General features: G+C 66.3%; 385 protein-coding genes, 7 tRNA genes, 6 rRNA genes, 6 pseudogenes and 4 riboswitches (2 of these 408 only partly in view). Of the genes and pseudogenes, 168 read left to right on the top strand and 236 right to left on the bottom strand.

The genetic code is table 11. The features are described from left to right. The 5 genes in view from NIBR502770_RS02720 to dcm are tightly spaced (at most 3 nt apart) and all read right to left on the bottom strand, a layout consistent with a single transcriptional unit that may run on beyond the window. Positions 1–1,410: the 5' portion of an ATP-binding protein gene (locus NIBR502770_RS02720; RefSeq protein WP_141180954.1), read on the bottom strand. Its footprint begins 243 nt before the window's first position; the window shows 1,410 of its 1,653 coding nt (coding positions 1–1,410); its start codon is at positions 1,408–1,410; its stop codon lies off the left edge, out of view. A 3-nt stretch (positions 1,411–1,413) separates the two neighbouring features. Further along, positions 1,414–1,854, bottom strand: a complete 441-nt coding sequence (locus NIBR502770_RS02715; protein WP_141180953.1) for an EcoRII N-terminal effector-binding domain-containing protein — start codon at positions 1,852–1,854, stop codon at positions 1,414–1,416. Continuing rightward, complete coding sequence (locus tag NIBR502770_RS02710) at positions 1,851–3,638, bottom strand: DEAD/DEAH box helicase (protein WP_168223108.1); 1,788 nt, start codon at positions 3,636–3,638, stop codon at positions 1,851–1,853. The genes NIBR502770_RS02715 and NIBR502770_RS02710 overlap by 4 nt, the downstream gene beginning before the upstream one ends. After that, positions 3,631–4,899, bottom strand: coding sequence for a type II restriction endonuclease (locus NIBR502770_RS02705; protein WP_141180951.1), 1,269 nt, complete (start codon positions 4,897–4,899; stop codon positions 3,631–3,633). The genes NIBR502770_RS02710 and NIBR502770_RS02705 overlap by 8 nt, the downstream gene beginning before the upstream one ends. A gap of 3 nt (positions 4,900–4,902) precedes the next feature. Next, complete coding sequence (gene dcm, locus NIBR502770_RS02700) at positions 4,903–6,213, bottom strand: DNA (cytosine-5-)-methyltransferase (protein WP_141180950.1); 1,311 nt, start codon at positions 6,211–6,213, stop codon at positions 4,903–4,905. 236 nt (positions 6,214–6,449) lie between these two features. Between dcm and NIBR502770_RS02695 the strand changes: the two genes are divergently transcribed. Together NIBR502770_RS02695 and NIBR502770_RS02690 are read left to right on the top strand one after the other, a co-directional pair. Further along, complete coding sequence (locus tag NIBR502770_RS02695) at positions 6,450–8,009, top strand: HNH endonuclease signature motif containing protein (protein WP_141180949.1); 1,560 nt, start codon at positions 6,450–6,452, stop codon at positions 8,007–8,009. Positions 8,010–8,092: 83 nt separating this feature from the next. After that, positions 8,093–9,544 carry a hypothetical protein gene (locus NIBR502770_RS02690; RefSeq protein ID WP_246857372.1) on the top strand — a complete coding sequence of 484 codons (1,452 nt, stop codon included), beginning with the start codon at positions 8,093–8,095 and terminating at the stop codon, positions 9,542–9,544. Positions 9,545–10,182: 638 nt separating this feature from the next. On the opposite strand, the gene NIBR502770_RS02685 is transcribed toward NIBR502770_RS02690, so the two are convergent. Both NIBR502770_RS02685 and hisC read right to left on the bottom strand, forming a co-directional pair. Continuing rightward, entirely contained in the window at positions 10,183–11,595 is a 1,413-nt protein-coding gene (locus NIBR502770_RS02685; RefSeq protein WP_141180948.1) for an amino acid permease, read from the bottom strand. Positions 11,596–11,637: 42 nt separating this feature from the next. Beyond that, positions 11,638–12,729, bottom strand: coding sequence for a histidinol-phosphate transaminase (gene hisC, locus NIBR502770_RS02680; protein ID WP_141180947.1), 1,092 nt, complete (start codon positions 12,727–12,729; stop codon positions 11,638–11,640). A gap of 93 nt (positions 12,730–12,822) precedes the next feature. Between hisC and NIBR502770_RS02675 the strand changes: the two genes are divergently transcribed. The 6 genes from NIBR502770_RS02675 to NIBR502770_RS02650 all read left to right on the top strand — a co-directional run bounded on the left by NIBR502770_RS02675 (position 12,823) and on the right by NIBR502770_RS02650 (position 19,936). After that, positions 12,823–13,326 (top strand): Lrp/AsnC family transcriptional regulator, encoded by a 504-nt coding sequence (locus NIBR502770_RS02675; protein WP_141180946.1) that lies wholly within the window; start codon positions 12,823–12,825, stop codon positions 13,324–13,326. 117 nt (positions 13,327–13,443) lie between these two features. Then, the gene (locus tag NIBR502770_RS02670) at positions 13,444–15,102 is read left to right on the top strand and encodes a thiamine pyrophosphate-binding protein (RefSeq protein WP_141180945.1); all 1,659 of its coding nucleotides are present in this window, start codon (positions 13,444–13,446) and stop codon (positions 15,100–15,102) included. A 284-nt stretch (positions 15,103–15,386) separates the two neighbouring features. Further along, positions 15,387–16,286, top strand: coding sequence for a DUF308 domain-containing protein (locus NIBR502770_RS02665; RefSeq protein ID WP_246857371.1), 900 nt, complete (start codon positions 15,387–15,389; stop codon positions 16,284–16,286). 460 nt (positions 16,287–16,746) lie between these two features. Further along, entirely contained in the window at positions 16,747–17,496 is a 750-nt protein-coding gene (locus NIBR502770_RS02660) for an SDR family oxidoreductase (RefSeq protein WP_141183286.1), read from the top strand. An 84-nt stretch (positions 17,497–17,580) separates the two neighbouring features. Next, positions 17,581–18,336 (top strand): hypothetical protein, encoded by a 756-nt coding sequence (locus NIBR502770_RS02655; protein ID WP_141180944.1) that lies wholly within the window; start codon positions 17,581–17,583, stop codon positions 18,334–18,336. Between the two features lie 58 nt (positions 18,337–18,394). Further along, on the top strand, positions 18,395–19,936 hold the full coding sequence (locus NIBR502770_RS02650) for an HD domain-containing phosphohydrolase (protein WP_141183285.1): 1,542 nt from the start codon (positions 18,395–18,397) through the stop codon (positions 19,934–19,936). Between the two features lie 55 nt (positions 19,937–19,991). Here NIBR502770_RS02650 and NIBR502770_RS02645 read toward each other — a convergent pair whose 3' ends face one another. Next, a complete protein-coding gene (locus tag NIBR502770_RS02645) occupies positions 19,992–21,065 on the bottom strand; it encodes a class I SAM-dependent methyltransferase (protein WP_141183284.1) in 1,074 nt (357 codons plus the stop codon). 356 nt (positions 21,066–21,421) lie between these two features. On the opposite strand from NIBR502770_RS02645, the gene NIBR502770_RS02640 reads away from it, so the two are divergent. Together NIBR502770_RS02640 and NIBR502770_RS02635 are read left to right on the top strand one after the other, a co-directional pair. After that, positions 21,422–21,838 carry an SRPBCC family protein gene (locus tag NIBR502770_RS02640; RefSeq protein WP_141180943.1) on the top strand — a complete coding sequence of 139 codons (417 nt, stop codon included), beginning with the start codon at positions 21,422–21,424 and terminating at the stop codon, positions 21,836–21,838. Beyond that, the gene (locus NIBR502770_RS02635) at positions 21,838–22,266 is read left to right on the top strand and encodes a MarR family winged helix-turn-helix transcriptional regulator (RefSeq protein ID WP_141180942.1); all 429 of its coding nucleotides are present in this window, start codon (positions 21,838–21,840) and stop codon (positions 22,264–22,266) included. Before NIBR502770_RS02640 ends, NIBR502770_RS02635 begins: the two co-directional genes overlap by 1 nt. Before the next feature lie 54 nt (positions 22,267–22,320). On the opposite strand, the gene NIBR502770_RS02630 is transcribed toward NIBR502770_RS02635, so the two are convergent. From NIBR502770_RS02630 to NIBR502770_RS02600, 7 genes are read right to left on the bottom strand one after another with little or no spacing between them, the layout of a single operon-like run. Continuing rightward, complete coding sequence (locus tag NIBR502770_RS02630) at positions 22,321–23,424, bottom strand: NADH:flavin oxidoreductase (protein WP_141180941.1); 1,104 nt, start codon at positions 23,422–23,424, stop codon at positions 22,321–22,323. Further along, a complete protein-coding gene (locus NIBR502770_RS02625; RefSeq protein WP_141180940.1) occupies positions 23,421–23,759 on the bottom strand; it encodes a hypothetical protein in 339 nt (112 codons plus the stop codon). The genes NIBR502770_RS02630 and NIBR502770_RS02625 overlap by 4 nt, the downstream gene beginning before the upstream one ends. Positions 23,760–23,800: 41 nt before the next feature. Further along, positions 23,801–24,535 carry an SDR family NAD(P)-dependent oxidoreductase gene (locus tag NIBR502770_RS02620; protein WP_141180939.1) on the bottom strand — a complete coding sequence of 245 codons (735 nt, stop codon included), beginning with the start codon at positions 24,533–24,535 and terminating at the stop codon, positions 23,801–23,803. 20 nt (positions 24,536–24,555) lie between these two features. Beyond that, positions 24,556–25,323, bottom strand: a complete 768-nt coding sequence (locus tag NIBR502770_RS02615; RefSeq protein WP_141180938.1) for an SDR family NAD(P)-dependent oxidoreductase — start codon at positions 25,321–25,323, stop codon at positions 24,556–24,558. After that, a complete protein-coding gene (locus NIBR502770_RS02610) occupies positions 25,310–26,701 on the bottom strand; it encodes an MFS transporter (protein ID WP_141180937.1) in 1,392 nt (463 codons plus the stop codon). Before NIBR502770_RS02610 ends, NIBR502770_RS02615 begins: the two co-directional genes overlap by 14 nt. Beyond that, on the bottom strand, positions 26,698–27,588 hold the full coding sequence (locus tag NIBR502770_RS02605; RefSeq protein WP_141180936.1) for a polysaccharide deacetylase: 891 nt from the start codon (positions 27,586–27,588) through the stop codon (positions 26,698–26,700). The genes NIBR502770_RS02610 and NIBR502770_RS02605 overlap by 4 nt, the downstream gene beginning before the upstream one ends. Positions 27,589–27,631: 43 nt before the next feature. Beyond that, on the bottom strand, positions 27,632–28,648 hold the full coding sequence (locus NIBR502770_RS02600; protein WP_141180935.1) for an asparaginase: 1,017 nt from the start codon (positions 28,646–28,648) through the stop codon (positions 27,632–27,634). 265 nt (positions 28,649–28,913) lie between these two features. Between NIBR502770_RS02600 and NIBR502770_RS02595 the strand changes: the two genes are divergently transcribed. After that, on the top strand, positions 28,914–29,969 hold the full coding sequence (locus NIBR502770_RS02595; protein WP_141180934.1) for a LacI family DNA-binding transcriptional regulator: 1,056 nt from the start codon (positions 28,914–28,916) through the stop codon (positions 29,967–29,969). Here NIBR502770_RS02595 and NIBR502770_RS02590 read toward each other — a convergent pair. Then, positions 29,966–31,411 (bottom strand): helix-turn-helix domain-containing protein, encoded by a 1,446-nt coding sequence (locus NIBR502770_RS02590; RefSeq protein WP_168223107.1) that lies wholly within the window; start codon positions 31,409–31,411, stop codon positions 29,966–29,968. The two genes, NIBR502770_RS02595 and NIBR502770_RS02590, sit on opposite strands and share 4 nt — an antisense overlap. Before the next feature lie 99 nt (positions 31,412–31,510). On the opposite strand from NIBR502770_RS02590, the gene pxpA reads away from it, so the two are divergent. The 5 genes from pxpA to NIBR502770_RS02565 are packed head-to-tail and all read left to right on the top strand — an operon-like array spanning position 31,511 to position 35,765. Continuing rightward, entirely contained in the window at positions 31,511–32,275 is a 765-nt protein-coding gene (gene pxpA, locus NIBR502770_RS02585) for a 5-oxoprolinase subunit PxpA (protein WP_141180932.1), read from the top strand. A 13-nt stretch (positions 32,276–32,288) separates the two neighbouring features. Continuing rightward, positions 32,289–32,528 (top strand): acetyl-CoA carboxylase, encoded by a 240-nt coding sequence (locus NIBR502770_RS02580; RefSeq protein ID WP_018770516.1) that lies wholly within the window; start codon positions 32,289–32,291, stop codon positions 32,526–32,528. A gap of 9 nt (positions 32,529–32,537) precedes the next feature. After that, on the top strand, positions 32,538–33,887 hold the full coding sequence (locus tag NIBR502770_RS02575; RefSeq protein WP_141180931.1) for an acetyl/propionyl/methylcrotonyl-CoA carboxylase subunit alpha: 1,350 nt from the start codon (positions 32,538–32,540) through the stop codon (positions 33,885–33,887). After that, on the top strand, positions 33,884–34,789 hold the full coding sequence (locus NIBR502770_RS02570; protein ID WP_141180930.1) for an allophanate hydrolase subunit 1: 906 nt from the start codon (positions 33,884–33,886) through the stop codon (positions 34,787–34,789). The genes NIBR502770_RS02575 and NIBR502770_RS02570 overlap by 4 nt, the downstream gene beginning before the upstream one ends. Next, positions 34,779–35,765: a biotin-dependent carboxyltransferase family protein gene (locus tag NIBR502770_RS02565; RefSeq protein ID WP_141180929.1), complete on the top strand. Its 987-nt coding sequence runs from the start codon at positions 34,779–34,781 to the stop codon at positions 35,763–35,765. The genes NIBR502770_RS02570 and NIBR502770_RS02565 overlap by 11 nt, the downstream gene beginning before the upstream one ends. A 93-nt stretch (positions 35,766–35,858) precedes the next feature. Here NIBR502770_RS02565 and NIBR502770_RS02560 read toward each other — a convergent pair whose 3' ends face one another. Beyond that, entirely contained in the window at positions 35,859–36,266 is a 408-nt protein-coding gene (locus NIBR502770_RS02560; protein WP_141180928.1) for a nuclear transport factor 2 family protein, read from the bottom strand. A 322-nt stretch (positions 36,267–36,588) separates the two neighbouring features. Between NIBR502770_RS02560 and NIBR502770_RS02550 the strand changes: the two genes are divergently transcribed. The 3 genes from NIBR502770_RS02550 to NIBR502770_RS21105 all read left to right on the top strand — a co-directional run bounded on the left by NIBR502770_RS02550 (position 36,589) and on the right by NIBR502770_RS21105 (position 39,198). Further along, positions 36,589–37,875 (top strand): hypothetical protein, encoded by a 1,287-nt coding sequence (locus tag NIBR502770_RS02550; protein ID WP_141180927.1) that lies wholly within the window; start codon positions 36,589–36,591, stop codon positions 37,873–37,875. Between the two features lie 120 nt (positions 37,876–37,995). Then, a complete protein-coding gene (locus NIBR502770_RS02545) occupies positions 37,996–38,925 on the top strand; it encodes an NADP-dependent oxidoreductase (RefSeq protein WP_141180926.1) in 930 nt (309 codons plus the stop codon). 117 nt (positions 38,926–39,042) lie between these two features. Beyond that, complete coding sequence (locus tag NIBR502770_RS21105) at positions 39,043–39,198, top strand: hypothetical protein (protein ID WP_168223106.1); 156 nt, start codon at positions 39,043–39,045, stop codon at positions 39,196–39,198. Positions 39,199–39,257: 59 nt separating this feature from the next. On the opposite strand, the gene NIBR502770_RS02540 is transcribed toward NIBR502770_RS21105, so the two are convergent. Further along, the gene (locus NIBR502770_RS02540) at positions 39,258–39,899 is read right to left on the bottom strand and encodes a DNA alkylation repair protein (RefSeq protein WP_210418944.1); all 642 of its coding nucleotides are present in this window, start codon (positions 39,897–39,899) and stop codon (positions 39,258–39,260) included. Positions 39,900–40,472: 573 nt separating this feature from the next. Continuing rightward, positions 40,473–40,793, bottom strand: a complete 321-nt coding sequence (locus tag NIBR502770_RS02535) for a GYD domain-containing protein (RefSeq protein ID WP_141161327.1) — start codon at positions 40,791–40,793, stop codon at positions 40,473–40,475. Between the two features lie 287 nt (positions 40,794–41,080). Here NIBR502770_RS02535 and NIBR502770_RS02530 point away from each other — a divergent pair, with 287 nt between their 5' ends. Genes NIBR502770_RS02530 through NIBR502770_RS02520 form a run of 3 tightly spaced genes read left to right on the top strand, consistent with a single transcriptional unit; the run spans position 41,081 to position 45,030 of the window. Then, complete coding sequence (locus tag NIBR502770_RS02530; RefSeq protein ID WP_141180924.1) at positions 41,081–41,767, top strand: DUF998 domain-containing protein; 687 nt, start codon at positions 41,081–41,083, stop codon at positions 41,765–41,767. Further along, the gene (locus tag NIBR502770_RS02525; protein ID WP_141180923.1) at positions 41,764–44,397 is read left to right on the top strand and encodes a PEP/pyruvate-binding domain-containing protein; all 2,634 of its coding nucleotides are present in this window, start codon (positions 41,764–41,766) and stop codon (positions 44,395–44,397) included. Before NIBR502770_RS02530 ends, NIBR502770_RS02525 begins: the two co-directional genes overlap by 4 nt. A 36-nt stretch (positions 44,398–44,433) precedes the next feature. Beyond that, a complete protein-coding gene (locus tag NIBR502770_RS02520; protein ID WP_141180922.1) occupies positions 44,434–45,030 on the top strand; it encodes a TMEM175 family protein in 597 nt (198 codons plus the stop codon). 11 nt (positions 45,031–45,041) lie between these two features. Here NIBR502770_RS02520 and NIBR502770_RS02515 read toward each other — a convergent pair whose 3' ends face one another. The 8 genes from NIBR502770_RS02515 to NIBR502770_RS02470 form a co-directional block, all read right to left on the bottom strand. Next, positions 45,042–45,308, bottom strand: a complete 267-nt coding sequence (locus NIBR502770_RS02515) for a hypothetical protein (protein WP_141180921.1) — start codon at positions 45,306–45,308, stop codon at positions 45,042–45,044. 96 nt (positions 45,309–45,404) lie between these two features. After that, the gene (locus NIBR502770_RS02510) at positions 45,405–45,902 is read right to left on the bottom strand and encodes a hypothetical protein (RefSeq protein WP_141180920.1); all 498 of its coding nucleotides are present in this window, start codon (positions 45,900–45,902) and stop codon (positions 45,405–45,407) included. A 290-nt stretch (positions 45,903–46,192) separates the two neighbouring features. Further along, positions 46,193–46,780: a hypothetical protein gene (locus NIBR502770_RS02505; RefSeq protein ID WP_246857370.1), complete on the bottom strand. Its 588-nt coding sequence runs from the start codon at positions 46,778–46,780 to the stop codon at positions 46,193–46,195. A 76-nt stretch (positions 46,781–46,856) separates the two neighbouring features. Further along, positions 46,857–48,917: a phosphocholine-specific phospholipase C gene (locus NIBR502770_RS02500; protein WP_141180919.1), complete on the bottom strand. Its 2,061-nt coding sequence runs from the start codon at positions 48,915–48,917 to the stop codon at positions 46,857–46,859. 266 nt (positions 48,918–49,183) lie between these two features. Beyond that, positions 49,184–50,215 (bottom strand): TerC family protein, encoded by a 1,032-nt coding sequence (locus tag NIBR502770_RS02495; RefSeq protein ID WP_141180918.1) that lies wholly within the window; start codon positions 50,213–50,215, stop codon positions 49,184–49,186. Between the two features lie 212 nt (positions 50,216–50,427). Then, on the bottom strand, positions 50,428–52,314 hold the full coding sequence (locus tag NIBR502770_RS21100; RefSeq protein ID WP_168223105.1) for a hypothetical protein: 1,887 nt from the start codon (positions 52,312–52,314) through the stop codon (positions 50,428–50,430). Continuing rightward, positions 52,311–53,513 carry a hypothetical protein gene (locus tag NIBR502770_RS02475; RefSeq protein WP_141180914.1) on the bottom strand — a complete coding sequence of 401 codons (1,203 nt, stop codon included), beginning with the start codon at positions 53,511–53,513 and terminating at the stop codon, positions 52,311–52,313. The genes NIBR502770_RS21100 and NIBR502770_RS02475 overlap by 4 nt, the downstream gene beginning before the upstream one ends. 250 nt (positions 53,514–53,763) lie before the next feature. Then, positions 53,764–54,633, bottom strand: coding sequence for a DUF1295 domain-containing protein (locus tag NIBR502770_RS02470; protein ID WP_141180913.1), 870 nt, complete (start codon positions 54,631–54,633; stop codon positions 53,764–53,766). Between the two features lie 236 nt (positions 54,634–54,869). On the opposite strand from NIBR502770_RS02470, the gene NIBR502770_RS02465 reads away from it, so the two are divergent. Next, complete coding sequence (locus NIBR502770_RS02465; RefSeq protein ID WP_141180912.1) at positions 54,870–55,301, top strand: DUF2177 family protein; 432 nt, start codon at positions 54,870–54,872, stop codon at positions 55,299–55,301. Between the two features lie 135 nt (positions 55,302–55,436). Here the strand turns inward: NIBR502770_RS02465 and NIBR502770_RS21095 are convergent, their stop codons facing one another. Continuing rightward, positions 55,437–55,583 (bottom strand): hypothetical protein, encoded by a 147-nt coding sequence (locus NIBR502770_RS21095; RefSeq protein WP_168223104.1) that lies wholly within the window; start codon positions 55,581–55,583, stop codon positions 55,437–55,439. A 1-nt stretch (position 55,584) separates the two neighbouring features. Then, positions 55,585–56,970 (bottom strand): OFA family MFS transporter, encoded by a 1,386-nt coding sequence (locus NIBR502770_RS02460; RefSeq protein WP_141180911.1) that lies wholly within the window; start codon positions 56,968–56,970, stop codon positions 55,585–55,587. A 365-nt stretch (positions 56,971–57,335) separates the two neighbouring features. Between NIBR502770_RS02460 and NIBR502770_RS02455 the strand changes: the two genes are divergently transcribed. The 5 genes from NIBR502770_RS02455 to NIBR502770_RS02435 all read left to right on the top strand — a co-directional run bounded on the left by NIBR502770_RS02455 (position 57,336) and on the right by NIBR502770_RS02435 (position 61,457). Further along, a complete protein-coding gene (locus tag NIBR502770_RS02455; protein WP_141180910.1) occupies positions 57,336–58,604 on the top strand; it encodes an alkaline phosphatase family protein in 1,269 nt (422 codons plus the stop codon). A 2-nt stretch (positions 58,605–58,606) separates the two neighbouring features. Further along, entirely contained in the window at positions 58,607–59,734 is a 1,128-nt protein-coding gene (locus NIBR502770_RS02450; protein ID WP_141183283.1) for an alkaline phosphatase family protein, read from the top strand. A 140-nt stretch (positions 59,735–59,874) separates the two neighbouring features. After that, positions 59,875–60,396: a hypothetical protein gene (locus NIBR502770_RS02445; RefSeq protein WP_141180909.1), complete on the top strand. Its 522-nt coding sequence runs from the start codon at positions 59,875–59,877 to the stop codon at positions 60,394–60,396. Between the two features lie 261 nt (positions 60,397–60,657). Beyond that, entirely contained in the window at positions 60,658–61,098 is a 441-nt protein-coding gene (locus NIBR502770_RS02440; RefSeq protein WP_246857369.1) for a hypothetical protein, read from the top strand. Between the two features lie 92 nt (positions 61,099–61,190). Next, positions 61,191–61,457: a hypothetical protein gene (locus tag NIBR502770_RS02435; protein ID WP_141161340.1), complete on the top strand. Its 267-nt coding sequence runs from the start codon at positions 61,191–61,193 to the stop codon at positions 61,455–61,457. Between the two features lie 24 nt (positions 61,458–61,481). Here NIBR502770_RS02435 and NIBR502770_RS02430 read toward each other — a convergent pair whose 3' ends face one another. Beyond that, on the bottom strand, positions 61,482–62,378 hold the full coding sequence (locus NIBR502770_RS02430; protein ID WP_141180908.1) for a diacylglycerol kinase family protein: 897 nt from the start codon (positions 62,376–62,378) through the stop codon (positions 61,482–61,484). A 68-nt stretch (positions 62,379–62,446) separates the two neighbouring features. Then, entirely contained in the window at positions 62,447–63,370 is a 924-nt protein-coding gene (locus NIBR502770_RS02425) for an AraC family transcriptional regulator (protein WP_141180907.1), read from the bottom strand. Positions 63,371–63,646: 276 nt separating this feature from the next. Between NIBR502770_RS02425 and NIBR502770_RS02420 the strand changes: the two genes are divergently transcribed. The 6 genes from NIBR502770_RS02420 to NIBR502770_RS02395 all read left to right on the top strand — a co-directional run bounded on the left by NIBR502770_RS02420 (position 63,647) and on the right by NIBR502770_RS02395 (position 70,841). Then, positions 63,647–64,993, top strand: coding sequence for a sugar ABC transporter substrate-binding protein (locus tag NIBR502770_RS02420; protein ID WP_141180906.1), 1,347 nt, complete (start codon positions 63,647–63,649; stop codon positions 64,991–64,993). Positions 64,994–65,019: 26 nt separating this feature from the next. After that, positions 65,020–65,988: a carbohydrate ABC transporter permease gene (locus tag NIBR502770_RS02415; protein ID WP_141180905.1), complete on the top strand. Its 969-nt coding sequence runs from the start codon at positions 65,020–65,022 to the stop codon at positions 65,986–65,988. Continuing rightward, entirely contained in the window at positions 65,985–66,896 is a 912-nt protein-coding gene (locus tag NIBR502770_RS02410) for a carbohydrate ABC transporter permease (RefSeq protein ID WP_141180904.1), read from the top strand. Before NIBR502770_RS02415 ends, NIBR502770_RS02410 begins: the two co-directional genes overlap by 4 nt. Positions 66,897–66,927: 31 nt before the next feature. Further along, positions 66,928–67,983, top strand: coding sequence for an NAD(P)-dependent alcohol dehydrogenase (locus NIBR502770_RS02405; RefSeq protein ID WP_141180903.1), 1,056 nt, complete (start codon positions 66,928–66,930; stop codon positions 67,981–67,983). A gap of 42 nt (positions 67,984–68,025) precedes the next feature. Next, complete coding sequence (locus NIBR502770_RS02400) at positions 68,026–69,054, top strand: carbohydrate kinase (RefSeq protein ID WP_141180902.1); 1,029 nt, start codon at positions 68,026–68,028, stop codon at positions 69,052–69,054. Between the two features lie 110 nt (positions 69,055–69,164). Next, the gene (locus NIBR502770_RS02395; RefSeq protein WP_141180901.1) at positions 69,165–70,841 is read left to right on the top strand and encodes an FAD-binding dehydrogenase; all 1,677 of its coding nucleotides are present in this window, start codon (positions 69,165–69,167) and stop codon (positions 70,839–70,841) included. 87 nt (positions 70,842–70,928) lie between these two features. Here NIBR502770_RS02395 and NIBR502770_RS02390 read toward each other — a convergent pair whose 3' ends face one another. After that, entirely contained in the window at positions 70,929–71,333 is a 405-nt protein-coding gene (locus NIBR502770_RS02390; RefSeq protein WP_246857368.1) for a GNAT family N-acetyltransferase, read from the bottom strand. A 66-nt stretch (positions 71,334–71,399) separates the two neighbouring features. Here NIBR502770_RS02390 and NIBR502770_RS02385 point away from each other — a divergent pair, with 66 nt between their 5' ends. Together NIBR502770_RS02385 and NIBR502770_RS02380 are read left to right on the top strand one after the other, a co-directional pair. Further along, positions 71,400–72,290, top strand: a complete 891-nt coding sequence (locus NIBR502770_RS02385; RefSeq protein WP_141157902.1) for a potassium channel family protein — start codon at positions 71,400–71,402, stop codon at positions 72,288–72,290. A gap of 23 nt (positions 72,291–72,313) precedes the next feature. Further along, a complete protein-coding gene (locus NIBR502770_RS02380) occupies positions 72,314–72,820 on the top strand; it encodes a DinB family protein (RefSeq protein WP_141157903.1) in 507 nt (168 codons plus the stop codon). Positions 72,821–72,906: 86 nt separating this feature from the next. On the opposite strand, the gene NIBR502770_RS02375 is transcribed toward NIBR502770_RS02380, so the two are convergent. Then, positions 72,907–73,956 (bottom strand): helix-turn-helix transcriptional regulator, encoded by a 1,050-nt coding sequence (locus NIBR502770_RS02375; RefSeq protein WP_141180900.1) that lies wholly within the window; start codon positions 73,954–73,956, stop codon positions 72,907–72,909. 169 nt (positions 73,957–74,125) lie between these two features. Here NIBR502770_RS02375 and NIBR502770_RS02370 point away from each other — a divergent pair, with 169 nt between their 5' ends. Further along, positions 74,126–74,560: a nuclear transport factor 2 family protein gene (locus NIBR502770_RS02370; protein WP_141180899.1), complete on the top strand. Its 435-nt coding sequence runs from the start codon at positions 74,126–74,128 to the stop codon at positions 74,558–74,560. A gap of 10 nt (positions 74,561–74,570) precedes the next feature. Here the strand turns inward: NIBR502770_RS02370 and ppsA are convergent, their stop codons facing one another. The 5 genes from ppsA to NIBR502770_RS02345 all read right to left on the bottom strand — a co-directional run bounded on the left by ppsA (position 74,571) and on the right by NIBR502770_RS02345 (position 80,942). Next, positions 74,571–76,982, bottom strand: coding sequence for a phosphoenolpyruvate synthase (gene ppsA, locus NIBR502770_RS02365; protein WP_141180898.1), 2,412 nt, complete (start codon positions 76,980–76,982; stop codon positions 74,571–74,573). A gap of 146 nt (positions 76,983–77,128) precedes the next feature. Next, positions 77,129–77,947, bottom strand: a complete 819-nt coding sequence (locus NIBR502770_RS02360; RefSeq protein WP_141157907.1) for a pyruvate, water dikinase regulatory protein — start codon at positions 77,945–77,947, stop codon at positions 77,129–77,131. 9 nt (positions 77,948–77,956) lie between these two features. Continuing rightward, the gene (locus NIBR502770_RS02355) at positions 77,957–78,595 is read right to left on the bottom strand and encodes a lactate utilization protein C (RefSeq protein WP_141157908.1); all 639 of its coding nucleotides are present in this window, start codon (positions 78,593–78,595) and stop codon (positions 77,957–77,959) included. Continuing rightward, the gene (locus tag NIBR502770_RS02350) at positions 78,592–80,142 is read right to left on the bottom strand and encodes a LutB/LldF family L-lactate oxidation iron-sulfur protein (protein ID WP_141180897.1); all 1,551 of its coding nucleotides are present in this window, start codon (positions 80,140–80,142) and stop codon (positions 78,592–78,594) included. Before NIBR502770_RS02350 ends, NIBR502770_RS02355 begins: the two co-directional genes overlap by 4 nt. Then, complete coding sequence (locus NIBR502770_RS02345; protein WP_141180896.1) at positions 80,139–80,942, bottom strand: (Fe-S)-binding protein; 804 nt, start codon at positions 80,940–80,942, stop codon at positions 80,139–80,141. The genes NIBR502770_RS02350 and NIBR502770_RS02345 overlap by 4 nt, the downstream gene beginning before the upstream one ends. A gap of 187 nt (positions 80,943–81,129) precedes the next feature. Here NIBR502770_RS02345 and NIBR502770_RS02340 point away from each other — a divergent pair, with 187 nt between their 5' ends. From NIBR502770_RS02340 to NIBR502770_RS21090, 5 genes are all read left to right on the top strand, one after another. After that, entirely contained in the window at positions 81,130–82,875 is a 1,746-nt protein-coding gene (locus NIBR502770_RS02340; RefSeq protein WP_141157911.1) for an L-lactate permease, read from the top strand. Between the two features lie 69 nt (positions 82,876–82,944). Continuing rightward, on the top strand, positions 82,945–83,691 hold the full coding sequence (locus NIBR502770_RS02335) for a FadR/GntR family transcriptional regulator (RefSeq protein WP_141180895.1): 747 nt from the start codon (positions 82,945–82,947) through the stop codon (positions 83,689–83,691). 16 nt (positions 83,692–83,707) lie between these two features. After that, entirely contained in the window at positions 83,708–86,536 is a 2,829-nt protein-coding gene (locus NIBR502770_RS02330; protein WP_141157913.1) for an FAD-binding and (Fe-S)-binding domain-containing protein, read from the top strand. A 104-nt stretch (positions 86,537–86,640) separates the two neighbouring features. Further along, complete coding sequence (locus NIBR502770_RS02325) at positions 86,641–87,282, top strand: hypothetical protein (protein WP_168223103.1); 642 nt, start codon at positions 86,641–86,643, stop codon at positions 87,280–87,282. Then, entirely contained in the window at positions 87,275–87,421 is a 147-nt protein-coding gene (locus tag NIBR502770_RS21090) for a hypothetical protein (RefSeq protein WP_168223102.1), read from the top strand. The genes NIBR502770_RS02325 and NIBR502770_RS21090 overlap by 8 nt, the downstream gene beginning before the upstream one ends. On the opposite strand, the gene NIBR502770_RS02320 is transcribed toward NIBR502770_RS21090, so the two are convergent. From NIBR502770_RS02320 to NIBR502770_RS02300, 5 genes are all read right to left on the bottom strand, one after another. Then, the gene (locus NIBR502770_RS02320; RefSeq protein ID WP_141157914.1) at positions 87,418–87,681 is read right to left on the bottom strand and encodes a hypothetical protein; all 264 of its coding nucleotides are present in this window, start codon (positions 87,679–87,681) and stop codon (positions 87,418–87,420) included. The two genes, NIBR502770_RS21090 and NIBR502770_RS02320, sit on opposite strands and share 4 nt — an antisense overlap. 172 nt (positions 87,682–87,853) lie before the next feature. After that, complete coding sequence (locus tag NIBR502770_RS02315) at positions 87,854–88,951, bottom strand: DUF2891 family protein (protein WP_246857367.1); 1,098 nt, start codon at positions 88,949–88,951, stop codon at positions 87,854–87,856. 35 nt (positions 88,952–88,986) lie between these two features. Further along, entirely contained in the window at positions 88,987–89,958 is a 972-nt protein-coding gene (locus NIBR502770_RS02310) for a DUF979 domain-containing protein (RefSeq protein ID WP_141180893.1), read from the bottom strand. After that, complete coding sequence (locus tag NIBR502770_RS02305; RefSeq protein WP_018762092.1) at positions 89,955–90,668, bottom strand: DUF969 domain-containing protein; 714 nt, start codon at positions 90,666–90,668, stop codon at positions 89,955–89,957. The genes NIBR502770_RS02310 and NIBR502770_RS02305 overlap by 4 nt, the downstream gene beginning before the upstream one ends. A 210-nt stretch (positions 90,669–90,878) precedes the next feature. After that, entirely contained in the window at positions 90,879–91,556 is a 678-nt protein-coding gene (locus tag NIBR502770_RS02300) for a GntR family transcriptional regulator (protein WP_141180892.1), read from the bottom strand. A gap of 68 nt (positions 91,557–91,624) precedes the next feature. Between NIBR502770_RS02300 and NIBR502770_RS02295 the strand changes: the two genes are divergently transcribed. Then, a complete protein-coding gene (locus tag NIBR502770_RS02295; RefSeq protein ID WP_246857366.1) occupies positions 91,625–92,608 on the top strand; it encodes a prenyltransferase/squalene oxidase repeat-containing protein in 984 nt (327 codons plus the stop codon). 6 nt (positions 92,609–92,614) lie between these two features. Here the strand turns inward: NIBR502770_RS02295 and NIBR502770_RS02290 are convergent, their stop codons facing one another. From NIBR502770_RS02290 to NIBR502770_RS21750, 10 genes and pseudogenes are all read right to left on the bottom strand, one after another. Continuing rightward, positions 92,615–94,363 (bottom strand): biotin carboxylase N-terminal domain-containing protein, encoded by a 1,749-nt coding sequence (locus NIBR502770_RS02290; RefSeq protein WP_141180891.1) that lies wholly within the window; start codon positions 94,361–94,363, stop codon positions 92,615–92,617. After that, on the bottom strand, positions 94,356–96,026 hold the full coding sequence (locus tag NIBR502770_RS02285) for a 5-oxoprolinase/urea amidolyase family protein (protein ID WP_141180890.1): 1,671 nt from the start codon (positions 96,024–96,026) through the stop codon (positions 94,356–94,358). Before NIBR502770_RS02285 ends, NIBR502770_RS02290 begins: the two co-directional genes overlap by 8 nt. A 2-nt stretch (positions 96,027–96,028) precedes the next feature. After that, positions 96,029–96,787 (bottom strand): LamB/YcsF family protein, encoded by a 759-nt coding sequence (locus NIBR502770_RS02280; RefSeq protein WP_141180889.1) that lies wholly within the window; start codon positions 96,785–96,787, stop codon positions 96,029–96,031. A 369-nt stretch (positions 96,788–97,156) separates the two neighbouring features. Further along, a pseudogene (locus NIBR502770_RS21760) lies at positions 97,157–97,744 on the bottom strand (phosphotransferase); the annotation flags it as partial. A gap of 240 nt (positions 97,745–97,984) precedes the next feature. Beyond that, positions 97,985–98,101: ribosomal RNA gene (gene rrf / locus NIBR502770_RS02270) — 5S ribosomal RNA — on the bottom strand. A gap of 164 nt (positions 98,102–98,265) precedes the next feature. Then, a 23S ribosomal RNA gene (locus tag NIBR502770_RS02265) occupies positions 98,266–101,394 on the bottom strand. Between the two features lie 500 nt (positions 101,395–101,894). Next, positions 101,895–103,416, bottom strand: a 16S ribosomal RNA gene (locus tag NIBR502770_RS02260). The 16S, 23S and 5S rRNA genes sit together here, the layout of an rRNA operon. Positions 103,417–104,070: 654 nt before the next feature. Beyond that, complete coding sequence (locus NIBR502770_RS02255) at positions 104,071–104,817, bottom strand: excalibur calcium-binding domain-containing protein (RefSeq protein WP_141180888.1); 747 nt, start codon at positions 104,815–104,817, stop codon at positions 104,071–104,073. A gap of 67 nt (positions 104,818–104,884) precedes the next feature. Next, a complete protein-coding gene (locus NIBR502770_RS21755) occupies positions 104,885–105,265 on the bottom strand; it encodes an excalibur calcium-binding domain-containing protein (RefSeq protein ID WP_371416484.1) in 381 nt (126 codons plus the stop codon). A gap of 22 nt (positions 105,266–105,287) precedes the next feature. Beyond that, positions 105,288–106,148, bottom strand: a complete 861-nt coding sequence (locus NIBR502770_RS21750) for an HNH endonuclease family protein (protein WP_371416483.1) — start codon at positions 106,146–106,148, stop codon at positions 105,288–105,290. A gap of 394 nt (positions 106,149–106,542) precedes the next feature. Here NIBR502770_RS21750 and NIBR502770_RS02245 point away from each other — a divergent pair, with 394 nt between their 5' ends. Then, complete coding sequence (locus tag NIBR502770_RS02245) at positions 106,543–106,935, top strand: VOC family protein (RefSeq protein ID WP_141180887.1); 393 nt, start codon at positions 106,543–106,545, stop codon at positions 106,933–106,935. 62 nt (positions 106,936–106,997) lie between these two features. On the opposite strand, the gene NIBR502770_RS02240 is transcribed toward NIBR502770_RS02245, so the two are convergent. Together NIBR502770_RS02240 and NIBR502770_RS02235 are read right to left on the bottom strand one after the other, a co-directional pair. After that, the gene (locus NIBR502770_RS02240) at positions 106,998–107,603 is read right to left on the bottom strand and encodes a heme-binding protein (protein WP_141180886.1); all 606 of its coding nucleotides are present in this window, start codon (positions 107,601–107,603) and stop codon (positions 106,998–107,000) included. Between the two features lie 78 nt (positions 107,604–107,681). Then, complete coding sequence (locus NIBR502770_RS02235) at positions 107,682–108,188, bottom strand: DUF3592 domain-containing protein (protein ID WP_141180885.1); 507 nt, start codon at positions 108,186–108,188, stop codon at positions 107,682–107,684. 133 nt (positions 108,189–108,321) lie between these two features. Between NIBR502770_RS02235 and NIBR502770_RS02230 the strand changes: the two genes are divergently transcribed. After that, entirely contained in the window at positions 108,322–108,783 is a 462-nt protein-coding gene (locus NIBR502770_RS02230; RefSeq protein ID WP_141180884.1) for a MarR family winged helix-turn-helix transcriptional regulator, read from the top strand. Then, complete coding sequence (locus NIBR502770_RS02225) at positions 108,780–110,036, top strand: MFS transporter (protein WP_141157928.1); 1,257 nt, start codon at positions 108,780–108,782, stop codon at positions 110,034–110,036. Before NIBR502770_RS02230 ends, NIBR502770_RS02225 begins: the two co-directional genes overlap by 4 nt. Positions 110,037–110,060: 24 nt before the next feature. Here the strand turns inward: NIBR502770_RS02225 and NIBR502770_RS02220 are convergent, their stop codons facing one another. The 6 genes from NIBR502770_RS02220 to NIBR502770_RS02195 form a co-directional block, all read right to left on the bottom strand. Beyond that, on the bottom strand, positions 110,061–110,411 hold the full coding sequence (locus tag NIBR502770_RS02220; protein ID WP_141180883.1) for a cupin domain-containing protein: 351 nt from the start codon (positions 110,409–110,411) through the stop codon (positions 110,061–110,063). Positions 110,412–110,548: 137 nt separating this feature from the next. Beyond that, entirely contained in the window at positions 110,549–110,935 is a 387-nt protein-coding gene (locus NIBR502770_RS02215; protein WP_141157930.1) for a VOC family protein, read from the bottom strand. A gap of 240 nt (positions 110,936–111,175) precedes the next feature. Then, complete coding sequence (locus tag NIBR502770_RS02210; protein ID WP_141180882.1) at positions 111,176–111,499, bottom strand: hypothetical protein; 324 nt, start codon at positions 111,497–111,499, stop codon at positions 111,176–111,178. Between the two features lie 137 nt (positions 111,500–111,636). After that, positions 111,637–111,981, bottom strand: a complete 345-nt coding sequence (locus tag NIBR502770_RS02205) for an iron chaperone (RefSeq protein ID WP_141180881.1) — start codon at positions 111,979–111,981, stop codon at positions 111,637–111,639. Positions 111,982–111,989: 8 nt separating this feature from the next. Continuing rightward, on the bottom strand, positions 111,990–112,457 hold the full coding sequence (locus NIBR502770_RS02200) for an SRPBCC family protein (protein ID WP_141157933.1): 468 nt from the start codon (positions 112,455–112,457) through the stop codon (positions 111,990–111,992). Between the two features lie 31 nt (positions 112,458–112,488). Continuing rightward, the gene (locus tag NIBR502770_RS02195; protein ID WP_141180880.1) at positions 112,489–113,406 is read right to left on the bottom strand and encodes a 2-hydroxyacid dehydrogenase; all 918 of its coding nucleotides are present in this window, start codon (positions 113,404–113,406) and stop codon (positions 112,489–112,491) included. Positions 113,407–113,675: 269 nt separating this feature from the next. On the opposite strand from NIBR502770_RS02195, the gene NIBR502770_RS02190 reads away from it, so the two are divergent. Together NIBR502770_RS02190 and NIBR502770_RS02185 are read left to right on the top strand one after the other, a co-directional pair. Further along, on the top strand, positions 113,676–114,917 hold the full coding sequence (locus tag NIBR502770_RS02190; RefSeq protein WP_141180879.1) for an MFS transporter: 1,242 nt from the start codon (positions 113,676–113,678) through the stop codon (positions 114,915–114,917). 131 nt (positions 114,918–115,048) lie between these two features. Then, a complete protein-coding gene (locus tag NIBR502770_RS02185) occupies positions 115,049–116,125 on the top strand; it encodes a glycerophosphodiester phosphodiesterase family protein (RefSeq protein ID WP_141180878.1) in 1,077 nt (358 codons plus the stop codon). 99 nt (positions 116,126–116,224) lie between these two features. Here the strand turns inward: NIBR502770_RS02185 and NIBR502770_RS02180 are convergent, their stop codons facing one another. Next, a complete protein-coding gene (locus NIBR502770_RS02180; RefSeq protein WP_141180877.1) occupies positions 116,225–116,560 on the bottom strand; it encodes a cupin domain-containing protein in 336 nt (111 codons plus the stop codon). A 117-nt stretch (positions 116,561–116,677) separates the two neighbouring features. On the opposite strand from NIBR502770_RS02180, the gene NIBR502770_RS02175 reads away from it, so the two are divergent. The 3 genes from NIBR502770_RS02175 to NIBR502770_RS02165 all read left to right on the top strand — a co-directional run bounded on the left by NIBR502770_RS02175 (position 116,678) and on the right by NIBR502770_RS02165 (position 119,216). Continuing rightward, positions 116,678–117,085 carry a DUF1304 family protein gene (locus NIBR502770_RS02175; protein WP_141157938.1) on the top strand — a complete coding sequence of 136 codons (408 nt, stop codon included), beginning with the start codon at positions 116,678–116,680 and terminating at the stop codon, positions 117,083–117,085. Between the two features lie 105 nt (positions 117,086–117,190). Further along, on the top strand, positions 117,191–118,420 hold the full coding sequence (locus NIBR502770_RS02170) for a mechanosensitive ion channel family protein (protein ID WP_246857365.1): 1,230 nt from the start codon (positions 117,191–117,193) through the stop codon (positions 118,418–118,420). Positions 118,421–118,463: 43 nt separating this feature from the next. Further along, positions 118,464–119,216: a metalloregulator ArsR/SmtB family transcription factor gene (locus NIBR502770_RS02165; RefSeq protein ID WP_141157939.1), complete on the top strand. Its 753-nt coding sequence runs from the start codon at positions 118,464–118,466 to the stop codon at positions 119,214–119,216. An 18-nt stretch (positions 119,217–119,234) separates the two neighbouring features. Here the strand turns inward: NIBR502770_RS02165 and NIBR502770_RS02160 are convergent, their stop codons facing one another. From NIBR502770_RS02160 to fdhA, 4 genes are all read right to left on the bottom strand, one after another. Continuing rightward, positions 119,235–120,596, bottom strand: a complete 1,362-nt coding sequence (locus NIBR502770_RS02160; RefSeq protein WP_141180876.1) for an MFS transporter — start codon at positions 120,594–120,596, stop codon at positions 119,235–119,237. Positions 120,597–120,664: 68 nt separating this feature from the next. Continuing rightward, the gene (locus NIBR502770_RS02155) at positions 120,665–121,618 is read right to left on the bottom strand and encodes a serine hydrolase (RefSeq protein WP_141180875.1); all 954 of its coding nucleotides are present in this window, start codon (positions 121,616–121,618) and stop codon (positions 120,665–120,667) included. Between the two features lie 238 nt (positions 121,619–121,856). Then, on the bottom strand, positions 121,857–122,210 hold the full coding sequence (locus NIBR502770_RS02150) for a GNAT family N-acetyltransferase (RefSeq protein ID WP_141180874.1): 354 nt from the start codon (positions 122,208–122,210) through the stop codon (positions 121,857–121,859). A 112-nt stretch (positions 122,211–122,322) separates the two neighbouring features. Continuing rightward, positions 122,323–123,534 carry a formaldehyde dehydrogenase, glutathione-independent gene (gene fdhA, locus NIBR502770_RS02145; protein WP_141157944.1) on the bottom strand — a complete coding sequence of 404 codons (1,212 nt, stop codon included), beginning with the start codon at positions 123,532–123,534 and terminating at the stop codon, positions 122,323–122,325. Positions 123,535–123,838: 304 nt separating this feature from the next. Between fdhA and NIBR502770_RS02140 the strand changes: the two genes are divergently transcribed. The 4 genes from NIBR502770_RS02140 to NIBR502770_RS02125 all read left to right on the top strand — a co-directional run bounded on the left by NIBR502770_RS02140 (position 123,839) and on the right by NIBR502770_RS02125 (position 131,639). Further along, on the top strand, positions 123,839–124,813 hold the full coding sequence (locus NIBR502770_RS02140) for an aldo/keto reductase (protein ID WP_141157945.1): 975 nt from the start codon (positions 123,839–123,841) through the stop codon (positions 124,811–124,813). Between the two features lie 122 nt (positions 124,814–124,935). After that, positions 124,936–126,603 carry an ATP-dependent DNA helicase RecQ gene (locus NIBR502770_RS02135; RefSeq protein ID WP_141180873.1) on the top strand — a complete coding sequence of 556 codons (1,668 nt, stop codon included), beginning with the start codon at positions 124,936–124,938 and terminating at the stop codon, positions 126,601–126,603. A gap of 37 nt (positions 126,604–126,640) precedes the next feature. Next, positions 126,641–127,843, top strand: a complete 1,203-nt coding sequence (locus NIBR502770_RS02130) for a TerC family protein (RefSeq protein WP_141180872.1) — start codon at positions 126,641–126,643, stop codon at positions 127,841–127,843. A 145-nt stretch (positions 127,844–127,988) separates the two neighbouring features. Continuing rightward, positions 127,989–131,639, top strand: coding sequence for a TM0106 family RecB-like putative nuclease (locus tag NIBR502770_RS02125; protein ID WP_141180871.1), 3,651 nt, complete (start codon positions 127,989–127,991; stop codon positions 131,637–131,639). A 22-nt stretch (positions 131,640–131,661) separates the two neighbouring features. Here NIBR502770_RS02125 and NIBR502770_RS02120 read toward each other — a convergent pair whose 3' ends face one another. From NIBR502770_RS02120 to NIBR502770_RS02110, 3 genes are all read right to left on the bottom strand, one after another. Next, on the bottom strand, positions 131,662–131,988 hold the full coding sequence (locus tag NIBR502770_RS02120) for an acylphosphatase (RefSeq protein WP_141180870.1): 327 nt from the start codon (positions 131,986–131,988) through the stop codon (positions 131,662–131,664). 103 nt (positions 131,989–132,091) lie between these two features. Next, positions 132,092–133,012 (bottom strand): glycosidase, encoded by a 921-nt coding sequence (locus NIBR502770_RS02115; protein WP_141180869.1) that lies wholly within the window; start codon positions 133,010–133,012, stop codon positions 132,092–132,094. Between the two features lie 261 nt (positions 133,013–133,273). Then, the gene (locus NIBR502770_RS02110) at positions 133,274–134,335 is read right to left on the bottom strand and encodes an adenosine deaminase (RefSeq protein WP_246857364.1); all 1,062 of its coding nucleotides are present in this window, start codon (positions 134,333–134,335) and stop codon (positions 133,274–133,276) included. A 335-nt stretch (positions 134,336–134,670) separates the two neighbouring features. On the opposite strand from NIBR502770_RS02110, the gene NIBR502770_RS02105 reads away from it, so the two are divergent. Next, complete coding sequence (locus NIBR502770_RS02105) at positions 134,671–135,297, top strand: transglycosylase family protein (RefSeq protein ID WP_141180868.1); 627 nt, start codon at positions 134,671–134,673, stop codon at positions 135,295–135,297. A 181-nt stretch (positions 135,298–135,478) separates the two neighbouring features. On the opposite strand, the gene NIBR502770_RS02100 is transcribed toward NIBR502770_RS02105, so the two are convergent. Beyond that, positions 135,479–136,066 (bottom strand): hypothetical protein, encoded by a 588-nt coding sequence (locus NIBR502770_RS02100; RefSeq protein ID WP_141157952.1) that lies wholly within the window; start codon positions 136,064–136,066, stop codon positions 135,479–135,481. Positions 136,067–136,222: 156 nt separating this feature from the next. Here NIBR502770_RS02100 and NIBR502770_RS02095 point away from each other — a divergent pair, with 156 nt between their 5' ends. The 5 genes from NIBR502770_RS02095 (at position 136,223) to NIBR502770_RS02075 (ending at position 140,198) form a co-directional block, all read left to right on the top strand. Next, complete coding sequence (locus tag NIBR502770_RS02095) at positions 136,223–137,143, top strand: MSMEG_6728 family protein (RefSeq protein ID WP_141180867.1); 921 nt, start codon at positions 136,223–136,225, stop codon at positions 137,141–137,143. A gap of 3 nt (positions 137,144–137,146) precedes the next feature. After that, positions 137,147–138,007, top strand: a complete 861-nt coding sequence (locus NIBR502770_RS02090; RefSeq protein ID WP_141157954.1) for an SDR family oxidoreductase — start codon at positions 137,147–137,149, stop codon at positions 138,005–138,007. Between the two features lie 81 nt (positions 138,008–138,088). Next, entirely contained in the window at positions 138,089–138,484 is a 396-nt protein-coding gene (locus NIBR502770_RS02085) for a DUF1622 domain-containing protein (RefSeq protein ID WP_141180866.1), read from the top strand. Positions 138,485–138,548: 64 nt separating this feature from the next. Further along, on the top strand, positions 138,549–139,328 hold the full coding sequence (locus NIBR502770_RS02080; RefSeq protein WP_141180865.1) for an isocitrate lyase/phosphoenolpyruvate mutase family protein: 780 nt from the start codon (positions 138,549–138,551) through the stop codon (positions 139,326–139,328). A gap of 63 nt (positions 139,329–139,391) precedes the next feature. Continuing rightward, on the top strand, positions 139,392–140,198 hold the full coding sequence (locus tag NIBR502770_RS02075; protein ID WP_141180864.1) for a YqjF family protein: 807 nt from the start codon (positions 139,392–139,394) through the stop codon (positions 140,196–140,198). Between the two features lie 33 nt (positions 140,199–140,231). Here the strand turns inward: NIBR502770_RS02075 and NIBR502770_RS02070 are convergent, their stop codons facing one another. Further along, a complete protein-coding gene (locus NIBR502770_RS02070; protein ID WP_141180863.1) occupies positions 140,232–142,664 on the bottom strand; it encodes a Tex family protein in 2,433 nt (810 codons plus the stop codon). Positions 142,665–142,793: 129 nt separating this feature from the next. Between NIBR502770_RS02070 and NIBR502770_RS02065 the strand changes: the two genes are divergently transcribed. Further along, positions 142,794–143,111 carry a hypothetical protein gene (locus tag NIBR502770_RS02065; RefSeq protein ID WP_141157959.1) on the top strand — a complete coding sequence of 106 codons (318 nt, stop codon included), beginning with the start codon at positions 142,794–142,796 and terminating at the stop codon, positions 143,109–143,111. A gap of 233 nt (positions 143,112–143,344) precedes the next feature. Here NIBR502770_RS02065 and NIBR502770_RS02060 read toward each other — a convergent pair whose 3' ends face one another. From NIBR502770_RS02060 to NIBR502770_RS02050, 4 genes are all read right to left on the bottom strand, one after another. Continuing rightward, positions 143,345–144,415, bottom strand: a complete 1,071-nt coding sequence (locus tag NIBR502770_RS02060; protein WP_141180862.1) for an alkene reductase — start codon at positions 144,413–144,415, stop codon at positions 143,345–143,347. Between the two features lie 117 nt (positions 144,416–144,532). Continuing rightward, positions 144,533–145,267, bottom strand: a complete 735-nt coding sequence (locus tag NIBR502770_RS02055; RefSeq protein ID WP_246857363.1) for a hypothetical protein — start codon at positions 145,265–145,267, stop codon at positions 144,533–144,535. A gap of 250 nt (positions 145,268–145,517) precedes the next feature. Next, positions 145,518–146,213 carry a DUF6318 family protein gene (locus NIBR502770_RS21745; protein ID WP_371416482.1) on the bottom strand — a complete coding sequence of 232 codons (696 nt, stop codon included), beginning with the start codon at positions 146,211–146,213 and terminating at the stop codon, positions 145,518–145,520. 193 nt (positions 146,214–146,406) lie between these two features. Further along, positions 146,407–148,134, bottom strand: a complete 1,728-nt coding sequence (locus NIBR502770_RS02050) for a cytosine permease (RefSeq protein ID WP_141180861.1) — start codon at positions 148,132–148,134, stop codon at positions 146,407–146,409. Positions 148,135–148,320: 186 nt separating this feature from the next. Here NIBR502770_RS02050 and NIBR502770_RS02045 point away from each other — a divergent pair. Then, positions 148,321–148,754, top strand: a pseudogene (locus NIBR502770_RS02045) (pyridoxamine 5'-phosphate oxidase family protein). A 19-nt stretch (positions 148,755–148,773) separates the two neighbouring features. Further along, complete coding sequence (locus tag NIBR502770_RS02040) at positions 148,774–149,232, top strand: very short patch repair endonuclease (RefSeq protein WP_141180860.1); 459 nt, start codon at positions 148,774–148,776, stop codon at positions 149,230–149,232. A 137-nt stretch (positions 149,233–149,369) separates the two neighbouring features. Here the strand turns inward: NIBR502770_RS02040 and NIBR502770_RS02035 are convergent, their stop codons facing one another. Continuing rightward, the gene (locus NIBR502770_RS02035) at positions 149,370–150,548 is read right to left on the bottom strand and encodes a glycosyl hydrolase (protein WP_371416481.1); all 1,179 of its coding nucleotides are present in this window, start codon (positions 150,546–150,548) and stop codon (positions 149,370–149,372) included. 284 nt (positions 150,549–150,832) lie between these two features. Between NIBR502770_RS02035 and NIBR502770_RS02030 the strand changes: the two genes are divergently transcribed. Beyond that, entirely contained in the window at positions 150,833–151,243 is a 411-nt protein-coding gene (locus NIBR502770_RS02030) for an Hpt domain-containing protein (RefSeq protein ID WP_141157966.1), read from the top strand. Here the strand turns inward: NIBR502770_RS02030 and NIBR502770_RS02025 are convergent. Then, positions 151,216–151,980, bottom strand: coding sequence for a response regulator transcription factor (locus tag NIBR502770_RS02025; RefSeq protein WP_210411285.1), 765 nt, complete (start codon positions 151,978–151,980; stop codon positions 151,216–151,218). The genes NIBR502770_RS02030 and NIBR502770_RS02025 overlap by 28 nt on opposite strands. Positions 151,981–152,074: 94 nt before the next feature. Here NIBR502770_RS02025 and NIBR502770_RS02020 point away from each other — a divergent pair, with 94 nt between their 5' ends. Beyond that, the gene (locus tag NIBR502770_RS02020; protein WP_141180859.1) at positions 152,075–153,730 is read left to right on the top strand and encodes a cell wall metabolism sensor histidine kinase WalK; all 1,656 of its coding nucleotides are present in this window, start codon (positions 152,075–152,077) and stop codon (positions 153,728–153,730) included. Here the strand turns inward: NIBR502770_RS02020 and NIBR502770_RS02015 are convergent. From NIBR502770_RS02015 to NIBR502770_RS21410, 11 genes are all read right to left on the bottom strand, one after another. Continuing rightward, entirely contained in the window at positions 153,708–154,886 is a 1,179-nt protein-coding gene (locus NIBR502770_RS02015) for a restriction endonuclease (protein ID WP_371416510.1), read from the bottom strand. The genes NIBR502770_RS02020 and NIBR502770_RS02015 overlap by 23 nt on opposite strands. Before the next feature lie 52 nt (positions 154,887–154,938). Next, on the bottom strand, positions 154,939–157,170 hold the full coding sequence (locus tag NIBR502770_RS02010) for an McrB family protein (RefSeq protein ID WP_141180858.1): 2,232 nt from the start codon (positions 157,168–157,170) through the stop codon (positions 154,939–154,941). 71 nt (positions 157,171–157,241) lie between these two features. Further along, complete coding sequence (locus tag NIBR502770_RS02005; RefSeq protein WP_141180857.1) at positions 157,242–157,499, bottom strand: PLD nuclease N-terminal domain-containing protein; 258 nt, start codon at positions 157,497–157,499, stop codon at positions 157,242–157,244. A gap of 95 nt (positions 157,500–157,594) precedes the next feature. After that, positions 157,595–158,011, bottom strand: coding sequence for a thioesterase family protein (locus NIBR502770_RS02000; protein WP_141157970.1), 417 nt, complete (start codon positions 158,009–158,011; stop codon positions 157,595–157,597). Positions 158,012–158,049: 38 nt separating this feature from the next. Then, on the bottom strand, positions 158,050–160,131 hold the full coding sequence (locus NIBR502770_RS01995) for an ABC transporter ATP-binding protein (protein WP_141180856.1): 2,082 nt from the start codon (positions 160,129–160,131) through the stop codon (positions 158,050–158,052). Continuing rightward, on the bottom strand, positions 160,128–161,861 hold the full coding sequence (locus NIBR502770_RS01990) for an ABC transporter ATP-binding protein (protein WP_141180855.1): 1,734 nt from the start codon (positions 161,859–161,861) through the stop codon (positions 160,128–160,130). The genes NIBR502770_RS01995 and NIBR502770_RS01990 overlap by 4 nt, the downstream gene beginning before the upstream one ends. Before the next feature lie 208 nt (positions 161,862–162,069). Further along, positions 162,070–164,271 (bottom strand): MDR family MFS transporter, encoded by a 2,202-nt coding sequence (locus tag NIBR502770_RS01985; RefSeq protein ID WP_141180854.1) that lies wholly within the window; start codon positions 164,269–164,271, stop codon positions 162,070–162,072. After that, positions 164,264–164,758 (bottom strand): MarR family winged helix-turn-helix transcriptional regulator, encoded by a 495-nt coding sequence (locus NIBR502770_RS01980; protein ID WP_141157973.1) that lies wholly within the window; start codon positions 164,756–164,758, stop codon positions 164,264–164,266. The genes NIBR502770_RS01985 and NIBR502770_RS01980 overlap by 8 nt, the downstream gene beginning before the upstream one ends. A gap of 155 nt (positions 164,759–164,913) precedes the next feature. Next, positions 164,914–166,602: a thiamine pyrophosphate-binding protein gene (locus NIBR502770_RS01975; protein ID WP_141180853.1), complete on the bottom strand. Its 1,689-nt coding sequence runs from the start codon at positions 166,600–166,602 to the stop codon at positions 164,914–164,916. 3 nt (positions 166,603–166,605) lie between these two features. Then, the gene (speB, locus tag NIBR502770_RS01970) at positions 166,606–167,670 is read right to left on the bottom strand and encodes an agmatinase (protein ID WP_141180852.1); all 1,065 of its coding nucleotides are present in this window, start codon (positions 167,668–167,670) and stop codon (positions 166,606–166,608) included. Positions 167,671–167,894: 224 nt separating this feature from the next. Continuing rightward, complete coding sequence (locus NIBR502770_RS21410; RefSeq protein WP_246857361.1) at positions 167,895–168,317, bottom strand: hypothetical protein; 423 nt, start codon at positions 168,315–168,317, stop codon at positions 167,895–167,897. Positions 168,318–168,383: 66 nt separating this feature from the next. Between NIBR502770_RS21410 and NIBR502770_RS21405 the strand changes: the two genes are divergently transcribed. After that, on the top strand, positions 168,384–168,785 hold the full coding sequence (locus NIBR502770_RS21405) for a DUF559 domain-containing protein (RefSeq protein ID WP_246857360.1): 402 nt from the start codon (positions 168,384–168,386) through the stop codon (positions 168,783–168,785). A gap of 123 nt (positions 168,786–168,908) precedes the next feature. Here the strand turns inward: NIBR502770_RS21405 and NIBR502770_RS01960 are convergent, their stop codons facing one another. Beyond that, the gene (locus tag NIBR502770_RS01960; RefSeq protein ID WP_141157976.1) at positions 168,909–169,484 is read right to left on the bottom strand and encodes a helix-turn-helix domain-containing protein; all 576 of its coding nucleotides are present in this window, start codon (positions 169,482–169,484) and stop codon (positions 168,909–168,911) included. A gap of 259 nt (positions 169,485–169,743) precedes the next feature. Between NIBR502770_RS01960 and NIBR502770_RS01955 the strand changes: the two genes are divergently transcribed. Next, complete coding sequence (locus NIBR502770_RS01955; RefSeq protein WP_141180850.1) at positions 169,744–171,270, top strand: sodium:solute symporter; 1,527 nt, start codon at positions 169,744–169,746, stop codon at positions 171,268–171,270. A gap of 74 nt (positions 171,271–171,344) precedes the next feature. Here the strand turns inward: NIBR502770_RS01955 and NIBR502770_RS01950 are convergent, their stop codons facing one another. Continuing rightward, positions 171,345–171,569 carry a hypothetical protein gene (locus NIBR502770_RS01950; RefSeq protein ID WP_141157978.1) on the bottom strand — a complete coding sequence of 75 codons (225 nt, stop codon included), beginning with the start codon at positions 171,567–171,569 and terminating at the stop codon, positions 171,345–171,347. Positions 171,570–171,835: 266 nt separating this feature from the next. Here NIBR502770_RS01950 and NIBR502770_RS01945 point away from each other — a divergent pair, with 266 nt between their 5' ends. After that, complete coding sequence (locus NIBR502770_RS01945) at positions 171,836–172,975, top strand: VIT1/CCC1 transporter family protein (RefSeq protein WP_141180849.1); 1,140 nt, start codon at positions 171,836–171,838, stop codon at positions 172,973–172,975. A 40-nt stretch (positions 172,976–173,015) separates the two neighbouring features. Here the strand turns inward: NIBR502770_RS01945 and NIBR502770_RS01940 are convergent, their stop codons facing one another. Both NIBR502770_RS01940 and NIBR502770_RS01935 read right to left on the bottom strand, forming a co-directional pair. Beyond that, the gene (locus NIBR502770_RS01940; protein WP_141180848.1) at positions 173,016–174,152 is read right to left on the bottom strand and encodes an LOG family protein; all 1,137 of its coding nucleotides are present in this window, start codon (positions 174,150–174,152) and stop codon (positions 173,016–173,018) included. A 62-nt stretch (positions 174,153–174,214) separates the two neighbouring features. Continuing rightward, positions 174,215–175,612, bottom strand: coding sequence for a sugar porter family MFS transporter (locus tag NIBR502770_RS01935; RefSeq protein ID WP_168223101.1), 1,398 nt, complete (start codon positions 175,610–175,612; stop codon positions 174,215–174,217). A gap of 316 nt (positions 175,613–175,928) precedes the next feature. Here NIBR502770_RS01935 and NIBR502770_RS01930 point away from each other — a divergent pair, with 316 nt between their 5' ends. Genes NIBR502770_RS01930 through NIBR502770_RS01920 form a run of 3 tightly spaced genes read left to right on the top strand, consistent with a single transcriptional unit; the run spans position 175,929 to position 178,643 of the window. Continuing rightward, positions 175,929–176,669 carry a GntR family transcriptional regulator gene (locus NIBR502770_RS01930; protein ID WP_141180846.1) on the top strand — a complete coding sequence of 247 codons (741 nt, stop codon included), beginning with the start codon at positions 175,929–175,931 and terminating at the stop codon, positions 176,667–176,669. Positions 176,670–176,686: 17 nt separating this feature from the next. Then, a complete protein-coding gene (gene iolB, locus NIBR502770_RS01925; protein WP_141180845.1) occupies positions 176,687–177,580 on the top strand; it encodes a 5-deoxy-glucuronate isomerase in 894 nt (297 codons plus the stop codon). Between the two features lie 46 nt (positions 177,581–177,626). Continuing rightward, complete coding sequence (locus NIBR502770_RS01920; protein WP_141180844.1) at positions 177,627–178,643, top strand: LacI family DNA-binding transcriptional regulator; 1,017 nt, start codon at positions 177,627–177,629, stop codon at positions 178,641–178,643. Here NIBR502770_RS01920 and NIBR502770_RS01915 read toward each other — a convergent pair. Then, positions 178,640–179,842 carry an MFS transporter gene (locus tag NIBR502770_RS01915; RefSeq protein WP_141180843.1) on the bottom strand — a complete coding sequence of 401 codons (1,203 nt, stop codon included), beginning with the start codon at positions 179,840–179,842 and terminating at the stop codon, positions 178,640–178,642. The two genes, NIBR502770_RS01920 and NIBR502770_RS01915, sit on opposite strands and share 4 nt — an antisense overlap. A 164-nt stretch (positions 179,843–180,006) precedes the next feature. Between NIBR502770_RS01915 and NIBR502770_RS01910 the strand changes: the two genes are divergently transcribed. Beyond that, positions 180,007–180,456: a MarR family winged helix-turn-helix transcriptional regulator gene (locus NIBR502770_RS01910; protein ID WP_141180842.1), complete on the top strand. Its 450-nt coding sequence runs from the start codon at positions 180,007–180,009 to the stop codon at positions 180,454–180,456. 88 nt (positions 180,457–180,544) lie between these two features. On the opposite strand, the gene NIBR502770_RS01905 is transcribed toward NIBR502770_RS01910, so the two are convergent. From NIBR502770_RS01905 to NIBR502770_RS01865, 9 genes are all read right to left on the bottom strand, one after another. Next, complete coding sequence (locus NIBR502770_RS01905) at positions 180,545–181,984, bottom strand: sugar porter family MFS transporter (RefSeq protein ID WP_141180841.1); 1,440 nt, start codon at positions 181,982–181,984, stop codon at positions 180,545–180,547. Continuing rightward, positions 181,981–182,856, bottom strand: coding sequence for a sugar phosphate isomerase/epimerase (locus NIBR502770_RS01900; RefSeq protein WP_141180840.1), 876 nt, complete (start codon positions 182,854–182,856; stop codon positions 181,981–181,983). Before NIBR502770_RS01900 ends, NIBR502770_RS01905 begins: the two co-directional genes overlap by 4 nt. Before the next feature lie 72 nt (positions 182,857–182,928). Next, positions 182,929–183,942 (bottom strand): Gfo/Idh/MocA family protein, encoded by a 1,014-nt coding sequence (locus NIBR502770_RS01895; RefSeq protein ID WP_141180839.1) that lies wholly within the window; start codon positions 183,940–183,942, stop codon positions 182,929–182,931. Positions 183,943–183,971: 29 nt separating this feature from the next. After that, a complete protein-coding gene (locus NIBR502770_RS01890) occupies positions 183,972–184,883 on the bottom strand; it encodes a sugar phosphate isomerase/epimerase (protein WP_141180838.1) in 912 nt (303 codons plus the stop codon). A 75-nt stretch (positions 184,884–184,958) separates the two neighbouring features. Further along, on the bottom strand, positions 184,959–186,473 hold the full coding sequence (locus NIBR502770_RS01885; RefSeq protein ID WP_141180837.1) for a CoA-acylating methylmalonate-semialdehyde dehydrogenase: 1,515 nt from the start codon (positions 186,471–186,473) through the stop codon (positions 184,959–184,961). A 31-nt stretch (positions 186,474–186,504) separates the two neighbouring features. Then, positions 186,505–188,475 carry a 3D-(3,5/4)-trihydroxycyclohexane-1,2-dione acylhydrolase (decyclizing) gene (gene iolD / locus NIBR502770_RS01880; RefSeq protein ID WP_210418902.1) on the bottom strand — a complete coding sequence of 657 codons (1,971 nt, stop codon included), beginning with the start codon at positions 188,473–188,475 and terminating at the stop codon, positions 186,505–186,507. 2 nt (positions 188,476–188,477) lie between these two features. Beyond that, positions 188,478–189,416, bottom strand: a complete 939-nt coding sequence (locus tag NIBR502770_RS01875) for a deoxyribose-phosphate aldolase (RefSeq protein ID WP_141180836.1) — start codon at positions 189,414–189,416, stop codon at positions 188,478–188,480. Further along, positions 189,413–190,429, bottom strand: a complete 1,017-nt coding sequence (gene iolC, locus NIBR502770_RS01870; RefSeq protein ID WP_141180835.1) for a 5-dehydro-2-deoxygluconokinase — start codon at positions 190,427–190,429, stop codon at positions 189,413–189,415. Before iolC ends, NIBR502770_RS01875 begins: the two co-directional genes overlap by 4 nt. Before the next feature lie 184 nt (positions 190,430–190,613). Beyond that, positions 190,614–191,018, bottom strand: coding sequence for a tautomerase family protein (locus NIBR502770_RS01865; RefSeq protein ID WP_141158006.1), 405 nt, complete (start codon positions 191,016–191,018; stop codon positions 190,614–190,616). Between the two features lie 152 nt (positions 191,019–191,170). On the opposite strand from NIBR502770_RS01865, the gene NIBR502770_RS01860 reads away from it, so the two are divergent. Continuing rightward, entirely contained in the window at positions 191,171–191,530 is a 360-nt protein-coding gene (locus NIBR502770_RS01860) for a helix-turn-helix transcriptional regulator (protein WP_141183275.1), read from the top strand. After that, positions 191,527–192,009 carry an SRPBCC family protein gene (locus NIBR502770_RS01855; RefSeq protein WP_141180834.1) on the top strand — a complete coding sequence of 161 codons (483 nt, stop codon included), beginning with the start codon at positions 191,527–191,529 and terminating at the stop codon, positions 192,007–192,009. Before NIBR502770_RS01860 ends, NIBR502770_RS01855 begins: the two co-directional genes overlap by 4 nt. On the opposite strand, the gene NIBR502770_RS01850 is transcribed toward NIBR502770_RS01855, so the two are convergent. From NIBR502770_RS01850 to NIBR502770_RS01775, 16 genes are all read right to left on the bottom strand, one after another. Continuing rightward, entirely contained in the window at positions 191,967–192,785 is an 819-nt protein-coding gene (locus NIBR502770_RS01850) for a triose-phosphate isomerase family protein (protein ID WP_141180833.1), read from the bottom strand. The two genes, NIBR502770_RS01855 and NIBR502770_RS01850, sit on opposite strands and share 43 nt — an antisense overlap. 29 nt (positions 192,786–192,814) lie before the next feature. Next, positions 192,815–194,161, bottom strand: a complete 1,347-nt coding sequence (locus NIBR502770_RS01845; protein WP_141180832.1) for an MFS transporter — start codon at positions 194,159–194,161, stop codon at positions 192,815–192,817. Positions 194,162–194,246: 85 nt separating this feature from the next. Beyond that, entirely contained in the window at positions 194,247–195,014 is a 768-nt protein-coding gene (locus tag NIBR502770_RS01840) for an SDR family NAD(P)-dependent oxidoreductase (RefSeq protein ID WP_141180831.1), read from the bottom strand. A gap of 17 nt (positions 195,015–195,031) precedes the next feature. After that, positions 195,032–195,985: a 3-hydroxyacyl-CoA dehydrogenase family protein gene (locus tag NIBR502770_RS01835; RefSeq protein WP_141180830.1), complete on the bottom strand. Its 954-nt coding sequence runs from the start codon at positions 195,983–195,985 to the stop codon at positions 195,032–195,034. Further along, the gene (locus NIBR502770_RS01830) at positions 195,982–196,476 is read right to left on the bottom strand and encodes a ribose-5-phosphate isomerase (RefSeq protein WP_141158012.1); all 495 of its coding nucleotides are present in this window, start codon (positions 196,474–196,476) and stop codon (positions 195,982–195,984) included. Before NIBR502770_RS01830 ends, NIBR502770_RS01835 begins: the two co-directional genes overlap by 4 nt. Before the next feature lie 14 nt (positions 196,477–196,490). After that, positions 196,491–198,212: a dihydroxyacetone kinase subunit DhaL gene (gene dhaL / locus NIBR502770_RS01825; RefSeq protein ID WP_141180829.1), complete on the bottom strand. Its 1,722-nt coding sequence runs from the start codon at positions 198,210–198,212 to the stop codon at positions 196,491–196,493. Between the two features lie 43 nt (positions 198,213–198,255). Then, positions 198,256–199,254, bottom strand: coding sequence for a sugar phosphate isomerase/epimerase (locus NIBR502770_RS01820; RefSeq protein WP_141158014.1), 999 nt, complete (start codon positions 199,252–199,254; stop codon positions 198,256–198,258). 129 nt (positions 199,255–199,383) lie between these two features. Continuing rightward, positions 199,384–200,073 (bottom strand): GntR family transcriptional regulator, encoded by a 690-nt coding sequence (locus tag NIBR502770_RS01815; protein ID WP_141158015.1) that lies wholly within the window; start codon positions 200,071–200,073, stop codon positions 199,384–199,386. Between the two features lie 118 nt (positions 200,074–200,191). Beyond that, positions 200,192–200,968 (bottom strand): SDR family NAD(P)-dependent oxidoreductase, encoded by a 777-nt coding sequence (locus NIBR502770_RS01810; protein WP_141158016.1) that lies wholly within the window; start codon positions 200,966–200,968, stop codon positions 200,192–200,194. Positions 200,969–200,977: 9 nt separating this feature from the next. Beyond that, positions 200,978–202,327: an MFS transporter gene (locus tag NIBR502770_RS01805; RefSeq protein ID WP_141158017.1), complete on the bottom strand. Its 1,350-nt coding sequence runs from the start codon at positions 202,325–202,327 to the stop codon at positions 200,978–200,980. 223 nt (positions 202,328–202,550) lie between these two features. Next, on the bottom strand, positions 202,551–203,282 hold the full coding sequence (locus tag NIBR502770_RS01800; protein ID WP_141158018.1) for a FadR/GntR family transcriptional regulator: 732 nt from the start codon (positions 203,280–203,282) through the stop codon (positions 202,551–202,553). Positions 203,283–203,465: 183 nt separating this feature from the next. Beyond that, positions 203,466–204,368: a succinate--CoA ligase subunit alpha gene (sucD, locus tag NIBR502770_RS01795; protein ID WP_018769572.1), complete on the bottom strand. Its 903-nt coding sequence runs from the start codon at positions 204,366–204,368 to the stop codon at positions 203,466–203,468. A gap of 11 nt (positions 204,369–204,379) precedes the next feature. Beyond that, positions 204,380–205,549, bottom strand: a complete 1,170-nt coding sequence (sucC, locus tag NIBR502770_RS01790) for an ADP-forming succinate--CoA ligase subunit beta (RefSeq protein WP_141158019.1) — start codon at positions 205,547–205,549, stop codon at positions 204,380–204,382. Between the two features lie 224 nt (positions 205,550–205,773). Continuing rightward, positions 205,774–206,481, bottom strand: coding sequence for a hypothetical protein (locus NIBR502770_RS01785; RefSeq protein ID WP_246857359.1), 708 nt, complete (start codon positions 206,479–206,481; stop codon positions 205,774–205,776). Between the two features lie 22 nt (positions 206,482–206,503). Then, positions 206,504–209,047, bottom strand: coding sequence for a DNA helicase PcrA (gene pcrA / locus NIBR502770_RS01780; protein ID WP_371416509.1), 2,544 nt, complete (start codon positions 209,045–209,047; stop codon positions 206,504–206,506). A gap of 83 nt (positions 209,048–209,130) precedes the next feature. Further along, entirely contained in the window at positions 209,131–209,961 is an 831-nt protein-coding gene (locus NIBR502770_RS01775) for an inositol monophosphatase (RefSeq protein ID WP_141180827.1), read from the bottom strand. A gap of 32 nt (positions 209,962–209,993) precedes the next feature. Here NIBR502770_RS01775 and NIBR502770_RS01770 point away from each other — a divergent pair, with 32 nt between their 5' ends. Then, positions 209,994–210,620 (top strand): hypothetical protein, encoded by a 627-nt coding sequence (locus tag NIBR502770_RS01770; protein WP_141158022.1) that lies wholly within the window; start codon positions 209,994–209,996, stop codon positions 210,618–210,620. On the opposite strand, the gene NIBR502770_RS01765 is transcribed toward NIBR502770_RS01770, so the two are convergent. Next, positions 210,617–211,390: a DUF998 domain-containing protein gene (locus NIBR502770_RS01765; RefSeq protein ID WP_141158023.1), complete on the bottom strand. Its 774-nt coding sequence runs from the start codon at positions 211,388–211,390 to the stop codon at positions 210,617–210,619. The genes NIBR502770_RS01770 and NIBR502770_RS01765 overlap by 4 nt on opposite strands. Before the next feature lie 82 nt (positions 211,391–211,472). Here NIBR502770_RS01765 and NIBR502770_RS01760 point away from each other — a divergent pair. From NIBR502770_RS01760 to NIBR502770_RS01750, 3 genes are all read left to right on the top strand, one after another. Beyond that, positions 211,473–211,545, top strand: a tRNA-Arg gene (locus NIBR502770_RS01760). A 1-nt stretch (position 211,546) separates the two neighbouring features. Then, positions 211,547–212,026: a DUF6314 family protein gene (locus tag NIBR502770_RS01755; RefSeq protein WP_210418901.1), complete on the top strand. Its 480-nt coding sequence runs from the start codon at positions 211,547–211,549 to the stop codon at positions 212,024–212,026. Then, on the top strand, positions 212,023–212,439 hold the full coding sequence (locus NIBR502770_RS01750) for an NUDIX domain-containing protein (protein ID WP_141180826.1): 417 nt from the start codon (positions 212,023–212,025) through the stop codon (positions 212,437–212,439). Before NIBR502770_RS01755 ends, NIBR502770_RS01750 begins: the two co-directional genes overlap by 4 nt. A 24-nt stretch (positions 212,440–212,463) precedes the next feature. On the opposite strand, the gene NIBR502770_RS01745 is transcribed toward NIBR502770_RS01750, so the two are convergent. Next, on the bottom strand, positions 212,464–214,377 hold the full coding sequence (locus tag NIBR502770_RS01745; protein ID WP_141180825.1) for an ABC transporter ATP-binding protein: 1,914 nt from the start codon (positions 214,375–214,377) through the stop codon (positions 212,464–212,466). A 2-nt stretch (positions 214,378–214,379) separates the two neighbouring features. Then, entirely contained in the window at positions 214,380–216,041 is a 1,662-nt protein-coding gene (locus NIBR502770_RS01740) for an ABC-F family ATP-binding cassette domain-containing protein (RefSeq protein ID WP_141180824.1), read from the bottom strand. Positions 216,042–216,287: 246 nt separating this feature from the next. Here NIBR502770_RS01740 and NIBR502770_RS01735 point away from each other — a divergent pair. Both NIBR502770_RS01735 and NIBR502770_RS01730 read left to right on the top strand, forming a co-directional pair. Next, positions 216,288–217,018 (top strand): annotated as a pseudogene (locus tag NIBR502770_RS01735) (hypothetical protein). Then, on the top strand, positions 217,015–217,752 hold the full coding sequence (locus tag NIBR502770_RS01730; protein WP_141180823.1) for a hypothetical protein: 738 nt from the start codon (positions 217,015–217,017) through the stop codon (positions 217,750–217,752). The pseudogene NIBR502770_RS01735 and the gene NIBR502770_RS01730 overlap by 4 nt, the downstream one beginning before the upstream one ends. A gap of 221 nt (positions 217,753–217,973) precedes the next feature. On the opposite strand, the gene NIBR502770_RS01725 is transcribed toward NIBR502770_RS01730, so the two are convergent. The 9 genes and pseudogenes from NIBR502770_RS01725 to NIBR502770_RS01685 form a co-directional block, all read right to left on the bottom strand. Beyond that, the gene (locus NIBR502770_RS01725; RefSeq protein WP_141180822.1) at positions 217,974–221,006 is read right to left on the bottom strand and encodes a glycoside hydrolase family 38 C-terminal domain-containing protein; all 3,033 of its coding nucleotides are present in this window, start codon (positions 221,004–221,006) and stop codon (positions 217,974–217,976) included. Between the two features lie 125 nt (positions 221,007–221,131). Then, entirely contained in the window at positions 221,132–222,010 is an 879-nt protein-coding gene (fdhD, locus tag NIBR502770_RS01720; protein WP_141158030.1) for a formate dehydrogenase accessory sulfurtransferase FdhD, read from the bottom strand. A 94-nt stretch (positions 222,011–222,104) separates the two neighbouring features. Then, positions 222,105–223,523 carry a molybdopterin molybdotransferase MoeA gene (locus NIBR502770_RS01715; protein WP_141180821.1) on the bottom strand — a complete coding sequence of 473 codons (1,419 nt, stop codon included), beginning with the start codon at positions 223,521–223,523 and terminating at the stop codon, positions 222,105–222,107. Further along, positions 223,520–224,527: an NTP transferase domain-containing protein gene (locus tag NIBR502770_RS01710; protein WP_246857358.1), complete on the bottom strand. Its 1,008-nt coding sequence runs from the start codon at positions 224,525–224,527 to the stop codon at positions 223,520–223,522. Before NIBR502770_RS01710 ends, NIBR502770_RS01715 begins: the two co-directional genes overlap by 4 nt. Before the next feature lie 55 nt (positions 224,528–224,582). Beyond that, positions 224,583–225,083, bottom strand: a complete 501-nt coding sequence (locus NIBR502770_RS01705) for an HNH endonuclease (protein ID WP_056331149.1) — start codon at positions 225,081–225,083, stop codon at positions 224,583–224,585. A gap of 271 nt (positions 225,084–225,354) precedes the next feature. Then, positions 225,355–226,128 carry an NlpC/P60 family protein gene (locus tag NIBR502770_RS01700; RefSeq protein WP_141158033.1) on the bottom strand — a complete coding sequence of 258 codons (774 nt, stop codon included), beginning with the start codon at positions 226,126–226,128 and terminating at the stop codon, positions 225,355–225,357. A 163-nt stretch (positions 226,129–226,291) separates the two neighbouring features. Next, entirely contained in the window at positions 226,292–226,966 is a 675-nt protein-coding gene (locus NIBR502770_RS01695) for a C40 family peptidase (RefSeq protein WP_141180820.1), read from the bottom strand. Positions 226,967–227,036: 70 nt separating this feature from the next. Continuing rightward, positions 227,037–227,231: riboswitch (cyclic di-AMP (ydaO/yuaA leader) on the bottom strand. A gap of 111 nt (positions 227,232–227,342) precedes the next feature. Beyond that, positions 227,343–228,163: pseudogene (locus NIBR502770_RS01690) on the bottom strand (M23 family metallopeptidase). Positions 228,164–228,173: 10 nt separating this feature from the next. Further along, positions 228,174–228,415, bottom strand: a riboswitch (cyclic di-AMP (ydaO/yuaA leader). A gap of 107 nt (positions 228,416–228,522) precedes the next feature. After that, positions 228,523–229,224: a metal-dependent transcriptional regulator gene (locus NIBR502770_RS01685; protein WP_141158034.1), complete on the bottom strand. Its 702-nt coding sequence runs from the start codon at positions 229,222–229,224 to the stop codon at positions 228,523–228,525. A gap of 294 nt (positions 229,225–229,518) precedes the next feature. On the opposite strand from NIBR502770_RS01685, the gene serC reads away from it, so the two are divergent. Then, the gene (gene serC, locus NIBR502770_RS01680; protein WP_141180819.1) at positions 229,519–230,649 is read left to right on the top strand and encodes a phosphoserine transaminase; all 1,131 of its coding nucleotides are present in this window, start codon (positions 229,519–229,521) and stop codon (positions 230,647–230,649) included. Positions 230,650–230,761: 112 nt separating this feature from the next. Here the strand turns inward: serC and NIBR502770_RS01675 are convergent, their stop codons facing one another. Continuing rightward, positions 230,762–231,271 carry a DUF3027 domain-containing protein gene (locus NIBR502770_RS01675; RefSeq protein WP_246857356.1) on the bottom strand — a complete coding sequence of 170 codons (510 nt, stop codon included), beginning with the start codon at positions 231,269–231,271 and terminating at the stop codon, positions 230,762–230,764. 5 nt (positions 231,272–231,276) lie between these two features. Beyond that, a complete protein-coding gene (locus tag NIBR502770_RS01670) occupies positions 231,277–231,660 on the bottom strand; it encodes a cold-shock protein (RefSeq protein ID WP_141158036.1) in 384 nt (127 codons plus the stop codon). Between the two features lie 222 nt (positions 231,661–231,882). Here NIBR502770_RS01670 and NIBR502770_RS01665 point away from each other — a divergent pair, with 222 nt between their 5' ends. From NIBR502770_RS01665 to NIBR502770_RS01655, 3 genes are read left to right on the top strand one after another with little or no spacing between them, the layout of a single operon-like run. Next, on the top strand, positions 231,883–232,116 hold the full coding sequence (locus tag NIBR502770_RS01665) for a hypothetical protein (RefSeq protein WP_141158037.1): 234 nt from the start codon (positions 231,883–231,885) through the stop codon (positions 232,114–232,116). Between the two features lie 10 nt (positions 232,117–232,126). Further along, entirely contained in the window at positions 232,127–234,601 is a 2,475-nt protein-coding gene (locus NIBR502770_RS01660; protein ID WP_141180818.1) for a helicase-associated domain-containing protein, read from the top strand. 11 nt (positions 234,602–234,612) lie between these two features. Then, complete coding sequence (locus tag NIBR502770_RS01655; RefSeq protein WP_141158039.1) at positions 234,613–236,259, top strand: DNA repair helicase XPB; 1,647 nt, start codon at positions 234,613–234,615, stop codon at positions 236,257–236,259. A gap of 21 nt (positions 236,260–236,280) precedes the next feature. Here the strand turns inward: NIBR502770_RS01655 and NIBR502770_RS01650 are convergent, their stop codons facing one another. Together NIBR502770_RS01650 and NIBR502770_RS01645 are read right to left on the bottom strand one after the other, a co-directional pair. Continuing rightward, positions 236,281–237,150, bottom strand: coding sequence for an FHA domain-containing protein (locus tag NIBR502770_RS01650; protein WP_141180817.1), 870 nt, complete (start codon positions 237,148–237,150; stop codon positions 236,281–236,283). A gap of 5 nt (positions 237,151–237,155) precedes the next feature. Then, positions 237,156–237,413: a hypothetical protein gene (locus NIBR502770_RS01645; protein ID WP_141158041.1), complete on the bottom strand. Its 258-nt coding sequence runs from the start codon at positions 237,411–237,413 to the stop codon at positions 237,156–237,158. A gap of 243 nt (positions 237,414–237,656) precedes the next feature. Between NIBR502770_RS01645 and NIBR502770_RS01640 the strand changes: the two genes are divergently transcribed. The 4 genes from NIBR502770_RS01640 (at position 237,657) to NIBR502770_RS01625 (ending at position 240,847) form a co-directional block, all read left to right on the top strand. Then, positions 237,657–238,157, top strand: coding sequence for a DUF427 domain-containing protein (locus NIBR502770_RS01640; protein WP_141180816.1), 501 nt, complete (start codon positions 237,657–237,659; stop codon positions 238,155–238,157). Between the two features lie 73 nt (positions 238,158–238,230). Beyond that, the gene (locus NIBR502770_RS01635; protein WP_056331118.1) at positions 238,231–238,941 is read left to right on the top strand and encodes a response regulator transcription factor; all 711 of its coding nucleotides are present in this window, start codon (positions 238,231–238,233) and stop codon (positions 238,939–238,941) included. 2 nt (positions 238,942–238,943) lie between these two features. Then, a complete protein-coding gene (locus tag NIBR502770_RS01630; protein WP_141180815.1) occupies positions 238,944–240,455 on the top strand; it encodes a cell wall metabolism sensor histidine kinase WalK in 1,512 nt (503 codons plus the stop codon). A 104-nt stretch (positions 240,456–240,559) separates the two neighbouring features. Further along, the gene (locus tag NIBR502770_RS01625) at positions 240,560–240,847 is read left to right on the top strand and encodes a WXG100 family type VII secretion target (RefSeq protein ID WP_141180814.1); all 288 of its coding nucleotides are present in this window, start codon (positions 240,560–240,562) and stop codon (positions 240,845–240,847) included. An 8-nt stretch (positions 240,848–240,855) separates the two neighbouring features. Here the strand turns inward: NIBR502770_RS01625 and NIBR502770_RS01620 are convergent, their stop codons facing one another. From NIBR502770_RS01620 to NIBR502770_RS01595, 6 genes are all read right to left on the bottom strand, one after another. After that, complete coding sequence (locus NIBR502770_RS01620; protein ID WP_141180813.1) at positions 240,856–241,866, bottom strand: ribonuclease HI family protein; 1,011 nt, start codon at positions 241,864–241,866, stop codon at positions 240,856–240,858. Between the two features lie 165 nt (positions 241,867–242,031). After that, a complete protein-coding gene (groL, locus tag NIBR502770_RS01615) occupies positions 242,032–243,666 on the bottom strand; it encodes a chaperonin GroEL (RefSeq protein WP_141158046.1) in 1,635 nt (544 codons plus the stop codon). A 290-nt stretch (positions 243,667–243,956) separates the two neighbouring features. Beyond that, complete coding sequence (locus NIBR502770_RS01610) at positions 243,957–245,195, bottom strand: ABC transporter substrate-binding protein (RefSeq protein WP_246857355.1); 1,239 nt, start codon at positions 245,193–245,195, stop codon at positions 243,957–243,959. Between the two features lie 29 nt (positions 245,196–245,224). Then, positions 245,225–245,431 (bottom strand): cold-shock protein, encoded by a 207-nt coding sequence (locus NIBR502770_RS01605; protein WP_141180812.1) that lies wholly within the window; start codon positions 245,429–245,431, stop codon positions 245,225–245,227. Positions 245,432–245,496: 65 nt separating this feature from the next. Further along, positions 245,497–246,135 (bottom strand): LytR C-terminal domain-containing protein, encoded by a 639-nt coding sequence (locus NIBR502770_RS01600; protein ID WP_141180811.1) that lies wholly within the window; start codon positions 246,133–246,135, stop codon positions 245,497–245,499. A gap of 52 nt (positions 246,136–246,187) precedes the next feature. Next, complete coding sequence (locus NIBR502770_RS01595) at positions 246,188–246,517, bottom strand: DUF3263 domain-containing protein (RefSeq protein ID WP_141158050.1); 330 nt, start codon at positions 246,515–246,517, stop codon at positions 246,188–246,190. A 134-nt stretch (positions 246,518–246,651) separates the two neighbouring features. Between NIBR502770_RS01595 and NIBR502770_RS01590 the strand changes: the two genes are divergently transcribed. Both NIBR502770_RS01590 and NIBR502770_RS01585 read left to right on the top strand, forming a co-directional pair. Then, positions 246,652–247,422, top strand: a complete 771-nt coding sequence (locus tag NIBR502770_RS01590) for a uracil-DNA glycosylase (RefSeq protein WP_141180810.1) — start codon at positions 246,652–246,654, stop codon at positions 247,420–247,422. A 13-nt stretch (positions 247,423–247,435) separates the two neighbouring features. Further along, positions 247,436–248,275, top strand: a complete 840-nt coding sequence (locus NIBR502770_RS01585) for a siderophore-interacting protein (RefSeq protein ID WP_141158052.1) — start codon at positions 247,436–247,438, stop codon at positions 248,273–248,275. 6 nt (positions 248,276–248,281) lie between these two features. On the opposite strand, the gene NIBR502770_RS01580 is transcribed toward NIBR502770_RS01585, so the two are convergent. The 3 genes from NIBR502770_RS01580 to NIBR502770_RS01570 all read right to left on the bottom strand — a co-directional run bounded on the left by NIBR502770_RS01580 (position 248,282) and on the right by NIBR502770_RS01570 (position 252,376). After that, positions 248,282–249,769 (bottom strand): threonine/serine exporter ThrE family protein, encoded by a 1,488-nt coding sequence (locus NIBR502770_RS01580; RefSeq protein WP_141158053.1) that lies wholly within the window; start codon positions 249,767–249,769, stop codon positions 248,282–248,284. A gap of 34 nt (positions 249,770–249,803) precedes the next feature. Further along, positions 249,804–251,120: a peptidoglycan bridge formation glycyltransferase FemA/FemB family protein gene (locus NIBR502770_RS01575; RefSeq protein ID WP_141180809.1), complete on the bottom strand. Its 1,317-nt coding sequence runs from the start codon at positions 251,118–251,120 to the stop codon at positions 249,804–249,806. Positions 251,121–251,242: 122 nt separating this feature from the next. After that, positions 251,243–252,376: a peptidoglycan bridge formation glycyltransferase FemA/FemB family protein gene (locus NIBR502770_RS01570; RefSeq protein ID WP_141180808.1), complete on the bottom strand. Its 1,134-nt coding sequence runs from the start codon at positions 252,374–252,376 to the stop codon at positions 251,243–251,245. Between the two features lie 120 nt (positions 252,377–252,496). On the opposite strand from NIBR502770_RS01570, the gene NIBR502770_RS01565 reads away from it, so the two are divergent. Continuing rightward, positions 252,497–253,042, top strand: coding sequence for a TspO/MBR family protein (locus NIBR502770_RS01565; RefSeq protein ID WP_141180807.1), 546 nt, complete (start codon positions 252,497–252,499; stop codon positions 253,040–253,042). A gap of 10 nt (positions 253,043–253,052) precedes the next feature. On the opposite strand, the gene NIBR502770_RS01560 is transcribed toward NIBR502770_RS01565, so the two are convergent. The 4 genes from NIBR502770_RS01560 to NIBR502770_RS01545 all read right to left on the bottom strand — a co-directional run bounded on the left by NIBR502770_RS01560 (position 253,053) and on the right by NIBR502770_RS01545 (position 259,717). After that, positions 253,053–254,492, bottom strand: a complete 1,440-nt coding sequence (locus tag NIBR502770_RS01560) for an L-serine ammonia-lyase (protein ID WP_141180806.1) — start codon at positions 254,490–254,492, stop codon at positions 253,053–253,055. A gap of 286 nt (positions 254,493–254,778) precedes the next feature. Further along, positions 254,779–255,927: a glycine cleavage system aminomethyltransferase GcvT gene (gcvT, locus tag NIBR502770_RS01555; RefSeq protein WP_141180805.1), complete on the bottom strand. Its 1,149-nt coding sequence runs from the start codon at positions 255,925–255,927 to the stop codon at positions 254,779–254,781. 10 nt (positions 255,928–255,937) lie between these two features. Next, positions 255,938–258,799, bottom strand: a complete 2,862-nt coding sequence (gcvP, locus tag NIBR502770_RS01550) for an aminomethyl-transferring glycine dehydrogenase (protein ID WP_141180804.1) — start codon at positions 258,797–258,799, stop codon at positions 255,938–255,940. A gap of 192 nt (positions 258,800–258,991) precedes the next feature. Then, positions 258,992–259,089: riboswitch (glycine riboswitch) on the bottom strand. A 91-nt stretch (positions 259,090–259,180) separates the two neighbouring features. Then, a complete protein-coding gene (locus NIBR502770_RS01545) occupies positions 259,181–259,717 on the bottom strand; it encodes a TetR/AcrR family transcriptional regulator (protein ID WP_141158060.1) in 537 nt (178 codons plus the stop codon). Between the two features lie 82 nt (positions 259,718–259,799). Here NIBR502770_RS01545 and NIBR502770_RS01540 point away from each other — a divergent pair, with 82 nt between their 5' ends. Next, positions 259,800–261,356, top strand: coding sequence for an MFS transporter (locus NIBR502770_RS01540; RefSeq protein WP_141180803.1), 1,557 nt, complete (start codon positions 259,800–259,802; stop codon positions 261,354–261,356). An 87-nt stretch (positions 261,357–261,443) separates the two neighbouring features. On the opposite strand, the gene NIBR502770_RS01535 is transcribed toward NIBR502770_RS01540, so the two are convergent. After that, positions 261,444–261,923, bottom strand: coding sequence for a Dps family protein (locus NIBR502770_RS01535; RefSeq protein WP_141158062.1), 480 nt, complete (start codon positions 261,921–261,923; stop codon positions 261,444–261,446). A 221-nt stretch (positions 261,924–262,144) separates the two neighbouring features. Between NIBR502770_RS01535 and NIBR502770_RS01530 the strand changes: the two genes are divergently transcribed. After that, entirely contained in the window at positions 262,145–263,701 is a 1,557-nt protein-coding gene (locus NIBR502770_RS01530; protein WP_141180802.1) for an APC family permease, read from the top strand. A 70-nt stretch (positions 263,702–263,771) separates the two neighbouring features. On the opposite strand, the gene NIBR502770_RS01525 is transcribed toward NIBR502770_RS01530, so the two are convergent. The 7 genes from NIBR502770_RS01525 to araB form a co-directional block, all read right to left on the bottom strand. Continuing rightward, positions 263,772–264,320, bottom strand: coding sequence for a hypothetical protein (locus NIBR502770_RS01525; protein WP_141180801.1), 549 nt, complete (start codon positions 264,318–264,320; stop codon positions 263,772–263,774). 157 nt (positions 264,321–264,477) lie between these two features. After that, positions 264,478–264,780, bottom strand: a complete 303-nt coding sequence (locus tag NIBR502770_RS01520; RefSeq protein WP_018762118.1) for a DUF4193 domain-containing protein — start codon at positions 264,778–264,780, stop codon at positions 264,478–264,480. A gap of 92 nt (positions 264,781–264,872) precedes the next feature. Beyond that, positions 264,873–265,076: a hypothetical protein gene (locus NIBR502770_RS01515; RefSeq protein WP_141180800.1), complete on the bottom strand. Its 204-nt coding sequence runs from the start codon at positions 265,074–265,076 to the stop codon at positions 264,873–264,875. Positions 265,077–265,152: 76 nt separating this feature from the next. Continuing rightward, on the bottom strand, positions 265,153–266,169 hold the full coding sequence (locus tag NIBR502770_RS01510) for a LacI family DNA-binding transcriptional regulator (protein WP_141183270.1): 1,017 nt from the start codon (positions 266,167–266,169) through the stop codon (positions 265,153–265,155). Between the two features lie 43 nt (positions 266,170–266,212). Further along, positions 266,213–267,733 carry an L-arabinose isomerase gene (araA, locus tag NIBR502770_RS01505; RefSeq protein WP_141180799.1) on the bottom strand — a complete coding sequence of 507 codons (1,521 nt, stop codon included), beginning with the start codon at positions 267,731–267,733 and terminating at the stop codon, positions 266,213–266,215. A gap of 45 nt (positions 267,734–267,778) precedes the next feature. Beyond that, positions 267,779–268,507, bottom strand: coding sequence for an L-ribulose-5-phosphate 4-epimerase (locus NIBR502770_RS01500; RefSeq protein ID WP_141158067.1), 729 nt, complete (start codon positions 268,505–268,507; stop codon positions 267,779–267,781). Continuing rightward, entirely contained in the window at positions 268,504–270,264 is a 1,761-nt protein-coding gene (gene araB, locus NIBR502770_RS01495; RefSeq protein ID WP_141180798.1) for a ribulokinase, read from the bottom strand. Before araB ends, NIBR502770_RS01500 begins: the two co-directional genes overlap by 4 nt. A gap of 268 nt (positions 270,265–270,532) precedes the next feature. On the opposite strand from araB, the gene chvE reads away from it, so the two are divergent. The 3 genes from chvE to mmsB all read left to right on the top strand — a co-directional run bounded on the left by chvE (position 270,533) and on the right by mmsB (position 274,582). Then, positions 270,533–271,660 (top strand): multiple monosaccharide ABC transporter substrate-binding protein, encoded by a 1,128-nt coding sequence (chvE, locus tag NIBR502770_RS01490; RefSeq protein ID WP_210411293.1) that lies wholly within the window; start codon positions 270,533–270,535, stop codon positions 271,658–271,660. A gap of 107 nt (positions 271,661–271,767) precedes the next feature. Next, positions 271,768–273,297 (top strand): multiple monosaccharide ABC transporter ATP-binding protein, encoded by a 1,530-nt coding sequence (gene mmsA / locus NIBR502770_RS01485; RefSeq protein ID WP_141180797.1) that lies wholly within the window; start codon positions 271,768–271,770, stop codon positions 273,295–273,297. 4 nt (positions 273,298–273,301) lie between these two features. After that, complete coding sequence (gene mmsB, locus NIBR502770_RS01480; RefSeq protein ID WP_141180796.1) at positions 273,302–274,582, top strand: multiple monosaccharide ABC transporter permease; 1,281 nt, start codon at positions 273,302–273,304, stop codon at positions 274,580–274,582. Between the two features lie 101 nt (positions 274,583–274,683). On the opposite strand, the gene NIBR502770_RS01475 is transcribed toward mmsB, so the two are convergent. From NIBR502770_RS01475 to NIBR502770_RS01455, 5 genes are all read right to left on the bottom strand, one after another. Then, positions 274,684–275,934 carry an MFS transporter gene (locus tag NIBR502770_RS01475; RefSeq protein ID WP_141180795.1) on the bottom strand — a complete coding sequence of 417 codons (1,251 nt, stop codon included), beginning with the start codon at positions 275,932–275,934 and terminating at the stop codon, positions 274,684–274,686. A gap of 34 nt (positions 275,935–275,968) precedes the next feature. Further along, complete coding sequence (locus NIBR502770_RS01470) at positions 275,969–278,140, bottom strand: elongation factor G-like protein EF-G2 (protein ID WP_141180794.1); 2,172 nt, start codon at positions 278,138–278,140, stop codon at positions 275,969–275,971. Between the two features lie 85 nt (positions 278,141–278,225). After that, positions 278,226–278,651, bottom strand: coding sequence for a ChaB family protein (locus NIBR502770_RS01465; protein WP_141180793.1), 426 nt, complete (start codon positions 278,649–278,651; stop codon positions 278,226–278,228). 68 nt (positions 278,652–278,719) lie between these two features. Beyond that, positions 278,720–278,796 (bottom strand) — tRNA-Thr (locus NIBR502770_RS01460). Positions 278,797–278,945: 149 nt separating this feature from the next. Next, positions 278,946–279,833: a thioredoxin domain-containing protein gene (locus NIBR502770_RS01455; RefSeq protein ID WP_141180792.1), complete on the bottom strand. Its 888-nt coding sequence runs from the start codon at positions 279,831–279,833 to the stop codon at positions 278,946–278,948. Between the two features lie 179 nt (positions 279,834–280,012). Between NIBR502770_RS01455 and NIBR502770_RS01450 the strand changes: the two genes are divergently transcribed. The 4 genes from NIBR502770_RS01450 (at position 280,013) to NIBR502770_RS01435 (ending at position 285,163) form a co-directional block, all read left to right on the top strand. Beyond that, a complete protein-coding gene (locus NIBR502770_RS01450) occupies positions 280,013–281,515 on the top strand; it encodes a trehalose-6-phosphate synthase (protein ID WP_141180791.1) in 1,503 nt (500 codons plus the stop codon). Next, the gene (gene otsB / locus NIBR502770_RS01445; protein WP_141158076.1) at positions 281,505–282,338 is read left to right on the top strand and encodes a trehalose-phosphatase; all 834 of its coding nucleotides are present in this window, start codon (positions 281,505–281,507) and stop codon (positions 282,336–282,338) included. Before NIBR502770_RS01450 ends, otsB begins: the two co-directional genes overlap by 11 nt. Positions 282,339–282,555: 217 nt before the next feature. After that, positions 282,556–283,638: an ABC transporter ATP-binding protein gene (locus tag NIBR502770_RS01440; RefSeq protein WP_018762103.1), complete on the top strand. Its 1,083-nt coding sequence runs from the start codon at positions 282,556–282,558 to the stop codon at positions 283,636–283,638. A 106-nt stretch (positions 283,639–283,744) separates the two neighbouring features. Further along, a complete protein-coding gene (locus NIBR502770_RS01435) occupies positions 283,745–285,163 on the top strand; it encodes a DUF4032 domain-containing protein (protein ID WP_141158077.1) in 1,419 nt (472 codons plus the stop codon). A 3-nt stretch (positions 285,164–285,166) separates the two neighbouring features. Here the strand turns inward: NIBR502770_RS01435 and NIBR502770_RS01430 are convergent, their stop codons facing one another. Beyond that, positions 285,167–286,537 (bottom strand): FAD-binding oxidoreductase, encoded by a 1,371-nt coding sequence (locus tag NIBR502770_RS01430; RefSeq protein ID WP_141180790.1) that lies wholly within the window; start codon positions 286,535–286,537, stop codon positions 285,167–285,169. A 189-nt stretch (positions 286,538–286,726) separates the two neighbouring features. Here NIBR502770_RS01430 and NIBR502770_RS01425 point away from each other — a divergent pair, with 189 nt between their 5' ends. Both NIBR502770_RS01425 and NIBR502770_RS01420 read left to right on the top strand, forming a co-directional pair. Continuing rightward, a complete protein-coding gene (locus NIBR502770_RS01425; RefSeq protein ID WP_246857353.1) occupies positions 286,727–288,460 on the top strand; it encodes a glycoside hydrolase family 13 protein in 1,734 nt (577 codons plus the stop codon). Positions 288,461–288,462: 2 nt separating this feature from the next. Next, complete coding sequence (locus NIBR502770_RS01420) at positions 288,463–289,518, top strand: LacI family DNA-binding transcriptional regulator (protein ID WP_141180789.1); 1,056 nt, start codon at positions 288,463–288,465, stop codon at positions 289,516–289,518. A 16-nt stretch (positions 289,519–289,534) separates the two neighbouring features. Here NIBR502770_RS01420 and NIBR502770_RS01415 read toward each other — a convergent pair whose 3' ends face one another. From NIBR502770_RS01415 to NIBR502770_RS01385, 7 genes are all read right to left on the bottom strand, one after another. After that, positions 289,535–290,062 (bottom strand): hypothetical protein, encoded by a 528-nt coding sequence (locus NIBR502770_RS01415; protein ID WP_141180788.1) that lies wholly within the window; start codon positions 290,060–290,062, stop codon positions 289,535–289,537. Between the two features lie 104 nt (positions 290,063–290,166). Next, positions 290,167–290,283: ribosomal RNA gene (rrf, locus tag NIBR502770_RS01410) — 5S ribosomal RNA — on the bottom strand. A 162-nt stretch (positions 290,284–290,445) separates the two neighbouring features. Continuing rightward, positions 290,446–293,574: ribosomal RNA gene (locus tag NIBR502770_RS01405) — 23S ribosomal RNA — on the bottom strand. A gap of 482 nt (positions 293,575–294,056) precedes the next feature. Beyond that, positions 294,057–295,578, bottom strand: a 16S ribosomal RNA gene (locus tag NIBR502770_RS01400). Between the two features lie 468 nt (positions 295,579–296,046). Further along, complete coding sequence (locus NIBR502770_RS01395; RefSeq protein WP_141180787.1) at positions 296,047–299,745, bottom strand: 1,4-alpha-glucan branching enzyme; 3,699 nt, start codon at positions 299,743–299,745, stop codon at positions 296,047–296,049. Position 299,746: 1 nt separating this feature from the next. Then, a complete protein-coding gene (treS, locus tag NIBR502770_RS01390) occupies positions 299,747–301,540 on the bottom strand; it encodes a maltose alpha-D-glucosyltransferase (RefSeq protein WP_141158082.1) in 1,794 nt (597 codons plus the stop codon). Further along, the gene (locus tag NIBR502770_RS01385) at positions 301,537–303,579 is read right to left on the bottom strand and encodes an alpha-1,4-glucan--maltose-1-phosphate maltosyltransferase (protein ID WP_141183268.1); all 2,043 of its coding nucleotides are present in this window, start codon (positions 303,577–303,579) and stop codon (positions 301,537–301,539) included. The genes treS and NIBR502770_RS01385 overlap by 4 nt, the downstream gene beginning before the upstream one ends. A gap of 191 nt (positions 303,580–303,770) precedes the next feature. Between NIBR502770_RS01385 and glgP the strand changes: the two genes are divergently transcribed. Then, a complete protein-coding gene (gene glgP / locus NIBR502770_RS01380) occupies positions 303,771–306,389 on the top strand; it encodes an alpha-glucan family phosphorylase (protein ID WP_210418900.1) in 2,619 nt (872 codons plus the stop codon). A gap of 75 nt (positions 306,390–306,464) precedes the next feature. Here the strand turns inward: glgP and NIBR502770_RS01375 are convergent, their stop codons facing one another. The 8 genes from NIBR502770_RS01375 to NIBR502770_RS01340 all read right to left on the bottom strand — a co-directional run bounded on the left by NIBR502770_RS01375 (position 306,465) and on the right by NIBR502770_RS01340 (position 313,964). Continuing rightward, a complete protein-coding gene (locus NIBR502770_RS01375) occupies positions 306,465–306,821 on the bottom strand; it encodes a barstar family protein (protein ID WP_141158085.1) in 357 nt (118 codons plus the stop codon). 7 nt (positions 306,822–306,828) lie between these two features. Next, positions 306,829–307,317, bottom strand: a complete 489-nt coding sequence (locus NIBR502770_RS01370) for a ribonuclease domain-containing protein (RefSeq protein WP_141158086.1) — start codon at positions 307,315–307,317, stop codon at positions 306,829–306,831. 29 nt (positions 307,318–307,346) lie between these two features. After that, entirely contained in the window at positions 307,347–309,446 is a 2,100-nt protein-coding gene (glgX, locus tag NIBR502770_RS01365) for a glycogen debranching protein GlgX (protein WP_141180785.1), read from the bottom strand. 89 nt (positions 309,447–309,535) lie between these two features. After that, the gene (gene rlmB / locus NIBR502770_RS01360) at positions 309,536–310,525 is read right to left on the bottom strand and encodes a 23S rRNA (guanosine(2251)-2'-O)-methyltransferase RlmB (protein WP_141158088.1); all 990 of its coding nucleotides are present in this window, start codon (positions 310,523–310,525) and stop codon (positions 309,536–309,538) included. 80 nt (positions 310,526–310,605) lie between these two features. Further along, positions 310,606–312,075, bottom strand: a complete 1,470-nt coding sequence (gene cysS / locus NIBR502770_RS01355) for a cysteine--tRNA ligase (protein ID WP_141180784.1) — start codon at positions 312,073–312,075, stop codon at positions 310,606–310,608. 9 nt (positions 312,076–312,084) lie between these two features. Then, a complete protein-coding gene (ispF, locus tag NIBR502770_RS01350) occupies positions 312,085–312,597 on the bottom strand; it encodes a 2-C-methyl-D-erythritol 2,4-cyclodiphosphate synthase (protein WP_141158090.1) in 513 nt (170 codons plus the stop codon). Continuing rightward, entirely contained in the window at positions 312,594–313,376 is a 783-nt protein-coding gene (ispD, locus tag NIBR502770_RS01345; RefSeq protein WP_141180783.1) for a 2-C-methyl-D-erythritol 4-phosphate cytidylyltransferase, read from the bottom strand. Before ispD ends, ispF begins: the two co-directional genes overlap by 4 nt. Before the next feature lie 105 nt (positions 313,377–313,481). Then, complete coding sequence (locus NIBR502770_RS01340; protein ID WP_011690592.1) at positions 313,482–313,964, bottom strand: CarD family transcriptional regulator; 483 nt, start codon at positions 313,962–313,964, stop codon at positions 313,482–313,484. Between the two features lie 271 nt (positions 313,965–314,235). Between NIBR502770_RS01340 and NIBR502770_RS01335 the strand changes: the two genes are divergently transcribed. Further along, positions 314,236–314,823 carry a hypothetical protein gene (locus tag NIBR502770_RS01335; protein WP_141183267.1) on the top strand — a complete coding sequence of 196 codons (588 nt, stop codon included), beginning with the start codon at positions 314,236–314,238 and terminating at the stop codon, positions 314,821–314,823. A gap of 77 nt (positions 314,824–314,900) precedes the next feature. On the opposite strand, the gene NIBR502770_RS01330 is transcribed toward NIBR502770_RS01335, so the two are convergent. After that, entirely contained in the window at positions 314,901–315,581 is a 681-nt protein-coding gene (locus tag NIBR502770_RS01330; RefSeq protein WP_141180782.1) for a response regulator transcription factor, read from the bottom strand. Next, complete coding sequence (locus NIBR502770_RS01325) at positions 315,578–316,822, bottom strand: cell wall metabolism sensor histidine kinase WalK (RefSeq protein WP_141183266.1); 1,245 nt, start codon at positions 316,820–316,822, stop codon at positions 315,578–315,580. The genes NIBR502770_RS01330 and NIBR502770_RS01325 overlap by 4 nt, the downstream gene beginning before the upstream one ends. Before the next feature lie 204 nt (positions 316,823–317,026). Between NIBR502770_RS01325 and phoU the strand changes: the two genes are divergently transcribed. Then, the gene (gene phoU / locus NIBR502770_RS01320) at positions 317,027–317,689 is read left to right on the top strand and encodes a phosphate signaling complex protein PhoU (RefSeq protein ID WP_141158093.1); all 663 of its coding nucleotides are present in this window, start codon (positions 317,027–317,029) and stop codon (positions 317,687–317,689) included. A 72-nt stretch (positions 317,690–317,761) separates the two neighbouring features. Here the strand turns inward: phoU and NIBR502770_RS01315 are convergent, their stop codons facing one another. Further along, positions 317,762–318,508 (bottom strand): phosphoglyceromutase, encoded by a 747-nt coding sequence (locus tag NIBR502770_RS01315; RefSeq protein ID WP_141158094.1) that lies wholly within the window; start codon positions 318,506–318,508, stop codon positions 317,762–317,764. Between the two features lie 103 nt (positions 318,509–318,611). On the opposite strand from NIBR502770_RS01315, the gene NIBR502770_RS01310 reads away from it, so the two are divergent. After that, the gene (locus NIBR502770_RS01310; protein WP_141180781.1) at positions 318,612–319,466 is read left to right on the top strand and encodes a class I SAM-dependent methyltransferase; all 855 of its coding nucleotides are present in this window, start codon (positions 318,612–318,614) and stop codon (positions 319,464–319,466) included. Here the strand turns inward: NIBR502770_RS01310 and NIBR502770_RS01305 are convergent. Together NIBR502770_RS01305 and NIBR502770_RS01300 are read right to left on the bottom strand one after the other, a co-directional pair. Beyond that, on the bottom strand, positions 319,451–319,804 hold the full coding sequence (locus NIBR502770_RS01305; protein WP_141158096.1) for a DUF2516 family protein: 354 nt from the start codon (positions 319,802–319,804) through the stop codon (positions 319,451–319,453). The two genes, NIBR502770_RS01310 and NIBR502770_RS01305, sit on opposite strands and share 16 nt — an antisense overlap. A gap of 9 nt (positions 319,805–319,813) precedes the next feature. Then, positions 319,814–321,004, bottom strand: a complete 1,191-nt coding sequence (locus NIBR502770_RS01300; protein WP_141180780.1) for a PLP-dependent aspartate aminotransferase family protein — start codon at positions 321,002–321,004, stop codon at positions 319,814–319,816. A 132-nt stretch (positions 321,005–321,136) separates the two neighbouring features. On the opposite strand from NIBR502770_RS01300, the gene tmk reads away from it, so the two are divergent. The 6 genes from tmk (at position 321,137) to NIBR502770_RS01270 (ending at position 326,762) form a co-directional block, all read left to right on the top strand. After that, positions 321,137–321,847, top strand: coding sequence for a dTMP kinase (tmk, locus tag NIBR502770_RS01295; RefSeq protein ID WP_246857351.1), 711 nt, complete (start codon positions 321,137–321,139; stop codon positions 321,845–321,847). Continuing rightward, the gene (locus NIBR502770_RS01290; RefSeq protein WP_141180779.1) at positions 321,844–323,007 is read left to right on the top strand and encodes a DNA polymerase III subunit delta'; all 1,164 of its coding nucleotides are present in this window, start codon (positions 321,844–321,846) and stop codon (positions 323,005–323,007) included. The genes tmk and NIBR502770_RS01290 overlap by 4 nt, the downstream gene beginning before the upstream one ends. Then, a complete protein-coding gene (locus tag NIBR502770_RS01285; protein ID WP_141180778.1) occupies positions 323,004–324,572 on the top strand; it encodes an alpha/beta hydrolase in 1,569 nt (522 codons plus the stop codon). Before NIBR502770_RS01290 ends, NIBR502770_RS01285 begins: the two co-directional genes overlap by 4 nt. Before the next feature lie 106 nt (positions 324,573–324,678). Then, positions 324,679–324,751: transfer RNA gene (locus NIBR502770_RS01280), tRNA-Thr, on the top strand. Between the two features lie 388 nt (positions 324,752–325,139). Further along, positions 325,140–325,979, top strand: a complete 840-nt coding sequence (locus NIBR502770_RS01275; RefSeq protein WP_246857350.1) for a polysaccharide deacetylase family protein — start codon at positions 325,140–325,142, stop codon at positions 325,977–325,979. Between the two features lie 141 nt (positions 325,980–326,120). Then, on the top strand, positions 326,121–326,762 hold the full coding sequence (locus tag NIBR502770_RS01270) for a hypothetical protein (protein ID WP_141180777.1): 642 nt from the start codon (positions 326,121–326,123) through the stop codon (positions 326,760–326,762). 52 nt (positions 326,763–326,814) lie between these two features. On the opposite strand, the gene NIBR502770_RS01265 is transcribed toward NIBR502770_RS01270, so the two are convergent. Next, a complete protein-coding gene (locus NIBR502770_RS01265; RefSeq protein WP_141180776.1) occupies positions 326,815–328,056 on the bottom strand; it encodes an NAD(P)/FAD-dependent oxidoreductase in 1,242 nt (413 codons plus the stop codon). A gap of 117 nt (positions 328,057–328,173) precedes the next feature. Between NIBR502770_RS01265 and NIBR502770_RS01260 the strand changes: the two genes are divergently transcribed. The 3 genes from NIBR502770_RS01260 (at position 328,174) to NIBR502770_RS01250 (ending at position 330,563) form a co-directional block, all read left to right on the top strand. After that, positions 328,174–329,208 (top strand): hypothetical protein, encoded by a 1,035-nt coding sequence (locus NIBR502770_RS01260; RefSeq protein WP_141180775.1) that lies wholly within the window; start codon positions 328,174–328,176, stop codon positions 329,206–329,208. Between the two features lie 125 nt (positions 329,209–329,333). Then, complete coding sequence (locus tag NIBR502770_RS01255) at positions 329,334–330,284, top strand: NmrA family NAD(P)-binding protein (protein WP_141180774.1); 951 nt, start codon at positions 329,334–329,336, stop codon at positions 330,282–330,284. Positions 330,285–330,377: 93 nt separating this feature from the next. Next, on the top strand, positions 330,378–330,563 hold the full coding sequence (locus tag NIBR502770_RS01250) for a hypothetical protein (RefSeq protein ID WP_141180773.1): 186 nt from the start codon (positions 330,378–330,380) through the stop codon (positions 330,561–330,563). A 143-nt stretch (positions 330,564–330,706) separates the two neighbouring features. Here NIBR502770_RS01250 and NIBR502770_RS01245 read toward each other — a convergent pair whose 3' ends face one another. From NIBR502770_RS01245 to NIBR502770_RS01205, 9 genes are all read right to left on the bottom strand, one after another. Then, the gene (locus NIBR502770_RS01245; protein WP_141180772.1) at positions 330,707–331,552 is read right to left on the bottom strand and encodes an aldo/keto reductase; all 846 of its coding nucleotides are present in this window, start codon (positions 331,550–331,552) and stop codon (positions 330,707–330,709) included. Between the two features lie 116 nt (positions 331,553–331,668). Then, positions 331,669–332,112 (bottom strand): hypothetical protein, encoded by a 444-nt coding sequence (locus tag NIBR502770_RS01240; RefSeq protein ID WP_141158106.1) that lies wholly within the window; start codon positions 332,110–332,112, stop codon positions 331,669–331,671. Between the two features lie 7 nt (positions 332,113–332,119). Beyond that, a complete protein-coding gene (locus NIBR502770_RS01235) occupies positions 332,120–332,746 on the bottom strand; it encodes a bacterial proteasome activator family protein (RefSeq protein ID WP_141158107.1) in 627 nt (208 codons plus the stop codon). 78 nt (positions 332,747–332,824) lie between these two features. Next, positions 332,825–333,028: a YbdD/YjiX family protein gene (locus NIBR502770_RS01230; RefSeq protein ID WP_141158108.1), complete on the bottom strand. Its 204-nt coding sequence runs from the start codon at positions 333,026–333,028 to the stop codon at positions 332,825–332,827. Continuing rightward, entirely contained in the window at positions 333,028–335,325 is a 2,298-nt protein-coding gene (locus tag NIBR502770_RS01225; protein WP_141158109.1) for a carbon starvation CstA family protein, read from the bottom strand. The genes NIBR502770_RS01230 and NIBR502770_RS01225 overlap by 1 nt, the downstream gene beginning before the upstream one ends. Before the next feature lie 145 nt (positions 335,326–335,470). Further along, positions 335,471–338,326 (bottom strand): hypothetical protein, encoded by a 2,856-nt coding sequence (locus NIBR502770_RS01220; RefSeq protein ID WP_141180771.1) that lies wholly within the window; start codon positions 338,324–338,326, stop codon positions 335,471–335,473. After that, entirely contained in the window at positions 338,326–339,063 is a 738-nt protein-coding gene (locus NIBR502770_RS01215; RefSeq protein ID WP_141180770.1) for an ABC transporter ATP-binding protein, read from the bottom strand. The genes NIBR502770_RS01220 and NIBR502770_RS01215 overlap by 1 nt, the downstream gene beginning before the upstream one ends. Continuing rightward, a complete protein-coding gene (locus tag NIBR502770_RS01210; RefSeq protein ID WP_141158112.1) occupies positions 339,060–339,665 on the bottom strand; it encodes a PadR family transcriptional regulator in 606 nt (201 codons plus the stop codon). The genes NIBR502770_RS01215 and NIBR502770_RS01210 overlap by 4 nt, the downstream gene beginning before the upstream one ends. Before the next feature lie 116 nt (positions 339,666–339,781). Continuing rightward, positions 339,782–340,765, bottom strand: coding sequence for an NAD(P)H-quinone oxidoreductase (locus NIBR502770_RS01205; RefSeq protein WP_141180769.1), 984 nt, complete (start codon positions 340,763–340,765; stop codon positions 339,782–339,784). A gap of 108 nt (positions 340,766–340,873) precedes the next feature. Between NIBR502770_RS01205 and NIBR502770_RS01200 the strand changes: the two genes are divergently transcribed. Then, positions 340,874–340,961 (top strand) — tRNA-Ser (locus NIBR502770_RS01200). A gap of 420 nt (positions 340,962–341,381) precedes the next feature. Continuing rightward, positions 341,382–345,911, top strand: coding sequence for an ExeM/NucH family extracellular endonuclease (locus NIBR502770_RS01195; protein WP_141180768.1), 4,530 nt, complete (start codon positions 341,382–341,384; stop codon positions 345,909–345,911). Positions 345,912–345,999: 88 nt separating this feature from the next. Here the strand turns inward: NIBR502770_RS01195 and NIBR502770_RS01190 are convergent, their stop codons facing one another. Further along, on the bottom strand, positions 346,000–347,934 hold the full coding sequence (locus NIBR502770_RS01190) for an FAD/NAD(P)-binding domain-containing protein (RefSeq protein WP_141180767.1): 1,935 nt from the start codon (positions 347,932–347,934) through the stop codon (positions 346,000–346,002). Between the two features lie 84 nt (positions 347,935–348,018). On the opposite strand from NIBR502770_RS01190, the gene NIBR502770_RS01185 reads away from it, so the two are divergent. The 4 genes from NIBR502770_RS01185 to NIBR502770_RS01170 all read left to right on the top strand — a co-directional run bounded on the left by NIBR502770_RS01185 (position 348,019) and on the right by NIBR502770_RS01170 (position 352,602). Continuing rightward, positions 348,019–350,277, top strand: coding sequence for a prolyl oligopeptidase family protein (locus NIBR502770_RS01185; protein ID WP_141180766.1), 2,259 nt, complete (start codon positions 348,019–348,021; stop codon positions 350,275–350,277). A gap of 5 nt (positions 350,278–350,282) precedes the next feature. Next, the gene (locus tag NIBR502770_RS01180) at positions 350,283–350,822 is read left to right on the top strand and encodes a GNAT family N-acetyltransferase (RefSeq protein ID WP_141158117.1); all 540 of its coding nucleotides are present in this window, start codon (positions 350,283–350,285) and stop codon (positions 350,820–350,822) included. A 92-nt stretch (positions 350,823–350,914) separates the two neighbouring features. Further along, positions 350,915–351,003: transfer RNA gene (locus NIBR502770_RS01175), tRNA-Ser, on the top strand. Positions 351,004–351,120: 117 nt separating this feature from the next. After that, positions 351,121–352,602, top strand: coding sequence for an MFS transporter (locus tag NIBR502770_RS01170; protein WP_141180765.1), 1,482 nt, complete (start codon positions 351,121–351,123; stop codon positions 352,600–352,602). Here NIBR502770_RS01170 and NIBR502770_RS01165 read toward each other — a convergent pair. Next, positions 352,526–354,730 (bottom strand): ATP-dependent DNA helicase RecQ, encoded by a 2,205-nt coding sequence (locus NIBR502770_RS01165; protein ID WP_141180764.1) that lies wholly within the window; start codon positions 354,728–354,730, stop codon positions 352,526–352,528. The genes NIBR502770_RS01170 and NIBR502770_RS01165 overlap by 77 nt on opposite strands. Positions 354,731–354,881: 151 nt before the next feature. Between NIBR502770_RS01165 and NIBR502770_RS01160 the strand changes: the two genes are divergently transcribed. From NIBR502770_RS01160 to NIBR502770_RS01145, 4 genes are all read left to right on the top strand, one after another. After that, a complete protein-coding gene (locus NIBR502770_RS01160; RefSeq protein WP_141180763.1) occupies positions 354,882–356,300 on the top strand; it encodes a phosphomannomutase/phosphoglucomutase in 1,419 nt (472 codons plus the stop codon). Positions 356,301–356,306: 6 nt separating this feature from the next. Next, the gene (locus NIBR502770_RS01155) at positions 356,307–356,804 is read left to right on the top strand and encodes a hypothetical protein (protein ID WP_141180762.1); all 498 of its coding nucleotides are present in this window, start codon (positions 356,307–356,309) and stop codon (positions 356,802–356,804) included. 15 nt (positions 356,805–356,819) lie between these two features. After that, on the top strand, positions 356,820–357,269 hold the full coding sequence (locus NIBR502770_RS01150) for an Rrf2 family transcriptional regulator (protein ID WP_141158122.1): 450 nt from the start codon (positions 356,820–356,822) through the stop codon (positions 357,267–357,269). A 139-nt stretch (positions 357,270–357,408) separates the two neighbouring features. Beyond that, complete coding sequence (locus NIBR502770_RS01145; protein ID WP_141180761.1) at positions 357,409–358,569, top strand: globin domain-containing protein; 1,161 nt, start codon at positions 357,409–357,411, stop codon at positions 358,567–358,569. 139 nt (positions 358,570–358,708) lie between these two features. On the opposite strand, the gene NIBR502770_RS01140 is transcribed toward NIBR502770_RS01145, so the two are convergent. Next, on the bottom strand, positions 358,709–360,541 hold the full coding sequence (locus tag NIBR502770_RS01140; RefSeq protein WP_141180760.1) for a phosphoenolpyruvate carboxykinase (GTP): 1,833 nt from the start codon (positions 360,539–360,541) through the stop codon (positions 358,709–358,711). A gap of 276 nt (positions 360,542–360,817) precedes the next feature. Between NIBR502770_RS01140 and NIBR502770_RS01135 the strand changes: the two genes are divergently transcribed. From NIBR502770_RS01135 to NIBR502770_RS01115, 5 genes are all read left to right on the top strand, one after another. Continuing rightward, positions 360,818–360,894 (top strand) — tRNA-Arg (locus NIBR502770_RS01135). A 76-nt stretch (positions 360,895–360,970) separates the two neighbouring features. Further along, a complete protein-coding gene (locus tag NIBR502770_RS01130; RefSeq protein WP_141158125.1) occupies positions 360,971–362,425 on the top strand; it encodes an NAD(P)/FAD-dependent oxidoreductase in 1,455 nt (484 codons plus the stop codon). 67 nt (positions 362,426–362,492) lie between these two features. Then, entirely contained in the window at positions 362,493–363,215 is a 723-nt protein-coding gene (locus tag NIBR502770_RS01125; protein WP_141158126.1) for an ABC transporter ATP-binding protein, read from the top strand. Then, entirely contained in the window at positions 363,212–365,248 is a 2,037-nt protein-coding gene (locus NIBR502770_RS01120; protein WP_141180759.1) for a YhgE/Pip domain-containing protein, read from the top strand. Before NIBR502770_RS01125 ends, NIBR502770_RS01120 begins: the two co-directional genes overlap by 4 nt. Beyond that, positions 365,245–365,892, top strand: coding sequence for a TetR/AcrR family transcriptional regulator (locus NIBR502770_RS01115; protein WP_141180758.1), 648 nt, complete (start codon positions 365,245–365,247; stop codon positions 365,890–365,892). The genes NIBR502770_RS01120 and NIBR502770_RS01115 overlap by 4 nt, the downstream gene beginning before the upstream one ends. 559 nt (positions 365,893–366,451) lie before the next feature. On the opposite strand, the gene NIBR502770_RS01110 is transcribed toward NIBR502770_RS01115, so the two are convergent. Continuing rightward, the gene (locus NIBR502770_RS01110; protein WP_141180757.1) at positions 366,452–367,456 is read right to left on the bottom strand and encodes an EamA family transporter; all 1,005 of its coding nucleotides are present in this window, start codon (positions 367,454–367,456) and stop codon (positions 366,452–366,454) included. Between the two features lie 72 nt (positions 367,457–367,528). Here NIBR502770_RS01110 and NIBR502770_RS01105 point away from each other — a divergent pair, with 72 nt between their 5' ends. After that, the gene (locus NIBR502770_RS01105) at positions 367,529–368,458 is read left to right on the top strand and encodes a LysR family transcriptional regulator (protein ID WP_141180756.1); all 930 of its coding nucleotides are present in this window, start codon (positions 367,529–367,531) and stop codon (positions 368,456–368,458) included. Here NIBR502770_RS01105 and NIBR502770_RS01100 read toward each other — a convergent pair. The 3 genes from NIBR502770_RS01100 to NIBR502770_RS01090 form a co-directional block, all read right to left on the bottom strand. Next, positions 368,436–368,963 carry a histidine phosphatase family protein gene (locus NIBR502770_RS01100; protein WP_141158131.1) on the bottom strand — a complete coding sequence of 176 codons (528 nt, stop codon included), beginning with the start codon at positions 368,961–368,963 and terminating at the stop codon, positions 368,436–368,438. The genes NIBR502770_RS01105 and NIBR502770_RS01100 overlap by 23 nt on opposite strands. A gap of 111 nt (positions 368,964–369,074) precedes the next feature. Further along, positions 369,075–369,941 carry a winged helix-turn-helix domain-containing protein gene (locus NIBR502770_RS01095; protein WP_141180755.1) on the bottom strand — a complete coding sequence of 289 codons (867 nt, stop codon included), beginning with the start codon at positions 369,939–369,941 and terminating at the stop codon, positions 369,075–369,077. A 558-nt stretch (positions 369,942–370,499) separates the two neighbouring features. Further along, positions 370,500–371,495 (bottom strand): hypothetical protein, encoded by a 996-nt coding sequence (locus NIBR502770_RS01090; RefSeq protein ID WP_246857349.1) that lies wholly within the window; start codon positions 371,493–371,495, stop codon positions 370,500–370,502. Between the two features lie 225 nt (positions 371,496–371,720). Between NIBR502770_RS01090 and NIBR502770_RS01085 the strand changes: the two genes are divergently transcribed. From NIBR502770_RS01085 to NIBR502770_RS21085, 6 genes are all read left to right on the top strand, one after another. Then, positions 371,721–372,461 (top strand): response regulator transcription factor, encoded by a 741-nt coding sequence (locus NIBR502770_RS01085; protein WP_141158133.1) that lies wholly within the window; start codon positions 371,721–371,723, stop codon positions 372,459–372,461. Continuing rightward, a complete protein-coding gene (locus tag NIBR502770_RS01080; RefSeq protein WP_370871452.1) occupies positions 372,439–373,950 on the top strand; it encodes an ATP-binding protein in 1,512 nt (503 codons plus the stop codon). The genes NIBR502770_RS01085 and NIBR502770_RS01080 overlap by 23 nt, the downstream gene beginning before the upstream one ends. An 86-nt stretch (positions 373,951–374,036) precedes the next feature. Then, positions 374,037–375,431, top strand: coding sequence for a bifunctional glycosyltransferase family 2/GtrA family protein (locus NIBR502770_RS01075; protein WP_246857348.1), 1,395 nt, complete (start codon positions 374,037–374,039; stop codon positions 375,429–375,431). Beyond that, entirely contained in the window at positions 375,428–377,521 is a 2,094-nt protein-coding gene (locus NIBR502770_RS01070; protein ID WP_141180754.1) for a glycosyltransferase family 39 protein, read from the top strand. Before NIBR502770_RS01075 ends, NIBR502770_RS01070 begins: the two co-directional genes overlap by 4 nt. 6 nt (positions 377,522–377,527) lie before the next feature. Continuing rightward, a complete protein-coding gene (locus tag NIBR502770_RS01065; RefSeq protein ID WP_141180753.1) occupies positions 377,528–379,681 on the top strand; it encodes a glycosyltransferase family 39 protein in 2,154 nt (717 codons plus the stop codon). Between the two features lie 199 nt (positions 379,682–379,880). Beyond that, positions 379,881–380,044, top strand: a riboswitch (cyclic di-AMP (ydaO/yuaA leader). Positions 380,045–380,049: 5 nt separating this feature from the next. Continuing rightward, positions 380,050–380,751 (top strand): hypothetical protein, encoded by a 702-nt coding sequence (locus tag NIBR502770_RS21085; protein WP_168223100.1) that lies wholly within the window; start codon positions 380,050–380,052, stop codon positions 380,749–380,751. A gap of 175 nt (positions 380,752–380,926) precedes the next feature. Here NIBR502770_RS21085 and NIBR502770_RS01050 read toward each other — a convergent pair whose 3' ends face one another. From NIBR502770_RS01050 to NIBR502770_RS01040, 3 genes are all read right to left on the bottom strand, one after another. Then, on the bottom strand, positions 380,927–381,331 hold the full coding sequence (locus tag NIBR502770_RS01050) for a VOC family protein (protein ID WP_141158138.1): 405 nt from the start codon (positions 381,329–381,331) through the stop codon (positions 380,927–380,929). A gap of 103 nt (positions 381,332–381,434) precedes the next feature. After that, positions 381,435–382,070 carry a uracil phosphoribosyltransferase gene (gene upp / locus NIBR502770_RS01045; protein WP_141180751.1) on the bottom strand — a complete coding sequence of 212 codons (636 nt, stop codon included), beginning with the start codon at positions 382,068–382,070 and terminating at the stop codon, positions 381,435–381,437. A gap of 12 nt (positions 382,071–382,082) precedes the next feature. Then, complete coding sequence (locus NIBR502770_RS01040) at positions 382,083–382,907, bottom strand: phosphatase PAP2 family protein (RefSeq protein WP_246857347.1); 825 nt, start codon at positions 382,905–382,907, stop codon at positions 382,083–382,085. A 55-nt stretch (positions 382,908–382,962) separates the two neighbouring features. Between NIBR502770_RS01040 and NIBR502770_RS01035 the strand changes: the two genes are divergently transcribed. Then, a complete protein-coding gene (locus NIBR502770_RS01035) occupies positions 382,963–383,478 on the top strand; it encodes a nucleoside deaminase (protein WP_141180750.1) in 516 nt (171 codons plus the stop codon). Positions 383,479–383,518: 40 nt separating this feature from the next. Here NIBR502770_RS01035 and NIBR502770_RS01030 read toward each other — a convergent pair whose 3' ends face one another. From NIBR502770_RS01030 to NIBR502770_RS01015, 4 genes are all read right to left on the bottom strand, one after another. Beyond that, on the bottom strand, positions 383,519–384,601 hold the full coding sequence (locus tag NIBR502770_RS01030) for a glycosyltransferase family 4 protein (RefSeq protein WP_141183262.1): 1,083 nt from the start codon (positions 384,599–384,601) through the stop codon (positions 383,519–383,521). A 2-nt stretch (positions 384,602–384,603) separates the two neighbouring features. Further along, the gene (locus tag NIBR502770_RS01025) at positions 384,604–384,999 is read right to left on the bottom strand and encodes a 6-carboxytetrahydropterin synthase (protein WP_141158141.1); all 396 of its coding nucleotides are present in this window, start codon (positions 384,997–384,999) and stop codon (positions 384,604–384,606) included. A 3-nt stretch (positions 385,000–385,002) separates the two neighbouring features. After that, positions 385,003–386,031 (bottom strand): zinc-binding alcohol dehydrogenase, encoded by a 1,029-nt coding sequence (locus NIBR502770_RS01020; RefSeq protein ID WP_141180749.1) that lies wholly within the window; start codon positions 386,029–386,031, stop codon positions 385,003–385,005. 69 nt (positions 386,032–386,100) lie between these two features. Further along, positions 386,101–387,660 (bottom strand): HNH endonuclease signature motif containing protein, encoded by a 1,560-nt coding sequence (locus NIBR502770_RS01015; RefSeq protein WP_141180748.1) that lies wholly within the window; start codon positions 387,658–387,660, stop codon positions 386,101–386,103. Between the two features lie 109 nt (positions 387,661–387,769). On the opposite strand from NIBR502770_RS01015, the gene NIBR502770_RS01010 reads away from it, so the two are divergent. Further along, positions 387,770–387,859 (top strand) — tRNA-Ser (locus NIBR502770_RS01010). A 113-nt stretch (positions 387,860–387,972) separates the two neighbouring features. On the opposite strand, the gene NIBR502770_RS01005 is transcribed toward NIBR502770_RS01010, so the two are convergent. After that, entirely contained in the window at positions 387,973–389,007 is a 1,035-nt protein-coding gene (locus NIBR502770_RS01005) for a zinc-dependent alcohol dehydrogenase family protein (RefSeq protein ID WP_141180747.1), read from the bottom strand. A 440-nt stretch (positions 389,008–389,447) separates the two neighbouring features. On the opposite strand from NIBR502770_RS01005, the gene NIBR502770_RS01000 reads away from it, so the two are divergent. Then, positions 389,448–389,798, top strand: a complete 351-nt coding sequence (locus NIBR502770_RS01000; protein WP_141180746.1) for an STAS/SEC14 domain-containing protein — start codon at positions 389,448–389,450, stop codon at positions 389,796–389,798. 13 nt (positions 389,799–389,811) lie between these two features. Here NIBR502770_RS01000 and NIBR502770_RS00995 read toward each other — a convergent pair whose 3' ends face one another. The 11 genes from NIBR502770_RS00995 to NIBR502770_RS00945 form a co-directional block, all read right to left on the bottom strand. After that, complete coding sequence (locus NIBR502770_RS00995; RefSeq protein ID WP_141180745.1) at positions 389,812–390,549, bottom strand: hypothetical protein; 738 nt, start codon at positions 390,547–390,549, stop codon at positions 389,812–389,814. 76 nt (positions 390,550–390,625) lie between these two features. Next, the gene (locus NIBR502770_RS00990) at positions 390,626–392,905 is read right to left on the bottom strand and encodes a gluconokinase, GntK/IdnK-type (protein ID WP_141180744.1); all 2,280 of its coding nucleotides are present in this window, start codon (positions 392,903–392,905) and stop codon (positions 390,626–390,628) included. Positions 392,906–392,936: 31 nt separating this feature from the next. Further along, on the bottom strand, positions 392,937–394,166 hold the full coding sequence (manD, locus tag NIBR502770_RS00985; protein WP_141180743.1) for a D-mannonate dehydratase ManD: 1,230 nt from the start codon (positions 394,164–394,166) through the stop codon (positions 392,937–392,939). A 36-nt stretch (positions 394,167–394,202) separates the two neighbouring features. After that, a complete protein-coding gene (locus NIBR502770_RS00980) occupies positions 394,203–395,615 on the bottom strand; it encodes a mannitol dehydrogenase family protein (RefSeq protein WP_141180742.1) in 1,413 nt (470 codons plus the stop codon). Beyond that, positions 395,612–397,015, bottom strand: a complete 1,404-nt coding sequence (gene uxaC, locus NIBR502770_RS00975) for a glucuronate isomerase (protein WP_141158150.1) — start codon at positions 397,013–397,015, stop codon at positions 395,612–395,614. Before uxaC ends, NIBR502770_RS00980 begins: the two co-directional genes overlap by 4 nt. 3 nt (positions 397,016–397,018) lie before the next feature. After that, a complete protein-coding gene (locus tag NIBR502770_RS00970) occupies positions 397,019–397,924 on the bottom strand; it encodes a sugar phosphate isomerase/epimerase (RefSeq protein ID WP_141180741.1) in 906 nt (301 codons plus the stop codon). 4 nt (positions 397,925–397,928) lie between these two features. Next, the gene (locus tag NIBR502770_RS00965; RefSeq protein WP_141180740.1) at positions 397,929–399,089 is read right to left on the bottom strand and encodes a Gfo/Idh/MocA family protein; all 1,161 of its coding nucleotides are present in this window, start codon (positions 399,087–399,089) and stop codon (positions 397,929–397,931) included. After that, the gene (locus tag NIBR502770_RS00960) at positions 399,086–399,934 is read right to left on the bottom strand and encodes a sugar phosphate isomerase/epimerase (RefSeq protein ID WP_141158153.1); all 849 of its coding nucleotides are present in this window, start codon (positions 399,932–399,934) and stop codon (positions 399,086–399,088) included. Before NIBR502770_RS00960 ends, NIBR502770_RS00965 begins: the two co-directional genes overlap by 4 nt. 2 nt (positions 399,935–399,936) lie before the next feature. Further along, positions 399,937–400,860, bottom strand: a complete 924-nt coding sequence (locus tag NIBR502770_RS00955; protein ID WP_141158154.1) for a carbohydrate ABC transporter permease — start codon at positions 400,858–400,860, stop codon at positions 399,937–399,939. Next, a complete protein-coding gene (locus NIBR502770_RS00950; protein ID WP_141180739.1) occupies positions 400,857–401,867 on the bottom strand; it encodes a carbohydrate ABC transporter permease in 1,011 nt (336 codons plus the stop codon). The genes NIBR502770_RS00955 and NIBR502770_RS00950 overlap by 4 nt, the downstream gene beginning before the upstream one ends. A 6-nt stretch (positions 401,868–401,873) precedes the next feature. Beyond that, positions 401,874–403,232, bottom strand: a complete 1,359-nt coding sequence (locus tag NIBR502770_RS00945) for an ABC transporter substrate-binding protein (protein WP_210418899.1) — start codon at positions 403,230–403,232, stop codon at positions 401,874–401,876. Between the two features lie 221 nt (positions 403,233–403,453). Between NIBR502770_RS00945 and NIBR502770_RS00940 the strand changes: the two genes are divergently transcribed. Continuing rightward, the gene (locus NIBR502770_RS00940; protein ID WP_246839777.1) at positions 403,454–404,509 is read left to right on the top strand and encodes a LacI family DNA-binding transcriptional regulator; all 1,056 of its coding nucleotides are present in this window, start codon (positions 403,454–403,456) and stop codon (positions 404,507–404,509) included. On the opposite strand, the pseudogene NIBR502770_RS00935 reads toward NIBR502770_RS00940, so the two are convergent. The 5 genes and pseudogenes from NIBR502770_RS00935 to NIBR502770_RS00910 all read right to left on the bottom strand — a co-directional run. After that, positions 404,510–404,752, bottom strand: a pseudogene (locus tag NIBR502770_RS00935) (CocE/NonD family hydrolase C-terminal non-catalytic domain-containing protein); the annotation flags it as partial. A 233-nt stretch (positions 404,753–404,985) separates the two neighbouring features. After that, the gene (locus NIBR502770_RS00925; RefSeq protein ID WP_141158156.1) at positions 404,986–405,612 is read right to left on the bottom strand and encodes an alpha/beta hydrolase; all 627 of its coding nucleotides are present in this window, start codon (positions 405,610–405,612) and stop codon (positions 404,986–404,988) included. A 37-nt stretch (positions 405,613–405,649) separates the two neighbouring features. Beyond that, on the bottom strand, positions 405,650–406,690 hold the full coding sequence (locus NIBR502770_RS00920) for an LLM class flavin-dependent oxidoreductase (protein WP_141180738.1): 1,041 nt from the start codon (positions 406,688–406,690) through the stop codon (positions 405,650–405,652). A gap of 117 nt (positions 406,691–406,807) precedes the next feature. Beyond that, positions 406,808–408,055 (bottom strand): FAD-dependent oxidoreductase, encoded by a 1,248-nt coding sequence (locus NIBR502770_RS00915; RefSeq protein ID WP_141180737.1) that lies wholly within the window; start codon positions 408,053–408,055, stop codon positions 406,808–406,810. After that, positions 408,048–409,343: an aromatic acid/H+ symport family MFS transporter gene (locus tag NIBR502770_RS00910; protein ID WP_210418898.1), complete on the bottom strand. Its 1,296-nt coding sequence runs from the start codon at positions 409,341–409,343 to the stop codon at positions 408,048–408,050. Before NIBR502770_RS00910 ends, NIBR502770_RS00915 begins: the two co-directional genes overlap by 8 nt. A gap of 48 nt (positions 409,344–409,391) precedes the next feature. Here NIBR502770_RS00910 and NIBR502770_RS00905 point away from each other — a divergent pair, with 48 nt between their 5' ends. The 8 genes from NIBR502770_RS00905 (at position 409,392) to NIBR502770_RS00870 (ending at position 419,175) form a co-directional block, all read left to right on the top strand. Then, a complete protein-coding gene (locus tag NIBR502770_RS00905) occupies positions 409,392–410,198 on the top strand; it encodes an IclR family transcriptional regulator (RefSeq protein WP_141158159.1) in 807 nt (268 codons plus the stop codon). Between the two features lie 119 nt (positions 410,199–410,317). Further along, complete coding sequence (locus tag NIBR502770_RS00900; RefSeq protein WP_141180736.1) at positions 410,318–411,448, top strand: cupin domain-containing protein; 1,131 nt, start codon at positions 410,318–410,320, stop codon at positions 411,446–411,448. Then, positions 411,448–412,290 carry a fumarylacetoacetate hydrolase family protein gene (locus NIBR502770_RS00895; RefSeq protein ID WP_141180735.1) on the top strand — a complete coding sequence of 281 codons (843 nt, stop codon included), beginning with the start codon at positions 411,448–411,450 and terminating at the stop codon, positions 412,288–412,290. The genes NIBR502770_RS00900 and NIBR502770_RS00895 overlap by 1 nt, the downstream gene beginning before the upstream one ends. Then, entirely contained in the window at positions 412,290–413,066 is a 777-nt protein-coding gene (locus NIBR502770_RS00890; RefSeq protein ID WP_141180734.1) for a maleylpyruvate isomerase family mycothiol-dependent enzyme, read from the top strand. Before NIBR502770_RS00895 ends, NIBR502770_RS00890 begins: the two co-directional genes overlap by 1 nt. Before the next feature lie 240 nt (positions 413,067–413,306). Beyond that, positions 413,307–414,902 carry a CdaR family transcriptional regulator gene (locus NIBR502770_RS00885; RefSeq protein WP_141180733.1) on the top strand — a complete coding sequence of 532 codons (1,596 nt, stop codon included), beginning with the start codon at positions 413,307–413,309 and terminating at the stop codon, positions 414,900–414,902. Further along, complete coding sequence (locus NIBR502770_RS00880) at positions 414,899–415,858, top strand: glutaminase (protein ID WP_141180732.1); 960 nt, start codon at positions 414,899–414,901, stop codon at positions 415,856–415,858. The genes NIBR502770_RS00885 and NIBR502770_RS00880 overlap by 4 nt, the downstream gene beginning before the upstream one ends. Before the next feature lie 46 nt (positions 415,859–415,904). Continuing rightward, complete coding sequence (locus NIBR502770_RS00875; RefSeq protein ID WP_141180731.1) at positions 415,905–417,422, top strand: amino acid permease; 1,518 nt, start codon at positions 415,905–415,907, stop codon at positions 417,420–417,422. A gap of 37 nt (positions 417,423–417,459) precedes the next feature. Further along, the gene (locus NIBR502770_RS00870) at positions 417,460–419,175 is read left to right on the top strand and encodes a thiamine pyrophosphate-dependent enzyme (RefSeq protein ID WP_141158165.1); all 1,716 of its coding nucleotides are present in this window, start codon (positions 417,460–417,462) and stop codon (positions 419,173–419,175) included. Positions 419,176–419,280: 105 nt separating this feature from the next. Here NIBR502770_RS00870 and NIBR502770_RS00865 read toward each other — a convergent pair whose 3' ends face one another. Continuing rightward, entirely contained in the window at positions 419,281–420,060 is a 780-nt protein-coding gene (locus NIBR502770_RS00865; protein WP_141180730.1) for an SDR family NAD(P)-dependent oxidoreductase, read from the bottom strand. A 71-nt stretch (positions 420,061–420,131) separates the two neighbouring features. Between NIBR502770_RS00865 and NIBR502770_RS00860 the strand changes: the two genes are divergently transcribed. Both NIBR502770_RS00860 and NIBR502770_RS00855 read left to right on the top strand, forming a co-directional pair. Then, positions 420,132–420,761, top strand: a complete 630-nt coding sequence (locus tag NIBR502770_RS00860) for a TetR family transcriptional regulator (RefSeq protein ID WP_141180729.1) — start codon at positions 420,132–420,134, stop codon at positions 420,759–420,761. Between the two features lie 140 nt (positions 420,762–420,901). Beyond that, entirely contained in the window at positions 420,902–421,546 is a 645-nt protein-coding gene (locus NIBR502770_RS00855; protein WP_141180728.1) for an NADPH-dependent F420 reductase, read from the top strand. Positions 421,547–421,622: 76 nt separating this feature from the next. On the opposite strand, the gene NIBR502770_RS00850 is transcribed toward NIBR502770_RS00855, so the two are convergent. Continuing rightward, a complete protein-coding gene (locus NIBR502770_RS00850) occupies positions 421,623–421,970 on the bottom strand; it encodes a hypothetical protein (protein ID WP_141180727.1) in 348 nt (115 codons plus the stop codon). 237 nt (positions 421,971–422,207) lie between these two features. On the opposite strand from NIBR502770_RS00850, the gene NIBR502770_RS00845 reads away from it, so the two are divergent. From NIBR502770_RS00845 to NIBR502770_RS00830, 4 genes are all read left to right on the top strand, one after another. Further along, positions 422,208–422,864, top strand: coding sequence for a DUF4232 domain-containing protein (locus NIBR502770_RS00845; protein ID WP_141180726.1), 657 nt, complete (start codon positions 422,208–422,210; stop codon positions 422,862–422,864). 218 nt (positions 422,865–423,082) lie between these two features. Further along, positions 423,083–424,678, top strand: a complete 1,596-nt coding sequence (locus NIBR502770_RS00840) for an FAD-dependent oxidoreductase (RefSeq protein ID WP_141180725.1) — start codon at positions 423,083–423,085, stop codon at positions 424,676–424,678. 34 nt (positions 424,679–424,712) lie between these two features. Continuing rightward, positions 424,713–429,758 (top strand): DEAD/DEAH box helicase, encoded by a 5,046-nt coding sequence (locus NIBR502770_RS00835; protein ID WP_141180724.1) that lies wholly within the window; start codon positions 424,713–424,715, stop codon positions 429,756–429,758. After that, a complete protein-coding gene (locus NIBR502770_RS00830; RefSeq protein ID WP_141180723.1) occupies positions 429,751–430,581 on the top strand; it encodes an Fpg/Nei family DNA glycosylase in 831 nt (276 codons plus the stop codon). Before NIBR502770_RS00835 ends, NIBR502770_RS00830 begins: the two co-directional genes overlap by 8 nt. Before the next feature lie 32 nt (positions 430,582–430,613). Here the strand turns inward: NIBR502770_RS00830 and NIBR502770_RS00825 are convergent, their stop codons facing one another. Then, positions 430,614–431,234 carry a YitT family protein gene (locus NIBR502770_RS00825; RefSeq protein WP_141180722.1) on the bottom strand — a complete coding sequence of 207 codons (621 nt, stop codon included), beginning with the start codon at positions 431,232–431,234 and terminating at the stop codon, positions 430,614–430,616. A gap of 60 nt (positions 431,235–431,294) precedes the next feature. Here NIBR502770_RS00825 and NIBR502770_RS00820 point away from each other — a divergent pair, with 60 nt between their 5' ends. Beyond that, positions 431,295–432,806, top strand: a complete 1,512-nt coding sequence (locus NIBR502770_RS00820; protein WP_141180721.1) for a PLP-dependent aminotransferase family protein — start codon at positions 431,295–431,297, stop codon at positions 432,804–432,806. A 109-nt stretch (positions 432,807–432,915) separates the two neighbouring features. Here the strand turns inward: NIBR502770_RS00820 and NIBR502770_RS00815 are convergent, their stop codons facing one another. Then, positions 432,916–433,608, bottom strand: a complete 693-nt coding sequence (locus NIBR502770_RS00815; protein WP_141158176.1) for an SRPBCC domain-containing protein — start codon at positions 433,606–433,608, stop codon at positions 432,916–432,918. Continuing rightward, positions 433,605–434,240 carry a helix-turn-helix domain-containing protein gene (locus NIBR502770_RS00810; RefSeq protein ID WP_141180720.1) on the bottom strand — a complete coding sequence of 212 codons (636 nt, stop codon included), beginning with the start codon at positions 434,238–434,240 and terminating at the stop codon, positions 433,605–433,607. The genes NIBR502770_RS00815 and NIBR502770_RS00810 overlap by 4 nt, the downstream gene beginning before the upstream one ends. Positions 434,241–434,339: 99 nt before the next feature. Here NIBR502770_RS00810 and NIBR502770_RS00805 point away from each other — a divergent pair, with 99 nt between their 5' ends. Then, a complete protein-coding gene (locus tag NIBR502770_RS00805; protein ID WP_141183259.1) occupies positions 434,340–435,302 on the top strand; it encodes an RluA family pseudouridine synthase in 963 nt (320 codons plus the stop codon). Here the strand turns inward: NIBR502770_RS00805 and NIBR502770_RS00800 are convergent. After that, positions 435,299–435,823 (bottom strand): O-acetyl-ADP-ribose deacetylase, encoded by a 525-nt coding sequence (locus tag NIBR502770_RS00800; protein WP_141180719.1) that lies wholly within the window; start codon positions 435,821–435,823, stop codon positions 435,299–435,301. The genes NIBR502770_RS00805 and NIBR502770_RS00800 overlap by 4 nt on opposite strands. Positions 435,824–435,857: 34 nt before the next feature. Here NIBR502770_RS00800 and NIBR502770_RS00795 point away from each other — a divergent pair, with 34 nt between their 5' ends. Next, complete coding sequence (locus NIBR502770_RS00795; protein WP_141180718.1) at positions 435,858–436,481, top strand: DedA family protein; 624 nt, start codon at positions 435,858–435,860, stop codon at positions 436,479–436,481. Here NIBR502770_RS00795 and NIBR502770_RS00790 read toward each other — a convergent pair. The 3 genes from NIBR502770_RS00790 to NIBR502770_RS00780 form a co-directional block, all read right to left on the bottom strand. Next, positions 436,478–436,783 (bottom strand): hypothetical protein, encoded by a 306-nt coding sequence (locus NIBR502770_RS00790; protein ID WP_141158180.1) that lies wholly within the window; start codon positions 436,781–436,783, stop codon positions 436,478–436,480. The genes NIBR502770_RS00795 and NIBR502770_RS00790 overlap by 4 nt on opposite strands. Before the next feature lie 93 nt (positions 436,784–436,876). Next, positions 436,877–439,684, bottom strand: a complete 2,808-nt coding sequence (gene ppc / locus NIBR502770_RS00785) for a phosphoenolpyruvate carboxylase (protein WP_141180717.1) — start codon at positions 439,682–439,684, stop codon at positions 436,877–436,879. Positions 439,685–439,797: 113 nt separating this feature from the next. Then, on the bottom strand, positions 439,798–440,337 hold the full coding sequence (locus NIBR502770_RS00780) for a hypothetical protein (RefSeq protein ID WP_141180716.1): 540 nt from the start codon (positions 440,335–440,337) through the stop codon (positions 439,798–439,800). 93 nt (positions 440,338–440,430) lie between these two features. On the opposite strand from NIBR502770_RS00780, the gene NIBR502770_RS00775 reads away from it, so the two are divergent. Further along, complete coding sequence (locus NIBR502770_RS00775; protein WP_141180715.1) at positions 440,431–441,273, top strand: DUF1684 domain-containing protein; 843 nt, start codon at positions 440,431–440,433, stop codon at positions 441,271–441,273. A 14-nt stretch (positions 441,274–441,287) separates the two neighbouring features. Here NIBR502770_RS00775 and NIBR502770_RS00770 read toward each other — a convergent pair whose 3' ends face one another. Both NIBR502770_RS00770 and NIBR502770_RS00765 read right to left on the bottom strand, forming a co-directional pair. Then, a complete protein-coding gene (locus tag NIBR502770_RS00770) occupies positions 441,288–442,496 on the bottom strand; it encodes an acyl-CoA dehydrogenase family protein (RefSeq protein ID WP_141180714.1) in 1,209 nt (402 codons plus the stop codon). Next, positions 442,493–443,287, bottom strand: coding sequence for a 3-hydroxyacyl-CoA dehydrogenase (locus NIBR502770_RS00765; RefSeq protein WP_141180713.1), 795 nt, complete (start codon positions 443,285–443,287; stop codon positions 442,493–442,495). The genes NIBR502770_RS00770 and NIBR502770_RS00765 overlap by 4 nt, the downstream gene beginning before the upstream one ends. 141 nt (positions 443,288–443,428) lie before the next feature. On the opposite strand from NIBR502770_RS00765, the gene NIBR502770_RS00760 reads away from it, so the two are divergent. Next, entirely contained in the window at positions 443,429–444,721 is a 1,293-nt protein-coding gene (locus NIBR502770_RS00760) for a glycoside hydrolase family 76 protein (RefSeq protein ID WP_141180712.1), read from the top strand. On the opposite strand, the gene NIBR502770_RS00755 is transcribed toward NIBR502770_RS00760, so the two are convergent. After that, the gene (locus NIBR502770_RS00755) at positions 444,718–446,361 is read right to left on the bottom strand and encodes a glycoside hydrolase family 32 protein (protein WP_141180711.1); all 1,644 of its coding nucleotides are present in this window, start codon (positions 446,359–446,361) and stop codon (positions 444,718–444,720) included. The two genes, NIBR502770_RS00760 and NIBR502770_RS00755, sit on opposite strands and share 4 nt — an antisense overlap. A 134-nt stretch (positions 446,362–446,495) precedes the next feature. Next, on the bottom strand, positions 446,496–447,098 hold the full coding sequence (locus NIBR502770_RS00750; protein ID WP_141180710.1) for a YdeI family protein: 603 nt from the start codon (positions 447,096–447,098) through the stop codon (positions 446,496–446,498). A gap of 106 nt (positions 447,099–447,204) precedes the next feature. Between NIBR502770_RS00750 and NIBR502770_RS00745 the strand changes: the two genes are divergently transcribed. The 7 genes and pseudogenes from NIBR502770_RS00745 to NIBR502770_RS00715 all read left to right on the top strand — a co-directional run bounded on the left by NIBR502770_RS00745 (position 447,205) and on the right by NIBR502770_RS00715 (position 453,654). Continuing rightward, positions 447,205–447,957 (top strand): VOC family protein, encoded by a 753-nt coding sequence (locus NIBR502770_RS00745; protein ID WP_141183258.1) that lies wholly within the window; start codon positions 447,205–447,207, stop codon positions 447,955–447,957. Between the two features lie 9 nt (positions 447,958–447,966). Continuing rightward, positions 447,967–448,506 (top strand): NUDIX hydrolase family protein, encoded by a 540-nt coding sequence (locus NIBR502770_RS00740; RefSeq protein ID WP_141158190.1) that lies wholly within the window; start codon positions 447,967–447,969, stop codon positions 448,504–448,506. A gap of 88 nt (positions 448,507–448,594) precedes the next feature. Beyond that, positions 448,595–449,626, top strand: coding sequence for a DUF6707 family protein (locus NIBR502770_RS00735; RefSeq protein ID WP_141180709.1), 1,032 nt, complete (start codon positions 448,595–448,597; stop codon positions 449,624–449,626). An 82-nt stretch (positions 449,627–449,708) separates the two neighbouring features. Then, positions 449,709–450,434, top strand: a complete 726-nt coding sequence (locus NIBR502770_RS00730; RefSeq protein WP_141180708.1) for an SRPBCC domain-containing protein — start codon at positions 449,709–449,711, stop codon at positions 450,432–450,434. 54 nt (positions 450,435–450,488) lie between these two features. After that, entirely contained in the window at positions 450,489–451,775 is a 1,287-nt protein-coding gene (tgt, locus tag NIBR502770_RS00725) for a tRNA guanosine(34) transglycosylase Tgt (protein ID WP_141180707.1), read from the top strand. 2 nt (positions 451,776–451,777) lie between these two features. Beyond that, positions 451,778–452,559: pseudogene (locus NIBR502770_RS00720) on the top strand (dienelactone hydrolase family protein). A gap of 156 nt (positions 452,560–452,715) precedes the next feature. Continuing rightward, positions 452,716–453,654: a type IV toxin-antitoxin system AbiEi family antitoxin domain-containing protein gene (locus tag NIBR502770_RS00715; protein ID WP_141158195.1), complete on the top strand. Its 939-nt coding sequence runs from the start codon at positions 452,716–452,718 to the stop codon at positions 453,652–453,654. 122 nt (positions 453,655–453,776) lie between these two features. On the opposite strand, the gene NIBR502770_RS00710 is transcribed toward NIBR502770_RS00715, so the two are convergent. Then, positions 453,777–454,217: the 3' portion of a queuosine precursor transporter gene (locus tag NIBR502770_RS00710; RefSeq protein WP_141180706.1), read on the bottom strand. It continues 321 nt past the right edge of the window; 441 of the gene's 762 nt are visible here — the last part of the coding sequence; its start codon lies beyond the right edge, outside the window; the stop codon is at positions 453,777–453,779.

The following is a 454,217-nucleotide window of genomic DNA, read 5'->3' as shown; positions in this document are numbered from 1 at the left end:
GTTGTTTGTTGAAAGCGACATGTCCCAGAGCACACCGTCTTTGAGGGACTCCCGTCGGACGACGTTCATGGAGGCGAATTCGTCCTCCACGGTGACGTTTACTATCCCGGATGGTTGGCCATCAGCTCCGATGACCGGGACACTGCCGGTCTTGTTCACCATCACCACGGCACCGTCGGAACCCGCGGTGATGGTCGGGATGGTGAGGTTGCCCTTAAGACGGCCTAAGGTCACCTCGGTCGGCCGGGTGCCGTTCATACCGCCTGCGGCGGCTTTTGCGTTTCCGGCCCTGGAGCGCTTGTTGGCTTCACGACGGAGCGGTGCAAGGATGTCCGTTAACTGCTCGATCAGTGTTTCATCGATGTGGACTCCGGACTTTTTGATCCCGACCCCGAATACGGGGTCCAGCTGAGCGTCGAAGGACAACTCGACCCTAAGGTTGTTAATGTGCGTTTCGGCCGCTCCGGTGCCGAGCCAGCTTGGCCCATCGATGAGCCGGCCTTCCCGGTACAGGTAGATCCCTTGGCGTCCCAGCGATACTGCGGCTTCCTGCCATGCTTGGAGATCTTCGACCTCGTCTTTGCGCGGCAGGATGAAGGCGCGCAACAACGCGGTGTGCGGGTCTCCTTCTGAGAGCTCAAACGTGAACTTCTTCTCCTTCACCATGTCCCCGCCTGTACTTTCAGCAAAGGGATCCCAAGCGCGTAGCTTTTCGCCGTTCAGGTAAATGTTGACATTTCTAGCCCTGCTGTCCTCCGGGTCCAAGAAGCGTTGAAAAACCATGCGCAAGTGCTCGCGCAGGATTGCCTCGCTGCGTTTCATTGCAATAGCGCGGTTTTTGGCTTCCTTGCCGCCTCGAGTCCTGAGGAGCCGGTCGATCTTGTCCCAGATAATCAGCGTCCCCGTCGCCGGGTCACTTCCAGCCAGGGAAGAGAGCTCGTCCAAGGCATCGTCGAGTGCCGCCGCTTCCGTTTCGTCGGCGACGTCGTGTTCGAGGACCCAGCTGCCCGTTTCTGCCACTGTGTCAAGATCCCACGCAGCTGCATAGGCTTCCTCGGCGTCGAGCGGACGTGAGACCACGACAAGACGGCGGCAGAACTGCGTGGATGCTGTCTTTAGTCCAAGGCCGAACTTGCTCAGGCTGTTCTGATTCTCTTGCCTGTCAGCACCGTATCTCATGGCGTTTTCTAAGCCGTCGAGGTCCATGCCGACGCCGTCGTCCGCGACTTCTACGATGGGGTTGTTCGCTGGGTCCAGCCCCATCCTGATGGACACATTCTGCGCGGTGCCCGGACCGATCGAGTTGTCCACGATGTCAGCGATCGATGCTTCGAAGGTATATCCGGTATCGCGGAACCCCTCAATCACACGCGTCGTGTCGGGAAGCACGATCTTCGTGTTTTTTGCCATAGTTCAGTCCTCGTTGTCGGTGATGATCATGCGCCATCCATTGCGAAGTATAGTTTCCATCGGTTCTCGCGCGGTCACGTCTTCTGCCTCGTGGAGCACAGCCTCAATATCGCCAAAGCTGCTCCGCCGGAACGCGAGCTCGTCACCCGCAGATGCTGATAAGGCGCGCAACATCTGGGTGGTATGCGTCAATCGGTACTCGTTACGAGTTCCTTGGCCGTGCGTCTTGTTGTTGTAGTAGACAAAGCGAAGTGACCAATGCTGGCCTGTTTCCGGCGTGGCGACGGTCATCCAGAAGTCGGGGTTGTAGGCAGTGACATCCAAGGGAGGAAAGAAGGCCAGAATCTCGGGATCTTTTGGAATCGTGATCCCTGCTTGGTGTGCCCCGGTCAGGCCGAGATCGTTTGCGCTGAGAAGTTTCCTGACTTCTCCAAGCCGTGTCATACCGTGGGTCCTTCTTTCGTGTTGGTCGCTCCCTCATCCACGTGCCGTGCTAAAGCACGCTTCCAGTCCGATCGCAGCAGTGCATCTTCTTCCACGGTATTTTCATAGAAGAGGTGGTGGACGGTGACCGGCAAAGTCTGCCTTCTGCGGTGGGCCCGTGCCGTTGCTTGGCTGGTCAGCGCTGGATTCCATTCGGGATTGAAGTGGATGACATGGTTTGCTGCCGTGATGTTGAGTCCGACGCCGGCGGCCTGGGGGTTCATGAACAGCGCCCCGGGACCTGGGAAAGCGGTGAAAAGATCGATGATCGTTTGGCGGTCGGGCACTGGGACCCTTCCATCTATGACGGCAAGGAAGGCGTCCGGTTGCCTAGTCCCTACAGCTTCGAACATCCGATCAAGGGCTTGTTGAAAGGAAGCAAAGACTAAGACTTTCTCCCCACTGCTGAAGGCCTCGGCAACGATCCGCATGGTGTGGTCGACTTTGGGCGCGGCGCTCTCCCCTGTACCCCATTCGTCCCCTTCCGCGTGGGCGCATAGTACCCGCAGCGCTGTGATGGCTGCGAGAGGGCCGGCGCTAGAGGCGGCCGTTTGGGCATAGCGCCCAGCAACATCCTCGGGAAGTTCGAATGCGGTTTCGACCTGAAGGAGGTCGGGCAGGTCGGTTGCGACGTCGGCGACCAAGCGTCGGAGGGTGACCGGAGAAATAATTTGTCCGAGGCACTCGGCCCGCTCGAGTTCATCGGGAAAGGCTTCTTCGAAGGCTTCCCTGGTACCAAGCAGGGCTGGGACGACGAACTCGGCGATGGACCACAGATCGAGGAGACGGTTTTCCACGGGCGTGCCGGTCAGAGCCAGGGAGACCCTGCGCTTCAGGGATTTGACGCTTCGGGCGCGACCTGTCTCCGGGTTGCGGATCATCTGAGCTTCGTCCAAGGCGAGGATGTTCCAAGAAATGTCGCTGAGGAAGCTCAAGTCGCTCACCAAGGTTTCGTAGGAGGTGATGACGACGTCATGCCTGGCCAAACCACTTGCTACGCCGGTCCGGAGCGTTCCCGCATGTGTGACGACCGATAAAGATGGAGCCACGTGTCCAATTTCCCGGGACCAGTTTCGCAGCAGTGACGCGGGACAAACGATTAGGGAAGGGCCACGGCCGCACTGGTCCAGCAGCAGGGCGATCGCTTGCGCGGTTTTGCCCAGCCCCATCTGGTCCGCCAGCAGCGCCCCGACGCCGCGTTCTGCCATGGCGACCAAGAACTCTGCGCCAGCCTGCTGGTAGGGGAACAGCTCAATCCCGAGACCCAAAGTCAGGAAGTCTCTGACCACCTGAGTCAGTGACGTCCTGCTATCCGCCACCGTTTCATCAAACATGAGCGCTGCACCGGCGGCATCGGCCTTCACCGACAGATAACTACCGAGCGAGATCTCCGAGTCGTTGCAGAGTTCGTGCTTGTCGAGGAAGGCGAAGCAGGCGTGGACCGCAGCCAAGTCCAGTGGATGCCAACGGGAGTCGTGAATGACGCCTTGGGCATCGGCGCCGGGAACAGGTATGAGCGTCCCGCCCCGCCGAACACCAACACCTACACGCGCCGCATCCGGCAACGCTCCGCGAAAAAACACAGCTGGGGCCAGTGCGATACGGCCAAAGCGCAAACCCGTATTCTGACGGATATCCCGCCCCGGGCCGGCTGCGGCTTCGGCAATCTCCTGCACGGTAGCTGGCCGCCAATTGGCCTGCTCGTTCACGAAGATTTGGTCATCCTGGACTTTCCACTCAGCCATGGGAGATCCCCTCAGTGCTGGTGCGTGAATTTTCCCGCGCCTTGACCTCGACGATGAAATCATCCAGTCCCATCAACCATGTCTGCTGAGCCGGGCTGAACCCTTGACTGTGCAGCTCCCGGGGGATGACGAGTTGGAGTCTTTCGGCACGCATCTCGGCTGTTTGGTCCTCGGACAGCGCGGGTTGGAGCGTGAGCAGGTGTTTGTCCGGAATCCGATCCGCCTCGTTTAGGACCTGCCTCCACCGGTCTTTGAGTGAGGTTTTGGAGCCCAACATCGTCAAATATGAGGGCGGGAACGTCGGGTCGTCGTAAGCAGCTTTGGAGGGAAACAAGAAGTCCGGTTCCTTCTTGCCTTCTGTCTTGGCTTTTTTCACGTAGCGGATGTCGTTTGCGCTGAGGACGGAAGAGACATGCTCCTCAAGGGAGAGCCCGGCCCTTACGCTCCTCCTGCCACGAACCTGTTTGGAGAAGTTGAGGAACCCCTCGACGTCCACGCCGCCACTAGCGTCCAAGAAGCCATTGGCAATCCTGCCGCTGATGCGGTGCTTCTCGAGAGTGCGGAACATTCGGTGCTCCATGCCAACCCAGCGCATGAGCGTGCCGTCTGGGTCTTCAACGGGGTCGACGTGTTTGACCATTGAGCGGGCGAAGTGGGCGAAGTCCACCACTGATGGCCACAACGTGTCGTTGAAGCGGCGCAGGATGGTATCGAGCAGGTCGTCGTCACTAAGGTCAACCGCAATGCCGAGCAGGGCAAGCAGTTCCTCGCTGGCCATTTCTTCACGTCCAGGCTGAGCATCCATGTCAGTGGTAACGAACAGCGTCTCGTTTTCGCGGTGGACATCGAAGATCCACTGCAGCTGCCGCAGAATCGTAGAACCTTGCCTGGCAATTACGAGAATCAAGTCCCCGTTTTTCTCCTTGGCGAGGAAAAGCGTGTCGCCGGCTTGGGCCCGGTAGATGACGCGCTCTGCCTCTGACAGGTACAAGAGGCGGTATTCCGCACCCCGCGTAGGGTGGTTCTCACGAGTGTCGTACCACGTCAGCGATGATTCGAGCAGTTCTGGCATCTCCTCCAGATCATCATCGAGATACGCCATCTTGGTTGGCAGGTGCGTCTTGCCAACGGGCGTACCCAGCAGATCCCGGAAGCCTTTACTTCCATTGAATTCATGCTGATTTGAAGAGAGCTTATTGACGTCGACGTCGGCCAAGACTTTAACGGCAAAGCCTTGGAAATAGTCCCCAATTTTGATCACGGCTCAGGCGGCTGCTTCCACCGCGGCCGCAGAGCCGGAATTCTCTCGTGCGCCGGCTGCTTCAAGTTCTGCTTGCTCGGCAGCTATCGTGGCTTTGACCTGCATCAGATGCGGCTTCATAATGCGTGCAACTTCTTGAAACACGGGCATAACGACGCTATTACCGAACTGCCTGTAGGCTTGGGTGTCGGAAACGGGGATGACGAAGGAGTCGTCAAAGCCCATAAGTCGAGCGCATTCGCGGGGCGTGAGCCGGCGCGGACGCTGTCCGGGCTGCTCTACTAAAATTTCCGAGCCGTCCTTGTGGTACCGGGCAGACAGGGTACGAGTGCGGCCCTCGGAGTTGACGAGTCCGAAGCCGAACCCGTTCCCGGCAGCCTTGTGCTTGTTAGCGTAGTTTTGAAGGTACGCCCACAAGCCCTCTGTCAAGGTGAACTTATCGTTGACCTTCATCTCAGCATGATTGAAGTATTTGTCCCCGTCGTGCGGCAACACAGGCTCTGTTCCGTCAGTGCGATGAAGTATGTCTCCTAATTTGTGACTGGTCTTCTCCGGCAGGACCAAGTCATCCCATGTAAATTCAGTCTTCCTCGCGAAGCCAACAATTATGATGCGCTCGCGGTGCTGCGGAGTAAAATGTCCGCCATCGATCACCTTCTCGTAGACGTCGTAACCCAGCTCCTCCCGGAGCACAGCCATGATGATCTTGAAGGTATTGCCTTTGTCATGCGACTTCAGGTTTTTCACGTTCTCAAGAACGAACGCCGCGGGGCGGGTGGTTTTGATGATCTCCTTGAGCTCGAAAAACAACGTCCCCTGAGTCGGGTCTTCGAAACCGTGAGGGCGTCCTAGCGAGATCTTCTTGCTTACGCCGGCGATCGAGAACGGCTGGCATGGGAAACCGCCTAGGAGGACGTCGTGGGGCGGAACAATGGCTTGCTGGCCGACGATGTCTCCGATGAACTCATGCCCGTCGCCAAAGTTCACCGTGTACGTCTTCTTAGAAAATGGATTCCATTCCGACGTGAAGACACATCGGCCACCGTGCCTCTCGAAGCCCTGACGGATCCCACCTATCCCGGCAAATGTGTCGATGAACGTGAAGTCAGGGTCCTCATGGAGCTGGATTGAGGACGGCGTCATGAGTGATTCCAGCGCGGCACCCACGAATGATTTGGGTGTCGTCTCTCCCGCAGCCCACCGCGCCACAGTCCTAGTCTCCACGCCCAGCGCTGAGGCCAGTTCGGTTTTCTTAAATCGCTGTAGCGCCTGGGTGAGAAGTATTTGGACCTGCTCGGCAGAGTGTGTCGTCATGATGACATCGTGTCAGGTATTTGACCCAGAGCGAGGAAGGCGCGCCGGTCGAACACGCCTTCGAGCCGTGCCTCAGCATAAACGTCATGGCCAAGGAGTCTTGTACCCGTGACGCGGAACACCCCCACGGGCGGCAGCGCCATCGGCCGATTGCCCTGACCGCCTCTGGGAGGCGTGGCGCCCCTAGGATTCTGGCGGAGTAAAACCATAGAGTTGAGCGTGGAGGTGTACGACTGATGGCTGGCATCAAAATTTCAAAGAAGATTCGGGATGCCTTGACCGCTGAGGAGCGGTCCGGGCTAGAGGATTTTCTGTGGGACAAGTCTGCGGGTTTCTGCCACCTATGCAGGAGGATGATGAACCAAGCCACGGACGACATCGAGCCTGACCATGACAGTCCCGATGGTGAGGGGGGCGCAACGTCAAGAGACAACCTGAACCTCGCACACGAGTCATGTAATCGTGCCAAGCGAAATTACCCGACAGTGGATGTGAGGCCCTGGTTGGAGCTAAAGGCGTTCGCCCATGAGCGGGGCGGCGTCGTGAAGTACTCTGACCTTTTTGAGCACTTCGGGTATGAGGTTGCGGAGTCGCACCTTGAGTGGCAGGCCGGAGACAAACAAGCGAAGTGGCATCTGCCTAACGGAGACATAGTGGGGTCTGTCGTCTTTCGCGAGGTTGACGGCAGGGGCGAATCGTTTGAGTACACCTTCCTCGAGGTCCCCCGCGAGGCAATCTATAACGATGATGAGTGCCAGCCGCGCACAATCAAGATCCCGCAGGCGTGGGCGATTTATGCTGACACCCAGGGAAACCCACTGCACGAGCCGCCGAGTTGCCGTCTAATACGTAAGGAATCCGGCAAGATTCAGCTAGCTATGTTCGATGGACAGCACAAGAGCGTAGCGATGTGGATGCATGGCCGAAAGACTAGCGTCATTAAGGTCTACCTCGACTTGGACAAGGACAAGACAATCCGGCTTGTGGGGTCGATCCAGTCACGCATTAAAAAACTTCCACTTTCCAGCTTTGAGAATGCCATGAAGATGGGAGAAGAGTGGTCTGCTCGGGCAGTGGAGTATGAGGAATCTGTTGGTGCGGAATACGCCTCGGAGGCGGGCCTGATCCAGTGGCTGCCACCCCAAGACAGAAAGCGCGCTAAAGACGCTGCCCAAGCGCAGTTACTAAAAGACGTGCTTCAGTTGGAGGGACTGAAGTTGCTCGAGTTTGTAATCCGTGATGGTAGGGAGAGGGCGGCACATCACTCGATAACCGAGACAGCCTTCAAGCAAAAGCTAGTTGCCAACCTCCGCCATATGTCACCACTGTCCGAGATGGGTGAGGAGTGGCAAAAGGCCCGAGCGAGAGAGATAGAAAATATCCGCTTTGCGTTAGATGCGCTCGCCGATGAGGCTTTTTACAACGCCGAGGGTGGTGTCGAATTAAGCGGCGCGGACGCAGTGCGCCGGGACCGCATGAAGTATCAAAGCGCCCTAGCATATATCGCGATTCTCATTCGGAAGCTGTACCGTCAGACGCTGACCATCGACGAAGAAGGGCGTGCCCTCTTGGAGAAAACCCCGTCGGAGGAACAGAGACAAAAGATTGTCAAGGGGATCCACCGCATCGCGGCACACCCGATTTGGACCTGCGACCTTGATTTGACGTCCAAAACAAGGGCTGTAAAAGATGCTCTTTCCAAGAACCAGGACGCTGCTAACGCCTTCCGCGGTGTGGAGCTCCGAGGAGAGTATGTCAACGGCATTGAAGCTCTTCCGTCTAATTGGAAGGACTGAGTCTGAGACGTTCAAAGCCCAACGAGTGGTAGTTCACGACCACTAAGCTCGCGTTTCCAGCGGACACTCTCAACGGCCACCGCGTGTTTCATCACGGCACCGGAACCTGGCGGCTTCGCGAAAACGTCGTCGGGCAGGTCCGCATTTTCGTTGATCATGAGCCGGCTCTACTGGGCTGGCTGCCAAGGGAATACAAAAGACTCTTCGCAGTTATCGGCGGTGCAGGTTTGCGTATCAAAACGACATTCACGCAGCGCGTGCAACTTTATGCTAAATATCGCTCACCATCATGTATGAAGGAACGCATGAAGAATTCTTGGGCTGAATTGGAGTCGCAAAGCATCCGGCAAGCGATCGAGCTATGGCACGCGCTCGGTAGCGAGGAATTTATATCGCGAACCAGGTTCAAGGAATCCCACCGCTACGTGGTCATCGACCGGGGGCAGGCTATTGCCAGTAAACCCTTGGTTGCCATGGCTTTTCAGCTTCAGTTCGGCTGCGGCAAAGATGGGCCTCCAAGGCTGTCGGGAGGTGAGCAGACGCGAGCCATTTTGGAACGTTTGGGCTATAAGCTGGTCGATATCCAAGGGGAGACATCCTTAGCCGCCGGACTTCCTGGGATCAATGTTGGTCCTGACACCCAGTTTTGGTGGGCAAACCAATCAGTTAATTTTGATCCTGTTTACGTAGACGGGACGCTCTGGGCGCCTCTGAGGGACCGCCGTGGCCAGCAAGTTGATCATTGGCGCATCTTGGACAAACTCTTACCAGGTGACCTTGTTCTTCACTATGCGAGCCCAGAAGTTCGTGGCCTTAGCCGCGTGGCTACTCGACCCGAGCCGGCCTATCCGCCTCGCGGTTACAACGACGTAACTCCTGATACTGAGGGCAAATTAGTACTAACCGACCCCCTCCACACATTTCGGGTTCCACGAGACGTTGCCTTGACACTGCTCAACCATGGCGTGGGCCCCGTCACCGCGAATGGGACTTTAAGGAACGGGTATGTCTTTCCCATCGAGGCTGATAGTGCCCTAAAGCTGCTTCGACGGGGAGGTCTGGAGGTAACGATTGAAACCCTGGACGACCAAGGGTTGGAATTCAAGTTTTCCAAGCGCTATCCCGGCACACTGACCGACAGGCTGGCTACCGTTGCGCTACGTGCCGAACAACGATTCCTCCGAAACCAACAACTTTGGCGATGGGGCAGCAGATGCTCGCTCTGCGACCGACGCCTTCCAGAAGAACTCTTGGTCGCGGCCCACATCAAGCCCCGCTGGGCCTGCTCGGAGGAGGAACGCATGGACACGCTCAATGTGTCCATGCTCGCGTGCCTCTTCGGCTGCGATGCCCTGTTCGAGCTCGGCTACGTCGTAGTGAATGGGCAAGGAAGGCTTGAGCGAGGTGATCGTAGTACTGAGGGCGTCGAGGACCGGGTCGCCGACATGGTCGGCCGCCCGTGCAGAGCCCACAGGGAGGGTTCGCGAAATTACTTTGAATGGCACCGGCAATACCATGCTGGCAGCCGGAGCTGACAGCTTAAGGCCTACCTAAACGCCGGCCAGCCGGCGTTTAGGTAAGGAACTTTCGGCACGATCAGTGAAGGATAGTCCGGCACACACTCCAAGCTAAGATCGCTGTAAACTCCAATGCGCCCATCGAGTGCACTAGCGACATGGCCAGCTACTACAAGCCTGAGCAAGGCAACCTGATTGCCCTTGATCGATTTCGCTTAGAGGTTATGACTTCCAGACATTGGAGAGCATGGAACCACTTTCAAAGGCAGTCTGAGTTCCGCCGCTACCTTCGGTTGCATCGATGACCCACACTGATCTTCCCGTCGGCGGGCATGGCGCCTAAAGAAAAAGTTACTGCCAAACTCATCCTTGATTGCCGGCAGCTCATGGAACCTTGGTGATACTTGGTAATAACGGCAAGGGCTTTGAGTACTCGTACTGATGCGACATAAGCGTGTCGGCCCGCGGTCGAAGGACGTGGCCGCCAGAAATGCAACTTTAATGCACTGATACTGAGAAGGCCAAGTCTGACGAGCGGCAGCAACGAGCCAATAGTCACTACCCGACTCACTGCATCGAAATGACCGTGAAAGGCGCGCCCGGATACACGGACACGCCCTCCCTAAGGCACCTTGCATGAGGCTTCATCCCGACCGTCAGTCGATGAGCACCGGCGACTTGTTCTCGTCCGAAACCTTCACCGCGGCTGTAACCTTCCGGGAGCGGTGGTTCGCCCAGCACCCCACCGCCAGCAGCGCCACCAGCCCGAAAGTACTCAGCAACTGCGGCCGCGACTGCTCGCCGATGAAGCCCACCGTGAAGATGACCGCGAGGATGACCAGCCCAAGCGATGTCAGCCACGGGAATCCGGGCATCCGCAGCGGAAGCTCGGTTCCCGCGCGGTCAGCACGAAGGCGCAGTGCGAGCTGGGCCAGGAGCGCGGACGTCCACACCAGCAGGCACGTCGAGCCGACAATGTTGAGCAGGACCGGAAGTACCTTCTCGGGGAAGGCCAGCTCCAGCACCACCGTGACAATGCCGAAGGCAACGCTGGCCAGGACGGCAACCACGGGTACCCGGGCCTTGGACACGGAGGCGAGCCAACGCGGGGCTTCGCCGCGCTCGGCGAGGGAGTAGGCCATCCGGGAGGCACCATAGAGGTTGGCGTTGAGCGCGGACAGCAGTGCCGCGACGGCAACAAGCGTGATGGCGGTAGCCGCACCCGGCATGCCGGCTGCGTCCAGCACCGCGGCGAACGGGCTCTTCAGCCCGGCTGAGCCCACCGGAACCACAGCCGCGATCACGAAGATGGCACCGATGTAGAACACCAGGATGCGCCACAGCACGGTCCGCACGGCCTTCTTCACGCTGCGAGCCGGTTCAGCCGTCTCGGCTGCCGCAACGGACACGATCTCGGTGCCGCCGAACGCGAACGCCACCACGAACAGTGCCGTGGCAATCCCGCCGAAGCCGCTGGGCGCGAAGCCGGCGCCGGTGAAGTTGGCCATGCCCGGCGACTGCACGCCCGGCAGCCAGCCGAAGAGCAGCGCAAAACCCACCAGCAGGAACCCGACGATCGCCGCCACCTTCAGCAGGGCGAACCAGAACTCGAACTCGCCGAAGTTCTTCACGCTGGTCAGGTTCACGGCGGTGAGCACCACGATGAACACGAAGGCCATCAGCCACACCGGCAGCGCCGGGAAGATGGTGGCCAGCAGGCCAGCCGCACCGAGCGCCTCGGCGGCAATGACCACCACCAGCTGCAGCCACCACAGCCAGCCGACCGTGGCGCCGGCCACCGGTCCGTACGCCTTCGCGGTGTAGACGGAGAAGGCGCCACTGTCCGGATTGGCCGCCGCCATCTCGCCGAGCGCCCACATCACCAGGATGATGAGCGTGCCGGCCACAAGATAGGAGATCAGAACTGCCGGTCCGGCGGCCTGGATGCCCGCGCCGGAGCCGATGAACAGGCCCGCGCCGATCGCACTACCGAGGCCCATCATGGTGAGCTGCCGGGGTTTGAGGGCCGCGCCGAGGGGGCGGGCAGACGTCTTTGTCTGTTGTTCCATGGGGATTCCTCTTAGTTGTTGGTAACTGTTGGGGATAAAGCTTCAGACCACGTGGGCTTCGAGGAGCCGGAGCACGCGGTTGTTGGAGGCGGGATCGGCAACGGTGATCCGCATGCCGTCGCCCTGGTAGGCCCGGACCATGATGCCCGCACTGTCGAACGCGTCCACCAGCCTCGCCAGGAGCTGGCCGTCGGCACGGATCCACAGGAAGTTGCCCTGGCTCGGCTGCAGCTTCCAGCCTTGGGCTGCCAGCTCCGCGGCAATCCGGGTGCGCTCCTGTTTCACCGCCGAAACCCGCGCTTCCATCTCCTCCCTTGCGTCCAGCGACGCGATGGCCGCCTTCTGCGCCAGTGCGCTCACAGCGAACGGCAGGGCGGTGCGGCGCAAACCTTCGGCGATCGCCGCCGTCGTAATGGCGTACCCGACGCGCAGACCTGCGAGCCCGTAGGCCTTGGAGAAGGTGCGGAGGATGCAGACGTTCGGGTACCGGCGGTAGAGCGCAAGGGAATCGGGGCCGGCGTCGGCGTACTCCACGTAGGCCTCGTCGATCACCACCAGGACACTGGAGGGCACGGACTGCAGGAAGGCCTCGAGGCGGTCGTGGCTGATCGGCACTCCGGTGGGGTTGTTGGGGGTGCAAAGCAGGATCACCTTGGTTCGGCCGGTGACGGCGGCGGCCATGGCGTCCAGGTCGTGGCCCTCGGCGTCGTCCAGCGGGATGCGGACCGCACGGGCGCCGGCCAGCTCCACCAGGATGGGGTACGCCTCGAAGGAGCGCCACGCGAACACCACCTCATCCCCGGCGTCGCACAGTCCGGTGATGATCTGCTGCAGGACGCCCACGCTGCCGGGTCCCACCGCCACCTCCTCCGGGGTGACGCCCAGATGCCGGGCGAGCCGTTCCCGGAGTTCGACGGCGGCCATGTCCGGGTAGCGGTTCATCCTGCCGGCCGCTTCGGCCACCGCAGTGACGGCTGCGGGAAGGGGCTCGTAGTGGCTTTCGTTGCTGGCAAGTGCGGCGATGTCCGAGCCGAGGCTGCGGCGCCCCGGGACGTAGGCGGGAAGTCCGGTGACGGCGGCGCGAAGGGTGGGCAGCGTGGTTACGGGCGGGGCCAGGAGTTGTTCAGGGCTCATGAAGACCGATCATGGAAGTGACCGGGACCACAATGCAAGGTACGCTTCGGTGCTTGGGACTTCTGCTCAACTTCTAGTACTTGTGGTGAAAATATGACCATCGCGACCTCTCGCACCCTCGATTCGCTCGACGGCAGGATCATCCTTGCCCTGGACAAGGACCCGGAAGCCAGCGCCCTGGCACTCTCCCGGACACTCGGCGTCGCACGAAACACCGTCCACGCCCGGCTGGCACGGCTGGAGCGCAGCGGCGCGCTACGCTCCTTCAGCCGCAGGCTGGACCCCGCCGCACTGGGTTACGAACTCATGGCCTTCCTCTCGCTCTCCATCAGCCAGACCCGGACGGGCTCCGTGGAGAACGGGCTCGCCGCGATCCCGGAGGTCATCGAGGTGCACGCCACCACCGGCGACGCCGACCTCATGGCCAAGGTGGTGGCCCGCGGCACCGCCGACCTCTACCGCATCACCAACGAGATCCTGGAGATCGACGGGATCGAGCGGACCAGCACGGCCATCTCCATCCTGGAACTCATGCCGCCGCGCTATGACGGCCTCATCAGCCGGCTGTCGGAGCAGGAATCCCGCCCCGCAGAATAGGCGGGTGACGCGCACCACAAATGGGCAAATTGTCACATCAGGGCTCGTCTGCTGCCAAAAATCCCAGCTGCATCGCAGGGTATTGCAAACGTGAGATGCAGGCCACACGATGCCTGCATGACTTCACTTACCGTCTCGGGCCGCGTGGCAGAGGTTCTCAGCAGCTATGTCAGCGACGTCTTCGGCGTCATGGGCAACGGCAACGTCTATTTCCTGGACGCCGCCGAGCAGCAGGGCCTCCGCTTCTCCCCGGTCCGGCATGAGGGCGCCGCCATCGCCGCCGCCGACGCCTACTACCGGACCTCCGGGCGGCTCGCCGCGGGCACCACCACCTACGGCCCCGGCTACACCAACGCGCTCACCGCCCTCGCCGAGGCCGTCCAGGCGCAGATCCCGGTGGTGCTGGTCACCGGCGATGCCCCCACCACCGGCGCCCGGCCCTGGGACGTGGACCAGGCCGCCATCGCCGCAGGACTCGGCGCCGCCACCTTCACCGTCACCCGCGACGCCGCGGGCGCCATCACCCGGCAGGCGGTGGAGTACGCACTCACCCGGCGCACCGCCGTCGTCCTTGCCATCCCCTACGACCTCGCCGCGCTCGAGGCTGCGGATGAGGACCTTCCGGAACCGGCGGCACCACAGGTGACGGACGACGTCGACGGCGGCCTTGGGCAGGTTGCCCGCCTCCTCGCCTGTGCCAGGCGGCCGCTGATCCTCGCCGGCCGGGGCGCGCACCTCGCCGGTGCCGGCCCGGAACTCCGCGAACTCGCCGACCGGCTCGGCGCGCTGACCGCCGGAACCGCCCTGGCCCTCAACCTCCTCAATGGCGAGGGGTACCTGGGCGTGGCCGGCGGTTTCGGCACCGACACCGCGGTCGGGATCATGGGCGAGGCCGACGTGGTCCTGGTGGCCGGGGCCAGCCTGAGCCCATTCACCATGCGGTTCGGGCACCTGCTGGGCCCGGACAGCACCGTCATCCAGATCGACACAGCCCTGCAGCCGACCAACCCGAGGGTGGACTTATTCGTTCAGGCGGATGCGAAGGCTGCTGCTTCCCAGCTGTTGTCTCTGTTTGACGGCGAGACCGCTGCGGCTGGTTGGCGCGCCGAAGCCTCGAAGCGCCTGGCTGCGGGGCCGGGGCATGATTTGGGTTCGGCCGAGACTGAGGACGGCCGGCTGGACCCGCGCGCCCTCGCCACCGCCCTCGACGCCGTGCTGCCGGAGCGCCGCACGGTGGTCCAGGACGGCGGCCACTTCATCGGCTGGGCGCCAATGTACTGGAACATCCCGCGCCCGCAGGACCTGGTGATGGTGGGCACCGCCTACCAGACCATCGGGCTGGGCCTGGCCAGCGCCGTCGGGGCAGCCCGTGCACTGGAGGACGGACGCACCCTGGTGCTGGCCGCCGGCGACGGCGGGTTCCTGATGGGCCTGTCCGACCTCGAATCGCTCATTTCTACGGCCCGCAGCGCCATCGTGGTGATCTACAACGACGCCGCCTACGGCGCCGAGATCCACCAGTACGGCTCGCAGGGCCTAACCCAGAAGCCGATGCTGATCCCCGAGGTGGACTTCAGCGGTGTTGCGCGGTCGTTGGGCGCTGAATCCGCTGTCATCCGTTCGCTTGGTGACCTGTCCGCGCTGCAGGACTGGATCGACGCCGGCGCCAAGGGGACGTTCGTGGCCGACTGCCGGATCACCTCCAGCGTCCGTGCGCCCTGGCTGACCGAGTGGATGAACGCGACGAGGGCTGCGAAGGCAACTGTGGCGGGATAGCCAGGTTGGCCTATCCGCAGAGCCTCGCTACTCCGTCTTGGGGCTGGCCTTCCTTGTTCATGATGGACTCGTCCCGGTCAAACTCCGGCGAATTCGGCAAAATTACATCAAGATCTTTGCAAGATTTCGCAAGGAAAGACCACTTATCGCTACAGCATTAAGACAAGATTCATTGGTTTCAGGAGCTGACCCGCAGAAATACGGTCGAAACTCACACTGGATTAACGATTTTCAATTTGGAAGTCATGAATGCGGAAATCCAACTATTCTGACATCATCATGACATGACTACACCAGAGCTTCCGGGGGCGAGCTCTCAGCAGACTGCGCCCCACCAGCAACCGCAATTTCCTCCTATGCCGCCGAACTACGGTCCACAAGGCGCTTCAGGCCCTCAAGAATACGCGAAGGCAAAAAAGCAGCGAAATGTCATCGGGCTCGTCGCACTTATTGCCGCAATTGTCGGTTTCATCTTTGCGTGCATCCCCGGCGCTCTCATTATCGGTTGGGTCTTGCTGCCCATTGCGTTCATCCTGGCAATTGTTTCCCTCTTCTTGAAAGACAAAGCCAAGGGAATGGGCATCACAGCCCTGATCTTGTCGATCGTGGGAACCATCGTCGGCTTTGCTGTTTTCTTCTCCGTTGTCGCATCGTCGGCCAAGGACGCCTTCGGCGGAGGCGACACTAAAGTTTCGGCACCTAACGCTGAAGCAGGTAGCGGTGCTCCAGCAGCAGCACAGCCCGCCGCCAAGACGGGAACACGTGAAAATCCTTCTCCAATCGGCTCGGTCGTGGAGTCAAAGGATTGGCGGGTAGTGATTAACTCGGTCAGGCTTGCTGCTTCGGATGCAGTTGTCGCGGCTAACCAATTCAACAAACCCCCGGTCGCCGGCACCGAGTACATCTTGGTGAATTACTCTGCAACTTATCTCGGCGATGAGGCAAATGGGCAGATGCCTGCTTTTGTCTCGGTCGACTACGTCACCCCCGATGGAAAAACCGTCAATCGACTCGATAACAGTGCCGTTGCACCCGAGCATATCGACACTACGAGCACCCTATACAAGGGGGGCACTGCAACAGGCAATATCGCCATTCAAGTACCAACAGCCACAGCTGGCCAAGGTGTTCTCGCCGTCCGGCCGGGCATGATCGCCGACAAGGTCTTCGTCGCCGTCAAATAGCTTCGTCCACAATAAAGCAAGGCCTCCGGCAGTCGCCGGAGGCCTTGCTTTATTGTTGGGCATGACTTGGGACCATGCTCGTCTGGCCTGCGGGCGACACCGGTTGGTGCAAAAGCACGCAGTGACAGTCACGTCCGCCGGTGAAGCACCACGCCCCCACCGCCTGCGGCCGGCCTGGGACGTGGACCAAACCGCTATCGCCGCGGGCAGCGCGTTGGGGGCTGAGTCGGCTGTCATCCGCTCGCTTGGCGATCTGTCTGCGCTTCAGGACTGGATCGACGCCGGCGCCAAGGGGACGTTCGTGGCCGACTGCCGGATCACCTCCAGCGTCTGCGCGCCATGGCTGACCGAGTGGATAAACGCCAACCGGGCAGCGAAGGCGGCGGTGGCGGGATACGACCCGGCGGGAACACAAGCTCCGCACCCGTTTTTGTCAGTCAACCGGCATAGGATTCCTTGCATGAGGATTGCCGTTGCAGGGGGAACCGGGACAGTGGGCCGCCACGTTGTGGCTATCGCCAGCGAGCGCGGGCACCACGTGGTCAGTCTCAGCCGGGCCGAAGGGGTGGACCTCATCACCGGGCGCGGCCTCGACCAGGCACTCCAGGACGTCGACACCGTCATCGACGTCTCCGGCATCCAGGTCCTGTCCACCAAGAAAGCCGTGGATTTCTTCACCAACGCCACCCAGAACCTGCTGGCTGCCGGGAAGAAGGCCGGCGTAAAGCACCATGTGGTGCTGTCCATTGTGGGCATCGATAAGGCCAACTCGGGACTGTACGCCGGGAAGCTGGTGCAGGAGGACGAAGTCAGGCACGGCGGCATTCCCTGGACCATCCTCCGGTCCACCCAGTTCCACGAGTTCGTACCGATGTCCATCAAGGCCGCCTCAGTGGGCCCGCTGGTCTTCGTGCCCACGATGGTCACCCAGCCGGTGGCGGCACCGGAGGTGGCCGCAGCCTTGGTGGATGCGGCCGAGTCCGGGCCGAAGGGACGCATTCCGGACCTCGGCGGCCCCCGGACCGAACACCTGAAGGGCCTTGTCACGGCCTACCTGGCCAAGACGCAGCAGAAAAAACGGATCGTTCCGCTCCGGGTGCCGGGCGCCATGGGCAAGGCAATGCGCAACGGCGGGCTGATCCCGGCGCCGGGTTCCGCCGTCGGACGCCAGACGTTCCAGGAGTGGCTCGACGCCATCGGCGCCGCGTAAAAGCCGATGCTAAATGGGGCAACTGCCCCATGCCCCTGCTGCGGCCCGGTCATAGTCTCGCCTCATAGAGAAAAGGAGGCGGCCATGACCATCTACCAGCCGCAGTCATCAGCAGAGGCAACACCCAAACTTGCCGACCTTCCCGAGGACGCTGCCGAGCACTTCGCCGGCTACGCCGTCCTGGGGCTGCCTTTCACCAGCGGCCACTACCTGGCGTTCCGGGATTTCCCGGTGAGCTCCGTTGGCCCCGGCTACCGCTCCGTCTGGCACCGGACACCCGGCGGCGAGTGGACCATCTACGCCAACACCGCACCGGAGTTCAGCTGCGCCCGCTACTTCGGGGCGGCCGTCCACCATACGGTGGAGACCGACGTCGACATCCAGTGGAGCGGGCCCTTCACCGCGCTGATTACGGTGCCGGGAGTCCTCGACTGGCACCTGCAGCTGGGCACCTCCGCGGCCACCACGATGCTGACCGCCATGGCAGTGCGGATGCCGGAAAGCCTGTGGCGGAACGAGCTGGTGCTCCGGGCCATGGGGGCATTCGCCGGCCCGCTGCTCGGCGCGGGCAGGATGAAAGTATCAGGCGTTGTGCCCAATGGCCAGACGTTCCAGGCCCAGCCACGGCAGCTGTGGCTCGTGACGGATTCCCAGGCCACCATCCGGGATGAGGATGCCGGAGTTCCGGGCCCACTGCCGGTCCAGGACCACCTGGCGGACTTCTGGCTTCCACAGCGTGGACTGTTCGGAGCGCAGGTGGGCGTCAGGTTCCCGTCCACCGCTCAATCCGCCGGACCAAGCCCCGTCCAGGCACGGACCGGGAAGAACCAGACGGCATAACAGCCGCACGCGTGGTCCCTACTGCCGTAGCCGGAGGCTTCCTAGAATGGCAGGTGTGATGCAGTCACCGGCTGCGCCCCGGCGCAGCGAAGTCCTGGCCGCGCTGTCGCTCGCCATCGACCTGGGGCTGGGGCAGCCGATGGAGCACATGCTGCGTGCGTCCCTGCTGGCCCTGCGGATCGCCGGGGCAGCGGGCATTGACGCCGCCGGCCAGGGCAGGATCTACTACGTCAACCAGCTGGCCTGGATCGGCTGCCACGCGGATTCCTTTGAACTCGCCGCGCTGTTCACGGACGACATCGCCTTCCGCGCCGACTATTACCGCCGCGACCAGCACGGCCTGCCCATGTACGCCGGCATGTTCAGCCACGCCGGCGCCGGCCTCCCGCCGCTGGCCCGCGTTGCCCGCTGGACGCGTTTCGCGGCGACCGGCAGCGGGGCGGTGCGGACCATGATTGCCTCGCACTGCGTCTCGGCCGGGGTGTTGGCCAGCAGTGTAGGGCTCGACGACGGCGTGGCAGGACTGCTCACCCACACCTTTGAGCGGTGGGACGGCAAGGGCCTGCCGGAGGGTGTGGCAGGGCCGGACATTCCATTGGAGATGCGGATCATGCACCTGGCCGATACCGCCGAGGTGTTCCTGCGGACGGAAGGCGTGGCCGGGGCGGTGGCCATGGTGCAGGCACGCCGAGGCAGCCAGTTCGATCCCGCACTGGCCGAACTGTTCATCGACCAGGCCGGGGCTCTCACCGAGGGACTCCTCGACGTCGACTGCTGGCAGGCCGCCCTTGACCTGGCTCCCACGGACGCTCCCCTGTCCGGCAGCCAGTTGGATACAGTGCTGCGCGCCATCGGCGACTTCGCGGACCTCAAGTCTCCGTACACGGCCGGACACTCCCGCGCGGTGGCGGCTCTGGCGGCCGCCGCGGGCGAGGAGCACGGGCTGCCGGCGGACGACGTCAAGGAGCTCCGCCGCGCAGGCTGGGTGCACGACCTGGGCCGTCTGGGGGTATCCAACCAGGTATGGGACAAGAAGGAACCCCTTTCCGCGCTGGACCTGGAACGTATCCGCATGCACCCGTTCCTGGGCGAACGGATCCTCAGCCGTGTACCAGGGCTGAAGGGCGAGGCGGCCCTCACCGGCGCACACCACGAGCGGCTCGACGGGTCCGGTTATCCCCGCGGGATCGGCGGAAACGAGCTGGGGGTAAAGCAGCGGATCCTGGCGGCTGCGGACTCCTACCATGCCTCCGTGGAGCCACGCCCGCATCGGCCCGCGCTCACCCCGGCTGATGCGGCCGCCCGTCTCCGGCAGGAGGTTTCGGCCGGGAGGCTGGCCTCCGGAGCCGTGGAGGCCGTGCTCGTGGCGGCCGGCCAGCAGCCCCACCGTTCGCATGCCGCCGTGGGTGGACTCACTCCGCGGGAAGTGGAGATCCTCGGCATGCTCTGCCGCGGCCTGACCCCGGCCCAGATCGCAGACAGCCTTTTCCTTTCCCGGAAGACCGTCCGCAACCACGTGGAGCATATCTACACGAAGATCGGTGCAACCAACCGGGTGGGGGCTACGTTGTTCGCGATCAGGAATGGGCTGACCGAGTAGCGGGCCGCGCCCAGCTAGGGCCGGCCGCGGTGGCCCGGCGCCACGTCCCTTGAGGCTATTGGCTGACAAGCCGCCACAGTGACGTGACCTCGGCCGAGCGCGCCGCGAACAGGGGATTATCGCGGTCCGAAGCCTTGGGATGGCTTGGCTTGGTGTCCAGCCGTTCCGCCACCTTCAGCCCGGCGCCTTCGACGGCGGCCAGCAGCTCCTCGCGCGAGCGGAGGCCGAGGTGCTCGGCCAGGTCGGACAGGACCAGCCAGCCCTCACCGCCCGGCTCCAGATGGCCGGGGAGTTCGTTCAGGAAGCGGAACAGCATCCTGCTCCCGGGGTCGTAGACGGCGTTGTCCAGGCTGGAATGCGGCGTGGCCGGAATCCAGGGCGGGTTGCACACGATCAAGGGCGCCCGTCCGGGCGGGAACATGTCGGTCAGCATTGGCTCGGCGCGGTCGTCGACTCCGAGGTTCCGGAAATTCTCAGTGGCGCAGGCGATGGCACGCGGCTCGTTGTCGGTGGCGATCACGCGGCGGACGCCGCGGCGGGCGAGGACGGCGGCGAGCACTCCGGTGCCGGTTCCGACGTCGAACGCCAGCGTATCGGAGGGCAGTGCGGCCGCCGCCACGAGATCCACGTACTCGCTGCGGGTGGGGAAGAACGTGCCGTAGTGCGGGTGGATGCGGTCCTGCAGAGCATCGACGTAGACACCATTCCGCCGCCACTCGTGGGCGCCGACGGCCCCGACGAGCTCGTGCAGGGACACCACGGAAGACTCCCCAATGTCTCCGTACGCTTCCGCCGCGGCTTCCCGGATATCCGGTGCGCGGCGCAGCGGCACCACCGGGCCCGGATCGAGGGGAATCAGCAGCAGGCCCAGAATGCGTGCGCGGTGCGAGGCGGACTGCCGGTGCCGGTAGAACTGCTCGGCAGGGGTTCCGCCGGCCTTCTTTCCGGTGCCTATCCGGCGGTCCAGGGCGTTGAGGATCTGCCGCGCGTTGTGGAAGTCGCCGTGCCAGAGCATCGCGATCCCCTGTGATGCCGAGCGGTACGCAGCATCGGCTGTGAGGGAGTCGTCCACCACTTCCACGCGCCCCGGTGCCGGCCTGCCGTTCGCCGAGCGCCACCGCGCGGCCATGCCGGCGCCGGCCTCAACCCAGGCCACGTGCCCGGCCGCAGCGGCTGTGAGCGAAGGGGTGGGGTCAAAGGGCGGGACTTCCGCCGGAGCTGGGGTGCCAGTAGGGATGAAGTTCCATTCCAAGATGTTGGGTGCGATCGGATTCGGGCCGATTGCAGCGGGGGTTCGACGACGTCGAAGGGGACGCTGCCAGGAGTCCAGCCCGCCCGCCGGCAACAAACGCGGGCTTGGTCGATGCGGCGCTGAAGCCCAGAACCTACTGTCAGGGTACAGGTAAACCTTCAGGTTCCCCTCTAGACAGAACTTAGTCTGTGCACAGATAATCTTTGTGTAGATCATCTTCTGAGGAGGCCACCATGTGGGAATACGAGCACAGTATCGAAACCAACGCCACGCCAGAAGCCATCTGGCGGCTCTGGTCCGACGTCGAGAACTGGGGTGCCTGGAACGGGGAGATCGAGAAGACCGAGATCAACGGCCCCTTCGCTGAAGGCACCCAGATCCTGATGACGCCCCCAGGCGACGATCCGATCCCCTTGGTCATCGCCGAGGCAGTCGAAAACGAACGGTTCGTGGACGAGGCCCGCTTCGGCGGCCTGCTCCTGCGCACCACCCACCGCATCGATGCAGCCGGCGGGGACCGGATCCGCGTGGTGTACCGGATGGAGATCAGCGGCGACGGCGCCGACGAGGCCGGCCCGCAGATTGGGCCCGGCATCACCGCGGACTGGCCGGAAACCATGGCCGCGCTGGTCACGATGGCAGGCGGCTGATGCCGCTCAACCCCGGCGAGAGCCCCGGATTCCTGCTCTGGCACGCCACGCTGCGCTGGCAGCGGGACATCGCGGCAGCACTCGCCCCGCTTGATCTCACCCACGTGCAGTTTGTGCTGCTCGCCTGCGCGTGGTGGCTCAACAACAAGGGTGAGCACCCCAACCAGCTGGCCCTCGCCCGGCAGGCGGGCACCGACGTCAAGATGGCCTCCCAAGTCCTGCGCGCCCTGGAAGCGAAGGGACTCATCGAACGGGAAGTCGACCCCACCGACACCCGGGCCAAACGGCTGCGCGTTACCAGCGCAGGAGCCGAGCTGGCTCCCCGGGCCATCGCCGCCGTCGAACTTGCCGACGCCAGGTTCTTCGAGCCCGTGCCCGTGGACGACGCCGTATCGCTGCTCCGCCGCCTGGCCCGGCCCGCGGGGTGAGAGACGCGTGACGCCCAGCTGGCGCTGGGTGTCACACGGCCCATTGTTGGGGACTTATGCCGGATCCTCCAGCTCCCAGTCCTTAACGTCCGCCAAAGGAGCGAACACGGCGGGGTCGAGCTCCCCGAACTCCAGGTTGTTGCGGACAAGGTGCGGCCAGTTCCTGTTGGCCAGCGCCCCCTTGCCCAGCGCCACAACATCCGCCGAGCCGTCCACCAGGATGGACACAGCAGTATCAGGATCATCGAGCTTGCCGTTGGCGATCACCGGAAGGCCCGAGTACCTCTTCGCCAGCGCAGCGAGAGTCTCCCCGGCATCCGCGAACGCGGGCTCGGTGGCGCGGTATTCGGTGGTGTGGACAAAATCAATCCCCGTCCCGCCCAGGGTGGCGAAAATGACCTCGGCTTCCTCCACTCCCCCGCTCCACTTGTGCTCGGTGTCGCTGACCTTGGACTGGGAAATGCGGATGCCAACGGTCATGTCCGGGCCGACAGCCTCGCGGACGTCCCGGCAGATTTCAGCGGCGAAACGCACCCTGTTGTCCGGGGATCCGCCGTAATGGTCATCGCGCTGGTTCAGGTAGTCCGTGAGGAACTGGTCCAGCAGGTACCCGTTGGCACCATGGATCTCCACGCCGTCGAACCCCGCCTGCTGCGCATGCAGCGCGGCCGTGACGAACCCATCCCGCACCTCCTTCATCTGGGACAGGGTGATCGCGGAGGGTACCGGGTACGGGCCCTCACCGCGGTAAAACCCCAGCTGCTCCCCCTTGGGCGCCACAGCCGATGGCCCCACGGAGGAGGACACAAACCTGTTCCCTTGGCTCTGGGAACCCGCGTGCATCAGCTGGGCGAAGATCTTCGCACCCTCCGCATGGACCCCGTCGACCACCGTGGCCCAGGACCGGGCCTGCTCCTCCGTCGCGATGCCGGGCTGGTGATGGTAGCCCTGGCTGTGGGCGGTGTCCGGGTAGATGCCTTCCGTGACCAGCAGGCCGAAGCCTCCACGTGCAAAGGTCCGGTAGTAGGACGCCATTCTCTCCGTGGCATGCCCGTCCTCGGTGGCGCTGATCCGTGTCATGGGAGCCAAGGCCACCCGGTTATCCAGCTCGGTGGACCCAATCCGGATGGGTGACCAGAGCGGGGAGTAATCAGTCATGCAGAATCTCCTTGATAGTGTTCGGCGTCCGGCAGAAGACCGGCCGCCCGCGCAGGCAGGCCCGCGTTGGCCGGATCCGCTGCGTACGCCAGCCGGCGGCCGTTCAGCCGGTCCACCACGGACGCGTCCGGGAAGCAGCCGAGCACCGCGGACCACAGTTCGTCGAGGGTCTGGCACTGCGCGGAGGCTCCGGCTGCCCCGGTCATCAGCCACCCGTCTTTGAGGGCGTTCACTTTCGGAGCACCGGGGAGGCCGGAGCAGACGGCATTGACCGTGGCCGCCACGATCAGGTGTTGCCGCATGGTCCGCACCGGGCCCAGGGCGGGGTCCGCCACGGTGGTCCTTCCGCAGGCACCGCACATGTCGCTCCCTTTCCTTAGGGCATCACATCGCCGGAGTTGGGCCCCAGCGTCTGTCCCACAAACAGGTTTCCACCCGGATCGCTGGCCAGCAGGAGAGCCGCGGGAGCCACTTCCGCGGGCGTCCCGAAACGCCCCAGCGGAAGCTCGGCACGCTTCGCGGCCTTCCAGCTTTCCGAGATGCCCTCCACGAGCGGCGTCTCGACGGGCCCCGGGGCGATGCAGTTGACCAGCACATTGTCCGCCGCCGTTTCCAGGGCAAGCGCTTTGGAAAGGCCGACGACGCCGGCCTTGGCGGCACTGTAATGGGCCAGCCCCACGCCGCCCTTGATGGCCAACTGGGAGGCGATGTTGATGATGCGGCCCCACTTGCGCTGCCGCATCTCCCCCACCACCTCCCGGCAGCACAGGAACACACCGGTCAGGTCCACCGTGAGGGTCTCGTTCCACATGGCCAGGGACATGCCCTCCAGCGGAGACTCCGTCAGCAGGCCCGCGCTGTTGACCAGGACGTCGATGCCGCCCAGCGTCTCCCGGGCCTCGGCGAAGGCCGCGCGCACGCTGGTTTCGTCGGCCACGTCCACGCGGATGGCGCCGTACCCTCCGGCCCGGTCCAGCACGGCAACACGGTCGCCGTTGGCCAGGAAGGCCTCGGCGATGGCTTTGCCGATTCCGCTGGAACCGCCGGTGACCACCACCCCGCGTCCGTTCGAGGCTTGGGCGTTCCCGGAAACATGGGTCGATGTGTTCATGGTGTCCTTTCCTTGGGCTGTCAGGCGCGCATCTTCACGGTGAGGCCGCCGTCAACCACCAGCGCCTGCCCCGTGATGTAGCGGGAATCGTCGGAGGTGAGGAAGCCGATGACGCTGGCCACCTCCTCCGGTGTGCCCACCCGTCCCCAGGGGATGTCGTTCCCGGCCCGCTTCAGGCCCTCCGGTCCCAACGAGTTCACCGGGTCGAGGGACTGCGGGGTCTCGATGAGGCCGGGGATGACGGCGTTGGCGCGGATCTGCCGCGGCCCGAGCTCCACGGCCACGCTGCGGACCAGGCCCAGCACGCCTGCCTTGGCGGCGGCATAGTGGGCGTGTTCCTCCCAGCCGTACACCCCGCCGGCGATGGACGAGACCGCAACCAGGGCGCCGCCGTCGGTCATTCTCTCCGCGCCGGCACGCAGCGTGCGCAGCACGCCGGTGAGGTCCACGTTGAGCATGTCGTGCCAGCGCTCGTCCGTCATCTCCCCCAGCGGGGAGTTCCGGAGGATGCCGGCGTTGGCGATGGCGTAGTCCAGCCGGCCGTACTCGTCCACGGCCCGCTGGGCCAGGGCATCCACGGAGGCGGTGGTGCGGACATCCACTTCGTGGATCACCGCCTCGCCGTTGGCCTCCTTGACCAGCCGGAGGGTCTCCTCCGGATCGTGGGGGTCGCCCGGGAAGGTGCCGATGACGGACACCACCCCCTGGCGGGCGTAGTGCACGGCGAGGGCACGGCCGATGCCGCTGGCGGCACCGGTGATGATGGCGGCTTTGCTAGGCGACGTCATGGGGGTGGTCCTCCATCAGGGCTTCGGCAGGGGGCTTGGCGGCGATCATCAGGAGTCCGGACACCAGGGTGCCCAGGGCACCCACCCAAAGGGCCGCGGTACCGGTGCCGGCGCCGGCAGCAATGGCCGTGAAGATGGCGCCGCCGAGGATGGTTCCGGGCTGGCTCATGGCGCCGATGAAGGCGGTTCCGGTGGCCCGGCAGCTGACCGGGTAGCACTCGGCCATGAAGTACTGGATGGCGGCGTACGGCCCCACCAGGAAGAACAGTCCGGCGCCGTAGGTCAGGATGATCATGAATGGGCTGGTGGCGATGGGGCTAAGCATGATGGAGAAGGAAATACCGGAAAGGATCCAGCCGCCGATGATGGTCCGCTTCCGGCCGATCTTGTCACCAAGCCAGCCGTGGAAGACGTAGCCGAAGTAGGCCAGCAGGTTGATGACGATCAGCATCCAGAAGGCGTCCGAGAGTTCCACGCCCTTCGCGTTCTTGAGCACCGAGCTGCCCAGGACACTGAAGATGGTGATGCCGAAGAAGTTCACAATCCAGGCGAGCGAGAACACAAAGGTGTTCCGGCGCAGGTGCGGCTCCCAGATGCGCTTCAGCGGGGCTGCCGAGGAATGCTCGACGCCGTACGCGTGGGCCAGGGAGTGCGCATCCGCCGTCTTGCCGCTCTTTTCGAGCTCGGTCAGCTTGTGGTGCAGTTCGAACTGGGGCGTTTCCTTGAGCTTGCGGGCGATAACCCAGACGATGACGGCGGCCGGGATGGTGGCCATCAGGTACAGGGCACGCCAGCCCAGGGAGGGCAGGAAGGCCAGGGCCAGGGCGCTTGCCAGCAGGAAGCCGAGCGGCCAGCCGCCCTGGATGAAGGAGTAGTGGAAGCCCGGGCGCTTGCGCTTGTCCGCGACTTCGGTGACTTGGTAGACCTCGTTCATGTAGGTGGCGTTCACGGCCTGCTCGGAGAATCCGAGGCCGCCGAAGGAACGGACCACCACCAGCATGGCGTTGCTGAGGAACGGGATCCCCGTGGGAATCAGTGCCGTGAGGCCGGAGACGACGGCGGTCCCGCCGATGGTGGTCATCATGCCTTTGCGGCGGCCCAGGCGGTCAATGACGGGCCCGATGCCGAAGCAGACGATGGCGGTGCCCACGGCGATCCAGGTGTTGATGGCGTATGCCTCGGGCGCAGACCAGCCGAATTCCTGCTGCATGGCCGGCAGCAGGGTGCCGAACAGGCCGTAGTCGAAGACGGCTACGGTCCAGGCCAGCAGGGCAAGGACAGTGGCGGTGGTGGTGTGGCGCTTGGAAAAGACCGGGAAGCGGCGCTTCTCGTCCGGGCGGGGCTGCGACAGGTCGACAGCCGGGTCTTGGATGGTCATGACTTGTTGTCCTTACGGGGGCTGCGGGAAAGGAAGGAATCGGCGATCTGGTCGAAGGTGCACCAGCTGACGCCCTCATGGGAGTTGATGTGTTCGATGAGCCGCTCGAGCATGACCAGCACCTGCGGGCGGCCGGAGACGTCCGGGTGGATGGTCATGGTGAAAACGGCCTGGTCCATTTCGCGGTAGACCCAGTCGAACTGGTCCCGCCACATCTCTTCGATGTCGCGGGGGTTGACGAACCCGTGAGAGTTCGGCGATGCCTTGATGAACATCATCGGAGGCAGGTCATCGAGGTACCAGTTGGCCGGAATTTCCACCAGGTCCGTTTCCTGCCCGCGCTTCAACGGCTCCATCCAGGTCTGGGCGTCCTTGGTGTAGTCGATCTTCTTCCACGAGTCCCCCACCCGGACGTAGTACGGCTCGAAGTCGCGGTGCATCAGGGAGTGGTCGTATTTGATGCCGCGCTCCAGGAGGATCTCGTTGGTGACGGGAGAGAACTCCCACCACGGTGCAACGTAGCCGGTAGGCCGGCGGCCGGACACCTTTTCGATCAGTTCGATCGCGCGGTCCAGGATGGCGGTCTCCTGCTCCCGGGTCATGGCGATCGGGTTCTCGTGCGAATATCCGTGCACGCCGATCTCGTGCCCGGCGTCCACGATCATCTGGGTCAGTTCCGGGAAGGTCTCGATCGAGTGGCCCGGCACGAACCAGGTGGCCGGGAGGTTGTATTTCTGGAACAACCGGATCAGCCGGGGTCCGCCGACTTCACCGCTGAACAGGCCGCGGCTGATGTCGCACGGGGAGTCCTCTCCTCCGTAGGAGCCGAGCATGCCTGCCACTGCGTCTACGTCCACGCCGAAGGCGACTTGAATGTCCTTAGCCATGAGATTTTCCTTTCAATTCGTTCAAAACCGGGTGTTCTGGGTGTCAGGCGGAAGGTTCAGGAGGCCTCCCTCGTTGGGCAAAAATTTCGGTGATCCGGTCCCGGTCGGGATTGATCCTGAGCAGGAGGCTGAGCAGGATCAGTGACTGCGAGGGCCGGAGGTGGCCGGAGCTGATGGCACCGGCAACCCGCAGGTCCTCGCCACCGCCTCCGGCCCCGTAAATGGGCACCACCGGTCCCGCGTCCACGCGGGTGCTGGTGACCACCACGGCGCCGGACGCGACGGCGGCGGCCACCTCTGCGCAGAGGCTGGCATTTGCGTTGCCGCTTCCGGTTCCCTGGAGGATGATGCCTTCCGCTCCTGCTTCAAGGGCGGCGTGCATCAGGATGGAGTCGGAGCCTGGGTAGGCGGCAACCAGGTCCACCCGCGGGGAGCCGCCGCCCGGCCGGGGCAGGGGCAGGGCCTCAAGCCTGCCGCTGCCGTCCATGGCAACTTCTCCCTGGGCTGACACTTGGCCAAGTACCCCAAAATCGGGGTTCGCAAAGGCATCCAGCCGAAGAGTCTGGCTTTTCCGCACGCCGGCGGCCGGGAAAATGGTGCCCGCAAACTGGACCATGACGCCCTTTCCCCGCCCGTCCATCGAACCGGCGACGGCGATGGCCCGCGCAAGGTTGTCCGGCCCGTCGGGAGCGTCGGAGTCGGCGGCCCGCTGCGAGCCTGTGAAGACCACCGGCCGCTCGTCGCTGTGTGTCAGGTCCGCGAGGTAGGCGGTCTCCTCCATGGTGTCCGTGCCGTGGGTGACCACCACGCCCAGGACGGTGGGGTCCTTAAGAACCTCCTGGATGGCTGCGCAGATCTTCAGCATGTCGTCGAATGTCAGGAGGTAGGACCCCTTTTGGAACACGTCCAGCACCCGGACGGGGTGGGAAACCCGCGAGCCGAGGGCTTTGAACACCTGCTCGCCGGTATCGGAGGCGACGGCGCCTCCGGCCTGGGAGGAACGCGACGAGATTGTGCCTCCCGTGGCCAGCAGCACGACGTGGGAGTCGGTAACAGTCATTTCAGCTCCGGTGGTTTGCTGCGCGGCCCGCAACCCAATCGATTGGGTGACGCTCCGCGGAAAGGGGAAACGCGCTGAAAACGGGGCGGCACCCAGGGGTGGGGGCGCCGGGGGAAGTTGTAGGGGTTGGTCTACCCAAACGTTTGGGTAGCGCTGATGAACGACTATAGGATGTGAAGCGGGTCACGTCAAGGGTTGCCTTGGCGGCCTTCCGGGCAGCCCGGGCAGACCTGGGCTACAGTGGCCACGGGGGCAGGAGAGGGACATGAAAGAAAAGGCCGACGGCGGCGGAACGGTCACGCTGAAGGATTTGGCCAGGGAGTTGGGCGTCCATCCGTCCACGGTCTCCAGGGTCCTGCATTCCGGTTCCGACGTGGCGAAAGGAGCGGCCTCGGCCGCCACCGCCGAGCGTGTCCGGGAACTGGCCCGCAAGCGCGGCTACTCCCCTGACCCGCAGGCCGCCAGCCTCCGCACGCGGCGCACCAAACTGTTGGGCGTCATCGTCCCCCGGCTTTCGGACCTGGTCCTGGCCATCATGTACGAGGGCATCGACGAGGCCTCAGCCGAGGTGGGGTACTCCGCGTTCGTGATGAACTCCCGCGACGACCCCGACGAACAACGGCGGAAGATCGACCTCATGCTGGCGCGACGGGTGGACGGCCTCATTATTGGTGACGCCCACCTTGACGGCGGCCTCCTGCAGGAACTGACGGAGCGGAAGGTCCCGTTCGTGCTGATGAACCGCCGGGTGACGGGCTACCCGTCTGCCACCTGCGATGACGTCGTGGGCGGTGAACTCGTGGCCGGCCACCTGTGGGAAATGGGCCACCGGCAGGTGGCGGTCATTGCCGGCGAGCCCTACGCAAGCACCGCCGTCGACCGCACCGCAGGCTTCCTGGACCGCTGGCGGTCGCTGGGCGGCACCATTTCCGACGACGACGTGGTGTGGTCCAGATTCGATACCGCCGGGGGGCGGGAGGCCGGGGAGAAAATTCTCACCGGCGGCAGGCCGCGCCCCACCGCAATCTTCGCGGTCAACGACTTCGCCGCCATTGGAGCGATGGGGGCCCTGCGCGCCCGCGGCCTCACCGTGGGACAGGACGTGGCGGTGGTGGGGTACAACGACACCTCCCTGGCCGCCGAACTTCCCATTCCGCTGACCTCGGTCCACTCCCCCATGGCGGACATTGGACGGACGGCGGTGCAGCTGATCCAGGCGGTGCTCAGGGGCGAGAAACCCGAACCCGTACAGCTGGAACCCACCCTGTTCGTCCGCGAAAGCAGCGCCGCCAGGGCGGCCGCCGAGATGGCCGCCACCTAGGTTCCGGCGGCGACGATCCGCAGCGCCAGCAGGCAGGTGGCCCGCACTTCGCCGTCATCCAGGTCAACCCGGAGAAGCTCCTCAATCTTGCGCAACCTGTACGTCAGGGTGTTGCGGTGGATGAAGAGCTCGCTGCAGGTTTCACGGGTATTCCCGCTGTACCGCAGGTACGCCTCAAGTGTTTCGCGCAAGGCCGTGCCGCCGTCGGACATCAACGGGGCCAGGAGGCGCCGGGACATCGCCACCAGCCCGGCCCCGGGCAGGCCCTCCACCACACCGGCCAGGTCAGCGACCGGCGCCCGATGGAGCCCCGGCTCACCCATCCTGCGGCGGGCCAGCTGCAGCACCAGCGGCAGTTCGTCCAGGTTCCCGCACCCGGAGACGACGGCGGACAATTCCGGCGCGTCCTGGAAGGATTTTTGGACGGCTTCCATGAGCTCCATCCCCGCTTCCCCGCGCTGCACCAGGACCGTGGTGAGGCCGGCTTCCTCCATGAACCGCACCGTCCCGAATTCGGCCTGCAGACCCACCCGGACCCGCCAGGCGATGGTCCGCAGCTTGGCCGGCGCAACTTCCCCTGCGCCGCCAATCAGCACGGAGCCCCACTCCGCGTCCGGCTCGAACCCGGCCTCCGCGGCGTAGCGCCGCAGGGCCGGCGCTGGTGTCCCCCTGGCCTCGTAGAGCGCCTCGATGAACCGTGCGGCTTCCCGTGAATGCAGGGGCGACCGGGACCCGAGGGTGTAGCTCAGCTGCATGGCGATCACCGCAGCCACCGGGCCCAACAGCGGCTGCAGCACCAGGCTGCTCTTGATTCCTTCGATGGCCAGCCTGAACCGGAGGATTCCGCCGCTGGGCAGGCTCAGGGTGGTCCGTGCCGTTCCGCCCGCGGCCGTTCCTGCCGACATGAGTTCAAACCCATTGTGGTCAAGGACCGCCACGCGCGCCCGGATGGTTGTGGCCACCCGTTCCAGGACCTGCGCCAGCGAATGGCCGCCCGCCGCCAGCCTGGTGCACTCGTCCGCCAGGTCCCACCCGGCGCGCAGCTCGGCATAGCGTTCGGCGGCGATGAGCTGGTCCACGTGCCGCATCACCTGGACAAACGGCACTTCGGGCGGAAGCTCAAGCAGTGGAAGGCCATGGGCTTCGCAGGCTTTCACCAGTCCCGGCGGCAGTTCACGGTGTGCGGCGCCGAGGCCGAAAACCAGGCCCGAAACGGGAACGGACATCAGGCGCTCCACGTACGCATCCCAGATGCGGTAGTCCTTGACATTCAGGCCCATCCCGTTAGTGAGCAGCAGCGCGTTGACGCTGAGGAACGGCGTGGGGTCCATGTGCTCCGTGGGGGCACACCATGCAATGGGCCGGGCCAGGCGTCCAGGGCTGCCCGGCACGGCAAGTCGGATGTTCAGCGCAGCATCCGCCACGAGATCGGCAACACGCACGGCAAGCCTCCTTGTTAGTGCAAAAAGCATAATCCGGGTGGCCACATTCGGCGATCCGCCCAATTCCTGCATGCTCGCCGCCTCTGTACCGTTGCCTGCATGCAAAAAAACGTGACGGAAACCACGCCTGCCCAGGTGCTGCTGAATTCGGACATGGGTGAAGGCTTCGGCCTGCATGAGTTCGGCAACGACGCCGCACTCATGGAAATCATCGACGTCGCCAACGTCGCCTGCGGCTACCACGCCGGGGACCCGGACGTCATGAACCGGACGGTGGCCCTTGCCGCCGAACACGGGGTGGCCGTGGGCGCCCATCCCGGGCTCCCCGACCCCATGGGGTTCGGCCGCCGCCGCATGGTGCTCACCCCGGAGGAGGTCGAGTCGATCATCCTGTACCAGACCGGGGCACTGACCGCCTTCCTGGCCAAGAACGGGCTGTCCCTGAACCACATCAAACCCCACGGCGCGCTCTACGGCATGCTCGCCGGAGACGAAGACCTTATGCAGGCGGCGGCCGGAACAGCCAAACAGTTCGGCGTTCCGTTCTACGGCCTGGCGGGGACCGCCCATGAATCCGTGTGCCGCGCCATGGGCGTGGACTTCGTTGCGGAACTCTATGTGGACCTCAATTACGGCCCCGGCGGCGAGCTCCTCATCCAGCGACGGCCCGCGCCCACCGACCCGGACGCCGCCGCGGAACGCGTCAGCCGGGCGGTGGCAGGCGAGCCCGTGACCGCCGTCGACGGCACTCCCCTGAACATCGCCTTCCAGAGCATCTGCGTCCACTCGGATGCACCCAACGCCGTCGCCGTGGCCTCCGCCGTGCGCAAGGCACTCGACTCATCCCGATCCGCCCACTCCTGAAAGCGAGCAGCACATGGCCACCATCGTTTCACCCCTTCCCGGAGTCTTCTACCGCAAGCCCGGCCCGGGCAAACCCCCCTTCGCCAACGAAGGCGACACCATCGAAGTCGGCCAGACCATCGGCATCGTGGAAATCATGAAGCAGTTCACCGAGATCCAGTCCGACGTCGCCGGAACCCTGGAATCCTTTGAAGTCAACGAAGGCGACATGGTCAACCCGGGCGACTCGATCGTCGTCATCCGGGAAGGATAAAGGCAGCCCATGAAACTGTTCATCGCAAACCGCGGCGAGATCGCCGTGCGGATCGCCAGGACTGCCCGCGAGATGGGCATCGAAACCGTCCTGGGGGTCAGCGAGCCCGACGCGGAATCACTGGCAGCCCGGACAGCCGACCACTACGTGGTGGTGGGCCCGGCCCAGGCAACCGCCAGCTACCTGAACCAGGACGCCCTGGTCACTGCAGCCCTCGAGCAGGGGTGCGACGCCGTCCACCCGGGCTACGGTTTCCTCTCGGAGAACGCCGACTTCGCCAGGAAGGTGGCAGAGGCCGGCCTCACCTGGGTGGGCCCCACCGCGGACACCATCTCCATGATGGGCAACAAATCCCTGGCCCGGGAAGCGGCAGCCAACGCCGGCGTCCCCGTGCTCAAGGGGTCTGACGGCCCCCTGGATCCGGAGGCGGACGCCGTCGGGATTGCGCGTGCGATTGGGTACCCGCTGGTGGTGAAGGCCTCCGCCGGTGGTGGCGGCAGGGGCATCCGGTTCGTGCACGACGAAGGCGAACTGCTGGAAACCATCGAGATGGCCCGGGGCGAGGCCGCCGCCATCTTCGGCGACCCCACCGTCTACCTGGAACGGTTCGTGGAGCATGCCCGCCATGTGGAGGTGCAGGTCCTGGGCGACGGGACCAACTTCATCCACCTCGGTGACCGCGACTGTTCCATGCAGCGCCGTTCCCAGAAGGTACTGGAGGAAGCTCCTGCACCCAACCTCCCGGACGCCGTCCGGGCCACCATCCGGGAGTCCTCCGTGGCCCTTGCCCGCCAGTGCGGGTACCACGGAGCGGGGACGGTGGAGTTCCTGTACGACCCCGGGAACCACGAGGCCGCCTTCATTGAGATGAACACCCGCATCCAGGTGGAGCACCCCATCACCGAGCAAATCACCGGCGTGGACCTGGTCCGCGAGCAGCTCCTGATTGCCTCCACCGGATCCATGTCCATCTCCCAGGACGACGTGCACTTCAGCGGCCACGCCATCGAATGCCGCATCAACGCGGAAGACCCCAGCCACCACTTCTTCCCCAGCCCCGGAACCATCCGGTCCCTGGACTGGCCATCGGGGGAGGGCATCCGCGTGGACACCGGGGTGGAAGCAGGTTCGGTGGTGAGCCCCTACTACGACTCCCTCCTGGCAAAGCTGGCCGTCCACGCCGCGGACCGGGACGCCGCCATCGCAGCCACCTTGGCGGCGCTGGAGGCAACACACATTGAAGGGGTCAAGACCACCGTCCCCGTCCACCTGGCGCTGCTGGCGCGGCCCGAATTCGCCGAAGTCAGCCACCACTCCAAGTTCATTGAAACCGCAGCCGACCTCACGGGGGCAAAATGACCACCGAAACCGCCATCCTCCCGGGTGCGCGCTACACCTGGGGCGGGGACGAATTCCTGTTCGTGGAAGTCTCCGAAGCGATGAGCCTGCCCGCGAACTTCAAGGTCATGTCCATCGCCGGCAGGCTATCCGACGCCGGGCTCCCGGGAATCGTTGACATCTGCCCGGCCAACGCATCCCTGCTGGTGCGGTTCGACCCCGACGTCCTGCCTCCAGAGCAGCTGGAAACTGCTGTGCGTGACATCGAGCGGGACCTGACGTCCCACCAGGAACGGGCACTGGAGACCCGGATCGTCGAGGTTCCGGTCTGGTACGAGGACCCCTTCACCGCGGAAGTGGCCCAGCGGTTCCGTGAAGGGTTCCACCAGGAGCCTGAAGGCAGCGACATTGATTACGCGGCCAAGGTCAACCACCTCAAGGATGCCGCGGAGTTCATCCAGCGGCACCACGAACAGCCGTGGCTGGTGTCCATGGTGGGCTTCGTGGCCGGGCTGCCGTTCCTGTTCCAGCTGGTGGACCGCGAGAAGCAGCTGGAGGTGCCCAAGTACCTGAGCCCGCGGACCGACACCCCCAAGCTGACCGTGGGGCACGGCGGATGCTTCGGCTGCATCTACTCCGTCCGGGGCGCCGGCGGGTACCAGATGTTCGGCGTCGCCGCGGCCCCCATCTTCGACCCCGGCCAGGCCTTGGCGGACTTCAAGGACTTCATGGTGTTCTTCCGCCCCGGGGACATCGTGAAGTTCAAACCGGTCACGGAGGCGGAATACAACACCATCCAGGCGGAGATCTCCGCCGGCACCTTCCGCTACCGCCAGGCACCGGTGACGTTCGACCTGTCCAGGGCGCTGGCCGACCCGGAAGGCTACAACCGTGAACTCATGGAGGCCCTCAATGGCATTTGAAATCGGAAACCCGGGCCTGGCCACCACGGTCCAGGACCAGGGGCGAACGGGCCACTACAACGTGGGCATACCGCAAAGCGGTTCCATGGACCAGTACTCCGCCGAACTGGGAAACGCGCTGGTGGGAAACTCGGCACGGGAAGCGGTCCTGGAGTGCACCTACCTGGGCCCGGTGCTGACCACCGACAACGACGCCGTCATCGCCGTCACCGGCGCTCCTGTGGAGGTGAAGGTCAACGGGGAGCCGCGGCCACAGTGGAGCCGCCTGCTGCTGAAGGCCGGGGACCAGCTTTCCTTCGGCGTCATCCAGGGCGGCACCCGCTACTACATCGCCGTCCAGGGCGGCATCGACGTCCCGGAGGTGCTGGGCAGCCGGTCCACGTACAGCCTGGGCGGGATCGGCGGGTTCAAGGGCCGCAAGCTCGAGGCGGGAGACGTTGTCCCCGTGGGCGCTCCCCTCAACGGCGGAAGCCTCCCCCAGGCCGAAAGCGTCCCGGATGAATACCGGCCTGCTTTCGCCAAGGAGCAGGAAGTCCGGATCGTGCTGGGGTTGTACGACCACCGCCTCACCGACGAAGGCCTGGGCAATCTCCTCCACGAGGAGTGGAAGGTGACTCCCGTGGCCGACCGAATGGGTCTTCGCTACTCCGGACCCGGCGTGGAATGGAAGGAGCGCGAACAGCCGTTCGGCGCCGGCTCGGACCCTTCCAACATCGTGGACGCGGGGTATGCCGTGGGATCCATCCAGATTCCCGGCGGCACCCAGCCGATCATCCTGCACCGCGATGCCGTCTCCGGCGGCGGCTACGCAATGGTGGGCACCGTGATCAGCGCCGACATGGACCTGGTTGCACGGGCTGCGCCCGGAACCGCGACCCGGTTTGCCGCCGTCAGCCTGGATGATGCCCTTGCTGCCCGCCGGGACCTTGCCGAACACCGGAACAAGGCCTGGGCGGCCCTGGGCGCCAACCGCTGACGGGCAGCGGCGGGCCCTGCCCAGGGCCCGCCGCTCCCGGCTACGTGGAACTGGTCAGTCCCTCCCGAACTGAGCGCCCCTAGCGTCGGGCAGCTAAGGGGCAGGAGGCGGCGGATCCGCAGGCTGGTCAGCGCGCCAGGGCGTCCGCCACTCCGCAGCGTCCCAGCCGTCCATGATGTAGATGCGCTCATGCGCGACCCGTTCGTCCCGGAACTCCAGAAGGTTGACGGTGTACATCCAGGGAGCACCGTCGTAGCTGATCAGGTTTTCGACAACCACCAAGTCATCGCGCCGGGTGATCCGTCGGGTGTGGAACTTGAGTCTGGCCGGATACTGACGCCGCCATTCGCGGAAATTCTGCACCCCCTCGAACCGTTCGCCGGACTGCGGAAATTCAAGCACCGCGTCGTCGTGATAGATCTCGTGGGCCACATCCTCATCGATGCCGGAGTGGTCCCAATGACGCCGCAGCGCGTCCAGAAGGTCTGCATCGTCGAGCATCTGTACCTCCCGGGCCGGAATCAGATGCTATCTCCGGGCGCCTGGCATGGCAATGGACCATTGATCCCGGCGCCGGGCTCCGCCGTCGGACGCCAGACGTTCCAGGAGTGGCTCGACGCCATCGACGCCGTGTAGAAGCCGGCGCTCCCCGCCCTGGTAGGGGGTTTCCGGGCATCCACCGCCGCCTACCTAAAGCACTCCCCTGTTGGCTCCCCTTCCTGCCACCGCGGCCATCCGGGGCGTGGCCTGCGGACGTATGGTGATCCCGCCGGCAGGTGATGCAACGGCCCCGGCGTTACTGACATAACCCAAGGGGACTGTTATGCGCCTGCTCCGCCTCCTCATCGCCCTCCTCCTCGCGGCGTCCGTTGCGCTCGCGCTCCCGCTCCCCGCCCAGGCTGCCGACGTCGGAATCCCTGGCCCTTCTTTTGCGGCCGACGGCGTAAGAACGCCAACCGCTGACAAGGCCCAGAGCAAGCTCTGGTTCCAGGACGGGAGCTGGTGGGGGTTGCTGTGGAGCGAATCCGCCCATGCGACAACGATCCACCGGCTTGATGCCGCAACGCAGACGTGGCAAGGGACCGAGACAGTCGTCGACCCGCGTCAGACGGCGCGGGGAGACGCCCTGTGGGACGCAGTCGACGGCAAGCTTTATGTCGTGTCGAGCACGACGGTGCGCTCGGAGTGGAACTCGCCACCGGCCCAGCAGGCGGTAACGTCCGGGTCCGCGGAGCTGCACCGGTTCAGCTATGACGCGTTGGCCAAGACCTATTCGCAGGATGCTGGATTCCCCGTCACCCTGCACAGCGGGAGCACGGAATCGATCACGGTGGCCAAGGACTCCCTCGGCAAGCTGTGGGTCACCTACACCACTGTGTCCTCCGACAACAGCAACCGCGTCTACGTCAACCACTCAACCACCAGCGACACGGCGTGGGGCACCCCGTTCGTCCTGCCCACCGCCAACGCCCAGGTGCACTACGACGATATCTCCGCCGTCACGTCTTTCCAGGGCGACAAGATCGGCATCATGTGGAGCAACCAGCGGCCGGGACAAAAGAAGTTCTATTTTGCCGTCCATCAGGACGGGCAGCCGGAGAACTCGTGGCAAACAGAGGTGGCTTACGGCGGGGGAAAGAACTGCACCGGTGGCTGCGCCAACGATCATCTGAACCTCAGGCAACTGACCAGCGACGGCAACGGGCGCCTCTTCGCGGCGATCAAAACCGCCAACCGGAAGGTCGGCCAAACGTTGGTGGCGCTGCTGGTGCGCGATGGTAAGGGCGATTGGACCAGCGCGGAGTTCGGCGAGGTGCAGGACCTCCACACCAGGCCGATGGTCATGATCGACGAGGAGCACCGCGAAATCTGGATGTTCGCGGTGGCGCCCGAAGAGGGCGGAACCATCTACTACAAGAAGTCGCCGATCGACAACGTTTCCTTCGCGCCCGGGGCAGGCACCCCCATCATCAGCAGCGGCACCGACACGGACATCAACGACCCCACGTCCACCAAACAAAACGTCAACAGCCAGACGGGCCTGGTGGTGCTGGCGTCCTCGAGGCAAAACGCCAGATACTGGCACGCCTCCGTAGATCTTGCGCAGTAGCCCGCCACCGCCTGGCCGCGTGGAGACGACGGCGACAGCCGCCGTCGCCCTGCCCGTGCGATACGCCACTCCCCAGCCCTATCCGGAATAGCGAAGTGCCGCCACGCAGTTGTCGCAACCATGAAGGCAATCACTTACAGCGAATACGGAAACCCGGACGTCCTCGAATACGGCGACCAGCCGATGCCGAAGGTCGGTCCCGGGATGGTCCTGGTCAAGGTCAAGGCGGCAGCAGTTAATCCGGTGGACTGGAAGATCATGGCCGGCGGACTGGACGCGGTCATGGACCTGCAGTTCCCCGCCATCCCCGGCTGGGACGTCGCAGGCGTTGTGGAGTCCGTCGGTATCGATGCAAGGCAGTTCCAGCCCGGCGATGAAGTCATCGCTTACGGCCGCAAGGACTACGTCCACGGCGGCAGCTTCGCCGAGTACATCGCACTGCCGGAGCGGGTTCTGGCCAGGAAGCCCGCCACGCTCGGATGGAACGACTCCGCCGGCCTGCCGCTGGCCGGTCTCACCGCCTACCAGGTGCTCAACCGGCTGGGCCTGAAGGCCGGGGAAACTGTCCTGATCCACGGCGGCTCCGGCGGTGTGGGCTCCCTCGGTATCCAGATCGCGGTGGCCATGGGCGCCAGCGTCATTGCCACGGCCTCGCAGAAGAACCACGAGTTCCTCCGCTCCCTCGGCGCCGAGCCGGTTGCCTACGGCGACGGTCTCGCGGACCGCGTGCGCGCGCTGCGTCCCGACGGTGTGGAGGTCGTCGCAGATTTCGTCGGCGGCAACCTTGAGGCCACGCTGGCGGTGCTGGCCGACGGCGGCCGGCACGCCTCCATCGCGGACAGCGACGTGGAAGAGCACGGCGGCGAGTGGATGTGGGTCACCCCTGTGGGGTCCGATCTGCAGGAACTGGCCGACATGGCGGACCAGGGCAAGCTTCGCGTGGAAGTTGCCGAGGTCTTCCCGCTGGACAAGGCCGCCGATGCTTTCCGGTCCAACATGGATGGCCACACCCGCGGCAAAATCGTGGTGGCCGTAAACCAGGATTCCTGATTCGATAACGGTTTGACGAAGGCTCCGCCCCGTGGGGACGGAGCCTTCGGCGTCGGAACAGCATTCGTGAGAGGCTGGGAAAAACTCACATTGGGGGAAGTTGTGAATGTTGGATGGATGTTGCTTAACGCAGCTGTGCTGATCGTGCCTATCGCCTTGGGCGCCACGCTGCTGTACTGGATCATCCGGCTGGGCGTAAAGCACGGCATGCGCTCGTACTACGCGGACCGAAACCGGGAAACGGCCGTTAGTGTGCCCCGGGGCGTGGGATAGCCCGCACCCGCACCTGGCCAGAGGCACCTGCGCACGCGCCGTCGTCGTCGTAAAACCTGCTACTCCCCTTTCCGCCGCACCATCTCGCCGATCCATGCCGGGGCGAACGGCGACGTACACCCCGGGGGCGTCGGGTAATCCTTCAGCACTTCAAGCCGCTCACCGATCGCGGTGGCACGCTTCCGGTAGGCCGCGTGCTCGATCCCGATCTGCGCCAGGCACGTGTTCATTGCCCACTGCAGCCTGTCCGGGGCGTCCTTCATCTCCGCTTCGATGGTGTCCAGCAGCCCCGGCAGGTCCAGGCCCCCGGGTTTCTTGACCACGCGGTCCGAGGTCAATGCCCATCCGGCGGCAGCCACCACGGGATCCGTGTCAGCAAGCCACGCGGTGCGCAATTCCTCGCAGTGCGGGCTCTTCTTGACCACATAGTTCACCAGCCAGTCCTGCAGCTTCGGGGCGCGGGCGTCGCGCAGCATCGCATCCAGCTCATCCCGCCGGAACGCCTTGGGGCGGCAAACCAGCAGCGCCAAAAGCCGGGCTGCCGTATCGCCGGTCTCCCACAGCCGGACCGACAGGTCCTGCTGGGTTTTCAGCCGCTTCGCAAGCGCGCGCAGGTGGCCGAGGTTCACCCCGTGGTCATCCCCGCGTTTTTCGTTCGCCTCGCGCACCTTTGCATCCTCGAGCTCAGCCAGCTGGGCCATCGCTTCGTCAACGGTCGTGTGCGCCGCAGTGTCCGCCACAACTTCCTCCTTTGTTGCCTCTTGATTCAGCGTACGACGACGGCACGGCCTTCCATGGATAGGGCTGGGCCGCCCCTCCCGAACCGAGGGAACCACTCAGCCCACCTTCCGCAGTATTGTGGCCACGGCCTAGCCAACGGGACAGGTGGCGTCTTGGCTCAAGATTCGGGCAATTATTCTCCCGGATGGACAAAACCCCTTCCGTACGTCGGCGCGGCTTCCTACAGTGTCCACACACGCCGGACCGGGGGACATCATGAAAAGCCAGGACACATCACCAGCCCGCAATAGGGATCGGACGACGCCGGAGCCTCCGGGCGCCGCCCACCGGCCCGTTCCCGCTCCCCCAACAAGGCGTCCCACGGCGTCCCAGGCGCCGGTCCCCCGGGTCAGCGGCCGCGAGCGCGAAGTCCAGCAACTGATCTACGATCTCGCCCTCCTCGCTGCCAGGCAGTGTCCGCAGTATGGCACGCAAGCCGGCGCACCGCCGTCGTAATTTCCGACGGCGGCCGCCGGCCAACGTGCGTAACTCCCCTACTGTCCCGGTGCCCGGTAGGTCGGGGTCTTCTTCGCGGCTTCGTCCAAGTCCGCCACCGTCAGGAGCGGCTTCAGCCGGACGTTGACGTTCCCCGACGAGTTGATCAACAGCGACAACGCTGCAGCGCTGGCATCGTCCGGCGCGTCAAAGACGCCCAGGACGTCATAGTAACCAAAGGCGTAGTAGAAGCTTTCCAGCGTTCCGCCCACGGACTTCAGCGCCTCCGTCAGGGCATCGCGCCGCGCGGTACCGCCTTCCTGCATGAGCCCCTTGATGCCCTGGCCCACGTACGTTGCTTCGAACAGATACTTCGGCATGGTCTTTCCTCCTGGCCTGTCTAAGCGGCGCCTCACTCCCGGGATTTGCAGGTCCTGGCGCCGTTAAGGCGGAAGCTATGCCCCTGCAAAACGGCAGTCAATATCAAGGGATACCCAAACGGAAGTAGGGGGACAGCACGCTGTCCCCCGCCCCGCCCCCAAGGCCGTTCGGCCCTTGCGGCACCAGGGCGGCCGGGCTCAGGCTGGAACAGGTAGGTGCGGGGCCAACGCCCGCGGGTCCTGCGCCGCGCCACTTGCTGGAGCGCGGGCTCTGAGGACAACCGGACATGTCAGTTGCAGGAGGGCAGCTCCCCGAACACAGACGCGCTCTGCCGTTCGAAGGCAGGCACAGCGGCGCCCTGCGCCTCACCCTCCTCGCCGCCGGAGCACTGTCGTCACTGCTTTATGTGGTGTTCACCGACGGCATCGCGGCCTCGCGCTGGTCAGCCTACCGCCGCTCCGAACAGATGGTCAGCGAACTCTTTGCCGTAGGCTCCCCCAGCTACCAGGTCCTGGTCCCGTTCACCTGGCTCTACACGGTGCTGTTCACCGCGTTTGGGCTGGGCGTCTGGATTTCCGTGCGAGGGAACCGGGTCCTGCGGATCGGCGCCGCGCTGCTCACCGCCTACGGGCTCTGGAACATTGTCGGGTCACTCTTCCCGCTGCGCCAGGGCGACGATTCTTCCGTCCCCCTGCACATCGTTGCCACCAATGTGCAACTGGCCCTCATGGTCGCCGCCATGTCCTGCATCGCAGCAGGATTCCACGGCCGGATGCGCGCATACTCGATCGCCTCGCTCGCAATGTCCGCCCTCATGGGTATCGTCGCGTTCATGGCAGCACCAGGACCAAACCTCGTATTGGGCATTGGCGAGCGCATCAGCATCGGAGCCTTCCTGCTGTGGGTTGCGGTCCTGGCGGCGGCGCTGTGGAAACGGCCGACGGCGGTGGACGGTAAGGGGGCACCGTCATGACCTACGTCATGGACCTGGGCGACGTCGACCGGAACGACGTCGCCGGGGCGGGTGGCAAGGCCGTGGGCCTCGGCGGCCTCATCCGGGCCGGGCTGCCGGTCCCGCCGGGGGTGGTCCTCACCACCGACGCCTACGCGGCCTTCGTCGCGGAGAACAAGCTCGGGGAGGCCATCCAGGAGTTGGCCTCGCTCCCGCCTGAAGCGGCGGCGGAAGACTACGAGCACGCCTCCGCCCTCATCAGGACCCTGTTCAGCAAAGGTGCCATGTCCCCACGCATCCGGGCCGAACTCGAGGCCGCCTATGAGCGCCTCGGCGGCGGGGACACCGCCGTGTCGGTCCGCTCCTCCGCCACCGCCGAGGACCTCGCCTCCGCCAGCTTCGCCGGGCAGCAGGAAAGCTACCTCAACGTCCGCGGCATGGACGCCCTGGCCAAGGCCGTCATCAACTGCTGGGCCTCCCTCTGGACCGCGCGTGCGATGGCCTACCGCGCACGCGAAGGCATCCCGCCCGCCCAGGTGCGCCTCGCCGTCGTAATCCAGCAAATGGTGGAGGCCGAGGCAGCCGGGGTGATGTTCACTGCCAACCCCTCAAACGGCCGCCGCGACCAGACGGTGATCAGCGCCGCCTGGGGCCTGGGCGAGGCCGTGGTCAGCGGGCAGGTCACCACCGACGACCTGACCGTTGAGACCCGCACGGGCAAAATCCTCACGCGGCAGACTGCCGACAAGGAACTCATGACCGTACCCACGGAGAACGGGACGGCCGAGGAAAAAGTGGCGGAAGCCCGCCGTCGTACGCCCGTCCTGGACGATGCCGCGGCGGCTGAACTCGCTGCCCACGGCCAGCGGACCACCGAGCATTTCGGATCCCCGCAGGACATCGAGTGGGCGCGTGCAGGCGGCAGGTTCTTCCTGCTCCAGTCCCGGCCCATCACCGCGCTGCCCGAACCCGCGGGGGACGTCCCCACGGAATGGCCCGTCCCCTACCCCAAGGGCCTCTACTTCCGGGCGAGCATCGTGGAGCAGATGCCGGAGCCGCTCTCCCCGCTCTTCGCCGACCTCATCGACGGATCCGTGTCCCGCTCCATCTCGGCCCTGATGAACCAGGCGCTGGGCGGCCACCCCCTGCGCGAGGGCGACGTCCGCTTCCTCACCGTCAACGGCTACGCCTATTACTACTACCGCACCTGGCCCATGCTGCGGATGACGGCCCGGACCGTCCCCGCCATGAGCGCACTGTTCCGCGGCACGGCGCACATGGGGGTGGCGGGCTGGCGCGACTACTCGCATCCGCGCTACGAACGGATCATTAAGGACTGGTCCACGAAGCCGCCGGCCGGGCTCTCCGGAGCCGATCTGCTGGCGGGCGTGCAGGCCCTCCTGGACGCCGGCACCGTGTACTACACTGCGGTGCAGTCCATCATCCCGCTGGCCGACATGAGCGAACTCTCCTTCCGGGGCTTCTACAAGACCGTCCGGCGGCGCGGCGATCCTCCGGCCCAGGAGTTCCTCCTGGGCTTCGACAGCGAACCGATCCGGGCGGAAAAGTCGCTGTACGACCTCGCCGGCTGGGCGCGCAGCGACCCTTCGCTGGTATCCGCCCTGTTGGAAAGTTCGACGGCGGAACTCGCCGAGTGCCTGCGCACCGGTTCCGCGCCGGAGGGTGTGGAGGACGTCCTGTGGCAGGAGTGGCGGATCGCGTTCCAGGAGCATCTGGACCTCTACGGCCACGCGGTCTACAACCTGGACTTCGCCACCCCGGTGCCGGCCGACAACCCGTCCGCCCAGCTGGAGACGGTGAAGTTTTACCTGCGCGGGCAGGGCACCGACCCGCATGAGCGGCAGCGGCTGCTGACCGAGCGCCGGGAGGAACTGACCCGGGACGTCGCCGGCCGGCTGCGTCCCCGGCGTCGGGCACTGTTCCTTCGTCTGCTGAAGTGGGCGCAGGAGACGGCGCCGGTCCGCGAGGACGCGCTCGCCGACGTCGGACTCGCGTGGCCGCTGCTCCGGCGGTTCCTGAGGGAGCTCGGAGGGCGACTGGTGCGCTCGGGCGTCATTACCGCGCCGGACGATGTGTTCTGGCTCCGGTTCTCCGAGCTGCAGGGTGCGGTGGAGTTCGGGCTCGCGGAGCCCGAAGCTGGCATTGCCCTTGCCGGAGCCTCCCGGCCGGTCCGTGCCGCCGCCGTCGAGGAGCGCAGGATGCTGTGGCGCGGCCAGTCCAAGGCGGCGGCGCCGCAGATGCTCCCGCGGAAGGCCTGGATGGAGAAGGCGTTCGGCTCGATGATGCCGGGAGGCCCGCAGCAACAAGCCGGCGGCGTGATCAAAGGCACCGGCGCAAGCTCCGGCCGTGTGACAGCGGCCGCCCGCGTCCTCCGGGGCCCCGGGGACTTCGGCCTGATGCAGCCCGGCGAGGTGCTGGTGGCCCGCATGACCACTCCCGCCTGGACGCCGTTGTTCGCGATGGCTTCCGCGGTGGTGACCGATGTGGGCGGCCCGCTGAGCCACAGCTCCATCGTGGCCCGCGAGTACGGCATCCCGGCCGTCCTGGGCACCGGGGTGGCGACCCAGCGGCTGGTCGGCGGGCAGACGGTGAGCGTGGACGGCGACGCTGGCACGGTAACCATCATTTAACGCGCGGGCACCGGACTTTGCGTGCATGATATTCGGGTGAACAAGAACCGGCTCGAAGCCTTCAGCGACGGCGTCCTGGCCATCATCATCACCATCATGGTGCTGGAACTGCACACCCCGGAGGAACCAACGTGGGCAGGCGTCGCCGCCATCCTGCCCACACTTTTCACCTATCTGCTGAGCTTCGTGTATGTGGGGATCTACTGGAACAACCACCACCACATGATCCACCTCGCCAGCCGGGTGAACGGCACCATCCTCTGGGCCAACCTGCACCTGCTGTTCTGGCTGTCCCTGTTCCCGTTCACCACCCGGTGGATGGACGAGTCCGGGTTCCTGCAGGTCCCCGTGCTGCTGTACGGCATCAACCTGCTGTCCGCCGCGATCGCCTACTTCATCCTGGAGCGACGGCTGATCGCCGTGCAGGGGAAGGACGGGCCCCTGGCCCGGGCCGTCGGGAGGGACTGGAAAGGCAAGGCCTCCCCGCTGATCTACCTCACCGGCATCGCCCTCACCTTACTCCAGCCGCTGCTGGGGGTGGCCGTCTTCACCGTCGTCGCGCTGATCTGGCTGGTTCCGGACCGGCGGGTGGAACAGTTCGTCGTTAGGGCCCACCAGGAGAACGCCGGGTAGCGTTGTTCCGGCTACTCCCCCATGCCAGGATGCACTGGAACAAAATCCACCTTGTTTCCGGAATTGGTCCGGCTGGCCGGGGCCCGGTTAAACCCCCTGGCATCGAGGCCGTTCTTGGCGCGGAATTCGGCGACCGCTGAATCGTAAGCGTTATTGAGGGCGCGGCCGGAGAAGTCGCCGGTGGTTCCGTCGTTGAAGGCAATCCGGATACGGACACTGGCCGGGTAATGCCGGTTCATGCGGACGTAGCCGTCAGCGTCCTGCTGGAGGGTGATCACGGAATCCTGCTTTCGTTCGTAAGGGCAGTCCCAAGTCTCCCGCAGAAACCGGAATGGCGGCACCCAACCAGGGGTGCCGCCGTCGTAATTCCCTGCTTAGCAGTGGACCGGGCTGTAGAACGCAGCGCCCCAACTGGATTTGTCGGTGGCGTTCGGACCGAAGCTGGCGTCCAGGGTGATGCACTGGCCACCGGCGGTCTGCGTGTTGGTGTAGACCGGGCCGGCATAGTACGAGTAGTAGCCGCTCGAAACCTCGTCCGGGCCGTAGGACGGGTAGTTGCCGATCATGTTCTGGCGGTACATCTTGATGCCGTACGTGGGTCCGTAGGCGTAGGCGACGGAACAGTTCTTGCGTGCCGTGGAGTTCCAGTACACGTCGATGGAGCCGGTTTTGGTGCCCGGTTTCCCGTACCGGTAGTCCTTGCTGTAGGTCGGCACGGTGATGGGATGTGACCCGATGTACGTGTAACCCGTGCCGCACGGGCCCGCTGCGGTAGCGGGAACCGCCGCCACCAGGGAGGCGCCGGCAGCGACCCCGGCAGCGACCAGCAGCGAGATACCTTTTGTTTTCAGTTTGCCCTGCGAGGACTTCATGGTGACTCCAACGTGATGGGTGGCCTGGTGCAGCGAAGGTGCTGCAGCGGAGCCCATATAAGCACACCGATTGGACGAAAAGACAGGGCGCAACATGGGGAGGCCTCCCCACCGCCTCAAATTTGCCGCAAGGTCCTTGATACTGTCCTGCTGCGCACCGCCATACTGGGCGATGGGGATGACTCGGCGGTGCGCGCTCTCACAAGGAATTACCGGCCGCCGGCGCTCATCGCCTGTTTATGGCCGGAGGCACCCTGCAGAAAGACGCCCCACCCCTGGTCGGGCTTCGGCTACCGAAGGCCCAGCGCCACCACGAGGCCGATAACCACGGCGGCCACGACCCCCAGCGAGATGTAGAGTCCGGCCTTCATCGAACTCTTCTGCACCGTGGCGCCGGCGCTGGGGAGCGCTTCCTGCCACGCTTTGATGGCGTCCAGGCCCTGGTAGTAGGCGAACATCATTGCGGCGCCGCCAGCCGCGCCCGCCACAGCGCCCAGGCCTCCCGCTCCGCTCATGGCGGCTCCGGCGGAACCTGCGCGGCTCAAGCCGGTGGGGTCCGTGCGGCCATCCGCGCCGGCGGCCATCTCCGCGAGCTGCCAGGAGGACGGGCTGGGCGACAAGGACGCGCCCACACCCGTGACGTCGTACTTCCGGCCGTTCGCCGTGACCACCATCGTCCCCATGCTCGTGAACCGGACCGCCGCCTGGGATGCCGGCACGGAAAATACCGGCACTCCGGCAGCGTCATGCATGCTGAACGTGCCCGCGCTGTCCATGGCCACGATGGCAGGTACTGTCTTGGCTCCGTTGATCATGCTCTTGCGCCAGTAGAGCAAGGACTTCATCGGGGACGCGGAACCTGCGGATGTTATTTCCATGACCACAGCTTAGGCGGCACCCCTCGCCGTCCGCCCGCAGCCGGTATGGGGAGATCTCCCCCGCCGCCGGAGTGGGTCAGCGGCCCAGTTGGGGATCACTGGTGAGCGGGCCGCTACTTTCGATGCGGCCGGCCAGGACGCGGACGAGCTTGGGATCGGCGGCGGACGTGACGGTGAGGTCGTACCAGCCGCCCTGGGTGGGGATGACGACGGTTTTGCCCTGTCCCGGGTTGAGCGTCAGGGTCTGGGAACCGGCGGCGTAGGCGTCCGCGAGTGTCAGGGTGACCGCCGCGGCGCCCGGGTTGTCGATCCGGAACTGCGCGTGCGGGGATTTGCCGTCTCCGGTGACGCTCACGCGGATGTCCGCGGCCGTCGTCGTACCTGCGACCCGCCGGTACCAGCCTGCCGGGCCGTGCATCTGCACGTCGTACTCGGCACCGAGCGCCCACGAGGCATCCAGCGACGCTCCTGCCCCGATGGTGTAGGAGTACGGGCCGGCAGGGAGCAGGTTGGAGCGGACCTGGACGTGCGCGCCCAGGGTTCCATGGTTGGCCCACCGCGCCGCGAGCTTTCCGGCTTGGACGGTCGTCTCGACGTCCAGGGCGTAGCCAAGGGGGCGGGACGGGCGGGTGCCCTTTTCCTGGCTGGGCATTGAGTTCGACGCCGGAGGTACCGGCACGTAGCTGGGGTGCCGTTTGTGGTCGGCCGGCTTGTACGCTGACGTGTCCGCCAGCGCCGGCACGGCCCCACCCGCCTTGGAGAAGTCGAACGCGCTGGTCAGGTCCCCGCTGACGGCGCGGCGCCACGGCGTGATGTTCGGCGACGCCACGCCGAAGCGGGCCTCAAGGAACCGGACGATGGAAGTGTGGTCGAACGTTTCGGAGCAGGCCCAGCCGCCCATGCTCCACGGCGAGGCCACAATCATCGGCACGCGCACGCCCAGGCCGAAGTGCCCGGGGACGTCCTTGTCGCCGTAGAAGGTGGGGCTGCCGTCGTACCATTCACCGGCAGTGGAAACCGTGGAGGCGCCGGGAATCTGCGGGGTGTTCGGGTGCGGCGGGACGATGTGGTCGAAGAAGCCGTCGTTCTCGTCGTACATGAACAGGACAGCCGTCTTGCTCCACACATCTGGGCTGGAGGTGAGGATGTCCAGGATGTTGGCGGCGTACCAGGCGCCGAAGTTCGGCGGCCAGTTCGAGTGCTCGGAGTACGCTTCGGGTGCCACGATGTAGGAGACCTGCGGCAGCGTGCCCGACGCTACGTCCTTGCGGAGGATGCTGAACAGGTCATCGCCGGCCTTGGCATTGGTGCCGGTCCTGGCTTTGTCGTACAGCGGGCTTCCGGGCTTCGCGTCCTGGTACTGCTTGAAGTACAGGAGTGAATTGTCGCCGTAGTTGCCGATGTAGGCGTCGTCAGTCCAGCCCTCATAGTGCGCCGGATCAAGGCCCTCACCGATGTCCTGGTAAACCTTCCAGCTCACCCCGGCCTTCTCCAGTTCCTCCGGGTAGGTGCTCCACCAGTAGCCCTTCTCGCCGTTCCACAGGTCCGGGCCGCCGCCCTTCCGGTCGGGGTCGTCTCCGCCGGCGAACATGAAGTAGCGGTTCGGGTCGGTGGGGCCAAGGACCGAGCAGTGGTAGTGGTCGCAGACCGTGAACGCGTCGGCAAGCGAGAAGTGGAACGGAATGTCCTGGCGGCCGTAGAACGCCATGGTCGCGTCCGTCTTCTGCGGCAACCATTTGTCGTACTTCCCGTTGTTGAAGGCCTCGTGCGTGAGTTTCCACGAGTGGTCCAGGTCCTCCATGAACTGCATGCCAAGGTCCGGCGCGTCCGGGCGGAACGGCGTCACTTCCCGGGTGGCGTTCGCCTGGTGGAAGCTGTCCTTGCCTGACGGCAAGAGCGCCGGGTGCGGGTCCGCGAACCCGCGCACGCCCTTCAGCGTCCCGAAGTAATGGTCGAAGGCACGGTTCTCCTGCATGAAGATCACCACGTGCTCAACGTCCTTGATGGAGCCCGTGGCCCTGTTGGCGGGGATTTCCGCCGCCCGGGCGATGCTTTGCCCCATCATCTGGGAAACTGCAGTGCCAGCCGCACCTGCGGCGGACAGTTGAAGAAAACGACGGCGGTTGAGACCTGCCATGGAGGCGCTCCTAATGCGTTGGCTTTTGATGTCCCCCGCAGGGAACTATGCCAGCGCAGCGTTAAGGCCCCGTGTACACGGCTTGAATATCAGGAAGCCTCCCAAGTCAATCCAGGCTGCGCCTCGGGAACCGCGCAGGAGGGCGAGCACGTCGAACTCTGCGTCAGCCCGTACGAAGTGTCCCTGCGGATGTACGACACATAGATGGCGGCGGCACCCACCCGAGTGCCGCCGTCGTCCGTCCTGCTTGCGTGGCCGCCCGGGGACTATCGGCGGGTGCCCGCCGTGGAATCCGTGTCCTCACGTGTAATCGCATCGCCGACGGCCTCGCCGGCATGCCCACCGCGGGTTTTGACCAGGCTGGCCGCAGTGGCCACCAGGATGGTGGCGCCGATGAAGGCCAGGGAGAACCAGATGGGGATCTCGGGTACCCACAGGAGCGGCTGGCGGCCGTTGATGAAGGCGAGCTCGTTGACGTGCAGGGCGTGGAAGACCAGCTTGACGCCGATGAACGCGAGGATGACCGCCAGCCCCTGCGCCAGGTAGACCAGGCGCTCCAGCAGGCCGCCGATGAGGAAGAACAGCTGCCGGAGTCCCATCAGGGCGAAGGCGTTGGCAGTGAAGACGATATACGCCTCGCTGGTCAGGCCATAGATCGCAGGGATTGAGTCGACGGCGAAGACCAGGTCCACGAACCCGATGGCGATAATGGTGAGCAGCATGGGCGTCACGAACCGCTTGCCGTCCAGCTTCACGGTGAGCCGGTCGCGGTGGTAGTCCGGGGTGACCGGCAGGACGCGGCGCACCAGCTGCATGAAACGGCCGTCAGCGGGGTTGGCATCGTGCCCGCCGAACGCCTGCCGGTACGCGAGGAAGAGCAGCAGGGCGCCGAAGATGTAGAACACCCAGGAGAAGTTTTCGATCAGCGTGGCGCCGACGGCGATGAACCCGCCGCGCAGGACCAGGGCGATGATGATGCCCACCATCAGCACCTTCTGCTGGTACATCCTGGGGACGGCAAATCCCGTCATCACAATGAGGAAGACAAAGAGGTTGTCCACCGAGAGGGCTTTTTCGGTGAGGTAGCCCGCGAAATACTCGCCGCCGTAGGTCCAGCCCGAGACGGTTCCGATTCCGACGCCGAACAGCAGCGCGAGCCCGATGTAGAACGCCGACCAGCGTGCCGACTCGGCAATGGACGGTTCGTGGGGTTTGCGGACGTGCGCGAAGAACTCGTAAACGAAGAACATGACCGTCACGGCAATGGTGATGATCCAGATGAGCGGTGTGACCTGCATGAGGGTACTCCAAGGGGTTGGCGCTGACAGTGACGCCAAGGTCTCCTCCGCCCGGTTCTACCGGAGCCGGTGGCCCGGGATGCTTCGCTGCATCCGTATTGACGGGCCACGCACAGACGGGAGTACTCCCCTTGATGGCTTAAATGGTAGCTGATTAACGGGCGACGGCGGCACCCGGGCTGGGTGCCGCCGTCGCCCGCTTGGGCGTCAGGTCATGGGGCGGGCCGCACGACGATCGCCGTACCGCACTGGTTGGTCACCGTGCCGGAGCTTGAGGATGCGGTTGCAACCTTGGCGCCGGTGGCGGACGTATCGGTCAGGGCCAGTGAGTCCACTTCCAGGGCCGCGTTCGACTTCGACGCGATGTTCGACGTCGAGTCGCCCAGCTCACCCATGCCCGCCGGCGGCGAGAACGACGTGGTTGCCGAGTTGGTGCCGTTCCGCACGCCATGGGCTGTCAGCAGCAGCGCCCCTGGGGTCACCGGCGTGATGGACGGAGCCCGTACACCCGGGTAGGCAACCCCGCTGTTGGTGTCAGTGGCAGGCGTGACGTCCAGCGGCGTGGTGGTGCTGGCGCCCTGCACGGCGACTGTCGACCACGCATACCTGGCGGCGGGTTCCGGCACGCTCGGTGCGGTATCGCCGGCCTGCATCACCCGGTACCAGACGGCTTGGTGGGCGGAGGTGGAGCTTGCGCTCGTGAAGTCGCCGACCGCCTGCGTCCACCCTGCCGGGGCCGTGGTGTTCGCCGATCCGGAGACGGTGACCTGCGAGAACAGGAAAACCGTGTCGCCCGGTTGCCAGCCCGCCGGCAGGCCCGGCGTGTACGAGCCCGCTGCGGTCAACTCCCCCGCTCCGCTGGCCGTGGACCGGACCGAAATCGCGGTTGTCGGCGGAGGCGGTGGAGCCGTCGTGGTTGTCGGCGGAGGCGGCGGAGCGGTCGTGGTTGTCGGCGGAGGGGGCGGAGCCGTCGTGGTTGTCGGCGGAGGTGTCACCGTCGCTGTAGCTGTCGCTGTAGCGGTAGCTGTCGCCGTCGGACTTGGTGAAGGTGCCGCCGGCCTGGTGATGGTGAAACTGTCCGTGTACGTGCCCCCCGAGGCCCGCACGAAGTTGCCGGTCAGCGTGGTACTGGTCACCGATACCTTCAGGAAGCCGTAGGTGGGGTTGTTGTTGCTGCCCATGAAGCTTTGGAAGTACGGCGCAGTAGTGGTGTTGTTCTCGCTGTTCAGCGACCTGCCGCCCGAACCGACCGTGGCCAGGATGGTCCCGGTGCCGGCCGCAAACTGGCCGTTCGCATTCGTGGACGCCACGCAATCCGGGTTGAAGCTGCTGACGGGAATGGCCGTGCAGCTGCCCTTGAGTGCCAGCGGGTAGCTGCGCGCATAGGCGTGGTCGTGTGCCTGCATGTACAGGTCCACCTTCTTGGAGACCAGCATGTTCATCAGGTCAGGGCTGGCGGCGCAGGGATAGTTGACCATGGACAGGCAGTACATGTGCATTCCCACCACGATGAACGGGATCCCGGCGGCACGGGCCGAGTCGATCGCCGACGTCACGAACTTGTAGCCCTGCGTGCCGGACTTGTAGGACCAGTCGAGGCCGCTGCCGCTGAAGGTCAGCTTCGGGGAAACCATGATCAACCGCACCAGCGGGCTGCTGGCCGGGTAGTCCGTGTAGAACTGCTGGGCATAGTTACCTACCGAACCAAGCTGGTCCGGCAGGCACGAGGCAAAGTTGGTCCACACTCCGTCCGGTCCGTCGTCCTCGTGGTTTCCGGTCACGAACTCATAGGGCATGGTCCCGGCGTGCTGCTTGACGAACGAGCACCAGGCCGATTCCGGAGTGATCTGGGAGTACGACAGGTCACCAAGGTTGAACATGGCGGCGACGCCGCCGTTGTGTGCGGCATCAATGACCTTCCCGGTCACCGTGTTTCCGCCGGTGTCACCGGCGAATCCGAGGCTCACGGTGGTAGCGGCGCTGGCTTCCGAGTCCCGCGAACCGGACAGGTAGTAGAAGTTGGCGAGTATCAGCGCAATGCCCAGGAGGAGGGCCAGCACCCACCGCAGCGGGTGGCTCACGAGCCGGGCGGCGTTCACTTGCAGCTCCATTCGGTGGCGCGGCGCAGGCCGTTGTCGGCTGCTGAGTAACCGATCACAACGGTGTTCGCTCCCTGGCGGGATACCGAACTCGCGGATCCGGACACTCCAGTGAACTGGGCGTCAGATCCTGGTGGCAGGATCCGTGCGCTCTTGCCGATCCAAATCACCGCCTGGGGCCGCTCCCCGCGGAAGGACGGCGAGCTTCCAGATCCTACGGTGACGCCCGCAATTCCTGATGATGCGCTCGATTTGGGACCGGCGGCTGCCGCCCCGACGTCGGTTACCGCACTGGGAGCAGCCCACGTCACGGCATGCGTTCCGTACGCCACCGCGCTCTGTCCCAGCGCCTGCCCGGTCGCATCGATCCCGAGGACGACGCCGCCTTTACCGCTGAGGGTGGGGAGGGCTTTGGCGGAGCCGTCCGGCGCCCACAGGACCGGAGTAGCGTCGTCGGAAAGGGCCACCCCGCCGGCGGTGCCGTCCGGGCCGATCGCGAAGGCATGCCCGCCCCGCGCTCCGGCAGGCAAGGTGAGCTCACGGGCCACCGCAGTCACGGAGGGCCAGACGGCGGGACGTTCGTCTTCGTCGGCGCCCGGGCCGTCCGAATGCTCTTCATCAGCCACCAGGGCCCCCGCAACGATTCCGTTATCCGAGATCGCGGAAGGTATGGCGATGTCACCGGGCTTGACTGGCAGAGGATGGTACTGCCCGTCCTGCCACCACCATCCCACCAATACTTCGTTTGTGGCGTCATACCCCGTGCCCACCACAACTCCTGCCGCGTTGACCGAGGCAGGGGCCACGGCGCCGAGGGGAATGGTCAGCTGGGTGGGCTGGCCGCCGCGCCAGAGCACCGGGGCGGAACCGCCTCCGGCTGTATCGGCGATGCCGATGACCAGGCCGTTGCTGCTGGAAGCGATCGCGTTGCTGCCGGGGCCGCCAAGGCCGGGGAAGATCCGCACCGAACAATTCGTGGCCTGGGGCAGGTCGGGGCCGGCCGCCGTCGCGGCAACGGGAAGCATCACCATGCCGCCTTCGAGCGCCAGGAGGGCAGCTGTCAGCAGGGCCTGGGGCCGGATATCCCGCGGCCCGTCGTGATGACGGCCTGCCGGACCGCCACCACCTGTGTCGGCACGCCGGGAAGTCTTCCGGTTGCCGCTGCGGCCGCCGATGCCAAAAAATCTGTTATCTCGCAATGTCGCTCCCTGGAGTTGAAACTCCATGCCCCAGCAGCACGCGCAGCGCATCCGGCCCCTGCATAACCGCGCTGTCCTCGAAGAGTAGGGGCGCCCCCGGCACATGTCACGAGTAGCCGGTACCTGCATTCGTCGCATGCACGATACTTGCCCAACGCAACCGTCCTGCTTGCCCCTAAAGCCCCCAGGATCCGGACGACGGCGCCACCCACCCGGGTGCCGCCGTCGTCCGCCCTGCCAGGGGCAAGCCCTACTTGAGCTTTGGCACCAGCACCGGGGTGCTCTTCTTGTACTCCTCGTAGTCGGCCTGGCCGCCCCACTCCTTGTCCGCCTTCTTCTCCAGTGGCGGTACGCCGCTGCCCTTGGTCAGCAGCAGCGCCACGAACAGCGGGGAGACCAGCGCCGCCCACTGCCAGCCCTGCAGGACCGGCAGCGCAATGATGGCAACGCCCACCCACAGCGTGATTTCGCCAAAGTAGTTGGGGTGGCGGGACCGGGACCACAAGCCGGTGCTGATGAAGCGGCCCTTGTTCCTGGGGTCGTCCTTGAACCGGTTCTTCTGGAGATCGGCTGCGGTCTCGATGCTGATGCCGGCGAGCCACACCACCAGGCCCACCCAGAAGAACCCGTCCAGGCCCACCTTCTTGTCCGACGTGATGGCCACCCACGCGAGCGCAGCCGTAAGCACCACCCACAGGCCCTGGATGGTCCACGTGTTCAGGAAGCGGAAGAAGTCCGGCTTGAGCTCATCGAAGCGGTCGTCCTTACCATGCTTGCTGATCCGCAGGAACAGGAAGCTGCCCAGCCTCGCGGCCCAGAGCACCACCATGGCCGCCAACAGCATGCCGCGGGCATCCACGCCCGGGGACGCCAGCATAAGGAACACCGTGATGGAGATGTACGTCAGGGCGCCGGTGAGGTCGTAGAACTTCTCCGTCTGCGCCTTGTAGGACGGGATGAACACCAGCCACTGGATCACAAAGGCGATGGCCACCCCCAGGGCGAAGACCGGGAAGCCGCCAATCCTGGATCCGCCCTGGCTGCCGGCCAGCGCGATGAGCACGGCCACCACCACGGCAACGATGGTACTGATGAGCGCATTGCGGCTCTTCTGGTTCACAGACAGCTTCCTTTCCCCTGGCCCGCCGCGCGCTGCTGCACGGCCGGTCCCGTCCGCGCCCCGACGGGCACGGTTTGATCCAACAACAACTCAGCCGTGGTGGCCTTGTCCACTGTGTGTTCGTAGCCGGAGCGGGATTGTATGGGTGGAGGTGTACAGCTTTCGGGTTCAGGCAGTCCACCCCCGGCCGTGGCTTCGAACCACTCCTGACCCGCACCCGACGCAAGGAGTCCTCCATGAGCCCCCGCACCAAGAACTGGCTGGCCGCCTACGTTGTCAGCGCCCTGATTTTCGCCGTGCTGGACGTGGTGTGGATCCTGCTGGTGGCCAACCCGCTCTACCAGAGCCAGATCGGCCACCTGCTGGCACCCAAGGCCAACCTGCCCGGCGCGGTGCTGTTCTATCTCGTCTTCGTGGCGGGAATGGTGCACTACGGCGTGCGGCCCAACAGCTCCGGGGCCACGGTGCGGCAGCGGGTAACGGGCGCTGCGCTGTTTGGCTTCTTCACCTACGCCACTTGGGCGCTGACCGGGTTCGCCGTGCTGAAGGATTTCACCGCACTGGTGGCCTTGACGGACATCCTCTGGGGAGCCGCGGCGTGCAGCCTGGTGACGTGGGTGACCGCAACCGTCCTGCGCCGCCGGCTCAGGAAACCCGCCGTGGCGTGAATCCGCGCCGCGCCCCCGCGTCACGGACGGCATGCTTTAGACCAAGGAAAGACGGCGGAACCCCGGAAAGCCGGGACCCGCCGCCGTCCGTTGCTGCTAAAGCCTGCCCTGCGTGACGCGAGGCCGGGCCCGGGGCTAGCCGAAGAGCGCTGCCACCTGGGTGAGCGTCTGGAAGACCCCGTAGGCCAGGGGAATGCCCACCAGGATCCAGGCCAGGACCAGCCTGCCGGTGGACTTGCGGACCGGCTCGTGCGCGCCGTGGGGATGTGCGGTGCTGCTCATTTCAGGCCTCCTTGGGGGTTAGGTGCTGTTCGGGGCGGGATTCATGGAACCGTGGGTCCACCGGTTTGACCAGTAGGTTGGCCACAAAGCCAATCACCAGCAGCGCCACCATGGTCAGCAGCGCGGGCTGGTAGGACGCGCCATTCAGCTGGCCCGGCTTGCCCTGCGCGTCCAGGATGCTGTTGACGATCAGCGGCCCGGCCACGCCGGCGGCGGACCAGGCGGTGAGGAGCCGGCCGTGGATGGCGCCCACCTGGTAGGTCCCGAAAAGGTCCCGCAAGTAGGCCGGGACGGTGGCAAAACCGCCCCCATAGAACGAGATGATAATGAAGGCGAGCACCACGTAGAGGGCCGTGGCGCTGGACCCAGCCAGCGCCAGCACCGTGTACAGCACGGCACCTACGCCCAGGTACACCATGTAGATACGCTTGCGGCCGGTGACGTCGGAGGTGGCGGACCAGGCGAACCGGCCGGACATGTTGCCGATGGACAGCAGCCCCACGAAGCCGGCAGCGACGCCGGCGCTCACCAGGGACTTGCCGTCGGACTGCCGGAAGAAGTCCGTGATCATCGGCGCCGCCTGCTCCAGGATGCCGATGCCGGCCGTCACGTTGCAGAACAGTGCCACCCACACCAGCCAGAACTGCCGGGTCTTGATCGCGTTCTTCGCCGAGACGTTCTCGGTGGTCACCAGTTTGGCCGCCTTGACCTTGGAGGGGTCGAACCCGGCAGGCCGCCAGCCGTCGGCGGGCACCCGGACGGTGAACGCACCGAACAGCATGTAGGCGAGATAGACGACGGCGAGGGTGAGGAAGAGCTTGCCCACGGCATCTCCGCTGGCAACCCAGCCCTGGGCGCCGGAGTTGGGATCGTACGCCTTGAGCAGGGCCTGGGACACAGGGCTGGCGATCAGCGCGCCGCCGCCGAAGCCCATGATCGCCATGCCGGTGGCCAGGCCCGGCCGGTCCGGGAACCACTTAATCAGCGTGGACACCGGCGAGATGTAGCCGATGCCCAGCCCGATGCCGCCCACCACGCCGTAGCCCAGGTAGACCAGCCAGAGCTGGCGCGTGAAGATGCCCAGCGAGCCGATGAGGAAGCCGCCGGCCCAGAACATCGCGGACGTGAACATCGCCTTGCGCGGGCCGTTGGTGTCCACCCAGGTACCCATGACCGCGGCGGAAAGGCCCAGCATCACGATGGCGATGGAAAAGATGACGCCCACCTCGGTCAGGCTGGCGCCGAAATGCTTGACCAGTGCGGTCTTGTACACGCTGGTGGCGTAGGCCTGGCCGATGCACAGATGGACGGCGAGCGCGGCGGGCGGGACCAGCCAGCGGTTGAAGCCCGGCGGGGCGATGGAGTGGTCACGGTCCAGGAAGCCCATGGTTGTTTCCCTTTGCTTGTCGAAGACGTCGATGTCTGATCGATCCAGAGGCGAAAGACCTTAGTGAGCCCGGCCCCTTGCCTTGGGCAATCATCATGCAAATCATCAGCAAACGTACTGTTGGCGCGCCGAACGGCGTGGATTTTACGCCGAGTGGCGCTCCGGCTCCCGTCAGCGACCCGCCGGACAGGTTCGGAAACGTCCAATGAACTCTCCGTGAACGAACCCCGGTTTCCGCCGGAGCCGTGACCTCTCCGTGATCTACTGGTGAACCCAAAACCTTACCGACAAGTAACTTACCGGCGACCGGCCCAGGGTGGGGGCGTGCCCGTGTCGCCGTCCATCGGACCTGCAAGGAATCAGACGTGAATCTTTCAAGACGCCACTTCCTGGGGGCCGCGGGAACGGCTGCCGCCACTACCCTGGCCGCCGGCAGCACCTTCCGGCCGGCCTCAGCCGCACCGCCCGCGCTTCCCGCGCCCGGTGACTCAGGCATTGAACACATCATCGTGGTGATGATGGAAAACCGTTCCTTTGACCACTTCCTGGGCTGGATGCCCGGGGCAGACGGGAAGCAGTCCGGGCTTAGCTACACCGACCGCTACGGCATCCCGCACTCCACCTACCACCTGGCCGATTTCCAAGGCTGCGGGCACCCGGACCCGGACCACTCCTACGAGGGCGGCCGGATCCAGTACAACAACGGCAAGAACGACGGCTGGCTGCGGGCCGGCGAAAACGACGAGTTCGCCGTGGGTTACTACGGCGAAGCCGATCTGGACTTCTGGCGCCAGGCAGGCCCGGACTGGACCGTCTGCGACCGCTACTTCGCCGCCACCATGGCCGAAACCTACCCGAACCGCTTCTACCAGCATGCTGCGGCCACGGACCGGATCCACAACTCCTCCGCCACCTCAGCCCTGCCCACCATCTGGGATCGGCTGGCCGCGGCGGGTATTCCGGGCAAGTACTACTACGGCGACATCCCGTTCACGGCACTCTGGGGAACCAAGTACCAAGGCATCTCCCGCCCCTACGCGGAGTTCCTCGCTGACTGCTCCGCCGGGGCCCTGCCGGCCGTTTCCTTCGTGGATCCGCGGTTCACCGACGAGGGCTCCGGAACCTCCGGAGACGACCATCCCCATGCCGACATCCGTTCCGGCGAAACATTCCTCGCCGAGGTCTACAACGCGGTCACGTCCGGTCCGGGCTGGGCCAACACCATGCTGGTGGTCAACTACGACGAGTGGGGCGGCTTTTATGACCACGTGCCGCCCACCACGGCGCCGGACAGCAGCCCCGAAACAGCGCTCCGCGGTTTCCGGGTTCCGTCCCTGGTGGTCTCACCCCGGGCACGGCGCCGGTATGTGGCCCACGACGTCTACGACCACACCTCGGTCCTGAAGGCCATCGAATGGCGCTGGAGCCTGGCTCCCCTGACCCCGCGCGACCACGCGGCCCGCAACATCGCCGAAGTCCTGGATTTTGGCACCCCCGCGAACCTGGCTGCGCCCACCTACTTGGTCCCGCCCTTCGTGGCCGGCCCCGCCTGCACCCCGGTGGGTCCGCCCCCGGCCGAGGAATGGTCCGGCCTGAAAGAAAAAGCACTCGCTGACGGATGGAAGCTCCCGTGAAAATGAAACTCCGCACCGCCTTGGCCGCCATGGCCGTGCTTGCTGCCGCCATCGGTGGAACTGCGGCCACCCTCAACCCGGCCGCCGCCACCAGCGCCCCCACCGCTTCGACACCAAGCCAGGGCTACCTGCCCGGAGCCAACCACGTCTTCGTCATCAACCTCGAAAACAAGGGCTACGACGAAACCTGGGGCCCGGCGTCGGCCGCTCCATATCTTTCGCAGACCCTGCGCAGCCAGGGCGTCCTGCTGAACCAGTATTACGGCACGGCGCACAACTCCCAGCCCAACTATGTGGCGCAGATTTCCGGCCAGGGATCCAACCCGCAGATGCAGGCCGACTGCCAGACCTACACCCCGTTCGTCGGCAGCGGCACTGCCAGCCCGGGCCAGGCAGTCGGCGACGGCTGCGTGTTCCCGGCCAGCGTTCCCACCGTGGCCGTGCAGCTCAAAGACGCCGGGAAATCGTGGAAGGGGTACATGGAGGACATGGGCACCCCTTGCCGGCACCCCGCGCTGGGCGCCGTCGATGACACCCAGAAAGCCAAGGTGGGCGACCAGTACGCCGCCCGCCACAACCCGTTCGTCTACTTTGCCGGGATCACCGGCTCACCGGACTGCGCCACGAACGACGTCGACCTCTCCGCCTTGCAGACAGACCTCGCCTCGGCTGCCACAACGCCCAACCTGTCCATGATCACGCCCAACCTCTGCCACGACGGACACGATTCCCCCTGCGTGGACGGGCAGCCCGGCGGACTGGCCAGCGCTGACGCCTGGCTCAAGCAATGGGTTCCGGTCATCACCAGCTCCCCGGCATTTAAGCAGGACGGCGTCCTGGTGATCACCTTCGATGAGTCAGACGGGCCGCAGTCCGACGCCAGCGCCTGCTGCGGCGAAGGTCCCGGACCAAACGCCGCGCTGCCCGGCATCACCGGGATGGGCGGCGGCAGGGTGGGCGCCCTGGTGCTGTCCCCCTTCACCAAGGGCGGCACCTGGTCCACCACGCCGTACAACCACTACAGCCTGCTGGCCAGCATCGAGGATACCTTCGGCCTGCCCTACCTGGGTTACGCCGGGACGCCCGGGCTGAACCGGTTTGGGCTGGACGTGTACAACGCAGGCGTCTGAGCCTGGCCGGGCTGCACGCCTGCCTCGAATGGACCCGGCAACGGACGGCATGGAACCGTTTGCCGGGTCCATTGCTGTTCCGCGGCTGATGCGTTATGGCGGTGTTAGGAAAGGGTGGCCGCGGGGCGCATAGTTAGGAGATGACAAGCCCTTACACCCGCGGCGATTCCTTCAGCAGTGAGGCTTCCCGGAAGCACATCAGGCAGGCGCTCACGGACTACGGGGCAACGGACATCATGTTCACCCAGCGAGGGGACCGGAGCGCGGTGGCGTTCCGGGGCGCCGGACGGCAATTCCGGATTGTCATGCCGTTGCTGCAGTCAGATGGCGCCCTGGCCATTCGCGGGGACATCGCGGACAGCCGGGTCCACGAAGCCAACGCGAAAGTCCTCGAACGGGCCAACCGCAAATCCTGGCGAGCCCTGGCCATGTCGATCGACGGCAAGCTCGGCGCGGCGGCCGCGGGAATTGCGACCCTTGAATCGGAATTCCTTGCCCATGTGGTCCTCCCCGGAAACCAAACAGTGTTCGACGAAGTCGAATCCGTCATTGATTCCGCCTACCGGTCCGGCCGGCGTCCTTCATTCGGCGATCCGGATCCCGCTCCGCGCCCTGCGGACCCGCTGTTGGGCGTAGACTCAAAATATCTCGGGACATCGTGACAGGACATCCGTTGCCCCGGAAATGAGCCTGATTCTCCAGCAGCCTTCACCGGCCGCCGGCGCCCGCCGTACCGAGTAACTTCGACGCCGGCGCGGCAAGGAATCGGTACAACGAGGGTGGCCGCAAGTGATTCACGGGCCAGACCGGCATAACCCGTTGCCCTCCCCTGCAGGCGATCCGGTCCCGGGTCCCCTGCGCAGCCACCTCCGGCCCGCGTCCCGGGATCCGGCAGTGCATCCTTAGAAGGCTGGTAGACCACCATGACCACCATTCAAGACTCTGCCGTACGCGCCGACTCGGCGTTATCGGTCAGCGGAGTCCTCGCATCCGCGTTGCCCCACGACCTGGGCACTGCCCAAGGCCCCACGCGGTATACCGTGCCGGCTGTCTTTTCCCGCCGGCCCCAGCCCCGCGAGGTCGATCTGCTGCACGGGGCCGGTACCCGACAGCGCCTGGCCGATGCCGGGTACAGCGACGTGGAGCTGAGGGTCTCGGACCGCCGCCTCCTGATCAGCAACACCAACCTGGTTGACCTCAAGGCGGGGTTGGCCCGTCTCGTGGGCATGATCCTGCGTGATATCTCGAACCAGGCGGCCCAGGAACGTACTGACCACAGCAACGAGCTGGATGCGCTGGGCCTGGTCGAGGAAGAGCGCCTCGGATCCCTTCGCAGGGCCGCCGCTGAGATCCACTTCGACTAAGCCTTACTGCCCCGTGCCGGTTGCGTCCACCGCGGCCGGCACCATGGCATCCCGGGCGTGGCAGCGTCCTCCCCCACCACGAAAGGCACCCCATGACAGACATCCGTATTCGAGACCAGTGGAACCGGCTTCCCGGCCCGGTGACGCAGTGGTTGCTGGCCAACCCCGGCTGCATGATCCTTCCGCGGACAATTTCCGCGGAAATCAGTGCGGCCACGGGCCAAGGCACCAACGACGATGCCCACGGCGAGACCACGCTTTGCCAGCAGGACGTGGATTTCATTCGCATGAAATCCCATGAGGCCGAGCCCGGCCAACCGGACCCGGACTACAAATTCTTCGACTCCGTCCAGCCCTAGCCACGCTTCTGGACGGCCTGCGGTTCAGACAGTGGCCAGGGCGCCCGGCGCACTTTCAACCAGGACATGGGTTCCGGCCTCAACGTAAACCACCTCACCGTCGATCTGGCAGGGGACAGCCTCCCGGGTTGAGAAGGCGTAGCTGCTGACGCTCGGCTGATGCCCCAGCCCAAGGGTCACGGCGCGGAGCGTCATCAATGCCATTTTCACCAGCCCGGCGTGCGGCAGCGTCACCACCTCGAACCGGCCATCGTCCGGGTGGTGGGACTCACTGACGGTCCCGTACTTTGCCATGCGCGAAATGTTGGCCAGGATCAGGCTGTCGAACCGAGCTGTGGCCCCGTCGTCCCGCACAAGCTCAAAAGGCTTAAGTCCCGAGAGGGTGCGGGCAACGGAGATGAGCTCCAGGATTTTTCCTTTGCCGCCCTGTTCGATGCCGATGGCCATCAAGGGAGTCAGTCCGAACCCGACGTATGAGTGTGCGTACAGGACCCGCTCCCCATCCCTGGTGCTGAACGTGATCCGCAACAGGTCGATCCGCCGGACCCGGCCCGCCGACACGGCTTCCCGGAGGGTCCGCACCGGCATGCTCCGGTAGTGGTCGTTGGCGTTTCCCGCAGGAAGGACGGTGCAGACGGCCGTGCTGGCGGGCACGTCCATCACGCCGTTGACCACCTCGTTGTACCCGCCGTCCCCGCTGACCGAAACGATGAGCGGCGTGCCGCGGCCCGCTTCGGTCCGCGCAAGCTCACGGGCGTGCCCCGCGTAGTCCGTGGGCAGCAGGTCGACGCGCAGGCCCGGCAGGTCCGTGGCCAAATCCCGCTGCAATTCTTCAAGCCGCTGGCCCATCCCGGGCCGGCCGGGGTTGAAAATCAGGACGGCACGGTCAAAAGGTGCGGTGGGTGCTCCGTCATCAGCCATGGCGTACGTGTTCTCCAGGTTCCTGGTGCGGGTGGCTCCAGCTTAACCCTAGGCGGGCTCCCGCCCAATCACCCCTGCAGCCGCTGCCGGTAGTTCCGGGGGGTCTCACCGGCGTCGTTGAGGAAGTGCCGGTTGAAGTTGGACAGGTTGGAAAAGCCCACCTCGTAGCAGATCTCGGACACGGGCTTGTCGCTGCGCTCAAGCAGGCGCCGGGCGTGGGCCAGGCGCAGCTTCCGGACCAGGTCACTGAAATTCTGCCCCGTTGCCCGCTTGAAGTACTTCGAAAACGTGGGCTCAGGCATGCCCACCAGCGCGGCGGCCTCGGACATCCGCACGCTGCCGGCGTGGTTGCTGAACACGTACTCCAGGACAAGGTCGACGACGGCGGCAGCCTGGCCGTCCAGCTGCGGCCTGAACCAGGCTTCTGCCAGGTAGCGGCGGTCGCCTTCCGGCGCCCCGGCCAGGAACGCGAACAATTCAAACAGGTGCTGCAGCCGCTGCAGGCCGGTGGTTGGGCCCATGCCTTCGATGGCCGCTGCTGCCGCCACTGCGGTCTGGCCCAGGAATTCGATGCCCCGCGCCGACTGCTCCAGCAGTGGCTTGACCTCCGCCAGTTCCGGGACCAGGGCCGAGGCTTGCTCCACCCACTTGCCGTCGAACTGGATCACCGCGTCCCGGTTCTCCAAAACTTCGCCCGGCTCCAGGTCGCTGACCCAGTCGTGCGGCAGGCCTGACCCCACGATCGACACGTGGCCGGCCTCAAACGTTCCGATGTGGTCGCCGACGATGAACTTTCCGGTGCCCTTCCGGATGAGGTGGATCTCGTACTCCGGGTGGTAGTTCCACCGCGCCAGCGGGCTGGGGTAGCTGTGCTGGTGCCAGCGTACCGAGTGGTTGGGATCCGGCGGGATCACCTCCCGGTTGGCCCGCATGCCGAGCAGCCTTTCGGCCAGCCGCGCGGTGGCTTCCTGCGCGGCATCCTCTGTGGCCATGGTGGTCTCCGTGCATCCGCTGGTTATGAATTCCGGACAGCGTTCGGGCCGCCCCTCCCAGCGTAGCGCGTGCTGCAGTGCGCCTCTGCGGAAAATAAGTATCAGAAATGGGCAACCAGGGCGCTAGTTGTGATGTATGTCCCACACCTAACCTTGAGGAACATCAGCACGGCGCACCGGGGATTCCGGTGGGTGGCCGCGCACCAGCCCGGCACCCCGGCGCAGCAATCCGGGTGCACCGGTCCTGCATCTTCCTGAAGAACAAAGGAGTCCTTTATGCGCCCGAAAACGCGCGCTGCCGTCCTCTCTGCCGGGGCACTCTGCATCGCCTTGAGCGCCACGGCCTGTGCGGGCGCCGGCGGAGGCAATTCCGCCGGCAACCCCAACAGCATCAATGTGCTGATGGTCAACAACCCCCAAATGGAGGACCTGCAGAAACTCACCGCAGACAACTTCACCAAGGAAACCGGCATCAACGTCAACTTCACGATCCTGCCGGAGAACGATGTCCGCGCCAAGATCAGCCAGGAATTCTCCAGCCAGGCCGGCCAGTACGACGTCGCGTCGCTGTCCAACTACGAAATCCCGTTCTACTCCGCCAATGGCTGGCTGGCACCCCTGGACAGTGTTGCCAAGGACCCCGGCTTCGACCAGGCGGACATTCTCCCCGCCTATACGGCCTCACTCACCGGCGCGGACGGCAAGCTTTACGGCGAACCGTTCTACGGCGAATCATCCTTCCTGATGTACCGCAAGGACATCCTCGAGGCCAAGGGCCTCACCATGCCGGACAAACCCACCTGGGACCAGGTGGCGGACATCGCGGCGAAAGTGGACGGCGCAGCACCGGGGATGAAGGGCATTTGCCTCCGTGGCCAGCCCGGCTGGGGACAGGTCTTCGCGCCCCTGACCACCGTGGTGAACACCTTCGGGGGAACCTGGTTCGACAAGGACTGGAACGCCCGGGTCAACAGCCCGGAGTTCACGGCAGCCACCGAGTTCTACACCAACCTGGTCCGCCAGCACGGCGAAGCGGGAGCCGCGCAGGCTGGCTTCACTGAGTGCCTGAACAACATGAGCCAGGGCAAGACGGCCATGTGGTACGACGCAACCTCCGCAGCAGGCGCCCTCGAAGCCGACGCTTCCCCCGTCAAGGGCAAGATCGGGTACGCCCAGGCCCCCGTCAAGGAAACTAAGTCCTCCGGCTGGCTGTGGACCTGGTCCTGGGCCGAGCAGGCTGCATCCAAGAAGCAGGACGCCGCCGGGAAGTTCATCGCCTGGGCCAGTTCCAAGGAATACGAACAACTCGTGGCATCCAAGCTCGGCTGGGCGAAGGTTCCGTCCGGCAAACGCATTTCCACCTACCAGAATGCCGAATTCCAGAAGGCAGCCCCGTTCTTCCAGGCCGAACGCTTTGCCATTGAGAACGCTGACCCCAAGAACCCGGGCACCCAGCGGCGGCCCGCCGTCGGAATCCAGTTTGTGGGCATCCCCGAGTTTGCGGCCCTGGGCACCAATGTCTCCCAGGGCGTCAGTTCTGCCATCGCCGGGCAGGGCACGGTGGCTGAAGCTTTGGCCAAGGGCCAGGACGCTGCCCAAAAAATCGGCAACAAGTACAAGTAGCACCAACCAAACCGCAGGAGAATCCCATGACTACCGCAACGGCGCGTATCTCCCGACCGGGACATACCGCAGCCAGACCCGCACGAAGTGCCAAGTCGCGTGAACGCGCCATGGCCTGGGCACGGCGTGCGCCGCTGCTCCCGGCCCTGATCTTCCTTATCGTCGTCACCCAGCTCCCGTTCGTGGTGACCCTGTTCATCTCGTTCCTGAACTGGAACAGCCTGAGCCCCACCAAGACAGCCTTCGCCGGCCTGGAAAACTACGTCACGGTCCTCACCGACCCCGACCTCCGCCAGGCCATCTTCACCACCATCATCCTCACCGTCTCAGTGGTCCTGGCCAGCCTGCTCATCGGACTGGGCCTGGCGCTGCTGCTGGACAAGAAGTTCCTGGGCCGGGGCCTTGCACGAACCCTGCTGATTGCACCGTTCCTGGTGGTCCCCGTGGCCGCGGCCCTCATCTGGAAGCACGCCCTCCTTAACCCCGCCTACGGGCTGGTCAACGGGATCCTTACCTGGATCTGGTCGCTCTTCGGGAACACCACGCCGCCGCAGCTTGACCTGCTCTCCCAGGCGCCCCTGATGGCTGTCATCGTTTCGCTGGTCTGGCAGTGGACGCCGTTCATGATGCTCATCCTGCTCGCCGGCCTGCAGTCCCGGCCCATGGACACCGTGGAAGCGGCACAGATGGACGGCGCCACACCGTGGGCGATCTTCCGGCACCTGACCCTTCCGCACCTGCGCCAGTACCTGGAACTCGGCGGCCTGCTCGGCGCCATCTACATCGTGCAGAACTTCGACTCCGTGTTTACCCTCACCGCGGGCGGCCTGGGTACCGCAAACCTGCCCTACGCCATTTACCAGACGTTCTACTACGCCAATGAATACGGCCTGGCGTCCGCCGCCGGCGTCGTGGTGGTCATCGGCACCATCATCGTGGCCACTTTCGCACTCCGCACCGTCTTTTCGCTCTTCAAGAAGGAGGCAGCACGATGAGCACCCTTACTCCCGCCGCGCCCCAAAGCAGCACCCACGCCAGCCCGGGCAGCACGAGGGCACGCCGCGGCAAGACCCGGATGGACCCCACCCGCAACAACACCGCCGCCGGCATCGCTGCATGGCTGCTGGCCCTGCTCTTCGCCTCCCCGGTGGTGTGGATGATCCTGACCTCCTTCCACTCCGAGACGGACGCAGCCACCAATCCGCCGTCGATCGCGGCAAACCTGACACTGGACGCGTACCGGGAATTCTTCGGCGAAACCTCCGGCGTCAGCCCCTGGCCGTCCCTGATCAACTCCGCTGCCGCCTCCATCCTTTCCACGGTCCTCGTCCTGGTGCTGGCCATCCCGGCCGCCTACGCACTTTCCATCAGGCCGGTGAAGAAGTGGACCGACGTCATGTTCTTCTTCCTCTCCACCAAGATGATGCCCGTGGTGGCTGCGATCCTGCCGCTGTACCTTTTCGCGCGCACCATCGGCGCCCTGGACAACATCTGGTTCCTGATCCTGATGTACACGTCCATGAACCTGCCCATCGCGGTCTGGATGATGCGGTCCTTCCTCGCCGAAGTTCCGGAGGAAATGCTCGAGGCGGCCCAGATCGACGGCGCCAACCTCCTGCTCATCCTCCGCAAGGTCATCGCCCCGGTGGCGATGCCGGGCATCGCCGCCACCGCCTTGATCTGCTTCATCTTCAGCTGGAACGAGCTGCTCCTCGCCCGCGTCCTCACCGGCGTGGTGGCAGGCACCGCACCGGTCTTCCTCACCGGCTTCGTCTCCGGCCAGGGCCTCTTCCTCGCGAAGGTCTGCGCGGCCGCCGTCGTCATTTCCCTGCCGGTGCTTTTCGCCGGCTTCGCCGCCCAGGACAAACTCGTCCAGGGCCTCTCCCTGGGCGCCGTCAAGTAATGTGCCCGCCACTTTCGAAAGGAACATCCCGATGACCACCACCGCCCAGTCCCCCGCCCCCACCGCCGGCCTGCCCGCAACCATGCGTGCCAACATCCTGAAGGGCCAGGGCGACATGGCCATGGCAACCCTGCCGCTCCCGCAGCTCGACGCGGACCAGGTCCTGGTGCAGGTCGCCGCCGTCGGCGTCTGCGGGAGCGACGTCCACTATTACGAGCACGGCCGGATCGGCCCGTACGTGGTGGACCACCCGCTGATCCTTGGCCACGAGCTCTCCGGCCGGATCGCCGCCGTCGGGAGCGCCGTTGACCCGGCCCGCATCGGCCAACGGGTCGCCGTCGAGCCCCAGCGGCCGTGCCGCAAATGCAGGCAGTGCAAGGCCGGCCGCTACAACCTCTGCCCCGACATCGAGTTCTACGCCACCCCGCCGATCGACGGCGCGTTCGCGGAATACGTAACCATCCAGTCCGACTTTGCCTACGACATCCCGGACAGCGTCAGCGATGAAGCAGCAGCCCTGATCGAACCGCTCTCCGTGGGCCTGTGGGCGTGCGAGCGGGCGGAGATCAGGCCCGGCAGCCGGGTCCTGATCGCCGGCGCCGGCCCCATCGGCATCATCGCGGCCCAGGCAGCGCGGGCGTTCGGTGCAACCGAAATCTACATTTCCGACATCGCCGAGGACCGGCTGGCCTTTGCCCTGGAGCATGGGGCAACCCACGCCCTGAACGCCAGGACTGACAGCGCCGAAGGGCTCGACGTCGATGCGTTCATCGATGCGTCCGGTGCACCTCAGGCGGTCCGTTCAGGAATCAAGGCCGTCGCCCCCGCCGGCAGGGTCATCCTTGTGGGGCTGGGGGCCGACGACGTCGAACTTCCCGTCTCCTACATCCAGAACCGCGAAATCTGGCTTTCCGGGGTCTTCCGCTACACCAATACCTGGCCGCTCGCCGTCCAACTGCTCGCCGACGGCAAGGTGGACCTGGACGTCCTGGTGACGGGAAAGTTCGCCCTGTCCGAATCTGAAGAGGCGCTGAAGGCAGGCAAGCAGGCCGGACAGCTCAAGGCAGTGGTTTATCCCGGCCGCTGACCACGGCACCACACCCCCACCAACACCCTGCAAGGAAGCAGCATGCCAACACCCTCCAACGCAACGGATTTCGCGGCCGGCGGTCCGCGGGTCACCGTGATCGGCGAGTCACTGGTAGATATCATCGATGACCCGCGGCGGGGGTCCGCCGGGCGCCACGCCCATCCCGGCGGCAGCCCCCTGAACGTTGCGGTGGGAACCGCACGGCTGGGCCTTGCGACAAGCCTGGTGACGCATTACGACGACGACGCCTACGGGCTGCTGGTCGATCAGCATCTCCGGTCCAACGGCGTCGCGCCGGTCCGGGGCGGCACTGCGCCCACCTCTACGGCAACGGCAACACTCGGCGACGACGGCGCGGCAACGTATGCCTTCCAAGTCTCCTGGGACATTAACGGCGCGTCACTTCCCGCCCTTGCGGCAGTGGAAGCGTCCACGCACGTGCACACAGGCTCCATCGCGACGCTGCTTCCGCCGGGCAGCCACGCCACGCTTGCCCTGGTGGAAGCGGCCCAGAGGAGTGCCACCGTCAGCTACGACCCTAATTGCCGCCCGGGTATCAGCCCCGGCGTTGCCTCGGCCCGGCGGCAGGCTGAGGATTTCGTGGCCGCGAGCGACGTCGTGAAGGCAAGCGACGAGGACCTGCGCTGGCTTTATCCGGAGCGGACTCCCGACGAGTCGCTGGCGGCCTGGCTGGAGCTCGGGCCCGCATTGGTAGCCCTGACCCGCGGCGCGCAGGGGCCCGTGCTCCTGACCAGGCAGGGCCGGGTGGAACTGCAGGGCGAACCTGTTGACGTGGCAGACACGGTCGGGGCGGGCGACTCCTTCATGGCCGCCCTGATCGCCGGCCTGTCGCAGTTGGATCTCCTGGGAGCCGGGGCAAGACCCCGCCTGGCGGCCCTTGCTCCCGGTGACCTGCACGTCCTGGCGGCCTACGCAAACAGGGCCGCGGCCATCACCTGTTCCCGCCCCGGCGCCGACCCGCCCGGCAGGGCGGAGCTGGGGACGGCATCGCCTGACGCGGACGCCTGCTTGCGGACCCAGCCGCGTCGCATCAGGCGTGCAGGCTAGCAGGCGGCAGGCGGCCGCTCCGCGCCGGGCATGAAAAAGCCGGACACAGGCCAAGACGTGCGATAGCTTGGCAAGCAGTCACAACAACTTTCGACACCAGGCAGGCACGCATGGACGCGGACGTCATCATCATCGGCGGTGGCCTGGCCGGGCTGGTGGCCAGCAACGAGCTGGTCCGCGCCGGCAAACGCGTGGCCATGGTGGAGCAGGAAAACGCCGCCAACCTGGGCGGCCAGGCGTTCTGGTCGCTGGGCGGCCTGTTCCTGGTGGACACCCCCATGCAGCGCCGGCTGCGCGTAAAAGATTCCTTCGAGCTGGCGTGGCAGGACTGGCAGGGCTCGGCGCAATGGGACCGGCTGCACGGCCCGCACCCGGAGGACGAGTGGGCCGCGCAGTGGGGCCGGGCGTATGTGGAGTTCGCCGCAGGTGAGAAACGCTCCTGGCTGCAGGAGCAGGGCGTCCGGTTCACGCCGCTGGTGGGCTGGGCCGAGCGCGGGGACGGCAGGGCCGGCGGCCACGGCAACTCGGTCCCGCGCTTCCATGTCCCGTGGGGCACCGGTACGGGGGTGTCGGAACCATTCGCGGACAAGGCGCGCGAGGCTGCCGCGGCAGGCAGCGTCACGTTCTACTTCCGGCACCGGGTGGATGGTCTAAGCTACGACGGCGGCACGGTCACCGGGGTGCACGGCGCCGTGCTGGCACCTGATGCGTCGCCGCGTGGGATGTCCTCCAACCGGGACATTGTTGGGGACTTTGAGCTTCGGGCGCAGACGGTGGTGATCGCTTCCGGCGGGATCGGCGGCAACCATGAGAAGGTGCGGCGCTGGTGGCCGGACCGGCTGGGAACACCGCCGCGCAGGATGGTCACCGGCGTTCCGCAGCACGTGGACGGGCGGATGCTGGACATCGCCGACCAGTCCGGGGTGCGGCTGGTGAACCGGGACCGGATGTGGCATTACACCGAGGGGATCCAGAACTGGAACCCCATCTGGCCGGACCACGCCATCCGGATCCTGCCGGGCCCCTCCTCCATGTGGTTCGACGCGCTGGGCCGGCGGCTCCCCTCCCCCGGCCTGCCCGGGTACGACACCCTGGGCACCCTCCGCTTCCTCCGGACCACACCGGACATCCAGCAGTACAGCCATTCCTGGTTCATCCTCAACCAGCGGATCATCGAAAAGGAGTTCGCCCTCTCCGGCTCCGAACAGAACCCGGACATCACCAACCGGGATCTCAAGCTCCTGCTAAAGACCCGGCTGCGCCGAGGCGCCGCCGGCCCCATCGAGGCCTTCAAGGAGCGCGGCGCGGATTTCATTGTGGCGGATACCCTGGCGGACCTGGTCCGCGGGATGAACGCACTGACGGACCAGCCGCTGCTGGATGAAGGGCAAATATCGCGGCAGATCGAGGAGCGCGACGCCGAAATACGGAACCCCTATTCCAAGGACGCCCAGCTAACGGGCATCCGCAACAGCCGCCGTTTCCTGGGCGACAGGCTGTTCCGTACTGTCAGGCCGCACCGGATCCTGGACCCCGCCGCAGGTCCGCTCATCGCCGTGCGCCTGCATGTGGTCACGCGCAAAACGCTGGGCGGGATCCAGACCAACCTCTCCGGCCAGGCACTGGACCGCGACGGCGATCCCATTCCCGGGCTCTATGCTGCCGGCGAGGCCGCCGGCTTCGGCGGCGGCGGCGCCCACGGGTACAACGCGCTCGAAGGCACCTTCCTGGGCGGCTGCATCTTCACCGGCCTGACCGTGGGACGGTCCCTGGCGCAAGCGTTGTAAGCCGCGCCCGCACCAGCCGGAATTCGGGCAGCGCCTCCCATTCGGGCGGGAGGGTGTTGCGCTTCCCGTCCGGCCGGAATCCCTGCTTCAGGTAGAAGGCCAAGGCTCGGGGGTTGTCCTCGAGCACCCACAGGTACGTGGGGCGGGGCCGACGGCGGCGCTCACCAGTGCTGCCCCCAGGCCAGTCCCATAGGTCCGCCGGAGTGTGTAGATCGAGTACAGTTCCAGCGCTTCAGGGGCGTCATCCTCGCGTCCGGGACCGGCGTCCGCGTAGCCCACCAGCTGGCCGGAGGCGTCGAACGCAAGGATGCGCGGCTCCTCGGTGTCCAGGAAAGCCCGCCGCCGTTCCACCCGTTCCGGGATGGCCGCCCTGCGCCGCTGGAAAAAATCCGGCGACAGCAGGTGCGGGTAGCACTCCTCGTGAGCCTGCGTCTGCATGAGCACCACCGCTTCGGCATCCCCCGGCGTGGCCTGGCGAAGTTGAAAGTCCATGGCGCCAGCCTAGCCAGCGGACCGGGCACTTCGCGGTACTTAATCCCGGTGCACTTAAGATGAGGCATGGACTTCGAAGGCGTGCTGTTGACGGCGGTGGGGGCGGCACTGATCCTGCTGATGATCGCCGACGTCTTCCACACCCTGCTTTATCCGCATGGTTCAGGACCGGTGGGCCGGACCATCATGCGCGGGTTCTGGCTCCTGTCCAGGAAACTCAGGGGCGGTGCCTCCTCCGTCGCCGCGCCGCTGGCCATGGCTGCGGTCATCGCCGCCTGGGCCACCCTGGCCGCGGTGGGTTGGGCGCTGCTGTACCTTCCGCATTTGCCCGCCGGCTTCTCCTACTCCAACGACATCCCCCGCCAGGCCGACTTCGCCGAGGCGCTGTACATCTCGCTGGTGGCACTCTCCACGGCGGGATTTGGCGAGATCGTTGCCGTCCATCCGATACTTCGGCTGGTGATGGCCTTCCAGGCGGTGGCCGGTTTTGGCCTGCTCACGGCCACGGTTTCCTGGATCCTGCAGACCTACCCGGCACTGAGCCGGCGCCGCGCCCTGGCCCACCAGCTGAACCTGTTCCGGGAAGCGGCCGGCCCCACCGGCATCGCCTCCCTGGAAGCCCGCCACGCGGCGGCACTCCTGGAGTCAATGGCCGAAAACGTGGCGTCCGTCAGCATCGACCTCCTGTCGTTCCACGAAACATACTACTTCCACGAGGTGGAACAGCGGGGATCGCTGCCGGCCACCCTCGCCTATGCCCACCAGTTGGCGTCAGAAGCCCAGGACAGCGACAACACCGAACTTCGGTTTGCGGGTCGGATGCTCTACGCGGCCCTGGAGGACCTGGCAGGCGTGCTGCGCGGGAAGTTCGGCCATGTGGGAGACACGTCCTCCGACGTGTTCGACCACTACGAGCTCCACCACCGGCACCGGCGGCCCCCGGCTCCGCGAAGCTGACGTCCACTTGCTAGGGTCTGCGTATGGCCTCCCACTTCCACTCCATGGACGACGTCATCCACGAGCCTGAGCGCGTCCAGTTCGAGTTCTTCCTGGATGAGCACCGGGCAGGGCTCAACGCCTGCCTGGATGGGCTGACCGAGGAGCAGGCACGGCGGCGGCTGGTCCCGTCCCGCACCACGCTGCTGGGCCTGGTGAAGCATGCCACGTTCGTGGAGAAGGTCTGGTTCGATGAGGCCTTTACCGGCCGCCCGCGCCGCGAGATCGGCATCCCTGCCACGCCGGACGAGTCATTCATCCTGGATGCCGGCGACACCATCGCCTCCGTCCGGGCAGCCCACCGGGAGGCCTGCGCCGCGTCCCGGGCCGCGGCCGCTCCCCTTGGCCTGGATGACGTGGTAACCGGGAACAGGCGGGGACCCGTCCCGCTGCGCTGGCTGTACCTGCATATGCTCCGCGAACTGGCGCAGCACTGCGGCCACGCGGACATCCTGCGCGAACAGATCCTGGCGGGAGAAAGCACCGGCTGACGCGGCGTGGATCGGTGCTTCGTCCTTCGACCGGTTCGATCCCGCCCGCCATCTCCCTGCCACCACCCGCAGGTCGGCGCAGCCAGTCACGCCACCAGCCGCGCCACCAGCTCGCCCCGGCTGCCGACCCCCACCTTCCCGAAGACCGATTTCAGGTGGTCATGGACCGTGTGCGGTGAGATAAACAGGTGACGGGCGATTTCCGCCGTCGAGCTGCCCGTCAGCACCTCGAGGCACACATCGCGTTCCCGGGCTGTGACGCCGTACGCCATCAGCAGCAGGCTCGCGAGTTCGTGGGTGGTGGCCGGTTCAACGGTGACCACCATCTGCTGCGGGTCATCGCCGGTGATCAGCCGGCTGGCCTGCAGCACCACCCAGTTGTTCGCGGCGTCCCGCATCCGTGCCCGGGCTGTCCCGGAAACTGCCGCGTGGGCCTGCGCCACCACCGCATAGAGCGTCTGGCTGAACCGCCCCGGCGCCGCATCCTCCACGGCTGCGAGCCAGGAAGCGGCCGCGGGGGTAGCGGCGCGCAGGTCGCCGTGCAGGCCGGCCAGCACAATGACGGGCCCGACGGCGGCCGGTCCAGTGGCGCGCGCCACGCGGACCACGGCGCGGGTCGCCGCAGCCAGGGTGGCGGTGATGGCGGAGAGGAACTCCACCTCCCGGTCGGTGAAATCCCGGCCGGCTTCCCGGAAGATACTGCCCACTCCCCAGCACGCCTCGTCCACCCGGAACGCGGCGCGGAGCTCGTGTTCCAGGCCCAGCGGCCTGAGCAGGTCGTTGATCCGGACGCTGCCGGCCACCTCCCGGTGCGGCGCGTCCGAGATCCTGGCCACGGGCCGTGAACGCCGCAGCAGTTCCACGAAAGTGTTCGGCTCCCGGCCGGTGTACTCCGACTGGGCAAACCGCAGGAAGTACTCCTCGAACTGGTGGCTGGACACCGGCCATGGCTGCCAGTTGGAAATGGAGGTCATCGCCATCGAATCGGGGTCGACGCCGGCCCAGCAGCCCTGCTCGAACGGTACCTCCCGCTGCACGACGGCGAGCGCCGAGGCGTAGAGGTCTGCCAGGTCTATCCCGGCGGCGGCCATGGCCGCTATCTCCCGCCGGGCACGCTCCGCGCGCTCCTCCCACATACTTCCAGTATCGTCCCGGCGGCCAGTGCGGCAATCCCCTGGTTGGGGGGATTCCAGTGTGCCCAGAAACCCCCGGCGAGGGGATCGCAACGGTGCGTTCCGTCGTCGTACTTTCCCTGTAAGGATGCCGGGCACCGGGCCCGGCGTCCGGCACTCACGGGAGGCTCACATGGGACAGGCACGTGATGCCATGGACCGCCTGATGGCGGCCATGGACGCAAAGGACAGGGAAGCTTTGGCCGGCTGCTATGCCGAGGACGCGGTCATCCGCACCCCTGACCAGGCCGGCATCAGCGGCCGGACGGCGATTGCGGACTATTACTCACACTTCTGGGAGGCGATGCCTGACGTCAGGTACGAACGGACAGCCACGCATGAGGCCGGGGACGTGGCCATTGCCGAAGGCTTTGTGGTGGGCACGAACACCGGGCAGCTGGGCCTGCCCACCGGCGGTACGCTGCCGCCCACCGGAAGGCAGGTCAGGGTCAGGAGCTGCGATGTCACCGCGGTACAGGACGGCGTGGTCACATCGCACCATGCCTACTTCGACCAGCTGGAACTCCTGGGCCAGCTCGGGCTGCTGCCCGAACCGGCCCAGGGGTAGTGGCTAGGCGCTAGACGCCGGCAGTTGCGGCGACATCCGCCGTCTCCTCCGACGCGCCGGCGAGCCGGAGCCAGGTGTCCACCACGGTGTCCGGGTTCAGGGACACCGAATTGACGCCCTCCTTCACCAGCCACTCGGCGAAGTCAGCGTGGTCGCTGGGGCCCTGGCCGCAGATGCCCACGTACTTTCCGCGGGCCCGGCAGGCCTTGATGGCCATGCTGAGCAGCTTCTTCACGGCGGGGTCCCGCTCGTCGAAGCTGTTGGCAACGATGGCCGAGTCGCGGTCCAGGCCCAGGGTCAGCTGGGTCATGTCGTTGGAGCCGATGGAGAAGCCGTCGAAGTGTTCCAGGAACTCGTCGGCCAGCAGCGCGTTGGAGGGAAGCTCGCACATCATGATCACTTCAAGGCCGTTTTCGCCGCGGCGCAGGCCATTGTCGGCGAGCAGTTCGATGACGCCCTGCGCCTCGTCGAGGGTCCGTACAAACGGGATCATCAGTTTGACGTTGGTCAGGCCCATTTCATTGCGGACGAAGGACAGGGCCTCGCACTCGAGGTCGAAGCAGTCCCGGAAGGACGGCTCCAGGTAGCGGGACGCGCCGCGGAACCCGATCATCGGGTTCTCCTCGTGCGGCTCGTACGCCGGGCCGCCGATCAGGTTGGCGTACTCGTTGGACTTGAAGTCGGACATGCGCACGATCACCGGCTCCGGCGCGAAGGCCGCTGCAATTGTGGCCACGCCTTCGGCCAGCCGCTTGATGTAGTACTCGCGGGGGCTGTCGTAGGCGCTGATCCGCTGCCGGATTTCGGCGGCCACGTCCTCGGGCTGGCTGTCCAGGTTCAGCAGGGCCTTGGGGTGGATGCCGATCTGCCGGTTGATGATGAACTCGAGCCGGGCCAGGCCCACGCCGTGGTTGGGCAGCTGTGCGAAGGTGAACGCCTGCTCCGGCGTGCCCACGTTCATCATGACCTTCACCGGCGCCTCGGGCAGCTGGGTGATGCCGGTTTCCTCGACGCTGAAGTCCAGCAGGCCCTGGTAGATGGAGCCGGTCTCGCCGTCGGCGCAGGAGACCGTGACTTCCTGGCCGTCGGACAGGGTGTCCGTGGCGTTGCCGGTGCCCACGACGGCGGGAATCCCCAGTTCGCGGGCGATGATGGCGGCGTGGCAGGTACGGCCGCCGCGGTTGGTGACGATGGCGGAGGCTCGCTTCATGATGGGTTCCCAGTCGGGGTCCGTCATATCCGCCACCAGGACGTCGCCGGTCTGGAAGGAGGCCATCTGGTCGATGGAGGTGAGGATCCGGACCTTGCCGGCGCCGATCCGCTGGCCGATGGCACGGCCCTCCACCAGCACGGGACCGCTTTCGTTCAGGCGGAACCGGCTCATGCTGCCGGGGGCGCGGCGTGACTGCACGGTTTCCGGGCGTGCCTGCAGGATGTACAGGCCGCCGTCGGTCCCGTCCTTGCCCCACTCAATGTCCATGGGACGGCCGTAGTGCTTCTCAATGGCGACGGCGTGCCGTGCAAGCTGCTCCACGTCGTCGTCCGTCAGGCTGAAGCGTGCGCGCAGGGAGTCCTCGACGGGGACGAAATCGATGGTGCGGCCGATCTCGCTGCTGTTGGTGTACGTCATCTGCAGGGCCTTCTCGCCGAGGCCGCGCTTGAGGATCGCCGGGCGGCCGGCCTCCAGGGCGGGCTTGTAGACGTAGAACTCGTCCGGGTTCACGGCACCCTGCACCACGGCTTCGCCCAGCCCGTAGGAGGAGGTGACGAACACGGCGTCCTGGAAGCCGGACTCGGTGTCCATGGTGAACATGACACCGGACGCACCGACGTCGGAACGCACCATGCGCTGGATGCCGGCGGAGAGTGCCACCTCGGCGTGCTCGAACTTGTGGTGCACGCGGTAGGCGATGGCGCGGTCGTTGTAGAGGGAGGCGAAGACGTCCTTGATGGCCTGCAGGATGTTCTCGATCCCACGGACGTTCAGGAAGGTTTCCTGCTGCCCGGCGAAGGAGGCATCGGGGAGGTCCTCCGCGGTGGCGCTGGACCGTACGGCCCAGGACAGGTCGGCGGAGCCGGCGTGCTTGTCCACCAGCTGCTGGTACGCCTCGCGGACCTGCGCCTCGAAGTCCGGCAGGAAGGGGGTATCGCGGACCAGGGAGCGGATTTCCTGGCCGGCGGCGGCCAGGGCCGTCACGTCATCGGTGTCCAGACCCACCAGCCGGTCGGCAATCTTCTGGTCCAGGCCGGAATCGGACAGGAACCTGCGGTACGCGTCGGCCGTGGTGGCGAACCCGTCCGGAACCTGGACGCCGGCAGAGGTCAGGTTCTGCACCATCTCGCCCAGGGAGGCGTTCTTGCCGCCCACCTTGTCCAGGTCCTTGAGTCCGAGTTCAGAGAACCACAGAACGTCAGTCGTCATATTTACTGCTCCTTTGCAGAGGGTGGCGTAGGCATCGCCGGCCGCGCACGGTAGTGCCGGCCGGAAGAAAGATCCAGCTAACAGTTTCAGGTCTGCAGCGGACTTTCCACATGATGTGCGCTACGCCACGTTTGTGAAATTCCGGGCTAGTGCTTGAGGTTCATCCGCTGCAGGATGGTGGCCGCCATCTCCTCCACGGAGACGGTGGCCGAATTCAGGTACGGAATGCGGTGCGAGACGTACAGCTGCTCGGCGCTGCGCAGCTCAAAACCGCACTGCCGCAGGGACGCATACGGGGAGCTGGGCCGCCGTTCGGTCCGGATCTGGCTGAGGCGCAGCGGGTTGGAGGACAGGCCGAAACACTTCGACACGAAAGGCCGCAGCGGCTTGGGCAGCCCGTCGTGCTGGAAGTCTTCATCCACCAGTGGAAAGTTTGCGGCGAAGATCCCGTGCTGCAGCGCCAGGTACATGGTGGTGGGCGTCTTGCCGCACCGGGACGGGGCCACCAGGATCACCTGGGCCTTCTCCAGCGCACGCAGGCTCTGCCCGTCGTCGTGCTCCATCGCGTACTCCACCGCCGCCATCCGGGACTGGTAGCGCGCGGCGTTCCCCAGCCCGTGCGCCCGGCCCGGTTCGCCGCTGGCCGGTGCCCCCAGCGCCTGTTCCAGGACCCCCACGTGCGTACCGATCAGGTCCACGATGACACCCTTGCAGCCGGCCAGGATCTGCCGTATCTCGCTGCTGACGGCGGTGGAAAAGACCAGCGGCTGCGGCCCTGTGGCAGCCAGGCCGTCAATGGTCCGCACTACGGAGCGGGCCTGTTCAGCCGTGGTGATGAAGGGGATGGTGACGCGGTCGAAGTTGTCCACGGGGAACTGCGTCAGCAGCGTATTCCCCAGGGTTTCCGCGGTGATGCCGGTGCTGTCCGACAGGAAGTAGACAGGCCGTAGAGCAGCAGTGGTCATGGGATGACTCTAGCGGGCAATGATGACGTCCAGCCTGCGCGGGCCATGGACGCCTTCCACGCGTTCAAGCTCGATGTCGCTTGTGGCACTCGGCCCGCTGATCATCGTGATGGGCCGGGTCCCGTCGATCCGGCCCAGCGCCTCGGGCAGGATCCCGGTAATATCGGCGGCCTTCACCACGCAGATATGGTGGTCCGGGACCAGGCTGATGGCGCGGCGGCCCTGGTTGGCGCTGCCGTCCAGGATGATGGTTCCCGTCTCCGCGACGGCCACGGCGCTGCCGGTGACCACGGCATCGATGCCATCGAGCTCGGCGACGCTGAGCGGTGCCGCCGGAGAGTCGACGCGGCGGCGGGACCCGCCGCCGCCGCCTTCATCGGTCCCTGCCAGCCACCCGGCGTCGAACCCTTCGGGCACGACGAAGCTGTTCGCCCCGTCAAGGAGCGAGGCAATCCGTGCGGGCACCTCCGTTTCCGGAACCACCGCCACCTGCGCCTTGTAGTCCACCAGCCGGTCCACCAGGAGCTCGATGAGTGCGTCCGTGTCGAGTTCGGATGCTGCCCGGTAGTCCCGCGGAATCTGCGGCGCCTGCGGGCTGTCCTGCAATGCGGCCCTGATCCGGGAGAGGATGTCTTCGCGTGCGGTCATTGCGGGGTTTCCTTTGTGTCTGGGGACGGCGTGCGGGACGGACCGGCTTCCGGTGTGCCGGGAGCGTCGCCGGCGTTCCGGTGTTCCTTGGCCCACCAGTCCCGGAATGACTGTGCCGGCGGCGCCGGGATGTCGCGGCTTTGGGTCCAGCCGGCGGCGATGCCGGGCAGCTTGGTGATCTTCCTGTCCGGCCCCGCAGCCAGGCGGCCCAGCGGCAGCCCCTTCTCCACCAGGCCCAGCCGTTTGCCCGAGGACAAAGCCCAGGATGCGGCTTTCATGCCCACGTCCATCTGGCTGGGGACCTTCTTCTTGCCGCGTTTGCTGTCCACATCCACGCTGCGCAGGTGCACCAGGATGTCCGGGATGTTGATCTTGACGGGGCAGGCGTCGTAGCAGGCACCGCACAGGGAGGAGGCGTACGGCAGGGAGTTGTTTTCTTCCGCCTGGATGCCGGTGAGCAGCGGGGAAAGAATCGCGCCGATGGGACCCGGGTAGGTGGAGCCGTAGGCGTGGCCGCCCGTGCGCTCGTACACCGGGCAGACGTTCATGCAGGCGCTGCAGCGGATGCAGTGCAGGGCGGAGCGGCCCATTTCATCGGCGAGCGCGGCGCTGCGGCCGTTGTCCAGGAGCACCAGGTGCACGTTCTGCGGCCCGTCGCCCTCCGTCACTCCGGTCCACAGGGAGGTATACGGGTTCATCCGTTCCCCGGTGGAAGAACGCGGGAGCAGCTGCATGAACACTTCCAGGTCCTGCCAGGTGGGCAGCAGCTTCTCGATGCCCATCACCGTGATCAGCGTTTCCGGAAGCGTGAGGCACATGCGGCCGTTGCCTTCGGATTCCACGACCGCCAGGGTGCCCGAATCGGCAAGGGCAAAGTTGGCCCCGGACACGGCTACCTTCGCCGTGAGGAACTTCCGGCGCAGGTGCTCGCGGGCAGCCATGGCCAGGACGGAGGGATCGTCGGTCAGCGCAGGATCGGCACCGGGCATTTCACGGAGGAAGATGTCCCGGATTTCGGTGCGGTTCTTGTGGATGGCGGGAACCAGGATGTGGCTGGGCTTGTCGTGGTCCAGCTGCACGATGAGCTCGGCGAGATCGGTTTCGAAGGCCCCGATGCCCTGCTCCTCGAGGTACTCGTTAAGACCGATTTCCTGGGTGGCCATGGACTTGATCTTGACCACTTCGGTTTCGCCGGTGTCCCGGACCAGTCCGGCCACGATTTCGTTGGCTTCCCCGGCGTCGCGTGCCCAGTGGATCACGCCGCCGCGTGCGGTGAAGTTCGTTTCAAACTCCTCCAGGAGCTCGGGCAGCCTGGACATCACCGCCTGCTTGATGGCGGACCCCGCATCACGCAGCTGTTCCCAGTCAGGCAGTTCGGAGACCACCGCCTGGCGCTTGTCGCGGATGGTGTGGGTGGCATGGCCAAGGTTGGCGCGCAACTGCGCGTTGCCCAGTTCACGGTGCGCCGCCGTGGGGAAGGACTCCCCGGCGAACAGGTTGCCCGAGCCGAAGGCCGGCAGGGAGGGCATTCCCAGGAAGGTGGTCATCGCAGGGCCTTTCCGGTGGAGACGCGGACTTCGCCGGTGACGGACGCCGGTTCTTCCAAGGTGCTGGCGAGGATTTCAGCCAGGTGGAGGGTGGTGGTGGAGCTGCCCTGGCGGGACAGTCCGCCGCCGATGTGCATCAGGCAGGAGGCGTCCCCGCCGGTGCAGAGCTCGGCCCCGGTGGACTCGATGTTGGCCGCCTTGTCCTGGAGCATGGCCGACGAAACATCGGCGTTCTTCACGGAAAACGTGCCGCCGAAGCCGCAGCACTGGTCCTGTTCGGGCAGCTCGGCAAGGTCGATTCCCTGCACGGTCCGCAGCAGGCGGGACTGCCTGTCCCCGAGCCGCAGCAGCCGCATCCCGTGGCAGCTGGGATGGTAGGTCACCCGGTGCGGGAAGTAGGAACCCAGCTGCGCCCCGGCGTCGGTCACGCCCAGCACGTCCACCAGGAGTTCGGACAGCTCGTAGGTTTTGGTGCCGACGGCGGTGGCCCGGGCTTCCAGGGCAGCGTCGCCGCAGGCGCGCGCCACCATGGGGTGCTGGTGCTTGACCGAGGCCACGCAGGACCCGGACGGGGCGACGGCGACGTCGTAATCCGAGGTATCGAATGCGGCCACGTGGTTGGCGACCACCGGGACAGCTTCTTTGAGGTAGCCGCTGTTGACGTGCATCTGGCCGCAGCAGGCCTGGCCGGAGGGGAACACCACTTCGTGTCCCAGCCGCTCCAGGATCCTGACTGTGGCCTTCGCCGTGGCCGGGAACATCGCGTCCACGATGCAGGTGGCGAACAAGGCAATTCTCATGACGGCCTTCCGGAAGGGTGAGGGTATGGTCTGACCACAGTAGACCACGTGATGGCGGCCACTGACAACCCCGCCGGCGGAGGGTGAACCGGCTCACATCTTGGCCGAAAGTGGGCTACACTTCTGTGGTCGGACCATTGTGGTCTGACCAAAGCCATCCCCATCGCCCTCATCGTGGAGGAACTTCGTGGACCACTTCACCCCCAGCACAGACCCGGTGCTGAACAGCGTTGCCTGGTCGGCCATCGTCGGCCTGCTGCCGCTGCTGACCTTCTTTGTCCTTCTCGCCGTCGTCAGGACCAAAGCCCACGTGGCCGGGGCCTTCGCCCTGCTGGTGGCCCTGGCGGTAGGCATCCTGGCTTTCAAGATGCCCGCCGGACTGGCGCTTCTGTCCGCCACCCAGGGCGGAGTCTTCGGCGCCTTCCCTGTGCTGTGGATCGTGGTCATGGCCGTCTGGCTCTACCAGGTCACGGTACTTAGCGGCCGATTTGAAGACCTCCGGCGGGTGTTCGATGTCATTGGCGGCGGCGACGTCCGGCTGCAGGGCGTCCTGATCGCGTTCTGCTTCGGCGGCCTGCTCGAGGCCCTTGCCGGCTTTGGTGCGCCCGTGGCCATCACCGCCACCATGCTGCTTGCCCTGGGACTGCCCCCGCTCCGGGCCGCTGCTGCCGTGCTGGTGGCAAACACCGCCCCGGTCGCCTTTGGTGCCATGGCCATCCCGATCACCACTGCTGCCGGACTCACCGGCCTGCACGCCACGGACATTGGTGCCATGGTGGGCCGCCAGGCGCCGTTGCTGGCAACCTTCGTTCCGCTGATCCTGCTCTTCATCCTGGACGGACGCAAGGGTTTGAAGGACTGCTGGCCGGCCGCGCTGGTCATCGGATTCTCCTTCGCCGCAGCGCAGTTCCTCTGCTCGAACTTCTTCTCCTACGAACTCACCGACATCATGGCTTCGCTGGTGGGCCTGGGCGCGGCTGTGCTGTTCTTCCGCTTCTGGAAGCCCCGGGGCACCACAGCAGCGCGTGACCGGCTGGGCGTCGCCGCGGAGGCCGCTGCGGCCGGCACCACACCGGCAGGCCAGGGTCCGCGAAGCGCCCGGTCCGGCAGTGTCGCCACCGTAGAGGCGGCCGACGGCGAAAGCCTCACCCCGGCACGCACGTGGCTGGCACTGTTTCCCTACTTCCTGGTCATTGTGGTGTTCGGCATCGCCAAACTGTGGAAGCTCGGCGTCGACCTTCCGGCCGCCCTCGCCGCCACCGATGTCAAGGTTCCATGGCCTGTCCTGCACGACGCCCTGGTGGGCGCCGACGGCAAGCCGCTGTCCTCCACCGTCTACGTCTTCCAGTGGCTGTCCAGCCCGGGCACGCTCCTGCTGATCACGGGGTTGATCGTCGCGGCCGTCTACGCCCGCTTCGATGACGGCGGCCGCTTCCACATGACAGTAGGCAACGCCGTGGCCGAAATCGGACGGACCATCTTCAAGATGCGCTGGGCCGGCCTGACCATCATCACGGTGCTCGCCCTCGCCTACGTCATGAACAACTCGGGCCAGACGGTCTCGATCGGCGTCTGGCTGGCCGGCACCGGAAGCTTCTTCGCGTTCCTCTCCCCGGTGCTCGGCTGGTTGGGCACGGCCGTGACAGGTTCGGACACCTCCGCGAACGCACTGTTTGCCAAGCTGCAGCAGACCGCCGGCCTGAATGCAGGCATCGACCCGAACCTGCTCGTGGCCGGCAATACGGCGGGCGGTGTGGTGGGCAAGCTCATCAGCCCGCAGAACCTCGCCATTGCCGCCACTGCCGTGAACCTTGACGGCCAGGAGTCGGTCCTTCTGCGTAAGGTAGTCGGATGGAGCGTGGGGTTGCTTCTGGTGCTGTGCACCATCGTCTACCTGCAATCCACCCCAGTCCTGGGCTGGATGCTCCCGTAGCCCTCCACCCGCGCACAACCGGGGTGCGGGTCCTCCCGGCCCGCACTCCCCCACTCCAGAGGATCGCCCGTGACACCCGCCGCAGCCGGAGCAGCCCCCCGACGTCGAACCCACGATGCGCTCCTGAAAGACATTGAAGCGGACCTGCGGGCCGGCACAATCAAGGTCGGAGACCGGCTCCCGGGCGAACGGACCCTGGCGGAAAACTATGGAATATCCAGGGCGTCCGTACGCGAGGCCATCCGTATCCTCGACGCCATGGGCGTGGTCCGCAGCTCGGTAGGCTCCGGTCCCACCTCCGGTGCCATTGTGGTCTCCGATCCGTCCGCCGGACTCTCCTCCGCCCTCCGGCTGCATGTTGCCAGCAACCGGCTGCCGGTCCAGGACATCGTCCAAACCCGTATCCTCCTGGAGACGTGGACTGCCCGGGCCGGTGCCGCGCGCGAAGGTGGCGACACGGAGCGGAAACAGGCGGCCCAACTGCTGGAGGCTATGGACCAGCCCGAGCTGGACCGGGCAACCTTCCACGAGCTGGACGCCAGGTTCCATGTGGCGCTGAGTTCGCTTGCAGGCAACGAAGTCATGGCCACCATCATGGAGTCCCTCAGCGGCTCGATCGTGGGCTACGTCAAGGGAGCCATGGACGCGATGGAGGACTGGCCGGCGGTCCTGGCAGCCCTGCGCACCCAACACCACGGAATCTTTGATGCCGTCCAGTCCCGTGACGGCGAACTCGCCGCACGCCTGCTGCGCGAACACATCGAATGGTTCTACCAGCGCGCCGGGGACGCCACCCCGCCCCACCCCATTACCTGATTTCTTGGAGCCACGCATGAGAACCACAGCCGCAGGAGCCGAATCCCCCGTCCACCTGCTGGATCCGGATACCGTCAGCACGCGGGACCTGGACCGCCATGCCATGGCACATGACGCCTCGCACTACCTCCTGGTCCCGCAAGGGGTGGCCACCCCACGCAATGCCGCCGACGTTGGCGCCCTGCTCCGGCGCAGCCGGGAGCTTGGGCTTCCCGCCACCTTTCGTTCCGGTGGCACGAGCCTGTCCGGTCAGGCCCTGAGTGACAGCCTGCTGATCAACACCCGCCAGCATTTCCGCGGTGTTGAGGTGCTCGACGGCGGCGCCCGGGTCCGTGTCCAGCCCGGCGCCACGGTGCGCAGCGTCAACGCCAGGCTTGCCCCCTTTGGACGCAAGCTCGGCCCGGATCCCGCCAGCGAAATCGCCTGCACCGTGGGCGGTGTCATCGCCAACAACTCCTCAGGAATGGCGTGCGGCACTGAGCTCAACACCTACCGGACGCTGGAATCAATGGTGCTGGTGCTGCCCTCGGGCACGGTCATCGACACCGCTGATGCGGACGCCGACCGGCGGCTGCGCGAGCTGGAACCGGAACTCCACGAGGGGCTCCTGAAGCTGCGCCGGCGGGTGGTGGGAAACGACCAGTCCGTCCGCATCATCCGTTCACTGTTCTCGATGAAGAACACCATGGGCTACGGCGTGAACTCCTTCCTGGATTACGAACGCCCCGTGGACATCCTGATGCACCTGATGATCGGCAGCGAGGGAACCCTGGGCTTCGTGGCGGAGGCTGTCTTCCGGACCGTCGAGGTCAAACCCGCCGCCGCCACCGGGCTGCTGGTCTTCAACACCCTCGACGCGGCAATGGGAGCCCTGCCGGACCTGGTGTCCACCGGCCTTGCCACCATCGAACTCATGGACGCGGCAGCGTTGAAGGTGGCCCAGGCCGCCGCCGACGCCCCCGCCGCGATCCGTACCCTGCCGGTCCAAGGACACGCCGCGCTGCTGGTGGAACACCAGGGCTCGGACGCCGCCGAACTGTCCGGCAAGCGGGCAGGCTCGCAGCAGCTGTTCGACTCGCTGGACCTTGCAACACCCTTCGCGCTGACCTCGGACCCGAAAGACCGGGCTGCCCTGTGGCACGTCCGCAAGGGCCTGTACACGGCCGTGGCAGGCGCCCGCCCCTCCGGAACCAACGCACTGCTGGAGGACATCGTTGTCCCGGTTCCCGCCCTTGCCGGCACCTGCGGCGAACTGACACGGCTCTTCCACGAGCACCATTACAAGGAATCGGTGATCTTCGGGCACGCCAAAGACGGAAACGTCCACTTCATGCTCAACGAGCGCTTCGACGATCCGGACCAACTGCTGCGCTACCAGGCCTTCACCGACGAGATGGTGGACCTGGTCCTCGGCGCGGGCGGTTCACTCAAGGCCGAGCATGGGACGGGCCGGATCATGGCGCCTTTCGTCCGCCGCCAGTACGGCGACGAGCTCTATGGGGTTATGCAGGAAATCAAGCGGCTGATCGACCCGGCCAACCTCCTGAACCCGGGCGTGCTGCTCGCCGACGAACCCCTCTCCTACATCGAAAACCTCAAGGTGGCTCCCACCGTCGAGGAGGAAGTGGACCGGTGCGTCGAGTGCGGGTACTGCGAACCGGTGTGCCCCAGCAAGGACATCACGCTTACTCCGCGTCAACGCATCGTGCTTCGGCGCGACATTGCTGCCGCTGAGCAACGCGGCGACCACGCCCTCGCCGCCAGACTGCGCAAGGACTATGACTACGACGGCGTGCAGACCTGCGCTGCGGACGGCATGTGCGTCACCGCCTGCCCGGTGCTGATCAACACCGGGGACCTGGTCCGGCGGCTGCGCAAGGAAAATGCCAACACCGTCGCCGCGGCAGGCTGGAACAAGGCCGCCGAAAACTGGGGCGCCGTGACCGCCGGCGGCGGCCTGGCCCTGACTGTAGCCAAGGCCATGCCGGCGCCGCTGCCAAAGGCCGCCACCGCCGTCGGCCGTGCGCTGCTGGGACCGGAGGCGGTGCCCGCCTACGCCGACGTGCTGCCAGGCGGCGGTTCCAGGCGCCGGGAACGCCGGGACCCAGGCAGCGTGGCGGTGTTCTTTCCGGCCTGCATCGGCACCATGTTCGGCCCCGCGGAGGGCCCGGAAGGCAAGGGAAAGGGCTCGGCCCAGGCATTCCTGGACCTCTGCGAACGTGCCGGAGTGGGCATAACCGTCCCCGAAGGCATCGAGAGCCTGTGCTGCGGCACCCCGTGGAAATCCAAGGGCTTCTCCCAGGGCTACGACGCCATGACCGCGAAGGTCCTGGACCAGCTGTACGAGGCCAGCGGCCGCGGCAGGCTGCCCGTGGTGTGCGATGCCGCTTCCTGCACGGAAGGCCTGGAGACCATGAAGCGTCTTGCCGGCGCGGACGGGGAACGGTATGCCGGACTGCGCTTCGTTGACTCGGTGGAGTTCGTCCACCAGCACGTCCTGGGCCAGCTCACGGTGACCGCTCCCCTGGGTTCCATGGCCCTGCACCCCACGTGCTCATCCACCCAGCTGGGAACCAACCCCGCGCTGCTCGACATCGCCGGGGCCGTCACGGATGACGTGTTCGTGCCGCTCAACTGGGGGTGCTGCGCGTTCGCCGGCGACCGGGGCCTGCTCCACCCTGAACTCACCGACTCCGCCACCAACCGGCAGGCCGGCGAGATCAACGAGCGGGAGTTCGATGCCTATGCCTCCACCAACCGCACCTGCGAGCTGGGGATGTCCAAGGCGACCGGCCACTCCTACCGCCACCTGCTGGAAATCCTCGAGGAGGCCACCCGGCCCTGACGCAACCCCGCTAGACTGGCCGGGCAAGGACGGATTGGGGGATCCAGGACGGCGCAGCCGCTTGTTCCGCTGGTCGGTCGCCGCCAGCGGACCCAAGGACCATCATGACCTTCTTCCAGGACTTTCCCGTCCCTCCCCTGCCGCCCCGGCCGCGGACCACGAGGTACGTCCCGCCGCCGTGGGTGGCTGCACCCGCCTACGAACTGCCTGCCGTTGTCCATCTGGGCAGGTTCGTGAGCCGGACACCGGGAATGGTGGTGGCGGTCAAAGGCGCCGAAGTCTTCTCTACCGGGTGCCTGTTCAGTCTGTCCTGGCTCTTCCGCCGGACCGATCAATCCGATAGGGACTGGGACGATTTGCAGCCGCTGTTCTTCCAGCCCGGCAGGGGCTTTCGGGGGCGCAGCGAACGGCAGACCGGGCTGATGTTCGGCGTCGAATTCCCTGACGGTTCAAAAGCGAGCACCGGCAGCCAAATTCCCTACGGGCTGATGGAACCGGGCACCAACCCGGAGCCTCCGGTCCTCGCCCTGAACGGCGGCGGTGGCGGCGGGGGCGATGCGGAGTTCTCCGGCAGCGGCACCCTCTGGCTGTGGCCGCTGCCGCCTGCCGGGGATCTCCGGATGGTAGCCCAATGGACCGACTTCGGCCTGGCGGAAACGTCCTTGATGCTCGACGGCGGGGCCTTGCGTCAGGCGGCGGCGTCCGTTCAGCCGTACTGGCCGGAGGAGGAGCGCACTGATGGGTGACCTTACCGGGCTGGTCCTGTTTGTCCTCGTGGGAGCCGTCTTCTTCTACATCCTGTACGGCGTGATCCGCCCGGGGGTCCGGGACGGCATCCTCCAAGCGGACGCGCGGCGCGCCGCGCGCTCCGAACAGCTGAATTAGGCTTCCACTGCGGTGACGATGCTTCCGTACCCCTGCAGGAACATCCGCCGGCCCTGGCCTTCGTCCGTCCATACCCAGATAACGGAGTAGTCGGAGGTCACGGCATCCACCACCCCGGTGCCGGAGACGGTTCCCTCGGCGAAGTGGACCCTGTCCCCCACGGCGATCCGGGGATGCCTGGTCCGCTTCCTCCTGGGCTTGAGGGCGGTTTGCCCTGCCGTTGCAGGGTCTGGCGTGCAGGTGCTGGCGTGCTGGCGCATGGAATTCCTCTGGGCTCGCGGGCGGACGGTCAGCTCATTACGACCCTGCCCGCTGCTCCCAGGTCACGCACTGGGCGTGGTGGGAAAAGACTAACGCGGCGGCGCCCATATGGGCACCGCCGCGTCCCTTCACACCGAGTGTGACTGGTTCATCCCGTCACCTGCTGGATGGTCAGTCCAGCGCCGCCACGGAGCCCAGCGCATCCCTGGCGAAGCTGGCCAGCCAGTGCGTGGACATGAAGTCGCCGCTCTCCATTCCGCGGAGGCCGGCCTTCAACAGCGGGTCCAGGGCCTCGTTGAGCACAGCTGCCGAGGCGCACGCCCCGGACGTGGAGGATTCCCGGAGCGTGGCGATGATCCGGGCCACCTGCCCGGCGCGGGTCAGGTTGAGCCCGTGGAGGTGCACCAGGTAGCCGTCGGTCTCGTCCGTGACGCTGACAGGCTGCAGGATCCGCGACTCAGCGGAGAGGCCTGGGAGGAACGCCGCGAACCAGGCGGAGAACTCGTCGGCGGACAGGACACGGCGCATCAGGTCCGCCTCGCTCAGCCCGGCGGAGAGGAAGTCCTGGCCGCTGAGCTCCCAGTCGCCCGGCCAGCCACGGTCGTTCCCGAACCAGGTGCGGGCCGCTTCCTCGCACGCCGCGGCAGCATCAGCCCGGCCCAGCGACCGGAAGGCATCCAGCATGTAGCCGACACCGAACGCGGCGTTGGTGTGCAGCCCGTGCCGGACCGGGTACTGGGCCTTGGCCATCCACGCCACGCTGAGCTCCGCCACGGCGTCCACCAGCGGCTCCAGGGCGGTGCCCCATTCCCGGAGCTGCGCATCGGAGGACGCGGAACATGTGGCGGCCAGCCGCATCAGCCACGCCCACCCGTAGGGCCGCTCCCAGGACGGGTTGGCCACCAGGTAGTCCCGTTCCACCGCCAGCTTGGCCTGCGTCAGGTTGGCGCCCAGCGCCGCCCGGAGCGACGCTTCGGTGGAGCTGTCCACCCAGGCCGCCGTGCCGCCGTCGGACGCTCCTTCCGGGGCAGCCCCGGCAGAAGGTGACCCGGGAGTGCCGCCCAGCAGGCTGGCCCCCAGCCAGTGCATGTGCACGCAGGAGTGCCAGTCGAAGGAGGTGTAGAAGGCGGGGTGGATCTGCTCCGGGGTGGGCCGGTCGTCGGCGGACACCTGGGTGTGGTGGGCCGAGTGCGGGTAGGGCTCGGCGAGGTTGCCCAGCACCACGGCGGCGTAGTCCGGGGCCGCCTGTAGGCGAAGATCGTTGTCCATCATGCTCCTTTGAAAGCCGGGTCAGAGAGGCGGTGCTAGTGGAAGGCCAGGAAGTACATCAGCGCGATGTTCACAGCCAGCAGCGGGATGGCCGTGCCCACCTGCGCCGTAATGACGCCGTACTTGTTCTTCATCTCCAGCAGTGCGGACGGCACCAGGTTGAAGTTGGCTGCCATGGGCGTGCAGAGGGTGCCGCAGAAGCCGGCGAGCATGCCGATCGCGAAGATGATGGCGGGGTCACCGTGGAAGGTCTGCACCAGTACGGGCCAGCCGATGGCCGCGGTCATGATCGGGAAGGCCGCGAAGCCGTTGCCCATCAGCACGGTGAAGAGGAACATGCCGATGCAGTACACCAGCACGCCCGCGATCAGCGAGCCCTTGGGCAGCAGCCCGGACGCCAGGGTGCCTACCGCGGTACCGACGCCGGCCTTGGTGAAGAGGATGCCCAGGGTGGTGAGCATCTGCGGGAGCAGCGCGGCCCAGCCGATTGATTCGAGGATCCGGCGGCTTTCGAAGAGGGGCGTGGCCGGGTTCTTGGGCTTGAGGATCACAAGCGCGACGACGACGGCGGCTACGGCGCCGATGGCCAGCGCCACCAGTGTGGTGTTCTTGGGGTCCAGCAGCGGGGTGCCGCCGATCACCAGCACAGGAGCTGCCAGCACCAGGATCACGGTGACCAAGGGAAGCGTCAGGGCGGGGATAAAGAGCTTGTTGCCGAAGCGTTTGGCGTAGGCCTCGCGCTCGGGCCCGGTGGAGGTGCGGTGCTTGCCGTGGCCCAGGAGGCCGGTGGATGCCAGTACCACCAGGACCAAGACCGCGACGCCCAGGATCCAGGCGGGTGCGGTTCCGGCCTGGACCCAGGTGCTGTAGAAGAAGCACAGGCCCAGCAGGCCCCAGAAGGCCGAGCTGCCCCAGCGGCGCGGGTGGTTGGTATCGGCGGCAATCAGCGACGCCCACGCGACGAACAGAATGCCGACCAGCCAGTAAACGGCTTCAACGTTGATCATTTGGCTTCTCCTGCGGTTTCCTTCTGGGCGGTGAGCTCAAACTCGCGGTATTCCTTGTCCAGCTGCTTGTCCAGGCGCAGCAGCCTGAAGCCGTGGATGAGGAAGGCGGCGATGGCGGTGGGGATGGCCCAGAGCGCCAGCTGGAGCGGTTCCAGGTGCAGATGGTAGGTGGTGTCCACGAACGTGGTGATCAGCAGGATGGAGCCGACCGCCACGAACACGTCCTCGCCGAAGAACACACCAACGTTGTCGGCACCGGCGGCGTGGCCCTTGATCTTCTCGCTGATCTTTTCCGGCACGTGGCCGTAGCGGCGCAGCGCTGCTCCCTCTGCCATGGGGAACACCAGCGGGCGGACAGTCTGTGCATGGCCGCCGATGCTGGTCAGGCCCACTGCGGCGGTGATCTGGCGGACGGCCAGGTAGCCGATCAGGACGCGTCCGGCGGTCAGCTTGGCGAGCCGGCCGATGAGGGTTTTGGCCTGCTCCTGCAGCCCGAAGAACTCGATAATGCCCACCACCGGCAGCACTGCGACGAAGATGGTGACGGAGCGGCTGCTGGCGAAGCCGGTGCCGAACGACTCGAGGATCTGCGCGGGGTTCATGCCGCCCAGCAGCGCGGTGACGATGCCCGCGACGGTGACGACAATCAGGGGGTTCAGGCGGATGGCGAAGCCAACGATCACCAGCAGCACCCCGATGAGTACAAGCATGATTATCCCTTCCCAGGGGACCCGTGACGGGTCTGCGAAAGTGGGGGCCGGCGCGTCCGTGCCCAGGTTTAGTCGGTGGGGCGGCGCCGGGGGGCGGGAGCCCCGGTTACGTCAGAGCTACAGGATTTTGTGAGCTGCAGGACAACGGTGTGATCCACAGCATATCGTTTTGTTCAACAATCCTGCAACCCCTTTTGAGAGGGGCTTGATTCAGCGGCCGACGGCGTCCAGCAGCTGGGCTTCGGCGCGGTCCAGGTAAGTGGCCAGGAAGTCCGCTGCCGCGGCTTTGTCTCCCGCCTCCAGCAGTTCCACGATGTGCGCGTTGTCCTCCACGTAGGGCTCATGGAAGGCCGGGTTGGCGGCCATGGAGTGGAACACGAGCCGCATCTCGGCCAGGACCTGTTCCATGAGGCTGTTGAGCCGCTCGCTGCCGGCCCGGTTCACGATGGCACGGTGGAAGTCCTGGTTGGCGCTGGCCATGCCGGGGATGTCCCCTTCGGCGGCGGCAGCCCTGGCCGCCTTGATGATGGTCGGCAGCGGCTCGATGGAGGTCTCGCCGGACCACAGCACCGCGGCCGGTTCCAGGAAGCGGCGCACCCGGTAGATTTCGCGGATGTCGTCCGGGGTGGGGTGGGCCACGAACACGCCGCGGTTGGGGATGCGGGTGACGATGTGCTCGGCATGCAACGCCGTGAACGCCTCACGCAGGGTATTGCGGGACACGCCAAGGGCCTCGCGGAGGGCTTCCTCCGCGAGTTTGGAGCCGGGCTTGAGCAGGCCAGCCTCGATCCGGCTGCGCAGCTGGGCGGCCACCCAAAGGCCGGTCTCGGCGTGCTTTGTGGTCCTGGCCTGGGCTTGGAGATCGGCCAGTACCTCGTCAAACGTCATGGCACCACGATAACGGCAGGGCACCGGTCCCCTGTCCGCACCGGAGGGATTCCGCCATCATGGTGAGCATGACGTGGCTTGACGGCCTGCGTTTCGACCCGATCGCCCCGCTGCTCTCGAGCGGGCACCCCGCGGTGCGCTCCTGGGCCGTCCGTGAGTTGGCCTCCAGGCCGGCAGGGCTGCCACCCGCCCGGGCACAGACGCCTGACGAGGCACTCTGGGACCTGCCGATCCCCCGCAGGATCGTGCGGCGCCAGGCGGCGAACGGGTCCTGGACCTATCCGGGAAGACGGCCCCGTGCCAGCACGGATTACGACCTGCTGGAGACCTACCGGCAAGTCGGGTTTCTCGTCGACATGTTCGGGTTCACGCACCGGAACCCGGCTCTCGCCGCAGCCGCCGGCTATGTGCTCGCACACCAATCCGCCCAAGGTGATCTCCGCGGAATCTACGGCAACCAGGTGTCCCCCAACTACACTGCGGCCCTCATCGGGCTCCTGAGCAAAGCGGGGTACGGTGAGGATCCGCGCGTGGAACGGGCGTTCGACTGGCTTGAGGCGTCGCGGCAGCACGACGGCGGCTGGGCACTTCCGCTCCGTACGCGGGGGAGGAAACTTGACGCGCTCGACGAGCCGCAGACCATCGCCGGCGACCCGGCGCAGCCGTTCTCGCATCTGATCACCGGGATCGTGCTCAGGGCATACGCGGCACATCCCGGGCGCCGCGAAAGCACCTCCGCACAAAAGGCTGCTGAATTACTGGCGGCCCGCTTCTTCGAGCCGGACGCCTATCCGGACAAGGGCCGGGCCGCCGACTGGACCGAGTTCAGCTTTCCTTTCTGGATGACAGACCTCGTTTCCGCCCTCGACGCCATCAGCATCATCCGCCCCGGCTTCAGGTCGGACAAAACCGACACGGCGCGCGACTGGCTGGCCGCACACCAGGAACCGTCCGGCCTCTTCACCGGCCACCTGCTCCGGGACAGGTTCCACGACCTCCAGCTCTGGTTCAGCCTCGCAGTGTGCCGCGTGTTCGCGCGGATGCCCTCGTGAGGTGCGTCAGGAAATGGTGGTGAGCACCTGCCCGGGCCCGACGGCGTCTCCGGCGGCAGCGTACAGCTCACCGAGGGTGCCGGCACGATGGGCGGCCACGGCGGTCTCCATCTTCATGGCCTCGAGCACCAGCACCGTCTCCCCCTCCTCAACGCTGGACCCCGGCGCCGCCAGCCACTTCACCACGGTGCCGGCCATGGTTGCCAGCAGATCGCCGTCGTTCGTCTCCGCCTGGGTCTCCGGGCGGCTCTCCGGAGCGTCCGCAGCCCGGCGGCCGCCGCCGTCGAGCAGCGAATCCAGCAGCGCCTTGGGCAGCCCCAGCTCCATCCGCTTGCCGTCCACCTCGATGCCGATGGTCCGGCGGGGCTCCTCCGGAGCGGCGGGGCTGAACGCCGGATCCGCATCGAGCACGGTGGCGAACTCGTTTTCGATCCAGGTGGTGTAGACACCCAGGGCATCCGTGCCGGTGAAGTCCGGGGCATCCACCACCGCGCGGTGGAAGGGCAGCACGGTGGCCAGGCCGCCGATCCGGAACTCGCGCAGGGCGCGGCGGGCCCGGCGGAGGGCCTGCTGCCGGTCGACGCCGGTGACCACCAGCTTGGCCAGCAGGGAATCGAACTGTCCGGGCACCACGGACCCCGCGCGGACCCCGGTGTCCAGGCGGATCCCCGGTCCGGTTGGCACCTCAAACTCCGTTACCGCGCCTGGGGACGGAAGGAAACCGCGGCCCGGATCCTCAGCATTGATGCGGAACTCGAAGGCGTGGCCGCGGGGTTCCGGATCCGCCAGGATGGGAAGCTTCTCCCCTGCCGCGATGGCCAACTGGGCAGCCACCAGGTCCACACCCGAGGTTTCCTCAGTGATGGGATGCTCCACCTGAAGGCGGGTGTTGACCTCCAGGAAGCTGAGGAAGCCGCTGCCGTCCAGCAGGTACTCCACGGTCCCCGCGCCGACATAGCCTGCCTCACGGCAAATAGCCTTAGCCGAGGCATGGATTTCCGCGCGCTGTTCGGGGGTGAGGAACGGCGCAGGAGCCTCTTCCACGAGCTTCTGGTGGCGGCGCTGCAGCGAGCAGTCCCGCGTGCCCACCACCACCACGTTGCCGTGCGTATCCGCGATGACCTGGGCCTCAACGTGGCGGGGCCGGTCCAGGAACTTCTCCACGTAGCATTCGCTGCGGCCAAAGGCCGCCAGGGATTCGCGGACGGCGGAGTCGAAGCTTTCCTCGATGTCGGCCTGGTTCCGGACCACCTTGAGGCCACGCCCGCCGCCGCCGAACGCCGCCTTGATGGCCACGGGAAGGCCCACCTGTTCGGCGAAGGCTCGGACCTCTGCGGCGCTGGCCACCGGTCCGTCGCTGCCGGGTGCCAGCGGGGCACCGGCCCGGACCGCCACCTCGCGGGCGCTGACCTTGTCGCCCAGGAGCCGGATGGTCTCCGGGGAGGGGCCGATCCAGGTCAGGCCGGCGTCGATTACGGCCTGGGCGAAGCCGGCGTTCTCGGACAGGAAGCCGTAGCCGGGGTGGACGGCGTCGGCGCCGCTTTTCGCCGCAACGGCGAGGATTTTGTCCATGTCCAGGTAGGTTTCCTGGGGCCGCGTGCCGGCCAGCGAGTACGCTTCGGTGGCGGCGGAGACGTGCAGTGCGTCGGCGTCGGGATCGGCGTAGACGGCCACGCTTTCCAGGCCTGCATCGTCGCAGGCACGGGCGATCCGGACGGCAATTTCGCCTCGGTTGGCAATGAGGACTTTACGCATGGGGGCTTTCCTTAGGTGTTTCGGTCGGTTCTGCCGGGAGCGGGGCGGCGGCGAACCGCACGGTGGTGCCCGGGGGAAGTTGGGCGGCCTTGTCCAGGTCTGAGTGGACGACGACGGCAATCACCGGGTACCCGCCGGTCACCGGATGATCGGAGAGGAAGAGGACCGGCTGGCCTTCCGGTGGCACCTGCACGGCGCCGCGGACGGTACCTTCGCTGGCCAGTTCGCCGTCCCGGCCGCGGCTGAGTGGCTGGCCATTCAGCCTGAGTCCGATCCGGTTCGATTGTGGCGTAACAGTCCATTCCTGCTGGAGGAAGTCCCGGAGGGTTTCATCGCTGAACCAGTCCTGCCGGGGTCCGGGGACCACGCGCAGCACGGCGGATTCGTTCCGGTCCGGGATGGGCGAGACCTCTGGGTGGCCCACGATGCTCCCGGGCCTGGGGGTCCGCACGGGCAGGATGGTGCCCGCTTGGAGCGGTTCGGGGCCGACGCCGGACATGGTGTCCGTGGAACGGCTGCCCAGGGCGTCGGGTCCGCCGAGTCCGCCGCGGACACCCACGTAGGAGCGCAGTCCTGCAGTGGGGGCGCCCACCGTCAGCCGCTCCCCCGCGAGGAGGGCAAAGGCGGCGTCGCACGCCGGGTGCCGTACCGCCGTCGTCCGCCTTTCTGCCCCAGCCTGCTGCTCATTCGGCGTGATCTCCAGCGGAACGGCTGCTCCGGTGACGGCGAGGACCTGGTCGCTGAGGGCAACAAGTTCGAGTCCGCCGAAGAGAAGTTCGAGTCCGGCGTCGCCTTCGCCGTTGCCCACCAGGCGGTTGGCGCGGCGGAGTGCTCCCCGGTCCATGGCGCCGGCGCTGCTGACGCCAAGCGACGCGTAGCCCGGCCGGCCGAGGTCCTGGATGGTGGCCTGGAGCCCGGGCTTGCGGACAACGAGGCCTTCGGTGGCTTGGTCTTCGCCTGGAGCCTTGCCGGCACCGGGCTGTTGGTGGTGGGTCACAGTTGCCTGGGCACGGATGGCGTTGAACCGGACCGTGTCCCCGGGCCGGACCAGCGCGGGACTCTCCCGGCCCAGGTCCCACATGGCGGCATCGGTCCGGCCGATCAGTTGCCAGCCGCCGGGGGACTGCCGGGGGTAGACGGCCGAGTAGGCGCCGCCCAGGGCAACAGCTCCGGCGGGGACGGCAGTGCGCGGCGAGCTGCGGCGGGGAACCTCCAGGCTGGAATCCTGCCCGGTGAGGTAGGCGAAGCCCGGAGCAAAGCCGGCGAACGCCGCCGTCCACAGCTGGCCGGTGTGCGCTGCCACTACTCCCCCGCGGTCCAGCCCGGTGAGCGCGGCCACCTCATCGAGGTCCTCGCCGTCGTACACCACGTCAATGGTGACCAGCCTGCTCGCGGTTTCCGCGGGCTCCTCGAGGTCCAGGCTGCGGACGTGCGCGGCCAGTGCCTGCGCTGCCTGCGGCGAATCCGTCGTGATGAGGACCGTGCAGGCGGCAGCGACGACGTCCACCTGTCCCCGCTGCGGATGCGAGTTGAGCTGCGCCTGGAGGCTGAGGACCGCGTCAAGGGACGGCAGCTCCACCAGGATGGCCCTGTCGCCGGCGGGGCGGATCCCGGTCAGGCCGGCATTCTGGGCTGTTCGAGTTTCATGCTGCTGCGCGGTCATGGCTAGGCGAAGCTCTGGATCTGGATGCCGGCGTCCACCAGTGCGGCGCGGACGGCAGCGGCCATGGCCACGGACCCGGGAGTGTCACCGTGCAGGCAAATGCTCTCGGCCTTGACGGGGACCAGGGATCCGTCGATGGCACGGACCAAACCGTCGGTGGCCAGGCGGAGGACGTGCTCGACGACGTCCTTTACCTCGTGCAGCACCGCTCCGGGTTCGCGGCGGGAGACCAGGGTGCCGTCAGGGTTGTAGGCCCGGTCGGCGAAGGCCTCGGCCACGGTCCGCAGCCCGGCAGCTTCTGCCTGGCGCTGGATCTCGGAGTTCGGAAGCACCATGAGGGGCAGCGTGGGGTCCACCGCGAGGATCGCTGCGACCACAGCGCCGGCCTGCCTGGGGTGGTTCACGATGGTGTTATAGAGGGCGCCGTGGGGCTTGACGTAGCGGACGGCTGTTCCGGCTGCGAGGGCTACTGCCTGGACGGCGCCGATCTGGTAGACGACGTCAGCGGTCAGCTCTTCCGTGGTCATGTCCACGAAGCGCCGGCCGAATCCGGCCAGGTCCCGGTAACCGGGGTGGGCGCCGACGGTGACACCGGCCTTTACGGCGGCCTGGCAGGTGGCCATGATGCCCACAGGATCGCCGGCGTGGAAGCCGCACGCCACGTTGGCACTGGACACACTCTCGAAAATAGCGGCGTCATCGCCGAAGGACCAGTTCCCGAAGGACTCGCCGACGTCGCTGTTCAAGTCGATGCTGGGCATTGTGATCTCCGTCTCGGATTGGTGTCCTTCAAGAATGCCCTAAAAATCAGGATTGTTCAACAATCCATAATCCCTGTTACTGCCCCGCCCCGCGACGCGCCATCACATCCTGCAGCTTTCCCGCGGACGCCCCATCACATCCTGCGGACTTTCCAGCGACCCTGCCGGGGTAAAGAGCGCCTCAGAATTTGCCCAGGGCGTCGCGGAGCATGCGGTGGCCCTGTTCCTCAAACTTTTGATCGCCAACCCGGTAGGCCCAGGCAGCCGTGGAAACGGCTTCCCGCAGCTGCATAACGTTCCAGAGCTTAGTGCCCCGGGATCTGAACCGTAGCCTGCGAAAAAAGCCTCCTCCAGCCGAGGGACCGCACGCCATTGCTGCACGGCAAGTCGACTGAGATCGCTGGCAGCCGGTCTTAACTCATATCTGCCAAAGTCGATGACCCTCAGCTCGGTACCGTTAATAAGCCAGTTGCGCGGCTGCCAGTCACCGTGAGTCGGGACGACAATAACCGGTTCGGGCTCATAGGCACCAAGTAGGGCGGCGGCCCGTTCTGCGACATACTCCTCGATACGGTGCCGTCCATAGAGCCACGCCAAGGCTTTTGCGGTGGCGGCCGATTCATAATCCCGATCAGTACGCGCGGCCTGGTCATGAAAAGCGCGAAGGAGAGACCCTGCTTGAACGTATGTAGCAGTCGCGTATTCGGCTTCTGAGCCTTCCACCAGACAACCGTCCAGATACTCCGTGACCAGGATGTTCAAAAGGAGGTCAGCGCGAACAAGCCTTGGCGCACGGATCTGGCGCGCCAAGACATGGACGGAAGACTGGTGGGCTGCAATCTCACCCTCTATGTGGTGGTTGGAAGGACTGCCGGCTTTGACAATGTATCTGCGCTGCCCGTGTTCCACTTCGAGGACCGCGGTATCTGCGAGGTTCCAAGACAGATCGTTGAGCATTCGCAGACCCGGGAGCCACGATTCCACAAGCTCTGCCTGCCCCTTGCTCAGCCGGTTCCGGTGCCAGGAATCCATTCCCGAAGAATATCCGGTAGATACCGCAAACCACTCCGGCCAGCTAGTGAAGCGACTGCCATTTTACGCTTCGCCGGTTGGGCAGCCGGTAGCCCTGATTTGGTTGCTGATGTTAAATGTGGGAGGCCCCAACCGTGTGGTTGGGGCCTCGACCATTAATAGTTGTTCCGGCGGTGACCTACTCTCCCACACCCTCCCGGGTGCAGTACCATCGGCGCTGTGGGTCTTAGCTTCCGGGTTCGGAATGGGACCGGGCGTTTCCCCCACGCTATGACCGCCGTAACCCTTGTACCCGGCCCAACCCTGGGGGGTTGGTGGGAAGTTTTGTGGTTACAACATGGTGTTGTTATTTAGTTGTGTTGGTTCCGTGCCGTGACAACCCGTCGTGGGGGGTTGTTGGTTGGGAACCACATAGTGGACGCAAGCAGAGTTTTGTATGTATCTGTGTGGTGTAAGTTGTTGGCCTATTAGTACCGGTCAGCTTCACGAGTCGTTAGTCCTCGCTTCCACATCCGGCCTATCAACCCAGTGGTCTGGCTGGGGGCCTCTCACACATAAATGTGTATGGAAATCTCATCTTGAAGCGAGCTTCCCGCTTAGATGCTTTCAGCGGTTATCCCATCCGAACGTAGCTAATCAGCGGTGCACTTGGCAGTACAACTGACACACCAGAGGTTCGTCCGTCCCGGTCCTCTCGTACTAAGGACAGCCCTTCTCAAATTTCCTGCGCGCGCAGCGGATAGGGACCGAACTGTCTCACGACGTTCTAAACCCAGCTCGCGTACCGCTTTAATGGGCGAACAGCCCAACCCTTGGGACCTACTCCAGCCCCAGGATGCGACGAGCCGACATCGAGGTGCCAAACCATGCCGTCGATATGGACTCTTGGGCAAGATCAGCCTGTTATCCCCGAGGTACCTTTTATCCGTTGAGCGACGGCCATTCCACAATGTACCGCCGGATCACTAGTCCCGACTTTCGTCCCTGCTCGAGATGTCTCTCTCACAGTCAAGCTCCCTTGTGCACTTACACTCGACACCTGATTGCCAACCAGGCTGAGGGAACCTTTGGGCGCCTCCGTTACTTTTTAGGAGGCAACCGCCCCAGTTAAACTACCCATCAGGCACTGTCCCTGACCCGGATTACGGGCCGAAGTTAGATGTCCAAAGTGACCAGAGTGGTATTTCAACGATGACTCCACCCGAACTGGCGTCCGGGCTTCAACGTCTCCCACCTATCCTACACAAGCCACTCCGAACACCAATACCAAACTATAGTAAAGGTCTCGGGGTCTTTCCGTCCTGCTGCGCGTAACGAGCATCTTTACTCGTACTGCAATTTCGCCGAGTTTATGGTTGAGACAGCGGGGAAGTCGTTACTCCATTCGTGCAGGTCGGAACTTACCCGACAAGGAATTTCGCTACCTTAGGATGGTTATAGTTACCACCGCCGTTTACTGGGGCTTAAATTCTCAGCTTCGCCTTGCGGCTAACCGGTCCTCTTAACCTTCCAGCACCGGGCAGGAGTCAGTCCGTATACATCGTCTTGCGACTTCGCACGGACCTGTGTTTTTAGTAAACAGTCGCTTCCCCCTGGTCTCTGCGGCCCCGATCCCCTCCACACCGCGAAGGTGTATCAAGGTTGGGGCCCCCCTTCTCCCGAAGTTACGGGGGCATTTTGCCGAGTTCCTTAACCATAATTCTCTCGATCGCCTTAGTATTCTCTACCTGATCACCTGTGTCGGTTTGGGGTACGGGCGGCTAAAACCTCGCGTCGATGCTTTTCTCGGCAGCATAGGATCACCAAATCCCCCCAAACGGGGGTCCCATCAGATCTCAGGCACCATGAATGGCGGATTTGCCTACCACTCGCCCTACATCCTTAGACCGGGACAACCATCGCCCGGCTCGGCTACCTTCCTGCGTCACACCTGTTAATACGCTTGCCTCCCAGGATCAGGTCCCGCGCTCCACCAAAACCCTTCACCCACAAGGGGTGTCAGGCAGGTCTCGGGCGGTTAGTATCCCCTGTTCAACATGGACGGTTTTTCGCCGGTACGGGAATATCAACCCGTTGTCCATCGACTACGCCTGTCGGCCTCGCCTTAGGTCCCGACTTACCCAGGGCAGATTAGCTTGACCCTGGAACCCTTGATCATTCGGCGGACGGGTTTCTCACCCGTCTTTCGCTACTCATGCCTGCATTCTCACTCGTGTAGGCTCCACCACTGGTTTACACCGCAGCTTCACTGCCCACACGACGCTCCCCTACCCATCCACACTCCTGAACCACAAAGGCTTGGAAAATATGTGAATGCCACAACTTCGGCGGTGTACTTGAGCCCCGCTACATTGTCGGCGCGGAATCACTTGACCAGTGAGCTATTACGCACTCTTTTAAGGGTGGCTGCTTCTAAGCCAACCTCCTGGTTGTCTGGGCAACTCCACATCCTTTCCCACTTAGCACACGCTTAGGGGCCTTAGTTGGTGGTCTGGGCTGTTTCCCTCTCGACTATGAAGCTTATCCCCCACAGTCTCACTGCTGCGCTCTCACTTACCGGCATTCGGAGTTTGGCTGACGTCAGTAACCTTGTAGGGCCCATTAGCCATCCAGTAGCTCTACCTCCAGCAAGAAACACGCAACGCTGCACCTAAATGCATTTCGGGGAGAACCAGCTATCACGAAGTTTGATTGGCCTTTCACCCCTACCCACAGCTCATCCCCTCCATTTTCAACTGAAGTGGGTTCGGTCCTCCACGACGTCTTACCGTCGCTTCAACCTGGCCATGGGTAGATCACTTCGCTTCGGGTCTAGATCACGCCACTCACACGCCCTATTCAGACTCGCTTTCGCTACGGCTGCCCCACACGGGTTAACCTCGCGACGTAACACTAACTCGCAGGCTCATTCTTCAAAAGGCACGCCGTCACCAGAACAGAGCCGGCTCCGACGGATTGTAAGCACACGGTTTCAGGTACTGTTTCACTCCCCTCCCGGGGTACTTTTCACCTTTCCCTCACGGTACTGGTCCGCTATCGGTCATTAGGGAGTATTTAGGCTTATCAGGTGGTCCTGACAGATTCGCACGGGATTTCTCGGGCCCCGTACTACTTGGGATACTCTCACAGGCGGTACAAACACATTACGGTTACGGGACTAACACCCTCTCTGGCCGGCCTTTCAAAACCGTTCACCTATGCGCGCACATCACACCCCACCAGCCCGGCAGAACTGGTACGGAAAGTCCCACAACCCCGACCATGCAACGCCCGCCGGCTATCACACATGGAACGGTTTAGCCTGATCCGCGTTCGCTCGCCACTACTAACGGAATCACTATTGTTTTCTCTTCCTGCGGGTACTGAGATGTTTCACTTCCCCGCGTTCCCCCCACGCACCCTATGTGTTCAGGTACGGGTCACCAAGTCACTCGCGCGCTCAGCGGGGTTTCCCCATTCGGACACCCTGGGATCACAGTCCGGTTATCGACTCCCCCAGGCTTATCGCAGATTCCTACGTCCTTCTTCGGCTCCTAATGCCAAGGCATCCACCGTGTGCTCTTAAAAACTTGACCACAAAGATCAAAAACAAAAAACACTCGAGAGAACCACAGAAACTGCCCCGCACACCCAAAAGGGCACACGAACCAGATCCAGGTTCATATTCTTGGAAATTGCTTCTTATACAAGATGCTCGCGTCCACTATGTAGTTCTCAAACAACAACCCCACACCACACACCCCACACACACGTGCGTGGACCGTCATGGCAGGGAAACCAGAAACACACAAACCCACCAGAACAACCCCCACCAAAGGCAGGGACCATTCCCGTGGTCCTGTTGCCTCAGGACCCAACAGTGTGCCAAACACAAAACCACGCATCCCCACGCCCACCGTTCCAGAACCATCACTGGCTCGTACTAGACAAGACACAAAAACACGCGGCCGCTATTTGTTGATATTCCACCCATGAGCACCCGCCACGGAACAATCGTCCGTGCTACGGGCTTGCTTCCTGACAACACCACACCACCAACATGCGCTGGTGACCGGTTGTTGTAGGTGCTCCTTAGAAAGGAGGTGATCCAGCCGCACCTTCCGGTACGGCTACCTTGTTACGACTTAGTCCCAATCGCCAGTCCCACCTTCGACAGCTCCCTCCCACAAGGGGTTAGGCCACCGGCTTCGGGTGTTACCAACTTTCGTGACTTGACGGGCGGTGTGTACAAGGCCCGGGAACGTATTCACCGCAGCGTTGCTGATCTGCGATTACTAGCGACTCCGACTTCATGGGGTCGAGTTGCAGACCCCAATCCGAACTGAGACCGGCTTTTTGGGATTAGCTCCACCTCACAGTATCGCAACCCTTTGTACCGGCCATTGTAGCATGCGTGAAGCCCAAGACATAAGGGGCATGATGATTTGACGTCGTCCCCACCTTCCTCCGAGTTGACCCCGGCAGTCTCCTATGAGTCCCCACCATCACGTGCTGGCAACATAGAACGAGGGTTGCGCTCGTTGCGGGACTTAACCCAACATCTCACGACACGAGCTGACGACAACCATGCACCACCTGTAAACCGACCACAAGTGGGGGACCTGTTTCCAGATCTTTCCGGTTCATGTCAAGCCTTGGTAAGGTTCTTCGCGTTGCATCGAATTAATCCGCATGCTCCGCCGCTTGTGCGGGCCCCCGTCAATTCCTTTGAGTTTTAGCCTTGCGGCCGTACTCCCCAGGCGGGGCACTTAATGCGTTAGCTACGGCGCGGAAAACGTGGAATGTCCCCCACACCTAGTGCCCAACGTTTACGGCATGGACTACCAGGGTATCTAATCCTGTTCGCTCCCCATGCTTTCGCTCCTCAGCGTCAGTTAATGCCCAGAGACCTGCCTTCGCCATCGGTGTTCCTCCTGATATCTGCGCATTTCACCGCTACACCAGGAATTCCAGTCTCCCCTACATCACTCTAGTCTGCCCGTACCCACCGCAGATCCGGAGTTGAGCCCCGGACTTTCACGGCAGACGCGACAAACCGCCTACGAGCTCTTTACGCCCAATAATTCCGGATAACGCTTGCGCCCTACGTATTACCGCGGCTGCTGGCACGTAGTTAGCCGGCGCTTCTTCTGCAGGTACCGTCACTTACGCTTCTTCCCTACTGAAAGAGGTTTACAACCCGAAGGCCGTCATCCCTCACGCGGCGTCGCTGCATCAGGCTTGCGCCCATTGTGCAATATTCCCCACTGCTGCCTCCCGTAGGAGTCTGGGCCGTGTCTCAGTCCCAGTGTGGCCGGTCACCCTCTCAGGCCGGCTACCCGTCGTCGCCTTGGTAGGCCATTACCCCACCAACAAGCTGATAGGCCGCGAGTCCATCCAAAACCACAAAAGCTTTCCACCAACCACCATGCGATGGAAGGTCATATCCGGTATTAGACCCAGTTTCCCAGGCTTATCCCAGAGTCAAGGGCAGGTTACTCACGTGTTACTCACCCGTTCGCCACTAATCCACCCACAAGTGGGCATCATCGTTCGACTTGCATGTGTTAAGCACGCCGCCAGCGTTCATCCTGAGCCAGGATCAAACTCTCCGTTGAAGTAAAACAAAAACAGACACAACACGGAACCACGGAAATAACGCGGAAACCGCACTGCAAAATTTGAAACCAGCTGTAAAAACCAGGCCCAATCCACGGGGTGGACAGGCCCAGCAAATTCAACCAATCACATTACATAATCGGTATCAACAAACTTGGCACACTATTGAGTTCTCAAACAACAGACACACCCGGCACCACCCAAACCAAACATTCAGGATCGCTCCGGAGCAACTTTTCAAAGTTACCCGATCCCACCCGGCTTTGCAAACCACGTCTCCGTGACCCAAAACCACCAAGATCAGCCCCCACCCACCAACAGCACGCACAAAAAGCGAACCATTTTTCAGGCCGTTCAAAAGGGGGGTTGGCCGCTATTTTTCCGCTTCAGCGGCGGCGACTCAGAAAACAATACCCGCACACAACCCCCACCGCAAATCGGGCGGAAGGTGGTGGCGAATCCGCGGAATTCCGGGGCAGGAGGGGCGTTTCGGGCACCCAAGCAGGCTGCCGGCGTCGTAAGTCCGCTGTGTGTGCTGCCGCACACTGCACCACCACGGCCATGACCGCCGTTGGAACCGCTACCGAACGAGCTGTGGACGCCTCCCAACAAAGGGGAGCGTCCACAGCTCGTCTTAGTACTGCCCGATTCGTTTATCGCTCGCAGGCGACACCATCGCCGTCGCGGTCCAAAGAGGAGCTGTATCCTGGCTGACCCCTGTGCAACGGCGCGGCGCCGGCATTCTTCGCGGCGGTGCAGTTGGCGTAGTAGGCAGTTGCGGGTGCTTGGGCCGGTGCCTGGACAAATTTCTGCGCCGACTGCTGGTCGGCGGCCGCCTTGGCAGCTGCGTCCCGGGCCGCTTGGTCGGCTGCAGCCTTTGCAGCAGCAGCCTGATCGGCGGAGGCCTTGTCAGCCGCGGCTTTTTCGGCAGCGGCCTTGTCCGCTACCGCTTTAGCTGCAGCCTTTTCGGCGGCAGCCTTGTCGGCGGCGACCTTCTCGGCAGCCGCCTTCTCTGCGGCAATTTTGTCGAGCGACTTCACGCCGAGGTGCACGGTGGAGCCCTTCGCTGCTGTGGCGCCGCTGGCGGGATCCTGAGTCATCACCTGCCAGTTCTTCTCCACGATGATGGTCTTGCCGTCCACGATGTCCTTGGCCTCAACCTTGAAGCCGAGACCCTTTAGTTGGTCCGTGGCCTTGTCCAGGGTCAGGCCCACCACACCTGGAACGGCAACAGACGCCCCTGCCGTGGCGGTGGCTGTGGATGTCGCAGCGGATGCGGGTTCGACGGATGCCTGCTTGCCTCCGCAGCCGGTCAGCAACAGGCCGGCCAGGACGGCAAGCGCCAACGATTTCTTCAGCCGCCCGGTGACCGGGTGGGCGGCATACAGGTTGTTGTTCATGATTCCCCCTAGGAATGCGATGTGGTGGTGATGCGGTTGGGCCGAGGCCCGAGGAAAGATCCGGCGGCTACTCGCAGGCGACTCCGTCGGAGTCACGGTCCAGCGCGGGCCGGTAACCGGCTTGCCCGGCGGAGAGCGGCGCGGCTCCTGCCGCCCTCACCGCCGCGCAGTTGGCGTAGTAGGCAGCGGCAGGTGCCGGCACGGCAGGAGCCGGGACCACGGGCGCTGGTGCAACAGGAGCAGGGGCGACGGCGGCAGGTGCCGGTGCGGGTCCTGCCGGAGCGGGAGCAGGTACAGGAGCGGCGGCAGGTGGAGCAGGTACAGCAGCGGCGGCAGGTGCCGGCGGCAGCTGGTTGGTCGGCGCCAGCTGCCCGGCGCAGTCGCCCAGGATCCGGGCAATCGCATCGTGCTCGGCCTGCGTGACCCACAGCCCGTATGTCGCCTTCACGGAAACCTGCCGGGCAACGTACTCACAGCGGAAGCCCTTTCGGCGGCAACCAGGTGGCCGCATCGCCGTCGCCCTTTTGCTGGTTGGTGGGACCGTCCGTGGCCTGCAGGTTCAGCGGATCGTTGGCGAACGCCGTCCGCTGCTCGGCGGTCAGCTGCTGCGCGCCCTTCTGCCAGGCGTCGCTCAAGGCCACCACGTGGTCGATCTGGACGGCACTGCTGGTGGCCGAACCCCTGGCAAAGCTGATGGTCTTGCCCGTGTAGGGGTCGGCCAGCGTTCCCGACTGCACCTTGCACGGCACACTGTTCGTGTACGACACGCCGGTGAGGTCGCGTTTGAGGATGTCGTTGCGCGTATCGCACCCATTCCGGTCCACGTCTGCCCACGCCTGGCCGAACTGCGCGCGGTCGTACCCCGTCTTCGGCGCCCGGCCCTTGATCGGCAAGGTTGCCAATACGTCCAGCGCCTTGCTTGCGTACGCTGGCTGCGCATTGGGCGCGGCCGCGGGGGCACCGGCGGCAAGAACGCTTGGACTCTCCGGGTCCAGCGGCTCCCCGGTGTCCGTCGGCGTGGCAGTTGGTGTGGCCGACGGCGATGCCTTGGCTGTCGCCGTCGGGCTCGCTTTCGCCGGGGCCGCCTTCGCAGTGCTTTCCGAGGAGGCTGCCTCCAGGTCCGCGCCGGCGACGCGCGGCAGCGCGGCAGCGCCGCCGATGAACAGCGCCAGCGCCGCGGCGATTGCGACGGCGCCTGCCTTGCGTTTTGCGGGAAGCCACGCCCAGGAGCGCCGTCCGGTGAGGAGTACATAAAGACCGGTAAGAGCAGTTGAAATGCCCAGGACAATCAGGGCTCCGCCAATGCCGCCGCCCAGTGCTCCGAAAAGCATGAACAGCCCGGTAATACCGGCAACAATGAAAGTGGAAAAGCGCGGTTTCCGTGGCGGCTTCGGCGCAGGCGCGGAAGGAACAAACCCCAAGAGGGTGTCATAGTCGGACATTCATTTCCCCATATACAAGGGGGCCCAGAGAGTTTTGCCCCCGCAATCCCGGGCCTGCTGCATAGCCCGGTAAACTCATCACCGCCGAGCCTATGCACCCCGCTGCTCCGTTTACGCAACTTACTGCGATCCTCAGGCAACATTCAGGCAGTCTTGAGGAGACCTTGAGAAATTCCCGTCGCACTCCGCTTTCGGGGCTTAATAAATGCGCGGTAATTCAATCCGGCAATCGATCTGGGCCTGCCGTTCCCCTGGCGTGACGTCCAAGGCTAGAGTGGCCTCCATGCAAATGCGCCTTGAGGTTGTACAGGTCCCGGTTTCCGACGTCGACAGATCAAAAGCGTTTTATACGGACAAGCTGGGCTTCGTCCTCGACCATGACGTGGAACATATCCCGGGCATGCGCGTCGTCCAGCTGACGCCCCCTGGCTCTGCCACGTCGGTGGTCATCGGCACCGGCATGACCACCATGACCCCAGGCAGCCTCGAGGGCCTGCAACTGGTTGTTCCGGACATCGCCGAGGTTCGCAGCGAGCTGGTGGGCCGCGGCGCGGACATCAGCGAGATCCAGGACCTGGGCGGTGTCCTGTTCGCCTACTTCAGCGATCCCGACGGCAACCGCTGGGTCATGCAGGGCCAGACGCAGGACCATGTCCGGGATGCACACAGACCCTAGGAAGGGCTGGCTTTAGCTCCAGAAGCTCCCAGAGGTGAGCGGGCGTCGGCAGCGGAGAATCGCTACCCGGATGCGGGGGCCGCGCCACCCGGAGGGCGCTCCATCACATCCTGGACCACCTCATTGTGCCGCAGGAACCAGGGTTTGAAGGGTGGATCGAAGCGGGCGAACCGCGGTGCACCCACAGGCGTAAGGCCGGCCAGGGTGAGCGCCGCCTGCAGACCGTTGTTGCGCCGCTCAAAGGCCGACGCCGAACCGCTGCCCGAGAAGCCCAGCACGGCAGCGAGGGAACCGGGCACCGCCCGCACCGTGACCCTGGGATCGGTGGGCACGGGAGCAGTTTCGGCATTCAAGCCGGCCGGCAGGACAAAGGCCACCGAGAATTCCGCCGGCTCCCCTGATCCAGGCAGCGGTCCGCGCTGGAGTACGGGTGCGGTCATGGCGAGCTTTTGGCCTCCCGCTTCCTGGATCACCGGTGCGGTCATCGCCAGTTTCTGCCGGGCCGTGTTGTTGCCGCTGATGTAGTTGAAGAGGTACCGGAAGGCGGCGTTGCCTGCCCGGTCGAAATCGGCCGTCACCGACACCTCGGCGACCACGTGATCGGGATACCGGCGAAGTTCGAAGTGGGGATAGCGCCGGACCAACTCAAAGGGCTGTTGTTCAGTCATGGTGCGCACAGCCTACGCCCGTCAGGCGGGAGCGGACAGGGCGGGGTACGACCCGGAGCGGACAGCCGGAAGCTCCGGCTACACCACCTTTGGCGTTCGGCGCCGCCGCAACCTGGCGCGCAGAACAGCGCTGCCGACCAGGACGATGTACAAGAGGCCCAGAACTCCGAAAATGACCGTCAGGACAACCCCGGCTCCACGCAGCCAAACGCCGTCGCTCTCGTAGCCGGGCACGATGGCCCGCCCGGGATTGTTTTCGGCATAGACGACCGTCACGCTGCTGCCCACTACGGGATACTGATCGTGATCCACAGCGGCGAAGGTCCGGTGGACCGCCCCGTCCGCGGCCGGGAATTGCACCTGCATCCTGCGTTCGGACGCTTTGGTGACGTCGTCGAAGCGGATGATGGTTCCGGTCGCCTGGACACCAGAACGGGCGAGCTCCTCATCGGCGTTGATCATGAAGCTGCCTACGCCGATCATGATGGGCCCCAGGCAGAGCACCAGGACAGTCACGGCCAGGTTCAATTTCCGCTTCCACGACAGCGGGGGTTTACGGTTTCCGTCAGTTCTGCGCCCAGTCACGGCTCCCATTGTGCCGGAGCTGTCAGCAAAACCACACCTCCATCCATTGCCTGCGGCAACCAAAGAGGGCATAATGGTTAGCAGAACTAATTAGCAGTGCTAATAAATGCCAGCAGGAGGCGCACACCCCTATATGTCCCCCACCCAAACGACGCACCAGGCAAGCGCCGGCCCCACCGCCCCCGACACCCTCGCCATCGATCTCCGCACCGCTGTGATGCGCACGTCGCGCCGGCTTCGCGTCGAGGCCACCGGAGACGCCATCACCCCCGGCCAGTACACAGTCCTGGCCCTCCTGAACGGCAGCGGCCCCAGCACCCTGCGCGATCTCGCCAGGAGTGAGCACGTCCAGGCACCGTCCATGACCAGGATCGTCAACGCTCTTGCGGAGCAGGCGTTCGTTACCAGGAGCGCCGATCCCGACGACGGCCGGCAAGTCCGCGTGGACATCACCGACGCCGGCAGGAAAGTCCTGGCCGAGGCCCGGAGCCAGCGGACCGCCTGGTTGGCGCAGCGTGTGGCCGGACTCGGTGAGGAAGACCGGCTCATTCTCAGCCGCGCAGCCCGCATCATGCAGGAAATGAGCGGCAAATGAGTGCGATGTTCCGCGCCCTCGAAAATCCCAACTACCGCATTTGGGCCAGCGGCGCGATCGTCTCCAACATCGGCACCTGGATGCAGCGCGTCGCCCAGGACTGGCTGGTCCTGACCGTCCTTACCGATCACTCGGGAGCCGCCGTCGGCCTCACCACGGGCCTGCAGTTCCTGCCAATGCTGCTCTTCGGCCCCTACGGCGGGGTCCTGGCGGACCGCTACCGCAAGCGCATCATCCTGATGTGGACGCAGCTGGCCATGGGCTTCACCGGACTGGCCATCGGCCTCCTGGTGGTCACCGGCACCGCGCAACTATGGCACGCCTACGTGGCCGCCTTCTGCTTGGGCGTGGCCAGCGCGGTGGACGCACCGGCGCGCCAGGCCTTCGTATCGGAGCTCGTGGGCCAGGAGAACATTTCCAATGCGGTGGCCCTGAACTCAGCATCCTTCAACACCGCCCGGCTCACCGGGCCTGCCATCGCCGGCGTGCTCATCGCCTGGGTGGGTACCGGGCCGGTGTTCCTGCTCAACGCCGCGAGCTTCGCCGCCGTCCTGGTTTCGCTGTTCCGAATCCGCACCACCCAGCCCGCCCCTATCGCGAGGGGCGAGCGGAACAAGCACCAGGTGGCCGAGGGCATCCGTTACGTGCGGCGCCGGCCGGACCTGATGCTGATCATGGTCCTGGTGGGCATCCTGGGTGCGTTCGGCATGAACTTCCCGGTGATCAACTCGCTGATGGCCACCACCGAGTTCCGCATGGGACCCAGTGAATTCGGGCTTCTCGGCTCCATCATGGCCGTGGGCACGCTGGCCGGCGCCCTCCTCGCGGCACGCCGCTCCGGGCCGCGGCTGCGGTTCCTGCTGGGCGGAGCGCTGGGACTGGGCATCTTCACGGTCCTGGGCAGCATCGCCCCGACGTTCTGGGTCTACGCGGCAATCCTGATTCCCGTGGGCCTGGCGTCCATCACGTTCCTGAACAGCTGCAACACCAGCATCCAGCTCTCCGTGGAGCCACAGTTCCGGGGCCGCGTACTGGCCCTCTACCTGGCCATCCTCCAAGGCGGCACCGCCATCGGTTCGCCGCTGGTGGGTTGGATCGGCAGCGAGTTCGGCGCGCGCTGGTCCGTCGCGGTGGGCGGCATCGTGGTCCTGCTTGCCGGTATCGCCGCCGTTATCGCCGTCACCAGGCGCAACCGGCTCACCCTGCGCGGCGCACTCCGGATGGCCCTGGGCAGGCGCGAGCCCGCAGTCTGAGCCCGCTGCTGCGGTGGCGGGGCATCACTGTTGCGGGGCGGCCACGATGTCCACCGAGATTTCGACAACCGGCACCGTCCCCTTGTTCTCGAGCCAGTGGGTGGTGTGGCGGTCCTCCTGCCAGCCCACCCCCGGCCCGTACTCGGTGACCAAGCCGTCCCGGTGCTCCGTGACAGTCCCCTGAAGGACATAAACCGTCCCGGGCCGGCCCACGTGGTCATGGAGGGGGCCGAAAACTCCGCCCGGCTCGATGGTCACCATCCGCATCCGGAGCTGGCGCCCGTCCATACCCTCAATTTCGCCGGCAAGATCCACCGTCGACAGAACCTCCATGGAGACGCCCTTTGTCTCCGGCACCACTTCTTCCACGCCCACCGCTTTCCCTTCCCTCCGGACTGCTTACGACGGCGGCGCCGGCCTGCCGCTGCCACGCACCCGGGTGCGGGTGCTTCGGGCGGCACGGGCCGGCGTCGTACTTTCTATTGCGGGGCCTGCACTACGGGCCCTGGCCGTCAAGAAGGCATCGAGGAGATGTTGAGGATGTTGCCCTCGCTGTCCAGGAACCAGGCCGCCTGGCCGTAGCCCTCCATTGATGCGATGCCGTTCTCGGTCTTGAGTCCGGGCATGTCGTAGTCTTCGAAAACGACGCCGCGGGCACGGAGTTCGTCCACGTCGCGCTGGACATCATCACTGGCCCAGCCGATTTGCGTGTTCTTGGCCGAACCCGCGTTGTCCGTCTGGTAAATCAGGAACGAGGTCCCCTTCCCACACCGGTAGACAAGGCCGCCATCGGCCATGGTCCGCTCGGGCTCAAACCCCAGCTTGTCCCGATAAAATTCCTTGGCCCGGTCGATATCCTTCGCAGGCAGCACAGCCATGACTTCCATATCTTTGAGCATGACAAACAACTTCCCTTGCTGTTGTGATGGCGTCGCTCTCCCCCGAAAACGGTCCGGCCGTCCCCCGCCGGGCCTCGTGGCCGTCCTTCCCGCCGACTGCCGGGGCGGCCACCCGAAACCCCGGCGGAGCGGTGGCAGCAGCCAGCGCAGCGGGGTCCCCGAAGTCTACGAGGCCATTATGGAACTGAATTTCCCGCGGCGAAATAGGGGATTTTTAAGGGGGTCCCTTGCCTCCCGGAACTATTTCCGGGCCGCCCGGACAGCCTTGCGTACCGCGGCTCCCGTTGCCGTCATCAGGGGCACCAGGCACACCAGGGCGGCAATGGTGTTGGGGCGGAAGACGGTCCTGCCGTTGACCGTGCGGTAGACACCAAGCGGCACCACAACCCCGCCGCCTCCCCCGCCGGAGGCACCCTCCCCGGATTCCGTGCCGCCACCGAAGCCGAAGGACACCAGGGCCACGGGCACCATCTCCTCCCCGTTCAGGTTCACGGGGGCGCCGTACGCGCGGGCGACGCCCATGTTCTTAAAACTTTCCGCGAGGGACTCAAGAGTGTCAGCCATGGCATCACATTAGGCACCCCTGCAGTGCATTCGGAAGGACCATAAGTCCTGCCGGACAGCAGGGGCTCCGGCGGCCGGGCGCCCGTCCCTTCCGGTGGCGTGGCCGCAGGTGGCGCGGGCCGTCGTCGTCCGTTGCTCTATCCCCGGATCTCCGCCATGCGCAGCCGGACGATGTCCTCCACCACGTCGTCCGGCACGGGGTGGGCCGCGGTGAAGCGGATGGTCCCCTTGGAAAGTGAATACCCTTCCAGCCGGTCCGCGACTGCCGCGACGACCGCGCCGGAGAAGGGGAAGATCGAGAGGTGCTTGGCTGCGTGGACGGCGGCGAACAGAGGTTTGCCGTCCAGCTTCAGCGCGGGCATGCCGTAGCTCATGCCCTCCGTGGTGTCCGGGGCGATGGACCTGGCGAGCTCCACCACATGCTGCAGGCAGCTGCGGTCCGGTTCATCCAGCGCGGCCAGCGCATCGTCCACGGCGCCCAACGGGAACCTCAGCTCTTCCTGGCCGCAACCGTGGAGGCCAGCGCGGCCAGGCCCCGCTCAAAGTCGCCGCCCACCATCTTGTCCATGTTCATGAACAGCGCAAAGACCTTTCCGAGCCCTTTGTTCTCCCCGGTCATCAGCCACGTCACCTCCGTGCCGCCAGGAGCCTGGCTGAACGTGAACGTCGTGGGGTTCAGGGCCTTGAACGGCTTGGTGAACTGCAGCCGGATCCCGATGCGGCTCGAAGGTACGGACTCCACGATCTCCATGGTTCCGCTGCCGGCCTTTCGGTTGCCGTTCCACTCATAGCCCGCGCCGGTCCCTGCGTCACTGCCGAAGTAGCGGCGGCTCATCCCTGGATCGACCGCCTCCCAGGGGGACCAAGCGGTCCATTCGTGGAAGTTGTTCACCAACGGAAAGATCTCCTCGGCGGGGGCGGGGATGACGGCGCTGCGGCGGACTTCGAAAGTAGACATGGGCCCAGCATAGGGCCGCGGGCCGCCCGCGTTAAGGGAGGACCACGTTGACCGGGTCCTTGCCCTCCACCAGCAGCCCAATCTGCTTCCTGAGCAGCCGGACCATCCGGGGGAACATGGCCGAGCTGGCGCCACCGACGTGCGGGGTGATGAGCACGCCCGGAGTGGCCCACAGCGGGTGGTGCGCAGGCAGCGGCTCCGGGTCGGTCACGTCCAGGGCAGCCCGCAGCCGGCCGCTTGACGTCTCGGCGAGCAGGGCGTCGGTGTCCGCCACGGGCCCGCGGGCCACATTCACCAGCAGGGCTCCGTCGGGCATGGCTGCCAGGAACTTTGCATCCACCAGCTGCTGGGTCTGCCCACCCAACGGAACACTGACCACCACGATCTCGTGCAACGGCAGCTGGTCGTGGAGCGAGTCGATTCCGTAAATGGTCCCGTGGGCGTCCTCGCGGGCGCGGCTGGCCATCCGGGTGACCTCGGTTTCGAAGGGCAGGAGCCGGGCTTCGATGGCCTTCCCCACTCCCCCGTAGCCCACCAGCAGCACCCGCCGGTCAGCCAGGCTGGGCCGCGGGCTGTTGTCCCAGGTTCCGGTTTCCTGGTTGCGGACGAAGTCCGGGATACCGCGCTGGGAGGCCACCATCATGCCCACGGCGAGCTCCGCCGTCGACGTCTCATGCACCCCTGCCGCATTCGCGAAGGCGATGCCTGGCGGCAGAACTGCGGAGACGCCGTCGTACCCGATGGACTGGCTCTGCACCAGGCCGACGTCGACCCCCTCCAGGGCTGCGAGCGCGGTTGGGTTGCCCATATAGGGCGGCACCAGAAGGTCCAGCCGGCCTTCCGGCGCGGGTCCGTCCAGGTCCCACAGGACAAACTCGACGCCGTCAATGGGCGTGAGTGCGTCCAGCAGGTTTTGGGCGGGCAGGCAGACACGCAGCGGGGCCGTCACGCGGCGACCATCAGAAGGTGCCGTTTGGCAGGGCAGCAGGTACTCATGGGTCTCCAGGGTTCCGGGCCCGGCGCAGCTGCAGCGGGCGTTGAAGTTCCACAACCAACCTATCCCCCGGTACCGCCCACGCCGATTTTTCGCTCCGCAACACGCTGCCGCCGGCGCCCTGTCACGTCCATGACAGCCCGTCCAATCCTGTAAATTTAAGGGAGGAATTGTCCGGCCAGCGAGCCGCTTTCCAACCCCACCCTTTGAATGGACGCTCCCCCATGTCTTCCGCGATTTCCGCGCCGTCCCCTGCCCGATTTCCCTATGCCGCGATGGTGGTCCTGGCCACGATCGCCTTCACAGCCATTACCACCGAGCTCCTCCCGTCCGGGCTGCTGCCGCAGATCAGTACCGGCCTTGGCGTTTCCGAGCCGGTGGCCGGTTACCTTGCCGCTGCCTACGCCGCCGTCATTGTGGTCACGGTGGTCCCGGCGGCACGGCTGTTGGGGAAGATCCCGCGGCATGCCCTGTTGGTTGCGTTGGTGCTGACCTTCGCGCTCAGCAACGCACTGGTGGGTCTGGCACCGGACTTCACCTCGGCGATGATCGCCCGGCTGGTGGGCGGTCTGGCGCACGGGCTGCTCTGGACCACCATGGCGCCATTCGTATCCCGCGTGGTGCCGGCAGACAAAGTGGGCAAAGCCCTGGCAATCGTCTTCAGCGGCAACAGCCTGGGCCTGGCCATCGGTGCACCGGTGGGGACTGCCCTGGGCGGATTCCTGGGCTGGCGCGCCGCGTTCCTGGTTCTCGCGGGCTTCGGCGTGGTCCTGACGGTCCTCGCGTTCTGGCTGCTTCCCCGCGTCCAGCGCATTTCCGATGCTGCCCGGCCGTCCCTGCGCAAGGCGATCGGCCAGCCGGGCGTGAAGTCCGTTGCCATCGCGTGGCCTCTGCTGGTCCTGGCGCACTTCGCCCTGTTCACCTACATTGCGCCCTTCATCCGCGAGGCGAACCTCCCGGACTACGCCACCAGCCTCTCGCTGACGGTGCTGGGCGGGTCCGGCCTGCTGGGCATTTGGATCGCGGGCCTCACCGTGGATTCGCGGCCCCGCCGTTCGCTGCTGATCACGACGGCGGCCATCGCCTTATCGATGTTCCTCCTGCCGCTCGCCGTTGGGAACCTGCCAGTGGCCCTGATACTGATGACCATCTGGGGTGCAGGCCTGGGCGCCATCGGCATCTACAACCAGTCGGCGATCCTCCGGGCCGGCGGGGAGTACAGCGAGGCTGCGAACGGGCTCACGGTCCTGACCATCCAGCTGGGCATCACCATCGGCGCGCTTTACGGCTCGGCAGCCCTGGTGGTCGGCGGCCCGCTGCTGGTTCCGGCCGCGGCGGCAGTCCCGGTGGTTGCCGCGTTCGCCATCACGCTCGCCGGCAAGAGGTACGCGTACCCGCCCGGCCCGCGGGAACGCATCTGGCTGGAACCCCGGCCGGTCTCCGACAAAGTCAAGGACCCCGCCTGATCCCTGGGCACAGCAGAACCTGGCGTTAACCTCCCCTCCAACTGCGTGAACCTCGGGGGCAACCTGTCCGGCCTACCGTTGGCGGGTCACCCGGCGCCGCCGGAACCCGTCACCCAGGAGGAACCATCCCCATGCGCACAGCCCTGACCGCTGCGGCAACCGCCGCACTGCTCGCCGCCGCCATCGCCTCGCCGGGCGCCGCCTTCGCCGCCGAAACCGCCGAGGCCGGAACGCCGTCGTCGAACGCTGCCGGCACCGCCACCTCCGCCATCAAGACGAACGAGCGCAACGGCTCCTTCGACCTCCAGGCGCACCGCGGCGGCCGCGGCGAGTGGACCGAGGAGTCGCTGGCGGCGTTCGGCAACTCCCTGAAGCTCGGCGTCAGCACCCTGGAACTGGACACCCACCTCACCGAGGACGGGAAGATCATCGTGTGGCATGACGACACCATCCAGGCCAACAAATGCGTCGATACCGCCCCGGCCACCGCCGGTGATCCCGAGTTCCCGTACGTCGGCCGCCGTGTGGCCGAACTGTCCCTGGCCCAGGTCAAGACCCTCAACTGCGGCTTCATGCAGCTGCCCGGCTTCCCCGGGCAGGAGGTGGTCGAAGGGAACCGCATCGCCGAGCTCAAGGACGTCTACCAGGTGGCGGAACAGTACAACGCCAAAAAGGTCCGCTTCAACGTGGAGACCAAGGTGGAGGACGGGAAGGCCGGCGGCGAAGGCATGGTGGCGCTGACCAAAGCCGTGGTGGCAGAAGTCGAAGCCTCCGGCGCCGCGGACCGCACCACCATCCAGTCCTTCGACTGGTCCTCGCTGAACCTCACCAAGGAACTGGCACCGGAGCTGACGCTCGTTGCGCTTTCCAGCGGGGACAAGTGGATGCAGGTGGGCCAGCCGGGTGCCGCGCCCGAGCTGGGCGGCATCGACATCGACGCCTACGGCGGCTCCCTTGCCAAGGCTGCAGCCGCCCAGGGGTACAACGTCATCTCCCCCACGTTCAGCTCCGTCACACCCCAGATGATTGCCGAGGCACACCAGCTGGGCCTCGCCGTCATCCCGTGGACCGTCAACAAGGCCACGGACATGGAGCGCCTGATGGACCAGGGAGTGGACGGCATCATCACCGATTACCCCACCCGCCTGCGCGCGGTCATGGACGAGCGCGGTTTGAAGCTGCCCAAGGCCTACGCCCCGCAGGCGTAGTTCCGCGGATAAGGGCCATACGTCAAGGCACGACGGCGGCTGCCGGACTTCCGCTGGGGGAAGCCCGGCAGCCGCCGTCGTCCGTCCGGGCCACACGGCTCAGGTACGGTACTTGGCCACCGTGAACAGGAACGTCGAATCCTCCTCGGCGTGGAGGCTGTGCAGGCCGGGCGGGACAATCAACAGGTCGCCGGCTTTGCCCTGCCACGACTCGCCGCCGGCCCTGAGGCTGACGCAGCCCTGGATCACGAAGACCGTGGCGTCGCCAGGGTTCTGGTGCTCGCTCAACTGGGTTCCGGCCTTCATGGCCATGACCGTCTGCCGGAGGACCTTCTCGTGGCCGCCATAGACCGTGTCCGCGGCGCGCCCGTTGCTGGAGGTGACCGCCGCCTCGAGCTGCTGCCGGGCCAGCGCGTCGATCGATATCTTCTGCATGAGCCCAAGGCTACCCGCGTTCGTGCACCGGGGCGCCGGATTCTTCCGGTCGGGGCCGGCCGGAAATCCCCTGGGGAGGGGATGGAGCACCGGTGAGGCCGGGCCTACTCTTCGAGCATGAACACCGTGTCGCAGATCTTCGCGGTGATGGCCGCGGTCATCTATATCTTCGTCTTTCCGGTGGAGAGCTTCCTCCTCCGCCGCAACAGGTGGGCGCAGAAATTCCTGAGTACGCCGCCGGAGAATGTCCCCGCCGTGATGATGTGGGCCATCCCCACCGGGTACCGGAACCTGCTGGTCGCGCTGGGCGTGCTCGCAGGCGTGGTCGCGGCCAACTCCGGCCAGCTGGTGGTGGGCTACACGCTGGTGGTCTACTGCTGCGCCAACATGGTCCTCACGGCGCCCACCATGCTGCTCGCAGACCTCCAGGGGCACTATCCCCGGAAGTGGGACAGCGTGCCGGGAACGGTCGCGGCAACCGTCCCTGCATTGGTGGCCCTGCTCCTGCTGCCCTTCGGTCCGTAACTCCTCCGGGGCCACCGTCCACGGCGGCCGCTGTCGCCCCGGACTGGACACGCACGCAGGTACCCGAATTCGGAGCCCCGGCAAAGGCTTGATAGACGTTAAAGGATGCTCGATGTCCTGAACCCCGCCCTGCCCTTCATCGCCATGGCCCTGGCCGTGCCGGCCGGACTCACCCTGTCATGGCTGCTCCGCAAGATCGTCCTGAAGCTGAACCGGAAACGGCCCGAGCTGCAGGCCACCTCCCGGGTGGCCCGCCAGCCGCTGCGGCTGGCACTGTGCCTGGTGGGCGTCCGGGCCGCGCTGGGCCTGACAGCCGGCGGTGAAAGCTGGCACGCCGGCGTCGACCATCTCCTGCTGCTTGCCATGATCGGTTCGTTCGCGTGGCTTGCAATCGCGGTCCTGCTGATCGTGGAGGCGGTGGTGCTGAACCGGCACAGCGTGGACGTGGCGGACAACAGGAGGGCGCGGCGGCTGCGCACCCAGGTGATCCTGGCCCGCCGGATCGCCGTGGCACTGGTGGTGGTGCTCGCCGTCGGCACCGCCATGCTGACGTTCCCCGCGATTCAGGCGCTGGGTGCCGGGCTTCTGGCGTCTGCGGGTGTGATCTCCATCGTGGCGGGCCTCGCCGCGCAGACCTCACTGGTGAATGTCTTCGCCGGGATGCAGCTCGCGTTCACCGATGCCATCCGTGTGGATGACGTGGTGGTGGTCCAGAAGGAGTGGGGGCGGATCGAGGAGATCACCCTCACCTATGTGGTGGTGCACCTGTGGGACGACCGCCGGCTGATCCTGCCGTCCACGTACTTCACCACCACCCCGTTCGAGAACTGGACCCGCCGCCAGTCCGAGGTAATGGGCACCGTGGAGTTCGACCTCGACTGGCGCGCCCCCGTTGAGGACATGTGCACCGAACTGCGCCGCGTCCTGGCCGGCACCGAACTGTGGGACGGGCGCGTGGGCGTCCTGCAGATCACCGATGCCACCGGAGGCTTTGTCCGGATCCGCATCCTGGTCAGCGCGGCGGACAGTGCAGCGCTGTTCGACCTGCGCTGCCTGGTCCGCGAAACCATGGTGACGTTCCTCCAGCAGGACCATCCGCAGGCGCTGCCGCACCAGCGCTGGGAGCAGGCAGCGGACGACGCCGGCACGGCCACCCGGCGCAAGGCACCGTTGCGGGGGCTGGCTGGGCCCGGGGCAGCAGGGGCGCACGCGGACCCGCACGAATCGCAGCTGTTCACCGGATCGGTGGAGGCCGTGGAGCGGTCGAGGGCCTTTACCGGCCCCGGCGACGAGGTATTCGAGGAACGCGGCCGCAACCTGGCGTCCCACAACTGAAAACCCTTGATAGGTGACCATATGGTCACCTATCATGGGAGTCATGGACGACGTGTTCAAAGCACTCTCCGACCCCACCCGCCGGGACCTGCTCGACGAACTGTTCCGCGAGGACGGCCAGAGCCTGAGTGCGCTTGAGGCACGGTTCAGCATGAGCCGGTTCGGGATCGCCAAGCACCTCCGCATCCTGGAGGACGCAGGCCTGGTGGTGGCCCGCCGTCGCGGGCGGGAAAAGCTTCATTTCCTCAATCCCGTCCCCATCCGCCTGGTCCACGACCGCTGGGTCAGCAAATACGCAGAACCATGGGCCGCTGCCCTCAGCGACCTCAAATCCAGATTGGAAAGTCCCATGGAAAAGATCTTCGAGATTTACATTAAGACCACGCCCGAACGGCTCTGGGAAGCCATCACGGACAGCGACATCCGCAGCAAATACCAGTTCGGCAACACACTGCAGTCTGACTGGACGCCCGGCGGCCGCTTCGAAATGGGCAACCCCAAGGCCGGGCAGATCCTCGGCGAAGGCGAAAACCTGGAAGTCGACCCGCCGCGGCGGCTGGTGCAGACCATGCGGGCCCTCTGGGGCGAGGACGTCAAGGCCGAAGGCACATCGAAGATCACCTGGGAGATCGAACCGGTGGGCGATTCCTGCCACCTCACCGTCACGCACAGCGACCTGCGGGAGGGCGCCAACGAACAGCTCTACGGCGGCTGGCCGATGATCCTCTCCGGCCTGAAGACGTGGCTGGAAACCGGCGAGAAGCTCACCACGCCGGGCTCCCTGCTCTACACCTGACCCGCCCCGGCGGGCGGGCTAGGCCTTTTGCTGCCGCCAGAATACGGAAATCCCGAACGTCACCACGCACAGCACCAGCATGGCCAGGACCATCCGCATCCAGCTGTCCTGGTGCACCCCGCCGGACGCGAAAACCCCGATCATCACGGTCGCGGTGATGGCACCCACATAGCGGCAGGTCTGGTAGATGCCGGCCGCGACGCCCCGGTCCTGCGGCCGCGTCGAGACGAACATGCCCTGGTTGGAGGCGATGCCCACGGTTCCGTAGGGGATGCCCATCAGGGCTGTCAGGACCACCACGAAGGGGATGGCCAGGGTGCCGGTCAGTACCCACATAAGCGCCGCCACCACCGTCAAAAGGACGACGCCGGCCAGCAACACCCGCCGGACACCGAACCGTCCCATCGCCGCAACCGCCCATGGGGTGGCTACGACCGACATCCCGGCGAGGGGCAGCATCAGCAGGCCCACCACGCCTGGGTCGTAGCCGCCGGCCTCCTGGAGCAGCTGCGGGAGGCCAAAGAAAACGAAGTAGTAAACGCTGCTGAATACGGCGAAGGCCAGGTACACCAGCATCAGCGGCCGGTTCCGGCCCAGCAGCCGCAGGTCCAGGAAGGGCTTGGCGAAGCGCAGCTCGCGCCAGGCGAACAGCGCTGCGAGCACGGTTCCGCCAGCCAGCATCGGCCAGCGGTAGTCCGGTGCCACGTTCAGCGCCGCCATCATGACCAGCAACAGCGCGCCGATGAAACCTGCGATGCCCGGGAGATCCGAGTCCCGCACCAGCTCGGCCACGCTGCCGCGTTCCCTGGCCTTGTCCGGCGGTGCCGCCCTCGCGACGATCAGCAGCGCCGCCAGGGACAACGGCACGTTGACCAGGAACAGCGACTCCCAGCCCACAAAACCCACCAGCAAACCACCTACCACGGGACCCACAGCGGCGGCCGACGTGTTGGCCATCTGCAGCCGCCCCAGGGGGCGCGCCGCCTCCACGTTTGCCTGGTGTGCCAGCGTGCCCACCATCACTACCGCACTCGGATACGCGGTGGCCGTGCCGAGGGCCATGACCGCACGCGCGACGCAGAGGAGCGCGAAGTTGGGGGCCAGCGGAGCCAGCGCACACGTGATGGCCACCAGTCCCATGCCCAGCAGGAACATCCGCCGCGGGCCGAACCGGTCCGCCAGCCTGCCCATCACCGGCTGGCCGGCGGCAGAGGCCAGATAGAAGGATGTGACCACCCAGGTGACGGCCGCGACGTCGAGCCCAAAGTCGGCACGCAGCACCACCAGGGCCACGGCGATCATGGAGGAATTCAGCGGGTTCAGTGCCGTGCCCAGACTGAGTCCGGCGACGGCCAGGGCAGTCCTGGGTTGGTTGCTCACGGTAACAGTCTGGCCCACAGCAGGCGCCGGGAACGACTTGGCGGACGCTAATCGTGGTGTGGCGTTGGCTACTTGGCGGTCAGTCCCACCGGGAACAGCGCGTCCTCGACGGCCCTGGTGAGGTCCCGGATCACCTCGGCCTGCCCGTCATCCGGCACGCCTTCCGGGTTCTCGGTGTAGATGACCAGTGCGAAAGTGGAGCCGCGGTAGCTCAGGAGCGCTGCATCGTGCAGTTCCCCGCCCACCTCCCCGTACTTGTGGTAGACGTCCACTCCGGAACGTGATCCTGCGGGTATGAGGTCCTCGTTGTTGGTGTCCTGCATGTAGCCCAGCAGCTGCTCCGTGTTGTCCTTGTCCAGGAGTTCCCCCGCATACAGCTTCTTGAGGATCAGGGCCATGTCCGCCGCGGTCAGCATGTTCTGTTCGGGATCGTAGGTGACCCCGATTGACGCCGCGTAGGCAATGAGTTGCGGGTAGCCGACGGCATCCATCAGGAGCAGCCAGGAATCGTTACTGCTGTCGTTGACCATGGCCTTGAGCTGGAACGCCGCATCGTAGTCGCCCATGGGATCGTCCAGGCTCGCCTGGCCGTTCTCCACCAGGTGGTAGTAGGCGGCGGCGGTCAGGATCTTGGCCGTGCTGGCCGCCGTGAAGGTGTCCGCATCGCCAAACGTCCGTTCAGCACCGCCGGACACGTCGGCGAGCGCCAGCCCGATCCGGTACTGGTCCGCTTCACCAAGGATGTTGTCCACGCTGTCCTGCAACGACGGCGGGGCGGCCGCCACCGGTGAGGCGGGAACCGCGGGCTGCGTGGGAACTACGGCGCCCGAGGGCGGCTCCGACCGGACCACCGCGAGGGTCACGGTGCCGATGATCACCAGCACCAAGGCGACAGCCAGGATGAGCAGCCTCTTATGCCCCTGCCGCCTGCCGGCTGACGGCGTACCCGGAGCCGGCGGCTTGCCCGGCACCGGCGGCGGAGCATCGCGGCCGGGTTTGGGCACCATGGGGTGCATGGACATACAAGGGCTCCTGGTCCGCTTCGGCAATTTCAAACAACGTCAGCGTGGGGGTGTGCCGCGCTGACAGATGCTGATTAAATCACCGGAATTTGGGAGCTTCCTGAAGGCTTGCCGGACGTTCCGCCGGGCCGTTCCGGCGACCCGCCGAATCTTTGCCGACGCGCAATTTCCCTGGCGCCGCCTGAATGCCGGCCGCACCAGGGAGTCTCCGGTTCGGTAACAAATTTTGGGTCGAAACCTAACCCCGGGTGCGCGCGGCGAGCGCCGTGTCCAGGAATTCCAGGTGCGCAGGGGCCACGGTCACCACGCTGGCCAGGTATTCAGGGTGCTTGGCCAGGAACTTCTTGATGAAGGGGCACACCGGGACGACGCCGATGCCCTCCTCCACCGTGCTGTCCAAGGCAACCGTGGCCAAGCGGCCGGCCAGGCCCTGGCCGCCGTATTCCTCGTTGATGACGGTGTGGTAGAAAATCCGCTGCGGCGACTCCCCGCCGTCGTACTCCTTGTACGCCGCCTTGCCGATCACATTGCCGGCATCAAGAATCTCGAAGCGTTCGCGCCCGGGGTTGTGGCGGACGGTGATGTCGCTCAAGGGAACTCCTTCGGTTGCGGATGGTGCTGACCCGTGCAAAGCCTAACCTGCACGGGGCACCACTTATTTCCGCAACCGGCGGTCTATCGCGACACCCCCGCCCGCCGCCGCGTCAGCTCAGGTAGCCGTTCGGGTTCAGGACGTACTTGGTGGCTGCGCCCGCGTCGAACTCCGCGTAGCCCTTCGGTGCCTCCTCCAGCGGAATCGCCTTGGCGTTGACGTTCTTGGCGATGTTGACCCGGTCATTCAGGATGGCCATCATCAGCTGCCGGTTGTACTTCATGACCGGGCACTGGCCCGTAGTGAAGCTAAGGGACTTGGCCCAGCCCGTGCCCAGGCTCAGCGACAGCGCACCCTTCTTGGCGGCGTCATCAATGCCGCCCGGATCACCGGTGACGTACAGGCCGGGGATGCCGAGCGCTCCGCCGGCGGCCGTGAGCTCCATCAGGGAGTTCAGGACGGTCGCCGGTGCCTCCTTGGCGTCATGGCCGTGGCCCTTCGCTTCGAAACCGACGGCGTCCACGCCGCAGTCCACCTCCGGGACGCCGAGGATCTGCTCGATCTGATCCTTCGGGTCACCCTTGGAAAGGTCCACAGTCTCGCAGCCGAAGCTGCGTGCCTGCGCCAGCCGGCCCTCGTTCATGTCGCCCACAATCACGACGGCGGCACCCAGCAGGTGCGCGCTGGTGGCCGCTGCGAGGCCAACAGGACCGGCACCGGCCACGTATACGGTGGACCCAACGCCGACACCGGCTGTGACCGCACCATGGAACCCGGTGGGGAAGATATCCGAGAGCATGGCAAGGTCCAGGATCTTCTCCATGGCCTTGTCCTTGTCCGGGAACTTCAGCAGGTTCCAGTCTGCATACGGGACCAGCACGTAGTTGGCCTGGCCTCCCACCCAGCCGCCCATGTCCACGTAGCCGTAGGCACTGCCCGGCCGGTCTGGGTTCACGTTCAGGCAGATGCCGGTCTTGCGTTCCTTGCAGTTCCGGCAGCGTCCGCAGGCGATGTTGAACGGCACGGAACAGAGGTCGCCCACCTTGATGAACTCGACGTCGCGGCCCACCTCCACCACTTCGCCGGTGATCTCATGGCCCAGCACAAGGTTGGGCGGGGCTGTGGTGCGGCCGCGGACCATGTGCTGGTCCGATCCGCAGATGTTGGTGGCCACGGTCTTGAGGATGACCCCGTGGTTGACCGGGCGTCCCACGTTGGCGGGGTTGACCCCGGGGCCGTCTTTGAGCTCGAACGTTGGATAATCAATGTCAATTACTTCGACCTTGCCGGCTTCTTTGTAGGCAACGGCTTTGTTCCCTGTCATCTATCGCTCCTGTAGTCAGGCGTCCGGTGGGACGGCCGTGATCTGGGTAGGTGAGACATCCCGCGTGGGGAACAGTCCTGGCCGGTTGGTGCATCCTGATGTTTGTCGTGGTCAAGTACCGGTTCCCGGGGTGGGGATCCGCCCAGTCTAGGCATGGCCCCCAGAGCGGTCTAGGGGTAAGTGCCCCTTGTTTGCCGGGGGCTTCCAACGGGTAACTCTTATTCGCGGCGTACGCTGTACCAACCGGCTCCGCACATGCAGGACGGCCGGTTCCCAGGCAAGTTCTACCGTTGAGGAGAACGGCATGAAAACGCGCACTATTGGACAACTGACAGTCTCCGCCCTTGGCCTTGGCTGCATGGGCATGAGCGAGTTCTACGGCACCGGTGACGAGCAGGAGTCGGTGGCCACGATCCACGAGTTCCTGGACGCCGGCGGATCGCTGCTGGACACGGCCGACATGTACGGCCCCTTCACCAACGAGAAACTTGTGGGCAGCGCCATTGCAGGACGCCGCGGAGACGTTGTGCTCGCCACTAAATTCGGCAATGAACGCCGCGAGGACGGTTCCTGGGTGGGCATCAACGGCCGGCCCGACTACGTCCGGTCCGCTTGCGACGCCAGCCTGCAGCGGCTGGGGGTGGACCACATCGATCTCTACTACCAGCACCGGGTGGACAAGACGGTTCCCATCGAGGACACGGTGGGCGCCATGGCGGAACTGGTCCAGGCCGGGAAGGTCCGCTTCCTGGGCCTCTCCGAAGCATCCGCGGAAACCATCCGGCGGGCCCACGCCGTGCACCCGATCACCGCGCTGCAGACGGAGTACTCGCTGTGGGAGCGGGAGCCCGAGACCAAGGTGTTCCCCGTACTCGCGGAGCTGGGCATCGGTTTCGTGCCGTACAGTCCCCTGGGCCGTGGTTTCCTCACCGGCCAGATCCGCAGCGTGGACGACTTCGCCGAGGACGATTTCCGCAGGCACTCCCCCCGCTTCCAGGGGGAGAACTTCACACGGAACCTGGAACTCGTGGACCGCGTCAAGGAGCTGGCGGACCGGAAACAGTGCACTCCCGGCCAGCTGGCCCTCGCCTGGCTGCTGGCACAGGGCGAACACATCGTGCCGATCCCCGGTACCAAGAAACGCGAACGCCTGCACGAGAACCTCGGCGCCGTGGACGTGGAGCTGACCCAGGACGAGCTCCAACTCCTGGACGAGCTGGCACCCGCGGGGTCCACTGCCGGTGCCCGCTACCCCAACATGTCCTCTATCGACACGTAGCCAGGGAAGCACGCACGGCCGGCCGCTGCAATGGTTTACGACGGCGGGGCGGGGCTGGCGTAGGGTGGTTCCTACGGCTGAAGCAAGCGGCCGCAGTTTCCTTCTGTGCGGAGCCCAGTTCCATGTCCGACGAACCTGCCCTTCGGGCCCTTGCTGCTTCCTCCTTCAACCTGCCGGACCTTCGGGACGGGCAGCTTTCCGGCATGGCCGCGCTCGCGGAAGGCCGCGATGTCCTGGCCGTCATGCCCACCGGCTACGGCAAATCAGCGATCTACCAGGTCGCAGCACTGCACCTGCACAAGGCAACGGGACGTCCCGCCGTCGTGGTTTCACCGCTGATTGCCCTGCAGGAGGACCAGCTGGACGGCCTGTCCCAGCTCCTCGGACCGGATGCCGCCGTAGCCATCAATTCCTCACACAGCGATGCCGAAATCGAGGATGCCTGGCGCGCTGCCGGGGAAGGCTCGGCCGTGTTCCTGTTCCTCGCCCCGGAACAGCTGGCCAAGCAGGCAACCGTGGACCGTATCAAGGCACTGGACATCACGCTGTTCGTCGTGGATGAGGCACACTGCGTCTCCTCCTGGGGACACGACTTCCGGCCCGACTACCTGGCGCTCGGACATGTCCGCGCGCAGCTGGGGAACCCGCCCGTGGCTGCCCTGACAGCTACGGCTTCCCCTCCGGTCCGGGACGAGATTATGGAGCGGCTTGGTATGAACAAGCCCTTGGTGCTGGTGCATGGGTTCGACCGGCCCAACATCAGCCTCGACGTGGTCCGGCACCACGAAGACAAGGACAAGCGCAAAGCCGTGCTGGTGCAGGTCGCTGGCCTGGCACGCAAAGGGCATGGGCTCCTCTACGCCGCCACCCGGAAGGACACGGAGAAATACGCCGCCAAACTGGTCGCGGAGGGGCTGCGTGCCGAGGCGTACCATGCGGGCCGGTCCGCCGGGGACCGGGAACGCATCCACGAGCTGTTCCTGAACGACGCGCTGGACGTGGTGGTGGCCACCACCGCGTTCGGCATGGGAATCGACAAGCCCAACGTGCGCTTCGTGGTGCACGCTGACATCCCGGAATCGCTGGACTCCTACTACCAGGAGATCGGACGGGCAGGCAGGGACGGCGCACCCGCCTCAGCCGTCCTGCACTACCGGTCAGAGGACCTTGGCCTGCGGAAATTCTTCGGCACCCACTCCCCCGACCCCGGGTCTCTCCTTGCCGTCCTGAAGGTCCTCAAGGCCGCCCATGCACCCACGCCCAAGTCCTCCCTTGCGGAGTTGACGGGGTTCAAGGCCCGGCGCATCACGTCCCTTGTGAACCAGCTGGAGGAAATCGATGCCGTCAGCACCGGGAAGCGCGGGGTGCGGCTCACGTCCAAAGCCAAGCTGCCCGCGTTGGTGGGTGACGCCGTCGAGCTGGCCGAAGCCCGGCAGCGGGTTGACCAGTCGCGGCTGACCATGATGCGCGCCTACGCCGAGACGGACGGCTGCCGCCGGAAGTTCCTGCTCGGCTACTTTGGCGAGGACCTGCCGGACCCCTGCGGCAATTGTGACGGGTGTGCTGAAGCCGCCAACCAGGCGGCGGCGAAGGAGTCCGACGGCGGCGCGCCGGCGTCCGCTGCCGGCGAGCCTTTCCCGCTGCAGTCCACGGTGGTCCATAAGGACTGGGGCCCCGGCCTGGTGATGCGGCACGAGGACGATGTCATCACGGTGCTCTTCGAGCAGGAAGGGTACAAAACGCTGTCCAGGGCAGCCGTCGTGGAGCACCAGCTGCTGAAACCCGCTTAGGTAGGCTGGGGGTACACCCCAACGAAAGGCCCGCCGCGTGGACGTACCTGCTTATGCCTGGACCCTGACCATCGCGGCGATCGTTGCGCTGCTGGCCTTCGACTTTTTCTTCCACGTCCGTAAGGCCCACACCCCCTCACTCAAGGAATCAGCCACCTGGTCCGCCATCTACGTGACCATCGCGGTGCTCTTTGGGCTGGTTGTGCTTGTGTTCGGCGGATCCGACATGGGCACCGAGTACTTCGCCGGCTACGTCACGGAGAAGGCCCTGTCCGTGGACAACCTTTTCGTGTTCCTGATCATCATGGCCAGCTTCAAGGTGCCGCGGGCTGACCAGCAGAAGGTGCTGCTCTTCGGCATCGTCTTCTCCCTTATTGCCCGTACGGCCTTCATCTTCCTGGGTGCGGCGCTGATCAACAGCTTCGCCTGGGTGTTTTACATCTTTGGGCTCATCCTGCTGGTTACGGCGGGAAACCTGCTCAAACCGGACGACCACGACGACGACTCCGACGGGCTGGTGGTCCGGCTCGCCAAGAAACTGCTGCCCGCCTCGGAACATTACGATGGCGACAAACTGTTCACGGTGGAGAACGGCAAGCGGGTCCTGACGCCTATGCTGCTGGTCATGGTGGCCATCGGCGGTACTGACATCCTGTTTGCCCTGGACTCCATCCCGGCAATTTTCGGGCTGACCCAGAACGTCTTTGTTGTCTTCACTGCCACGGCGTTCTCGCTGATGGGCCTGCGGCAGCTGTTCTTCCTGATCGACGGCCTGCTGGACCGGCTGATCTTCCTCTCCTACGGCCTTGCCGCCATCCTGGGGTTCATCGGCGTGAAGCTCATCCTGCACGCCCTGCACGAAAACACGCTGCCCTTCATTAACGACGGCGGGCATGTCAACGTGGTGGAAGTCAGCACCGGCCTGTCACTCAGCGTGATCCTCGGGGTGCTGGTGGTGACCATCCTCGCTTCGGTCTTCAGCCCCAAGGGCAAGGCCAAGAACGCGGTATCGGGGGCGAGGCGGCACGCCACCGAGTACGTGGACCTCAACTACGAAACGGACATGGCGGAGCGGGACAAGATCTTCGCCAAGATGGTCCGTGAGGAGGACCAGATCCGGAAGCTTCCCGAGAAGTACAAGCGGCTGGTCCGCCATGAAACCGAGTTCATGGACCTGATCCGGAAAGCCCATGACGAGCACGACAAGGCCCAGGTGCGGGCCGCCGCGGCCGAGGGCTGAGGTTACCGGCCCAGTTCGGGACCTTGAAATGTGCCTGATCTGAATCGTCCCAAGGCTTACAGGAGTGTTTGTCAGTCCCGCTTGCTAGGTTTGATTCCAGGCCGGGGGAACCGACTCCGGGCCCGCAAACAGTTGGGGAGGCCCCGTGTTTCTGCTGGACGCTGCCGGTCATCATGCCGGGTCCGACGCGCCGCCGGACCTGGTCTTCTCCGCCAGCGACCTTGTGGCGGCCTCCGAATGTGAGTACCGCACGCTCCGGATCCTGGACGAAAAGCTGGGCCGTGCTCCCAAGGCAGAGTTCCCAACTGACGAGATGCAGAAGCGCGCCGGCGAGTTGGGCGACCAACACGAGCAGACCGTGCTCGCCAGCCTGGTGGCCCAGTACGGTAAGTGGGACGCGAGCCGCGGCGCAGGGGTCTACTCCCTCGAACGTGGCCAGAACCTGCGCGGGGAGCTGCAGGCAAAGCACGCGGAAACCGAGCTCGCCCTCCGCTCCGGAGCAGATGTGGTCTTTCAGGCGACGTTTTTCGACGGCGAGTTCCTCGGCTACGCCGACTTCCTGGTCAACGAGGCTGCGGGCACCGGCAACCCGGGCCGCTACGAGGTTTGGGACACCAAACTTGCCCGTCACGCCAAAGTTGGGGCACTGCTGCAGCTGGCCGCCTACGGCGATCAACTCCTGGGGATGGGGTTGGACCCCTCCCCCGTCGTCACGCTGGTCCTTGGAACGCGGGTAGGTGAGGACTGGCTGCGGAGCAGCCATTCGCTGCCGGACCTGCTGCCCGTCTTCCGGGAACGACGCCGGCGCTTCCGCCACCTCACAACCAGCCACCGCGCCGGTTACGGCACAGTGGAGTGGCAACAGCCCGGCGTCGTGCACTGCGGACGCTGCGACTACTGCGCGGAACAGGTGCAGCTCCACAGGGATCTCCTGATGGTGGCGGGCATGTCGGTGGTCCAGCGGCGGAAACTGCACGGGACCGGCATCACCACCATCGACGAACTGGCTGCGATGCCAGCCGGCGAGGCAAGGAACTCGGTGGCCAGGCTCCGTGCCCAGGCGCGGATGCAGCTCGGCCTGGATCAAACCGCAGGGTCCCGGACGTTCACGAAGGATGGACAGCCGCATACAGTGTCTTTCAGCGTGCTGCCGGACAATGCCATCGGCTCGCTTCCTGCCCCCAGCGACGGTGACATCTTCTTCGACTTCGAGGGCGATCCGCTATGGCAGGATCCGGCCACGGGCGCGTGGGGCATCGAGTACCTCTTTGGCGTCGTCGAAGCTCCGGTGCCGGGTGCCGCCGGTGACCCGGTGTTCCGGCCGTTCTGGGCGCACTCCCGGTCCGGGGAACGCCGCGCCTTCCTGGATTTCCTGGAGTACGTCGAGAAACGCCGTGCCGTCTACCCGGACATGCATGTCTACCACTACGCTGCCTACGAAAAAACTGCGTTGCGGAACCTGTCCCTGGCCCACCAGGCCGGCGAGGACACGGTGGATGACTGGCTGAGGCAGGGCCTGCTGGTGGACCTGTATGCCACCGTCCGGCACTCGATCCGCATCTCAGAGGCCTCCTACTCCATCAAGAAGCTCGAACCGCTCTACATGGGAGACAACCTTCGGTCCGGCGACGTCAAGGATGCCGGCGCCTCCGTGGTGGCCTACGCCGCCTACTGCGCCGCGCGTGACGCCGGACGGCATGAGGAAGCCGCCACAATCCTGGCTTCCATCTCCGACTACAACCACTACGACTGCCTCTCCACCCTTCGGCTCCGGGACTGGCTGCTCGAAATCGCACCGCGGGCGCAGAAAGACGGAACCGGTGGCGGAGCGGTCGCCGCCAACGGGCCACCCATGGAAGTGATGGCCGCCGGAGGGGAAGGCGAGGACGGCGTCAGGCGGGGGCCCGGGGAAACCCAGGAAGAGACGCAGCTGCGGGAGTACTTGGCCAGCCTTCCCGATGACCGGCCCTGGACCGATGATGAGAGGGCCCTCGCCATGGTGGCAGCCGCCACCGGATACCACCGGCGGGAGCGCAAGCAGTTTTGGTGGCAACACTTCGACCGGGTCGAGGCGCCACTGGACACCTGGGCCGACCAACGGAACGTGTTCATCGTGTCCTCCGCGGAAGTGGTCTCAGACTGGGCTCTGGCCAAGCCCCGGGAACGGATGCGCACGCGCGTCCTGAAGCTCCGGGGCACTATGGCAGAGGGTTCCGATTTCCGCCCCGGCTCCAGCTGGTGCCAGCTGTATGACGCACCCGGGCCTGATGGGATGGCTGACCCGCAGGCCGCGCCCCGAACAAGGGCTTTCACGTTCGGGACCAGGATCAGTGAGCTTGAGGCGGCGCCGGACAGCCCGGAACACCTGGTCACCATTGCGGAGCGGGAGACCGGAAAGGTGGGCGCCTACCCGCAACTGCCCGTGGCCCTGACCGAGGACCAGCCCCTGGCCACCGCCAGTATTGAAGCAGCCATCGCGGAAATAGCCCGGACGGTGGGGGCTTCTGCCCCGGTCCTTCCAGCCCAGCCGGGCCTGGACATCCTACGCAAACTGCCACCGCGTTTTCGTTCCAGGCCGGGTCCCGCGGAGGTGCTGCACGGCGGGGATGGCGCTGCCGACTACGCCGGGGCCATTACGGAGTCCTTGCAGGATTTGGACCACTCCTACCTGGCCGTCCAGGGCCCGCCGGGGACAGGCAAGACCTTCGTAGGCGCCCACGTTATCGCCAGGCTCGTGGCCCGCGGATGGAAGGTTGGCGTGGTGGCGCAGTCGCACAACGTGGTGGAAAACCTGCTCTGCCGAGCCATCGAAACCGGCGGAGTGGATCCGCACGCGGTGGCCAAGAAATTGGCCGCGCCACATCACGTTCCCTGGGGCCTCACATCGGAAGGCGACGTGGCCCGCCTCCTTGAGTCGCCTTCCGGCTGCCTGGTCGGCGGCACTGCCTGGACTATGACGGGCAAGGAAGTCCCGTCCGGGTCACTGGATCTGCTGGTCATTGACGAGGCGGGCCAGTTCTCCCTCGCCAACACCCTGGCGGTCTCTGTGGCAGCCAAGCGGCTGCTCCTGCTGGGCGACCCGCAACAGCTTCCGCAGGTCACCCAGGGCACGCACCCCGAACCCGTGGATGAGTCAGCGCTGGGCTGGCTGGCCGCCGGCCACGCCACCCTGCCTTCAAGCCTCGGGTATTTCCTGGCAGATACCTGGCGGATGCATCCGGACCTGTGCCGGGCGGTATCCAACCTCAGCTATGAAGGAAAGCTGCACTCTGCTCCTGCTGCATCGCTTCGCCAGCTCGAGGGGCTGCCGCCTGGAGTGGAAACGGTCTTCGTTGATCACAGCGGCAATGCCACTGCCTCGCGGGAAGAAGCAGAGGAAGTGGTCCGGCAGGCGCGCCGCCATCTCGGCCTGAAATGGACGCCGGGCGCGGACTCTGAGTCCCGCCCGCTCGAGCAGCAGGACCTGCTGGTGGTCGCTGCCTACAACGCGCAGGTCCATCTGATCCGCAAACATTTGGCCGAGGCAGGGCTGCCGGAGGTGCGGCTGGGCACGGTGGACAAGTTCCAGGGCCAGGAAGCTCCGGTGGTGCTGGTTTCCATGGCCTGTTCGGCAGTGGCTGAGGCTCCGCGTGGAGCTGAGTTCCTGCTGAACCGGAACCGCATCAATGTGGCCGTGTCGCGCGGACAATGGCGTGCCGTGATTGTCCGCTCCCCCGAGCTCACCAGCTATATGCCGCACAAGCCAGCGGCGCTGGAGGAACTCGGTGCCTTCATCGGGCTCAGCCCGCGGGAGTAGCCGCACCTGCGGCAAGCGCCGGTCAGTGGGCCCGGAATCTGTTGAAAGTCCCCCGGGCAGCTGAAAAGTCAGACTCGACCCGCTCCACCCGGCCGGGGGTCCGGTCCGATTTGAGCCAGTCCAGCAGTTTCTTGACCTGCGGTTCGGCGCCTTCGGCAATCACCCGAACTGAACCGTCGTCGAGGTTGCTTACCTCACCTGACAATCCAAGCTCCTCCGCCGTGCCCATGGTCCAGTAGCGGAAACCCACACCCTGGACCATGCCGAAGACCCTGGCGTCCAGCCTGACAGTGTCCTGCGCAGAACCGCCCCGCGCTGGATCGTGCGGAGACCCTGCGTGCCTGCCCATGCTGTTCCTCTCCCAAACCGTGCTGCCCCCATCGGGTCGCAGTGACCGCCGCCGTAATGCCATGGGACGGGCGCCTGCGACCCAAGAAGGGGTTGCAGGCCGGTTAGTTGATGGTGATATCGCGGGTGGCGTGGTTGTAACGGATGGTGACCGTGCCGCCGGTGTGGTGCAGCTCGTGGTTGGGTCCGTCGAAGGTGCCGAAGGCACCGTAGTTCTCGGTCCAGGAGCGGTTAAGGGCGATCTTGAACGTGTAGTAGCCTGCCGGCAGTTCGGCGCTCTTCTTCCACAGCTGGTCCAGGAAGTCGAATTCCATCTGTGCTTCGTCGTACTGCGGTGCCCAGTTCTCCGGCGCACCCAGGATGGTGTTGAAATCGCCGGCCAGTGCCACGGCCTCGGGCTGCGGCAGCGTTTCGACGTCAGGGCCCTCCAGCGGCTCGGCGGCAGCACGCGTTCCGGCCGTGTCCTTCGCAGGGGCCTTCTTGCGGACGGCTGCAACCACGGGCTCAACGGCGTCCTCGAGTGCCTTGGCTGCCTTGCCCACAACGGAGGCCGCCTTCTTGGCGGAGGCTTTGCGGGTGGTCTTCTTCGGAGCCTCCGCCTTCGCCGGAACCTCCAGTGTTGCCGCAGCGGCGGAGACCGGCCGGACGAAACCTGCGGGAGCCGTGGGAACCGGGGTGTCGGCAGGGACGGGAGTGCCGGCGTCGAGCGCGGCCGCGAAGGAGTCCGCATCAGGGAAGGCGACCGTGGCCCGCATACCGTCCTCGGTGATGGTCCAGCCCGAGCGGCCCTTAACCAGCCAGCCCGCCTTGACCAGTTTGGCGGTGGCCGAGGTGAGGGTCTTGTGTCCGCGCGGGATTCCGCCGCTGAGGAGCTCGGACTCATGGTCGTTGAACGGTACCCGGGCGGTTGCTTCCGCCAGGACCTGGCCCGCATTCAGTGCATCGCCGGACCACACGCCTTCGGTCAGGACATCCAGGACGGTCTTGAGTCGAAGGTAGGTGTTTTCTGCGGTGGACTTGGCCATGATTCCCCTTATATAAAAGCGATCGGTCTTAGGCATCTTGCCAACTGCCCATTAAATCGCGCGACTTTAATTGGTTAACTCTGCGTGTCGTGACCGACTATGAAGCGGATGGTGCCGCAAGTGAGGCGGAGGTCTCGGGTAAGGGCTGTCTGCATAACCCTCAAGCGCTGACACGGGTGCTGCCCTGCACTCCCCAGACACGCCTGCGGCACCTAGTTTACCGGGCGGAAAGACCGGCTGTTGCGCCCGGTACCGCAGCTGTCAGTCGGCTACTTCCCTGCCGTTCAATTCCGCCACCAGCTCCGCCTTCCGCTCCTCCGTTGCGAAGGAAGAGTGGATGGAGTTCGCTGCCAGCCGCGCCTTGTCGAAATCGGACAGCTCGAACACCGCGGTGAGCTGGGCAAAGTTGTCATCCACGTAGCCGCCAAAGTAGGCGGGATCGTCTGAGTTGACTGACACGTTTAGTCCTGCGGCCAGCATGGCGGGCAACGGATGGTCAGCGAGGGTGTCAACGGCACGGAGCCGGACGTTGGACAGTGGGCACACCGTCAACGGAACGCGCGCGTCCACCAGACGCTCCACCAGCTCCGGATCATCCATGCAGCGGATGCCATGGTCGATCCGCTCCACACCCAGGATGTCCAGGGCTTCGTAAATGTACGACGCCGGGCCCTCCTCCCCTGCGTGCGCCGTCAGCCGCAGGCCTGCTTCACGCGCTTTCGCGTACAGCCGCTCAAACTTGGAGGGCGGGTTTCCCACCTCTGCCGAGTCCAGCCCAATGGCGCCGATGGGGGCATCCATGGCCAGCAGCTGGTCCAGGACTTCCAGCGCTGACTCCTCCGGCAGGTCACGCAGGAACGCCGCAATGAGGATGGTGGAGATGCCGAATTCGTCCTCCGAGGTTGCCAGCACCGAGGCGACACCGCTGACGCACGCCTCCAAGGAAATCCCGCGGGAGAGGTGCGCCTGCGGGTCCATCATGATCTCCGCGTGCCGGACGCCCGCGGCGGCAGCCCGTTCAAGGTACGCCCGCGTCATGTCCGCGAAGTCCTGCTCGGTGCGCAGCACGGCCATGTTGGCGTAGTAGAGGTCCAGGAAGGACTGCAGATCGGTGAACTCATACTTTTCGCGGAGCTCGTCCAGGCCCGAGTAGGGCAGTTCAATGCCGTTGCGTTCAGCCAGGGCAAAGATGAGTTCGGGCTGCAGCGTGCCTTCGATGTGCAGGTGAAGTTCGGCCACCGGAAGGGGCTTGGCGGGTACCGCGGGTTCCACGGAGTCCGTCTCGGTTTCGGGCATGGCGCTGCCGCCGGAAAAGTTGTCCATCGGGACAGAATAGTGCCCCCGCGCGATTCGCGCCCGTCCGCACTCGCGGAGGCAGTCCGCCCGCGCTCCTGAACGCACACCGGCGCGGTGGTGGCTACCTATGCGAGGGCCCATCCCCAGCGCGCCGGCGGAATCTCGATTTGATAACGCCCAGACGATGTCTTAGCGTGAAATACATGCCCGTTCGGCGGGCGACTTGATTGCCCGGTGCTGCCTTCACCAGAACTGCCCAGCGGCAGCCACCGACAGTGACCTCTATTCGTCAGGGGCGGGCAGTGGCGCGACGATCTCCGGGGACGGAACCAGCGCTGGTGGCCTTCAGGAGCATCACCATCATGAAAAACACCAAATTCCGTACTGCCGCGCGCCGCGGAGTCACCCTGGCCGCCGTCTCCGCGGCAGGTTTGGCCCTTTCCGCCACGGCGGCCAACGCAGCTACCCCCACGTCCACGTGGGACGCACTCGCGCAGTGCGAGAGCGGTGGCAACTGGTCCACCAACACGGGCAACGGCTTCTCCGGTGGCCTGCAGTTCACCTCCAGCACCTGGTCCGCGTATGGCGGAACGGGCTCCCCCGAAAACGCCAGCCGTGAACAGCAAATCGCTGTAGCCGAGCGGGTTCAGGCTTCCCAGGGCTGGGGTGCCTGGCCGTCCTGCTCGTCGCAGCTGGGACTGAGCGGCGGCGGCGGAGCACCGGTCCAGAGCGTACCGGTGCAGAGCACCCAGGCTAAGAGCGCGCCGGTCCAGAACGCTCCGGTCAGGCAGGCCCCCGCGCCGCGGCACGCAACCTCGGTTCCGCTCAGCGGCGAGACGTACACCCTGCAGGCCGGGGACACCCTGAGCATCGTTGCGCAGAAGCTGGGCATCCAGGGTGGGTGGCAGCACCTTGCCGACGCCAACCTGGACACCATCTCGGATCCGAACCTCGTGTTCGCGGGACAGGTCATCCAGCTTCCCGCGTAGCACCAGCGGACGCTTCACCAGCGGCTTTGGCCGCACCGCCTTTCCAAGGCGACACAGGCAGGTCGGCGATAGACAAATTCCGTTGACCAAAGTACGACGCCGGCACACCCCCACGAGGGATGTGCCGGCGTCGTACTTTAACCGCTAAGCCCTGCCGCCGTGGGCGGCCGGGTCCGGACGGTCAGCTGGCGGGGAGCTCGCGGACGATTCGAACTTTCCAGGCGGACTCGTCACTGGTGTCCAGCAAGGCGACAGTGCCATGCGCAAGGTTCAGTGCCACCCGCTTCACGGCCAGCAGCTCCAAGTAGAGGTGCTCGTTCATGCGGCTGGGGGTGTCGATCATGTACTTCACGGCGTCCCGCAGCTGACGGTAGTTGGCGCTGCGTTCCCGGTGCATGTGCAGTTCCAGGGCGGACCGTTGCTTGAGCCGCGGCTCGTGCCGGTTGAGCAGCGTCACGGCGGCGTGCACTGCAACCACGAGGGTCAGCGAAACGCCATAGATCCACCAGCCGCTGGAGAGCAGGAAGAGGGGCAGGTTTCCGATGGCCACGAGGGCAATGACCACCCTGAGGGCAGCAATGCGGCGGACCGTCCTGGCAACGGCAGCCATGCCGTCGCGGAACCGGTGCTGATCCTTGCGCGCCGTGGCAGGATCGATTGTGAACTCGTCGAGAACCAGGATTCCCTGGGCTTCCGGCCCCAACATCTGTCCGTAGCGGGGCAGTGCGGCTCGGGCGTGGTCGACGGCTTTGTCAGGTGTAGATGTCATGAGAGAGCTTCCAAAACGCGGGGGTGGTTGCGGTGATCTTAGTGGGTCAAGCTGGGAGCCGTATGCAGGTGTCCATTATTTGGACACACCGTCATGCCCCAAGTGGTCCTGGGCACTGTAATTGGAACATCCGCCGCATGCCGTCAGACTGAATAGATGCAAACCTTCCTCCCGTACCCTGACTTCCGCGAAAGCGCCAAAGCCCTGGACACCGCACGGCTGGGCAAGCAGCGGGTCGAAGCCCTGCAAACCCTCCGTGCCTTGGTGATTCCCGGGTACGGCTGGCAGACCCACCCCGCCATCCGGATGTGGATGGGCCACGTGCCCGCCCTCACCATGTACGGACTGGCCATGGTGGACGAATGGCTCGAACGCGGCCACCCGGACAACACACGAACGAACATCGCAGAGTTCGCGCCGCAGGCCGGGCACCCCGACTACGCCGCCAAAATCGTGATGCCGCCATGGCTCGGAGACCCTGACTTCCACCTGAGCCACCGCTCAAAGTTGGTGCACAAGGAACCCAAGTTCTATGCTCCTGTCTTCCCGGATGCAATTCCCGAAATGGACTACCTCTGGCCCGAACCCCGGCACGAATTCCTGCCGCAGGAGCCGGAAGGGGACCTGCTGTGGATCCTTCGCGAACCGCATGACGACGTCGATCCCCAGTCCCTTTCCACTGTGGCGCTCCCGCCCGTGAACCGGAGCGCTGCAGCCGCGGCCGCGATGTCCGCCGGGGACGACGGCTATTCGCCCGTCTACGTCGAGGACGGCTCGCGGCGGCCGTCGCGTCCGCCGAAGAAAGCGCCGCCCAGGCCCCAGGCGAAGAAGCCCACCCGCAAACGCCAGGCGCAGGAGGAGGCGTTCCGCACCCTTCCGGGCAAGACTCCGGTTGCTGTCCCCTTCGAAAACGGGGCCAGGTTTGCCGTGGGCCAGGTGGTGGGGCGTCCCATTACCCTGGCCGACGGCCGTTTTGGCAGGAATTTCGAAGTCACCGAGATCATCGACCGCTCTGCATTCGCCTATCCTGCGCTGCTGCAAGATCCCCGCGTGTTCTTCCCGGTGGAGGCACCGTAGGCCATGACGGTTCTCCTGGCGGGGTGCGGGGACCTGGGCACCGAGGCGGGGCTGCGGTTTGCTGCCCTGGGCCACCGCGTGGTGGGCTGGCGCCGCTCCCCCACGAAACTGCCGGCAGCCATTGAAGGCGCCGCGGCTGATCTGGACTCGACGGACCTGCCGCCCGTCCCCGCGGACACCACCGCCGTCGTCATCGCTGTTGCTGCGGACTCCCCTACGGAGGAGGCATACCGGTCTGCGTATGTACGCGGGGTGGCAAACGTTCTTGATGCGCTGGACCGGGACAAGGTGACGCCGGAGCGGGTCATCTTTGTCTCCTCCACTGCTGTTTACGGCGATGCGGGTGGCGGTTGGGTGGACGAAAACACCCCACCGGAGCCCGGCGGATTTTCCGGGCGGGTGTTGTTGGAAGCCGAGGGACTCCTGCAGGCCAGGCTCTCGGGGAGCCGCACAGCCGGCGTCTCGCTCAGGCTGGGAGGCATCTACGGGCCGGGCCGGACGCGCCTGATTGACCAGGTGAAGGCGGGCTCTGCCGTGGTCCCTGAGGACGTTCGCTACACCAACAGGATCCACCGCGACGACGCCGCGGCTGCCATCGTGCATCTTGCCGGGAAGGCAGCCGCACCGGGCCCCGTCTACATCGGCGTGGACAACGATCCGGCCGACCTGGGAAGCGTGCTGCGTTTCCTGGCGGCCCAACTGGGCCTCCCCTCACCCCGCGTTGGCGATGCCGGGCCGGCCCGTGGGGGCAACAAACGGTGCCGGAACGAGTTGCTCCGCAGCACGGGGTTCACCTTCGCGTTTCCGACGTTCCGCGAAGGGTACAGGGACGTTATGGCAGGGAACGGCGTCCGCCACCCGTGACCGGGGCCGCCGTTCCAAAGTGACCGCCAAGCGGGGCCCGCGCACGGGCTTGGACAAGCTTGGCACGGACTGGGGCAGGGCATGGAGTTTCGGCAGGTTATTGAGACGGTTGGGCAGCTGGTCGACTTCGCAGGAGTCGCAGTCATGGTCGTCGGAGCAGTGGTTTCCCTCCCCATGGCGCTCCGGGGTCATCAGCCGCGGCAGCTTCCGGCGGGCAATGAGAAACTGAGTTTCTACCGTTCCTACCGCCAACTGCTGGGAAGATCCATCCTGCTGGGCCTCGAACTACTCGTCGCTGCCGACATCATCCGCACAGTTGCCGTCACGCCGACGTTCGCCAGCGTCGGAGTGCTGGCCATCATCGTCCTGATCAGGACGTTCCTCAGCTTCTCCCTCGAGTTGGAAATCACCGGGCGCTGGCCGTGGCAAAAGGACCCGTCGGCTGCCCGTCCTCATTCCACCGCCGCACGCAGCTAAGGGCCCGCTGGGGTTAGCCCACCCCAGCGAAGTGTGTCCAAAGACTGTCCGTTAGGCTTCACCCATGACCGAAAACAGCAGCGCAAGAGCCTCCGAACTTCTCCGCCTACACCAGGCCCCTGAGATCCTCCAGGTGGTCAACGTATGGGATGCCATCACGGCCAAAGTCATTACGGACATCCCGGGAACTACTGCCCTGGCAACGGCAAGCCACTCGATCGCCGCGACGCTGGGCTACGAGGACGGCGAGAACATTCCCGTCGACGAGATGATCAGCTTTGTGGGCCGCATCGCGGCGGCCACCCACCTGCCGGTCAGCGCTGACCTTGAGTCCGGCTATGGGAACCCTGGGGAGACAACCCGCAAAGCCATCGGAGTCGGAATCGTTGGAGCCAATATCGAGGACCAGATGCGCCCGCTCGAGGACGCCGTAAACCAGATGGCAGCCGTCGTGCACGCTGGCGCTGCAGAAGGAATCGACTTTGTCCTGAACGCGCGGACCGACGCCTTCCTCAAGGGAAAGGACCGGGATCCTCAAGACGTTCTTGCCGATGCCATCGCGCGCGGCAAGGCCTTCCTGGACGTCGGTGCCACCACGGTCTTCGTCCCTGGCCTCCTGGACGAGCCCACGGTCACGGCCCTGGTGGAAGCCATCGGTTGGAACAAAGTCTCGGTCATCAACGTGCCCGGGTCCCTGCCGCCGGCGAAGCTGGAGGAACTGGGCGTGGCCCGCATTTCGTACGGTCCCTGGACCCAGAGGGTGGCGCTGACGGCCCTGGCTGACACAGCTGCCAAACTTCTCGCCGGTGGCCACCTTCCCGAAGACACACGCCCACTGAACTGAGAGCTGCGGAGCTGAATAACAGGGCGCTTAGCCATCCGGACCGAGCGAAGGAGTGGGAGGACCTTGACCGGAAACCTGAATGCCGCAGGAGTGTGGCCGCGGCCGCCGGCACTTCCCAGGCCGGTATTTTCCGACCAGAGGTGGCTTGATGCCGTCTTCCTTCACTGGCGCATTCCGGAGGCCGCCGCCGCCGCGTACATGCCTGAGGGGGTTCAACCCGATGTTTTCGACGGCAGTTCCTGGGTGGGCCTGATCGGCTTCCGCATGGAACAAGCGGGACTCGGAACCGGCCCCGGCATCCCGTACCTGGGCAGCTTCAACGAGGTGAACGTCCGGCTTTACTCCCGCGAACCGAATGGGACGCGCGGAGTGGTCTTCCTAAGCCTCGACGCCACCAGGCTGCCGGTGGTTCTGGCCACGCGGGCTGCCGGAATCCCATACGTGTGGTCGCAGATCCGGCAATGGCCGTCCTTTCCCGGCGGCGACGCGCGGCAACAGGCAACTGGAGCGGCTCGTACACCTGGGAGTGCGAATCAATCCACGGTCGGCTATTCGGTGCGCCGGCTCGGCGCCGCCGGCGCACGCAGCAGCTTCGGGGTAATCCCCGATCTGCACACCGCGGCCGTCGACCCTTTATCCATCTTCCTGACGGCGAGGTACGGCATGCACGGGCGCTTTCACGGCAGGAGCATCTACGTCCCGAACACCCACCACGAATGGCCACTTTTTAGCGCCAAGGTCCATCGGCTCCGTGACGGACTGGTGGGGGCGGCCGGTATCAACGTCAAGGGCCCGCCAGAGTCCGCCCTCTACTCCCCCGGAGTCCGGACAAGGTTCGGCCGGCCACGCGTGCTGGGAACTAACGGTTAGGGACCCTCATCCTGGACCGCCCAACACCGTGGACTACTTGCCCAGGCCCGCCTTCCGGAGTGCCTCGGCCATGGCCGTGTTGGCAGGCTGGGGTTTGGGGCTTGACCGGACGCTCCCGCCGGACAGGCCTGCTCCCTGCTTGGCCGGCTGTTGGCGGTCCGGACGCCCGGCACGCTCGGGCGTCCGGCTCCCGGAATCGCGGCGACCGGAACCGGAATCGCGACGGCCTGAACCTGCGCCGCCGCCGGCGGGTTCGTCGTCGAGCCTCAACGTCAGCGAAATCCGCTTCCGCTCCGGATCCGCCTCCAGCACCTTCACCCGGACCACCTGGCCGGACTTCACCACCTCGCGCGGATCGGACACAAAGCGGTTGGACAGGGCGGATACGTGGACAAGGCCGTCCTGATGGACTCCAACGTTCACGAACGCCCCAAATGCAGCAACGTTAGTTACCGTTCCTTCGAGGATCATGCCCGGCACCAGGTCCGAGATCTTCTCAATGCCTTCCGAGAACGTGGCAGCGGCAAAGGCGGGCCGGGGGTCGCGCCCGGGTTTGTCCAGTTCTGCGAGGATGTCCTTGACGGTGGGGAGGCCGAACGTACCGTCAACGAACTTCTGTGGGTCCAGGGAGGAGGCCGGGGCGGAACCGGCTGCCACGAGGATCTTCCTCGCCACCGCATACGATTCGGGGTGCACACTCGATGCGTCCAGCGGCTCTGCTCCCCCGGTGATCCTCAGGAAGCCTGCACACTGCTCGAAAGCCTTGGCGCCCAGCCGCGGCACTTTCTTGAGGTCGGTCCGCTTGTTGAAGGGTCCGTGTTCATTCCGGTAGGCCACGATGTTCTCACTGAGCAGGGGACCGACGCCGGCTACCCGGCTCAGCAGCGCCGGCGAGGCAGTGTTGACGTCGACACCCACGGCATTCACGCAGTCCTCCACCACGGCATCCAGGCTCCGGTCGAGCTTCGACGCTGTCACGGCGTGCTGATACTGGCCGACGCCGATGGACTTGGGATCGATCTTCACCAGTTCAGCGAGCGGATCCTGCAGCCGGCGGGCAATGGAAACTGCGCCACGCAGCGATACATCCATCCCGGGGAGCTCCGCCGCGGCGAGCGCCGAGGCGGAGTAGACCGATGCGCCGGCCTCGGACACCACAATTTTCTGGGGTTTCCGGTCCACCTCCGGAAGCAGCTTGATCAGTTCAGCAGCCAGTTTGTCCGTCTCCCGTGAGGCGGTCCCGTTGCCGATGGCCACGAGTTCGACGGCGTGCTGCCGCGCCAAACGCACCAAGGTGGCCAAAGCTTCGTCCCATTTCCGCGCCGGGGCATGCGGGTAGACCGTGTCAGTGGCAACCACTTTCCCGGTGCCGTCCACCACGGCGACCTTCACCCCGGTCCGAAGCCCTGGGTCAAGGCCCAGGGTGGCACGGTTGCCGGCTGGTGCGGCCAGCAGGACGTCCCGGAGGTTGGCGGCGAAGACCCGGACCGCTTCGTCCTCAGCTGCGGCGAACAACCTGGCGCGGAGGTCGGAGGTGAGGCGGGCCAGCACGCGTGAACGCCAGGCCACCTGGGCAGTCTGCATCAGCCATGCGTCGGCGGGGCGGCCCCGGTCGGCGACCCCGAGGAACCTGGCCACCGCAGACTCGTAACGGGCGCGGGCGGCAGTGAGGGCAGCGTCGTCCGAAGGGTCGGCTTCAGCGAGGTCCAGCTCAAGGACGCCGTCTTTCTCGCCGCGGAACAACGCAAGCACCCGGTGGGACGGCATCCGGTCCGGCGCCTGCGCGAACTCGAAGTAGTCCGCGAACTTCTGGCCTTCGGCTTCCTTGCCCTTCTTGACGCGGGAGACCATCCGGCCCTGGGTCCACATCCTGTCCCGCAGGTTGGCGGCGAGGTCAGGGTCCTGGGCCACGCGCTCCACCAGGATGGCGCGGGCACCCGCGAGCGCGGCGGCAGGATCACTGATGGCGTGCTCACTGTTGAGGTACTTCCCGGCCTCGTGTTCGGGGTCCAGGTCCGGCCGCTTCAACAGCGTGTCCGCGAGGGGCTCCAGGCCCCCCTCCCGGGCCATCTGGGCCTTGGTCCGGCGCTTGGACTTGAACGGCAGGTAGATGTCTTCGAGCCGCGACTTGGTGTCCGCGGCCAGGACCGCTTTCCGCAACTCCGGTGTCAGCTGGCCCTGCGCTTCTATCGCGTCGAGGACTGCACGACGGCGGTCCGCCAGTTCGCGGAGGTAGCGGAGCCGTTCGTCGAGGTCGCGAAGCTGGGTATCGTCCAGCGTGCCGGTGGCTTCCTTGCGGTAGCGGGCGACGAAGGGAACCGTCGCCCCGCCGTCGAGCAATCCAACCGCAGCCTTGACCTGCCAGTCCTTGACCTCCAGCTCGGCAGCGATCTGGGCGAAGATCGCGTCCTCCTCCGATGCGCGGGAGGGGGCGGACGTGGTGGCGGGGGCAGGCAGTTGAGTCACCAGAACATCTTGCCTTACCGCGCTGCCGGGCTCCACCGGAGTTCGTGCGGATAGGGGTTCGGCGGGGCAAGGGAGGTATTCCGCTGGGCCCTTCAAAGTGCTGTAGTGGACATGCCGTTACTGGTACCCATGCTCGAGGAAGAGGCCATCATGCGGGAATTGCTTGTGGTGTTTCAGGAGGGGTTCGACGAGGCCAACGTGACCGTGACCGTCAACGGCAAGGAGGTCCGCCGGGACTTGGGAATCTCGACCAATCCGCTGCTCGGGATCGCATCCGAGGTGTCCGTCGAGCTCCCGGCGAAGGGTGCACAGGTGGGGGTCGAAGTCACCAATCGGGGCCTGAAGGCCATCACCAAGGTCAGCGGGAAGCCGAAGAGCGTGCTGGTATCGATCGAGGATGGGCGCTTGCTGATGAAGGAAGGCACAGGCCGCGAGGCTGTTCTTTAGCCCGTTTTCCAAGCGGCGAAATTGGCTCTGGCAGGAGTCCATTCGTTGGAGTATCATCTGATCACCGCCGGCATCCGATGGAGTCCGGCGGGCCACATTATCCTTCTGCCGGAAAGTCGTCGGATGACCTTCCGGTACAGCTGCCCGGGACCAGCACCCCTGACAGCCCACGACGGCGGCACCCACGGTGGGTGCCGCCGTCGTTGTCTTGTCCGGGTTGGCCAGTGGGTCGCTTAGCCCTGGTACACCGGGTAGTCCGTGTACCCGATGGCGCCATCTGCGTAGAAGGTGGAGGCGTCAGGTTCGTTGAGCGGGAGGCTTTCCTTCCAGCGCCGGGCCAGGTCCGGGTTGGCGATTGCCGGGCGTCCCACCACGACGGCGTCTGCGTGGCCTTCGGCCACCAGGCTCACGGCTTCTTCCCGGGTGGTGATGACACCGAAGCCGGTGTTGACCAGGAAGGTGCCGCCGAAGCGTGTACGGAGGTCCTGGACCAGTTCGCCGGTGGGTTCGTGATGCAGGATGCTCAGGTAGGCCAGGTTGAGCGGTGCGATGCTGTCCACGAGGACCTCGTAGGTGGCGCGCACGTCGGCTGCGTCGGTTTCGACGATGCCCTGCACGTTGTGCTCAGGGGAAATGCGCACGCCCACCCGGTTCGCGCCGACGGCTGCCACGACGGCGTTGATGGTTTCGATGACGAAGCGGGCCCTGTTTTCCGGTGACCCGCCGTAGCTGTCCGTCCGGACGTTGGAGTTCGGCGCCAGGAACTCGTGCAAGAGGTAACCGTTGGCGGCATGCAGTTCCACGCCGTCGAATCCTGCCTCAATCGCGTTCAGCGATGCGTTGACGAATTCCTGGATGACCATGGGGAGCTCGTCAGTGGTGAGGGCGTGCGGCACAGGATAGGGCTGCTTGCCTGCCGGTGTCCGGACCACGCCATCAATGGCTACTGCGCTGGGGGCGACGATGGGCAGGCCACCGGTGATATCAGAGTGGGAAACCCTGCCGCCGTGCATGATCTGGGCGAACATCCGGCCGCCTTCGGCGTGGACGGCGTCGGTAACCTTCTTCCACCCGGCAACCTGCTCCTCGGTGACGATGCCGGGCTGGCCCGGGTAAGCCTGACCGACCGGCGCGGGGTAGGTGCCCTCGCTGACGATCAGGCCCAAGGAGGCGCGCTGGCGGTAGTGCTCGGCGAGGAGCGGGCCGGGGACGCCTTTCTCACCCGCGCGAAGGCGGGTCAGGGGCGCCATCACCAAGCGGTTGGGAAGTTCCAGTTCACCGAGGGTGAGCGGGGAAAACAGCATGCGCAGTTCCTTTCGAAGGCTGAAGACGTACTGTCCTTGGCAACTGTGGGGCGCATGCAACTATTCCGTGCCAGTCGATGGTGGGACGGGGATCACAGGTCCACCTCAGTGCCCGCGCTATCCGCCCACGCCCGGGCAGCCTTGGCCCTGCGGATTGGCGTTGCAGTCGTCGGCATAGTTGCGGGTGAGAGATCGCCACACGCTGATAATTTGCGGTGGGGCGTTGAACTGGCCTTGGCCCGGGATCGGCAGCGGCGGCCCGGAATTCACCGAGTAGGTGCCTTGGAACGAGGTGGTCAGGACCACCCGGAAGTCGCCTGTGGAGGCATACGCGTGGCTGGTCCGGGTCTTCTCGCCCCAACGGTCCTGCGGCAACGGGCCGCCCATGGAAGGTTGCGGGCCGAAGACTGTGCCGTCTCCGTAGTTCCATATGTACTGGACCGGCGTGGCGACCACGTGAACCTTCTGGCCGAACATGGTGATGTCGAACTGCTGTTCAGTGGCTTCTGCGTAGAAGTTCGTCTCGGCGCCGCGCAGCGTGTTGGGGCTGGGCTGGGCCACGACCGCACCAACACTGACCGGGAGGTTCTGGAACTGCCGTTGGATGTCGGCAGCAATCCGGGGCAGGAGGTCCTCGGGTTTCGGATCGTAGAGGCAGGTGGGGCCGGAATGGTGCGCCCACACTGCTCCCGGCACACCCCGCGGCCGCGACAGCCACATAACAGGGATGCCCTTGGCGCCGTCCTCCCGGTCTTTGCAGTCGAGCTGGCGGGCGAGGCAGGGCGTATCGAAGTCGCCGCCGCCAAGGTGGCACTGGAGTTCGTATTTGTACTCGTTGGGGTCTGTACTCACGGCGCCAGGTTCTGGTCGAGTAAAGTCGCCAGTCCCAGGATCCAATTGCCATCCACTGACGTCGGCTCCTCCGGAATTCCAGTGACCCTTCGGTGGTGCGTTTCCCATTTTTGGCGGGGATGAACCATCGTTTTCGCGATCAATCATTGGCGCTTTACCGTACTCTGTAGCCGCGCTGGCGGCAGCCGGCACGAGGAGGGATACCAATAGATAGCCCAGCACGCAAAATTGGAACAGGACTTTCATATCGTCAACCGACGATCGGCTCAACAGTTTGGACAAACCATGAGCCTTCGCGGAACACGACTAACATCAGGCTGCCTGAGTCCGCAGGCTTGGGGTCAGTACTATCGAGGGACTTGTCCGAGTTGTAGTAGCTCAGTGCTTCCTGCGACACCTGGACGGCGACTTGGTAGTTACCATCGGGTGCCACGACAAATGTCGTATTGACGGACGGAGTGGTTACCCGGCCACCGACCAACCATCGGCCCTCCTGATGCCAGCCTTGTTGAACCTGCCTTGCTCGTTCACACATAGTGCACGCCGGACTGGTAAGCGTGGATATGGACCTTGTATCACCGGTTTCGTACCCATAGCTGAGGAGCTGGAACCAGTACCTAGCGAACGCCTCGAGCCCTTCTTTCGTCTCTGTCTTAGCCACTTCCGGAAGCGCAGGAACCGGGACGTTCTGGGCTGGGCCGGTAGCGTCGGCGGGCTTGTAGACGGCACTCGGCGTTGAGGTGGGAGTGGCGGCGGCGGTGGCTGTCGGCGTCTCGTCGGCCACCTGGGACGACGTGCCGCCCGGTCCTGGCGACCCTCCGGAGTTGCAGCCGGACAAGGCGAGGGCCAAACCGACAACAAGGGCCGCGGCACCGGACCTGGAAACTCTGGAGTGGAAGGCCCCCGACGGGGCAACGCGTGACGCAAAGGAGTTCTGTGATGTCATGGGCCGCTAATCCCCCAGTAGTTTCAAGACGGCTTGTTCCGGACAGTGACTTAAGGGTAGCCCACGTCACAATTCGGCGGGATAGTTATCCACAGCCCTAGAGCCCAAGAATTGTCTACCACCAGGAATCCGACAAACGAAGTCACAAGGAAAGCCGGCGCACCTAAGTGCACCGGCTTCCTGATAAACCGCCCTACTTTTGTGCGGGCAGCACCAGCTCCCCCGTCTTGTCCGTCGACAAGGCGAGCGATGAAACATACTGCGGGCCGCCGTCGGACGCGTCCTGGGCGGAACGCACCATGTCCGGCCGCTCAAACTCCAACCCCGTCACGTGGCACAGGAGCTTGGCGTCGCTGGGATTCCCGTCGGCGTCGAACATGGGCAGGTCGATCCCGTCGTCGAATCGCCGCAGGTAGAACTTGCCGCGGGTCAGAACGGCCAGTACCGGTGGCAGGACCAGCGCCAGTCCTACGGCGAAGATAGGCGAGTACGGCTGGATCGCGGCACCAAAGGCCCCGAAGAACACGGCAATCGAAACCCCTGCGGACACCAGCATGGACACGAAGCCAACGGGGTTCACGGCGTACAGCATGCCGCGGCGGAACTCAGGCACCTTGGGGGAAATCTTGAGCAGGTACTTGTTGATCGCAATATCGGACGCCACCGTGACAACCCAGGCCATGGCGCAGTTCGCGTAGAACCCGAGGATGGTGTTCAGGAAATCGAACATGTTCGCTTCCATCAGCACCAGCGCGATCAGCAGGTTGACCACCACGAACACCATCCGGCCTGGGTAGGTCTTGGTGATGCGCGTGAAGGAGTTGGTCCAGGCCAGCGAGCCGGAGTAGGCGTTGGTGACGTTGATCTTGATCTGCGAGATGACCACCAGCACCACGGCCAGGGTCATGGCCAGCCAGGCCGGCATCATCTCCTGGTACACGCCAAGGAACTGGTGCACGGGCTCATTGGCGGTGGCGGAGGCGGCAGGATCCAGCGTGGCGATCAGGTAGATGGCGATGAACAGGCCCACGATCTGCTTGATGGCCCCGAAAATCACCCAGCCCGGCCCGGCCAGGATCACTGCCCGCCACCAGGCGGCCCGGTTGGCATCGGTGCGCGGCGGCATGAACCGGAGGTAGTCGATCTGCTCGGCAATCTGCGCCATCAAGGACAGGCACACGCCGGCGGCGAGCATCACGGACGCAAGGTTCGGACCGCCGTCGCCCGTTGCACCGGTGTAGGCGAAGAAGCTGTCGATGCTCTCCGGGTGCGAGACCAGAAGGTAACCCACAGGCACCACCATCAGGAGCAGCCACAAGGGAGTGGTCCATACTTGGAGCTTGGCCAGCGTGTTCATGCCGTAGATGACCAGCGGAATGATGAGCACAGTAGACGCGGCGTACCCGAGCCACTGCGGAATGCCGAGTCCCAGCTCCAGACCCTGCGCCATGATGGAGCCCTCCAGCGCGAAGAAGATGAAGGTAAACGTGGCAAAGATGACGTTGGTGACCACTGAACCGTAGTAGCCAAAGCCCGAGCCGCGGGTGATCAGGTCCAGGTCGATGTTGTAGCGGGCCGCGTAATAGGCCAAGGGAAAGCCGGTGGCGAAGATGACCACGGCTGCCACCAGGATTCCCAGGATCGCGTTGACCGTCCCGTAGGAGATGCCGATGTTCGCCCCGATCGAGAAGTCCGCCAGGTAGGCGATACCGCCCAGCGCGCTGGTGGCCACCACTCCCGCGCTCCATTTGCGGTAGGACCGCGGCGCGAACCGCAGCGTATAGTCCTCCAGGCTTTCCTTGGTGGCGTTCAGTGCGGCGGTGTTGCCTGCCGTGGGGATCGCCGGGGAGCGTCCGACGACGGCGGCACCAGCAGGTGCCGCCGGTTCCAGCAGTTGGGTTGTGTCTGTGTCGTTGCCCATTGGGTGCGTCGCTTTCGTTTGCAGTCAGCCGTCATGGCCCTGCGTGCGACGCTATCCAGCCGGAAATACAACCCGGTCACAGCCCTGTTTCCGGACTGTTAAGCCTTGACGGTGTTGTCAAAAACACAGCGAAATGGGGGCACAAAGCCTCTGGCGCGTTTCTACCTCACGTAGAAGAATGGCCGCATGATGTTTGAACACGCGGACGGCAATCCTGTCCTTGAACTCGATGATGAGCAGTCGTGGCGGCTCCTGGCGGCAACGCAGCACGGCCGGCTGGTGGTCTCCGTTGCCGGGGAGCCGGATATCTTCCCGGTCAACTATGTAACCTCCAACCGGAAGCTTTACCTGCGCACGGCGCCCGGAAACAAACTGGCGCAACTGACCATCAACGCCAAGGTACTGTTCGAAACCGACGGCATCCTGTCCCAGGAGGCCTGGTCCGTTGTCCTGCGGGGACGGCGCGGGTGCTCAGTAATTCCGACGAACTCGCCGCCATCGAGGAACTCGGCCTGAAAACCTGGGTCCCCACGCTCAAGGACTTCTACGTGGAGATCGACCCCAAGTCCGTCAGCGGCCGCCACTTCGTGTTCGGCGAACAGCCGGAACGGGAGATCTAGGCACTCCTAGACTGGGAAGATGCCGGACACTTCCAGCGCTGACAACGCCTCAGCTGACAAGCTCACGCCCGAGCAGCGCAGCTGGAACATGTCCCGGATCCGCGGAAAGAACACCAAGCCTGAGCTGGTGGTGCGCCGGTTGCTGCACGCCAGGGGCTATCGGTACCGGCTGCACGGCAGTTCCGGCGGCAACAGGCTGCCGGGGAATCCCGACCTCGTCTTCGCCGCCCGGCACAAGGTAATCTTCGTCAACGGCTGCTTCTGGCATTTCCACGACTGCCGGGTGGGCCTGCATGCCCCGAAGGCCAACGCCGAGTTCTGGGCTGCGAAACGTACCCGGACCCGTGAGCGTGACGCCGGCCAGCGCCGGCAGCTCGAAGACGCCGGCTGGGAAGTGCTGACGGTCTGGGAGTGCGAGCTGAAGGACCGCTCAGCCCTCGAGGACCAGTTGGTGCACTTCCTCGAAGCCGGCGCCTGAGCCAAGCAATCAAGGAAATCTTGAGGCAATCTTTAGCTGCTGCCGGCACTGTCCTTGATCCTGGCACGGCACGATGAACGGGTTGCCGGCGATCGGGCGCCGCCACTGACAGTTTCGGAGCAGCTATCCCCTATCCCCTAGCTTCTCCGTGCCGACAGGGCGGACTTGAACGCCGACGCCGACGAATCACTGCTGTTGATGCGCCAGTCTGTTTCCTTTTGCATGTGGAACCAGACGAAGCCCATCACGTCCGGCTGGGCGGCCAGGTAGGACACCAGGTCCGTGTTCCAGGCCGCCTTGGAACCACCCAGTTCGCTGGACGCCGTTTCCGCTATCAGCACGGATTTCCCGGGGGCCACTGTGCGGAGCTGGGAGATGCCGGGGCCGAGGAGGTCCACCGGGGAAACCCAGCTGCTCCAGGTTTGCGAGGTGCCCCAGTTGTAGCCGTCCAGGGCCACGATATCCGCGTAGCCCGGACCGGGATACAGGCCTGCCAGGTCAGTGGAGCCCCAATAAGGCACATTCGGCGACCAGACCCACTGGACATTAGAGGCGCCCGTGGCGGCGACGACGTCGTGGACGTGCCGCCAGGCGGCTACGTAATCTCCGGCCTGGTTTCCGTTGACGCCTTCGGCCCAGGGATACCAGTTGCCGTTCATCTCGTGGGCGAATCGAAGCATGACCGGCTTGCCCCAGGCCGCGAGGGACTGGCCCCACTGGCTGATGTACCCGTCGAAGTCCCCGGCAGTTATCCTGGCCAGCGAATACGCGGGCTGGTTGATGCCGCCTCCCCATGCCCAGGGCTCCCAGGTGACCAGGGGCGTGGCTCCGCGGGAGCGGACAGCGTCCAGCTCAGTGATGGGCGGGGACTGCAGGAAATCCTTGTAACTCATCACGATGGAAGGGATCTCCCCGGACACTGTGGCCACCTCGTCCAGTTCACTGCTGGCCAGGGGTCCCCCCGGAGTGGCCGCTCCAAAACGCAAGGGGGCAGCACTGATTGTTGGAGCCGGCGCCGGGGCCGGAACGGGCGCCGCCTGCACCACGAAGGTTGCGGATGCCTTGATGGACGACGTCTTGGCGGTGATGGTCAGATTCCCGGTGGCCGCTGCCGGAATGGTGATGCCCGTGCTGAATGCCCCTTGCGAGGTGGTCTGGAACGCAAAGGTTGTGGAACCCGCAATCACGGTCCCGGTGGTGGAGGCTTTGAACCCGGTTCCGGTGACTGTAACGGCGGCACCGGCCGGACCGGAAGTGGGGTTGAGCGAAACTTGCGGTGACGTGGCTGCTGCGCTGGCCGGCTGGATGACGGACACCGCCAATCCAACCCCGATTATGAGCGCGACAAACAAGGACCTCAGTATTCGGAACACGGCAATCTATCCCCAGATTGAAATGCGGCCGCGGCCGCCGGTGGCGTCAGTGCAGAAAGCACTGGCCTTGATCCTAAGGGCAGAAATCCGCACTCCCATCAAGAAAACCACAATTCTTGCCGAGTCTTCTGCGAGGTCATGGGAACAGTCCTAACCTGAAAAAGAGCAAGCGTTCCGCCCCCACCGCCCTGTTTCCCGAGTCAACAAAGCCAGCAGAAAGGAGTGTCATGAGCACATCAGATGATGCCCCCAGGCCGCTGGTAGACCAGTCCGTTCTGGACCGGCTGCGGGATGAACTCGAGGAGGAGGAGGGCTACAGCCGGGTCTTCGTGGGGAACTTCATCGACTTCCTGCCGCAACGGTTGGGGCGGTTGCGGCTGGCCCTGACCACCGGCGACCTGGAAGGCTCCATGGACGCGGTCCTGAGCCTGAAAACCTCTAGCCAGATGGTTGGCGCCGAACGCTTGGCCGGGCTGGCCCTGGAACTGGAGAACGAGATCCGGACCGAAGCCCGCCACGCGGACATGGCGGTGGCGCTGCCCCGGCTGGCCGCCACGTACTTGCGGCCCATCACCCAGTGCAGCAGGCAGACCATGCACCGGCTGCAGGCTCAGTGCTGCCCCGGCGCCAAGCGGTAACCCACCCCGCGAACCGTCTGCAGCCACCGCGGCTGCTGCGGTGAGTCACCCAGCTTCTTGCGCAGGTTTCCCATGTGGACTTCCACAGAACGTTCGTCGGCCTCGCTGATGTAACTGCCGACGTCGTAATCCTCGTCCCGGAGCCGCCGCACCAGGTCGGATTTGGTCCTGACAGTGCGCCCGGCTTCCAGCAGGGCATACAGGAGTTCAAATTCCGTGCGGGTCAGGTTCATCTCCTTGCCGTCAACTGTGACGGTGCGGGAGGCGTAGCTGAGTTCCAGGCCGTTGTGGCTGAAGTTTCCGCGCTCCGGATGGGCCGCGCTGTCCGCGCCGGCATCCACTGAAACTTCCTGCGGGTCAGGAGCAGTCCGCGGCCGGCGCATCATCGCCGCCACCCGGGCGCGCAGCTCGCGCGGGCGGAACGGCTTGGTGAGGTAGTCATCGGCCCCCGATTCAAGCCCGATCAGGGTGTCCAGTTCCTCGGTGCGCGCCGTCAGCATCACGATGTACGCATCCGAGAACTCGCGGATCTGCCGCGAAACCTCAAAGCCGTCGATGTCCGGCAACCCCAGGTCCAGGGTGATGACATCGGGATTGAGGCTCTTGGCCATCAGGACGCCCTCGGCGCCCCCGCTGGCGACGGTCACGTCAAATCCAGCCTGGCTCAGCACAGTGCGAACCAATTCCCGAATGTCGTGGTCATCCTCGATGACCAGACCCACACGTGCCTCACTCATAGAGCCCCCTCAGTGCCAACGTCTGAAGTATAGCTGGCTGCGGATATCCTGCTGGTATGGTCCCGCACACCCCAACGTCCGCGTCCCCCGCACTATGAGCAACCCCACCGCCTGGTCCTCGGGGCGGCTGCGGTTCTTCAGGCGGCCCTTCCATGAGTACCGGCTGACGGACCGGGTGGCGCTAAGCCAGATGCCGTTGTTCGTGACCACCATCCTGACGGCCTTGCTGATGTGGGCGTTCTTCCCGGACACCATGGACAATCCCCTGTTCGTCACGTTCCTCGTCTCCCAACTGGCCATCATGGCGTTCTGCTACATCATTCCTTGGGAGCGGCTGCCCTACACGAGTTTCCTGGCGATCCCGCTGCTCGACTTTGTCTCCATTGCCGCAGGCAGGGAAGGCGGCCAGGAAAGCCTGACGGGAATCAGCCTGCTGGCCGTGTTCCCCGTCATATGGCTTTGCGCATCGGGTTACTACCCGCGGGCTGCACTGTGGTTTTCCTTCCTCGGTCCGCTGGCCATCATCTGGGTGCCGCTGCTCCTGAAGGGCAACTACACGCCGCAGGACTTCGCCCGTTCACTGCTGTTGCCCGTCATGATGCTGGGCATCGGCGTGTCGGTGAGCGTCCTGACCTTGAGCATGATGCGCCAGCAGGCGCAGCTGGAAGAAAAGGACGAGCAGCTGCGTGCCAGCTTGCGGACCAGCAAGCGCCAGGAATCGCTGCTGAACACCGTGCTGGACACCGTCCACCTGGGGGTGCTGGCTGTCGATGCGGACGGCCACGACATCCTGATGAACCGGAAGCAGCGCGCCAACCATGAACTGGCCCGGCCAAAGAACATTGCTGACCCCAACGAATCGCAACTGCTGGTCTACGGCCCGGACCGGAAGACTCTGGTCCCCGTCCGGGAACGTCCGGTCAGGCGGGCCGTCCTGGGGGAAACCTTCACCGACTACCTGGTGTGGCTGGGTGACGGGAAGGACCAGCGGGCACTCGTGACCACCGCCCGTGCCATGAAGGACTCGGACGGCAACTTCACCGGCTCGGTGGTCGTCTTCAGCGACGTCACGGACCTGGTGAACGCACTCACCGCCAAGGACGACTTCGTATCCAGCGTCTCGCACGAATTCCGGACCCCGCTGACATCCATCCTGGGCTACGTCGAAATTCTGCTCGCCGAAGACCAGGACGATCCCCAGCGGGAAATGCTGGAAATCATCCGCCGCAATTCTGAGCGCCTCCTGACACTGGTGTCAGACCTGCTGGCCAGCCGGAACGGCCAGCTGATCGTCTCGCCGGACGCTGTGGATGTTGCCGAGCTGGTACGCAGCAGCGTGTCCTCGGCGTTGCCCCGCGCAGCCGCCGCCGGCGTGGATCTGCGGGCGGAGACCCCGGAACGGCTGGAGGCCCGCGTGGACAGCGCCAGGATCTCCCAGGTCCTGGACAACCTGGTGTCCAACGCCATCAAATACTCCCCCGACGGCGGCGAGGTGGTGGTGTCGCTGGCACGGGAAGACGGCCATTTGGCGTGCCGGGTCAGGGACACAGGGATGGGCATGAGCTCGGAGGATGCTTCCGAGGTGTTCGCCAAGTTCTTCCGGACCAGCAACGTCCGGCGCACTGCCATCCCGGGCGTGGGCCTGGGCCTGCCCATCAGCAAGGCGATCGTAGAGGCCCACGGCGGGACCATCGACGTCGAAAGCACGCTGGGCGAGGGGACAACGTTTACGTTCCGGGTTCCGGTGTAGCAGTCCTGAGCACCTCGCCCCAGGATTGGGAGGCAAGTTCCCGGATGGATGCCAGGATGGCCGACGGCGGCTGGCTGAGGTCCAGCGGGAACTCCACGATGTCGATGTCGGTGTTCAGGATGCGGCGGAGTTTCATCTCGCCTTTGCCTGCGTAGACCAGCCAGGCGGTGGGCACGGCCAGGGCGGTGCAGTGCGCCAGCATCTGGTAATGGTCGGCGGTCAGGGACGCACCGGCGTCCGACGCCGCCCGGTACTTGGCGTTGTAGGCCACCACAGGGCGTCCGCCGAGCATGTGGACGGCATCCGGGCGCACGGACAGCCGGTCGGAGTCGCGCACCGCCTCGCTGAGGAGGGCGTTGTACCGCAGCCGCAGTTCCCCTGGATATGACGCCATGGCGCTGCGCAGCGCCGTTCCCACGAAGTCTTCGAAAACCTGGGCCATGTCCACCACGAACGACGCCGTCTGCTGCCTGCCCTCCCCCGCTTCCGCGGACGCGTTGCGCAGGACCAGCTCAGCCAGGCGCAGCACGGAGTGGTAGCGCAGGTTCATCCGGGTGGGTTTCCACGGCGGCACTGGGCTGCCGGCTGGGAGGCGGGTGACGGCGTCGAGCTTTCCCTTCAGCTGGCGCAGCCGGCCCAGTACCTCGGGCCGGACTCCGGGCACCTGGCCCATCCGTTCGAGGGCGGCGCGCAGGATCCGGTTTTCGGCGATGTCCTCGGTGAACTCGTCGTAGGAGACCTCCAGCGGAACCAGCATGCCGGGGCGGCGGGAGATCTGGTCCGAGATCCGGATCCGGCCCTTGACCGTGCGCAGGGATTCGTCCACGGTCAGGTAGCCCTGCAGGACGCCGCGGCCCAGGGCACGTTCGGCGAGCTGCGCCAGGGACTCCGCCAGCGCGCTCCACAGGTCCTGGTCTTCCTCGGCAGCCACCAGGTCCGGCCGGAAGCCCTGCTCCCCCGCATAACTGAGCAGGAAGAGGAGCCGGCTGAGGCCCAGACGGTCCTTGGGCCGGACGTCCAGCTGGAGCGTTGAGGTGCGCACCGAGCCTACCTTGCCCACCGGCTCGATCCGGTACAGCCCCATGCCCATGGGCGAGGCCTTGGCCAGCCCGCTGGAGTTCAGAAAGGAAGCGCTGGGCGCATCCAGCCGCTCCATCAGCCCGCTGGACAGCTCGTCCAGGACCAGGTGACGCACGGACGCCCTGGGGTCAGCGCGCTGCAACGCGCCCCAGCAGCTGGTCCAGCCCGAACCGCTCCTCCAGCTGGGCCCGCGTCAGCTGGCCGTGATAGTGCTCCTCCAGCAGCGGCATGAGCTCGTACTTCCAGATCCGGCGCAGGCCGGCAGGGGTCTGGGCTGCCGGCTTCATGAAGTACGACGGGCCGATCATCAGGTCCCGGTCCCACTCGTCAATGGCCCCGTTGAGCGCGTCCAGCAGCAGCGCCGGGGTGGTATCGAGCTCCCTCGCCTCCAGGAACCGGAGCAGGGAGCCCTTGACCGGCTCCGTCTGGGGGTGGAGTTCGATGAAGGAGAAGCGCCGGCGGATAGCCGCGTCCATCATCGCGATGGAACGGTCGGCGGTGTTCATGGTGCCGATGATGTAGAGGTTGTCCGGCAGCGTGAACGGCTCGTTGGGGCTGTACTGCAGGTAGATCCGGTCATCGCGGTACTCCAGCAGGAAATACAGCTCGCCGAACACCTTGGCCAGGTTGGCGCGGTTCATCTCATCGATGATCAGGAAGTACGGCTTCTTCTCATTCCCTGGCTTGGCGGCTTCCTCCGCCAACCGGCGCAGCGGCCCGGCCACCAGTTTGAAGGACACCTGGCCTTCGTCCGTCTTATCCGGCCGGTAGCCCTCGAAGAAGTCCTCGTAGGCGTAGGACGGGTGGAACTGGACCAGCTTGACGCGTTCGTCCGTGGTGTCATCCGCCAGTTCCGCGGCGAGGTGCTTGGCCAAGTACGTCTTGCCCGTGCCGGGAGGGCCGTAAAGCACCAGCTGGCGGTTTTCCTCCAGCAGGTCGGCGATCTCCTGGAGAGGCTCCAGCTCCATGTGCAGCGAGGCTGCGAATTCCTGCGTCAGCGGGCGGAAGCCCTCCTGGACAGGAGGGACGACGACGGCGCCGTCAGTGTCGCCGTCGGGCTCGGTTTCCGCCTCGGCCGGCAGCAGCGCCTGCAGCGCCTGGACCACGCGGGTTACGTCCACCACAATGCCAGGGGTGGCGAGCTGCCGCTGCACGTGGCGGGGAAGGCTGGTGGTGGTGTGGCCGTCGTCGAACCAGCGCACCTTGCGGCGCAGCCGCCGGTTGTCGTCGTTGTACTCGGGCTCCCCCAGCACGCCGCCAAGCCGTACGGTTCCGGCGTGCTGGTACAGCACCAGGTCACCGGGCTTCATGACGGTCAGGAAGGCAAAGACCGCGGTTTTGGTGTCCTCGCGTTCCACGTAGCCCAGGTGCTTGTAGTCCTCGTCCACGGCATGCTGCACCAGGCCGGCGGTCACGCCGGGGTCCAGTGTGCGGAGATGCTCGACGTCGAGGGTCACCTTCTCCTCTCCGTGCCAGGCAGTGAGCAGGTCGGCGTGATCGCTGTGCGTCCGGAGCAGCCAGGCGCGCCGGCCGGGGTCGCCCACCTTGCGCCACTGGCTGACCAGCTGGCGGGAGTACCAGTCGATCCGCTGGCCCGCCTGCTCGTCCAGGTGCAGCCGGATGCGGTGGATGTCAGCGGTGATGTCCTCTTCCCCGTCACCTTTCGCCCCGCCCACCAGGGAGGCGAACGCGTCACGGATTTCCTGGCGTTCCACGTCCGCCACCACGGGCTCGAAGTAGCTGGGCCACGCCAGGAACTCGATGCTGCGGCGGATGGCGGGCTGGTCATCCGGGGTGGAGGCCGCGAGGCGGTGGAACTGCAGCGGATCCTTGATGGCGGCCTGCACCACGGCGGCCGGCCGCTGTGCGACGTTCCGGACGAACCGGCACAGCCACTTCAGGTGGTCCCAGATGGTCCAGTTGAATTCAGCCGTCCGGTCACGGATCACGCCGTGGTCCGTCATGCCCGCGTAAAGCTCTTCGGGAAGCTCCAGCGGCGGCTCCAGCCAGCCGGCGGCCTCGGCGACGCGGGCGCGCTTGACCTTGAGGGATTTCACTTCGTGGGCCAGCGGAAGGGACTGCAGGAAGAGCAGCTCCACCGCCAGTTGCTTGGCTCCACGGGTGGCGCCGTCCAGGTTCTCGCGGAGGTTGGTCATCATCGGGGCCTTGGCGTCCGGGATGCCCCGTTCCAGGCGGTCCAGCAGCTCCGAGGCCGCCGCGACCGACCACGTCCGGGTCCGCCCGTCCAGCGGCGACGCCTTCCCCTGCAGACCCGGGCCAAGGACGAACCACGCTGCGTCTTCGATCTCCCTGGAGATGCCGAGGGCGCGGGTCATGGCAACAGTGGCAGTGGGGGTCATGCCCTCAAATTTACAGGGTCAAGCTGGGCGGCCGCTCCACGGGCGCCCGGCCGCCCTTCCGCCGGACTGGGCTACTTGGCGGCGGCGGAGTGCTTCCGGCCGAAGATGAAGTAGCCCATGGGGCCGATGAAATTGACGAAGGACGCCGCCCGCCACGCGGCTTTGGGACCGTTGATGAGTTCTGCCGGCCGCCGGGAGATGTCGCGCTGGGCGGCAACCAGCAGGGAGACCTGCACCAGGCCCGTCACAATGGTGCCTATCTTGGCACCCGGTGACATCTCCTTCCAGGTCTTCTTCTTCCGGGCGGCGCGGTTCTTGTTGCTGGCCATGGCGGCTTCCTTTCGCTGTACAACGTGTTGCAGGTCTGGGTGATGCTGGGGACCTGGTTCCAGTCCACGGGTCCGGGGCAGCCCCGTCCAGAGTCTTAGTGCCTGTATGGAGCCATCCGGTCTTTCTGCTCCTGGCTGAGCCTCTGCACCCGGCCCGTCGCTTCATCCACGAACGCCAGATGGCTGCTGGCCTTCACGCAGTCCTCCCGCGTGACGGGGTCCTGGAGCAGGTAGTGGATGTCGAAGCTGGCGCCCTTGACGGCACCGATCCATACCTGGACCACCGCCGGAACGTTGCGGTACTCCAGGGTCCGGACATAGCGGATCTTGTGGTCCACCACCAGGGCGAGGGTGCCCTCGGGGACGTCGTTAAACAGGGACACCGGTGGTTCAATGCCGGGAAGGCCCGCGCCCCGCGGCGGTCCGAAAGCCGCGATCCTGGCTTCCTCCAGCATCCGCACGATCTGGACGTTGTTGATGTGGCCATAGGCGTCCATGTCGCCCCAGCGCATTGGCACCAGCACCTCGATCCGCTGGCCGCCATGCGCGCTCAGCTGTGCACCGCCGTCGAATCATCCACCGGTACGTCCCCGGCGCCGGTCCCGGCAAACTGCGACATGTAGAGGCGGTGGTATGCCCCGCCGGCGGCGAGCAGCATGTGGTGGTTGCCCTGTTCCACGATTCGTCCGTTCTCCATAACCAGGATGGTATCGGCATCCCGGATGGTGGAGAGCCGGTGCGCGATGACGAAGCTGGTGCGGTCCGATCGCAGCGCAGCCATGGCTTTCTGCACCAGGAGCTCGGTGCGGGTATCCACGGAACTGGTGGCCTCATCCAGGATCAGCAGTGACGGGTTGGCCACGAATGCGCGGGCTATGGTGATCAGCTGCTTCTCGCCGGCGCTGACGTTGTTGCCTTCTTCGTCGATCACGGTCTGGTAGCCCTCGGGGAGCGCCCGGACAAATCGGTCCACGAACGTGGCCTTCGCTGCCGCCATGACCTGCTCTTCGGTGGCCTCGAGGTTGCCGTACCGGATGTTGTCGTAGATGGACCCGCCGAACAGCCATGCATCCTGCAGCACCATGCCCACCTTGGAACGCAGTTCGGAGCGGCTCAGGTGGGTGATGTCCACACCGTCCAGCATGATGGAGCCCGCATTGAGCTCGTAGAAACGCATTACCAGGTTCACCAGGGTGGTCTTGCCGGCTCCCGTGGGCCCGACGATGGCAACCGTGTTCCCGGGCTCCGCGGTGAAGGACAGATTCTCGATGAGCGGCTTGTCCGGGCTGTAGCTGAAGGTCACGTTCCTGAAGTCCACGTGCCCGTCGGTCTTGGCGGGCAGGTGTTCGGTGGCCGTTTCAACGTCCTGTTCGTCGGCGTCCAGGAATTCGAAAACGCGCTCCGAGGATGCCACGCCGGACTGGAGCATATTGGCCATGCCGGCCATTTGGCCCAGAGGCTGCGTGAACTCCCGGGAGTACTGGATGAAAGCGGTCGCATCGCCCAAAGACATGGCGCCGGAGGCCACCCTGAGGCCGCCCACCACGGCGATGCCAACATAGCTGAGGTAGGACACGAACTGCATCACGGGGAAGATGATTCCAGAGACGAACTGCGCTCCGAAGCTTGCCTTGTACAGTGCCTCGTTGCGTTCCTCGAACCGGGCCAGCATGTCCGCGTCCCGGCCGAAGACGCGGACCAGGTCGTGGCCGGAGAAGGATTCCTCGATCTGGCCGTTCAGCGACCCGGTGTTCTTCCACTGGGCTGCGAAGAGCTTCTGGCTCCGGGCACCGATCAGCCCGGCCGCCACTCCGGACAGCGGCAGCGCAACGAGCGCGATCAAGGCCAGCTGCCAGGAGACGATGAACATCATGACCACGATGCCCACCACGGTCAGCACAGAGTTCACCAGCTGGGCGAACGCCTGCTGAAGCGCCTGCTGGATATTGTCGACGTCGTTGGTCACGCGTGACAGCACATCGCCGCGCTGCCGCGTATCGAAGTAGTTCAGCGGCAGGCGGTTCAGCTTGCTTTCGGTGTCATCGCGCAGCCGCCGGATCACCTTCATGACAATGCGGTTCAGCACGTACCCCTGTAGCCACATGAAGATGTTGGCCACGAAGTACATCAGCAGGACGATGGCAATGAGCATACTGAGCTTGCCGAAGTTGATCCCGGTGCCGGGCACCAGCTCCATCCGGGAGACCATGTCCGCAAAGTTGTCCTGGCCCTGCTGGCGCAGGCCTGCCACAAACTGTTCCTTGCTGACACCGGACGGCAACTGCTTGCCCACCACTCCGGCGAAAATGACGTCCATGGCCTGGCCCAGGATCTTGGGGGCGATCACGTTCAGGACCACCGAGACCACCACCAGGCCCACCACCGCGTAGATGCCCAGGGCTTCGGGCTTCAGCAGGCCCATGAGTCGTTTGGCGGAAGGCCAGAAGTGCTGGGCCTTCTTTGCAGGCATCCCACCGAACATGTCCCCATCGGCTTCGGAAGGGGTGAATTCCTCCTCGAAGTAGTCGTCGTCCTCCGGCAGGCCGGCGCCTGCTTCCGCTTCGCCGTCGACCGGCTGGAGGGACTGGGTGGATTCTTCCACGGAGGCGTGGTCCTTCTTGCGGGGGCTCATGCCACTTCCTCCACGCTCAGTTGGGATTCGACAATTTCCTGGTAGGTCGGTGAGGTTTCCAGGAGTTCTTCGTGCGTGCCGCGGTCAACGATGCGTCCGTTGTCCAGCACCAGGATCTGGTCGGCCTCGGTGATGGTGGAAATCCGCTGGGCCACGATGATCACGGTGGCGTCCGAGGTGGTGCGCTTGAGGGCGGCGCGGAGCCGGGCGTCAGTAGCGACGTCAAGGGCGGAGAAGGAGTCGTCGAACAGGTATACCCGCGGCTTGGTCACCAAGGCACGGGCAATGCACAGGCGCTGGCGCTGGCCGCCGGAGACATTGGTGCCGCCCTGGGAGATCCGGGAGTCCAGTCCGTTCTTCTTTTCGCGGACAAAAGACTCTCCCTGCGCCACCCGGAGGGCGTCCCACAGTTCCTGGTCCGTGGCCTCGGTCTTGCCGAAGCGGAGGTTGTGCCCGATGCTGCCGGAGAACAGGTAGGGACGCTGCGGCACCAGGGCCACGCGTTTGGTGATCTCCGCGCGGTCGAGTCTGTCGACGGGGACACCGTCAAGCAGCACCTGGCCTTCGGCGGGGTCGTACAGCCGTGGCAGCAGGGACAGGAGGGAGGTCTTTCCGGCGCCGGTGGAGCCGATGATGGCGATGGTCTGGCCCGGCCGGGCGGTGAAGCTGATGTTGCTGAGCACCGGGGACTCGGCGCCGGGGTACGCGAACGTCACGTTGCGGTATTCCACCACGCCGGCCAGGGCGGCCGGCGCTTCGGGGCGTTCGGGGTCGTGGATGGAGGGCTCGACGTCGAGTACCTCGCCGATGCGGTCGGCGCAGACGGAGGCGCGCGGGATCATCATGGCCATGAAGGTGCCCATCATGACGGCCATCAGGATCTGCAGCAGGTACTGCAGGAACGCGGTGAGCGAACCCACCTGCATGGCGCCGGTGTCCACCCGCTGCCCGCCAAACCAGAGCACGGCTGCGGTGGACAGGTGCAGGATCATGCTGATGGCGGGGAACATGAGGACGAACAGGGCACCGATGCGGAGCGAGACGTCCGTAAGTTCCTTGTTGGCCGCACCAAACCGGTCCGTTTCATACGGTTCCCGCACGAAGGCGCGGACCACGCGGATCCCGATGATCTGTTCCCGCAGCACGGCGTTGATGCGGTCGATCTTCCGCTGCATGGAGCGGAAGAGTGGCATCAGCCGGACCACCAGGTAGCCCACCACCACAGCCAGGAGCGGGACGGACACCCACACCAGCCAGGACAGGTTGATGTCCTCGCGCAGGGCCATGATGATGCCGCCGATGCACATGATGGGGGTGGCCACCATGAAGTTCAGCCCCATCAGGAGGAGCATCTGCACCTGCTGGACATCGTTGGTGCCGCGCGTGATCAGCGTGGGCGCACCAAAGGCGTTGACGTCCTTGGCGGAGAAACTGGTGACCTTGCGGAACACGGCACGGCGCAGGTCCCGGCCCACTGCCATGGCCGTCCTCGAGCCGAAGTAGACGCCGGCGATTGCCGCGGCTACCTGCGCGAAGGCCACCAGGAGCATCAGGGCACCGGTGCGCCAGATGAAATCCGTGTCGCCCCGCGCCACGCCCTGGTCGATGATTTGGGCGTTCAGGCTTGGCAGGTACAGGGCTGCAATGGTGGAGGCGAGCTGGAAAACAACCACGGCGGCGATAAAGGGGAAATACGGTTTGGAATAGCGCCGTATGAGGGTGAGGAGCATGCACTCAACTCTAGTAATGCCCACCGACATTTGGTTCCATACGGGAGCATAATTCCCCGCTGGATTGACTCAAGAAAACGTCGTCTCCACCGGGGCCGCCATCCCCACCCATGCAGGAACGCCGCAGCCCACATCCGGAAGGTCCTCCGGCTGCGGGCTGCGGTGTTGATGGGTGCCGTCCGAGGCGGGCAGCCCCGGACGGAATGGCTTACTGTCCCGTTACCGGGGCAGAACCTTCCCCGCCGGACGGGGAGGGTGCGGCGGCGCTGTGCTTGCCGTGCCCGGCCAGGTACAGGGCGGCTGCTGCCTGGATCTTGCGTTCCTTCAGGAGCTTGCGCTGCAGCCGGGTAAGCTCTGCGGCCGTGGCTGCCTGCCCGGCCGCCACCTCCTGCTGGGACCGCAGTTGCTGCTGGATGTCCAGCACCAGTGTGCCGAGCTCGGCCTGCTGCCGCGCCAGCAGGTCCTGGGTGTCCTGCAGCTTCTGCAAGGTGGCCGCGGCACTGGCGATCGCATCGGCAGCCCTGTCCACGCTGTCGGCGGACCTGAGGTCCAGCTCCTCGGAGCGGAAGCTCCGTGCAAAGACTTCCTCGAAGTCCTCCGTGGCAACCCTGCCGGACGCCGCCGCGGCTGCGGCAGCACCGCCGTCGTACACCTTGGCAGGTGCCGCGGCCGGACGCAGGGCACTCCGGGCACCCGTCGACTCAGCGGCCGTCCCGTCCGGCACGTCGCTGGAAACCATGGGCAGTTGACCGGTCATGGTGGCGGTCATGCCGGCCTCACCGGCGGCGTTGGCCTCAAGCGCCTTTTCCGGTGTGATGTCAACGGTCTTGCGCAGCGGTACTTCCTTGATGAAGATGACGGCGATGAGGGCCACGGCTGCAACGATGGCGGAGATCATGAAGATCCCGGCCGTGGCATCGCCGTAGGCGGCACGCATGACCTCGGCGATCGGCGCCGGCAGGTCCTTCAGGTCCAGCGTGGCGCCGCTGTTGCCGCCGGCCGGGATGCCCAGCTTGGCCAGCCCGTCGGTGGCCAGGTCCTTGACATGGTTGGCCATGACGGCGCCCAGGACGGAAACGCCGATGGCGCCACCCACGGAGCGGAAGAATGCAACGGAAGCGCTTGCGGAACCGATGTCGGAGGCGCGGACCGTGTTCTGGACGGCCAGGACGAGGTTCTGCATGAGCATGCCCAAACCGATACCGAAGATGCCCGTGTACAGGCCCGTCAGCCACAGTTCGGTGGTGTGGTCCATGGTTCCGGCGAGCGCCAGGCCGCCGATCAGCAGGACGGTGCCGCCGATCAGGAAGCGCTTCCATTTACCGTAGCGGCTGATCAGCTGGCCGGAAACGACCGAACCGATCAGGTTGCCGGCGATCATGGGCAAGGTCAACAGGCCGGCCTCGGTGGGCGTGGCACCGCGGGCCACCTGGTAGTACTGGCCCAGGAAGGTGGAGGAACCGAACATGGCAACACCCACAGCGACGGACGCCACGATGGCCAGCGCGGTGGTGCGCTCCGAGATGATCTTCAGCGGGATGATCGGCTGCGGCACCTTGGACTCCACCAGCACCAGCAGCGCGAGCAGCAGGACGCCGCCGCCTACCATGACGGCTGACTGCCATGACCACCAGTCGTAGTAGTCGGCCTTGCCGGCGAAGGAAACCCAGATCAGGAGCAGGCTGACGCCGGAGGTCAGCAGGATCGAACCGACCCAGTCGATCTTGGCGGGGCGCTTGACGTGCGGAATCTTCAACGTGACCTGGAGCAGGATCAGGGCGACGACGGCCAGGGGCACGCAGACAAAGAAGGTCCAGCGCCAGCCCAGCGAGCTGTCCACGATGAAGCCGCCCAGCAGAGGACCACCGGCGGTGCCCACGGCCATGACGGCACCCATGTAGCCGGAGTACTTTCCGCGTTCGCGCGGCGGGATGATGGAGCCGATGATCGCCTGCGCCAGGGCGGTCAGGCCACCCATGGCGATGCCCTGGATCACGCGGGCGGTGAGCAGGAACGGGATGTTCTCGGAGAAACCTGCCATGACCGAGCCGGCAACGAAGATCACGATGCTGAGCTGGACCAGGACTTTCTTGTCGAAGAGGTCCGCGAGCTTGCCCCAGATGGGGGTGGTGGCCGCGTTGGCCAGCAGTGCTGCCGTGATGACCCAGGCAAAGTCCGTCTGGGTGCCCTTGAGCTCGGACATGATCGTGGGCAGCGCGTTGGCAACGATGGTGCTGCTGAGGATGGCGGTAAAGAAGGCAGCGAGAAGGCCGGTCAGGGCTTCCATGATCTGCCGGTGGTTCATGGGCGCGCCGGGCTCGTGGCGCTTGGATTGCCGCGATTCCTGTCTGGCGGTGCGTTCGCGCTGGCGCTCCTGCTCCTGGTCCGCGGCGGCGGTGACGTTAGCCATTGATGGACTCCTGCGTTTTCTGTTCAGTGGTGGTTCCGGCCGCCCTTGCCCGGATGGAATTCTTCAGGGATGCCGTGAGCTTGTTCAGCATCGCGGCTGTTGCAACGGCGTCGTCCTCGTTCCAGTCGGAGAGGTACGCCTGCAGCGTCTCCGCCCGGTGCCGCACCAGCTCCGCCAGCTTCTCCTTGCCCCGCGGGGAAAGTGCCAGCAGCTGGGCCCGGCCATCGTCCGGGTCCGGGGTGCGGAGCACCAGCCCCGCGTCGGCCAGTTCGGCCACGTGGCGGCTTAGCACCGGCGGGCTGACCCCCAATCGCTCGGCCAGGTGCGCTGCGCGGGTCTCCCCTTCGCCGATGAACTTGAGCACGCCCTGGAGGGCGATGCCAGTGTCCTGGCCCTTGATGTTGATCATGGTGACGCAGCGCAGCGCGCGCTGGAGGTCATAGATATTGCTGACGAGGTCGGCTGCAGTGGCCGGTGCGACAGACATGATCCTCCCTAAAGAATTAGTTGCTGCAAGCAACTGTATCAGGAAAAGGTTGCTTAGGGAAACGAAGTTGTTCCAGCGGGCAGCTTAAATGCCAAGCTCCCCCACGTCCGCGGGACGGTGTCCAGGACGTGGGGGAGCTTAAGGTTGGTGCCCGGTCAGGGGGCCAGGTGCGTAGGCCCGAACATCTTGAGGAGGGTTTCAACAACAACGACGTTGGGTCCGTCAGCGGCGAAGCCGGCCCGGAGCGCGTCCCCCACGCCTTCCGGGGCCACCTTGGTGGCCGGCACGCCAAAGGATTCGGCGAGCGCAACAAAGTCGGGACGGGCCAATTCCGTGGCCGTGGCCTTGCCGAACGCGCCCACCATGTATTCGCGCAGGATGCCGTAGCCGCCGTCGTCCACGATCAGCCAGGTGACCGGAACGTTGTGCTGCTTGGCGGTGGCCAGTTCGGCAATGGAATACATGGACGAACCGTCACCGGAGACCGCCAGGACCCGGCCGGGCTTACCCGCAGTCTCCAGCCCAACCGCCGCTCCAATGGCACCGGGAAACGCATAGCCCAGGCCACCGGCGCCCTGTGCGGAGTGGAACTGCCCTTCACGGGCATCCCAGCAGGACCAGCCCCAGTAGGCGGCGATGGTCATGTCCCAGAACGTCTGCATATCCGCTGGAACGGCCTCCCGGATGGCGGCCATGAACGTCAGTTCTTTGGCAAGGTCCTGCGATTCCAGCCGGGCACGGACCTTGGCAAGCGACTCCTTGACCAGCTCTTCCGGCGTGCTGCCGTGCCAGTCCGGCATCGTTGCCCTGCCGGATCCAAGAGCTGAGTCCAGGGCTGCCAGCGCCTGGCCCGCGTCGGCGCGGATCCCCAAGCCTGGCCGATTGGACTCCAGTACCCGGGGTTCGGCGTCGATCTGGATGATCCTGCCGCGCGGTTCGAAGGTGAAGTAGTTGGACGTAACCTCGCCCAGGGACGATCCGATGACCACCAGGACGTCCGCGTCTTCGAGGAGGTCGGTCATGTACCGGTCCTCGATCCAGGACTGAAGGGACAGCCCGTGGTTCCAGGGGAACGCACCTTTGCCGCCAGGAGTGCAGATGACCGGCGCATGGAGCTTCTCGGCAATGGACAACAGGGACTTCTCCGCCTTGCCGCGCCGGGTTCCACCGCCGGCGATGATAGCCGGGCGCTTGGCTGATTCCAGCCACTTCACGGCCTCGCGCACCAGTTCAATCCGCGGTGGATTGTCCGCCGCCTCCGCCAAGGCATCCTCCACCGGCGGGACCATGATCGGATCCAGCAGGACGTTTTGCGGAATCTCGAGCCACACCGGGCCCTGTGGGGAGGAGATGGCCTCGGTCCAGGCGTCCTGGATGGCCGACGGGATTCCGGAAGCGTGCTGGATCAGCCGTTGGCTCTTGGTGACGTTGGCCGCGGAGGCCTTCTGGTCATCGAGCTGGTGCAGCATGCCCTTGCGCCGGGCCCCGAGTCCCTCCAACGGAATCTGGCTGGCCACCACTACCATGGGCACGCCCGTGGCATAGGCCTCCTGCAGTCCAGCCAGTGACGTCAGCGCGCCGGGGCCGGTGGACAGGAACAGCACGCCAACTTCGCCGGTGGCGCGGGAGTACCCGTCCGCGGCAAAGGCGCTGTTGTTCTCCACCCGGGAGGAGACAAAGTGCAGGTTGCCGCGGCCCATGGCATCAAAGAGTCCCAGGGCGTGCTGGCCCGGGATGCCGAACACGGTCTTGGCGCCCAGCGCTTCGAGGGTTTCGACGACGAGGTCCCCGCCGTTGCGGACGCTGCTCCCCCGGGCCGGGGGCGCCGGGGCAATTTCCGTCACGGCCTACTCCGTGGTGGCGGCAGCGAAGCCGGCGGGGCGGCGGGCTTCCTGGCCGAGCGCCTGGGCCTGGTACCCGGTCTCCGCACCGAACCGGCTGCCGGGCACAGCATTGTCCGCCATCAGGGTCACCAGCTCGTACGCGACGTGGCTGGCCGCGACGCCGGTGATCTCGGCGTGGTCGTAGGCCGGGGACACTTCGACGACGTCGGCGCCCACCAGGTTCATGCCGCGGAAGCCGCGGATGATTTCCAGGAGTTCGCGGCTGGTGATGCCGCCGGCTTCCGGGGTTCCCGTGCCGGGCGCGTGGGCAGGGTCCAGGACGTCAATGTCCACGGAGATGTAGAGCGGGCGGTTGCCGATGCGGTCACGGACCTTGGCCACGGTTTCCAGCACGCCCTGGTAGTACACGTCCGCGGAGGTAACGATGCCGAATCCAAAGCGGTGGTCGTCGTCGAGGTCCTTCTTGCCGTACAGCGGGCCGCGGGTCCCAATATGGCTGATGGCCTCGGTGTCCAGGATGCCTTCCTCCACTGCGCGGCGGAAGGGCGTGCCGTGGGTGTATTCGGCACCGAAGTAGGTGTCCCACGTGTCCAGGTGCGCGTCGAAATGCAGCATGGCGATGGGTCCGCCGGCGCGTTCGGCAGCGGCGCGCAGCAGCGGCAGGGCGATGGTGTGGTCGCCACCCAGGGTCAGCAGCTTGCTCCCGGCGGCGGTGAGGTCCAATGCGTTCTGCTGGATGGTCTCAATGGCTTCATTGATGTTGAACGGGTTGACCGCCATGTCCCCGGCATCGGCCACCTGGATGTTCTCGAACGGGCTGACGTCCCAGGCGGGGTTGTAGGGGCGCAGCAGCCGGCTGGCCTCGCGGACGTGGTTAGCGCCGAAGCGGGCACCCGGACGGTAGGAGACCCCCGAATCGAAAGGCACTCCCACCACCGTCACATCGGCCTTGGCTACCTGGTCCAGCCGCGGAAGGCGGGCATAGGTGGCAGCCCCGGCATAGCGGGGGATCCGGGATGAATCAATGGGGCCGAGGTTGCCGTTGGCTTCAATGCGCAGCTCTTCCAATGGGAGGCCTCTCCTTCGAGGAGTTGGGGACTTCTGTGATTGCCATCATACACCCCGGTTTTCCAGGAGACACCAACTGTTTACCAAGGATCCCGGTGCGCTCCCGCCCACTCACTCCCGCACGTGGACAGGATGCACTCCCGCGATCCGCGCCGTTCCGGCAACGTTCCCTGCACGGACCATGGGCAACTGGGCAGGACCGCACGCCCGCCCCCGGCCACCGCTTACCCACATACGCCTGAACTAAGGTTCCACTTATCCAACCGAAACCTTCCAATGGCCACATGGACATCCTCGAATACCTGCATACGCGCGGCGGTGTAGCCCGATCCAGCCAACTCCTGGACGCAGGTTTCCGGCGCCGGGAACTCCTTCGACTCACCGAACTGGGCGCTACCCAGCCCCGGCGCGGCATCTTCGTCCTCCCGGAATGCGACAACGGACTCCTCGCTGCAGTCCTGAACAACGGTCGGCTGACCTGCGCCAGCGCCGCGGGCCACTACGGACTCTGGCTGCGCAAACCTCCCGAACGCCCGCATCTGGCGTGCAATCATGGTCACGGCTCCGGCTTCGTCCGGCATCGCACAGTTCGGTTCCCCGGTCATCCGTTCCTGCCCCTGGCCGGCGTGGAAGATGTGGCGCTTCACGCTTTGGGGTGCCTACCGGCTCCGGCATCCGCCGCTTTGGCGACCTCGGCCATCAGATTGCACGGCGTGCCACGCGAGCTGCTGGCGTCCCAGCTGCAGGCCGACCGCTCCGGTTCCGCGCTTCGCATCCTGCGCGAACTTGACGTGCGAGCAGAGTCAATCGTGGAGGTTGATGCGCAGCACCTGTTCCGTGCCAACAGAATCGCCTACGACACCCAGGTCTTCCTGCCGGGAATCGGTCGCGTGGATTTCCTGCTGGATGGCTTCTTGATCGTGGAGATCGACGGCTTTGCCTACCATTCCAAACGCACCGATATGCTTCGGGACCGGAAGCGCAACAACGCTGCAGCCGTCAGCGGTTACGCCGTCCTTCGCTTCATGCCGGAGCACATCTGGTTTTACCCCGGCATGGTGCTAACCGAGATCAGTGCCGTCCTGGCCGGAGGTCAACGAAAACCCCTCCGGTAGAGGTGCAATCCAGCCCAGTTACCCCGGGCCAAGGGCGCTCCGCGCTTAAGCGCTTTCCGCGGAATGCGGCAGCTGAGAAAGGGACTACCGAAGGTAACTGGGCTGGAGCGCACCAGCAACAAGCTAGCGGCTCGCGGCGGGCACCAGGACCCAGAGCACCTCGACCGGCTTGTCCGTGGGATTGACCCAGGTGTGGGGTTCCCGGCCCGGGAAGGTCACGGTGTCACCTGTATCGAGGTCGTATTCCTCGTTGGTGAGGATCAGCTTGATGGAGCCCTTGATGACATGCAGGACGTCCACGTCGCAATCCACTGCGTACAACTCGGACTCGCCGCGGCCATGCGGCTCGATCACGGCCTGGATAATCTGGACCCGACGCTCCGAGCGGGCCGTCAAAAGCCGCTCCACGATGCCCTGGCCGCCGAGCGAGATGCGCGGACCGTCATTGCGTTTGGTGAGGTGGGTTTCCGGCGCCACGAACAGGTCCCCGATGGAGATGGAGAGCACCTGGCACAGCGTCACCAGGGAAGCGACGGACGGAGACGTCAAGTCCCGCTCCACGCGGCTGAGGAAGCCCTTGGTCAGGCCGGTGGCATCCGCGACCTGCTCGATGGTGAGCCGCTGGGACTGCCTGGCGGCCCGGATCCTGGAGCCAATGGCAACGGGAACATTGCTCGGCTCAACTGGCAGTGCCTTCATCTACGAACCTTTCACGGCCGGCAGCCCGGCTCCACTCTCGAGCCATACTAATCGGCACCGCTTTTGTGACACGCGCATGCCACACCCACGCCGCTGCAGGCGCGATCTCCTTGACTGTCACCCACGTCACACCCTAGTCTTTGAAAACTCCTGTTGCCTATAGGGCAATTGCAGGTCCCCTCCGTATTCGTCCGCAGCGGTTCCCGGCGTCCCGCCCCGGGTCATTACACCCGGCCCCAACAGCTCCAAGGAGCCATTTATGGATGCAAGTGCCATCAACATCGCCATTGTGGTGGTGTACCTCCTCGCAATGCTGGCCTTCGGCTGGTGGGGCAAGTCCCGCACCAGGAACAACAGCGACTTCCTGGTGGCCGGCCGCCGCCTGGGCCCGTTCCTTTACACCGGCACCATGGCCGCCGTCGTCCTGGGCGGAGCGTCCACGGTCGGCGGCGTGGGGCTGGGCTACAAGTTCGGCATCTCGGGAATGTGGCTGGTGGTGGCCATTGGCGCCGGAGTCCTGCTCCTGAGCCTGCTCTTCGCCGGGACCATCCAGAAGCTGAAGATCTACACGGTGTCCCAGATGCTCACCCTCCGTTACGGCAGCAGGGCCACCGAGGCATCCGGCATCGTGATGCTCGCCTACACTTTGATGCTCTGCGCCACGTCCACTGGTGCTTATGCCACCATCTTCGTCGTCCTGTTCGGCTGGGACCGGGCGCTGGCCATAGCGGTGGGCGGTGCCATCGTGCTGGTGTACTCCACCATCGGCGGCATGTGGTCCATCACGCTGGCGGACCAGGTCCAGTTCGTCATCAAAACGGTGGGCATCTTCTTCCTCATGCTGCCCTTCACACTGAACGCCGCCGGCGGACTCGACGGGATCCGCAGCCGGGTTGATGCCAGCTTCTTCCAAATCGACGGCATCGGCGTCCAAACGATCATCACCTACTTTGTGGTCTACACCCTGGGCCTGCTGATCGGCCAGGACATCTGGCAGCGCGTGTTCACTGCCAAAACACCCAAGGTGGCCAGGTGGGGCGGTTCGACAGCCGGCCTCTACTGCATCCTCTATGGTGCTGCCGGCGCAATGATTGGCCTGGGAGCCCGCGTGGCGCTGCCCGCCATCGACGTGAAGGCCCTGGGCAAGGACGTGGTCTACGCGGAGGTTGCCACCAACCTGCTGCCCATCGGAATCGGCGGCCTGGTCCTCGCCGCCGCCGTCGCCGCCATGATGTCCACGGCTTCCGGGGCCCTGATCGCGGCCGCCACGGTGGCCCGCGCCGACGTTGTGCCCTTCGTCGCCGGCTGGTTCGGCAAGACCATCAACACCGACGACTCCGACAACCCCGAGCACGACGTCAAGGCCAACCGCGTATGGGTCCTTGGCCTGGGCGTTGTGGCGATCATCATCGCCATCGTCACCAAGGACGTTGTTGCGGCACTGACCATCGCCTACGACATCCTGGTGGGCGGGCTGCTGGTCGCGATCCTCGGCGGCCTGGTGTGGAAGCGCGGAACCGGCATCGCCGCCGCTGCTTCGATGGCCGTCGGCTCCGTCATCACCCTTGGGACGATGATCATCCTTGAGGTCAACGCCGAGGTTCCGTTGGACGGCATCTACGCCAACGAACCGATCTACTACGGCCTGCTGGCCTCCGCCGCGGTGTACGTTGCCGCCTCGCTGCTGACGCGCCCCACCGATCCTGCGGTCATGCGCGCCTGGCAGCGCCGCGTTGCCGGGCAGGAGCAGGAAGGGACTCCCCGGGAAGTCCTCGCCGGCCACTGACTGCCAGGCATTAAAGTACGACGCCGGCACCGCCTCCCGCCAACAAGCGGAAGGAGGTGCCGGCGCCGTCAGTCCTACTCCCCCGTGTCGCGCTCGTCGTCATCCAGCGGGACCTCGCGGTCCTCGGCGTCGACGACTACCGGTGCCGGCTGGACCACCGGTTCTTCCTGGTCAATGAACCCGTCTTCGGAGTCCCAGTCCGCGTCGTCTACCGGTGCATCCTCGGCGTAATCGTAGGCGGGGTCCGCTTCGACGGCGTCCAGGTGCGGCATGTCCGGGTGCTGTCCGGTGGTGCTCATGATTCAACCTCCGTATGTTCGCCTGACGTGCTCTTTCAGGTAGGGCGCAGCCTGCGCCACACCTTCATCAGAGCACCGCCCGGGCGGACGGGTCAATAGCCGCGGCGGTGCCCGGAGCTGCCCTCCACAGGGGTGCCGTGCCGGGCGTTTTTTAAGGTCAACCGAAACTTTCCAGCGAGGTTTGCCAGCCAAAAAACCGCGGAAATCCGCAGTAGGCTGGCAGGGCAAAGGCGCGAGTTCATGCCCTTTCCAGCCCAGGAGTTACAGTGTCGCAGCACGCCCAGTCCCATTCCCACGCCACGCCCCCGGAGGCCGGCGGCGTTGGCCAGCCCTCGCCGTCGAACATCAAGCGGTGGCGCCAGTACCTGGCCGACGAGCGCGCGGAAGCCGCCGTCTACCGGGACCTGGCCCAGAACCGCGAAGGTGAGGAACGGTCCATCCTCCTCGCCCTGGCCGAAGCCGAAGGCCGTCACGAAGCCCACTGGCTCGCGCTGCTGGGCGGGCACGCCGGCAAGCCGAAGAGGGCCTCCGCCCGCAGCCGGTTCCTCGGGTTCCTGGCCCGGCATTTCGGCTCCGTATTCGTCCTGGCCCTGGCCCAGCGCGCCGAAGGCCGCTCCCCCTACGCCAAGGACCCGAACGCCACCGCCGCGATGGCCGCCGATGAACAGATCCATGAGGAAGTGGTCCGGGGCCTGGCCACCCGCGGCCGCAACCGCCTGGCCGGCACCTTCCGCGCCGCGGTGTTCGGCGCGAACGATGGCTTGGTCAGCAACCTCTCCCTGGTGATGGGCATGGCTGCCTCCGGCGTGGCCAGCAGCGTGGTGCTGCTCAGCGGCATCGCCGGACTCCTGGCCGGTGCCATGTCCATGGGCGCGGGCGAATTCATTTCCGTCCGCTCCCAGCGCGAACTGCTGGCCGCAACCCGGCCCACGCAGGTCACGCTGGCGGCCGCGCCCAAGCTTGACCTCGAGCACAACGAACTGCTCCTGGTGTACCTGGCCCGCGGGATGTCCCGGGAAGCGGCCGAACACCGTGTGGCAGAGCGCATGGGGCTGCTGCCCTGCGACTGCGATCCCAGCCTTTCCCTGCAGCCTGAGCTGCCGGAGGAAGAGGACCAGCACGAGGCAGTGGGTACCGCCTGGGGTGCGGCGCTGTCCAGCTTCTGCTTCTTCGCCTCCGGCGCCATCGTCCCCATCCTGCCGTTCCTGTTCGGCCTGACCGGCGTCGCCGCGCTCGTGGTGGCAGGCGCCCTGGTGGGCGTCGCGCTCCTTGCCACCGGTGCCGCCGTCGGCCTGCTGTCCGGCACTTCCCCGCTGACCCGCGGCCTGCGGCAGCTTGCCATCGGCCTGGGCGCGGCAGCCATCACCTACCTGCTGGGCCTGCTCTTCGGCACCGCCGTCGGCTAGCACCAGGCAAGGACACTTCGTGGAGGTCCTCCGGCAGCGTTCAGCGCTGCCGGAGGACCTCCACTGCTTCCTCCACCGTGTCCACGAGGTGGATGTTGTCCGCCATGGCCCTGCCCGCGGCGAGGCTGCGGAGCATGGGCCACGCCGGGTACTCCTGCTCCCAGTGCCGGCGGCCCACCAGCACCATGGGGGCCACTTTCTCGCGGGCGCCGTAGTAGTTCTCGCAGGCGTCCTGGAAGATCTCCTGGACCGTACCGGCCGCTCCCGGCAGGAAGACGATTCCGCCGTGGCACAGTTCCAGAAGGATGGCCTCGCGGATGGCATTGGCGAAATATTTGGCGATGTGCGTGGCGAAGTAGTTGGGCGGTTCGTGTCCGTAGAACCAGGTGGGGATCCCGAGGGACGGCGTCCCGTCCGGATGGCGTTCGACGACGGCAGCCGCCGCACGTGCCCACGCCGAGACCGAGGGACGGAAGCCGGGAACAGCGGCGAGCGTGGCAAGCGCTGCCTGCACGTCACCGTCGGACGCCCGGCTCAGGTACGCGCCGAGGTTCGCTGCCTCCATGGCCCCGGGGCCGCCGCCCGTTGCCACCGAATGGCCGTCAAGGGCCAGGAGCCTGCCCAGCCGGGCCGCGTCCGCAAACTCCCGGCTGCCGCGGGGCGCTGCGTGGCCGCCCATCACGCCGACGATAGAGCGGCGGTGCCACGCCCCGGACCGGGTCAGCTCATCCAGCGCATCGCCGATCGCATGGTCATGCAGGGCCGAGGCCAGCGTCGCGTCCACGCGGTGGCGCTGGCCGGGCTGGATGCTCCAGTGGTAGATGCGCGCATCCGGCAATTCCTCATACGGTGCGGCTGCCAGTCCGGCGTACAGTTCGGCCGGGGAATACAGGACGGCCCGGTATGGGTCGAAAGGGACTCCTTCAAGCCTGGGGAAGATCAAGGCGCCGCGGCTGCGGAGGTTCGCTTCCATACCGTCGTCGAAGATGCAGCCCAGGAACATCGCGCCCTCGACGCGGACGTTTTTGAGTGCCGCGGACCGGCCCCGCAGGTCCAGCGACTGCGCATGCCAGCCGTGCAGGTTGACCGCACCGCCGGCCACCAGGCTGTCGAAGCTGGCCAGGTCCTGGACTTCGAGGTTGCGGGGGCGGGGACCAAGGCTTCCGGCGAAATTCATGCTTGCTGCCCCGCGCTCCACATCATGCAGCCAGCCTAGGCCACCAACCGCAACGGCGGCGGCTACGCCGAAAGCTTCGCCGGCACCTCACCATCGCGGAAGTGCGCTTCGAGGTCCTCAAGGGAGTGGCCCTTGGTCTCCGGCACGAACTTGATGACGAACGCCAGGGAAGCCACGTTGACCAGGACGAAGAGGCCGAAGGTACCCGTGGATCCCAGGGCATTGACCACGATCGGGAACAGGAAGGAGATGGCCGCGTTCACGGTCCACAGCGCGAAGACCGCGATTCCCATGGCGAACCCGCGGATGGCCAGCGGGAACATTTCGGAAAGCAGGAGCCAGACGCAGGTGCCGATGAAGCACTGGACGAAGGCAACGAACAGCATCATCGCGGCCAGGATGGTGTAGCTGGCAAGGTCCGACTGTGGGAGGAGGAAGACGACGGCCAGCAGGGCCTGGGCACCAACAACTCCGGAGAATCCGATCACCAGCATCCGGCGGCGGCCAACAAAGCCGAGCAACCAGATACCCAGGACGGTCATGAGCACTGAGGTAACGCCGACGCCGATGGTGGCCACCAGCGATGCGCTGACGCCAAGCCCGCTCTTTTCCAGGATGGTGGGGGCGTAGTAGTTCACGGTGTTGATGCCGGTTGCCTGCTGGACGGTGGCCAGGCCAATGCCGATCCAGAGCAGCCGGCGCATCCATGGGTTGTTCTTCAGGTCGCGGAGGGCGTGACCGCGTTCTTCCTTGGCCGTGCGCGCCGCGTGGGCGATTTCCTCGAACTCGGCGGTTGCCTCTTCCGGGCTGCGGCTCAGGTTCAGGACCCGGCGGCTGTCTTCCAGGCGGCCGCGGATGGCGTACCAGCGCGGCGATTCCGGCAGCATCAGCATTCCGGCGAGCAGTGCGAGGGCAGGGATGGAAGCGATGCCCAGCATGCCCCGCCAGACCTCGTTGTCGTGGATCAGGGCATCCAGGAGCGCATTGATGGCGAATGCCAGCATCTGGCCGGTCACGATCATGAGTTCGTTGATGGTGACCATCCGGCCACGAAGATGGGCAGGAGCCATCTCCGCCAGGTACAGCGGGCAGGTCACAGCGGCGGCGCCCACCCCCAGGCCCAGCACGATGCGGGCGGCAATCATGAAGGTCACGCTGGGCGCAAGGGCGCAGCCCATGGCACCCAGCAGGAATAGCAGTGCGCAGACCAGCAGTGAGCCACGACGGCCCAGCTTGTCAGCCATCCGCCCGCCGGTAAGGGCGCCGACGGCGGCACCGGGGAACAGCAGTGCGCTCACCACGGTTGCTTCCTCCACGGCGTTCATGTTGAGGGAGTCGTTCATGTACAGCAGGGCGCCGGAGATCACGCCGGTGTCGTACCCGAAGAGCAGGCCGCCCAGGGTGGAGATCACGGTGAGCCGGGCGAGGTAGCCGCGGCGCCTGCTGCCGGTGGCAGCCATGGTTTGTTTTTGCAACAGCATTGTTGCCTCTCAAATTCTCTCGGGGACCGGATGACCGGTCGGGAATGTGATGCGTGCCACCTACGTTAGAGCGCTCTAATCCGACTCGTCAATAAAAAGTCTTAATGTCAGCACAATATTTTTCCATTTCCTTTGGCTGAAGCGCGGCAAAGCCATCCTTGACCACCCGGGCGCGCCTGCTACGATCAAGGAAGGAACTATGTCCTATCAAGCGAACATATAGCGTCAAACTGCCCGCAGGCCGGCTGTCCAGACCGGGCGGAAGCGCCCGCACCAAAGACGAGGGGAACGCACCGTGGCCAACAACCTGGGACTCACCATCAACCGCTCCTCCCCCGTGCCCCTGTACCACCAGGTGGTCCAGGGCATTGAAGCGGCAATCTACAGCGGGGTGCTGGAGCCCGGCAGCCGGCTGGACAACGAGATCGATCTCGCCGCACAGCTGAACCTGTCGCGGCCCACCATGCGCAAGGCCATGGATGAGCTGGTCCGTTCCGGGCTGCTGGTGCGGAAGCGGGGCGTAGGAACGCAGGTGGTGTCGAGCCAGGTGCGCCGGCCGCTGGAGCTTTCCAGCCTCTATGACGACCTGACCAACAATGGCAAGAAGCCCACCACCGAGGTGCTGAGCTTCTCGCACCTCGAGGCGGATGACGCCACGATCACTACCCTGCAGCTTCCCGCAGGCTCGAAGGTGTACCACTTCACCCGGCTGCGGAAGGTGGGCGGCAAGCCCCTGGCCCTCATGGAGAACTGGGTGCGCGACGACATTGCCGAGATGGATGAAGCCATGCTCAAGGCAGAAGGCCTCTACTCGATCCTCCGCCGCGGAGGCGTGAACTTCCGGCTCGCCACCCAGCGCATCGGTGCGATGACCGCCAACGAGTACCAGGCTTCCATGCTGGACGCCCCGGCAGGCTCGGCGCTGGTGACCATGGAACGCACCGCGGTGGACGATACCGGCCGGCGGGTTGAAACCGGCCACCACGTGTACCGCGCCGATTCCTACAGCTTTGAAATGACACTCGTACAGCGATAATCCAAGGAGCCAACTCCATGACCAACTGGGTCTACCCCCTGGGCACCGCCGCCGACGGCACCTGGGACGTGTCCATCGGAACCTCAGATTCCCCCCTGGCCGTGGACGGCTGGGCGCACACCGGACTGAAGGTGGCCACCCTGCCGGCGGGGGCCGCCGTCGAACTCCCCGCCGCGGACGAGGAACGCATCGTGGTGCCGCTCAACGGGTCCTTCACCGTCACCGTTGACGGCACAGACTACCCGCTGCAGGGCCGCCGCTCGGTGTTCGCAGGTCCGACTGATGTGCTGTATTCCGGCACCGGCCGCGCAGTTGGCATCAGCTCGGCCGACGGCGGCAGGGTGGCGGTTGCCACCGCACCGGCCCAGGCTTCCTACCCCACCAGGCTGGTGTCCGCCGCAGAAACTCCGGTGGAGCTGCGCGGCGCGGGCAACTGCTCGCGCCAGGTCCACAACTTCGGCACCCCTGCCGCGCTCGAGGCTGACCGCTTCATCGTGTGTGAGGTGCTCACTCCCGCCGGCAACTGGTCCTCCTACCCTCCCCACAAGCATGACGAGGAAAAAGACGGCGAAACCTCCCTTGAGGAGATCTACTACTTCGAGACGCAGGTGGGCGCCGGACCGGGAGCACCTGCAGACGCCGACGCCATCGGCTACCAGCGTGTCTACGCCTCCGATGAGCGGCCCATCGATGTTTCCGCCGAAGTACGGACCGGGGACGTGGTCCTGGTCCCTTACGGCTGGCATGGCCCGGCCATGGCGGCTCCCGGCTACGACCTCTACTACCTCAACGTCATGGCCGGGCCCGGGCCCGTGCGGGAGTGGCTGATCAGCGACGACCCGCACCACGGCTGGGTCCGGCAGACGTGGGAGAGCCAGAACATCGATCCCCGGCTGCCGTTCGGCGCCTAGGGAACCTTGCCCGGCAGGTGGCGGCAGGCTGGCATAGTGGAGTCTTGTGAAACAAACGTCTCCTGCGCCGCGGTCCGTGACCATGGAGGATGTGGCACGGGACGCCGGGGTGAGCCGCGCCCTGGTGTCCCTGGTCATGCGGGATTCCCCCAAGGTCTCCCCCGCCAAGCGGACGGCCGTGCTGGAAGCAGCCGCCGCCCTGGGCTACTCGCCCAACAGGCTGGCCAGCCGGCTGGCCAGCCACCGGACCAACACCATCGGAGTCCTCTTCCTCGACCTGCACAACCCGGTCTTCGCAGACATCTATGACGGCATCACCGAAGGCCTGGCGGGGAGCGGCAACCAGGTGATGGTCGCCGTCGGCTCGGCTGATCCGGGAACGGAACTGGAAGCCGTCCGGTCCTTCGTGGACCTGCGCGTGGACGGCGTCCTGCTGGCGGGCTATACCGGCACCTCGGCGGAGCTGGCCGGGGCACTGCGGGGGACGCCCGCCGTCGTCATCACCCGGGAGCTGGAGGTCGACGGCGTGGATTCCGTTTTGACCGACGACTTCCGTTCCGGAGCGCTTGCCGTGGAGCACCTGTACGGACTGGGGCACCGGCGGATCGCCCACGTGGACATCTCGGACTGGCTCCCCTATACCGCGCGGCGGGAGGGCTACCTGCACGCCATGGAACAGTTCGGGCTGGAGCCACAGCTGGTCCACAGCGACATGACCGAACGCGGCGGCCGGGCCGTGATGGAGCAGTTCCTGGACTCCGGCGCCACGCTCCCCACCGCCGTCTTTGCGCACAATGACCTCACCGCCATCGGCATCATGGAGGCCCTGGCGTCGCGCGGACTGTCCGTTCCGGGCGACGTGGCGATCGTCGGCTGCGACAACATCGAAGTAGCGGCCTCCCCCCTGATTGGCCTGACGTCCATTGACCAGCACGCGGGGCAGCTGGGCCGGCTGGCGGCGCAAGCCATGCTGGAGCGGGTCGCCGGGACGGCCGGACAGGCCGTGACCCGGAAGCTTGAACCCGCCCTGATGGTGCGCCGCTCCTCGGATCCCGCCGCTTAGCGGACGGCCAGCTCGTCCACGGCCCGCACCTCTTTGCCCGGCTGCTGTTCGCCCCGCTTGGCGCCCGCCGCGGCGAGGGCCATCACCACCACGCCGGCCAGCGTAATGGCTGCGCCTGCCCAGATGGGCGAGGTGTAACCGAAGCCGGCGGTGATGGTGACGCCGCCCAGCCAGGCGCCCAGGGCGTTGCCCACATTGAAGGCACCGATATTGGCGCCGGAGGCGAGGGTGGGAGCACCGGCGGCGTACTTCATGACGCGCATCTGCAGGCCCGGGACGGTGGCGAAGCCGAAGCCGCCCATCAGCACCAAAGAGATGATCGTCAGGACGGGGTTGGTGGCCGTCAGGGCGAACGCCACCAGGACCACGGTGAGCGCGGCGAGCACCACCAGCAGCGTCCTGTCCACGTTGCGGTCGGCGGCCTTCCCGCCCAGGGTGTTGCCGGCGAAGAGGCCCACGCCGAAGACAATGAGCAGCCACGGCACGGTGGAGGCGGCAAATCCGGATACCTCCGTGAGGGTGTAGGCGATGTAGGTGAACGCACCGAACATGCCGCCGAAGCCCAGGATGGTCACCACGATGGACAGCCATACCTGCCCGGAGCGGAAGGCACGCAGTTCGGAGCGGAGGCTGGGCGCCTCTTCCGTTCCACCGGCAGATGCGGGGACGAGTGCAAGGATCCCGGCGAGCGCGGCTACGCCAATGACGGTGATGGCCCAGAACGTGGCGCGCCAGCCGGCCGCCTGGCCCAGCAGGGTTCCGAACGGGACGCCCAGGACATTGGCGGCCGTCAGCCCGGTGAACATCAGGGCAATGGCCCCTGCCTTCTTGCTGGGCGGAACCATGCCGGCCGCCACCACGGCTCCGATTCCGAAAAAGGCGCCGTGCGAAAGGGCTGCGATGACGCGGCCCAGCATCATGGCCCAGTAACCGTCCGCCGTAGCGGAGAGCAGGTTGCCGGCAATGAACAGGACCAGCAGGGCGGCCAGCACGGGTTTGCGCTGGAAGCGGGTTACGGCTGCGGTCAGGCCGAGCGCTCCCACCACCACGGAGAGTGCGTAGCCGGAGATGAACCAGCCCGCGGACGCTTCACTGACTGCAAAGTCCGCGGCTACCTGCGGGAGGAGGCCGGCGATCACGAATTCCGTGAGTCCAATGCCAAACCCGCCCAGGGCGAGTGCTATCAGGCCAACAGGCATGAGGATGCTCCTTTGAGCTGTTCGTGGTTGTTCGCGAGGCGGGAAGGCGCCTAAGATAGTTGCAGGCGCGGTATTTATTGTTGCACATGCAAATATACCGCGCAAGCAACTATCTATGACCGCAGCAATGGATGGCGCCTTCCGCCGTCTTCGAAGGAGCAACCATGGGCATCAAGGACGACGCCGTTGAGGTCCGTGCCCAGGGCTGGCGCACCCTGGCAGCCCTGCACGGGCTGATCGAAAACGAACTGGAACGCAGCCTCCAGGCCGAGTCGAAGCTGTCCGTGGTGGAATACACGGTGCTTGATGCCCTGAGCCGGCAGGACGGCTGGCACATGCGGATGCAGCAGCTGGCGCGCGCCACGGCACTGAGCCCCAGCGCAACCACCCGGCTGGTGAACCGGCTGGAGGACCGGGGCCTGCTGACCCGGATCCTGTGCGACGACGACCGCCGCGGCATCTACACGGAGTTAACGCCCAGCGGCCTCAGCCTCCTTGAGGAAGCGAGGCCGGTGCACGACGCCACCCTGGAACGTGCCCTGGGAGCGGCGCGGGACATCCCCGAGCTGGCCCCGCTGGTGGATGCGCTGCCGCGGCTGCACGCGCGCGCCTAGGACACCGGCTTATTAAAGACACCAGCAACGCCCCCGCGCGGATGCTCGTGGGGGCTTTGCTGTGAAGAACCGGGTGTGGCTGGTCCGGTCAGGAAATCTTTGCGGCGGAGGCCTCAGCTTTGCCGCCGGCGACGTTTTTGAAGTAGTGCTCCAGGTCCTCAAGGCTCTTGTCCCTGGTTTCGGGAACGTATTTCGCGGCGAAGGCAATGGCCCCCACGCCAAGGACTGCAAACACGAAGAACGTGTTGGAGATGCCGATGGCGGCCAGCAGCTGCGGGAACCCGAATCCGATCAGGAAGTTCACGATCCACAGCAGGAATGCCGAGGCCCCCATGCCCAGGCCGCGGATCTTCAGCGGGAAGATTTCCGAGAGCATCAGCCAGGTGACCGGGGAAATTGCGCCCTGTTGGAAGGCCAGGAACGTCACAGTGAGTGCCAGGATGACGAAGCCCCGGGCGGAGCCTTCCGGCAGGATCAGCGAGAAGAAGCCGATCAGCAACAGTGCCGTGGTGGTCCCCACCTGCCCGGTGATCAGCATCCTGCGCCGCCCCACCCTGCCCAGCAGCCAGATCCCCACGAACGTGGCCAGTACCGAAATGACCCCATTGGCGATGTTGGCCGTCAAGGCAGCTTCGCGTCCGAAGCCGGACTGCGAGAGGATCTGGGTGCCGTAGTACATGATCGAGTTCACGCCGGTGATCTGCTGGATCACCGCGAGGCCCAGGCCCACCACGAAGATCCTGCGGAGCCACGGGATGCCCAGGTCCTTCCATGAACCCATTTTGGACTTGTAGTCCTCCACGGCCATGGCTTTGACTTCCTCGAATTCCCTGCGGGCTTCCTCCTGCGACCGGATCCGCTGCAGCACGCTGAGCGTCTCGCCGAAGCTGCCGATGGAGGCCAGCCAGCGTGGACTCTCGGGCATGAAGTTCATCCCGATCCACAGCGCGATGGCCGGCAGGGTGGCGATGACCAGCATCCAGCGCCAGATGCCGTGCGATTCACCGAAGGAGTTGCCCAGGTAGGCGTTGAAGATGAACGCAAGCAGCTGCCCGGTGACGATCATGAGTTCGTTCTGGGTGACGATCCGGCCGCGCCGGTTGCTCGGCGATACCTCCGCCAGGTACACGGGCACTGTCACCGATGCCCCGCCCACGGCGAGTCCCAGGATGAACCGGGCGGCGATCATCACTCCGGTGTTGGGCGCGAAGGTGCAGCCGATGGTGCCCGCGAGGAAAATGACCGCCAGCACCATGATCATTTTGCGTCGGCCGTTGCGGTCCGCCAGGCGTCCGCCGAACAGGGCGCCGAAGGCTGCACCGAACAGCAGGGACGATGTGACCAGGCCTTCGGTGAGCGGCGTAAGGCCCAGGTCCTCCTGCATATACGGCAGTGCGCCATTGATCACGCCGGTGTCGTAGCCGAACAGCAGGCCGCCGAAGGTGGAGATGATGGTGACGGTCCGCAGGGCCCGGTGATGGTTGCCGGGCTGCTTGGACGCTGACCTCCCGGAGGCAGGCGAACTCATAGGCTTACCTTTTGGACGTACTGCTTCATGGTTTCCAGCTGGTAGCGGGAGACCTCTTCGGCATATTCGTTTTCGGCAAAGACGCTGGAGACCATCACAGTATTCTCGCGGTCCAGGAAGCCGATTTCCTTCAGGCCGCCGAAGAACTCGTCCCAGTTGACGTCGCCGTCGCCGATCTTCAGGTGCTGGTGGACGCGGACCGGGTTGCCCGGCGGGTTGGTGATGTAGCGCAGCCCGTGTGAGGCGTGGTGGTCCATGGTGTCGGCCACGTGGACCAGGCGGACCTTGTCCCCCGCCGCCCGCATGATGTCCAGCGGGGAGTTCTTCATGTGGAAGCTGTGCGACGCCACATAGACCATGCCGACGTTCTTCGAGTTCACGCCCCGGATCACGCGGATGGCGGCGAGGCCTTCCTCCACGAAGTCGTCGGGGTGGGGGTCGATCAGCAGGTCGATGCCCTCACGCTCGATGATGGGCAGCAGTTCCTCCATGGAACGGTAGAACGCCCGCTCGGATTCCTCGGCCTTTTCCGGCCTGCCGCTGAACTCGGTGTTCATGGTGCTGACGCCCAGGTCCACGGTGATCTGGATGGCACGTTTCCAGTAGCGGACGGCGGCCTCACGCGCGTCCTCGTCCGGGCCGGACCAGCGAAGCACCGGCAGGACCGAGGCGATCTCGATTCCGGCATCCTTGCAGGCTTTCTTCAGCTGGCCCACCAGCTCATCGTCCGCCTTGGGGTGGTTGAAGAAGGGGATGAAGTCCGCGTGCGGGGTCATCTGCATGTACTTGTAGCCAAGGTCCGCCACCACCTTGGGGAACTCCAGCAGGCTGTGCGAGTGGTGGAACGGGGTGGGGTCAAGTGCGATTTTCACGAAAACACTCCATTGTGGATCAGTCAGGGGGCAGGAGAAGGGGACGGAATGCATTCGGTCCCCTTGTTTGTCCTACTTGTAAAGGTCGGGCTTTGCGGCCAGCTTCACGGCGACCTTTTCACCATTCTTCTGCGCTTCGACGCCTGCTTCGCAGCACGCCGCGGTGGCGTACCCGTCCCAGGCGGAGGGGCCGCCGATTTCGCCCTTAAGTGCCGCATCAACCCATGACTGGATTTCGACGTCGTACGCCGCACCGAAGCGCTCTTCGAAGCCCGGGGTGACGTTGCCGCCCCAGCGGCCGGAGCTGCGGGTGTAGGGCCCCTTGTCGCCGCCGATGCTGACGATGCCGTCCTCGAACGAGGCCTGGGTGGCCACCTCGTAGCCGAACTTGGCGTTGACGTAGATTTCGACGTCGGCCAGCACGCCGGACTCGGTCTCCAGCAGGACGTGCTGGGGGTCGTGCTGGCCGTTCGGGGCGTTCCGGGTGGCCTTGCCCAGGCGAACCTGGACACTGGTGATTTCCTCACCCGTGAAGAACCGGATGGCGTCGAACTCGTGGACCACGGAGTCGTTGATCAGCATCTCGTTGGTGAAGCCCTCGGGGGTGCTCGGGTTGCGGTGCTGGTGGTGCAGCATCAACAGTTCGCCGAGTTCGTGGTTGCGGATGATGGAACCCAGCGTGGCGTACTCGGCGTCGAAGCGGCGCATGAAGCCCACCTGGATCCGCTTGTGGCCCAGAGCCACCTCTGCCTCGACGATCTTCCAGGAGGATGCGGCGTCGGGGGTGAGCGGTTTTTCGCAGAGGATCGGGATATCCCTGGCGAGGGCCTTGAGCAGGATGTCCTCGTGCAGGAAGCCGGGGGTGGCGATCAGGACGGCGTTGACATCGCCGTTGTTGAGCGCTTCCTCGGCATCGGCGAGGGCCACGGCGCCCGGAATGCCTTCGATGGCGGCCTGGGCTCGGGCAAGGTCGACGTCGACGACGGCGGCAACTTCGGCTCCGTGGATGCGCTTGTTGAGGCGCTGGATGTGGTCGGCGCCCATGCGGCCTGCGCCGATGACGGCGACGCGGAGGGTTTCAGTCATTGTTTTGTTCCTTCAGTGTCTGTGGCGGGTTAGCTGACGGCGGTGCGGGAGCCGCAGGACAGCAGGTAGCTGCGCGTGCGCTTGGCAATGGGCATGGGGACGTCGAAGGCCACGGGATACATGTCCTGCTCCACGATGCCGAAGATGGGCCGGTTGAGCGTTTCCACGGCGTCGATGACGGCGCGCAGGTCCGGCAGGCCGTTGGGCGGTTCGGTCATGACGCCGGCCAGGTTGGCAGCTGCCCAGGTCATGTTTTCCGCGTTGACCCGCCTGAGGATGTCCGGGTTGATCTGCTTCAGGTGCAGGTAGCCGATCCGGTCCGGGTAATTCTTGATCAGTTCCAGGCTGGAGGCGCCGCAGTATTCGGCGTGGCCGGTGTCCAGGCAGAGGTTCAGGTACTGCGGGTCCGTGGCACCGAGCAGCGTCTCGATGTCCGCCTGCGCGCCCACGTGGGAGTCGGCATGGGAGTGGAACTGCTGCTTCAGGCCGAAGTCCTCCAGGAGGGTCTTGCCCAGGCGGTTGTGGCCGTCAAACAGGTCGCTCCAGGCCTTGTCGTCCAGGGTGCCGCTTTCCACGGCTTCGCCTGTGACGTCGTCGCGCCACATGGCCGGGATGACCACGATGTGCTCACCGCCCATGGCCGCCGTCAGTTCAGCCACCTTGCGGGCCGGCTCCCAGGCTGTTTCCCACTGGTCCAGGCCACGGTGGAAGGCGGTGAACACCGTGCCGGCGGAGATCTGCAGGTCGCGCTGCTTGAGTTCCTCCGCCAGGCGGGCGGGGTCTGTGGGCAGGTAGCCGTAGGGGCCCAGTTCGATCCACTTGTAGCCGGATTCGGCCACCTCGTCCAGGAAGCGTTCCCACGGGGTCTGCTTGGGGTCATCCGCGAACCAGACGCCCCAGGAGTCCGGCGCCGTGCCGATGATCAGCTTGTTCTCAGTCATTGTCTGTCTCTTTGATAGGGGCCACCCAGCCAGGGTTCCCTGGCCGGGCTTGCGAGCCGAGGGTGGCGGTGGGGATCAGTTGGAGGGGAAGTTGTAGGAGGCGCCGGAGGCGTGGTGGGTTTCGGGCCAGCGGGAAGTGACCACCTTGCCGCGGGTGTAGAAGGATACGCCTTCGGGTCCGTAGATGTGCTTGTCGCCGAAGAGGGATGCTTTCCAGCCGCCGAAGGAGTGGTACGCCACCGGGACCGGGAGGGGCACATTGATGCCGATCATGCCCACGGTCACCGACCGCTGGAACTTGCGGGCGGCGGCGCCGGAGGAGGTGAAGATGGCGGTGCCGTTCCCGTAGGGGTTGGCGTTGATCAGCGTGATGCCGTCTTCAAGGGTGTCGACGCGGACCACGACGAGGACGGGTCCGAAGATTTCCTCTTTGTAAGCGGTCATTTCGGTCTTCACGTGGTCGATGACGGTGGGGCCCACCCAGAAGCCGTTCTCGTGGCCCGGGACCACGAGGTCGCGGCCGTCCACCACCATGGCGGCGCCGGCAGTTTCCGCCTCTGTGACAATCTTGACGATGCGTTCCCTGGAGGCCGGGGTGATGACCGGCCCCATTTCGGCGCCGGGTTCGGTGCCGTTGTTGACCTGGACGGCTTCGGCGCGTTCCTGGACTTTGGCGACCAGGGCGTCGGCGGCGTCTCCAACGGCGACGGCGACCGAGATGGCCATGCAGCGTTCCCCGGCGGAGCCGAACGCAGCGGCGGCGAGGTGGTCGGCGGCGTTGTCCAGGTCGGCGTCGGGCAGAATGATGGCGTGGTTCTTTGCCCCGCCCAGGGCCTGGACGCGCTTGCCCTGCTTCGTGGCGGTTTCGTGGACGTACTGGGCGATCGGGGTGGACCCGACGAAGGAGATGCCGTCCACGTCCGGGTGGGTCAGCAGCCCGTCGACCGTTTCCTTGTCGCCGTGCAGGACCTGGAACACACCGTCCGGCAGCCCGGCCTCCTTCCACAGCCTGGCCAGCAGCAGCGAGGCGGAGGGGTCGCGTTCGGAGGGCTTGAGGATGAACGCGTTGCCGGTGGCGATCGCCATCGGCGCCATCCACAACGGCACCATGACCGGGAAGTTGAACGGCGTGATGCCCGCGACCACGCCGAGCGGCTCGCGGAAGGAGAACACATCGATGCCGGTGGAGACCTGGTCCGAGTAGTCGCCCTTGAGCAGGGTGGGGATGCCGCAGGCGTATTCGACGACCTCCAGGCCGCGCCCGATCTCGCCCTTGGCGTCGGAGAGGACTTTGCCGTGCTCGGCGGTGACCAGCTCGGCCAGTTCATCGACGTGGGCGGCGACGAGCTCGCGGAACTTGAACAGCACGGGGGTTCGCTTGGCCAGGGAAATGTCGCCCCAGGTGTCGGCGGCTTTGCGGGCGGCGGCGACGGCGGTGTCCAGGTCGGCCCGGTTGGCCAGGCGCAGTTCGCCGGTCACCGCACCGGTGGCCGGGTTGTACACGTTCGTGGTGCGGTCGCCTTCGCCGGCGGTCTCGGCGCCGTTAATGAAGTGGTTGATAACCGTGGTTTCGGTGGTGGTGGCAGTCATGTGACTCTTCCTTGAGTAGTGGAAAGTGTGCTTAGCCGAGCAGTTTGCGCTGGCGGGACTTGTGGTCGACGTAGGTCTGGAAGGCCTGCTTGGTGGAGTCCAGTTCGGAGACCTGCGAAACGGGGACGTCCCACCAGGACTCGGAGGACGGGGCGTCAAGGAGCGGGTCCGATTCGACGTGGATCAGGATCGGGCCGCTGTTCTCGGGGGCGGCCTTGGCGTCGCGGATGGCCTGTTCCAGTTCGGCGATGACTTTCCCGCCGGGCTCGATCCGGATGACCTTCACGCCCAGGGACTCGGCGTTAAGGGCCAGGTCCACCGGCAGGGTCTCGCCGTTGTCGAAGCTGTGCTGCTCCTCGTCCAGCGCCCGGTACTGGGTGCCAAACCGCTGGGACCCGAGGGATTCGGAAAGGGAGCCGATGGAGGCGTAGCCGTGGTTCTGGATCAGGACCACGATCAGCTTGATGCGTTCGGCGACGGCGGTGACCAACTCCGTGTGCATCATCAGGTAGGAGCCGTCCCCCACCATCACGACGACGTCCCGCACCTGATCACCCGACCCGCCTGCCGCCGTCGTACGTGCTGCTTCGGCGATGGCGGCGCGCTTGACTCCCAGTCCGCCGGGGATCTCGTAGCCCATGCAGGAGTAGGCGTATTCGACGTGGTAGCCGAACGGGTCCCGCACGCGCCACATCTTGTGCAGGTCACCGGGCAGGGACCCGGCGGCGCAGATGACCACGTCGCGGGCGTCCATGGCCCGGTTGGTGGCGCCGATGATCTCGTTCTGCGCCGGCAACGGGGTGTACCGGGTGTCGAACGCCTCGTCCACGGTGGCGTTCCAGCGCTTCTTCTCGGCGGCGACCGTCTGTTCCAGGTCCGCCCCGACCCGGTAACCGCCCAAGGCTGCGTTGAGCTTGACCAGGGCTTTGCGGGCATCGGCAACGATCGGCAGCGCGGTGCCGTGCTTGTAGGCGTCGATCGGGGCGACGTTGATGTTCACGAACTTCACGTCGGGGTTCTGGAACGCGGTCCGGGACGCAGTGGTGAAGTCCTCGTAGCGGGTGCCGATGCCGATGACCAGGTCCGCCGCGGCGGCGATGGCGTTGGCCGCCGTCGTGCCCGTGGAACCAATGGCACCGAGGGAGAACTGGTGGTCCCACGGCAGCACGCCGACGCCTGCCTGCGTGTTACCCACCGGAATCCCGGTCAGCTCGGCGAACTTTGCCAGTTCCTCGTTGGCATAGGCGTAGAGGACGCCGCCGCCGGCGATGATCAGCGGACGCTTCGCGGCGCGGATGGCTGCGGCGGCGCGGGCGATGTCCTCGTCGTCGGCCTCGGGGCGGCGGATCCGCCACTCCCGCTCCGCCAGGAACTCGGCGGGGACGTCGAAGGCCTCGGCCTGGACGTCCTGCGGCAGCGAAATCGTGACAGCGCCGGTCTCGGCGGGGTCCGTCAGGACCCGCAGTCCGTGGTGGAACGCGGAGAAGAGCTGCTCCGGACGGTTCACCCGGTCGAAGAACTTGGACAGCGGCCGGAACGCGTCGTTGACGGTGATGTCATAGGCGTACGGCTGCTCCAGCTGCTGCAGGACGGGGTCGGCCGCGCGGGTGGCAAACGTATCGGACGGCAGCAGCAGCACCGGGAGCCGGTTGGTGGTGGCCAGGGCGGCGCCGGTGAGCAGGTTGGACGAACCCGGACCGATCGAGGTGCTGATGGCGTAGGTCTGGCGGCGGCGGGTGTGCCGGGCATAGCCGACGGCCTGATGGACCTGGGCCTGCTCGTTCCGGCCCTGGTAGTAGGGCATCAGGGCCGGGTCCTGCTGCTGGTACTGCTTCAGCGCCTGGCCCACGCCGGCCACGTTGCCGTGCCCGAAAATCCCGAACGTGCCCGGAATCAGCCGCTCACTGTAGTCAACGCCGCCCACCGTGTCCACGGTGTACTGCTTGGAAAGGTATTCGACGACGGCCTGGGCCACCGTCATCCTGCGCGTAGTTGTGCCCATGGCTAGTTCTCCGGGAGTTCTGTGGTGTGGTGCAGGAGCGAGGCTGCCGCGGCAACGGCGCCGGCGACGTCCCCGTCCGCGGGGTATAGGAGGGTACGGCCAACGGTGAGGCCCTGGACGCCGGGCAGGGACAGGGCAGCTCCCCAGGTGGCGAAGACTTCGTCCTGGGATCCGTCCGGGTCCCCGCCCAAGAGGACGGTTGGCATGGTGGTGGCGGCCATGACGCGTTCCATCTCCGCCACCACGGGAAGCTTCATCCAGGTGTAGGCGCTCGTGGAACCCAGGCCCTCGGCGATGGCGATGGACTTGATCACGGAGTTGGTGGAGAGGTCGTTGCGGACCCGGCCATTTTCGCGGACGGACAGGAACGGCTCCACCATGGCGATCAATTTCCGCTCCGCCAGGGAATCGATGGCCTTGGCTGTCGCTTCCAGGGTCGCCACGGTGTCCGGGTCGCCCAGGCAGATACGGGTCAGCATCTTGCCGCCGTCCGCACCGAGCGCTTCGAGGGCGGCGGCGGTGTGGCCGGTGAACCGGTCGTCGAACTCGTTGACCAGGCCGGACAGGCCGCCGCGGTTCATCGATCCGAACACCAGCTTGCCGTCCAGGGCCCCCAGCAGGAGGAGGTCGTCCATGATGTCCGGGGAGGCCAGGACTCCGTCAACGGCCGGGTTGGCCAAGGCGATCTGCAGCCGGTCCAGCAACTGGCGCCGGTCCGCCATGGCCACGGGGTCGCTGCCGACGGACAGGGCACCGCGCGCCGGGTGGTCGGCGGCGACGATGAAGTTCTGCCGGCCGGCCTTTACGCCGGGGTGGTGGCGGCGGGACTTCGCCGCGCGGGCCACGGCGTCCGGGTCTTCGAGGCGGATGGTGCTCAGGTGCTCGTAGCGGCGGGGATTGTCATCCACGGCGTTGGTCGAGGCGGCGTGCGTGAGGGTCACAGTGCTGCTCCTTCGGGAATTGAAGCGCCGGAAGCCGCACCCGGCACGGTACGGCCGCGTTCGGCCAGCAGCGAGGTGACTTCGTCCGGCGTCGGCATCGCATCGGCGCAGGACAAGCGGGAGGCCACAATCGCTCCCGCGGCGTTCGCGTAGTCCAGGACCTGCTCCAGCGGCCAGCCGGACAGCAGCCCGTGGCAGAACGCGCCGCCGAACGAATCACCGGCACCCAGGCCGTTGAGGGTTTCCACCGGGACGGGGGCGGAGACCACGCGCTCGGTACGCGTCTTGGCCATCACGCCTTCGGCACCGAGCTTGACGACGGCGATCTCGACGCCGGCGGCCAGCAGCCGGTCCGCCTGCTCGTCCGGGGTTCCCTCCCCTACGGCCACGGCGCATTCCTTGTCATTGCCGATGGCGACGGTGACATGCGGGAGGATCCTGGCCACTTCTGCGCGGGCTTCATCCTCGGAGGCCCAGAACATGGGCCGGTAGTCCAGGTCCAGGATGGTGAACTGCCCCTCGGCCAGGCCGGTGCGTGGACGGGCCTCATGGGCAGCGAGGTGCGCGGAGCGGGAAGGCTCCTGGCACAGGCCGGTCACCGTGGACCAGAAGATGCGGGCCCCGCGGATGGCTTCGAGGTCCAGCTCTTCAGCCTTGATCTGCAGGTCCGGAGCGGTGGGAAAACGGCCGTAGAAGTACAGCGGAAACTCGTCTGTGGCCGGTTTAATGGCGCAGAATGTGACCGCCGTGGGCCAGTCCCTTACCGGCGTGACGAACGTGTCGTCGACATTGAACTTGTGCAGTTCCCGGTGCAGGTAGGTGCCGAATGCGTCGTCCCCGGTGCGGGTAATGACGCCCGTCCGGCGGCCGTGGCGGGCTGCGGCAACAGCGACATTGGACGGTGAACCGCCCAGGTATTTGCCGAAGGAGTTGACGTCCTCCAGGCCAACCCCGATGTCGTTCGGGTAGATATCAACGCTGATGCGCCCGATCGTAAGAAGCTCGTGGGTCACGGTGATCGTGGACCTTTCTGGTGTGGAACTCGGGTCCTTTGCGGAGCAGGGGGTCCGGGACTGGCAGGCCGTGGCGTGGGCCACACGGACTACTTTGCCCTAGATCGAATGTCCTGTCAAAGGTTTGTACTGACATACTGACAACATAAACTCGAACAAGCCACCCCAGATGGGCACGCCCGCGCTACTTCCGCGGAACGGCCAATTCGCCCGTCACGTACTGGGCGCGGCCAAAGCCGAAAGACCAGTCGCCGGCAGTATTTTCGACATAGCCGATGAAGACGTCCTCGCCGGCAACCCCAACTTCGGCAAGCTTTTCAGCCACCGCAGCAAAGAGCTGTTGCTTGGCCTCCTGGGACCGGCCGCCCTGGGTGAAGATCTGGATCATCACCACTCCCCCTGTGCGCTCGAACCCCAGTCCGGCGTCCTGCGCGAAAATTTGCCCCCGCGGGTGCTCGGTAAGGATGTGGAAGTAGTCCCGCTCCGGAATGCCGTACTCCGCAAGGATCGCGTCGTGGATTCCGCGGCTCAGCTGCTGCAGCTCGCCCGCGGTGCGGCCTTCGTTAACGTCAATGCGAACCAATGGCATGGAGCTTCTCCTTCACGTAGTTTGTACTGACATACTAACAAACAGGATTTTGATATCGCAAGACACCTCTTGCGGATGATGACAGGCAGGCCTAGTATTAATCAACCTAGAGGTTGATAAACATTTAGGTTGATTATGAGAGGGTGGGAATCGTGTCGGATGACGACGCGGCTTTGGACGTGGCTTTCCTTGCCCTGGCCGACCCCGTTCGTCGACGCATCATCGCCCGGTTGAGCCGTGGTCCGGCCACCGTCAATGACCTGGCCGAACCCTTCGAGATTTCCAAACAGGCAGTTTCGAAGCACATCCAGGTACTCGAGCAGGCAAATTTGGTCACCCGCAGCAGGGACGCCCAGCGCCGGCCCGTCCACCTGAACCCTGCACGGCTGGAGGCGCTCACGGCCTGGATCGACCAGTACAGGCTGGTCCGCGAAGGGCAGTTCCGCAGCCTCGATGCGGTGCTTGAATCCAGCGCCGGGCAAACGGCGCCAAAGGCAAAGGACAGGAAATGACCAACGAACTGAAGATCACCGCCCCCGAGGGGCTCCCCTACATCGACTTCGAGCGTGAGTTCGACTTTCCGGTCGCGGACGTGTTCCGTGCCCACAAGGACCCGGAACTGGTGGTCCAATGGCTCGGCCCGCGGGGCATGAAGATGGAAATGGACCACTACGACTTCCGCACCGGCGGAAGCTACCGGTACATCCATACCGGCCCGGAGGGGGTGCCGTACGAGTTCCGTGGCATCTTCCACACGGTGCGCGAGAACGAGTTCGCCCTGCAGACCTTCGAGTTCGGCGGCTATCCGGACTCGGTCAGCCTGGAGTCCATGACGTTCGAGGAGCTCGACGGCGGCCGGTGCCGGCTGCGGGGCCACGCCATGTACCAGAGCATGGAGGCACGCGACGGCATGCTGCACTCAGGCATGGAGGGTGGCATGTCCGAAGGCTACGAGCGGCTGGACGAACTGTTGGCGGGCGCATCGGTCTGACGCAGGAGGAGGGCTTCGTCCAGCACACGGCCAAGGTTGTCGGCATCGTGGGCGAAACGGCCCAGGAAGAGTCCGTCCGCGGCCGGCAGCCGGGGAAGCAGTCCGGGCCCGGCGCTGCCGCCGTAGATAAGGGGGCAGGCAGGGCCAAGCTCTGCACGGATCCGCGCCAGGACGGCGTTGACGTGGTGCGGTGGGGCGGGCTCCTCCGCACCGATGGCCCAGACTGGTTCGTAGGCCAGGACCAGGCGGTTCAGCAGGGCGGGGTCGCCGTCCGTGGCGGCGCGGACCTGTTGCACGCAAAAGGCGGCGGCAGCTCCGTCGTCGAGCCTGTCCGGCTCGCCGATGCAGAGCAGCGGGGTGAGGGACTGTTCGACGGCGGCACGAACCTTGCGTGCCACCACGGCGTCGTCCTCCGCGAAAAGTTTGCGGCGTTCGGCATGGCCGATCTCGACGAGGGAGACGCCAAGTTCGGTCAGCATGCCGGGGCTGACTTCACCGGTCAGTGGCCCGTCGCCCCAGGCGCAGTTCTGCGCGCCGAGGAGTACGGGCGAACCTGCCAGGATCCGCGCGGCGGGCTCCAGGACAGGGAAGGAAGGGATGACGAAGACCCGGACCGGGGACTCCGTGGCAGAATCCATGCCCAGTCCGGGCATGTTGTCCACGATGGAACGCACCTCCGACAGCCAGCGCAGGCTTGCCTGGTAGCCCAGGTACATCTTGGTGCTGACACCGATGTAAAGGGGGCTGTTGCCTGTGCTGCTGCCGGAGGTGCTCATGGTTTCCTTGCGTGGATGGAGTGGAGCGCTCAGTCGAGCAGGTCGTCGGCCTTGTTCTTGAACCGCCTGGTGGCGAACATCATCGCCGCGGCCACGAACGGCAGGACGCCCAGGGCGTAGACGCCCATGGAACCCGTTGGCGACTGGGTGGCCTCATTAACAGCGGTACGCAGGATGGGTGCCACGAAGCCGCCCAGGTTACCCAGGGAGTTGATCAGTCCGATACCTGCGGCGGCAGCGGACCCGGCAAGGAACGCGGTGGGATAGGACCACACCACCGGGCCCACGGCCAGGAAGCTGCAGACGGCCAGGGTTATGAAGATCATGCCCAGGACGGGCTGGTGGTTGGTACCTGCCCAGGCCGACCCGAAGATGCACAGGCCGGTGGAGATAAACAGGACGGTGCCGAACTTGCGGCGCTTGGCCACCGTGTCCGCGGCCTTGCCGATGAAGTAGCAGGAGAAGATGCCGAAGAACCACGGGACGGCGATGAGCAGGCCGACGGCGAGCCCCACCTTCTGTCCGGTCAGCGAGGACACCTGCTGCGGCAGGAAGAACGTCACGCCGTACACTGCGACCTGCAGGCAGAAGTAGATCACGGTGAAGTACCAGACCCGGCCGTTGCGCATGGCGGCGAGGATGCCGCGGGGCCCGGTCTCGTCCTTGATGGTGTCCTCCAGGGCCATGACCTCCTTCAGCGCGTACTTTTCCTCGCTGTTAAGGAACTTTGCCTTTGCGGGGCCGTTGATCAGGAAGAAGAACGCCGCGATGCCGGCCAGGACGGCCAGCAGGCCCTCAACGAAGAACATGACCTGCCAGCCACGCAGTCCCGGCACCTGGTCGCCGATGTTGATCAGCCAGCCGGAGAGGGGGTTGCCGATCATCTGGGAGAACGGCTGGGCCAGGTAGAAGATGGCGAACATCTGCACGCGCACCTTGTTGGGGAACCATTCGGCGAGGTACATGATCACACCGGGGAACAGCCCGGCTTCGGTTACGCCCAGGAGGAAACGCAGGATCACGAACGAGGTCTCGCCCTGCACGAACGCGAAGCATGCCGAGACGATGCCCCAGGTGATGGCGATGCGCGCCAGCCAGATCTTGGCACCGACCTTCTTGAGCAGCAGGTTGCTGGGAATCTCGAAAAGCGCGTAGCCAATGAAGAAGATGCCGGCGCCGAGGGCGAAGGCCGCGGCAGACACCCCCTTGTCCGCCCCTAGGGCGGCCTCGGCAAAGCCGACGTTGGTGCGGTCCAGGAAGGACACGACGTACAGGATGACCAGCATCGGCATAAGCCGGCGGGCTGCCTTGGAAATCGCGGACTTCAGGACCGGACGGGCCAGGAGTTCCTTGGATGTTGCGGTGGTTTCGGACACGACACTCTCCTTCGAGTGGTGACGTTGGTGGTTCCGCGGGCCGGCGGTCCGCGGGGCTTGTGGTGGCACCCTGGTTGGGTTGCCGTCAGTGCATGTACAGGCCGCCGTCGACGTTCAGCGTCTGGCCGGAGATGTAGCCGGCGTCCTCGCCGATGAGGAAGGAAATGGCCGCCGCGATGTCGCGGGTGGAGCCCACCCGGTTCACCACCAGGTCCTTCACGAGTTCATCCTTGCGTTCCTCGCTGAGGGTGCCGCCCATGATGTCGGTGTCGATCGGACCGGGTGAGATGGCATTGACCGTGATGTCGTACGGGCCCAGCTCGCGGGCGGTGGCGCGGGTCAGGCCGATGACGCCGGCCTTGGCCACCGAGTACGGGGTCTTGCTGAAGGTTCCGCCGCCGCGCTGCGCCGAGACGGAGGAGATGTTGACGATCCGCCCCACCCGGTTCTTGACCATCGATTCGGCCACGCGACGGGTGGCGTAGTGGACACCGTTCAGGTTGATGCTGAGCACGCGGTCCCATTCGGCGGCGTCCAGCTCAAGGTACGGCACCGGGGAGCTCACGCCGGCAATGTTGGCGAGGGCCACAAGCTGCGGAAGTTCGGCCTCGATCCCGTCGATGGCCGCCCGGACCGACGCCTCGTCGCTGACGTCTGCACCGGCACCGTAGGCTTTGATTCCGTGTTTCTCGGCAAGCTCCTTGGCCGCGGCCTTACAGGCTGCGTCGTCGATATCGATCACGCCGATGTTCCAGCCGCGCTCTGCAAGGTAGTCCGCGGTGGCGCGCCCGATGCCGCGCTCGGAGACGGCGCCGGTCACGATCACCGTGCGGTCTGTGGGAAATGCTGTCATGGAGGGTTCCTTAGGGATCAGGAAAGCGGGGCCGGGCCCAGCTCTTCAATGAGCTTCTGCATGGCGACGTACGCCTTGTTCCGGTAGGCAACAAGGGCGGCGGTCCGGTCTGCCGGGACGTCCAGGAATCCGGACCCGGTCTTGGTGCCCAACTGGCCGGCGTCGACCTTTTCCTGCAGGATCTTCGGGGTGGCGAACCGCTCCGGGAACCCCGTCTGGAGGGACTTGTAGCAGAACGCGTACACGTCCAGGCCGGCCATGTCGGCGATCGCGAACGGCCCGAAGAACGGCAGCCTGAAGCCGAAGGTGGTGCGGACCAGGGTGTCCACGTCCTCCGCGGTGGCAATGCCTTCTTCCACGACCTGGGCTGCCTCATGGAACAGGGCGTACTGGAGCCGGTTCAGCACGAAGCCGGTGACGTCCTTGACGGTGGCGGTTTCCTTGCCGGTCTCCCCCACGATGGTGCGCGCGGCCTGGACCGTGGCCTTCGACGTCCCTTCGTGCGGTATGACTTCCACACCGGGGATGAAAGGGGCCGGGTTGGAGAAGTGGACGCCCAGGAAGCGCTCCGGATTCTCCACCACTTCGGCGAGCTTGGCGATGGAGATGGTGGAGGTGTTGGAACCGATAATGGCGTCCGGCCGGGCGGCGGCGCTGATCCGGCCCAAAGTGGTGTGCTTGATCTCGAGGATCTCCGGCACCGCCTCCTCGATGTATTCGGCGCCGGCCACGGCTTCTTCGATGTCCTTGGCGGCCCAAAGGTTTTCCTTGAGCAGGTCCGTGGCGTTGGCCGGGAAGAGGCCGGCCGCCACGAATTCGTCGGATTCCTTCAGCAGCCGCTCGTAGTTGCTTTGGGCGATTTCGGCGGAGACGTCGGCGAGTGCCACGCGGGCTCCTGCCAGTGCCAGGACCTGGGCGATCCCGCCGCCCATGTAGCCTGAGCCGACGACGGCGATGTTGCGAGTGGTCATTTGTCCTCAAGTCCTTCCGACGCGTCCTCATAGGAGGAAATGGCGTCTACTTTGGCCGCGGATGCGGAGTTTTCATCGAAGCGGTAGTTGAGCCACTCGCCCACCAGCTTCTTGGCCAGTTCAAGGCCGATGACGCGCTGGCCCATGGTGAGGACCTGGGCGTTGTTGGACAGCACGGAGCGTTCCACGGAGTAGCTGTCGTGCGCTGTGACGGCCCGGATGCCCGGCACCTTGTTGGCGGAGATGGCCACGCCCAGGCCCGTGCCGCAGATCAGCAGGGCGCGGTCCGCTTCGCCGGCAGCCACCTTGCGGGCGGCGGCGACGGCCAGGTGGGGGTAGGCCGTGGTGTCGTCGGCGCCGACTCCCACGTCTTCCACCGACGCGACGCGGGGGTCCGCCTCCAGCAGTTTGCGCAGGGCATTCTTGTATTCGACACCGGCTTCGTCATTGCCGACAACGATGCGCCAGCCCGGCTGGGATTGCTCAGTCATCAGGGTTCTCTCCTTTAGTGGCTTTCGATGGTGGCGGCGTAATCGGCCAGCCGCCGGGCGATGAGGCCGAAGGACACAGCACCGGGGTCGGGATGGCCCAGGCTCTTTTCGGCCAGCGGGCGTGCCCGGCCCTTCTTCGGGCTGAGCCCGGCGGTCTCGTCAGCGGCTTTTGCTGCCGCCTCCGCTGCCGCACGGAGGCTTGCGGCCAGGCTGCCGCCGTCGTCAATTGCGCGGTTGAAGGTCTCGGCGAACGGAAGCAGCGCATCCACCATGGTCTTGTCCCCGGCTTCCGCCTTGCCCAGGGTGATGATGGCATCGCGGAGGGCGTTGACGGCTGCGGCCGCATCCGAGGCGGTGTAGGAATTTTTGCTGCCCAAGGTTTTGCCGACGGCGGCGACGGCCGCGCCCCACAGGGCGCCGGAGGTGCCGCCGGCGCGCTCGGCCCACTGCTCGCCCGCCGCCGTGAGGAGTTCCTCGAGCCCGGCGCCGGCCGCGTGGGACTTCTCTGCGGCGGCAACGGCGGCATCAACGCCGCGGCGCATGCCGATGCCGTGGTCGCCGTCCCCGGCGATGGCGTCCAGTTTGCCAAGCGCGTCCTCGTGTTCGACGACGACGGACCGGGCTTCCTTCAGCGCGCCCACCGCCGTGGCGGCCAGGGCAGTCGACGCCGGCGTGGCGGCCAGCGCGGGCGCCGTTCCAGCTTCGGCGAGTGCCTCCACAGAGCGGGCCCGGCGCGGGGCCAGGTTGCCCTTGCGGAAGGCAGGGGTGTCGGCAGGCGCTGCCCAGAATTTCTCCAGTTCCGCGTCCAGCCAGAACAGCGTCAGGGACAGCCCGGACATGTCCAGGCTGGTCACCAGCTCGCCGCACTCCGGCTCCACGATTTCCAGTCCGGCCCCGGTCAGCAGCGCCTCGATCTTGCCGAAAAGCAGGAAGAGTTCGTCGTACTTGACCGTTCCCAGGCCGTTCAGGATCGGCACCACCCTGGTGCCCGCGGCGTCCGGCTTGTCCTTCAGCAGGCCGTCGACCAGGAGCCGGGCAAGTTCGCTGGCGGTTGGCAGGGGCTGCTCGGAGATGCCTGGTTCACCGTGGATGCCCAGACCCACCGACATCATGCCCTCAGGCACCGTGAACAAAGGTTCGGCTGCCCCGGGAAGGGTGCAGCCGGCAAAGGCAACGCCGAGCGAGCGGGTGTGGTGGTTGGCCTTGATGGCGAGGCGCTCCACCTCGTCCAGGTCCAGGCCCGCTTCCGCTGCCGCGCCGGCCACTTTGAAGACCGTCAGGTCCCCGGCGATGCCGCGGCGCTTGGTGATTTCCTCCAGCGGGGCGCTGGCAATGTCATCGGTGACCAAGACGGTCCGTGTCTCGATTCCTTCGGCGTTCAGTTTGTCCTGGGCCTGGCCAAAGTGAAGGACGTCGCCGGCATAGTTTCCATAGCTGAGCAGGACTCCCCCGCCGGTCTGGGATGCCTTGGCCACGCGGTACACCTGCCCCGCGGAGGGAGACGCAAACATATTGCCGCAGGCGCTTCCGGCGGCCAGCCCTGCGCCCACCAGGCCGGCAAAAGCCGGGTAGTGGCCGGAGCCGCCGCCGATGACCAGGGCCACCTGGCTGGCGGGTGATTCGGTGGAGCGGACAACACCGCCGTCGACACGCGCCACATACTGGCGGTTGGCGGCCACGAAGCCGTCAAGGGCGTCGTCTGCGAACTGCGCTGGATCATCAAATATCTTTGTCATGATTCCTCGTTGAACCCGTTGGATCGGTTGGGAAGCCTGCCGGCTAGCGTGCAGGGACTGCCGCGGGGGTTTGCCGGCCCTGGGCCACCAGGCTGGTGCCCAGGGTGTAGCCGTCGCGCTTGGGGAGGACCTGGCGGCGGAGGTAGTCCTGGTTGGCGGCTGTCACGCTCAGGCCGTCGCCGCCGTAGTGCTCCGTGCAGATCACGCCCTGGAAGCCGACCGAGATGGCGAACTGGAACGCCTCGCGGTAGCTGATGAGGCCTGATTCCATGGGAGCCGGCATGGCGACGTACTGGTCGCGGGCCTGGTCTTCATCGCGGATGTAGTTCTTGACGTGCCAGTAGTTGGAGTACGGCAGGGTCTTGTGCACCAGCTCCCGCCAGTCTTCGATGGGGCGGTGCAGGCGGATCAGGTTGCCCAGGTCCGGGTTCAGCCCAACGTTGGGCAGGTCGATGTCCTGGACCAGCTGCACAGAGGAGTCGCCGGTGCCCAGGTACGTGTCCTCGTACATCTCCAGCGACACCAGCAGGCCAAGTTCGGCGGCGTGCTTGCCCACTTCGCGGATGCGGGTGACGGCGTTGTTCCAGCTTTCCTTGTCACCCACCGGGTCCTTGTGGCCTTCGACGGTCCAGAACCACAGCTGCTTCCGCTGCTCCGGGGTAATGGCCTGGTGGAGCCCGATCGAGACAACCTCGCAGCCAAGCTGTGCCGCGGCTTCGAGCGTCCGGTGGGTGTAGGCCAGGTTTTCCTCCCAGTTCCCTTCCTCGATCACGCTGCGGCGGATCGCGGAGATGGAGGGAAGGCCGAGGCCCGCAGCCGTGGCGGCGGCTTTCAGCTCGTCCAGCCGGGCGCTGGAAAGGTCGCCGGGACGGACCCAGCTGTCTGTGAGGTCGGCATTGGTGAAACCGGCGTCCGCCACTTCTTCGAAGACCTGCTGCCATTCGCTGGCAGGGGCGTCCTGGACGGCGGTCCCGTCCGGCCGGGTTCCGGGGAACTGCAGCAGGGCGGCGGCGATGGGCCAGTTTTCAGCGGTGTACGGCATTGTCACTCCAGATCATGAATCGCATTTCCTATAGGATCTACGCTGATAAGCGATCCTGTCAAGGGTTTGCGGGTGGATTCCCCTGGGGGAGTCGTGGGTTGGGGGCCTTTCCGGACCCCGGGCGTGCTGCTAGCTGCGCACTTCGCTGTCGTGCTGCGAGCGCTGCTTGACGCCCTCGATGTGGTCGATCATTTTTTGCCGGGCAAGTTCGGCGTCGCCGGCTTCAAAGGCCTTGAGGATCTCGGTATGTTCGGCGATGGCGTAGTCGGCGTCGGTTACGCCCAGGCCACCGAAGAAGCGGAAACGCTGTACCTGGCCGCCCAACGCGTTGTAGGCGGACAGCAGGAATTGGTTTTCCGCCGACTCGGCAATGAGCCGGTGGAAGCGCTCGTCCGCTTCCCAGTAGGCCCGGAACTCGGCAAAGGACGGGCCGCGCGGCGCGGCTTTCAGGTCCTCGATGGCCTGCTGAAGCTGCCCGGTAAGCTCCTGGTCTGCGTGCTTGCAGGCCATGAAGGCGTTGGCTGGTTCGATCACCAGCCGGGCGTCCATCAGGTCCGCCAGCTCTTCCGGAGAAAACAGCGGGGCTACCCGGTAGCCCCGCAGCGCCATCCTTCGAACCATGCCGGTGGCTTCCAGCCGGGCAAGCGCCTCCCGCACCGGCGTCGGCGAGACGTCCAGCTCCCTGGCCATCCCGTCAATGCTGACCGGCGTACCCGCTTCCAGCCGGCCGTCCATAAGGGCAACCAAAAGCGCCTCGTAGACGTGGTCCGCGAGGACCTGCCTGCTCACCCCGCCGGTGGCCTTGCTCTTGGTTGCCATGTAGAAATCCTATAGCCGCTGCAGGGGCGGGACGTTGCGGATGACGCACCGCGGCGGCGGTGCCGTGCGGCCGGCGGGCCGTACGGCACCGTGCGCCGGGGTACCGGGAAAGCGGACGTCAGGAAACCTGCAGGCCGCCGTTGATGTCATAGGTCGCGGCCGTGATGTAGCCGGCATCCTCGCTGAGGAGGAACGCGATCAGGGCAGCCACTTCCTCGCGGGTTCCCACCCGGCCCATCATGATCCCCTCTGACATCTGGGCCTTGCGCTCGTCACTCAGCGTTCCACCCATGATGTCCGTATCGATCGGGCCGGGCGCGATGGCGTTCACCGTAATGTTGTGCTCACCGACTTCGCGCGCCAGGGCACGGGTGAACCCGAGGATGCCGGCCTTGGAAGCGCTGTAGGCGACCTTGGAGTACGTTCCTCCGCCGCGCTGGGCGGAGATGGAGGAGATGCTGACGATCCGCCCGAGCTCCCGCTCAATCATGCCCTTGAGGACCCGCTGGGACACCACGAAGGTGCCACGCATGTTGATGGCGAAGACCTTGTCCCATTCCGCCACGGTGGTTTCCATGAAGGGAGTGGGGGAACTGATTCCGGCCAGGTTGACCAGTCCCACGATGGGCGGCAGGGACTGCTCAATTTCCGTGATGGCACGGTCCACCGAAGCCTCGTCCGAGACGTCGGCGCCTACGCCGATCGCCTTGACGGCACGGCTGGAGCCGATTTCCGCCGCTGCCGCCCTGGCGTCTTCGGCGTTGATGTCCAGGATGGCGATGGACCAGCCCTGGCTGGCCAGCCGGTCTGCGGTAGCGCGGCCAATGCCCCGGGCGGATGCCGCCCCGGTGAGGACCGCGGTACGTTCTGCGGGGAATGCGTGCTCTGTAGTCATTGCTGTTTCCTAGTGGGTATCGGCGGCAGGAACGGTGGCTCCGGGTGCGGAGACACCTTCCGGCCGCTTGCGTGCGTAAAGGTAGGTGGCGGCGGCAGTCACGGCGAGGCAGGCGGCCAGGAACACCAGGCCGGTCTGGGAGTTTCCGGTGGCGTCCTTGAGGATGCCCACGATGTAGGGGGCCACGAAGCCGCCCAGGTTGCCGAGCGAGTTGACCATGGCCAGTCCGGCTGCTGCCGCGGCGCCGGTGAGGGCGGCGGACGGCATAGCCAGGAAGGGCGCAATTGCGGAGTAGATGCCCATTGCTGCCAGGGTCAGGAAGACCATGGCGAGCACGGCGTTGACGGGGAGCAGGAAGCCGGCGCCCAGGAGTCCGACGGCGGCAAGCACCATGCTGGCGCTGGCGTGCCAAACGCGGTTGCCGGTGCGGTCCGAACGCTTGCTCCAGAAGTAGACGAACACGGCAGCGATGGCGTACGGGATGAAGACGATGAATCCCACCTGCGTTGAGTCGAACGTTCCGAGCGCCTTAACGATGGTGGGCAGCCAAAGGCCAAGGCCGTAGATGCCGCAGACCAGGCCGAAGTACAGCGCCGAATAGGCAATGGTGCGGGAGTCCTTCAGGCCGGCGAGGAAGTTGTGGTTGCCGGCCTTCTGCTTGTCCGCCAGCTCCGCAGCCATGGTGGTGGAGAGCCAATCACGTTCTTCCGGCTTGAGCCACTTGGCGTGTTCGGGGCGGTCCGTCATGACGAAAGGCGTAATGATGCCCAGGATGATGGCCGGGATGCCTTCGAGGATGTAGAGCCACTGCCAGCCGTGCAGGCCGGCCACGCCCTCGAGGTTCAGGAGCATGCCGGACACTGGCGCGCCCAGGGCGTTGGAGATGGGCTGGGCGAGGATGAAGATGCCGAGCACCGTCACGCGCTGCGCTGCCGGGAACCACAGCGTCAGGTAGAAGAGGATCGCCGGGAAGAAGCCGGCCTCTGCCGCGCCGAGGAGGAAGCGGATGACGTAGAAGGTGGCTTCACCGTTCACCAGGAACATCGCGGTGGCGAAGATGCCCCAGCTGATCAGGATGCGGGCGATCCATTTGCGGGCTCCGAAGCGGTACATGCCTCCGTTGGATGGAATCTCCAGCAGTGCGTAGCCGAGGAAGAAGATGCCGGCGCCCAGGCCGTAGGCAGCTTCGGTCAGGCCAATGTCGCCCTGCATGCCGAGCTTGGCAAAGCCCACGTTGTTCCGGTCCAGGTAGGCGATGAAGTAGAGGAGGACGATCAGGGGCATCAGCCGCCGGCGGACCTTGCGGAGGGTGGTCTCGCCCAGTTGGCTGAGTGCGGGGGCAGTGGCACGGGAGGTCATCGCAGGCCTCCGGTGGTGGTGTGGGGACCCTCAAAAGGGGAATGCGCGCGCATGACGACTCCTTTGGCTGGCGGCATTTTCGGGGGTGACATCAGATGTCAGATGTCTGACTGAGATTCTAGTCACAGGTAAATGTGGTCGTCAACACCAGACGCATGGCAGTCCCCTCCGCAGATCTGGTGGATTGCCTGCCGCCCCCCCTGGAGGCTGCACCGGAGGGATCCTAACGGGCCGTCGTTTCGCTCCGGCTGGACATGGCAAGGAACTGCTCGTAGTCCTCAAAGGTCTGGGTGATGTGGGCATCCATGGTGGACCGGGCCGTGGCAGGATCGCCGGCCGCGATGGCAGCAAGGACCATCTTGTGGTGGTGGATGGCATGGCGCTGCACATCCGGGAATGCCGAGGTTTCGCGACGCATGGCATACAGCAGGGTGGAGAGCTGTCCCAGCAGGGCGGGCACGAAGGGGTTTCCGGAGGCCCGCAGCACGGTGTCGTGGAAGGCGATGTCGGCCACGGTCAGCGCGTCCACGTCTCCCGCCTGGTGTGCCGCTTCCATTTGCTCCACGCTGTCCTGCAGGGCGGTAAGGTCCGCGGGCCGGTGGCGGGAGGCAGCGAGTTCGGCCGCCCCGGTCTCCACCATGCGGCGGACTTCCAGCAGGCGCAGGGCCACCTGGTCGGAGGCCACTCCCCTGGATGCTGCGCGCATGATGGCGTCCAGCCCGGTCCAGCGCTCCGGAGGGTTGACGAAGGTGCCCAGGCCGCGCTTGACGTAGACGACGTCCTGCGCTTTGAGCACCTTCATGGCTTCCCGGGCCGTCAGCCTGCTGACACCCGATTCCTTGGCGATGTCAGCCTCAGGCGGCAGGGCGTCGTCGGCCTTTATGTCCCCGCTGATGATGTGCTCGAGGACCTTGTCCACGACGGCGTCGACCAGCGTGGGTCGTTTTTCTGCCATCGATAATCCCCTGCCTGCGCGCCCGGGGCGCCCTGTTTTCCTGTGCCAACATTACTCGACGGGGCTGGGCAGGCGCCGCCCGCCGTCGTCGCCAGCCGTTAAACAAAGAAAGCGGGGCCACCCGCAGGTCCGTCCCATGACTGGAAACGGACCCGGGGATGGCCCCGCGTTCTGAAGTGCTGCCTACAGGGCGGCGTAGACCTCGCGGAGCAGCTTGGCGGTCTCGGACGGCGTCTTGCCGACCTTCACTCCGGCGGCCTCGAGGGCTTCCTTCTTGGCCTGTGCGGTGCCTGCGGAACCGGAGACGATGGCGCCGGCGTGGCCCATGGTCTTGCCCTCCGGGGCGGTGAAGCCGGCAACGTAGCCGACGACCGGCTTGGTGACGTTGGCCTTGATGAAGTCGGCTGCGCGCTCTTCGGCGTCGCCGCCGATCTCACCGATCATGACGATGGCCTTGGTCTCGGGGTCAGCCTCGAACGCAGCCAGGGCGTCGATGTGCGTGGTGCCGATGATGGGGTCGCCGCCAATGCCGATGGCGGTGGAGAAGCCAAGGTCGCGCAGTTCGTACATCATCTGGTAGGTCAGCGTGCCGGACTTGGAGACCAGGCCGATGGGGCCCTTGCCGGTGATGTTGGCGGGGGTGATGCCCACCAGTGCTTCGCCGGGGGTGATGATGCCGGGGCAGTTCGGGCCGATGATGCGGGTGACCTGGTTGCCGTCGGCGTCCACCTTGGACTGGGCCAGCGCCCAGAATTCGGCGGAGTCCTGGACGGGAACGCCTTCGGTGATGACCACGACCAGGCCGATGCCTGCCTCGATGGCTTCGACGACCGCGTTCTTGGTGAAGGCCGGCGGCACGAAGACGATGGAGACGTCGGCGCCGGTTTCAGCCATGGCTTCCTTGACGGTGCCGTAGACGTTGATTTCCTTGTCGCCGTGCAGGACCGTGGTGCCTGCCTTGCGGGCGTTGACGCCGCCAACAATGTTGGTGCCGGCCTTGAGCATCAGGGCGGTGTGCTTGGTGCCTTCGCCGCCGGTGATGCCCTGGACGATGACCTTGGAGTCTTTGTTCAGATAGATAGACATGGTGCGTCCCTTTACTTCGCTGCGTTGGCGAGCTCGGCGGCCTTGTCGGCGCCCTCGTCCATGGTGGCGGCCAAGGTAACCAGCGGGTGGTTGGCCTCGTTGAGGATGCGGCGGCCTTCCTCGACGTTGTTGCCGTCGAGGCGGACTACCAGCGGCTTGTTGGCAGCGTGGCCCAGCTCGGCCAGTGCGCCGACGATGCCCTTGGCGACAGCGTCGCATGCAGTGATGCCGCCGAAGACGTTCACGAACACGGACTTGACCTGCTCGTCGCCCAGGATGACGTCCAGGCCGGCGGCCATGACCTCGGCCGATGCGCCGCCGCCGATGTCCAGGAAGTTGGCGGGCTTGACGTTGCCGTGGTTCTCGCCGGCGTAGGCCACGACGTCGAGGGTGGACATAACCAGGCCTGCACCGTTGCCGATAATGCCTACTTCGCCGTCGAGCTTGACGTAGTTGAGGTCCTGCGCCTTTGCCTTGGCCTCAAGCGGGTCGGCAGCGTCCTTGTCCTCGAGCTGCGCGTGCTTGGCGTGCCGGAAGTCGGCGTTCTCATCCAGGGAGACCTTGCCGTCCAGTGCCACGATGTCGCCGGCGCCGGTCTTGACCAGCGGGTTGACCTCCACCAGGGTGGCGTCTTCCTTCTTGAAGACATCCCAGAGCTTCAGGATCACGGCGGCGACCTTGCCGCGCAGTTCCTCGGCGAAGCCTGCGGCGGCGACGATTTCGTCGGCCTTGGCCTGGTCGATGCCCACGGCGGGATCGATGGCGATCTTGGCCAGCGCTTCGGGACGTTCGACGGCGAGCTGCTCGATCTCCATGCCACCTTCAACCGAGCACATGGCAAGGTAGTTGCGGTTGGCGCGGTCGAGCAGGACGGAGAAGTAGAACTCCTCGGCAATGTCTGCACCCTGGGCAATCATCACCTTTTTGACGGTGTGGCCCTTGATGTCCATGCCCAGGATGTTCGTGGCGTGCTCAAACGCCTCGTCAGCGGACTTTGCGACCTTGACGCCGCCGGCCTTGCCGCGGCCGCCTACCTTGACCTGTGCCTTGACAACGGTAACGCCGCCGATCTTCCCGGCAGCTGCCTTTGCTTCTTCTGGGGTGTACGCCACGATGCCGGCAAGCACGGGTACACCGTGCGCCTCGAACATATCGCGCGCCTGGTATTCAAACAGGTCCACGGTTTAGTGTCCTTCTACGTCGAAGTAGTTTCTGTACAGTCGGACACCATCTGTACGACGATGACCGGGCTGCGGATTGCACGCACCGGCGGCCTGTCTGGAAACGAGCCACGCGGCGTAATGCTCCATGGGGAACTCTAGTCCTTTGGAGGGACCGGGCCGTCCCAGACTACCCCTTATGTGAGTAAGCACACTATTCTATGGACGGTAGAAAAACCGCGGATTTACGGGGTTTTTTGGCCCTCGGACTGCGGCGGGTGGCTGGTTTTGGCTGGCCCCTGAATCAGCTCGTAACGTTTGGGCGAAACGAAGAATCCGACGCCGGCGGAGACGTTTCCGCATGCCACACCGTCGTTGTACGCGGAGCAGCGCAGCCCGTTGCGTTCCAGGTTCTGCCCGTCCGCCAGCACAGAAAGTTGGGCCAGGGGCCCGGTCTTGCTCCCCTTGGGCCCGAAAGCGGCTTCCATGGGTGTGACGCCGGAGCGGCATTCGCCGTAGCGGGCATTGTCCGGTGTCAGGAGGGCCACGCCGCCCAGGTAGCCCAAATGGGTTCCGGCGCAGTCGCCCTTGGTGTCGTCCGGCTGGAGCGCCGGATACGTGGCGAGCTCGCAGTGGGCTACCGGGACAATGGGCAGCTTGTTGTTGGCGGCGTCGCTGTAGCGGTTCTGCTCGTAGGGCAGGTTCAGGTGTTCCCCGCGGGCGGACGTGAGCGAGCACGCGACGGTCCGGTCGGCGGTGATGAAAGAGAGGACGTCGTCGCCGCTGGAGAATGTCTTCGCATCAGCCAGCGGTGCCTTTTCCAGCTGCTCCATGGGCTGCAGCGGAGCCGGCGGAACGTAGGCGGGGTCTTTGGTGGTCACCGTGCAGCCCGTGGCAATGATAATCAAAAGGGCGGCGAGCATCCCCCACACAGTCCGTCGCATGGCCTCCATTATGCCCGGGCGGGCGCGCCCATCAGGCGTCGAGTTTGGTGAGGGGGGCGTAGCGCAGCAGCAGGCGCTTTTCGCCGACGTCGAACTTCACCTTCGCCACGGTCTTGTCTCCGGCTCCTTCAAGGGCCAGGACCGTTCCGTTGCCGAAGCTGGTGTGGTTGACTTTGTCCCCCACACTGACGGCGATGATTTCCTTCTGCGGTTGCACCCGGGTCTTGGCAAGGAACGCCGGAACGTCGGCATTGAACCCTGCAGACGAATCTGCCGCCGCTCCGCGGGAGGTGCCGGCGCCCCAGAAGGACCCGCTGTACCGGCCCGAACCAATCGAACCACCCCCGGCCCATGACTGGCGGCTGGTTCCCTCCCGTTTCCATTCCAGGAGCTCTGCGGGGATTTCCTCGAGGAACTGGCTGGCGGGGTTGTACTGGCTCTGGCCCCACATGCTGCGTACCTCGGACCGGGTCACGTACAGCCGCTTCCGGGCACGGGTGAGCCCCACGTAGGCCAGCCGGCGTTCCTCGGCGAGCTCCTTGGGGTCGGTGGCTGAGCGCTGGTGCGGGAAGAGCCCGTGTTCCATGCCGGTCAGGAACACCACGGGAAACTCCAGGCCCTTGGCCGTGTGCAGGGTCATCAGTGTCACCACGCCAAGCCGTTTGGCTTCGGCCACGGCGGCGTCAATGTCCGCGCCGGGGGCGTCCGGGATCTGGTCGGCGTCTGCCACGAGGGACACCTGTTCAAGGAAGGCACCCAGGCTTCCCTCCGGATTCTCCTGCTCGTACTCGCGGACCACGGCCACGAGCTCGGCGAGGTTTTCCACGCGTGACTCGTCCTGCGGATCGGTGCTGGAGCGCAGCGCCGCGAGGTAGCCGGTCTGTTCAAGGACCGCTTCGAGTGCTGCGGCAGCGCCGGACCCGGCGGCCACCTCGGCGAGGTCGTCCAGCATTTTCACGAAGCCCAGGACGGCGTTAACCGAACGGGTGGCCATGCCCGGAGCCTGGTCGGCGCGGCGGGCGGCTGCCATGAAGGACGTGCGTTCGCGGCTGGCGAGGGCCGCCACGGCGCCTTCGGCACGGTCCCCGATGCCCCGCTTGGGTTCGTTCAGCACCCGGCGGAGGTTGACGTCGTCGTCCGGGTTCACCAGGACGCGCAGGTACGCGAGGGCGTCCTTGATTTCCTTGCGCTCGTAAAAACGTGTGCCGCCCACCACTTTGTACGGCAGGCCCACCCGCACCAGCACGTCCTCGATGGAACGGGACTGGGCGTTGGTGCGGTAGAAGATGGCGACGTCGCCCGGGCGGAGGTTCTCCTCGTCCTGGAGCCGGTCGATCTCCTTGGCGATGAACTGCGCTTCGTCGTGTTCGTTTTCGCCAACGTAGCCGATGATTTTGTGGCCTTCGCCTTCAGCCGTCCACAGCCTTTTCTCGGGCCTGTTGGGGTTGCGCGAGATCACCGAGTTGGCGGCACTCAGGATGTTCTGGGTAGAGCGGTAATTCTGCTCCAGTTTGATGGTTCGGGCCTCGGGGTAGTCCTTTTCGAACTCCACGATGTTCCGGATGTCAGCGCCGCGGAAGGCGTAGATGGACTGGTCCGAGTCGCCCACAACGGTAAGCTCCGACGCGCCAGGGCCTTCGCCCACGATCTCCCTGACCAGGGCGTATTGGGCATGGTTGGTGTCCTGGTATTCGTCCACCAGGACGTGGCGGAACCGGCGGCGGTATGACTCTGCCAAGGCCGGGAAGGCGCGGAACATGTAGACGGTCTCGGCGATGAGGTCGTCGAAGTCCATGGCGTTGGCCTGCCGGAGGCGCTGGGTATAGCCCTTGTAGACGTCCGCCACCGCGTGTTCGAAGGGGTCGTTGTAGTTGGCTTCCGAGGCAAAGGAGTCGGCGTCGATGAGCTCGTTCTTCAACGCGGAAATCTTGTGCTGGATGGCCTTGGGCGCAAACTTCTTGGGGTCCAGGTCAAGGGACTTGGAAACCTGGGTAACCAGGCGCAGGGAGTCGGCGGAGTCGTAGATGGAGAAGTTGGATTTGAGGCCGACATTCGCCGCTTCCTGGCGCAGGATCCGCACGCAGGACGAGTGGAACGTGGAGATCCACATGATCTTGGCGCGTCCGCCCACCAGGGCCTCGATGCGCTCCCGCATTTCCGCGGCCGCCTTGTTGGTGAAGGTAATGGCCAGGATTTCGCCGTGGTGCGCCCGGCCGGTGGCGATCAGGTAGGCGATCCTGTTACTGAGCACGCGGGTCTTGCCCGAGCCCGCGCCGGCGACGATCAGCAGCGCGGATCCGCCGTGCTTGACCGCTTCCTCCTGCTGCGGGTTCAGCCCTTCCAGCAGCTGGGCAGCATCCGGGCGGCGGCTGCCATGGTGGCCGTCGTCCTGCCGGTTACCGGCGTTCCGGCTGGACTGTTGCCAGCCGCCTGAGCGGTGAAGACCGCCATCCTGCGGATCCGGCATCCCGCCCGGCCCCGCCGTGGTGGCAACGCCCTCAGGCTCCGTCCTGGTGCGGGCGGTGGAGGCAGGAGCGGCCTTGAACGGTCCGTCAGAGTACGGGTCAAACAACATATCCATGGTGCCTACAAGTCTAGGCGGTGGGACCGACAACGCCTTCCAGGCTGTGGATTACTCCCGGTGCACGGGCAATTGCCTTAGGCCACCGAGCCTGACTCGAGGGCCGCACGCAGCTCGCGGACCGCCGTCGTTCCTCCTGCGATGAACCACTCCAGCCCGTTGACGTGGACGGTGTCCACGGCCCCGCCGGCCGCAAGGACGATCGCCTTGCCCGGCAGCCAGTCCCATTCCGGGCAGCTGTGCTGGTACCAGCACCCCAGCTGCCCGTCGGCTACCCGGCTCAGGTCGCAGGAACCGGATCCGAGCATGCGGAGGGATGCGGCGGAGGTGGCCGCGGCGTGCCACGGCATGGCGCACATGGGGTCCATCAACCATGTGGGGTGGATGTAGGTGGCCGCACCAAGTTCGGCAACGCTGGTGGTGTTGCGCCTGCCTCTGTCCGCCGTGAATGTCGTCAGCAGATCGCCGTTGAGCGTCGCCTGCCGGTCATGCCCGCCAAGCCACAGCTTGTCCTCTTCAGGCTGGAAGACGGCGCCCAGGAGCACATCGCGGTGGTCCTTGAGTGCGATGGCGGAGCACCAGTAGGTGGAGCCGTGCAGGAAGTTGTAGGTGCCGTCCACGGGGTCGATCACCCAGGTGCGTCCGCTGGTTCCCTGGACGGAGGCGCCTTCCTCGCCCAGGATGCCGTCCTCCGGCCGGCAGCGCTGGAGCTGTTCCAGCACATAAGCCTCCGCGGCGCGGTCCGCCGCGGTCACCACATCGGAGACGGAGGTCTTCTGTTCAGACTGCAGGCCGGCCATGCGCATGAGGAGCGCCAGCTGTCCGGCTTCACGGACCAGCGCGGAGGCCAGTTCGTAGTCGTCCAATGAGGGGTCAAGAACAGCTGCGCTGTGTCGGCCAGTGGTCATGGGTTCAGTTTATGGGGCGGGATAATGGTGGCATGGCCAAAACCCCTGCCCAGCGGATCAAGAAGCACGGCGCCAACGCGGCGGTGCCGCAACATCACCTGCCACCGGTGGTCAACCCCACCACTGCTCGCACGCCGGAAAAGGCGCAGGGCAACAGCAACCTGATCGTCATTGCCGGCGTGGTGGCCAGCCTGTTCCTGTTCTGGTACCTGCACCTGCTGACCCTGTCCCAGCTCACCCAGCTCTCCCAGGAAATGGCCATGCCTGATTCGTTGGTTGGTGGTTTTGACCCCGGCTACATCGGCCGGCTGCAGGGGGTCATGAACAGCGACGCCCTGGGCCAGCTGAACTACGTCCACAAGACCGCGGGCACCCTCTTCCCGCTGATCTTCGGGTTCACGTGGCTGCTGCTCATTGGGACCAACGTGGCGCGGAAGGCGGTGCGCTGGGCGCTCTGGGCTTTGCCCATGCTGTTCGTCGTGGTGCGGCTGTGGGGCAACGTGGCCATCGACGCCATGATGGGCACTGAAGGTCCCGACGCCGGCCAGGTGGCCCTGGCATCCGGCCTCACCATTGCAGGCTGGGTCCTTCTGGTGCTGAGCCTCCTGGCCGGGGCCGCGGCGGTGTTCCTCAACAGCAGGAAGAGGAAAGAGCCCTAAACGGCAGTTGCCTTTGCGGCAGCTGCCTCCGCCCGCCGCTGCATCCGGTGCCGATGCACCCGCTGGGCGATGACCAGCCCCGCTGCGGCCATCCCCACCGTGACCGGATAACCCATCAGCCGTTCCAAAGTGCCAGGCTCGGGAACCCCCATGCGGGTCAGTCCACCCGTGGCCGTGGCCGCCAGCGACACGCCTCCGCACACCAGCAGGAACCACGCCATCCCGGTCTTCCGAAGCCACAGCACGCCCAGCACCAGCAATGCCAGCCCGCCGGAGATGAAATATGTGATGGCGCCGGCGTAGTGCCAGGGTGAGCCCGTATCCTCCGGGACCAGCCCCACCACCACGGTTCCCGCCCCGGCGGCTCCGGTGAGCAGCCGGACTGCGGAGGCCGCAAGCCAGGGCTCCCGGCGCCGCCAGTCCACCCGCGTGCCAGGCCGCGCGGCCACGCGCAGCAGGCCCGAGGTCAGCAGTACCGCCCCCACCAGCAGTCCCAGGCCCTGGACCACGAACGAGGCATTCATGAGCCAGTTCAGGGGCGAGCAGACATCCCGTCCGGAATAGATGCCGCAGTGGAGCGCCCCCAGGTCGCTGATGTACCCCGTCCGCAGGTCGTACGGGCGGGGTCCCGCCCACGCCATGGCCACGGCAGCCTCGGCGGCGAAATACTGCAGCACGCTCAACACCGCCCACGCCCCGATGTACTGCCGGGTGGACGCCACGTTCGGGGTGACGGCAGTGGCGGGAGTGGCAGTGGGTGCTGGACTCATGCCTTGAGCGTAGTACGGCCCGGCACCTTGTATGCTTGTAACCGTGTCCGGACGGACCGGCCCCGCCGGCCCCCGGGTGCGCGCCCTCGTAGCTCAGTGGATAGAGCACGGCTCTCCTAAAGCCGGTGTCGTTGGTTCGATTCCAATCGAGGGCACTTGAACTCTCCTTCCCCGGAGCCAAGCCTCCGCGCCTACCTCCTGGGCCGCCGCCCAACAAGCCAGCCGGGGCAGCCGGGCCGCTGGCTGGTGGAGCGGGACCTCCTGGACAGGTCGGACGGCACCCGCGGGACCTTTTCCGGCGTCGCGATTTTCACCCCCACGGACGACGGCGGCCTGGCCCTTCGCGAGGAAGGCACCATGCGGTGGCCTACTTTCACGGGCCCCGCCTCCCGCGAGTACGTCCTGAAACCCCTGCCGCAGCCCGATGCGCTGGACGTATTCTTTCCCGACGGCAGGCCGTTCCACCGCATGGGCTTCGCCCCCGGTACAAGCCAGGACAGCCACTGGTGCGATCCCGACACCTACCGTGTTTCCTACACACGCCAGGGCCCGGACGCCTTCAGTTACAGCTGGGACGTGACCGGTCCCCGCAAGGATTTGCTGCTCGTCTCGCGCCTGGCAAGGATCACCGAATGAAGGATCGGATCGTGGTCTCCGCTGTCTGCGTGTTTGATGACGCCGGGCGCCTCCTGACCGTTCGGAAGCGCGGGACCGGCATGTTCATGCATCCCGGAGGCAAGCCGGAGCCGGGCGAAACCGCTGTGCAGGCAGCTGCGAGGGAACTCGCCGAGGAGGTCGGGATCGTGGTCCGACCGCAGGAGCTTGAACTGATGGGGGTGTGGATCGCCGACGCCGCGAACGAGGCCGCCACCGACATCGAAGCTACCGTCTTCATCGCCCCGGGCACATGGCAGGCCACGCCCGCCGCTGAAATCGCGGAGATCCGCTGGCTGGACATCAGCGCCCCGGCGGGCGCGGCCCTCCCCCACGACCTCGCGCCGCTGCTGACTGAGCACATCCTGCCCCTGCTGGCGGCGCGGGCAGTCTGAGAACCGGCGGGAGACCAGGAACCGCTAGAACTCGGGGACCGACTCCTGCGCCACAGCCGTGGCCTCGGCAAACTGTGTCCGGTACAGCTCGGCGTAGCGGCCGTCCGCCGCCAGCAGTTCGGTGTGGGTTCCCCGTTCCACGATTTGGCCGCCTTCCACCACCAGGATGGCGTCCGCCGCGCGCACGGTGGAGAGCCGGTGCGCAATCACGACGGCGGTCCGGCCCTCGAGCGCGGCGCCCAGGGCTGCCTGCACGGCGGCTTCGTTCGTGGAGTCCAGTGCAGCAGTGGCCTCATCGAGGATGACGACCCGGGGTTGGGCGATCAGGAGCCGGGCGATGGTCAGGCGCTGGCGTTCGCCGCCGGAAAGCCGGTACCCGCGCTCCCCCACCACGGTCTCCAGGCCGTCCGGCAGGGACCTGATCATGGTCTCGAGGCGTGCCTGGCGCAGGACGTCCCACATGTCTTCGTCCGTGGCGTCGGGCCGGGCCAGCCGGAGGTTGGAGGCGATGGTTTCGTGGAACAGGTGGCCGTCCTGGGTGACCATGCCCAGGGTGTCCCGCAGCGAATCGAAGGTGGCGTCCCGGACGTCCAGCCCCGTCCCCGGCGCGGTGCCGCCAAGACGCACGGCGCCCGAATCGACGTCGTAAAGGCGCGACAGCAACTGGGCGATGGTGGACTTTCCGGCCCCGGAGGAGCCCACCAGGGCCACCGTCTGTCCTGGTTCCACCCGGAAGCTGACGCCGTGCAGCACTTCCTCGCCGCCCCGGGTGTCAAGGGTGGAGACTTCCTCCAGGGAGGCCAGGGAGACCTTGTCCGCCGAGGGGTAGGCGAAGCGGACGTTGTCGAACTCCACGGACACGGGCCCGGCCGGAACGGGCACGGCGTCCGGTTTCTGCTGGATGAGCGGCTTCAGGTCCAGGATCTCAAAGACCCGTTCAAAACTGACCAGTGCGCTCATGACTTCAACGCGGGCGTTGGACAGCGCCGTGAGCGGGGCATAGAGCCGCGTCAGCAGCAGCGCAAGGACCACCACGTCCCCGGGCGCGAGCTGGCCGCCCAGGGCGAGCCAGCCGCCCAGTCCGTAAACCAGCGCGAGCGCGAGCGCTGACACCAGCGTCAGGGCCGTGACGAACGTGAACTGCAGCATGGCCATGCGGACGCCGATATCGCGGACACGGCCCGCGCGGGCGGCGAACTCGCGGGATTCCTCATCCGGGCGGCCGAACAGCTTCACCAGTGTGGCGCCGGGCGCGGAGAACCGCTCCGTCATCTGGGTGCCCATGGCCGCGTTGTGCGCAGCGGCTTCGCGGCGCAGGTCCGCCAGTTTGGAGCCCATGCGGCGGGCCGGGATCAGGAAGATCGGCAGCAGCACCATGGCGAGCACGGTGACCAGCCAGGACTTGTTGAGCATCACGACCAGGGTCAGGGCCAGAGCCACGGAGTTGCTCACCACGCCGGAGAGCGTGCCGGCAAAGGCGGACTGCGCTCCGATGACGTCGTTGTTGAGGCGGCTGACCAATGCTCCTGTCCGGGTGCGGGTGAAGAAGGCAATGGGCATGCGCTGCACGTGGTCGAACACCCGGGTGCGCAGGTCCACGATGACGCCTTCGCCGATGGTCGAGGACAGCCAGCGGGTCAGCAGCCCCACCCCGGCTTCGCCCACGGCCACGATGGCGATCAGCACGGCCAGCCAGATCACGGTGCCGGCATCCGTCTTGGCGATGATGGCGTCAACCACCTGGCCGGCGAGCACCGGGGTGGCGACGGCCAGGAAGGCCGCTGCGATGGAGGAGAGCACGAAGGCGATGAGCTTGCCCCTGTGCGGAGCGGCGAAGGCCAGCACCCGCTTCAGGGTCTCCTTTGAGAACGGCTTGGAGCCGCTCTTGGCGGTGCTGATGTTGTAGAGCGAGCTCCACGCAACGCGGTCCATGCTCATGGTTATTTCTCCTGGCTTGCAGTGTGGTGGAGCTCCTGGACCGTGCCGTTTTCCAGGTGCCACCGGTAGTCGAGTCGGACATTTTCGAGCAGCCGGCGGTCATGGGTGACCAGCAGCAGCGCTCCGTCGTAGCTTTCAAGGGCCTCTTCCAGCTGCTCGATGGCGGGCAGGTCGAGGTGGTTGGTGGGTTCGTCAAGCACCAGCAGGTTCACGCCGCGCGCCTGGAGCAGGGCCAGGGCTGCCCGCGTCCGCTCCCCCGGCGAGAGGGAATCCACGGTCCGCGACGTGTGGTCCGCCTTGAGGCCGAACTTGGCCAGAAGGGTGCGGACGTCGGCGCTGTTCCAGTCGGCCAGTACGGCTTCGACGGCGTCGCCCAGCGGCTGGGCACCGTCAAGCAGGCCGCGGGCCTGGTCGATTTCGCCGACGGCGACGGTGGCACCCAGGGAGGCGTCGCCGTCGTCCGGTGCCTGGGTTCCCAGCAGGAGGCGCAGCAGGGTGGACTTCCCGGCGCCGTTCGGGCCCGTGATCCCGATCCGCTCACCGCCATTGAGCTGGAGGTTCACGGGTCCCAGTGTGAAGCTGCCCTGGCGTGCCACGGCGTTGCGCAGGGTGGCGACGACGGCGCTGGAGCGCGGCGCCTGCCCAATGCTGAACTGCAGCTGCCATTCCTTCCGGGGCTCCTCCACCACGTCCAGCCTGGCGATGCGTGATTCCATCTGCCGGACTTTTTGGGCCTGTTTCTCGGAGGACTCGGTGCTCGCGGCGCGCCGGATCTTGTCGTTGTCAGGGTTCTTCTTCATGGCGTTCCGGACGCCCTGCGAACTCCACTCACGCTGGGTCCGGGCCCGGGATACCAGGTCTGCCTTGGTGGCGGCGAAGTCCTCGTACTTCTCGCGGGCGTGCCGCCGCGCCACGGCGCGCTCCTCGAGGAAGGCGTCGTAGCCGCCGTCGTAGACTGCCACGCTGTTCTGGGCCAGGTCCAGCTCAACCACGCGCGTCACACAGCGGGCCAGGAACTCACGGTCATGGCTGACCAGCACCACCCCGCCGCGCAATCCCGTCACAAAGTTTTCGAGCGTGGCCAGCCCGGCGAGGTCCAGGTCATTCGTGGGCTCGTCCAGCAGCACCACGTCGAAACGGCTCAGCAGCAGGGCTGCGAGCGCCACCCGCGCCGCCTGGCCGCCGGAAAGCCCGGTCATCAGCGCTTCGGGACCAGCGTCCAGGCCCAGCTCCGCAAGCACGGCAGGGATGCGGTCATCCAGGTCGGCGGCGCCGGAGGCCATCCAGCGGTCAAAGGCCCGGGCGTACGCATCATCTGCCCCGGGGGCACCGGAGCCAAGGCCCTCGGCGGTGGACTCCATCTCGTGGGTGGCTTCGGCGCAGCCGGTCCGGCGGGCGATGTACCCTGCCACCGTTTCGCCGGGAACACGTTCGTGTTCCTGGGGCAGCCAGCCGACGAAGGCATCGGCCGGGGCAAGGCTGACGGAGCCTTCCTGCGGTTGGTCAACACCGGCCAGGAGGCGCAGCAGCGTGGACTTCCCGGCGCCGTTGGCGCCCACGACCCCGACGACGTCGCCGGGGGCTACGGTCAGGGAGAGCCCGGAAAAAAGGGTGCGGTGGCCGTGGCCGCCGGAAATGTCCTTGGCGACAAGCGTTGCAGTCATGGTGGTCCTTTCGCCGCTGCCCGGACAGCCGTTGACGGCCGGCAGAGGCGGCACAAACAGGCCGCGGCGCCGCTGGGGCTGCAGGACATAGAAGAACCCGCTGGTCCGGACTTGGGGGGTGTACGGACCAACGGGCTCGACCATCAACTATAGACGACTGTGGGCCGCGGACAAAATCAGCGGCACGGAGCGTCCGGCGGGGCACGGTAAAATCGTCAGCACCACCCGTTCTGCAGAGAGCCGTCCATGACCCTTTCCGCCAAGGCGTTCCAGCGCTGGCTGCAAGGCATCGCACCGGATGCCAGCACTGCCGACGTCTGCCGGGTCTCAGGAATCAAGCGGACCACCCTCGCCCAGCAGCTGGTCCGGGGCAAGGTCTCCGTCACCACCGTGGTCAGCATCAGCCGGGCCTACAAGATCAACCCGGTATCCGCGCTGGCCGGGTTCGATGCCTACAGTGCCCTGGCAGGCCCACCGCGTCCGCCCACCAGGAACGAACTGGTAAGCCAGATTTCCAGCGCTGACCTTCTCCGGGCGCTCCTCTCGCGGCCGGCCATGGACGCCCCCGCGGAGCAGCCGCCCCTGCCCTCAGCCCGGCCCCGCACGCGACCTCCGTAAAGAACTGGGTGGATGCCATTGACGACGGCGAGGTCCGGCACCGCGTGTCCGCCGCCACCGGGGTGGCCCCGCAAAACTACTCCGCGCAGTTGACCGCCAACCGGCTGTCGCCCGAGCTCGCCATGGCCACCGCAGCTGCCGCGGGGGTTGGACCGGCCGGCGGACTGGTCGCTACGGGAATCATCACAGAGGAGGAGGCGGGCTGGCCCCCTGGAGCCCGGCAGGCTGCCCTGGCCAGCCTCTCTGACGGAGAACTCACCGTGCTTGCCGGGGACAGGCTCCAGGCACTGGGCAAAGTATTGCGCCGCCAGGAGCAGGACCAGGCGCAGACAGAAAAGATTTGGGAGAACCTGGGATGATCGAGACCCTTCAATGGACCACGCTGGCCGTCTGCGCATTCGTTGCAGCGGCCCGCATTCCCAGCACCCTCCGCGGTGAGAACCGGTCGCTGTTCGGCATCTTTGCCATGATGACCCTGGCCATCCTGTTGAGCATCCAGGGCCCCTATCTGGTGATCGACCAGGCGCTGGGGGGAATCAACCTGGCCAACCTGCTGCTCCGGTTCGTGATCTTCGCCGCCATCTATTTCATGGGCATCCGCATTTCCCGTGGGTTTGGTGCAAAGGACGCCTACCGGCTCATCACCGGCCGGACAGGAATGGCAGTCCTCGCCGTCATATCCGCGGTCGCCGTGACACTGTTCTTCCTGATGGACACCAGCGGTTCCGCCGCGGGACTTACGGGCGTAGTGGGCACCGACCCCTGGAACTCCGCGCTGCTCGAATATTACGGGGCTGCCGGCCGCGCGTACCCCGCCTTTGTTGCGCTCGCCCTGCTCCCGGCCATGGTCCGCGCCGTATCGAGTCGGCTACCCGCCCTAATCCGGGCTGCCGCCGCCCTGCTGGCCCTTGGCGCCGTGGCGACGGGGCTGACCTTGTCGTTCCCTCTGATACCGCCGGCCCTCGGCCACATTGAGTTCATCATCAACTACACGGCGGTGCTGTGCTTCGTAGTTGGCCTGGCCCTAATTTGGGCCGCCCGGGTGGTAAATGGACGAAGCGGGGCCCGCCAAAAGACATCTACCGAAACGTAACCTGCACCCGCTTTCACAAAATCATTAGAGTGTGACACAATCATGAATGTGTGAAGGCGGGGCTGTCCCAGTGTTTTCGAACGGGGATAAATTCCAAAACGCCGGCAGCTCCGGGGGCCTTTGCACACATTGGGGGGATGAGTGGTGGCGGATCGTTGGGGACCGCCCCCACTCAGCCTGTTTAAGGCCCCCAACCTGCCTCCAGCCCGGGCAAGGAACTCCTACTTCCGGGCAAACCTCAACGTGACGAGCTGGAAAGGCCGGAGCTGAAGCACGGCCCGGTTGTCGCAGGGCTCGACCCCGGCGGCTTCGGCAGGTCGCTCCAGAAGGTCCGTGGGCACAACCTCCCGCACCGGGAAGTTTGCCGTAATGTTCCCCGCCGAACGCTGTCCCAGTGACTCATACAGCCGGACCACTACGTCGCCGGAACCGTCCTGCGCCAGTTTCACGGCTTCGATGACCAGGGCAGGATTGCTGACGGAGAAAAGCGGCTCCACTCCGTGGGCGCCGGTGACCAGCCGGGGTGCCAGGTTTGTCCGGTACCCTTCCTGGACGGCATCGGCAATGCCGGCACCCGGGCGGATGGCCACGGTCAACTCGTGACGTCCCCGGTCTGCGTCGGGGTCGGGGAACTTGGGCGCCCGCAGCAGGGACAGCCGCACCGTGGTGGTGGTTCCGCCGTCGGACTCCCTGATGCTCCTTCCCACGTCATGGCCGTAAGTGGATGAGTTGGACACGGCGACGCCGTAGCCGGGTTCACCCACATGGATCCACCGGTGGGCGCAGATTTCGAACTTTGCTGCCTCCCACGACGTGTTGGTGTGCGTGGGCCGGAAGACGTGGCCGAACTGCGTTTCGGCAGCCGACCGGTCCGCCCGCACATCCAGTGCGAAGCCGAGCTTCAGCAGCTTTTCGCGTTCCTGCCAGTCCACGGAGGTGGTGATCTCCAGGGACGCACTGCCGGGGGCAAGCGTGATGCGCTGGGTCAGCGGCGAGGTCCCGGCCAATCGCTCCACCACCACGACGGCGCTGCCGCCTCCGCCGTCAAGCCGGACCGATTCTGCGTGGACCAGTGGGGTGACGTTGCGCCGGTAGAACTCATCGATATCCCAGGCGTCCCATTCGTTGGGGGTGTCACGGTGCAGTTCGAGCAGGTTGCCGCGCTGGCCGGGGGCGATCGCTTCGCGGCCGCTGGCATGGTCGCGCAGGGAGGAAAGCAGCCCGTCCGCATCCACCACGGCCCGGATAACACCATTGTCCAGGACGTAGCCGCCGTCATGCGGTGTTGCCCGTACTGGTTCCGGGCTCAACGCCGGTTCGGCCGCCCCCAGCGCGGGGACCCCGTCCCTGGGATGCGGTGCGGCGTTCAACAGGAACTGGCGGCTGCCGGTGCCCAGCATCTCGGCGGCGGCGCGGCTGATCAACGCCTCAAGGGCGTTCTCGACAGCCTGGTAATTCCGCTCGGCGTCCTGGTGGACCCAGGCAATGGAGCTGCCGGGAAGGATGTCGTGGAACTGCTGGAGCAGCACCAGTTGCCAGAGGCGCTGAAGCTCGGCGCCCGGATAGTCGTAGGCACCGCCGCCGCGGACGGCAGCCGTGGCGCACCACAATTCGGCTTCGCGCAGGAGGTGCTCGCTGCGCCGGTTGCCCTTCTTTGTCTGTGCCTGGCTGGTGTAGGTGCCGCGGTGGAGTTCCAGGTACATCTCGCCCACCCAGACCGGAAGTGCGGAGTAGTCTTCCTCGGCCTGCCGGAAGAAGCTTTCCGCGGATCCGACCCGGACCTTTGGAGAGCCTTCCAGGTCCGCCGTGCGTGCAGCTGCGGCGAGCATTTCGCGGGTGGGCCCGCCGCCGCCGTCGCCGTACCCGAACGGGACCAGCGATACGGTGCCGCGGCCATGGTCCCGATAGTTGCGCTCGGCGTGCGCCAGGTCCCGGGCGCTGAGATCCGAGTTGTAGGTGTCCACCGGCGGGAAGTGGGTAAACAGCCGGGTGCCGTCGATCCCCTCCCAGTTGAAAGTGTGGTGGGGCATCCTGTTGGTCTGGTTCCAGGAAATCTTCTGCGTGAGGAACCAGCGGCTGCCGGCGGACTTCACGATCTGGGGAAGGGCAGCGCTGTAGCCGAACGAATCCGGGAGCCACGCTTCCCGGCACTCAATGCCAAACTCGGCAAGGAAGAAGCCCTTGCCCTCCACGAACTGCCGGGCCATGGCTTCGCCGCCGGGCATGTTGGTGTCCGATTCCACCCACATGCCGCCGACCGGGACGAATTGCCCCGCGCGTACCTTTTCCCGGATCCGGCTGAAGAGGTCCGGGTACAGCTCCTTGATCCAGGCGAGCTGCTGCGCAGAGGAGCAGGAGAAGACAAAATTCGGGTCTTCATCCATCAGGGCCACCACGTTGGAGAAGGTCCGGGCGCATTTGCGGATGGTTTCACGGACCGGCCAGAGCCAGGCGGAGTCGATGTGGGCGTGCCCGGTGGCAACCAGTTGGTGGGCGGAGGCGTAGGCGGGCCTGGTCAGGACGTCGGCGAGCGCCCGGCGCCCGGCTGCCGCGGTCCCGGCAACGTCCTCCGGGTCCATCACGTCCATCATGTGTTCGAGGGCGCGGAGGATCTCGTGGCGGCGCGGGAGCTCCAGGGGAAGCTGCTCCATGAGGCCGGCGAGGGTCCAGACGTCCTGCTGGAGTTCCCACACGGTCTGGTTCAGCTCGGCGATGGCGATGGTTCCCAGCCGGTACTGCGGGGCGTCTCCTGCGGTCGCCTTGTCCCCCAAAGGGGTAGCGGCAAAGGTCCAGCCCTGCGCCATGTCCGGGTTGGCGGCCGCCTCCACGTAAAAGTCCACGGCCATGCCGCTGCCCAGCAGCTTGAGCGGGATGTACTGGTTGCGGGGTGAGATGGCCTTGATGATGCTGCCATCCGACCGCCAGGCGATTCCCTCGCACTGGAACCCGGGGGCTTCGGTGGTGAATCCCAGGTCCACCACCACCTCCACGGCGGTGTCAGGGCTGCCGCCCCAGGATTCGGGCACTTCCCCCTGCAGCCGCAGCCAGGTGGTGCCCCACGGCCGTCCCCAGGAGGCGCCGTGCTCCTGCGGCTGGAAGTCCTGCCGCATCGCTTCAAGCGCCGGGACCGGCTCACCGGGCACTTCCCAGCTGCTCAGGGTAAGCGGGACCGTCCTGCTGTAAACGGCAGGGGCAATGCGCTCCCGCACAAACCTCGCCAGGCGGACTTCCGTGATCCTGCGGTCGTCATGCAATATAGGTCCTCTTTAGGCTGGAGACTGGATCATCGAGTCCATTCGATGGACAAATCTACCTGTTGGCGGCACTGCGTCCAACCCCCTGGGCTGGTGGTGTGGGACGGGCCAAGGCGTTACCCGCGCTAAGGCCTTGGCACGGCGGGCTGGGGCCCGAGGACCCTGGAGTTCCCGGCGTAGATATTGAAACTGCTGCCCCGGCTGAAGCCTGCCAGGGTCAGCCCGTTGGCCTCTGCCAGTTCCACGGCAAGGCTCGATGGCGCACTCACGGCGGCCAGGACGGGGATTCCGGCAAGCGAGGCTTTCTGTACCAGTTCGAAGGACGCCCGGCCGGACACCTGGAGGACAGTCCCCGCCAACGGCAGGAGGCCTTCACGCAGTGCCCAGCCCACCACTTTGTCCACGGCGTTGTGGCGCCCTACGTCCTCGCGCAGGCACAGGAGCCGGGGGACGCCGTCGTCGTCGATCCTGAACAGGCCCGCCGCGTGTACGCCGCCGGTATCGTCGAAGACGCGCTGGGACTCCCGCAACAGGTCGGGCAGGGAGGCCAGGACCCTGGCATCCACGGTCAGCGGGTCCGGCTGGGGACTGTGGTGCGAGGACTTCTGGACGGCCTCGATGGAATCCGTTCCGCAGATGCCGCAGGAGCTGGACGTGTAGACCCGGCGGCCCGTGTCCGGGAGCGGGACGTCCGGCCGCAGCTGGGCCTCCACCACGTTGAACGTCTGGACGCCGTTTTCGTCCTCGCCGGCGCAGAACCGGAGCGACACCAGCTGCTCTGGGGCCCAGATGACGCCCTCGGACACCAGGAAGCCGGCCACCAGGTCGAAGTCATCGCCGGGGGTGCGCATGGTTACGGAATAGGACAGGCCGCCGAGCCGGATTTCCAGCGGTTCCTCCACGGCGAGGACGTCTTCACGGTGGCGGACCGGGTACTCCAGGGCACTTGGGGAACCATCCAGGACATACTTGTGCACCTTCCGGCGCTGGGTTACCCGTCCCATATTCCACCCTGCTTGTTCATTACTCCATCATGGCACCAACAAAGCCTGCCCTGTCCCAGGTAGCGCCTTCCGGGGGCACCGGCCCTGCCGTGCGTCAGCCCAGGAGCGCACTCCAGTCGACGGGCCCGCTGGTTGCCGGTTTGGCCTTGGGCTGGCCGGTGCGGGCGCCCGTTCGGGGCTTGGCTTTGGCATCACTTTCACCGGGCCGCGGGATGGGCGTCCCCCACGGCAGCGCGAAGGCAGGCACCAGCTCACCCAGCTGCACCCCGTGCGGCGGCACCACCAGTACGCCGTCCGCGGCTGCCAGCCCACGCATCATGCCGGGCCCAGTGTGCTGCGCCGGGGATGCCATGCCATACAGCAGCCGGAAGGGCATCAGCCGGGTACGGCCGGGGTCGGGCTCGATCATCGTCCCGCACGGCACGTCTTCCACCGGCGGCATGGGATGGTGCCCCAGGGCAGCCAGCAACGGGGCACCCACGGTGGAGAGGGCCATCATTGCCGCCAGCGGGTTGCCGGGAAGTCCCAGGACAAAACGGCCGTCGGGAAGTTCGGCGAGGACCGCGGGGTGTCCCGGCCGCATTGCCACGCCGTCGATGATGAGCCGGCCGCCGAGTTCGGCCACTGCCCGGCGGAGGTGGTCCGTTCCGGAGCGTCCAGTACCCCCGGTGGTGATGACGACGTCGGCAGGCAGGTCCGGTGCGCCGGGCACCTCTGGCAGCACGTCTTCGAGCGCCGCCAGCCATTCGGTGTACGAGTCGCCGATCCGCTGCTGGCCGGCGGCGATGCCGCCCAGCATTGCCACGACGTCAGGCAGCTGCGGGCCGAAGGTATCGCGTACCTGGCCGGGGGCGGGCGTGCCCTGGTCCACCACCTCTGATCCGGTCAGGACCAGGCGGACCACGGGCTTACCCTGGACCGGGACTTCGTCGTAGCCTGCCAGGGCGGCGAGGGCCAAGTGTGCGGGGTTGAGCGATACCCCGGCCTTGACCAGGATGTCCCCTTCGAGGGCTTCCTCCCCGGCTTTCCGGATGTGCTCTCCCGCGCGGGGCTCGCCCGGACGCGCCTTGCCGCCGGTCATCAGGACGGGCAGCCCCTCGTCATCCTGCCCCAGGACCGCGTTCTCGCTGCGAAGCACCGCCTTTGCACCGGGCGGGATGAGGCCACCGGTGGCAATGGGGCTGGCCTGGTGCGGCGCCAGCCGGCTACCGGCCTCCACCGGGATCCACGGGCCGCTTCCATTGACTGCCCAGCCGTCCATGGCTGAGGAGGCGTAATGGGGCATGTCCTGGAGGGCAACGATGTCCCGGTCGAGCTTGCGGCCAAGGGCTATCCGCAGGGCAACGGGGCCTGGCGGAATGGGGGTTGCTGCATCGAAGGCAGCCTGCCGGGCTTCCTGCCAGGTGTGCGCTGCCTGGTGATGGTCAGCAGGCGTGTGTTCAGTTTCGCCCCTGCGCGCCTGCGGCTCTGCTCCCGGCGGCGCGTCAGGACCGTGATGGGGTTCTGCGGTCATTCGCCGGGAGTCCCGGCGGCTTCAGCGTCGTAGTCGGCCGCCAGCGAACGGGCCACGGCCAGTGCCGCGTCCATCGATGCCGCATCCATCTCCCTGCCGGGTGCGGCAGCCAGTCCGGCGGCGAAGCCTGCGATGAAGGTAGTCAGCGGTGCGGCGGGCCGCACAACAGAGTGGGCGGCCACGCCTGCAAGCGCCAGCACGGCGTTGATATCCACCTGGACGTCCTCAAGTTTGTACGCCTGGAGGAGCGCCCTGCACCACTCTTCCAGTGTCTCGTCCTGGCTTTTCACGACTTGCCTCCCACGTTGTCTCCGGCTGTGCGCCGGACTTTCCCATGCGTGCTGGTTCCCGGCGGCAACACCCAGCGCGGCAGCATCGTCCCAGGTATCCACATCGGCGGTGGACCCGGCGGGGACTGTGACAAGCTGCACGTCCAGACTAGCAAGGAGCGCCCTGACCGAGCCGTTGACCAGGGCGTTGCGTGAAGCCAGGTCAGCGCAGGACCTTTTTAACCCAGCCGTGCTGTAGAAACCTGCCAACGGCTGGGTCCTGCCGTCCTCGGAACGGGCCACCACCCCACCTGGGCGGACGCCGGGATCGGACTGCAGCAATGCGTCCCGCAGCACTGCCACCGCCTGGGCGGCCAACGGCATGTCGCAGGCCAGCACCAGGGAGTAGGGGGCCCCTCCCCCGTTCCTCGCCAGGGTATCCAGGCCTGCGGCAATCGCAGCCGCCGGACCAGCAAAGGGCGGCTCCTCCCGGCATGCAAGCAGGTTGGCAGGGCGGACCGACAGTGGCAGCGGGTGGCCCTCCCCGGATTCACCCGGCAGGACTCCCGCATCGCCGACAACCACGGTCAGCCGGGCACCGGCCGCCGCGGCAACGGCGCGCTCCAGGAGGGTTTGGCCGTGGAAAACCAACGACTGCTTGGGCACGCCGCCCAGGCGCGATGATCGTCCCCCGGCAAGGATCAGGGCATCAAAAGCCAAGCTGTTCTTGTGCACTTCCCCAGCCTAGCGACCGGCACCCTTTCCGGCGCCGGGAGGCGCCGGGAAACTGTCAGGCAGCGCGCTCCGGCAGCAGGAACGGATCCCATGCGGGGGTCGGCTTCTCCAGTTCCTTGATCTGCCAGATCGTCCCGTGCGGCGGCTCGGGAACAAACCGAAGGGTCCACCCCATCTCGGCGGGAGTGTGGTCGCCCTTGACGTTGTTGCACCGCAGGCAGGCGGCCACCAGGTTCTCCCACGAATCGGCACCTCCACGCGACTTTGGGTGAACGTGGTCGATTGTGTGCGCAGCCTTGCCGCAGTAGGCACATTTGTGACCGTCCCGCCGGAGTACGCCCCTGCGGCTGACGGCCGTTGAGTGGTTGTACCTGGGCCGGATGTAACGGTTGAGGAGGATCACGGACGGGCGGCCCAGGACGTCGGTGGGCCCCACCACCGGGTCGTCCCCTTCGGCCACGACGCTTGCCTTGCCCGTGAGCACAAGCACCAGCGCCCGGCGGAAAGTGATAACCGCCAGCGGTTCATATCCAGCATTCAGAACGAGAGTGCGCATGCACTTACCTCTTCACGGCCGCACCCGTCAGGGGCACGAGGGCCGGCTGCCCTCGGCATGTCCGGGCTATGGATCGACATCACAAGAGTAAACAAAGAAGTGCAGAATCAGGTAATCGCCGCCCCGGAGGCCCCTTCCGTCACCATGCCAGGGAAAAGGCGGGGACGCCGGCGGCAAAGCCCTTAAGCGCAAAGGACCCCCGCCTTGCTGGCGGGGGTCCTCTGGCAAGCAGCACGCGGGCCGGCGTTGGTTAAGGCCGGCACAGGAATGCCTAACGTACGCGGATGGCTACCGGTCCGGAGCCAACATTGGCGCTGAAGACCACGGTGTCGTTGCCATTGAAGCCGCCGTGGACGGCCATGCCGTTACCGGCGTAAACGGCAATGTGGGCCATGCCGCCGCCACCGTCGGCGTAGTACAGCAGGTCGCCGGGCTGGGCCTGGGACATGGGCACGGTGTCACCCAGCGACAGGTAGCCTGCCGGCCAGTCGTGGAAATGGATGCCGACGGCAGCCAGTGCGTTGGTCACCAGCATGGTGCAGTCCTGATGCACGCCGAGCTGGGCGTATGCGGCGGAAAGGATGGCTGCTCCCTTCCCGCTTGCGGAAACCTGGGCGGCGGGAGCAGCCGGAGCAGCGGCGGTAACAACCTTGGCCGTGGCCTTGGCAGCAGCAACAGGCTGCGCCACAGGCGCGGGAGCAGCTTCCTGCACCTGGACCTGGGGCTCGGGCTCGACGACGGGAGCCGGCGTGGTGGTGACAGCAGGCTTCTCGTAGCTGATGGCAATGGTGGAAGCCGCGGAAATCGGGGCGTCGACGGCCGATTCAACTTCGAGCTGGGACGCCGGAGCGGAATCGCGCTTGACGTTGGCGTCGGCAGCGTTCGCTGCGAGCCCGCTGGTCAGGACCAGGCCGGAAGCCGCGGCGATAACAGCAGCCTGGCGGCCCATGCCACCGGCGTTGTCGCTGACAGCTTTGGCAATGATGGCGATCGAGTTGGTTTTGGTGACCTCGGCGCGGTGCCGTGCGGTAGCACGAGTCGTCATGAGTTCTCTCTTTCGTTTTTCCTTCGGACCGCGTGTAGGCAGGCAAAGGGGGCTGGACGCGCCGGCATCTTGGGGGTAAGCCGGCGCATCCCGAACGGGGATCTGGTTTCTAGCGGAAAAGCTGTGGGCAAAGAAATAGCCCTTGGAGCGCTAAGCCCAAGAACTACTTGTTGAGGTGGTAGTACGACGAGCTACCGGTGGCTGCGGGCGAGTGCAGCAGCGTGCCCTGGGAGGGGTTGAGCGCGCTGATCATCATGCCATTGCCGACGTAGATACCCACGTGCGCGCCGCCGTTCTGGACAACGAGGTCGCCCGCCTGCGGGGTGGAGGTCGGGGTCATGATGTTCCACGCGTTGGTGCGCGGGATGCTGATCCCGGCCTGTGCGTAGACCCACTGGACGAACCCGGAGCAGTCCCAGCCGGTGACCGGGCTGGTGCCGCCCCATACATAGGAGTGGCCGATGCCGGTGTAGGCGATGGCTGCAATGCCGGAGGTTGCGGCGGAGACAGTCTCGGCAGCCTTGGCGGCGGGAGCGGCGTCCTGGCCAGCGGTGGCGGCGCGTTCGGCCGGCGCGGTGGACTGGGGACGTACCGCCTCCACCTTCGGAGCGGCGGTGGTCTTGACGACCGGGCGCTCGAAGGAAACCGTGGCCGTGGGGGCGGCCGTGACGGCCAGTGCCGTCTGTGCCGAGCCGGACTCGGTGGATGCAGAGACACCGGCGGTGGTGTCAGCTGCGTTTGCTGGCAGGCCCATGCTCAGGATCAGGCCCGATGCGGCTGCCACTACGGCAGCCTGGCGGCCTACGGTCCCGGCATTTGCACTCACGGCCTTGGACACGGCGTCCAAGGGGCTGGTGCGAACCGTTTGCGCACGGTGGCGCGCAGAATGATGGCGTGAAGACACGAAGGTAGCCTCTCCCAATGCCTGCGAGGTGAGCTGTCGGATTCGGATGGGAGTCACCCGGCCACGCAGCTTCCTGGGAAGCTGGTGACTTAACCCCAAGGCCTTCTGGAGAGAAGGCCAAAATTGGTTCCCCCGCCCCTGCCAGACGATGAAATGCGAACGGACCTTGAGCGGTGGCAGAGTTAGGCAATCCACTCAAGAGCGTCAACTTCGGAAAAGTTGACGCGAGTTAGACGGTACAGCAGTTTTGCTTCAATGTCACATTCAGGTCACGGCAGGTCGCTGCGATCTGAGAGTGGGCAATCATTCGTTACAGCCAGCCCATGGGGTCGACCACTTCGCCGTTGACCTGCACCTCGAAGTGCAGGTGGCAGCCGGTGGAGGCACCTGTGGTGCCGCTGAGCGCCACGACTTCTCCACGGGAGACCGTCTGGCCCACCTTGACGTTGAAGGACGACAGGTGGTTGTACGTGGTTTCCAGTCCGTTGCCGTGGTCGATGACCACCCGGTTTCCGCCGCCGAACTGGTGCCAGCCTGCGAAGGTAACGGTGCCGGTCGCAGCGGCAAGGACGGACGTCCCGCATTGAGCCACGAAGTCCTGGCCCCGGTGGAAGTCGCCGGAGCCGCCGGTAATCGGGCTCACCCTGTATCCGAACGGTGACGCGGTCACGAGGGAGGCTAGTGGTGCAGCCAGGGTGCCGGCCGACGCCGCCCGCGTGACGGAGCCGGCGGACTGGGCACTCAGGAGCTGCTTGAGCTTCCCGTCCGGGTCGGCCTGGGTCACGACGGCGGAGCGGCTGAAGTCGATCTGGGCACCAATATCGGCGGAAATCTGCGGCTGCGGGCTGACGGAGGAAGCTGCCAGGGGCGCGTTGCCGGACGCATCAGTGGCCATGACCGGGCTGGTGGCCGGCACTGTGACCGTCAGCACCAGTCCGGTGGCAGCCAGGGCGATTCCAGCCTTCTGGCCAATCCCGCTTGCGGCGGCGAACTCCGTTACCTGCCGCAGGGGCCCCCGACGGCGGCGCGCGTCGCGATGGAGATCGCGGGGGCGCTCCACTGCTGCGTCTTCGACAACCCGGGGTGCCGAAGGGGGCTGGCTGCGCGGCGGCGCCCCCTGGAGGTCTGCATGGTCAAGAAGGGTTCCTCTCTGGAAAAGCCTGCGGAGTTAGCTGTCGGATTCGGGTCAGAGAGATCAAAGACCCGGCCCGCCGCGGCAAGCTTCTGCACAGGGGTATTCCCGGAAGAATCCTTCACTGGAGAGGCTTGCTGCTGACGGACTTCACCCCAAGGCAGTCCCCCGCTGCCGCTTGTGGTTCCCCCGCCTCTGCCAGTAACGACTCGTGCACCCGATCCGCTGGCAGAGCTCGGCTCCGGATCGGGTAACGCTTAAGTATCAACGATTGGTTCCACTATAGGGCCTTTAGACCTTAGGTAACAATTCCGTTATCTTTGCGTGGAAGTGCCTTGCCGGGGTAAAAGGCTGGGCCTCAGGGCTGGGACACGGCCACGAAAACGTGGGCGGCAACCTCGGGCGGCAGCTCCAGTGCGCCCTCGATGCCCGGGACCCGCACGGAGATGTAGTCACCCACGCGTTCCAGCGCCACGGCGGCACCGGGCCGGATTCCACCTTCGTCCAGTTGCGCCAGCAGTTCCGGCTCCACCTGGATCGGTTCAGCGAGCCGGCTGATGGTGACAACAGAGGCCGATGCGTAGCCCTTCATGGCTTCGACCAGGCTGATGGCTCCGTCGGCGCCGCCGGTGGCAGGCTGTCCACCCAGGGCGGCGAGCCCGGGGATGGGGTTGCCATAGGGCGATTCGGTAGGGTGGTCCAGCATCTCGTAAATGCGCCGCTCAACCCGCTCGCTCATGACATGTTCCCAGCGGCAGGCTTCGTCATGCACGTAGGCCCAGTCCAGGCCGATCACGTCGGCCAGCAGGCGTTCGGCCAGCCGGTGCTTGCGCATGACCTCGGTTGCCCGCTTGCGGCCGGTGTCAGTGAGTTCCAGATGCCGGTCACCGGAGACCACCACGAGCCCGTCGCGCTCCATCCTTCCGATGGTCTGGGACACGGTAGGGCCGGAGTGGCGCAGGCGCTCGGCAATACGGGCCCGGAGGGCAACGATGTTTTCTTCCTCAAGCTCCAGGATGGTCCTGAGGTACATCTCCGTAGTGTCGATCAGATCCGTCATCCAGCTCAGCTCCTCGAGCGCAGTACCTTGCGTTGTCCCACCGTATCGCCTCTTCCCGCGAGGTAGTCCGGGGGCCAGCTTAGCCTATTTTGAGTTTGTCCGAATAGCCGAGCGTCGGGCGGCGTCGCCCGGACGGCGCGTCTCATTGTCTGGACTTTGGGCCCGCCGGCTCCCGCCGCCCCTGCCATTCAGGCAGAATGGTGAAGGCCCGCTGCGCAGCCATCGCCTGCTGCCGGCCGAGCCATGACCCGCCCGTCCGGACCAAACTTTCGTCCCCGCCGAATTGGAGCACCTGTGAGCGACACCAGCATCACGATCCCCGCCGACCTCCTGCCGAAGGATGGGCGGTTCGGCGCCGGCCCGTCAAAGGTCCGCCAGGAACAGATCGATGCGCTGGCAGCAGCGTCCAAGACCATCCTCGGCACTTCGCACCGGCAGGCGCCGGTCAAGAACCTGGTGGGATCCGTCCGCGAAGGGCTGAGCCAGTTCTTCCGCGCCCCGGAGGGCTATGAAGTGGTCCTCGGCGTGGGCGGCTCCACGGCATTCTGGGACGTCGCGAGCTTCGGCCTCGTGGAGAAGAAGGCCCAGCACCTGTCCTTCGGCGAGTTCGGGTCCAAGTTTGCGGCCGCCACCAACAAGGCGCCCTTCCTGGAGGCTTCCTCGATCATCAAGTCCGAGCCAGGCACGCGGCCGGCGGCCCAGGCCGAGGCAGGCGTTGATGTCTATGCCTGGCCCCAGAATGAGACCTCCACCGGTGTTGCTGCCCCTGTCACGCGCGTTTCCGGAGCCGACGAGGGATCGCTGGTCCTGGTGGACGCCACCTCCGCGGCCGGCGGCCTGGACGTGGACGTTGCCCAAAGCGACGTCTACTACTTCGCCCCGCAGAAGAACTTCGCTTCCGACGGCGGCCTCTGGCTGGGCCTGTTCTCCCCGGCCGCCCTCGAGCGCGCCGCGCGGATCAAGGCAGGCAACCGCTGGATCCCGGACTTCCTGGACCTCCAGACCGCCATCGACAACTCCCGCCTGAACCAGACGTACAACACGCCGTCGCTGTCCACGCTGGTCACGCTGGACGCCCAGGTCCAGTGGCTGAACTCCAACGGCGGCCTGGATTTCGCCGCCGCACGCACCGCAGACTCCGCCGGACGCATCTACAGCTGGGCCGAGGCCTCCGAGTTTGCCACCCCGTTTGTGGCCAAGGCGGAGGAACGCTCCAATGTCATCGCCACCATCGACTTCGACGAATCGGTTGATGCAGCGGCCGTGGCCAAGGTCCTGCGCGCCAACGGCATCGTTGACACCGAGCCCTACCGGAAGCTGGGGCGCAACCAGCTGCGGATCGCCACCTTCGTGGCCATCGAGCCCAGCGATGTCTCAGCCCTGCTGTCCAGCATCGACTACGTGGTGGGCGAGCTGCGGAAGTAGGCGCGGAGAACAGTCGGGACAACGTACGACGGCGCCGCCCGGGTTCATCCCGGACGGCGCCGTTTTCGTTGTCCCCTTCCGGGGTGGCCGGACTCCCGGTGGCGAGGTGCGGTCAGGCTTCCGCTTGCGTGCCGGCGTCGTCAGTTGGATCGTCAGCCGCTGTTGCGTGGCCTTCAGTTTCCGCGGCGGCCGTTACCTGGCTGTCCGCTTCGGACTCCTGCTGCTGGTCCTCGGGGCGGACACGTTCGGCCCAGGGCACCCACTCCGGGGCCAGGATCGAATCTTCCGACGGCAGGAGGCCCAGCTCATTGACCGTGACCACTTTTGAGCGGGAGTTGCGCGTCAGCACCGCGTACCACTGCCACCCCGCGTATCCGGGCAGCCGGGACTCAAACAGGTGGGTGACCAGCCGGTCGCCCTCGCTCTTGGCCGCCAGGTGCGGCCCGATGGTGGCCGCAGGCGTGATGCCCTCCACGGCGGTCCGGGCAGTGTCCACGGCGGCGGCCAGGAAAGCGTCCGGCTTGCCCGTGCGCCACACGGGCACGCCTGCCTTGCGCTTGGGCGGCGTCCTGGCAGCCTGCTCCTGCACCGGCGTGCCCGGCTGTTCGGAATCGGGAGTCATCGGCGCTAAACGTCGAGCTCGTCGGCGACCTTGCGGAGGGCGGCAGCAATGGCCTTGCCCTTGTTGCCGTCCGGGTACTTGCCCTTGGACAAGGTCCCGGACAGGTTGTCCAGTACCGTCACCAGGTCCTGGACCAGCGGGGCAAGGTCCTTGGCGCTCGGCCGCTTGGCCTTGGCAATCGAGGGAGTCTTGTCCAGGACGCGCAGGCCCAGCGCCTGGGCGCCCTTGCGACCGTCCGCTACGCCGAACTCCACGCGGGTGCCGGCTTTGAGCTCGCTGACGCCGTCGGGCAGCGACGACTTGGGCAGGAAGACCTCCTGGCCGTCCTCGCCCGCGAGGAACCCAAAGCCCTTGTCCTTGTCATACCACTTGACCTTGCCGGTAGGCACGTAATCAACCTTCTTCGTTCTGCTGTCATGAGACACGGCCGGCCACCACCGCATCCGCATGGTTGTGCGGGTTCAGGGTATGGCGAACCGGGACCGTGTTGGTCTGTATGCTTCAAGGTTATCCTGCCGCATGGCCTATCGACGCTTTGGGCGGCACTGTTCCGCCGCAGGCGCAAGGCCCCGCTTTACCCGCACCGCGCCAGGCGCGGTAGCGTTGCGTCCATGACTCCCTCGCGTTACCGGCGGCCCCTGATGGTCCTCGCCGCAGTTGTTGCCGTGCTGTCCCTGATAGCCGTGGCAGCTGTCATGGCCCTGGCCTTCGCCGGCTCGGTAGCTCCCGCCTGGATCACCTACACCGCGCTGTACGGCCTGCCAGCAGCCTTCATCCTGATGCTCCTGCTGGTCCTGGACGGAGTTGCCGCCCGGCGGCGGGCGGGAAGGCCCCAGCAGCGGTAACGTTGGACTGATGTCCCTCATTCGCGCGCTTGGCAAGGACCTGGAGGCACGCAGCGACGATTCGTTGCGGGCGTTGTTCGCCGCGCGGCCGGACCTCATCACCCCTTCGGTTCCTGACTTCGCCGCGCTGGCTGCCCGCGCAAGTTCCCGGGTCAGCGTCCAGCGCGCCCTGGAGCGGCTCAACCGGCCTCACATGCAGGTACTGGAGACCCTGCACCTGTGCACCAACACCGACACCGGGCACAGCGCCTCAGCGGAGGCCGTGCACAAACTGATCCACGGTTCCACACTGGCCACTGTCGACGAAATTTTGGCCGGCCTGCAGGAGCTCGGCCTGGTGCACCCCGCCGCTCCCCCGCACGGCACGCCGCCCCCTGCGGCCAGCCAGCCGTACTACCTCCCCGTGGGCTCGCTCAAGGATGTGGTGGGAATTTATCCCGCCGGCCTGGGGCGCAGCTATACCGAACTGGTTCGCCTGCAACCGGCCTTCGCCCAGCGGGCGGTGCAACTGGTCTCAGAACTGCACCGCAGCGGCTTCGCGATCCACGATGCCACCACGCCCATGGAAGCAGCCCTGGCCCTTCAGCACTGGACGTCCTCACCGGAGGCCCTGCAGGACATCCTCGCCGGCGCACCGGAACGGACGACGGCGCTGCTCGCCAGGTTCCGGAACTGGGCCATGGGTGCCGTCCCCCAGGCACAGCGGAAAGCGTCGGTCAGGACGGAGGGGGCCGACGTCGGGCCTGTTGACTGGCTCCTTGCCCGCGGGCTGCTGGTTCCGCTGGACGCCGCCCATGTGGAACTGCCCCACAGCGTAGGACTGGCTTTGCGCGGCGGGGCAATCATCAATGACTTCACTCTGTCGCCGCCGGTCCCGGAGCTTGGCCGGACCACGGCGGCGCTGCGCAGGAACGCGGCCCTGAGCGCCATCTCCGAAACCCTGCGGCTGGTCTCCGAGTTGCTGCATGCCGTCCGGGAACAGCCGCTTGCCACACTGCGCAGTGGCGGCGTGGGCGTCCGTGAAGTGCGCCGCGTGGCCGAACACCTGCGGACAGACCAAAGCGCGGCCGGCCTGCTCCTGGAGCTGTGCGGGCTGGCCGGCCTGATCCGCCTCGACGTCGACTCCTCATCGTGGGTGCAGCCGCCGGAACTGGAATGGCTGGTCCTTCCCCGGCAGGAACAATGGCTGTGGCTGGTGAACGCCTGGCTGGCCAGCGAACGCGTGCCGTCCATGGTGGGCCAGCCCGTGAACTCAGCCCCTGGCGCAGCGGCCGGCCGGTCCGCGGCCGGAACCACCATCGCCGCACTGGCCGCCGGAGCGCAGCGGCCTGACGCTCCGGTGGTCCGCAAGCGGATCCTGGAGATCCTGCATGAGCTCACCCAGGAGGTGTCCGCGTCCGACGGTACCGCCCCCGTGCTGGACGCCGCCGCTGTCCTGCAGCGCGCGGAGTGGTCGCAGCCGCGGATGGCCAGGCGTTTCAGCTCGCTGATCCGCGGCGTGCTGGCCGAAGCGGAGCTGCTGGGCCTGGTGGGTTCCGGGGCGCTGAGCCAGTTGGGGAGCGCTTTCGCCGAAGACAACCCGGATGCCGCCCTCGCCATCCTTGGTGAACACCTGCCGGCGGCCCTCAACCATGTGCTCCTGCAGGCTGACCTCACGGCGGTTGCGCCCGGCTACCTCACTCCCGCGCTGACCGAAAAACTCCTGGCCATGGCCGACGCCGAGGGGCAGGGCCCGGCCACCACCTACCGGTTTTCCGCGGCCTCCGTCAAACGGGCTCTGGACCACGGATACGACGCCGCAGGCCTGCTGCGCTTCCTGCGCGAGCACTCCGCGACGGCGGTACCCCAGCCCCTGGAGTACCTCGTGGAGGATACGGCCTCCCGGCACGGCAGGCTCCGCGTGGGCCAGGCTGCCAGCTTCATCCAAAGCGATGACGAAGCAGCCCTGCGCGAGCTGCTGGCCGGACCCAAGGCCGCCCAGCTGGGCCTGGCCAGGCTGTCGCCGACCGTCCTGACGTCGTCGTCGCCGCCGCGCGAACTCGCCGCCGCCCTCCGGAGCCTGGGCCTGTCCCCGTCCGTTGACGGCGCCGAAGCCGCCCACCCGCGCCGTGCCGCCCCGGGGCAGGAAAGCGCGCGCCCGGTCTATACCGCACCCCGGATGGCGCCCCCGGCGGAGGACGTTGAAGCCCAACTGGCGGTCCTGCGGAAGGCGGGCCCCGGCGTCGGACATCTTTCCGGCACCGCCGCCGGCAGCGAGGCGGCCACCCAGCTGGGGCTTGAGGCGTTGCAGAGGGCCATCCGGTTGAAGCAGCGGATCCACATGAACGTGGTGGACAGCCTGGGGAATGCCAGCTTGGAAATCGTTGTTCCGCTCTCTGTGAGCGGGGGCAGGGTCCGCGTGTTCGATCCCGTGAAGGACACAGAGCGGGTCCTGTCCGTGCACCGCATCATCGACATTGAGGCCGCAGAGGAACTGCGCCAGTAAAGGATTCCCGCGTGACCGACGGACCCCTGATCGTCCAAAGCGACAAGACCATCCTCCTCGAGGTGGACCACGAACTGGCCACCGAGGCCCGGCATGCCATCGCGCCTTTCGCCGAGCTGGAACGGGCACCCGAGCACATGCACAGCTACCGGCTGACCCCGTTGGGGCTCTGGAACGCGCGCGCCGCCGGGCTGGACGCGGAAAAGGTGCTGGACGCCCTCCTGAAGTATTCACGCTTCCCGGTCCCGCATTCCCTGCTGATCGACGTCGAGGAAACCATGTCCCGGTACGGCCGGCTGCGCCTCGAAAAGGATCCCCGCCACGGCCTGGTCATGCGGACGGATGACTACCCGGTCCTGGAGGAAGTAATCCGTGCCAAGAAAATCGCACCGCTGCTGGGGCCCAGGATCGACGGTGAGACGGTGGTGGTGCACGCCTCCCAGCGCGGCCAGCTCAAGCAGCTGCTGCTGAAGATCGGCTGGCCTGCGGAAGACCTTGCCGGCTACGTGGATGGCACCCCGCACCTTATTTCCCTCAACCAGGACGGTTGGGAGCTCCGCCCCTACCAGCGCCTGGCCAGTGAGAACTTCTGGGCAGGCGGCAGCGGCGTGGTGGTACTTCCCTGCGGCGCGGGCAAGACCCTGGTGGGAGCCGCTGCGATGGCCACCGGATCCACCACCACGCTGATCCTGGTCACGAACACCGTGGCGGCCCGGCAGTGGAAGGACGAACTGCTCCGGCGCACCTCCCTCACCGAGGAGGAGGTGGGTGAATACTCGGGCGCGCTCAAGGAAGTGCGGCCGGTGACCATCGCCACCTACCAGGTGCTCACCACCAAGCGGGGCGGCATCTACCCGCACCTGGAACTCGTCGACGGGCACGACTGGGGACTGATCATCTACGACGAGGTCCACCTCCTGCCGGCGCCGATCTTCCGGATGACCGCAGACCTGCAGGCCCGGCGGCGCCTTGGGCTCACCGCGACGCTGGTCCGGGAGGATGGGCGCGAGGGCGAGGTCTTCAGCCTCATCGGGCCCAAGCGCTACGACGCGCCGTGGAAGGACATCGAGTCGCAGGGCTATATCGCACCGGCAGACTGCGTGGAGGTCCGTGTGGACCTGCCCAAGGATGAGCGGGTTGCCTATGCAATGGCCGACGACGCGGACAAGTACCGGCTCTGCGCCACGTCCGAGTCCAAGACGCTGGTGGTGGAACAGCTGGTGGCGCGGCACGCCGGAGAGCAGTTGCTGGTCATCGGCCAATACATCGACCAGCTTGACGAGCTCGGCGAGCGCCTGGAGGCACCCGTCATCAAGGGCGATACCCCGGTGAAGGTCCGGCAGAAGCTCTTTGACGCGTTCCGCTCCGGGGAACTGCAGACCCTGGTGGTGTCCAAGGTGGCGAACTTCTCCATCGACCTGCCGGAGGCCTCCGTGGCCATCCAGGTTTCCGGCTCCTTCGGTTCCCGGCAGGAGGAAGCACAGCGGCTGGGCCGGCTGCTGCGGCCCAAGAAGGACGGCCGCGCCGCCCGCTTCTACTCCCTGGTGGCCCGGGACACCCTGGACCAGGAGTTTGCTGCCAAGCGCCAACGGTTCCTTGCCGAGCAGGGTTACGCCTACCGGATCATGGATGCCAAGGACGTGCACGCCGCGGAGTAGCCCGCAACGTGCACCCCCCAATCACCGCACGCCCTCGGAGCTGTCCCGTTCCATGGTTCCCGTCCGGGGATCGAGCTGCGGACGTTCGTATGCCAGCTCACCGCCGCTCCTGCCACCGTAGGGGCGGCCGTGATCGGCAAATTCCTCGCGGAAGAAAGCCAGGCACCACTGGCCCATCTGGATCCTCGCTCCGGTCCGCAGGACCGAGGGTCCGGTCCTGGACACGCTGCCGCTGACCGGTCCGTGCGGCACCAGGACGTATTCATCCTGCCCGTCGTGCCTGATCTCGGCGTGGAGTGCTTCCAGGCCCTCCAGCTGGATATCTGATCCTGGCCCGCTGCCAATCGTGGTGACGTCCTCCGGGAGGGCAACTTCCCGGGGGATCTGGCCGGTCCAGGTGGCGGCATCCTGGACAAAGATCAGCCGTGGCCGGCCGCCGCCCCTGGCGTAGTGGGTGGTAGTGATGCGCCGGACGATTTTCCGCTGGACAGTGGGGACCAACGGCAACGGCGTTGACGGGGGCAGCAGGGGCACGCCCCTGGGCCGCCGCCTGCCCTGCCGGAGCAGCGGAAGCAGGGAGCCGAGGTTGCCCAGCTTGATATGCGGCGAGCGCGTCACCAACCGCTGTGATGCCGGTGCATCCACCTTGCCCAGGCTGACAATGTTTCCGTCTGGACCTGCCACCGTGACGCTGACCCCCTTGCGGGCCAGCAGGTCCGCCAGCGGCCTGATCTCCTCCAGGGGCGGCAGTCCGGCACCGGCAAGTGGCGCCAGGCGGTCCAGGGACACGGTAACTTCCGTACCGGCAGCCGTGGCACGCCCATTGGTGACCGCCCCGGACTCATCCGTGTACGAGAAGTCCAGATCGATGTCCAGGCGGCTCTCAGTCATCTCCGTCAACCGCGGTTCGAGTCCGATCCTGCCGCGTCCCGGTCGCTGGTGGTGACGCGCAGGCTTCCGTTGAGTTTCCAGGTGGCGCGCGGTGCGTCCGGTCCGATGTCACGCGGAACTTCAACGGTCATGTCAACGAACTGGTAATTGATGGCCGCGCCTTTGCCGGTGAGATAGGACCACATCTCCTCGGCAAGGTCCGCCCAGTCCCGAATGCTGCGTTCGCTGGCAGCGGGCTTTTCAGTGGCACTCAGATCAGTCATGATGGTCAATCCCCTTCGATGGGCCAGGAGCTATCGGATAACTATCTCTATTGGCATGAGCCACCGGGGCGGCAGGGAGCAGCTGCCGGTGGTCCTGTGGAGCGCTGGTGCCGGGCTTGACCGTCCGGCAAGGATCACTGTATTCCCGCACCAGGGGCTGGGGAAGATGCGGGAACCGGAACGTTCTCGACGCCGATTGGGTTCCCGGATGCGGAACGCCGCACGCGGATGCACACTGGAACCATGACAACGAGAATCGTTCCGGCCGTCCCCGGGCCCGGGCAGGAGTCGGTATGGGACTACCCCCGCCCGCCCCGGATCGAACGCAGCAGCGAACGGGTACGCATCGTCCTGGGCGGGGAGCTGATCCTGGACACCACCGATTCCCTGCGGGTCCTTGAGACCAGCCATCCGCCGGTGTACTACGTTCCCAGGTCAGCATTCGCCGAGGGCGCGCTGGAGCCCGCGTCGGGCAGCAGCTTCTGCGAGTTCAAGGGCTCGGCAAAGTACCTCACCGTGCGCGGCGGCGGAAAGGAAGCGGAGAGCGCCGCCTGGTCCTACCCTGAGCCGGCGTCCGGTTTCGAGGCCCTCGCCGACCGGGTGGCCGTCTACCCCGGCCGGATGGATTACTGCGAGGTGGATGGGGAGCGGGTCCAGGCGCAACCGGGCCGCTTCTACGGCGGCTGGATCACCAGAAAGGTGGTGGGCCCGTTCAAGGGCGAACCGGGGACCATGGACTGGTAACCGCAAGCCCACCATCACCATGCTCACAACGAATATCCAGACAACTCCCAGAGACTGGGAGCATGATGGGAACATGAACAAGAACGGTCCAGAAGCCCGGCTGCTCGTCGTTGATGATGAACCCAACATCCGCGAGCTCCTCTCCACGTCGCTGCGGTTTGCCGGTTTTGAAGTGGTCTCCGCCGCCAACGGCCGCGATGCCCTCGCCGCTGCCGATACCCACGCCCCTGACCTGGCCGTGCTGGATGTCATGCTCCCCGACATGGACGGCTTCACCGTGACCCGCCGGCTCCGCGCCTCCGGCAAGCACTTCCCTGTTCTCTTCCTGACCGCCAAGGACGACACCGAGGACAAGGTCACCGGCCTGACCGTTGGCGGTGACGACTACGTCACCAAACCCTTCAGCCTGGACGAAGTGGTGGCCAGGATCCGGGCCGTGCTCCGCCGCACCCAGCCCCTGCTGGACGACGACGCCGTGATCCGGGTGGACGACCTGGAGCTCGACGACGACGCCCACGAGGTGCGGCGCGGCGGAACGGTCATCGAACTGTCCCCCACCGAGTTCAAGCTGCTGCGCTACCTCATGCTCAACCCCAACCGGGTCCTGTCCAAGTCGCAGATCCTGGACCACGTCTGGGAGTACAACTTCAACGGCGACGCGTCCATCGTGGAGTCCTACATCTCCTACCTGCGGCGGAAAGTGGACATCGACCCGGAGGCGCCCGCCCTGATCCAGACCAAGCGCGGCGTGGGCTACGTCCTGCGGACGGCTGAAAAGCGCTGACCTTGCTAAAGCGGTGGAAGTCGGCCTCCCTCAGGTCGCAGCTGGTGGCCATGATCATGGCCCTGCTGATCGTGGCCCTGACGGTGACCGGTGCGGTCACCCTGACGCTGTTGCACAGCTACCTCCAGGGCCAGGTGGATGACAAACTGAACGCCGCCGTCGACTCTGCACGGAAACAGCGCTCCTTCACCCAGCTGCAGGCACCCAGCTCCATACCCACCGACTACTCGCTGATGCTCTTCGCCCCGGGCGAGCAGCCGTACACCTTCGGCGGGGATCCTGACTACCACCCGGACATCAATGCGTTCACGGTGGAGCAGGCCCAGGCGCGCGGGCAGACTCCCTTCCAGGTCCGCGGGACGGACGGGGAAAATTGGCGCGTAGTGGCGGTGACGGTCCAGAACGGCCAGACCATGGCCGTGGTGGTCATCGGCCTGCCGCTGGAGAGTGTTGACGACGTCCTCAAGCATGCCACCCTGGTGGTCACCGGAGTGGGCCTGCTGACGTTGCTGCTGGCCTCGCTCATTGCCAGCTGGACTGTGTCCCGGTCCTTCCGGCCGCTGGCCAGGGTGGAGAAGACGGCGGCCGCCATTGCCGCCGGGGACCTCTCCCGACGCGTGGAAGTGGAAAACCCCACCACCGAACTGGGCCGCCTGAGCAGCTCACTGAACGCCATGCTTGCGCATATTGAGACCGCGTTCGCGGCCCGGACTGCCTCGGAGGCACGGATGCGCCGCTTCGCCGCGGATGCGTCCCATGAACTTCGCACCCCACTGGTGACCATCCGTGGGTTCTCCGAGCTGTACCGCCATGGCGCCTTGTCCACGGACGAGGACGTGGCCACCGCGATGGGCCGGATCGAAAGCGAAGCCAAGCGCATGGGGTCCATGGTGGAGGACCTGCTCCTGCTGGCCCGGCTCGACGAGCAGCGCCCGCTGCAGCAAAAGCCGGTGGACCTGCAACTGATTGCGCACGATGCCGTAGTGGACACCCAGGCAAGCGACCGTTCCAGGGTGATCTCGCTGACCGGGCTCGACGGCGGGCCGGCGGGACCGGCCCCCGTCCTGGGTGATGAGGCCAAGCTGCGCCAGGTGGTGGGAAACCTCGTGGGCAACGCGCTGCGCTACACCCCTGAGGGCACTCCGATCGAGCTTGCCGTCGGTGTCCGGGGAACAGGCGGCGGCGAGCGGTCCGTGATTGAAGTACGTGACCATGGGCCCGGTATTTCGGAAGAGGACGCAGCCAAGGTCTTCGAACGCTTCTACCGGGCTGACACGTCCCGCACCCGGGAGACCGGCGGCAGCGGCCTGGGCCTCGCCATCGTGGCGGCAATCGTGGGCTCCCACGGGGGGACGGTGCGGGTGGAAAAGACCGACGGCGGCGGCGCCACCCTGGTGGTCAGCCTGCCGCGGCGCGAAGACGCACCCCGCGATGGCGGAGGAGACGGCCGGGAAGAAGCGGATGGCAGCATTCCCGCTTCCAGGGGCGGCGACGGCTCGGTTATCCACATATAGCCTGCCGGCCGTGGCCCACGCCTGCCCCGGCTCCATAGGCTCGTCCCAGCAGCCCGGAACCGCCGGGCGCGGGGGCAGCCCCGCTGTATCCGAGAGGCACAGCCATGACCATCATTTCCGTCGACACAGACCTGCTGCAGCTAAAGTCCGCCAACGTGCAGGCCACCGTGGACCGGATCAGCGCCGACGTCCACGCCATGAAGCGCGGCCTGGACGAGCTGCAGGGTTCATGGCGGGGTTCCGCAGCCACAAACTTCCAGGCGCTCGTCACTGAGTGGACCATCACCCAGGGCCGGGTGGAGGCCTCGCTGGCATCCATCAACGCCGCTCTTTCCTCTGCCGCTGCCACCTATGCCCAGGCCGAACAGGGAAACGCCCAGCGGTTCAGCTGACCTGCCGGTCAGGCCTCCGGGGTTCCCTGGTGGAACCGCAGCCGCCACCGTTCCCCGTCCAGGACCCACAGTGAGCTGCGGAGCGTCGTGCCGGTACGCGCAAAGTTTCGGTACGTCAGCAGGACCGCGCTGGTGCCGATGCGGTCAGCACCCAGGATTTCGATGTCGGTCCGTTCCCCCGGGTCCTCTTCCAGTGCCATCATCATGGCATCCCGGGTCCACACCCTTCCCGAACTGCCGATTTCCATGAAGTCCGGGTGGAGGAGGACGGCGGTCCGCCCGATGTCCCCGCGCACCAGCGGGCCCAGAAGCTCACGTTCGAGCTCCTCCACCAGCGCTTCCGGCGGTATGGAGCCCGCCTGTTGGGTTGCTTCGGCCACTTCGAGGGCTTCATTGTCCAGTTCACTGAACAGGTCGGGTTCCTCGTAGGAGGACACCGGCGCCGTGGAACGGGCCGGCGCCGCGGCCGGGACATCCAGCGTTGCCGGCGGGGAGCCTGCGCCTCGCGCCGCCTGGGCCGCCGCCGGGCGCTCGGAGGCCCCCGGGTGATGGCCGCCGGGGAACCCGGGGCCGGACCGTGCCGCCACTCCCTGCTGGTACGCCGTGGCCGCGGCCCTGGCCCGTTCATCGGCAGCTTCATTGAGGTCGTGCCCGGCGTGGCCCTTGACCCATTCGAACGTGTAGGTGCGTCCGGCCAGTTCGCGGTCGAGTTCCTTCAGCAGTTCCACATTGAGGACGGGTTTGCCATCGGCTTTGCGCCATCCTTTGCGCTTCCATCCCGGCATCCACTTGGTAATGGAATTGATCACGTACTGGCTGTCGCAGAGGATGCGGAGGTCTTCCCCCGGCAGGTGCGCGGTAGCGCGCAGGAGGTCAAGGACAGCCATCAGCTCCCCCTGGTTGTTGGTCCCGTGGGGCCAGCCGCCGGCACGCCAGCAATCGTCATTCACATACCAGGCCCAGCCGGCCGGGCCGGGGTTTCCCAAGGCCGAACCATCAGCCGCTGCAGTAATCGTCACTGGTCCATCCTGCCAGAAGCGGCCGACACCCGGCCCTGCCTCCGCAGCGGGGTGTGCACCGGATGCGGTCCCGGCCCCAACAGGAACCCTGCCAGAACGGAAAATGCGGCCCCCTCCGAAGAGGGGGCCGCACTTTGCGGTTTGGCGGGCAGGTCCCGGCCGGGCTTAGAAGCCGCCCATGCCGCCCATGCCGCCCATGTCGTCGCCACCGGCGGGTGCTGCAGCCTTCTCCGGCTTGTCAGCAACCACTGCTTCGGTGGTGAGGAACAGGCCGGCAATGGAGGCCGCGTTCTGCAGGGCAGAGCGGGTCACCTTGACGGGGTCATTGACGCCTGCAGCCAGCAGGTCGACGTACTCGCCGGTTGCTGCGTTCAGGCCGTGACCGGCGGGCAGGCCGCGGACCTTGTCGACCACAACGCCCGGCTCGAGGCCGGCGTTGAAGGCGATCTGCTTCAGCGGCGCGTCGATGGCAACGCGGACGATGTTGGCGCCGGTTGCTTCGTCGCCGGAGAGCTGCAGGTTGGCGAATGCCTTGGCGCCGGCCTGGATCAGGGCCACGCCGCCACCGGCGACGATGCCTTCCTCAACGGCAGCCTTGGCGTTGCGCACTGCGTCTTCGATGCGGTGCTTGCGCTCCTTGAGCTCAACCTCGGTTGCGGCTCCGGCCTTGATGACTGCAACGCCGCCGGCCAGCTTGGCCAGGCGCTCCTGCAGCTTCTCGCGGTCGTAGTCGGAGTCGGAGTTCTCGATCTCGGCGCGGATCTGGGAAACGCGGCCGGCGATCTGGTCGGCGTCGCCGGCACCTTCGACGATGGTGGTCTCGTCCTTGGTGACAACTACCTTGCGGGCCTGGCCCAGGAGCTCCAGGCCGGCAGTCTCCAGCTTGAGGCCAACTTCCTCGGAGATGACCTGGCCGCCGGTGAGGACGGCGATGTCGGCGAGCTGGGCCTTGCGGCGGTCGCCGAAGCCCGGAGCCTTGACGGCGACGGACTTGAAGGTGCCGCGGATCTTGTTCACGATCAGGGTGGCCAGGGCCTCGCCCTCGATGTCCTCGGCAATGATCAGCAGCGGCTTGTTGGACTGCATGACCTTTTCCAGGACAGCAACCAGTTCCTTGACGTTGGAGATCTTGGAGTTGACGATCAGGATGTACGGATCCTCAAGGACCGTTTCCTGGCGCTCAGCGTCGGTGACGAAGTAGGCGGAGATGTAGCCCTTGTCGAAGCGCATGCCTTCGGTGAGTTCCAGCTCCAGGCCGAAGGTGTTGGATTCCTCGACCGTGATGACGCCTTCCTTGCCCACCTTGTCCAGGGCTTCGGCGATGAGGGCACCGATCTCGTCGTCACCGGCGGAGATGGAGGCGGTGGCCGCGATCTCTTCCTTGGTTTCGATTTCCTTGGCGGAGTTCAGCAGTTCGGCGGTGACGGCGTCAACGGCCTTCTCGATGCCGCGCTTGAGGGACAGCGGGTCGGCGCCGGCAGCAACGTTGCGCAGGCCTTCCTTGACCAGGGCCTGGGCCAGGACGGTTGCCGTGGTGGTGCCGTCACCGGCAACGTCGTCGGTCTTCTTGGCAACTTCCTTGACCAGCTCGGCGCCGATCTTCTCGTAAGGATCGTCCAGCTCGATCTCCTTGGCGATGGAGACACCATCGTTGGTGATCGTGGGGGCGCCCCACTTCTTTTCGAGGACGACGTTGCGTCCACGCGGGCCGAGGGTGACCTTAACGGCGTCGGCGAGGGTGTTCAGGCCACGCTCAAGGCCGCGGCGTGCCTCTTCATCAAATGCAATGATCTTGGCCATAACGGCAATAGTCCTTTCGGGACAGTCGTTAAGAATGAACCTTCGCTGCAGTGCCCGCGACGGACGATCCTTTGCCGGAGGCCTCTGTATGCCTCCGGGCGGGGATCTCACTGAAGTGAGGTGTTTCTTTCGCTCCTCGACCGGTGCCGTGCGCTGCCGGCCGGAACCAGGCGTTGCTTTAGCAGTCGGTACGTCAGAGTGCTAAGTCAATAATTAGCACTCCCCAGGTGAGAGTGCAAGCGAAAAGACGCGTAACGCCCCGCAGGCAGGGTCCGCTTCGCCCAGGGCGATCAGCCGGAGTGGCCCGCCGTCTCCCGGCCGGACAGAGAGGGGTTGTTGTCGGCCCCGAAGGTGTACACGGAGAAAGCGGCCGAGGTGATGTCCCCGTTGGAATCGAAGGCAACCGGGCCCGATTCGCCGTCGTAATTGATGTCCGGGCTGCCTGCGAGACCACCGAGGCACTCCTTGTAGCTCAGGCAGGGGGCGGCCGGCGCGCCGGCACCGGAGGAAGCCGTTCCCCCGGAGACCGGGACCAGGTTCGCGGCAATGGAGCGGCCGGCGTCATCCTGTGCACGGGCCGCGGCCAGGGCCGCCAGTGTGACGGCGTCGTAGGTTTCAGCGGCGAAGGAGACATCCTTGAGTGCCGGGTCAACGGCCAGCAGTTTCGCCTGGAACGCAGCGCCGGGCAGCTGCCCGGGCACGACGGCGCGGGCACCTTCGAGTGTCCCGGGTGCGAGCCCGGACCCGTAGCGGGCAAACGCGCCGTCGCTGAGGATGATCCGGGAGCCGGCAACGCCTGCACTGTTCAGCTCCACCAGGGCGTCCCGTGCACCCTCGCGGGCAATCACGACGACGGCGTCCGGCTTGGCCTTGGACGCGGAGCGGGCGGCCTCGGCGGCAGCACCGGCTTTGAAACGGGCGCCCGGCAGGACCGTGAGTCCGGCCCCTTTGGCTGCCTCCGAGACGGCCGCCGAGAGGTCCTTGCCGTAGGAGCCTTCCTGGTACAGCACGCTGATCGTGGCGGCGCCGGCGTCCTTGGCAAGTTTGGCCAGCACGGGTCCTTGCGCGACGTCGGCCGCTGCGGTCCGGAAGTAGTAGCCTCCGCTCGCCAGCCCGGAAAGACCGGCAGCGGTATTGGCCGGCGAGATCAGGGGGATGTGTGCGCGGGACAGGATGTCCGCTGCTGCCGGGGCGTGGCTGGAGTCGGTGGGCCCGATCACCACGTCCGCTTTGGCGGCCGCTGCGTCGCTTGCCTGCTTCGCCGTGTCCTGGTCCTGGTGCACCGGAAGGAGCTCCACTGGCCGGCCTTTATGTCCGCCGGCGGCGTTGATGTCCTGGATGGCAAGCTTGGCGGCGGCCAGTTGCGGGGCGTTGAGGAAGGCGTTGTCACCGGAGTTGTCCAGGATGACGCCCACCCGGAGCACACCGTCGCCGGAAGCCTCGGCAGGTTCCACCCTGGCGTTGCCGCCGGTGCCGGCGCATGCACCCAGCGAAAGGACGGCTCCCAGGGACAGCGCGAGTACCGGCATGGCTCGGGCTCCGGGACGCAATGCGGGCATCACTGCGCGGGCCGGACGTTTTCCGCCTGCGGACCTTTTTCGCCCTCGCCGACATCGAGCTGGACCCGCTGGCCTTCGGCCAGGGCACGGTAGCCCTCCCCCTGGATGGCGGACCAGTGGACAAAAATGTCGTCACCGGAACCGTCAACGGTGATGAAGCCGTAGCCCTTTTCAGCGTTGAACCATTTGACGGTTCCCAGTGCCATGATCAACAACTCTTTCCATCGGGGGCCGGGTGGAGACCAGACCGGCGTAATTGGACGGGGTGTGGCTACCGGTAACCCGGGCCAAGGACAACGACGAGTGGTACCTGGAACTCGGTACTGCTCACCACGGTGGGGATGTTCAACAGCCCGGCGAGTTGCTGGGCACTGGCCAGTTGCTGCGGGCCGGCATAGAAAATCACGGAGGACTTTTGCGGGGCGCCGGACCAGTTGCCCACCGGGCCGAGCCGCCAGCCGTCGGCCTGGACCGTGCCGCCTACCCGGCTGGCCAGCCCGGCCGTGCCGGCGGCGTTGTAGACAGCCACTGCCTGCGTCCTGTCGACCACGGCCTGCTGGGTGGCCGACGACGTGGGCGCTGGCTCGCTGACCTGGGTTGGCCCGGCAGAGGGGGACGGCGTGGGTGTCCCCGTGGCGGCGGAGCCGGCAGCCTGCGTGGCCGTGGGCGTGGATCCGGTGCCGGCCAGCGGAGCTGACTCCACGCTTGCCGATGCCTGGCTCGCGTTGGCGTTGAAGCCGAGTTTGGGAAGGATCAGGAAGGACACCAGCCCAATGGCAAGGGCTGCCATTCCCACCGCCAGGATGGGCCAAAGCCGTACCCGGGACGGGGCCGAAGCCGTCCGGTGGACACCTTGTCGCGACGCGGCCTCGGGGACCTTGTCGAATTCATCGCGGGCGTATCTGGTCATGGTGGAAGGACATCCTTGTTGATTGCGGCTGTTGTCCCGGCCTGGAGCGTCTCTAAGCGTCGGATCCCAGGCGCCGGGCAGTACGCGCACGGTGGCGCGACGTACGTAGTCTACGCAATCTCTTGACCAGCATGGGATCGTGGGCCACGGCGTCCTCGCGGTCGATCAGTGCGTTGAGGAGCTGGTAGTAGTGGGTTGCGGAGAGGTCAAAGAGCTCGCGAATGGCCTGTTCCTTGGCTCCCGCGTACTTCCACCACTGCCGTTCCAGCGCCAGCATCTGTTGTTCGCGCTCCGACAGGGAGGACTCGCGGAGGATGAAATCCGCCAGGAGGGACTTCTGCGGATCCTGCTCCGGCAGGTGTTCCCGGGCCGGTTCCGCCACGGCGCACTCCTTCGCTGGTTACGGTCAATGTCTTACCCCTATGCTAGCCGCCGAATAACAGCAGTGTCATTCGGCGGCCCGGGCTGCCGCCGCACGGTGCCTGGTCTCCACAGGGTCCCTGCGACAATGGAACGATGGTTGAATCGGATGCGCTGTTTGAGCTCCAGCAGGACCCGGCGGACACGCTCAGCTTCGCCGGCCTGGCCGAGCTGCCGCTGGCAGAGCTCATGGCCCCGGACTGGGCCGCGGCACTGCAGGGCGTGGAAGCTCAGCTGCGGAAGGTGCTGGCCTTCCTGGCAGGCGACGAGGCGGCCGGGCACCAACTGCTGCCGCCGCCGTCGAACGTCCTGCGCGCTTTCCGCCAGCCGCTGGCCGGCGTGAAGGTCCTCATCGTGGGCCAGGACCCCTACCCCACGCCTGGACACGCCGTCGGCCTGTCATTTTCCGTCGACTCCCGCACCCGGCCCCTCCCCCGCAGCCTGGTAAACATCTACCGGGAGCTGGAATCCGATCTGGGCATTCCCCCGCGCGTCCATGGCGACCTTTCGGCGTGGACGCAGCAGGGCGTGCTGCTCCTGAACCGGGTCCTGACCGTCAGGGCCGGCGCGGCCGGCTCCCACCGCGGGAAGGGCTGGGAGGAAATTACGACGGCGGCGGTCACGGCGCTGGCCGCACGGAAGGCCCCGGACGGGTCGGGGTTGCCCTTGGTGGCCCTTTTGTGGGGCAAGGAGGCTGAGGGGGTCCGGCCGCTGCTTGCCGGCGCCCCGGCCGTCGCCAGCCCCCACCCCAGTCCCCTGTCCGCGTCCCGCGGGTTTTTTGGCTCGAGGCCGTTCAGCAGGGTGAACCAACTGCTCCGGGAACAAGGGGCATCTGGCGTAACCTGGGAACTCCCGCCGCTGCCCTAGCTAGGCTTGCCCTATGAGCACTGTCCCCGCCGCCACCAGCGCAACCAAGAAGAGCCGTCCGCAGGTCAACCTCACCGTACTGCGCAAGGAGCAGCTGTCCCCGCACATGGTCCGGATCGTGGCCGGCGGAGAGGGTTTCGGCGACTTCATCAACAACGGGTTCGTTGACCGGTACGTGAAGATCATTTTCCCGCAGCCGGACGTGCAGTACCCCTCCCCGTTGGACCTGGAGGTTGTCCGGGAAACCATGCCGCGCGACCAGTGGCCCTTCACCCGCACCTATACGGTCCGCTGGGTGGACCCGGAAACCCGGGAACTGGCCATCGACTTCGTGGTCCACGGCGACGAAGGGCTCGCCGGTCCTTGGGCGGCCAAGGCCCAGCCGGGCGAGACCCTGACGTTCACCGGCCCGGGCGGTGCGTACAATCCCAATCCCGGGGCCGACTGGTATCTCTTTGCCGGTGACGAAGCGGCCCTGCCTGCCATCGCCGCCAGCATCGAGGCCCTCCCGGCAGGGGCAACCGGCCTTGCCTTCCTGGAGGTGGGCTCCGAAGCCGACATCCAGCCCCTTTCGGCGCCTGCGGGTCTGCAGGTGACCTGGCTGCCCCGCAACGGCACCCCGGCCGGTTCCAGCGACCTGCTGGTCAAGGCCGTGGCGGACGCCGAATGGCCCAGCGGCATGGTGGACGTCTTTGCGCACGGCGAACGCGGCTACATGAAGGCGCTGCGGGAGGTCCTGTTCAAGCAGCGCGGCCTCGAACGCGGCCAGGTGTCCCTCTCCGGTTACTGGGCGCAGGGCCGGGTGGAGGACGTGTTCCAGGCTGAAAAGAAACTTCCGGTCGGCCAGATCTAGGTTTTGCTAGCGGCGGCGCGCCCGGCGCCGCTCGTTGCTGGCAAGGCTGCGGGTCAGGGGGCGGGCCAGCACGTCGCCCAGGACGATGCCCCCTGCCGTGCCCAGCACGATGGCACCGGCACTGAGCATCCCGCCGGCGCCCGCCAGGACCTCGGATTCCTCAACGGTGAGCACGTACATTGACCGGAATATTGTGAGGCCAGGCAGCAGGATCAGTGCCGCGGGCACCGCCACTACCAGCTGCGGTGCCCCCATGCGCAGTGCCACCACCCGGGCGAGCAGGCCAATGACGACGGCGGCGATGGCAGGTGAGAACCGGTCGCCGATACCCAACACTCCGCAGCCGAGCAGCACCAGGTAACCGGCGACGCCAACGGCCGCCGTGGGCAGCAGCAGCTTCCAGGTGGTCTGTTCCGTGATGCCGATGGCCATCACCGCTGCAGCCACGAAGAGAATGAGGACCCAGAGGTCGTAGGCGGGCGGGAAAGTCTGGGTGACGTCGATGCGCTGCAGGCCGGTGAGCTCCCCCACGACGAAGGCAACGGCGATTCCTGCCACGATGGCGCCGAAGGTCAGGAGGGTGGACAGGAACCGGCCCGCCGCGGTTACGGGGAAGCCGTTGATGGCGTCCTGCACGGAGGACACCAGGCGGCCGGTGGGCAGGAGCAGCAGGATGCCGCCCACCACCACAATTGACGGTGACGTGGTGAGCCCCAGCTGCCACAACAGCAGTGCCAGGATGGTGACCACAAAGGAGCAGCTGGCGGTGATGAAGAAGTCAGGGACCCGCCAGCGTCCCAACTGCCGGGCCAGCAGGCTGATTCCGATATTTGCCGCGAACGCGATCGCCGATGACACCGGGCCGCCGCCCAGAACTCCCACGAACACCGCCGCGAAGATGCCGAACGCCACGGTAACCATCCACCGGGGGTACGGCTTGGGACTGGTGATGGCCTCGTTGAGCCTGCGGATCGCCTCGTCACGGCCCACGCCGCCGGCGACGATGTCGGTGACCAGCTGGTGCACCTTTGCCAGGCCCGCGTAGTTGTTGGTCCATGACCTCACCACGCGCAGCAGGGCGATGGGAGTCTGGTCCTTGGGCGCGTAGTTGATGCCGACGGACTGGTTGGTGATGTCCACCTCGATGTTCTTCAGCCCCAGGGCGGCCGTGACCGCGATGATGCTGGTTTCGACTTCGAGGGCTCCGGCGCCGTAACGGAACATGGTTTCCGCCAGGTGCAAGGCAAAGTCCAAGGTCTTGCGCGCTGAGGTGTCCACGCCGCCCACCTGGATGGTGGGGTTGGCGTACGGGCTGCCCGCCAGCCGGTCCACAATGCTTAACGGAGCCGTGGGAGGGTTCTCGCCCTGGACCAGGCGGCGCAGCATCCGTTTGGCCGCAGCATCCTGCCGGAGCTGCGCAGGGGTCAGCGGTTCAGTCTTGGGCAGGCCGTCAGTTGTCGGCCTGGACCCGGGCCGTTCGGGCCGGTTGGTCATGCCCGGTTCCTCCCTGTGCGCGGTTGATGGACTGTCAGGATGGGCGCTTCAGCGGCAGTTTGCCCAGCAGTGTGCGGGCGGCCGCCGCGGCGGACCTGGCGAGCTTGTTGGCATGGAAGATGGCCGGACGCACCGGCAGGACGAAGTCGCCCACCAGCTGGACCACCTCACCGCCGAAGCCCTTCTTGAACTCGTAGCCGCCGTGGCCTTCCTCGTCCTGCCCGGAGATGCCGAACGTGCCATAGAAGTTGTAGCGCGGGTAGCCCTTCTCCAGGGCGTGCAGCATCATTCCCCAGTAGAGGGAGGTTGCGCCGTTGAAGTAGATGTAGTCCTGGACGGTGCCTCCGATGACGCACACCACCTCGTCGCCGTAGCAAACAAAATGGATGGCTGCCACGGTTGCCGTTCCGACCGAGTCGGGGAAGCGCTCGATGTCCTTCAGGCTCCGCTCGTAGCTGTCCACCAGGTCCTGGACCACCTTGAGCCGGTTCGCCTTCTTCTTGCTGCCTGTCTCCTCAACCTCGCGGCGGAGTTCGGCTGCCGTGGCTGACTCCGCGGCCAGGCGTTCGGTAATGGACTTGCGGTAGGCCGGGATGTCGATCTTGGCCATCATCAGCTTGGTGAATTCCGCGGAGGTGGTGCGGAGCAGGTTCTCGTAGTAGGCGCGTTCGCGGTACACGAAGCCCTTTTCGTCGCCGGCGCGGCTCAGTGCGCCGTAGAAATCGTCGAGGGTTTCCAGGGTGGCCTGTTCGAGGAAGACGCCGTTCTTCTCCGCCTTGCGGATGGCTTTCCGCGTCCGGTAGCTGGTGCCCATGATCAGTTCTTCGGCGTCCTGGATCCCTACCAGGTTCTTGATGAACATCCAGTTGACGTTGACGAAGTTCATGTCCAGGCCCTGGTGCTGGAATCCCAGTCGCTCCAGGTCTGCCACCAGCGGCCGGTTGTCTTCGACGTCCGGCTGCTCCGCGCCGTCGGCGTCCCGGGCGATGTACCGGATGTTGGGAGAGATCCGCAGCTCAGCGGCTTTGCGGCCGGCCGCATGCTTGCGGAGGAGCCCGACGACGTCGCCCACCAGTTCGCGGTCCGTGTAGTCCATGAGGGGGCCCTTGGCGCATTCGCAGACGGTGTATCCCAGCCGGGTGGTGGTGAAGTTGAGCTTTCCGGCGGCGACAAGTTCGCCGTCGCGCCGGACTCCGAAGAGTTCCACCTGCTGTCCACGGGCGCGCTGGAAGCGGGCAAAGTCGATGGACTGCAGGAAACTGTTCTGCGGGTGCTTCAGGGCGAAGGCCTCGAAGTCGGCGTCGCTGAGGTTGGCGTACTGAAGCCTGGTAGCGGCGGAAACTGTGTTCAAGGGGTGACCTTCTTCTCGACTCTTCGCGGCCAGGGGGCTCACGGGGCGGACGGTATTCGGGGCAGGCTGCACAGGGGTGCGGCCCGGCGGGTGCCTCGGTGTTGGAGCGTGGTGGAGGCTGGTCAGTAGAACTGCTGGCCGGTGCGTGCGGTTTCGATCCGGCGGAACACCTTTTCTCCTCCGTTGACCCAGAGCCGGTGCCGGAGTGGGGACAGGACGTAGTCGTGGCAGCCCACAAAGTCGGTGACGGTCTTGGTGAAGCTGGTCTTGAACATCCCCATGCCGTAGAGGTTGTGGGCCTTGTCCTTGATGCGCGCAGCCGGCGGGGTTCCACAGAAGTCGTATTCCGTGCAGCCGAGTTCCTGCATCCGTTTAATGGCAGTCCACTGCACCAGGTGCGAATCCCCGTATTGCTTGCGGTTCTGGGTGGAGCCGCCGTCCTTGTAGGTAGCCTTGGCACCGTAGTTGATCACGAAGGCGCCGACGCTGGGTTTTCCGTCCTCGTAGGTGAAGAAGAAGTTGCCCTGGCCGCGGTTGCAGAACTCGTCCCAGAACCGGGCGTAGTAGTCGTAGCTGCGGAGCGGCATGGATCCCTTTGCGCTGACGGTATTGGCCATCAGGTCGTACAACGTCCGGTAGGTTTCCGGCCCATGCTCCTGCCGGACCACCTGGCAGCCCTCACGCTCTGCACGCCGGATGGCGTTCCGGGCGCGGGAGGAGACGGCCTTGAACACTTCCTCTTCCGTGCCGGAGATGTCCAGCAGGGCGGTGGAGTCGTTGGACTGGATGTTGGGGGCCTTGGCCAGGTTGGCCGCTGCGAGTTCCCGCCGCGCGTCGTCGGAGTCGATGATGTCCGGTTCCACCTTGATGGTGAAGACGTTCAGCCTCCTGCCGCGGACCAACCGGGCGCACGCTTCGAGGGCAGGTCCCAGGTCCGCTGCCCCTGCCAGGTCAGGGCCCTTAATGAGGTACCAGAGCCGGCCCAGGACGGGAAAGCTCTTTTCCAGGACCAGGTTGTAGCTGGAGTTCCCTCCGCCTTCCAGCACCAGGAACCGGACTTTCCAGCCACTTCCGTTCTTGACCGATGCGTAGGCGGCGGATTGCAGCATGTTGCCGCCGTTCGGGTTGGCCGTGACGTGCTTGTCCCAGTTCTCAATTTCCTCGGCTGTGGCAAAACGTGCGGTGAATTCTCGCAAGGGGGCCGTGTCCAATCGGGTTTGTGCGCGGTTTCGGTACTTCTGGATGCGTGCGGACATGCAGCCTCAAGTCTAAAGCCTCGGGCGGCTCCGGCTTTTCTTCAGCATCCCTGGAGCGACACCACCCCGTTGTGGCGAGCCACCTTGACGGAGCTCAGCAGGGTCAACAAGGGTTGGGGTATGAAGCTGGATGGGGAACAAGGCATGGCTGCCGCGGGAGGCGGAAGCCGGCCGTACAGCGCAGCCGTGCAGGCCGCTGGGCTTGCCGGTTTCCTGCTGGCCTCACTGCTCGTGGCGGCGCTGGGCGGACTCGCCTCGGCGGCAAACGTCACGGGCTGGTACGCCGCCGCGGACAAGGCCCCCTGGTCCCCGCCCAATGGTGTGTTCGGCCCCGTATGGACCATCCTCTATGCGGCAATGGCCCTTGCAGCGTGGCTGGTATGGCGCCAACGTGCCGATGGGACACGGCAGGCCATGGTGGTTTACGGCATCCAACTGGCCCTCAACCTGGCCTGGACCCCGGCGTTCTTCGCCCTCTATCCTGCCCTTGGCACGGCAGCGCTGTGGCTGGGCCTGGCCATCATCCTGGCCCTGATTGCTGCCGTTACGGTGACGGTGCTGCATTTCGGTCCCATCAGCCGGATGGCAGGGTTACTCCTGCTGCCCTACATCTCATGGCTGGTGTTCGCGGCCAGCCTCAACTGGTGGGCGGCCGTCCACAACTAGGCACCTTGGGTCAGCATTCGACGACGTTGACGGCGAGGCCGCCCATGGCGGTTTCCTTGTATTTGTCGCTCATGTCCTTGCCGGTTTCGCGCATGGTGATGATGACTTCGTCGAGGGAGACGCGGTGGGTGCCGTCGCCCCAGAGCGCCATTTTCGCGGCGTTGATCGCTTTCGCGGCGGCGATCGCGTTCCGTTCGATGCAGGGGACCTGGACCAGCCCGCCGATCGGGTCACAGGTCAGGCCCAGGTTGTGTTCCATCGCGATTTCCGCGGCGTTCTCCACCTGGGCGGGCGTGCCGCCCATGACTTCGGCCAGGCCCGCGGCGGCCATCGAGGACGCGGAGCCGACCTCGCCCTGGCAGCCGACCTCGGCCCCGGAGATCGAGGCCTGTTCCTTGTAAAGCACCCCCACGGCGCCGGCAGCGAGCAGGAACCGCACCACCACATCATCCCGGTCCGCCTGGGTTGCCTGGTCCATGCCCGGGGCGAAATGCAGGGCGTAGAACAACACCGCGGGGATGATCCCGGCCGCCCCGTTCGTGGGCGCGGTGACCACCCGGCCGCCGGAGGCGTTTTCCTCGTTCACGGCCAACGCCACCAAGTTAACCCACTCCTGCCAGTACCGTGGGTCGTAGTGGTCCCGCCCGTCCTGCCCGTCCTGGCCGGTGTCTTCGGGGCGGCCGGTTTCCTTCTTCAACCGCTCGTACCAGTCAGGGGCGCGGCGGCGGACCTTCAACCCGCCCGGCAGCACCCCTTCGCGTTTGAGTGAGGTCTGCACGCAGTTCTCCATCACGGACCAGATGTGCAGCAGCCCGGCACGGATCTCCTCCCCGGAGCGGGAGGCCAACTCGTTCGTGGACATCACGTCGGCGATGCCCAGCCCGGTCACCGCGCAGTGCGCCAACAACTCCGCCGCGGTCCGGAACGGCAGCGGCAGCCCGTCCTTGGACGCGTCCAGTTCCTGCTGCGCCGCGTCCTCCTCCCCCTCCCGGACGATGAACCCGCCACCGACCGAGAAGAACGTCGCCGCGTGCACCACCGAACCCTGGGCGTCGGTGACCGTGAACGTCATCCCGTTCGTGTGCCGCGGCAGCACCGTCAACGGCCGCAACACCATGTCCTTCACCCCATACGGCAGCGCCACCGACCCGGCCAGGTTCAGGACCCCGGTCTCCGCGATCGAGGCCAGCCGCTCCTCGACCTCTTCGGGCAGGATCAACTCCGGATGGAACCCCTCCAAGCCCAGCAGGACCGCCGTCATCGTCCCATGCCCGTGCCCCGTCGCGGCCAACGACCCATACAAATCCACCCGCAACCCCGCCACCGCAGCCAGTTTCCCCGAGGCCTTCAACTCCTCAGCGAACACAGCAGCAGCCCGCATCGGCCCCACAGTATGCGAAGACGACGGGCCAATCCCGATCGAAAAAAGATCAAAGACTCCAACGGCCATGCGATTGGTTCCTAACTAAAACAGTGTGGTCGGGGGTGGTGGGCCGGTGACCGAATTCCTCCGCGTGCTCGGTCGCGAAGACGCCCGCTAAGCGGACGTGACGCTCCCTTAGACGCACGCTGCCGGATGCCCCGCCCACTCCGCAAGCACGTCACCAAGGCGGGGTGCGCACAAGGGCCGGCGGAGCCGGACTTTTCGAAAGCCTGCGTCAAAGCGACGAAGGAGCAGCAGGCGTGAAAATGTCCGGTCCGCCGTCGCGAAGGTGATCACGGAGGGGCACCAAAAGCTACTTGGCGCGGCGATAGAACGGGAGGTCGACCACTTCGAACGGTTCTGCCTTGCCGCGGAGATCGATGTCCAAGGCCGTGCCGGGTGCCGAGTAATCGACGTCGACGTAGGCCATGGCGATCGGGTAGCCGAGGGTGGGCGATGGCTGGCCGGAGGTGACTTCACCGACTCTGTCCCCGTCCTTGAGCACGGGGTAGTGGGCCCGGCCTGCGCGGCGGCCCTTGCCTTTGAGGCCCACGAGGCGGCGGCCGGAGGTGCTGCCGGCGCCGGCATCCTTCTTTGCTGCCAGCGCGGCCTTGCCAACGAAGTCGCCCTCCTTGGAGAGTGCGACGACGGGGCCCAGGCCGGCAGCGAACGGGTCACCCTGCAGCGACAGTTCGTTGCCGTACAGCGGCATCCCCGCTTCCAGTCGGAGGGAGTCGCGGGAGGCGAGGCCGGCGGGGGTCAGCTCCCCGTCGTCGGCGATGGCGGCCAGTGCCTGCCACAGTGCCGGGGCGTCATCGTTGGCCACGAAGATCTCGAACCCGTCCTCACCGGTGTACCCGGTGCGCGCGAGCAGGAGTTCCTTGCCGGCCCCGCCCACCAGGAACGGAACCTCCACGGCGGCGTAGTACTTCAGGTCCGCCACCAGGGAGTGTTGTGCGGCCGGGACCAGGCGCAACAGGAGTTCCTGGGCCTTGGGGCCCTGCACCGCGATCAGCGATGTACGGGCCGAGGCGTCCTCCACCAGCACGTCAAACCCTGCGGCGCGTTCCTGAAGGGCTGCCGCCACCACTGCGGCGTTGCCCGCGTTGGGCACCACCAGGAAGACGTCGGTGCCGTCTTCAGCGGCGGGACGGCGGTAGGTGATGAGGTCGTCGATGATGCCGCCGTCCTCGTTGCAGATCAGCGAGTACTTGGCCTTGCCCACGGCCATGGCGGAGATCTTTCCCACCAGGGCAAAGTCGAGGAAGGCGGCAGCCTGCCGCCCGGTGACCCAGACTTCGCCCATGTGGGAGAGATCGAACAGGCCCGCAGCTTTGCGGACGGCGTGGTGCTCGGCCAGTTCGGAGCTGTACTTGAGCGGCATCTGCCAGCCGCCGAAGTCGGTGAAGGAAGCGCCCAGCTTCTTGTGCTCTTCGTAGAGAGCCGTGTAGTTCTCAGTCATTGGGGGATCCTTAGTTTTCGAACTCGGACAGCGGCGGGCAGGAGCAGATCAGGTTCCGGTCTCCACCGGCGCCGTCGATCCGGCCCACCGGCGGGAAGTACTTGTCCTGCTTGAGGTGGTGGACGGGGAAGACAGCCTGTTCGCGGCTGTACTGCCGGGTCCATTCGGAGTTCACGACGGCGGACGCGGTGTGGGGTGCGTTGCGCAGCGGGGAGTCCTGGACAGAGAAGTCGCCGTTGGCCACCTGGTCAATTTCCTTGCGGATGGTGATCATGGCCTCGATGAAGCGGTCGATCTCGGCCAGGTCCTCGGACTCGGTGGGCTCCACCATCAGCGTGCCGGCCACCGGGAACGCCAGGGTGGGGGCGTGGAAACCGTAGTCGATGAGGCGCTTGGCCACATCCTCGGCGGTGACGCCGGTCTTGGCCGTGAGTTCGCGCAGGTCCAGGATGCATTCATGCGCCACGAGGCCACCTTCGCCGGTGTAGAGGACCGGGAAGTAGTCGTTCAGCCTGGCAGCGACGTAGTTGGCCGCCAGCAGCGCGGACTTGGTGGCCTGAGTCAGGCCTTCCCCGCCCATGAGCTTCACGTAGGCCCAGGAGATCGGCAGCACACCCGCCGAACCGAACCGGCACGCCGAGATGGCTACCCCGTGGCCTTCCTCATGCGCTGCCTTGTTCGCGTCGCCGGGCATGAACGGTGCCAGGTGGGCCTTCGCCGCGACCGGCCCGACGCCGGGTCCCCCGCCGCCGTGCGGGATGCAGAAGGTCTTGTGCAGGTTCAGGTGGGACACATCCCCGCCGAACTTGCCCGGCTGGGCCAGGCCCACCAGGGCGTTCAGGTTGGCGCCGTCAACGTAGACCTGGCCGCCGGCAGCGTGCACGGCCTCGCAGATCTCGGTCACGTCCGCATCGTAGACGCCGTGGGTGGACGGGTAGGTGATCATGATGCAGGACAGGACGTCCTTGTTCGCCTCGATCTTGGCCGTCAGGTCATCGTGATCAATCGTGCCGTCCGCGGCGGTGGCAACCACTACGACCTTCATGCCGGCCAGGACGGCGGAGGCAGCGTTGGTGCCATGGGCCGAGGCCGGGATCAGGCAGACGTTGCGCTGCTGCTCGCCGCGGGAGTGGTGGTACCCGCGGATAGCCAGCAGCCCGGCCAGTTCGCCCTGGGAGCCCGCGTTGGGCTGGATGGACACCTGGTCATACCCGGTGATTTCCGCCAAGTCGGCTTCCAGGTCCGCGATGAGTTCGCGCCAGCCTTCGGTCTGGGAGTCCGGGGCGAAGGGGTGGATGGAGGCAAACTCCGGCCAGGAGATGGCTTCCATCTCGGCGGTGGCGTTCAGCTTCATGGTGCACGAGCCCAGCGGGATCATGGTGCGGTCCAGCGCCAGGTCCCGGTCCGACAGCTTCCGGATGTAGCGCAGGAGCTGGGTTTCGGACCGGTACGTGTTGAAGACCGGGTGCTGCAGGTAGTCGGTGGAACGCTCCACGGCGGCCTCCAGCCCAAAGCCCTGGCCCTCGCCGCGGATCCCGGCAACGGTGGCGCCAAAGACGTCGGCAACCTCGGCGACGATGGCCGGCGTCGTGGTTTCATCCAGGGAAATGCCCACGGTGTCGGCATCAATATGCCGCAGGTTGATCCCGCGTGCTTCGGCGGCGGCGACAATCGCGGCAGCGCGTCCCGGGACCCGGACCGTCAGGGTGTCGAAAAAGCTCGTGTGCAGCACCTCCACGCCGGCACCCGCCAGCGAGGCCGCCAGTGTTCGCGCGTGGCCGTGGGCGGTTTCCGCGATCGCCTTCAGCCCGTCGGGGCCGTGGTAGACGGCGTACGTGGAGGAGACGATGGCCAGAAGGGCCTGCGCGGTGCAGATGTTGGACGTGGCCTTTTCGCGGCGGATGTGCTGCTCGCGCGTCTGCAGCGCGAGGCGGTACGCGGGCATCCCTGCGTCGTCCTTGGACACGCCCACCAGGCGGCCGGGCAACGAACGCTCCAGGCCCTTGCGGACGGCCATGTAGGCGGCGTGCGGCCCGCCGAAGAACAGCGGCACCCCGAAACGCTGCGTGGAGCCGACGGCGATGTCGGCGCCCTGCTCGCCCGGAGGCGTTATCAGGGTCAGGGCCAGCAGGTCCGCGGCCACGGTAACCAGCGCACCGCGGTCCTTCGCCGCCGCAATGGTGGCGGACTGATCCCAGACCCGGCCTGAGGCGCCGGGCTGCTGGAGCACGATCCCGTTGATCGCACCTTCAGGGAGGCCCTTGGACAGGTCGGCAACCTCAACCTCGAAGCCGAGCGCCTCGGCGCGGCCCTTGACGATGGCAATGGTCTGCGGCAGCACGTCAATGTCCAGGACGGTCTTGCCGTCGTGGGCGTCTTTGGTCTTGTTGGCGCGGCGCATGAGCAGCACCGCTTCGGCCACGGCGGTGGCTTCATCGAGCAGGGAGGCGTTGGCGATGGGCAGGCCCACCAGGTCCTGGACCATGGTCTGGAAGTTCAGGAGTGCCTCAAGCCGGCCCTGGGAAATTTCGGGCTGGTACGGGGTGTAGGCGGTGTACCAGGCCGGGGCCTCGAGGATGTTCCGGCGGATCACGGCAGGGGTGATGGTGTCGTAGTAGCCCTGGCCAATCATCTGGACCGCGGTCTTGTTCTTGGCGGCCAGCCGGCGCAATTCAGCAAGCACCTCAACCTCACTGAGGGCATCCTGCAGGCGGAGGGCCGTGTCCTGGCGGATGACCTTGGGCACGGCGGTGTCCACCAGGGAATCGACCGTGCCGTAGCCCACGGCTTTGAGCATGGTGTCGACGTCGTCCTGGCGGCGTGCGCCAATGTGGCGGTCTACGAAGGTGGTGGAGGCTGGGGTAACCGACACGAAGGAACTCCATTTATTCAGGCGGCGCAGGGTACGCCACAGCTATTCGGGTCCCTCCCCGCTCTGTATTGGACCTGAGAGTTTCCGCGTCGCCTGCCTGCGCAGGAACCGCTTGCACCGTCGGTGAGCACAACAGCCGTTCCGCTTCCCCCAAGGGAGGCCGGACAACTGCCTGCTGCTTTCCAGAGGTGCCTCGCCGCGGCGGTACAGGGGCCTGCGAGATTCCTGGGGAGGATTTGCTCCTACGGCGCCTGCCTGTACTTCCGGCAGAACTCTCCCGCCGCAGATCAAAGGCTATTCATTTGTTGGATCATGACGGCCGGTGACAGCCCTCACAACTCTCCATTGTCCTACGCCAGAAGCCCTCCGGCAAATGGAAAACTACCTGCGGAGCCGTTCCAACGCGGCCAGGAGTTCCTCCACGTCAGCGGCTGCTCCGCCTTCCGGCGCAGGGCCCACGGAAAGCATGGCATTGAAGTACAAACCGTCACCCATATACAGGACAGCCCTGGCCAGGCCGGGCCCCACATCCGCAGCAATCTCGTCCAGCCACCGCTGCTGGATGGCGGCGAACCGGCGGCGGGTCTCCTCATGCGCCACCTCGGCAAGCCGCGTGGCGGCCACAATGACCCGGTCCAGAGGAGTATCCGCCCAGACAGAGGAACGGATGAAATACGCGGCGGCACCTTCGCTGGCCGAAGCCATCGCGTCGGCATCCGCCTTGGCCAACCCCTCAAGGCGGTCCAGCAGCACGGCGATGAGCGCTTCCTTGTTGGGAAAGTGGTAGAGGAGGCCACCTTTGGACACCCCGGCCTTACGGGCTACGGCGTCGAGGGTTGCAGCGCGCTCCCCCACTTCGATCAGCAGGGACTCGAAGGCGTCAAGGACCGCATCACGGGCTACAGGCTTTCGGGGCATGCCTTCCATCATGCCCTCCACCGGCAGGGAAGAAGGAATGCTTCGGTTTCAAACTATACCGTCCAGACGGTACAGTTATTACATGACGACCTCCATTCGCCCGGCCTCCTTACAAAGGGACAGCTCCGCCATGCGGCCACCGTGGCGGGATTGGCTCGCGTTGGGGCTGCTGATGTTTCCCGTGCTGCTGGTGGCAGTGGACAATACCGCCCTGACCTTCGCCCTGCCCGCCATCGCCCGCGCCCTGGAACCGACGGGCCTGCAGCTGCTGTGGATCGTGGACGCCTATCCACTGGTCCTGGCAGGGCTGCTGGTATCAATGGGAAGCCTCGGCGACCGGATTGGGCGGCGGCGGCTGCTGGTCGTCGGCAGCCTGGGCTTCGCAGGGCTGTCCGCCGCCACGGCATTCGCGCCCACCCCGGAGTGGCTGATCGCCGGCCGCGCGGCGCTCGGGTTCTTCGGCGCCATGCTGATGCCGTCCACCTTGTCGCTGATCCGGAACATTTTCCCGGAGCCCAACCGCCGGCGGATGGCCATTGCCATCTGGGCTGCCGGATTCTCCGGCGGCGCCGCCCTGGGCCCCATCCTCGGTGGATGGCTGGTGGAGCACTTCTGGTGGGGTGCCGTGTTCCTGGTGGCCGTGCCACTCATGCTGCCCCTGCTGGCGCTGGGGCCGGCCTTCATTCCGGAGTCCAGGGATCCCGCGCCGGGAAGAGCGGACATTCCCAGCGTCCTGCTATCCATGCTGGTCATGGTGCCCGCGGTCTACGGCGTAAAGTCAGTAGCCACCGAAGGTCCGGGGCCGGCCGGGCTGGGAAGCATAGCCTTCGGCCTGGCCATGGGCATTGTGTTCGTGCGGCGCCAGCACCGGCTGGAGCACCCGCTGCTGGACATGTCACTATTCCGCAACAGGGTGTTCAGCATGGCCATCAGCGCCAACGTTTTGGCCCTGTTTTCCTTCAACGGGTTCATCCTTTTCCTTGCCCAGCACCTCCAACTCCTGGAGGGGATGACACCGTCGGCGGCGGGCATTGCCATGCTCCCGGCCCTGGCAGCCACAGTGACGGCAGGGCTGGTGGTGGTCCCGCTGGTCCGGAAGGTGCGTCCGGGGTACGTCGTGGCCGCGGGCCTGTCCTTCAGTGCCGTGGGCTACAGCATGGTGGCCTTCGGTAACGACGGCGGGGGCCCGCCCCTGCTGCTGGCAGCATTGCTGGTCCTGGCGCTGGGCGTAGGCACGGCGGAAACCATCTCGAACGACCTCATCCTCGGCTCGGCCCCGCCGGCGAAATCCGGCGCTGCGGCAGCGATTTCCGAGACGGGCTACGAGGTGGGATCGCTGCTGGGGACTGCGGTGCTGGGCTCCATCCTGACCGCGTCCTACCAGCAGAACCTCCGGCTGCCGGCGGGGCTGGAGGCCATGCTGCCCGGAACCTCGCTGCACAACGCCAGGGAAACGCTGGCCGGTGCGGTGGACGCAGCCAACCTGGTGCCGGCACCGCTCGCCGGAGCCCTCAAGGACGCTGCGGCGGCCGCCTTCGATTCCGGCGTGCACGTTACGGCGGCAATTGGGCTGGTCCTCATGGCGACGGCGGCAGTGCTCGCCGCCGTCGTCCTCCGGGAAGTGCCCAAAGCGGCTTAGCGGAACATCCGCAGTATTGCCCGGACAACAGCCAGGCGTCCGGCGCGGCGGGATCCGCCGGTGCCGGACGCCCGTGTGGACTGCCCGCTACTTGGAGTCGGCCGCGGTGACCTTGGCGGTGGGCTTCATGTTTTCCGCCTGCACCATCCAGGCGAACTGCTCCAGCCGCGCGATGAACTCGTGCAGGAGGTCCGCGGAGGTGGGGTCTTCCTCATCCACTTCGTCATGGACCTTGCGCATGGTGCCCACGGCTGCCTCCATGGCAGCGACGATCCGCTCGATGGCATCCGCGGTGCTGATCAGCCCTTCCGGGAACTGGGCCAGGCTGGTGGTCTCGGCAACGGTGGCGCTGCGGCCGTCGGGAAGCGCGTGCAGGGCGCGCATGCGCTCGGCGGTGTCGTCGGCGAACTGGCGGGCAGCGTCCACAATCTCGTCAAGCTGCAGATGAAGGTCGCGGAAGTTGGTGCCCACGATGTTCCAGTGCGCCTGCTTGCCCTGAACATGGAGCTCGATCAGGTCCGCCAGGACGGCCTGCAGGTTGTTGGTCAGTGTCGGTGAAGCTTTCATGCATCCTCCTCAATTGGTCCAGTACGGCAGACGCTACCAGCCCCGAACGGCGCGGCGGCAGGGCAAAAGGCAATTTCTCAGTGAGCTTACTAATTTCGGAAACCAGTCATAAACGAATGTGATTCATATTGCGTCTTGCATCACAGGCGGGGCACCCCCATACTAAATGAACGCCATTCATATAGTGACCTCCGTCTCACAGCCTTCCAGAAAGTGGTGCCATGACAGAGACAATCCGCACCAGTACTGCCAAACCCGGCCCGCACGCGCACGCGCCCTCCGCGGACGGCGTCAGCGCCAAGGGACTCAAGGGCGGCCAGCTCGGGCTCCTGGCCGTCGTCGTCCTGGGTATTTCCACCATTGCCCCCGCCTACACCCTCACCAGCGCACTTGGACCCACCGTCAATGAAGCCGGCCTGCAGCTGCCCGTCATTTTCCTCATTGGGTTCATCCCCATGATCCTGGTCTCGCTCGCCTACCGGGAGCTCAACGCCGACTCCCCGGACAGCGGCACCACTTTCACCTGGGTGACCAAGGCCTTCGGTCCGTGGATCGGCTGGATGGGCGGGTGGGGCCTGCTCGCCGCCAACATCATCGTGCTGTCCAACCTGGCCGGCGTCGCCGTCGACTTCTTCTACCTTTTCCTCTCCCAGCTCACCGGCTCCCCCGAACTGGCGGACCTCGCGGACAACAAGGCGTTGAACGTCATCACCTGCTTTGTCTTCGTGGCGCTGGCCGTCTGGGTCAGCTACCGCGGCCTGCACACCACCAAGCTGGTGCAATACAGCCTGGTGGGCTTCCAGCTGCTGGTGCTGGGCCTGTTCGTGGCCATGGCCTTCGCCAACTGGTCCACCTCGGAAACAGCAATCCCGTTCAGCTGGGACTGGTTCGACGTCACCAAGATCGAGACGTTCGGACAGATCGCCGCCGGCATCTCCCTCTCAATTTTCGTGTACTGGGGCTGGGATGTCTGCCTGACGGTCAACGAGGAAACAGCCAACGGCAAGAAGACCGCCGGCGTGGCCGGTACCCTGACCGCCGTCATCGTCCTTGCCATCTACCTGCTGGTCAGCATCGCCACCATGATGTTCGCCGGCGTCGGCGATACCGGGAACGGGTTGAACAACGCCGAGAACCACGAGAACATCTTCACGGCGCTGGCCTCCCCCATCATGGGCCCGTTCGCCATCCTGATGTCCCTGGCCGTGCTGTCCAGCTCCGCCGCGTCCCTGCAGTCAACCTTCATGTCGCCCTCGCGCAGCCTGCTGGCCATGGCACACTACGGCGCGCTGCCGGCACCCTTCAGCCGCATCAGCAGCAAGTTCTCCACGCCGGGCTTCGCCACCATCGCCGCCGGCGTCATGTCTGCGGGGTTCTACGCAGTCATGCATGTGGTCAGCGAGAACGTCCTGAACGACACCATCCTGGCCCTGGGCCTGATGATCTGCTTCTATTACGGGCTCACCGCCTTGGCCTGCACGTGGTACTTCCGCCACAGCCTGTTCAACAGCATGCGGCACTTCGTGCTGCGGCTGGTGTGCCCGGTGATGGGCGGCGTGGGGCTGTTCGTAGTATTCGTCCAGACCGCCATGGACAGCCTGGCACCTGAGTTTGGCAGCGGTTCAGAGGTGTTTGGCATAGGCCTGGTATTCATCCTGGGCGTCGGCATCCTGGCCCTGGGCGCCGTGGTCATGCTGGTCATGTCCCGTACGCACCCGGGCTTCTTCCGCGGCGAAACCCTCAAGCAGGACACCCCCGCACTGGTGGTTCCGGAATAACTTCCAACCCAAAAGGTGCCGCGCCCCCACCGGGGCCCGGCACCTTTTCGGTGTGGCGGCGACGGACGGCTCACCAGTAGTGCGCCACGTCGATGACCAGGCGGGAGCCGGCGCCCGGACCGTCAAGGGCGAACACCCGGAACGGGAGGCGGGCACGGACGCCCACGCCGATGGTGGACTGGCCCTCGAAGCTTCCGGCCCAGACCACCTGGCGGAAGGTCTGGTATCCGGAAACGTCGGAGAGCCCGGCCTTGTCGGCGGGTGTGTAGGTGGGCTGGCCGTTGGCGTCGTAGGCAGGCGCTTTGACGACGACCTGCAGCCGGGCGCCGCCCCGGGTGGGCACGATTGCGCCCGAGCCGTCCTGGATGACCTGCGGGACGTAGCGCACGGTGTAGCCGGGGGCCGGCGCGCCGCCCAGGTCAACCACCAGCCGGTCAAAGCAATAGTGCTGCCCGGTCCGGACGTTCGTCACGGGCACGCGGCCCGTGGCGCCGTCCGACTTGATCAGCGAACCCCATGTGAGTCCGCAGTAGGGAGCCGCGGAGGCGGGCCCCTCGACGACGATTCCCAGCCCGACCGCCAGCAGGATGGCCGCGAGCCAGATGGAGAACTTTTTCATTGTGGTGCCACCCAAAATAAGGGCTATTGGATGCTTCCAGCGTAGGAGCGTTGGCGGGCGGAAACGAGGTCCATTTTGATAACGACGGCGTCCGGGGACAAAGAAGCGCCGGCCACCTCGGGTGAGGTGGCCGGCGCCGGGAAACCAGGATGGGATTCTAGCCTTCGCAGTCGCGGCAGTACTTCAGGCCGTCCTTTTCGCGGGCGACCTGCGAGCGGTGGCGGACCAGGAAGCACGACGAGCAGGTGAACTCGTCCGACTGCTCGGGAACCACAATGACCGTCAGTTCCTCATTGGACAGGTCTGCGCCGGGCAGGTCGATACCTTCAGCGGTGTCATTCTCGTCGACATCGATAACCGCGGTCTGCGCGTTACCGCTCCGTGATGCCTGGAGGGCCTCGAGGGAGTCAGCCGGCGACTCTTCTTCCTGCTTGCGTGGAGCATCGTAATCGGTAGCCATAGCATGTTCACTTTCGTTGCTGCGCAGCGCCATTTCAGGCACCTCAGTGAAGCAGTTTAGGGCATGATCCCGCTACCGGCGCAATAGTGTGCTTAACCAGACACTGGGCCGGTTTCTGCCGTTGTTCCTGCGTGCTCCGAGCGGGCGTGGCCGGCTCCGATGGACACCCCGCTCAAGGCCGGCAGCCAGCCCCAGCGGGTGGCGTCGGCCATGGCACCGGCAGCGTCCGTTTCGAAGTCGAAGGTGACGGAGTCCAGCAGCCAGTCGCGGAGGCGGATGAGCAAGGTAGCGGTCATGCCTGAAAACTACGCAGCTATTGTTGTGGCCACGTTTCGCGCGGGTCTCCCACTGATTAATTCGGCGCCGGCCACGCTACGGGGCGGGCGGCGCCGTACTGCTGCGCACGATGAGCTCAGGCTCCACCACCAGGGTCCGCGGCCCGTCCCCGCCCTGGAACGCGGTGAGCATCATGTCCATGCACCGCCGGCCCAGCTCTTCGAAGTCCTGGCGGACCACCGTCAGGGGCGGACTGAAATAGCCGGCCTCCGGCTGGTCGTCGAAGCCCACCACCGAAAGATCCTGCGGCACCCTGATGCCCGCCACGTTCAGGGCACGCAAGACCCCAAGGGCCATCTGGTCGTTGCCGACGAAAAGGGCAGTGGCGCGGCGGCCGGCAGCCAGCCGCCGGCCGATCTCGTATCCGCTGCCCGCGCTCCAGTCACCCTCGGTCACCAGGTCTGCCGCGAGCCCGGCCGAGCCGAGGGCTGCCCGCCAGCCCTCGGCGCGGGCTACGGCGTCGATCCAGTCCTGCGGCCCCGCAACGTGTCCAATCCGGACGTGCCCCTGGGCGATGAGATGTTCCACCGCCAGTTCGGCGCCGCGCCGCTGGTCCACCTTGACCCCGCCCACGGTGTCATTGCCGTCAGGTCCCACGGCCACCACCGGCACTCCGATGGGCAGCTCCGCCAGGGCAGCCAGCGTTTCCAAATGCGGGACGATGACCACGATTCCGTCCACCGACTGGTCCAGGAAGTGCCGGACGGCGTCCAGGATCGCGTCCCGGCTGACCTCGCGCAGCGCCGCGACGCTGACGAAGTAGCCGGCATCCCGCGCAGCCCGTTCCACCCCGAGCAGGGTATTGGCCGGGCCGTACTGCGAAAGCTCGCTGCCCAGGACACCGATGATCTGCGAGCGCCGGGTGACCAGGCTTCGGGCGGCAGAGTTGCGGCGGTAGCCGAGTTCCGCGATCGCAACTTCCACCTTCCGGCGGGTGCCGGGACTCACGTTGGGGTGGTTGTTGACCACCCGTGAGACGGTCTGGTGCGATACCCCGGCACGTGCCGCCACATCCTCGAGCCTGGGCAGCCACCGCGGGACGCTGTCCGTCACGGGGTTCCCGTCCCTGGCCGCCGCCGGGACCTTTGCCACCGGATCAGATCCCGCCGGCCAGTTTGTAGTAGGCGGCGTTCCAGTTCAGGTCCTTCTTGAACTGGCGGATGGTGGTGCCCTGGTCGATGGTGAGCAGTTCCGTTTTGGCTATTTCGGCGAAGTCCTCGAAGACGTCCATGCCCACCTGGGTGGAGAGCACGGTGTGGTGGGCTGCGCCGGCGGTGAGCCAGGCGGCGGCGGAGGTTGCGAAGTCCGGCTTCGGCTGCCAGAGAGCGCGGGCCACGGGGAGGTTGGGCAGCGGCTGGTCGAGCGGGACGACGTCGACGGCGTTGGCCACCAGGCGGAACCGGTCCCGCATGTCGGACAGGGCGACGACGACGCCCGCGGAGGCGTCGGCGTCGAACACCAGGCGGACCGGGTCTTCCTTGCCGCCGATGCCCAGCGGGTGAATTTCCAGGCGCGGCTTTGCTGCCGTCAGGGAAGGGCAGACTTCGAGCATGTGGGCGCCCAGGATCTTCTCGGACCCGGGCTCCAGGTGGTACGTGTAGTCCTCCATCAGGGAGGCACCGCCGGGCAGGCCCGCGCCCATCACCTTCGCGGCGCGCACCAGGATGGCGGTCTTCCAGTCGCCTTCGGCGCCGAACCCGTAACCGGCGGCCATGAGCCGTTGCACGGCGAGCCCGGGCAGCTGGCGGAGGGCACCGAGGTCCTCGAAGGACGTGGTGAACGCGGCCGAACCATTGGCTTCGAGGAACCTGCGCAGGCCCAGTTCGATCCGGGCGCCGTACCGCAGCGATTCGTGCCGGGCCGCGCCTGCGCGAAGCTCCGGCACCACGTCGTAAAGGTCCTCATACTCGGCCACCAGCGCGTCGACGTCGGACTCCGCCGCGCCGTGGACGGCGTCCGCGAGTTCGTTGACGGACCAGGTGTTCACCGCAACGCCGAACCGCAGCTCGGCCTCGGTCTTGTCGCCTTCGGTGACGGCGACGTTGCGCATGTTGTCGCCAAAGCGGGTGAGCTTCAGGGTGCGGACGGCTGCCCAGCCAGCGGCGGCGCGCTGCCAGGATCCCACCTGGCGGGCGACCTCGGGGTTGGAGACATGCCCGACGACGGTCTTCCGGGCAATGCCCAGGCGGGACTGGATGTACCCGAACTCGCGGTCACCGTGTGCTGCCTGGTTCAGGTTCATGAAGTCGAAGTCGATGTCCGCCCAGGGCAGGTCCCGGTTGGCCTGGGTGTGCAGGTGCAGCAGGGGCTTCCGCAGGAGGTCCAGGCCCTGGATCCACATCTTGGCGGGGCTGAAGGTGTGCATCCAGGCCGTCACGCCGATAACCGAGTCATCGGCGTTCGCCTCCAGCGCGGTGCGGCGGATGGCATCCGAGTCGGTGAGCACCGGCTTCCAGACGATCCGCACGGGCACCGCGGAGGAGGCGTTGAGCTGGTTGGCGATCTCCTGCGACTGCGCGGCCACCTGCTTGAGGACTTCCTCGCCGTAGAGGTGCTGGCTGCCGGTGAGGAACCAGACTTCGTAGCCGTCGAGGGAAGTGGTTGCAGCGGTACTCATGATTCTCCTGGAAAGATTTTCTGGCCGGTTGGTGGCCGGTGCGTGTTATTGGCCGTAGACGTTCTGGTAGCGGGCGTAAAGGGAGTCGATGTGGGCCTGGTCGATGGGAAGCGGCTCGCCCAGCTGCCGGGAAATGTGCACGGTGCGCGCCACTTCCTCGCACATGACGGCGGCCTTGACGGCGGCGCGGGCATCCTTGCCGATGGTGAAGGGGCCGTGGTTCTGCATCAGGACGGCCGGGGACGTGGAATTCTTCAGGGTCTCCACGATCCCATGGCCAATCGAGTCGTCACCGATCAGGGCGAAGGGTCCCACCGGGATGGAACCGCCGAACTCGTCCCCCATCATGGTGAGCACGCAGGGGATGGCCTCGCCCCGGGCAGCCCAGGCGGTGGCGTACGTTGAGTGCGTATGCACCACCCCGCCCACCTCCGGCATGTGCCGGTACACGTACGCGTGCGCGGCGGTGTCCGACGAGGGCGACAGCGCGGGATTGCCCCAGTCCACCGTGCCGCTGCCGCCAACATTGGTGCCCCTGACCGGGGTGCCGTACAGGTCCGTCACGATCATCTGTTCCGGGGTCAGGTCCTGGTAGGCGACCCCGGAGGGCTTGATGACCATGAGGTCGGTGCCCGGCACCCGGGCGGAAACGTTGCCTGCGGTCCACACCACCAGTTCGTAGCGGGTCAGCTCGGCGTGCAGGGCGCACACCTCCGTCCGGATCCGGGCGATGGTTTCCAGGAGGCCGGTTCCGGCGCCTGTTCCGGCGGTCATGCGGACACCCCCACGGTTGCTTTGGCGGCGACGCCTGCTCCGGGCCGGGCCGCCTGGGCGGCCTTGCGCTGGATGGCCTTGAGCCGGTGCATGACATCGTTGCTGCCCCGGCCGAAGTAGTCGTGCAGGGTGCGGTACTCCTGGAACAGTTCGTCGTAGGCGGCCGCGTTTTCCGGGATTGGGGTGTAGACCTCGCCGGGCTCGGCGCCCATGGCCGCGGCGGCTTCGCGGATATCCGCGTAGGCGCCCGCTGCGACGGCGGCATGGATGGCAGAACCCAGTGCCGGTCCCTGTTCCGAGCCGATGGTGGACAGAGGCAGGCCGGTGGCATCGGCGTAGATCTGCATCAGGAGCCGGTTCTTCAGCAGCCCGCCGGCAACGATGAATTCCTTGACCGGGACTCCGGCGTCGCGGAAGGCGTCCACGATGGTGCGGGTTCCAAAGGCCGTGGCTTCCAGGAGGGCGCGGTAGGTGTCCTCGGGCCTGGTGGCCAGGGTTTGGCCCACCACCATGCCGGATAGCTCGTGATCCACCAGGACCGAGCGGTTTCCCGAATGCCAGTCGAGCGCGATCAGGCCGTGCTCCCCGATGGCCTGGCGGGAAGCCAGTTCGGTCAGGTACTCGTGGATCCCCAGCCCGGCGTCCTTGGCGGCCTGGTGGTATTCGGGCGGGACGCCGTGCCTGGTGAACCAGCCAAAGATGTCCCCCACCCCAGACTGTCCTGCCTCGTAGCCCCACAGGCCCGGAACGATTCCACCGTCCACGGCGCCGCACATGCCCGGCACTTCCCGCAGTTCGCTGCCGTTCATGACGTGGCAGGTGGAGGTGCCCATGATCGCCACCAGCTGGCCGGGCTCCACGGCCTTCGCGGCCGGGGCGGTGACGTGCGCGTCAACGTTTCCCACGGCCACCGCGATGCCCTCCGGCAGCCCGGTCCAGGCGGCGGCCTCCGCCGTCAGGGTGCCGGCGGCATCACCCAGCCGGCCGATGGTGTGCTCCAGCTTGGAGCTGACAAAATCCTTGAAGTCAGGGTTGAGGGCGGCCAGGAACTCTTCGGACGGATACCGGCCGTCCTGGTAGATGCCCTTATAACCGGCAGTGCAGGCGTTGCGGACATACCGGCCGCAGAGCTGCCAGACGATCCAGTCCGCCGCCTCCACCCAGTGGTCCATGGCGGCGTAGGCCTCCGGATCCTCCTCCAGCAGCTGCAGTCCCTTGGCGAACTCCCATTCGGAGGAGATCAGTCCTCCGTAGCGGGGAAGCCAGTCTTCGCCGCGTTCGGCGGCGAGCCGGTTGATCCGGTCGGCCTGGCCCTGCGCAGCATGGTGGCGCCAGAGCTTTACATAGGCGTGCGGACGGTTCGCGAAGCCGGGCAGTTCGTTCAGGGGTGTGCCGTCGGCCGTGACCGGCACCATGGTGCAGGCGGTGAAGTCGGTGGCAATACCGACGACGGCGGCCGGGTCGATCCCGGCGTCGGCCGCGGCGGCGGGGACGGCGGTACGCAGGACGTCCCGGTAGTCGTTGGGCACCTGAAGTGCCCACTCCCCGGGAAGCCGGGCGCCGTCGTCGCCCGCTGTATCCCGGGGCAGGACGCCGGTGACCACCGCGTGGGCATACTCATGGACGGCGCTGCCCAGTTCCGCGCCGTCGCGGACGCGCACCACCACGGCGCGGCCTGAAAGGGTTCCGTAATCCACGCCGATGACGCAGTGGTCATGGCTGGGCTCGGAGCTGGACGTGGTCAGCGCATCTGGCATGGGGGTTGCCTCCGTCCGGGAGGCATGGGCCTCATTACCGGGTTTGTAGGGGTCAGGGTGGAGCTACGTGCTGCAGCTAGTGTGAACGCTAACAAACCGGAAGTCAATGAGCTGGAAAGTTTTCGGGGATTCCCGCTGGACACTCTTGTTAGCGTTCACAAATCAGTCTATATTGAACCGACACATCAACAATGTGGCCAGGACCAGGGAGCATAGGTGCTGCCTGGTCCACCAACGCTTCGTGGCAGTGCTGCCGCGGAAGGAGAAAATGGTGAGAATCAAGAAACTGATGGGCGCGGTGGCCCTCGTCGTCGCCCTGACGGTGGGCGCCACCGGTTGTGGCTCCCGCGGCGGGGCCAGCGAATCCAGCGGTGCCGCGAAGCCCAGCGATTCACTGGTAGGCATCTCGATGCCGACGCAGACTTCCGAACGGTGGATCGCCGACGGCGCCAACGTGGAAAAGTCCCTGAAGGACCTCGGCTACAAGACAGACCTCCAGTTCGCCAATGACGACATCCCCACCCAGGTCTCGCAGATCGAGAACATGCTGACCAAGGGCGCCAAGGCCCTGATCATTGCCGCCATTGACGGCACCACCCTGACCGACGTCCTGGCCAAGGCCAAGGAGCAGAACGTCAAAGTGATCGCATACGACCGCCTCATCAACGGCACGCCGAACGTCGACTACTACACCACGTTCGACAACTACACCGTGGGCGTCCAGCAGGCCACTTCGCTGTTGACCGGCCTCGGCCTCGTTGATGCCAGCGGCAAGAAGGTCGACGGCAAGGGCCCGTTCAACATTGAGCTCTTCGCCGGCAGCCCCGACGACAACAACGCCAACTTCTTCTGGACCGGCGCCATGGACACCCTCAAGCCGTACATGGACGCCGGCACCCTGAAGGTCCCCAGCGGCCAGACCAAGTTCGAACAGGCCGCCATTCTTCGCTGGCAGGCCCCCGTGGCCCAGAAGCGCATGGAGGACATCATCACCTCCGCCTACAGCTCAGGCACCAAGCTGAACGGCGTACTGTCCCCGTATGACGGCCTGTCCATCGGCATCATCTCGGCCCTCACCAGCACCGGCGGCTACGCCAAGGGCAGCCTCCCGGTTGTTACCGGCCAGGATGCCGAAAAGGGCTCCGTCAAGTCCATCATCGCCGGCGAGCAGTACTCCACCATCTTCAAGGACACCCGCCAGCTCGGCGCGCAGGCCGTCAAGATGGTCGATGCAGTGCTGAAGGGCCAGGAACCGGAGACCAACGACACCAAGACCTACAACAACAAGGTCAAGGTTGTCCCGGCCTTCCTGCTGAAGTCCCTGATCATCACCAAGGACAACTACAAGAAGGAACTGATCGACTCGGGTTACTACAAGGACTCCGACGTCAAGTAGTCAGCGTCCGGAGGCTGTGGCCGGACCTCCATCCGGCCACAGCCCCTCCCGCCGCCTCCTGCAGCAGCAGGACGGCCCAGCTCCGACCAGTCAGTGGGAATTGACCGATGAACACACCCATTCTTCAGATGCGAGGAATCACCAAGACGTTCCCGGGCGTGAAGGCCCTCCAGGACGTCACCCTGGACGTAAACCGCGGCGAGGTCCACGCCATCTGCGGCGAAAACGGTGCCGGCAAATCAACGCTCATGAAAGTGTTGTCCGGCGTCTATCCACACAACTCCTTTGACGGGGAGATCCTCTTCGAAAACGAACCGTGCAACTTCTCCAGCATCTCGGACAGCGAGAAGCGCGGAATCGTCATCATCCACCAGGAACTGGCCCTGAGCCCGTACCTCTCCATCGCCGAGAACATCTACCTGGGCAACGAACAGGCCACCAACGGATGGGTGGACTGGCGCAAGACCAACCTGGAGGCCGCCAAGCTGCTGGCCCGCGTGGGCCTCGACGAAAACCCCGTCACACCGGTGCAGCACATCAGCGTGGGCAAGCAACAGCTGGTGGAGATCGCCAAGGCCCTGTCCAAGGAGGTGAAGCTGCTGATCCTGGACGAACCCACGGCCGCCCTCAATGACGAGGACTCCGGCCACCTCCTGGACCTGATCCTCCACCTGAAGGGACAGGGCGTCACCAGCATCATCATCAGCCACAAACTCAATGAGATCCGAAGGGTGGCGGACGCCGTCACCATCATCCGGGACGGCAAGACCATCGAGACCCTGCGGCTCGACGAAGGCCAGATCACCCAGGAGCGGATCATCCGCGGCATGGTGGGCCGCGACCTTGAAAGCCTGTATCCGGACCGTGAACCGAACATCGGCGAGGAAGTGCTGCGGATCGAGGACTGGTCCGTGCGCCACCCCCAGGACCACAGCCGCATGGTGGTCAACAATGCCAACCTGCACGTCAGGAAAGGCGAGGTGGTAGGGCTGGCCGGCCTCATGGGCGCCGGGCGCACCGAGCTTGCCATGAGCGTCTTCGGCCGGACCTACGGCACCGCCACCTCCGGGAAGGTCTACAAGTACGGCGAGGAAATTAACACCGCCACGGTGTCTGACGCCATCAGGCACGGCATTGCCTATGCCACCGAGGACCGCAAGCACTACGGGCTGAACCTTATCGAGGACATCAAGCGGAACATTTCCCTGGCATCACTGCGCAAGCTGGCAAAACGCGGCTTCGTGGACAAGAACCAGGAGACGGTGGTGGCCAACGGCTACCGCAAGAGCATGAACATCAAAGCCCCGTCGGTGGCTGCCGTTACCGGGAAGCTGTCCGGTGGAAACCAGCAGAAGGTGGTTCTCAGCAAATGGATGTTTTCCGATCCCGACGTGCTCATCCTTGATGAACCCACCCGCGGCATCGACGTCGGCGCCAAGTACGAGATCTACACGATCATCGCCAAGCTCGCCGCCGAAGGAAAAGCCGTCATTGTCATTTCCTCGGAGCTACCCGAGCTCCTGGGAATCTGCGACCGCATCTACACCCTCGCCGCCGGGCACATCACAGGCGAAGTGCCCATCGCCGACGCCACCCAGGAAACCCTGATGCACTACATGACCAAAGAGAAGGAATAGCGACATGTCCGCCTTACGAGAATCGCTTGGATTCCTCACCAGCCGCCTCCGCCAGGTTGGCATCTTCGTTGCCCTGATCCTGATCGTCCTGCTGTTCCAGGGACTGACCGGCGGAATCCTGCTGGAACCGCAGAACGTCACCAACCTGGTGGTCCAGAACAGCTACATCCTCATCCTGGCCATCGGCATGGTGATGGTCATAATCGCCGGGCACATCGACCTTTCCGTTGGATCGGTGGCAGGGTTCATCGGCGCCGTGGCCGGGGTCATGATCGTGCACTGGGGCTGGCCGTGGTGGGCAGCCATCCCGGCATGCCTTCTGGTCGGAGCCCTGGTCGGCGCGTGGCAGGGCTACTGGATCGCCTACGTGGGGATTCCCGCCTTCATCGTCACCCTCGCCGGCATGTTGATCTTCCGCGGGCTGACGCTCATCACGCTCAAGAACCAGCAGATCACCCCGTTCCCCGCCGAACTGCGGGCCTTGGGCGGCGGCTTCCTTCCGGACATTTCCGGCGGCACTTCCGTGCTGGAATGGCTCACCGTCATCCTGGGCCTCGGCGCCACGGCGGCCCTGCTGATCCAGGCCTTCAAGGAGCGCAGGATCCGCCGCAAGTTCGACCTCGAAAGCGAACCCCTGGTCTGGTTTGTCATCAAGACCACCTTCACCGCGCTGCTCATGCTGGTCATCACGTTCCTTCTGGCGTCCTACCGGGGCACTCCGATCGTCCTGGTGGTCCTTGCTGCCCTGGTGATCGCTTACACCGCCCTCATGAACAACAGCGTCTTCGGCCGCCACACGTACGCCATCGGCGGCAACCTCCACGCCGCCGAACTGTCAGGCATCAAGACCAAGGCCGTCACGTTCCGGCTCTTCGTGAACATGGGCGTCCTCTCCGCGCTGGCCGGCCTGGTGTTCACCGCCCGGCTCAACTCCGCCCAGCCCGCCGGCGGAACCGGCTTCGAGCTCGATTCCATCGCGGCAGCATTCATCGGTGGAGCAGCTGTCACCGGCGGTATCGGAACAGTAGCCGGAGCCATGATCGGTGGCCTCATCATGGGCGTACTGAACAACGGCATGTCCATCCTGGGACTGGGCACCGACTACCAGCAGCTCATCAAGGGCCTGGTCCTCCTGGTCGCCGTCGGGTTCGACATCTTCAACAAGAACCGCAGCGGCGGCGGAGGGGAGATTGGCAAGCGCTTCAAGCTCAAGACCAGCCCTCCGCCGGCCCAGGAAAAGCCGGCGCCGGCCGCCAGCAAAACGGTGGAGGCAGGCGTGAAGTAGGCGGGTCACGCGCACCTGCCGGCCCCCGCTGCCCGGACGACGTCCCGGCAACGGGGGCCTTCCTGCGTCCGGCGCCGGGAAGCAAACGCCCAGGCAGCTCTTTAAGGGGCAGCCAGGCCGGTGGCAACATCAGCCGGCGAGCGCCGGCGCCGGCTGAGCACAATAAAGGGCGCCGCCAGCAGCTGCACCGCGCCGCCCAGGGCCAGGGACGCCGGGTAGCCGTAAAGGTCCGCGGTCCTGCCCAGCACCGGCTGCACCACCACTCCCCCGCTCGAACCCATGAGCGACGCGAAGCTCAGGACCGTGGCCCGCTGCTTCGAGGCAATCATGTCGTTCAGGTACGCCTGGCGGACAGGGGTGCCGGCGGAGGCAACCACGGCCCACAGCGACAGCAGGACCAGGGCAAGCCAGAAGGAGTGGGTGGCCAGGAGCACCACCAGGACCACTGAGCTGGCAATCGTGGAGCCGATCAAGACCGTGGTGCGGCGGCCCACCAGTTTCCGGACCAGCGGCGCAAGCCAACCACCAACGATGTCCGCGCCGGCAACGATCGCAGCTGCCAGTCCTGCGATGACATAGGCCTTGGGGTCGCCAAAGAGCTGCAGCAGGTACGGCTGGAGGGCGTAGAAGACGTAGAACCCCACCCCCTCGGTGAACGGGGCCGCCAACATCATGAACCGCACCGGAGGGTTCTTCAGTCCGCCCTCCAACGAGGCGCGCAGGACTGCCCGCGTGGCCTGCACCGGGTGGGCCGACCGCTCGGGGGTGAAGCCGACGTCGTGCATGAGGAGGAACGCAACGGCGAACATCGCCACCAGAACTCCCACCCGCAGCAGGAAAGGGACGCCAAGGTTCGTGGCCTGGGCAATGACGCCGCCTGCCACGGATCCGGCCAGCATTGCGATTCCGGACACCATCTGGCCCCGCCCCAGGACGGCTTCCAGGCCGCCGTCGTAGCCGGAGAAGTGGAGGGCATCCACCAGCCAGGCTTCCACGGCTCCGGAGAAGAAGGTGAAGCCAAGGCCAAGCAGCGCAGACACGGCCGCCCACCACCAGAACGGGGCCGACAGCTGCCAGAGCAGGTAGTACAGGTAGGTAGACGCCGCCAGGGTCACGGTGCCCAGCAGGAAGGATGCGCGGCGTCCCCAGCTGTCCGCCACCACCCCGGTGGGCACCTCGAAGAGAACCATCCCTGCGGTGAAGAAGGCGTTCGCGGCGAAGGCCTCGAGGTTGCTGAGCCCCGCGTCGAGCAGGAAGAGCGTGTTGATTCCCCAGATGAAGGACGCCGCAAGCGTGTTTCCCAACGTCAGCGTCAGGTAGACGTTCTGGATCTTTCGTGCTGCGGCGTTCACCGGCGGCCGTTCCTTCGGACTGTTCCGGGGCGGATCAGGACGGGCTGAAATTTGGCGGGACGGGGTCGTGGCGCAGGTACTGCCGCCGGAACCGGCCGGTGCCTGCCGTGAGGGCCCGCAGTTCCACCGCGTAGCGCAGGAGCTCCTGGTCGGGGACTTCAGCGCTGATCTCCGTCAGTCCTTCGCCTGATGAGGTGGTGCCCGTGAGGCGCCCCCTGCGGCCCGACAAATCGCTCATTACGGTACCCACGTGTTCGTCGGCAACGGTGATGGTCACGGAGGACACCGGTTCCAGCAACTGGACCTTCCCGGCGGCCGCAGCTTCGCGCAGCGCCAAGGCCCCTGCCGCCTGGAACGCCGCATCCGACGAATCCACGCTGTGGGCCTTGCCGCCGGTAAGGGTCACCCGCAGGTCCACGACGGGAAAACCTGCCGACACCCCCCGCTCCATTTGCGCCCGGACCCCTTTTTCGATGGACGGAATGAACGTTCCCGGGATGACGCCGCCCACCGTCTTGTCCACGAACTCGAATCCCCCGCCGCGCTCCAGCGGTTCCACCTCGATATCGCACACGGCGTACTGGCCATGGCCGCCGGACTGCTTGACGTGGCGTCCGTGGCCGGAGGCGGGGGCAGCGAAGGTTTCCCGCAGCGGTGTCACCACGTCAACGGTATGCAGTTTCACGCCCTGCTCGCGCAGCCGGTCCAGGACCACCTCGGCGTGTGCCTCCCCCATGCACCACAGCACCAGTTGGTGGGTCTCCGCGTTTCGGTCCACCCGCAGGGTGGGATCCCCGGCGGCGATCCGGCCGAGGCTGCGGGCCAGCGCATCCTCGTCGCTGCGGGAATCCGCTTCCACGGCAACCGGCAGCAGCGGTTCGGGCATCTCCCACGTGGCCAGCAGCAGCGGGCTTTCCCGGGCGGAAATGGTGTCCCCGGTTTCAGCGCTGCCCAGCTTCGCCAGGGCGCACATGTCCCCTGCCACGGAGAAGGGGACAGGCCGCAGGCTGGCGCCCAGCGGGGAGTAGATGTGGGTGACCCGTTCATCGGTGTCGTGGTCCTGGTGCCCGCGGTCAGCCAGGCCGTGTCCGCCCACGTGGACGGGAGTATCTTCCCGCAGCGTCCCGGAGAAAACCCGCACCAGGCAGATGCGGCCCAGGAAGGGATCGTTGGAGGTCCGCACCACTTCAGCGGCGAGCGGGCCATCAGGATCGCAGGACAGCCTTCCACCCGGTTCCCCCGCGAGGTCGGTCATGTCCGGCAGTCTGCCTTCCAACGGTGCGGGGAAGGCGCGCACCAGGACCTCGAGCAGCTCTGCCGTGCCGAGTCCCGTAACGGCGGACGTTGGCAGGACGGGAAAGAAGGAGCCCTGGGCGACGGCGGTTTCCAGGTCGTCTGCCAGCACCGCGGTATCGATGTCCTCCCCGTCCAGGTAGCGGTCCATCAGGGTTTCATCTTCGCTCTCGGCGATGATGCCCTCGATCAAGGCGCCCCTGGCGGTCCCGGCGGCAGCGAGTTCCCCGGGTGCGGCCGGGCGGACATCCGGTGAGGGATCGCCGGAGGAGTAGTCCGTTACCTCCTGGGACAGCAGGCCCAGGAGGCCGGCCGCCCCACCCTCGGCGGGCACCGGGACGTACAGCGGGAGGACACCGTCGCCGAACGCTTTCCGGCAGGCGGCCAGGGCGCCGTCGTAATCCGCCCGCGGATGGTCCACCCTGGTGATGACGACGGCGCGTGGCAGCCTCATGTGCGCGCACTCGCCCCACAGCGCCGTAGTGGTGGCATCGATGCCGTCCACGGCCGAGACCACGAACAGGGCGGCGTCCGAAGCCCTCAGTCCGGCCCGGAGTTCCCCGATGAAGTCCGGGTAGCCGGGGGTGTCCAGGAGGTTCACTTTGACGTCGCCAACCAGCAACGGAACCAATGACAGCGTGACCGAGCGTTGCTGGTGCACCGCGGCCGGATCCGAGTCGCTGACCGTGGTGCCGTCAGCAATGGATCCCTTGCGGGTGATCACCCCGGTGGCTGAGAGCAGTGCCTCGATCAGCAAGGTCTTCCCGGCGCCGGAGTGCCCCACCAGCGCCACGTTCCGGATCCGGGCCGGGTCCTCCGCCGCGATCCCGGTGGCCTGGTCTGCCCGCTTTGCGTCAGGCCCGTTCCTGCCGCCGGCACCCCGCGCGGACTCCTTGGTGCTCTTCACCGACATTGGAACCTCCTGGCATCGTTGCCGACCGGACCGGACGTGTCCTCTGATTCGACACCTTGGGACGGCGGGACGGCAAGTGCCCAGGCTATTTGCTGCGGGCTTTGCGGGTGGCGGCGTCGTTGGCCTTCTGGAGGGCGTGGACCAGTTGGTCCTTGTCCATCTTTGAGCGGCCCTTGACGTCCAGTTCCCTGGCCAGCTTGTAGAGGTGCTCCTTGGACGCATTGGCGTCGACGCCGCCGGCGGTGGGCTCGGATGACCGGACGCCCTGCTCCGCGCGTTTGTCAGACGGGCCGCGCTTTTCCTTGGGCTCCCAATGGTCGCCCACCTTCTCATAGCTGTGCTTCAGTGAGGCGTAGGCTGCACGGGCAGCGCGCTCTTCGTCGTTGTCGTAGGACTCGAGGGCGGAGTCATAGGTCTTCGCGAACGTGTCCTGGGCCTTTTGGTCGGAACGCTGCAGTGTGGACGGCAGTTCGTCCTTGCGGGCATGGTCGTTCTTGCCGGTCTTGGGCATGGCACCCATCCTCCTTTAGTCAGCAGGCTGATTATTCGGATGGATCCAGCTTAGACCCGGAGGTGATGTGGAGCCCCCTGTCGGATTCGAACCGACGACCCCCGCTTTACAAGAGCGGTGCTCTGGCCAACTGAGCTAAGGAGGCATGCCCCGGAAGGGCGTGCGCCCGCAGGCGCTAGATAAGGTTAGCCCAACTCCTGCCGGGGGTAAAAACGCCCGCGGAACCGGCGGTGAATGCGCAAGGGCCCACCCCGGAGCGAATCCGGAGCGGGCCCCTGCACGGGCTGTTTCCCGTTAGCCCTTGGCCGCGATGGCTGCCTGCAGGAAGTCCGGGAACGGCGTCTGGGCGCTGTCCCCCTTGCCCCACTGCTTGCCGTCCACGAACACGGTGGGCGTACCCGTCACGCCGATGGCCGCCGCTTCCTTGGTGGTGAACTTCACGAACGGGCGGTACGTCTTGTCATCCACGCAGGAACCGATATCCACGCCCATGTCGGAGGCCATCTTCTTCAGGTCGTTGTCCGAGAGGCCGGCACTTCCTTCAGCCGGTTGCTGGGCGTACAAGGCATTGAAGTAGTCGGCGTACTTCTGCGGAGCCGTGTTGGCAACGCAGGCCGCCGCATTGGCCGCACGCGATGAGTAGTTGGTGGTGGACCGGCTGTCCAGGAAGCCCAGCGGCCGGTATTCCACGGTGATCTTGCCGTCATTGCGCAGCGAGGTGAGCTGGTCGTTGTACTGGGCCTCGAAGTTCTTGCAGACGGGGCAGATGAAGTCGATGTAGAGGACAACCTTCACCGGCTTGCCCGCCTCAGCTTCGGCGCCCGGGGCCACTACCTCGGCCGGCGGGGTCTTGGGGGCGTCCCCCAGGGAGGCTGCGTCGACGGTAGCCGGTCCGGTCTTGGCCACGTCCGTGTTGGCCAGCAGGGTCACGCCCCCGTGGGCGTTGGCGTTGGCGGGGACCGGCCCCTGGTCGGCTATCGGTGCGTTCTGCTTGAGGCTGTTGGTGACAACCAGGGCCACCACCACAAGGATGGCCACAACCGCCGCCACGATGCCCCAGCCAATAAGGAGCTTGTTGCGCTTGTCCTTCTTTACCTGCGCTTCGCGGATCACGCGCGCCTTTTCGCGCGCCTCCGCGGTTCGCTCAGCCTTGGACTTACGTACTTCGTTTGCGGGGCTCATGAGTTCCTTGGGTCGGTCGACGTAGGGGGACCACTTGGTGGTGCCCCAAACATTTTAGGGGAGAAAGCTGAGAGCTTGCGGTTTCAACCATTCTTCCGGGTTGACCAACGGACGAATAGCCCCGATGATTCCGTCCGGCTAGGGTGGCTTAGAGGCACAAGCAACCCCAGGGGGCCGCAATGCAAACACCCGTCCAGGAAAAACCAGCCGGAACAGCTACGGCCGGCAGTTCCGGTTCCGGCCACGCCGGCCATACGAAATACGACTTCATGGTGGTCTCCAACAGGCTGCCCGTGGACCGGGTGGCATCAGGGGACGACAGCGACGACGGCTCCGGCTGGCGCCGGTCGCCCGGCGGCCTGGTGACTGCGCTGGCGCCGATGATGACCAAAACGGACGGCGCCTGGGTGGGCTGGCACGGCGCCCCTGACGAAACGGTCGAGCCGTTCAGCCACGGAGGCATGGACCTTGTCCCGGTCCAGCTCAGCACCGATGACGTGGAGCTGTACTACGAAGGGTTCTCCAACGCCAGCCTTTGGCCGCTGTACCACGACGTCATCGCCCCGCCGGAGTTCCACCGCACCTGGTGGGACGCCTACCGCAGGGTTAACCGCAGGTTCGCCGACGCCGTGGTGCGCCACGCGGACCAGGGCGCCACGGTGTGGGTGCAGGACTACCAGCTCCAGCTGGTCCCCCGGTTGCTCCGTGAAGCACGGCCGGACCTGCGGATCGGTTTCTTCAACCACATCCCGTTCCCGCCGCCGGAGATCTTCGCCCAGCTTCCCTGGCGCCAGGCCATCATCGACGGGCTGCTGGGCGCGGACCTGGTGGGCTTCCAGCGGCCCAGCGACGCGGGAAACTTCATGCGCTCCGCCCGCCGCTTCCTCGGCGCCAGCGTCAAGCAGCAGCAGGTTCACGTCAAGGACCACAACGGCCAGCTGACCCACATCGCCCGGGCCCAGGCCTTCCCCATCTCCATCGACGTCAAGCAGATCACCGAACTCGCCGCCCGGCCGGACATCATCGAACGCGCCCGCCAGATACGCCAGGACCTTGGCAACCCCAAGACCATCCTGCTCGGAGTGGACCGCCTGGATTACACCAAGGGCATCCGCCACCGGCTGAAGGCCTTCGAGGAACTCCTTGCGGACGGCCGGCTCACGGTGGGCGATGCAACCCTCATCCAGGTTGCCTCCCCCAGCCGGGAGCGCGTGGAACAGTACCGGCTCCTGCGCGAGGAAGTTGAAGGCACCGTGGGCCACATCAACGGCACCTACGACACCTTGGAGAACACCGCCGTCCGCTACCTGCACCACAGCTACCCCGTGGAGGAGATGGTGGCGCTGTACCTGGCTGCGGACGTCATGCTGGTCACCGCGCTGCGCGACGGAATGAACCTGGTGGCCAAGGAATATGTCACCGCCCGCAACAACAACGACGGCGCGCTGGTCCTCAGCGAATTCGCCGGGGCGGCCGACCAGCTGAAGCAGGCGCTGCTGATCAATCCGCACGATATCGCCGGCCTCAAGAACACCATCATGGCCGCCGTGGAACTCACCCCGCGGGAGGCCTCGCGCCGCATGCGGGCCATGCGCAAGCAGATCCTGGACCACGACGTAGACCACTGGTCAGCGGACTTCCTGCGCGCCCTGAACGAGAAAGTGGTCCGCGATGACTCCTGAGCGCCCCGGTAACGCGCCATTGGCGCTCACCCCCGAGCTCCGCGAAGCCCTGCGCCGGATCGCCGGCACGGAGCACCTGCTCGTGGCCATGGATTTCGATGGCACCATGGCACCCATCGTCGGCCGGGCGCAGGACGCCCGGCCGCTTCCCCGGTCGGCCACCGCTTTCGCAGGCCTCGCCGTCCTTCCACGGACGACGACGGCCCTCATCTCCGGACGCGCCCTCGCCAGCCTGCGGGAGGTCGCCTCCCCGCCGGTCGACACGCTCCTGATCGGCAGCCACGGCGCCGAGGCATGGCTGGGGCCCGGTTCCACCGAACTGGCTCTTGAAGAGGACCAGAAGGCACTCCTTGAAGAGGTCCGCGCCGAGTTGGCCGGCATCGTTGCCGAGGCGCCCGGCACCTCCCTTGAGGACAAGCCTGCCGGCGTCGTCCTGCATACCCGCCAGGCTGAGGACGACGTGGCAGAAGACGCAGTAGCGGCAGCACGGTCGGTGCTCCGGGACCGCAAGGGAGTCTTCCTGAAGGAAGGCAAACGCGTCCTGGAGACTTCGGTTGTCAATGCCTCCAAGGGCGAAGGTGTCGCCTTCCTGCGGCAGGCCACCGGGGCCACTGCCGTGCTGTTCGCCGGCGACGACGTCACGGACGAGGACGCTTTTGGCCGGCTCGAACCGGGCGACGTGGGGGTCAAGGTGGGCCTTGATTTCACCCAGGCCCAGTATCGGGTGGAGGCTCCCGTCCACATTGCGGAACTACTGGAGGCCCTGCTCCAGGAGCGGAGCATTGCTGTTGCCGAAGAGGATCCGCAGGCCGCGTCCGGTTAGGACATGGCCGGCGGCACATGTGACGTCCGTAACATTTCCTCGAGGAAGCGCAACCTCTGGCATACTCTAGGTGTGATGTGGCGCACAGACACCGTGCGGCGTCATTCTGCGCTCCGGGCCCAGGCTCGGAGCGCTTTGCAGGAACAAAACTGAATAAACATGAACCATTCACAACGGATCGTCCGGCACGTACCTGCCGGTGAAGGGATTGATAACTGTGGCTACAGTTACTTTTGATAACGCTACGCGTCTGTACCCGGGCACAGATAAGCCCGCCGTCGATAAGCTCAACATCGACATCGCCGATGGCGAATTCCTGGTCCTCGTGGGACCCTCCGGTTGCGGCAAGTCCACCTCCCTGCGCATGCTCGCAGGCCTCGAGGACGTCAACGCCGGCCGCATCCTGATCGGTGACCGTGACGTTACCGATGTTCCGCCGAAGGACCGCGACATCGCCATGGTTTTCCAGAACTACGCGCTGTACCCGCACATGACTGTGGCCGACAACATGGGCTTTGCCCTGAAGATCGCCGGTGTCTCCAAGGAAGAGCGCGCCGAGCGCGTCCGCGAAGCCGCCAAGCTCCTTGACCTTGAGCAGTACCTGGACCGCAAGCCAAAGGCACTCTCCGGCGGCCAGCGCCAGCGCGTTGCCATGGGCCGCGCCATCGTCCGTAACCCCCAGGTCTTCCTCATGGATGAGCCGCTGTCCAACCTGGACGCCAAGCTCCGCGTCCAGACCCGCACCCAGATCGCGTCCCTGACCCGCCGCCTCGGCGTCACCACCGTCTACGTGACGCACGACCAGGTTGAAGCCATGACCATGGGTGACCGCGTGGCTGTGCTGAAGGACGGCCTGCTGCAGCAGGTGGACACCCCGCGCAACCTTTACGACCGCCCGAAGAACGTCTTCGTTGCCGGCTTCATCGGCTCCCCCGCCATGAACCTGCTGGAGCTTCCCGTGGTCGACGGCGGCGTGCAGTTCGGCGGCACCGTCTACCCCGTGCCGCGCGACGTCCTCGAAGAGGCACACGGCTCCACGGTCACGCTGGGCAGCCGCCCGGAGGACCTGGAAACCGCTCCGCAGGGTGAAGGCCTGAAGGTGGAGGTGGACGTTGTCGAGGAACTCGGCGCCGACGCCTACGTCTACGGCCACACCACCCTCGACGGCAAGGACCACGACATCGTGGCCCGCGTCGACGGCCGCCGCCCTCCGATGAAGGGTGAGGTCATCTACGTCCGCCCGCAGTCGGGCCACGTGCACCTGTTTGACACCAAGACCGGCCTGCGCCTCGGCGACTGACGTTCCAGCTTAGAGACCGACGGCGGTCCTCCTCCGGGAGGGCCGCCGTCGGTTTTTAAGCGGCAAATTTTAGGCGCGGTACCCCCAAGTACGGAAGAATTGAGCCATGACCGAGGAATACAGCGCCCAGTGGCACGACGAACCCACCGACTACGCGCAGATCGGGAAGCTGCCGCGGTTCGTGGCGGCCAGTGCAGATGACAACAAGGCGGCCTCGGTAGCCTCGTCGCTGAACATCACTGCCGCGGCAGCGGATCCGGAACTGCTGGACCTGCCCTGGCATATCGCCCTGGAGGAGTGGCCGGCGCAATACCTGGCGGCCCTCCCCCGAGGCATCTCGCGGCACATCGTGCGCTTTGCCCACCTGGGCGGCTCTGTCATCGCCATTAAGGAAACCTCCGAGCATGTGGCCCGCCACGAATACCACATGCTCCGCAAGCTCGCCCGCTTCGATGTGCCCTGCGTGGAGCCCGTGGCCGTGATCACCGGACGGACCACCCCCGACGGGCGTCCGCTCAACCCGGTCCTGGTAACCCGGCACCTGAAGTTCTCCATGCCCTACCGCGCGCTGTTCTCCCAAATGCTGCGCAAGGACACCCTGACGCGCCTCATCGACGCGCAGGCCCTGCTGCTGGTGCGGCTGCACCTGATCGGTTTTTACTGGGGAGACGTGTCGCTGTCCAATACCCTCTTCCGCCGCGACGCCGGAGCCTTTGCCGCCTACCTGGTGGACGCCGAAACGGGCGAGCTGTACCCGGACCTGTCCACGGGCCAGCGCGAATACGACCTCGAAATCGCGCGGGTCAACATCGCCGGGGAGCTGATGGACCTGCTGGACGGCGGCCTGATCGAGGAGAAGGTGGACCCCGTAGCCACCAGTGAGTTGATCATGGACAGTTACCGGCGGCTGTGGGCTGAACTGACGGAGAAGGAATCCTTTGAGCTGGGCGAACGCTGGCGGGTGGGCGCTCGCATCCGGCGCCTGAACGAACTCGGCTTCGACGTCGAGGAATATGCCATCAAGACCACCCAAAACGGCTCCACCATCCAATTGCAGCCCAAGGTGGTGGACGCGGGGCACCACCAGCGGCGGCTGCTCCGGCTGACCGGCCTGGACGCGCAGGAGAATCAGGCCCGCCGCCTCCTCAATGACATGGACTCGTTCCGGGCGGACAACAACCCGGAGATGGACGAGGAATACAGCGCCCACCTGTGGGTCAGCCAGATCTTCGAGCCGATCGTGCGCTCCATCCCCCGGGACCTCTCCGGCAAGCTCGAGCACGCCGAGGTGGTCCACGAGGTCCTGGAGCACCGGTGGTACATGTCGGAGAAGCAGGAGCGCCACATCCCGCTGGCAGAAGCCGTGCAGTCCTACATCGACTCGATCCTGCGGCACCGGCGCGACGAAGCAGCGATCATGCTCAACCCGGACACCGAATTGCTAAAGATCCTCGAAGTGGAAAACGAGGAGTCCCGCTATGGTGCCGATGAATCCGATGACGAATACCCGGATTCGGACGACTGACTCCTAGATGGCCTTCCCGGGGTTGAGGACTCCGGCAGGATCGAACAAGTCCTTGATCCTGCGCTGGAGTTCCCGGACGGGCTCCGGTTGCTCCTGGCCCAGCCAGCGCAGCTTGTACTGGCCTATGCCGTGCTCCCCCGTGATGGTCCCGCCCATGGCCAGGGCCGCGGTGATGGACTCGTCCAGAGCCACCTGGAGCCGATCCATTGCACCGGGTTCCACGTCCGGGCCCTGCCTGTCGATCCAGAACGTGGGGTGCAGGTTGCCGTCCCCGGCGTGTGCCACCACCTTGAGGTGCACCTGCTGCTCGGCGGCCATAACTTCAAGCGCTGCAACGTAGTCCACCAGGCGGGAGCGCGGAACAGCGACGTCTTCGCCCACCCGGTACTCGTCGTCCACCTCCGTACCGCGGCTGTGCCGCCGCAGCTCCACCAGCCGCTCCGCCTCGGCGCTCGCCTCGGTGGTGACCGTGGCCCCGCCGTCGCGCAGGACCCGCCGCACCACCTCCGCCTCGGCCGCAGCCCCAAAACCGTCGGTCTGGACCAGCAGCAATGATTTCCCGCGGGCGGTGAGGTCGGACCCATGGATGTCGTCGAGCTGCGCCAGCGTACCGCCGTCGAGCAGTTCCATGATGGCGGGCTGGACGCGGGCCCGTCCCACCGCCAGGACGCCGGCAGCGGCAAGCCTGAAGTCCGGGTAGAACGCGGCGACGGTATGCACTTCCCGGGGCAGGTACTTCAGCCGCACCGTGATCCCGACGACGATCCCCAGCGTGCCTTCCGACCCCACGAAGAGGCCCGTGAGGTCGTACCCGGCCACGCCTTTGAAGGTCTGATGGCCGGTGTGGATGAGGGAGCCGTCCGCCAGGACGACGTCCAGCGCCAGGACAGAGTCCCTGGTGACGCCGTACTTGGCACACCGCAGGCCGCCGGCGTTGGTGGCCACGTTGCCGCCGATTGTAGAGCTCCGGAAACTGGCAGGGTCCGGCGCGTACATGAGGCCGTGCTCCGCCGCGGCTTCGTTGAGCACGGCGTTCACGACGCCGGGCTCCACCACCGCTGTTTCGTCATCCGGGCTCAGGGCGAGAATCCGGTCCATCCGCTCCAGTGAGAGGATGATGCAGTTGGCGGTGGCATGGGCGCCCCCGGATACGCCCGTGCCGGCTCCCCGGGGCACGATGGCCACGCCGCTGTCCGCACAGGCCTTCACTACCGACTGCACGTCGGCCACCGACTCGGGGAACACCACGGCCAGCGGAAGCTGGAAATCGATCACGGGCGCCTGGTCCACGGCGTACCGGCGGAGCGGGACTTCGCCCGTGTCCACCTGGCCAGGTGCCAGGATGGCTTCCAGCTCGTCAACGATGCTTCCCACAAGGCCTCCATCCGTCGTCGGACATACCTACCCAGTCTAGGTGCGCAGCATGCGAAGCCTTGAAGCTTTCCCTGCTGAAATCGCTTCCAGTTCCGTCCCTGCCGCTGGGCCGCATCCAGGAATAGGCGGGCGGAAACATTTATGGAAGCGTTTTCAGTTATTTGGCCCTTCGCCGTTATGCTGGCTTGCATGTCTGTCGAAACTGTGACCCAGGACACTACCGCCTCCGCCGGTCCCCTGACGCTCATCCACACTGCTGACACCGTCCCCGGCTGGTGGCGCTCCGCGGTGATCTACCAGGTGTATCCCCGGTCATTCCGTGACCTGAACGGCGACGGCATTGGCGATCTCGCCGGGATCACCGAGGAACTGCCGCATCTGGCGGACCTGGGCGTCGACGCCGTGTGGCTGTCTCCCTTTTTCAAGTCCCCGCAGCGGGATGCCGGCTACGACGTCAGCGACTACTGCGACGTGGATCCCATCTTCGGCACGCTTGGCGACTTCGACGTCATGATGGCCGAATCCCACCGCCTGGGCCTGCGGGTGATCGTGGACCTGGTCCCCAACCACTGCTCTGCCCAGCATCCCGCGTTCCAAGCGGCCCTTGCAGCGCCGGTTGGAAGCCCGGAACGGGACATGTTCATATTCCGTGACGGGACCGGTCCGGACGGGCAGGAACCGCCGAACAACTGGCAGTCCCACTTCGGCGGCCCTGCATGGACCCAGGTGGAAGGGCAGGGTGGACGGCCCGGCCAGTGGTACCTGCACCTCTTCGACTCCTCGCAGCCGGATTTCAACTGGGACAACCCGGCCGTCCACGCAGAGTTCGAGCGGGTGCTCCGGTTCTGGCTGGACCGCGGCGTTTCCGGCTTCCGCGTGGACGTGGCCCACGCCCTGGTCAAGGCTCCGGGACTGCCGGCCTGGGGCGGACGCGCGGACGGCGGCAGCAGCGACGGCTATCCCGGCCACGAGGCACCCATGTTCGGTCAACCCGGCGTCCACGACATCTACCGGAAGTGGCGGATGCTCCTGGACGAATACGGCCCCGACCGCATTCTCTGCGCCGAGGCCAGCGTGGACCTCCACCGGCTTGCCCACTGGGTCCGGCCGGATGAGATGCACCAGGCTTTCAATTTCCCCTATCTCCACGCTGGCCTGGACATTTACCGGCTCCGCTCCGTCATCACCGACTCATTGACCGTCCTTGACGGCGTCGGAGCCCCCAGCACCTGGGTACTTTCCAACCATGACGTGGTCCGCCACGCCAGCCGGTTTGGCTACAACGGGCTGGGTCCGCGGGACGGGGACGGCATCGGCTTCGCAGACCCCCAGCCGGACCATGACCTTGGCCGCCGCCGCGCGGCCGCTGCTTCGATGTTCATGCTGGGGCTGCCCGGGGCCGCCTACCTGTACCAGGGCGAGGAACTGGGACTGCCTGACGGGATTGAGATTCCGGACCACCTCCGCCAGGACCCCACGTTCGCCCGCACCGGCGGGCAGCGGCTTGGCCGCGACGGCTGCCGGGTTCCCCTGCCGTGGCGCGGCGAGGACCCGCATCTGGGATTCGGTTCGGGAAGCGATCCTTGGCTGCCAATCCCTGACTCCTTCAAAGCACTGGCAAGGGACCTGCAGGCGGAATCACCGGCGTCGCACCTCTCCCTGTACCGCCAGGCCCTGGCCTGCCGTCGTGAACTGGACTTGGGCCGGGGGTCCTTGTCATGGGCCGAGGACTGGTGCACCGGCTCCTCCCTGGGCTACGTGAACGGCACTACGCTGGTGCTTATGAACCTGAACCACGAGCCGCTGGAAATGCCCGCAGGCAACGTCCTGATCCGCAGCCTGCGCACAGGCGCGGGCCACGCCCTTGCCTCCGGTGAGACCGCGTGGATACAGCTTGGACCGGACGCCGCAGAAGCTTTCTGACGATGGCAGGCATCAAAGAAGTTGCCAGCCGGGCAGGCCTGTCCGTCGCCACGGTCTCACGGGCGTTGAGCGGCAAGTCCAACGTCTCTTCCAAGAGCCGCCGGCTGGCCCAGGAAGCCGCCCGGGAACTCGGATTCGTTCCCTCGTACCATGCGTCGAGCCTCGCGTCCGGGCGGAACCACAACATCGGGCTGGTGGTGCCCAACGTCCAGCGCTGGTACTTCTCGTCGGTACTCGAAGGCGTCTCCGAAACCCTGCTCGACGCCGGCTACGACCTGACGCTGTACAACGTGGGTGAGCAGCCGGAGCGGCGAAACAGCATCCTGACTGACTTCCTGCTGCGCAAGCGCCTGGATGCGGTGATCACGGTGGCACTGGTGCTCAGCGAAGAGGAAATCGGCCAGCTGCTGGCCGTGCACCGTCCTATTGTGGGCATCGGAGGTGCCCTGCGCGGAGCCTCTACCATCCGGATCGATGACGAAGGACTGGCCATGATGGCCACCCGACACCTGATTGGCCTGGGTCATACCCGGATTGCCCACATCACCGGTGACGCGGGGCTGAACCGGGATTTCAAGTTGCCCCAGCTGCGGCAGAAGGGCTTCAGCGCGGCCCTGGCAGGAGCAGGACTGGAGTTCCGGCCGGAGTGGCATATCACTGCCGACTTCACCATCCAGGGCGCGTACGCAGCTGGCCGCCGGCTGCTGGGGACCTCCACCGAGCGTCCTACGGCCGTCTTTGCCGCGTCCGACGAGATGGCGGTGGGCATCATGCTTGCCGCGCGCGACTTTGGGCTTCGGGTCCCGGAAGATCTTTCCGTGGTGGGGATTGACGGGCACGAGCTCTCGGAAACCTTCGGGCTGACCACCGTCAGCCAGGATCCACGCGGCCAGGGAAGGCTTGCGGCAGCCACGGCTTTGGCCCTGCTGGAAGGCGCCGTCGGGGATTCCGACGGCGGTACAGCGGCTACGTCAGCACAAGACCAGGAATACCCCACGGAATTCGTGATCCGGCACAGCACCGCCGTAGCACCGGGCCCGGCCACACGGACAACCTAGGTGCCGCGCGGACAGTCTAGGACAGGTCTTCGGAAGGGACCGCATCCGTTGAGTCGCCGGCACCCATGAACCGTGCGAACCTTTCCAGGATCAGGGGCCACGCCTCCACGTACGCTTCGCGGGCGGCAACGGGATCCTCGGCCCCTTCCCACCCCTCATGGAACACACGGACCTCCGTCTCCGACCCAACAGCACGGAACGCCACCAGGAGCTCCGTGGACCAGAGCGCCGTGGTTCCGGGGTGCCAGGAGGCATGGAAGGACAGCGGCGGCTGCCAGTCGTCGAGGGTACCCCAGATGCTGGTGCGGCCATCGTCAGCCGTCTCAAGGATGAGGTTCTCCTCGAACTCCACGTAGGAGCCGGCCCCGTAAACGCCGTACTTTTCCAGGGGCCACCACAAGTGCGTATGGTCGGTGAAGCCTGCGAAGGCCCGGGAGACGGGGCCCGGAACCCGGACCGTGTTCACCACCGGCTCCAAGGGATCCGAAGCCTGCCGGCCGTCGTCTTGGGATGGGTCCTGGGCGTGGCTGAAGATGCTGCTCATGAGGGTCAATCCTACCGGCGGACGTTTGGCCCTCCGTCGGCATCGGTCTTGTGGTTAAAGTCGAAGGGCCCTGACATTCCTTGTCAGGGCCCTTCGTAATGTATGTCCGGCGGTGACCTACTCTCCCACACCCTCCCGGGTGCAGTACCATCGGCGCTGTGGGTCTTAGCTTCCGGGTTCGGAATGGGACCGGGCGTTTCCCCCACGCTATGACCGCCGTAACCCTTGTACCCGAAACCCGCAGGGGGTTGGGAAGTCTTGTGGTTACAACATCCCTGCCCGTGGGCAGGGGGTGGTGTTGTATTCAATTGTTAGGTTCCGCCAACAGGGTTGTTGGTTGGGAACCACATAGTGGACGCAAGCAGAGTTTTGTATGTATCTGTGTGGTGTAAGTTGTTGGCCTATTAGTACCGGTCAGCTTCACGAGTCGTTAGTCCTCGCTTCCACATCCGGCCTATCAACCCAGTGGTCTGGCTGGGGGCCTCTCACACATAAATGTGTATGGAAATCTCATCTTGAAGCGAGCTTCCCGCTTAGATGCTTTCAGCGGTTATCCCATCCGAACGTAGCTAATCAGCGGTGCACTTGGCAGTACAACTGACACACCAGAGGTTCGTCCGTCCCGGTCCTCTCGTACTAAGGACAGCCCTTCTCAAATTTCCTGCGCGCGCAGCGGATAGGGACCGAACTGTCTCACGACGTTCTAAACCCAGCTCGCGTACCGCTTTAATGGGCGAACAGCCCAACCCTTGGGACCTACTCCAGCCCCAGGATGCGACGAGCCGACATCGAGGTGCCAAACCATGCCGTCGATATGGACTCTTGGGCAAGATCAGCCTGTTATCCCCGAGGTACCTTTTATCCGTTGAGCGACGGCCATTCCACAATGTACCGCCGGATCACTAGTCCCGACTTTCGTCCCTGCTCGAGATGTCTCTCTCACAGTCAAGCTCCCTTGTGCACTTACACTCGACACCTGATTGCCAACCAGGCTGAGGGAACCTTTGGGCGCCTCCGTTACTTTTTAGGAGGCAACCGCCCCAGTTAAACTACCCATCAGGCACTGTCCCTGACCCGGATTACGGGCCGAAGTTAGATGTCCAAAGTGACCAGAGTGGTATTTCAACGATGACTCCACCCGAACTGGCGTCCGGGCTTCAACGTCTCCCACCTATCCTACACAAGCCACTCCGAACACCAATACCAAACTATAGTAAAGGTCTCGGGGTCTTTCCGTCCTGCTGCGCGTAACGAGCATCTTTACTCGTACTGCAATTTCGCCGAGTTTATGGTTGAGACAGCGGGGAAGTCGTTACTCCATTCGTGCAGGTCGGAACTTACCCGACAAGGAATTTCGCTACCTTAGGATGGTTATAGTTACCACCGCCGTTTACTGGGGCTTAAATTCTCAGCTTCGCCTTGCGGCTAACCGGTCCTCTTAACCTTCCAGCACCGGGCAGGAGTCAGTCCGTATACATCGTCTTGCGACTTCGCACGGACCTGTGTTTTTAGTAAACAGTCGCTTCCCCCTGGTCTCTGCGGCCCCGATCCCCTCCACACCGCGAAGGTGTATCAAGGTTGGGGCCCCCCTTCTCCCGAAGTTACGGGGGCATTTTGCCGAGTTCCTTAACCATAATTCTCTCGATCGCCTTAGTATTCTCTACCTGATCACCTGTGTCGGTTTGGGGTACGGGCGGCTAAAACCTCGCGTCGATGCTTTTCTCGGCAGCATAGGATCACCAAATCCCCCCAAACGGGGGTCCCATCAGATCTCAGGCACCATGAATGGCGGATTTGCCTACCACTCGCCCTACATCCTTAGACCGGGACAACCATCGCCCGGCTCGGCTACCTTCCTGCGTCACACCTGTTAATACGCTTGCCTCCCAGGATCAGGTCCCGCGCTCCACCAAAACCCTTCACCCACAAGGGGTGTCAGGCAGGTCTCGGGCGGTTAGTATCCCCTGTTCAACATGGACGGTTTTTCGCCGGTACGGGAATATCAACCCGTTGTCCATCGACTACGCCTGTCGGCCTCGCCTTAGGTCCCGACTTACCCAGGGCAGATTAGCTTGACCCTGGAACCCTTGATCATTCGGCGGACGGGTTTCTCACCCGTCTTTCGCTACTCATGCCTGCATTCTCACTCGTGTAGGCTCCACCACTGGTTTACACCGCAGCTTCACTGCCCACACGACGCTCCCCTACCCATCCACACTCCTGAACCACAAAGGCTTGGAAAATATGTGAATGCCACAACTTCGGCGGTGTACTTGAGCCCCGCTACATTGTCGGCGCGGAATCACTTGACCAGTGAGCTATTACGCACTCTTTTAAGGGTGGCTGCTTCTAAGCCAACCTCCTGGTTGTCTGGGCAACTCCACATCCTTTCCCACTTAGCACACGCTTAGGGGCCTTAGTTGGTGGTCTGGGCTGTTTCCCTCTCGACTATGAAGCTTATCCCCCACAGTCTCACTGCTGCGCTCTCACTTACCGGCATTCGGAGTTTGGCTGACGTCAGTAACCTTGTAGGGCCCATTAGCCATCCAGTAGCTCTACCTCCAGCAAGAAACACGCAACGCTGCACCTAAATGCATTTCGGGGAGAACCAGCTATCACGAAGTTTGATTGGCCTTTCACCCCTACCCACAGCTCATCCCCTCCATTTTCAACTGAAGTGGGTTCGGTCCTCCACGACGTCTTACCGTCGCTTCAACCTGGCCATGGGTAGATCACTTCGCTTCGGGTCTAGATCACGCCACTCACACGCCCTATTCAGACTCGCTTTCGCTACGGCTGCCCCACACGGGTTAACCTCGCGACGTAACACTAACTCGCAGGCTCATTCTTCAAAAGGCACGCCGTCACCAGAACAGAGCCGGCTCCGACGGATTGTAAGCACACGGTTTCAGGTACTGTTTCACTCCCCTCCCGGGGTACTTTTCACCTTTCCCTCACGGTACTGGTCCGCTATCGGTCATTAGGGAGTATTTAGGCTTATCAGGTGGTCCTGACAGATTCGCACGGGATTTCTCGGGCCCCGTACTACTTGGGATACTCTCACAGGCGGTACAAACACATTACGGTTACGGGACTAACACCCTCTCTGGCCGGCCTTTCAAAACCGTTCACCTATGCGCGCACATCACACCCCACCAGCCCGGCAGAACTGGTACGGAAAGTCCCACAACCCCGACCATGCAACGCCCGCCGGCTATCACACATGGAACGGTTTAGCCTGATCCGCGTTCGCTCGCCACTACTAACGGAATCACTATTGTTTTCTCTTCCTGCGGGTACTGAGATGTTTCACTTCCCCGCGTTCCCCCCACGCACCCTATGTGTTCAGGTACGGGTCACCAAGTCACTCGCGCGCTCAGCGGGGTTTCCCCATTCGGACACCCTGGGATCACAGTCCGGTTATCGACTCCCCCAGGCTTATCGCAGATTCCTACGTCCTTCTTCGGCTCCTAATGCCAAGGCATCCACCGTGTGCTCTTAAAAACTTGACCACAAAGATCAAAAACAAAAAACACTCGAGAGAACCATGAAAACTGTCCCGCACACCAACAGGCGCACGAACCAGATCCAGGTTCATATTCTTGGAAATTGCTTCTTATACAAGATGCTCGCGTCCACTATGTAGTTCTCAAACAACAACCCCACACCACACACCCCACACACACGTGCGTGGACCGTCATGGCAGGGAAACCAGAAACAAACAAACCCAGGGAAAAACCCCGGCCCTGTTGCCTCAGGACCCAACAGTGTGCCAAACACTACCCGGCAGAACCAACCACCCACGTTCCAGGACAACCCCCACAAAGGAGAGCATCCGTACTAGCAAATGGTCCGTGCCACCAGGCACCTATTTGTTGATATTCCACCCATGAGCACCCGCCACGGAACAATCGTCCGTGCTACGGGCTTGCTTCCTGACAACACCACACCACCAACATGCGCTGGTGACCGGTTGTTGTAGGTGCTCCTTAGAAAGGAGGTGATCCAGCCGCACCTTCCGGTACGGCTACCTTGTTACGACTTAGTCCCAATCGCCAGTCCCACCTTCGACAGCTCCCTCCCACAAGGGGTTAGGCCACCGGCTTCGGGTGTTACCAACTTTCGTGACTTGACGGGCGGTGTGTACAAGGCCCGGGAACGTATTCACCGCAGCGTTGCTGATCTGCGATTACTAGCGACTCCGACTTCATGGGGTCGAGTTGCAGACCCCAATCCGAACTGAGACCGGCTTTTTGGGATTAGCTCCACCTCACAGTATCGCAACCCTTTGTACCGGCCATTGTAGCATGCGTGAAGCCCAAGACATAAGGGGCATGATGATTTGACGTCGTCCCCACCTTCCTCCGAGTTGACCCCGGCAGTCTCCTATGAGTCCCCACCATCACGTGCTGGCAACATAGAACGAGGGTTGCGCTCGTTGCGGGACTTAACCCAACATCTCACGACACGAGCTGACGACAACCATGCACCACCTGTAAACCGACCACAAGTGGGGGACCTGTTTCCAGATCTTTCCGGTTCATGTCAAGCCTTGGTAAGGTTCTTCGCGTTGCATCGAATTAATCCGCATGCTCCGCCGCTTGTGCGGGCCCCCGTCAATTCCTTTGAGTTTTAGCCTTGCGGCCGTACTCCCCAGGCGGGGCACTTAATGCGTTAGCTACGGCGCGGAAAACGTGGAATGTCCCCCACACCTAGTGCCCAACGTTTACGGCATGGACTACCAGGGTATCTAATCCTGTTCGCTCCCCATGCTTTCGCTCCTCAGCGTCAGTTAATGCCCAGAGACCTGCCTTCGCCATCGGTGTTCCTCCTGATATCTGCGCATTTCACCGCTACACCAGGAATTCCAGTCTCCCCTACATCACTCTAGTCTGCCCGTACCCACCGCAGATCCGGAGTTGAGCCCCGGACTTTCACGGCAGACGCGACAAACCGCCTACGAGCTCTTTACGCCCAATAATTCCGGATAACGCTTGCGCCCTACGTATTACCGCGGCTGCTGGCACGTAGTTAGCCGGCGCTTCTTCTGCAGGTACCGTCACTTACGCTTCTTCCCTACTGAAAGAGGTTTACAACCCGAAGGCCGTCATCCCTCACGCGGCGTCGCTGCATCAGGCTTGCGCCCATTGTGCAATATTCCCCACTGCTGCCTCCCGTAGGAGTCTGGGCCGTGTCTCAGTCCCAGTGTGGCCGGTCACCCTCTCAGGCCGGCTACCCGTCGTCGCCTTGGTAGGCCATTACCCCACCAACAAGCTGATAGGCCGCGAGTCCATCCAAAACCACAAAAGCTTTCCACCAACCACCATGCGATGGAAGGTCATATCCGGTATTAGACCCAGTTTCCCAGGCTTATCCCAGAGTCAAGGGCAGGTTACTCACGTGTTACTCACCCGTTCGCCACTAATCCACCCACAAGTGGGCATCATCGTTCGACTTGCATGTGTTAAGCACGCCGCCAGCGTTCATCCTGAGCCAGGATCAAACTCTCCGTTGAAGTAAAACAAAAACAGACACAACCAAAACCACCGGAAATAACGGCGCCAATGGCTGCACAAAATTTGAAACCAGCTAAAAACACCAAACCACACCACAGGGGCGGCACGATTCGGCAAATTCAACCAATCACATTACATAATCGGTATCAACAAACTTGGCACACTATTGAGTTCTCAAACAACAGACACACCCGGCACCACCCAAACCAAACATTCAGGATCGCTCCGGAGCAACTTTTCAAACTTACCCGCTGACGTTCCGCGTGTCAAACCGGCGTCCGCGATCATCCAAAGCGTATGCTTTGGGGGATCGGTTTTCCGTCTGACTCCGTGGAGCAGCGCGGAAATAAACTGTACCACCACTCTTCCCGGTTCGCCAGTCGGCCCCATTTGGGGTCGCCACAGGCAGCCGAAAGGCCCGGAATCACGCGGATTCCGGGCCTTTCGTAGTTCACCGGCCGGACGGGTCAGCCAGCCGTTGATGTTCCCGGCTTGAAGTACGCCGCACCCAGCGGGGGAAGCGTAACGGTCAGGGTGGCCGGCTGGCCATCCTGTCCGTCATCCGTTGCTTTGAGCTCCCCGTCGTTCAGCACGCCGGATCCGCCGTACGTGCTGTGGTCGGTGTTGAGCACCTCTGTCCAGGCCCCGGGCGTCGGAACTCCGAGGGTGTAGCCGACATGCGGTGCGCCGGAGAAGTTGATGGCACAGACCAGGGGGTTGCCGTCGGCGTCCCACCTGATGAAGGACAGGACGTTGCGGTCCGAGTCTCCCCCGTTGATCCACTGGAAGCCGGCCGGAACGTTGTCCTGGGTGTACAGGGCAGGTGTGGCTGCGTAGAGCTCGTTGAGGTCTTTGGTCAGCAGCTGCAGTCCGCGGTGGGCGGGGATGTCCGCAAGCCACCAGTCAAGGCCGTGCTGCTCGGACCACTCCGCTTCCTGGCCGAACTCGGTGCCCATGAAAATGAGTTGCTTGCCCGGATGCGCCCACTGGTAGGCAAAGAAGGCGCGGAGGTTCGCCAGCTGTTGCCAGCGGTCACCGGGCATCTTGCGGAGCATGGAGCCCTTGCCGTGGACAACCTCATCGTGGCTGATGGGCAGCAGGAAGTTCTCGGTGAACGCGTACACCAGGGAGAACGTCACCGTGCCGTGGTGCCATCTGCGGTTGTAGGGGTCCTCGGAGATGTACTTGAGTGAATCGTGCATCCAGCCCATGTTCCACTTGAGGCCGAAGCCCAGGCCGCCGTGGCTGGTGGGGGCGGTGACGCCCGGGAACGCCGTGGATTCCTCGGCAATCATGACGGCGCCCGGGTGGGTCTTGTAGACCGTGGCGTTGACTTCCTGCAGGAAGGAGATGGCCTCAAGGTTCTCCCTGCCGCCGAAGCGGTTGGGCCGCCACTGGCCTTCCTGGCGTGAATAGTCGAGGTAAAGCATCGAAGCTACCGCGTCCACGCGCAGGCCGTCGATGTGGAACTCCTCCAGCCAGTAGAGCGCGTTGGCCACCAGGAAGTTGCGGACCTCGGTGCGGCCGAAGTCGAAAATCAAGGTACCCCAGTCCGGGTGTTCTCCGAGGGCCGGGTCGGAGTGCTCGTAGAGGGGCTCGCCGTCGAACCGGGCCAGCGCCCAGGCGTCCTTCGGGAAGTGCGCGGGAACCCAGTCCAGCAGGACGCCGATCCCGGCCTGGTGAAGGGAATCCACCAGGTAGCGGAACTCGTCAGGGTGGCCAAAGCGGGAGGTGGGCGCGTAGTAGGACGTGACCTGGTAGCCCCAGGAACCGCCGAACGGGTGCTCCGCGACCGGCATGAACTCCACGTGCGTGAACCCGAGCCATTTGACGTACTCCACCAGTTCCTGGGCGAGTTCGCGGTAGCCAAGGCCCAGACGCCAGGACCCGAGGTGGACCTCGTACACGCTCATGGCGGAGTTATGCGGGTCGCGCTTGGCCCGTGCTTCCATCCACTCGTCGTCCTTGAAAGCGTAGGACGGCTCCACCACCCTGGAGGCAGTCAACGGGGGCACCTCGGTGCCAAAGGCCAGCGGATCTGCCTTTTCAACCCAGTAACCGCCCCGCGTCAGGATTTCGTACTTGTAGCAGGCCCCTGCTGCGACGCCGGGGATGAACACTTCCCAGACGCCGGAGGAACCCAGGGAGCGCATGGAGTGCTCACGTCCGTCCCAGGCGTTGAAGTCGCCCTTGACGCGGACGGCCTGCGCGTTGGGGGCCCATACGGCGAAGGAGACACCGTTGACGTCCCCCAGCCCGGACTTATAGTGGCGGACATGGGCGCCAAGCACCTGCCACAGTTTTTCGTGCCGGCCCTCCCCGATGAGGTGCAGGTCCACTTCGCCCACGGTGGGCAGGTAGCGGTAGGGCTCATCGACGGTCAGGGGGTCCTTGCCCGGGTAGGTCACCGAGAGCCGGTAGTCGGGAACATGCCCCTGTTCCGATGGTTCCAGGACGGCAACCCATACACCGTGGGCTTCGTGCTCCATGGGAATTTCGCCGGCCTGCGTGACCACGGTCACTGCTTCGGCCAGGTGCTTCACGGTCCGGATGGTGACATGCCCAAAGTCGTCCAGGTGCGCGCCCAGGACGGAGTGGGGGGCGTGGTGTTCACCGTTCGCGATCCGGCCCAGGGTGCCTTCATCCACGTGCAGGGGCACCCCCGGGCGGTCAGTTCGTGCTGAGCCTGTCATTTCGTTACCTTCCGATGCTGCGCCGGCGGAGTCGCCGGCACCGTTACTGCCCAGGAGCCGCCTGGAGGCGTTTACTGGAATCGCCACCCAGTCGGGCCTGTTACGCATTTCATAAACAACTTCGTACAGCGCCTTGTCCAGCCACAATGCCACAAACAGCGGTGAGGTCCGGTCCACCGTTCCGGGAATGACGGCGGCATACCCGGCCAGGAAGGCGTCGGCGCAGTCGTCCACCCAGCGGTCCGGTACCTGTGCACCCTCCTGCTCCCGCTGGGCTGCCCCGGCCGCGTAGTCGAAAGACCGCAGCATCCCGACGACGTCGCGCAGCGGCACATCCGGGACATTGCGTTCGGCGATGGGCCGCAGGGGTTCCCCCTCGAAGTCCAGGATCGCCCAGCGGCTCCCGTCCCCCGATGTGCCGGTGACCTGCAGGATCTGGCCCAGGTGGAGGTCGCCGTGGATGCGCTGCAGTGGCCCGGTAGGGGTCTTGTCCAGGTTCGCCAGCAGGGCGTCAAGGGCGTCGTCGTAAGGTCCGACGGCGGCACGCGCTTCAGCCCAGGCGGTCCGGACACGCTGTGCAACAGCAGATACTGCCCCCGTTCCGGCGCCCGGCCCGGTGGACTGCCCCAGGGCCTCCGCCAGGCGCTTGTGCACGGTGGCCGTTGCGGCGCCAAGGGCCCTGGCCTCGGCGGTGAAGTCAGTGCCGGAGCGGGCCGCGTCGACGGCCAGGCGCCAGGCATCACGCCCGCCGGCGAGGAATTCGTGGGCCACCGCAAGCTCGCCCTGCACGTACCGGGTTCCATGGCCGGTACGTCCGGTGGCATGGGTGCCGTTCCCCAGCCACTCCCCCCTGACCCAGCCAAGCGTGGCAGGGACTTCGGAGGTCCCGGCCTTGGTCAGGGCGGCGCCCACTTCGATTTCCGGGTTGGTCCCATCCGAAAGGACCCGGAAGAATTTCACCATCGCCGCCGACTCGCCGTCGTCCACAATGACGGAACTGTTGGACTGCTCGCCGGAGAGAACCTTCACGACGCCCTTGGCCGTGGGCAGGCGGTAGGAACCTTGCACGCGGAAACCGGTCGCGGTGCCGCTGTCCGCTTTCCCTTCCTGCCGGATGAGCTCCAGCCAGGCCCCCACGAAGTCGGGGTCGTGGACGGCGTCGTAGACCCACGGGCGGGTGGGATCCATTCCGGCTGCTTCACCTACCAGTGCCCGCTCCATGCCTCCGGCCGGCGCCGGCCGGAAGCTCAGGGGAACCTGCACCACTGAGGTGCGCTGACCGCCGTCGGGCCCCTGGGTGGTGACGTTGAGCAGGAACACGGCCAGGGCCGCGTGCCCGCTGGCATCCGCCAGGCCCAGGCTGCCGGCCTGTGAGATGGAGAAATCGGGGGTTTTGACCGGGAACCAACGCTGCTGCGGCAGCCATTCCTTGAGCAGCGCGGTGAGGGCGGGAGTGAGGATTGGCTGGTTCATCTCAGTTCTCTATCGACAGGATGGGCATGGCCTGGGTGTAGGGCGACGAGGGACTTGACCCCGCCGACCGCATCCGGAGCCAGAAGAAATCGTGGCTTCCGATGGTCAGGGTGAGTGTGCCGTCGTCGCCGATACCGGGAAAGACCTGACCGCCAAACACATCGCGGAGGCCCCTGCCGGCGTACTCGGGAATCCGCAGCGTGGCAGCGACCGGATGCTGGGACAGGTTGAAGGCGCACAGGATGGTCTCGGAGTCGGCCCCCGCGGGGTTGTTGTCCGGGAGTTCGCGCAGGTACGCCAGGACGGCGTCGTGGTCTGCGTCCACGTGCTTGAAGCCGCCCAGCCCGAACGCCGGGTGGTTCTTGCGGACGCTCAGGATCTGCCGCGTCCAGCGGAGCAGGGATCCGGAATGCGCCGCCTCAGCCTCCACATTGGCCATGGCGTAGTTGTACACCAGCGACTGGATGGGCGGGAGGTACAGCTTGCCGGGGTCCGCATGGGAGAAGCCTGCGTTCCGGTCCGGGTTCCACTGCATGGGCGTACGGACTGCGTCGCGGTCCTCGAGCCAGATGTTGTCTCCCATCCCGATCTCGTCGCCGTAGTAGAGGAACGGGCTCCCCGGAAGTGAGAGCAGGAGCGCGTTGATCAGCTCGATCTCGGCCCGGGAGTTGTCGAGCAGCGGCGCCAGCCGGCGGCGGATGCCGATGTTGGCCCGCATGCGCGGGTCCGGCGCGTACCAGCCCAGCATGGCGGCGCGCTCGTCGGCGGTGACCATCTCCAGGGTCAGTTCATCGTGGTTGCGGAGGAATGTGCCCCATTGGGCGCCCTCAGGGATGTCCGGGGTGTCGCGCATGGTCTCGATGATGGGTGCGGCCTTCTGGTCGCGGAGCGCGTAGTAGAGGCGGGGCATGATGGGAAAGTGGAACGCCATGTGGCATTCGGGTTCTTCAACGGTGCCGAAGTACTCCACCACTTCGTTGGGCGGCTGGTTCGCTTCGGCGATGATGACGCGGCCGGGGTAGCTTTCATCCACCATTTCCCGGAGCCGGCGGAGGAACTCGTGGGTGGCGGGCAGGTTTTCGCAGTTGGTGCCCTCCTCCTCGAACAGGTATGGGATGGCGTCCGCCCGGAAACCGTCAATTCCCTGGTCCAGCCAGAACCGGACCACGTCGAAGACGGCGTCGATCACCTTGGGGTTTTCGAAGTTCAGGTCCGGCTGGTGGCTGAAGAACCGGTGCCAGAAGAACTGGCGGCGGATGGGATCGAACGTCCAGTTCGATTCCTCCGTGTCGACGAAGATGATGCGGGCATCCTGGTATTTTTCGTCGGTGTCGCTCCAGACGTAGAAGTCCCCGAACGGCCCGTCCGGGTCCTTCCGGGACTCCTGGAACCAGGGGTGCTGGTCGGAGGTGTGGTTCAGCGGAAGGTCGATGATTACCCGGACGCCGCGGGCGTGGGCCTCCGCCACCAGCCTTTTGAAGTCGCTGATGGTGCCAAACTCGTCCAGGACCGAGTTGTAATCCGAGATGTCATAACCGCCGTCACGCAGCGGCGACTGGAAAAACGGGGGCAGCCAGAGGCAGTCAACGCCGAGCCACTGCAGGTAGTCCAGCCGGTCGATGAGTCCGGAGAAATCCCCGGACCCATCGCCGTTGGCATCCGAAAAGGCCCTGACAAGCACTTCATAGAACACTGCCTTGCGGTACCACAGGGGGTCATGCTGAAGGCCGGGCGCATTTAGCTCGAAGGTGCTCTTAGGGGTGAAGTGGCCGGAACTTTGCGGATTGAAGGTCACTGATGCGTTCTCCTCACGCTCAGGATGTGGGCGGGCTCCACGTGCGGATCAAGCCGCACGTAGTTGAACTCGCCCCACTCCCAGCTTTGGCCGGAGAGGAGGTCGTCAACGTAGAAGCCGCCGCCGGGCGTGATGTCCTGCGGGTCCAGTTCCAGGGCTGCCAGGTCCAGGGCCACGCTGCATTCCTTGGTCACGTGCGGGTCCACGTTGACCACCACGACGATGGTGTCCTTGGATCCGTCGGGAAGGGTCTTGTGCTTGGAGTAGACCACCGTTGAGTCGTCGGTGCTGTTGTGGACCGTCAGGTTCTGGAGGTCAAGCAGCGCGGGGTGGTCCCGCCGGATGTGGTTCAGCCGCGTGATGTACGGGGCCAGAGAGCGTCCGGACTCGGCGGCCGCGTCCCAGTCGCGCGCCTTGTACTCGAACTTCTCGTTGTCGATGTATTCCTCGGCACCGGGCCGGGCCACGTGCTCGTACAGTTCGTAGCCTGCGTACACGCCCCAGAGCGGGCTGCCCGTGGAGGCAAGTACCGCCCTGATGCGGAACGCGGCCGGCCCGCCGTACTGCAGGTATTCCGTGAGGATGTCCGGGGTATTGACGAAGAAATTGGGGCGGAAGAACGCCGGGGACTCGTGGCTTACTTCTTCGAAGTAGGTCTCGATTTCCTTCTTGGTGTTCCGCCACGTGAAGTAGGTGTAGGACTGCTGGAAGCCTGCCCTGCCCAGTGCGTGCATCATGGCTGGGCGGGTAAAGGCCTCCGCGAGGAAAACCACGCCGGGCACTGCTTTGTCCACTTCCGCGATGAGCCATTCCCAGAACCACACTGGCTTGGTGTGCGGGTTGTCGACGCGGAATATCTTGACGCCATGGCTGACCCACAGCAGCACTATCCGCAGGATTTCCCGCGAAAGGCCTTCGGGATCGTTATCGAAATTCAGCGGGTAAATGTCCTGGTACTTCTTGGGCGGGTTTTCCGCGTAGGCAATGCTGCCGTCCACCCTGGTGGTGAACCATTCCGGATGGGACTGCACCCAGGGGTGGTCAGGGGCAGCCTGGAGCGCCAGGTCCAGGGCCACTTCCAGTCCCAGTTCGTTGGCACGGGCCACGAACGCGTCGAAGTCTTCGAAGGATCCGAGGTCGGGGTGGATGGCGTCGTGTCCGCCTTCCTTGGCTCCGATGGCCCACGGTGAACCCGGATCGTGGGGGCCGGCGACAAGCGTGTTGTTGGGCCCCTTCCGGAACTGCAGGCCGATGGGGTGGATCGGCGGCATGTAGAGGACGTCGAACCCCATGGCAGCGACGGCGTCCAGCCGCTTGGCCGCGGTCCGGAAGTTACCCGAGGTCCAGGCACCGGTGTTGTGGTCCTTGACGGCGCCTTCCGACCGGGGGAAGAACTCGTACCAGGCGCCCCGCCCGGCCCGGTCCCGCTCCACCAGCAGGGGGTACTTCTCGGAGACGGTGACGAGTTCGCGGATGGGCTGGCGGGCAACGACGTCGGCGATTTCCTGGCTGAACCCGGCACCAAGCCGTTCCTCCGTGCTGCGGGACTGGTCACCCAGGACCTCAGAGGCGTGCCGCAGGGCAGCCCGGTCCACGTCGTCCCGGAAGTCCTCGGCGGATGCTTCGCCCAGCAGTTTGGCACCTTCGGCGAGCATGAGTTCGACGTCGACCCCGGCGTCGATCTTCACCTCGGCGTTGTGGTGCCAGGTGCCGTACCGGTCGTGCCAGGCTTCGATGGCAAAGGACCAGTTCCCCGTTTCCGACGGCGTGAGCACGCCTTCCCAACGGTCCGTGCCCATGCCCCGTTCCCCGCGGGGCGGCGCGAGGCGCACGCGCTGGCGCTCGGCACCGGAGGGGTCCAGGAGCACTGCGCTGACGCCGAGCTGGTCGTGCCCCTCGCGGAAGCAGGTGGCGCCCACCACGATGGCTTCGCCGGGCAGGGCCTTGGCCGGAAACTTGCCGCCCTCGACGACGGGCTGCACGGCGGTAATCGGAAAACGCCCGAACCGCAGGCCCTCGGTGATACTGCGCTGGGGCATTTTGGTGGATGCTGCACTGGTTCCTGAGTTAGTCGTCACAGGCTCGACGTTAGCGAGAAATGCCCCGGATTGCTAAGCCTGCTCACTAAAAACGGTGTGCCGCGGCCGAATTTCTTCACGCCCCTGTCATTTACCCAAAAGAAACCGAAAGCTGGTTCCAGCGGCGCATGTTGTCGGTTAGTGTGACGCAGGTGAAGGCAATCCGCAGGTTTACGGTCCGTACAGTCCTCCCCGAACCCATTCGGCCCCTGGCCAGGCTGGCCAGCAATTTGCGGTGGTCCTGGCACCGGCCCACCCGGGAACTTTTCGCGGGGCTGAACCCGCGCCTCTGGGAGGAAAGCGGGCAGGACCCCATCGGCTTCCTGGGCATGGTCAGCCGCGAGGAATTCCAGCAGCTCGCTGCGGACCAGTCCGTGGTGGAGAGGGTGCGCGCCGCCGAGCAGGACCTTGACCGGTACCTCCAGGAGCCGCGCTGGTACCAGGGCCTGGGCCCGGATGCACCCGCTTCCATTGCCTATTTCTCCCCCGAGTTCGGCATCACCGAGGTCCTGCCCCAGTACTCGGGCGGCCTGGGCATCCTCGCCGGCGACCACCTGAAGGCAGCCTCGGACCTCGGCGTTCCCCTCGTCGGGGTGGGCCTGCTGTACCAGGCCGGTTACTTCAAGCAGTCACTGTCCCGCGATGCGTGGCAGCAGGAGACCTACCCCGTCCTGGATCCGGACGGCCTGCCGCTGACATTGCTCCGGGAGCCGTCTCCCGACGGCAACGGCAAGGCCCTGGAGGTATCCCTGCCCCTTCCCAACGGGCGCCGGCTCCTGGCACACATCTGGCGGGCCGACGTCGGCCGTGTTCCCCTGCTCCTCCTGGACTCCAACGTGCCGGGCAACGACGACGCCGCCCGCAGCATCACCGACCGGTTGTACGGCGGCGGCGGCGACCACCGGCTCCAGCAGGAACTCCTGCTGGGCATGGGCGGGGTCAAGGCCCTTCGCGCCTTCCAGAAGCTGACCGGCTGCGCCGCGCCGGAGGTGTTCCACACCAACGAAGGGCACGCGGGGTTCCTGGGGATCGAACGCATCCAGGAACTGATGTCCGGGGAGGAGGCCCTGACCTTCGACGAGGCCCTTGCCGCGGGCCGCGCCTCCACGGTGTTCACCACCCACACGCCGGTCCCGGCCGGGATCGACAGGTTCGAGATCAACCAGATCAGCCATTTCTTCCAGGCCGGCCTGGCTCCGGACGTGCCCGTGGACCGTGTCCTGGAATTGGGACGGGAGAACTACGCGGACGGTAACCCGTCCGTCTTCAACATGGCGGTCATGGGCCTGCGTTTGGCCCAGCGCGCCAACGGCGTGGCCAAGCTCCACGGTGAGGTGTCCCGCGGCATGTTCTCCGCCCTCTGGCCGGGCTTCGACCACTCCGAGGTGCCCATCACGTCAGTCACCAACGGCGTGCACGTTCCCACCTGGGTGGACAGCCGCATCTCCAAGCTCGCCCGCGACCAGTTTGGCAGCGAGGCCGAAGCGCTGGGCAAATGGGACCTGGCCTACAACGTCAGCGACGCCGACGTCTGGGCACTGCGCCGCGAGATGCGCGCTGCCCTGGTGGAGGACGTCCGCCGCAGGCTGCGGGCGGCCTGGAAGAAGCGCGGCGCTGCCGACGCGGAGCTGGGCTGGACGGACAACGTGCTGGACCCGGACATCCTCACCATTGGTTTTGCCCGCCGCGTGCCCACCTACAAGCGGCTGACCCTGATGCTGCGCGAACCGGCGCGGTTGAAGGCGCTGCTCCTGCACAAGGACCACCCCATCCAGTTGGTGATCGCCGGAAAGTCTCATCCGGCCGACGACGCCGGGAAGAAAATGATCCAGGACCTGGTGCGGTTCACGGATGACCCCGAGGTCCGGCACCGCATCGCGTTCCTGCCCAACTACGACATCGCCATGGCCCGGACCCTGTTCCCGGGCTGCGACGTCTGGCTGAACAACCCGCTGCGTCCGTTGGAGGCCTGCGGCACGTCGGGCATGAAGGCGGCCTTGAACGGTTCCCTGAACCTTTCCGTCCTGGACGGCTGGTGGGATGAGATGTACGACGGCGAGAACGGCTGGGCCATTCCCACGGCCAACAACGACGCTTCCCCCGAGGAGCGGGACGACATTGAGGCGGCGGCGCTGTATGAGCTGCTGGAAACGCAGGTGGCACCGCGCTTCTACGGCAGCACGGTGTCCGAGGCTGCAGGCGCTGCCGGTCCCTCGACCACGCCGAGGGAGAAGGTGCCAACGCACTGGGTGTCCATGATCAAGCACACCCTCTCGCACCTGGGTCCGGCGGTCTCCGCTGAACGCATGCTCCGCGACTACGTGAACATCCTGTACCGCCCGGCAGCGGAAGCGGGCCGCAGCGCCACCGCCAACTCGTACGCCCAGGCCCGTGCATTGGCTTCGTGGTCAGCCAAGGTGCGCGGCGCCTGGCCGCAGGTCCACGTTGAGCACGTGGATTCGGTGGGCGTGTCCGAGGACCCGCAGATCGGCGACACGCTCCAGGTCAACGCCTACGTGGCCCTGAACGCCCTCACACCGGAGGATGTCTGCGTGGAGGTGGCCTACGGCCGGGCCGAGGAGAACGACACCCTGGCCGACATCACCATGATGGAGCTGCAGGTGAAGGAGGACCTGGGCAACGGGCGCCACCTGTTCAGCAGTTCCTTGGTGATCGACCGCTCCGGGCCGTTCGGGTACACCGTCCGCGTCCTGCCCCGGCATGACGCCCTGGCCTCGAAGGCCGAGCTTGGGCTGATCGTGAACGCTTAGCCCGTTGCGGACAGGGACCGGCAGGCCTGCTTCCTGGCAGGCCTGCCGCTCCGTTCAAGGAAGCACGGCGGTCACTTAAAGAAGCACTGCGGTGACGGCCAGGTCCTTGCCCGCGTACCGTTCTGCGTCCTGCAGGATCTCGCAGATGATCCCGAACGACCGGTCAGCGCGGAACGGCGCCGCCACCTGCCACAGCAGCGTGACGGGAGGGTTGCCGTTCCCACTGATGCTGTCCGCGAAGTCGTGAAGCGAGTCGTTCAGCGCATCGAGGTTCACGCCATAATGCTCGGGAAAGTCCAGCACCTCGCCAAAGGTCTCCAGGACGGTGCGTTTGCTGTCCGCCGGAGGGACCACCACGCTGCGGCGCCCGGCGTCGGCCACCTGTTCCTGCAGCTCTTCGAGGGTCCAGGTGTCGCCGGAGAAGATTCTCATGGTTGTGCTAGCTGCCTTCCGCTATGTACTTGAACGTTGCGTAGTGGTCCCCGGTGTAATACTTCTCGCCGTCGTTGCCGGCCACGATGCGCCTGGCACCCCTGTCCGGTTCACCAGGCGTGGGAACGGTGTACTCGCGGTAATAACCGCGGTCCCGGGCGGGCAGGACGCGTTCGAAGTTGCCGAATACCTGGTCGTCCTGGCCGTACTGGAACGGGCCGCCCGCCCGGATCAGCGCCAGCACCCGACGGCCCTCCACCGGCAAGGCGGATTCCCGGATCTCCGGCAGGCTGGATGGGTTCGCTCCTCGGTGGGACGCCGACTGCTTCGCGGCCGGGGACGTGGCCGTCCCGCGCTGGGTGCCCGCTGCGCTGGAGGCGGCTCCCGGCGTCGTACCGTCCGTCTGCCGGCCCAGCAGCCCGGCGCCGCCGAACGCCACGACGGCCAGCACCACCAGGGTGGTGAGGATCAGCGGGAGGATGGAGCGGTTACGCATGCGGGTCTGCCTGACGGGGATGGAGGAGTCTACGTGCGGTAGATGCTGATGGAGTTGGCCTCGGCAAGGTCGACCTCCCCCGCTGCCACCTGGATACCCTGCCGCTCCTTGTGGCGGGGCGAGGTGGTGAGCCGCAGCTCGAACAGGCCCGGCGCCGGCTTCCCGGCATCCGGCAGGGTGACCTCGACGTCATGGGCGCCTCCGTTGACCACTACCAGCCCGGCAAGGTCGCCGCCGTCGTCGCGGAGCAGTAGCTGCAGGACGCGGTGTTGCGGATCGTTCCAGCGCTCGGCGGACATGGGCTGGCCGTGCTGGTCAAACCAGTAGAGGTAGGACTGTTCGTCGCGGACGGGAAAGTCGTGGGGCTGGGCGGCAAGGAACTCCTTGCGCAGCCGGATGTACCGTTTGGTGCTGCGCAGCATCTCGTGTGCCTCCGGCGTCAGCGTCCAGTCGAGCCAGGTGATGGCGTTGTCCTGGCAGTAGGCGTTGTTGTTGCCGTGCTGGGTCCGCGCCAGCTCATCCCCGGCAGTGATCATTGGGACGCCGAGCGAGACCATCAGCGACGCCATCAGGTTGCGCCGCGACTGGGCGCGCTGTGCCAGGATTCCGCTGTTCTCGGTGGGGCCCTCAACGCCGTGGTTGTAGCTGCGGTTATCCCCGTGCCCGTCCCGGTTTTCTTCACCGTTGGCCTCGTTGTGCTTCCGGTCGAAGGACACGAGGTCGTTCATGGTGAAGCCGTCATGGGCGGTGACGAAATTGACCGACGCCAGGCGCGAACGGCCGGAGGCCTGGAAGAGGCCCGCGGAACCGGACATGGCGTCGGCAAGCTTTGCCATCGTCCCGCCGTGCCCACCGGAATCGATGGCAGCCCGGTCGGCCAGCCAGAACGTCCGGACGGCGTCGCGGAAGTGGTCATTCCAGTCCACCCACCCGCGCGGGAACCGGCCGGTCTGCCAGCCGCCGTAGCCAATGTCCCAGGGTTCGGCGATCAGCTTGACCTCGGCCAGGACGGGATCGGCGGCAACGGCCGTGAGGAAGGGGTGGTGGGGGTCGAAATCGTTTGCGGCGTTGCGGCAGAGCGTGACTGCGAGGTCGAACCGGAAGCCGTCGATGTGGAATTCGTCCACCCAGTAGCGGAGGGAGTCAAGCACCAGCTGGACTACATGCTGGTCCCCGAAGTTGAGGGTGTTGCCGCAGCCGGTGGTGTCAATGTACTTGCCGCTGCCGTCCACGCGATAGTACGTGTCTTCACCGAGGCCGCGGAAGCTCAGGACGGGGCCGTCCGCCGTGCCCTCGGCCGTGTGGTTGTAGACGACATCGAGGATGACTTCCAGCCCGGCGGCGTGAAGTGCCTTCACCATGGCCTTGAACTCGTCCTGGACCGCCTGCGGGCCCGCTTCCTGCGCGGCTCGGGTGGCGTAGCCGGGGTGCGGGGCGAAGAAGGCGGCGGTGTTGTACCCCCAGTAGTTGCTGAGCCCCAGGTCCTGCAGGTGTGGCTCGTCGATGTGGAAGTGGACGGGCAGGAGCTGGACGGACGTAACGCCCAGGCCGGTGAGGTGCTCTACGACGGCGGGGTGGGCCAGGCCCGCATAGGTCCCCCGCAGCTCTTCGGGTACGTCAGGATGGAGCATGCTCTGGCCGCGGACATGCGCCTCGTAGACGATGGTGTTGCGCCAGGGAAGACGCAGCCGTTCGTCAGATTCCCAGTCGAAGTCGAGAGCGGTGCGGACGCTGGTGAGGAAGCCCTCGCCCTGGTCCACTCCCTTGCCGTACGGGTCCAGCAGCAGGGGCTGGCGGGCGGAACCATTGTCTGCCGGAAGCTCCGGGGGCAGAGGCTGGCCGTCCGACGTCGGGCGGAAGCCGTAGCGCGATCCGTACGGCAGGTCCTCCACGATACCGTGGTGGACTCCCTTGGTGACGTTGGGCAGGGTCTGGGTCCGCCACTGGCCGCCGGGAGGGCAGTAGGCGATGTCCAGGCTGGCGACGCCGGGGGCGAAGCAGGCAACGTTGGCGCGTCCGCCGGCGTGGTGCCGGGTACCGCCGGAATCAGCGCGCGGGACGCTGACACCGAGGGGAACAGCCGAGGAGGCGTCCATGGTGGAAGCGGTGTCGAAAAGCGGCATGACCATCACCTAAATAGTAGCGGCCAACGGCACTTGGCCTGCCCGTATGCCCCTGCGGCGCGGGGAATCCGCCCGCAGGTTACGGGCAGGCGGAGTTATCCTGCGGAGCGCTGGCGGGAGACCTCGTAGAGCGAGATGCCCACGGCCATTGAGGCGTTCAGGGACTCCATGGCGGAATCGATGGGGATGGAGACGATCTGGTCGCAGTTTTCCCGGACCAGCCGGCTCAAACCCTTTCCTTCGGAGCCCACCACGATGCACACGGGTTCGGTCGCCAGCGTGAGGTCAGGCAGCGAAACGTCGCCGTCGCCGTCGAGCCCCAGGACATAGATGCCCATGTTCTTGAACTGCTTCAGCGCGTTGTTCAGGTTGGAAGCGCGGGCCACGGGCACGCGGACGGCGGCACCGGCACTGGTCTTCCATGCCGAGGCGGTCACGCCCACGGAGCGGCGCTCGGGCACCACGACGCCATGGCCGCTGAAGGCGGAGACGGAGCGGATGATCGCACCCAGGTTCCGGGGGTCGGTAATGCCGTCAAGGGCAACGAAGAGCGGCGCGTTGGAGATGTGCCCCTTCTTCCACTTGTCCACGGTTTCCTCGGCGAGCTCGTAGGCGTCCAGGTACTCGTAGGGCGGGATCTGCAGGACCAGGCCCTGGTGGACGGCGTCGTCCGTCATCCGGTCCAGTTCGGGTTTGCCGGTTTCCAGCAGCGGGATGCCGCGTTCGGCTGCGAGCTTCAGGGACTCCTTGACCCGGTCGTCCATCTCGATGCGGATGGCAACGTGGAGGGCCTTCGCCGGAATTCCGGCACGGAGCGCCTCGACTACGGAGTTGCGTCCGGTAACCACTTCCTCGGTGGCACGTCCCTTGGGGCCGGACTTGGCAGCGCCGGCGCTGCGGGCACCGGTCCCCCGCTTCGCTGCAGACCGTTCGGCAAGCTGCCGGGCCTTGTGCGCTTTGTGGTACACGCGGTCCTCGGCCTTGGGCGTGGGGCCCTTGCCCTCGAGGGCCTTGCGGCCATGGCCACCGGTTCCGACGGTTGGGCCCTTCTTCGCTTTAACCGATCGGCGACCATTGTTGGCCATGATGTCCCACCCTTGATTGTGCTGACTGAATCTGCATACCAGTCTACTGACCCGAAAAAAATCGGGGACAGCGGCCCAGTTCAGTCCCGCTTGAGGCTCCAGGTGGCACCGTCCGGGCCGTCCTCCACCAGGACGCCTGCCTGGTTGAGGGTGTCCCGGATGGCGTCGGACTTCGCCCAGTCCTTGTCCGCGCGGGCAGCCGCCCGGGCCGAGAGCTGCGCCTCGACCAGGACGTCGAGCGCTTCGGCCTCACGCGTGCTGGCCTTTTCAGAGCCTGCGACGGCGTTGAGCCCCAGGACATCGGTCATCAAGACGACGGCATGCATGGCGCTCCGGGCGCCGTCATCATCCCCGTCGGCGAGTGCAGTGTTGCCCGCCCTGACCGTCTCGTGCAGGGCGGCCAAGGCGCGCGGGACGTTGAGGTCATCATCCATGGCCTCCTGGAATGCCTGGACATTCGCCGATGAGGAGCCGTGGCTGCCGTCGTCGATAGGGCCCGCATTCCCGCCGAAGCGGGCCGCAGCCTTGGCCAGGAATCCGTCGATGCGTTCGACGGCGGCCGCTGCCTCCTGGAGGGACGTAGGACGGTAGTCGAGGATGGACCGGTAGTGCGCCTGGCCAAGGTAGTAGCGCACCACCCGCGGTGGGGCGAGTTCGAGCATTTCGGCCGGGCTGATGGTGTTGCCGATGGACTTGGACATCTTTTCGCCCTGGTACGTCACCATGCCGTTGTGCATCCAGAAGTTGGCGAACGGGTGTCCGGCTGCCTGCGACTGCGCCATTTCGTTTTCGTGGTGCGGGAAACGGAGGTCCAGTCCCCCGCCGTGGATGTCGAAGGCGGCACCGAGGTACTTGGTCACCATGGCGGAGCACTCGAGGTGCCAGCCCGGCCGTCCGGCACCCCAGGGCGAGGACCAGCTGGCGGTAGCGGGCTCCCCTTCTTTGGAACCCTTCCACAGCGCAAAGTCGCGCGGGTCCTTCTTGCCGCGGGGATGGGCGTCGGGCGCTGCCTGCATGTCGTCGATGTTCTGCCGGGTCAGGGCGCCGTACTTGTCCCAGGAGCGGACATCGAAGTACACGTCGCCTGAGTCGTCCAACGCGGGGTAGGCGTGGCCGCGGTCGATGAGCTGCTGGATGAGGGCATGCATCTCGGGAATATGTCCGGTGGCGCGGGGCTCGTACGTGGGGCGGGAGACTCCCAGAGCGTCGTAGGCCTTCAGGAATTCCTGCTCGTAGCGGTAGGCCAGGGCCCACCATTCCTCACGGGCCACGTCGCCCGGCTCGGGGCTGAAGTCCGGGTCAAAGGAGGCCTCGGACTTGGCGAGGATCTTGTCGTCGATGTCCGTCACGTTGCGGACAACCGTGACGCGCAGCCCCCGGTACTGCAGCCAGCGGGTGAGCTGGTCGAAAGCGATGGCGGAACGGATGTGGCCCACGTGCGGCATCCCCTGGACAGTCGCACCGCAGTAGTAGAGGCTGACCTTGCCCTCGACGAGGGGGACGAAATTCCGGACGTCGGCGGAGGCGGTGTCATAGAAGCGCAGGGTCACCGCTCCAGACTAGCTGATGGGCGCAGCGGGCTGCGGGTACACCAGGGCGGTGGCTACGGCGGAGACGCCCTCGCCGCGCCCGGTGAATCCCAGGCCGTCACTGGTGGTTGCCGTGACGCCTACATGGGCGCCTGCCGCCTCGCTCAGGACCCTTTGCGACTCTTCCCGCCGGGGGCCGAATTTGGGCCGGTTGGCTACGAACTGCACGGCGACGTTGCCGATCTCGAATCCGGCAGCCCGGACGATCCGTGCGGCCTCGGCGAGGAGCGTGGCACCGGACGCACCGGCGAATTCCGGGCGGTCCGTCCCGAAGTGGGTACCAAGGTCGCCGATGCCGGCAGCCGAAAACAGGGCGTCCGCTGCTGCGTGGGCCACGGCGTCGCCGTCAGAATGCCCGGCGAGGCCGCGTTCGCCGGGCCAGAGCAGGCCACCGAGCCACAGCGGGCGCGGAGAATCCTCGGGGGCATACGCGTGGACGTCGATACCCACACCGGTGCGGGGCAGGACGGTGTCCGGGCTCATCCCTCCACCCACCGGGCACCGAGCGGACCCTCGAGGAGGCCTTCGGCGAAGATGAGGTCAAGGGGTGTGGTGATTTTCAGGGATTGCGTCGACCCGCGGACGGCGTGCACCGCAGTGCCCAGCATTTCCACGAGCATGGCGTCGTCGGTGACGGCCGCTGCCTGCTGCTGGTCCAGGGCCTGGGCAGCTTCGTGCGCTCGCAGCAGCGTGCCGAGGGTGAAGCCTTGCGGGGTCTGCACCGCCCGCAGTTCCTCGCGACGGGCAGTCCCGGTGACAAGCTCGGGGGCAACCGCGGCGTCGCCGCCGGTGGTAGCCGCCACCATCTTGACCGTGTCCACGACCGGGACCACGGGAATAACTGCCGCGGCGCCGGCGACCAGGGAATCGCAGACGCGGTGGAAAACGGATTCGGGTGTCAGGGCACGGGCGGCGTCGTGGACGAGGACGGCCTCGATGCCTTCCATCAGCGCTGCAATTCCGGCGCGGACGGACTCAGCCCTGGTGGATCCGCCGTCAACGACCGTCAGGAGGGGGCCGCCGTCCGCAAGTTCCTCCCGGAAGTCGTCGCACAGCCGGCGCAGTCCTTCGTCGCCGGGAGGCAATGCCACGCACACTTGGCTGGCCACGCCCGAAGCAACAATGCCGCGCAGGGCATGCATCAGGATCGGCTCTCCGCCGAGCGGCACTGCCGCCTTGGGCATGCCGTAACCAAGGCGTTGCCCGGAACCTGCGGCAACCACGATGACTGCTGTGACCAGGCGCGTGGGTGATTCACTCATGCGGACTAGCCTACGACGCCGCACCATGGCTTGGATGCTTGGGACACCGCGGGGTGGGCCCAAAAAAGCCCCGGCTGCACGCGCGTGCAGCCGGGGCTAAATTCTTTAGGAAGCCAGGACCTCGTCGAGAACGCTTGCCGCCTTCTCCTCGTCGGTCTTCTCAGCCAGCGCCAATTCTGAAATCAGAATCTGGCGGGCCTTGGCCAGCATTCGCTTCTCGCCTGCGGAAAGGCCCCGGTCGTGATCCCGGCGCCACAGGTCGCGAACAACCTCTGCCACCTTGATGACGTCACCGGAAGCAAGCTTCTCCAGATTTGCCTTGTACCTGCGTGACCAGTTGGTGGGTTCCTCCGTGAACTCGGCACGGAGCACATCGAACACGTGCTCCAGGCCTTCCTTGCCCACTACGTCCCGGACCCCAACAAGGTCAACGTTCTCTGCTGGAACTTCAATGGTCAGATCACCCTGAGCCACCTTGAGCTTGAGATACATCTTCTCTTCGCCCTTGATGGTGCGCATCTTGATTTCTTCAATCTTCGCAGCACCGTGGTGAGGGTAAACTACTGTCTCGCCGACCTCAAATACCATGTGGACATTTCCCCTTTCCCGCAGACCAGTTTATCACGATTCAGGCATATGACCGGCCGGAGAAAGGGCTCCCAACCGCGAAAATACGCGGGAAAACGGCCCAATCGAACCCCTTCACCCCCTTGACGGATGCGCAGATTAGTGCATGCGGTGAGCGCTCACGCGGGGGATGTGACACCGCCGAATCCTCGTTTGCCCCTCTTTGCGGATAGGCTATGGCTGAAAAAGACTTCAAATTTCTCGAGGAGTACGTGACGTGCGTTCCACTGCGATGAACCGGGCCCAGCGCGGCAAACTGGCACTGACGGCTGCTGCCCTTGGCGCCAGCCTGCTGACCGCGGGCTGCGGTTACATCACGCCCCAGCAGACCAGCCATCAGTACTCCGCCTCGGACGGCATCCGCGCGGACCTCGGTCCGCTGCAGCTGCGGAACATCCTTATTGTTTCCACCGGCGAAGACGAGCCCGGCCGCCTGATCGGTGCCGTTTACAACTCCTCCTCCAAGGATGTGAAGCTCACCGTCAACGGCGCAAAGGGCTCACAGACCGAGGTTCCGGTGAAGGCCAACTCCTACACCCTGCTGAACGAAAAGTCGGATGAGGCCATCCTCAGCACCACCGGCGGCAAGCCGGGTTCCCTGGTGGACGTCAAGATCAGCGAGAACGGCACCAACGTCAACAGCACGGTCAAGGTTCCGGTCCTGGACGCCACCCTGCAGGAGTACAAGGACTACGTCCCCACCCCCAGCCCGTCGGCGACGTCCATGCCGTCGTCCTCTTCGTCGGCCAGCGCGGGCGCAACTTCCTCCGCCTCCGCGACCTCCAGCACCTCGGCAACGGCGACTGCCACCAGCCGCTAAGGCGAACGCTCGAACAAACAAACACAAAAAGGGAGGAGCCCCAAGGGGCTCCTCCCTTTTTTGCGGTGTCTTCGGGCCTACGGCTCGAACTTGTACCCGAGGCCGCGCACGGTCACCAGATAGCGCGGGGCGGAAGGATCCGGTTCGATCTTTCCACGGAGGCGTTTCACGTGGACGTCCAGGGTCTTGGTGTCGCCAACGTAGTCGGAGCCCCACACCCGGTCGATCAGCTGGCCGCGGGTGAGCACCCGGCCGGAGTTGCGGAGGAGCATCTCAAGCAGTTCGAACTCCTTCAACGGAAGCAGGACCTGTTCGCCGTCCACGCTTACCACGTGCCGTTCGATGTCCATCCGGACAGGCCCGGCCTGGACCGTGGCGGAGATCAGTTCTTCCGGCTCGCCCTGGCGACGCAGGACGGCCCGGACACGGGCCACCAGCTCCCGGGATGAGTAGGGCTTGGTGACGTAGTCGTCCGCGCCAAGCTCCAGGCCAACCACTTTGTCGATTTCCGAGTCCTTGGCGGTCAGCATGATCACGGGAACGGTGGAGCGCTGCCGGAGCTGGCGGCATACCTCCGTACCGGAAAGCCCGGGGAGCTGCAGGTCCAGCAGCACCAGGTCGGCGCCGTTGCGGTCGAATTCGGTGATGGCGTCCAGCCCGTTGTCCACCACCTCAACCTCGAATCCCTCTTTGCCCAGCAAATAGGACAAGGGATCGCTGAACGATTCCTCGTCCTCAACAATCAAAATCCTGCTCAAGCGCTAGCTCCTCGTTCTGTTGCGCCGGCGGCGCGTGGTACTTGGGTAAGAGTGGCCCCGGGCGTCCCCTGGGCGGGCGGCAGTGCCGGCCGGACGGAACTGGACGGCCCGGCGTCGCCGTCCTGCCCTTCCATCTCGGGCAGCCGAAGGGTGAAGGTCGACCCCTGGCCTGGCTGGGACCACAGCGTCACTTCGCCGCCGTGGTTCGACGCCACGTGCTTGACGATGCTCAGGCCAAGCCCGGTACCGCCCGTCTGGCGGGAGCGGGCGGCGTCAACCCGGTAGAAGCGCTCGAAGACGCGCTCCTGGTCCTCCGGCGACAACCCGTCCCCCTGGTCGGTGACGGAAATGGACACCAGGCCGTCCCTGGAGCGAACGCCGATGCCAACACGGGTGTTGGGCGGGGAATAGCGGATGGCATTGTCGATGAGGTTCCGCAGCGCCGTGACCAAAAGGTCCTGGTCCCCGAACACCTTCCCCTCCGTCCGGCCGCCGACCACGATGCTGATGTTCTTGCTTTCGGCGGGAAGCTGCGAGCGGTCCACGGCCTCCGCGATCACCGCGTTGATGTCGACGGGACCGCCCTGCTGTGTCACGCTGGCACCCTGGAGGCGGGAAAGTTCAATGATGTCCTGGACCAGCGCGGCCAGGCGGGCTGACTCCTTGTGCATGCGCTTGGCGAAGCGGCGCACGGCTTCTTCGTCATCGGCGGAGGACTCCAGCGCCTCAGCCAGCAGGGAGATGGCGCCCACGGGGGTTTTCAGTTCGTGCGAGACGTTGGCAACGAAGTCATTGCGGATCTCTTCGGTCCGCGTGATTTCAGTCCGGTCATCGGCAAGGAGCAGGATGTATTCCTCACCCAACATGGCCGCCCGCACCTGGACGATAATGGTTCCCTGCCCCAGCGGCCCGCGCGGAAGCTCGAGCTGCTTTTCCAGGATGACGCCGTCCCGCCGGACCCCTGCAGTCATGTCCAGGAGTTCCTTGTGCACTACGGTGTGCCCGCGGACCAGGCCGTACGCGTAGGCTGCGGGGCTGGCACGGACCACGCCGTCGACGTCGTCGAGCACTACAAAAGCGCGGCCGACGACGGCGAGCACCTCCGCGGCGCCGGCCGGCAAGGCGAGCTCCCCGGCATCGACATCCAGCAGTTCACGCTGTTTCTCGCTGACCCGGTAGGCAAGCACGCCGAACGTGCCAAGCGCCAGGCCGATAAGGCCGGCAACCAGACCAATGAGCATAGGATCCACAGGTCCACTTTATGCTCTTGCCTGTCGCCTCCTGCCGACTCCGGCCAGTTACGGCGTAGGTTCAACTAACGTTCACCTGTGTGGGCATAATCGTTTACCGGGCGATGACAAAGTTAGAGGTCAGAGCGCCCAACGGCGATACGATTCCTGCTGCCCTGCAGCGGCCGGCGGGAGTTCCAAGGAAAGGACGCCCACGTGCGTAAGGTTTTTCAGGAAGAACTCACCCAGGTTGGTGACCAGCTGGTGGAGATCTCCCGCCTGGTCAGCGAAGCGATCGAAAAGGCCACTACCTCATTCCAGGTAGCGGACGTGGACCTCGCCCAGGACGTCATCGCTGCGGACGCACGCATTGACTTCCTCCAGAACAGCCTGGATGAGCGGGCCATCGACATCCTGGCGCTGCAGGGTCCCGTCGCCAGCGACCTGCGCATGATCGTAGGATCCCTCCGGATGAGCGCATCCCTGGAGCGGATGGGTGACCTGGCACGGCATATCGCCCAACTGGCCCGCCTCCGGTACCCCTCCACCGTGATTCCCGCGTCCATGACGGAGACCTTCAACCGGATGGCCAAACTGGACCAGGAGATTGCCGACAAGCTGACGGTCCTGCTGGAGAGCCGCGACCTTGAGGTGGCCCGGGACATCCTCAAGGCGAACACTGCCATTAACGACCTGCACCTGAGCGTCTTCAAGGCCATCGCCTCCCCCGAGTGGACCGAGTCCCCCGCCACCACGGTGGACGTTGCGCTCGCCAGCCGCTATTTCGAGCGGTTCGCGGACCACGGCGTTTCCGTGGCCCAGAAAGTCACGTACCTCGTGACCGGCGCGTGGCAGCCGAACGCCACCGAGCACAGCTGATCCCACTTCGGATAAAACGACGGCGGGCTGGCCACCCAGGTGGCCAGCCCGCCGTCGTTCGCGGCTAATGCCCTATTTCTTGCCCTGGTTGGCCACGGCAAGGATTGCCTGCTCTGCGGCCTCGGGGTCAAGGTAGGTGCCGCCGGGCTTGATCGGCTGGAAGTTCTCATCCAGTTCGTAGACCAGCGGGATGCCCGTCGGGATGTTCAGGCCGGCGATGGCTTCGTCGCTGATGCCGTCCAGGTGCTTGACCAGCGCGCGGAGCGAGTTGCCGTGGGCAGTGACCAGGACGGTCTTGCCGGCCTTGAGGTCTTCCTTGATGTCCGATTCCCAGTAGGGCAGGAGACGTACCAGGACGTCCTTCAGGCACTCGGTGCGCGGCAGGGCGTCGCCAAGGTCCGCGTAGCGGGGGTCGTGGGCCTGGCTGAATTCGCTGTTGTCGTCCAGGGGCGGCGGCGGGGTGTCGTAGGAGCGGCGCCACTCCATGAACTGCTCTTCGCCGAACTCGGCGAGGGTCTGGGCCTTGTCCTTGCCCTGCAGCGCACCGTAGTGGCGTTCGTTGAGCCGCCAGTCGCGCTTGACCGGAATCCAGCCGCGGTCGGCCTTGTCCAGGGCGATGTTTGCGGTGTTGATGGCCCGCTTCAGCAGGGAGGTGTAGAGCACGTCCGGGAGGATGTTGTTTTCCACCAGCAGTTCGCCGCCGCGAGCTGCTTCCGCGCGGCCCTGGTCGTTCAGGTCAACGTCCACCCAGCCGGTGAACAGGTTCTTGGCGTTCCATTCGCTGTGGCCGTGGCGCAGCAGGATCAGCTTGTAAGTCATGATTTTCATCCTAGCTGAGCGGTGTTGCCCCCCGCCCAGCGTTACAAGGATCCCGCGGGCCCGGGATGGGCGGGACACCGGCGCCGGGCGATAGGGTTGGGCGGTGGTTCAAAAGGCTGAGCGGGTGGACGCCCCGCAACTTTCCGGACGGACGTCCGCGGCCGCGAAGGGCCGCCCCGTGGGCAACGTGACCCGCGGCACCACCAACCCGAACCGGATGCGCCGGGTTGACCGGTGGCTGACGGGACCGCAGGCCTGGCGCCTCCGGTCTGCGGCGGACCCGCTGGTGGTCGACCTGGGGTACGGCGCAACGCCGGCCACCGCCGTCGAACTTTACGAACGGCTCGCCGTTATCAGGCCGGACGTGCGGGTCTGCGGGATCGAAATTGAGCCCGACCGCGTCCGGGCGGCGCTTCCGCTGCAGCGTCCCGGCCTGACCTTCCAGGTGGGGGGCTTCGAACTGCCCGTCCCGGGGCGCCCCGTGCTGGTCCGCGCCTTCAATGTCCTGCGGCAGTACGAGGAGGCGGATGTACCGGGCATTTGGCGGCTGGTGCAGGACCGGTTGTCCCCCGGCGGCCTGTTCATCGACGGCACGTGCGACGAAGTGGGCCGCCGGGTGACATGGGTGGCGCTGGACCGGGAGCGGCCGCTGTCCTTGAGCATTTCGGTCCGTTTCGGCAGTTTCGGGCTGCCCTCGGACGTGGCTGAGCGGCTGCCCAAGGCGCTGATCCACCGTAATGTCCCCGGTGAACGTGTTCACGACTTTATGCGGGCCATGGACAAGGCATGGTTTGGAAGTGCGCCGCTTGCTTCATTTGGCAACAGGCAGCGCTGGGTGGGCATGTGCCGAGGTTTGCGCGACGCCGGGTGGCCGGTCCAGGACGGTCCCGGCAGATGGCGCCTGGGGGAACTAACGGTGGACTGGGACGCTGTGGCGCCTGGTCACCACGGGCCGTAGGGGCCCATGTTGCGGCTGCCGCCGCGGCCGGCGTCCTTCACGGCGGGGCGGACATCCGCGAGGTAGACGGAAGCGGCGACCACCGCGGCCAGGCCGAACAGGCCCAGCGTGCTGAAGAGGCCCCCGCCGGAACCGAACAACGAAATCACGCCGATCAGGGCCGAGCCGCCGGTCAAGGCCAGCCAAAAGGTCTTGGTCCGTTTTCCAGTGGCTTCGAAGGCGTTGGGCCGGTGCCGGGCACAGTCCACGAACGCCCACAGCTCAAGACCCAAAGCCACCAGGCCCAGGATGAAGAACACTGCCTGCTCTACGTAACTGATGATTAGTCGACCGTCCACAGACCCAGCCTAGCCGCCCAGCGTGTCCAGCGCCTGCTTCAGGTCGGCCCAGAGGTCCTCGACGCCCTCCACCCCGACGCTCAGCCGCACCAGGTTCTCCGGGACGCTGGCGGGTTCAGCCGAGTGCCGGCGCCGGCGTTCAATGAGGGACTCGACGCCGCCCAGGGACGTGGCGGGCAGCCAGAGGCCAAGGGCCCGCACGAGTTTGTCCGCGGCGTCGGCGCCGCTGAGGCCCGCCGCGGGGGCCACCTGGATGCAGATAATGGACCCAAACCCCTTCATTTGCGCCTTCGCGCGGATGTGCCCCGGATCGGTGTCGAGCCCGGGGAACCGGATGGACTCGACGGCAGGGTGCCCTGCGAGGCGGCCCGCGAGGACCATGGCTGATTCCTGCGACCGCTGCACGCGCAGCGCGAGCGTCCGCAGGCCGCGGAGTGCGAGCCACGCCTCGAAGGGTCCGGCGATGCCGCCGTGGATGATGCGGTGGTGCAGCAGTTCAGCGCGGATGTCCGGGTTGGACGTGACCAGCGCGCCAAGGACGACGTCGGAGTGTCCGGCGAGGTATTTGGTCACCGAATGGAGGACGACGTCGGATCCGAGCAGCAGTGGCTGTTGCACCAGGGGCGTAGAGAAGGTGTTATCGGTGACCACGATCGCCCCGGCGGCGTGGGCGGCTTCAGCGACGGCGGCCATGTCCGCGATGCCGAGCATGGGGTTGGTGGGGCTCTCCAGCCACAGCATGGAAGCGGCTTTGGCAGCCGGACCTTGGGGCGCAAGGGCGTCCTGGACCGCGCCGGTATCGGCAATGTCCACGGTCCGGAGTTCAATGAAGCCCTTTTGGGCGAGTTCGGAGGCCATCACCAGCGAGCCCGAGTAGCTGTGGTTGGGCATGACCAGCACCCCGCCGGCCGGAATCAGGGACAGCGCAGAGCTGACCGCGGCAAGTCCGGATGCGTAAAGCAGTCCGGGAAGCGCCGCTCCCTCAAGCTGGCCGAGTGCCTCCTCGAAGGGGTCCCAGGTGGGGTTGGAGTACCGGCCGTAGCCCCGGTCGCCATCACCAAGCGGACCGGTCCCAAAGTAGGTGGACGAAAGGGTGATGGGAGGGTTGACCGGCTGGTCCCTTTCCCTCGGCGGACGTCCGGCCGCCACCACCACGGTCTCGGGTGTAAGGGACGCGGCCTGGTGCTCGGAAAGACTCATGGTCAAAGGGTACTGTTCCAGCCAATCGGGCCGGAAAGCAGTGTCGTTTTGTGGACGCCGGTCCGTCCACTGCTCCTGCACAGGAGGTCTCCGGAAGCCGGGATTGTCGCCACGCCTCGGTAGGCTTGAGTAGTGAACAAACAGAGGGCCGGCGTATTCATCGCATTCGAAGGTGGCGATGGTGCCGGCAAGTCCACCCAGGCGGCCCGGCTGGCGGAGGCACTGGAAGCCCGCGGTTATACCGTGCTCCGTACCCGCGAACCCGGGGGCACCCCGGTCGGCGAAAAGCTCCGGTCACTGGTGCTGGACCACGGAAACGGCGAGATCGACGCCCATACAGAGGCCCTGATCTTTGCGGCTTCCCGTGCCGCGCACGCCACCCAGGTGATCCGCCCTGCCCTTGCGCGCGGCGAGATGGTGCTGACCGACCGCTACATCGACTCTTCCGTGGCCTACCAGGGGGCAGGCCGAAACCTGGGCCAGGACGCCGTGCGTACCCTCAATGAGTGGGCCACCTCTGGCCTCCAGCCGCACCTGACTGTCCTGCTGGACGTCGACCCGGACCTGGGGCGCCGCCGGCGGACCGCGGGCCAGGCAACCGAGGACCGGCTGGAATCCGAAGCCGACGAGTTCCACACCCGCATCCGGGAGGCATTCCTCGATCTGGCAGCCGTCCGGCCCGGGTCCTACCTGGTCCTCCCGGCCCACCTCCCCGTTGACGAGTTGGCCGGGCGGATCCTCGCCCGGGTGGACACCCTGCTGGATGCAGTGCAGGGGCCGGCGGCGCTGGAGACCGTACCGGTGCCGGCGCCGGGAACACCCTCCGGCGGTGGTGGCTCGTGACCGTTTGGGATGACCTCCAGGGCCAGCCCGCCGTCGTCGAACAACTGCGCCAGGCCGCGGGCGGCGAAGGCCTGACCCACGCCTGGCTGTTCACCGGGCCGCCGGGGTCCGGCCGTTCCAACGCCGCCAAGGCGTTCGCTGCCGCGTTGAACTGCGGCCAGGAAGACGTGGGCCTTCGAGGGTGCGGACAGTGCCAGGCATGCCACACGATTTTGGGCGAAACCCATTCCGATGTGACCTTTGTGCGCACTGAAAAAGTCACCATCACCATTGACGAGGCCCGTGAGCTCGTAGCGACGGCGGGCAACCGGCCGTCGTCGGGCCGCTGGCGGATCATCGTCGTGGAGGATGCCGACCGGATGGCCGAACGGACCACCAATGTGCTGCTCAAGGCCATCGAGGAGCCGACGCCGCGCACCGTGTGGATGCTGTGTGCGCCGTCGCCTGCCGACGTCCTGGTCACCATCCGCTCCCGCTGCCGCAGCGTGGCCCTCCGCTTGCCGCCGGCCTCGGACGTGGCAGCGCTGCTGGTCCGGCGGGACGGCGTAGACCCGGCCCTCGCGGAACAGGCAGCCCGCACGGCGCAAAGCCACGTGGGGATTGCCCGCCGGCTGGCCAGGGATCCTGCCGCAAGGGAACGCCGCCTGGAAACCGTCCGTTTTCCGCTGGGACTGCGCGGCGTAACGGCCGCCGTCATGATGGCGGACAAACTGGTCAAGATCGCCACGGCAGAGGCAAACAGCTCCAATGAGGAGCGCGACGCCGCGGAGAAGGCCAGCCTCCTTGCTACGCTTGGAGCACCGGAGTCCGGCACCCTGCCGCCAGCAATGCGCAGCCAGGTGAAGCAGCTCGAAGACGACCAGAAACGCCGCGCCAAGAGGTCCATCACCGACTCCCTGGACCGTACGCTCACCGATCTGCTGTCCTTTTACCGGGATGTGCTGGTCATCCAGCTGGGGAACGCCGTGGAACTGGTCAACGTTGAGCTGAGGGGTGAGCTGGAGGAGTTCGCAGCCCACACCACCCCGGAAGCCACGCTGGCCCGCATGGACGCCATCAACAAAGCCCGCGAACGCATCACCACTACCAATGTGGCCCCGCTGCTGACCATAGAGTCCATGGCGGCCAGCCTGATCCAGCCTTCCAAGGAGACCCGATGACTGCCCGCTCCCTGCCCGCACGCCACAGGTCCCTGGCGGTCGCCGTCCGCGCTGCGGGTGCCATGGTCCTGGCCATGGTCCTGGCCTCGTGCAGCCTCCTCAACGGCGGCGACCGGAACCCGCAGGAGGCGGCCACCGCCAAGGCTGATCCGTCCATCGTGGCGTCCGCTCCGGCCGGGCTGGAGAAGTTCTACTCGCAGGAAGTCGTTTGGCAACCGTGCGAAGGGGAGTTCCAGTGCGCCAAAGTGACCGTGCCCGTGGATTACGCCAATCCTGGCGGCGAGACCATCCAGTTGGCCGCTTTGCGGGCGCCGAGCACGGGCAAGAAGACCGGCAGCCTGCTGGTCAACCCGGGCGGCCCGGGCGCGTCCGGCTACGACTTCGTCAAGGACGCCGCCGGAACGCATTTTTCGGCCGCAGTCCGAAACTCCTACGACCTTGTCGGCTTCGATCCGCGCGGCGTGAAGCGCTCGGCCCCGGTCACCTGCATGTCGGACGCCGAACGCGACGCCTACCGGGCCAAGATCTACGCCCTTGACACCGATTCCGGGCTGCAGGCGGCCCTTGCGGACAACAAGGCAATCGCCTCGCAGTGTGCGGCGCAAACGGGCCCCGTCATGGCCCATATCGACACCGTCAGCGCCGCGAAGGACATGGATGTCCTGCGGGCCGTCGTAAACGACACCAAGCTGAACTACCTGGGGTACTCCTACGGCACGTTCCTGGGATCCACCTACGCCTCCCTGTTCCCGGACAACGTGGGCCGCATGGTCCTTGATGGAGCCCTTGACCCCTCCATCAGCAACGAAGAGCTCACCAGCGGCCAGGCCCAGGCTTTCGAAAAGGCGCTCCACACCTACGTTGCGAGCTGCCAGAAGCAAGGGAAGTGCCCGCTCAGCGGCGACGCCGACTCCGGCGTGAAGCAGATCCGGGACCTCATCAACTCCATCCAGGAGACGCCACGAACGGCGAAGGACGGGCGGCTGGTCAATGCAACCACATTCGTCAGCGGCCTGATCACCCCGCTGTACAACGACCAAAGCTGGCCCGCACTCACCCAAGCCCTTGAGGCGGCCATGTCCGGCGATGTAAGCCTCATGCTCAGGCTTGCCGACCTCGGCGCCGACCGTGCCTCCGACGGTTCGTACACGTCCAATTCCACCTTCGCCTTCAACGCAATCAACTGCCTCGACTACCCCATGGTTTCGGATGCCGCGGGCATGCGGGCGGAGGAGAAGCGGCTCGAACAGGACTCCCCCACCATGGGCTACTTCTTTGCCTACGGCGGCACCACCTGCGCCGACTGGCCCTACAAGAACGTCCGTACGCCTGCGCCGGTGGAATACAGCGGCGACTCCCCCATCGTGGTCATCGGAACCACCGGCGATCCCGCCACCCCCGTCGGCTGGGCCGCGTCATTGCGCAAGCAGTTGGGGAACGCCTCGCTGCTGACCTGGCGCGGTGAAGGGCACACCGCCTACGGCCGGGCCAACAGCTGCCTTGAGGACTCGGTGGACAATTACCTGGTGGGCGGCAAGCTGCCGGCCGACAACACGGTCTGCTGACTGCTCGCACAGCTTCCGTCCGCCCCATTTTGACCGGGGCGAGGGGACTCTATTACAGTTGACTCTTGCATGAAGCGCCCGGTTCCGCCGGGGATTTTCATGCGGTGCTTCCTTAGCTCAGTCGGTAGAGCGTTTCACTCGTAATGAAAAGGTCATCAGTTCGATTCTGATAGGAAGCTCGGGATAAACCCCGGACAGCCCCTGTTTTCAGGGGTTTCCGGGGTTTTTCGCTGGTTAAGCGCCATTTCGGCCAGCCGCCGCTCCGACGCCGTGCGGAGTTCAGGAAACAGCAAGGCAGGCAAGGTATCCTCCCGGTATGACCCCCCGCTCCCAGGCTGCTGTTGCGCGCGCCACGGCCTTCGACGCTGCCATCCCCGCAGGCTGCAGTCACACCGCACCTGCCACGTCCGCATGTCCGGGCCGGCGGGACCGGACCAGGCCCGCAGGACAGCCAGGGAACAGGAACTAGAAGTGGAACCACATGTCCCGCGGCATCTGAGCCAGGACGGAAAAGGTCCCGGCCGCAGGGCCGTTTTACTGGCGGCGGTACTGACAATGTCCGCCGCGGTGCCCAGCTTGCAGCCCGACCAGAAGCAGAAGGCAACCTCCTCCGACCTGCCCGCGCCCGACGACGGCGCAGGGAACCTCAGCTCGACGGTCCTGCACTCCGGTCCGGACGGTGACGAACCGGCGCCCAACCCGTCGGCCGCTCCCGTGTTGTCACGTGCCGAGGTTGTCGATACCTACGGAAAGCACCAGGCCCGGTACTGGGGCCTGGAGGCTCCCGGCGTCCTGACCCGGATGCCTCCAGGGCAGGGCATCGCACTGACCTTGGACTTTTGCGGTGGCCCCGGCGGCAGCGGCTGCGACCAGGCCCTTCTTGACACGTTGCGCCAGCGCCACATCCCGGCCACGCTCTTCCTGAACTCGCGGTGGATCGCAGCCAACCCCGCCACCACCCGGCAGTTGGCAGCAGACCCGCTCTTCGAGATCGCCAACCACGGAACGTCCCACAAGCCGCTGTCCACCAACGGCAACACGGCCTACGGCATTCCGGGCACCAGGAACGCGGGGGAGGTTTACGACGAGGTCATGCCAAACGATGAGGCCCTGGCAAACATCACCGGCAAGCGGCCCAAGTACTTCCGCCCTGGCACCGCCTACCTGGACGACGTCGCCACGGACATCCTGGGTGCGTTGGGCGTGAAGCCGGTGGGCTTCAGCATCAATGGCGACGGCGGCGCGACCTTTCCCGCCGCAGTCGTTGCCAGGGAGGTGGGAAGGGCGCGGGCGGGGGACGTGGTCATCTGCCACGGCAACCACCCCAATGGGGGAACAGCAGAAGGCGTCAAGCAGGCCTTGGACAAGCTGCTCTCGGCAGGGATGTCCTTCGCGCACCTGCCTTAGGCCGTCCGCTGCGGCCAAGCCGGGACCAAGCCCCTCCGGCCCTGCTGGCGGCCCGCGTGCCGATCGGATACGTTGACAGAAAAGCCCCTGCCCAGCCGCACCGGACACTGCAGACCGGTGCTGGACGTTAGGAAGACTCCCATGCCGGACCACCACGAACTGCCCGCCATCGGATGGGTCCCTGCGTGGGCGGACCTGCAGGAACGCAGTGCAGGCCCCGTTGATTCAGGATTCGTCCTCGGGGCAGGCGCCGGGCAGGACCCGGAAAGCCAGGAGTACGTTGCCGGCTGGCCCGGACCGGGCACCGAGGAGCTTGCAAGCAACGCCGCAGCCAAGGCCGGAGTGCGCCTCACCCTGCTCTGCGCCGACGCCGCTGCCGCAAGGGACCATGCACCAGGGGGCCTGGCACCCGTGGCCGAACGGGTGCTGCTCATGGCACCGACGGCCGAGCTTAACGGACCGGTGGTGCTGCCGGAGAACTCCCAGGTGGCCTTGGCACCGATGGAGACTTTTGACGCCGTCGAAATAACCGTCTTTGACCACCCTGTCGCCAAAGGACGCATCCAAATCCGGGACGATTTCGCGGCGGTGGCGGTCACCGAACTGCCGCAGGGGCCGGAGCAGGAGACCCTCGAACAGGGCCTGTTCGCCGCCATGGCGGAGGAGGCGTTCCTGCACGGCGCCGAGTACCTGCACATGGTGGTTGAACCGGAGGCAGCCGTCCGCTACGAATCATCCGGCTGGACTGCCGCGGGCCGGCTCGTCAGTTTCGCGAAGAACTGACGCGGCGGATGGGCGCCATCGCCATGGGTCGGCCGCGCCTGCGTAACGGGGTCTAGTCCGGCCTGCCGACCACCACCTGGGACGGGCTGTGGGTCACGTAGCCATTAGCCCAGGAAAACAGCGCCCTGACTTTCTGCTGGAAGCCGGGCAACAGGGCCAGGTGCACCGCCAGCCACGACACGAAGGCCAACGGCCCCTGCAAGTGCAGCCGTTGGCGGCCCAGCTCAGCCACCGCCGCTCCGCGGCCCACCATGGCCATGTACCCCTTGTCCCAATATCGGAAAGGCTCGCGCACGCCGCCGGTGAGGTCCGCGTAGATATTACGCGCCGCCCACTTGCCCGATTGCTGGGCTACCGATCCCAACTGCGGCAGCTTGTTCCCGCCGGCGTCCGTGATGTTGGCGGCGTCACCCAGGACATAGACGCCCTCGACGCCCGGCGCGGTCAGATCGGGCTGGACGTCAATCCGGCCGCCCCTCCCCTGCCCCAGGCCGGACTCGGTGATGATTTTTCCGGCCTGCAGGCCACCGGCCCAGACCACGATCCGGGCAGGAATGACCGTTCCGCCCTTGAGGGTCACACCGTCCGGCCGGACTTCGGCCACGGGCTGGCCCATATGCAGCTGCACGCCGAGCTTCGTCAGGCGGTCCCGCGCGTAGGTCTGCGACTTCTCCGAAAACGCGGCGAGGACGTTTGGAACCATATCCACCAGGTGGATATGGCACCGATCGGCCAGCTCCGGCGAGAAGTACTTTGGCACCAGGTACTTGACGTTCTCAGCGAGCGCGCCGGCCGTCTCGACGCCAGTGGGGCCACCGCCCACCACAATGACGTCAGCCCCTGCTCCCGGCTCACGGTCGGCCTGGTCCAGGACGGCGGTGATGGCCGCGCTGAGCCTCGTGGCGTCCGCGACGGAGTACAGCGGGTAGGCATGCTCATCTGCGCCGGGGGTGTTGAAGAAGTTCGGCACTGCTCCAGTGGCGATGACCAGGGCCTGGGCCCGGTATGTGGACCCGTCGGCCGTGGTGACGGTCCGGTTGGGTGCGTCGATGGCAGTCACCGTCGCCGTCAGGACCCGGACGCTGTTTATTCCGCGGAACTCCGCCCTCAGCGGCCGCGTCACCGTGGACACGCCAATTTGCGATGCAGCCACCTGGTAGAGGAGCGGCTGAAACTGTTGGTAGCTGTTGGCGTCAAGCAGCAGCACGCGGACGCCCTTGCGGCCCAACTCCTCAGCCGCTGCCTTCCCGGCAAATCCGCCGCCAACCACGATGACCTGATATGAATCGTCCATTCGTGCAACTTACCCCTCCCGGCGGGCGAGCAACAGGGTGCTTTCCCGCAACCTCCGCTGCGCCGCGCCATTTTGCCCCGCATCTGTCGAGGCAGCCAGGACACCTAAGATGGCGGCATGGATGACGAAGCCCTGGCGGACATCGCCAACCGCCTTTATGCGGGAACGCTGGAGGACTTCATTGCAGCCCGCGCCGCCGAGGCCAAGGAAGCATCGGGCCGGGACAAGGGCCTGGCGGCAGCGGTCCGGGGCCTGCCGAAACCTTCCGTCGCTGCGTGGGCGCTCAATATGCTTGCCCGCCACCGGCCGGAGGTGCCTGCCCGGCTGGATGAGCTGGGGGCGCGGATGCGGGCAGCCCAGGACTCGCTGGATGCCGCTGCCCTCCGCGAGCTGGGCCGTGAGCGGCGCACCATGCTCGCAGACGCCGTCGACACCGTCCGGTCCGTGGCCCGGGCGCAGGGCCGGTCCATCAGCGACGCGATGGCTTCCGACGTCGAGGAAACCCTCCGGGCCATGACGGCAGACGCGGGGGCGGCCAACGCCGTTGCCAGTGGGCGGCTGCTGAAAGTCCTCTCCGCAGATGGCGTTAACGACGTGGACCTGGACGGTGCGGTAGCCCTCCCCGGCCTGCTCCCGGCCGCACCGCCCAGCCGTCCCGCCGGTACTCCCCGGTCCGCGCCGCGGCTGGACGGTGCAAAGACCAGAGGGGTGAAGCCGCCAGCCAGGAAGACGCCAGGGGCGAACGCGGCGGCATCGAAGACGCCAACGACGACGCCGCAGGGCACCGGGCCAAAGCAGGCCAGGCCCCGGCTTGAGGCAGTCCGGCAGACGCCCCGGCCTGCCTCGCCGCCAGCGCTTGAACGGGCCAGGGCCGCCCTCGCGGAGGCCCAGGAGGCCCAGGAAGCAGCCTTGCAACTGGCCGGTGGGCTCCAGGAGCAGGAAGGGCAGGCGCGGGCGGAAATCGCGGAACTGCAGCAGGAAACAGCTGAACTCAGGAGCCGGCTTCAAGCCACCGAAGAACGCCTGGACCGCTCCCGCAAGCGGCTGGCCACCACCGCTGCCGAGGCGAAACAGGCCGCGCGGGCGGCAGACAAGGCCCGCCGGGCCACCTTGCTGGCACAGGAACGCGTGCTCCGTCTGGGCAATCGCTGACTGCTTCACAGCCAGCCCCCGCTGCGCCGCCAAGTACTATTTCTGCATGGGGGCCAAACCCGAGCCCGTGGCCCTCGCATCGACTCTCACGCCGGCGCCTCACCGACACCTACCGAGAAGAGCAAATCATCACTACCATCACCGTCCTCGTCGCCGGAGCCACCGGTGACCTCGGCCAACGCATCGTACGCGAACTCCTCCGCCGCGACGCCGCGGTCCGGGTCCTGACACGCCCCGGGAACGGAACGGCCCATGGCATCTACGGCGGGGAGGATCGTGTGGAGATCCACGAGGCTGCCTACACAGATCGGGCCGGCCTCGCCTCCGCATTGTCCGGCGTGGATACCGTCATTTCCGCCGTCAGCGGGGCGCGTCCTGTCATCGTCGACGCGCAGCGGGCGCTCCTTGCGGCCGCCGTCGACGCAGGTGTGGCACGATTCATCCCGTCGGACTACTCCGCGGATTACCGCCGGGTCACCCCCGGCAGCAACCGCAACTTCGAGCTCCGCCGCGAGTTCGCCGCCGAACTCGACGCAGCACCCATACGCGTAACTTCCGTGCTGAACGGGGCCTTCGCCGACATGATCACCGGCCAAGCACCGATGATCCTGTTTAACCGCCACCGGGTCCTGTTCTGGTCCTCACCGGACCAGGTTCTCGACTTCACCACCAAGGACGACGTCGCACGCGTCGTCGCACTAGCCGCCCTGGATGAGAACGCACCCCGCGTGGTCGAGATAGCCGGCGACCGCGTCACGGCGCGCAGTATTGCCCGGACGATGACCGAACTCACAGAGACGCCTTTCTCCCTGCAATGGGCCGGGACCACCGGTATGTTGGCTGCCATGAGCAGGGTTGGGCGGCTACTGTCGAAGGACAAAGACGAGGCCTTTCCCGCATGGCAGGGCATGCAGTACTTCGTCAGCATGTTCAGCGGGGAGGCGGAGCTCCAGCATGTCAACAACGACCGCTATGGCCGGCACGAGTGGACCTCGGTCCGCGATGTCCTCGAAGCGCACCTGAAAGAGACAACCGGAGACGGGAGCCAACCGGCGATGGCTCATCCCGGGCACTGATGGCCGGCAATTCCGGGTCCATACGCCTCGCGTCCTCAACAACACGCTGAGTCGGTTCCTAAGAATGTCAGACCCCGGTTGCAGACTGGATTTATGGAAAACCAAGCAGTACAGGAATTTCACGTTACGTACTTCGACGCCGACTGCGGCCGGGCCCGCTCCGAGGTCTTCGACACCCTGGAAGACGCCGAGCGCTTCGCCTGCCGGCACTGCCACGGAGAGGACAGCTGGGCCGTGGCGGACGCCGTGACCGTGGAACGCGTCCAGATCGCCGCCTGACCGGTCCGCGCTTGGCTCGACCCGGGCATTGGCCCGGTTAACGGCGTCAGCCCGTGCTGCCGGTGGTTGCCGGCAGCACGGGCTGACGCTGGTTTCGTGGCCGGCCACCGGCAACTGGTGCCGGGGAACCGCTGCCTTGGGGACTACGCGAAGTCGGAAACCGCCGGGTCGGCTCCGATGCGGCCTTCGCCGCGCGCGGTCCGGTCAAGGTTGTTGATGGCTTCAATGTCCTCGGCGTCCAGGGAGACCTCCAGTGCTGCGAAGTTCTCCTTGATGCGCGACTCGGTCACGGACTTGGGAATCACCACGTTGCCGACCGCGAGGTGCCAGGCGATGACCACCTGGGCAGGGGTTGCTTGGTGCTTGGCAGCGATGGACGCGATGGCCTGGTCCTTGAGCAGCTCGCCGCCCTGCCCCAGCGGGGACCATGCCTGGGTCAGGATGCCCTTGGAAGCACCAAACTCACGCAGTTCGAGCTGGCTGAAGTAGGGGTGCAGCTCAATCTGGTGGATGGCCGGAACCACGCCCGTTTCGTCGATAATGCGCTGCAGGCCCTCGACCGTGAAGTTTGAGACGCCGATGGACTTGACCCGTCCGCGCTTCTGCAGCTCAATCAGGGCTTTCCAGGTGTCAACGTACTTGTCCTGCTTGGGCTGCATCCAGTGGATGAGGTAGAGGTCCAGCGTTTCCAGGCCAAGCCGGTCCATGGATTCCTCGAAAGCGGCGAGCGTCGACTCGTAGCCCTGATCTGCGTTCCACAGCTTGGTGGTGATGAAGATCTGCTCGGGCGAGAGTCCGGAGCTGGCGATGGCACGGCCCACGCCGGCCTCGTTCCCGTAGATCTTGGCGGTGTCGATGTGGCGGAAGCCGGCTTCGAACGCCTGCCGGACAACCTTTTCAGCCACGTCGTCCTCAACCTGCCACACACCGTAGCCGAGCTGGGGGATCGTGTTGCCGTCGTTGAAAGTCAAGGTAGGTGAAAGAGTCATGGCTTTATCCTGCCAAAACCGGGGAGCCCAACGCGGCGGAATCCGGGTCTGTCAGCCAGGCGCTTAACTGGAAAGTAGGCTTCCAAATCGGGAATATTCCTGCGCACCCGCCCGGCCTATTCCGAGTGAAGCTGCCTCTCGGCGTCGTCCACCTGCTGGAAGACGGCCTCGGCGCGGCGGTGGACGGACGCGGCGCCAACCGGCACCGGCCCCACGGCGAGCCGCAGCATTGCTGCAGCCTCCGCCGTGGTTGCCAGTGAATTTCCTGCCTTGGACAGGGACCTGTGCACATTCGACAGTGCTGCGGGAATGTCCAGGCCGTCGCTTGGGGCGCGCCGCTGCGCTTCCATGCAGACTGCCCGGACGCGAGGCAGCAAAGCAGCCAGCTGGTTGGCGATCTCCAGCAGCTCGCCGTACAGCTGGTCATCCTCCACGCCCTCGAGCACCTGGTGGAAGCGGTCCAGTCCCCGGTGGAAACGGTCGTGCGCGCGGCGCCACAAACCCTTTCCCAGCTCCACGTCGTCCTTGCGCCCCTGCCTGGCGGCGCTGAAAAAGCCCAAGCGGATCCTACAAGTACTGGCCCGGGCCGTGGTCCGGGTCCTCACGCTGACCAGGCCGGCCCTGTTGCCCGGGCCGGGCGCCGGCCGGGGCACGCTGGGGCTCGCCGTTTTCACCGATCACCACGCCGGGCGCAATCATGGTGCCCGGCGGCAGTTGGCGCAGCTGCAGCTGCGCGGCTGCGTGTTCCCGGGCCGCGTTCTGGGCGGCGATGGCCGTTTGGATCCCATGGAACAGGCCCTCAAGCCAGCCCACCAGCTGGGCCTGGGCAATCCGAAGCTCCGCGTCCGATGGTGTGGCGTCACCGGAGAAGGGCAGGTTGATCCTGTCCAGTTCTGCCACGAGCTCGGGCGCAAGGCCGTCCTCCAGCTCCTTGATGGAGCGGGCGTGGATGGCAGCCAGCCTGCCGCGCGCAGCATCGTCCAGTGGGGCAGACTTCACCTCTTCAAGCAGCTGCCGGATCATGGTGCCGATCCGCATCACCTTGGCAGGCTCGTCCACCAGATCCTGCAGGCTGCTCCCCCTGGGCCTTCCGTCCGTCCCGGAGGGAACCTGAACGGGGTCCTCCGTGTCGTCCACGGGAGTACCCTCTACCGGAAGGTCCTCAGCTGCCTGAGTGTCATTGGGATCGCTCATGCGTTCATACTCTCACGGCCCGTCCGGCCACGGTCCACCTGTGAAGGCCTGTGGCGCGCTTGTCCGCTGCGGGCTCAATCAGCAGCACCGGCCTTGGGGGTTGCTGTCCTGGCGGTCTGTGCGGTCCCGCCAGAACTCCCGCTCTGTCAGGGGCGCTTCGGCATGCCCGGCGGCCCGGTGGTGTTCCAGGTACTTGGCGTAGGCGTCCGCGCCCATGACGCCGCCCAGGTAGCGGGCAAACCCGCGGAACCCGTTGGCGACCAGGGCGATCCCGGCGCTCATCAGTGCCCGGTCCGTTCGAGCCGGGCCTCGGCGGGCACCTTCTCCCATTCGGCAGCCAGTTCACGTTCGGCCGTGGTTGGTACCAGCCCGGCCGGCGCAAAGACGCGCGACGGAACAGCCGGGTCCTCGTTGTCGGTGATGGCCGCTCCTGCCGACCGGTCCCGGAACGCCTTGGCCGTGGCGAGGAGCGCGGTGGCGATCACGATGATGCTGAGCACCACGAAGATCACGGACAGCCAGCCCTGGATGGCCGTGTTGCGGACCACGGCTTCCATCGCGGCCACCGTCTTCGCGGTGCCGAATTCCTTCTTGCCGTCGGCCAGCGCCTTGCTGAAGGCCGCGTTGTTGGCGAAGTAGCCCACGGCAGGGGTGGAGGAGAAGATCTTCTGGTAGCTCGCGGTGATGGTCACCACGGCTGCGAACGCCAGCGGCAGGGCCACGATCCACAGGTACTTAAAGGTTCCCCGTTTGGCAACGATTGCCAGGACCACGGCCAGCGCGATGGCGGCGAGCAACTGGTTGGCGATTCCGAACAGCGGGAACAGGGTGTTGATGCCGCCCAGCGGGTCGGTGACACCCATGAGCAGCACTGCGCCCCAGGCTGCCACCATGATGGCGGTGCAGAGCCAGGCTCCGGGACGCCAGGAGGCCTCCTTGAACTTGGGGACGAAGTTGCCGATGGAGTCCTGCAGCATGAAGCGGGCAACACGGGTGCCGGCATCGACGGCAGTGAGGATGAAGAGCGCCTCGAACATGATGGCGAAGTGGTACCAGAAGCCCATGAGGGCGGTCCCGCCCACGAACTGGTGCATGATGTGCGCCAGGCCCACCGCCAGGGTGGGAGCGCCGCCGGTACGGGACACGATGCTTTGTTCGCCAACGTTCCGCGCCGTCTCGGACAGCAGGTCCGGGCTGATGTTCACTCCGGCCAGGCCAAGGCTGTTGACCCAGGTGGCTGCGGTTTCGACGGTGCCGCCGGTCAGTGCGGCGGGAGCGTTCATGGCGAAGTAGAGTCCGCGGTCGATCGAGATGGCGGCCACCAGGGCCATGATGGCCACGAAGGATTCCATCAGCATGCCGCCGTAGCCGATGTACCGGGTCTGCCGTTCCTTCTCCACCAGTTTGGGGGTGGTACCGGATGAGATGAGGGCGTGGAAGCCGGAGAGTGCGCCGCAGGCGATGGTGACGAACAGGAAGGGGAACAGGGCGCCGGAGAATACGGGGCCGTTTTCCCGGCTGGCGAATTCGCTGAACGCGGGAACGGTGACCTCGGGCCGGACCACGATGATGGCCAGCGCCAGCATCACGATCACGCCGATCTTCATGAACGTGGAGAGGTAGTCGCGCGGGGCGAGCAGCAGCCACACCGGCAGGATGGCGGCGATGAAACCGTAGATGATCAGGCCCCAGGCGATGGTCACCTTGTCCAGGTGGAACACGGCTGCGCCCCATCCGGTCTGGGCCACCAGGCCGCCGCCGATGATGGCGGCCATCAGCAGGACGAAGCCGATGATGGAGACTTCCATGACTTTGCCGGGCCGCAGGTAGCGGAGGTAGACGCCCATGAAGAGGGCGATGGGGATGGTCATGCCCACCGAGAACACGCCCCACGGGCTTTCACCCAGGGCGTTGACGACGACGAGGGCCAGGATGGCCACGATGATCACCATGATGAGCAAGGTGGCAATGAGCGCTGCCGTGCCACCGATCACGCCGAGTTCCTCACGGGCCATCTGGCCCAGGGAGCGGCCGCCGCGGCGCATGGAGAAGAACATCACCAGGTAGTCCTGGACGGCGCCGGCGAGGACCACGCCCACGATGATCCAGATGGTGCCGGGAAGGTAGCCCATCTGGGCGGCGATGACCGGGCCCACCAGCGGGCCGGCGCCTGCGATGGCGGCGAAGTGGTGGCCGAAGAGCACGTTCCGGTCGGTGCGGACATAGTCCTTGCCGTCGGCCTTGTACTCGGCCGGGGTGGCACGCCGGTCGTCAGGCTTGGTGATGTAGCGTTCGATCACCTTGGAGTAGAAGCGGTAGCCGATCAGGTAGGTGCACACGGAGGCGAAGACGAACCAGATGGCGTTGACGGTCTCGCCGCGCACAATGGCCAGCATGAACCAGGCAACGCCGCCCAGCAGGGCAATCGCGGCCCAGAGCGCGATCTTCGCCGGGGTCCATTTCCGGTCCTCGGCGTCGAGCCGTGCCTGGTCGACGGCGGGCGGGGGAAGATCCGGGTCCGTAGCCAGTCCGCCCTCCGCCCGGGATCCGTTGTTCCGTTGGTCAGGCGCTCCGGCCATGTCTCCTCCTTGAGAGTTATCCCACTTTTCCTACTGGGCACCCTACCAACGCGGGTCCCCGCTTCCGCGGCCGACGGCGGCGCGGCGCCCGGCTGTGCGGTGAGCGGCGGCGCCGCGGCGACGAATGAGGGTCGAAAGCCCCAGGCTAGGCCACGCTGCGCCGGGACAAGGGCAGCCCGGAAGGGGTAAAGGTCCAGGCAAGCACTGCGCCCGTCACCGGTACGGCCATTACGAGGGCCAGGAGGTGCAGCCAGGGAACGTCGACTGCTGTCCGCATGTCCGACGACAGGACAAGCAGGAAGGCAGGCACCACCCCTGCCAGTACCCCCAGCAGGGCGCCCACGCCGCTGGTGAAAAGGGCCTGCGATCCTGCCAGGGCCTTGCGCAGCCGCGGCGAGGCTCCCACGCCGGCAAGCGTGGCGTGGTCGGTGCGGGCATCGGCCAGGGAGAGACCGGTGGTGATGCCCGCTGCGCTGAACGTGATGAGCGCGGCGGCGGCCACAATGGACCACGTCATCCACTGGCTGCCCTGGGAAATGCCAGGCTCGGCCCGGAAGTCCATGCCGGGCTGCCGGTAGACGGCCGCGATGGCAGCGGAGGCTGCATCAGCCTCCGCCTCCGACGGATACTTCGCCAGCTGAACCAGGAGCCCGGCGGGTTCAGCGTGGAGCTCCAGGCGTGCGGCGGTTTCCGGCGAGACAACACCGAAGTATGGGACCGGGACAGAAGGCTCGAGCACCGTTGCGGCCAGGGAAGTGCTCCTCACCGTCGAGGGCACCGTGCCGGGCCCGGACGGCGCCGGACCGTGGGTCCGTACATCTTTCCCCTCCAGCAGGACTGTTCCGTCACGGACGAAGACGGGGTTGGTCACTATCATTCCACCGGCGTCCAGCACCGCCAGGGACTCCGCGGATGGATCGCGGCCCAGTGCTGCCCGGACGTCGTCCACCCCGCCGACCAGGATGGCCCGGCTGGAGGGCTGTTCGTTGACCATGGACCCGCGGCACCGCCAGTCCCCCGGGTCCACTACCCGTCCCATGGGTGTGGTCGGGCACGTATTGGCCTGCGGCCTGGCAAGCGAAAACACCAGGCAATTCGAGGTGTCCGTCAGTGCCGGCAGGCCTGGATCTGCGGGGCCCTCGGGGCAGTTCCGGAGGCTTGCGGGGGCGGTGATGAGCCGGGTCGATTGGACAGTCCCGATGGCACTATCCACCGCGGCGGAGAGTGCGCCGGCGTCAATGTGCATGGGTGGCCGCATGCTGCCATCGGCTGCGAGGGGCTGGTCCACCGTAAGAGGAAGGTACGCCTGGTTCTCCAGGGCGCCCCAGTAATGGGCGTCCCGCAGCCCGGCCTGCTGGCTGGCTGACAGCACCAGGGCGGCGCTTGCCAGGGTGGCCGCCGCGAGTACGGCGGCGACGGCGGGGACGCTCCGGCCACGGTTTCGCGCAGAGTCCCGCGCCGCCATCCGGAGGGAGAGGGAAAGCCAGCGCGTACGGGACGTCAGCCGGAGGATCAGCCATCCGGTCAGCATTACCAGGCCCGCAACTGCGGCCATTGCCCCGGCGATCAGCAGGGTGGCCACCACCGGCAGTTGCTCCGCCCGCTGGTCGGGATCGGTCGTGGAACCGCTGAGAAGCCAGCCGGCCCCAAGCAGCCCTGCGGCACCTGCCAGCGCGACGACGCCGGCTACGGTGGTGCGGCGCCCCGTCGGCGCCGGCGCCCGCCCGGATTTGAGCGCACCCAGCACGGCCTGCCTTGACACCTGGCGCGCCGGGACCAATGCAGCCAGGACGCAGGCGCCCAAGCCCAGCGCCATGGCCAGGGCGGTCAGGAGGAGGTCCGGGTGCAGGCCGGCCAGCCGGGCGGAACCGGTGGAACGGACCACGTGGACGACGACGGCAGCGGCCCCGAGCCCCACTGCGGCGCCGCCGGCCACGGCCAGGCTGCCAAGCCACAGTCCACCGGCAGTGACGACGGCTCCGATGGTGGAAGTGTCCGCTCCGGCGGATGCCAGCAGTGCCAGCTCACGTACCTGGCGCTTGGCGCCGACGGCGAACGCGGCTCCGGCCAGCAGGCCCACCTCGAGCAGTGCGAGCGCACCGACCAGGCCGAAAGTGGCATAGACGGTCACCAGCACCGGGGAGTTGTCGTGCAGCAGGGAACCTGGAACCGTGCGCTGGTCGGCGGACGGCGGGTCCAGCACCACGCTGCGGGACAGCACGCCCACGCCTTCGCTGTTGGCCTCCCTGACCTGTTGCCAGGTGACCGGTTCGGGGCCCACCAGGTAGTAGGACACAGACTGGCGGGTCGAGGGGCCCGCCGCAAGGTCCCCTGGCGCCTGGCCCGCCTTGAGGTACAGGATGCTGTTGCTGTCCGCGACGGAAGCGTCACGGATGGTGCCCACCGGGACGAAGGTTCCTGCCGACGTCGTAAATTCCTGGCCGAAGGCGAGGTGGAACCGCGACATCAACCCCGGCGAAGCCAGCACCTCCGTCCCGTCCCGCGGTGCGCGGCCGGCCAGCAGGCTGTACTTGCCGTCAAACGCCGGATTCAGCGCGTCAACCTCGCGGCCCTGCAAGGAAACAAGGGCCGCGCCCACGCCGGTGGTCAGCGTGAGCGTCCGCTGCGGAAGGACTTCGTAGCCCGCCGGGAGGGCGTCGGCCGGGTCTGTCCGCTCGAAATCCGGGTCGTAGCGGCCGGAGCTGGAAGCGATGACACCATCATTGAGCGGATCCTGCAGGGAGTCCGCGCTGGGAACCGCCAGGACACTGAACCTGGCCTGGGAGTTGCCCAGTTCGTACCGGACAATCTCCCCGGGCGTGCGCTGTGAGCTCTGGTAGAGGGTGGCGGCGCCGGTCATGCCGGCCACCGGCAGCATGATCAGCAGGACGATCAGGAGCGAGCGCCCCTTATGGCGGGCGATGTCGCGGCGGGCCAGCCGCAACGCAACCCGGCGGCCGCTCCGGCGCCCCTGCGGCGCGGGAGCCAGGTCAAGCGGCATCAGAGTCCGGCCTGGGTAAGGAGCATCGTGGGGTCGTGCATGGCTGCCGCCTGGTCAATGACGCGTCCGTCGCGCAGGAAAACCACCCGGTCCGCCCAGGCGGCGTGCCTGGGCTCGTGGGTGACGAGCATGACGGCGGCTCCGGCGTCAGCCCTGGCACGCAGCACCTCCATGACCCCCTGGCCCGTTGTCGAATCCAGCGCACCGGTGGGCTCGTCGGCCAGGATCAGCCGCCGCTTGCCCACGATCGCACGGGCGATGGCCACACGCTGCTGCTGGCCGCCGGACATCTGGTCCACGAAGCGGTCCGCAAGCTCCGGGATGCCTACCTGCCGGAGCGCATCGGCGGCCTGCCGGTGCGCCTTGCGGGCCGATGTTCCGTCCAGTTCCAGAGGCAGCGCCACGTTTTCCGCGGCAGTCAGCGTGGGGACCAGGTTGAAGTCCTGGAACACGTAGCCAACGGCCCGGCGGCGCAGGCGGGCCAGTTCGTTCAGGTTCAGCCCGGCCAGGGGCGTGGACTCGACGAAGACAGCGCCCGACGTCGGCCGGTCCAGTCCGCCGGCAACGGCAAGCAGGGAGGACTTTCCTGAGCCGGACGGACCCATGACCGCGACGAACTCCCCCGCGCAGATGGTGAGGTCCACGCCGCGGAGGGCTGCGACCGCCGTCGCCCCTTCCCCGAAGGTCCTGCCGACCTTGGCGAGTTCAAGGACCTGCTGCGGCCCCGGCACGCTCATCGGCGGCTGTCCGCGCTGAGCGGGGCATCTTCCGTGGCCCCGTTGGACGTCTTCCGGGCCGGTCCCGCAGCGGCGGCCTGCGCCTGCTGGACCATCCTGGCTTCGCAGAGGTCCAGCCAGCGGACTTCCGCTTCGGTCTGGAAGATCAGCGAGTCCAGCACCAGGAGCCAGGCGGTATCCGTAGCCTTCTGGTTCGCTGCGGTGTCGCGCCGGGCCTTGGTGTAGTCCTGCAGGGCCCTGATGGACGCTACGCGCTGGGCCTGGATGATGGCCTGCACATCAACCCCGGGCAGGGTGACGGCGAGCGCCAGCTTGATGGCGAGCTCGTTGCGGGGCGGGTTGTTCCGCTCCACGGGGGCGGCGAACCAGCTCCGCACCTCCGCTTTGCCGGCAGGGGTGATGCTGTACACCACATGGCCCTCACCGTCGTCGCCCTCCTTGGCCACCAGGGCATCGCGTTCCAGCCGGTCCAGGGTGGTGTATACCTGCCCGATGTTCAGGGGCCAGGTGGCTCCGGTGCGGTTCTCGAACTCGACCCGCAGCTGGTAGCCGTAACGCGGCTGGTCCTGCAGCAGGGCGAGGAGGCTGTGGCGTATCGACATGGTGCTCCCCCGGGCTTAGTCATTGCCGGCATGCACAGGCCCCCAAGACCCGTGCATACCGCGTATACCAACCCTAAGCCGGATCACCCTCTCGCGCAATACCGGGTATGTATTCCTTAGAGGATCAGGAGGACCTTGCCCACATGGTCGCCGCTGTCGAAGTAGCGGTGCGCCGCAGCGACCTGGTCCAGCGGGAAAGTCTTGGCAACCAACGGGCGGATCCTGCCATCGGCCACGAGCGGCCACACGGCGTCGCGGACGGCGGTCATGATGGCCCCCTTTTCCGCCACGGGCCTGGGCCGAAGCGCGGTGGCCACCACGGCCGCCCGCTTCTTCAACAGCAGCCCAAGGTCCAGCTCGCCCTTGGTGCCACCTTGCAGGCCGATCACCACCAGGCGCCCATAGTCGGCCAGGGCATCCACGTTCTGCGGGAGGTATTTTGCTCCCACCACGTCGAGGATGACGTCCGCCCCCTCGCCGCCGTTCTGCCGCCGAAGGCTCTCCGGAAAGTCTTCCTCTTTGTAGTTGATGGCAATGTCCGCGCCGAGGAAGGCTTTGGCGGTGCTGACTTTCTCATCAGTTCCGGCCGTGGTGGCCACCTTGGCCCCGAACGCCTTGGCCAGCTGGATGGCCATGGTGCCGATCCCGCCCGTGGCCCCGTGGATCAGGACTGTCTCGCCCGGCTGCAGCTGCGCCGTCATAATGAGGTTCGAGTAGACCGTTGCCGCCACTTCCGGCAGCGACGCGGCCGTAACGAGGTCAACGCCCTCGGGGACGCGCAGCACCTGCTCGGCCGGGACTGCCACCTGCTGCGCGTAACCACCCCCTGCCAGCAGGGCCACTACCTTGTCCCCCAGCGAGAACGGCTTGCTGACGCCGGGTCCAAAGCCGGCGATCCGGCCTGACACTTCCAGCCCCGGGACCTCGGAGGCGCCGGGCGGGGGCGGGTAGAACCCCCGGCGTTGCTGGACGTCGGCCCGGTTCAGCCCCGCTGCCACCACGTCGATCAGCACTTCGCCCTGGCCGGGAACCGGGGCGTCCACGTCCCGAACTTCCAGCACTTCCGGGCCGCCCGGTTCAGATATATAGACGGCTTTCATGGACCTCTCCCGTTCCTGACTCAAATCCTGGCTGCATCCAGTGTGCACCGGGGGCTTCCCCGGGCCTGTTTTGTTGCAGGCAAGTGCCTATGAAACACTACTAGCTGAGGAAGGTTGTCCGAGCGGCCGAAGGAGCTGGTCTTGAAAACCAGTGTGCGGTAACCCCGTACCAAGAGTTCGAATCTCTTACCTTCCGCAAGGGAACCCCTGGCAGCCGGCACCGGCCGCCAGGGGTTTTTTGCTTTAAGCTCCCCGGCCCGGCCGTGTTGCCTGCACGTAAATTCTTTGGACAAACCCCTGCCGGACCAGGATTCGGATGCTACTGGCGGGTATCGTTTGTGACTGCCGGCACACCCCCGGGTTGTCGGCGGGCATCACTCCCGCCACCAGCATCTCCGGAACGGGCTTGGGGAAAAGCCCGGACCGGACGGTGGGGCGCTCCGCTGGGGAACGCCCCACCGAATGCACGCGCCAGCAACCTTGCGTTCATTCAGTGCTGTTGTCATGTGCCTGGACAACCACCATGCCAGGCACGATCCTGCCCAGTCCGATCCATGAAGCATGGACGCACCCACCGGACCACCCACCCGGTACTCCTCAATGAAAGTAAGAGCGGATGCATCAAACACCTTGGAAGTCAGCGCTCGGCGCAGCATTGTCAGCGGGGCTCATCGCAGCCCCGCTGGCTGCTGTTCCGGCGGCCGCGGAGGTCTCAGCCGCGGCCGGCACATCCCCCGTTGTCATCAACGAGGCCTACCTGAGCGGCGGCAGCAGCGGCGCCGCGTACAAGAACAAATTCGTGGAACTGTACAACAGCTCGGACGCGCCCATGTCCCTGGACGGCTGGTCGGTACAGTACCGCTCCGCCACCGGAACGGCCGCTCCCAGCGGAGTCGCCGCGTTGTCCGGGTCCATTCCCGCCAAGGGTTACTACCTGGTGCAGGGCGGGAGCAACGGCACCAATGGCGCAGACCTGCCCGCACCGGACCTCGTGGCCGGGGCGCTCAACTTCGGCGGCAGCGGAGGCACCATTGTGCTCGCCAAGCAGCCCACCGCCGTCGGACTTCCCACCGGGTCTGTGGTGGAGCCCGTGGGCGTGGCCGATCTCCTGGGCTACGGCAGCTCCAACACGTATGAGGCCAAGGCCGCCGCGGCACCCGCTTCCAACACCGACGTGAAGAGCCTGAACCGGACCGGTGGCGCGGACAGCAACAGCAATGCCGCTGACTTCACGCTCAGCGCCGGCATCACCCCTACGTCCTCCGGCGGTACCGCACCGGTCCCCACCCCAGACCCCACACCTGTCCCCGGCCCGGTCGGCAAAACCATTGCCGAGATCCAGGGCACCGGTGCCGAAAGCCCGCTGGCCGGAGCCGCCGTCACCACCAAGGGCAAGGTCACCGCGGCCTTTCCCACGGGCGGACTGAACGGCTACTACATCCAGACCCCCGGCACGGGCGGTGACCTGAGCGCCACCAACCACTCCGCGTCCGACGGCATCTTCGTCTACTCGCCCGCCACGGTGGGATCGGTCCAGGCCGGAGACTACGTCCAGGTCACGGGGACGGTTGCCGAGTACTACGGAATGACCCAGCTGAACGTCACGGCGGCTACGGGCCTTACCAAACTGTCCGAGGCCGCACCCGAGGTCAAGCCCACCATCTTCACGCTTCCGGCCGGCGAGGCCTTCCGCGAGTCCCTGGAAGGCATGCTGCTGGCACCCCAGGGCCCCATGACCGTCAGCGACAACTACAGCCTGAACCAGTCCGGCGAGATCGGCCTGGCCGGCGGCACCACCGCGCTGGAACAGCCAACCGCCGTGGCACCCTACGGCTCGGCAGAATACGCCGCCGTCGTGGCGGACAACGCTGCCCGCGGCATCAAGCTCGACGACGGGTCCAGCACCAACTTCCTCAAGGACGCCACCACCAAGGCCGAAGTGCTGCCCTACCTCACCACCGCGGATCCGGTCCGGGTGGGCTCACCCGTCAGCTTCACCACCAACGTGGTGCTGGGCTACGCCAACAACTCCTGGAAGTTCCAGCCGCTGACCCACCTGACGGAGGCCAACAAGGCCACCGTCCAGCCGGCCCGCTTCGGCGCCACCCGCACCGAGGCCCCCGCTGCCGTGGGCGGCAACCTGAAGCTCGCGTCCTTCAACGTGCTGAACTACTTCCCCACCACCGGTGACCAGGTCGCCGGCTGCAAGTTCTACACCGACCGCGCAGGCAACCCCATCACCGTCAGCGGCGGCTGCAACGTCCGCGGCGCCGCCAATGCCGGGAACTTCAAACGCCAGCAGGACAAAATCGTCGCCGCCATCTCCAAGTCCGGCGCCGACGTCGTCACCCTGATGGAAGTGGAGAACTCCGCCCAGTTCGGCAAGGACAGGGACGACGCGCTGGCCAAGCTCGTGGAGGCCCTTAACATCCCCACCCCGGGCATCTGGGACTACGTCCGCACCCCCGCGAATGCACCACCGCTGGCCGACGAGGACATGATCCGCACAGCGTTCATCTACAAGAAGGCCGCCGCCGAGCCGGTGGGCGAATCCATCATCCACAACGACACTGTCGCCTTCGCCAGCGCCCGCAAGCCGCTGGCCCAGGTTTTCAAGCCCGTCGGCGCCCCTGACGACAAGAAGTTCATCGCCATTGCGAACCACTTCAAATCCAAGGGCTCGGCTGCCACTCCGGACGACACCGACAAGGGCCAGGGCAATTCAAACCTCGCCCGCACCGCCCAGGCGCAGTCCCTGCTGGCTTTCTCCAACTCCCTGCAGCAGGACAAGGGCACCGACAAGGTGTTCCTGATCGGCGATTTCAACTCGTACGGCAAGGAAGACCCCATCAACGTCCTCACCGGCGCGGGGTATGTCAACCAGGACGACAAGGCCAGGAATGCCGACGGCACGGCCAAGCACTCGTACCTCTTCGGCGGACTGGTGGGCTCGCTGGACCACATCCTCGCCTCGCCGGCGGCCAACGCGGTGGTCACCGGTGCGGACATCTGGAACATCAACTCGGTGGAATCCGTGGCGCTGGAGTACAGCCGCTACAACAACAACGTCACCGACTACTACGCACCGAACCAGTTCCGCGCCAGCGACCACGACCCCGTGGTGGTGGGCCTGGACCTCCCGGCAGTCCCTGCCACCGTTGACCTGAACCTCCTGAACATCAACGACTTCCACGGCAGGATCGATTCCAACACCGTGCAGGTCGCCGGGACCATCGAGAAGCTCCGCGCCGCAGCCGCTCCGGGTGCCACGGCATTCCTGTCGGCCGGGGACAACATCGGCGCCTCGCTGTTCGCGTCCGCGGTCGCCAAGGACCAGCCCACCATCGACGTCTTGAACGCCTTGGAGCTGAAGGCGTCCGCCGCAGGCAACCACGAGTTCGACGGCGGCTGGGCGGACCTGCGCGACCGCGTCATCGCCGGCGGCACCAACGCCAAGTTCCCCTACCTGGGTGCGAACGTCTACAAGAAGGGCACCACCGAACCGGTCCTGCCGGAGTACACGGTGCTGGACCTGAACGGCATCAAGGTGGCAGTAATCGGCACCGTCACCCCGGAAGTCCCCGCCCTGGTGACTCCCGCCGGCATCGCCGACCTCGACTTCGGGGACCCGGTGGACGCCATCAACCGGGTGGCCGCCAGGATCACGGCGGAGAAGGCTGCCGACGTCATCATCGTTGAGGACCACGACGGCGCCGGGTCGGGGGTGGTGGAAGGCGCCACGCTGGAGCAGGAAGTGGCAGCCGGCGGGCCTTTCGCCAAGCTGGTCACCGAAACCTCCCCCGAGGTGGATGCGATCTTCACGGGCCACACCCACAAGGAGTACGCCTGGGACGCCCCGGTGCCGGGCGTCGCGGGCAAGACCCGGCCGATCGTGCAGACCGGCAACTACGGTGAGAACGTGGGCCAGATCCAGCTGACCGTGGACACGGCCACCAAGCAGGTGACCGGGTACAAGGCCGGGAACGTCAAGCGCACCACTGACGCCGCCGCCGGCCTGGTCGCTGCCTACCCGCGCGTGGCCGCCGTCGACGCCATCGTCAAGAAGGCCCTTGCGGACGCGTCCGTGGTTGGCAACCAGCCCATCGGCTCGGTCACCAAGGACATCACCACGGCGTTCACCACCGACGCCACCGGTGGTGCCAAGCGCGATGACCGCGGCAGCGAATCCACCCTGGGCAACCTGGTGGCCGACTCCCTGCTCTCTTCCCTGCAGCCGGCCGAGCTTGGCGGCGCGGAGATCGGCGTCGTCAATCCCGGCGGCCTGCGCAACGAGCTGTACTACGCACCCGACGGCACCATCACCTACGCCGAGGCCAATGCGGTCCTGCCGTTCGTGAACAACCTATGGACCACGTCCCTGACCGGTGCGCAGTTCAAGACGCTGCTCGAACAGCAGTGGCAAACCAACGCCGACGGCACGGTTCCCAGCCGGGCCTACCTGCATCTGGGCCTGTCAAAGAACGTCAACTACACCTACGACGCCGCCCGCCCGGCCGGCGACCGGATCACGTCAGTGCGGGTGAACGGCGACCTGCTGGACCCGGCCAAGTCCTACCGGGTGGGCACGTTCAGCTTCCTGGCCACCGGTGGCGACAACTTCCGGATCTTCACCGCGGGCACCAACACCCGCGATTCCGGGCTGGTGGACCGGGATGCCTGGATCGGGTACCTCCAGAAGAGCAGCCCGGTGTCCCCCGACTTCGCCCGGCGTTCGGTGGCTGTCACCAACACCACTGCCGCTGAGGTCAAGCCGGGAGAGCCCATCACGTTGACGGTCTCCAAGCTTGACCTGACGTCGCTGGGCAGCCCGGTGAACACGGCCCTGGAAGTTTCGTTCACCGACGCCGCCGGAAAGGTCACCCCGCTGGGTACGGTCCCGGTCGCCGCCGGGGCCGCCGCCGTGAACCTTGCCGTGCCGGCCGGCGCTGCAGCGGGGACGGGCACCCTGGTGCTCACCGCCGTCGAATCCGGCACCGTGGTGAAGGTGGCAGTGCTGGTGGGGGCCGACACTCCGTCGCAGCCGGTCTGCGTCCCGCCGGTCAAGCCGACACGGCCCGCGGACCTTGAGGGCCAGGCGAACTACGGCCAGGCCATGGCCGAGTACCGCGCCTGCCTGCGGGGCTAACACCACTGGATGCGCCATCACTTGTGGTCCCTATTCCGACGGTTTAGCGGCCATAAGTGATGGCGCATCGCCCTTTAAGACCTGGGAATTACGCCCTGCGAAGGATGGCGGCGGCAATCTCGTCCGCGTCACGGAGCGTGCGCTGGCCACTGCGGTACGCAGGCCCGCCGGGCTGCACAGCCTCTGCGGCGATGGCGGTGCCCCACTGGGCCGAGGAGAGCTGCAGCCCCAGCACGAAGAGGCCCTCGGTGACCGACCCGTTGGCCGCCACCGGGCGGTACGGGTGCGGCTCCACGTCCAGGCCGGTGGACTCGATGGGGGCACCTTCGGCAGTCATCATGAGCTTGGGCCGCGCCAGCCCGTCGGCCAGCAGCTGCGCCAGGAGCGGTGAATCGTTGGCCGAGACCCGGTTGCCGGGGGCCAGGGCCTCCACCAGGGTCCGGGCCGCGGCCGGCGGCCCCGCCACCCACGGCGAGGAAGCGGTGAACAGCGCCGATCTCCGGTCCACGCCGAATTTCGGGTCCGGCCCCACGAAGCTGACCACCCCCGCCCGTGCCAGGGCCGCGAGCTGCTCGGACCGCAGTGCGGGCGGTCCGCTGGCCAGGCCCTCCACAAACGATTCAAACCAGCCCCGCAGGCCGGCGACCCATGACGCATCGGTGATGCCGCCGTCGGCCACCGCCGTCTTCAGGACGGCACGCCCGTGGTGCAGCGCGCCGATGGCCATCTTGACGGGGTCGTCCTCGCCCAGCGCTGAGCGGCGCGCATCGTCAAGCAGGAACTCCACGACGGCAGCATCATGCGCGCTGCGGGACTCGAAGGAACGCCCCGCCAGCGGGGCCGCGAGCCCCGGCAGGTCCAGGCGGTGGCGGGGGCCGACGTGGACGGCCAGGACGCTCTCAACACTGTCCTCCCAGTTCGCGGCGCTGTGCGCGTGCGGCTGCAGGGCTTCCTCCAGGGCAGCGAGGAAGGCGGGCGCGTCGGGCACCGCGCCGGGCTGCGAGCGCACCAGCGTTGAGTAATAGGCCCACAGGGCATCCCGGTGCAGGAGCGGCCACAGGTCATGGTCGAACGAAGGGCGGATCCCAGCCTTCGCCAGCCTCTCGATGGCGGCCTCGGTGAGGTACCGGAGCGTTATGGAGGAGGCGTAGTAGCCGTCCAGCGCCGCCTTGGCACGGTACGGGGTCCCGCGCCGCGAGGCCGCAATGATCCGGGGTTCCTGGCCGGACGGTTCATACACCAGGCCGCTGCCGTTGGGCACGAACTTGCCGCCGCGTCCCTCGGTGAGCTGGCCCATGGTGTCAAAGAAGTTCAGGCCCATGCCGCGGACCAGAACCGGTTCCCCGGCGGGGATTTGGGACCAGTCCACATCCGCGGGAACGGCCGGGGGAAAGTACTGCAGGCCCAATTGCCCGGCGGCCGCCTGCAGCTCCCGCTGTTCGGGGTTCAGCCGGGACGGCACATGCCCCAGGGCGAGCACCACGGAACCGGCGCGGATGGCCGCTCCGGTGGCCAGGCCGACGTCGAACGTTCCGTCCCCGGCCGGACGCACCGACGTTGCGGTCGTTTCGTGGAATTCAACCGTGACGCCGTCGGATGCCTTGCCCAGGAGCTCCTCCACGGTACAGCGGAGGTAGCGGCCGTAGAGGGCACGGCTGGGAAAATCATTCGATCCCAACACCGCCAGCTCCGCCCGTTCCTCCGCGGTGAGGGACGGCAGCGGATCCCGCTGCTGCCGGGCCCGCCACTGGTCGAAGGTGGTGCCGGCAACAGGTGCGGGAAGCGCCGGATCCTCGGGAACCAGGGTGGGATAGAACGATTGGGTATTCATGAGGAACAGCCGGGATTGTCCCGGCTGCCACACATGTCCCGGGCCTGCCGGGTAAGGATCCACGACGTCGATGTGCAGGGGCGCTTTCGGGCTCCGGGCGACGGCGGTGTGGGCGAGCAGCCGCTCCAGCACGCTGGTGCCGCGGGGGCCGCCACCGATGATGACGGCCCGGTTGCTCTGCGATATTTCCACGCCATACAGCGTACGGGCTGGAAGCGGAGTGTGCGCCGGACGCTTGACTTGCCAGCCATGGGGGATGTTGTTTGGATGGGGCGCATGACCACCACAGCAGCTGATCAAGCGTCCGTTCCCGGCCCCGGCAGGGACACCACCGGCACCAACTCCCGCCAAACCGCGCCGGAACCCGTCGACGAAAATGTGTGGCTGGAGGACATCTACGGCGAGGAGCAGCTGGCCTGGGTCAAGGAGCAAAACTCCCGCACCGAGGACCTGCTGGAGGGCAGCGGCTACGACGAACTGGAGGCCGGCATCCTGGAGGTCCTTGACTCCACGGACCGGATCGCCATGGTGGGCAAGCGCGGAGACTGGTACTACAACTTCTGGCGCGACCAGCAGAACCCCAAAGGCCTGTGGCGGCGGACCACCTGGGAGAGCTACTGCACCGACTCCCCGGAATGGGATGTCCTGCTGGATGTTGACGAGCTGTCCCGCGCCGAAGGCGACGAGTGGGTGTTCCACGGTGCCACGTTCCTGCGCCCCGCGGCCGGGGAGCCCTACCGGCTGGCGCTGCTTGCCCTCTCCCCCGACGGCGGCGACGCCAACCGGTACCGCGAGTTCGACGTCGAGGCGCGCGGCTTCGTGGACCCCGCCCGTGGCGGGTTCGACCTCCCCACGGCGAAAGGCAACGTCTCCTGGCTCGACGCCGACACCCTCCTGGTTGCCTCCACCGCGGACGGGCTGCCCAAGACGGCCTCCTCCTACGCCCGGACGGCAGTGACGCTTAAGCGCGGAGAGTCCCTGGCCTCGGCTCCACGCCTCTTCGAGGTGCCCGAAGACCACATGATGGCCATGGCGGCCCATGACTCCACGCCCGGCTTTGAGCGGACCTTCGCGGTGGACTACATCGACTTCTTCAACCGCACCAACTTCGTGCTGCGGGACGGAAGCTGGGTGCAGATCGACGTGCCCACCGACGTCAACGTCAGCGCACACCGGGACTGGCTGCTCTTCCGCCCGCAGCAGGACTGGGCCCTGGACGGCACCACTTACCCTTCCGGCGCGCTGCTTGCCGCCAATTTCGAGGACTACCTCGCCGGCAGCCGGGACCTCACCGTCCTGTTCACCCCCGATGCCCACACTTCCCTGCAGTCCTGGAGCTGGACCCGGAACTTCCTCCTGCTCAACCTGCTCAAGGACGTCTCCTCCGAAATCCGGGTGCTCGACCCGTCCCGGCCTTCCGGCAACACGGACGGCGGCTGGGCGGCAACCCTCCTCGACGCCTGCCCGCCGCTGCATGACGTGAACGCCTACGCGGTGGACGACGAGGACGAGGCACCGGCCGACGGCGGGGCCGGTGATGACTTCTGGCTCATCGCCACCGGCTTCACCACTCCCACCACCCTGATGCGCGGCACCCTGGAACCCGGCAACCTGGAACCCGGGAGCGCCGGGACGTCCGGCGTGGTGAGCCGGCACGCGGTGGTCAAGACCTCGCCGTCGTTCTTTGCCGACGATGACTATGAGGTGGAGCAGCACTTCGCCGTGTCCGACGACGGCACCCGGGTCCCGTACTTCCAGGTGGCGCCGCGCGGGCTGGCGTTGGACGGGCAGAACCCCACCCAGCTGTCCGGCTACGGCGGGTTCGAGGTGTCACGCACGCCTGCCTACAGCGGCGCCGTTGGCCGGGCGTGGCTGGAGCGGCGGACCACGGTTTCGGACGGCAGCGACGGGAAGGCGCCGCACTCGCGCGGCGGGGTGTATGTGGTGGCGAACATCCGCGGCGGCGGCGAGTACGGGCCGGCCTGGCACCGTGCCGCGTTGAAAGAAAACCGCCACCGCGCCTACGAGGACTTCGCAGCAGTGGCGCGGGACCTGATTTCCCGCGGTGTCACTTCGCCGCGGCGGCTGGGGTGCGTGGGCGGGTCCAATGGTGGACTCCTGGTGGGGAACATGCTCACCCGGTATCCGGAACTGTTCCGGGCCGTTTCCTGCGGTGTGCCCCTGCTGGACATGCGCCGCTACACCAAGCTCTCCGCCGGGCACTCGTGGATTGCCGAGTACGGCGACCCCGACGACCCCGAACAGTGGGAATACATCAGGACGTTCTCCCCCTACCACCTGCTCAAGGACGCGGTGGAGTACCCGGAGACGTTCATCTGGACCGCGACCTCGGACGACCGGGTGGGCCCGGTGCAGGCACGGAAGATGGCCGCCCGGATGCTGGCCATGGGCATCCCGAACGTGTGGTTCCACGAGGCCCTGGAGGGTGGCCACGCCGGCGCCTCCGACAACCGGCAGGCAGCTGCCCTGCAGGCGCGAAGCCAGCACTTCCTGTGGAAAGCGCTGGCGGGCTGACGGCCATGGCAGCCCGCCTGGCCGTTCGGCGGGCTGTTGCCGCGGACATAGAGCGGCTGGCCCAGGTGCACGTCCGCTGCTGGCAGGAGACCTACCGGGGCATGCTGTCCGATGCCTTCCTCGCCGCCGTGGACCCGGCGGACCGGCTGCGGCTCTGGCAGCATTTGCTGGACCGCGCGGATCCTGCCGAAGCGTGGGTGGCGTGCGACGGCGGGACGGTGGTGGGGTTTGCCGGTTCCCGCCGGCTGCCTGCCCCCGGCTCCCCGGAAGGGCACCCGCCGCCCGCCTCGGGAGACCTGGAGCTGTGGGGGCTGTACCTGCTGGCCTCGCACCAGGGCCTTGGCTTGGGCGGCCTTTTGCTGGACGCTGCCATCGGCTCGAGGGCAGCGAGCCTTTGGGTGGCAGCCGCCAACAGCCGGGCCATCGGTTTCTACCGCCGCTTCGGCTTTGCACCGGACGGCGAAGAGGACGTCCTGCCTGCGTGGGAGGACCTCCCGGAGATCCGGATGGTCCGCCCGGCGCAGGGCCGGCCGCGGAGCACTTGAACCCTGTTGACCGGGGGCGGAGCCTGTGGCGGGCACCGTTTTGCACTGCATGGCCGGATCTGCGTATCCTTGGTGGGCTAGTAATAGCAACTGGAGACGTGCCAGAGCGGCCGAATGGACTTCACTGCTAATGAAGGGTCGGGGTTAAACTCGACCGGGGGTTCAAATCCCCCCGTCTCCGCGTTTGGCCCCGGTCCCCTGGACCGGGGCCTTTTGCGTTTCCGGCGGCTCGTGGAACGCGCTGTCCGGCCAACGGACGCCGCGAGCGCCGCCGGTGCCGCAGTGGCAGGATTGGCCCATGGCGGCACCCAGCAACCCAGACCACCACGACGATGCCCGGACGGGATGGAATCCGCGCCTCGCCCTCCTGGTAGCGGCAGCGTTCTTCATGGAATTCCTGGACGGCACGGTCCTCACCACTGCCATTCCCAGCATCTCAGCCGACTTTGCCGTCCCCGCCGCCAACGTCAACATCACCATGACCGCCTACCTGCTGACGGTGGCCATCGGCATTCCCCTCAGCGGCTGGCTCGCTGAACGCTTTGGGGCCAGGCGGATCTTCTGTACAGCCATCGCGCTGTTCACCCTCTCATCGTTGGCCTGTGCGCTCAGCCAGGACCTGGCCACACTGACCATGAGCCGCATTGCCCAGGGTACCGGCGGCGCCATGATGGTCCCGGTGGGAACGCTGGTGGTGCTGCGTGGAACACCGAAGTCGGACCTGCTGCGCGCCACCGCGTTCCTGGTATGGCCCGGGCTCCTGGCGCCAGTCCTCGCGCCACTGGTGGGCGGCGCGCTCACCACGTACCTGTCATGGCACTGGATCTTCCTGGTGAACCTGCCGCTCGGCGTGGCCGCCTTTGCGGCATCGCTTCGGCTGGTTCCGACGGTGCCCGGCGATCCCGGCCGGCGGCTCGACTGGCCGGGAATGCTCCTGACAACAGTTGGCGTCGGTGCCCTGGTGACCGGGCTGGAACTTGCCAGCAGCCACCCGGGACTTCCCTGGGCCGGAATCAGTGCCGCTGCCGGAGCCGCTGCACTGACCGGGGCCGTCCTGTGGATGCGCAGGGCTCCCCACCCGCTGTTCAACCTGCAGGTCTTCCGCACCCGGACGTTCCTGGCCATGGCCACGGGCGGCTTTGTCTACCGGGTCACCATAAGCTCCGTCCCGTTCCTGCTGCCGCTGATGTTCCAGGCAGGCTTCGGCTGGTCGCCGCTGCACGCCGGCGCCTTGGTGGCAGCCGTGTTCATTGGCAACATCGGGATCAAACCGGCCACCACACCTTTGATCCGTAAGTTCGGATTCAAGGCGGTGCTGGTGTTTGCCTCCCTGGCATCAGCCGTGACGTTCGCCCTCTGTGCCTTCCTGACACCGGAAACCCCGGCGGCTTTGATGGCCGTACTGCTGGTATGCAGCGGCGCCTTCCGCTCCATCGGCTTTTCGGCCTACGCCTCGGTCCAGTACGCGGACATTCCTCCGGCCCAGCTAACCTCCGCCAACACCGTGTCCGCCACGCTGGTGCAGCTCGGCACAGGCTCCGGCATCGCCATCGCGGCCCTGCTGATCCGGACTTTCGAGGGCCTCACCTCCGCGGCCCAGGATCCGGCCGGCCCTTTCCGCGGCGCATTCCTGGCGATGGCCGTCCTGATGCTGGCAAGCACCGTGGACAGCATCCTGCTCCCCCGGCATGCCGGGGCCGCAGTCAGCCGGCCTGCGCCAGCACCAGCGGCAGCACCGCTCCCGCCCCGGCCAACCGAAGGGCGCGCCCCGCGACGGTGAGGGTCCACCGGCTGTCGGTAAGGTCGTCGATGAGCATCACCGGCTGCCCCTGGACGGACTGCAGGGCGGCTTCGAGCTCAGAGCCCACCACCAACCGGTCCCAAACGCCCGCCAGCCGGTAGGCGCTGTTGCCACCGCGCCCGCCGGTGGGACCGCCGTGCGCCAGCTGCAGCTCCCCGAGGTAGGGAATGCGCCCGATCTCGGAGATGCCCCGTGCCAGCGAGCCCACGAGCTGGGGCTTGCCGCGGGATGGGACGTTCACAATGGCGGCCGGCCTGCCCACCCCGCTCCATCCCGGGTTCCGGGCGTCGCCGGTTCCCCACTCGCGCAGTACCTGCACGCAGGCCTGGAGCAGTCCGGGATCCACCGGCCGGTCCTCCGCGCCGGCAGCGAACAGCTCCCGCAGGGCCCCGCCCCAGCCGAGGTCCGTCAGGCGGGCCAGGACGCGCCCGTCCGAGAGGCCCTCGCCCGGCTTGAGTTTCCCCTTCACGGACACCCCAAGACGGTCCATGCCGCTTGGCCATTGAAGACGCGGCTCCAGGACGCCGCCCGCCCTGCTGAGGGTCTGGCTGGCTGCAGCCGTGGCGTCGGCTGCCACGTCCGCCGGGAACCACTGGCCGGCGCAGTTGTCGCACCGGCCGCACGGCCGGGCCGTCCCGTCATCCAGGACCGAAGTGATGTACTCCATCCGGCAACCAGCCGTGTCCTGGTAGATAACCATGGAGTCCTGCTCGTCCACCCGGGCTTCCGCAATGCGGCTGTAGCGCTCGGCGTCGTAAACCCAGGGCTGGCCGGTGGAACGCCAGCCGCCGCCGACCCGCTCCACCGCTCCGTCCACGGACAGGACCTTCAGCAGCAGCTCAAGCGGAGTGCGGCGAAGGTCCACCCTGGCCTCCAGGGCAACCGTTGACAGCGCGGCGCCGGCCTCGGCCAGCGCAGTCAGCACGGCCGCTGCCTTCTCTTCCGATGGCATGGACGCGGTGGCGAAGTACTGCCAGATTTCCCGGTCCTCGGACCCGGGCAGCAGCAGGACATCGGCGTTCGCGGCGCCACGGCCGGCGCGGCCCACCTGCTGGTAGTACGCCACCGGCGACGACGGCGCACCGAGGTGGACAACGAAGCCAAGATCGGGCTTGTCGAAGCCCATTCCGAGCGCAGAGGTGGCCACCAGCGCCTTGACCTGGTTGTCCTTCAGCAGCTGCTCTGCCCGCTCCCGGTCCGCCGGATCGGTCCGCCCGGTATAGGCCAGCACGTTGTGTCCCGCCTCGGACAGGAGCCGGGCAGTGTCCTCCGCCGCGGAAACGGTCAGGGTGTAGATGATGCCGCTGCCGGGAAGGTCGGCCAGATGGGTCAGCAGCCATCCCAGCCGCTCCTTGGAATTGGGCAGCGACAGGACACCCAGCCGCAGCGAGTCCCTGCCCAGGGAGCCGCGGATGGTCAGCACGCCCGCGCCGAGCTGTTCTTCGATGTCATGCACCACCCGTGAGTTGGCCGTGGCCGTGGTGGCCAGGACCGGCACCGTGTCCGGCAGCCGGGTGATGAGGTCCGCGATCCGGCGGTAGTCGGGGCGGAAGTCGTGGCCCCAGTCGGAAATGCAGTGGGCTTCGTCGATGACCAGCAGCCCTGTCCGGCGGAGGAGTTCGGGCAGCTGGGTCTCCCGGAACGCCGGGTTGGTGAGCCGCTCCGGGGACACCAGCAGGACGTCCACCTCGTCCGCGGCCAGCTGCTCACGGACGGTGTCCCATTCCAGCTGGTTGGCCGAGTTGATGGCCACGGCCCGGACCCCTGCCCGGGCGGCGGCAGCCACCTGGTCCCGCATCAGCGCCAGCAGGGGCGATACAATCAGCGTGGGCCCGGCCCCCCGGCGGCGCAGCAGCAGGGATGCCACGAAGTACACGGCGGACTTGCCCCAGCCGGTGCGCTGGACCACCAGGGCCCGCCGCCCGCCGTCGACCAATGCCTCAATGGCTTCAAACTGGCCGTCGTGGAAAACGGCGCCCGGGTTCCCCACCAGGCCGCGAAGGACCTCCAGCGCCTCGGCGTGCGTGGCGGTCCCCGGGCCGTCCGGGCCTGCCGTATCTGCAACTGCGGTAGCGGAAACTGTGGACGCGTACTGGTTATTGGCCATTGGTTCAGTATCCCAGCACCCTCCGACACCCCGCACAGCGATCGCGCCACTATGTGGAAACCTGCCAGGCGCGCGCTGCAAAGCCACTGCTGTGACGCAGGTTCTCCCCAAACCCGTTGGCCACATGCGCCGCACACGTAAGATAAAGCCCGTGACTAGCGAACAGACAACGACATTTGATCTCTCGGCATCCTTCAAGGCCTACGACGTCCGTGGGATCGTCGGGGAGTCGATCACCGCCGAAATCGTCGAAGCCGTGGGGGCCGCGTTCGTGGATGTCCTGCAGCTCGAAGGCCAGACCATCGTGGTGGGCGGGGACATGCGCCCTTCCTCCCCCGAGTTCACCAAGGCCTTCGCCAACGGGGCGGCAACCCGGGGTGCCAACGTGGAACTCCTGGACCTGATCTCCACCGATGAGCTGTACTTCGCCTGCGGCTTCCTCAACCGCGCCGGAGCCACCTTCACCGCCAGCCACAACCCCGCCGAATACAACGGCATCAAGATGGCCAAGGCAGGCGCCGTTCCCATCTCCTCCGAAACCGGCCTCAAGGACATCCAGGCCCTCTCGGAGCAGTACCTGAACTCCGGTTCCATTCCCGCGGCCGGCACCCGCGGCCTGATCAGCGTCCGCGACGTGCTCAAGGACTACTCCGAATACCTCCGCAAGCTGGTTGACCTCTCCTCGTCCCGCCCCCTGAAGGTGGTGGTGGACGCCGGCAACGGCATGGCCGGCCTGACCACCCCGGCCGTCCTGGGCGACGCGCTGTTGCCCAAGCTGCCCTTCGACATCGTTCCGCTGTACTTCGAACTGGACGGCTCTTTCCCCAACCACCCTGCCAACCCCCTGGAGCCGGAAAACCTCCGCGATCTGCAGGCCGCAGTGATCGAACACGGCGCGGACATCGGCCTGGCCTTCGACGGCGATGCCGACCGGTGCTTCGTCATTGACGAAAAGGGCCAGCCTGTGTCGCCGTCAGCCATCACCGGCATGGTGGCGCGCCGCGAGATCGCCCGGGCCAAGGCCCAGGGCGAGGAAAAGCCCGCCATCATCCACAACCTCCTGACCTCCCGCGCCGTCGCCGAACTGGTGGAGCACGACGGCGGCCGCGCCGTCCGTACGCGCGTGGGCCACTCCTTCATCAAGGCAGTCATGGCCACGGAAGGCGCAGTATTCGGCGGCGAGCACTCCGCGCACTTCTATTTCCGCGACTTCTGGAACGCTGACACCGGCATGCTGGCTGCCATGCACGTCCTGGCGGCCCTGGGTGAACAAGACGTGCCGCTCTCCGACCTGGCCCGCGAATACGAGCCTTATGTCAGCTCCGGCGAAATCAACTCGGAGGTGGAGGACAAGCCGGCGGCCGTGGAGCGCGTGCGCCAGGCGTTCGCGGACGAGGACCTCACCATCGACAACCTGGACGGCAGCACGTTCACGGCCAATGACGGCAGCTACTGGTTCAACCTTCGCCCGTCCAACACTGAACCGTTCCTGCGGCTCAACGCCGAAGCCACGGACCGCGCCACCATGGAACGCGTCCGCGACCGCGTCCTGGCCCTGGTGCGGGCCTAGCACCGGATGACCCACCACAAAGGGCCGGCAGCGGACGGGCACAGCGGGCAGGAGAGCTGGCGTGATTCCGTCCCCGAAGCGACGGCAACAGACCTGGAGAACCTCCTGGGCACGGGCGTCAGCGCGGCCCAGGAGCAGCTCCAGCGCGCCGGCGGTTTCCTGCCCTTCGCCCTGACCGTCCAGAACGACGGCGAGGTGCGGCTGGTTGCCGTCTCCCCGGCGGACGCCGGAGAGGGCAGTGACGGGGAGTTTGACGCCGACGCCATGATCCACGACCTGCAGGCCCTCCTCCGCCAGAACCGCGGCGACTTCCGCGCCGCCGCAGTTGTCTGCGACATCCTGCTGGTGGAAGAGGATTCGGATGCCATCCACGTGGCGGCTGAACACCAGGATGGTTCCCTCTTCGCCGCCGTGCTTCCCTACTCGGCCAACGCCACCACCCAGTCCTGGGAATACGGCGAGCTCGGCGCCGACGCCAGCGAGCCCGTAATCTGGGTGGACTAGACCAGATTTGTCGCCATGAAAATCAACGCCTTCGCTGACGTGAGCCTGCGGGCACTCATGGTGCTCGCAGCCGTTCCGGACGGCACGCTGCTCACCACCCAGGGCATCGCGGACTCGGTGGGGACACCGTACAACCACGTAAGCAAGGCCATGGCCAGGCTGCGGACCATGGGCCTGATCGAGGTGGTTCGCGGCCGGTCCGGCGGTTCGCGGCTCAGCCATGCGGGACGCATCGCCACGGTAGGCCAAATCCTGCGGCAGCTTGATACCCGCACGGATCCCGCGGACTGCGTGTCCCCGGGCGGGAACTGCCCCCTCATCAATGAATGCAGGCTCCGCGGCGCCCTGGCCCGCGCCCGCGAGGCCTTCTACGCCGAGCTTGATTCGGTGGTAATCGGGGAGCTCCCCCAGGCCCGGCAGATGGCTCCGGTTTTCCAGATGATTGGCCTCCGTCCCGGCCTCTGAGGGCCCCTAACCGGGTGCCCGCTCCCAGTTTGATTCCGAACTTCTACAAGGTGTAGAAATGAGGCAGAAATACTCGCATTTCAGATACGAGTTTTCATCCGGCCGGACGAAGGCCCCGGCCATAACCTCAGGAGTACAGATGCTCTCGGACAAGTCCCGCCCCGTCATCGAGGCCACCCTGCCGCTGGTCGGCTCCCGGATCGGATCCATCACCCCCAACTTCTACGCCCGCCTCTTCGCGGCGCACCCCGAACTGATGGATGGCTTGTTCAGCCGCTCCAACCAGCGCTCCGGCAACCAGCAGCAGGCCCTCGCCGGCAGCATCGCCGCCTTCGCCACCCACCTGGTGAACAACCCCGGCACGCTGCCGGAAAAGGTCCTTTCCCGCATCGCCCACCGGCACGCTTCCCTGGGCATCACCGAACCGCAGTACCAGGTGGTCTACGAGCACCTGTTCGCCGCAATCGCCGAAGACCTGGCCGAAGTCATCACCCCCGAGATCGCCGAAGCCTGGACCGAGGTGTACTGGCTCATGGCAGACGCCCTGATCAAGCTCGAAAAGAGCCTCTACGCCGCGCAGGCCAACGACAAAATGTGGACGCCCTGGCGGGTCGCGGCCAAGGCACCGGCAGGAACCGGGTCCATGACCTTCACCCTTGAGCCCGCGGATGACACGCCCGTCACCCCTGCCCTTCCCGGCCAGTACGTCAGCGTCAAGGTGGCCGTTGCGGACGGCCTGCGCCAGGTGCGCCAGTACTCCCTCTCCGGCGACGCCGGCACCAGCCGTACCTTTACCACCAAGCTGGACGACGGCGGCGAGGTCTCCCCCGTGCTGCACCACACGGTGCAGGTGGGCGACGTCGTCGAAATTTCCAACCCTTACGGCGAGATCACCCTCAAGGAGGGCGACGGCCCCGTGGTCCTCGCGTCCGCAGGCATCGGCTGCACGCCCACCGCCTCCATCCTGCGTTCCCTCGCCGAGTCCGGCTCCGACCGCCAGGTCCTGGTGCTGCATGCCGAAAGCACCCTGGACAGCTGGGCCCTGCGCAGCCAGATGACGGACGACGTCGAACGCCTGGACGGTGCCGAACTGCAGCTCTGGCTGGAGAAGCCGGTCAGCGGCGCCAGGGAAGGCTTCATGTCCCTGCGCGAGGTGGACCTCCCCGCCGACGCGTCGCTGTACCTCTGCGGCCCGCTGCCGTTCATGAAGAACATCCGCAACGAGGCCATCAATGCCGGCATCCCCGCCACCCGGATCCACTACGAGGTCTTCGGCCCGGACATCTGGCTCGCCAGCTGAGTCCCCACCGCCTCCCTGACTTCGCTCCGCTCAGCCAGGGAACCCTCGGCGGCGGAGGCCCCTGTTGGAGGACGACGACGGCCCCGCACCTTTTCGAAAAGGTGCGGGGCCGTCGTCGTGAGGGAGGGTGGGGCGGCTGCTAGTGCTTGGCCATCCGTTCCTTGAGCGAATCGAGCTCGGCACGCAGGGCATCCGGGAGTGAATCCCCGAACTTGGCGTACCACTCCTCGATGGAGGCCAGCTCCGCGTCCCATTCCTCGCGGTCCACGCGGACAGCGTCCTCCACGTGGGCGTGGGTCAGGTCCAGGCCGGTGAGGTCCAGCGAGTGCCCGGCCGGAACGTATCCGATGGGAGTCTCCACGGCGTCGGCCTTGCCCTCGATGCGCTCGATGGCCCACTTGAGGACGCGGGCGTTGTCGCCGAAGCCAGGCCAGGCGAAGCCGCCGTCAGCCGTCCGGCGGAACCAGTTCACCAGGAAGATGTGGGGCAGGCGTTCCGGGTTTGCCTTGCCGGAGACGCTGATCCAGTGCTTCAGGTAGTCGCCTGCGTCGTAACCGATGAACGGCAGCATGGCCATGGGATCGCGGCGGAGCACGCCTACCTGGCCGGCGGCCGCGGCAGTGGTCTCGGAGGACAGCGTCGAGCCCATGAAGATGCCGTTGGTCCAGCTGCGGGCCTGGGTAACCAGCGGAACGGTGGTCTTGCGGCGGCCGCCGAACAGGATGGCAGAGAGTTCAACGCCCTCGGGGCTGTAGTATTCCTCGGCCAGCATGTCGATCTGCGAGATCGGCGTGCAGAAGCGGGAGTTCGGGTGGGCTGCCGGCTTGTCCGAATCAGGAGTCCACGAGTTGCCCTCCCAGTCGGTCAGGTGGGCCGGAACCTCGTCGGTCATCCCTTCCCACCACACACCGCCGTCGTCGGTCAGGGCGACGTTGGTGAAGATGCTGTGGCCCTTGGCGATGGCGCGCATGGCGTTGGGGTTGGTGCCCCAGCCGGTACCGGGCGCAACGCCGAAGAGGCCCGCTTCCGGGTTGGTGGCGCGGAGTTCGCCTTCCTTGCCGATCCGCATCCAGGTGATGTCATCGCCCAGGGTCTCCACTTCCCAGCCTTCGATGGTGGGATCGAGCAGTGCGAGGTTGGTCTTGCCGCAGGCGGAGGGGAAGGCGGCGGAAACGTAGTAGTTCTTCTTTTCCGGCGAGGTCAGCTTGAGGATGAGCATGTGCTCGGCCAGCCAGCCCTCGTCGCGCGCCATCACGGAGGCGATGCGCAGGGCGTAGCACTTCTTTCCCAGCAGGGCGTTCCCGCCGTAGCCGGAGCCGAAGGACCAGATGGAGCGCTCCTCGGGGAAGTGCACGATCCATTTGTCCGGGTTGCAGGGCCACGCGACATCGTCCTGGCCGCTCTCGAGCGGTGCGCCCAGGGAGTGCAGTGCCGGGACGAAGAAGGCGTTGGTCTCGGTGATCTTGTCCAGCACCGCGGTACCGATATTGGCCATGATGCGCATGGAGGCAACAACGTAGGCGCTGTCGGTGATTTCGACGCCGAACTTGGGGTCCTCGGCGTCGAGGTGGCCCATGACGAACGGGATGACGTACATGGTGCGGCCACGCATGGAGCCGGCGAACAGGCCACGCAGCTTGTCCTTCATCTCCCGCGGATCCATCCAGTTGTTGGTGAAGCCGGCGTCGCGCTCGTTTTCGGAGCAGATGAACGTCTGCTCCTCGACGCGGGCAACGTCAGCGGGATCGGAGAACGCGGCGAAGGAATTCGGAAACAGGTCCGGGTTGAGCCTGGTCAGGGTGCCGGCAGCAACGAGTTCGTCCGTGAGGCGGGTGTTTTCCTCTTCGGAGCCGTCCACCCAGTAGATGCGGTCCGGCTGCGTAAGCTCAGCAACCTCTTCGACCCACGCCAGCAGGCCGGCATGTGTGGTGGGTGCTTTCTCAAGCAGCGGCTTCTGCGCCAGATCGCCCATTGCAGTTCCCTTCCTCGGGTTCATCGGTGTGTCCTAAATGCTATGGTCCGGACCAGTGGAGTTTTTTGGGAGCTTGACTGACATCTCCAGTCACCGAAACTGAATTCCGCGGGAAATCAAGGAATTATTGCCGCGAAAACGCCAATTAAGTGACAAAGGTCACCTAGACCGGTCTAGTCGCCTAGATTACAGCCGCTTCGATTTGGCATCGGGCGGCGCCTCGCGTAAAGTAATTCGAGGTTCGGGGAGAGCGGTTCTCCTCCCGGGACACGGAATGCGCCCATAGCTCAGCTGGATAGAGCGTCTGTCTACGGAACAGAAGGTCAGGGGTTCGAATCCCTTTGGGCGCACCAACAAGGTCCGCACCGGTTCGCCGGTGCGGACCTTTTTTGTGCTGCCAGGACACCTTCCCCCGGCTAGGCTTTGCTCATGAATCCCGAGGCCGCTGGGCGCGAATTTGATGTTGTTGTTATCGGCGCTGGCGCCGTAGGGGAAAACGTGGCCGACCGCGTGGTCCAGGGCGGCCTGACGGCCGTGCTCGTCGAGGCGGAACTGGTGGGCGGGGAATGCTCTTACTGGGCGTGCATGCCATCGAAGGCACTCCTTCGCCCTGGTACGGCGCTCCACGGGGCGCAGACCACGCCAGGGGCAAAGGAAGCGGTCACCCGCACCCTGGACGCCGCCGCCGTCCTGGAGCGGCGCAACTACTTCACCTCCAACTGGCAGGATGACAGCCAGGCTTCGTGGGTCAAGGACACCGGCATCGAACTGGTGCGTGGCCATGCCTGGCTGACCGGCCCCAAGGCCGTCGAGGTGGCCGGCCTGGACGGCACGCAGCACTTGCTGCGTGCGCGGCATGCCGTGGTGCTTGCCACGGGGTCCACCCCCAACACACCGCCCATCGAAGGGCTGCAGGATGTCCAGGTCTGGGGAACGCGTGAAGCGACATCCGCCGGCGAGGTCCCGGAGCGGCTGACGGTATTGGGCGGCGGAGTGGCCGGCGCCGAACTGGCCCAGGCCTTCGCCCGCCTTGGTTCAAGCGTCACCCTGGTGGCACGCAGCGGACTGCTCGGCACCTTTCCGGAAGAAGCCTCGGCGCTGGTCGCCGCGGGATTGAGGGCGGACGGCGTCGAACTCCGGCTGCATACCGCCACGGACCGGATCAGCGCCAACGACGACGGCACCCTCACCGTAAGCCTTGGGGACGGAACCACTGTCACTTCGGAGAAGGTCCTGGTCTCCACCGGCCGCCACCCGGCACTGGAGGGCCTGGGCCTGGAAAGCATTGGTTTCGAGCCCGATGAATCAGGCCACCTGTCCCTGTCCGCCGACGCCTCGGGCCTGGTCCGGGAAACGCCCGGGGACGAACAGTGGCTCTACGCCGTGGGCGACGCCGCCGGCAAGAACCTCTTCACCCACCAGGGCAAGTACGAGGCCCGCGCCACCGGCGATGCCATCGCCGCGCGGGCAAGAGGCGCGCTGGACGGAACACCCGGCGACTGGACCCGCTACGCCCAGACGGCCAACCAGCATGCGGTGCCCAGCGTCGTCTTCACGGACCCCGAGCTGGCCAGCGTGGGACGCACGCTGAAGGCGGCCAGGAAGGACGGATACAACGCCTCGTCCGTGGAGCTGCCCATCGAGGTTGCCGGCTCCTCACTGCACTCGGAGAACTACGAAGGGTGGGCGCAGCTGGTGGTCGACGAGGACCGCAAGGTCCTCCTTGGCGCAACCTTCGCCGGCCCCGACGTAGCCGAGCTGCTGCACGCGGCAACGATCGCCGTGGTGGGCGAGGTGCCGCTGGACCGGCTCTGGCATGCAGTCCCTTCCTACCCCACCATCAGCGAGGTATGGCTCCGTCTCCTGGAGAAGTACGGCCTCTAGGCTTTATTTGAACTGACCGGTCAGTTCGGTTAGCCTTGATGCAGACTTCTTCTGCGAAAGGTGATCGTTGCTCTCTGCACATCAGCTCCAGGCCAAAGGGCGCCGGGATCCGCTGCTTCCCCCCACTTCGGTGACGGTGGCGCGCGGCGAACTGCTGCTCGTCACCGGGGACAGGCAGGACCAGCGCACGGCGTTGTCCCTCCTGCTCAGCGGCCGGATGAAAGCAACGGAAGGGCAGCTCAGCTGGGACGGCAGTTCCCGGACCAGGCAGCTGCGCCTGTCCGCTGCCCTGGTGGACTCCCCCGGCGTCAACGAACCCGAGGAACACCTCAGCGTCCGGGACCTGGTGACCGAGGACCTCGCCCTGGTGCCCCGCCGGTACCGGGGTGCTCTGCTCAGCGGCCCGTGGCTGAAGGTCAACCGCTTCGAAGATATCGCCGGCCTGTGGACGGAGCAGCTGGATCCGGAGCGGCGGCTTGAACTGCTCACCGCGCTGGCCCTGGCCAATCCCCGCACGGACCTGCTGGTGGTTGACTCACCGGACCGGCACAGCGCCGACGACCTCACGTGGCTGCCACGCCTCCGGGAGCTGGCGTACGACGCCGGGCGGCCCCTCGCCGTCGTAGCGGCGGTCAGCGCCGTCCCCGCCTCGTGGGACGGACCGGTGGCCGCGATCGGCAACGCGGCGCCCGAACCCGAACCTGGGACCACCGCCGGCAAGCACTCCGCCGGGGCGGAGACCGCCCCCGAAGACCAGGAAACCGAACTCGAAACCGAGGTTGCCAAGTGACTGTCCTGCGGCTGGCCCGCTCCGAACTCAAGCGCATGACCGGTGGGCTGCTGCCCAAGCTGACCATCCTGGCGCTGACCATGGTCCCGCTGCTCTACGGCGCCGTCTACCTGTACGCGAACTGGGACCCCTACGGCCACCTGAACAACCTGGATGCCGCCCTGGTGGTGGAGGACTCCGGTGCCACCAATGCCGACGGCACGCGCCTCGAGGCCGGGACAAAGGTGGCGGACAGCCTGGTGGAGGGCAACGTGTTCCACTGGGTGCCGGTGGAAAGCTCGGCGGAAGCGGATGCCGGCGTCAGCAGCGGCCAGTACGCGTTCGCGCTGAAGATCCCCAAGGATTTCTCCGCCAACCTGGTCTCGCCGGGCAGCTTTGATTCCGCGAGCCAGGCCATGCTGAACGTGACTACGAACGATGCGAACAACTACCTCCTGAGCACCATCGTGGACAAGCTGACCACGGCCGTGCACACCACGGTGGCCAAGGAAGTGGGCGAGGAAACCGCCAACCAGCTGCTCACAGGATTTGGCACCATCCACTCCAAGATGGTCCAGGCGGCGGACGGCGCCTCCCAGCTGGCCGACGGCGTGGCCACGCTCAGGGACGGTGCGGTCACCCTCCACGAGGGGACCTCAGCCCTGAGCAGCGGCGCGGACCAGCTGTACGCGGGCCAGCTGAAGCTGCGCGACGGCGCCAACCAGCTGACAGACGGCGCCGGGCAGCTCAGCAGCGGCCTGGCGGTCCTCAAGGACAAGACAGCCACCCTGCCCACCGATACCCAGACCCTGGCTTCCGGCGCCGCCCAGGTGGCCGCGGGAAACGCCCAGCTCAACGCCAAGGTCCAGGACATGGCAGCCCAACTGGAGGCGGCGGACCAGGGCCTGCGCAGCCGTGTGGTCGAATCCAACAGCAGGCTGGTCGCGTCCGGCGTCCTGACCCAGGACCAGGCGGACAAAGTCCTGGCGGACTTCGATGCCGCCGGCACGTCCAGCCCGGTGGCAGCCGCCAAGGGCAAGATCCAGGCGGATGCGGCCCAGGTCCAGCAGTTGGCCAACGGCTCCGAAGCGGTCAGCGTCGGCGCCGCCCGGCTGGCGGCCGGGATGCCGGCACTCAGGGACGCCATCTCGCAGGCCTCGGCGGGGGCTGACCAGCTGCATACGGGTGCCGCGGCGCTGGCAGCCGGTGAGCAGTCCGCCGTCGACGGAGCCGCCAGCCTTGCCGACGGCGCACGGAAGGTCGACGCCGGTGCCGCCCAGCTTGCGGACGGCGCGGGCCAGGCCGCCACCGGCTCCCGTACCCTGTCGGACGAGATCGGCAAGGGCGCCGGGCAGGTCCCCAACCCTGACGACGCACAGAAGAGCAACCTGTCCCAGGTAATGGCAGATCCTGTGGCGGTCAGCAACGTCTCCCAGGCCAAGGCCGGGTCCTACGGTGCCGGGCTGGCGCCGTTCTTCCTCACGCTGGCCATGTGGATCGGGATCTTCATGCTGGTCCAGGCCATGCGCCCCATAACGCAGCGTGCACTGGCATCCAATGCGCCGTCGTGGAAGATCGCCCTGGGCGGCTGGCTGCCCTTCTTCGTGGTTTCGGTGGTGCAGGCATCGCTGTTGACCTTGGTGGCGGACGCCGCGCTGGGGCTCAACCCCTCCCATCCGGTCCTGATGTGGCTGTTGATGCTGGCCGCTGCCATGGCATTCAGCGCGCTCATCCAGGGCATCGTGGCGCTGCTGGGCTCCCCCGGCAAGCTGGTGGTCCTCATCCTCCTGGTCCTCCAGCTGGTGTCTTCCGGCGGCACGTTCCCGTGGCAGACCACGCCGGAGCCCCTGCATGTGGTGCACCAGGTCCTGCCGATGGGATATGTGGTGACCGGAATGCGGCACTTGATCTACGGCGGGGACCTGTCCATGATTGCCCCTACCTTCGTGGGACTGCTGGGCTACACTTTGCTGGGCGCGGCCATGTCCACCCTCGCGGTGCGGAAGAACAAGTACTGGACGCTCAAGACCCTGAAGCCGGAGATCGCGGTATGACCACTGAACTGACACCCGCCGGCAAGGGGCTGCGGCCCGCCAGGACCAACGCCACCCGCCAGAAGCTCTTCGACGCCTCCATGGAACTGATCGGCGAGCGCGGGGCCGCCAGCGTCACCGTGGATGAGATCGCGGCAGCGGCCGGAGTCTCCAAGGGCACCGTCTACTACAACTTCGGCAGCAAGTCGGAGCTGATCGCACAGCTCCTGCGGCACGGCGTGGACATCCTCAAGGCGCGGCTGCTCGAGGCCGCCGACGCCGGAGCGACCGGCCGCGACCCGTTGCTCGCCATGGAAGCGATGATCGGCCAGGCCATGGACTTCATGGCAGAGTACCCCTCCTTCGCGCGCCTCTGGGTCAGCGAAAACTGGCGGATACCCAGCGAATGGCAGGGCACGTTCTCCGTGCTGCGCGGGGAGCTCCTGGAGGTCATCGGCCAGGCCGTGGAAAAGGTGGCCGAGGCATACCCAGTGGACGATTCGGTGTCCAGGGGCAGCCTGGAAACGGCCATCTTTGGTGCATGCTTCGTGGTGGGCCTTGACCGGCAGACCTACAACCCCGAGCGCACCCGTGACCAAAGCGTTGCAGCAATCATGGCGATCATGCGCGGCTACGTCCTGAAGGGGCCAGCTCCTCGGGGATGATGGAGCACATGCGCCATACGGGGAAGAGCGGAAAGTTCGCGGTCATCTGCGGCATCGTTGCTGCGGGGCTGCTGGTGCTCACGGCGATGACCCTCGCCGAGCCGGTGTTCGTTGCGTTTGCGGGTGTCCTGGGGCTGGCGTACCTGGCAGCAGTCGCCGAGGTCCTGGTCCGGCGGCGGCATGCTGCGCTGCTGGCCGCCGGCGCCGGCACCGCGCTTGCCCTCGGCTTATCCCTGGCGTTCCTCAGCACCTGGGAGCTGGCATTCGACGGCCAGTCCTCCCTCCTGGGCACGCCGCTGCCCACGAATGATCCCGACAACTACTTCTTTGGGGCCGCCTGCGCCCTGGTGGCCACCTTCGGAGTCCTCTTCCTGGGCGCATTGTTGCCGGGAAGGCGGCGCACGGCAACTGTCCGCAGGCCGGCGGCACGGCCAGCGGCACAGCGTCCTTCCTCCCAGCGCGGCCCATCACCACGGACCGGTGCAACGACGGCACGCAGCCCCCGGGCCGCCGCACCCAGGACGGGCGGTCAAAAAGCCGGCGCACAGGGATCTGCCGCTCAGCGGACGTCGGCGCCCCGGTCCGCCGCCCGCGGGGTGTCCACCGCGGCCAAGCGACCGCCGTCGTCCGCTCCACCCGCGCCGAGGCCGGCACCCAGGTCCGGCAGCGGCTCCGTCCCCCGCCGCTGACGCTGCCAGCCTGGACCGGGGATCACCGCCGTCGCCACGCCGCCCAGAAGGAGCATTCCGCCTGCCAGCTCCGTCGGCGAAGGCACCTCCGCGAGGACCAGCCACGCAGCGCTCATGCCCACCACCGGCACCAGCAACGTAAAGGGAACAACGGCCGACGACGGGTGGCTGGCAAGGAGCCGGTTCCAGATTCCGTAGCCCACCAGCGAGGCGAAAACAGCGGTGTACAGGGCACTGAGCATGGTGGGTGCCTGAAGGGTGGCCAGCGACTGCCAGACGGTGCCGGGCCCGTCCACCAGCAGTGAAAGCGCTGCCAGCGGAAGCGGCACCACTGCGCCTGACCACACCACCAGCCCCAAACCCGACGCTGCTTTGGCTTTCCGGGCGATGACGTTTCCGGCCGCCCAGGAGAGCGCAGCGGCCAGGACAATGACCAGCGGGAGCAGCGGTGCCACGGCGCTGCGTCCCACGGCCACGAGGGCGAGCCCGGCCACGCCAAGCACCACCCCCGCCAGCTGGCGCCGGCTGGGCCGCTCGCCCAGGAAGGCCGCAGCGAGCAGGACGGTCAGCAGCACCTGCGCCTGCAGGACCAGCGATGCAAGGCCCGCGGGCATGCCCAGCGCCATGGCGAGGTAGAGAAGGCCGAACTGGCCGGCGCTCATAAAGAGCCCGACCCCGACAATGGCCTTCCAGGAGACCTCCGGCTTCCGGACAAAGAAGATCCACGGGAAGACCACCAGGACGAAGCGCATGGCCACGAACAGCAGCGGCGGGAACTCCTGGCCGCCCGCGTGCAGCCCGACGTCAATGGCCACGAAGTTCAGGCCCCACAGCAGGGCAACGACGACGGCAAGGAGGGAATCGCGCAGGTTCACCCTCCCACTCTGGCAGAGCCACGAATGAAGCACCAGCGCCTAATTCAACACTAAATCATGTACCTTTGCTTCATGATCGACATCGGATCCCTGCGCGCCCTCGCGGCCATCGAGCAGCACGGTACAGTCATTGCCGCCGCGGAAGCGATGGGGTTCAGCCCGTCGGCCGTATCCCAGCAGGTGAAGAAGCTGGAGAAGGAGGGCGGGTTCGCGGTCCTGGAACGCCGCGGCCGCGGGGTCCTACTGACCGAACGCGGGCTGGCCCTCGCCGCTTATGGCCGGCGCATCCTGGCCGAGCTCGAGGAACTCGAGTCAACACTGCTGGCGGATCCGGCCAAGCCCAACGGCAGCCTCCGCCTCGTGTCCTTCTCCACCGCCTGCCGGGGTTTGGTGGGACCCATGCTCGCGCGGATTGGGCAGTCGGATGCCCCACTCGAGATTTCCGTCCTGGCGCAGGATCCGCGCGAGGCCGTGGCCCGGGTTGCCAACGGCGAAGCCGACCTGGGCCTGGTGCACAACTGGAACTCGGTACCGCTGGTGATCCCGGAGCACCTGGCGCTTGAATGGCTCTGCGAGGACGTGGCGGATGTCCTGGTGCACCGCAGCCACCCGCTCGCGAAACAATCCTCGGTGGAACCCGCGGAACTGGTGGATGAGCGCTGGATCAGCACACCCGACGGAGCCATCTGCAATGAGGCCCTCCTGCGGATTTTCGCCGACCTGGGGCGGGTCCCGGACATCAGGATCTACGACCCCGATTTCGCCACGCATATCGCCTTGGTGGAGCAGGGAGTGGCTGTCGCTCTGGTACCCCGCCTTGGCCGGCCGGCGCTTCCTCCGGACGTGGCGGCCGTCCAGGTAGTGAAACCGGTCCAGGCCCGGCAGGTGGGGCTTGTCCACCGCAGGACCATGACGGCCAGCCCGGGCATCAGGCACGTAGCGGCGCTGCTGCGCGAGATTGCCGGCAGCGGGATTGCCGCTAGTGGGCCCGGGGAACCTTGAACCTGGTAATCCGGGCGTCCTGACCGTCCAGTTCCGCCCAGGGCTTCTCCGTCTCCAGGACGGTGAGCGCATTGGTGGGGAAGCGGGTGGCGGCATCCATGTAGGCATCATGGTCCGAATCCCGTGAGGCCAGGTGCATGGCCAGGTCCTGCACGCCCGGCAGGTGCGCGATGAGCATCAGCGTGGTCACAGTGTCCGGCACGTGGTTGACCACCGCCAGCATCCGCAGGGCCGATGCCGCGTACAGGCCGTCTTCGAGTTTGGGCGTGGGCGCCTTGTCGCCGAGTTCGGCGCAGACCCAGGTGCACGTTTGCCGGGTACGCAGGGCGCTGGAGCACAAGATGAAGTCCGGCAGGATGTTGTGCTTGAGCAGCCAGCGCCCGGCCAGCGGGGCTTCTCGGTGTCCGCGTTCCTCAAGGGGCCGCTCGTGGTCCGCCACGCCTCCGGGCCAATCCGCCTTGGCATGGCGCATGATCACAAGGCGTCGGACATGGTGCGAACTCATGGCCCAAGCCTAGCGCCGGTGGGGAGGAACGAGCGCGGTCGCCCCAAGGACGCCTCGCGAAAGCGGAAGCGACCAGCCCGACAGGACAGGTCGCCTCCGCGCGAAAGAAACTTAGATCGAGTATTCCGGAGCGGCCCAGACAACAACCTCAGGGTGCTCGTAGAACCGGTAGCCCTGGCCGCGGACGGTGCGGACCGTGTTGGCGAGGCGGCCGAGCTTGGAGCGGAGGCGGCGGATGTGGACGTCGATGGTGCGCTCGTTGGGCACTTCTTCGGCGTTGCGCCACAGCCCCTCGAGGAGCTCGTCGCGGCCCACGGTACGTGTGCCGTTTTCGACGAGGTAGTTGAGCAGCTCAAACTCCTTGAACGTCAGGTTCAGGGATTCGCCGTCAAGGTGGACTTCGCGGCGGGCGAGGTCGATGAGCACGCCGGAGGGACGCGGTTCCTGCGCCTGGGCGGGACGGGGCGTTTCGGTGCGCTGGCGGGAGTTGACCGTCGGGTCGCCAAAGGTGGAACGGACGACGTCGAGCGCGGAACCGGGGGTGCCTGCGGGGGCTACCGCCACGGCTGCGTAGCTCTCGGCACCGGAGACCAGGGACTGGGCGTAGGCGCGGATTTCCTGGGCGAGCTTGGCGATGGAGGTTCCGGCTGCTGCCGCGGTTTCCTCGTCGATGCCCATGTACAGGACGAACCCGCGGGCCACGTTGTCATTGGCTACCGGACGGACCTGGTTAGCGCCGGGCACCACAGGAGTGGGCGCCGTGATGGGAGCGGACTCGGCGGGGTGCACAGCACGGAGCTGGCCGTAGGAGTTCGGGTTGTATCCCTGCGGGGCGAAGCCCTGGGCCGGGAAGCCGCTTCCGGAAGTGGCGGGAGCAAGCGAGGGGCGCGGGCCGAAACCGGGACGGAGGCCGGAAGGCTGGCCTGCCTTGGCGGCGTTACGGACAGAGATGTGGACGTATCCGGATGCAACTGACATGAAATGCTTACCTCAATGTGAAATGGCCGTCTCCGCGGCTCGAATGCTGGCTTCCCCGTCACGCGGACCGGGGAGGGGCGCCCGACGCTGGGCTTGGGGGCGAATGCCTAAGAACTTCGGTGGGTGGGAAGGTCAGGCGTGCATTCGACAACAGCGCATGTCGGCAGCAGCGGATGTGCTGGGCCAATATTCTGCGGCTGCAGGTGCTGTTGAGTTCTTGTTCACATTGGAAGTGTGCCGCGTAACAATGCCAACTTGCAAGTAACAATGGACCGGATAGTCCGCATTGTGAGACAAAACGCGAAATTGTGCTGCATGTCACTATTTCGGAAGCAGGGAAGAATTTGAATGGTTATCCCGGCATCGCCCTGCCTTTCCAGCTTTTCCAGAATAAAATTCGACTAACGTCAGGTTTACCGAATACGTCCGAAATTCAACCGTTTGACGTGGAATCGCCATAGCCGTGTCCAGCCAGCGCCCCGCCTTCGGCCGGTTTTTTGCCCGCGACCGGGTGCGCGGCTACGAAGGCAGGACGGTCCGCCTGTGTTTAATGCCGCGTCAGTTGCTGCTGGTTCCGGAGTTGGGGGTCGTGGCGGTCGTGGATGTGGCCAGCTGGATGGTCTTCGCGGTGTACGTGTCCGACTCCTTGAGGGCCGTGACGCGCACCCTGGCCCCTGCGGCCACATTTGAGAGGCTGAGCGTACTGCCGGTGGAATTGCCGCCGCGCTGCCGCACTCCCTGGGTGACCTGGACGTCGGAGCCCACGGTGTAGGTACGGGAAAACCCGTCCTCGCTCTTCACGGTCAGGGACGTTCCCGAAATCCCGGTCACTGTGCCGGTTTGGCCAGCCATGGTGATGTAGCTGGAGCCTTCGAGGACGACATATTCAGAATGGACGGCCGCGTTGAGCCCCGCGGATCCCATGCCCAGCCCGCCGGGCCCACCGTCCATCCCCATGCCGCCGGCCATTCCGCCGCCGTCCACGCCGCTTTGGCCATCCGGACCTGTCATGCCGCCCTGGCTGCCCGGGCCGAACTGCCCCGCGGCACCCATTCCCTGGGCGCCGTTCGCCGCAGCCGTTCCGTTCCCGGCAGCATAGGCGCCGGCACCGGCTGCGGCGGCCACAACCACCGCAATGCCGCCCACCAGCGCACCCTTCTTCGCGGTCCAGTTCCCCTTGGCGGCCCGGGCCGGCGTACCGGGTGCGTACTGCTGCGGTGCGCCCCACCCCGTGCCGGGGCCGGGCACCCGGCCCGCTGCCGTCTTCGTACCCCACCCCGGGGAAGCCGAACCGGAAGCGGGGGCACCCCAACCCTGGGCGGGCTTCCCCTGCGGGGCCTGGTCCCAGTGTGGCTGGTCCCGGCCCGCCGGCTCCTGCGCGGCGGCATGTCCCTGGGTTTCCCATTCGCGGGCCCCGCCACCGCGGCCGTCGCCATCCGCCGAACCTTCCCAAACGGGCGCCGGCTTGTCCGCCTGCTCCCGGCCGTCATCGGCGGGGCGGCCCTGGCCGTTGCGGCCTGTTGCCCCCGGGTGGGCGTTGTCTTGCTGATCCATGGCTTCCTCCAGGAGGTCGTAGCGGTTGGTCGTGATGCTGTTGTCCCAACAGGCTCTGCCGCTTAGCTGTGCGGGGCTGTGCTGCAAGCCAAGCCTTGCTGTGACCTGGCCGGGCCGCGCGGGAAGGCGCCACCCACCCAAGGGACAGGTGGCTAGGCTGGAGTTCACAGCCGAGACACAGCATTGGCAAAGCATCGGCAAACCGACAGATCGGAGAGTTGTCCCATGGCATCCCCGCACCCCATGACCAACAACCTTCCCCAGCTCACCCATCCGGATGGTTCCCCCATCCGCGCCCTGGTGGTCGATGACGAGCCCAGCCTGTCCGAACTGATGAGCATGGGCCTGCGAATGGCCGGCTGGTCGGTGGCCGTCGCCGCTGACGGACCCACGGCGGTCAAGCTCGCCAAGGACTTCCACCCGGACGTGCTTGTGCTCGATGTGATGCTGCCGGGGTTCGACGGCGTGGAGCTGCTGGGCAGGATCCGCGCCTTCGCGCCGGAGGTGCCGGCGCTGTTCCTGACGGCCAAGGATGATGTCCAGGACCGCATCGTGGGGCTGGCCGCCGGCGGGGACGACTACGTCACCAAACCCTTCAGCATGGAGGAGGTCCTGCTCCGCCTGCACCGGCTGGTACAGCGTTCCGGGGTGGCCGCGATGGACACCGCCGAGCTGGTGGTGGGCGATCTTGTCCTCAACGTGGACACCCGGGAAGTCACCCGCGCCGGGGACGACATCCAGTTGACGGCCACCCAGTTCGAGCTCCTCCGCTACCTGATGGAAAACCCGAAGCGCGTGGTCAGCAAGGCCCAGATCCTGGACCATGTGTGGGATTACGATTTCGGCGGGCAGGCCAACATCGTGGAACTGTACATCTCCTACCTGCGCAAGAAGATCGAAGCGAGCCACCCGCCGATGATCCACACCGTGCGCGGCGCGGGCTATGTCATCAAGCCTGCAGACTAGCCAAAGGAAACGCGTGTCTCTTTCCGGAGTCCCCCGGCCCGCCGGCCGGTCCTGGTTCAACCCCTCCACCTGGCACCTCCGTACCCGGCTGATCCTGTTGTCCATGGCCCTCCTGGTGGCCATCTCCGGCGCCATCGGGGTGGTCAGCTACGCGTCGATGGACGTAGTCCTCACCAACCAGCTGGATGCGCAGCTGATGCTGGCCTCCCGCGGGCGTCCACCGGAAGGCAACCCTTCCGGCCGCCCCGACCCCCTGGACGCGCGCGGGCAAAGCGTAGGCACGCTCAACGCCCGGGTGGTGAACGGACAGGTCAGCCGGGAAGCGGGCTTCCTCTCCTCGGATGCCACCCGCACCGCGCTGACCTCCCGCGACGTCGCCACGCTGCAGGCCCTCCCCCACAACGGCGTCCCGGTCAACCGGGAGCTGTCCAATGGCGACTACCGCCTCATGGCTACCGCAACCCCTTACGGCGATGTGGTGATCACAGGCCTGCCGCTGGCCACGAAACAGAGCACCGAAGCGTCACTGGTCCTGACGATGGTGCTGGTTTCGCTGGGTGGCCTGGTCCTCATCGGGCTGGCCGGCACGGCGTTGATCCGCCGGACCATGCGGCCGCTGGAGCAGCTCTCCGACGTCGCCACCAAGGTCTCCAAGCTGCCGCTCGACGCCGGTGAGGTGGCCCTGGCGGTTCGCGTGCCGGCGTCCGCGGCGCACCCCACCACCGAGGTGGGCAGCGTGGGCCACGCCCTGAACCTGATGCTGGACAACGTCTCCAGCGCGCTGGAAGCCCGGCAGCGCAGCGAGATGAAGGTGCGCCAGTTTGTGGCCGACGCCTCCCACGAACTTCGAACCCCGCTGACCGCCATCCGCGGCTACACCGAACTGATGCGCATGACCGAGCAGCTGACCGAAGACGGCCGGAAGTCGCTGGGCCGGGTGCAGAGCCAGTCGGAGCGCATGACCGCGCTGGTCGAGGACCTGCTGCTGCTGGCCAGGCTGGATGAGGGCAAGGCCACCGAAACCACGGACGTGGACCTGACCCAGCTGGTGGTCGAGACCGTCAGCGACGAGAAGGTCATGGCTCCGGACCATACCTGGCAGCTGACGTTGCCGGACGAGCCGGTCACGGTCCGCGGGGACACCACCCAGCTGCACCAGGTGCTGGCGAATTTGCTCTCCAACGCCCGGAAGCACACGCCGGCCGGGACCACCGTGACCACCGGCGTGATGCGCTCGGCCGATGGCAGTGTGGTGGTCACCGTCACCGACGACGGGCCCGGCATCCCGGCCGAATTCCAGGGCAGCATCTTCTCGCGCTTCACCCGGGCGGACGCCGCCCGCTCCGGCTCCGAGGGTTCCTCCGGCCTGGGCCTGTCCATTGTCGAATCCATCGTCATGGCCCACGGCGGCACCGTGGAACTGGTTTCGCGGCCGGGGAGGACCGAGTTCGCCGTCCGTCTTCCGGCCGCCGGTTCCGCCGCATCCTGACCGGCGTCCCACCTCGGGCTGACTTACACAGGCACGTCACAGGTTGCGCCTAAAGCCCACAAATAAGGCGGCGCCACTGTTGATGCATGACGCTCACCGACTCCACTTCAGGAACCCTGCAGGACGCCGCGGTAGCGCCGCCGGGCCTTCCTTCCGGGGGACGTGCCGTACGGCGCGCCCCCGTTGACACGCGCACCGCCGTCCCCGTCCTTGATGTCACCATCCCCGTCTTCAACGAGGAGCGTGACCTTGAGGAATGCCTCCGCAGGCTCCACGGGCACCTGCTGGATACCTTCCCGCACACTTTCCGGATCACCGTGGCGGACAACGCCAGCACGGACGGAACCCTGAAGATCGCCGAACGGCTGGCCCGCGAGTTCCCGGAGGTCACGGTGGTCCACCTGGATGAGAAGGGCCGCGGGAATGCACTGCGGAAAGTGTGGCTGGCTTCCCCATCCCCGGTCCTGGCCTACATGGACGTGGACCTTTCCACCGACCTTGCAGCGCTGCCCCCCTTGCTGGCACCCCTGATTTCCGGGCACTCGGACCTGGCAATCGGCACCCGCCTGACCCGCAACTCCCGCGTTGTCCGCGGGCCAAAGCGGGAGTTCATCTCGCGCGGCTACAACCTGATGCTCCATTCACTGATGGCTGCCCGGTTCAGTGATGCCCAGTGCGGGTTCAAGGCCATCCGGGCCGACGTCGCCCAGCAGATCCTCCCCTACACGGTGGACAACTCGTGGTTCTTCGACACCGAGTTGCTGGTCCTGGCCGAACGTTGCGGCCTGCGCGTCCATGAAGTCCCCGTGGACTGGGTTGACGACCCGGATTCGAGCGTTGACGTGGTCCGCACGGCGCTGGCCGACATCCGTGGGATGGCACGGCTCACCCGCGACCTGGTCTACGGCCGGATCCCGGTCCCGGAACTGCGCGCAGCCCTGGCGCGGGGGCCGCTGCCCGCGTCGTCGCGGGCCGACGAACAGACCCGCCGCGGCAGCCTCTTCGGCCAGCTGGTCCGTTTCGCCGCCATCGGTGCCGCCTCAACGCTTGCCTACCTGCTGATCTTCCTGTTCTGCCGAGGCTTCATGGATCCGCAGCTGGCAAACTTCCTGGCGCTGCTGGTCACCGCCGTGGCCAACACCGGAGCCAACCGGCGCTTCACGTTCGGCATCCAGGGCGGCAACCCGGTCCGGCACCATTTCGAGGGGCTCATCGTGTTCGGCATCGGCCTGGTGCTCACCTCCGGGGCGCTTGCCCTGGTGCACTGGACGACGACGCCTGACCGGTGGGCGGAAGTCCTCACCGTCCTGGCGGCGAACCTTGCGGCCACGGCTGTGCGGTTCCTGCTGTTCCGGCTCTGGGTGTTCCGGGAACGGACGCCGCGGACGCACACGGGCGGCACCACCATTGCGGCACAACAGCCCGTCGAAAACACCGAAGCCGGCACCCAGGCCCCCTCCACAGAAACGGCAGCATCATGACCTCCACTATTTCTCCCGCCGGCCACTCTGCCGGCACGCCGGCCCCTTCCCCCGTCCCGGACCTCCGGCGGGCATCCGGCGGGACCACGCCCCGCTGGCAGCGCTACGCCTTCGGGAACCAGGCACGCTGGGTGCGGCCTTCCGCAGCCGCGCTACTGCTGGCCACTGCCGTCCTGTACCTGTGGAACCTCGCAGCAACCGGCTACGGAAACTCGTTTTACGCCGCAGCCATCCAGGCCGGCACCAAGGACTGGACCGCCTTCCTCTTCGGCTCGCTCGACGCCGGCAACGCCATCACCGTTGATAAACCACCTGCGGCGCTATGGATCCCGGCCCTCGTGGGCCGTATCTTCGGATTCTCGTCACTCAGCATGCTGGTGCCTGAAGCGCTCATGGGCGTGGCCGCCGTCGGCTTCCTCTACCTTGCGGTCAAGAGGGTTTCCGGGCCTGCGGCAGGCCTGCTGGCAGGTGGGGCCCTGGCGCTGACGCCCGTGGCTGCGCTCATGTTCAAGTTCAACAACCCGGACGCCATGCTCACCTTGTGCCTGGTGCTGGCGGCTTACTTCACCACCCGGGCCATCGAGCGTGCGGGCTGGAAATGGCTGGTGGCGGCGGGCGCCGTGATTGGCCTGGCGTTCCTCACCAAAATGCTGCAGGGATTCCTGGTGGTACCGGCGCTGGCGCTGGCTTACCTGTGGGCGGCACCGGCCCCGGTGGGACGCCGGGTGGTGCACCTGCTGGGCGCACTCGGCGGCATCGTTGTGGTGGCCGGCAGCTACGTTGCCTTGTTCCAGCTGACGCCCGCCTCTGCCCGGCCGTACATGGCCGGGTCCACTACAAACAGCTTCCTCGAACTGACTTTCGGCTACAACGGGCTGGCCCGCATCACCGGTTCGGGTGAGGGGATGCCCGGCGGCGCCGCAGGAGGCGCAGCCGGCGGCCCAGGGGGCGGCTTCGGCGGAGGGAACGGAGGATTCGGCGGTGCCGCCGGCCTGCTCCGGATGTTCGGGACCAGCTTTGGCGGCGAGGTGTCGTGGCTGTTGCCCGCGGCGCTGGTCCTGCTGGTGGCCGGCCTGTGGTTCACGCGGCGTGAAGTGCGCACTTCACCGAGCCGCGCAGCGCTCATCCTGTGGGGCGGTTGGCTCCTGGTCACCGCCGGAGTCTTCAGCTTCATGAGCGGTATTGTCCACCCCTACTACTCCGTGGCGCTCGCCCCGGCGATCGCCGCCCTGATTGGCATCGGCGCCGTGGAACTTTGGCGCGGCCGTGCCTACTGGGCGGCGCGGATTGTGCTGGCCGTGACGGTCCTGGGCACCTCCATCTGGTCCGCCGTACTCCTGGGCCGGGATGCCGAGTGGCTCCCCTGGCTGCGCATCGCCGCGATCGTCCTTGGCGTCCTGGCAGCTGCCGGGATCCTCCTGCGCCTCGACGCACTGGGGGCGGGCGGACGGTTCCGGCGTGCAGGTACGGCCGCCGTCGTCGTCGTGTCCCTGCTGGCCGGCGGACTCGGCACAACTGCCTGGACCCTGGCCACCGCCGCTTCCGCGCACTCGGGCTCCATTCCGACGTCGGGGCCCGCGGGTTCGTCGGCAGGCGGCTTTGGGAACCGGGCCGCTGGCGCCCGCGGCGACCGCACGGACGCAGGCGCCGGAACTGACGGGGCAGCCTCCGGCAGTAACGGGTTCGACCCGGCGAACGGCTTTGACCCCACGACTGGAAATGGTGGTCCGGGCGGTGGCCCCGGCGGTGAAGGGACCACCGACGCCGCCGTGACCGCGCTGCTCTCCTCCACCACCACCAAATGGTCCGCCATCGTCTCGGGCGCCAGCCAGGCAGCCAGTCTGGAACTGGCCACCAACACCAACGTCATCGCGCTGGGCGGCTGGAACGGCGGGGATCCGTACCCCACGCTCGCCGAGTTTCAGGACATGGTGTCCAAGGGCGAGATCGGGTACTACATCCAGGGTGGCGGCATGGGCGGAGGCGGCATGGGCGGCCGCGGCGGCAACTCCGAGGTGGCCGCCTGGGTGCAGGCGAACTTCCAGGCGCAGACCGTGGGCAACTCCACCGTCTACCGCCTGGCGGAGTAGCACGCCATGGCCAGCCACTACCCGACCCCGCCGTTCTCAAGCACCGCGACCGGCGTTGAGCGTCCCTCCTGGGCACGGGCAGCCGGACCCCGGGCCGTAAGGGCCCGGGCTGCCGACGACGGGGGAACAACGTCCGCCGGGGACAGCGGGACAAAGTCCGTCCGGCCTCCGCGGAATCCCCAGGCCCTCCGGCGGCATCTGGAACTGGCGGCAGTACTGGCCGGAACGGCCGTGTTGTACCTGTGGAACCTCGGCGCATCAGGCTGGGCGAACGCGTTCTATTCCGCCGCGGCCCAGGCGGGATCGCAGGACCGGACTGCCTGGTTCTTCGGTTCCTCGGACGCTGCCAACTCCATCACGGTGGACAAGCCGCCGGCCTCGTTGTGGATCATGGGACTGTCCGTCCGGATCTTCGGATTGAACCCGTGGAGCATCCTGGTCCCGCAAGCGCTGATGGGGGTCGGGGCCGCCTGGCTGCTCCACCTTGCGGTGCGCCGAGCCGCGGTGCAGGCCACGGGTGACCACACCGTCGCCCACCGGGCCGGGTTGCTGGGCGCTGCCGTCCTCGCCCTCACGCCGGTTGCCACGCTGATGTTCAGGTTCAACAACCCTGACGCCCTGCTGGTGCTGCTCATGACTGCCGCCGGGTACGGGATCCTCCGTGCAATCCAGGAGGACCGGCTGCGCTGGCTCCTGCTGGCCGGCGTGTTCCTGGGCTTCGGCTTCCTGGCCAAGCAACTTCAGGTCCTGCTGGTGGTTCCCGGGTTCGCCCTGGCCTACATGGTTGCGGGGCCGGGCAGGCTGGGCCGGCGCCTCCTGCGGCTGGCCGCGGCAGGGGCGGCGATGGTTGTTTCCGCGGGCTGGTGGCTCGCGGCCGTCGAGCTGACGCCTGCCAGCATGCGGCCCTACATTGGCGGGTCGCAGGACAACTCCATCCTGGAACTCACCCTTGGCTACAACGGATTGGGGCGGCTGACGGGCGACGAAACGGGCAGCGTGGGCGGGGGCAACGGCTGGGGCGTCCCCGGCCTGTTCCGGATGTTCAACAGCGAGTTCGGTGGCCAAATAGCGTGGCTGCTGCCCTCCGCCCTGATCCTCGCGGCGGGCCTGCTGTGGGTGGGCCGACGGGCGCCGCGGACGGATCCGGTGCGTGCGTCGGTGGTGGCCTGGGGCTCGTGGGTCCTGGTGACGGGCCTGGTGTTCAGCTACATGGCCGGCATCATCCACCCCTACTACGCGGTGGCGCTGGCGCCCGGCATTGCGGCACTTACCGGCCTGGGCGCTGTTCTCCTGTGGCAGCACAGGCAGCAGCTGGCCGCTGCAATCCCGCTCGCGGCGGCGGTGGCAGCGGCAGCCCTGACGGCGTTCTCCCTGCTGGGCACCACCTCTGCCTACGGTCCGTGGCTGCGCTGGCTGGTGCTGGCGGCAGGGCTGGCCGCTTCCGCCGGAGTGGGCCTCAACCGGTTCCTGGGCCGCCGCTCCCTCCAGCGGACGACGGCGGTGCTGGCCGTTGCTGCGTCGCTCGCCGGGCCGCTTGCCTACTCCGTCTCCACGGCATCGGCGGCGCACAGCGGGGCAATCGTCAGCGCAGGCCCCACGTCAGGGTTCGGTGCGGGCCCGGGCGGTACGGGCCCGGGCGGAGCGCCCGGCGGCACCGGGGGCAACGGGAACGGATTTGGCACCGGTGGCACAGGCAGCACAGCCCAAGGCACGCAGGGACAGGGCACGCAGGGACAGGGCTTCCGGCAGCCAGGTACCCAAGGCGGCACAGGGTTTGCCGGGGGCCGCAGCGGAGGGATGGGCGGCCTCTTGGGTGCCCCGACGCCGTCGGCCGGGCTGGTCACCGCGCTCCGGGCGGGGGCCTCAAGCTACACCTGGGCTGCGGCCGTGGTGGGTTCGAACAACGCCGCCGGTTACCAGCTGGCAACCGAACTTCCAGTCATGGCGGTGGGCGGCTTCAACGGCACCGATCCCTCCCCCACGCTGGCGCAGTTCCAGGAGCTGGTGTCCCAGGGAAAGATCCATTTCTTCATCGCGGGCGGGACCATGCGTTCCACCAGCGGCTCGGATGCAGCAACGCAGATCGCTGAGTGGGTGGCCGCCAATTTCCAGTCGCAGAGCATCGGTGGCACCACGGTGTACGCCCTGGCAGGCCAGTAGCGAGGCAGTCCGGCCCGGACCGGAATTCCCCGGCGGGCTGGACTGCTTCCGTTTAGCGAATCCTCGGCGCGTGCGCCCGCAAACCGACGCGCGGAATCCGTGACTTCCGTTACCTAAATGTGACTTCTGCTTAATCTTCCTGTACCGTCGATTGGGTGCGGTTTCCGTTCGGGCCGCATATCCCGGGTTGACGCCAAGCTCTGCCGCTTCCCCGGATTCCGATTGAGCAACGGCAGAGGCGGGGGACCCACCGTCCCGGGCAATGACTGCCCTTGGGGTTAAGCCAGTACGTGATTTTCATTCCGTACGGCCGGATGCCCTCATCCGAACCCGACAGCTAACTCCGCAGGTGTGAGAGGCGATCAATCATGTCCAAAAACACGGCAGAATCATGCCTGCAGGCTAAACACAGGGCCAAACCGCAGGCCAAGAAGACCACCCTGGGCCAGCGCGCCGCCGTCCTTGCGGCATCGTGCGCGGTACTGGTGGGGGTAGGCGCGGCCGGACAGGCCACCAGCAGCATGACCCCGGCGTCGTCCACCCAGTCAAACACGGCAGCAGCCGACGCCCAAATGAGCATCGAGAAGAGCGAAATCCGCTCCAACCCGGTGGAGAGCCCCGCTCCCGCAGCCATCAGCGTTGCACCGCAGGCGGCTGAACCGGCTCCGGCAGCAGCGCCCGCGGCTCCCGCTCCGGCAGCAGCGTCCGCGGCTCCCGCACCGGCGGCACCTGCCCCCGAGCCTGCACCCGCCGTCGCAGTCAACGATCCCGCCGGAGCCCAGGCATACGCCGCCGGCCAGCTGGCCACATTCGGCTGGGGACCGGACCAGATGCAGTGCCTGCAGACCCTGTGGACCAAGGAATCCGACTGGACCACCACGGCAACCAATCCCAGCAGCGGGGCGTACGGAATCGTCCAGTCCCTCCCCGCCGAGAAGATGGCCAGCTCAGGCGCGGACTACCTCACCAACTACCGCACCCAGATCAACTGGGGCCTGGATTACATCAAGAAGAGCTACCAGTCCCCCTGCGGCGCACTGAACTTCCATCTGGCGCACAACTGGTACTAGGCACCATTTCCCTGCCGCGGCGCGTCGAAGCGGCACCTTCAGCTGAGCCTTTCCAGCATTGACGGCCGCCCCACGACGCGTCCCTGGCCCCGCCGTCGTTCGCCCTGGAGTGGGGCCCGGCAGGGAACTACCGCGCAGTGAGGGCCGCATCCCCGGGGTTGCGGCCCTCACTGGTTTAAGGTGCAGAGCTTGGCGCCGCGCCTGCCCCGGCGTTCCGCCACGGTATGCACTGGACAGACCACTTGTTGCCGTCCGGATCGGCGAAGTACACGAAGTGTCCCCAGTCCTGGACGTCCACGTCACTGACGTCCACACCGTTGGTTTTCAGGAAGTCATGCGCCGCGGTGATGTCGCTGACCACCAGTTGCAGGTTTGACCCGGTGCCGGGAGGTGCGTCCGTCAGCCCCTCGCCAATGCAGATGGAGCAGGCCGAACCTGGCGGCGTCAGCTGCACGAAACGGAGGTCGTCCGAGGGCCGCTCATCGTAGTCGGCGTTGAAGCCCACCTTGTTGACGTAGAAGTCCTTGGCGCGGTCAACGTCGGAGACAGGGACAAAGACAAGTTCGAGTTTCCAGTCCATCCGCACAGGCTAGCGGCGGGGCACCGGTCCGAAAAGGCCCAGCGCAAAAAGAAAGCCGTCTAAGAAGTCCTTCCCCGACAGGTCCCGTCCGGACGGCGGGAGGCTACCCGGCGATGCCGTAGAGGCGGTCGCCGGCATCGCCCAGCCCGGGAACGATGTAGGACTTCTCGTTGAGCTTCTCATCGATGGAGGCCAGGACGATGTGCACGTTTGCGTCGCCCAGTTCCTCCTCCAGCTTGGCCAGGCCCTCCGGAGCCGCCAGCAGGCAGATGCAGGTGACGTCCGAAGCGCCCCGCTTGAACAGGAACTTGATGGCCTCGCGCAGGGTGCCGCCGGTGGCCAGCATGGGGTCCAGGACGAACACCTGGCGGCCGGTCAGGTCCTCGGGGAGGCGCTCGGCGTAGGTGATGATGTCCAGCGTTTCCTCGTCCCGGGCCATGCCCAGGAAGCCCACCTCGGCGGTGGGGACCAGTTTGGTCATGCCCTCCAGCATGCCCAGGCCCGCCCGGAGGATGGGGACCACCAGCGGTGTGGGCTTGGTGAACGCCGTACCGATGGTGGTGCTGATAGGCGTTTCGATGGTGACGGGCTCGGTGCGGACCTCCCGCGTGGCTTCGTAGGCCAGCAGCGTCACCAGCTCTTCCGTCAGCTGCCGGAAGACAGGCGACGGCGTGTTCTTGTCCCGCAGGACGGTGAGCTTGTGGGCGACCAGGGGGTGGTCAACAACGAGAGTACGCATCCCCCAAAACTATCATCCGGCGGTGTCCTTGTTGTGGCCTCCGTGGGCGTGCCCACTGCCGCCGTCGCCCCCATGGTGCGCTTCCTCGGCCACCACGTCGCGGACGATTGGACGGTCGAACGACGGCGCCGCACCGGCGTGCTCCCGCCTGCGGACCAGGTGGAACAACCTGTGCGCCAGAATGACCACGCCCACCCACGTCAGGCCGAGCAGCCACCCGGCCATGACATCGGTCAGCCAGTGGTGGCCAAGGAAGACGCGGCTCAGCCCCATGGCGATGATGAACAGCGTGCCGCCCGTGATGGCCGAGACGCGAACCACCGTGGCCTGGAACTGGAGGCAGATCAGGTACACCACCAGGCTGATCACCACGGTGGTATTCAGGGTGTGGCCACTGGGGAATGACGGTGAATCCTCGTATGGGGGCACCGCGTCCGCGTGGTCCGGGCGGGTGCGGCCCACCAGTTTCTTGCCGAACGTCGTGGCCATGATGGAGACGGCCGCTGCGCCGCCAACCAGGATGAGGGGCCGCCAGTTCCGGCTGAGGAAGGTCAGCCAGGCGGTGAGGATGCTGGCGAGGATGGGCATTCCGATTCCGCCGCCGATATTGGTGAAGCCGGTAACGAACGCATCGAGGCCGGGGCTGCGCAAGCTCTCCGACAGGGCCAGGGCCGGCTTGTCCAGGTTGGCCAGGCCCGCGGAATCCACCACATTGTCGTACACCTCGGCGCCAAGCAAGGCCAGGGATACGATGATCGCACCGCCCACGAGGATGGTGAGGACCAGCGCCGCATAGGGCTTGAACCAAAGACCTAGGCGATCCCGAAGAGTGTCCATGGTGCCTCCCGGCGTCGGTAAGTAACCTGAGTATCCCCGAAACTATCATTGAGCCATGCCGTTGCCCGAAAAGAAACATCATGCCTGGATGGGCCTTGCGTTGGCGGAAGCGCGCCGGGCACTCGCCACGGAGGATGTTCCCATCGGCGCCGTGGTGCTGGGGCCCGACGGCGGGGTCCTGGGTTCCGGCCGGAACCAGCGGGAGGAACTGGGCGACCCCACGGCCCACGCCGAGGTGGTGGCCATCCGGGAAGCGGCGGCCCGGCTGCAGGAACGGGCAAGGCTCGGCGGCGGCAGCGGCGACGGCTGGCGGTTGTCTGATTGCACGCTGGTGGTCACGCTGGAACCCTGCGCCATGTGCGCCGGCGCGATCGTCCTGGCCCGGATCCCGCGGGTGGTGTTCGGGGCCTGGGACGAAAAGGCCGGCGCTGCCGGTTCGGTGTTCGACATCCTCCGCGAACGGCGGCTCAACCACTGGGTTGAAGTGTACCCGGGCGTCCGCGAGGAAGAGTGCGCCCTACTGTTGCGGGAGTTTTTCGCGGGACACCGGAGTATCAGCCCGCAGCCGTAGAAGGCCACAGCCCTGGTCCGCAGTCGGCCCGGTCCCGCTGTCAGTCCCGGGCCCCCAGCAGGGCCAGCACTTCCCGGGCGGTACTGCTCCAGCCCGGCAGCATCGTCCGCGCCTCCAGCGCTGCTGCGCGCCAGCTTTCGCGGAGAGCGGCGTCCCCAAGCCACCGCCGCAGGACCCCTGCCAGCAGTCCGGGACTTTCCTGTCCCCCGGCCGGCAGCCGCAGCACTGCCCCGGGAAGGCGGGGGCCGCCGTCGGCCGCTGTTAATTCTGCCAGGCCCAGGGCCTCCACTGCCCCTGTCCCTTCCCGGACAACGACGGGGATGCCGTGGGCCAGGGACTCGGTGACCACCATTCCGAATGCCTCCGCCCGGGACAGCAACAGGCTGAGGTCGGTCCGCGCCCATTCAGCTTCCAGTGTTTCACCGGTCAGCTCGCCGGTGAGCCGGACCCGTTCCTGCAATCCGTGGGCGAGGACGGCGGCCCGGATTTCCTGCGCGTAGGCTTGGTCGGCGCGGTCGGATCCCACCAGGGACGCCGTCCATGGCAGGTCCTGGATTTGGGCGAGTGCTTCCACGGCCAGCAGCTGGTCCTTGTTGGGCAGCAAGGCGGCCACCAGGGCCAGGTGCGGGGGCGTTGAACCGCAGGCCTGGGCTGCCGGGACAACTCCGGGCAGGACAACCCGCGCTTGCGGGAGCCCCCGTTTGCGGAGCTCGTTTGCCGCCGACGTGCTGGTGCAGATGACGCCGGTTGCGGCGCGCAAAGCCCTGGCCTCACGTACAAGGGCCCGGCCGCCTGCATCTTCCGGCACAGGCATATGCACCAGGACCCAGGTTTGCCGGCCGGCCTTCGCAGCGAATTCCAGTTCGTCCGGAGCGCCGACGGCCACCAGTCCATCCACGATCGCCACAGGCTGCCCGGGATGTGTTTCCGGGTCCCACGCCCCGAGGAGGGCGCCCAACCGGCGTCGATCGTGTGCGCCGGCATCCGGCCAGCTGCCCTCCACGGCAATGACCTCAACCCCTGCACCCAAGGCCTGGAGGGCGGCAACCAGGCGCGCGTTGTAGACGTTGCCGCCCGAGCTGTGGCGGATGTTGCCGGGGACCAGCAGCCGGATGTGCCGCACGGTCAGGCGGTGAAGTCCAGGGAATAGGCGGCCCACGCGTCCGGATTCTCGCGCAGCGTGACGTCGAGGCCTGCGAGTTCGCGGCCGTCGTCGCTGTCCTTGATCCGGGTGGCGACTTTATTGGCAATGTACTCGGCCAGCGCCTCCGTGGTGCTGAGCTTGCCGTCGAAATCCGGGTGCTCGTCCAGGTTTTTGTAGTTCAGGTCGGCGAGTACTTCCTCGATGATGGTTCCGGCGGCACCGATATCCAGGACGATCGCATCATCGTTCAGGGCGCGGCGGCGGAAGGTCACCTCGGCCACGAAAGTGGCCCCATGGAGTCCCTGTGCAGGTCCGAAGGCTTTACGCGGAAGGCTGTGGGCGATCATGAAGTGGCGGCGGACGGTCAGGCTGAACATGGGTTACCTCAAGGTTTCGGAGTCGTGGGCAGCTGGGCTGGTGGCGGGGTATTCGACGACGTGGCACAAGGCTTCCAAGGTGCCGTCCGCCAGGCTTTGGACGACGCCGGGCAGGTCTTCGAACCGGGACGAACCTGTCAGGAATGCGTCGAAGACGGGGTCCTTGAGCAGCGACACTGCCAGGTCCAGGCGGTCGGCATTGGTGCGGCGGTGGCGCCGGGCGCGTGCCACGGCACCAACCTGGCTGGCCCTGATGGACAGGCGCCGGGCGTGGAAGTCCTCCCCCAGAGGCACAGTGACTACCCGGTTGGCGTACCAGGACATTTCGATCACGTCACCCTCATCGCCGACCAGCTGCAGGCTGCGTTCCAGTCCCTCCTGCGAAGCCGAGCAGTGGAACACGATGTCGCAGTCGGCGAGGGCTTCGTCGGGGTGTGCGAAGTCCACCCCGAGGGCGTCCGCGAGCTGCTTCCTCCCCGCGTCCAGGTCCACAAGCTGCAGGCGTTGCAGCGGGAAAGTGCGCAGGAGCGTGGCCACCATTCCGCCCACCAACCCGGCACCGACGACGGCGATCCTGTCCCCCAGCCTTGGCCCGGCTTCCCACAGGGCGTTGACCGCCGTTTCCACCGTTCCCGTGAGGACCGCCCGCCGGGAGGGAACGTCGTCGGGAATCCTGGTCAGGGACTCCACCGGGACAACGTAGAGGTCCTGGTGGGGGTTCAGGCAAAACACGCGCTGGCCCTTCCACCCTTCGGGCCCGTCCTCCACGACTCCCACCGACAAGTAGCCGAATTTCACGGGCCCGGGAAACTGGCCTTCCTGGTGCGGGGCCCGCATTTCCTCCGCGACCCGCGGTGGCACTGCCCCGGCATGGACCACCATTTCGGTGCCCTTGCTGATGCCGGAGTAGAGGGCACGGACCAGCGCTTCACCGGGTCCCGGGGCGGGCACGTCCTCGGCCCTGAGCTCGCCATGCTCCTTTGCAGTGGTCCAGTATGCGGTGGCGTGGATCGGAGTCTGTGAATTTGTCATCTTGCTGACGAATCTATCCGGACGCGCGTCGGCGGGGAAAGTCCGACGACGCGTGGCGGGTTGATCGCGTCAAGAGACAAGGTGCTTGAGGAGCGCTTCCTCGAGGACGCTTCGCTCTCTGGCGACGCGCAGTTCTTTAGGCACCATTTCTTCGTCTGTCATGTTTTGCCCACGTGACAGGTACCTTTCACCTTTAAAAAATCCAGAGGACCATCCCGGAGGCCATCGTGGTGGTTCCCAGTCTTGGTGTTCGCTTTGGTAGTGGCGGCCTGTGGGTGAGGTCCAGCCGGGTGGTTCGTTCTTGGTGGCGGGGGTGGGTTTCCAGCCCGTGGCGTGTCGGAGTTTGTGGTGCTTCGGGCAGGGCTGTCCCAGGTTGCTGATTCCGGTGGTGCCGCCCTTGGCCCAGGCGAGGATGTGATCGGCATCGTTGTCCAGGGAGTTGTTGCTGCACCCCGGGAACGGACACTTCCCGTCCCGCATCCGCAACCACGCCCGCATCGGACCTGTCACCCGGTAACTCGTCCGGCCGATCTCCAACGGGGCCCCGTCCCGCGGGTCCACCAACACCCGGTAAAACGACCCCGCCCCGGAGGCCACCAGCTCCCGTGCCATGGACGGCGGAATGGGACCGTAGCCGTCCAGCACCGCCGGCTCATCGACCAGGCCCAGCAGCGAGAACACCGGAACCGTCACCAGCACCTGCGCCCGGACCGGCGACGGCACACGGTCCCGGACAGCACCCACACCCCCGGTGGAGCTGCCACTCGCACCCTCGGTCAAACTGCCGCTGCCGCTTGCACGGGTGTCGCTGGCGCCGGTGCCGTTGGTGAGGATCGCGTCGGCGAAGGTGTCGGCCCGGAGCTGGGTCAGGGTCCTGCCCTCGCCGGGGCCCTGCAGGCCCCGGGCGGTCGCGGTGAGCCGGTTCCACCCCGCCAGGGCCTGGTCCGCGGGAAGGCACGCGGAGAGCCAGGCCATCCCGTCCTGGTCCGCCCGGAACTCCACCCGCCGCTCCGACACCCCCTTGGCGTGGCGTGCCTCGATGCTCTCGGCGTGGTGGCGTTCCCGCCAGGTCCGGGCCTTGGCCTTGAACCGGTGCGCCGGCAACGCACCCACCGGGCAGCCCCGCGCCGGGTCCGCGGCGCCCGGGTCCAGGAAATGGGCTTCCAACGCCGCCGCCCCCGCAGCATCCAGGCACGCCGTCTCGTCCGCCATCACCACCGCGTGGCCCCAGGAGATCACCCCGGCCTGCAACGCCGACAAGGTCAGCGGCAACAAGGCAGTCACCGCATAGGAAGCAGCCAGGAACGACGACGCGGCGCGCGGACCCAGGGCCAGCACGCACCCGATCTCCGCCGCGACCGCCATCTCCCGCGCACGCACCGGCACATCCGGCCCCGCAACCACGTCGGCGCTCTCCGCATACCCAACCGCAGCCCTGGCCTTCAGGCCAGCGAACCCGGCCTCCACCTCCCGGGCACCGGCCAGAATGTCCAGGCACCCAGCCGCCACACCAGCCAACGGATCAGCCGCAGAAAACGGCTCCAAACCAGCCCCGTCCACCTCAGCATTCAGCACAGCAAGGGCAGCCCGGATCTCCCCAAACGCCCTCACCACCGCCGATTTCCCCATAAACCCATCATGACAAGGGGGTACGACAATCAATACGGGGGCCGGAGCACTGGCTGGGTGTGCGCACGTTTTGGGGATGCAGGCCTTGCTCCGGTACCCTATTGAGGTTGGTGACGTGTCCGAGCGGCCGAAGGTGCAACACTCGAAATGTTGTTTGGTGTAAAAGCCAACGTGGGTTCAAATCCCACCGTCACCGCCACGTAGAAAGGCCCTGCTTCACTTGCAAAAGAGAAGCAGGGCCTTTCTTCATTCCGGGAGGTGCCCCGATGGCGCTGCAACGTGACCTACCGCCCGGTGTCCGCGCCGAATGCGTCAGCGCGTCGGATCGATCATCGTCATGCCCGCGAGCTTCGCGGTGTCCAGCCGGGGCAGCATTTCGGCAGCTTCGTCCATCCCAATGACGCGTTCGATCAACTTCTGGGGTTCAAGTGCCCCCGACTCAATCAAGGCGAGCATTCCGGGATAGTCCGCGGCGGCCATCCCGTGGCTTCCAAAGACGTCCAGTTCCCAGGCGATCACGCGCGCCATGGGCACACGGGGGTGGCCTTCCACCGGCGGCAGGAGCCCGATCTGGACGTGCCGGCCCCGGCGGCGCAGGCTCAGGAGTGCGTCGGCGCACGTCTGCTCGCTGCCGACGGCGTCGACTGAGACATGGCCCCCTCCCGTGAGTGCGTGCACCTGGGCTGGAATGTCTGAACCGGCTGCAGTTAGGACATGGTCCGCGCCGAGGCGCGCAGCCACCTCAAGGGCGGCCGGGTTCCGGTCAACAGCGATCACATTGCCGCCGAGGGCCTTGGCGATCATGACGGTGCTGAGCCCCACGCCGCCTGCCCCGATGACGGTAACCCATTCATCGGCGTTGAGGCCGGCCCGTCCGGTCAGAGCCCGGTAAGCGGTGGCAAACCGGCAGCCCAGGCTGGCGGCAGCCTCGAAGCTGACCCCGTCGGGAACTGCCACAAGGTTGGTGTCGGCAGCGTGGATTACCACCTGCTCGGCGAAGGAACCCCAGTGAGTAAAGCCTGGCTGTTGCTGCTGCGGGCAAACCTGCGCATTGCCGGCGAGGCACCACTCGCAGCCGCCACATCCTTCCACGAAGGGCGCGGTGACGCGGTCGCCGGCCGTCCACTTCGTCACTCCCGGGCCGACACTGGCAACGACTCCGGCGAACTCGTGTCCCGGGACGTGCGGCAGCGCTATGTCGTCGTGACCGGCCCAAGCATGCCAGTCGCTGCGGCAAAGCCCCGTGGCAACGACGCTGATGACGACGCCGCCCACCGGCACCTCAGGTTCTCCAACCTCCCGGACGGCCAGCGGCCCAGCTATCTCATCCAAGACAATCGCGCGCACATGACCTCCACATATCGACGTTGTGCCGCCCACGTGCTTGAGCGGCTCAGGCCGACATCTTCCCATGTGGGCCCGATGCGTTGAAAACCTCCCCAAGACGATGTATTGGCCGCAGCGTGCTGCCAGGGGACCGTCGTCGGGCCTGTCCCAACTGCGCGTCGGCCCCCTGCCTTGGAAGGCCACTGCCGCCCAATAGCCGACGTGGGCGTTCTGGAAGGAACCCCGGACGATCGGCCCAGGGTCAGGACGCCTGGAGGCCTTCACTACACATCAGCGAAGCGGACGGTGCAGCTCACGCCTCAGGTATAACCGCTGGTCAACCGATTGTCGCAGCCATCAGGCAGAATAAGCCCAAGGAGTCAGGTGTCCGGAAGACAAGCGCTGAATGAGAATCCAGGACGGGAATGAACGAATACTTTGCTGCCTCTTGCGATAGGGGCGTGCTGCAGTTGGAGTGGAACCCCGGCGTCCACATAACGTACGACCTTGCGGTACGTGCTGCCCGGGTCCTGGAAGGCCTCAGCGTTGGCCTGATGCTGCCCGTTCTGGTGGATCTCGCGGGAGTTGCCGGGCTGACGCCGGAGGCCAGGGCCGGCATGAACGCCTACCGCGGGTTTTCCGCCGTCGCCCTGGTCGGGGACGGACCCACGGGCAAAGTGGTGGCCGCGTTTTCCCAGCGGTCGCTGACTCCCACGGCCTACTTCACCGACCGGAGCGAGGCATTGCATTGGCTATCGGAGCAGGCCGCCCCAACCGGGATGCCAGGCAGGGCCACGCAGGCAGAGCCTTGAGGGCCTGCTGAGGTCAGAGCAGTGTCGACGGCGACGGATTCCTTAGTGCCCCGCCCTCGGCGCGCTTTTTGACGCCAAGCAGCATGGCACGGTCCATGACAAGGTAGCCGGGCCGGAGCAGGAAGTCCGTCACGCGAAGACCGAGTGGCCGCCCGGGGCCCGTCAGCGTCCGAAGCAGCAGCCTGGTACCTGAAGGGCCGGCGTCGTGCAGCACGAACTGCCACGTACCGGTCACTGTTCCGGGCGGGGCACCCGGGCTGGAATCCAGGACGAGGTGGCGGTCCTGAGCCAGGTCCACTACACGCGGCCCGCGCCGCCCGCCCGGGTAACCAACAGGTGTGAAGGCGATGATGTCTCCCACCTTCAGGTCCTGCCACTCGGGATGCACCCGGTCCGCATTGCTAACGCCCAGGCGGAGCAACCCGTTCTCCACCCAGGTGTAGGAGTACAGGCCCGCACGGTCCACCCCCATCTGCACGAGCCATGGCCAGACCTGGCCAGGGCGTGCGGCGACGGTAACCGCCATGGTCCAGACGTCGTCGGCGTCGGGAATCAGTTCGTCGCCTGGAAGCGGCGCAGTCTTTTCAGGCCCGGTGGCACCCCATGTCCGCAGGACCCGCGGCAAGAGACCATGCGTGGACAGACCGGTTGCGACGGCGGCCGCAAGGAAACCGCGAAGCCGGCGTCGCTGGGGGCCAGGCCCGGATTGTGGACCGGAACGGACACCGAGACCCGCCGCTGTGCCGCCCATGGCACTCCTCCTCTTGGTTCCAGGGATGCCTCGAGGCTACAAACCGACACCCCGAGGCCCCCAGAGTCCAAAGCCCCTACAGCCGGGTGTCGAAGGACCCGCAGAACACGTTCTCGTTGAACGTCCCGTGGAACTCGGACTTCCCCTGGATCTTCTCCACGGCAGCCCGGATCGCTTCCCGTGTCCCGGCGTGCGCGTGGATGGCTGTCTTGACCATGGGTACGTCGATCAGGTGGTTCGGCTGATTGAGGGAGACGAACACGGTGGGCACCTCCGTGACGTACCAGGGAATTTCCGCCGCCATTGGCGATGACCACTTGATCCGGATGGCTGCCTCCTGCGCGAAGCCCTTGACGTTGGCAAAGACAAAAGCAGCATCGTACTTCTCCGCGTAATCCCCCGTAGCCTCTTCGGAGATGATGGACATGAAGTTCACCCCGGTCTCCCCCGCCGCTTCGCGCTGTTCAGCCGTCCGGAACAAGGACACCTCGAATCCGGCAACCTCGAGTTCCTCCTTGACCACCTCCAGGTAGGCCAGCGGGTCGGCGCGGGTGAAATCGGACCCGCCTGAGATTCCGTACAGGCGGATCCTGGGATGGGTCTGCGGAGTGATGGGCAGGTTTCCCGCGGTGTCCTTGACCAGGGTCACGGTCTTGTCCGCGATCTCCGCAGCCACCGAACGGTGCGCAGCAGATCCAATGACGGCAAGCGCCCCGGCCGGCGGCACCAGCTGGTCAACAGGCTTGAGGTGCAGGCCCAGCGACGCCTTCAGGCCGAGTATGCGCCGCAGGGCGTCGTGCAGCCGCTGCTCGGTGATGACGCCCGACTTGTAGCCGTCCAGCATGTACTGGAAGTCCTCGGCCGGGTTCCGGAAGAAGAGGAACATGTCGCAGCCGGCGGCGATCGTGGCAGGCACCAGGTCCCTGCGTTTCTTCGCCTGCGTGAGGCCCACCATCTGCGAGGCATCCGTGAGGACCAGCCCGTTGAAGCCTAGTTCCCCGCGCAGCAGGTCCTGCAGCAGTTCGGGTGAGAGCGTGGCCGGCAGGATCTCCGCGTCGGGCAGGCCGGGCCGGAAGTGCCGCGAAACTTCCGGCGCTCCAATGTGGCCCACCATGATGGACTGGACGCCGTGGCCGATCATTTCCCGGTACACGTGCCCGTAGGTCCGGTCCCATTCCTCATAGGGGAGGGTGTTGTAGGAGGTGACCACGTGCTGGTCGCGCTCGTCGATTCCGTCGCCCGGGAAGTGCTTCATGGCGCAGGCCGTGGGTGATTCGCTGATGCCGTCGAAGTATTCTTTGGCGCGTTCCACCACGATTTCCGGGGTGTTGCCGAAAGAACGCGTGGAAATAACGGTGTTCCGCCAGTTGTAGTGGATGTCCACGATCGGCGCGAAAGCCCAGTTGCAGCCCAACGCCGCGGTCTCCACCCCGGCCACCTGCCCCATTTGCCGGGCAATATTCTTGTCCGGGTGCGAGCCGGCCTGGAGGTGCGTCGAGACGAAAGTGCCGTCGTCGCAGCTGCCTGCACCGCCCATCTCCGGGTTGGACGCAACCAGCAGCGGAATCCTGGACCTGGACTGGGCGTACCGGATGTGTTCCTGCACGGCCGCGGAAGGTCCCGGACGGTATCGCATGCCGCCCACGTGGTACGTATCCAGCACGCCGTCGAGGTACTCGGGTGAGTAATCGTTGTTGTGGTTGATGAACAGCTGCCCGATCTTTTCCTCGAGCGTCATGGCACCCAGGGTGGCCTCCACCCAGGCGATGGCGTCGGCGTCGAGATTGAACGGCGCGGCGGCAAGGTCGACGTCGAACTGCAGGGAAGCAGTGCCATGGGTTCCCTTGGGGGAAGGTACGACGGCGGAGATCCCCTTGAGTGCCTGGGCCACCACGTCCGGAACCGGCGCGGCGATGTCCACAACGACCCCGCGTTCATCCTCCTGCAGCGGTTCCAGGGTGGCCAGCTGTGAGTCCAACAGCGCGGGAGGCATGAAGTGTCCGGTGCGGCCTTCCGTCCGGGCCTTCAAGACCTCTTTGCTGCCATTCAGGTGCAGGAAAATGGTGTCCGGAGCCTGTTCCCTGATGGCATCGCGGTAGCTGCGGCGAAGGGCCGAACAGGCGAGGACCAGTCCGCCGTCGCCTGCCTTGGCAAGCTCGGCACCCACGGTTGCGAGCCAGGGCCAGCGGTCCTCGTCGGTCAGCGGAGTACCGGCCGCCATCTTGGCGACGTTTTCCACTGGGTGGAGGGAATCGCCGTCCAGGAACGGGATGCCCAGTTCGCGGGCGACGAGATCGCCGATGGTGGTCTTGCCGCAGCCGGAAACGCCCATCACGACGATTCGGATCTTGTTCATCGGGTGCTTTCCTTACCAGTCGTGGCCGGCCTCACCAGTCATGCACCGTGCCGTCGACCAGGCGGTTGTAGGGCAGGTAGGCCTGCTGGTAGGGGTAAGCTGCGGCGGCTTCTTCGTTGAATTCGACGCCGATGCCGGGCTTGTCGCCGGGGTGCAGGTATCCGTCCACGAAGGTCATGGACTGCTCGAAGACCTCGTTGGTCTTGTCCGAGTGCTGCATGTATTCCTGGATGCCGTAGTTGTGGATCGCCAGGCCCACGTGCAGCTGCGCCGCGAACCCCACCGGGGAGATGTCGGTGGGTCCGTGGAAGCCGGACTTGATCTGGTACTGCGCGGCGAAGTCCATGACCTTCTTCAGGGGGCTGATCCCGCCGAAGTGCGTGGACGCGGCCCGGACGTAGTCGATCAGCTGTTCCTTGATCAGCGTCTGGAAGTCGAACACGGTGTTGAAGATTTCACCGATCGCCAGCGGTGTGGTGGTGTGCTGGCGGACCAGGCGCAGGCCTTCCTGGTTCTCCGCCGGGGTGCAGTCCTCAAGCCAGAACAGGTCGTAGGGCTCCAGTGCCTTGCCCAGTTTCGCGGCCTGGATGGGCGTCATCCGGTGGTGTCCGTCATGCAGCAGCGGGATCTCGGGGCCGAACTCGTTACGGACAGCCTCGAAGACCGTGGGCAGGTGCCGCAGGTAGGCGCGGGTGTCCCAGTCCTCTTCCTGCGGGAATGCTCCCCGGCCGGCGGGCTCGTAGTCATACCGTTCCCCCGACGCCTGCGCTTGGGCAGCCACGCCGTAGACGGCTTTGATCCCCGGGATGGCGGTCTGGATCCGGATGGATTTGTAGCCGAGTTCCAGGTGTTCCCGTACGGAATCGAACAGCGACTCGATGTCCGAACCGGACGCGTGGCCATAGGCGCGCAGCCCGTTCCGGGACGCCCCGCCCAGCAGCTGGTACACGGGAAGCCCGGCAACCTTGCCCTTGATATCCCAAAGCGCCATGTCCACGGCGGCGATGGCCGCCATGGTGACCGGGCCACGACGCCAGTAGGCGCTCCGGTACAGGAACTGCCAGGTGTCCTCGATCCGGTGCGGGTCCTTACCGATGAGCAGCTGCGCGACGTGCTCCTTCAGGTAGGCGGCGACGGCGAGCTCGCGGCCGTTCAGGGTGGCGTCGCCGATGCCCGTCACGCCGTCGTCCGTGGTGATCCGGAGGGTCACGAAGTTTCGGGTGGGGCTGGTAACGAACACATCGGCGGCAATGATTTTCATGGGACTAACTGTTCCTTCCGGAAGTAAAAGCGGGTTTCAGGTACTTGCAGGGGTGGCGGCCGGGGTCGTTGCGAAGGATCCGAGCAGCCGGGAAACAAGGGCGACGACGTCAGGGTCCTCTGCGAGGGCAGCGCTGACGAGGCGAAGCAAACCCTGCACCCGATTGGTTCCGTCAAGTGCCACAGCAGCCTGGATTTCGGCGGCGAGCGGATCCTGGAAGTCGTTTCCCGCGGTGACGTAGTCAATCCAGGCGGCAAGCATCAAAGCGCTGCCTGCGCCACTGCGGCCGTCGGCCCGTTCCGCCGCCATCACGGGTACCGCCCGCATGCGCAGCTTGGTGGTGGCATCTGTCGCGATCTGTGCGAGCCGGTGGGCGATGCGCGCGTTTCCGAAGCGTTCCAGCAGGGCCCGGCGGTACGTCGGGATGTCCAGTCCTTCCCCCTGCAGGTGGTGGGCTGCCTCGTCCCAGAAGTCCTCCACGGCTTTCCGGCAGAGGGGGTCTGCCAGGGCGTCCGCCACGGTGGCATGCCCGCGGAGCTGTCCCGCGTAGGCAAGGATGGAATGCGAGCCGTTGAGGAGCCACAGCTTCCGGTTCTCATAGGGCTCGATGTCACCGACCACGACGGCGCCGGCCTCCTCCCAGCGGGGACGCCCGGCCGGGAAGTCCCCGCTGAGTACCCAGTTCCGGAAAGGTTCAGCCACCACCGGCGAATTGTCGCTGTAACCGCATTGCTCTTCCACCTCTGCGATGTCCGCCTCGGTGGTCCGCGGCGTAATCCTGTCCACGGACGTGCTGACAAAGCTGACGTTCGCCTCGATCCACCCGGCCAGCCCGGAACCCCATCCGGAGGCCAGTCCCAGGACGGCCCGGCGGGCAACTTCACCGTTTGCGGACAAGTTGTCGCAGCTGACGACGGCGATGGGTCCTGAGCCGCTGTCCCGGCGCCTGGCAAGGGCCAACACCAGGCGCCCCAGCGGCGTGCCGGGCACTCCGGCCTCCCCGGACGCTGCTGCCGACAGCGCCCGGAGGTCATCCGCGGCGCCTGGAGTGCCGGCGTCGAACGTTCCATCCGCGGCCAGCCCGTAGGCCGCCTCGGTGATGGTCAGCGTGACCACCGCCGTCTCCTTCGCCGCGACAAGCTCGCAGAGCCGTGCGGTGTTGGCGCCGTCCACCGCTTCCACAATGCTGCCGATGACTTCGAAGCTGTCCCCGCCGGCCGACCGTTCCACCAGCGTGTAGAGGCAGTCCTGGCGGGACAGCGCTGCCGCGGCGTCGGGGCGGCGGCCCGTGAACGCCGCGATCCCCCACTCCGCCGCGTCCGGGGCGTGCTGGGTATACCAAGCCTGGTGGGAGCGGTGGAACGCCCCCAGCCCAAGGTGCACGATGCGCACCGGAGGCTTGGGCAGCGGCTTCAGGCTGCGGTTGAGTGCCGGCGGCGCGGCGTTCACAGCTTGAACACCCGCCGGGGTGACGCGTCCACGATGTCCACGATCAGTTCATGCGCCCGTTCCTCGGTGACCCGGTGTTCAGCAACCAGCCTGGCCAGGAAGGACGCCTCGATTCGCCGGGCGGTGTCATGCCGGGCCGGAATGGAGCAGAAGGCGCGGGTGTCATCGATGAACCCGGAGGACCGCGAGAAGCCAGCCGTCTCCGTCACCGCCGAGCGGAACCGCAGCATCGCATCCGGGGCATCCAGGAACCACCACGGCGCACCGAGGTACACCGATGGGTAGAATCCGGCCAGCGGCGCGAGTTCACGGGAGAAGACGGTCTCGTCAAGGGTGAACAGCACCAGGTGGAAGTCCTTGGCGGTCCCGAAGTCCTGCAGCAGCGGCCGCACCGCCTCCGTGTAATTGACCGCCACCGGAATGTCATGGCCGGTGTCGGCGCCAAAAGCCTCGAATGTGGGTGCGTGGTGGTTGCGGAACGAGCCCGGGTGGATGGTCATCACCAGGCCGTCCTCCACCGACATCCGGGCCATTTGGTAGATCATGTGCGCTTCGAAGGCGTCCCGGTCCGCAGTACTGGCCTGGCCGGCCCGGCCCCGCTCGAAAAGCCGCTCCGCCTCGCCGTCGTCCAGTTTCAGGGTGGCAGGGGTGAAGACGCCGTGGTCGGCGGAGACGGCGCCGCGCTCCACGAAGTGCCGCCGCCGCGACTCAAGTGCCTTGATGTACCCGGCGTAGCCGGTGGCACCCTCCCCCGCAGCGCCGAGAAGGCGTTCCACGTTCTCCTGCCAGGCCGGATGTGCCATGTTCAGGTACTGGTCCGGCCGGAAGGTGGGCAGCACGCGGCCTGCAAAGGCGGGGTCCGCCTGCAGGGCGGCGTGGCTGTCCAGTGAGTCCAGTGGATCATCCGTGGTGGCGAGCACCTCGATGTTGAATTCCTTGAACAGTTCCCGTGGCCGGAAACCGGGCTCGGACAATTTGGCTTGCAGGGCATCGTAGAGTTGGTCCGCGTTCTGGCCGGACGGTTCCTCGGCCAGGCCGAAGACGTGGGCGAACTCCTGGCGGATCCAGTACCCGGAGGCGGTTCCCTCGAAGGCGGGCCATGCTTCACAGAAGTGCCGCCACACCTGCCGCGAGTCTGCCGGCTGGTTGCCCAGGCCCAGCTGGTCCATGGTCACCCCGCCGGCGTGGATCAGGCGGGTGACGTAGTGGTCCGGAGTGACCAGGAGTGCGGCCGGGTCCGGGAACGGGGTGTTTTGTTCGATGACCGCGGCGTCGACGTGCCCGTGCGGGGAGATGATGGGGAGCCCTTCCACCCGGGAGAAGAGCGCGCGGGCAATGTCCCGGACCCCGGGATCGGCGGGCAGGAGCCGGTCCGGGTGGTCCGCTATGGTCTGCGCCATGGCTCAACGCCTCCCGGCTGCGACATTGAGCCCAGCCAGGGCGGCCGTGGCGCGGAGGTACTCGAGGTTCCCGGCGGTTCGTTCGGCCAGCGGCAGCTCAGTGGAAAAGTCCTCAACGGTCACCCAGCCGTCGTACCCGAAGGCGGCGAGCGCCTTGAAGTACTGCAGGACGCTGCCCTGGCCCGCGCGCAGGGGCGCCCACTCGTTCCTGAAAATGGCTGCCCCTGATTCGTCGGTCTCGCCGCTGTCCACCCACACCGCGTTCTTCACGTGTACGTGCGCCAGGTAGTCGCCCAGGAGTTCGAAGGCGGGGAGGTAGTCCTCCTGCCCTTCGATCAGCAGGTTGCCCAGGTCATGGATGACGCCGACGTGCCGGGGGTCCAGGCCGTCCAGGAGCCGCAGCGCCGATGATGCCGATGCGGTGATGGTGCGGTGGTGCAGCTCCACGAGCGCCTTCACCCCGTGGTGCGCCGCCCGCTCGGCAATCCATTCGAAATCGCGGCGGGCAGCGGCGAAGAGTTCCGGGTACGGGGTGCCGCTGGCCGGTTCGTTACCCCAGGCTGCGGTCCCGAGCGGCGGCGTGGTCACCCGCACCTGGCCGGCTCCGAGCTTGGCGGTTGCGGCGAGCATGCGGTCCACATCACCGTGGTTGTCGCACCGCGCGTACCCGCCGATGCCGGAGAACTCCAGGCCGGCGTCGCTGGTAATGGCGGCGATCCGGTCCAGGTGGTCTTCCATTCCGGCCAGCGGCACGGTGGCTTTGTTCCCGGCCCAGAAGCCGGGCTCGGGGGCGTCGCCCTGGTCCGTGATGCGCCATTCGACGCCGTCCCAGCCCTGGCCGGCGAGCTGCTGGACGGCCTCTTCGGGGGTCCACTCGGGGGTTGATGCGGTAAATACTGAGAACTTCATGGTGTCAGGCGCTTTCTGCCGCGGTGCCGGTGCGGACTTCGAGGTCGTTGTACTTGCCTGCCAGGACATCCTCGAAGAGGACGGGCTGGCCGAGGGTGGCCGAGACGTACACCGAACGCACCGCGGCCAGGGCATTGACGGCGTCGCTGACGGTGACGCCGGGCTGTTTCCCACCGGCGATGGCGGCCAGGATGTCCCGGTACTGACGGACGTGGCCGGCCGGGTACACGGTGGGATCGGCTGCTTTGTAGTCTTCCTCGGGGTACTTGGCCAGTTCTTCCTCCGCCTGGTTGCCGCCGCCCTGGAGTCCCATGTCCGCCGAGGCACCGCCTGCGGCCCTGCTGTGGAAGTACTCCAGCCGGTCGTTGTCCACCACGGCCGAGCCCTCGGAGCCCATGAGCTGCACGCGCACGGTCAATCCCGGGTAGGCGGCAGTGGTGGCGTGAAGGACAGCCAGGCCGCCGTTCTCGAACGTCACGGTGGCTACTGCCGTGTCCTCCACTTCGATGCGTTCGTGGGCGAGGCGGGCGGTGTGCGCGAAGATTTCCACCGGCCGCCCCATGAACCACAGGAGCAGGTCCACGGTGTGCACGCCCTGGTTCATGAGGGCGCCCCCGCCGTCCATCGCCCACGTGCCGCGCCAGTCGCCGGAGTCGTAGTAGCCCTGGCTGCGCCACCACGCCACAGAGGCGATGGCGGAGGTCAGCTTGCCGAAGCGGCCATCGGCGATGGCGCTGGACACAGCGACGCTGGACTGGTCGAACCGGTGCTGGCTGATGACCGAGGCAACGATGCCCTTGCCGGCTGCTTCCTTCGCGGCTGCCTCGATTTCCTGGGCCCGGCTGAGGTCCACGTCGAGGGGCTTTTCGATGACCACGTGCTTGCCTGCCGCCAGCACCTCGAGGCTTTGCTGGATGTGCAGGCCACTGGGAGTCGCCAGTGCCACGAGGTGGATGTCTTCGTTGGCGAAGGCCTCGGCCTGGGTGGTGTACAGGGCCGGCCGTGTACCGCCCTGCTGTTCGATGAAGTCTGCGAGTGCTTCGGCGGCTGCCGGGATGGCATCGATGAGGGCGACAATGCGGACTTCCGGGAATTCGCGGAGGGCTACGGCGTGGGTGCGGCCAATGACGCCGCACCCGGTGATGGCTGCGTTCAAGGTGCTCATGCGGTCTGGACTCCTGCTTCTGCGGTGACTTTGGCGAAGGCGCGTGCTGCGATGCCGAAGGCCGTGGGGCCGGAGAATCCGCCCAGGCCGTGGGCACCTGCCAGGTGCGGCTCAAGGGAAGCGAAGCCTTCGTAGCCGTCGGCTTTGAGCGCCTCCACGGTCTTCAGGACGTCCCCGTCTCCTTCGCCGGCAGGCACCACGTGGCCGTTGGCGAAGAGGGCATCCTTGACCTGGAGGTATTCCAGGTGCGGCCGCAGCTTTGCGTATCCCTCGTCGAAGGGCTTGACGCCCACCTGGACGAAGTTGGCGGCGTCCCAGGCCACTTTCAGGGCTGGTGAGTCCACGGTCTCGATGATGTCCAGCACACGGTCCGGGACGTCCCCAAAGATGTCTTTTTCGTTTTCGTGCAGGAGGATCACGCCGGCTTCCTCAGCGACATCGGCCAGGGCCCGCATACGTTCCATGACGTCATCCCGGATGCTGTCCACCTGGACTGACTCGCCGTAGTAGAAGGAGAAGATGCGGATGTACTTCGCGTCCAGCACCCTGGCTGCATTGACTGCCCGGCGCAGCCGCTCCACCTCATGCTCCACCGGGAGGCTGACGTCCACCTTTCCAATGGGCGAGGCAATGGCCGAGACCTTCATGCCTTTATCTGCCAGGAGGGCGGCAAGTGCCTGCAGCTGCCCGTCGCTGAGGTCCACGATGTTGGTTCCCCATGCGCTGCGGACCTCGATGTGGTTGGCGCCGAGGGCCTGCAGCACGGCTATCTGGACTGCGGGGTCGTCGTCGATTTCGTCGCCGAAGCCTGACAGCTGCCACGTGACCTGGGTGGTCGAAACCATGGTTATTTAACTCCTCCGGCGGTCAGCCCGCCTACTAGGTAACGCTGGAAAATCAGGTAGAGAATGACCACCGGTGCTGCACACACCAGGGCTGCGGCCATCATCTGGCCGTAGTAGGGAATGGCGCCGCCTTCCTGCGAGGCCCCAAAGATTTGCAGGGCGACGGCGGCGGTCTGGCTTTCGGGGCGCGTCATCACCGAGGCGAACAGCACGTCGTTCCAGCCGAGCAGGAAAGCGAAGATGCCGGAGACGACGATGCCGGGCCAGCTCAGGGGCAGGACGATGCGGAAGAGGACGCCGAGGTTGGACGCGCCGTCGATCTTGGCTGCTTCCTCCAGCTCCTTGGGGAGCCCGCGGAGGTAGGTGACCATCACCCAGGTGGAGAACGGCATGGCGAAGGTCAGGTACGTCACGAACAGGCCCCACTGGGTTCCGATCACCTGGATGCCGAGGTAGGTTGCCGCCGAGGAAAAGAGCACGAACACCGGCAGCACCATCAGGGTTCCCGGGACGGACTGCAGTGCCAGCAGGCCGCGCAGGATGCTGAGCCTGCCACGGAAGCTGTACCGGACCAGGACGAACGCGGTGGACACGGACAAGGCCGCCGATACCACGGCGGTTGATCCGGCCACCAGGACACTGTTGGTCAGGCCGGTGGCAAGGCCCACGCTGGTCCAGATCTTCGAGTAGTTCTCGAACGTCACCGACGACGGCCAGAACTCGCCGTTGGCAACCCCGATGTCCGAGTTCACCGATGCCAGGAAGATGTAGAGCACCGGAACCAGGACCAGGGAGCCGAGGAAGATCAGGATGATGACCAGCAGGGGGCTGGGAAGGAGCCTCAGCACTTCGTGCTGCCGGTGCGAGCCCGGACGGTCGATTCCAGCTGTTGGCGCACCCTGCCGAGCAGCTGTCGTGGCGCTCATTTCTTCGCTCCTGGGGTGTCGGCGTCGTCAAGCTTCACGGCGCGGAGGTAGACGAACAGCGGGATGGCGATGAGCACCAGGGAGATGAAGGCCATCGCAGCACTCAGGCCAAAGCGGAAGCTCTGGAAGCTGGTGACGTAGGTCAGGATGGGGAGGACTTCCACGTCCGACGGAGCCGGGACGCCGAACAGCACGAACGGAAGGGTGAAGTTGTTGATGTGGTGCAGCATTCCGATCAGGAAAGCCAAGGCCAGCGGTCCCTTCAGGTACGGGAAGATCACGTAGCGGAGCTTGTTCCACCACAACGCCCCGTCCAGGGCTGAGGCCTCGTGCACCTCGTGGTCCACGGACTGCAGGCCGGACAACGCCAGCAGGTAGATGAACGGCCAGGAAGCCCAGATCTGGACCAGTACCAGTGTCCAGAACGTTTGCGGCCCGTTGAGCCAGAGTCCCACGTGGATTCCCACGGTGGCCAGGGCTTCGTCCACGATGCCGCCGGGCTGGAGCATGGTCCGCCAGACGGTTGCCACCACGAAGGACGGCAGGACATACGGGATGAGGAACACCGAACGGATCAGGGCGCGGCCCTTGAAGGCGTTCTGGGTTGCCACGGCAGCGGCAATGCCCAGCGGCAGGGTCACCACCATGGCAAGCAGCGAGTAGCTGACGCTGAGCCACACGGCATGCAGCAGCGGCGAGTTCGTGACGGCTTCAACGAAGTTTTCGGCTCCGATGATTGGTGCACTGACCCACTTCCGCAGAGTGTACTGGTCCAGGTTGAGGATGGACATGTAAATGCCCAGCAGCAGCGGTACCACGATGATGATGATCATCAGGACCCCGCCGGGGATAAGCATCCAGAGCGGGCGGTTCCGCTCGCTCAGGCCCTTGCGCCGCAGGCCGTCTCTGGGGCCGGGCTGCTGCCCGGCGTCATTGGCGGCCCGGGGCGCCCGGCCTGCGGCGGATTCCACCGCAGGCCGTACTTCATGGGAGGCGTCGGTTGACATCAGAACTTATCCTTTGGAGGCCCGGTCCAGGGAAGCCTGGCCCTTGTTTTGGGCATCTTTGATTCGGGAGTCGAGCGCGGATTCGTCCACCTTGCCGGCGGCCAGGTCCGGGATCGACTGGACAGTGACGTTGAGCAGGCCCAGCTGGATGTCGCCCCAGGCGCCCGTGAACGGGGTGGCCTTGGACTTGGCGGCGGCATCGGCCAGCGGCTTGAGCTTGGCATCGGTCAGGGTGGCGAGGGCCTCCGCGTTGGCCGGGAGGTCGCCGAAGACCTTCTGGTAGTTCAGCTGTTCGTCCTTGGAGGTGATCAGCTTGATGTAGGCGAAGGCCAGGTCCTTCTGCTTGGAGTAATCGGCCACCACCAGGTTGTCGCCGGACAGGATGCTGGCGGCGTCGCCGTCGGACTTGGACTGGGTCTGGCCCGGAGCGATCGTAGGCATCAGGGCGTACTCGTACTTGCCGGCGACGGTTGACTTGTCCAGGGTGGGAATCGAGCTGGACGTGGTCATCATCAGGTACCCGGCCTTGCCGCTGGCAAAGGCGGCCACGGCGTTGCTATTGCTCCAGCCAATGGATGCGGGGTCAACCACTTTGTCGTTGGTGAGCCAGCCGAAGTACGTTTCGTAGGCCTTCTTGACCGTGGGGTCGTCCATTTTCAGCTTGTTGCCGTCCACCAGCGGGTTGCCTGCCTGGACGGACATGGCCCAGATGAACTTCCAGGGATCAAAGCTGTCCTTGTATCCCGTGGCGATGCCGTAGGTGCCGTCCTTGGTCATCTTCTTCGCCTGGGCAGCCAGGTCATCCCAGTTGGTGGCAGGTTTGTCGATGCCCGCCGCAGCCAGCAGGTCCTTGTTGTACGCCATGACGAACGGCCGGCTGACGAACGGGATGCCGGCAAGGTGGTCCTTGTCCGGTCCGGAAATTCCCAGGGTTGCCGGGTTGAAGCGGTCCTTGCCGCCCACCTTCTTCCAGTCGTCGTCGGAGAGGGTCACGAAGGCCTTGGTGGCATATGCCGTGGGGGTGAACGTGGTTCCGAGGCTGTAGACGTCCGGGCCCTGGCCCGAGACCACGGACGTTTGGATGCGCGTGAGTTCATCGTTGGCCGAAGCGAAGGTTTCGAACTTCACGTCGGCGCCGGTCTCGGCCTTGAACTTCGCGGCAATATCGGACTGCCACTGCTTCTGCTGTTCCGGGTATTGGCTGGAAACGTTCACCAGGACGCTCAGCGTCTTCCCGGTGCCGTCCACTTTGCCGTCCGAGCTGGTTGAGCCGCCCCCGTTGCCGGAGCTCGATCCACACCCGGTCAAGGCGAGCGCGGCAGCCGTGACTATCGCCGCAAGCCCAGTAGTCGATTTAAACCTCATTGTTTTCTCCTCTAGGACACCCGCATGGCCACATCCGTCCTGTGGCGGAGATCACTGCAGGCGACTCGAGAGTCAGTCTAGGAAGATGGCAACGCGACTGGCAAGCGGTTGCCAAAAGTTGCCATAAATGCTCAGATTGAGTTCAACAGGATTCCGGGAACGCGTAGCCTTGGAAACCCCAGATGGCCGGTCTTATCCCGGTCCGCGAGAAAGGCCCAGCGATGGCAGACCCAGCAACCACGGCGTCGTCAGTCCCGGCAAGCCTTGACGCAGGCGCCCGGCGGGACCGCCCACCCACCATCCGGGACGTGGCGGAACTCGCCGGGGTGGCCACCTCCACCGTGTCGCGGGCCCTCGCGCGGCCCGACCGGGTCAACCCGCGGACCCGGGCCCGGATCGAGGAAGCGGCCGCGGAGCTCAATTACGTGCCCAGCTCCCAGGCCCGCGGCCTCAGTTCCGGACGAACCAATGCGGTGGCCGTCCTGGTACCCGACATCACCAACCCGTTCTATTTCGACATCATCCGCGGCACCCAGCACCAGCTCAAGGCGGCCGGGGTCACCCAGCTCCTGGTGGACACCGAGGAGTCCAGCGAGATGGAACTCGATGCCCTGCACAAGATGCGCAAGTCCGCGGACGGCTTCATCCTTGCCGCCTCACGCCTGACGGACGCCCAGCTTGCGGAGGTCTCGCAGTCGCAGCCCCTGGTGACGTTCAACCGCGCGTCCACCAGCGCACCGACGGTGATGATCGATACACCCTCGGCCATCATCCAGGCCCTTGAGCACCTGGCCTCGCTGGGCCACCACAAAGTCTGCTATGTGGCCGGACCGCCCACCTCCTGGTCCAACCAGATGCGGTGGAAGGTTTTCGAAGAGGACGCCACTAAGCGCGGCATGGAGATCCACCGGATCGGCCCCTACACCCCGAAGACGACGTCGGGGGCTGCTGCCGCTGATGCTGCAGTCAGGACGGGGGCAACAGCCTGCATCGTCTTTAATGACCTGCTTGCCATTGGCATGCTCCAGCGGTTCAAAGCACGGGGCATTCGGGTTCCGGAGGACATAAGCATCGTCGGGTCCGATGACATTTTCGGCGCGGACTTCTGCAATCCCCCACTGACCACCATTTCCAGCCCCATCGAGCAGGCGGGCAGGGTGGCGGTGTCCATGCTGCTGGCACAGCTCAACCCGCTGTCTGGAAGTGCCAGCCGGCAGCTCGCCGTCATGCCCACCCACCTGACTGTCAGGGAGTCAACGGGTCCGGCGCCTGCCTGATCAGTCCACGGTAAACGGCAGGACCAGGCGGGACTGGTGGTGCGCGTCGCGGTAGATCTTGTGTGTGACCGGCCCGCCCACCGGGAGGTGGAAGGCGTCAGGCGGGAGCAGCGAGTTGTGTTCGTCGGCGAGCGGCTCGCCGTTGGACAGCTCCACTACCAGGCGGTGCCCCGGGTTGAAGGTGTTAGCGAACGGGTAGAGGCGGACCACGTATTCCTCGATCCTCCCCGGCTCCACCGGAACCGCGCGGGTGTGCGGATGGTAGGGGTTGCCCTCGGTGGTGCGGTCAGCTCGCCGGACGCTTCGCCGGGGAAACCCGCCACATCCGCGGCACCCTGGCCTTCACGCAGCTGGACTACGTGGCGACGCTGTGGACCCGCCGCAAGATGGAGCCAAACCGCGAGCACGCCCTGGAAGTGCTGGCGGACAGCTGGTACCACCTGCTCTGCGACGAAGGCTGACCAGGGCAGCGCAAGCTAGGCCCGTTCGGAGATCCACGCACCAAGCCCGGCGGCAGTTTCCGCGGTGAGGGCGTGCCCGCCCGGGTCCTTGCGGGCGTGGGTGTCCGCACCGGAGGCCCCCAGGAGGTAGTCCCAGGTGCGGCCCAGCAGGTCGGCCGGGATGACGGTGTCGGCTTCACCGTGGGCCAGGAACACCGGGGCGCCGGCAAGCCGGTCCGGGGACGTCGGGACGCCTGCGTCGAACGGCAGCGTCCCGTAAAGGATGGCCGTGCCCGCAAAACGCTGCGGATCAGCCAGCAGCAACCCGCCCGCGAACGCCGCACCGCCACTGAAGCCAACCAGGATCACCGGCCGGCCTTCCGGGGCGATCGGCTCCAGCCACGTCCTGAACCATTCCATTGTCTGGGCCAGGGACTCGGCCACGGGCCGCCCCGTCCCCCGGTTCGCGAACCAGGCGAACCCGCCCCCTGCCGGGATCGGTGCCCGGACGGCCGCGTAGGAGGGGCCTGCGGGAAGGTGGTTGGCCAGCCCGATGATTCCTGATTCATCCGATCCGCGCCCGTGCAGCAGCACCACGAGCGGGCGGTTGGGATCGTCGGGGCTCTGCCAGGCGACGGTGGGTTCGGCGAACGGTGCGTGCATATCTTTTCCTCGGTGTTGGTGGTGGAAATGGCTTGGGTCAGGCAGTGGCCGGGGCCCCGATTTCCCGGTTGACGGCGGGCATGATCTCGGTGGCGAGCAGCTCGATGGAACGCGCCTTCTCGGCAAACGGCAGCCCGCCCAGTCCGATCTGGGCCATGTACCGGCTGGTTCCCAGCGCCTCGTGGATGGCCAGGATCTTCTCCACCACCTGCTGCGGGCTCCCCACCAGCAGGCCGCCGCCGGGTTCGGACCAGTCATCGAAGGTTGAGCGCGGGAAGTGGTCCACCGGCCGGGGCATGTTCTGTTCGAAATAGGCCCGGTAATAGGGATAGAAGGTATCGCGTGCCTGCTGGGAGGTGGGCGCCACGTAGAAGTGGCCGCCGGCACCCACCTGAAGGGCGGAGGCGTCATGCCCGGCCTCGGCCGCGGTGTGCCGGTACAGCTCCACCAGGCGGCGGAACCGCTCGGGTCCGGACAGCAGTGCAACAAACAACGGCAGGCCCAGGCGTCCGGCACGGGCGAAACTCGCCGGCGTCCCGCCCACCCCCACCCAGACGGGAAGCTTTTCCTGCAGCGGCCGGGGGGCAATGTCCATGCCGGGGATGCTTTGGGTCAATGTTCCCTGCCACTCCAGGGTGGCGTTGTCCCGCAGCTCCAGCAGCATGCGCAGCTTTTCGTCGAAGAGGGCGTCGTAATCCGCGGTATCGTAGCCGAACAGCGGGTACGACTCGATGAACGCTCCGCGCCCGGCGATGATCTCGGCGCGGCCGCCGGATATGAGGTCCAGGGTGGCGAACTGTTCGAAGAGCCGCACCGGGTCCTGGGTGGAGAGCACAGTGACGGCAGTGCCCAGCCTCAGGTTGGTGGTCTCGCGGGCAACTGCGGCCAGCACCATTTCGGGGGCGGACAAGGCGAAGTCGCTGCGGTGGTGCTCGCCCAGGCCCAGGAAGCTGATGCCCGCCTGGTCGGCCAGCTTGGCCAGCCCAATGATCTCTTCCAGCCGCTGGTGCGGCGACTGGGCCAGCCCGGTTTGTCCGTTGCGCGACAGTTCGCCAAAAGTAAAAATGCCAAAGTCCATATTGGTTGAACATTCAACTGTATGGATCTATTCCGGCACCTTCCCTTCCATCCAAGAAGGCGGGCGTACGACGCCGGGGGCCACCCGCCGTCGTACGCCCGCCTTGGCTGGCGGTGCTTAGGCTTCCACCAGCTTTGCTCCGGCCGGAACCTCAGCCGGGGCACCGGGCTCGTTGCGGCCGTACAGCCAGTCGTTGTACTGGAAGTTGTTGTCGCCGCGGCTCTTGAACAGCATGTTCCGCAGGACGCGTGCCACGCCGTCCACGTGCCAGGACTCGCCCCAGATACGGGCGGTGCGCTGGACGCGGGCGGTGCGGGCTGCGCGGGTTTCGTTGAACTCGCGGAAGGCGTCCTCCCACGCACCGGCGTCGATGCCTTCGGCCGTGAAGACGCGGTTGCTGGCGGCGTCCTGCAGCACTGCAGCGTCCTCCAGCGCCTGGCAGGCGCCCTGGGCCAGGTACTGCAGCATCGGGTGGGCGGCATCGCCGATCAGTGCCATGCGCCCGGAAACCCAGGTCGCGATCGGGTTGCGGTCGTACATGGGCCAGCGGATGCCGGTGGCCAGGTTCTTCAGGGCTTCCTGCACGGCGGGGACGCAGTCCTTGTAGGCTGCCTGGAGTTCGTCCACGCCGCCGTACTGCTCTTCGCCGCGCTCGAACGACGGGGACTTGAACACTGCCACGGTGTTGAGCAGCTGGCCCTTGCGGAGCGGGTACTGGACCAGGTGGCAGTTCGGGCCAAGGTAGACGATGACGTCCTCCAGGTCCGCCGCAGGGGTTTCCTCGGTGATGGGCACGGTGCCGCGGTACGCCACGTAGGCGGAGTTGACCGGGCCGTCGCTGGCAACGGTGGCGCGCAGGGTGGACTTCAGCCCGTCCGCTGCCAGGATGGCGTCAGCCTCGAACACCTCGCCCTTGGCGGTGTAGGCGCGGGCCCGGTCGCCGTCGGTCTCCACCTTCTGCACCAGGACGTCGTTCACCAGGGTGACGCCGGCTTCCTGGCAGGCTTCGAGCAGGATCCGGTGCAGGTCGCTGCGGTGGATCACCACGTAAGGGGCGCCGTAGCGTTCCTCGAACTCGCCGCCCAGGGTCTGGCGGGTGAGTTCCTCGCCGGTGATGGCGTCGCGGAACACCAGGTGCTTGGGCTGGACGCCGATTTCCAGTGCCTTCTCCAGCAGGCCCCAGCGCTTGAGGACGCGGGAGGCGTTGGGCGCCATCTGCAGGCCGGCGCCGACTTCACCGAAGGCGGGTGCCACTTCAACCAGGGTGACATCGGCACCGTTTTCGCGAAGCGCCAGCGCTCCGGCAAGTCCGGCCATGCCGCCGCCAACTACCAGGACGTCGGTGGACGCTTTGAGGTTAGACATTGGAAACTCCTACTGCTGTTGATTTCTTGATTTTGGTACCGACGGCTGCGAGCAGGACTGCTGCTGCTGCGGCTGCTCCGGCAAATGCCAGGAAGTTCGAGTTGACGCCCAGGCCCGCTGCGAGCAGGAGCCCGCCGGCCTGGGGCGCTGCCACGGCCCCGATCCGGCCCACGCCAAGCGCCCAGCCAAGGGCGGTGCCGCGCAGGTGTGCCGGGTAGTGGCTTGCCACGGCGGCGATGATCAGGCACTGGGTGCCGTGCGTGCCCACGCCGGCAAGCACCAGCATGAGGTAGACGACGGCGACGGGCGGCCCGGTGACCAGGACCAGCAATCCGACGGCGGCCATGGCCGCTGCCGCGATGGCGGTGGGGATGGGGCCGAACCGGGTGCCCGCCCAGGCGGTGAGCACCGAACCCGCCACCGCGCCGAGGTTGAGGGCCAGGGCGAACGTCAGGGCGGACCCGAGGTTGTAGCCTGCCAGCTGCATGAGGTTGGGCAGCCAGGTGCCCAGCCCGTACCAGGCGAAGAGGGTCACCAGGGTGCCGACGGCGAACAGCAGGCTGGTGCCGAGGTAGGGCGCGCGGAGCAGGGACCCGAATCCGACGGCTTCCTTGGCGGCACCGCCCCGGGCTCCGCGCTTGTGGTCCGGCGCCAGCGTCTCCGGCAGGTAGCGGATGCCCAGCGGGATAACCACCACCAGGGCGACGACGGCCACCAGGAACATGACTGGCCAGCCGAAGGCCGGGATCAGCGGAATGCCGACGAGGGCGGCGATGGAACCGCCGATGGGAACGCCGGACATCATCAGGGTGGCGATGGTGGACCGCCACTTTTCGGGGACCAGCTCTGCCACCAGGGCGTTGGCCGAGGGAACCAGGCCGCCCAGGCCAATGCCTGCCAGGAGCCGCAGGCCGCCGAAGACCGGGGCGTTGGGCGCGAAAGCGCAGAGGATGGTGAAGAGGGAGAAGACGACGGCGCAGCCGATGATGGTGCGCCGTCGGCCCCAGGTATCGGACATGCGGCCGGCGAAGACCGCCCCGATCATCATGCCGATGAAGGCCATCGAGCCGATGGTGCCGGCGGTGGCCTTGGTCAGGCCCCAGCCGGTGTCGCTGATGAGCGAGCCCTGGACGGTGCCATAGACGATCAGGTCATAGCCGTCGAAAACGACCAGCAGCCAGCACACCAGGACGGCGATCACGGAACGCCGGGGAAACCCGGAAAGGCCTGCGCCCGGGGCGGGGGCGGCCATGCGCTGCGGCGCTGCAGCGGAAGATGTGTGATTCATCCCACCACTGTGCTGGCAGTCATACCGCCGCGCACATAAGATTCTGTCATGCAGAATCTTCCGGCCCGGCGGAAGCCTACCTACGCCATCGAGGCAGTGGACAACGCCCTGCAACTCCTGCAGCTCCTGCGGGACGTGGGCAGCCTGCGGCTCAAGGACGCTGCGGCGGAACTAGGCGTGGCCCCGTCCACGGCCCACCGCCTGCTGGCCATGCTGGTGTACCGCGGGTTTGCCGTCCAGGATGAGACGCGCCGCTACGTGCCGGGCCCGGCCATGGGCGCCGGGCCTGCCGGGTTCAGCTGGACCCGGCAGCTCCGCGACATCTCCCGGCCCCATATGGAAGTGCTTTGCGCGCGGACCAACGAGACCGTCAACCTGATGATCCGGGTGGGCACCAAGGTCCGCTTCCTGGACACCGTGGAAAGTTCGAACATCCTGCGCGTGGGTGACCGGCAGGGGACCTTGCTTCCGGCCCATAAGGCCTCCGGCGGCAAGGCCATCCTGGCGGAACTGGATCCCGCCATGGTGGAGCAGCTGTTCCGCGGGCCCAACGCGGAGCTCGCCGGCGACTACATCTCCGACGCCGAGTACCCGGCGTTCCTGCGTGAGCTTGAGTCCGTGCGCACCAACGGCTTCGCCGCCAACTTCGAGGGCACGGAGGAGGGTATCAGTGCCTTTGGGATGGCGCTGCACAACGGCAGGGGCATGGTGGTGGGCGCCTTGAGCGTGGCGACTCCGGTGGCCAGGTTCCGGCCGCTGTTCGACGCCGGACTGGTGGGCGTCATGATGGAAACCCGCCGCCAGCTGGAGCTGGATATCGCAGCCAATCCGGTGGACGGAGCGGGAAGCAGCTGAGGCTCTCTGCGGAAAGTCCCAAGAGTAATTCTGGCAGACAGAATATGTTGGAGATCACAGCAAGCCTTCCCTAGGGTCGAATCCACGTCGCACTCAGTCCGCACGCAAGGAGAAGGCCAGTGTCCATCAGCGCTGAAAACCAAACGCACGAATCCGTGGCGCAGGAACACCACGTTCCCGAGCCCACCCCGGAGGAGGCTGCGCAGCTTGAGCAGCTCTACAAGGATTTCGATAAGGAAAACCTGATTCCGCTGTGGACGGAGATCGCGGACCTGATGCCCATGGTCCCGTCCCCCAAGGCGGTACCGCACGTGTGGCGGTGGAACGACCTGTACCCGCTGGCCGCCCGCGCCGGGGACCTGGTGCCCGTGGGCCGGGGCGGGGAGCGCCGGGCGATCGCGCTGGCCAATCCTGGCCTGGCCGGCACCCCGTACGCCACCCCCACCCTCTGGGCCGCCATCCAGTACCTGGGCGGCCGCGAAACCGCCCCCGAGCACCGCCACTCGCAGAACGCCTTCCGCTTCGTCGTCGAAGGCGAGGGAGTGTGGACCGTGGTGAACGGTGACCCGGTCCGGATGTCCCGCGGCGACTTCCTGCTCACCCCGGGCTGGAACTTCCACGGCCACCACAACGACACCGATGAGCCCATGGCCTGGATCGATGGGCTGGACATCCCGTTCGTCCACTACGCCGATGCCGGGTTCTTCGAGTTCGGTACCGAGCGCGTCACGGACGAGGCCACCCCGGACATCTCCCGCTCCGAGCGGCTCTGGGCCCACCCGGGGCTGCGCCCGCTCTCCGGCCTGGATGAGACCACCAACTCCCCCATCGCCGCCTACCGGTGGAAGTACACCGACGCCGCCCTACGCGAACAACTCCTCCTCGAGGATGAAGGCCACCCCGCCACCGTGTCCCAGGGCCACGCCGCGGTCCGCTACACCAACCCCACCACCGGCGGGGATGTCATGCCCACCATCCGTGCCGAGTTCCACCGGCTGCGCGCCGGAGCCTGGACCGAGACCGTCCGCGAGGTGGGCTCCAGTGTCTGGCAGGTCTTCGAAGGCACCGGCACCGTGACCCTCAACGGCGAAACCAGGGTCCTGGCCAAGGGCGACCTGTTCGTAGTCCCGTCCTGGGCCGCCTGGTCACTGCAGGCCGAATCCGAGTTTGATTTGTTCCGGTTCAGCGACGCACCCATCTTTGAGCGCCTGAACTTCAACCGCACCTACATCGAAGGACGCACCAAGTAATGAAACTCCTCACCCTCCGCCTCCCCGCCGGCACCGGCAACGGCAAGAGCACGACGGCGGTCCGCCAGGACGGCGGCACCCTCACCGAAATCCCGGGGTTCTCCGACGTCGGGGCCCTGCTGCAGGACCCCAATTGGGAAACCACCGCGAAGGCGGCCAACGGCGCCACGCACCCTTTGGACGGTGCCGACATCGCCCCCGTCGTGCCTTCCCCCGGCAAGATCATCTGCGTGGGCCACAACTACCGCAACCACATCAAGGAAATGGGCCGGGAAGTTCCGGAGTACCCCACCCTGTTCGCCAAGTACGCCGAGTCGCTGATCGGTCCCAACGACGACCTGGCCCTGCCGCAGGAATCGGACACCGTGGACTGGGAAGCCGAACTCGCCGTCGTCATTGGCAAGGCCGGCCGCCGCATCCCCGAAGCCGAAGCCGCTGGGCACATCGCCGGTTACTCAGTGCTCAACGACGTCTCCATGCGCGACTACCAGTTCCGCACCATCCAGTGGCTGCAGGGCAAGACCTGGGAAAAGTCCACCCCGTTCGGACCCGCCCTGGTCACCAAGGACGAGTTCACCGCGGGCCCGCTGATGACCTCCGCCGTGGACGGTGAAGTCCAGCAGTCCACCCCCACCTCGGACCTGGTGTTCACCCCGGAGTTCCTGGTCTCCTACATCTCCACCATCATCACCCTGAACCCGGGCGACGTGATCGCCACCGGCACCCCCGGCGGCGTGGGCCACGCCCAGGACCCCAAGCGCTACCTGCAGGAAGGCCAGGTCCTGGTCACCACCATCGAGGGCCTGGGCCAGCTGACCAACCGCGTGGTCAAGGAAGCCTGATGGTTGCCCGGCACGACCAGGCCACCGATCCCGTCCTGCTCGACGGGCTCCTGCAGGCCCGGCGCGGCACCGCGTTCTTCGCCCGCAAGCTCAACGAGCTTTCCGACGCGGAACTGGACGGGGACTCGCTCCTGCCGGGCTGGACCCGCCGCCACGTTGTAGCCCACGTGGGCTACAACGCGCGGGCCATCGCCCGGCTGGTCGAGTGGGCAGCCACCGGGGTGGAAACACCGATGTACCCGTCCGTTGAGGTCCGCAACCACGAGATCGACTTCGGCGCGACGCTGTCCCCGATCGCCCTGCGCAACCTGTTCGACCACTCCGCCGTGCACCTGAACGTCGAATGGCGCGACCTGCCCGCCGACAACTGGCACCACAAGGTCAAAACCGTCCAGGGCAGGACCGTCCCGGCCGAAGAGACCGTGTGGATGCGCACCCGGGAAGTGTGGGTGCACGCCGTGGACCTGGACAACGGGGCCACGTTCAAGGACATCCCCGCCCCCGTCCTGGAACGGCTCCTGACGGACATCACCGGCGCCTGGCACCCCCGCGGCACGGACAAGGACCTCGTGGTCGAGGTCACCGGGCAGCCGTCCGCGCTCATCTTCGGGGACACGTCATCCGCTTCCCCCACCGTGGTGTCCGGCTCCCTGGCCGCCATCGCGCAGTGGGCCACCGGCCGCGGCACGGACGGCACGACGGCACAGCGTCCAGCAACGGAAGGCGGCGACGGCGGATCGGTCACCCCCGCGCCCCCGGCACCCGCCTGGATCTAGCTGTAGATCCAAAGTCCAGGCAAGCCATCGCCACACTCCCAAAGGCGGGTCAGCATACGCTGGCCCGCCTTTGGTGTTGCTGTCCGGGCGGCTCCCAGGCAGCGGACCTGCGCCTCGGGCTGGAACCCAAAAATCCGTGCCCGAGTTTGGGACCCGGCACATAATCAGGACGGCGGCCGCTGGATAGCATGAGGTCACCGGACAGAGCCGTCCGGCGGGATCGACGCAAAAGGACAACCCATGGCCGCGGTTACGGTGGACGACATCCTCTCGGATCTTCCCCTTGGCTTCGCCAGCCTCATCCTCCGCCCCGCCCCCTCGGCGCCGGCCATCGAACGGTTCCTGATTGTCGACGCCGACGACGAGTCCGTCCAGGCTGCCGGCGCGTTTGTCCTGCTCATCGGTGTCCGCGGCCGCTCCGCCCTGCCGGCGCTCCGGCGGCTCCTGAAAGACCCGCCCCCGGTAGTAGCCGTCAAAGGCAACCGCGAAGGCCTCTCCGAAGCGGAAGAACTCCTGCAGGCAGCGGGCTCGGGCCTCCTGCTGGTTGATCCGGCCGCCGACTGGGACCGCCTGCTGTCCATCGCAAAAGACCGGATCCAGCCGCGCAGCTACGAGAGCGAAGTCCTCACCCTGCTCGAGGAAGACCTGTTCGCCATCGCCCAGACCACGGCCAGGCTCACCTCCAGCCACGTGCTGATCGAGGACGCGGCCAACAAGGTCCTGGCGTACTCCACGGTCACCAACGACATCGATGAGCTCCGCAAAGCGTCCATCCTGTCCCGCCGCGGCCCGCGGAAGTACGAGCTGCTGCTCAAGGACCTGGGCGCGTACCGCGAACTCCACCGCACCCGGCAGCCGGTCCGCGTGCCTGCCCGGCCCCAGGACGGGCTGCGTGAACGGGTGGCCATCGCGCTCTTCGCCGGGGAGCGGATCATGGGCTACATCTGGCTCCAGGAGACCGGAGAAGGCTTCGGCCCGGACGTGGAGTACGTCCTCACCGGAGCCGCAGCCAGGGTTTCCGCCGAACTGATCCGATACCGCAACCAGCAGTCCGTCCACATGCGGGAGGACCGGGTGGCACGGATCCTGTCAGGTCCCGCCGAGGCCGCCGCCAGCGCCCACAGCGGAAAGATCCCCTCGGAGCGTCCCGCGGCGCTTCTCCTGGTCGGCATGTCCGACGCCGACTCCCGGGCTGACGACGCCGCGCTCAAGCACGGAGAACTGGCCAACCTGGCCTCCATTCACGCCGCTGCATACAAGGCGTCCGCCGTCGTGGGCCAGTTCAACGGTGACACGGCCATCATCCTGCCGGACCTCCAGTCCGGCACGGCGGAGGCGGGGCTGAGGGCACTTGCCGAAGCGGTGGTCAAGGATGCCCGCAAACACCTCGGCATCATTCCCTTCGCCGCCGTCGGACCGCTGGCGCCGGACCTGCTGTCCATCCACGGGGTCACCGGCATCACTGAAGCGCTGCTGGCCTGCGTGCGGAACGCCACGCCGGGCACGGTGGCCACCGTTGATGATTTCGAGGCGGAAATCCTGTACCGCGAGGCGGTCCGGAACTTCCACGGCTCACCCTTCCGGCACCGCAGCATGGCGGCGTTGCTCCAGGAGGATACCGAACTCGCAGCAACCCTGCAGGCCTATTTCGACGCCTGCTTCGACGTCTCCGAATGCGCCAAACACATGAACCTGCACAAAAACACCGTCTACTACCGCGTTGCCAAGGCGGCCCGGGTGACCGGCCTGGATTTCGGCAACCCGCGCGACTCACTGGTGGCCCTGCTCCATCTCCAGGAGTGGGCCGCCTCCACCGACAATTCAGGCAGGAAATGAGCACCACACTCAGCGCACCGCCCCTGGACATCCTCCTCGAGGAGATCGTCCGGGAACACCGGCCCCGAAAGGAAACCGGTGCCGTACCCGGCAACATCCCGGTCCTGGCGACCGTCCCCTTCAACCGTTTTGGCATCGCCGTTGCCACCACCTCCGGCAAGGTCTTCAGCTCCGGCGACGCGGACGTCCCGTTCTCCATCCAGAGCATCTCCAAGGTGTTCACCCTGGCCATGGCGCTGCAGCGCGGCCGGTCCGGCCTGCTGTGGTCACGGGTGCTGCGCGAACCATCCGGAACAGCTTTCAACTCGCTGGTCCAGCTCGAAGCCGAGCACGGTATTCCGCGTAATCCCTTCATCAACGCCGGCGCCCTGGTGGTCACGGACCACCTGATGGAAGAGACGCCCGACGCCGCCGCGCACCTCCTGCAGTTCCTCACCCGGCAGGCGGGTACCGGAGGACAAACAGGCCAGGAGGGAGGGCCGGCGCCGTTCATCGACGAGGCCGCTGCTGCCGGTGAACTCGCCGGCAGCAGCCGCAACCTGGCCCTGGCGCACTTCCTCAAGGACTTCGGCAACCTCACCCAGCCGGCGGCGGCAGTGGTGGAGAACTACGTCCGCCAGTGCTCCATCATGATGACGTGCGTCCAGCTGGCCAAGGCAGGCCTGTTCCTTGCCAGCGACGGCCAGGGAGCCCCCGGAGCCGTGTTGTCCCCGAGCGAGGCCAAGCGGATCGGCTCCATCATGCTGACCTGCGGCATGTATGACGCCGCCGGCGAATTCGCGTACCGGGTGGGCCTGCCCGGCAAAAGCGGAGTAGGCGGCGGGATCCTGGTGATCGTCCCGGGCAAGTGCGTTATCTGCGTCTGGAGCCCGCGCCTGGACGCCAAAGGCAACTCCCTCGCCGGCACCGCCGCCCTGGCCGACCTCTCCGACCGCACCGGCTGGTCAGTCTTCTAAGTTTCCCCCATCCACCAAGATCTTTTCCGGATCGAAAGGAATCCCCATGCCCAACAACCCCAATGACGAGGTTGAGTTCGACCACCTGATTGATGGTGGTCACGCGCATGCGTCCGAGACCTCCCTGCACGCGGAGGACAAGGGTTACCACAAGAACCTCAAGCCCCGGCAGATCCAGATGATCGCGATCGGCGGTGCGATCGGTACCGGCCTGTTCCTGGGCGCCGGCGGCCGGCTCAACGCGGCCGGCCCGTCCCTGGTCATCGCCTACGCGGTGTGCGGGTTCTTCGCGTTCCTGATCCTGCGCGCCCTGGGCGAACTGGTCCTGCACCGGCCCTCATCGGGCTCGTTCGTTTCCTACGCCCGCGAATTCTTCGGCGAAAAAGCCGCGTTCGTCTCCGGCTGGTTCTACTGGATCAACTGGGCCACCACCACCATCGTGGACATCACCGCCGCCGCCCTCTACATGCACTTCTTCGGCAACTACATCCCCTGGATGGCCGACGTCCCGCAGTGGGCCTGGGCCCTGACCGCCCTCCTCGTCGTCCTGGCCCTGAACCTGGTCTCGGTGAAAGTCTTCGGCGAAATGGAATTCTGGTTCGCCCTCATCAAAGTCGCCGCCCTCGTCGCGTTCCTGATCATCGGCACCTACTTCGTCATCTTCGGCACCCCCGTCGACGGCCAGCAGGTCGGCATCAGCCTCCTGTCCGACAACGGCGGAATCTTCCCCAACGGCCTGCTCCCCATGATCATCCTCATGCAGGGCGTCCTCTTCGCCTACGCCTCCATCGAACTCGTCGGCACCGCCGCCGGCGAAACCGAAAACCCCGAAAAAATCATGCCCAAGGCCATCAACTCCGTGGTCTTCCGCATCGCCGTGTTCTACGTCGGCTCCGTGATCCTCCTGGCCCTGCTGCTGCCCTTCACCTCCTACCAAAAAGGCGTCAGCCCCTTCGTGACGTTCTTCGGCTCCATCGGCGTCCAGGGCGTGGACGTCATCATGAACCTCGTCGTCCTCACCGCCGCCCTGTCCTCCCTGAACGCCGGACTCTACTCCACCGGCCGGATCCTGCGCTCCATGTCCGTCAACGGCTCCGCCCCCAAATTCGCCTCCCGCATGAACAAAGCAGGCGTCCCCTACGGCGGCATCGCCATCACCGCCACCGTCTCCCTCCTCGGCGTCCCCCTGAACTACCTCGTCCCCGCCGAAGCCTTCGAAATCGTCCTCAACATCGCCTCCGTCGGCATCATCATGACCTGGGCCACCATCGTCCTGTGCCAAATCCAGCTCAAACGCTGGGCCGACAAAGGCTGGGTCACCCGCCCCACCTTCCGCATGTTCGGCGCCCCCTACACCGGCTACCTCTCCCTGCTCTTCCTCATCGGCGTCCTGGCCATGGTCTTCATCGACTCACCCCTGACCATGCTCGTCACCGCCATCGCCTCCATCCTCATGGTCGCCGGCTGGTACGCCTGCCGCCACCGCATCCGCCACATCGCCGAAACCCGCGACGGCTACACCGGGAAAGCACCCGTGATCGCCAACCGGACGCCCATTTCCTGACCACAACGCCTGCAATCATCCGAGCTGAAGAAAGACCATGACACCAGAGCCGCAGCCCACCCTGACCACCTCCCGTCCCCAGCCCGCCGCCGTCGTCCACCACCAGGAACGTGTGGCGCCCGCCCTCAAATCCGCCGGACACGTCATCGTCGATTCGCTGGTGGCCCACGGCGTGGAACGCACCTACGTGGTTCCCGGCGAGAGCTTCCTCGACGTGCTGGACGGCCTGCACCAGTCCAGCATTGAAACCGTCGTCTGCCGGCATGAAGGCGGGGCCGCCTACATGGCGGAGGCGGACGGCAAGATGCAGCAACGCCCGGGTGTCGCGATGGTCACCCGGGGACCGGGCGCCGCGAATGCGCATGTGGGCCTGCACACCGCCTGGCAGGACTCCACACCCATGCTGCTCTTCGTGGGCCTGATCCCGTTTGCCCACCGGGACCGCGAAGCGTTCCAGGAATTCGACATCAAGTCCTGGTTCGATACCGGCGCCAAGCGCGTCATGGTTCTGGACCATCCGGAGCGGGCCTCCGAAATCGTGGCCGAAGCCATGTTTTCGGCGATGAGCGGACGGCCTGGGCCCGTGGTTGTTGGCCTGCCCGAGGACGTGATCCGCCAGCAGGTCAGCCCGGAACTCCACCCCGCGATACCCGTAGCCGCAGGGGGATTGAGCAGCACGGACTCCGCGGCGCTGAAGGCTGCCCTGGCCGAATCCAGCAAGCCGCTCTTCGTCACCGGCGGCAACGACTGGACGCAGGAGGCGGCCACGCAGCTCACTTCCTGGCTGGAGCGCCATCACATCCCGGCCGCCGCGGAGTGGCGCACCCAAGGCACGGTGTCCTTTGATTCGCCGTCCTACGTGGGGCCCATCGGGTACGGCCGGCCCAGGCCCACATATGACCTCCTGGAGGAGACAGACCTCCTGGTGTTCGTGGGCACGGTGCCCGGAGATGTGATCACTGACGGATTCGTGTGCCGCCAGGACTGGAGCAAGAAGAACTTCCTGGTGACAGCGGACCCTTCGCTGCGGGGGCGGTCCGGACCCGTGTCACGGCAGATCCTGGCCAAACCGGACGCGTTCGTCCGGGACCTGGAGTGCATCGACCTGCCGGTCAAGGAGGAGTGGAAGGCCTGGACGGCGAGGATGCGGGGAGAGCAGGAAAGCTTCGCGGCGCTCCCTTCTGCGTCCCCGGCGCCGGGCAAGGCGAGGATGGACACCCTGATGGCCAACCTTGTGCCCCGACTTCCCGGGGATGCGATGGTGACGTTCGGGGCCGGGGAACACACCAACTGGGCCCACCGGTATTTCCCAACCCGCCGCTACGCGTCCATGATCAGCGCCCGCAACGGCTCCATGGGGTACTCGGTGCCGTCCGCGATCGCCGCGTCGCTGGCCCAGCCAGGACGGCGGGTGGTGACCATCGCGGGGGACGGCGAGTTCCTCATGAATGGGCAGGAGCTGGCCACCGCCGCCCAGTACGGCGCCACGCCCCTGATGGTGGTCATGGACAACCAGGAGTACGGCACCATCCGCACGCACCAGGAACGGCACTACCCGCAGCGCGTGTCCGGCACGCAGTTGAAGAACCCCGATTTTGCGCTGATGGCCAGGGCTTTCGGAGGGTTTGGCATCACCGTAACCGAGGACCGGGACGTGCCGGCCGCCTTGGATGCCGCGTTGGCGGCCATCGACGGCGACGGGGTGTTTGCCCTGATCCACCTCATCGTGGAGCAGCGCGTCAAGGCGTACTAGTTGCAGCGCGCTTTGGCGCCCACGGCCCAAGGTGAGGCGGGCGACGGCGGGACCTCCCGCCGTCGCCCGCTTGCCTTAACTGCCGGTCAGCAGCGCCGCCGCCGGCTACAGTGCCGACCAGCCGCCGTCGGAAGCAAGGACGGCGCCATTGATGTTGGTGCCGTCATCGCTGAGCAGGAAGGTGATGGACGCGGCGAGCTGGGCGGCGGTGGCCGGCGCCGGTATGTTGGCCTGCATCAGCGGGCCAAGGCGTTCGACAGCCAGCTGCGATCCCCAGTTGGCCACGATGTTCGTGATGGTGGCGCCGGGGGCCACCGCGTTGAAGCGCAACCCCTTTGGCCCGTACATGACGGCTGAATTTTTCGTGAGGCCCACCACCGCATGCTTGGACGCGGTGTAGGCGGCACCGGCCGCCGAACCCCGCAGCCCTGCTTCGGAGGCCACGTTGACCACGGAGCCCGTGCCGGCTTCCAGCATCAACGGCAGCACTGCGCGTGTCAGCCTCATCAACGCAGTGACGTTGATGCGGAAGACCCGGTCCCAGGTGTCGTCATCCACGTCGTGGATCGGGGCGAAGTTGTCCATGATGCCGGCAACGTTGGCCAGTGCGTCTACCTTGCCCCCGGCGGCCCCGACGACGGCAGCCACTGTTTCTTCCGTCGAGATGTCCCCCGCCACCGGAACCAGGTCAAGGTCGGCGTTGTGCGCCACCAGCCCATCCAGCCGCTCCTGGCTGATGTCGGCCGCCACCACCCGTCCACCTTCGCGCGCCACGCGCAGTGCCGTGGCCTGTCCGATGCCTGAGCCAGCCCCGGTGACAATGACGGTCTTGCCGGCGAACCGGCCCGGGGTGACGGATTCCTGCCAAGATGCGTCGGTGGCCATGATGGTCCTTCCAGAGTGGGAGCGTGATGCCCACACTTTATGACACGCGGTGTCATTATGGAAGGGACGCAATGGCACGCGATACGGATGGAGGCGCAGCAGTGGACGGTGAAACCACGCGCGCGGCGGGCAGGCCGGCGACCATCGACGCCGACTCCGTGGCACGCATCGCAATGGACCTGTTTGCCCGCCAGGGATACGGCAAGACCTCCATGGCGGACATCGCCCAGGCCGCGGGAATAGGGAGGAAGAGCCTTTACCGCTACTTCGCCACCAAGGCGGACCTGGTGTGGGGCGGCATGGAACCGGCCCTCCAGGCATCCTTGCGTGCCCTGGGCACCGGAACCACTGCCGCCGGCAGTCCTGCCCGGCCCGGGCCGCCGATCAGCGTCCTCGCCGATGCGGTGGCTGCCGGGGCGGCCGCACTGCCTCATCCGGATCTGGCCCGGGCGCGCCTCCGGCTCATCGCAGAGCACCCGGAACTGCTCAGCCACAGCCATGAGGCGCTGGGGGCGCAGCGCCGGGAGGCTCTGGCCTACCTCTCGGCGGCCGGGGTGCCGCAAGGAACCGCGGGATATGTGAGCGCCGCCTTCATCGCCGCCACTTTCCAGGCCTGGCTGGATTGGGCCGCCGGAACCGACGCCGACCCGGCCCCCTACCTGCGGGCAGCGGCAGAAGTCCTCCGGATCCCAGCCACCTGACTCCGGTACTGATAAGCGGACAGCAGTTTCCCTGGCCGGGAATAGATTCACGGAGACACTAGTTGAAGCTTCAAGTAAGGGCATTTCAACGAAGGACTGCAGTGAATTTCCTATCCCGCCTCTTTGGAAAGAAGAACATCATGACTGACATCACCATCATCGGCACCGGCAATATGGCCCGCGGACTTGCAGCCCGCGCCATCGCCGGAGGCAACAGTGTCCAGATCCTGGCCCACGGGGACAAGGCCAAGGCCGACGCCTTGGCCGCGGAATTCACCGGCCAGGTAAGCACCGGCGTGCTGGGCGACGCCGTCACCGGTTCCATCGTCATCCCGGCCGTGTACTTCGACGCCGCCAAGGACATCGTGGCCCGCTACGGCGACAGTCTCGACGGCAAGGTCTACGTCGACATCACCAACCCCGTGGACTTCTCCACCTTTGAAGGCCTCTCCGTTCCGGCCGGCAGCTCCGCCGCCGAGGAACTGCAGAAGGCCACCGGAGCGAAAGTTGTGAAGGCTTTCAACACCACTTTTGCCGCCACCCTGGGCGAGGGCCAAGTTGCCGGCCAGAAGTTGGACGTCCTGGTGGCCGGAGATGATGAGGCAGCAGTCGCCGCCGTCGCCGCTTTCGCTTCCGCCGCCGACCTGACCCCCATTGTGGTGGGGCCACTCCGCCGCGCACGGCAGCTGGAACAGACCGGTTTCCTGAACATCCTGCTCTCAGCCAATGAGCAGCTGCCCCAGTTCCAGTGGAACTCGGCCCTGAGTTTCGTTCCCGCGGCGTAGCCGGCGCAGCACCCACCACGACAGGAACAGGGGAAGGCCGGCACGTTCGTGCCGGCCTTCCCCTGTTCAGTTGCGGCTAGAGCCTGTCAGTCCGGTCCTCGCCGCCCTTATGGCCGCCGCCCCGCAGGTTCTCCTGGACCTTCCCGAACAGGTCCTTGATGGTCGATTCCGCGTTGGAAATGACATCCACCGGCACGTAGACCTCATGCGTGACGGGCAGGTCGTATTCATCCTTCAGGTGCGTGCCGTTTCCTACTCCCGCCAGGGAAAGGTAGACCATGGCCTCGGTCCGAGCGATGCCTGCGAGCTTTCCGAAGACCACCGTGAACTCGTTCGGCTGGAAGCTGATGGTCTGCCCTATGTGGCTGCGGCCCAGTTCACCGGCCTGGATGACCTTCTCCGACTGGCTTCCGGTGTAGTCCATGAACTTCTCCTTCGATCGCCAATACGTACGCTGGCAGTCTAGCGCCGCCCTCCACACCGTCACAGGGCCCGGCACTTTGGCGGCAGGCACCGTCGCCCCCGCCGCCGGCACCCACGTCGCAGGCGGCGGGCAAGAGGGGCGCATTTGGTGCCCGGATCATCACGATCCGGGCATCAAATTGCCGCTACCGCATGCGGCATCGTTGACGTGGGCAACGGCTACCGCGAAGGTGGTGCCATGAGGTCTCAGAAAATTTCCCAGGGGTTTGCCTTGACGACGGCGGCCGCGGCTGCGGCGCTGCTGCTCACCGCATGCGGGCCAAGCCAGCCACAGTCCCAGACGACGACTACGCCCGCCACCGGGCAGGCCAGCCAGTCCCCCACGGCATCGGCGTCCACGCCGCCTCCGTCGTCCCCGGCACCGGCAACGTCGACGCCCGCTTCACCCGTCCCAGCCACATCCGCTGCCGGCGGGCCCGGGCTATGCAAGGCGGCCGGACTTACCGCCGCGACCGACGCATCCGGCGGCGGCGCCGCCGGCAGTGTCTACATGAAGCTCAACCTCACCAACAAGGGCTCCGACCCCTGCATCCTTCGCGGCTACCCCGGCGTCTCCCTCGTGGCGGAAGCCACCGGCGCCCCCATCGGTTCACCTGCGGCCCGGGACGACTCCGCCGGCGTCGTTGACGTCCTCCTGGCCCCCGGGCAGACCGGCACCGCAGTCCTCCGGTACACACAGGCCCGCAACTACCAGGGCTGCGCAGCCGTCGACGCCGCCGGGTACAGGATCTATCCGCCGGAGGACACCGACTCCCTGTTCATCCCGGAGCCCACCACGGCCTGCAGCAACGCGGACATCACCCTGCTGAGTATCGGAGCATTCCAGCCCGCCTGACCGCTTGGCTTCACGCCCCGCGGAAGCCCCCGAATGACATAAGGGTGCCCCGGCCGACAAGCCGGGGCACCCTGACGTTTATGTTGGACCGCCGTCGGACCAAAAACCCGATTTCATAAGTACACTTATCAAATAGGCCGCGAGTAGCAGGGGTGCATGACGGACCCATCGCAAATCGGGCTTGTGAGGGTTGTGGACCGAAGGCAGGTTGGACTGGCATGACGTCGATTTGGCTGGACCGCAGGGCTCCCTTCGCCGCAGATCCGTTCGAACCGCATTCCAGGTACGACACGGTGGTGGCGGGTGCAGGGCTCACCGGATTGGTCACCGCCCTGCTGCTGGCCCGGTCCGGGCAAAGCGTGCTGGTACTCGAGGCCCGCCACCCGGGAGCCGTCACCACCGGCAATTCCACCGCCAAGGTCTCCCTGCTGCAGGGCACGTTCCTGTCCCGGCTCGCCCGCCAGTATTCGCGGAAACAGGTGCAGGCATACGTGGACGGGAACCGGGAGGGACAGGCGTGGCTGTTGCGCTACCTCGAGGAACAAAACGTGCCCTTCCAGCGCCGCACCGCCTACACATACGCTGCGTCGGCCCAAGGCACTGAGAAACTGAGGGAAGAGCTCAGCGCCGCCGGCACTGCCGGGCTGGACATGGACTATGTTCGCGACGCCGGCCTTCCGTTTCCCGTCCACGGCGCCGTGCGCCTGCGCGGCCAGGCCCAGATCAACCCGATGGATGTCCTCGATGCCCTGGTGGCGGACATCCGGAGCCGGGGCGGCCGCATCGTGGGCGGAGTCCGGCTTCGCGACGTGACCGGTGACGCGCCCTCCATTGTCCGGACCAACCGGGGCAGCGTCAGGGCGGACAAAGTAGTGCTGGCCACCGGCATCCCGGTCCTGGACCGCGGCCTGTACTTCGCCAAGCTGAAGCCCGCCCGTTCCTACGCGGCCGCGCTTGAACTCCAGGAGGAGCAAGCACCTCCGCCGGGAATGTACATCTCCGTCGAAGAACCCACCCATTCGCTGCGGGACTATGAGGTGGACGGGCGGAACCTGCTGCTGGTGGGCGGGCACGGGCACCACGTGGGCAGGACCGATTCCGAGAAGGCGCACCTGGCCGGCCTGCTGTCCTGGGCGGACAAGCACTATCCCGGTGCTGTTGCCACCCACATGTGGTCCGCGCAGGACTACCACCCCACCAACCTCATGCCATTCTTTGGCAAGCTTCCCCGGGGTAAGGGCCGGATCTACTTTGGCACCGGTTACAACAAATGGGGAATGACCAACGCGGTGGCCGCCGCCCTGGGGATCTCGGCGGACATCCTCGGCGGAAAGATGCCCTGGGCTGACACCATCCACCACCGCATCACGGCACCAGCCGGCGCGTTTTCCGCCGTCACGCTGAACGCCGGGGTGGCGGCCAGGCTGGCCTCGGACTGGGGGAAGCTGGCGGCGGAGGGCCGGAGGTTTGACGGGTTCAAACGTGGCAAGGACCGGCCTCCTGCTCCGGGCGCGGGCACTACTCCTGTCGCTGCGGCCCCGGCACCCGTCCCTGGCGAACACGCGGCTGCCACAGCCCCGGCCGAAGGCCATGGCAGCGTTTACCGCGACGGCCACCGGCCGGTGGCAGTATCCACCGTTGGCGGAAACACCTGCAGGTTGTCCGCGGTCTGCACCCATTTGGGCGGCATTTTGCATTGGAACGACAACGAACAGACGTGGGACTGTCCCCTGCACGGCTCGCGCTTCACCAACGAAGGCAAGCTGCTTGAGGGCCCTGCCACCAAGGACCTGCCCCAGGCCGGGCCTGCGTGAGTTGGGTGTCGGTGCCGTGGGGCATGATGGAGGCATGAACCAGGAACAGTGTCCTGCCGGCGGCGGTGCCTCCGGTACGGCTGCGCCCATGGGCCAGTTCAGCCGGCCCACCCGGGATTGGTTCCTGGGCGCATTTTCGGAGCCGACTCCGGCGCAGGCCGGCGCCTGGAACGCCATTTCCTCCGGCTCGCATGCCCTGGTGGTGGCCCCCACCGGCTCCGGAAAAACGCTCGCCGCCTTCCTCTGGGCCTTGGACCGGCTCCTGGTCTCGCACGCCCCTGGGCCTGCCGCGGAGGAGCCGCCGGCCAAAGGCAAACGCGCGCGGGCACCCAAGCGCAAGACCCGCGTCCTCTACATATCGCCGCTGAAGGCGTTGGGCGTGGACGTGGAGCGGAACCTGCGCTCCCCGCTGATCGGCATTACCCAGACCGCAAAGCGGCTTGGGCTACCCGCGCCGCTGATCACCGTGGGGGTCCGGTCCGGGGATACGCCCGCAGCTGAGCGCCGCGGGCTCCTGAGCAACCCGCCGGACATCCTCATCACCACCCCCGAATCGCTGTTCCTCATGCTCACGTCAAAGGCCCGGGAGACGCTCACCGAGGTGGACACCATCATCCTTGACGAGGTCCACGCCGTGGCGGGCACCAAGCGGGGAGCGCACCTTGCCGTATCACTGGAACGGCTGGACGCGCTGCTGCCCAAACCCGCACAGCGCATCGGGCTTTCTGCCACGGTGGAACCCCGGGAACTCGTGGCGCAGTTCCTTGCGGGCTCGGCACCGGTGGAAATTGTCGCTCCGCCGGCCCGGAAGAACTGGGACCTGACGGTTTCCGTGCCGGTGGAGGACATGTCAGACCTGCAGGGCGCGGCCGGGGCGTTCGATTCCGGCCCGGCATCGGGGCTGCAGCCGCAGGCGTCCATCTGGCCGCACGTGGAGGAAAAGATCGTGGACCTGGTGCTGGCCAACCAGTCCACCATCGTCTTCGCCAATTCCCGGCGCCTCGCGGAGCGTCTCACGGCCAGGCTCAACGAGATCTACGCCGAACGCCAACTGGTTGCCGTCGGCGGCGGCTGGGACGGGCCCGGTCCGGAAGGGCAGGCGGCTCCGCCCGGCACCGCGGGGGAACCGGCGTCGGGCATTCCCGTGTCAACCGCCACCCCGGCGCACATGATGGCCCAGGCCGGAAGCTCCGCCGGGGCAGATCCGGTCCTGGCGCGCGCCCACCACGGTTCCGTATCGAAGGACCAGCGCGCTCTTATCGAGGACGACCTCAAGTCCGGCCGGCTTCGGTGCGTGGTGGCAACATCATCCCTGGAACTGGGCATCGACATGGGTGCCGTGGACCTGGTCGTACAGGTTGAATCGCCACCCTCGGTGGCCAGCGGCCTGCAGCGGGTGGGCCGCGCCGGGCACCAGGTGGGCGAGATCTCCCAGGGCGTCCTCTTCCCCAAGCACCGCGCTGACCTGGTCCACACCGCCATCACGGTGGAGCGCATGCTGGACGGCAGGATCGAGCGGCTCAGCATCCCTGCCAACCCGTTGGACATCCTGGCCCAGCAGACCGTGGCCGCCACGGCACTGGGCAGCATTGACGTGGAGGAATGGTTCAGCACCGTGCGGCGCTCCGCGCCTTTTGCGTCCCTCCCACGATCCGCGTTCGAAGCCACCCTGGATCTGCTGGCCGGGCGGTATCCCTCCGACGAATTCGCCGAGCTCCGGCCCAGGATCATCTGGGACCGCAACGCCGGTACCATCGAGGGCCGGCCGGGAGCCCAGCGCCTGGCCGTGACGTCCGGCGGCACCATCCCGGACCGCGGGCTGTTCGGCGTCTACATCATCGGCACTGAACAGGAAGGCTCTGCCTCCCCCGCCGAGGACGGCAAACCGGCGCGCGCGCCCAAGGGTGGCCGCCGCGTAGGCGAGCTTGACGAGGAAATGGTCTACGAGTCCCGGGTGGGCGACGTCTTTGCCCTGGGCGCCACCAGCTGGAAGATCGAGGACATCACCCACGACCGCGTCCTGGTCTCCCCCGCGTTCGGGCAGCCCGGAAAGCTGCCTTTCTGGAAGGGTGATTCGCTGGGCCGGCCGGTGGACCTTGGCCGCGCCCTGGGTGCGTTTGTCCGCGAGCTGTCCGCGTCCGATGCCGGCCCTGCCACCGAGCGCTGCAAGGCCAGCGGACTGGACGACTTCGCCGCCAACAACCTCATCCAGTACCTCACGGAGCAGAAGCAGGCCACCGAGGTGGTCCCCAGCGACACCACGCTGGTGGTGGAGCGGTTCCACGACGAATTGGGCGACTGGCGCGTGATCCTGCACAGCCCATTCGGCATGCCGGTGCACGCGCCCTGGGCGTTGGCCGTGGGGCAGCGGCTGCACCAGCGCTACGGGCTGGATGGCTCCGCCATGGCGGCCGACGACGGCATCGTGCTGCGGGTGCCCATGATGGAGGACGAGCCGCCGGGCGCCGAGCTGTTCCTCTTCGATCCCGAGGAGCTGGAACAGATTGTCACCGCCGAGGTGGGTGGCAGCGCCCTCTTCGCCTCCCGGTTCCGGGAATGCGCGGCACGGGCGCTCCTGCTGCCCCGGCAGACCCCCGGCAAACGCCAGCCCCTGTGGCAGCAGCGCCAGCGGTCCGCCCAGCTGCTGGATGTGGCCCGGAAATACCCCACGTTCCCGATCGTGCTGGAGACCGTGCGCGAGTGCTTGCAGGACGTCTACGACCTGCCCGCGCTGAAGGACATCGCCGCATCCGTGGAACGGCGGGAACTGCGGATCCTGCAGACCACCACGCAGCAGCCCTCACCGTTCGCCAAGTCCCTTCTCTTTGGCTACGTGGCCCAGTTCCTATACGAGGGCGATTCCCCGCTCGCGGAGCGGCGCGCCGCCGCGCTGGCGCTGGACTCCACGCTGCTCAATGAGCTGCTGGGCAGGGTGGAACTGCGCGAACTCCTGGACGCGAAGGTCATCGACGCCACCGAACGCGAGCTCCAGCGCCTCGCCCCGGACCGCCGTGCACGCGGAATGGAAGGCGTGGCGGACCTGCTGCGGCTGTTGGGGCCCCTCGATCCGGAAGAGGCCGCTTTGCGGCTGGAACCTGCCGAAACCCCTGTCGTCGAGGCCAACGAACCCGCGGCCCATGAGTCGGCCGGACCGGTGGGCGAGCCCGTGGAGGCTGCACGCGCCGAAACCCCCTCCGCCACTGCGGCGGACGCCAACGCCCACCTCCTGGCGTTGCAGCGCGCCAACCGTGCCATCAAGGTCAACATCGGCGGCGTGGAACGCTTCGCCGCGGTGGAGGACGCCGCCCGCCTCCGCGATGCCATCGGCGTGCCGCTGCCGATGGGTGTTCCGCTGGCCTTCATTGAGCCGGTTGCCGATCCCCTGGGCGACCTCGTCTCCCGGTATGCCCGCACCCACGGCCCCTTCACCGCGGCGGAGGCTGCGGCCCGGCTGGGCCTGGGCGTGGCCGTGGTGGGCACCGCGCTAAAGCGCCTGGCGGCGGACGGCCGCGTGGTGGAAGGGGAATTCAGGCCGCATGTGACCCCGCCGGCCCGAGAGGAAGCTGACGCAGCGCCGCAAATTGACGGAGCAGCACCGCCGCCAGCCAACGCCCCCGGCGCTGACGTCCCACACACCATCACCAGCGAATGGTGCGACGCCGAAGTGCTGCGCAAACTCCGGCGTCGCTCCCTGGCCGCCCTGCGCGCGGAAGTGGAACCGGTGGACGCCGCCGCCTACGGACGCTTCCTCCCCGCATGGCAACATGTCAGGACCCCCGGCGGCGGCCGCGGACAGCCCTCGCTGCGCGGACTGGACGGCATCATCACTGCCATCGACCAGCTCTCGGGAGTACCCGTCCCCGCCTCGGCATGGGAACCCCTGGTGCTGTCCACCCGCGTGTCCAACTACCAGCCGGCCATGCTCGATGAGTTGATGGCTGCCGGCGAGGTCCTGTGGTCCGGGGCCGGGGCGTTGCCCGGGAACGACGGCTGGATCAGCCTCCACCTGGCGGATTCGGTGGAGCTGACGTTGAACCCGTCCCCCGAGTTCGAACCAGGGGACGCCGGCCAACGGCTCCTTGATCACCTGCGGAACAACGGCGGCGGGTATTTCTTCCGGCAACTGTCCGAGGTTGCCGGCGGAATGGACGCCGTCCTCAGCGACCAGGAAGTAGTGGCAGCGCTCTGGGACCTGGCCTGGGCCGGCCGGATCACCGGAGACACCTTCGCCCCCGTGCGGGCCCTGATCGCCGGGGGCCACACCGCCCACCGCCAGGTTGCCCGCGCACCGCGGGCAAGGGCACCACGGCTGAGCCGGCTGGGCCGTTCCCATGGCACCGGCCTGATGGGGTCCCCCGGACTGTCCGGCGGCCGCTACGGATCCCCGGGCGCAGCGACGCCGCCCACTGCCGCTGGCCGCTGGTCCGCGCTGCCCGAACCTGAACTCGATGCCACCATCCACGCCCGTGCCACCGCGGAACTCCTGCTGGACCGCTACGGCGTGGTTACCAGGGGTTCGGTCATGGCTGAGCAGATCCTGGGGGGTTTCGGACTCATGTACAAGGTACTGGCCCGGCTGGAGGAAGTTGGCCGCTGCCGCCGCGGCTACTTTATCGAGCACCTGGGCGCCGCCCAGTTCGCAGTGCCCGCCACCGTGGACCGGCTTCGCTCCTACTCGGAGGACACCGGGCTGGCCAAGGCTGAACCCGTGGCACTTGCCCTCGCCGCCACAGATCCGGCCAACCCCTACGGCGCCGCACTCCCCTGGCCCGCCCCGCAGGACGACGCCGGTACCGGCCACCGACCCGGCCGCAAAGCCGGGGCGCTGGTGGTGCTGGTGGACGGTGCGCTGGTTCTCTACGTGGAGCGCGGCGGAAAGACGCTGCTGGCTTTCAGCGACGACGACGCCGTCCTCGCCGCGGCAGGGGCAGCGCTGGTGGGAGTCGTGACCCGTGGAGCGGTGGACAAGCTGATCATGGAGAAGGTGAACGGCCACGGCATCCTCGATACCCCTGTTGCCGCTGCCCTCAGCGCCGCCGGAGCCTACTCCACGCCGAAAGGACTGAGGATCCGTGCCTGAGGGGGATTCTGTCTGGCGGGCCGCGCACCAGCTGCATGAGGCCCTGGCGGGACAGACACTGATGGCCTCTGACTTCCGCGTGCCCCGGTTCGCCACCCTGGACCTTTCCGGCTGGACCGTGGATGAAGTGGTCCCCAGGGGCAAGCACCTGCTGATGCGTGTGGTCAGCCCCGAGGACAAGAGGCTGACCATCCACTCGCACCTGAAGATGGAAGGCGCCTGGCAGGTTTACCCGCCCGGCGGGAGGTGGCGGAAACCGGGTTACACCGCCCGGTGCGTTCTGCGCACTGCCGTGGCGGACGCCGTCGGCTTCTCGCTGGGCGTCGTGGAAGTGGTGGCCACCGCCAACGAAGACTCGATTGTGGGCTTTCTCGGCCCGGACCTCCTGGGCGCTGACTGGGACCTGGACGAGGCCGAACGGCGCGTCAGGTCGCGCCCCGAGGTTCCCATCGGTGTGGCACTCCTGGACCAGCGGAACCTCGCCGGCATAGGAAACATCTACCGTTGCGAGGCGTGCTTCCTGTCGGGGGTGCATCCCGCCACCCCGGTTGCCGATGTCGCAGACGTGCGGACCATGATGACCGACGCCAAGCAACTCCTGGAGGTCAACCTGGGTGCGGGGCGCCGCGTCACCATCCTCAATAACCGGGGCATGCCGGTGGGCAGGATGGCGGGCAGGCCGGGCTACTGGGTCTACGGCGGAGAACGGCGGCCGTGCCTCAAGTGCGGCACCCCCATCCAGCGGGGGCTCCTGGGCAAGCCAAACGGCGAAGAGGAGCGGGACATCTACTTCTGTCCGAGGTGCCAGCCCCCGCCTGCCTGACGTACAGCCAGGCGCCCTAACAGCCAGGCGCTTTAGCAGTTCGCGGTGCTGGGTTCCCTGGCGGCACTTGCCTTGCCGGGGCCAACCACGAAGCGCGGCAGCAGGAGGTGGACCAGGGGACCAATCGCCAGCGCGTAAACCACGGTGCCCACACCCACCGATCCGCCCAGCAGCCAGCCGGCCGCCAGCACCGTCACCTCAATCAGCGTCCGGGAAAACCTGACCGTCCATCCAGTGCGCCGGGCAAGCCCCGTCATGAGGCCATCGCGGGCACCCGGCCCGAATCCGGCACCAATGTAGCACGCAGAGGCCACGGCATTGGCCAGCACTGCGCCCGCGAGGAGGCCGATCTGGCCGGCCAGGTGGCTGACCGTCGGGATCAGTGCCAACCCGATGTCCGCGAAGACGCCCACCAGAATGGCATTGCAGAGCGTCCCGAAGCCGGGCGTCTGCCGCAGCGGAATCCACAGCAGCAGCACCAGGAAGCTCACGGCGATTACCACCACGCCGATGCTCAGCCCTGTCCGGTTGGCCAGACCCTGATGGAACACGTCCCACGGATCCAGGCCCAGGCCGGCGCGGATAAACATGGCCAGGGAGATGCCGTACATGGCGAGGCCGGTGAACAGCTGGACAAGTCTGCGGGTCATCATGGAACCATGATCACAGCCAACTGGCATTGAATTACATATCCAGTCTGAAATACTGGCTACATGCCTGCCGCCCTTACCGCCCTCGCGCTGTCGCGCCTCCTCGGCCCGTGGAACACCAGGACGGGGCCGGCATACCGCGAACTCGCCGACGTCATCCGGCTGCTCATCCTGGACGGCAGGATCCCGCTGGATACGGCGCTGCCCAGCGAGCGCGCGCTGTGCGCCGCACTCGATATCAGCAGGACGACGGTAACGGCGGCGTATTCAAGCCTTCGGGAGCAGGGATTCCTCAGCAGCGGCCAGGGCAGCCGCGGGCGCACACGCATTCCGGAATTGACCCCTTTTGGTTCGGCCCTCTTCGGTCCGCAGCCTCCATCCACCGGGGCGTTGCCGGCCCCCGGGCTCACCGCACCCGGGCTTACCGCGCCCGGACTCACCGCACCCGCGGGACTGGTGGATCTGGCCTATTCGGCGCTGCCTGCCAGCGGCGAGGTGGTGCACCGGGCCTTCGCTGCAGCGCTGACGGAGCTGCCGGCACTGCTGCCCGGGTTTGGCTACGACGCCCTGGGACTGCTGCCGCTGCGGCAGGCGGTCGCGGACCGCTACACGGCGGCAGGAGTGCCAACCCAGCCGGGCCAGGTCATGGTGACCTCCGGAGCCCAGCACGCCCTGACCATCATCATCCGCACCCTGGCTGACCGGCAGGACCGGGTCCTGGTGGAACACCCCAGCTATCCCCACGCGCTGGATGCCATCCGCTCCGCGAAGTGCCGACCCGTCCCGGTCGCCTTTGCCGGGTCCGGCTGGGACCTGCCGGCCATGGAAACTGCCATGGTGCAGCAAAAGCCAAAACTTGCCTACCTTGTCCCGGACTTCCACAACCCCACAGGCCTGATCATGCCTGATGCCCAACGCCGCCAACTGGTCCGCGTGGCGGCGGCGGCCGGAACCGTTTTAGTGGCAGACGAAACGCTCCGGGACCTCAACCTCGACGGCACCGCCACCACGCCCCTTGCCGGCTTCGGCAGCACTGTGGTGTCCATTGGATCCTTGAGCAAGTCCCACTGGGGCGGCCTGCGCACGGGCTGGATCCGCGCCTCGGAGTCCATGATCCAGCGCTTTGCGGCGGCCCGGACCACCCTGGACCTGGGCGGCCCCGTCATGGAGCAGCTCGCGGCAGCCCACCTGGTGCGGGCACTGGAGGAACCGCTGCCGGCCCTGCTGCAGACGCTGCGCCGCAACCGGTCAGCCCTCCTGGAACTCCTGGCGGAACACCTTCCAACGTGGCAGGCGGCACCGCCTGCCGGCGGCCTCTCCGTATGGTGCCGGCTCCCCGCCCCCATCAGTACGGCGCTGACAGTCCTTGCCCCGGATCATGGCATCAGGCTGGCGGCCGGGCCCCGGTTCGGAATCGGCGGCGCCTTCGAGCGCAACCTGCGGCTGCCCTTCACCCTGCCGCCGGACAAACTGGAGGTGGCCGTCCTGGCACTCCGGGCGGCCCAGGACCGGCTGGACGCCGCACCCCAGCTGCGGCGTTCGCTCACCCAGGCTCCCGCCGTCGCCATCGCCTGAGCGGCCGCTGCCGGATTCGCCGGAATCGCCGGAACGGTGCGTCACCGCCGGAAAAAGACGGCTACCCCGCAGCTTTCCGGCGATCTGGGCGCGGAACGGGAAGCGGGAGCTACGCGTACACCCGCTCCAGGAAACCGCTCCACGCCTTGGCCGTGGTCCCGGAATCGCCGGAGCCGCTGAAATCGTGCACCGTCATGCCCACGGGGGCACCCCACGCGTTGCGGCCGAAGAACCGGTAGAGGGCGTCCGGTGTGCGGATGCCCAGGAAGTGCTCATTCGCGAAGTCCACCTCGCCCGCCAGCCGCCCCACGCCGTCGAGCTCCACATCAACCGTGGCGCCCGGCCCTGCGGAACCGGCGCCCAGTGCGTCACGGAGGCGGGTGAAGCCGTCCGCTGTCTGGGACGCCGCCGGGGCCTGGATGTCGGTGAACACCACGGGGCGGCCGTCGAAGTACTGCAGGTACTGGCCCAGCGTGTGCAGGTAGAACTCGGTGTGGCGGCTGGCGCCGTCGTACTGCTGGTCCCAGTTTTCAGCGAAGATGCCGCTGTGGACATAGTGGAGCCGGGCACGGCCGCCGTCCAGCGGTTCCAGCACGTGCTCCAGCTGGTTGAACCAGCCATCCGGCCCCTCCATCCGGGACACAAGATGGTGGGGGTATTCCTCAACGGTCTTGACTGCCGGCCATTGGTCCGTGGGGAACATCCATGCCGGCGTTCCGTTGGTAACGGCTTCCCACACCCGCTCGGGGGTGCCGGGCAGTTCGGTGTCCTGGACGATCTCGAAGTCCCGTTTGTCGCTCATTTGTCCTGCTCCTTGCCTGCTGTTTCGTTGGTTGCCGTGGAGGCATTGGTTTCTTTGAGTGCCGGATGCAGCGCCACCACGAGCCGGTGCCGCCGCCCGCGGGGCGACCCGCCGCCGTCGTGGTACTTGTCCACCAGCCGGGTCACCTCGACACCGAGCTCCTCGGCGAACGCGGCCCTGTCCGCGGCAGTGCGGAAGGTAATGTCGCCGTCGATCGCGAAGGTGGCCAGCTTCGGCCGGGCCGCGGCGGCGCCGGTGATGAGCTTGCCCACTTCCTGCACCATGCGTCCCGCCAGCGCCAGCAGCCAGAAAGCCGAGAAGCGGTCGGCGAACCGGCCCGGGTCCGGGGACACTGCGGCCAGCGCGGACGGCGAGATCAGATAGGAGGCCGCCGCCGCCTGCAGGACCCGCTCGGTCACGTTGCCCTTGCGGCGCTCCTCCACCAGTTCCACCAGGCCATGCCGTTCCAGGGCCTTGAGGTGGTAATTCACCTTTTGCCGGGGAAGTCCGACGCGCACTGCCAGCTGCGTGGCTGACGCCGGCAGCACCAGCTCCCTCAGGATCCGCATGCGGATGGGGTCCAGGGATGCCTCGGCGGCTGCGGGGTCCTCGATAACTGCGATGTCCTGCATGCCACCAGCGTGCCAGCCGACAACTTTTTTTGTCAAGAACTTTTTTATCGTCGGATCCCACCCGCTCCGGCCACCTGCCCCCGGTAGAATGGACCGGTGATGCAATCCCCCCTCCCCGTGCGCGACGGCGTCAACGCCACCCGCCTGCGCCTTCCGGACGAGGGCCCGTGGGACACCGCGATGGACTACATGATGCACCGCTGGGGCCACATTGATCCGCAGGGCATCGAGGACAGGTTCGACGCCGGCGAGATCGTTGGCGAGGGCGGCGTACCGCTGACCCGGCACACCAGGCTCGAGGACCACACCTTCATCTGGTACTACCGCACCCTGCCGCCGGAAACGCGGCTGCCGGTGGAGATCGGCATCCTCTACCGGGACGAGCACCTGCTGGTGGTGGACAAGCCGCACTTCCTGCCCACCACGCCGGGCGGCACCTACATCCAGGAATCCGCCCTGGTGCGCCTCCGGAACCAGCTGGACCTGCCGGACCTGATCCCCATGCACCGGCTGGACCGCATGACGGCCGGCGTGCTGCTCTTCTCCACCAACCCGCAGACCCGGGGCAAATACCAGGTGCTCTTCGAGAAGCGGCAGGTGCAGAAGGAGTACGAATGCGTGTCCGCCGCCGAGCCCGCGCCGGGGCACCCCGCCGTCGACTTCCCCGTGGTTGTCCGCAACCGGATGACCAAGTCCCGCAGCTACCTGCTGGCGGAGGTCATCGACGGTGAGCCGAACGCGGAAACCCGGATTGAGCGGCTGGAAACGTTCGACGGCGGGCCTGCGGCAGGTGCCGACGGCGCAGGGCAGCGGCTGGCCAGGTACCGCCTGGAACCGCACACCGGCAAGACCCACCAGCTGCGGGTCCACATGGCCTCGCTGGGGCTGGGGATCGTGAACGACGCCTTCTACCCCGACCTGCTGGACAAGGCGCCGGACGACTACTCCAGGCCGCTCCAGCTCCTGGCCCGCGGCATCAGGTTCGTTGACCCGGTCTCCGGAAAGCCCGTGGAATACCGCAGCAGCCTGGAACTCAGCGAAGCGGTCCGGGCACGGGCCTAACCCCCGAGGACGTCCCTGAACACCGCCTCCACTTCCGCGGTGCGCAGCACGAACTCCACCAGCTCCAGCCCGGCGGCCGGATGGGCGGCCCGGAAACCGGTTAGCGCTTCCTGCGCCGCCGCGGCAACAGCCCCAGCGCTCCACCCGTAAGCCCCGGCTCCCACAGCAGGGAAGGCCAGCTCCCGGACATCCAACGTCTCAGCCAGGCGCAGGCTCTCACTGAAGCAGGACACCAGGAGTGCCGGGTTCGTCTGCCCCGCATGCCGGTTGGGTCCCACCGTGTGGATCACCCAGCGGGCCGGCAACCGGAAGGCCGGCGTTGCCACGGCGGCGCCGGTCTGCAGGCCGTGCGGCAGCCGGGCCGCGCGAAGTTCCCGGCACGCCTCAAGCAGTTCCGGCCCGGCGGCCCGGTGCAGCGCACCGTCCACGCCCCCGCCGCCGAGCAGCGAGGAATTCGCGGCGTTCACCACCGCGTCCACCCGCCGCTGCGTAATGTCCCCTTGCAGGACCGAGATCCGCATGCGGCCAGTTTCCCAAGTGCGGTACCTTGTGGCAATGGACTTCGGCAGCGTTGACAGCTGGGGGACGGCCCTCTATTTCTGGGTCATCCCGCTGGTGGTTGGCGACGCCATTTTCCCGCCCATCCCCTCGGAGATGGTGGTGATTACCGGCGGCGCATTGTCCGCGGACGGCCGGGCCAACGTGTTCCTCGTCCTGCTGCTCGCCGCCCTGGCGTCCTGGATCGGCGACATGGTGGTGTTCCACCTGTTCCGCCGCCGCCTCAGCCACGTACTGGATCGCTGGAAATGGGGCCGCCGGGTGCACGCCGGCATCCATGCGGCACTGGCCAAGGCCGGGCGGTCGTCGACCTATGGCACCATCATCGGCGCCAGGTTCATCCCCGGCGGCCGGCTCGCCACTTCGGCAGCCTCCGGCGTGGCAAACGTCTCGGTGCGCGGTTTCAGCCTGTGTGCGGGCCTGGGCGCCGTCCTGTGGGCCTGCTGGCTGGTGGGCCTGGGCTACTTCACCGGCTCAACCACCAAGCTGCCGTTCTGGGCCAGCTCCCTCATTGGCGTGGCCGTCGGCCTGGTGATCGGCGCCGTCGTGGGCATCATCGTCACCCGGCGCCGCGGCGACCGGTCCCCGGTGGAGGACGAGCCCCTCCCCGACGCAGGCTAGACCGGCAGCCACTTGCCGCGGCTGCGCCGCAGCACGCTGAGTGAACCTGTCAGCGCAACGCGTTCGACGGCGTCGCGCATCATGGCTGCAGATTCCACCGCCTGGCGGTTCTCACCGCTGTACTCGCTGGCTTCCACGAGAAAACGCAGGTTGAGCTGCGGCACGCCGCCGGCGATCTGCAGCTGGTGTGCCTCCACGTGGTGCCGGGTGCCCAGCGCCTCCACGGCCGCGTCCATGACGGACTCGGGCGGATTCCCTGGCCGGAGCCCGGTGATCTTGAGGCGGGTCTGGAAGGAAGGCATGCTCCCAACCCTATCCAAACACCGAAGATGCCCTATCACTTGGGGTCCCTAACAGCGCCTGTTAGGGACCAAAAGTGATAGGGCAACCGGGGGTTACCCGGTGTTGCGCAGGCCCGCGGCGACGCCGTTCACGGTGATGAGCATGGCCCGCTGGAGGCGTTCGTCGATCTCGGCCCCGCTGATCCCGCCCTCGGTGCGGATGCGGCGCAGGAGTTCCACCTGGAGGTAGCTGATCGGATCCAGGTACTGGTCGCGGATCTCCAGGGACCGCTTCAGTGTCGGCTGGGCATCCAGGAGCAGGTTTTCACCGGTGAGCTTGCGGACCTCGGCCACCGTGAGTTCGTATTCCTCCCGGATGGTGTGGAAGAGATGGTGGAGTTCCTCCGGGACGAGGGTGGACACGTAGTAGCCGGCGATGTCCATGTCCGTCTTGGCGAGCGTCATTTCCACGTTGGACAGCACGGAGCGGAAGAAGTGCCAGTGGTCCATCATTTCCACCAACTGCGCGGAGTGGCCGGCCTCGCGGGCGGCCTTAAGCCCGGACCCCACACCGAACCAGCCGGGCACGATCTGCCGTGACTGGGTCCAGCCGAACACCCACGGGATGGCACGCAGGCCACCCAGCCCGGCACCGGAATCCGGCCGCTTCGACGGGCGGGAACCGATATTCAGGGAGCCCAGCTGCTCCACCGGGGTGGAGGCCATGAAGTAGGCAGGCAGGTCCGGGTGGTCGATCAGCTTCCGGTACCGGTCAAAGGCGGCGTCGGAGATGGCCTCCATGACGTGCCCGTAGCGCTCGCGCTGGTCCTCGGAGGTCCGCGGGTCCCGGTGCAGGGCCGACCCCTGCAGGACGGCGGCCAGGGACAGCTCCAGGTTTTCGCGGGCAAGCTCCGGCAGGGAGTACTTGTCCGAGATGACTTCGCCTTGTTCGGTGAACTTGATTTCGCCTTCGAGGACACCGTTGGGCTGGGCCAGGATGGCGTCGTAGGTGGGCCCGCCGCCGCGTCCCACCGAGCCGCCGCGGCCGTGGAACAGGCGGACGCGCACGCCGTGCTTGGCCGCGACGTCGCGAAGCTTGCGCTGGGTCTTATGGATCTCCCACTGGCTGGTCATCACGCCGGATTCCTTGTTGGAGTCCGAGTAGCCCAGCATCACTTCCTGGACGTCCCCGCGCAGCCGCACCAGCTCCCGGTAGGAGGGGTCGGAGAGCAGCTGGTCGATGATCTCGGCCGAGGCCCGGAGTTCCTCCACCGTCTCCAGCAGCGGCGCGAACCCGAGCTTGGCGTAGGGCTTGTCGCCAAAGAGGTTCACCAGGCCGGCCTCGCGGGCCAGCACGGCGGCGGCCAGGACGTCGTCGGCGCCGCGGGTCATGGAGATGATGTAGGTCTCGATGACGTCCGGACCGTACATGCGCAGGGCCCGGCGGATCTCGCGGAAGACGTCGTAGGTGCCGTCGGCGGCGCCGTCCAGCTTGATCGGGTGGCCGGACAGCGGGCGGCGGGAAGCCAGCTCCGAGCCGAGCACCTCGAATCGTTCCTCCCGGCTCAGCTCGGCGTAGCGGAGCCCCGGTCCGCCGATCCGGTCCATCAGCTGGCCGACGGCGTCGTGGTGGTGGTCCGCGTGTTCACGGATATCCAGGGTGGCCAGGTGCAGGCCGAAGGAGGCGATGGCGCGGCGGACGCGGGCCAGGGAGCCGTCCGCCGCCAGCGCCGCGGAGTGGTTGCGGAGCGAGAGCTCCAGCAGGTTCAGGTCAGCCAGGAGTTCATCGGTTGCGTTGTAGTCGCGGCCATGCTCGTGGTTGGAGTTTGCCGCCACCCGCTTGCCGGTGTTGATGAGCTTGGCCTTGATGCAGGTGAGCTTCAGCCGGTACGGTTCCTGGGCGTTGAGTTCCAGGACCCGCTTGTCCAGGCCCGGCAGCTTCTTCAGGTCCTCATCAATGGACTCGAGGAGCCCCTGGTCAGCGCCCGCCAGCGCCGTGGAGTTGGACAGGATGGAAATCAGCTCGTCGATCATGCCGATGCTGATCCGGATGGCGTTTTGGTTCTGGATCTGGAGGATCTCGCGGGTCACAGCCGCGGTCACGTTCGGGTTGCCGTCGCGGTCACCGCCGATCCAGGAGCCAAACCTGATGGGGGCGTCCTTGGAGGCGAGGCTGACGCCATGTTCCCCGAGCAGCTCGGACAGCTCCGACAGCATCTCCGGCATGGCGTCGGTGAGGATGCCGCCCAGGTAGTAGATGGCGTTCCGGGCCTCATCCACGGGGGTGGGCCGGACCTGGCGCAGCTCGTCGGTCTGCCACATCTGGTCGATGATCTCGGCCAGCTGCCGGTCCTGCCGGCGCCGGCCGGTGGACCCTTCGGCTGTGGACTGGGACAGGACATCGGAAAGCTTCCGGATCTTGTCCAGGACGGAACGGCGGGACGCTTCGGTGGGGTGGGCGGTGAAGATGGGCCGCACGTCCAGCCCGTTGACTACTTCCTGCAGCACCTCCGGGCCAGCCTGGGCCGCGATGTCCGCCACCGTCTTGGCCAGCCAGCCGTCCTTTTCCGCCCGGGTCCGGAGTCCGCGGACGCGGTGGACCTGTTCGGCGGCGTTGGCCAGGTGGAAGTAGAAGGCAAAGGCACGCACCAGGTCGGTTGCCTGCTCGATGGGCAGGGAACCCAGGAGTTCGCGGACCTGGGCAACGACGTCGTGCGCGCTCCAGGGGCCGGTGGCGTGCGCACCGCCGCGCGCTGCTTCCTTGGATTCCTTGGTCAGGAGCCGGACCTGCTCCACGAGGTCCAGGAGTTCCGGTCCGTGCTGGCGCACCAGCGATTCGCCCAACAGGGTGGACACGCGCCGGACATCCGCGCGCAGTTCGGAGGCAAGGTCGGTCTCGGGAGGTGTTGCAGTGTGAGCCATTGAAACAATCTTTCGAGGGATTCGGACTTGGCTCGTACACTGCGCTGGATACTGTGAGCCACGTTACTAGCTAAAGATGCTACCCCCGGTGCCTCGCCTCAGTGGAATCCGTCTCACAAGATGTCGCGGTACCCCACATGCCGTTTGACGGCGTCGAGTTCAGCCCGTAGGTTCCGCACCTCGTCCTGCCAGGCGGCAGCCTCCGCCGTGCGGCGCCGGGCCTTCCCGGCCTGGACCACGGCAGCGGTGAGCAGCAGCGGCACCAGGAGTGCCAGCGCCCATCCGGCGGCCGCGAAGAAGTCCAGTGCCACCGGCAACGCGGCCCGGAAGTCGATGAAATCGTTGACCCCGCCGGCCATGCCTGCCATGGCTCCGTCGAGCGGCTGCAGGAACTGGCCCACCACGGGGGTTCCGGAGAGTGTGGGCGGGGCGAGTTTCGGCTGCGCGTCCCCGCCCCAGCGCCCGTCCGCGCGGTGGTTCAGGACGTAGATGCCGGCGCCCACGTTGGCTGCCATGAAGACGGCGACGGCGGCAGGTGCTGCGAGGTCCGGCCGCCGCCGGCGCCACGCCAGGACGACCGCGGCGGCAAGGACGGCCGCCAGCCAGGGGAGCGCGGCAAGCCACTCCCGATTCACTCCCGCAAGGATGTCCACCACTCCATTCAACCCCGGACAAAGGATTCAGCGGCGGAATGAACACGTCCGCGATCCGGTTGTAGCCGAAGGCATACGCAACTGGAAGGAACCATGACCACCACCCCAGCCACCACCCACGCCGCCAGGGCCGAGCGCTGGCAGCGCTTCCGCGCCAACCGCAACAAAGCCCTGGCAGCGCCGCACGGCTGGCTTACCCTCACCTCCTTCCAGTGGCTCGAAGACTCACCTTCCGCCGTCGAGCCGGCCCCCGGCCTGTGGTCCACTGACGCCACGGGCTCGACGGCGTTCCTCACCGCGGTTCCGGCGGACGGGCTCACGCTGGTGGAGACAGGGGAAAAGGTGGACGGCACCGTATCCGCCGTCCTGGCGGACGAGGAATCACTGATGTGGGTGCAGTTCGGCGGCCCGGACGGGGACCAGGTAGTGGTGGAACTGGCCATGCGCGGCGGCCGGTATGCGATCCGCACCCGGGACGCTGCATCACCGGCCTTCACGGAATTCGACGGCGTGCCTACCTTTCCGTACAACCCCGACTGGGAGGTCACCGGAAGGTTTGAGCCCTACCCGGCGCCGGTGGATGTGCCGATCGGCACCGCGAACCCGCTGGTTGACGGCGTGCACCGCAGCGTAGGCGAGGTGGTCTTCCGCCTCCCGGGAAGCAGCCATGAGTTCCGGCTCCAGGCGGAGGAAGAAAAGCTCGGCGCCCTGACCGTCACGTTCCACGACGAAACCAACGGCGACACCACGGACGAGTGGCGGAAACTTTCCCTCCCCAGGCCGCGGCCGGACGGGTCCGTAGTGCTGGACTTCAACCGGGCCATCAATTACCCCAGCGCCTTCACCCCTTACGGCACCTGCCCCATGCCCGTGAAGAACAACAGCCTGGACATCCGGGTGGAAGCCGGCGAGAAAGAGCCGTACCCCGGCCGGTAAGGGTTTCGACCGGCTCAACCACCGATGGCGGAGATTCCAGTGATGGCCCTTCCCACGATCAGGGTGTTGACCTCGAACGAGCCCTCGTAGGTGTAGATGGCTTCGGCATCGGCGAAGATCTTGGCCATCCGGTAGTCGGTAACAATCCCGTTGCCGCCCAGGATGGAGCGGCCCAGCGCCACGGTTTCGCGCATGCGGGCGCTGAGGTAGGACTTGGCCAGGGCCACCTGCGGCATGTTGGCTGCCCCCTGCTCCTGCAGCCGGGCGAGCCCGGCCATCATGGACATGCTGGCCACGGCGTTCCCCAGCATGGTCACCAGCTGCTGCTGGATCAACTGGAAGTGGGCCAGCGGCCGGCCGAACTGCTGCCGCTCCACCGCGTATTGCCGGGCCACGTCGAAGGCGGCGAGCTGCTGGCCCACCGCCTGCCACGCCACCATGATCCGTGAGCTGCGGAGCAGTTCCTTGGTGTCCTCGAAGCTGCTGATACCGGCAAAGCGGTCCGCCTCGGCAACCCTGACATCGCGGAACTGGATGTCCGCGTTCTGGACGGTGCGCAGGGCGATCTTGTTCTCGATCCTGCTCCGGCTGACACCCGGCAGCGTTGCGTCCACAATGAAGCCGCGCACCGAACCGTCCGCCTCATCCCGGGCCCACACCAGCATGTAGTCGCAGAACGTCCCGTTGCCGATCCAGCGCTTGGCCCCGTTGAGCACCCACGTATCGCCGGCGTCGTCCGCTTCTCCCGTGGTGGAGGAGATCCGCCGGGCCCGGGTCTCCAGGCCGCCCGCCACATCCGAGCCATGCAGCGGTTCGGTCAGCGCGAAGGCACCCGTAGTGCGCAGCTCCGAGGCGTCGGCCAGCAGCCGCTGCTTCTGGTCCTCCGTGCCAAAGGTGTGCAGGGATTCCACGAAGAGGTCGTGATGGACCAGGAAGAACGTGGCCAGGGAGGTATCCACGCGGGTGATCTCCGCGATGACCAGCCCGGCAAAAAGATGGCTGTAGCCGCGGTGGACCGGTGTGCTCAGCTCCAGCGTGGCCAGCTTGGGGAGGATATGGGCGGGAAACTCGGCCTTGTTCCACCAATCCCCCGCGTACGGCGCCACCTCGGCCGCCAGGAAGTCCCGCAGCTCGGCGAGCTTGTTCCGTTCAGCCTCGTCCAGCATCGCTTCGACGGCGAAGAAGTCCGCCGCCGGCAGCTGCGGGACGTCCGGCGCGCTCATTTCGGCGCCATCCGGATAGCCCCGTCCAGGCGGATGGTTTCGCCGTTCAGCATGGCGTTGTCCACAATATGTGCCACCAGGTTGGCATATTCCGCGGGCTTGCCCAGCCGGGACGGGTGCGGAACCTGGGCGCCGAGCGAGTCCTGCGCCTCCTGCGACAGGCCGGCCATCATAGGGGTCTCGAAGATGCCCGGAGCGATGGTGACCACCCGGACCAGCGAGCGCGCCAGTTCCCTGGCGATCGGCAGCGTCATGGCGGCCACGGCGCCCTTGGAGGCGGCATACGCGGGCTGGCCGATCTGCCCGTCGAAGGCCGCCACGGAGGCGGTGTTGACGATGACGCCGCGTTCCGGGCCGCCCAGCGGGGTGGTGGCGGGCTCGGTGGCCGCCATCGCTTCGGCGGCCAGGCGCAGGACGTTGAAGGTCCCCACCAGGTTGACCTGGATGACCTTGCTGAAGGATTCCAGGGGCAGCACACCGTCCCGTCCCAGGACCTTGCCGGGGGTGGCGATCCCTGCGCAGTTCACCACGATCCGGAGTGGGCCCAGCCCCGCGGCGGTCCCGACGGCGGCCCGTACGTCGGCCTCGCTGGTCACGTCTGCGGGGGCAAAGACGGCGGACTGGCCGGCTGCGGCGCGGCCGTTCAGTTCGTCCGCCAGTGCCTGTCCGCCCGAGGACGGCAGGTCAACGAGCACGACGGATGCGCCGGCGTCGAACAATCTCTGCGCGGTGGCTGCTCCCAGCCCGGACGCCCCGCCTGTCACCAGTGCGACGCTGCCTTTGATGTCCATCCATCCTCCTTGATGTGTGTCCCCATGCCGCGGCGCGACCCGAGCAACAGTTAATGAATGTTAACTGAAATCCCGCGCCGCCGCACTCACCCCCGAGGCCCTGCGCTCCCTGGTGCCGGCGGCACGGTTAGGGTGGACGGCATGACGTCCAGCAGCACCTCCTTGACCGCCTGGCAGGACAGGGCGAACCACGCGGCCCGGTCCGTGACCGCCCTGTTCGGCCGGAAACTGCTGTTCCTGCCCGGAACCCACCTGGGCGCAGCGCTGTGGCAGGGCAGGCACCCGGCCGGACCGCCCACCCCCTCAACGCCGGAGCAGGAGCCGGGCACCCAGCCAGCGCCGCGATGGCGTACCGCACTCCGCCGGATGCGGCCTGCCGCATCGCTGGCCCTCCCCTGGCACTACTGGTGGCAGGCGCACTACGTTGACTGCCTGGTGGACGCCGGGCGGCGGGAACTGGGCGGCGGAGCCACCCCGGCGGCCCGGTTCGACGGCCCGGGCCGGCCCAGCGCCGGGCACTTGGCCTCGCGCCTGGTCACCGGGATCAGGCTCCGCAACGCCCTGACTTTCGTGAACAGCTACTACGACGACATGGCGTGGCTGGCGCTGGCAACGCTCCGCCTGGACAGGCTGGCCGAGGAAACCCGTCGTCCAGGCCGCCGCCGCAACGCCGTGGTCCGGGCGTCGCTGGCGCTGCAGTTCGACGCCGCCTGCACCGATGACCTGGGCGGCGGGACTTTCTGGAGCAAGAAACGCGACTTCAAGAACACCCCGGCCACCGCGCCGGTGGCCCTGTTCTATGCCCGCACTGGCCAGCACGCCAAGGCCCAGGCCCTGCTGGACTGGCTCGACGCCACTCTCTTTGACGCGGACCAGGCCCTCTACCTTGACGGCGCACGCCTGGATCCCTCCGGAGAGGTGGTGCTGGAGCGGGCGGTATACACCTACAACCAGGGCCCCGTGCTGGGAGCACTCCTGGAGCTGGGCGGCGAGGCGAACCTGGCCCGGGCCGCGGTCCTGGTGGACGCGGTGCAGCGGCTGCTGACGGTCCCGGGCAGCAGCAACGGAGCCGGCACGGGCTCCGGTGGTTCGGTGCTGCGCTGCGAAGGAACAGGCGACGGCGGCCTCTTCACCGGGATTCTCTGCCGATACCTGGCACTCGCCGCGGCAGACCGCCGGCTTCCCGCGGCTACCCGCGCCACGGCTGCACGGTTGGTGACGGACACCGCTGAAGCGCTCTGGTCCGGCCGACGCCCCGTCGGCCCCGGCGAGGCAAATGCCCGGCGGGAAGGCACGAGCAACTTCTCGCTGCACGCAGCCAAACCGGCGGCCGCGACGTATCCGCCGGGCGCCGCCGTCGAACTCTCCACCCAGCTCCAGGCATGGATGGCGCTGGAGGCAGCGGCCGCCGTCACCGCCGCAGCCGGCGCCTAGCGGATGCCGGCCAGCGGCGTGACGGTGCCGCGATTGAGCGATACCGGTCCCTCCGCCACCAGCCGGGCTTCCTTGGTGCCGGCCGGTGGAAACGCCAGGGACGTCAGGGCCCGTCCCGCCACGAAGACCTCCACGGAGGACCGGTCAACGTAGACGGTGAGGCGGACGGTGTCCCCGGCCGGCCGGGCGTCCACCGAGCGCTCCTGCCGGTATACGCGGCTGGCGTCCGCCTGGTCAGCGAGGCCGCTCCCGCCGGCCGCCGCGTCACCGTTGCGGTCCACGAACGCCCGCCCGGCCGCGAAATCGTAGCCCACCGTGGCATAGGTGGTGCCGCCGCTTTGCAGCAGCACCCGCGCCTCCCCGGTCCCGTCCGCGGGCTTGGCCAGCTCGACGTCGGCCTTGAAGGCGCCGCTGTCCGGGACCGGGAGTGCCAGGCCGCCATCAATGCTCCCGCCGGGCACCTGCACTGGCGCCCCCTCCAGTGACTGGAGCGCGGCCGTAGGCGAGGACACCAGGGCCGGCCGGCCGCCGTCGAACGCCAGCCGGATGTCCCGCACCACCGAGGCGGCCCCGTACCAGCCGTTGGTGGGAAGGTTCCGGGCGTAGGCCCAGTTGTTCATCCAGCCGATGGCGTGCCGGGACGCCTTCCGCTGCGCGTCGTCCAGCCCCGGGCCAGCCCAGGTGACGGCCGCGTAGAAGTCCGGTCCGCCGTCGAGCCACTGGTGGCCGCCGTCCGCGGTGAAGGCCTTGCCGTCGAAGCTGCCGGTCCAGTAGGCTACGCCGGTGGTGCGCCCCTCCCCGGATCCGTTGGCGCTCGCTGCCAGGATCCAGGTGCGCTTGGCGGGGTCGCCGTCCAGGTCCAGCTGGAAGAAGTCCGGGCACTCCAGGATTCCCAGCCCCTCCTGGCCAAAGCCGGACACATAGGTCCACTGCCTTAAATCCTTGGAGGTGTAGAAGCCGATCTTGTGGCCCTCCGCGAGGAGCATCAGCCACTGGTTGTTGGCCTCGTCCCGGATGATCCGCGGGTCCCGCCAGTGCTCGGCGCCGGGGTTCTCCATCACCGGGTTCTGTCCGTAGCCCTGGAAGCTGTAACCCTTGTCCGTGGAGTAGAACAGGGACTGGCGCTGGACACCGTCGTGCTGCTGGGTGAGGACCGCGATCACGGCCCCCTTGCCAAACCCGGCCGTCCCTTCCGTGTCCACCACGGCGGAGCCGGTCTCAATGTCGCCCAGGCCGTTGCGGAACTTGGGAATAGCCACCCCTTCGTTCTTCCAGTGCACCAGGTCCGTGCTGGTGGCGTGGAACCACTCGGTGCCGTTCCCTTCCGGGTAGTCGGCGTTGTAGAGGTAGTAGTAATGCCAGAGGCCGTCGAGGAAAAAGGGCCGCTGCGGATCGTTCATCCAGTGCTCGTCCGGCGTGAGGTGGTACGCCGGCCGGAAAACGTCATCCCCCTCCGGCGCGGCTTCCGTTGGACGCGCGGCGGTTGGTGGGCCGCTTTCCTGCGTGCCGGGGCCCCGCTGGACGGTACCGGCCAGTACCAGCGAAACGGCCAGCGCCAGCACGGCGACGGCGGCCAGGACCCACAGAATGGGGGGTCGCCGGAGGGCGGCACGAATGGACGCGGGACGTGGGAAGGGCATGGGTGGTGTCGATCCGTCGCTGAACGCACATGTGCCGTCCCCCGGGACAGGGGAACGGCACCAGCGCAAGTGAACCGTCAATTTTACCGGCCCTCTTCCCGTGAACCCAATCCGGGGACGTCATACACCGGCAGTCAGTCCCGTGCCGGTGGCCGCTTCTTCTGCGGATAGGGTGTCTCTCCCCGTGCCAGCATGTCCACGAACCCGGCAATCCTGCGTTCCCGGGTGGCCGCCTGCTTCGCCGAATTGGTCCTGAACACCAGGGCGAACAGGTTGGTTTTTGTCAGGACCTCGAAGGTGGCCTGCGCCGCCGGGTTGGCTGCGATGGCGGCCGCCAGGTCTTCCGGCACCTCGAGGTCGGCCTGTCCGCCGTAGGCCGCCTCCCAGCGGCCGTCCGCCTTGGCCGCCGCCACGGCGGCCCGTCCGGCGTCGGTCATCTTCCCGGCCTCCTCCAGCCGGGCAATGTGCCCCACGTTCCGGGCCGACCAGATGCTCCGGTGGCGCCGCGGCGTCATCCGCTGGAACACGCTTTCGCTGTCCCGGCGCCTGCCTTGCCCATCGATCCAGCCAAAACAAAGGGCTTCGTCCAGGGCCGCCGCGTAGTCAAGGCCCGTCACCGTCCCGCCCTTCTTATGCAGCACCAGCCACACCCCCGGGCTGGTGCCGTGGTTCTCTTCCAGCCAGGCACGCCAGGCGGCAGCGTCGGGCAGCAGCAGTTCCTCAAGGTCATTGGCCATGGCCTAATTCTGCCCGTGGAATCCCGTACCACAAGGCCCGTGTGCCGGACGGCAACACGTGGCATCATGGCCCTACCGGCCCATCCGCAACCCCGAGGACAATGCCATGCTCCGAGTCCGCCCCGTCCATTTCACCTCGCGCACCGAGGCCTGGAAACAGCTCCTCACCGCCCTGGGAATGGTCCCCACCGAGGACGACGGCGGGTGGACGGTTTTCGATTCGGGCTCAGGGCGGCTGGCAGTCCATTCCGCCGAGGCCGGTTCCGGACAGGACGGCCGGACGGTGCTGGCCGTGGAAGTGGGCGACGTTGCCGAATTCGCCAGGCGCACCAACGCCTCAGCCAAGGAAGACTCCCCACAGGAGGGAGCGGCGGAAGGCACCGGACCGGCCGAACCCGTTACCGCCGACCACGGTGACGCCTGCCGTATCAGCGCGCCGGACGGGTTCAGCTTCCTCGCGGACAAGGCCGCCCACTTTGCCCAGTGTGCCGACGCCGATCCCGCCCTGGCCGTCGCCGCGGTCTGGTACACCGAGGACCCCGAAGGTGCCGTCCGCACGCTGCTGCACATCGGCGCCCGCCCCCGGCCCGTGCCGGACAACGACGAAACCGCGGACTTCACGGCCAAGAACGGCGGGGTACTCCTGGTGCGGCCGGCAGCCGGAGCGTCCCGCTCGGGCCTTGGCTTTGAATACGGCGGCGGCCTGGAGCAGCTGCGGGAGCGCCTCACCGCGGCCGGCTTCTCCGCCAGCCTGACGGAGGAGGCGTTTGGCAGCACCCTCCATGTGGCCAATCCCGACGCGGGCAGCCCCAACGCGCCCGCCACGGTGTGGGTCTCCCAGCACCGCCCCATGGGGTAGAACTTAAGCATGAACGTGCGCACACCTGACCCGAATCCCGGCTGGCTCTCCGAAGAAGACCTCTTTGAGGCGCGCGGGCGGCTGCCCATGGTGTACGTAGAGGCAGTACCGGTCAGGCTGGACCCGCTGGGATACGTCAACGAGGTGGGAACGCTGTTGCAGGCGGACGCGGACGGGACCATGGTGCGCTCCCTGGTTTCCGGCCGTGTGATCTACCGCGAAACCATCCGCGCCGCCCTGCTCCGGCACATGGAAAAGGACCTGGGCCCCCTGGCGTTCCCGCAGCTGCCGCTGAGCCCCGTGCCGTTCACTGTGGCTGAATATTTCCCCGCGCCGTCCCAGACCGGCTTCACGGACGAGCGGCAACACGCCGTGTCGCTGGCCTACGTGATCCCGGTGACGGGCGAGTGCGAGCCGCGCCAGGACGCCCTCGAACTGACCTGGATGACCCCGGAGGAAGTCCTCAGCCCCGGCGTGCAGATGGAGTTCTCCGGCGGCCGCGGCGGCCTGATCCGGCAGGCCCTGGCGTTTGCAGGCGTGGGCTTCTGACCACCCCGCCGGGACGTGGGGGTCCCCGGTTTTGAGTGCCCGCCTTTGTAGACTGTAGGGCGGACCGCAAGAGAACTTAAGGACTCCCATGACCGAATCACCAGCCGCCAGGCACCACCGTGAACAGCAGGCTGGATCTCTGACCACCGGCAGCCACATCCTCCTCCCCGACGGCCGGCGCACTGCCGAAATCGACCAGGTGGAGCTTGAGCACGACGACTTCGGCTCCCCCGCACTGGTCCTGGCCAGCCTCTCCGGCGGCGGCACACTGCGGGTGGCCATCGGCACCATGGTCACCGTGGTGGACGGCGCGCACGACGACATCACCCAGCTCCCCCTGCCGGCGGACCTTCCCGAGGCCGCACCACCCGCGGAAACCCTGATGCCCCGGAACGGCGCGCAGGAGCAGCCCGGCGCCGGGACCGGTCCCCTCAACGTGGCGCCCGCCGTCGTCGTCCCTCCCCTTCCCCCGGCACCACCCGCGGTGACCGGGCCCGGCGAGGAGGAACTGGCGCTCATTCCCGCCCCGGACGGCACCCCCGAATCCGTGGTGGAGGCAGCCGCGGAGGCCCACCCAGACGCCGAGGGCGTCCTGCTCCTGGCGGACCGGCTCTCGAAGGGGGTCAACTTCAAGTCCGGCAGCTGCCTGAAGGACCTCAGCGACCTGGCGCACGAACTGTTCATCACGCTCAAGGACGCGGACGGCGCACTGTCGGTGGCAGACCTGATCACCGTGCTCCCCTACGACGGGAACCCCGGCCGGTGGACCTCGGTGGAGGCAGCCCTGGCGCTGGCCAGCTACATCTGCCGGCAGGATGGCCAGGACGAACGGGCCGAGGTCTACGAGAAACTGATCCGCACTCCCGAAAACCAGGAGACGGACGCCTTCAAGGCACGGATGGCAGCCAAGGTGCGGCAGCGCTCGCTCAATGAACCCAACCTGTACGACAAGGAAATCTTCCGCTCGATCGACAACTCCAACCACGACGCCGAGCGCGAATGGCGGCTGCTGCGGCTCGAATCCCTGCTGTTCCTGCGGGCCCACGGCGGCTCCGAAACCATCGGCATGTCCGAACTTGAACGGCGCATCAGCAACGAGCTGGAGGCCGTCCGCTCCTGAACACAGGGCCACGTTGCCGGTAACTTCCAGCAAGGGAAATTAGCCCTACCCCGGGGGTAGCCGGAGTTGTACATTCGGGGCTATGACGAACAATCTCAGCGTAGTGATCAACGCCGACGCCCCGCAGGTCTGGACCATGCTGCGGGAACCGTCCAGGGTGGCCCAGTGGCACGGCTGGCAGGCCGAAGACCTGGAGTCCGAGATCAAGGAGATCTACTTCTCCGATGTACAGGAATCCGCGGACCACACCAGCCTGACCGTGCACGGCGGGGACACGTTCGAGCTCCACCCGGTTGCGGACGGTACCCGGGTCAGCGTCACCCGCGGCGCGGTGGACCACAACTCCGAATGGGCGGCATGGGACGAGGACATCACGCAGGGTTGGCTGACCTTCCTGCAGCAGCTCCGGTTCGCCCTGGAACGCCACCCGCACGGCAAGCGGCACACCCTGTTCCTGCACCTGACCGAGGGCAACGGCTCCGCGATCGACAAGCTGGGGCTCTCCGACCTCCCGGCGCCGGGTGAGCCGTACCAGCTGACGCTCGGCACCGGTGAGGAGATCAGCGGCAAAGTCTGGTACCGGACCAGCCACCAGGTGGGGCTCACGGTGCACAGCTACGCGGAACACGGCGAGGGGCTGTTGGTGGTGGCAGACCATCCCGCCATCAAGGACGTCCGCGAGGAGGGTGATGGCTCGTTCGTCATCGCCTCGACCTACGATCTTGGCGCCGGCGCCTTCGACGCCATCCGGCAATCCTGGGATTCCTGGCGGGCCTCGAACTACCCGGCCTCAGAACCGGCCAGCTGAGCGTACCGGGGCCCGCGTTTACGGGCCGCGGGGGATTGCTGGCACACTGGTACGGTGCCAGCCAACCCCGCCTTCGCCCTGCCGGAAACCCGATCACAGTTCTCCTTCAAGGTCGGCACCCGCCTGGCGGAGTCCTGCCCGCCATCGGCCGCGCAGGAGGCTGAAAACGGCGGGGCATTCCTGGGCCGCACCGGGACCATCACCACCCCGCACGGTGAGATCCAGACCCCGGCGTTCATCGCCGTCGGGACCAAAGCCACGGTGAAGGCCGTACTGCCTGAATCAATGGCGGACCTGGGCGCGCAGGCCCTGCTGGCCAACGCCTACCACCTGTACCTGCAGCCGGGCCCTGACATCCTGGACGAGGCCGGCGGGCTGGGTGCCTTCATGAACTGGCCCGGCCCCACCTTCACTGATTCCGGTGGATTCCAGGTGATGAGCCTCGGTTCGGGGTTCAAGAAGGTCATCGACATGAAGTCCGTGGATACTTCCGGGCCTGATGACGCCGTGGCCCCAGGCAAAGAGCGCCTGGCGCACATCGATGACGACGGCGTGTGGTTCAAGTCCCACCTGAACGGCGACCGCCACCGGTTCTCCCCCGAAATCTCCATGCGGGTCCAGCACCAGATCGGCGCGGACATCATGTTCGCGTTCGACGAGCTCACCACCTTGCAGAACTCCCGGCGGTACCAGGAGGAATCGCTGGAGCGCACCCGGCTGTGGGCGGAGCGGTGCATCTCGGAACACTTCCGCCTGACGGAGGACCGCGCGGGCAAGCCGTACCAGGCCCTGTTCGGCGTGATCCAGGGCGCCCAGTACGAGGACCTGCGCCGGAAGGCCTGCCGCGACCTTGGCGCCATGCCGTTCGACGGCTTCGGCATCGGCGGGGCGCTGGAGAAGGAAAACCTGGGCACGATCGTTCGCTGGTGCAACGAGGAACTGCCGGAGGACAAGCCGCGGCACCTGCTGGGCATCTCCGAACCGGATGACATCTTCACGGCCATCGAAAACGGCGCCGACACGTTCGACTGCGTCTCCCCCACGCGGGTGGCCCGGAACTCCGCCTTCTACACCCCGGAAGGCCGGTTCAACCTCTCCGGCGCCAAGTACAAGCGCGATTTCGGGCCACTGCAGGAGGGCTGCGACTGCTACGCCTGCACCAACTATTCGCGGGCGTACATCCACCACCTGTTCAAGGCCAAGGAAATGGTGTCCGCCACCCTGATTTCCATCCACAACGAGCGGTTCGTGGTGAAGATGGTGGACGACGCCCGGCTGGCCATCGAGTCCGGCACGTTCTTCGACTTCAAGGCAGAGACCCTGGGCCGGTACTACTCCTGAGCATGCCTCCCGGGCGCCTCCGCTATCCTGACCAGATGCTCATCGAGATCCAGGCCCCTGCAGGCCGTGCCGAAGCCATCGTTGCCCGCCCTTCCGCCGGAAACGGCCCGTTCCCGGGAGTCATCTTCTACATGGACGCGTTCGGCCTGCGCCCGCGCATCCAGGAGATGGCCCAGCGCATTGCCGACTGGGGCTACGTGGTGCTGGCGCCCAACGTTTTCTACCGTGAAGGAACAGTCGCCGAGCTTGCCCCCGGGGGTGACATGTCCACCCAGGAGGGCCGGGAAGCCGCCGGCAAGGCTGCCTTCCCGCGGGTGGGCAGGCTGACCCCGGACAAGGCCCTGCCGGACATCGATGCCTGGGTTTCCGCGCTGGCAGCCCTCGACGACGTGGCGCCGGGCCCCATCGGGACCACCGGCTACTGCATGGGCGCCGGCTCGCGCTCCGGACCGCCACATCGCACCCCGAAGTGGTGGCAGCGTGCGGCGGCTTCCACGGCGGCGGCCTGGCAACGGAGGATCCGGACAGCCCGCACCTGGGGCTTGGCAACGCGCGGGCGCGGTTCGTCTTCGGCCACGCGGACCACGACCGGAGCATGGCCCCCGACGCCGTCGCCCGTCTGGGCGAAGCGCTCCACGCCGCGGGACTGCAGGCATCCAACGAGATCTACGCCGGGGCACCGCACGGCTACTCCATGGCGGACACCTCGGCATTCCACCCAGAAGCCACGGAGCGGCACTTCCAGGAACTGCGCGCCCTGCTGGACGGGACGCTGAAGGCCTAAGCCGGGCGGCCGCCGTCGAACCCGCCGGAAAGCTGCCGGCCCGCCGGAACTTTCCGTCGATCCGGCACCTTTCCGGCGAGCTGGGGACGCGGGACGTTTTCCACATGACGACGGCGGCGCCTTCCGATGGTGCCGCAGCGGCGGGACCCTGTCGGAATGACACCGAAGCAGACAGTACGCCTTCCCGCTCTTCCAGGCACCGGCAACCTGTGGCGGACGGAACAGTTGCACGGGCACGGCCTCAATTCCCGGGCCATCAAGGCCCTGGCCCTCCACGGGAAGCTGGTCCGCCTCCGCCATGGCTGCTACATCCGCGCCGAGCTGTGGGAGAAGCAATCGGGGCCAGTCCGCAGCAGGCAGCTGATCCACGCCCATGCCCACGGGACGCTGACCACTTCAGCCGGCGGCTATGTGTACAGCCACACCTCCGCCGCCCGGCTGCACCATTTGTATGTTTGGGATGTTGATGACCTGATCCACCTTTTACTGCCGGGAAACCCCTCCAGCGAGCGGCTCGGCAAGGATGTCCGTGGCCACACCCGTCCCTGGACCGGGCCGGAAGTGGTGACCCTCGGCAACCTCCGGGTGACCTCGCTGGAGCGGACGGTAGTGGATTGCGCCATGATGCTGGCTTACCGGCAGTCACTGGTTTTGATGGACCACGCCCTCCGGCTAGGTGCGGACAAGGCCCTCATGGAGAGAATGGCTGACGGCCTGCAGGGACGGCGCGGAATCCGGACCCTCCGGCTGGCGCTCGCCCACGCAGATCCGCGCTCGGAGTCCGCCGGCGAGACACTCACGCGCGAACTCCTGCTGCGGCTGAAACTTCCCCTGCCGGAGCCCCAGGTCGCGGTGGCGACGCGTGCCGGGCGGTACCGGCTGGATTTTGCCTGGAAGGAAAAGAAGGTTGCCCTCGAATTCGACGGGAAAACGAAGTACTTCGACTACAAGCCAACGGCCGAGGTGCTGTTTCAGGAACGGCAGCGGGAGAACGCCCTCACCGAGGACGGCTGGACCTTTGTGCGCGTGAAATGGGCCGATCTCTTCCGCGAACACGAGTTCAAGGCCCGTGTCCTTGCGGCGCTCCGGCCCTAGCCACCCGGCCGGAGCGCGAAATCGCCGTAATGGTGCCAGGTCGCCGGTAATTTCCGGCGATCCGGCAGCTTTCCGGCGATCCCACGCGATCAGCAGTTGCAACGTACGACGCCGGGCGGCAGCTATGCGGCGTTTGTCACCCCTTCCGCGGCGTGGCCGGCGGCGCCGTAACTGGGCTCGCGACGCTTGACCCAGTTGATGGCCAGCGAGGTCACGGGGACGAAGAGGAACTCCACCACGGTCTTGTAGACGAAACCCACCAGCACGTAGTTCACGAAGCTGCCGGGGTCGGCGATGCCGATGACGGGTGCGGCGATGCTGCAGAAGATCAGCGTGTCCACAAACTCCCCGGCGCCCGAGGATCCCATGAGCCGCGCCCATAGGGACTTCTCCCCGGTGCGGGCCTTCATCCGGACCAGGATCCAGGAATTGATGGTCTGCCCTGCCAGGAATGCCAGCAGGGAGGCCAGGACGATTTGTGGCACGGGACCAAGCGCCCCTTCCAGGGCGGACTGCTTGGCAGCTCCGTACTCGTCGTCGAATCCGGGCAGCGCAATGACTAC

Source organism: Pseudarthrobacter sp. NIBRBAC000502770, assembly GCF_006517815.1.
GTDB lineage: Bacteria > Actinomycetota > Actinomycetes > Actinomycetales > Micrococcaceae > Arthrobacter > Arthrobacter niigatensis.
This window is presented reverse-complemented; position numbering and strand designations above follow the sequence as displayed.

Excerpts from the sequence above, each read along its gene's own strand:
- NIBR502770_RS02655 (WP_141180944.1), top strand. The coding sequence starts at position 17,581 with ATGACCATCTACCAGCCGCAGTCATCAGCAGAGGCAACACCCAAACTT.
- NIBR502770_RS01935 (WP_168223101.1), bottom strand. The coding sequence starts at position 175,612 with ATGGCTGCCACCGGCAGCAGGCGCCGCGGCTACCTCGCCCGGCTCACC.
- NIBR502770_RS01865 (WP_141158006.1), bottom strand. The coding sequence starts at position 191,018 with ATGCCATTGGTTCGCATTGACGTTAACGAAGGCCGCACCGCGGGCGAG.
- NIBR502770_RS00920 (WP_141180738.1), bottom strand. The coding sequence starts at position 406,690 with ATGGACTTTGGCATTTTTACTTTTGGCGAACTGTCGCGCAACGGACAA.
- NIBR502770_RS02565 (WP_141180929.1), top strand. The coding sequence starts at position 34,779 with ATGGCATTTGAAATCGGAAACCCGGGCCTGGCCACCACGGTCCAGGAC.
- NIBR502770_RS02495 (WP_141180918.1), bottom strand. The coding sequence starts at position 50,215 with ATGCAGGTCACACCGCTCATCTGGATCATCACCATTGCCGTGACGGTC.
- NIBR502770_RS01635 (WP_056331118.1), top strand. The coding sequence starts at position 238,231 with ATGAACAAGAACGGTCCAGAAGCCCGGCTGCTCGTCGTTGATGATGAA.
- NIBR502770_RS02430 (WP_141180908.1), bottom strand. The coding sequence starts at position 62,378 with ATGGCTGATGACGGAGCACCCACCGCACCTTTTGACCGTGCCGTCCTG.
- NIBR502770_RS01340 (WP_011690592.1), bottom strand. The coding sequence starts at position 313,964 with ATGGTATTTGAGGTCGGCGAGACAGTAGTTTACCCTCACCACGGTGCT.
- NIBR502770_RS02100 (WP_141157952.1), bottom strand. The coding sequence starts at position 136,066 with ATGACATCTACACCTGACAAAGCCGTCGACCACGCCCGAGCCGCACTG.
- NIBR502770_RS01835 (WP_141180830.1), bottom strand. The coding sequence starts at position 195,985 with ATGACCACTCGCAACATCGCCGTCGTCGGCTCAGGCTACATGGGCGGC.
- NIBR502770_RS00825 (WP_141180722.1), bottom strand. The coding sequence starts at position 431,234 with ATGATGACCCGCAGACTTGTCCAGCTGTTCACCGGCCTCGCCATGTAC.
- NIBR502770_RS01260 (WP_141180775.1), top strand. The coding sequence starts at position 328,174 with ATGGATGACGAAGCCCTGGCGGACATCGCCAACCGCCTTTATGCGGGA.
- NIBR502770_RS00890 (WP_141180734.1), top strand. The coding sequence starts at position 412,290 with ATGGTTGCCCGGCACGACCAGGCCACCGATCCCGTCCTGCTCGACGGG.
- NIBR502770_RS21090 (WP_168223102.1), top strand. The coding sequence starts at position 87,275 with ATGGGTGACCTTACCGGGCTGGTCCTGTTTGTCCTCGTGGGAGCCGTC.
- NIBR502770_RS01015 (WP_141180748.1), bottom strand. The coding sequence starts at position 387,660 with ATGGGGAAATCGGCGGTGGTGAGGGCGTTTGGGGAGATCCGGGCTGCC.
- NIBR502770_RS01955 (WP_141180850.1), top strand. The coding sequence starts at position 169,744 with ATGGATGCAAGTGCCATCAACATCGCCATTGTGGTGGTGTACCTCCTC.
- NIBR502770_RS01325 (WP_141183266.1), bottom strand. The coding sequence starts at position 316,822 with ATGCTCATTGGTCTGGTTGCCGGCCTTATCGGCCTGGCGCTTGGCACG.
- hisC (WP_141180947.1), bottom strand. The coding sequence starts at position 12,729 with ATGAGCCCTGAACAACTCCTGGCCCCGCCCGTAACCACGCTGCCCACC.
- NIBR502770_RS00735 (WP_141180709.1), top strand. The coding sequence starts at position 448,595 with ATGACCGAATCACCAGCCGCCAGGCACCACCGTGAACAGCAGGCTGGA.
- NIBR502770_RS02660 (WP_141183286.1), top strand. The coding sequence starts at position 16,747 with ATGAGGATTGCCGTTGCAGGGGGAACCGGGACAGTGGGCCGCCACGTT.
- iolD (WP_210418902.1), bottom strand. The coding sequence starts at position 188,475 with ATGGGCACAACTACGCGCAGGATGACGGTGGCCCAGGCCGTCGTCGAA.
- NIBR502770_RS00885 (WP_141180733.1), top strand. The coding sequence starts at position 413,307 with ATGGCCGCGGTTACGGTGGACGACATCCTCTCGGATCTTCCCCTTGGC.
- NIBR502770_RS00880 (WP_141180732.1), top strand. The coding sequence starts at position 414,899 with ATGAGCACCACACTCAGCGCACCGCCCCTGGACATCCTCCTCGAGGAG.
- NIBR502770_RS00850 (WP_141180727.1), bottom strand. The coding sequence starts at position 421,970 with ATGGACTACACCGGAAGCCAGTCGGAGAAGGTCATCCAGGCCGGTGAA.
- NIBR502770_RS01740 (WP_141180824.1), bottom strand. The coding sequence starts at position 216,041 with ATGACTGCAACGCTTGTCGCCAAGGACATTTCCGGCGGCCACGGCCAC.
- fdhD (WP_141158030.1), bottom strand. The coding sequence starts at position 222,010 with ATGGGACGGGTAACCCAGCGCCGGAAGGTGCACAAGTATGTCCTGGAT.
- araB (WP_141180798.1), bottom strand. The coding sequence starts at position 270,264 with ATGCCAGATGCGCTGACCACGTCCAGCTCCGAGCCCAGCCATGACCAC.
- NIBR502770_RS01515 (WP_141180800.1), bottom strand. The coding sequence starts at position 265,076 with ATGACCGCTACCTTGCTCATCCGCCTCCGCGACTGGCTGCTGGACTCC.
- NIBR502770_RS01895 (WP_141180839.1), bottom strand. The coding sequence starts at position 183,942 with ATGACTGAAACCCTCCGCGTCGCCGTCATCGGCGCAGGCCGCATGGGC.
- NIBR502770_RS02420 (WP_141180906.1), top strand. The coding sequence starts at position 63,647 with ATGCGCCCGAAAACGCGCGCTGCCGTCCTCTCTGCCGGGGCACTCTGC.
- NIBR502770_RS00990 (WP_141180744.1), bottom strand. The coding sequence starts at position 392,905 with ATGAACAAGATCCGAATCGTCGTGATGGGCGTTTCCGGCTGCGGCAAG.
- NIBR502770_RS01660 (WP_141180818.1), top strand. The coding sequence starts at position 232,127 with ATGTCCCTCATTCGCGCGCTTGGCAAGGACCTGGAGGCACGCAGCGAC.
- NIBR502770_RS01070 (WP_141180754.1), top strand. The coding sequence starts at position 375,428 with ATGACCTCCACTATTTCTCCCGCCGGCCACTCTGCCGGCACGCCGGCC.
- NIBR502770_RS01645 (WP_141158041.1), bottom strand. The coding sequence starts at position 237,413 with ATGACTGATCTGAGTGCCACTGAAAAGCCCGCTGCCAGCGAACGCAGC.
- NIBR502770_RS01425 (WP_246857353.1), top strand. The coding sequence starts at position 286,727 with ATGTCTGTCGAAACTGTGACCCAGGACACTACCGCCTCCGCCGGTCCC.
- NIBR502770_RS01435 (WP_141158077.1), top strand. The coding sequence starts at position 283,745 with ATGACCGAGGAATACAGCGCCCAGTGGCACGACGAACCCACCGACTAC.
- NIBR502770_RS00870 (WP_141158165.1), top strand. The coding sequence starts at position 417,460 with ATGACACCAGAGCCGCAGCCCACCCTGACCACCTCCCGTCCCCAGCCC.
- NIBR502770_RS01950 (WP_141157978.1), bottom strand. The coding sequence starts at position 171,569 with ATGAGCACCACCGGACAGCACCCGGACATGCCGCACCTGGACGCCGTC.
- mmsB (WP_141180796.1), top strand. The coding sequence starts at position 273,302 with ATGTCCGCCTTACGAGAATCGCTTGGATTCCTCACCAGCCGCCTCCGC.
- NIBR502770_RS01455 (WP_141180792.1), bottom strand. The coding sequence starts at position 279,833 with ATGAGCCCCGCAAACGAAGTACGTAAGTCCAAGGCTGAGCGAACCGCG.
- NIBR502770_RS01230 (WP_141158108.1), bottom strand. The coding sequence starts at position 333,028 with ATGAGCGCCGGGATCGCCCTGGTCGCCAACGGGTTCCGCGGGTTTGCC.
- NIBR502770_RS01810 (WP_141158016.1), bottom strand. The coding sequence starts at position 200,968 with ATGACTACAGAGCACGCATTCCCCGCAGAACGTACCGCGGTCCTCACC.
- NIBR502770_RS01450 (WP_141180791.1), top strand. The coding sequence starts at position 280,013 with ATGCAAACACCCGTCCAGGAAAAACCAGCCGGAACAGCTACGGCCGGC.
- chvE (WP_210411293.1), top strand. The coding sequence starts at position 270,533 with ATGGTGAGAATCAAGAAACTGATGGGCGCGGTGGCCCTCGTCGTCGCC.
- ppc (WP_141180717.1), bottom strand. The coding sequence starts at position 439,684 with ATGGCTCACACTGCAACACCTCCCGAGACCGACCTTGCCTCCGAACTG.
- NIBR502770_RS01730 (WP_141180823.1), top strand. The coding sequence starts at position 217,015 with ATGATCGAGACCCTTCAATGGACCACGCTGGCCGTCTGCGCATTCGTT.
- NIBR502770_RS02445 (WP_141180909.1), top strand. The coding sequence starts at position 59,875 with ATGACAAGCCCTTACACCCGCGGCGATTCCTTCAGCAGTGAGGCTTCC.
- mmsA (WP_141180797.1), top strand. The coding sequence starts at position 271,768 with ATGAACACACCCATTCTTCAGATGCGAGGAATCACCAAGACGTTCCCG.
- NIBR502770_RS00765 (WP_141180713.1), bottom strand. The coding sequence starts at position 443,287 with ATGGACATCAAAGGCAGCGTCGCACTGGTGACAGGCGGGGCGTCCGGG.
- NIBR502770_RS02010 (WP_141180858.1), bottom strand. The coding sequence starts at position 157,170 with ATGACCCCCACTGCCACTGTTGCCATGACCCGCGCCCTCGGCATCTCC.
- NIBR502770_RS02605 (WP_141180936.1), bottom strand. The coding sequence starts at position 27,588 with ATGGCTAAGGACATTCAAGTCGCCTTCGGCGTGGACGTAGACGCAGTG.
- NIBR502770_RS00865 (WP_141180730.1), bottom strand. The coding sequence starts at position 420,060 with ATGGCCACCGACGCATCTTGGCAGGAATCCGTCACCCCGGGCCGGTTC.
- NIBR502770_RS01775 (WP_141180827.1), bottom strand. The coding sequence starts at position 209,961 with ATGACCACTGGCCGACACAGCGCAGCTGTTCTTGACCCCTCATTGGAC.
- NIBR502770_RS00835 (WP_141180724.1), top strand. The coding sequence starts at position 424,713 with ATGAACCAGGAACAGTGTCCTGCCGGCGGCGGTGCCTCCGGTACGGCT.
- NIBR502770_RS01130 (WP_141158125.1), top strand. The coding sequence starts at position 360,971 with ATGAATCCCGAGGCCGCTGGGCGCGAATTTGATGTTGTTGTTATCGGC.
- NIBR502770_RS02020 (WP_141180859.1), top strand. The coding sequence starts at position 152,075 with ATGAGCAACCCCACCGCCTGGTCCTCGGGGCGGCTGCGGTTCTTCAGG.
- NIBR502770_RS00950 (WP_141180739.1), bottom strand. The coding sequence starts at position 401,867 with ATGTCAACCGACGCCTCCCATGAAGTACGGCCTGCGGTGGAATCCGCC.
- NIBR502770_RS00840 (WP_141180725.1), top strand. The coding sequence starts at position 423,083 with ATGACGTCGATTTGGCTGGACCGCAGGGCTCCCTTCGCCGCAGATCCG.
- NIBR502770_RS01105 (WP_141180756.1), top strand. The coding sequence starts at position 367,529 with ATGATCGACATCGGATCCCTGCGCGCCCTCGCGGCCATCGAGCAGCAC.
- NIBR502770_RS02305 (WP_018762092.1), bottom strand. The coding sequence starts at position 90,668 with ATGCTTGTACTCATCGGGGTGCTGCTGGTGATCGTTGGCTTCGCCATC.
- NIBR502770_RS01570 (WP_141180808.1), bottom strand. The coding sequence starts at position 252,376 with ATGTCCGCACGCATCCAGAAGTACCGAAACCGCGCACAAACCCGATTG.
- NIBR502770_RS00795 (WP_141180718.1), top strand. The coding sequence starts at position 435,858 with ATGGACTTCGGCAGCGTTGACAGCTGGGGGACGGCCCTCTATTTCTGG.
- fdhA (WP_141157944.1), bottom strand. The coding sequence starts at position 123,534 with ATGACAGGGAACAAAGCCGTTGCCTACAAAGAAGCCGGCAAGGTCGAA.
- NIBR502770_RS01985 (WP_141180854.1), bottom strand. The coding sequence starts at position 164,271 with ATGGCTAACGTCACCGCCGCCGCGGACCAGGAGCAGGAGCGCCAGCGC.
- NIBR502770_RS00875 (WP_141180731.1), top strand. The coding sequence starts at position 415,905 with ATGCCCAACAACCCCAATGACGAGGTTGAGTTCGACCACCTGATTGAT.
- groL (WP_141158046.1), bottom strand. The coding sequence starts at position 243,666 with ATGGCCAAGATCATTGCATTTGATGAAGAGGCACGCCGCGGCCTTGAG.
- NIBR502770_RS01745 (WP_141180825.1), bottom strand. The coding sequence starts at position 214,377 with ATGAGCATGGACCGCGTTGCGTGGAGCTCGCTCTACAACATCAGCACC.
- NIBR502770_RS02710 (WP_168223108.1), bottom strand. The coding sequence starts at position 3,638 with ATGGCTGAGTGGAAAGTCCAGGATGACCAAATCTTCGTGAACGAGCAG.
- NIBR502770_RS01250 (WP_141180773.1), top strand. The coding sequence starts at position 330,378 with ATGGAAAACCAAGCAGTACAGGAATTTCACGTTACGTACTTCGACGCC.
- NIBR502770_RS02120 (WP_141180870.1), bottom strand. The coding sequence starts at position 131,988 with ATGGGCAGGCACGCAGGGTCTCCGCACGATCCAGCGCGGGGCGGTTCT.
- NIBR502770_RS01205 (WP_141180769.1), bottom strand. The coding sequence starts at position 340,765 with ATGAAAGCCGTCTATATATCTGAACCGGGCGGCCCGGAAGTGCTGGAA.
- NIBR502770_RS00925 (WP_141158156.1), bottom strand. The coding sequence starts at position 405,612 with ATGCACGCACCGTTCGCCGAACCCACCGTCGCCTGGCAGAGCCCCGAC.
- NIBR502770_RS02695 (WP_141180949.1), top strand. The coding sequence starts at position 6,450 with ATGGCTGGCATCAAAATTTCAAAGAAGATTCGGGATGCCTTGACCGCT.
- otsB (WP_141158076.1), top strand. The coding sequence starts at position 281,505 with ATGACTCCTGAGCGCCCCGGTAACGCGCCATTGGCGCTCACCCCCGAG.
- NIBR502770_RS01770 (WP_141158022.1), top strand. The coding sequence starts at position 209,994 with ATGGCCAAAACCCCTGCCCAGCGGATCAAGAAGCACGGCGCCAACGCG.
- NIBR502770_RS01585 (WP_141158052.1), top strand. The coding sequence starts at position 247,436 with ATGAGCACTGTCCCCGCCGCCACCAGCGCAACCAAGAAGAGCCGTCCG.
- NIBR502770_RS02215 (WP_141157930.1), bottom strand. The coding sequence starts at position 110,935 with ATGCTCAAAGATATGGAAGTCATGGCTGTGCTGCCTGCGAAGGATATC.
- NIBR502770_RS02385 (WP_141157902.1), top strand. The coding sequence starts at position 71,400 with ATGGACTTCGAAGGCGTGCTGTTGACGGCGGTGGGGGCGGCACTGATC.
- NIBR502770_RS02185 (WP_141180878.1), top strand. The coding sequence starts at position 115,049 with ATGCGCACAGCCCTGACCGCTGCGGCAACCGCCGCACTGCTCGCCGCC.
- NIBR502770_RS02380 (WP_141157903.1), top strand. The coding sequence starts at position 72,314 with ATGGCCTCCCACTTCCACTCCATGGACGACGTCATCCACGAGCCTGAG.
- NIBR502770_RS02610 (WP_141180937.1), bottom strand. The coding sequence starts at position 26,701 with ATGACCATCCAAGACCCGGCTGTCGACCTGTCGCAGCCCCGCCCGGAC.
- NIBR502770_RS02320 (WP_141157914.1), bottom strand. The coding sequence starts at position 87,681 with ATGCGCCAGCACGCCAGCACCTGCACGCCAGACCCTGCAACGGCAGGG.
- NIBR502770_RS02310 (WP_141180893.1), bottom strand. The coding sequence starts at position 89,958 with ATGATCAACGTTGAAGCCGTTTACTGGCTGGTCGGCATTCTGTTCGTC.
- NIBR502770_RS01590 (WP_141180810.1), top strand. The coding sequence starts at position 246,652 with ATGGTTGAATCGGATGCGCTGTTTGAGCTCCAGCAGGACCCGGCGGAC.
- NIBR502770_RS01270 (WP_141180777.1), top strand. The coding sequence starts at position 326,121 with ATGCCGGACCACCACGAACTGCCCGCCATCGGATGGGTCCCTGCGTGG.
- NIBR502770_RS00790 (WP_141158180.1), bottom strand. The coding sequence starts at position 436,783 with ATGCCTTCCTTCCAGACCCGCCTCAAGATCACCGGGCTCCGGCCAGGG.
- NIBR502770_RS00940 (WP_246839777.1), top strand. The coding sequence starts at position 403,454 with ATGGCAGACCCAGCAACCACGGCGTCGTCAGTCCCGGCAAGCCTTGAC.
- NIBR502770_RS02395 (WP_141180901.1), top strand. The coding sequence starts at position 69,165 with ATGGACGCGGACGTCATCATCATCGGCGGTGGCCTGGCCGGGCTGGTG.
- NIBR502770_RS02105 (WP_141180868.1), top strand. The coding sequence starts at position 134,671 with ATGAAAAACACCAAATTCCGTACTGCCGCGCGCCGCGGAGTCACCCTG.
- NIBR502770_RS00895 (WP_141180735.1), top strand. The coding sequence starts at position 411,448 with ATGAAACTCCTCACCCTCCGCCTCCCCGCCGGCACCGGCAACGGCAAG.
- NIBR502770_RS01025 (WP_141158141.1), bottom strand. The coding sequence starts at position 384,999 with ATGTTCAGCCTGACCGTCCGCCGCCACTTCATGATCGCCCACAGCCTT.
- NIBR502770_RS00775 (WP_141180715.1), top strand. The coding sequence starts at position 440,431 with ATGACCACCACCCCAGCCACCACCCACGCCGCCAGGGCCGAGCGCTGG.
- NIBR502770_RS01905 (WP_141180841.1), bottom strand. The coding sequence starts at position 181,984 with ATGAGTTCGCCTGCCTCCGGGAGGTCAGCGTCCAAGCAGCCCGGCAAC.
- NIBR502770_RS02085 (WP_141180866.1), top strand. The coding sequence starts at position 138,089 with ATGGAGTTTCGGCAGGTTATTGAGACGGTTGGGCAGCTGGTCGACTTC.
- NIBR502770_RS01245 (WP_141180772.1), bottom strand. The coding sequence starts at position 331,552 with ATGACTCTTTCACCTACCTTGACTTTCAACGACGGCAACACGATCCCC.
- NIBR502770_RS02435 (WP_141161340.1), top strand. The coding sequence starts at position 61,191 with ATGACAGACATCCGTATTCGAGACCAGTGGAACCGGCTTCCCGGCCCG.
- NIBR502770_RS02540 (WP_210418944.1), bottom strand. The coding sequence starts at position 39,899 with ATGGCCCAGCTGGCTGAGCTCGAGGATGCAAAGGTGCGCGAGGCGAAC.
- NIBR502770_RS00855 (WP_141180728.1), top strand. The coding sequence starts at position 420,902 with ATGACTGACATCACCATCATCGGCACCGGCAATATGGCCCGCGGACTT.
- NIBR502770_RS00995 (WP_141180745.1), bottom strand. The coding sequence starts at position 390,549 with ATGGGCGGCACAGCGGCGGGTCTCGGTGTCCGTTCCGGTCCACAATCC.
- NIBR502770_RS01150 (WP_141158122.1), top strand. The coding sequence starts at position 356,820 with ATGAAAATCAACGCCTTCGCTGACGTGAGCCTGCGGGCACTCATGGTG.
- NIBR502770_RS21095 (WP_168223104.1), bottom strand. The coding sequence starts at position 55,583 with ATGAGCAGCACCGCACATCCCCACGGCGCGCACGAGCCGGTCCGCAAG.
- NIBR502770_RS00970 (WP_141180741.1), bottom strand. The coding sequence starts at position 397,924 with ATGAAGTTCTCAGTATTTACCGCATCAACCCCCGAGTGGACCCCCGAA.
- NIBR502770_RS01800 (WP_141158018.1), bottom strand. The coding sequence starts at position 203,282 with ATGGCAGAAAAACGACCCACGCTGGTCGACGCCGTCGTGGACAAGGTC.
- NIBR502770_RS00760 (WP_141180712.1), top strand. The coding sequence starts at position 443,429 with ATGACGTCCAGCAGCACCTCCTTGACCGCCTGGCAGGACAGGGCGAAC.
- NIBR502770_RS02465 (WP_141180912.1), top strand. The coding sequence starts at position 54,870 with ATGAGCCCCCGCACCAAGAACTGGCTGGCCGCCTACGTTGTCAGCGCC.
- NIBR502770_RS02000 (WP_141157970.1), bottom strand. The coding sequence starts at position 158,011 with ATGCGCTGGGGCGACATGGACGCCTATGGCCACATCAACAACGTCCAG.
- pxpA (WP_141180932.1), top strand. The coding sequence starts at position 31,511 with ATGCAAAAAAACGTGACGGAAACCACGCCTGCCCAGGTGCTGCTGAAT.
- NIBR502770_RS01265 (WP_141180776.1), bottom strand. The coding sequence starts at position 328,056 with ATGGACGATTCATATCAGGTCATCGTGGTTGGCGGCGGATTTGCCGGG.
- NIBR502770_RS01705 (WP_056331149.1), bottom strand. The coding sequence starts at position 225,083 with ATGCGCACTCTCGTTCTGAATGCTGGATATGAACCGCTGGCGGTTATC.
- NIBR502770_RS01210 (WP_141158112.1), bottom strand. The coding sequence starts at position 339,665 with ATGTCGATACGCCACAGCCTCCTCGCCCTGCTGCAGGACCAGCCGCGT.
- NIBR502770_RS02350 (WP_141180897.1), bottom strand. The coding sequence starts at position 80,142 with ATGACCACCTTCCTGGGAATGCCCTCCCTGCCGGCCTTCGGCTCGGGC.
- NIBR502770_RS01420 (WP_141180789.1), top strand. The coding sequence starts at position 288,463 with ATGGCAGGCATCAAAGAAGTTGCCAGCCGGGCAGGCCTGTCCGTCGCC.
- uxaC (WP_141158150.1), bottom strand. The coding sequence starts at position 397,015 with ATGGCGCAGACCATAGCGGACCACCCGGACCGGCTCCTGCCCGCCGAT.
- NIBR502770_RS02685 (WP_141180948.1), bottom strand. The coding sequence starts at position 11,595 with ATGGAACAACAGACAAAGACGTCTGCCCGCCCCCTCGGCGCGGCCCTC.
- NIBR502770_RS00965 (WP_141180740.1), bottom strand. The coding sequence starts at position 399,089 with ATGAGCACCTTGAACGCAGCCATCACCGGGTGCGGCGTCATTGGCCGC.
- NIBR502770_RS02650 (WP_141183285.1), top strand. The coding sequence starts at position 18,395 with ATGCAGTCACCGGCTGCGCCCCGGCGCAGCGAAGTCCTGGCCGCGCTG.
- NIBR502770_RS02210 (WP_141180882.1), bottom strand. The coding sequence starts at position 111,499 with ATGGCTGACACTCTTGAGTCCCTCGCGGAAAGTTTTAAGAACATGGGC.
- sucD (WP_018769572.1), bottom strand. The coding sequence starts at position 204,368 with ATGTCTATCTATCTGAACAAAGACTCCAAGGTCATCGTCCAGGGCATC.
- NIBR502770_RS00730 (WP_141180708.1), top strand. The coding sequence starts at position 449,709 with ATGACGAACAATCTCAGCGTAGTGATCAACGCCGACGCCCCGCAGGTC.
- NIBR502770_RS02245 (WP_141180887.1), top strand. The coding sequence starts at position 106,543 with ATGCAAATGCGCCTTGAGGTTGTACAGGTCCCGGTTTCCGACGTCGAC.
- NIBR502770_RS01235 (WP_141158107.1), bottom strand. The coding sequence starts at position 332,746 with ATGAGCGATCCCAATGACACTCAGGCAGCTGAGGACCTTCCGGTAGAG.
- NIBR502770_RS02040 (WP_141180860.1), top strand. The coding sequence starts at position 148,774 with ATGCCGGACACTTCCAGCGCTGACAACGCCTCAGCTGACAAGCTCACG.
- NIBR502770_RS01995 (WP_141180856.1), bottom strand. The coding sequence starts at position 160,131 with ATGAGCCCCCGCAAGAAGGACCACGCCTCCGTGGAAGAATCCACCCAG.
- NIBR502770_RS01565 (WP_141180807.1), top strand. The coding sequence starts at position 252,497 with ATGAAGCTGGATGGGGAACAAGGCATGGCTGCCGCGGGAGGCGGAAGC.
- NIBR502770_RS02570 (WP_141180930.1), top strand. The coding sequence starts at position 33,884 with ATGACCACCGAAACCGCCATCCTCCCGGGTGCGCGCTACACCTGGGGC.
- NIBR502770_RS01145 (WP_141180761.1), top strand. The coding sequence starts at position 357,409 with ATGCTCTCGGACAAGTCCCGCCCCGTCATCGAGGCCACCCTGCCGCTG.
- pcrA (WP_371416509.1), bottom strand. The coding sequence starts at position 209,047 with ATGTTGTTTGACCCGTACTCTGACGGACCGTTCAAGGCCGCTCCTGCC.
- NIBR502770_RS01980 (WP_141157973.1), bottom strand. The coding sequence starts at position 164,758 with ATGTCTGTCGCACCGGCCACTGCAGCCGACCTCGTCAGCAATATCTAT.
- NIBR502770_RS02550 (WP_141180927.1), top strand. The coding sequence starts at position 36,589 with ATGCGCCTGCTCCGCCTCCTCATCGCCCTCCTCCTCGCGGCGTCCGTT.
- NIBR502770_RS01560 (WP_141180806.1), bottom strand. The coding sequence starts at position 254,492 with ATGGCCGTTGGAGTCTTTGATCTTTTTTCGATCGGGATTGGCCCGTCG.
- NIBR502770_RS02230 (WP_141180884.1), top strand. The coding sequence starts at position 108,322 with ATGTCCCCCACCCAAACGACGCACCAGGCAAGCGCCGGCCCCACCGCC.
- NIBR502770_RS01665 (WP_141158037.1), top strand. The coding sequence starts at position 231,883 with ATGACTCCCTCGCGTTACCGGCGGCCCCTGATGGTCCTCGCCGCAGTT.
- NIBR502770_RS01640 (WP_141180816.1), top strand. The coding sequence starts at position 237,657 with ATGACAACGAGAATCGTTCCGGCCGTCCCCGGGCCCGGGCAGGAGTCG.
- NIBR502770_RS01940 (WP_141180848.1), bottom strand. The coding sequence starts at position 174,152 with ATGAATTTCGCCGGAAGCCTTGGTCCCCGCCCCCGCAACCTCGAAGTC.
- NIBR502770_RS00815 (WP_141158176.1), bottom strand. The coding sequence starts at position 433,608 with ATGAGCGACAAACGGGACTTCGAGATCGTCCAGGACACCGAACTGCCC.
- NIBR502770_RS02095 (WP_141180867.1), top strand. The coding sequence starts at position 136,223 with ATGCAAACCTTCCTCCCGTACCCTGACTTCCGCGAAAGCGCCAAAGCC.
- NIBR502770_RS01370 (WP_141158086.1), bottom strand. The coding sequence starts at position 307,317 with ATGCGTAACCGCTCCATCCTCCCGCTGATCCTCACCACCCTGGTGGTG.
- NIBR502770_RS02170 (WP_246857365.1), top strand. The coding sequence starts at position 117,191 with ATGCTCGATGTCCTGAACCCCGCCCTGCCCTTCATCGCCATGGCCCTG.
- NIBR502770_RS00715 (WP_141158195.1), top strand. The coding sequence starts at position 452,716 with ATGACACCGAAGCAGACAGTACGCCTTCCCGCTCTTCCAGGCACCGGC.
- NIBR502770_RS02355 (WP_141157908.1), bottom strand. The coding sequence starts at position 78,595 with ATGACCGCACGCGAAGACATCCTCTCCCGGATCAGGGCCGCATTGCAG.
- NIBR502770_RS02640 (WP_141180943.1), top strand. The coding sequence starts at position 21,422 with ATGTGGGAATACGAGCACAGTATCGAAACCAACGCCACGCCAGAAGCC.
- NIBR502770_RS02575 (WP_141180931.1), top strand. The coding sequence starts at position 32,538 with ATGAAACTGTTCATCGCAAACCGCGGCGAGATCGCCGTGCGGATCGCC.
- NIBR502770_RS00740 (WP_141158190.1), top strand. The coding sequence starts at position 447,967 with ATGAACGTGCGCACACCTGACCCGAATCCCGGCTGGCTCTCCGAAGAA.
- NIBR502770_RS01185 (WP_141180766.1), top strand. The coding sequence starts at position 348,019 with ATGACCACCACAGCAGCTGATCAAGCGTCCGTTCCCGGCCCCGGCAGG.
- NIBR502770_RS00955 (WP_141158154.1), bottom strand. The coding sequence starts at position 400,860 with ATGAGCGCCACGACAGCTGCTCGGCAGGGTGCGCCAACAGCTGGAATC.
- NIBR502770_RS00755 (WP_141180711.1), bottom strand. The coding sequence starts at position 446,361 with ATGCCCTTCCCACGTCCCGCGTCCATTCGTGCCGCCCTCCGGCGACCC.
- NIBR502770_RS02405 (WP_141180903.1), top strand. The coding sequence starts at position 66,928 with ATGACCACCACCGCCCAGTCCCCCGCCCCCACCGCCGGCCTGCCCGCA.
- NIBR502770_RS02295 (WP_246857366.1), top strand. The coding sequence starts at position 91,625 with ATGACGTGGCTTGACGGCCTGCGTTTCGACCCGATCGCCCCGCTGCTC.
- NIBR502770_RS02080 (WP_141180865.1), top strand. The coding sequence starts at position 138,549 with ATGACCGAAAACAGCAGCGCAAGAGCCTCCGAACTTCTCCGCCTACAC.
- NIBR502770_RS01035 (WP_141180750.1), top strand. The coding sequence starts at position 382,963 with ATGCCGTTGCCCGAAAAGAAACATCATGCCTGGATGGGCCTTGCGTTG.
- NIBR502770_RS01580 (WP_141158053.1), bottom strand. The coding sequence starts at position 249,769 with ATGACCAACCGGCCCGAACGGCCCGGGTCCAGGCCGACAACTGACGGC.
- NIBR502770_RS02155 (WP_141180875.1), bottom strand. The coding sequence starts at position 121,618 with ATGTCCATGCACCCCATGGTGCCCAAACCCGGCCGCGATGCTCCGCCG.
- NIBR502770_RS21105 (WP_168223106.1), top strand. The coding sequence starts at position 39,043 with ATGTTGCTTAACGCAGCTGTGCTGATCGTGCCTATCGCCTTGGGCGCC.
- NIBR502770_RS01820 (WP_141158014.1), bottom strand. The coding sequence starts at position 199,254 with ATGCCGTACACCGCTGAAAACTGGCCCATCGCCGCCGCCCTGCTGCAG.
- NIBR502770_RS01885 (WP_141180837.1), bottom strand. The coding sequence starts at position 186,473 with ATGACTGCCACCACCACCGAAACCACGGTTATCAACCACTTCATTAAC.
- NIBR502770_RS02015 (WP_371416510.1), bottom strand. The coding sequence starts at position 154,886 with ATGGAGCGGCTGGATGCGCCCAGCGCTTCCTTTCTGAACTCCAGCGGG.
- NIBR502770_RS01395 (WP_141180787.1), bottom strand. The coding sequence starts at position 299,745 with ATGAACCAGCCAATCCTCACTCCCGCCCTCACCGCGCTGCTCAAGGAA.
- NIBR502770_RS01195 (WP_141180768.1), top strand. The coding sequence starts at position 341,382 with ATGCATCAAACACCTTGGAAGTCAGCGCTCGGCGCAGCATTGTCAGCG.
- NIBR502770_RS01115 (WP_141180758.1), top strand. The coding sequence starts at position 365,245 with ATGACCACTGAACTGACACCCGCCGGCAAGGGGCTGCGGCCCGCCAGG.
- NIBR502770_RS01540 (WP_141180803.1), top strand. The coding sequence starts at position 259,800 with ATGACGACCTCCATTCGCCCGGCCTCCTTACAAAGGGACAGCTCCGCC.
- NIBR502770_RS01545 (WP_141158060.1), bottom strand. The coding sequence starts at position 259,717 with ATGCCCCGAAAGCCTGTAGCCCGTGATGCGGTCCTTGACGCCTTCGAG.
- NIBR502770_RS02535 (WP_141161327.1), bottom strand. The coding sequence starts at position 40,793 with ATGCCGAAGTATCTGTTCGAAGCAACGTACGTGGGCCAGGGCATCAAG.
- NIBR502770_RS02300 (WP_141180892.1), bottom strand. The coding sequence starts at position 91,556 with ATGACGTTTGACGAGGTACTGGCCGATCTCCAAGCCCAGGCCAGGACC.
- ispF (WP_141158090.1), bottom strand. The coding sequence starts at position 312,597 with ATGAGCCCGGACACCGTCCTGCCCCGCACCGGTGTGGGTATCGACGTC.
- NIBR502770_RS02375 (WP_141180900.1), bottom strand. The coding sequence starts at position 73,956 with ATGTGGGAGGAGCGCGCGGAGCGTGCCCGGCGGGAGATAGCGGCCATG.
- NIBR502770_RS01385 (WP_141183268.1), bottom strand. The coding sequence starts at position 303,579 with ATGCCCCAGCGCAGTATCACCGAGGGCCTGCGGTTCGGGCGTTTTCCG.
- NIBR502770_RS01685 (WP_141158034.1), bottom strand. The coding sequence starts at position 229,224 with ATGACGGATCTGATCGACACTACGGAGATGTACCTCAGGACCATCCTG.
- NIBR502770_RS02560 (WP_141180928.1), bottom strand. The coding sequence starts at position 36,266 with ATGCTCGACGATGCAGACCTTCTGGACGCGCTGCGGCGTCATTGGGAC.
- NIBR502770_RS01960 (WP_141157976.1), bottom strand. The coding sequence starts at position 169,484 with ATGAAGGCACTGCCAGTTGAGCCGAGCAATGTTCCCGTTGCCATTGGC.
- NIBR502770_RS01080 (WP_370871452.1), top strand. The coding sequence starts at position 372,439 with ATGTCATCAAGCCTGCAGACTAGCCAAAGGAAACGCGTGTCTCTTTCC.
- NIBR502770_RS02415 (WP_141180905.1), top strand. The coding sequence starts at position 65,020 with ATGACTACCGCAACGGCGCGTATCTCCCGACCGGGACATACCGCAGCC.
- NIBR502770_RS01650 (WP_141180817.1), bottom strand. The coding sequence starts at position 237,150 with ATGACTGAGAGCCGCCTGGACATCGATCTGGACTTCTCGTACACGGAT.
- NIBR502770_RS01065 (WP_141180753.1), top strand. The coding sequence starts at position 377,528 with ATGGCCAGCCACTACCCGACCCCGCCGTTCTCAAGCACCGCGACCGGC.
- NIBR502770_RS01915 (WP_141180843.1), bottom strand. The coding sequence starts at position 179,842 with ATGCCTGTTGGCCTGATAGCACTCGCCCTGGGCGGGTTTGGCATTGGA.
- NIBR502770_RS01165 (WP_141180764.1), bottom strand. The coding sequence starts at position 354,730 with ATGGCCAATAACCAGTACGCGTCCACAGTTTCCGCTACCGCAGTTGCA.
- NIBR502770_RS02330 (WP_141157913.1), top strand. The coding sequence starts at position 83,708 with ATGAGAACCACAGCCGCAGGAGCCGAATCCCCCGTCCACCTGCTGGAT.
- NIBR502770_RS00750 (WP_141180710.1), bottom strand. The coding sequence starts at position 447,098 with ATGGCCAATGACCTTGAGGAACTGCTGCTGCCCGACGCTGCCGCCTGG.
- NIBR502770_RS02135 (WP_141180873.1), top strand. The coding sequence starts at position 124,936 with ATGTCCGACGAACCTGCCCTTCGGGCCCTTGCTGCTTCCTCCTTCAAC.
- NIBR502770_RS02290 (WP_141180891.1), bottom strand. The coding sequence starts at position 94,363 with ATGCGTAAAGTCCTCATTGCCAACCGAGGCGAAATTGCCGTCCGGATC.
- NIBR502770_RS02545 (WP_141180926.1), top strand. The coding sequence starts at position 37,996 with ATGAAGGCAATCACTTACAGCGAATACGGAAACCCGGACGTCCTCGAA.
- NIBR502770_RS02620 (WP_141180939.1), bottom strand. The coding sequence starts at position 24,535 with ATGAACACATCGACCCATGTTTCCGGGAACGCCCAAGCCTCGAACGGA.
- NIBR502770_RS02460 (WP_141180911.1), bottom strand. The coding sequence starts at position 56,970 with ATGGGCTTCCTGGACCGTGACCACTCCATCGCCCCGCCGGGCTTCAAC.
- NIBR502770_RS01850 (WP_141180833.1), bottom strand. The coding sequence starts at position 192,785 with ATGAGCACCTCCGGCAGCAGCACAGGCAACAGCCCCCTTTACATCGGT.
- NIBR502770_RS01180 (WP_141158117.1), top strand. The coding sequence starts at position 350,283 with ATGGCAGCCCGCCTGGCCGTTCGGCGGGCTGTTGCCGCGGACATAGAG.
- NIBR502770_RS01605 (WP_141180812.1), bottom strand. The coding sequence starts at position 245,431 with ATGGCACTGGGAACCGTCAAATGGTTCAACGCTGAAAAGGGCTACGGC.
- NIBR502770_RS01140 (WP_141180760.1), bottom strand. The coding sequence starts at position 360,541 with ATGGGCGATCTGGCGCAGAAGCCGCTGCTTGAGAAAGCACCCACCACA.
- NIBR502770_RS02255 (WP_141180888.1), bottom strand. The coding sequence starts at position 104,817 with ATGAACAACAACCTGTATGCCGCCCACCCGGTCACCGGGCGGCTGAAG.
- NIBR502770_RS02670 (WP_141180945.1), top strand. The coding sequence starts at position 13,444 with ATGACTTCACTTACCGTCTCGGGCCGCGTGGCAGAGGTTCTCAGCAGC.
- NIBR502770_RS01020 (WP_141180749.1), bottom strand. The coding sequence starts at position 386,031 with ATGACAAATTCACAGACTCCGATCCACGCCACCGCATACTGGACCACT.
- manD (WP_141180743.1), bottom strand. The coding sequence starts at position 394,166 with ATGAAAATCATTGCCGCCGATGTGTTCGTTACCAGCCCCACCCGAAAC.
- NIBR502770_RS02050 (WP_141180861.1), bottom strand. The coding sequence starts at position 148,134 with ATGGGCAACGACACAGACACAACCCAACTGCTGGAACCGGCGGCACCT.
- NIBR502770_RS02450 (WP_141183283.1), top strand. The coding sequence starts at position 58,607 with ATGAAACTCCGCACCGCCTTGGCCGCCATGGCCGTGCTTGCTGCCGCC.
- NIBR502770_RS02635 (WP_141180942.1), top strand. The coding sequence starts at position 21,838 with ATGCCGCTCAACCCCGGCGAGAGCCCCGGATTCCTGCTCTGGCACGCC.
- NIBR502770_RS02280 (WP_141180889.1), bottom strand. The coding sequence starts at position 96,787 with ATGCCCAGCATCGACTTGAACAGCGACGTCGGCGAGTCCTTCGGGAAC.
- NIBR502770_RS02030 (WP_141157966.1), top strand. The coding sequence starts at position 150,833 with ATGAGCACATCAGATGATGCCCCCAGGCCGCTGGTAGACCAGTCCGTT.
- NIBR502770_RS02645 (WP_141183284.1), bottom strand. The coding sequence starts at position 21,065 with ATGGCCGCGCGGTGGCGCTCGGCGAACGGCAGGCCGGCACCGGGGCGC.
- NIBR502770_RS01335 (WP_141183267.1), top strand. The coding sequence starts at position 314,236 with ATGAACCGGGCCCAGCGCGGCAAACTGGCACTGACGGCTGCTGCCCTT.
- NIBR502770_RS01750 (WP_141180826.1), top strand. The coding sequence starts at position 212,023 with ATGAAGGATCGGATCGTGGTCTCCGCTGTCTGCGTGTTTGATGACGCC.
- NIBR502770_RS01220 (WP_141180771.1), bottom strand. The coding sequence starts at position 338,326 with ATGCCGCTTGACCTGGCTCCCGCGCCGCAGGGGCGCCGGAGCGGCCGC.
- NIBR502770_RS00960 (WP_141158153.1), bottom strand. The coding sequence starts at position 399,934 with ATGGTTTCGACCACCCAGGTCACGTGGCAGCTGTCAGGCTTCGGCGAC.
- NIBR502770_RS01465 (WP_141180793.1), bottom strand. The coding sequence starts at position 278,651 with ATGCCCAAGACCGGCAAGAACGACCATGCCCGCAAGGACGAACTGCCG.
- NIBR502770_RS21750 (WP_371416483.1), bottom strand. The coding sequence starts at position 106,148 with ATGCTTTTCGGAGCACTGGGCGGCGGCATTGGCGGAGCCCTGATTGTC.
- NIBR502770_RS00820 (WP_141180721.1), top strand. The coding sequence starts at position 431,295 with ATGCCTGCCGCCCTTACCGCCCTCGCGCTGTCGCGCCTCCTCGGCCCG.
- NIBR502770_RS00745 (WP_141183258.1), top strand. The coding sequence starts at position 447,205 with ATGCTCCGAGTCCGCCCCGTCCATTTCACCTCGCGCACCGAGGCCTGG.
- NIBR502770_RS01910 (WP_141180842.1), top strand. The coding sequence starts at position 180,007 with ATGGGCATCAAGGACGACGCCGTTGAGGTCCGTGCCCAGGGCTGGCGC.
- NIBR502770_RS02600 (WP_141180935.1), bottom strand. The coding sequence starts at position 28,648 with ATGACTGTTACCGACTCCCACGTCGTGCTGCTGGCCACGGGAGGCACA.
- NIBR502770_RS00800 (WP_141180719.1), bottom strand. The coding sequence starts at position 435,823 with ATGCGGATCTCGGTCCTGCAAGGGGACATTACGCAGCGGCGGGTGGAC.
- NIBR502770_RS01285 (WP_141180778.1), top strand. The coding sequence starts at position 323,004 with ATGACTGCCCGCTCCCTGCCCGCACGCCACAGGTCCCTGGCGGTCGCC.
- NIBR502770_RS01535 (WP_141158062.1), bottom strand. The coding sequence starts at position 261,923 with ATGAAAGCTTCACCGACACTGACCAACAACCTGCAGGCCGTCCTGGCG.
- NIBR502770_RS02595 (WP_141180934.1), top strand. The coding sequence starts at position 28,914 with ATGAAAGAAAAGGCCGACGGCGGCGGAACGGTCACGCTGAAGGATTTG.
- iolB (WP_141180845.1), top strand. The coding sequence starts at position 176,687 with ATGACCAACTGGGTCTACCCCCTGGGCACCGCCGCCGACGGCACCTGG.
- NIBR502770_RS02400 (WP_141180902.1), top strand. The coding sequence starts at position 68,026 with ATGCCAACACCCTCCAACGCAACGGATTTCGCGGCCGGCGGTCCGCGG.
- NIBR502770_RS01990 (WP_141180855.1), bottom strand. The coding sequence starts at position 161,861 with ATGCTCCTCACCCTCATACGGCGCTATTCCAAACCGTATTTCCCCTTT.
- NIBR502770_RS01610 (WP_246857355.1), bottom strand. The coding sequence starts at position 245,195 with ATGCCGGTACTCGCGCTGTCCCTGGGAGCCGTCCTTTCGCTGGGTGCA.
- NIBR502770_RS01170 (WP_141180765.1), top strand. The coding sequence starts at position 351,121 with ATGGCGGCACCCAGCAACCCAGACCACCACGACGATGCCCGGACGGGA.
- NIBR502770_RS02200 (WP_141157933.1), bottom strand. The coding sequence starts at position 112,457 with ATGTCTACTTTCGAAGTCCGCCGCAGCGCCGTCATCCCCGCCCCCGCC.
- NIBR502770_RS02190 (WP_141180879.1), top strand. The coding sequence starts at position 113,676 with ATGTCTTCCGCGATTTCCGCGCCGTCCCCTGCCCGATTTCCCTATGCC.
- NIBR502770_RS02360 (WP_141157907.1), bottom strand. The coding sequence starts at position 77,947 with ATGACCACTGCTGCTCTACGGCCTGTCTACTTCCTGTCGGACAGCACC.
- NIBR502770_RS02005 (WP_141180857.1), bottom strand. The coding sequence starts at position 157,499 with ATGGCCAGCAACAAGAACCGCGCCGCCCGGAAGAAGAAGACCTGGAAG.
- NIBR502770_RS02110 (WP_246857364.1), bottom strand. The coding sequence starts at position 134,335 with ATGGACAACTTTTCCGGCGGCAGCGCCATGCCCGAAACCGAGACGGAC.
- NIBR502770_RS01315 (WP_141158094.1), bottom strand. The coding sequence starts at position 318,508 with ATGACTTACAAGCTGATCCTGCTGCGCCACGGCCACAGCGAATGGAAC.
- NIBR502770_RS02580 (WP_018770516.1), top strand. The coding sequence starts at position 32,289 with ATGGCCACCATCGTTTCACCCCTTCCCGGAGTCTTCTACCGCAAGCCC.
- NIBR502770_RS01675 (WP_246857356.1), bottom strand. The coding sequence starts at position 231,271 with ATGACTCCCGATTCCGAACAGCCGGGCACGCCGGTGCAGGAGCAGGCT.
- dcm (WP_141180950.1), bottom strand. The coding sequence starts at position 6,213 with ATGACGACACACTCTGCCGAGCAGGTCCAAATACTTCTCACCCAGGCG.
- NIBR502770_RS00770 (WP_141180714.1), bottom strand. The coding sequence starts at position 442,496 with ATGAGCGCGCCGGACGTCCCGCAGCTGCCGGCGGCGGACTTCTTCGCC.
- NIBR502770_RS01100 (WP_141158131.1), bottom strand. The coding sequence starts at position 368,963 with ATGAGTTCGCACCATGTCCGACGCCTTGTGATCATGCGCCATGCCAAG.
- ppsA (WP_141180898.1), bottom strand. The coding sequence starts at position 76,982 with ATGACGACTGACGTTCTGTGGTTCTCTGAACTCGGACTCAAGGACCTG.
- NIBR502770_RS01815 (WP_141158015.1), bottom strand. The coding sequence starts at position 200,073 with ATGGCAACCAAGAGCAAGGCCACCGGCGGGGTGAGCAGGCAGGTCCTC.
- NIBR502770_RS02180 (WP_141180877.1), bottom strand. The coding sequence starts at position 116,560 with ATGCAGAAGATATCGATCGACGCGCTGGCCCGGCAGCAGCTCGAGGCG.
- NIBR502770_RS01470 (WP_141180794.1), bottom strand. The coding sequence starts at position 278,140 with ATGTCGGTGAAGAGCACCAAGGAGTCCGCGCGGGGTGCCGGCGGCAGG.
- NIBR502770_RS01700 (WP_141158033.1), bottom strand. The coding sequence starts at position 226,128 with ATGACGACTCGTGCTACCGCACGGCACCGCGCCGAGGTCACCAAAACC.
- NIBR502770_RS02425 (WP_141180907.1), bottom strand. The coding sequence starts at position 63,370 with ATGGCCACAGAGGATGCCGCGCAGGAAGCCACCGCGCGGCTGGCCGAA.
- araA (WP_141180799.1), bottom strand. The coding sequence starts at position 267,733 with ATGAGTACCGCTGCAACCACTTCCCTCGACGGCTACGAAGTCTGGTTC.
- NIBR502770_RS02440 (WP_246857369.1), top strand. The coding sequence starts at position 60,658 with ATGACCACCATTCAAGACTCTGCCGTACGCGCCGACTCGGCGTTATCG.
- NIBR502770_RS02315 (WP_246857367.1), bottom strand. The coding sequence starts at position 88,951 with ATGGACAACGATCTTCGCCTACAGGCGGCCCCGGACTACGCCGCCGTG.
- NIBR502770_RS01085 (WP_141158133.1), top strand. The coding sequence starts at position 371,721 with ATGGCATCCCCGCACCCCATGACCAACAACCTTCCCCAGCTCACCCAT.
- NIBR502770_RS02345 (WP_141180896.1), bottom strand. The coding sequence starts at position 80,942 with ATGAGAATTGCCTTGTTCGCCACCTGCATCGTGGACGCGATGTTCCCG.
- NIBR502770_RS02500 (WP_141180919.1), bottom strand. The coding sequence starts at position 48,917 with ATGGCAGGTCTCAACCGCCGTCGTTTTCTTCAACTGTCCGCCGCAGGT.
- NIBR502770_RS01765 (WP_141158023.1), bottom strand. The coding sequence starts at position 211,390 with ATGAGTCCAGCACCCACTGCCACTCCCGCCACTGCCGTCACCCCGAAC.
- NIBR502770_RS02285 (WP_141180890.1), bottom strand. The coding sequence starts at position 96,026 with ATGACCGCGCAGCAGCATGAAACTCGAACAGCCCAGAATGCCGGCCTG.
- NIBR502770_RS02510 (WP_141180920.1), bottom strand. The coding sequence starts at position 45,902 with ATGAAGTCCTCGCAGGGCAAACTGAAAACAAAAGGTATCTCGCTGCTG.
- NIBR502770_RS00860 (WP_141180729.1), top strand. The coding sequence starts at position 420,132 with ATGGCACGCGATACGGATGGAGGCGCAGCAGTGGACGGTGAAACCACG.
- gcvT (WP_141180805.1), bottom strand. The coding sequence starts at position 255,927 with ATGACTGAGAACTACACGGCTCTCTACGAAGAGCACAAGAAGCTGGGC.
- NIBR502770_RS02615 (WP_141180938.1), bottom strand. The coding sequence starts at position 25,323 with ATGACGTCGCCTAGCAAAGCCGCCATCATCACCGGTGCCGCCAGCGGC.
- NIBR502770_RS01625 (WP_141180814.1), top strand. The coding sequence starts at position 240,560 with ATGACCATCATTTCCGTCGACACAGACCTGCTGCAGCTAAAGTCCGCC.
- NIBR502770_RS02715 (WP_141180953.1), bottom strand. The coding sequence starts at position 1,854 with ATGACACGGCTTGGAGAAGTCAGGAAACTTCTCAGCGCAAACGATCTC.
- rlmB (WP_141158088.1), bottom strand. The coding sequence starts at position 310,525 with ATGGCCAACAATGGTCGCCGATCGGTTAAAGCGAAGAAGGGCCCAACC.
- NIBR502770_RS01155 (WP_141180762.1), top strand. The coding sequence starts at position 356,307 with ATGACCCACCACAAAGGGCCGGCAGCGGACGGGCACAGCGGGCAGGAG.
- NIBR502770_RS02025 (WP_210411285.1), bottom strand. The coding sequence starts at position 151,980 with ATGAGTGAGGCACGTGTGGGTCTGGTCATCGAGGATGACCACGACATT.
- NIBR502770_RS01095 (WP_141180755.1), bottom strand. The coding sequence starts at position 369,941 with ATGTCAGTTGCATCCGGATACGTCCACATCTCTGTCCGTAACGCCGCC.
- NIBR502770_RS02240 (WP_141180886.1), bottom strand. The coding sequence starts at position 107,603 with ATGACTGAACAACAGCCCTTTGAGTTGGTCCGGCGCTATCCCCACTTC.
- NIBR502770_RS01890 (WP_141180838.1), bottom strand. The coding sequence starts at position 184,883 with ATGACTGAGAACAAGCTGATCATCGGCACGGCGCCGGACTCCTGGGGC.
- NIBR502770_RS01040 (WP_246857347.1), bottom strand. The coding sequence starts at position 382,907 with ATGGACACTCTTCGGGATCGCCTAGGTCTTTGGTTCAAGCCCTATGCG.
- NIBR502770_RS02225 (WP_141157928.1), top strand. The coding sequence starts at position 108,780 with ATGAGTGCGATGTTCCGCGCCCTCGAAAATCCCAACTACCGCATTTGG.
- NIBR502770_RS01855 (WP_141180834.1), top strand. The coding sequence starts at position 191,527 with ATGACCAACGAACTGAAGATCACCGCCCCCGAGGGGCTCCCCTACATC.
- NIBR502770_RS02090 (WP_141157954.1), top strand. The coding sequence starts at position 137,147 with ATGACGGTTCTCCTGGCGGGGTGCGGGGACCTGGGCACCGAGGCGGGG.
- NIBR502770_RS00905 (WP_141158159.1), top strand. The coding sequence starts at position 409,392 with ATGCAGAATCTTCCGGCCCGGCGGAAGCCTACCTACGCCATCGAGGCA.
- NIBR502770_RS21085 (WP_168223100.1), top strand. The coding sequence starts at position 380,050 with ATGTCCAAAAACACGGCAGAATCATGCCTGCAGGCTAAACACAGGGCC.
- NIBR502770_RS02665 (WP_246857371.1), top strand. The coding sequence starts at position 15,387 with ATGACTACACCAGAGCTTCCGGGGGCGAGCTCTCAGCAGACTGCGCCC.
- NIBR502770_RS00945 (WP_210418899.1), bottom strand. The coding sequence starts at position 403,232 with ATGAGGTTTAAATCGACTACTGGGCTTGCGGCGATAGTCACGGCTGCC.
- dhaL (WP_141180829.1), bottom strand. The coding sequence starts at position 198,212 with ATGACAAAGATATTTGATGATCCAGCGCAGTTCGCAGACGACGCCCTT.
- upp (WP_141180751.1), bottom strand. The coding sequence starts at position 382,070 with ATGCGTACTCTCGTTGTTGACCACCCCCTGGTCGCCCACAAGCTCACC.
- NIBR502770_RS02065 (WP_141157959.1), top strand. The coding sequence starts at position 142,794 with ATGCTCGAGGAAGAGGCCATCATGCGGGAATTGCTTGTGGTGTTTCAG.
- NIBR502770_RS01090 (WP_246857349.1), bottom strand. The coding sequence starts at position 371,495 with ATGGATCAGCAAGACAACGCCCACCCGGGGGCAACAGGCCGCAACGGC.
- NIBR502770_RS01805 (WP_141158017.1), bottom strand. The coding sequence starts at position 202,327 with ATGACCTCCCGTGCCACTGCCCCCGCACTCAGCCAACTGGGCGAGACC.
- NIBR502770_RS02115 (WP_141180869.1), bottom strand. The coding sequence starts at position 133,012 with ATGGCCAAGTCCACCGCAGAAAACACCTACCTTCGACTCAAGACCGTC.
- NIBR502770_RS02325 (WP_168223103.1), top strand. The coding sequence starts at position 86,641 with ATGACCTTCTTCCAGGACTTTCCCGTCCCTCCCCTGCCGCCCCGGCCG.
- NIBR502770_RS01840 (WP_141180831.1), bottom strand. The coding sequence starts at position 195,014 with ATGACAGCATTTCCCACAGACCGCACGGTGATCGTGACCGGCGCCGTC.
- NIBR502770_RS01215 (WP_141180770.1), bottom strand. The coding sequence starts at position 339,063 with ATGAGCGTGCCGGGGCCGCAGCAGGTCCTTGAACTCGCCAAGGTCGGC.
- NIBR502770_RS02675 (WP_141180946.1), top strand. The coding sequence starts at position 12,823 with ATGACCATCGCGACCTCTCGCACCCTCGATTCGCTCGACGGCAGGATC.
- NIBR502770_RS01050 (WP_141158138.1), bottom strand. The coding sequence starts at position 381,331 with ATGGACTGGAAACTCGAACTTGTCTTTGTCCCTGTCTCCGACGTTGAC.
- NIBR502770_RS00910 (WP_210418898.1), bottom strand. The coding sequence starts at position 409,343 with ATGAATCACACATCTTCCGCTGCAGCGCCGCAGCGCATGGCCGCCCCC.
- NIBR502770_RS02410 (WP_141180904.1), top strand. The coding sequence starts at position 65,985 with ATGAGCACCCTTACTCCCGCCGCGCCCCAAAGCAGCACCCACGCCAGC.
- NIBR502770_RS01530 (WP_141180802.1), top strand. The coding sequence starts at position 262,145 with ATGACAGAGACAATCCGCACCAGTACTGCCAAACCCGGCCCGCACGCG.
- NIBR502770_RS02140 (WP_141157945.1), top strand. The coding sequence starts at position 123,839 with ATGAAAACGCGCACTATTGGACAACTGACAGTCTCCGCCCTTGGCCTT.
- NIBR502770_RS01500 (WP_141158067.1), bottom strand. The coding sequence starts at position 268,507 with ATGACCGCCGGAACAGGCGCCGGAACCGGCCTCCTGGAAACCATCGCC.
- NIBR502770_RS02165 (WP_141157939.1), top strand. The coding sequence starts at position 118,464 with ATGGACGACGTGTTCAAAGCACTCTCCGACCCCACCCGCCGGGACCTG.
- ispD (WP_141180783.1), bottom strand. The coding sequence starts at position 313,376 with ATGAGTGAATCACCCACGCGCCTGGTCACAGCAGTCATCGTGGTTGCC.
- NIBR502770_RS01415 (WP_141180788.1), bottom strand. The coding sequence starts at position 290,062 with ATGAGCAGCATCTTCAGCCACGCCCAGGACCCATCCCAAGACGACGGC.
- NIBR502770_RS01785 (WP_246857359.1), bottom strand. The coding sequence starts at position 206,481 with ATGGAGGCCATGCGACGGACTGTGTGGGGGATGCTCGCCGCCCTTTTG.
- NIBR502770_RS01525 (WP_141180801.1), bottom strand. The coding sequence starts at position 264,320 with ATGAAAAAGTTCTCCATCTGGCTCGCGGCCATCCTGCTGGCGGTCGGG.
- NIBR502770_RS01715 (WP_141180821.1), bottom strand. The coding sequence starts at position 223,523 with ATGACCGCAGAACCCCATCACGGTCCTGACGCGCCGCCGGGAGCAGAG.
- NIBR502770_RS02530 (WP_141180924.1), top strand. The coding sequence starts at position 41,081 with ATGTCAGTTGCAGGAGGGCAGCTCCCCGAACACAGACGCGCTCTGCCG.
- NIBR502770_RS02505 (WP_246857370.1), bottom strand. The coding sequence starts at position 46,780 with ATGGAAATAACATCCGCAGGTTCCGCGTCCCCGATGAAGTCCTTGCTC.
- glgX (WP_141180785.1), bottom strand. The coding sequence starts at position 309,446 with ATGGTCATGCCGCTTTTCGACACCGCTTCCACCATGGACGCCTCCTCG.
- NIBR502770_RS02175 (WP_141157938.1), top strand. The coding sequence starts at position 116,678 with ATGAACACCGTGTCGCAGATCTTCGCGGTGATGGCCGCGGTCATCTAT.
- NIBR502770_RS01600 (WP_141180811.1), bottom strand. The coding sequence starts at position 246,135 with ATGACCAGATACGCCCGCGATGAATTCGACAAGGTCCCCGAGGCCGCG.
- NIBR502770_RS02060 (WP_141180862.1), bottom strand. The coding sequence starts at position 144,415 with ATGCTGTTTTCCCCGCTCACCCTCGGTGAACTGGAACTTCCCAACCGC.
- NIBR502770_RS21745 (WP_371416482.1), bottom strand. The coding sequence starts at position 146,213 with ATGACATCACAGAACTCCTTTGCGTCACGCGTTGCCCCGTCGGGGGCC.
- NIBR502770_RS02370 (WP_141180899.1), top strand. The coding sequence starts at position 74,126 with ATGGGACAGGCACGTGATGCCATGGACCGCCTGATGGCGGCCATGGAC.
- NIBR502770_RS02630 (WP_141180941.1), bottom strand. The coding sequence starts at position 23,424 with ATGACTGATTACTCCCCGCTCTGGTCACCCATCCGGATTGGGTCCACC.
- NIBR502770_RS00805 (WP_141183259.1), top strand. The coding sequence starts at position 434,340 with ATGCAATCCCCCCTCCCCGTGCGCGACGGCGTCAACGCCACCCGCCTG.
- NIBR502770_RS02525 (WP_141180923.1), top strand. The coding sequence starts at position 41,764 with ATGACCTACGTCATGGACCTGGGCGACGTCGACCGGAACGACGTCGCC.
- NIBR502770_RS01225 (WP_141158109.1), bottom strand. The coding sequence starts at position 335,325 with ATGGCCGGAGCGCCTGACCAACGGAACAACGGATCCCGGGCGGAGGGC.
- NIBR502770_RS02390 (WP_246857368.1), bottom strand. The coding sequence starts at position 71,333 with ATGGACTTTCAACTTCGCCAGGCCACGCCGGGGGATGCCGAAGCGGTG.
- NIBR502770_RS01520 (WP_018762118.1), bottom strand. The coding sequence starts at position 264,780 with ATGGCTACCGATTACGATGCTCCACGCAAGCAGGAAGAAGAGTCGCCG.
- NIBR502770_RS01375 (WP_141158085.1), bottom strand. The coding sequence starts at position 306,821 with ATGAGAATCTTCTCCGGCGACACCTGGACCCTCGAAGAGCTGCAGGAA.
- NIBR502770_RS01300 (WP_141180780.1), bottom strand. The coding sequence starts at position 321,004 with ATGAGTCTTTCCGAGCACCAGGCCGCGTCCCTTACACCCGAGACCGTG.
- NIBR502770_RS00845 (WP_141180726.1), top strand. The coding sequence starts at position 422,208 with ATGAGGTCTCAGAAAATTTCCCAGGGGTTTGCCTTGACGACGGCGGCC.
- NIBR502770_RS01075 (WP_246857348.1), top strand. The coding sequence starts at position 374,037 with ATGACGCTCACCGACTCCACTTCAGGAACCCTGCAGGACGCCGCGGTA.
- NIBR502770_RS00810 (WP_141180720.1), bottom strand. The coding sequence starts at position 434,240 with ATGCAGGACATCGCAGTTATCGAGGACCCCGCAGCCGCCGAGGCATCC.
- NIBR502770_RS01830 (WP_141158012.1), bottom strand. The coding sequence starts at position 196,476 with ATGACTGAGCAATCCCAGCCGGGCTGGCGCATCGTTGTCGGCAATGAC.
- NIBR502770_RS00915 (WP_141180737.1), bottom strand. The coding sequence starts at position 408,055 with ATGTCTAACCTCAAAGCGTCCACCGACGTCCTGGTAGTTGGCGGCGGC.